The sequence below is a fragment of the Pantoea sp. X-Soil-ISGK-275 genome (assembly GCF_059730795.1).
Window position 1 is genome coordinate 3,617,779 of sequence record NZ_AP035976.1, and the last position, 456,598, is coordinate 4,074,376.

426 protein-coding genes, 11 tRNA genes, 7 rRNA genes, 1 other RNA gene and 3 riboswitches (2 of these 448 running past the window's edge) are annotated in these 456,598 nt (G+C 55.0%); of the genes, 168 read left to right on the forward strand and 277 right to left on the reverse strand.

Annotated features, from left to right (window positions below):
- Positions 1 to 888: the 5' portion of a LysR substrate-binding domain-containing protein gene (locus AC6I8A_RS16730; RefSeq protein ID WP_256697461.1), read on the reverse strand. The gene continues 12 nt to the left of window position 1, outside the view; only the first 888 of its 900 coding nucleotides appear in the window; it begins with the start codon at positions 886 to 888; its stop codon lies off the left edge, out of view.
- 92 nt (positions 889 to 980) lie between these two features.
- On the opposite strand from AC6I8A_RS16730, the gene AC6I8A_RS16735 reads away from it, so the two are divergent.
- Entirely contained in the window at positions 981 to 2,456 is a 1,476-nt protein-coding gene (locus AC6I8A_RS16735; RefSeq protein WP_497818803.1) for a glycosyltransferase family 9 protein, read from the forward strand.
- Between the two features lie 27 nt (positions 2,457 to 2,483).
- Here AC6I8A_RS16735 and parE read toward each other — a convergent pair whose 3' ends face one another.
- From parE to nudF, 5 genes are read right to left on the reverse strand one after another with little or no spacing between them, the layout of a single operon-like run.
- A complete protein-coding gene (gene parE / locus AC6I8A_RS16740) occupies positions 2,484 to 4,379 on the reverse strand; it encodes a DNA topoisomerase IV subunit B (protein WP_497818804.1) in 1,896 nt (631 codons plus the stop codon).
- Positions 4,380 to 4,425: 46 nt separating this feature from the next.
- On the reverse strand, positions 4,426 to 5,007 hold the full coding sequence (gene yqiA / locus AC6I8A_RS16745) for an esterase YqiA (protein WP_293798308.1): 582 nt from the start codon (positions 5,005 to 5,007) through the stop codon (positions 4,426 to 4,428).
- A 3-nt stretch (positions 5,008 to 5,010) separates the two neighbouring features.
- Positions 5,011 to 5,838: a 3',5'-cyclic-AMP phosphodiesterase gene (cpdA, locus tag AC6I8A_RS16750; protein ID WP_293798306.1), complete on the reverse strand. Its 828-nt coding sequence runs from the start codon at positions 5,836 to 5,838 to the stop codon at positions 5,011 to 5,013.
- Between the two features lie 45 nt (positions 5,839 to 5,883).
- Positions 5,884 to 6,309, reverse strand: coding sequence for a DUF1249 family protein (locus AC6I8A_RS16755; RefSeq protein WP_008103400.1), 426 nt, complete (start codon positions 6,307 to 6,309; stop codon positions 5,884 to 5,886).
- Positions 6,306 to 6,941 carry an ADP-ribose diphosphatase gene (gene nudF / locus AC6I8A_RS16760; protein WP_497818805.1) on the reverse strand — a complete coding sequence of 212 codons (636 nt, stop codon included), beginning with the start codon at positions 6,939 to 6,941 and terminating at the stop codon, positions 6,306 to 6,308. Before nudF ends, AC6I8A_RS16755 begins: the two co-directional genes overlap by 4 nt.
- A gap of 213 nt (positions 6,942 to 7,154) precedes the next feature.
- Here nudF and tolC point away from each other — a divergent pair, with 213 nt between their 5' ends.
- The 3 genes from tolC to AC6I8A_RS16775 all read left to right on the forward strand — a co-directional run bounded on the left by tolC (position 7,155) and on the right by AC6I8A_RS16775 (position 10,615).
- On the forward strand, positions 7,155 to 8,627 hold the full coding sequence (gene tolC / locus AC6I8A_RS16765; RefSeq protein ID WP_061720468.1) for an outer membrane channel protein TolC: 1,473 nt from the start codon (positions 7,155 to 7,157) through the stop codon (positions 8,625 to 8,627).
- A 141-nt stretch (positions 8,628 to 8,768) separates the two neighbouring features.
- Complete coding sequence (locus tag AC6I8A_RS16770; protein WP_008103408.1) at positions 8,769 to 9,443, forward strand: DUF1190 family protein; 675 nt, start codon at positions 8,769 to 8,771, stop codon at positions 9,441 to 9,443.
- Between the two features lie 8 nt (positions 9,444 to 9,451).
- Positions 9,452 to 10,615 (forward strand): glutathionylspermidine synthase family protein, encoded by a 1,164-nt coding sequence (locus AC6I8A_RS16775; RefSeq protein ID WP_436332365.1) that lies wholly within the window; start codon positions 9,452 to 9,454, stop codon positions 10,613 to 10,615.
- 38 nt (positions 10,616 to 10,653) lie between these two features.
- On the opposite strand, the gene ygiD is transcribed toward AC6I8A_RS16775, so the two are convergent.
- Positions 10,654 to 11,439 carry a 4,5-DOPA-extradiol-dioxygenase gene (gene ygiD, locus AC6I8A_RS16780; RefSeq protein ID WP_497818806.1) on the reverse strand — a complete coding sequence of 262 codons (786 nt, stop codon included), beginning with the start codon at positions 11,437 to 11,439 and terminating at the stop codon, positions 10,654 to 10,656.
- 274 nt (positions 11,440 to 11,713) lie between these two features.
- On the opposite strand from ygiD, the gene AC6I8A_RS16785 reads away from it, so the two are divergent.
- A complete protein-coding gene (locus AC6I8A_RS16785; protein WP_008103414.1) occupies positions 11,714 to 12,097 on the forward strand; it encodes a cell wall hydrolase in 384 nt (127 codons plus the stop codon).
- 58 nt (positions 12,098 to 12,155) lie between these two features.
- Here the strand turns inward: AC6I8A_RS16785 and ribB are convergent, their stop codons facing one another.
- Entirely contained in the window at positions 12,156 to 12,812 is a 657-nt protein-coding gene (ribB, locus tag AC6I8A_RS16790; protein ID WP_265298881.1) for a 3,4-dihydroxy-2-butanone-4-phosphate synthase, read from the reverse strand.
- Between the two features lie 105 nt (positions 12,813 to 12,917).
- Positions 12,918 to 13,067, reverse strand: a riboswitch (FMN riboswitch).
- Between the two features lie 171 nt (positions 13,068 to 13,238).
- Here ribB and ubiK point away from each other — a divergent pair.
- Entirely contained in the window at positions 13,239 to 13,544 is a 306-nt protein-coding gene (gene ubiK, locus AC6I8A_RS16795; protein WP_497818807.1) for a ubiquinone biosynthesis accessory factor UbiK, read from the forward strand.
- A gap of 37 nt (positions 13,545 to 13,581) precedes the next feature.
- On the opposite strand, the gene hldE is transcribed toward ubiK, so the two are convergent.
- Genes hldE through AC6I8A_RS16810 form a run of 3 tightly spaced genes read right to left on the reverse strand, consistent with a single transcriptional unit; the run spans position 13,582 to position 19,260 of the window.
- Complete coding sequence (gene hldE / locus AC6I8A_RS16800; RefSeq protein WP_256697472.1) at positions 13,582 to 15,006, reverse strand: bifunctional D-glycero-beta-D-manno-heptose-7-phosphate kinase/D-glycero-beta-D-manno-heptose 1-phosphate adenylyltransferase HldE; 1,425 nt, start codon at positions 15,004 to 15,006, stop codon at positions 13,582 to 13,584.
- 59 nt (positions 15,007 to 15,065) lie between these two features.
- Complete coding sequence (gene glnE / locus AC6I8A_RS16805; protein ID WP_497818808.1) at positions 15,066 to 17,924, reverse strand: bifunctional [glutamate--ammonia ligase]-adenylyl-L-tyrosine phosphorylase/[glutamate--ammonia-ligase] adenylyltransferase; 2,859 nt, start codon at positions 17,922 to 17,924, stop codon at positions 15,066 to 15,068.
- A 25-nt stretch (positions 17,925 to 17,949) separates the two neighbouring features.
- Positions 17,950 to 19,260, reverse strand: a complete 1,311-nt coding sequence (locus AC6I8A_RS16810; RefSeq protein ID WP_497818809.1) for a CYTH domain-containing protein — start codon at positions 19,258 to 19,260, stop codon at positions 17,950 to 17,952.
- A 204-nt stretch (positions 19,261 to 19,464) separates the two neighbouring features.
- Between AC6I8A_RS16810 and AC6I8A_RS16815 the strand changes: the two genes are divergently transcribed.
- Positions 19,465 to 20,088: a TIGR04211 family SH3 domain-containing protein gene (locus AC6I8A_RS16815; protein ID WP_097095975.1), complete on the forward strand. Its 624-nt coding sequence runs from the start codon at positions 19,465 to 19,467 to the stop codon at positions 20,086 to 20,088.
- A gap of 142 nt (positions 20,089 to 20,230) precedes the next feature.
- Positions 20,231 to 21,463 carry a multifunctional CCA addition/repair protein gene (locus AC6I8A_RS16820; RefSeq protein ID WP_479486216.1) on the forward strand — a complete coding sequence of 411 codons (1,233 nt, stop codon included), beginning with the start codon at positions 20,231 to 20,233 and terminating at the stop codon, positions 21,461 to 21,463.
- 18 nt (positions 21,464 to 21,481) lie between these two features.
- Here the strand turns inward: AC6I8A_RS16820 and bacA are convergent, their stop codons facing one another.
- Positions 21,482 to 22,300: an undecaprenyl-diphosphate phosphatase gene (gene bacA, locus AC6I8A_RS16825; protein ID WP_008103429.1), complete on the reverse strand. Its 819-nt coding sequence runs from the start codon at positions 22,298 to 22,300 to the stop codon at positions 21,482 to 21,484.
- Positions 22,301 to 22,491: 191 nt separating this feature from the next.
- Positions 22,492 to 22,851 (reverse strand): bifunctional dihydroneopterin aldolase/7,8-dihydroneopterin epimerase, encoded by a 360-nt coding sequence (gene folB, locus AC6I8A_RS16830; protein WP_497818810.1) that lies wholly within the window; start codon positions 22,849 to 22,851, stop codon positions 22,492 to 22,494.
- A 107-nt stretch (positions 22,852 to 22,958) separates the two neighbouring features.
- Between folB and plsY the strand changes: the two genes are divergently transcribed.
- The gene (gene plsY, locus AC6I8A_RS16835; protein WP_256697476.1) at positions 22,959 to 23,558 is read left to right on the forward strand and encodes a glycerol-3-phosphate 1-O-acyltransferase PlsY; all 600 of its coding nucleotides are present in this window, start codon (positions 22,959 to 22,961) and stop codon (positions 23,556 to 23,558) included.
- A gap of 30 nt (positions 23,559 to 23,588) precedes the next feature.
- Here the strand turns inward: plsY and tsaD are convergent, their stop codons facing one another.
- Positions 23,589 to 24,602, reverse strand: coding sequence for a tRNA (adenosine(37)-N6)-threonylcarbamoyltransferase complex transferase subunit TsaD (tsaD, locus tag AC6I8A_RS16840; RefSeq protein WP_256697477.1), 1,014 nt, complete (start codon positions 24,600 to 24,602; stop codon positions 23,589 to 23,591).
- Between the two features lie 281 nt (positions 24,603 to 24,883).
- On the opposite strand from tsaD, the gene rpsU reads away from it, so the two are divergent.
- The 3 genes from rpsU (at position 24,884) to rpoD (ending at position 29,170) form a co-directional block, all read left to right on the forward strand.
- The gene (gene rpsU, locus AC6I8A_RS16845) at positions 24,884 to 25,099 is read left to right on the forward strand and encodes a 30S ribosomal protein S21 (RefSeq protein ID WP_008103436.1); all 216 of its coding nucleotides are present in this window, start codon (positions 24,884 to 24,886) and stop codon (positions 25,097 to 25,099) included.
- A gap of 118 nt (positions 25,100 to 25,217) precedes the next feature.
- Positions 25,218 to 26,963, forward strand: a complete 1,746-nt coding sequence (gene dnaG / locus AC6I8A_RS16850; RefSeq protein WP_008103438.1) for a DNA primase — start codon at positions 25,218 to 25,220, stop codon at positions 26,961 to 26,963.
- A gap of 365 nt (positions 26,964 to 27,328) precedes the next feature.
- Positions 27,329 to 29,170, forward strand: a complete 1,842-nt coding sequence (rpoD, locus tag AC6I8A_RS16855) for an RNA polymerase sigma factor RpoD (protein WP_008103440.1) — start codon at positions 27,329 to 27,331, stop codon at positions 29,168 to 29,170.
- Positions 29,171 to 29,230: 60 nt separating this feature from the next.
- On the opposite strand, the gene mug is transcribed toward rpoD, so the two are convergent.
- Together mug and AC6I8A_RS16865 are read right to left on the reverse strand one after the other, a co-directional pair.
- Positions 29,231 to 29,749, reverse strand: coding sequence for a G/U mismatch-specific DNA glycosylase (mug, locus tag AC6I8A_RS16860; protein ID WP_256697478.1), 519 nt, complete (start codon positions 29,747 to 29,749; stop codon positions 29,231 to 29,233).
- Entirely contained in the window at positions 29,746 to 30,333 is a 588-nt protein-coding gene (locus tag AC6I8A_RS16865) for a TetR/AcrR family transcriptional regulator (RefSeq protein WP_479490387.1), read from the reverse strand. Before AC6I8A_RS16865 ends, mug begins: the two co-directional genes overlap by 4 nt.
- A 133-nt stretch (positions 30,334 to 30,466) precedes the next feature.
- Between AC6I8A_RS16865 and AC6I8A_RS16870 the strand changes: the two genes are divergently transcribed.
- Complete coding sequence (locus tag AC6I8A_RS16870) at positions 30,467 to 31,249, forward strand: SDR family NAD(P)-dependent oxidoreductase (RefSeq protein ID WP_256697480.1); 783 nt, start codon at positions 30,467 to 30,469, stop codon at positions 31,247 to 31,249.
- 190 nt (positions 31,250 to 31,439) lie between these two features.
- Positions 31,440 to 31,515 (forward strand) — tRNA-Ile (locus AC6I8A_RS16875).
- 101 nt (positions 31,516 to 31,616) lie between these two features.
- On the opposite strand, the gene AC6I8A_RS16880 is transcribed toward AC6I8A_RS16875, so the two are convergent.
- The 4 genes from AC6I8A_RS16880 to AC6I8A_RS16895 all read right to left on the reverse strand — a co-directional run bounded on the left by AC6I8A_RS16880 (position 31,617) and on the right by AC6I8A_RS16895 (position 38,091).
- Complete coding sequence (locus tag AC6I8A_RS16880; RefSeq protein WP_008103447.1) at positions 31,617 to 32,321, reverse strand: MgtC/SapB family protein; 705 nt, start codon at positions 32,319 to 32,321, stop codon at positions 31,617 to 31,619.
- A 342-nt stretch (positions 32,322 to 32,663) separates the two neighbouring features.
- Positions 32,664 to 34,535 (reverse strand): TolC family protein, encoded by a 1,872-nt coding sequence (locus AC6I8A_RS16885; RefSeq protein WP_293798276.1) that lies wholly within the window; start codon positions 34,533 to 34,535, stop codon positions 32,664 to 32,666.
- A 5-nt stretch (positions 34,536 to 34,540) separates the two neighbouring features.
- On the reverse strand, positions 34,541 to 35,782 hold the full coding sequence (locus AC6I8A_RS16890; protein ID WP_497818811.1) for an HlyD family type I secretion periplasmic adaptor subunit: 1,242 nt from the start codon (positions 35,780 to 35,782) through the stop codon (positions 34,541 to 34,543).
- Complete coding sequence (locus AC6I8A_RS16895) at positions 35,779 to 38,091, reverse strand: type I secretion system permease/ATPase (RefSeq protein ID WP_436332374.1); 2,313 nt, start codon at positions 38,089 to 38,091, stop codon at positions 35,779 to 35,781. The genes AC6I8A_RS16890 and AC6I8A_RS16895 overlap by 4 nt, the downstream gene beginning before the upstream one ends.
- Before the next feature lie 268 nt (positions 38,092 to 38,359).
- Here AC6I8A_RS16895 and ddlA point away from each other — a divergent pair, with 268 nt between their 5' ends.
- Positions 38,360 to 39,454 (forward strand): D-alanine--D-alanine ligase, encoded by a 1,095-nt coding sequence (gene ddlA / locus AC6I8A_RS16900; RefSeq protein WP_256697532.1) that lies wholly within the window; start codon positions 38,360 to 38,362, stop codon positions 39,452 to 39,454.
- Between the two features lie 14 nt (positions 39,455 to 39,468).
- On the opposite strand, the gene AC6I8A_RS16905 is transcribed toward ddlA, so the two are convergent.
- The 3 genes from AC6I8A_RS16905 to AC6I8A_RS16915 form a co-directional block, all read right to left on the reverse strand.
- Positions 39,469 to 40,893, reverse strand: a complete 1,425-nt coding sequence (locus AC6I8A_RS16905; protein WP_497818812.1) for a GGDEF domain-containing protein — start codon at positions 40,891 to 40,893, stop codon at positions 39,469 to 39,471.
- 294 nt (positions 40,894 to 41,187) lie between these two features.
- The gene (locus tag AC6I8A_RS16910) at positions 41,188 to 42,663 is read right to left on the reverse strand and encodes a SulP family inorganic anion transporter (RefSeq protein ID WP_497818813.1); all 1,476 of its coding nucleotides are present in this window, start codon (positions 42,661 to 42,663) and stop codon (positions 41,188 to 41,190) included.
- A gap of 682 nt (positions 42,664 to 43,345) precedes the next feature.
- Positions 43,346 to 44,155, reverse strand: coding sequence for a 5'-nucleotidase, lipoprotein e(P4) family (locus AC6I8A_RS16915; protein WP_256698452.1), 810 nt, complete (start codon positions 44,153 to 44,155; stop codon positions 43,346 to 43,348).
- Positions 44,156 to 44,263: 108 nt separating this feature from the next.
- Between AC6I8A_RS16915 and AC6I8A_RS16920 the strand changes: the two genes are divergently transcribed.
- Entirely contained in the window at positions 44,264 to 44,983 is a 720-nt protein-coding gene (locus AC6I8A_RS16920) for a purine nucleoside phosphorylase YfiH/LACC1 family protein (RefSeq protein WP_265298776.1), read from the forward strand.
- 30 nt (positions 44,984 to 45,013) lie between these two features.
- Here AC6I8A_RS16920 and AC6I8A_RS16925 read toward each other — a convergent pair whose 3' ends face one another.
- From AC6I8A_RS16925 to AC6I8A_RS16940, 4 genes are all read right to left on the reverse strand, one after another.
- Positions 45,014 to 46,333: a gluconate:H+ symporter gene (locus AC6I8A_RS16925; RefSeq protein WP_008103467.1), complete on the reverse strand. Its 1,320-nt coding sequence runs from the start codon at positions 46,331 to 46,333 to the stop codon at positions 45,014 to 45,016.
- 79 nt (positions 46,334 to 46,412) lie between these two features.
- Entirely contained in the window at positions 46,413 to 47,177 is a 765-nt protein-coding gene (gene idnO, locus AC6I8A_RS16930) for a gluconate 5-dehydrogenase (RefSeq protein ID WP_265298774.1), read from the reverse strand.
- Positions 47,178 to 47,186: 9 nt separating this feature from the next.
- Positions 47,187 to 48,218, reverse strand: a complete 1,032-nt coding sequence (gene idnD / locus AC6I8A_RS16935; RefSeq protein WP_265298772.1) for an L-idonate 5-dehydrogenase — start codon at positions 48,216 to 48,218, stop codon at positions 47,187 to 47,189.
- Between the two features lie 170 nt (positions 48,219 to 48,388).
- Complete coding sequence (locus AC6I8A_RS16940) at positions 48,389 to 49,090, reverse strand: response regulator (protein WP_256697538.1); 702 nt, start codon at positions 49,088 to 49,090, stop codon at positions 48,389 to 48,391.
- A gap of 480 nt (positions 49,091 to 49,570) precedes the next feature.
- Between AC6I8A_RS16940 and AC6I8A_RS16945 the strand changes: the two genes are divergently transcribed.
- The 3 genes from AC6I8A_RS16945 to AC6I8A_RS16955 all read left to right on the forward strand — a co-directional run bounded on the left by AC6I8A_RS16945 (position 49,571) and on the right by AC6I8A_RS16955 (position 56,263).
- Complete coding sequence (locus tag AC6I8A_RS16945; protein WP_497818814.1) at positions 49,571 to 53,215, forward strand: ATP-binding protein; 3,645 nt, start codon at positions 49,571 to 49,573, stop codon at positions 53,213 to 53,215.
- Positions 53,216 to 53,313: 98 nt separating this feature from the next.
- On the forward strand, positions 53,314 to 53,937 hold the full coding sequence (locus AC6I8A_RS16950; protein ID WP_256697541.1) for a response regulator transcription factor: 624 nt from the start codon (positions 53,314 to 53,316) through the stop codon (positions 53,935 to 53,937).
- Between the two features lie 322 nt (positions 53,938 to 54,259).
- The gene (locus AC6I8A_RS16955) at positions 54,260 to 56,263 is read left to right on the forward strand and encodes a 2,4-dienoyl-CoA reductase FMN-binding domain-containing protein (protein ID WP_497818815.1); all 2,004 of its coding nucleotides are present in this window, start codon (positions 54,260 to 54,262) and stop codon (positions 56,261 to 56,263) included.
- Here the strand turns inward: AC6I8A_RS16955 and rlmG are convergent, their stop codons facing one another.
- On the reverse strand, positions 56,264 to 57,382 hold the full coding sequence (gene rlmG / locus AC6I8A_RS16960; RefSeq protein WP_497818816.1) for a 23S rRNA (guanine(1835)-N(2))-methyltransferase RlmG: 1,119 nt from the start codon (positions 57,380 to 57,382) through the stop codon (positions 56,264 to 56,266).
- Between the two features lie 81 nt (positions 57,383 to 57,463).
- On the opposite strand from rlmG, the gene AC6I8A_RS16965 reads away from it, so the two are divergent.
- Positions 57,464 to 57,964 (forward strand): M48 metallopeptidase family protein, encoded by a 501-nt coding sequence (locus AC6I8A_RS16965; RefSeq protein WP_008103482.1) that lies wholly within the window; start codon positions 57,464 to 57,466, stop codon positions 57,962 to 57,964.
- Here AC6I8A_RS16965 and AC6I8A_RS16970 read toward each other — a convergent pair.
- Positions 57,961 to 59,649 (reverse strand): chloride channel protein, encoded by a 1,689-nt coding sequence (locus AC6I8A_RS16970; protein WP_256697545.1) that lies wholly within the window; start codon positions 59,647 to 59,649, stop codon positions 57,961 to 57,963. The genes AC6I8A_RS16965 and AC6I8A_RS16970 overlap by 4 nt on opposite strands.
- Before the next feature lie 139 nt (positions 59,650 to 59,788).
- Here AC6I8A_RS16970 and AC6I8A_RS16975 point away from each other — a divergent pair, with 139 nt between their 5' ends.
- The 3 genes from AC6I8A_RS16975 to sstT all read left to right on the forward strand — a co-directional run bounded on the left by AC6I8A_RS16975 (position 59,789) and on the right by sstT (position 63,498).
- Complete coding sequence (locus tag AC6I8A_RS16975; RefSeq protein WP_497818963.1) at positions 59,789 to 60,775, forward strand: Gfo/Idh/MocA family protein; 987 nt, start codon at positions 59,789 to 59,791, stop codon at positions 60,773 to 60,775.
- Between the two features lie 271 nt (positions 60,776 to 61,046).
- The gene (locus AC6I8A_RS16980) at positions 61,047 to 62,018 is read left to right on the forward strand and encodes a TerC family protein (protein WP_293798256.1); all 972 of its coding nucleotides are present in this window, start codon (positions 61,047 to 61,049) and stop codon (positions 62,016 to 62,018) included.
- Positions 62,019 to 62,250: 232 nt separating this feature from the next.
- Positions 62,251 to 63,498 carry a serine/threonine transporter SstT gene (sstT, locus tag AC6I8A_RS16985; protein ID WP_256697548.1) on the forward strand — a complete coding sequence of 416 codons (1,248 nt, stop codon included), beginning with the start codon at positions 62,251 to 62,253 and terminating at the stop codon, positions 63,496 to 63,498.
- A gap of 33 nt (positions 63,499 to 63,531) precedes the next feature.
- Here sstT and AC6I8A_RS16990 read toward each other — a convergent pair whose 3' ends face one another.
- From AC6I8A_RS16990 to uxaC, 3 genes are read right to left on the reverse strand one after another with little or no spacing between them, the layout of a single operon-like run.
- Positions 63,532 to 65,022, reverse strand: coding sequence for a UxaA family hydrolase (locus AC6I8A_RS16990; protein ID WP_312179055.1), 1,491 nt, complete (start codon positions 65,020 to 65,022; stop codon positions 63,532 to 63,534).
- Positions 65,023 to 65,026: 4 nt separating this feature from the next.
- Positions 65,027 to 66,475, reverse strand: a complete 1,449-nt coding sequence (locus tag AC6I8A_RS16995) for a tagaturonate reductase (protein ID WP_497818964.1) — start codon at positions 66,473 to 66,475, stop codon at positions 65,027 to 65,029.
- Positions 66,476 to 66,477: 2 nt separating this feature from the next.
- Positions 66,478 to 67,893: a glucuronate isomerase gene (gene uxaC, locus AC6I8A_RS17000; protein WP_497818817.1), complete on the reverse strand. Its 1,416-nt coding sequence runs from the start codon at positions 67,891 to 67,893 to the stop codon at positions 66,478 to 66,480.
- Positions 67,894 to 68,266: 373 nt separating this feature from the next.
- Here uxaC and AC6I8A_RS17005 point away from each other — a divergent pair, with 373 nt between their 5' ends.
- From AC6I8A_RS17005 to AC6I8A_RS17050, 10 genes are all read left to right on the forward strand, one after another.
- Entirely contained in the window at positions 68,267 to 69,568 is a 1,302-nt protein-coding gene (locus tag AC6I8A_RS17005; RefSeq protein ID WP_497818818.1) for an MFS transporter, read from the forward strand.
- An 88-nt stretch (positions 69,569 to 69,656) separates the two neighbouring features.
- A complete protein-coding gene (exuR, locus tag AC6I8A_RS17010) occupies positions 69,657 to 70,430 on the forward strand; it encodes a transcriptional regulator ExuR (protein WP_008103503.1) in 774 nt (257 codons plus the stop codon).
- 335 nt (positions 70,431 to 70,765) lie between these two features.
- Positions 70,766 to 71,443, forward strand: a complete 678-nt coding sequence (locus AC6I8A_RS17015; protein WP_008103505.1) for a DedA family protein — start codon at positions 70,766 to 70,768, stop codon at positions 71,441 to 71,443.
- Positions 71,440 to 71,808 (forward strand): EnvZ/OmpR regulon moderator MzrA, encoded by a 369-nt coding sequence (gene mzrA / locus AC6I8A_RS17020; protein WP_256697553.1) that lies wholly within the window; start codon positions 71,440 to 71,442, stop codon positions 71,806 to 71,808. The genes AC6I8A_RS17015 and mzrA overlap by 4 nt, the downstream gene beginning before the upstream one ends.
- Before the next feature lie 175 nt (positions 71,809 to 71,983).
- Positions 71,984 to 72,355 (forward strand): DUF1090 domain-containing protein, encoded by a 372-nt coding sequence (locus tag AC6I8A_RS17025; protein WP_312179049.1) that lies wholly within the window; start codon positions 71,984 to 71,986, stop codon positions 72,353 to 72,355.
- Between the two features lie 35 nt (positions 72,356 to 72,390).
- The gene (locus AC6I8A_RS17030) at positions 72,391 to 72,696 is read left to right on the forward strand and encodes an ElaB/YgaM/YqjD family protein (protein ID WP_007890363.1); all 306 of its coding nucleotides are present in this window, start codon (positions 72,391 to 72,393) and stop codon (positions 72,694 to 72,696) included.
- 2 nt (positions 72,697 to 72,698) lie between these two features.
- Positions 72,699 to 73,097 carry a phage holin family protein gene (locus AC6I8A_RS17035; protein WP_192236531.1) on the forward strand — a complete coding sequence of 133 codons (399 nt, stop codon included), beginning with the start codon at positions 72,699 to 72,701 and terminating at the stop codon, positions 73,095 to 73,097.
- Positions 73,094 to 73,378: a YqjK-like family protein gene (locus tag AC6I8A_RS17040; protein ID WP_256697554.1), complete on the forward strand. Its 285-nt coding sequence runs from the start codon at positions 73,094 to 73,096 to the stop codon at positions 73,376 to 73,378. Before AC6I8A_RS17035 ends, AC6I8A_RS17040 begins: the two co-directional genes overlap by 4 nt.
- 207 nt (positions 73,379 to 73,585) lie before the next feature.
- Positions 73,586 to 73,996: a DoxX family protein gene (locus AC6I8A_RS17045; RefSeq protein WP_008103518.1), complete on the forward strand. Its 411-nt coding sequence runs from the start codon at positions 73,586 to 73,588 to the stop codon at positions 73,994 to 73,996.
- Positions 73,997 to 74,076: 80 nt separating this feature from the next.
- A complete protein-coding gene (locus AC6I8A_RS17050; protein ID WP_497818819.1) occupies positions 74,077 to 75,051 on the forward strand; it encodes a glutathione S-transferase family protein in 975 nt (324 codons plus the stop codon).
- A gap of 33 nt (positions 75,052 to 75,084) precedes the next feature.
- Here the strand turns inward: AC6I8A_RS17050 and mdtI are convergent, their stop codons facing one another.
- The 4 genes from mdtI to rsmI all read right to left on the reverse strand — a co-directional run bounded on the left by mdtI (position 75,085) and on the right by rsmI (position 77,547).
- A complete protein-coding gene (mdtI, locus tag AC6I8A_RS17055; RefSeq protein ID WP_265298735.1) occupies positions 75,085 to 75,414 on the reverse strand; it encodes a multidrug/spermidine efflux SMR transporter subunit MdtI in 330 nt (109 codons plus the stop codon).
- A complete protein-coding gene (mdtJ, locus tag AC6I8A_RS17060; RefSeq protein WP_497818820.1) occupies positions 75,401 to 75,751 on the reverse strand; it encodes a multidrug/spermidine efflux SMR transporter subunit MdtJ in 351 nt (116 codons plus the stop codon). The genes mdtI and mdtJ overlap by 14 nt, the downstream gene beginning before the upstream one ends.
- A 520-nt stretch (positions 75,752 to 76,271) precedes the next feature.
- Positions 76,272 to 76,650: RNase P RNA component class A (gene rnpB, locus AC6I8A_RS17065), an RNA gene on the reverse strand.
- A 33-nt stretch (positions 76,651 to 76,683) separates the two neighbouring features.
- Entirely contained in the window at positions 76,684 to 77,547 is an 864-nt protein-coding gene (gene rsmI, locus AC6I8A_RS17070; RefSeq protein ID WP_154154988.1) for a 16S rRNA (cytidine(1402)-2'-O)-methyltransferase, read from the reverse strand.
- Between the two features lie 62 nt (positions 77,548 to 77,609).
- Here rsmI and AC6I8A_RS17075 point away from each other — a divergent pair, with 62 nt between their 5' ends.
- From AC6I8A_RS17075 to dolP, 4 genes are read left to right on the forward strand one after another with little or no spacing between them, the layout of a single operon-like run.
- A complete protein-coding gene (locus AC6I8A_RS17075) occupies positions 77,610 to 79,628 on the forward strand; it encodes a penicillin-binding protein activator (protein WP_497818821.1) in 2,019 nt (672 codons plus the stop codon).
- Complete coding sequence (locus tag AC6I8A_RS17080) at positions 79,586 to 79,981, forward strand: YraN family protein (protein WP_008103534.1); 396 nt, start codon at positions 79,586 to 79,588, stop codon at positions 79,979 to 79,981. The genes AC6I8A_RS17075 and AC6I8A_RS17080 overlap by 43 nt, the downstream gene beginning before the upstream one ends.
- Before the next feature lie 14 nt (positions 79,982 to 79,995).
- The gene (diaA, locus tag AC6I8A_RS17085; protein WP_007890352.1) at positions 79,996 to 80,583 is read left to right on the forward strand and encodes a DnaA initiator-associating protein DiaA; all 588 of its coding nucleotides are present in this window, start codon (positions 79,996 to 79,998) and stop codon (positions 80,581 to 80,583) included.
- A 14-nt stretch (positions 80,584 to 80,597) separates the two neighbouring features.
- Positions 80,598 to 81,170, forward strand: a complete 573-nt coding sequence (gene dolP, locus AC6I8A_RS17090; protein ID WP_008103536.1) for a division/outer membrane stress-associated lipid-binding lipoprotein — start codon at positions 80,598 to 80,600, stop codon at positions 81,168 to 81,170.
- Between the two features lie 54 nt (positions 81,171 to 81,224).
- On the opposite strand, the gene AC6I8A_RS17095 is transcribed toward dolP, so the two are convergent.
- Positions 81,225 to 81,926: a pirin family protein gene (locus tag AC6I8A_RS17095; RefSeq protein ID WP_497818822.1), complete on the reverse strand. Its 702-nt coding sequence runs from the start codon at positions 81,924 to 81,926 to the stop codon at positions 81,225 to 81,227.
- 129 nt (positions 81,927 to 82,055) lie between these two features.
- Here AC6I8A_RS17095 and AC6I8A_RS17100 point away from each other — a divergent pair, with 129 nt between their 5' ends.
- Positions 82,056 to 82,955: a LysR family transcriptional regulator gene (locus AC6I8A_RS17100; RefSeq protein ID WP_479486262.1), complete on the forward strand. Its 900-nt coding sequence runs from the start codon at positions 82,056 to 82,058 to the stop codon at positions 82,953 to 82,955.
- A gap of 191 nt (positions 82,956 to 83,146) precedes the next feature.
- Here AC6I8A_RS17100 and AC6I8A_RS17105 read toward each other — a convergent pair whose 3' ends face one another.
- From AC6I8A_RS17105 to pmbA, 11 genes are all read right to left on the reverse strand, one after another.
- The gene (locus tag AC6I8A_RS17105) at positions 83,147 to 85,057 is read right to left on the reverse strand and encodes a BglG family transcription antiterminator (protein WP_265298717.1); all 1,911 of its coding nucleotides are present in this window, start codon (positions 85,055 to 85,057) and stop codon (positions 83,147 to 83,149) included.
- A gap of 24 nt (positions 85,058 to 85,081) precedes the next feature.
- A complete protein-coding gene (dagF, locus tag AC6I8A_RS17110) occupies positions 85,082 to 85,819 on the reverse strand; it encodes a 2-dehydro-3-deoxy-phosphogluconate aldolase (RefSeq protein ID WP_497818823.1) in 738 nt (245 codons plus the stop codon).
- Positions 85,816 to 86,937 (reverse strand): DgaE family pyridoxal phosphate-dependent ammonia lyase, encoded by a 1,122-nt coding sequence (locus AC6I8A_RS17115; protein WP_455852619.1) that lies wholly within the window; start codon positions 86,935 to 86,937, stop codon positions 85,816 to 85,818. The genes dagF and AC6I8A_RS17115 overlap by 4 nt, the downstream gene beginning before the upstream one ends.
- On the reverse strand, positions 86,921 to 88,054 hold the full coding sequence (locus AC6I8A_RS17120) for an amidohydrolase/deacetylase family metallohydrolase (RefSeq protein ID WP_497818824.1): 1,134 nt from the start codon (positions 88,052 to 88,054) through the stop codon (positions 86,921 to 86,923). Before AC6I8A_RS17120 ends, AC6I8A_RS17115 begins: the two co-directional genes overlap by 17 nt.
- Before the next feature lie 47 nt (positions 88,055 to 88,101).
- Positions 88,102 to 88,749: a DUF4310 family protein gene (locus AC6I8A_RS17125; RefSeq protein ID WP_008103548.1), complete on the reverse strand. Its 648-nt coding sequence runs from the start codon at positions 88,747 to 88,749 to the stop codon at positions 88,102 to 88,104.
- 12 nt (positions 88,750 to 88,761) lie between these two features.
- Entirely contained in the window at positions 88,762 to 89,538 is a 777-nt protein-coding gene (locus AC6I8A_RS17130) for a DUF4311 domain-containing protein (RefSeq protein WP_007892190.1), read from the reverse strand.
- Between the two features lie 27 nt (positions 89,539 to 89,565).
- Positions 89,566 to 89,862, reverse strand: a complete 297-nt coding sequence (locus AC6I8A_RS17135) for a DUF4312 family protein (RefSeq protein WP_256697562.1) — start codon at positions 89,860 to 89,862, stop codon at positions 89,566 to 89,568.
- 2 nt (positions 89,863 to 89,864) lie between these two features.
- Positions 89,865 to 90,221 (reverse strand): SFCGS family glycine-rich protein, encoded by a 357-nt coding sequence (locus tag AC6I8A_RS17140; RefSeq protein ID WP_008103553.1) that lies wholly within the window; start codon positions 90,219 to 90,221, stop codon positions 89,865 to 89,867.
- Between the two features lie 17 nt (positions 90,222 to 90,238).
- Positions 90,239 to 90,577 carry a glycine dehydrogenase gene (locus AC6I8A_RS17145; protein WP_008103555.1) on the reverse strand — a complete coding sequence of 113 codons (339 nt, stop codon included), beginning with the start codon at positions 90,575 to 90,577 and terminating at the stop codon, positions 90,239 to 90,241.
- Between the two features lie 253 nt (positions 90,578 to 90,830).
- Complete coding sequence (gene cybC / locus AC6I8A_RS17150) at positions 90,831 to 91,220, reverse strand: cytochrome b562 (RefSeq protein ID WP_061720170.1); 390 nt, start codon at positions 91,218 to 91,220, stop codon at positions 90,831 to 90,833.
- Positions 91,221 to 91,293: 73 nt separating this feature from the next.
- Positions 91,294 to 92,634, reverse strand: a complete 1,341-nt coding sequence (gene pmbA, locus AC6I8A_RS17155; RefSeq protein WP_479486266.1) for a metalloprotease PmbA — start codon at positions 92,632 to 92,634, stop codon at positions 91,294 to 91,296.
- 115 nt (positions 92,635 to 92,749) lie between these two features.
- Between pmbA and yjgA the strand changes: the two genes are divergently transcribed.
- A complete protein-coding gene (gene yjgA / locus AC6I8A_RS17160) occupies positions 92,750 to 93,292 on the forward strand; it encodes a ribosome biogenesis factor YjgA (RefSeq protein WP_154154971.1) in 543 nt (180 codons plus the stop codon).
- Positions 93,293 to 93,419: 127 nt separating this feature from the next.
- Here the strand turns inward: yjgA and mpl are convergent, their stop codons facing one another.
- Entirely contained in the window at positions 93,420 to 94,775 is a 1,356-nt protein-coding gene (gene mpl, locus AC6I8A_RS17165; protein ID WP_256697566.1) for a UDP-N-acetylmuramate:L-alanyl-gamma-D-glutamyl-meso-diaminopimelate ligase, read from the reverse strand.
- 166 nt (positions 94,776 to 94,941) lie between these two features.
- Here mpl and fbp point away from each other — a divergent pair, with 166 nt between their 5' ends.
- Entirely contained in the window at positions 94,942 to 95,949 is a 1,008-nt protein-coding gene (gene fbp, locus AC6I8A_RS17170) for a class 1 fructose-bisphosphatase (protein ID WP_008103565.1), read from the forward strand.
- A 26-nt stretch (positions 95,950 to 95,975) separates the two neighbouring features.
- Here fbp and AC6I8A_RS17175 read toward each other — a convergent pair whose 3' ends face one another.
- Complete coding sequence (locus AC6I8A_RS17175) at positions 95,976 to 96,254, reverse strand: helix-turn-helix domain-containing protein (RefSeq protein ID WP_497818825.1); 279 nt, start codon at positions 96,252 to 96,254, stop codon at positions 95,976 to 95,978.
- A 91-nt stretch (positions 96,255 to 96,345) separates the two neighbouring features.
- Between AC6I8A_RS17175 and AC6I8A_RS17180 the strand changes: the two genes are divergently transcribed.
- Positions 96,346 to 96,618: a helix-turn-helix domain-containing protein gene (locus AC6I8A_RS17180; RefSeq protein ID WP_265298695.1), complete on the forward strand. Its 273-nt coding sequence runs from the start codon at positions 96,346 to 96,348 to the stop codon at positions 96,616 to 96,618.
- Positions 96,619 to 96,721: 103 nt separating this feature from the next.
- Here AC6I8A_RS17180 and AC6I8A_RS17185 read toward each other — a convergent pair whose 3' ends face one another.
- A complete protein-coding gene (locus AC6I8A_RS17185) occupies positions 96,722 to 98,284 on the reverse strand; it encodes a methyl-accepting chemotaxis protein (protein ID WP_479489153.1) in 1,563 nt (520 codons plus the stop codon).
- A gap of 169 nt (positions 98,285 to 98,453) precedes the next feature.
- Here AC6I8A_RS17185 and AC6I8A_RS17190 point away from each other — a divergent pair, with 169 nt between their 5' ends.
- From AC6I8A_RS17190 to ppa, 3 genes are all read left to right on the forward strand, one after another.
- On the forward strand, positions 98,454 to 98,867 hold the full coding sequence (locus tag AC6I8A_RS17190) for a lysozyme inhibitor LprI family protein (RefSeq protein ID WP_312179011.1): 414 nt from the start codon (positions 98,454 to 98,456) through the stop codon (positions 98,865 to 98,867).
- 70 nt (positions 98,868 to 98,937) lie between these two features.
- Positions 98,938 to 99,387, forward strand: coding sequence for a DUF441 domain-containing protein (locus AC6I8A_RS17195; RefSeq protein WP_008103576.1), 450 nt, complete (start codon positions 98,938 to 98,940; stop codon positions 99,385 to 99,387).
- A 100-nt stretch (positions 99,388 to 99,487) separates the two neighbouring features.
- Positions 99,488 to 100,018 (forward strand): inorganic diphosphatase, encoded by a 531-nt coding sequence (gene ppa, locus AC6I8A_RS17200; RefSeq protein ID WP_007892166.1) that lies wholly within the window; start codon positions 99,488 to 99,490, stop codon positions 100,016 to 100,018.
- A 52-nt stretch (positions 100,019 to 100,070) separates the two neighbouring features.
- Here the strand turns inward: ppa and AC6I8A_RS17205 are convergent, their stop codons facing one another.
- Genes AC6I8A_RS17205 through tamA form a run of 3 tightly spaced genes read right to left on the reverse strand, consistent with a single transcriptional unit; the run spans position 100,071 to position 105,933 of the window.
- Positions 100,071 to 100,424 carry a gamma-glutamylcyclotransferase family protein gene (locus tag AC6I8A_RS17205; protein ID WP_101762883.1) on the reverse strand — a complete coding sequence of 118 codons (354 nt, stop codon included), beginning with the start codon at positions 100,422 to 100,424 and terminating at the stop codon, positions 100,071 to 100,073.
- A 2-nt stretch (positions 100,425 to 100,426) separates the two neighbouring features.
- Positions 100,427 to 104,197, reverse strand: a complete 3,771-nt coding sequence (tamB, locus tag AC6I8A_RS17210; protein WP_497818826.1) for an autotransporter assembly complex protein TamB — start codon at positions 104,195 to 104,197, stop codon at positions 100,427 to 100,429.
- Complete coding sequence (gene tamA / locus AC6I8A_RS17215) at positions 104,194 to 105,933, reverse strand: autotransporter assembly complex protein TamA (RefSeq protein WP_265298685.1); 1,740 nt, start codon at positions 105,931 to 105,933, stop codon at positions 104,194 to 104,196. Before tamA ends, tamB begins: the two co-directional genes overlap by 4 nt.
- A gap of 452 nt (positions 105,934 to 106,385) precedes the next feature.
- Here tamA and paeA point away from each other — a divergent pair, with 452 nt between their 5' ends.
- Positions 106,386 to 107,723, forward strand: coding sequence for a polyamine export protein PaeA (gene paeA / locus AC6I8A_RS17220; protein ID WP_256697574.1), 1,338 nt, complete (start codon positions 106,386 to 106,388; stop codon positions 107,721 to 107,723).
- A gap of 77 nt (positions 107,724 to 107,800) precedes the next feature.
- Here the strand turns inward: paeA and AC6I8A_RS17225 are convergent, their stop codons facing one another.
- Positions 107,801 to 108,007 carry a DUF1107 domain-containing protein gene (locus AC6I8A_RS17225; protein ID WP_007892150.1) on the reverse strand — a complete coding sequence of 69 codons (207 nt, stop codon included), beginning with the start codon at positions 108,005 to 108,007 and terminating at the stop codon, positions 107,801 to 107,803.
- Between the two features lie 314 nt (positions 108,008 to 108,321).
- Here AC6I8A_RS17225 and AC6I8A_RS17230 point away from each other — a divergent pair, with 314 nt between their 5' ends.
- Complete coding sequence (locus AC6I8A_RS17230; RefSeq protein ID WP_008103585.1) at positions 108,322 to 108,885, forward strand: YtfJ family protein; 564 nt, start codon at positions 108,322 to 108,324, stop codon at positions 108,883 to 108,885.
- Positions 108,886 to 108,919: 34 nt separating this feature from the next.
- Here AC6I8A_RS17230 and cysQ read toward each other — a convergent pair whose 3' ends face one another.
- Positions 108,920 to 109,666 carry a 3'(2'),5'-bisphosphate nucleotidase CysQ gene (gene cysQ / locus AC6I8A_RS17235; RefSeq protein WP_293798198.1) on the reverse strand — a complete coding sequence of 249 codons (747 nt, stop codon included), beginning with the start codon at positions 109,664 to 109,666 and terminating at the stop codon, positions 108,920 to 108,922.
- Positions 109,667 to 109,959: 293 nt separating this feature from the next.
- On the opposite strand from cysQ, the gene AC6I8A_RS17240 reads away from it, so the two are divergent.
- Positions 109,960 to 111,906 (forward strand): bifunctional 2',3'-cyclic-nucleotide 2'-phosphodiesterase/3'-nucleotidase, encoded by a 1,947-nt coding sequence (locus AC6I8A_RS17240; protein WP_497818827.1) that lies wholly within the window; start codon positions 109,960 to 109,962, stop codon positions 111,904 to 111,906.
- Between the two features lie 34 nt (positions 111,907 to 111,940).
- Here AC6I8A_RS17240 and bamJ read toward each other — a convergent pair whose 3' ends face one another.
- Entirely contained in the window at positions 111,941 to 112,561 is a 621-nt protein-coding gene (gene bamJ / locus AC6I8A_RS17245) for a BamJ family beta-barrel-assembly machinery protein (protein WP_008103590.1), read from the reverse strand.
- A 217-nt stretch (positions 112,562 to 112,778) separates the two neighbouring features.
- Between bamJ and AC6I8A_RS17250 the strand changes: the two genes are divergently transcribed.
- Positions 112,779 to 113,432: a LysM-like peptidoglycan-binding domain-containing protein gene (locus tag AC6I8A_RS17250; RefSeq protein WP_321161843.1), complete on the forward strand. Its 654-nt coding sequence runs from the start codon at positions 112,779 to 112,781 to the stop codon at positions 113,430 to 113,432.
- A gap of 56 nt (positions 113,433 to 113,488) precedes the next feature.
- Here AC6I8A_RS17250 and rplI read toward each other — a convergent pair whose 3' ends face one another.
- The 4 genes from rplI to rpsF are packed head-to-tail and all read right to left on the reverse strand — an operon-like array spanning position 113,489 to position 114,929.
- A complete protein-coding gene (gene rplI / locus AC6I8A_RS17255) occupies positions 113,489 to 113,938 on the reverse strand; it encodes a 50S ribosomal protein L9 (protein WP_008103594.1) in 450 nt (149 codons plus the stop codon).
- A 39-nt stretch (positions 113,939 to 113,977) separates the two neighbouring features.
- Entirely contained in the window at positions 113,978 to 114,205 is a 228-nt protein-coding gene (gene rpsR / locus AC6I8A_RS17260; protein WP_002210155.1) for a 30S ribosomal protein S18, read from the reverse strand.
- A 4-nt stretch (positions 114,206 to 114,209) separates the two neighbouring features.
- Positions 114,210 to 114,527: a primosomal replication protein N gene (gene priB, locus AC6I8A_RS17265; protein WP_007892027.1), complete on the reverse strand. Its 318-nt coding sequence runs from the start codon at positions 114,525 to 114,527 to the stop codon at positions 114,210 to 114,212.
- A gap of 6 nt (positions 114,528 to 114,533) precedes the next feature.
- Entirely contained in the window at positions 114,534 to 114,929 is a 396-nt protein-coding gene (gene rpsF, locus AC6I8A_RS17270; protein WP_256697577.1) for a 30S ribosomal protein S6, read from the reverse strand.
- A gap of 387 nt (positions 114,930 to 115,316) precedes the next feature.
- Between rpsF and AC6I8A_RS17275 the strand changes: the two genes are divergently transcribed.
- A complete protein-coding gene (locus AC6I8A_RS17275) occupies positions 115,317 to 115,523 on the forward strand; it encodes a hypothetical protein (RefSeq protein WP_061720184.1) in 207 nt (68 codons plus the stop codon).
- Positions 115,524 to 115,570: 47 nt separating this feature from the next.
- On the opposite strand, the gene yjfP is transcribed toward AC6I8A_RS17275, so the two are convergent.
- Positions 115,571 to 116,320, reverse strand: coding sequence for an esterase (gene yjfP, locus AC6I8A_RS17280; protein ID WP_265298671.1), 750 nt, complete (start codon positions 116,318 to 116,320; stop codon positions 115,571 to 115,573).
- Positions 116,321 to 116,479: 159 nt separating this feature from the next.
- Here yjfP and AC6I8A_RS17285 point away from each other — a divergent pair, with 159 nt between their 5' ends.
- Positions 116,480 to 118,411, forward strand: coding sequence for a methyl-accepting chemotaxis protein (locus AC6I8A_RS17285; RefSeq protein WP_497818828.1), 1,932 nt, complete (start codon positions 116,480 to 116,482; stop codon positions 118,409 to 118,411).
- A gap of 54 nt (positions 118,412 to 118,465) precedes the next feature.
- Positions 118,466 to 118,792 carry a biofilm peroxide resistance protein BsmA gene (gene bsmA / locus AC6I8A_RS17290; RefSeq protein WP_497818829.1) on the forward strand — a complete coding sequence of 109 codons (327 nt, stop codon included), beginning with the start codon at positions 118,466 to 118,468 and terminating at the stop codon, positions 118,790 to 118,792.
- Here the strand turns inward: bsmA and AC6I8A_RS17295 are convergent.
- The 15 genes from AC6I8A_RS17295 to nnr form a co-directional block, all read right to left on the reverse strand.
- Positions 118,766 to 120,394, reverse strand: coding sequence for an isovaleryl-CoA dehydrogenase (locus tag AC6I8A_RS17295; RefSeq protein WP_497818830.1), 1,629 nt, complete (start codon positions 120,392 to 120,394; stop codon positions 118,766 to 118,768). The genes bsmA and AC6I8A_RS17295 overlap by 27 nt on opposite strands.
- Before the next feature lie 83 nt (positions 120,395 to 120,477).
- Positions 120,478 to 121,212 carry a 23S rRNA (guanosine(2251)-2'-O)-methyltransferase RlmB gene (gene rlmB / locus AC6I8A_RS17300; protein WP_007892019.1) on the reverse strand — a complete coding sequence of 245 codons (735 nt, stop codon included), beginning with the start codon at positions 121,210 to 121,212 and terminating at the stop codon, positions 120,478 to 120,480.
- 108 nt (positions 121,213 to 121,320) lie between these two features.
- On the reverse strand, positions 121,321 to 123,771 hold the full coding sequence (gene rnr / locus AC6I8A_RS17305) for a ribonuclease R (protein ID WP_497818831.1): 2,451 nt from the start codon (positions 123,769 to 123,771) through the stop codon (positions 121,321 to 121,323).
- 16 nt (positions 123,772 to 123,787) lie between these two features.
- Positions 123,788 to 124,231 (reverse strand): nitric oxide-sensing transcriptional repressor NsrR, encoded by a 444-nt coding sequence (nsrR, locus tag AC6I8A_RS17310; protein WP_256697585.1) that lies wholly within the window; start codon positions 124,229 to 124,231, stop codon positions 123,788 to 123,790.
- A gap of 190 nt (positions 124,232 to 124,421) precedes the next feature.
- Positions 124,422 to 125,720, reverse strand: a complete 1,299-nt coding sequence (locus tag AC6I8A_RS17315) for an adenylosuccinate synthase (protein ID WP_256697586.1) — start codon at positions 125,718 to 125,720, stop codon at positions 124,422 to 124,424.
- A 181-nt stretch (positions 125,721 to 125,901) separates the two neighbouring features.
- The gene (locus AC6I8A_RS17320; protein WP_008103612.1) at positions 125,902 to 126,099 is read right to left on the reverse strand and encodes a DUF2065 domain-containing protein; all 198 of its coding nucleotides are present in this window, start codon (positions 126,097 to 126,099) and stop codon (positions 125,902 to 125,904) included.
- Positions 126,100 to 126,155: 56 nt separating this feature from the next.
- Positions 126,156 to 127,160 carry a protease modulator HflC gene (hflC, locus tag AC6I8A_RS17325; protein WP_101762865.1) on the reverse strand — a complete coding sequence of 335 codons (1,005 nt, stop codon included), beginning with the start codon at positions 127,158 to 127,160 and terminating at the stop codon, positions 126,156 to 126,158.
- 3 nt (positions 127,161 to 127,163) lie between these two features.
- A complete protein-coding gene (gene hflK / locus AC6I8A_RS17330) occupies positions 127,164 to 128,399 on the reverse strand; it encodes an FtsH protease activity modulator HflK (protein WP_008103614.1) in 1,236 nt (411 codons plus the stop codon).
- A 171-nt stretch (positions 128,400 to 128,570) separates the two neighbouring features.
- Positions 128,571 to 129,851 carry a ribosome rescue GTPase HflX gene (gene hflX / locus AC6I8A_RS17335; RefSeq protein WP_154154933.1) on the reverse strand — a complete coding sequence of 427 codons (1,281 nt, stop codon included), beginning with the start codon at positions 129,849 to 129,851 and terminating at the stop codon, positions 128,571 to 128,573.
- An 80-nt stretch (positions 129,852 to 129,931) separates the two neighbouring features.
- Positions 129,932 to 130,249 (reverse strand): RNA chaperone Hfq, encoded by a 318-nt coding sequence (gene hfq / locus AC6I8A_RS17340; protein ID WP_008103618.1) that lies wholly within the window; start codon positions 130,247 to 130,249, stop codon positions 129,932 to 129,934.
- Between the two features lie 110 nt (positions 130,250 to 130,359).
- A complete protein-coding gene (gene miaA / locus AC6I8A_RS17345; RefSeq protein ID WP_497818832.1) occupies positions 130,360 to 131,301 on the reverse strand; it encodes a tRNA (adenosine(37)-N6)-dimethylallyltransferase MiaA in 942 nt (313 codons plus the stop codon).
- Positions 131,294 to 133,147, reverse strand: coding sequence for a DNA mismatch repair endonuclease MutL (mutL, locus tag AC6I8A_RS17350; protein WP_256697587.1), 1,854 nt, complete (start codon positions 133,145 to 133,147; stop codon positions 131,294 to 131,296). The genes miaA and mutL overlap by 8 nt, the downstream gene beginning before the upstream one ends.
- A 43-nt stretch (positions 133,148 to 133,190) precedes the next feature.
- Positions 133,191 to 134,852, reverse strand: a complete 1,662-nt coding sequence (amiB, locus tag AC6I8A_RS17355; RefSeq protein ID WP_256697589.1) for an N-acetylmuramoyl-L-alanine amidase AmiB — start codon at positions 134,850 to 134,852, stop codon at positions 133,191 to 133,193.
- Positions 134,849 to 135,325: a tRNA (adenosine(37)-N6)-threonylcarbamoyltransferase complex ATPase subunit type 1 TsaE gene (tsaE, locus tag AC6I8A_RS17360; RefSeq protein ID WP_061723444.1), complete on the reverse strand. Its 477-nt coding sequence runs from the start codon at positions 135,323 to 135,325 to the stop codon at positions 134,849 to 134,851. Before tsaE ends, amiB begins: the two co-directional genes overlap by 4 nt.
- Positions 135,326 to 135,328: 3 nt before the next feature.
- Positions 135,329 to 136,846 carry a bifunctional ADP-dependent NAD(P)H-hydrate dehydratase/NAD(P)H-hydrate epimerase gene (nnr, locus tag AC6I8A_RS17365; RefSeq protein ID WP_497818833.1) on the reverse strand — a complete coding sequence of 506 codons (1,518 nt, stop codon included), beginning with the start codon at positions 136,844 to 136,846 and terminating at the stop codon, positions 135,329 to 135,331.
- On the opposite strand from nnr, the gene queG reads away from it, so the two are divergent.
- Positions 136,845 to 137,984 (forward strand): tRNA epoxyqueuosine(34) reductase QueG, encoded by a 1,140-nt coding sequence (gene queG / locus AC6I8A_RS17370; RefSeq protein WP_256697593.1) that lies wholly within the window; start codon positions 136,845 to 136,847, stop codon positions 137,982 to 137,984. The genes nnr and queG overlap by 2 nt on opposite strands.
- 432 nt (positions 137,985 to 138,416) lie before the next feature.
- Here the strand turns inward: queG and AC6I8A_RS17375 are convergent.
- From AC6I8A_RS17375 to orn, 4 genes are all read right to left on the reverse strand, one after another.
- Positions 138,417 to 138,492 (reverse strand) — tRNA-Gly (locus AC6I8A_RS17375).
- A gap of 197 nt (positions 138,493 to 138,689) precedes the next feature.
- Positions 138,690 to 138,765, reverse strand: a tRNA-Gly gene (locus AC6I8A_RS17380).
- Between the two features lie 28 nt (positions 138,766 to 138,793).
- Positions 138,794 to 138,869 (reverse strand) — tRNA-Gly (locus AC6I8A_RS17385).
- Between the two features lie 299 nt (positions 138,870 to 139,168).
- Positions 139,169 to 139,717, reverse strand: coding sequence for an oligoribonuclease (gene orn, locus AC6I8A_RS17390; protein ID WP_008101955.1), 549 nt, complete (start codon positions 139,715 to 139,717; stop codon positions 139,169 to 139,171).
- A 103-nt stretch (positions 139,718 to 139,820) separates the two neighbouring features.
- On the opposite strand from orn, the gene rsgA reads away from it, so the two are divergent.
- The 3 genes from rsgA to mscM all read left to right on the forward strand — a co-directional run bounded on the left by rsgA (position 139,821) and on the right by mscM (position 145,204).
- The gene (gene rsgA / locus AC6I8A_RS17395) at positions 139,821 to 140,864 is read left to right on the forward strand and encodes a small ribosomal subunit biogenesis GTPase RsgA (RefSeq protein WP_256697594.1); all 1,044 of its coding nucleotides are present in this window, start codon (positions 139,821 to 139,823) and stop codon (positions 140,862 to 140,864) included.
- 92 nt (positions 140,865 to 140,956) lie between these two features.
- Positions 140,957 to 141,853, forward strand: coding sequence for an archaetidylserine decarboxylase (asd, locus tag AC6I8A_RS17400; RefSeq protein ID WP_256697595.1), 897 nt, complete (start codon positions 140,957 to 140,959; stop codon positions 141,851 to 141,853).
- A 15-nt stretch (positions 141,854 to 141,868) separates the two neighbouring features.
- On the forward strand, positions 141,869 to 145,204 hold the full coding sequence (mscM, locus tag AC6I8A_RS17405; RefSeq protein ID WP_497818834.1) for a miniconductance mechanosensitive channel MscM: 3,336 nt from the start codon (positions 141,869 to 141,871) through the stop codon (positions 145,202 to 145,204).
- Between the two features lie 52 nt (positions 145,205 to 145,256).
- Here the strand turns inward: mscM and mdh are convergent, their stop codons facing one another.
- Complete coding sequence (mdh, locus tag AC6I8A_RS17410) at positions 145,257 to 146,192, reverse strand: malate dehydrogenase (RefSeq protein WP_497818835.1); 936 nt, start codon at positions 146,190 to 146,192, stop codon at positions 145,257 to 145,259.
- A 424-nt stretch (positions 146,193 to 146,616) separates the two neighbouring features.
- Between mdh and argR the strand changes: the two genes are divergently transcribed.
- The 4 genes from argR (at position 146,617) to yhcN (AC6I8A_RS17430) (ending at position 148,565) form a co-directional block, all read left to right on the forward strand.
- A complete protein-coding gene (gene argR / locus AC6I8A_RS17415) occupies positions 146,617 to 147,087 on the forward strand; it encodes a transcriptional regulator ArgR (RefSeq protein WP_008101964.1) in 471 nt (156 codons plus the stop codon).
- A 489-nt stretch (positions 147,088 to 147,576) separates the two neighbouring features.
- Positions 147,577 to 147,840, forward strand: a complete 264-nt coding sequence (gene yhcN, locus AC6I8A_RS17420; RefSeq protein ID WP_097095872.1) for a peroxide/acid stress response protein YhcN — start codon at positions 147,577 to 147,579, stop codon at positions 147,838 to 147,840.
- Between the two features lie 89 nt (positions 147,841 to 147,929).
- On the forward strand, positions 147,930 to 148,196 hold the full coding sequence (locus tag AC6I8A_RS17425; RefSeq protein ID WP_007891990.1) for a YdgH/BhsA/McbA-like domain containing protein: 267 nt from the start codon (positions 147,930 to 147,932) through the stop codon (positions 148,194 to 148,196).
- 102 nt (positions 148,197 to 148,298) lie between these two features.
- Positions 148,299 to 148,565 (forward strand): peroxide/acid stress response protein YhcN, encoded by a 267-nt coding sequence (gene yhcN / locus AC6I8A_RS17430; protein WP_008101968.1) that lies wholly within the window; start codon positions 148,299 to 148,301, stop codon positions 148,563 to 148,565.
- A 50-nt stretch (positions 148,566 to 148,615) separates the two neighbouring features.
- On the opposite strand, the gene AC6I8A_RS17435 is transcribed toward yhcN (AC6I8A_RS17430), so the two are convergent.
- The 5 genes from AC6I8A_RS17435 to aaeX form a co-directional block, all read right to left on the reverse strand.
- On the reverse strand, positions 148,616 to 148,885 hold the full coding sequence (locus AC6I8A_RS17435; protein WP_036647722.1) for a barstar family protein: 270 nt from the start codon (positions 148,883 to 148,885) through the stop codon (positions 148,616 to 148,618).
- Between the two features lie 25 nt (positions 148,886 to 148,910).
- Positions 148,911 to 150,365, reverse strand: a complete 1,455-nt coding sequence (locus tag AC6I8A_RS17440; RefSeq protein ID WP_497818836.1) for an NAD-dependent succinate-semialdehyde dehydrogenase — start codon at positions 150,363 to 150,365, stop codon at positions 148,911 to 148,913.
- A 111-nt stretch (positions 150,366 to 150,476) separates the two neighbouring features.
- Positions 150,477 to 152,429, reverse strand: a complete 1,953-nt coding sequence (gene aaeB, locus AC6I8A_RS17445) for a p-hydroxybenzoic acid efflux pump subunit AaeB (RefSeq protein WP_256697601.1) — start codon at positions 152,427 to 152,429, stop codon at positions 150,477 to 150,479.
- A gap of 11 nt (positions 152,430 to 152,440) precedes the next feature.
- Positions 152,441 to 153,370 carry a p-hydroxybenzoic acid efflux pump subunit AaeA gene (gene aaeA, locus AC6I8A_RS17450; protein ID WP_497818837.1) on the reverse strand — a complete coding sequence of 310 codons (930 nt, stop codon included), beginning with the start codon at positions 153,368 to 153,370 and terminating at the stop codon, positions 152,441 to 152,443.
- Between the two features lie 10 nt (positions 153,371 to 153,380).
- Positions 153,381 to 153,584: a p-hydroxybenzoic acid efflux pump operon protein AaeX gene (aaeX, locus tag AC6I8A_RS17455; RefSeq protein ID WP_007891984.1), complete on the reverse strand. Its 204-nt coding sequence runs from the start codon at positions 153,582 to 153,584 to the stop codon at positions 153,381 to 153,383.
- A gap of 259 nt (positions 153,585 to 153,843) precedes the next feature.
- Here aaeX and aaeR point away from each other — a divergent pair, with 259 nt between their 5' ends.
- A complete protein-coding gene (gene aaeR / locus AC6I8A_RS17460; RefSeq protein ID WP_277967321.1) occupies positions 153,844 to 154,761 on the forward strand; it encodes an HTH-type transcriptional activator AaeR in 918 nt (305 codons plus the stop codon).
- Between the two features lie 32 nt (positions 154,762 to 154,793).
- Here the strand turns inward: aaeR and tldD are convergent, their stop codons facing one another.
- From tldD to csrD, 8 genes are all read right to left on the reverse strand, one after another.
- Entirely contained in the window at positions 154,794 to 156,239 is a 1,446-nt protein-coding gene (gene tldD / locus AC6I8A_RS17465) for a metalloprotease TldD (RefSeq protein ID WP_061720201.1), read from the reverse strand.
- 64 nt (positions 156,240 to 156,303) lie between these two features.
- Positions 156,304 to 160,122: an AsmA2 domain-containing protein YhdP gene (gene yhdP / locus AC6I8A_RS17470; protein WP_497818838.1), complete on the reverse strand. Its 3,819-nt coding sequence runs from the start codon at positions 160,120 to 160,122 to the stop codon at positions 156,304 to 156,306.
- Between the two features lie 46 nt (positions 160,123 to 160,168).
- Complete coding sequence (gene rng / locus AC6I8A_RS17475; protein ID WP_061720203.1) at positions 160,169 to 161,638, reverse strand: ribonuclease G; 1,470 nt, start codon at positions 161,636 to 161,638, stop codon at positions 160,169 to 160,171.
- On the reverse strand, positions 161,628 to 162,221 hold the full coding sequence (locus AC6I8A_RS17480; protein ID WP_265298621.1) for a Maf family protein: 594 nt from the start codon (positions 162,219 to 162,221) through the stop codon (positions 161,628 to 161,630). The genes rng and AC6I8A_RS17480 overlap by 11 nt, the downstream gene beginning before the upstream one ends.
- Before the next feature lie 8 nt (positions 162,222 to 162,229).
- Entirely contained in the window at positions 162,230 to 162,718 is a 489-nt protein-coding gene (mreD, locus tag AC6I8A_RS17485; RefSeq protein WP_008101987.1) for a rod shape-determining protein MreD, read from the reverse strand.
- The gene (gene mreC, locus AC6I8A_RS17490) at positions 162,715 to 163,749 is read right to left on the reverse strand and encodes a rod shape-determining protein MreC (RefSeq protein WP_008101989.1); all 1,035 of its coding nucleotides are present in this window, start codon (positions 163,747 to 163,749) and stop codon (positions 162,715 to 162,717) included. Before mreC ends, mreD begins: the two co-directional genes overlap by 4 nt.
- 156 nt (positions 163,750 to 163,905) lie before the next feature.
- Complete coding sequence (gene mreB / locus AC6I8A_RS17495) at positions 163,906 to 164,949, reverse strand: rod shape-determining protein MreB (protein ID WP_007891976.1); 1,044 nt, start codon at positions 164,947 to 164,949, stop codon at positions 163,906 to 163,908.
- Positions 164,950 to 165,259: 310 nt separating this feature from the next.
- On the reverse strand, positions 165,260 to 167,206 hold the full coding sequence (gene csrD / locus AC6I8A_RS17500; protein WP_293792365.1) for an RNase E specificity factor CsrD: 1,947 nt from the start codon (positions 167,204 to 167,206) through the stop codon (positions 165,260 to 165,262).
- Between the two features lie 324 nt (positions 167,207 to 167,530).
- Here csrD and msrP point away from each other — a divergent pair, with 324 nt between their 5' ends.
- The 15 genes from msrP (at position 167,531) to AC6I8A_RS17575 (ending at position 181,627) form a co-directional block, all read left to right on the forward strand.
- Positions 167,531 to 168,535 (forward strand): protein-methionine-sulfoxide reductase catalytic subunit MsrP, encoded by a 1,005-nt coding sequence (gene msrP, locus AC6I8A_RS17505; protein ID WP_256697607.1) that lies wholly within the window; start codon positions 167,531 to 167,533, stop codon positions 168,533 to 168,535.
- Positions 168,536 to 169,138, forward strand: a complete 603-nt coding sequence (gene msrQ / locus AC6I8A_RS17510; protein WP_293792367.1) for a protein-methionine-sulfoxide reductase heme-binding subunit MsrQ — start codon at positions 168,536 to 168,538, stop codon at positions 169,136 to 169,138.
- Positions 169,139 to 169,370: 232 nt separating this feature from the next.
- A complete protein-coding gene (gene aroQ, locus AC6I8A_RS17515; RefSeq protein WP_007891972.1) occupies positions 169,371 to 169,823 on the forward strand; it encodes a type II 3-dehydroquinate dehydratase in 453 nt (150 codons plus the stop codon).
- Positions 169,824 to 169,844: 21 nt separating this feature from the next.
- On the forward strand, positions 169,845 to 170,315 hold the full coding sequence (gene accB, locus AC6I8A_RS17520) for an acetyl-CoA carboxylase biotin carboxyl carrier protein (protein WP_265298602.1): 471 nt from the start codon (positions 169,845 to 169,847) through the stop codon (positions 170,313 to 170,315).
- An 11-nt stretch (positions 170,316 to 170,326) separates the two neighbouring features.
- Positions 170,327 to 171,676, forward strand: coding sequence for an acetyl-CoA carboxylase biotin carboxylase subunit (accC, locus tag AC6I8A_RS17525; RefSeq protein ID WP_008101999.1), 1,350 nt, complete (start codon positions 170,327 to 170,329; stop codon positions 171,674 to 171,676).
- Between the two features lie 72 nt (positions 171,677 to 171,748).
- On the forward strand, positions 171,749 to 171,991 hold the full coding sequence (locus AC6I8A_RS17530; protein WP_008102001.1) for a YhdT family protein: 243 nt from the start codon (positions 171,749 to 171,751) through the stop codon (positions 171,989 to 171,991).
- Complete coding sequence (gene panF / locus AC6I8A_RS17535; RefSeq protein WP_061720208.1) at positions 171,981 to 173,426, forward strand: sodium/pantothenate symporter; 1,446 nt, start codon at positions 171,981 to 171,983, stop codon at positions 173,424 to 173,426. The genes AC6I8A_RS17530 and panF overlap by 11 nt, the downstream gene beginning before the upstream one ends.
- Before the next feature lie 11 nt (positions 173,427 to 173,437).
- Positions 173,438 to 174,319, forward strand: coding sequence for a 50S ribosomal protein L11 methyltransferase (gene prmA / locus AC6I8A_RS17540; RefSeq protein ID WP_256697611.1), 882 nt, complete (start codon positions 173,438 to 173,440; stop codon positions 174,317 to 174,319).
- Between the two features lie 220 nt (positions 174,320 to 174,539).
- On the forward strand, positions 174,540 to 175,250 hold the full coding sequence (locus AC6I8A_RS17545) for a carbonic anhydrase (protein ID WP_497818839.1): 711 nt from the start codon (positions 174,540 to 174,542) through the stop codon (positions 175,248 to 175,250).
- Positions 175,251 to 175,640: 390 nt separating this feature from the next.
- Complete coding sequence (gene dusB / locus AC6I8A_RS17550; protein WP_036648759.1) at positions 175,641 to 176,606, forward strand: tRNA dihydrouridine synthase DusB; 966 nt, start codon at positions 175,641 to 175,643, stop codon at positions 176,604 to 176,606.
- 24 nt (positions 176,607 to 176,630) lie between these two features.
- On the forward strand, positions 176,631 to 176,927 hold the full coding sequence (gene fis / locus AC6I8A_RS17555) for a DNA-binding transcriptional regulator Fis (RefSeq protein ID WP_007891954.1): 297 nt from the start codon (positions 176,631 to 176,633) through the stop codon (positions 176,925 to 176,927).
- 543 nt (positions 176,928 to 177,470) lie between these two features.
- On the forward strand, positions 177,471 to 178,496 hold the full coding sequence (locus tag AC6I8A_RS17560; protein ID WP_293792380.1) for an amino acid ABC transporter substrate-binding protein: 1,026 nt from the start codon (positions 177,471 to 177,473) through the stop codon (positions 178,494 to 178,496).
- 66 nt (positions 178,497 to 178,562) lie between these two features.
- Positions 178,563 to 179,741, forward strand: coding sequence for an amino acid ABC transporter permease (locus tag AC6I8A_RS17565; RefSeq protein WP_497818840.1), 1,179 nt, complete (start codon positions 178,563 to 178,565; stop codon positions 179,739 to 179,741).
- A gap of 15 nt (positions 179,742 to 179,756) precedes the next feature.
- Positions 179,757 to 180,857, forward strand: coding sequence for an amino acid ABC transporter permease (locus AC6I8A_RS17570; protein ID WP_061720212.1), 1,101 nt, complete (start codon positions 179,757 to 179,759; stop codon positions 180,855 to 180,857).
- An 8-nt stretch (positions 180,858 to 180,865) separates the two neighbouring features.
- Complete coding sequence (locus tag AC6I8A_RS17575) at positions 180,866 to 181,627, forward strand: amino acid ABC transporter ATP-binding protein (RefSeq protein WP_061720213.1); 762 nt, start codon at positions 180,866 to 180,868, stop codon at positions 181,625 to 181,627.
- A gap of 150 nt (positions 181,628 to 181,777) precedes the next feature.
- Here the strand turns inward: AC6I8A_RS17575 and rrf (AC6I8A_RS17580) are convergent.
- From rrf (AC6I8A_RS17580) to AC6I8A_RS17610, 7 genes are all read right to left on the reverse strand, one after another.
- Positions 181,778 to 181,893, reverse strand: a 5S ribosomal RNA gene (gene rrf / locus AC6I8A_RS17580).
- Between the two features lie 36 nt (positions 181,894 to 181,929).
- Positions 181,930 to 182,005: transfer RNA gene (locus tag AC6I8A_RS17585), tRNA-Thr, on the reverse strand.
- Between the two features lie 15 nt (positions 182,006 to 182,020).
- A 5S ribosomal RNA gene (gene rrf / locus AC6I8A_RS17590) occupies positions 182,021 to 182,136 on the reverse strand.
- Between the two features lie 106 nt (positions 182,137 to 182,242).
- Positions 182,243 to 185,148, reverse strand: a 23S ribosomal RNA gene (locus AC6I8A_RS17595).
- Between the two features lie 201 nt (positions 185,149 to 185,349).
- Positions 185,350 to 185,425 (reverse strand) — tRNA-Ala (locus AC6I8A_RS17600).
- Positions 185,426 to 185,541: 116 nt separating this feature from the next.
- Positions 185,542 to 185,618: transfer RNA gene (locus AC6I8A_RS17605), tRNA-Ile, on the reverse strand.
- A 73-nt stretch (positions 185,619 to 185,691) separates the two neighbouring features.
- A 16S ribosomal RNA gene (locus AC6I8A_RS17610) occupies positions 185,692 to 187,231 on the reverse strand.
- The 16S, 23S and 5S rRNA genes sit together here with 3 tRNA genes alongside, the layout of an rRNA operon.
- A 491-nt stretch (positions 187,232 to 187,722) precedes the next feature.
- On the opposite strand from AC6I8A_RS17610, the gene AC6I8A_RS17615 reads away from it, so the two are divergent.
- Positions 187,723 to 188,277, forward strand: coding sequence for a gamma carbonic anhydrase family protein (locus AC6I8A_RS17615; protein ID WP_265303466.1), 555 nt, complete (start codon positions 187,723 to 187,725; stop codon positions 188,275 to 188,277).
- Between the two features lie 9 nt (positions 188,278 to 188,286).
- Here the strand turns inward: AC6I8A_RS17615 and aroE are convergent, their stop codons facing one another.
- The 5 genes from aroE to dprA are packed head-to-tail and all read right to left on the reverse strand — an operon-like array spanning position 188,287 to position 191,835.
- Complete coding sequence (gene aroE / locus AC6I8A_RS17620) at positions 188,287 to 189,108, reverse strand: shikimate dehydrogenase (protein WP_497818841.1); 822 nt, start codon at positions 189,106 to 189,108, stop codon at positions 188,287 to 188,289.
- 3 nt (positions 189,109 to 189,111) lie between these two features.
- Entirely contained in the window at positions 189,112 to 189,687 is a 576-nt protein-coding gene (gene tsaC, locus AC6I8A_RS17625) for an L-threonylcarbamoyladenylate synthase type 1 TsaC (RefSeq protein WP_497818842.1), read from the reverse strand.
- Positions 189,684 to 190,238: a DNA topoisomerase family protein gene (locus AC6I8A_RS17630; protein WP_256697618.1), complete on the reverse strand. Its 555-nt coding sequence runs from the start codon at positions 190,236 to 190,238 to the stop codon at positions 189,684 to 189,686. Before AC6I8A_RS17630 ends, tsaC begins: the two co-directional genes overlap by 4 nt.
- 27 nt (positions 190,239 to 190,265) lie before the next feature.
- Positions 190,266 to 190,739 carry a DUF494 family protein Smg gene (gene smg / locus AC6I8A_RS17635; RefSeq protein ID WP_007891699.1) on the reverse strand — a complete coding sequence of 158 codons (474 nt, stop codon included), beginning with the start codon at positions 190,737 to 190,739 and terminating at the stop codon, positions 190,266 to 190,268.
- Entirely contained in the window at positions 190,711 to 191,835 is a 1,125-nt protein-coding gene (gene dprA, locus AC6I8A_RS17640) for a DNA-protecting protein DprA (protein WP_265303469.1), read from the reverse strand. Before dprA ends, smg begins: the two co-directional genes overlap by 29 nt.
- A gap of 115 nt (positions 191,836 to 191,950) precedes the next feature.
- Here dprA and def point away from each other — a divergent pair, with 115 nt between their 5' ends.
- The 5 genes from def (at position 191,951) to mscL (ending at position 196,701) form a co-directional block, all read left to right on the forward strand.
- Complete coding sequence (gene def / locus AC6I8A_RS17645; RefSeq protein WP_008104717.1) at positions 191,951 to 192,463, forward strand: peptide deformylase; 513 nt, start codon at positions 191,951 to 191,953, stop codon at positions 192,461 to 192,463.
- A 29-nt stretch (positions 192,464 to 192,492) separates the two neighbouring features.
- Complete coding sequence (gene fmt, locus AC6I8A_RS17650) at positions 192,493 to 193,437, forward strand: methionyl-tRNA formyltransferase (protein ID WP_479486290.1); 945 nt, start codon at positions 192,493 to 192,495, stop codon at positions 193,435 to 193,437.
- A gap of 45 nt (positions 193,438 to 193,482) precedes the next feature.
- The gene (rsmB, locus tag AC6I8A_RS17655; RefSeq protein WP_497818843.1) at positions 193,483 to 194,769 is read left to right on the forward strand and encodes a 16S rRNA (cytosine(967)-C(5))-methyltransferase RsmB; all 1,287 of its coding nucleotides are present in this window, start codon (positions 193,483 to 193,485) and stop codon (positions 194,767 to 194,769) included.
- Between the two features lie 31 nt (positions 194,770 to 194,800).
- Complete coding sequence (trkA, locus tag AC6I8A_RS17660; protein ID WP_007891694.1) at positions 194,801 to 196,177, forward strand: Trk system potassium transporter TrkA; 1,377 nt, start codon at positions 194,801 to 194,803, stop codon at positions 196,175 to 196,177.
- 110 nt (positions 196,178 to 196,287) lie between these two features.
- On the forward strand, positions 196,288 to 196,701 hold the full coding sequence (gene mscL / locus AC6I8A_RS17665; RefSeq protein ID WP_008104721.1) for a large-conductance mechanosensitive channel protein MscL: 414 nt from the start codon (positions 196,288 to 196,290) through the stop codon (positions 196,699 to 196,701).
- Here the strand turns inward: mscL and AC6I8A_RS17670 are convergent.
- From AC6I8A_RS17670 to fkpA, 42 genes are all read right to left on the reverse strand, one after another.
- The gene (locus AC6I8A_RS17670) at positions 196,686 to 196,937 is read right to left on the reverse strand and encodes an alternative ribosome-rescue factor A (protein WP_479486292.1); all 252 of its coding nucleotides are present in this window, start codon (positions 196,935 to 196,937) and stop codon (positions 196,686 to 196,688) included. The two genes, mscL and AC6I8A_RS17670, sit on opposite strands and share 16 nt — an antisense overlap.
- Before the next feature lie 50 nt (positions 196,938 to 196,987).
- Positions 196,988 to 197,425: a Zn(2+)-responsive transcriptional regulator gene (gene zntR / locus AC6I8A_RS17675; RefSeq protein ID WP_497818844.1), complete on the reverse strand. Its 438-nt coding sequence runs from the start codon at positions 197,423 to 197,425 to the stop codon at positions 196,988 to 196,990.
- A gap of 1 nt (position 197,426) precedes the next feature.
- Positions 197,427 to 197,798 (reverse strand): DnaJ family domain-containing protein, encoded by a 372-nt coding sequence (locus AC6I8A_RS17680; RefSeq protein WP_497818845.1) that lies wholly within the window; start codon positions 197,796 to 197,798, stop codon positions 197,427 to 197,429.
- Between the two features lie 94 nt (positions 197,799 to 197,892).
- Positions 197,893 to 198,279 carry a 50S ribosomal protein L17 gene (gene rplQ / locus AC6I8A_RS17685; protein ID WP_497818846.1) on the reverse strand — a complete coding sequence of 129 codons (387 nt, stop codon included), beginning with the start codon at positions 198,277 to 198,279 and terminating at the stop codon, positions 197,893 to 197,895.
- A gap of 40 nt (positions 198,280 to 198,319) precedes the next feature.
- Positions 198,320 to 199,309 (reverse strand): DNA-directed RNA polymerase subunit alpha, encoded by a 990-nt coding sequence (locus tag AC6I8A_RS17690; protein WP_007891688.1) that lies wholly within the window; start codon positions 199,307 to 199,309, stop codon positions 198,320 to 198,322.
- 25 nt (positions 199,310 to 199,334) lie between these two features.
- Complete coding sequence (gene rpsD / locus AC6I8A_RS17695; protein ID WP_007891687.1) at positions 199,335 to 199,955, reverse strand: 30S ribosomal protein S4; 621 nt, start codon at positions 199,953 to 199,955, stop codon at positions 199,335 to 199,337.
- A gap of 32 nt (positions 199,956 to 199,987) precedes the next feature.
- A complete protein-coding gene (gene rpsK, locus AC6I8A_RS17700; RefSeq protein ID WP_004160563.1) occupies positions 199,988 to 200,377 on the reverse strand; it encodes a 30S ribosomal protein S11 in 390 nt (129 codons plus the stop codon).
- A gap of 16 nt (positions 200,378 to 200,393) precedes the next feature.
- Positions 200,394 to 200,750, reverse strand: a complete 357-nt coding sequence (gene rpsM / locus AC6I8A_RS17705; protein ID WP_034830736.1) for a 30S ribosomal protein S13 — start codon at positions 200,748 to 200,750, stop codon at positions 200,394 to 200,396.
- A 146-nt stretch (positions 200,751 to 200,896) separates the two neighbouring features.
- The gene (rpmJ, locus tag AC6I8A_RS17710; protein WP_004160566.1) at positions 200,897 to 201,013 is read right to left on the reverse strand and encodes a 50S ribosomal protein L36; all 117 of its coding nucleotides are present in this window, start codon (positions 201,011 to 201,013) and stop codon (positions 200,897 to 200,899) included.
- 32 nt (positions 201,014 to 201,045) lie between these two features.
- Positions 201,046 to 202,377: a preprotein translocase subunit SecY gene (gene secY / locus AC6I8A_RS17715; RefSeq protein WP_007891686.1), complete on the reverse strand. Its 1,332-nt coding sequence runs from the start codon at positions 202,375 to 202,377 to the stop codon at positions 201,046 to 201,048.
- A gap of 7 nt (positions 202,378 to 202,384) precedes the next feature.
- Positions 202,385 to 202,819, reverse strand: a complete 435-nt coding sequence (rplO, locus tag AC6I8A_RS17720) for a 50S ribosomal protein L15 (RefSeq protein WP_007891684.1) — start codon at positions 202,817 to 202,819, stop codon at positions 202,385 to 202,387.
- A 3-nt stretch (positions 202,820 to 202,822) separates the two neighbouring features.
- Positions 202,823 to 203,002 carry a 50S ribosomal protein L30 gene (gene rpmD, locus AC6I8A_RS17725; protein WP_007891681.1) on the reverse strand — a complete coding sequence of 60 codons (180 nt, stop codon included), beginning with the start codon at positions 203,000 to 203,002 and terminating at the stop codon, positions 202,823 to 202,825.
- Positions 203,003 to 203,007: 5 nt separating this feature from the next.
- Entirely contained in the window at positions 203,008 to 203,508 is a 501-nt protein-coding gene (rpsE, locus tag AC6I8A_RS17730) for a 30S ribosomal protein S5 (protein WP_007891679.1), read from the reverse strand.
- A 14-nt stretch (positions 203,509 to 203,522) separates the two neighbouring features.
- Positions 203,523 to 203,876: a 50S ribosomal protein L18 gene (gene rplR, locus AC6I8A_RS17735; RefSeq protein ID WP_008104733.1), complete on the reverse strand. Its 354-nt coding sequence runs from the start codon at positions 203,874 to 203,876 to the stop codon at positions 203,523 to 203,525.
- Between the two features lie 9 nt (positions 203,877 to 203,885).
- Positions 203,886 to 204,419: a 50S ribosomal protein L6 gene (rplF, locus tag AC6I8A_RS17740; RefSeq protein ID WP_008104735.1), complete on the reverse strand. Its 534-nt coding sequence runs from the start codon at positions 204,417 to 204,419 to the stop codon at positions 203,886 to 203,888.
- A 13-nt stretch (positions 204,420 to 204,432) separates the two neighbouring features.
- Positions 204,433 to 204,825 carry a 30S ribosomal protein S8 gene (gene rpsH / locus AC6I8A_RS17745; protein ID WP_007891668.1) on the reverse strand — a complete coding sequence of 131 codons (393 nt, stop codon included), beginning with the start codon at positions 204,823 to 204,825 and terminating at the stop codon, positions 204,433 to 204,435.
- Positions 204,826 to 204,857: 32 nt separating this feature from the next.
- Entirely contained in the window at positions 204,858 to 205,163 is a 306-nt protein-coding gene (rpsN, locus tag AC6I8A_RS17750; RefSeq protein ID WP_007891666.1) for a 30S ribosomal protein S14, read from the reverse strand.
- A gap of 14 nt (positions 205,164 to 205,177) precedes the next feature.
- Positions 205,178 to 205,717, reverse strand: a complete 540-nt coding sequence (gene rplE / locus AC6I8A_RS17755; protein ID WP_007891665.1) for a 50S ribosomal protein L5 — start codon at positions 205,715 to 205,717, stop codon at positions 205,178 to 205,180.
- Positions 205,718 to 205,731: 14 nt separating this feature from the next.
- A complete protein-coding gene (rplX, locus tag AC6I8A_RS17760; RefSeq protein WP_007891664.1) occupies positions 205,732 to 206,046 on the reverse strand; it encodes a 50S ribosomal protein L24 in 315 nt (104 codons plus the stop codon).
- A gap of 10 nt (positions 206,047 to 206,056) precedes the next feature.
- Positions 206,057 to 206,428, reverse strand: coding sequence for a 50S ribosomal protein L14 (gene rplN, locus AC6I8A_RS17765; protein ID WP_006120590.1), 372 nt, complete (start codon positions 206,426 to 206,428; stop codon positions 206,057 to 206,059).
- 169 nt (positions 206,429 to 206,597) lie between these two features.
- Positions 206,598 to 206,852, reverse strand: a complete 255-nt coding sequence (rpsQ, locus tag AC6I8A_RS17770) for a 30S ribosomal protein S17 (protein ID WP_038644333.1) — start codon at positions 206,850 to 206,852, stop codon at positions 206,598 to 206,600.
- The gene (gene rpmC / locus AC6I8A_RS17775; protein WP_007891662.1) at positions 206,852 to 207,040 is read right to left on the reverse strand and encodes a 50S ribosomal protein L29; all 189 of its coding nucleotides are present in this window, start codon (positions 207,038 to 207,040) and stop codon (positions 206,852 to 206,854) included. The genes rpsQ and rpmC overlap by 1 nt, the downstream gene beginning before the upstream one ends.
- Positions 207,040 to 207,450 (reverse strand): 50S ribosomal protein L16, encoded by a 411-nt coding sequence (gene rplP, locus AC6I8A_RS17780; RefSeq protein WP_002438716.1) that lies wholly within the window; start codon positions 207,448 to 207,450, stop codon positions 207,040 to 207,042. The genes rpmC and rplP overlap by 1 nt, the downstream gene beginning before the upstream one ends.
- A 12-nt stretch (positions 207,451 to 207,462) precedes the next feature.
- Positions 207,463 to 208,161: a 30S ribosomal protein S3 gene (gene rpsC / locus AC6I8A_RS17785; protein ID WP_007891660.1), complete on the reverse strand. Its 699-nt coding sequence runs from the start codon at positions 208,159 to 208,161 to the stop codon at positions 207,463 to 207,465.
- Between the two features lie 17 nt (positions 208,162 to 208,178).
- Positions 208,179 to 208,511 (reverse strand): 50S ribosomal protein L22, encoded by a 333-nt coding sequence (rplV, locus tag AC6I8A_RS17790; protein ID WP_007891659.1) that lies wholly within the window; start codon positions 208,509 to 208,511, stop codon positions 208,179 to 208,181.
- A 13-nt stretch (positions 208,512 to 208,524) separates the two neighbouring features.
- Positions 208,525 to 208,803 (reverse strand): 30S ribosomal protein S19, encoded by a 279-nt coding sequence (gene rpsS / locus AC6I8A_RS17795; protein ID WP_001138115.1) that lies wholly within the window; start codon positions 208,801 to 208,803, stop codon positions 208,525 to 208,527.
- 16 nt (positions 208,804 to 208,819) lie between these two features.
- On the reverse strand, positions 208,820 to 209,641 hold the full coding sequence (rplB, locus tag AC6I8A_RS17800; RefSeq protein ID WP_007891654.1) for a 50S ribosomal protein L2: 822 nt from the start codon (positions 209,639 to 209,641) through the stop codon (positions 208,820 to 208,822).
- Positions 209,642 to 209,658: 17 nt separating this feature from the next.
- Positions 209,659 to 209,961, reverse strand: a complete 303-nt coding sequence (rplW, locus tag AC6I8A_RS17805) for a 50S ribosomal protein L23 (RefSeq protein WP_007891652.1) — start codon at positions 209,959 to 209,961, stop codon at positions 209,659 to 209,661.
- The gene (gene rplD, locus AC6I8A_RS17810; protein WP_007891650.1) at positions 209,958 to 210,563 is read right to left on the reverse strand and encodes a 50S ribosomal protein L4; all 606 of its coding nucleotides are present in this window, start codon (positions 210,561 to 210,563) and stop codon (positions 209,958 to 209,960) included. Before rplD ends, rplW begins: the two co-directional genes overlap by 4 nt.
- 10 nt (positions 210,564 to 210,573) lie before the next feature.
- Positions 210,574 to 211,200 (reverse strand): 50S ribosomal protein L3, encoded by a 627-nt coding sequence (gene rplC, locus AC6I8A_RS17815; RefSeq protein WP_008104741.1) that lies wholly within the window; start codon positions 211,198 to 211,200, stop codon positions 210,574 to 210,576.
- A gap of 32 nt (positions 211,201 to 211,232) precedes the next feature.
- Complete coding sequence (gene rpsJ, locus AC6I8A_RS17820; RefSeq protein ID WP_006120582.1) at positions 211,233 to 211,544, reverse strand: 30S ribosomal protein S10; 312 nt, start codon at positions 211,542 to 211,544, stop codon at positions 211,233 to 211,235.
- A gap of 321 nt (positions 211,545 to 211,865) precedes the next feature.
- The gene (gene bfr / locus AC6I8A_RS17825) at positions 211,866 to 212,348 is read right to left on the reverse strand and encodes a bacterioferritin (RefSeq protein WP_265303482.1); all 483 of its coding nucleotides are present in this window, start codon (positions 212,346 to 212,348) and stop codon (positions 211,866 to 211,868) included.
- Between the two features lie 104 nt (positions 212,349 to 212,452).
- Entirely contained in the window at positions 212,453 to 212,647 is a 195-nt protein-coding gene (gene bfd / locus AC6I8A_RS17830; RefSeq protein WP_256697629.1) for a bacterioferritin-associated ferredoxin, read from the reverse strand.
- 179 nt (positions 212,648 to 212,826) lie between these two features.
- A complete protein-coding gene (tuf, locus tag AC6I8A_RS17835) occupies positions 212,827 to 214,011 on the reverse strand; it encodes an elongation factor Tu (protein ID WP_256697630.1) in 1,185 nt (394 codons plus the stop codon).
- 69 nt (positions 214,012 to 214,080) lie between these two features.
- Positions 214,081 to 216,195 carry an elongation factor G gene (fusA, locus tag AC6I8A_RS17840; protein WP_256697631.1) on the reverse strand — a complete coding sequence of 705 codons (2,115 nt, stop codon included), beginning with the start codon at positions 216,193 to 216,195 and terminating at the stop codon, positions 214,081 to 214,083.
- Positions 216,196 to 216,288: 93 nt separating this feature from the next.
- Positions 216,289 to 216,759, reverse strand: a complete 471-nt coding sequence (gene rpsG / locus AC6I8A_RS17845; protein WP_007886246.1) for a 30S ribosomal protein S7 — start codon at positions 216,757 to 216,759, stop codon at positions 216,289 to 216,291.
- Between the two features lie 96 nt (positions 216,760 to 216,855).
- The gene (rpsL, locus tag AC6I8A_RS17850; protein ID WP_006120575.1) at positions 216,856 to 217,230 is read right to left on the reverse strand and encodes a 30S ribosomal protein S12; all 375 of its coding nucleotides are present in this window, start codon (positions 217,228 to 217,230) and stop codon (positions 216,856 to 216,858) included.
- Between the two features lie 126 nt (positions 217,231 to 217,356).
- The gene (gene tusB, locus AC6I8A_RS17855) at positions 217,357 to 217,644 is read right to left on the reverse strand and encodes a sulfurtransferase complex subunit TusB (protein ID WP_256697632.1); all 288 of its coding nucleotides are present in this window, start codon (positions 217,642 to 217,644) and stop codon (positions 217,357 to 217,359) included.
- A gap of 9 nt (positions 217,645 to 217,653) precedes the next feature.
- Entirely contained in the window at positions 217,654 to 218,013 is a 360-nt protein-coding gene (gene tusC, locus AC6I8A_RS17860) for a sulfurtransferase complex subunit TusC (protein ID WP_256697633.1), read from the reverse strand.
- Positions 218,013 to 218,399, reverse strand: coding sequence for a sulfurtransferase complex subunit TusD (tusD, locus tag AC6I8A_RS17865; protein WP_265302508.1), 387 nt, complete (start codon positions 218,397 to 218,399; stop codon positions 218,013 to 218,015). Before tusD ends, tusC begins: the two co-directional genes overlap by 1 nt.
- Positions 218,399 to 219,121, reverse strand: coding sequence for a helix-turn-helix transcriptional regulator (locus AC6I8A_RS17870; protein ID WP_007886240.1), 723 nt, complete (start codon positions 219,119 to 219,121; stop codon positions 218,399 to 218,401). Before AC6I8A_RS17870 ends, tusD begins: the two co-directional genes overlap by 1 nt.
- Before the next feature lie 174 nt (positions 219,122 to 219,295).
- Positions 219,296 to 220,126 carry an FKBP-type peptidyl-prolyl cis-trans isomerase gene (fkpA, locus tag AC6I8A_RS17875; RefSeq protein WP_008102198.1) on the reverse strand — a complete coding sequence of 277 codons (831 nt, stop codon included), beginning with the start codon at positions 220,124 to 220,126 and terminating at the stop codon, positions 219,296 to 219,298.
- 280 nt (positions 220,127 to 220,406) lie between these two features.
- On the opposite strand from fkpA, the gene AC6I8A_RS17880 reads away from it, so the two are divergent.
- Entirely contained in the window at positions 220,407 to 220,625 is a 219-nt protein-coding gene (locus AC6I8A_RS17880) for a protein SlyX (RefSeq protein WP_008102200.1), read from the forward strand.
- Positions 220,626 to 220,668: 43 nt separating this feature from the next.
- Here AC6I8A_RS17880 and slyD read toward each other — a convergent pair whose 3' ends face one another.
- From slyD to kefG, 4 genes are all read right to left on the reverse strand, one after another.
- Complete coding sequence (slyD, locus tag AC6I8A_RS17885; RefSeq protein ID WP_293795316.1) at positions 220,669 to 221,223, reverse strand: peptidylprolyl isomerase; 555 nt, start codon at positions 221,221 to 221,223, stop codon at positions 220,669 to 220,671.
- 191 nt (positions 221,224 to 221,414) lie between these two features.
- Entirely contained in the window at positions 221,415 to 221,609 is a 195-nt protein-coding gene (locus AC6I8A_RS17890; protein WP_008101839.1) for a YheV family putative zinc ribbon protein, read from the reverse strand.
- A gap of 45 nt (positions 221,610 to 221,654) precedes the next feature.
- The gene (kefB, locus tag AC6I8A_RS17895) at positions 221,655 to 223,457 is read right to left on the reverse strand and encodes a glutathione-regulated potassium-efflux system protein KefB (RefSeq protein WP_497818847.1); all 1,803 of its coding nucleotides are present in this window, start codon (positions 223,455 to 223,457) and stop codon (positions 221,655 to 221,657) included.
- On the reverse strand, positions 223,457 to 224,008 hold the full coding sequence (gene kefG / locus AC6I8A_RS17900; protein WP_256697638.1) for a glutathione-regulated potassium-efflux system ancillary protein KefG: 552 nt from the start codon (positions 224,006 to 224,008) through the stop codon (positions 223,457 to 223,459). The genes kefB and kefG overlap by 1 nt, the downstream gene beginning before the upstream one ends.
- Before the next feature lie 114 nt (positions 224,009 to 224,122).
- On the opposite strand from kefG, the gene AC6I8A_RS17905 reads away from it, so the two are divergent.
- Entirely contained in the window at positions 224,123 to 226,027 is a 1,905-nt protein-coding gene (locus AC6I8A_RS17905; RefSeq protein WP_497818848.1) for an ABC transporter ATP-binding protein, read from the forward strand.
- A gap of 149 nt (positions 226,028 to 226,176) precedes the next feature.
- Here the strand turns inward: AC6I8A_RS17905 and tauD are convergent, their stop codons facing one another.
- The 4 genes from tauD to tauA are packed head-to-tail and all read right to left on the reverse strand — an operon-like array spanning position 226,177 to position 229,596.
- Entirely contained in the window at positions 226,177 to 227,016 is an 840-nt protein-coding gene (gene tauD / locus AC6I8A_RS17910) for a taurine dioxygenase (protein ID WP_497818849.1), read from the reverse strand.
- Positions 227,013 to 227,840, reverse strand: a complete 828-nt coding sequence (gene tauC, locus AC6I8A_RS17915; protein WP_008101829.1) for a taurine ABC transporter permease TauC — start codon at positions 227,838 to 227,840, stop codon at positions 227,013 to 227,015. Before tauC ends, tauD begins: the two co-directional genes overlap by 4 nt.
- Entirely contained in the window at positions 227,837 to 228,604 is a 768-nt protein-coding gene (gene tauB / locus AC6I8A_RS17920; protein ID WP_497818850.1) for a taurine ABC transporter ATP-binding subunit, read from the reverse strand. Before tauB ends, tauC begins: the two co-directional genes overlap by 4 nt.
- 11 nt (positions 228,605 to 228,615) lie before the next feature.
- Positions 228,616 to 229,596: a taurine ABC transporter substrate-binding protein gene (gene tauA, locus AC6I8A_RS17925; protein ID WP_409455792.1), complete on the reverse strand. Its 981-nt coding sequence runs from the start codon at positions 229,594 to 229,596 to the stop codon at positions 228,616 to 228,618.
- Positions 229,597 to 229,829: 233 nt separating this feature from the next.
- Here tauA and AC6I8A_RS17930 point away from each other — a divergent pair, with 233 nt between their 5' ends.
- A complete protein-coding gene (locus tag AC6I8A_RS17930) occupies positions 229,830 to 230,810 on the forward strand; it encodes a LacI family DNA-binding transcriptional regulator (RefSeq protein WP_265302514.1) in 981 nt (326 codons plus the stop codon).
- A gap of 1 nt (position 230,811) precedes the next feature.
- Here the strand turns inward: AC6I8A_RS17930 and AC6I8A_RS17935 are convergent, their stop codons facing one another.
- The gene (locus AC6I8A_RS17935) at positions 230,812 to 231,414 is read right to left on the reverse strand and encodes a LysE family translocator (RefSeq protein WP_008101822.1); all 603 of its coding nucleotides are present in this window, start codon (positions 231,412 to 231,414) and stop codon (positions 230,812 to 230,814) included.
- 60 nt (positions 231,415 to 231,474) lie between these two features.
- Between AC6I8A_RS17935 and AC6I8A_RS17940 the strand changes: the two genes are divergently transcribed.
- From AC6I8A_RS17940 to AC6I8A_RS17950, 3 genes are all read left to right on the forward strand, one after another.
- Positions 231,475 to 232,491, forward strand: coding sequence for a hydrolase (locus AC6I8A_RS17940; protein WP_256697646.1), 1,017 nt, complete (start codon positions 231,475 to 231,477; stop codon positions 232,489 to 232,491).
- 2 nt (positions 232,492 to 232,493) lie between these two features.
- Entirely contained in the window at positions 232,494 to 232,712 is a 219-nt protein-coding gene (locus AC6I8A_RS17945; RefSeq protein ID WP_256697647.1) for a YheU family protein, read from the forward strand.
- A gap of 61 nt (positions 232,713 to 232,773) precedes the next feature.
- Positions 232,774 to 233,643 (forward strand): phosphoribulokinase, encoded by an 870-nt coding sequence (locus AC6I8A_RS17950; RefSeq protein WP_008101816.1) that lies wholly within the window; start codon positions 232,774 to 232,776, stop codon positions 233,641 to 233,643.
- A gap of 51 nt (positions 233,644 to 233,694) precedes the next feature.
- Here the strand turns inward: AC6I8A_RS17950 and AC6I8A_RS17955 are convergent, their stop codons facing one another.
- On the reverse strand, positions 233,695 to 234,099 hold the full coding sequence (locus AC6I8A_RS17955) for an OsmC family protein (RefSeq protein ID WP_479486299.1): 405 nt from the start codon (positions 234,097 to 234,099) through the stop codon (positions 233,695 to 233,697).
- Between the two features lie 304 nt (positions 234,100 to 234,403).
- Here AC6I8A_RS17955 and crp point away from each other — a divergent pair, with 304 nt between their 5' ends.
- Both crp and AC6I8A_RS17965 read left to right on the forward strand, forming a co-directional pair.
- Positions 234,404 to 235,036, forward strand: coding sequence for a cAMP-activated global transcriptional regulator CRP (gene crp / locus AC6I8A_RS17960; protein ID WP_003852956.1), 633 nt, complete (start codon positions 234,404 to 234,406; stop codon positions 235,034 to 235,036).
- Between the two features lie 58 nt (positions 235,037 to 235,094).
- The gene (locus AC6I8A_RS17965; RefSeq protein WP_312181097.1) at positions 235,095 to 237,173 is read left to right on the forward strand and encodes a YccS/YhfK family putative transporter; all 2,079 of its coding nucleotides are present in this window, start codon (positions 235,095 to 235,097) and stop codon (positions 237,171 to 237,173) included.
- Here the strand turns inward: AC6I8A_RS17965 and argD are convergent.
- The 5 genes from argD to ppiA all read right to left on the reverse strand — a co-directional run bounded on the left by argD (position 237,170) and on the right by ppiA (position 240,519).
- A complete protein-coding gene (gene argD, locus AC6I8A_RS17970; RefSeq protein WP_497818851.1) occupies positions 237,170 to 238,390 on the reverse strand; it encodes a bifunctional acetylornithine/succinyldiaminopimelate transaminase in 1,221 nt (406 codons plus the stop codon). The genes AC6I8A_RS17965 and argD overlap by 4 nt on opposite strands.
- Before the next feature lie 87 nt (positions 238,391 to 238,477).
- Positions 238,478 to 239,053 carry an aminodeoxychorismate synthase component II gene (locus tag AC6I8A_RS17975; RefSeq protein ID WP_479489125.1) on the reverse strand — a complete coding sequence of 192 codons (576 nt, stop codon included), beginning with the start codon at positions 239,051 to 239,053 and terminating at the stop codon, positions 238,478 to 238,480.
- Positions 239,054 to 239,094: 41 nt separating this feature from the next.
- Positions 239,095 to 239,688: a putative adenosine monophosphate-protein transferase Fic gene (locus tag AC6I8A_RS17980; RefSeq protein ID WP_479489124.1), complete on the reverse strand. Its 594-nt coding sequence runs from the start codon at positions 239,686 to 239,688 to the stop codon at positions 239,095 to 239,097.
- The gene (locus tag AC6I8A_RS17985) at positions 239,678 to 239,848 is read right to left on the reverse strand and encodes a YhfG family protein (RefSeq protein WP_256697652.1); all 171 of its coding nucleotides are present in this window, start codon (positions 239,846 to 239,848) and stop codon (positions 239,678 to 239,680) included. The genes AC6I8A_RS17980 and AC6I8A_RS17985 overlap by 11 nt, the downstream gene beginning before the upstream one ends.
- Positions 239,849 to 239,946: 98 nt before the next feature.
- Positions 239,947 to 240,519, reverse strand: coding sequence for a peptidylprolyl isomerase A (gene ppiA, locus AC6I8A_RS17990; protein WP_008101803.1), 573 nt, complete (start codon positions 240,517 to 240,519; stop codon positions 239,947 to 239,949).
- Positions 240,520 to 240,781: 262 nt separating this feature from the next.
- On the opposite strand from ppiA, the gene tsgA reads away from it, so the two are divergent.
- On the forward strand, positions 240,782 to 241,960 hold the full coding sequence (gene tsgA / locus AC6I8A_RS17995; RefSeq protein ID WP_497818852.1) for an MFS transporter TsgA: 1,179 nt from the start codon (positions 240,782 to 240,784) through the stop codon (positions 241,958 to 241,960).
- Between the two features lie 33 nt (positions 241,961 to 241,993).
- Here the strand turns inward: tsgA and AC6I8A_RS18000 are convergent, their stop codons facing one another.
- Complete coding sequence (locus tag AC6I8A_RS18000) at positions 241,994 to 243,277, reverse strand: cytosine deaminase (RefSeq protein ID WP_256697653.1); 1,284 nt, start codon at positions 243,275 to 243,277, stop codon at positions 241,994 to 241,996.
- A gap of 235 nt (positions 243,278 to 243,512) precedes the next feature.
- Here AC6I8A_RS18000 and nirB point away from each other — a divergent pair, with 235 nt between their 5' ends.
- The 5 genes from nirB to AC6I8A_RS18025 all read left to right on the forward strand — a co-directional run bounded on the left by nirB (position 243,513) and on the right by AC6I8A_RS18025 (position 249,140).
- On the forward strand, positions 243,513 to 246,053 hold the full coding sequence (nirB, locus tag AC6I8A_RS18005; RefSeq protein WP_497818853.1) for a nitrite reductase large subunit NirB: 2,541 nt from the start codon (positions 243,513 to 243,515) through the stop codon (positions 246,051 to 246,053).
- Complete coding sequence (nirD, locus tag AC6I8A_RS18010; protein WP_256697656.1) at positions 246,050 to 246,376, forward strand: nitrite reductase small subunit NirD; 327 nt, start codon at positions 246,050 to 246,052, stop codon at positions 246,374 to 246,376. The genes nirB and nirD overlap by 4 nt, the downstream gene beginning before the upstream one ends.
- Before the next feature lie 30 nt (positions 246,377 to 246,406).
- Entirely contained in the window at positions 246,407 to 247,210 is an 804-nt protein-coding gene (gene nirC / locus AC6I8A_RS18015; RefSeq protein WP_436332425.1) for a nitrite transporter NirC, read from the forward strand.
- 43 nt (positions 247,211 to 247,253) lie between these two features.
- Entirely contained in the window at positions 247,254 to 248,618 is a 1,365-nt protein-coding gene (gene cysG / locus AC6I8A_RS18020) for a siroheme synthase CysG (RefSeq protein WP_497818854.1), read from the forward strand.
- Between the two features lie 75 nt (positions 248,619 to 248,693).
- Entirely contained in the window at positions 248,694 to 249,140 is a 447-nt protein-coding gene (locus tag AC6I8A_RS18025; protein ID WP_256697659.1) for a hypothetical protein, read from the forward strand.
- Positions 249,141 to 249,190: 50 nt separating this feature from the next.
- On the opposite strand, the gene trpS is transcribed toward AC6I8A_RS18025, so the two are convergent.
- The 12 genes from trpS to pilM all read right to left on the reverse strand — a co-directional run bounded on the left by trpS (position 249,191) and on the right by pilM (position 259,169).
- A complete protein-coding gene (trpS, locus tag AC6I8A_RS18030; protein WP_154194058.1) occupies positions 249,191 to 250,195 on the reverse strand; it encodes a tryptophan--tRNA ligase in 1,005 nt (334 codons plus the stop codon).
- A 15-nt stretch (positions 250,196 to 250,210) separates the two neighbouring features.
- Positions 250,211 to 250,888 carry a phosphoglycolate phosphatase gene (locus AC6I8A_RS18035; RefSeq protein ID WP_061719727.1) on the reverse strand — a complete coding sequence of 226 codons (678 nt, stop codon included), beginning with the start codon at positions 250,886 to 250,888 and terminating at the stop codon, positions 250,211 to 250,213.
- Positions 250,872 to 251,555, reverse strand: a complete 684-nt coding sequence (gene rpe, locus AC6I8A_RS18040; RefSeq protein ID WP_008107883.1) for a ribulose-phosphate 3-epimerase — start codon at positions 251,553 to 251,555, stop codon at positions 250,872 to 250,874. Before rpe ends, AC6I8A_RS18035 begins: the two co-directional genes overlap by 17 nt.
- Before the next feature lie 65 nt (positions 251,556 to 251,620).
- Positions 251,621 to 252,433, reverse strand: coding sequence for an adenine-specific DNA-methyltransferase (dam, locus tag AC6I8A_RS18045; protein ID WP_008107884.1), 813 nt, complete (start codon positions 252,431 to 252,433; stop codon positions 251,621 to 251,623).
- Positions 252,434 to 252,529: 96 nt separating this feature from the next.
- A complete protein-coding gene (locus AC6I8A_RS18050) occupies positions 252,530 to 253,567 on the reverse strand; it encodes an SPOR domain-containing protein (protein ID WP_256697660.1) in 1,038 nt (345 codons plus the stop codon).
- 61 nt (positions 253,568 to 253,628) lie between these two features.
- A complete protein-coding gene (aroB, locus tag AC6I8A_RS18055; RefSeq protein WP_497818855.1) occupies positions 253,629 to 254,717 on the reverse strand; it encodes a 3-dehydroquinate synthase in 1,089 nt (362 codons plus the stop codon).
- A gap of 39 nt (positions 254,718 to 254,756) precedes the next feature.
- Positions 254,757 to 255,278 (reverse strand): shikimate kinase AroK, encoded by a 522-nt coding sequence (aroK, locus tag AC6I8A_RS18060; RefSeq protein ID WP_008107887.1) that lies wholly within the window; start codon positions 255,276 to 255,278, stop codon positions 254,757 to 254,759.
- Positions 255,279 to 255,759: 481 nt separating this feature from the next.
- Positions 255,760 to 257,019 (reverse strand): DNA uptake porin HofQ, encoded by a 1,260-nt coding sequence (gene hofQ / locus AC6I8A_RS18065; RefSeq protein WP_497818856.1) that lies wholly within the window; start codon positions 257,017 to 257,019, stop codon positions 255,760 to 255,762.
- The gene (locus AC6I8A_RS18070) at positions 256,964 to 257,341 is read right to left on the reverse strand and encodes a HofP DNA utilization family protein (RefSeq protein ID WP_256697664.1); all 378 of its coding nucleotides are present in this window, start codon (positions 257,339 to 257,341) and stop codon (positions 256,964 to 256,966) included. The genes hofQ and AC6I8A_RS18070 overlap by 56 nt, the downstream gene beginning before the upstream one ends.
- Positions 257,331 to 257,825 (reverse strand): HofO family protein, encoded by a 495-nt coding sequence (locus tag AC6I8A_RS18075; RefSeq protein ID WP_497818857.1) that lies wholly within the window; start codon positions 257,823 to 257,825, stop codon positions 257,331 to 257,333. The genes AC6I8A_RS18070 and AC6I8A_RS18075 overlap by 11 nt, the downstream gene beginning before the upstream one ends.
- Positions 257,818 to 258,360 (reverse strand): PilN domain-containing protein, encoded by a 543-nt coding sequence (locus AC6I8A_RS18080; RefSeq protein ID WP_497818858.1) that lies wholly within the window; start codon positions 258,358 to 258,360, stop codon positions 257,818 to 257,820. The genes AC6I8A_RS18075 and AC6I8A_RS18080 overlap by 8 nt, the downstream gene beginning before the upstream one ends.
- Positions 258,360 to 259,169, reverse strand: a complete 810-nt coding sequence (gene pilM / locus AC6I8A_RS18085; protein ID WP_479487287.1) for a pilus assembly protein PilM — start codon at positions 259,167 to 259,169, stop codon at positions 258,360 to 258,362. The genes AC6I8A_RS18080 and pilM overlap by 1 nt, the downstream gene beginning before the upstream one ends.
- A 149-nt stretch (positions 259,170 to 259,318) precedes the next feature.
- Between pilM and mrcA the strand changes: the two genes are divergently transcribed.
- The gene (gene mrcA, locus AC6I8A_RS18090; RefSeq protein WP_256697668.1) at positions 259,319 to 261,865 is read left to right on the forward strand and encodes a peptidoglycan glycosyltransferase/peptidoglycan DD-transpeptidase MrcA; all 2,547 of its coding nucleotides are present in this window, start codon (positions 259,319 to 259,321) and stop codon (positions 261,863 to 261,865) included.
- 51 nt (positions 261,866 to 261,916) lie between these two features.
- On the opposite strand, the gene nudE is transcribed toward mrcA, so the two are convergent.
- A complete protein-coding gene (gene nudE, locus AC6I8A_RS18095; RefSeq protein ID WP_101762674.1) occupies positions 261,917 to 262,483 on the reverse strand; it encodes an ADP compounds hydrolase NudE in 567 nt (188 codons plus the stop codon).
- A 397-nt stretch (positions 262,484 to 262,880) separates the two neighbouring features.
- Between nudE and AC6I8A_RS18100 the strand changes: the two genes are divergently transcribed.
- The 5 genes from AC6I8A_RS18100 (at position 262,881) to pckA (ending at position 268,954) form a co-directional block, all read left to right on the forward strand.
- Positions 262,881 to 265,022: an intracellular growth attenuator family protein gene (locus tag AC6I8A_RS18100; protein WP_497818859.1), complete on the forward strand. Its 2,142-nt coding sequence runs from the start codon at positions 262,881 to 262,883 to the stop codon at positions 265,020 to 265,022.
- Positions 265,023 to 265,075: 53 nt separating this feature from the next.
- A complete protein-coding gene (gene yrfG / locus AC6I8A_RS18105; RefSeq protein WP_497818860.1) occupies positions 265,076 to 265,744 on the forward strand; it encodes a GMP/IMP nucleotidase in 669 nt (222 codons plus the stop codon).
- Positions 265,745 to 265,762: 18 nt separating this feature from the next.
- Positions 265,763 to 266,164 carry a ribosome-associated heat shock protein Hsp15 gene (hslR, locus tag AC6I8A_RS18110; protein WP_256697676.1) on the forward strand — a complete coding sequence of 134 codons (402 nt, stop codon included), beginning with the start codon at positions 265,763 to 265,765 and terminating at the stop codon, positions 266,162 to 266,164.
- A 23-nt stretch (positions 266,165 to 266,187) separates the two neighbouring features.
- A complete protein-coding gene (hslO, locus tag AC6I8A_RS18115) occupies positions 266,188 to 267,060 on the forward strand; it encodes an Hsp33 family molecular chaperone HslO (protein WP_497818861.1) in 873 nt (290 codons plus the stop codon).
- Between the two features lie 274 nt (positions 267,061 to 267,334).
- Positions 267,335 to 268,954, forward strand: a complete 1,620-nt coding sequence (gene pckA, locus AC6I8A_RS18120) for a phosphoenolpyruvate carboxykinase (ATP) (RefSeq protein WP_497818862.1) — start codon at positions 267,335 to 267,337, stop codon at positions 268,952 to 268,954.
- 36 nt (positions 268,955 to 268,990) lie between these two features.
- On the opposite strand, the gene envZ is transcribed toward pckA, so the two are convergent.
- Together envZ and ompR are read right to left on the reverse strand one after the other, a co-directional pair.
- The gene (gene envZ, locus AC6I8A_RS18125; protein WP_256697681.1) at positions 268,991 to 270,355 is read right to left on the reverse strand and encodes a two-component system sensor histidine kinase EnvZ; all 1,365 of its coding nucleotides are present in this window, start codon (positions 270,353 to 270,355) and stop codon (positions 268,991 to 268,993) included.
- Positions 270,352 to 271,071 (reverse strand): osmolarity response regulator transcription factor OmpR, encoded by a 720-nt coding sequence (ompR, locus tag AC6I8A_RS18130; RefSeq protein WP_001157751.1) that lies wholly within the window; start codon positions 271,069 to 271,071, stop codon positions 270,352 to 270,354. Before ompR ends, envZ begins: the two co-directional genes overlap by 4 nt.
- 500 nt (positions 271,072 to 271,571) lie before the next feature.
- Here ompR and yjbE point away from each other — a divergent pair, with 500 nt between their 5' ends.
- Positions 271,572 to 271,814, forward strand: coding sequence for an exopolysaccharide production protein YjbE (yjbE, locus tag AC6I8A_RS18135; protein WP_497818863.1), 243 nt, complete (start codon positions 271,572 to 271,574; stop codon positions 271,812 to 271,814).
- Between the two features lie 66 nt (positions 271,815 to 271,880).
- On the opposite strand, the gene greB is transcribed toward yjbE, so the two are convergent.
- A complete protein-coding gene (gene greB, locus AC6I8A_RS18140; protein ID WP_256697685.1) occupies positions 271,881 to 272,369 on the reverse strand; it encodes a transcription elongation factor GreB in 489 nt (162 codons plus the stop codon).
- A gap of 192 nt (positions 272,370 to 272,561) precedes the next feature.
- On the opposite strand from greB, the gene AC6I8A_RS18145 reads away from it, so the two are divergent.
- A complete protein-coding gene (locus AC6I8A_RS18145) occupies positions 272,562 to 274,889 on the forward strand; it encodes a Tex family protein (protein ID WP_372340040.1) in 2,328 nt (775 codons plus the stop codon).
- A gap of 116 nt (positions 274,890 to 275,005) precedes the next feature.
- On the forward strand, positions 275,006 to 276,691 hold the full coding sequence (locus AC6I8A_RS18150; RefSeq protein WP_497818864.1) for an alpha-amylase family glycosyl hydrolase: 1,686 nt from the start codon (positions 275,006 to 275,008) through the stop codon (positions 276,689 to 276,691).
- Here the strand turns inward: AC6I8A_RS18150 and bioH are convergent.
- Entirely contained in the window at positions 276,675 to 277,445 is a 771-nt protein-coding gene (bioH, locus tag AC6I8A_RS18155; RefSeq protein ID WP_497818865.1) for a pimeloyl-ACP methyl ester esterase BioH, read from the reverse strand. The genes AC6I8A_RS18150 and bioH overlap by 17 nt on opposite strands.
- Positions 277,446 to 277,480: 35 nt before the next feature.
- Here bioH and gntX point away from each other — a divergent pair, with 35 nt between their 5' ends.
- Positions 277,481 to 278,158 (forward strand): DNA utilization protein GntX, encoded by a 678-nt coding sequence (gene gntX / locus AC6I8A_RS18160; RefSeq protein WP_497818866.1) that lies wholly within the window; start codon positions 277,481 to 277,483, stop codon positions 278,156 to 278,158.
- Between the two features lie 58 nt (positions 278,159 to 278,216).
- Entirely contained in the window at positions 278,217 to 278,792 is a 576-nt protein-coding gene (gene nfuA, locus AC6I8A_RS18165; RefSeq protein ID WP_008107927.1) for a Fe-S biogenesis protein NfuA, read from the forward strand.
- A gap of 39 nt (positions 278,793 to 278,831) precedes the next feature.
- Here the strand turns inward: nfuA and malQ are convergent, their stop codons facing one another.
- From malQ to glpE, 5 genes are all read right to left on the reverse strand, one after another.
- Complete coding sequence (gene malQ / locus AC6I8A_RS18170; RefSeq protein ID WP_497818867.1) at positions 278,832 to 280,886, reverse strand: 4-alpha-glucanotransferase; 2,055 nt, start codon at positions 280,884 to 280,886, stop codon at positions 278,832 to 278,834.
- A gap of 50 nt (positions 280,887 to 280,936) precedes the next feature.
- A complete protein-coding gene (gene malP, locus AC6I8A_RS18175) occupies positions 280,937 to 283,342 on the reverse strand; it encodes a maltodextrin phosphorylase (protein WP_497818868.1) in 2,406 nt (801 codons plus the stop codon).
- Positions 283,343 to 283,513: 171 nt separating this feature from the next.
- The gene (locus AC6I8A_RS18180; protein ID WP_008107931.1) at positions 283,514 to 284,272 is read right to left on the reverse strand and encodes a DeoR/GlpR family transcriptional regulator; all 759 of its coding nucleotides are present in this window, start codon (positions 284,270 to 284,272) and stop codon (positions 283,514 to 283,516) included.
- A 42-nt stretch (positions 284,273 to 284,314) separates the two neighbouring features.
- Positions 284,315 to 285,139 carry a rhomboid family intramembrane serine protease GlpG gene (glpG, locus tag AC6I8A_RS18185; protein ID WP_265302755.1) on the reverse strand — a complete coding sequence of 275 codons (825 nt, stop codon included), beginning with the start codon at positions 285,137 to 285,139 and terminating at the stop codon, positions 284,315 to 284,317.
- A gap of 32 nt (positions 285,140 to 285,171) precedes the next feature.
- The gene (gene glpE, locus AC6I8A_RS18190) at positions 285,172 to 285,498 is read right to left on the reverse strand and encodes a thiosulfate sulfurtransferase GlpE (RefSeq protein ID WP_008107933.1); all 327 of its coding nucleotides are present in this window, start codon (positions 285,496 to 285,498) and stop codon (positions 285,172 to 285,174) included.
- A 228-nt stretch (positions 285,499 to 285,726) separates the two neighbouring features.
- On the opposite strand from glpE, the gene glpD reads away from it, so the two are divergent.
- The gene (glpD, locus tag AC6I8A_RS18195) at positions 285,727 to 287,235 is read left to right on the forward strand and encodes a glycerol-3-phosphate dehydrogenase (RefSeq protein ID WP_497818869.1); all 1,509 of its coding nucleotides are present in this window, start codon (positions 285,727 to 285,729) and stop codon (positions 287,233 to 287,235) included.
- A gap of 78 nt (positions 287,236 to 287,313) precedes the next feature.
- Here glpD and AC6I8A_RS18200 read toward each other — a convergent pair whose 3' ends face one another.
- The 4 genes from AC6I8A_RS18200 to iolD all read right to left on the reverse strand — a co-directional run bounded on the left by AC6I8A_RS18200 (position 287,314) and on the right by iolD (position 292,855).
- Positions 287,314 to 288,621, reverse strand: coding sequence for an IS4 family transposase (locus tag AC6I8A_RS18200; RefSeq protein ID WP_265303508.1), 1,308 nt, complete (start codon positions 288,619 to 288,621; stop codon positions 287,314 to 287,316).
- Between the two features lie 126 nt (positions 288,622 to 288,747).
- The gene (iolE, locus tag AC6I8A_RS18205) at positions 288,748 to 289,644 is read right to left on the reverse strand and encodes a myo-inosose-2 dehydratase (protein ID WP_256697694.1); all 897 of its coding nucleotides are present in this window, start codon (positions 289,642 to 289,644) and stop codon (positions 288,748 to 288,750) included.
- A 65-nt stretch (positions 289,645 to 289,709) separates the two neighbouring features.
- Positions 289,710 to 290,723 (reverse strand): bifunctional inositol 2-dehydrogenase/D-chiro-inositol 1-dehydrogenase, encoded by a 1,014-nt coding sequence (iolG, locus tag AC6I8A_RS18210; RefSeq protein ID WP_256697695.1) that lies wholly within the window; start codon positions 290,721 to 290,723, stop codon positions 289,710 to 289,712.
- 197 nt (positions 290,724 to 290,920) lie between these two features.
- A complete protein-coding gene (iolD, locus tag AC6I8A_RS18215) occupies positions 290,921 to 292,855 on the reverse strand; it encodes a 3D-(3,5/4)-trihydroxycyclohexane-1,2-dione acylhydrolase (decyclizing) (RefSeq protein ID WP_256697696.1) in 1,935 nt (644 codons plus the stop codon).
- A gap of 549 nt (positions 292,856 to 293,404) precedes the next feature.
- Between iolD and AC6I8A_RS18220 the strand changes: the two genes are divergently transcribed.
- Both AC6I8A_RS18220 and AC6I8A_RS18225 read left to right on the forward strand, forming a co-directional pair.
- On the forward strand, positions 293,405 to 295,318 hold the full coding sequence (locus AC6I8A_RS18220; RefSeq protein ID WP_256697697.1) for a bifunctional 5-dehydro-2-deoxygluconokinase/5-dehydro-2-deoxyphosphogluconate aldolase: 1,914 nt from the start codon (positions 293,405 to 293,407) through the stop codon (positions 295,316 to 295,318).
- 318 nt (positions 295,319 to 295,636) lie between these two features.
- Positions 295,637 to 296,482 (forward strand): MurR/RpiR family transcriptional regulator, encoded by an 846-nt coding sequence (locus AC6I8A_RS18225; protein ID WP_008107943.1) that lies wholly within the window; start codon positions 295,637 to 295,639, stop codon positions 296,480 to 296,482.
- 82 nt (positions 296,483 to 296,564) lie between these two features.
- On the opposite strand, the gene iolB is transcribed toward AC6I8A_RS18225, so the two are convergent.
- The gene (iolB, locus tag AC6I8A_RS18230; protein WP_293792253.1) at positions 296,565 to 297,380 is read right to left on the reverse strand and encodes a 5-deoxy-glucuronate isomerase; all 816 of its coding nucleotides are present in this window, start codon (positions 297,378 to 297,380) and stop codon (positions 296,565 to 296,567) included.
- 24 nt (positions 297,381 to 297,404) lie between these two features.
- The gene (locus AC6I8A_RS18235; RefSeq protein ID WP_265302576.1) at positions 297,405 to 298,910 is read right to left on the reverse strand and encodes a CoA-acylating methylmalonate-semialdehyde dehydrogenase; all 1,506 of its coding nucleotides are present in this window, start codon (positions 298,908 to 298,910) and stop codon (positions 297,405 to 297,407) included.
- A 424-nt stretch (positions 298,911 to 299,334) separates the two neighbouring features.
- Between AC6I8A_RS18235 and AC6I8A_RS18240 the strand changes: the two genes are divergently transcribed.
- The gene (locus tag AC6I8A_RS18240) at positions 299,335 to 300,150 is read left to right on the forward strand and encodes a TIM barrel protein (protein ID WP_293792250.1); all 816 of its coding nucleotides are present in this window, start codon (positions 299,335 to 299,337) and stop codon (positions 300,148 to 300,150) included.
- Positions 300,151 to 300,368: 218 nt separating this feature from the next.
- On the opposite strand, the gene AC6I8A_RS18245 is transcribed toward AC6I8A_RS18240, so the two are convergent.
- A complete protein-coding gene (locus AC6I8A_RS18245; protein ID WP_256697701.1) occupies positions 300,369 to 301,592 on the reverse strand; it encodes an MFS transporter in 1,224 nt (407 codons plus the stop codon).
- Positions 301,593 to 301,818: 226 nt separating this feature from the next.
- On the opposite strand from AC6I8A_RS18245, the gene AC6I8A_RS18250 reads away from it, so the two are divergent.
- The 4 genes from AC6I8A_RS18250 to AC6I8A_RS18265 all read left to right on the forward strand — a co-directional run bounded on the left by AC6I8A_RS18250 (position 301,819) and on the right by AC6I8A_RS18265 (position 306,313).
- Positions 301,819 to 302,532 carry an ABC transporter ATP-binding protein gene (locus tag AC6I8A_RS18250; RefSeq protein WP_293792246.1) on the forward strand — a complete coding sequence of 238 codons (714 nt, stop codon included), beginning with the start codon at positions 301,819 to 301,821 and terminating at the stop codon, positions 302,530 to 302,532.
- On the forward strand, positions 302,510 to 303,481 hold the full coding sequence (locus AC6I8A_RS18255) for an ABC transporter substrate-binding protein (RefSeq protein ID WP_176972628.1): 972 nt from the start codon (positions 302,510 to 302,512) through the stop codon (positions 303,479 to 303,481). The genes AC6I8A_RS18250 and AC6I8A_RS18255 overlap by 23 nt, the downstream gene beginning before the upstream one ends.
- 3 nt (positions 303,482 to 303,484) lie before the next feature.
- A complete protein-coding gene (locus AC6I8A_RS18260) occupies positions 303,485 to 305,134 on the forward strand; it encodes an ABC transporter permease (RefSeq protein WP_497818870.1) in 1,650 nt (549 codons plus the stop codon).
- A gap of 132 nt (positions 305,135 to 305,266) precedes the next feature.
- Complete coding sequence (locus AC6I8A_RS18265; protein ID WP_256697705.1) at positions 305,267 to 306,313, forward strand: AI-2E family transporter; 1,047 nt, start codon at positions 305,267 to 305,269, stop codon at positions 306,311 to 306,313.
- 35 nt (positions 306,314 to 306,348) lie between these two features.
- Here the strand turns inward: AC6I8A_RS18265 and AC6I8A_RS18270 are convergent, their stop codons facing one another.
- Together AC6I8A_RS18270 and AC6I8A_RS18275 are read right to left on the reverse strand one after the other, a co-directional pair.
- Positions 306,349 to 307,293, reverse strand: a complete 945-nt coding sequence (locus AC6I8A_RS18270; protein WP_497818871.1) for an ABC transporter substrate-binding protein — start codon at positions 307,291 to 307,293, stop codon at positions 306,349 to 306,351.
- A 10-nt stretch (positions 307,294 to 307,303) separates the two neighbouring features.
- Complete coding sequence (locus tag AC6I8A_RS18275; RefSeq protein WP_256697707.1) at positions 307,304 to 308,068, reverse strand: class II aldolase/adducin family protein; 765 nt, start codon at positions 308,066 to 308,068, stop codon at positions 307,304 to 307,306.
- Between the two features lie 238 nt (positions 308,069 to 308,306).
- Here AC6I8A_RS18275 and AC6I8A_RS18280 point away from each other — a divergent pair, with 238 nt between their 5' ends.
- Both AC6I8A_RS18280 and AC6I8A_RS18285 read left to right on the forward strand, forming a co-directional pair.
- Complete coding sequence (locus AC6I8A_RS18280) at positions 308,307 to 309,911, forward strand: EAL domain-containing protein (protein ID WP_497818872.1); 1,605 nt, start codon at positions 308,307 to 308,309, stop codon at positions 309,909 to 309,911.
- Complete coding sequence (locus tag AC6I8A_RS18285) at positions 309,886 to 310,845, forward strand: D-2-hydroxyacid dehydrogenase family protein (RefSeq protein ID WP_256697710.1); 960 nt, start codon at positions 309,886 to 309,888, stop codon at positions 310,843 to 310,845. Before AC6I8A_RS18280 ends, AC6I8A_RS18285 begins: the two co-directional genes overlap by 26 nt.
- Here the strand turns inward: AC6I8A_RS18285 and AC6I8A_RS18290 are convergent.
- From AC6I8A_RS18290 to AC6I8A_RS18300, 3 genes are all read right to left on the reverse strand, one after another.
- Positions 310,837 to 311,316: a hypothetical protein gene (locus AC6I8A_RS18290; protein WP_497818873.1), complete on the reverse strand. Its 480-nt coding sequence runs from the start codon at positions 311,314 to 311,316 to the stop codon at positions 310,837 to 310,839. The genes AC6I8A_RS18285 and AC6I8A_RS18290 overlap by 9 nt on opposite strands.
- A 111-nt stretch (positions 311,317 to 311,427) precedes the next feature.
- Entirely contained in the window at positions 311,428 to 311,898 is a 471-nt protein-coding gene (locus AC6I8A_RS18295; protein WP_265302599.1) for a hypothetical protein, read from the reverse strand.
- Entirely contained in the window at positions 311,891 to 312,577 is a 687-nt protein-coding gene (locus AC6I8A_RS18300) for a hypothetical protein (protein ID WP_497818874.1), read from the reverse strand. The genes AC6I8A_RS18295 and AC6I8A_RS18300 overlap by 8 nt, the downstream gene beginning before the upstream one ends.
- 462 nt (positions 312,578 to 313,039) lie before the next feature.
- Between AC6I8A_RS18300 and proP the strand changes: the two genes are divergently transcribed.
- From proP to AC6I8A_RS18315, 3 genes are all read left to right on the forward strand, one after another.
- Positions 313,040 to 314,545 carry a glycine betaine/L-proline transporter ProP gene (gene proP / locus AC6I8A_RS18305; RefSeq protein ID WP_256697714.1) on the forward strand — a complete coding sequence of 502 codons (1,506 nt, stop codon included), beginning with the start codon at positions 313,040 to 313,042 and terminating at the stop codon, positions 314,543 to 314,545.
- A gap of 116 nt (positions 314,546 to 314,661) precedes the next feature.
- Positions 314,662 to 315,639 carry a porphobilinogen synthase gene (gene hemB / locus AC6I8A_RS18310; RefSeq protein ID WP_256697715.1) on the forward strand — a complete coding sequence of 326 codons (978 nt, stop codon included), beginning with the start codon at positions 314,662 to 314,664 and terminating at the stop codon, positions 315,637 to 315,639.
- Between the two features lie 109 nt (positions 315,640 to 315,748).
- Positions 315,749 to 316,720, forward strand: coding sequence for a GGDEF domain-containing protein (locus AC6I8A_RS18315; protein ID WP_256697716.1), 972 nt, complete (start codon positions 315,749 to 315,751; stop codon positions 316,718 to 316,720).
- A 30-nt stretch (positions 316,721 to 316,750) separates the two neighbouring features.
- Here AC6I8A_RS18315 and AC6I8A_RS18320 read toward each other — a convergent pair whose 3' ends face one another.
- The gene (locus AC6I8A_RS18320; RefSeq protein WP_312180457.1) at positions 316,751 to 317,773 is read right to left on the reverse strand and encodes an alpha/beta fold hydrolase; all 1,023 of its coding nucleotides are present in this window, start codon (positions 317,771 to 317,773) and stop codon (positions 316,751 to 316,753) included.
- A gap of 318 nt (positions 317,774 to 318,091) precedes the next feature.
- On the opposite strand from AC6I8A_RS18320, the gene AC6I8A_RS18325 reads away from it, so the two are divergent.
- Positions 318,092 to 318,583 (forward strand): AraC family transcriptional regulator, encoded by a 492-nt coding sequence (locus tag AC6I8A_RS18325; RefSeq protein WP_436332482.1) that lies wholly within the window; start codon positions 318,092 to 318,094, stop codon positions 318,581 to 318,583.
- A gap of 110 nt (positions 318,584 to 318,693) precedes the next feature.
- Here AC6I8A_RS18325 and yfaU read toward each other — a convergent pair whose 3' ends face one another.
- The 7 genes from yfaU to AC6I8A_RS18360 all read right to left on the reverse strand — a co-directional run bounded on the left by yfaU (position 318,694) and on the right by AC6I8A_RS18360 (position 325,350).
- Entirely contained in the window at positions 318,694 to 319,494 is an 801-nt protein-coding gene (gene yfaU / locus AC6I8A_RS18330) for a 2-keto-3-deoxy-L-rhamnonate aldolase (protein ID WP_497818875.1), read from the reverse strand.
- 13 nt (positions 319,495 to 319,507) lie between these two features.
- On the reverse strand, positions 319,508 to 320,794 hold the full coding sequence (locus tag AC6I8A_RS18335) for an MFS transporter (protein ID WP_154157249.1): 1,287 nt from the start codon (positions 320,792 to 320,794) through the stop codon (positions 319,508 to 319,510).
- Positions 320,795 to 320,842: 48 nt separating this feature from the next.
- On the reverse strand, positions 320,843 to 322,045 hold the full coding sequence (rhmD, locus tag AC6I8A_RS18340) for an L-rhamnonate dehydratase (RefSeq protein WP_008108157.1): 1,203 nt from the start codon (positions 322,043 to 322,045) through the stop codon (positions 320,843 to 320,845).
- Positions 322,046 to 322,058: 13 nt separating this feature from the next.
- Complete coding sequence (locus AC6I8A_RS18345) at positions 322,059 to 322,841, reverse strand: IclR family transcriptional regulator (protein ID WP_293792214.1); 783 nt, start codon at positions 322,839 to 322,841, stop codon at positions 322,059 to 322,061.
- 177 nt (positions 322,842 to 323,018) lie between these two features.
- The gene (locus tag AC6I8A_RS18350; RefSeq protein WP_479489101.1) at positions 323,019 to 323,501 is read right to left on the reverse strand and encodes a CCDC90 family protein; all 483 of its coding nucleotides are present in this window, start codon (positions 323,499 to 323,501) and stop codon (positions 323,019 to 323,021) included.
- Positions 323,502 to 323,767: 266 nt separating this feature from the next.
- The gene (locus AC6I8A_RS18355) at positions 323,768 to 324,115 is read right to left on the reverse strand and encodes a hypothetical protein (RefSeq protein ID WP_256697724.1); all 348 of its coding nucleotides are present in this window, start codon (positions 324,113 to 324,115) and stop codon (positions 323,768 to 323,770) included.
- Positions 324,116 to 324,165: 50 nt separating this feature from the next.
- A complete protein-coding gene (locus tag AC6I8A_RS18360) occupies positions 324,166 to 325,350 on the reverse strand; it encodes a BaiN/RdsA family NAD(P)/FAD-dependent oxidoreductase (protein WP_293792209.1) in 1,185 nt (394 codons plus the stop codon).
- Between the two features lie 242 nt (positions 325,351 to 325,592).
- Here AC6I8A_RS18360 and pitA point away from each other — a divergent pair, with 242 nt between their 5' ends.
- On the forward strand, positions 325,593 to 327,092 hold the full coding sequence (pitA, locus tag AC6I8A_RS18365) for an inorganic phosphate transporter PitA (RefSeq protein WP_265302759.1): 1,500 nt from the start codon (positions 325,593 to 325,595) through the stop codon (positions 327,090 to 327,092).
- A gap of 44 nt (positions 327,093 to 327,136) precedes the next feature.
- Here the strand turns inward: pitA and uspB are convergent, their stop codons facing one another.
- On the reverse strand, positions 327,137 to 327,472 hold the full coding sequence (uspB, locus tag AC6I8A_RS18370; protein ID WP_008108136.1) for a universal stress protein UspB: 336 nt from the start codon (positions 327,470 to 327,472) through the stop codon (positions 327,137 to 327,139).
- 418 nt (positions 327,473 to 327,890) lie between these two features.
- Between uspB and uspA the strand changes: the two genes are divergently transcribed.
- Entirely contained in the window at positions 327,891 to 328,328 is a 438-nt protein-coding gene (gene uspA, locus AC6I8A_RS18375; RefSeq protein WP_007889892.1) for a universal stress protein UspA, read from the forward strand.
- 45 nt (positions 328,329 to 328,373) lie between these two features.
- On the opposite strand, the gene rsmJ is transcribed toward uspA, so the two are convergent.
- The 4 genes from rsmJ to AC6I8A_RS18395 all read right to left on the reverse strand — a co-directional run bounded on the left by rsmJ (position 328,374) and on the right by AC6I8A_RS18395 (position 332,866).
- Positions 328,374 to 329,123, reverse strand: a complete 750-nt coding sequence (gene rsmJ / locus AC6I8A_RS18380; RefSeq protein ID WP_479404666.1) for a 16S rRNA (guanine(1516)-N(2))-methyltransferase RsmJ — start codon at positions 329,121 to 329,123, stop codon at positions 328,374 to 328,376.
- Between the two features lie 8 nt (positions 329,124 to 329,131).
- Positions 329,132 to 331,174, reverse strand: coding sequence for an oligopeptidase A (gene prlC, locus AC6I8A_RS18385; protein ID WP_110867662.1), 2,043 nt, complete (start codon positions 331,172 to 331,174; stop codon positions 329,132 to 329,134).
- 140 nt (positions 331,175 to 331,314) lie between these two features.
- The gene (locus tag AC6I8A_RS18390) at positions 331,315 to 332,289 is read right to left on the reverse strand and encodes an FKBP-type peptidyl-prolyl cis-trans isomerase N-terminal domain-containing protein (RefSeq protein ID WP_256697729.1); all 975 of its coding nucleotides are present in this window, start codon (positions 332,287 to 332,289) and stop codon (positions 331,315 to 331,317) included.
- 127 nt (positions 332,290 to 332,416) lie between these two features.
- Entirely contained in the window at positions 332,417 to 332,866 is a 450-nt protein-coding gene (locus AC6I8A_RS18395) for a YuaE family lipoprotein (RefSeq protein WP_256697730.1), read from the reverse strand.
- 331 nt (positions 332,867 to 333,197) lie between these two features.
- On the opposite strand from AC6I8A_RS18395, the gene AC6I8A_RS18400 reads away from it, so the two are divergent.
- Together AC6I8A_RS18400 and AC6I8A_RS18405 are read left to right on the forward strand one after the other, a co-directional pair.
- Positions 333,198 to 334,040, forward strand: a complete 843-nt coding sequence (locus tag AC6I8A_RS18400) for a 23S rRNA (adenine(2030)-N(6))-methyltransferase RlmJ (protein WP_007889903.1) — start codon at positions 333,198 to 333,200, stop codon at positions 334,038 to 334,040.
- 39 nt (positions 334,041 to 334,079) lie between these two features.
- Positions 334,080 to 334,892, forward strand: a complete 813-nt coding sequence (locus AC6I8A_RS18405; protein WP_497818876.1) for a CPBP family intramembrane glutamic endopeptidase — start codon at positions 334,080 to 334,082, stop codon at positions 334,890 to 334,892.
- Here AC6I8A_RS18405 and rnz read toward each other — a convergent pair.
- On the reverse strand, positions 334,889 to 335,800 hold the full coding sequence (rnz, locus tag AC6I8A_RS18410) for a ribonuclease Z (RefSeq protein ID WP_256697732.1): 912 nt from the start codon (positions 335,798 to 335,800) through the stop codon (positions 334,889 to 334,891). The two genes, AC6I8A_RS18405 and rnz, sit on opposite strands and share 4 nt — an antisense overlap.
- Positions 335,801 to 335,926: 126 nt before the next feature.
- Between rnz and gorA the strand changes: the two genes are divergently transcribed.
- The 3 genes from gorA to AC6I8A_RS18425 all read left to right on the forward strand — a co-directional run bounded on the left by gorA (position 335,927) and on the right by AC6I8A_RS18425 (position 339,471).
- A complete protein-coding gene (gene gorA / locus AC6I8A_RS18415; protein WP_497818877.1) occupies positions 335,927 to 337,279 on the forward strand; it encodes a glutathione-disulfide reductase in 1,353 nt (450 codons plus the stop codon).
- A gap of 220 nt (positions 337,280 to 337,499) precedes the next feature.
- Positions 337,500 to 338,432: a nucleoside recognition domain-containing protein gene (locus tag AC6I8A_RS18420; protein WP_256697734.1), complete on the forward strand. Its 933-nt coding sequence runs from the start codon at positions 337,500 to 337,502 to the stop codon at positions 338,430 to 338,432.
- A 259-nt stretch (positions 338,433 to 338,691) separates the two neighbouring features.
- A complete protein-coding gene (locus tag AC6I8A_RS18425) occupies positions 338,692 to 339,471 on the forward strand; it encodes an L-threonylcarbamoyladenylate synthase (protein ID WP_265302644.1) in 780 nt (259 codons plus the stop codon).
- Between the two features lie 38 nt (positions 339,472 to 339,509).
- On the opposite strand, the gene AC6I8A_RS18430 is transcribed toward AC6I8A_RS18425, so the two are convergent.
- Complete coding sequence (locus AC6I8A_RS18430) at positions 339,510 to 340,331, reverse strand: SDR family oxidoreductase (protein WP_265302647.1); 822 nt, start codon at positions 340,329 to 340,331, stop codon at positions 339,510 to 339,512.
- A gap of 95 nt (positions 340,332 to 340,426) precedes the next feature.
- On the opposite strand from AC6I8A_RS18430, the gene AC6I8A_RS18435 reads away from it, so the two are divergent.
- Both AC6I8A_RS18435 and AC6I8A_RS18440 read left to right on the forward strand, forming a co-directional pair.
- A complete protein-coding gene (locus AC6I8A_RS18435) occupies positions 340,427 to 341,329 on the forward strand; it encodes a LysR family transcriptional regulator (protein ID WP_497818878.1) in 903 nt (300 codons plus the stop codon).
- Between the two features lie 109 nt (positions 341,330 to 341,438).
- The gene (locus tag AC6I8A_RS18440; protein ID WP_265302651.1) at positions 341,439 to 342,356 is read left to right on the forward strand and encodes a bestrophin family protein; all 918 of its coding nucleotides are present in this window, start codon (positions 341,439 to 341,441) and stop codon (positions 342,354 to 342,356) included.
- Here AC6I8A_RS18440 and AC6I8A_RS18445 read toward each other — a convergent pair whose 3' ends face one another.
- The 4 genes from AC6I8A_RS18445 to AC6I8A_RS18460 form a co-directional block, all read right to left on the reverse strand.
- Positions 342,357 to 343,253: an alpha/beta hydrolase gene (locus AC6I8A_RS18445; protein WP_265302653.1), complete on the reverse strand. Its 897-nt coding sequence runs from the start codon at positions 343,251 to 343,253 to the stop codon at positions 342,357 to 342,359. It lies immediately after the preceding gene.
- Positions 343,254 to 343,412: 159 nt separating this feature from the next.
- Complete coding sequence (locus AC6I8A_RS18450) at positions 343,413 to 343,760, reverse strand: hypothetical protein (RefSeq protein WP_312180490.1); 348 nt, start codon at positions 343,758 to 343,760, stop codon at positions 343,413 to 343,415.
- Positions 343,761 to 343,786: 26 nt separating this feature from the next.
- Positions 343,787 to 345,136, reverse strand: a complete 1,350-nt coding sequence (locus AC6I8A_RS18455; RefSeq protein ID WP_497818879.1) for a cation:proton antiporter — start codon at positions 345,134 to 345,136, stop codon at positions 343,787 to 343,789.
- A gap of 53 nt (positions 345,137 to 345,189) precedes the next feature.
- Positions 345,190 to 346,395: an MFS transporter gene (locus AC6I8A_RS18460; RefSeq protein ID WP_256697742.1), complete on the reverse strand. Its 1,206-nt coding sequence runs from the start codon at positions 346,393 to 346,395 to the stop codon at positions 345,190 to 345,192.
- A 92-nt stretch (positions 346,396 to 346,487) separates the two neighbouring features.
- Here AC6I8A_RS18460 and AC6I8A_RS18465 point away from each other — a divergent pair, with 92 nt between their 5' ends.
- Entirely contained in the window at positions 346,488 to 347,420 is a 933-nt protein-coding gene (locus tag AC6I8A_RS18465) for a LysR family transcriptional regulator (protein WP_256697743.1), read from the forward strand.
- Positions 347,421 to 347,534: 114 nt separating this feature from the next.
- Here AC6I8A_RS18465 and AC6I8A_RS18470 read toward each other — a convergent pair whose 3' ends face one another.
- The 8 genes from AC6I8A_RS18470 to AC6I8A_RS18505 all read right to left on the reverse strand — a co-directional run bounded on the left by AC6I8A_RS18470 (position 347,535) and on the right by AC6I8A_RS18505 (position 358,029).
- Entirely contained in the window at positions 347,535 to 348,044 is a 510-nt protein-coding gene (locus tag AC6I8A_RS18470) for a TIGR00645 family protein (RefSeq protein WP_008109449.1), read from the reverse strand.
- 54 nt (positions 348,045 to 348,098) lie between these two features.
- Positions 348,099 to 350,780, reverse strand: a complete 2,682-nt coding sequence (gene kdpD / locus AC6I8A_RS18475) for a two-component system sensor histidine kinase KdpD (protein WP_293792143.1) — start codon at positions 350,778 to 350,780, stop codon at positions 348,099 to 348,101.
- Between the two features lie 71 nt (positions 350,781 to 350,851).
- Positions 350,852 to 351,421, reverse strand: a complete 570-nt coding sequence (gene kdpC, locus AC6I8A_RS18480; RefSeq protein ID WP_256697745.1) for a potassium-transporting ATPase subunit KdpC — start codon at positions 351,419 to 351,421, stop codon at positions 350,852 to 350,854.
- Between the two features lie 11 nt (positions 351,422 to 351,432).
- On the reverse strand, positions 351,433 to 353,481 hold the full coding sequence (gene kdpB, locus AC6I8A_RS18485; protein WP_256697746.1) for a potassium-transporting ATPase subunit KdpB: 2,049 nt from the start codon (positions 353,479 to 353,481) through the stop codon (positions 351,433 to 351,435).
- 7 nt (positions 353,482 to 353,488) lie between these two features.
- Positions 353,489 to 355,168 carry a potassium-transporting ATPase subunit KdpA gene (kdpA, locus tag AC6I8A_RS18490; protein ID WP_256697747.1) on the reverse strand — a complete coding sequence of 560 codons (1,680 nt, stop codon included), beginning with the start codon at positions 355,166 to 355,168 and terminating at the stop codon, positions 353,489 to 353,491.
- Positions 355,168 to 355,257: a K(+)-transporting ATPase subunit F gene (gene kdpF, locus AC6I8A_RS18495; protein ID WP_081113208.1), complete on the reverse strand. Its 90-nt coding sequence runs from the start codon at positions 355,255 to 355,257 to the stop codon at positions 355,168 to 355,170. Before kdpF ends, kdpA begins: the two co-directional genes overlap by 1 nt.
- A 109-nt stretch (positions 355,258 to 355,366) precedes the next feature.
- Positions 355,367 to 356,530: an HD-GYP domain-containing protein gene (locus AC6I8A_RS18500; RefSeq protein WP_256697749.1), complete on the reverse strand. Its 1,164-nt coding sequence runs from the start codon at positions 356,528 to 356,530 to the stop codon at positions 355,367 to 355,369.
- Between the two features lie 119 nt (positions 356,531 to 356,649).
- Positions 356,650 to 358,029 carry an MFS transporter gene (locus AC6I8A_RS18505; RefSeq protein WP_265302669.1) on the reverse strand — a complete coding sequence of 460 codons (1,380 nt, stop codon included), beginning with the start codon at positions 358,027 to 358,029 and terminating at the stop codon, positions 356,650 to 356,652.
- A 413-nt stretch (positions 358,030 to 358,442) separates the two neighbouring features.
- On the opposite strand from AC6I8A_RS18505, the gene AC6I8A_RS18510 reads away from it, so the two are divergent.
- On the forward strand, positions 358,443 to 359,357 hold the full coding sequence (locus tag AC6I8A_RS18510) for a sugar ABC transporter substrate-binding protein (RefSeq protein WP_497818880.1): 915 nt from the start codon (positions 358,443 to 358,445) through the stop codon (positions 359,355 to 359,357).
- A gap of 93 nt (positions 359,358 to 359,450) precedes the next feature.
- Here the strand turns inward: AC6I8A_RS18510 and AC6I8A_RS18515 are convergent, their stop codons facing one another.
- On the reverse strand, positions 359,451 to 359,942 hold the full coding sequence (locus AC6I8A_RS18515; RefSeq protein ID WP_497818881.1) for a GNAT family N-acetyltransferase: 492 nt from the start codon (positions 359,940 to 359,942) through the stop codon (positions 359,451 to 359,453).
- Between the two features lie 64 nt (positions 359,943 to 360,006).
- Here AC6I8A_RS18515 and AC6I8A_RS18520 point away from each other — a divergent pair, with 64 nt between their 5' ends.
- On the forward strand, positions 360,007 to 361,839 hold the full coding sequence (locus AC6I8A_RS18520) for an ABC transporter ATP-binding protein (RefSeq protein WP_061719804.1): 1,833 nt from the start codon (positions 360,007 to 360,009) through the stop codon (positions 361,837 to 361,839).
- Here AC6I8A_RS18520 and AC6I8A_RS18525 read toward each other — a convergent pair.
- On the reverse strand, positions 361,836 to 362,960 hold the full coding sequence (locus AC6I8A_RS18525; protein WP_497818882.1) for a GNAT family N-acetyltransferase: 1,125 nt from the start codon (positions 362,958 to 362,960) through the stop codon (positions 361,836 to 361,838). The two genes, AC6I8A_RS18520 and AC6I8A_RS18525, sit on opposite strands and share 4 nt — an antisense overlap.
- A 187-nt stretch (positions 362,961 to 363,147) precedes the next feature.
- On the opposite strand from AC6I8A_RS18525, the gene AC6I8A_RS18530 reads away from it, so the two are divergent.
- From AC6I8A_RS18530 to AC6I8A_RS18540, 3 genes are all read left to right on the forward strand, one after another.
- Positions 363,148 to 364,047: a LysR family transcriptional regulator gene (locus AC6I8A_RS18530; RefSeq protein WP_256697759.1), complete on the forward strand. Its 900-nt coding sequence runs from the start codon at positions 363,148 to 363,150 to the stop codon at positions 364,045 to 364,047.
- 99 nt (positions 364,048 to 364,146) lie between these two features.
- The gene (locus tag AC6I8A_RS18535; protein WP_256697760.1) at positions 364,147 to 365,088 is read left to right on the forward strand and encodes a glutathione S-transferase family protein; all 942 of its coding nucleotides are present in this window, start codon (positions 364,147 to 364,149) and stop codon (positions 365,086 to 365,088) included.
- An 11-nt stretch (positions 365,089 to 365,099) separates the two neighbouring features.
- Positions 365,100 to 365,705 carry an alpha/beta hydrolase gene (locus AC6I8A_RS18540; RefSeq protein WP_497818883.1) on the forward strand — a complete coding sequence of 202 codons (606 nt, stop codon included), beginning with the start codon at positions 365,100 to 365,102 and terminating at the stop codon, positions 365,703 to 365,705.
- Here the strand turns inward: AC6I8A_RS18540 and AC6I8A_RS18545 are convergent.
- From AC6I8A_RS18545 to AC6I8A_RS18555, 3 genes are all read right to left on the reverse strand, one after another.
- Positions 365,702 to 366,499, reverse strand: a complete 798-nt coding sequence (locus tag AC6I8A_RS18545) for a sugar phosphate isomerase/epimerase family protein (RefSeq protein ID WP_256697762.1) — start codon at positions 366,497 to 366,499, stop codon at positions 365,702 to 365,704. The two genes, AC6I8A_RS18540 and AC6I8A_RS18545, sit on opposite strands and share 4 nt — an antisense overlap.
- A 106-nt stretch (positions 366,500 to 366,605) precedes the next feature.
- Positions 366,606 to 366,983: a fluoride efflux transporter CrcB gene (gene crcB / locus AC6I8A_RS18550; protein WP_039333080.1), complete on the reverse strand. Its 378-nt coding sequence runs from the start codon at positions 366,981 to 366,983 to the stop codon at positions 366,606 to 366,608.
- 90 nt (positions 366,984 to 367,073) lie between these two features.
- Positions 367,074 to 367,149, reverse strand: a riboswitch (Fluoride riboswitch).
- Positions 367,150 to 367,236: 87 nt separating this feature from the next.
- Complete coding sequence (locus AC6I8A_RS18555; protein ID WP_497818884.1) at positions 367,237 to 368,265, reverse strand: zinc-binding alcohol dehydrogenase family protein; 1,029 nt, start codon at positions 368,263 to 368,265, stop codon at positions 367,237 to 367,239.
- Between the two features lie 135 nt (positions 368,266 to 368,400).
- On the opposite strand from AC6I8A_RS18555, the gene AC6I8A_RS18560 reads away from it, so the two are divergent.
- Together AC6I8A_RS18560 and AC6I8A_RS18565 are read left to right on the forward strand one after the other, a co-directional pair.
- A complete protein-coding gene (locus AC6I8A_RS18560; protein ID WP_312180526.1) occupies positions 368,401 to 369,303 on the forward strand; it encodes a GntR family transcriptional regulator in 903 nt (300 codons plus the stop codon).
- A 174-nt stretch (positions 369,304 to 369,477) separates the two neighbouring features.
- Positions 369,478 to 370,830, forward strand: a complete 1,353-nt coding sequence (locus tag AC6I8A_RS18565) for an MFS transporter (RefSeq protein WP_008109477.1) — start codon at positions 369,478 to 369,480, stop codon at positions 370,828 to 370,830.
- 54 nt (positions 370,831 to 370,884) lie between these two features.
- Here the strand turns inward: AC6I8A_RS18565 and AC6I8A_RS18570 are convergent, their stop codons facing one another.
- Together AC6I8A_RS18570 and AC6I8A_RS18575 are read right to left on the reverse strand one after the other, a co-directional pair.
- Complete coding sequence (locus AC6I8A_RS18570) at positions 370,885 to 371,799, reverse strand: LysR family transcriptional regulator (protein ID WP_497818885.1); 915 nt, start codon at positions 371,797 to 371,799, stop codon at positions 370,885 to 370,887.
- A gap of 2 nt (positions 371,800 to 371,801) precedes the next feature.
- Positions 371,802 to 372,857 (reverse strand): dipeptidase, encoded by a 1,056-nt coding sequence (locus AC6I8A_RS18575; protein ID WP_497818886.1) that lies wholly within the window; start codon positions 372,855 to 372,857, stop codon positions 371,802 to 371,804.
- Positions 372,858 to 373,055: 198 nt separating this feature from the next.
- Here AC6I8A_RS18575 and AC6I8A_RS18580 point away from each other — a divergent pair, with 198 nt between their 5' ends.
- The 6 genes from AC6I8A_RS18580 (at position 373,056) to AC6I8A_RS18605 (ending at position 379,731) form a co-directional block, all read left to right on the forward strand.
- On the forward strand, positions 373,056 to 374,651 hold the full coding sequence (locus AC6I8A_RS18580; RefSeq protein WP_497818887.1) for an ABC transporter substrate-binding protein: 1,596 nt from the start codon (positions 373,056 to 373,058) through the stop codon (positions 374,649 to 374,651).
- Complete coding sequence (locus AC6I8A_RS18585) at positions 374,651 to 375,661, forward strand: ABC transporter permease (RefSeq protein WP_008106687.1); 1,011 nt, start codon at positions 374,651 to 374,653, stop codon at positions 375,659 to 375,661. The genes AC6I8A_RS18580 and AC6I8A_RS18585 overlap by 1 nt, the downstream gene beginning before the upstream one ends.
- Positions 375,658 to 376,557 carry an ABC transporter permease gene (locus AC6I8A_RS18590; RefSeq protein ID WP_154157288.1) on the forward strand — a complete coding sequence of 300 codons (900 nt, stop codon included), beginning with the start codon at positions 375,658 to 375,660 and terminating at the stop codon, positions 376,555 to 376,557. Before AC6I8A_RS18585 ends, AC6I8A_RS18590 begins: the two co-directional genes overlap by 4 nt.
- Entirely contained in the window at positions 376,558 to 377,385 is an 828-nt protein-coding gene (locus AC6I8A_RS18595; protein ID WP_265302700.1) for an ABC transporter ATP-binding protein, read from the forward strand.
- 82 nt (positions 377,386 to 377,467) lie between these two features.
- Positions 377,468 to 378,208 carry an ABC transporter ATP-binding protein gene (locus tag AC6I8A_RS18600; protein ID WP_256697772.1) on the forward strand — a complete coding sequence of 247 codons (741 nt, stop codon included), beginning with the start codon at positions 377,468 to 377,470 and terminating at the stop codon, positions 378,206 to 378,208.
- Positions 378,205 to 379,731, forward strand: coding sequence for a serine hydrolase domain-containing protein (locus AC6I8A_RS18605; protein ID WP_497818888.1), 1,527 nt, complete (start codon positions 378,205 to 378,207; stop codon positions 379,729 to 379,731). The genes AC6I8A_RS18600 and AC6I8A_RS18605 overlap by 4 nt, the downstream gene beginning before the upstream one ends.
- 111 nt (positions 379,732 to 379,842) lie before the next feature.
- On the opposite strand, the gene AC6I8A_RS18610 is transcribed toward AC6I8A_RS18605, so the two are convergent.
- The 11 genes from AC6I8A_RS18610 to mntP all read right to left on the reverse strand — a co-directional run bounded on the left by AC6I8A_RS18610 (position 379,843) and on the right by mntP (position 391,123).
- Positions 379,843 to 380,679 (reverse strand): fumarylacetoacetate hydrolase family protein, encoded by an 837-nt coding sequence (locus AC6I8A_RS18610; RefSeq protein WP_312180541.1) that lies wholly within the window; start codon positions 380,677 to 380,679, stop codon positions 379,843 to 379,845.
- Between the two features lie 108 nt (positions 380,680 to 380,787).
- Positions 380,788 to 381,609 carry a M55 family metallopeptidase gene (locus AC6I8A_RS18615; protein ID WP_258144153.1) on the reverse strand — a complete coding sequence of 274 codons (822 nt, stop codon included), beginning with the start codon at positions 381,607 to 381,609 and terminating at the stop codon, positions 380,788 to 380,790.
- Positions 381,610 to 381,659: 50 nt separating this feature from the next.
- A complete protein-coding gene (locus AC6I8A_RS18620; protein WP_497818889.1) occupies positions 381,660 to 382,706 on the reverse strand; it encodes a DmpA family aminopeptidase in 1,047 nt (348 codons plus the stop codon).
- Between the two features lie 2 nt (positions 382,707 to 382,708).
- Entirely contained in the window at positions 382,709 to 383,593 is an 885-nt protein-coding gene (locus AC6I8A_RS18625) for an ABC transporter permease subunit (RefSeq protein ID WP_497818890.1), read from the reverse strand.
- Positions 383,593 to 384,522: an ABC transporter permease gene (locus AC6I8A_RS18630; RefSeq protein WP_256697779.1), complete on the reverse strand. Its 930-nt coding sequence runs from the start codon at positions 384,520 to 384,522 to the stop codon at positions 383,593 to 383,595. The genes AC6I8A_RS18625 and AC6I8A_RS18630 overlap by 1 nt, the downstream gene beginning before the upstream one ends.
- Positions 384,523 to 384,655: 133 nt before the next feature.
- A complete protein-coding gene (locus AC6I8A_RS18635; protein WP_497818891.1) occupies positions 384,656 to 386,197 on the reverse strand; it encodes a glutathione ABC transporter substrate-binding protein in 1,542 nt (513 codons plus the stop codon).
- A 21-nt stretch (positions 386,198 to 386,218) separates the two neighbouring features.
- Complete coding sequence (locus AC6I8A_RS18640; RefSeq protein ID WP_497818892.1) at positions 386,219 to 388,081, reverse strand: ABC transporter ATP-binding protein; 1,863 nt, start codon at positions 388,079 to 388,081, stop codon at positions 386,219 to 386,221.
- Between the two features lie 18 nt (positions 388,082 to 388,099).
- Positions 388,100 to 389,065, reverse strand: a complete 966-nt coding sequence (gene dgcA / locus AC6I8A_RS18645; protein ID WP_497818893.1) for an N-acetyl-D-Glu racemase DgcA — start codon at positions 389,063 to 389,065, stop codon at positions 388,100 to 388,102.
- Positions 389,066 to 389,067: 2 nt separating this feature from the next.
- The gene (dgcN, locus tag AC6I8A_RS18650; RefSeq protein ID WP_265302717.1) at positions 389,068 to 390,075 is read right to left on the reverse strand and encodes an N-acetyltransferase DgcN; all 1,008 of its coding nucleotides are present in this window, start codon (positions 390,073 to 390,075) and stop codon (positions 389,068 to 389,070) included.
- Positions 390,076 to 390,327: 252 nt separating this feature from the next.
- Positions 390,328 to 390,405 carry a stress response protein AzuC gene (gene azuC / locus AC6I8A_RS18655; protein WP_494951215.1) on the reverse strand — a complete coding sequence of 26 codons (78 nt, stop codon included), beginning with the start codon at positions 390,403 to 390,405 and terminating at the stop codon, positions 390,328 to 390,330.
- A gap of 148 nt (positions 390,406 to 390,553) precedes the next feature.
- Positions 390,554 to 391,123 (reverse strand): manganese efflux pump MntP, encoded by a 570-nt coding sequence (gene mntP, locus AC6I8A_RS18660; protein ID WP_256697785.1) that lies wholly within the window; start codon positions 391,121 to 391,123, stop codon positions 390,554 to 390,556.
- Between the two features lie 284 nt (positions 391,124 to 391,407).
- On the opposite strand from mntP, the gene AC6I8A_RS18665 reads away from it, so the two are divergent.
- Together AC6I8A_RS18665 and mqo are read left to right on the forward strand one after the other, a co-directional pair.
- Positions 391,408 to 391,647 carry a DUF1158 domain-containing protein gene (locus tag AC6I8A_RS18665; protein WP_007891898.1) on the forward strand — a complete coding sequence of 80 codons (240 nt, stop codon included), beginning with the start codon at positions 391,408 to 391,410 and terminating at the stop codon, positions 391,645 to 391,647.
- Positions 391,648 to 392,182: 535 nt separating this feature from the next.
- Positions 392,183 to 393,793, forward strand: a complete 1,611-nt coding sequence (mqo, locus tag AC6I8A_RS18670) for a malate dehydrogenase (quinone) (RefSeq protein ID WP_265302720.1) — start codon at positions 392,183 to 392,185, stop codon at positions 393,791 to 393,793.
- Between the two features lie 77 nt (positions 393,794 to 393,870).
- Here the strand turns inward: mqo and AC6I8A_RS18675 are convergent, their stop codons facing one another.
- Entirely contained in the window at positions 393,871 to 394,458 is a 588-nt protein-coding gene (locus AC6I8A_RS18675; RefSeq protein ID WP_256697787.1) for a LysE family translocator, read from the reverse strand.
- Positions 394,459 to 394,594: 136 nt separating this feature from the next.
- Between AC6I8A_RS18675 and AC6I8A_RS18680 the strand changes: the two genes are divergently transcribed.
- The gene (locus AC6I8A_RS18680; RefSeq protein ID WP_008106646.1) at positions 394,595 to 396,085 is read left to right on the forward strand and encodes an aminotransferase-like domain-containing protein; all 1,491 of its coding nucleotides are present in this window, start codon (positions 394,595 to 394,597) and stop codon (positions 396,083 to 396,085) included.
- Here AC6I8A_RS18680 and AC6I8A_RS18685 read toward each other — a convergent pair.
- Entirely contained in the window at positions 396,052 to 396,675 is a 624-nt protein-coding gene (locus AC6I8A_RS18685) for a glutathione S-transferase family protein (RefSeq protein ID WP_256697788.1), read from the reverse strand. The two genes, AC6I8A_RS18680 and AC6I8A_RS18685, sit on opposite strands and share 34 nt — an antisense overlap.
- A gap of 113 nt (positions 396,676 to 396,788) precedes the next feature.
- On the opposite strand from AC6I8A_RS18685, the gene AC6I8A_RS18690 reads away from it, so the two are divergent.
- Entirely contained in the window at positions 396,789 to 397,637 is an 849-nt protein-coding gene (locus AC6I8A_RS18690) for a PhzF family phenazine biosynthesis protein (RefSeq protein WP_256697789.1), read from the forward strand.
- Between the two features lie 70 nt (positions 397,638 to 397,707).
- Here AC6I8A_RS18690 and AC6I8A_RS18695 read toward each other — a convergent pair whose 3' ends face one another.
- Entirely contained in the window at positions 397,708 to 398,466 is a 759-nt protein-coding gene (locus AC6I8A_RS18695) for an SDR family NAD(P)-dependent oxidoreductase (protein WP_256697791.1), read from the reverse strand.
- 115 nt (positions 398,467 to 398,581) lie between these two features.
- Between AC6I8A_RS18695 and AC6I8A_RS18700 the strand changes: the two genes are divergently transcribed.
- From AC6I8A_RS18700 to AC6I8A_RS18710, 3 genes are all read left to right on the forward strand, one after another.
- Positions 398,582 to 399,481 (forward strand): LysR family transcriptional regulator, encoded by a 900-nt coding sequence (locus AC6I8A_RS18700; RefSeq protein ID WP_036648956.1) that lies wholly within the window; start codon positions 398,582 to 398,584, stop codon positions 399,479 to 399,481.
- A 45-nt stretch (positions 399,482 to 399,526) separates the two neighbouring features.
- A complete protein-coding gene (gene yhjD / locus AC6I8A_RS18705) occupies positions 399,527 to 400,534 on the forward strand; it encodes an inner membrane protein YhjD (protein ID WP_497818894.1) in 1,008 nt (335 codons plus the stop codon).
- Between the two features lie 289 nt (positions 400,535 to 400,823).
- On the forward strand, positions 400,824 to 402,158 hold the full coding sequence (locus AC6I8A_RS18710) for an MFS transporter (RefSeq protein ID WP_101762781.1): 1,335 nt from the start codon (positions 400,824 to 400,826) through the stop codon (positions 402,156 to 402,158).
- A gap of 241 nt (positions 402,159 to 402,399) precedes the next feature.
- Here the strand turns inward: AC6I8A_RS18710 and ilvC are convergent, their stop codons facing one another.
- Positions 402,400 to 403,875 carry a ketol-acid reductoisomerase gene (ilvC, locus tag AC6I8A_RS18715; protein WP_256697795.1) on the reverse strand — a complete coding sequence of 492 codons (1,476 nt, stop codon included), beginning with the start codon at positions 403,873 to 403,875 and terminating at the stop codon, positions 402,400 to 402,402.
- A gap of 161 nt (positions 403,876 to 404,036) precedes the next feature.
- On the opposite strand from ilvC, the gene ilvY reads away from it, so the two are divergent.
- Positions 404,037 to 404,918 (forward strand): HTH-type transcriptional activator IlvY, encoded by an 882-nt coding sequence (gene ilvY / locus AC6I8A_RS18720; protein ID WP_256697796.1) that lies wholly within the window; start codon positions 404,037 to 404,039, stop codon positions 404,916 to 404,918.
- On the opposite strand, the gene ilvA is transcribed toward ilvY, so the two are convergent.
- The 6 genes from ilvA to ilvL all read right to left on the reverse strand — a co-directional run bounded on the left by ilvA (position 404,919) and on the right by ilvL (position 411,479).
- Positions 404,919 to 406,466, reverse strand: coding sequence for a threonine ammonia-lyase, biosynthetic (gene ilvA / locus AC6I8A_RS18725; RefSeq protein ID WP_497818895.1), 1,548 nt, complete (start codon positions 406,464 to 406,466; stop codon positions 404,919 to 404,921).
- Between the two features lie 3 nt (positions 406,467 to 406,469).
- The gene (ilvD, locus tag AC6I8A_RS18730) at positions 406,470 to 408,320 is read right to left on the reverse strand and encodes a dihydroxy-acid dehydratase (RefSeq protein WP_256697798.1); all 1,851 of its coding nucleotides are present in this window, start codon (positions 408,318 to 408,320) and stop codon (positions 406,470 to 406,472) included.
- 62 nt (positions 408,321 to 408,382) lie between these two features.
- Positions 408,383 to 409,312, reverse strand: a complete 930-nt coding sequence (locus AC6I8A_RS18735; protein WP_007888821.1) for a branched-chain amino acid transaminase — start codon at positions 409,310 to 409,312, stop codon at positions 408,383 to 408,385.
- Positions 409,313 to 409,330: 18 nt separating this feature from the next.
- Positions 409,331 to 409,588, reverse strand: coding sequence for an acetolactate synthase 2 small subunit (gene ilvM, locus AC6I8A_RS18740; protein ID WP_008106624.1), 258 nt, complete (start codon positions 409,586 to 409,588; stop codon positions 409,331 to 409,333).
- Entirely contained in the window at positions 409,585 to 411,231 is a 1,647-nt protein-coding gene (ilvG, locus tag AC6I8A_RS18745) for an acetolactate synthase 2 catalytic subunit (RefSeq protein ID WP_497818896.1), read from the reverse strand. The genes ilvM and ilvG overlap by 4 nt, the downstream gene beginning before the upstream one ends.
- Positions 411,232 to 411,380: 149 nt before the next feature.
- Positions 411,381 to 411,479 carry an ilv operon leader peptide gene (ilvL, locus tag AC6I8A_RS18750; protein ID WP_071531048.1) on the reverse strand — a complete coding sequence of 33 codons (99 nt, stop codon included), beginning with the start codon at positions 411,477 to 411,479 and terminating at the stop codon, positions 411,381 to 411,383.
- Between the two features lie 328 nt (positions 411,480 to 411,807).
- Here ilvL and AC6I8A_RS18755 point away from each other — a divergent pair, with 328 nt between their 5' ends.
- Complete coding sequence (locus AC6I8A_RS18755) at positions 411,808 to 413,328, forward strand: YifB family Mg chelatase-like AAA ATPase (protein ID WP_479486359.1); 1,521 nt, start codon at positions 411,808 to 411,810, stop codon at positions 413,326 to 413,328.
- A 30-nt stretch (positions 413,329 to 413,358) separates the two neighbouring features.
- Here the strand turns inward: AC6I8A_RS18755 and AC6I8A_RS18760 are convergent, their stop codons facing one another.
- The gene (locus AC6I8A_RS18760) at positions 413,359 to 413,697 is read right to left on the reverse strand and encodes a MaoP family protein (protein WP_497818897.1); all 339 of its coding nucleotides are present in this window, start codon (positions 413,695 to 413,697) and stop codon (positions 413,359 to 413,361) included.
- Positions 413,698 to 413,818: 121 nt separating this feature from the next.
- Here AC6I8A_RS18760 and hdfR point away from each other — a divergent pair, with 121 nt between their 5' ends.
- Positions 413,819 to 414,640 carry an HTH-type transcriptional regulator HdfR gene (hdfR, locus tag AC6I8A_RS18765; protein ID WP_008106614.1) on the forward strand — a complete coding sequence of 274 codons (822 nt, stop codon included), beginning with the start codon at positions 413,819 to 413,821 and terminating at the stop codon, positions 414,638 to 414,640.
- Between the two features lie 105 nt (positions 414,641 to 414,745).
- Here hdfR and AC6I8A_RS18770 read toward each other — a convergent pair.
- From AC6I8A_RS18770 to btuB, 9 genes are all read right to left on the reverse strand, one after another.
- A tRNA-Trp gene (locus AC6I8A_RS18770) sits at positions 414,746 to 414,821 on the reverse strand.
- 8 nt (positions 414,822 to 414,829) lie between these two features.
- Positions 414,830 to 414,906 (reverse strand) — tRNA-Asp (locus AC6I8A_RS18775).
- Positions 414,907 to 415,008: 102 nt separating this feature from the next.
- Positions 415,009 to 415,124: ribosomal RNA gene (gene rrf, locus AC6I8A_RS18780) — 5S ribosomal RNA — on the reverse strand.
- A 106-nt stretch (positions 415,125 to 415,230) separates the two neighbouring features.
- Positions 415,231 to 418,136: ribosomal RNA gene (locus AC6I8A_RS18785) — 23S ribosomal RNA — on the reverse strand.
- 201 nt (positions 418,137 to 418,337) lie between these two features.
- Positions 418,338 to 418,413, reverse strand: a tRNA-Ala gene (locus AC6I8A_RS18790).
- A 116-nt stretch (positions 418,414 to 418,529) separates the two neighbouring features.
- Positions 418,530 to 418,606 (reverse strand) — tRNA-Ile (locus AC6I8A_RS18795).
- Between the two features lie 73 nt (positions 418,607 to 418,679).
- Positions 418,680 to 420,219: ribosomal RNA gene (locus tag AC6I8A_RS18800) — 16S ribosomal RNA — on the reverse strand.
- A gap of 396 nt (positions 420,220 to 420,615) precedes the next feature.
- A complete protein-coding gene (murI, locus tag AC6I8A_RS18805) occupies positions 420,616 to 421,467 on the reverse strand; it encodes a glutamate racemase (RefSeq protein WP_497818898.1) in 852 nt (283 codons plus the stop codon).
- Positions 421,412 to 423,292, reverse strand: a complete 1,881-nt coding sequence (btuB, locus tag AC6I8A_RS18810; protein ID WP_479490384.1) for a TonB-dependent vitamin B12 receptor BtuB — start codon at positions 423,290 to 423,292, stop codon at positions 421,412 to 421,414. The genes murI and btuB overlap by 56 nt, the downstream gene beginning before the upstream one ends.
- Positions 423,293 to 423,361: 69 nt before the next feature.
- A riboswitch (cobalamin riboswitch) is annotated at positions 423,362 to 423,541 on the reverse strand.
- 113 nt (positions 423,542 to 423,654) lie between these two features.
- Here btuB and trmA point away from each other — a divergent pair.
- Positions 423,655 to 424,758 carry a tRNA (uridine(54)-C5)-methyltransferase TrmA gene (gene trmA, locus AC6I8A_RS18815; RefSeq protein WP_479490383.1) on the forward strand — a complete coding sequence of 368 codons (1,104 nt, stop codon included), beginning with the start codon at positions 423,655 to 423,657 and terminating at the stop codon, positions 424,756 to 424,758.
- Between the two features lie 43 nt (positions 424,759 to 424,801).
- Here the strand turns inward: trmA and AC6I8A_RS18820 are convergent, their stop codons facing one another.
- Positions 424,802 to 425,155 carry a YijD family membrane protein gene (locus AC6I8A_RS18820; protein WP_293796705.1) on the reverse strand — a complete coding sequence of 118 codons (354 nt, stop codon included), beginning with the start codon at positions 425,153 to 425,155 and terminating at the stop codon, positions 424,802 to 424,804.
- Between the two features lie 18 nt (positions 425,156 to 425,173).
- Positions 425,174 to 425,818, reverse strand: coding sequence for an HTH-type transcriptional repressor FabR (gene fabR, locus AC6I8A_RS18825; RefSeq protein WP_008109648.1), 645 nt, complete (start codon positions 425,816 to 425,818; stop codon positions 425,174 to 425,176).
- Between the two features lie 194 nt (positions 425,819 to 426,012).
- Here fabR and sthA point away from each other — a divergent pair, with 194 nt between their 5' ends.
- Complete coding sequence (sthA, locus tag AC6I8A_RS18830) at positions 426,013 to 427,413, forward strand: Si-specific NAD(P)(+) transhydrogenase (protein WP_008109650.1); 1,401 nt, start codon at positions 426,013 to 426,015, stop codon at positions 427,411 to 427,413.
- Here the strand turns inward: sthA and oxyR are convergent.
- The 5 genes from oxyR to argC all read right to left on the reverse strand — a co-directional run bounded on the left by oxyR (position 427,396) and on the right by argC (position 433,074).
- Entirely contained in the window at positions 427,396 to 428,313 is a 918-nt protein-coding gene (oxyR, locus tag AC6I8A_RS18835; RefSeq protein WP_008109652.1) for a DNA-binding transcriptional regulator OxyR, read from the reverse strand. The genes sthA and oxyR overlap by 18 nt on opposite strands.
- Positions 428,314 to 428,599: 286 nt before the next feature.
- A complete protein-coding gene (gene argH / locus AC6I8A_RS18840) occupies positions 428,600 to 429,973 on the reverse strand; it encodes an argininosuccinate lyase (RefSeq protein ID WP_179453192.1) in 1,374 nt (457 codons plus the stop codon).
- A 75-nt stretch (positions 429,974 to 430,048) separates the two neighbouring features.
- On the reverse strand, positions 430,049 to 431,266 hold the full coding sequence (locus AC6I8A_RS18845; protein ID WP_179453191.1) for an argininosuccinate synthase: 1,218 nt from the start codon (positions 431,264 to 431,266) through the stop codon (positions 430,049 to 430,051).
- A gap of 14 nt (positions 431,267 to 431,280) precedes the next feature.
- On the reverse strand, positions 431,281 to 432,054 hold the full coding sequence (argB, locus tag AC6I8A_RS18850; RefSeq protein WP_265302975.1) for an acetylglutamate kinase: 774 nt from the start codon (positions 432,052 to 432,054) through the stop codon (positions 431,281 to 431,283).
- Positions 432,055 to 432,069: 15 nt separating this feature from the next.
- On the reverse strand, positions 432,070 to 433,074 hold the full coding sequence (gene argC, locus AC6I8A_RS18855; RefSeq protein ID WP_222186068.1) for an N-acetyl-gamma-glutamyl-phosphate reductase: 1,005 nt from the start codon (positions 433,072 to 433,074) through the stop codon (positions 432,070 to 432,072).
- Positions 433,075 to 433,241: 167 nt separating this feature from the next.
- Between argC and argE the strand changes: the two genes are divergently transcribed.
- Positions 433,242 to 434,390 (forward strand): acetylornithine deacetylase, encoded by a 1,149-nt coding sequence (argE, locus tag AC6I8A_RS18860; protein WP_497818899.1) that lies wholly within the window; start codon positions 433,242 to 433,244, stop codon positions 434,388 to 434,390.
- Positions 434,391 to 434,647: 257 nt separating this feature from the next.
- Positions 434,648 to 437,299 carry a phosphoenolpyruvate carboxylase gene (gene ppc / locus AC6I8A_RS18865; RefSeq protein WP_008109660.1) on the forward strand — a complete coding sequence of 884 codons (2,652 nt, stop codon included), beginning with the start codon at positions 434,648 to 434,650 and terminating at the stop codon, positions 437,297 to 437,299.
- A gap of 125 nt (positions 437,300 to 437,424) precedes the next feature.
- On the opposite strand, the gene metF is transcribed toward ppc, so the two are convergent.
- The 3 genes from metF to metB form a co-directional block, all read right to left on the reverse strand.
- Entirely contained in the window at positions 437,425 to 438,321 is an 897-nt protein-coding gene (gene metF, locus AC6I8A_RS18870; RefSeq protein WP_256697811.1) for a methylenetetrahydrofolate reductase, read from the reverse strand.
- Positions 438,322 to 438,539: 218 nt separating this feature from the next.
- On the reverse strand, positions 438,540 to 440,972 hold the full coding sequence (locus tag AC6I8A_RS18875) for a bifunctional aspartate kinase/homoserine dehydrogenase II (RefSeq protein WP_265302984.1): 2,433 nt from the start codon (positions 440,970 to 440,972) through the stop codon (positions 438,540 to 438,542).
- 2 nt (positions 440,973 to 440,974) lie between these two features.
- Positions 440,975 to 442,135: a cystathionine gamma-synthase gene (metB, locus tag AC6I8A_RS18880; protein ID WP_179453190.1), complete on the reverse strand. Its 1,161-nt coding sequence runs from the start codon at positions 442,133 to 442,135 to the stop codon at positions 440,975 to 440,977.
- A 274-nt stretch (positions 442,136 to 442,409) separates the two neighbouring features.
- Between metB and metJ the strand changes: the two genes are divergently transcribed.
- Positions 442,410 to 442,727 (forward strand): met regulon transcriptional regulator MetJ, encoded by a 318-nt coding sequence (gene metJ, locus AC6I8A_RS18885; RefSeq protein WP_007885403.1) that lies wholly within the window; start codon positions 442,410 to 442,412, stop codon positions 442,725 to 442,727.
- Positions 442,728 to 442,804: 77 nt separating this feature from the next.
- Here the strand turns inward: metJ and rpmE are convergent, their stop codons facing one another.
- Positions 442,805 to 443,020, reverse strand: coding sequence for a 50S ribosomal protein L31 (gene rpmE, locus AC6I8A_RS18890; RefSeq protein ID WP_007885402.1), 216 nt, complete (start codon positions 443,018 to 443,020; stop codon positions 442,805 to 442,807).
- Positions 443,021 to 443,230: 210 nt separating this feature from the next.
- On the opposite strand from rpmE, the gene priA reads away from it, so the two are divergent.
- The 6 genes from priA (at position 443,231) to rraA (ending at position 450,430) form a co-directional block, all read left to right on the forward strand.
- A complete protein-coding gene (gene priA / locus AC6I8A_RS18895; protein ID WP_265302994.1) occupies positions 443,231 to 445,429 on the forward strand; it encodes a primosomal protein N' in 2,199 nt (732 codons plus the stop codon).
- 166 nt (positions 445,430 to 445,595) lie between these two features.
- Entirely contained in the window at positions 445,596 to 446,633 is a 1,038-nt protein-coding gene (cytR, locus tag AC6I8A_RS18900; protein ID WP_061720292.1) for a DNA-binding transcriptional regulator CytR, read from the forward strand.
- 151 nt (positions 446,634 to 446,784) lie between these two features.
- Positions 446,785 to 447,693, forward strand: a complete 909-nt coding sequence (gene ftsN, locus AC6I8A_RS18905; protein WP_265302998.1) for a cell division protein FtsN — start codon at positions 446,785 to 446,787, stop codon at positions 447,691 to 447,693.
- A gap of 217 nt (positions 447,694 to 447,910) precedes the next feature.
- Positions 447,911 to 448,447: an ATP-dependent protease subunit HslV gene (hslV, locus tag AC6I8A_RS18910; RefSeq protein WP_008109674.1), complete on the forward strand. Its 537-nt coding sequence runs from the start codon at positions 447,911 to 447,913 to the stop codon at positions 448,445 to 448,447.
- A gap of 5 nt (positions 448,448 to 448,452) precedes the next feature.
- Complete coding sequence (gene hslU / locus AC6I8A_RS18915; protein ID WP_008109676.1) at positions 448,453 to 449,790, forward strand: ATP-dependent protease ATPase subunit HslU; 1,338 nt, start codon at positions 448,453 to 448,455, stop codon at positions 449,788 to 449,790.
- A 154-nt stretch (positions 449,791 to 449,944) separates the two neighbouring features.
- Positions 449,945 to 450,430: a ribonuclease E activity regulator RraA gene (rraA, locus tag AC6I8A_RS18920; RefSeq protein WP_061720294.1), complete on the forward strand. Its 486-nt coding sequence runs from the start codon at positions 449,945 to 449,947 to the stop codon at positions 450,428 to 450,430.
- Between the two features lie 50 nt (positions 450,431 to 450,480).
- Here the strand turns inward: rraA and zapB are convergent, their stop codons facing one another.
- Positions 450,481 to 450,720: a cell division protein ZapB gene (gene zapB, locus AC6I8A_RS18925; RefSeq protein ID WP_007885384.1), complete on the reverse strand. Its 240-nt coding sequence runs from the start codon at positions 450,718 to 450,720 to the stop codon at positions 450,481 to 450,483.
- Between the two features lie 420 nt (positions 450,721 to 451,140).
- Between zapB and AC6I8A_RS18930 the strand changes: the two genes are divergently transcribed.
- The 3 genes from AC6I8A_RS18930 to glpX all read left to right on the forward strand — a co-directional run bounded on the left by AC6I8A_RS18930 (position 451,141) and on the right by glpX (position 454,635).
- Complete coding sequence (locus AC6I8A_RS18930; RefSeq protein ID WP_061720295.1) at positions 451,141 to 451,989, forward strand: MIP/aquaporin family protein; 849 nt, start codon at positions 451,141 to 451,143, stop codon at positions 451,987 to 451,989.
- A 30-nt stretch (positions 451,990 to 452,019) separates the two neighbouring features.
- Positions 452,020 to 453,528: a glycerol kinase GlpK gene (glpK, locus tag AC6I8A_RS18935; RefSeq protein WP_008109683.1), complete on the forward strand. Its 1,509-nt coding sequence runs from the start codon at positions 452,020 to 452,022 to the stop codon at positions 453,526 to 453,528.
- 96 nt (positions 453,529 to 453,624) lie between these two features.
- A complete protein-coding gene (glpX, locus tag AC6I8A_RS18940) occupies positions 453,625 to 454,635 on the forward strand; it encodes a class II fructose-bisphosphatase (RefSeq protein WP_293796737.1) in 1,011 nt (336 codons plus the stop codon).
- Here the strand turns inward: glpX and emrD are convergent.
- Positions 454,625 to 455,821, reverse strand: a complete 1,197-nt coding sequence (gene emrD / locus AC6I8A_RS18945) for a multidrug efflux MFS transporter EmrD (protein ID WP_497818900.1) — start codon at positions 455,819 to 455,821, stop codon at positions 454,625 to 454,627. The genes glpX and emrD overlap by 11 nt on opposite strands.
- Before the next feature lie 289 nt (positions 455,822 to 456,110).
- Between emrD and fpr the strand changes: the two genes are divergently transcribed.
- Positions 456,111 to 456,598: the 5' portion of a ferredoxin--NADP(+) reductase gene (fpr, locus tag AC6I8A_RS18950; protein WP_497818901.1), read on the forward strand. 259 nt of this gene lie beyond the right edge of the window; 488 of the gene's 747 nt are visible here — the first part of the coding sequence; the start codon lies at positions 456,111 to 456,113; the stop codon falls past the right edge of the window.

A 456,598-nucleotide genomic window follows, 5' to 3' on the forward strand; every position in this document is an offset into this window, starting at 1 on the left:
ATTTTCCTGAATTTTTTTGCGTAAAAAATCCAAAAAACAGGTAATGCGTGAGGTAAGGGATTGATTGCGATAATAGACCGCGTGGACAGGTAGACGTTGTTCACGGGTCTCGGTTTCTAAAACCGGGATTAAACGCCCGTTAACACGATCATCCCGACTGACAAAATCGGATAAACGCACGATACCTTGCCCGGCCAACGCCAGTTGACGCAGCGTTTCACCGCTGGAGGCAGATAGCGTGGGTTTAATACGCAGGAACTCCCCCTCACGCTGCCATACCGGCCAGACGTTATGCGCATCGAGCTGACTGAACCCCAGCAGTTGGTGATTCGCCAGCGCTTCCACGCTTTCTGGGGTGCCGAATTTATCGAGATAAGCCGGGCTGGCCAATAAGCGTATGGCGCTGCTTCCAAGAACACGCGCGCGTAGTGTCGAATCACGTAACTCGCCGATGCGAATGGCGATGTCTGTTTGCTGCTCCAGCAGGTCGATAACGATATCGTCAGTGTTCAGTTCCAGTTGAATATGCGGATACTGCTGACGAAACTCTGCCACTAGCGGCACAATAACGTGCAGGGTAAATGGCGTATTGGCATTGACGCGTAGGCGTCCGGAAGGAATATCCCGGCGCTGTGCGATTTGTTCTTCGGCCTGTTCGACTGAAGCGAGAATCTGCCGTGCGTGATCGAGAAAAATCATCCCCTCTTCGGTCAATGCCAGCCGACGCGTTGTGCGATGCATTAAGGTGGTTTGCAGCTTGCTTTCCAGGCGGCTAAGTGCACGGCTCACACCAGAGCTGGTTTGATCGAGTTGCTCTGCAGCTGACGTGATTGATCCCGTATCCACCACCGCAACCCAGGCACGCAACTCTTCCAGTGTGATTTTCAAATTTCCATCCTCAGAGAACAAGACCTGTCTTAGCGCGGTTTCTGACACTTTCGACTTAAATTACGCCACTTTATCAGCGGCAGGATATCACAATGCGCCATAAACCTCGGACCGATAGCGGTTTACGCCAGAAGCAAGCGGTAACCCAGTTACTGCAGCAAGGCCGACAGGAAGAAGCCTGGCGTAAAATCCGCGCGCATCTGACACTTGTCCCTTACGATGGCTGGTTTCTGCATGAAGCCGCGAGGCTTGCACGGCGCAGTGGCGATCTTGATTTGGCGCAGCGCTATTATCAGCGGGCGCTGAAGCTTGCGCCACAAGATGCGGGATTACTCAACGGTCTCGGCCTTACCCATTATGACGCCGGACGCTGGAGCGAGGCCGAAGCCTGTTATCAGGCTGCACTGAAATCACATGAGGGCTACGCCGCCTGTCACAATAATTATGCCATTCTGCTGCATAAACAGCGTCACTACCACCTTGCTTTAGAACAGTATCGATTAGCTTTGCTGAGCCAGGCCGATTATACCGAAGCCCGCTATGGCATGAGTACATTGCTGGCACACATGGGCCAGTTGCAAGAAGCTGAAAGCCAAATGCAACAAGTGTTACATGTTCGTCGCAGCGATCTACGCTGTCGCAATGCGCTCGGCATGGTGCAACTACAGCAAGGCAACTTTTCTGCGGGCTGGTCAAACTATCAGGCGCGTTATGCGCCGGACAATCCTGATCGCTTCTTTACTTTGCCTAAACTGCCAATGCGCTACTGGAAAGGAGAAGATCTGTGCGGTAAAACGCTGTTGGTGCGGACTGAGCAAGGAATGGGCGACGAGATACAATTCAGTCGCTTTCTCCCACGTCTGAAAACTGAAAAGCAGGCAGAAAGCGTGATCATGCTGGGAAGCAAGCCATTGAAACCATTAATGTTCTCGATGCCGCATCTCGATCATTATCTTACGCGTGAAGAAGCACAGCACGCGTTGCCACAGGCAGATTATTGGTGCTCATTACTGGATTTACCGCAGCATTTCCTCAACTCAACACAACCCTTTAGCGCGCATCATCCCTATCTGTTCAGCCCCAAAGAACAGCAGGCAAAGTGGCCGATTCTGGGGAGCGGGAAAAAAATTGGTATCGTTTGGAAAGGATCCACCGGACATAAGAATGATAGTCAGCGATCGCTTGCACATCTATCACAACTCGCGCCTTTGTTTGACCTGCCTGATAACAACTGGATTAGTTTGCAAAAAGGTGCAGGTGAAGAGGACATTACTGATTTCCCGCACGTGCAGCCACTTGGTGCGCTGTTTAGCAGTTATCGGGACACTGCCGCCGTTATCGCCCAATTAGATTTAGTGATAGGCGTCGATACCTCAGTGATTCATCTGGCGGGAGCGATGGGGAAACCTTGCTGGGTAATGTTGCCTGCCTGGGCGCGCGACTGGCGCTGGTTAGCCAATCGCGACGATTCGCCGTGGTATCCGCAAATGAGATTGTTTGCGCGCGGGCAGGATGAAGAGTGGAGCGCGGTAGTTGCGCGGATTAAGCAGTCGCTGCAGCAGCAATAAAAAAGGGACGCCGAGGCGTCCCTTTTTCTACACTTCGAGGTCGGCTAAATCGCCTTTCTCTTGCAGCCAGTTTCGGCGATCTTCCGAACGTTTCTTGGCCAGCAGCATGTCCATTACACGCAGCGTTTGGTCGACATCTTCATCGCTGATCGTCAGCTGAACCAGACGACGGGTATTGGGATCGAGCGTGGTTTCGCGCAGCTGCAGCGGGTTCATTTCACCCAAGCCCTTAAAGCGCTGCACGTTCGGCTTACCTTTCTTACGCTTGAGCTGGTCCAGCACGCCCTCTTTCTCATCTTCATCTAAGGCGTAATAGACTTCTTTGCCGAGATCGATGCGATACAGCGGCGGCATGGCCACATATACATGGCCGTGCTGCACCAGCGAACGGAAATGCTTCACAAACAGCGCACACAGCAGCGTGGCAATGTGCAAACCATCGGAATCCGCATCCGCGAGGATACAGATCTTGCCGTAACGCAGCTGGCTCAGATCTTCGCTGTCGGGATCGATACCGATCGCCACGGAAATATCATGCACTTCCTGCGAGGCCAGCACTTCGTCTGAAGAGACTTCCCAGGTGTTGAGGATCTTGCCTTTCAGCGGCATGATCGCTTGATAATCACGATCGCGCGCCTGCTTGGCGGATCCGCCCGCAGAATCCCCTTCGACGAGGAACAGTTCGGTTCGATTCAAATCCTGCGCGGTGCAGTCAGCCAGTTTGCCCGGCAGCGCCGGTCCGCTGGTGAGTTTTTTACGCACCACTTTCTTGGCGGCACGCATACGGCGCTGTGCGCTGGAGATCGCCAGCTCGGCCAGCATTTCAGCCGCCTGCACGTTCTGGTTCAGCCACAGGCTGAAAGCATCTTTCACCACCGCTGAGACGAACGCCGCACACTGACGTGAAGAGAGGCGCTCTTTAGTCTGACCGGCAAACTGCGGATCCTGCATCTTTACCGACAGCACGTACGCACAGCGATCCCAGATATCTTCCGCCGAGAGCTTCACGCCGCGCGGCAAAATATTGCGGTATTCGCAGAACTCACGCATGGCATCCAGCAATCCCTGACGCAAGCCGTTGACGTGCGTGCCGCCTTGCATGGTTGGGATCAGGTTGACGTAGCTTTCCGTTAGCAGCTCACCGCCTTCCGGCAGCCACAGCAGCGCCCAATCCACCGCTTCCACATCGCCGGCAAAACTGCCCACAAAAGGTTTTTCCGGCAGCGTCGGCAAGCCGTCAACCGCTTCACACAGGTAATCGGTCAGGCCATCCTGATACATCCAGGTTTGTTCGGTATCGTTGACCTTGTCTTTAAAGACAATTTCAACGCCCGGACAGAGCACGGCTTTAGCTTTTAACAGATGTGATAAACGGGAAACGGAGAAACGCGGGCTATCAAAGAAGCTTTCATCTGGCCAGAAATGCACGCTGGTGCCGGTGTTGCGTTTACCGACGGTGCCGGTAACCGTAAGATCCTGCACTTTGTCGCCATTTTCGAAGGCAATCTGGTAGATTTCGCCGTTACGACGCACAGTAACTTCCACGCGCTTCGATAATGCGTTAACCACCGAGATGCCAACGCCGTGCAAGCCGCCTGAGAACTGATAATTTTTATTGGAGAATTTGCCGCCCGCATGCAGGCGACAAAGAATCAGCTCAACCGCAGGCACGCCTTCTTCCGGATGGTTATCCACCGGCATGCCACGACCGTCATCAATAACTTCCAATGACTGATCGGCATGAAGAATCACTTCCACACGTTTGGCGTGACCAGCCAGCGCCTCATCGACGCTGTTATCGATCACTTCCTGGCCCAGATGGTTTGGGCGCGTGGTATCGGTGTACATCCCCGGACGACGACGCACCGGTTCAAGGCCGGTCAGGACCTCAATGGCATCGGCATTATAGCTTGATTGGCTCATCGTAAATGTCTGATTAGCAATAGGAAAATGGCCCCACCTCGCAAAGCTACTGGGCGTTTAATCCCAGAAAATTAACTATCTGTGCGAAATGGCGTTCGAATCCGATATAGGCATGATTGCCGCCCTCTTCAACCGTCTGGCGGCATGCGCTGTAATACTCCAGCGCCTGGCGATAATCGAGTATTTCATCGCCGGTTTGTTGCAGCAGCCAAAGTAAATCAGGCGCTTCAAGAGGGTCAATCTGCATTACTTTCAGATCGTAAATGTGGCGAGACTCTAACACATATTGCTGGCCGGTGTAGGGATTAAGGTTTTCGCCGAGGTAATCCACCAGCAGCTCAAACGGCCGTACGGCGGGATTGACCACCACCGCTGGCAACATAAAACACTGCGACAGCCAGGTAGCAAAATAGCCGCCCAGCGACGATCCCACCAATCCCAGCGGTTCACCGGCGTATTGCATCACCAGCTCTTCCAGCATGCTGGCGGCTTCGGCCGGAAATGTCGGCAGTTGCGGCACCATCACATTGATATGTGGATGCTGCTCGTTGAGCCATTGCTGTAGCTGGGTAGCTTTCGCCGATTGCGGGGAACTGTTGAAGCCATGCAGATAGATCAGCGCCGCCATTGCTTAGTAGCCCTCGGAATCAAGATCGGGGCGGAACATGTCGCTTTGCAGGCGGTTCACTTCGGTTTGCAGCACGCCGTCGGGCTGCAAGGTGAACCAGCGCCAGCCTGGTGCCAGCGTATCTATGGTGAAGTTGGTGCAATGCGGTTTGAACTGGACGCAGGTCGATGGTGAAGCCATCACGCGGCGCCCATGCCAGTCGAGATCGAGTTCCTGATGAATATGGCCGCACACCAGATTGCGCGCACGCGGGAAGTGTTGCAGTACTGCTTCCAGCTGATGTGGATTACGCAAGCTGTGCTGATCTAACCAGGTACAACCGGAAGCCAGAGGATGATGATGCAGCAGCACTAAGGTGTGACGTTCCGGATACTTGCTGAGCGCGGTGTGCAGCCACTCAAGCTGGTATTCGCTCAACATGCCGTGCGGGACACCAAATACCTGACTATCTAACAGCACCAGCTGCCAGTGATCGCCTAGCAGAACATGCTTGTCTGACTTAATACCCGCGTCGGCCAGCGTATCCACCATCGCCGGCTGAAAATCGTGATTTCCCGGCAGCCAGACGCACGGCTTCGGCAGACGATTAATGCCCGCTACAAAATGTTGGTAGGCTTCGACGGTGTGATCCTGAGCGAGATCGCCGGTGGCGATAATCAGATCATAATGCTGCTGTTGTGCCTCAATGGCATCCAGCACCGCATCAAAACTCGACCAGGTATTCACCCCAAGCAGCGATTGATGTTTTCCGGCAAAAAGATGGGTATCCGTGATTTGTAAAATCCTGATATCAGACCCATCTCGTGCAGGAAGAGTTAGCAGGCTATCCAAAGCGTTTCCTTAATCTCCACGCCATCGTTGCGTTTTTTTACGCTATCAGCAAACCGGTACTGCCACAGCGCCATGCGCTAAGCAGTAACGTAACCAATCCGCAAGGAACTGGTTAATCTGATGTTTTTCATCGCGCTGATGCAGTTTTTTATTAGGATAATCATAGCGCGCTTTAAATCGGTAGATCTGTTTAGTGGAACACACTTCAGCGACCATCGCATCATGGTAGAGCCGCACAGACATCGAAGGCAGGCTCCAGTAACTCACCGCGGGTGCCACCTGACGCACTTCAACCAAAGTGGTGTAACGGGTCGATTCCTCGATGGTGAGCTGATAGCTGGCGCCATTCACCTGATAAATCACCGATGCACCTGCCTCGTCATTACGCGGCAGCAGGCGACGCAGTTGTGCGAAATTGGTTTCGCACAGGCGCATCATTTCGGGAAAGTCAGGGGTATAGCGCTGTTTCATTTTAGCTTCCACTCTTCTCGTAGTTTTTCATGGTGCAACGCCAGCCATTGCAAGGCGATGACAGATGCCGCGTTATCAATAATCCCCTCTTCCACCCAGCGATAAGCCTGTTCGCGGCTCACCACATGGACAAGAATATCCTCATTCTCTTCCTCCAGCCCGTGATTTCCCTCTGCCAGGCTGGCATCCACTTCGCCCACCAGCACCGACAAACGTTCAGATGTTCCGCCGGGGCTGGCTAAGTAATTCACTATCGGTTTGACGCGGCCAACCTTGAGGCCAGCTTCTTCTACCGCCTCACGACGTGCGACATCTTCTGGTGTTTCGCCTGGTTCGATGATGCCAGCCACCATTTCCAGCAGCCAGGGCGTTGGGCTGGAATCAAAAGCGGGAATGCGGATCTGCTCGATCAGCACCACTTCATCGCGTAAGGGATCATAGGGTAGCAGCACGGCGGCGTGTCCGCGCTCAAAAACTTCGCGCACCACTTCACTACTCATTTCGCCATTAAAACGACGGTGACGGAAACGGTAGCTGATGATGGAAAAAAAACCATCGTAACGCGTTTCGCGTGCAATAATTTCTACATCGTTTTTTGTGAAAGTCACAGGGGATTTTTTTGCACTCGCCATCGTCTGATTCCTTATGCAGATTGGGATGGAGCAAAGAAAAGCCAAGTCTACCGCTCCGTCCGAGTGGTTCTTTTTGAATTATTTACGTAAATTAGGGGAAGAAGGCACGTTCAGCCAACTTATCTCTGACGCCGCCTCTGTAGAATCGGCGATTATTTTTTTGGCTTACCTGCAGCACTACCCGTGCATTTTGCTGCAACAAAAGGAATGCAAATGAAAAAACTGCTCCCACTTTTTATTGGACTGAGCCTGGGCGGATTCAGCCTTGCCAGCCAGGCAGAAAACCTGTTGCAGGTCTATCAGCAGGCGCGCCTTAGCAACCCCGATCTGCGCTCCTCTGCCGCTAACCGCGACGCAGCATTTGAGAAAATCAATGAAGCGCGTAGTCCTTTATTGCCGCAGTTAGGCTTGGGCGCTGATTACACTTATAACAACGGCTACCGTGACAGCAGCGGACTTCATTCCAACACGACCAGCGCCTCTCTGCAATTAACTCAAACTATTTTCGATATGTCGAAATGGCGTGCGCTGTCGCTGCAGGAAAAACAAGCCGGTATTCAGGACGTCACCTATCAGGTTGCTCAGCAAGATCTGATTCTGAACAGTGCAACTGCCTATTTCAACGTGTTGAAGGCGATCGATACGCTTTCTTACACCGAAGCACAGAAACAGTCGATCTACCGCGAATTGGATCAAACCACTCAGCGCTTCAATGTAGGTTTGGTCGCGATCACTGACGTGCAGAACGCCCGAGCACAGTATGACACCGTGCTGGCCAACGAAGTGACCGCACGTAACAATCTCGATAATGCGGTGGAATCGCTGCGTCAGATTACCGGGATGGATTATCTGTCGCTGGCTTCTCTGAATATCGATCGTTTTAAAACCGCGCGTCCAGATGCCGTTGCCAGCCTGCTGAAAGAAGCAGAAAGCCGCAACCTGACCTTGCTGTCTGCGCGTCTGAGCCAGGATCTGGCACGTGAGCAGATTCGTTCAGCGGAAACCGGCCACATGCCAACGCTGGATTTGACCGCGTCAACGGGTATGTCGAACAGCAAATATGGCGGCAGCCGCGCTAATCAGAGCGCCGGCAGCACCGACTCGATCACCGGTTCTAACCAGGTTGGCCTGAGCTTCACCATGCCACTGTACAGCGGCGGTTCTGTCACTTCTCAGGTTAAACAGGCGCAGTACAACTATGTCGCGGCCAGCGAACAGCTGGAAGGCGCGCATCGTAGCGCAGTTCAGACGGTGCGTTCTTCATTCAATAACGTGAATGCCTCTATTAGCAGCATCGATGCTTACAAGCAGGCTGTGGTCTCTGCACAAAGTTCACTGGATGCGATGGAAGCCGGTTATCAGGTTGGTACGCGTACCATCGTTGATGTGCTGGATGCGACCACCACGCTGTTCAACGCTAAACAGCAGCTGTCTGATGCGCGTTATAGCTATCTGATCAACCAGCTGAATATCAAATATGCGCTGGGTACGCTGAATGAGCAGGATCTGCAGCAGCTGAACAGCACGCTGGGCAAAGAGATCACCACGACACCAGAAGTGGTGGCGCCGGAAAATAACCAGCAGGCCGCGCGTGTGGATAACGGTCCGAAAGCGTCTTCGCCTTCAGCCGCCGCACAAGCCCGTCCAGCTGCCGCACGCAGCAGCGGAAATCCATTCGGTAATTAATTCCCCAAGGGGCCGCATGCGGCCCCTTTCGCATTCAATCGTATAGCTACGTAAAGATGCTTTCCCCATCTGGCTCCGCGCTTCATTTTCCACCGCTCATCCCCTATCCTTTACCGCACCTTTGGGCACAGGATGAAAATAATGAAACGGACGAAAAATATTCGCCATGCCGCTTTTCGTAAAAGCTGGCAGGCACGCCACTTAACGCCAGTCGCCTTTGCCGTTAGCGCAGTGTTTATGCTGGCAGGCTGCGAGCAGAGTGATGAGACGGTGTCGCTCTATCAAAACGCAGATGATTGCGCCAAAGCCAATCCGGGCCAGAGCGCGCAATGTACCACTGCATATAACAACGCACAGAAAGAAGCTGAACGTACCGCGCCAAAATACGCCACACGCGAAGATTGTGTGGCTGAGTTTGGTGAGAATCAGTGCCAGCAAACGCCTGCACAAGCGGGCGTGGGCACGACCGCTAATAATGCTGAAGCACAGCAAAGCGGGAGCTTCTGGATGCCCTTGATGGCTGGTTACATGATGGGACGTATGATGAGCGGCGGCGCAGGCTTTGCCCAGCAGCCACTGTTCTCACCAAAAAATCCGAACAGCCCGGCAAACGGAAAATTTGTCGACGCGTCGGGTAAAAACTACGGCAATGCGACATCAGGCCGTACCATCAACGTGCCGAAAACAGCAATGGCACCGAAACCCGCCACCACTTCCACCATCACGCGTGGCGGCTTTGGTGATAGCGTGGCAAAACAGAACACCATGCAGCGCAGCAGTGCCTCTGGCACCGGCAGCCGCTCGCTGGGAGGCTAAACCGCAGCATGCAACGTATTGCAATCCCTGAACGTCCAGACTGGCGTGAAAAAGCAGCCGAGTATGGTTTCCAGTTTCACACCATGTATGGCGAACCTTACTGGTGTGAAGAGGCTTACTACCAATTCACGTTAGCGCAGGTTGAACAGCTGGAAGATACCACCGCCGAGCTGCACCAGATGTGTTTGCAAGCGGTGGAGAAAGTGGTGAACAGTGACGATCTGCTCACCCGTTTCTGCATTCCTAAGCACACTTGGGATTTTGTGCGTGATTCCTGGACGTTGCGCCAGCCGTCGCTCTATTCTCGCCTCGATCTGGCATGGGACGGCAAAGGTGACGCTAAGCTGCTGGAAAACAATGCTGATACGCCTACCTCGCTATATGAAGCCGCCTTCTTTCAGTGGATTTGGCTGGAAGATCAGATCAGAGCGGGCAACCTGCCGCAGGGCAGCGACCAGTTCAACAGCCTGCAAGAGAAGCTGATCGAGCGCTTCGCCACGCTGCATCAGCATTTCGGTTTCAACTGGATCCACTTCTCCTGCTGTCGTGATACCGAAGAAGACCGCGCCACGGTGCAATATCTGCAGGACTGCGCCACCGAAGCCGGATTGCCGAGCGAGTTTCTCTATATAGATGAGATTGGATTGGGTGAAAGAGGCCAGTTTACCGATGTAAACGATCAGGTCATCAGCAATCTGTTCAAGCTCTATCCGTGGGAATTCATGCTGCGCGAAGTGTTCTCCACCAAGCTGGCAGACGCGGGCGTGCGCTGGCTGGAGCCGGCATGGAAAAGCATCATCTCCAATAAAGCGCTGTTACCGCTGCTATGGGAAATGTTCCCCAATCATCCCAATTTGCTGCCCGCCTATTTTGCCGATGATAAGAACGCGCCGCAGATGGATAAATACGTGGTGAAACCGCTGTTTTCACGTGAAGGTGCCAATATTCGCATCATTGAGAACGGTCAGGAGATCGCGCGTGCGGACGGCCCGTATGGCGAGGAAGGCATGATTATCCAGCAGTTCTATCAGTTGCCGAAATTTGGTGACAGCTACACGTTGATCGGTAGCTGGCTGATTGACGATCAACCTGCCGGTATCGGCATACGTGAAGATCGTGCATTGATCACTCAGGATCTGTCGCGCTTCTATCCTCATACCTTTATTGAGTAAACGCTGTGCCGCCCGCAATCTTCGGGCGGCCACGCGAATTAACCAATCTGCACCGACATCATGCTGATCGCGCCCATCTCCATACCTTCTACGGGAATAGAGATCGCTTCATCAGCAGCACGCGCACCAAGAATATAGAGCAGCGGTAAATAGTGTTCCGGCGTAGGGTTTGCAAGCTGTGCATCCGGATGCTGCATAAAGTTCACCAATGGGTGATCTGCTGCTTCGCCCTGGAAATCCAGATTCTCACGCACGTACTGATCAAAGTTTTCCGCCCACGGATACGCGGTTTCCGCACCCTGCCAGCGCAACATACGCAGATTGTGCACTACGTTACCGCTAGCCACGATCATCACACCTTCATCTCGCAATAACGCCAGCTTTTGCCCCAATGCGTAGTGCCATTCGGCTGGTTTAGTAGCGTCGATACTCAATTGCACAACCGGAATGTCGGCTTCGGGATACATTTTTGCCAGCACGCCCCAGGAACCATGATCAAAACCCCACTCCTGATCGGCATGAACGGCGACCGGTGCAAGTAAATCAATCACTTGCTGGGCCAGCTCTGGCGATCCCGGCGCGGGATAACGCACATCAAACAGCGCCTGCGGGAAGCCGCCGAAATCATGGATGGTGCGCGGATTACTCATTGCCGTCACTGCCGTGCCGCGTGTATACCAGTGCGCCGAAACCGCGAGAATCGCCCGTGGACGCGGCAATGTTGCGCCCAAATGCTGCCATGTTTGGGTATATCGATTTTCTTCCAGTACGTTCATGGGGCTGCCGTGGCCAAGGAACAGCGCAGGCATGCGTGAAGTGTTCATGGTTAATCCTCTGACGAAGTGTCGCTTTGTTAACCGTCACGATACGCGCTTTCGCGGGGGGATTAACGCTGATAAGTATGATGATCTCTGTCAGGGAATTTGAATGATAATTAGTGGGACATGCGAGACAAGATAGGTCTCAATATTGCAAACAATACTTTTAAATATCAGTAATATATTGCGCATATAAGACCGAGCGAGACCAGTCTTGTTACATCCAATGAATCGGCTTCTTACACTCCACTCGTTTTTGGAAATATGAGCATTGGAATGTATGTTAATTCAGGGAGCAATATTGTGCCTGGCGATGAATATCTACCATGAAGCACGTGGCGAACCGATTAAAGGACAAATAGCTGTGGGCACGGTGACCATGAACCGGGCCAATTGGGATGTCAAAGAGATCTGTCCTGTGGTGTACGCACCTAAGCAGTTCTCCTGGACGTCTCTCAAAAAGAATCCTTATCGTTATCCACCTAAGGAAGATAAAAGCTGGCAGCGCGCCAGAGAGTTGGCCAAAAAGATTGTTGAAGGTGAATTACAGGACGTGACCAAAGGTGCAACCTTTTTTCATGCGCACCACGTTAAACCCGCCTGGCGCCATGCCTTTGAACGTACCGTGGTGATTGGTAATCATGTGTTTTATGCCAATCGCTAAAACAAAAAAAGAGGCCGAATAGATCACTATCCGGCCTCTTTCTCGTGTATCAATTCAGTTAGCTGGCGTGACGCGTCTCACGTTGACGGCGATACGCCACCAGATCTTCAATGGTGACAACCGGCATATCGTGTTGCTTAGCAAACACGATCGCTTCAGGCGCATGCGCCATGCTGCCATCATCATTGGTCAATTCGCACAGTACGCCCGCAGGTTTAAATCCTGCCAGCGTCACCAGATCGATAGTCGCTTCGGTATGTCCACCACGAGACAGAACGCCGCCTTCACGCGCGCGCAGCGGGAAGACATGGCCCGGACGGTTAAGGTCTGACGGCTTGGCGCCATCAGCGATTGCAGCGCGAATGGTAGTAATTCGATCGGTAGCAGAAACGCCGGTGGTAACACCGCTTGCGGCTTCAATCGTCACTGTAAAACCGGTGCCATAAGCGCTGGTATTGGTTTCCACCATCATTGGTAGCTCAAGCTGCTGACGGCGTTCTTCGGTGATGCAGAGGCACACAATACCGCTGCCGTGACGGATGGTTAATGCCATCTGTTCAACGGTCATGGTTTCTGCCGGGAAGATCATGTCACCTTCGTTTTCACGATTTTCATCGTCGAGCACCATTACACCGCGGCCGTTGCGCAGCGCATCAATGGCGCGCTCTACACGCTGTTCAGGCGTGCCAAATTCAGAAAGAAGCGTCTGATTCATGGTAAAAAAACCTTATAAAATATGAGTTACCAGAACCAGGGCGTGCTTAGGAGTGCGTACAAAACACATGGCAAAAACGTGACGCGGGCAAAGCCCGGCTGATGTCGTTACCCTCTCCCATCCGGACTCTAACCGTCGGCTCCGGAATTACACCGGATCTGCTGACCTTTCACATTGCTGTGAAAGCGCTCGCGGGCTTTCAGCTATAGCTGATTTACCGCCGGTGGGGAATTTCGCCCCGCCCTGAGAATAAGCGAACAAACTATAACGCCAATCATCTGGACGGGCAATCGACAAAAGTGCAAATGCTTTTGCATTTCCTGCGTTGCGGATTTCAGGTTTAACCTTTTCGTTTCAGGCATTACACTTAATAGCTATTGAGTCCAAACACGCGCAGCTATCGGCCACCGTAACCAGGAAAAAATCATGATCGACACGAAAAAAATTGAACAACTGGCTCGCCAGGTACATGAAGCTATGCCGAAAGGGATTCGCGATTTTGGCGATGATGTCGAAAAGAAAATCCGTCAGGTATTGCAGGCGCAGTTGACGCGCATGGACCTGGTTAACCGTGAAGAGTTTGATGTGCAGACGCAGGTTCTGCTGCGTACGCGTGAGAAATTAGCGGCGCTGGAGCAGCGTTTGGCGAAGTTGGAAAGTGAAAGTCCAGCAGCACTCGCGCCGGCGATCATCACGCCAGATCCTGCTGGGAAAATCGATACTCCGCAGTAAGCTCATCGGCGGGAGCATGACTCCCGCCGATTTACACTTAATGACTGCGAATCGTTTTGATGATATTGCTGGTTGAGATGCCATCTTCGAAGTTAAGCACGCGCACGTCACCGCCGTTCGCCCACACTTCTTTACTTCCCGCGATATCTTCTGGTTTGTAGTCGCCGCCTTTTACTAGCAGATCCGGCAGTACGCCAGCAATCAGACGCTGTGGCGTATCCTCTTCAAACAGTACAACCCAATCCACCGCTTCCAGCGCACCCAAGACAATCATGCGATTTTCTTGCGGATTGACCGGACGTGTTTCGCCTTTCAGACGCTTAGTCGAGGCATCACTGTTAACGGCCACAATCAGGCGATCGCCCAGCTTGCGCGCGTTCGCCAGATAAGAAACATGACCAGCGTGCAGGATGTCAAACACGCCATTGGTCATCACCACTTTCTCACCGCGCTGACGCGCCAGCGCAACAGCGGCTTTCAGCTCCGCTTCGGTCATCACACCAAATCCCGTTTCAGGACGGGCGTGAATGGCATTTTCCAGCTCAACCGTGCTGACAGTAGAAGTACCCAGCTTGCCAACGACGACGCCGGCAGCAGCATTGGCAAGGAAACAGGCTTCTTCCAGGCTGTCACCCGCCGCCAGCACCGCAGCCAGCACGCCAATTACCGTATCGCCTGCGCCGGTTACGTCATACACTTCCTGCGCCTGTGTAGGTAGATGTAGCGGTTCTTTGCCCGGTTGCAGCAGCGTCATACCGTTCTCTGAACGGGTGACCAGCAGCGCGGAGAGCTCATAATCAGCGATTAACTGCATGCCACGGCTGACAATCTCGTCCACGGTTTTGCATTTACCCACCACCGCTTCGAATTCAGACAGATTCGGCGTTAGCAGTGTCGCACCGCGATAACGTTCAAAATCAGTACCTTTGGGATCAATCAGCACCGGCACATTAGCTTCACGCGCCAGTTGAATCATGGTCTGTACGCTGTTCAGCGCGCCTTTAGCGTAATCAGACAGCACCAGCGCACCCGCTTGCGTCAGCGATTGGCGCATACGATCGTGAATCGGCTGCGGATCAATCTGCTCAAAACCCTCTTCGAAATCGAGGCGAATTAGCTGCTGATTGCGCGACAGCACGCGCAACTTAGTGATGGTTGGATGGCTTTGCACTGCCACAAAATCACAGTCGACATTAACCTTCTGCAGGGTTTCACTCAGCACGCGCGCGGCATCATCAGCGCCCGTCAAGCCAATCAGCCGTGATGCTGCACCGAGCGCAGCAATGTTCATAGCGACGTTTGCCGCGCCGCCTGGACGCTCTTCAATAGTATCCACTTTCACCACCGGCACTGGCGCTTCCGGGGAAATACGGCTGGTTGGGCCATACCAATAGCGATCTAACATGACATCGCCGACGACCAGCACAGTGGCCTTGCCAAAAGTGGGCAGTGTTACTTTCATTCAGAGACTCCAACACGGTCAAAATAATGCGCGGGATATTACCACATAAGCCATCAGGCTCACTGTTCCGCGCTATCAGATTCGGTGCCGCTTAACCAACGCTGCCAACTGTTGTTGACCACCGCGCGCTCAGCGACAAAGGCTTCAGTTGCCACATGGCCCGGCAATTCCTGCAGCGCCAGATGGTGCAGCGCATCACGTAACGTGACGTAAGCATGCGTTAAAGCCTGCGCCTCTTCATCCGGCATAATGCCGTGACACGCCATTAACTCGAAAATGCGGACGTTATCCGACCAACGCGTCAACGCTGGCTGATGGGCCGCGTAGCCTAAGACAAGATATTGCGCGATGAATTCAATATCGGTGATACCGCCCTCATCGGTCTTAATTTCCCAGCGACCTTTGTGTTTATTGCTGAGATGCGCACGCATTTTTTCACGCATTTCACGCACTTCTTTTTGCAACGTCTCGACTTCACGCGGTAGGCAAAGAATGCCACGCCGAATCTCATCAAAGCGTTCACATAGCGCAGGTTCGCCAAACACAATACGCGCGCGCACCAGCGCCTGATGCTCCCAGGTCCACGCCTCGCTGCGCTGGTATTCGTTAAAGGCAGCAAAAGTACTGACCAGCATGCCCGCCGCGCCAGAAGGACGCAGCCGCGCATCCACTTCATACAAAATGCCGGACGACGTGCGCGTGCTAAACAGATGCATCACACGCTGCGCGAGGCGTAAATAGAACTGACGGCCATCAATGACGCGCTCGCCATCGGTTTCCGCATCATCCGGACAATCATGCAGGAACACCAAATCAAGATCAGAGCTATAACCCAGCTCCCAACCACCGAGCTTGCCGTAACCAACAACCGCAAAACCGCGTTCGTTGTCGCTGGTGAGATGCGATGGGCGACCATAACGCTGCACCATCATCTGCCAGGCTTGCTGTACCACCGATTCGATAATCGCTTCTGCCAGCCAGGTTAAGTGATCGCTCACTTTCATCACGGGTAGCGTTTCAGCAATATCGGCAGCGGCGATGCGCAGATGCTGCGCCTGTTTAAACTGACGTAATGCTTCCAGCTGCTGCTCTTCGTCATCGGTAGGAATACGCAGCAAATATTGGCGTAGTTCGTCACGATAAGCGTCGGTCGCGGTAGGTTGATACAGCGTTGCGGGATCGAGTAGCTCATCCAGCAGCAGCGGATAGCGCGCCAGCTGGCTGGCAACCATCGGTGATGCGGCGCACAGGCGAATCAGATGACGCAGCGCGCCATGATATTCGGTAAGTAATTCCAGATAAGTGCTGCGCGTCAGCACGCCCAGCAACAGCGGTGTCAGACGGTTCAGCAGCACATCGGCATCTGCGCGCTGACAGACTTCACTGAGCAGACGCGGCATCAACTGATCAAGCGCCAGACGACCGCGCGGACCAATGGTGCGGCGGCTCACATCCTGGCGGAAGTTGTTCAACGCGTTGTAAAGCGCGTGACGCTGCGCATCGTCCAGCTGCGGCACAACCGGGATGAGATCGCTCTCTTCAAGTGCGTCCTGCCACAAACCAGCAAATTCGGCCAACTGCGGCTGATCGTCGACATCCGGCGCATCGTCGCCAATCAGCTCGTCAAAGATGGCGCGCACACCGGCCATTTGCAGCTCCAGCTGCGCCATCAGAACGCTCCAGTCTGCCGCGCCCATCGCCCAGGCTAAGCGCTGGCGGTCGAGTTCGTTCTCTGGCAGCGTTTGCGTCTGCTCATCATTAATACTTTGCAGCAGGTTTTCCAGCCGACGCAGGAACAGATAGGCTTCACGCAGATGCTCGATCTGTTTTTGACTTAACAAAGCCAGCTCGCCAATGGCTTCAAGCGTAGGGAGTAAGGAACGCAGTTGTAGTGAGCGCTCACGTCCACCGCGAATCAGCTGGAAGACCTGCACAATGAATTCTGTTTCACGAATGCCGCCAGCGCCGAGCTTAATGTTGTCTTTCAAGCCACGTCGACGCACTTCGCGCGCGATCATGCCCTTCATGTTACGCAGCGATTGAATCACGCTGAAATCGATATAGCGTCGATAAACGAAAGGACGCAGCATTTGCTGCAATTCCTGGCTCCAGTGACCGTGATCGTCGCCCATCAGGCGGGCTTTGACCATCGCATAGCGTTCCCAGTCGCGGCCCTGCTCCTGATAATAATCCTCCAGTGCCGCAAAGCTCAGCACCAGCGGACCGCTATCACCGAACGGGCGCAGACGCATATCCACGCGATAGACAAATCCATCCACCGTTGGCTGATCGAGCACTTTGATCAGGCGCTGCCCCATGCGCGTGAAGAATTGCGCATTGTCGAGCTCGCGCCGTCCACCTTGCGTAACGCCGTTTTCCGGCCAGGCAAAAATCAGATCGATATCAGATGAGAAGTTGAGTTCGCAGCCGCCGAGTTTACCCATGCCAAGAATCAGCATCGGCTGGGCTTCGCCGGCTTCATTACATGGCGTACCGAAGTCGCGGCTGCAATCCTGCCAAACCCAGTCGCGCGCGGCAGCGATGAGAATTTCCGCCAGCGTACTGAGCTGCTGCAAACTTTGTTCGGTAGTGGCGTGTTGCAGCGCCTGCATCCAGGCGATGCGCACCAGCATGTGACGACGGAACAAACGCAGTTCGCGCATCAGGGAGGTTTCGTTATCAACGGCTTGCAGCGCGTCCTTCAGCCAGCTGGCATAGTGCTGCCACTCATCTGGCGCAGGCGCTTGCTGTTGCAGATGCTGCCACCATTCGGGATGCTGCTGCAGGTTATCGAGGATAAAGTCACTAAAAGTCAGCGCGCCCGCCTGTTCTGGCGTAAACGCTGAAGGTGGCAAATTAAGTCGCTCTGCCACATTAGCCAACTGCGCCTGCATTAGCGCCGGTAACGGTAACAACATCGTCTCTCCCTGATTGGATTTTTCGTTAGCGTTTGATTCCGCTATTAAGCCAGAACGGCGCTGGTTTAATCGCCAGATTCACCAGTTGCATTAAGCCGTGATTCTGTTTGACGCGAATGGCGTGCTGTAACTCCAGCCAGCCTTCCAGCCAAACATTCACTTCTTCCGCCGGATAAGCACCTGCCAGCAGGTTCACCGCCAGCAGCTGGCGATTCAGGCGCGTCGCTTTATCCTGAAACTCATTGAACAGTTGCACGTCGACAAAGGTTTCACGAAGATCGGCTGAGATGCGGCTCAGCATAATATCGCTGAAGCGCTTGAACGATCCCTGCAGCTTGCTTTTGCTCTTGTCGTCGAGCCAGTTTTGCCACTGCGACTCAACCAGCCAGTGAGTAAGCGCTAACTGGGCTTCAACGGAGGTCAACGAGAAACACGTGGCTTCTGCATTATTCTCTTCATCGGCCAGTAACTCTTCCTGACGGGTTAACTTCTGGCGCAGATCGCTGCTGGCCTTACGAGGCACCAACGCGCCAAACAGTGAGAACGCCTGACGCAGCGTTTCCAGCGCATCAATCACCGCCGCTTTGGCCTCTTTATTACCACGCAGCCACACTTCTTCATGGTATTGCCAATGATTCAGTGCCGCCGTCATCGCGTTGATCATGCCCTGCTCAACCGATGCTTTCGCGGCGATTTTCTGCAACGGCAAGGTACGGATTGGACGCGGTAAATTACCCTGCGCCAGCTGGTAACCGCGCGCGGCTTTGCTCAGGCTGCCGAGACGCAAGCCGCCCATCGCAATTAACGCTTCAGCGAATTTCAGCATGTCATCGCGCTGCCCACTTTTGAGCTCAAGCTCAACTTCATAAAGCGGTTCGCTAAATTCACCGGCAGCGACTTCGCCGCGGTCAAACGCCACTTCAATTTCACTGTCGCCAAATTGCACCAGCCAGGCTTCGCGCTGGAAATGGGTGCTGAACAGCGGCTGCAGGCGCGATTGCAGTGCGGCGATATCGGTGTCCTGCGGCCAGATCTCAGCCGGCAGGCGCGCGATATCCAGCTGCGGCTCGGTGAGATCGACATTATATTCAGGACGCTGATGCAAGCCGCCGACGGTTTTACCGGCAGCTTTCAGTGTCATTTCATAGCGTTGGTCAACGCCACGAATGCGCAGGCCCATGTCCCAACGACGCAATTGGTTGTCGTCGGTTTCATAATAGATATTGGTCAGCTCGCGCGCGGCGAAGTGCTGATGTGGCCACGCGGCAAGCTTTTCAGCCAGTTTTTCGGCGGCTTGCGGTGTAGCAATGAACTTTAATTCAATTTCGATGGTCATAATTTTTTATTCAATACGCTGCTGGCACTTACGAGTTTAATCTGGCGAAGAGTAATGCACCGGAAGCCCGCTGTCTCCGCTTTCTTGTGCTTTTACGGCCCTTTTCGCACCGGATTGAGACCAGGATAGTTCTCATTCAGATTTTTGAGAAGCGTCTCCAGACTGTGCCGGTAATTTTACGCCATTAAGAAAAAACGACATCGAATGAAAAAAATCACACTTGCTGCCCTTTCTTTGCTGGCTTTCAGCGCCATCACGCCTGCTCATGCTGCTGACGAAAAGCGTTACATCTCCGATGAATTATCCACTTGGGTGCGCAGCGGTCCGGGCGATCAATATCGCCTGATCGGTAAGCTGAACGCCGGAGAGGAAGTGACCTTGCTGCAGACCAATAGCGATTCTCAATATGGTCAGATTCGTGATGCAGAAGGCAAAACCAACTGGATTCCACTGTCACAGCTGAGCGCCAATCCGAGCCTGCGTACCCGCGTGCCGCAGCTGGAGCAGCAGGTTAAAGACCTGACGGCCAAGCTGGCTAATATCGATAACAGCTGGAATCAGCGCACGTCCGAGATGCAGAACAAAGTCGCCAATAGCGACGGCACCATTGATGGCCTGAAAGCCGAGAATCAGAAGCTGAAAAATGAGCTGATTGTCGCGCAGAAGAAAGTGAGTGCCGCCAACGTGCAGCTGGATGACAAGCAGCGCACTATCATCATGCAGTGGTTTATGTATGGTGGCGGCGTGTTGGGCGTTGGTCTGCTGTTGGGTCTGTTGCTGCCGCACATGGTGCCGCGTCGCAAGAAAAACGATCGCTGGATGAACTAACGCGCCACGCAGATTTGTTCTTTTATTTAAGGGGATCGTAAGATGCCCTTTTTGGCGTGCCCGATATTTAGCCAAAGTATGCAACAATAAAGTAACAAGCGTGCTCAGCACGCAATTTCTGATTTGCCTCTGGAGTGGTTGAGTGAAGACGTTTCTGGTCGGTGGCGCAGTGCGCGATGCCTTACTGCGTTTGCCGGTAAAAGATAGAGATTGGGTGGTGGTTGGCGCGACGCCAGATTCGATGCTGGCGGAAGGTTATCAGCAGGTTGGCCGGGATTTTCCGGTTTTTTTGCATCCGCGCAGCCGTGAAGAGTACGCGCTGGCGCGTACGGAACGCAAAAGCGGCAACGGTTACACCGGTTTTGTGACGCAGTTCGCGCCGGATGTCACGCTCGAGCAAGATCTGCAGCGCCGCGATCTCACCATCAATGCTATCGCCCAAAGTGATAGCGGCGAGCTGATTGATCCTTATGGCGGTCAGCGCGATTTGGCGCAACGCCAGCTGCGCCATGTTTCCGCCGCCTTTAACGAAGATCCGCTGCGTGTACTGCGCGTGGCGCGTTTCGCCGCCCGCTTTGCCCATCTGAATTTCCGTATTGCCGATGAAACCCAGGCGCTGATGCGCGAAATGGCGGTCAGCGGCGAACTGGCGCATCTCACTGCAGAACGCGTGTGGAAAGAGACGGAAAAAGCGTTGCTGACGCGCAATCCACAGGTCTATTTTCAGGTGCTACGTGACTGCGGCGCGCTGCAGGTGCTGTTTCCGGAAATCGATAACCTGTATGGCATTCCGGCACCGATCAAATGGCATCCTGAAATTGATACCGGCATCCATGCGCTGATGACGTTGGCGATGTCCGTCGCGCTCTCGGATCAACTTGATGTGCGTTTCGCTACGCTGTTTCACGATGTCGGTAAGGCGCTGACGCCACCGGAAAAATGGCCGAGCCATCATGGTCATGGCCTCGCGGGCGTGCCGATTGTTGAAGCGCTTTGCCAGCGCCTGCGCGTGCCGAATCAGGTGCGTGATTTGGCGTTAGTGGTGACCGAATTCCATGACGTGGTGCACACCATTGAGCGCCAGTCAGCGGACGCATTAATCGCGCTTTTTGATCGTATCGATGCCTGGCGTAAGCCTGATCGCGTGGAGAAAATGGCGCTGACCAGCGAAGCGGATGCGCGCGGGCGTGCGGGCCTGGAAAGCATGGCTTATCCGCAAGGCGACTATTTGCGTCTGGCGTTTACGCTGGCGCAAGCGGTGCCCACCAAAGATGTGGTGGCAGCAGGTTTTAAAGGGGCGGAAGTGCGGGAAGAGTTAACCCGTCGACGTGTTGCAGTACTGCAGGCGGAATTGATTAACGCGCGGCCAGCGTAACCGGCCGCGCGGGCTGACTTACATAAAGATGGCGTAAACCACGGCCGCCACAATAAAGCGGTAGATAGCGAAAGAGACAAACGAAATACGCTTGATCAGCTCAAGGAACACTTTGATTGCCAGCAGCGCCACGACGAAGGCGGTGACAAAACCGACGGCAAACATCGGGAAATCCTGCATTGTCAGGAAGCCGAGGCTCTTGTAGAGATCCAGTCCGGTTGCACCAATCATCATCGGCACCGCCAGAATGAACGAGAACTCCGACGCCGCATAACGGCTCACGCCCATCAGCATACCGCCAGAAATCGTCGCACCTGAGCGCGAGAAGCCCGGCCACAGCGCCAGACACTGGAAGCAACCAATCATAAACGCTTGCAGGTAAGTGATATCGTCAACGCCAACTGCTTTAGGTTGCTTTGGCTTAAAGTATTCCGCCACCAGTAGCAGCACACCGCCGACCACCAGCGCATACATCACGTTGATCGGGTTAAACAGCGTTTTGATTTGGTCGTGCAGCAGCAAACCAATCACCACCGCCGGCACCATGCCCAACAGAATATGAATCAACGTCAGTCGACCTGTACCAACACCTTCATGTTTGACCTCACCAAAGTGAATGCCGATCAAACCAAACAGGCGGCGCCAGAACATCACGACCACAGCGAGGATGGAACCGAGTTGAATCACAACTTCGAAGGTTTCAGCGGTCTGGCCTTCAAAACCCAACAGATGACCAACAATTATCATGTGGCCCGTGGAAGAGACCGGCAGGAATTCCGTGAGGCCTTCTACAACCCCCAGGATTGCAGCTACCCAAAGCTGGTGAATGTCTGCCATCAAAATATTTCCTCTATCCGTTTTAAACAGTAAAAAGGCGGTCGCAAAGGGCTACCGCCTGAAATTATGCCTACGTCACGCTGAAGGAAACCTTAAGAAATTCGGTAACTTCCTGCTCGTTAGCGCAACGGCCTCAAGTGAGACACACCATAATTTGGTTTGGTTTCATTGTGATGGCAATCACGGAAGTTTTATTTCGGAATAGTCCCGCGCTCAATACGCACGCCAACGCTGGCCGCCTGGGCTACAGCGCCCGGTTTGCCTACCTTTATACGTACTCCGGGGGTTTTGAAACGACTCATCAACAGATCGGCGATTTCTTCTGCCACCCTTTCCACCAGTGCAAAACGCTGACCTTGCAGATGATTGAGGATCACTTCGGTGACATCGGCGTAGCTCAGGCAATCGTTCACATCGTCGCTGGCCGCGGCCTGACGGTTGTCCCACGCCATTTCGACATCGAGCACCAGCTTCTGCTGCATGCCCTGTTCCCAGTCGTAAACGCCAATAGTCGTGAACACGGTAAGCTGCTCGATAAATACGATATCCATGATGTCAGTCTCTGTTTTTGGCTAAGCCGGATACCACTTCCGGCGGATTATGCGTATTATCCACGCTTATCGAGAACAAAACGACCCAAAAGGAACGGTACGACGCTATGAGTGCTATCGCGCTTGGTATGATTATTTTCGCGTATCTTTGCGGCTCGATTTCCAGTGCGATACTGGTCTGTAAACTGGCTGGTTTACCCGATCCGCGCTCGCAAGGCTCAGGCAATCCTGGCGCGACCAACGTTTTGCGCATTGGTGGCAAAGCCGCCGCTGCGGCGGTGCTGATTTTCGATGTGGCAAAAGGCATGCTGCCAGTGTGGATCGCTTATCTGCTGCACGTTGCCCCGCTCTATCTTGGCCTCACGGCGATTGCCGCCTGCATGGGCCACATCTATCCGGTGTTCTTTCGTTTTCGCGGCGGTAAAGGCGTGGCGACCGCCTTTGGTGCGATTGCGCCGATTGGTTGGGATTTGACTGGATTGATGACCGGCACCTGGCTGCTGACGGTGCTACTGAGCGGCTATTCATCACTCGGCGCGATTGTCAGCGCGCTGATTGCACCGTTTTACGTGTGGTGGTTCAAACCGCAATTCACTTTCCCCGTTTCGATGCTTTCGTGCCTGATTCTGTTAAGACACCACGACAACATCCAGCGCCTGTGGCGCGGCCAGGAAAATAAGATCTGGAAGCGGAAGAAGAAGAAATAAAAAAACCGGCGCGAGGCCGGTTTTTTCGTTTTAGATGGCGGGTAATTCTGCCAGCGGCCAACGTGGTCGCACACTCACGCCGAGTCCACCACGGGTGCCGCCTTTGAGACGCACCATGCCAGCGTAAGCAATCATCGCGCCGTTATCAGTGCAAAACTCAGGGCGTGCATAAAACACTTCGCCGCCACGCTTTTGCATCATCTCAGCCATGCGCTCACGCAGCGTGCGGTTCGCGCTGACGCCACCCGCAATCACCAAACGTTTAAAGCCGGTTTGCTCAAGCGCACGTTTGCACTTAATCATTAAGGTATCAACCACCGCGTCTTCAAACGCACGGGCAATATCCGCGCGGGCTTGCTCTTCGCCCTGATGCTCGCGAATGGTGTTCGCTGCAAAGGTTTTCAGGCCGGAGAAGCTAAAATCCAGCCCCGGACGATCGGTCATTGGCCGTGGGAAGCGGAAACGGTTTGGCGTGCCCTGCTGCGCCATACGCGACAGCATCGGTCCGCCCGGATAATCCAGCCCCAGCAGCTTGGCAGTTTTATCAAACGCTTCGCCTGCTGCATCGTCAATCGATTCGCCCAGTAAGGTGTATTCACCAATTCCGGTCACGCTGATCAATTGTGTATGGCCGCCGGAAACCAGCAGCGCAACAAACGGGAATTCCGGCGGATTCTCTTCCAGCATCGGCGCCAGAAGATGGCCTTCCATATGATGCACAGGCACCGCCGGCACATTCCAGGCGAACGCCAGCGCACGACCAATGGTGGCGCCAACCAGCAGCGCGCCGACCAATCCAGGCCCGGCGGTATAGGCAACGCCATCAATCTGTTGTGGCTCAAGGCCTGCTTCTTTCAATGCCGCCTGAATCAGCGGCACGGTTTTACGGACGTGGTCACGCGATGCCAGTTCCGGCACCACTCCGCCGTAATCGGCATGCAGTTTCACCTGGCTATATAGTTGATTTGCCAGCAGACCGGACGCATCGTCATAAATCGCGATGCCGGTTTCATCGCAGGACGTTTCAATACCCAGAACTCGCATAGCTTTTATCACCCTCTTCGTGCGGCGCGCAGTGTAACACAGGCAATTCTCACGCCAGAGACTTTGCCCCTGAAAAAGTGTTTTTCTGTCGCACAAAGAGTGCGCTATACTCCACGGCCTGAAAAAACCGGCAGCCGCGATGGCATATGCCCCTGTTGGTTCTAAATTATACATGGTGCTTTACAAGTCGGCCGCGGCTGGAGTAAAATGCTGCACCATTTTGAAATGTGCTGGCGCCGCAGTCAGCAGCAAAAACCGAATTTTATCGAGGTAAGAGTTACATGCCGGTAATTAAAGTACGTGAAAACGAGCCGTTCGACGTAGCACTGCGTCGCTTCAAGCGTTCATGCGAGAAAGCAGGTGTTTTGGCAGAAGTTCGTAGCCGTGAGTTCTACGAGAAGCCTACCACTGAGCGTAAGCGCGCTAAAGCATCTGCAGTTAAGCGTCATGCCAAGAAACTGGCTCGCGAAAACGCACGCCGCACTCGTCTGTACTAATTTCTTGCGGAAGCTTGCTTCCGCCGCGTGATAAACGCAGACAGAGTCAAGTAAAAGGCCGTGCTTTCCGAAAGGAAGCGCGGCTTGTTGTCGTTTATGAGCTGAAAAATCGGGGCTTATGGCTGGACGAATTCCACGCATATTTATCAACGACTTACTTGCCCGCACGGACATCGTGGATATTATCGATGCCCGCGTTAAGCTGAAAAAGCAGGGTAAGAACTATCACGCGTGCTGTCCTTTCCATAACGAGAAAACCCCCTCTTTCACCGTAAGCGGTGAGAAGCAGTTTTATTACTGCTTCGGCTGTGGCGCCAAAGGCAACGCCATCGACTTCCTGATGAATCACGATCGTCTGGAATTTGTTGAGAGCGTTGAGGAGCTGGCCACGCTTCATGGCTTAGAAGTGCCGTATGAAGCGGGCAATGGTCCTAGCCAGATGGAGCGCCATCAACGTCAAAGTCTTTATCAGTTGCTGGATGGCCTGAACGGCTTCTATCAACAGAGCCTGCGTAATCCACAAGCGCAATCTGCACAGAATTATCTCGCCACGCGTGGTCTTAGTCAGGAAGTGATCGATCACTTCGCTATCGGCTATGCGCCTGCCGGTTGGGATAATGCTCTGAAGCGCTTTGGCCAGCAGAAAGACGATCGCGAATCACTGATGGAAGCGGGCATGCTAGTCAGCAATGACTCAGGCCGCACCTACGATCGCTTCCGCGATCGCGTGATGTTCCCTATTCGCGATAAGCGTGGCCGCGTGATTGGTTTTGGTGGCCGCGTGCTGGGCAACGATACGCCGAAGTATCTGAACTCGCCTGAAACACCGATTTTCCATAAAGGCCGCCAGTTATACGGACTTTATGAAGCGCAGAAAAATCATCCGCAACCCACGCGTTTGCTGGTTGTCGAAGGTTATATGGACGTGGTGGCGCTGGCGCAATTTGGCATCGATTATGCCGTTGCATCGCTGGGCACCTCGACCACTGCTGAACACGTTCAGCTGCTTTACCGCTCAACGGATACCGTGATTTGCTGTTACGACGGCGACCGCGCCGGACGTGAAGCGGCATGGCGTACGCTCGAAACCGCATTGCCTTACATGAATGATGGCCGTCAGCTACGCTTTATGTTTTTGCCCGATGGCGAGGATCCGGACACGCTGGTACGCAAAGAGGGCAAAGAAGCCTTTGAAGCGCGAATGGAGCAGGCTACACCGCTCTCCACGTTTCTTTTCGACAGCCTGATGCCGCAAGTGGATTTGAGTACACGCGATGGCAAAACCAAGCTGGCGACACTGGCGTTACCGCTGATCAGTCAGATTCCCGGTGAAACGCTGCGCATTTATATGCGTCAAACGTTGGGTAATAAACTCGGGATTCTTGACGATAACCAGTTAGACAAGCTGATGCCGAAGCTGGCGGAAAGCGGAGTGCTGCCAACTGCCCCGCCGTTGAAGCGCACCACCATGCGCGTATTGATCGCGTTATTAGTGCAGAATCCGCAATTTGCCTCCATCGTGCCTACACTGGATGGACTGGAGCAGTCAAAAATGGCGGGTTTACCGCTATTTGTGGAGTTAGTCAGTCGTTGTACAGAGAATCCTGGCCTGACCACCGGACAGCTACTAGAGTTATATCGCGGAACAAATTTTAGCCAGCCCCTTGAAACATTGGCCACCTGGAACCACATGATAGTGGATGAAGAGGCGGAAGAAGTGTTCCAGGATTCACTGGCAAGTATTTACGATTCCGCGCTCGAACAGCGCCTTGAAGCGCTTATCGCTCGCGAGCGAACGGAAGGCTTAAGTGCCATTGAACGCCGTGAATTCTGGGCTCTAAGCCAGGCATTAGCAAAAAAATAAGATTTTTACTTGGTTAGAACAGTTAGCGCTCTTTAAGCTCCTTTTCTGACTCATTCTACGGACAAGGCTTGTATATAAGCGAAACCGGAAAAAGGACCGTAGGCGTCGAAGTCAGTTTCTTTACCGCCAGCGCGCAGCAACCGGAGCGTACTGAAGTACGTGAGGATTGCGAGCACTGCCGGGGACGAAAATGACGAGTGAGCCAGGTCCGAACAGAATTCAAGCGGCTTAAGTGCCGATTATAGAAGGGCAAAGGCCCCGGCCGCGATGTAGGCAGCGGCAAAAACACAACGCCTTCACTGTTATTGTTGGCTTTCGCCGCCGACCGACACCAATCTAATTAACAGAAGTGTGGATACCGTCTTATGGAGCAAAACCCGCAGTCACAGCTTAAGCTACTTGTCACCCGTGGTAAGGAGCAAGGCTATTTGACCTATGCTGAGGTCAATGACCATCTGCCGGAAGATATCGTCGACTCCGATCAGATCGAAGACATCATCCAGATGATTAACGACATGGGTATTCAGGTTGTTGAAGAAGCGCCTGATGCTGATGATCTGATACTGAATGAAAACAGCTCCGATACTGACGAAGATGCCGCAGAAGCCGCCGCTCAGGTTTTATCCAGTGTTGAATCTGAAATTGGCCGTACCACCGACCCGGTGCGCATGTACATGCGCGAAATGGGTACCGTTGAACTGCTGACGCGCGAAGGCGAAATTGACATCGCTAAGCGCATCGAAGACGGTATCAACCAGGTCCAATGCTCTGTAGCCGAATATCCGGAAGCGATCACCTATCTGCTCGATCAGTACGATCGCGTAGAAGCGGGCGATGCTCGCCTGTCTGACTTGATCATCGGTTTCATCGATCCGAACGCAGAAGAAGATATCGCGCCGACCGCCACCAACGTCGGTTCTGAGTTATCGCAGGAAGACCGTGATGACGACGAAGAAGAAGATGAGGACGATGACGACAGCTCTGATGACGATAACTCTATCGATCCAGAACTGGCTCGCGAGAAGTTTGGCGACCTGCGCACGCAGTACGAAACCACGCGTACCGTCATCAAAGCCAAAGGCCGCAGCCATGCTGACGCCGTAGCCGAAATCCAAAACCTCTCTGAAGTGTTCAAGCAGTTCCGCCTGGTACCGAAGCAGTTCGATTACCTGGTAAACAATATGCGTGAAATGATGGAGCGCGTGCGTACGCAAGAGCGCCTGATCATGAAGCTGTGTATTGAACTGTGCAAAATGCCGAAGAAAAACTTCATCACGCTATTTACCGGCAACGAAACCAACCCAAGCTGGTTCAAAGCCGCGCTGGCCATGAACAAGCCGTGGTCTGAGAAGTTACTGGAAGTTGAAGACGATGTGAATCGTTCGCTGTACAAACTGCAGCAGATCGAAGAAGAAACCGGCTTGACCATCGAGCAGGTGAAGGACATCAACCGCCGCATGTCTATCGGCGAAGCGAAAGCGCGTCGTGCGAAGAAAGAGATGGTTGAAGCAAACTTACGTCTGGTTATCTCTATCGCGAAGAAATACACCAACCGTGGTCTGCAGTTCCTCGATCTGATTCAGGAAGGCAACATCGGCCTGATGAAAGCCGTTGATAAGTTTGAATACCGTCGTGGTTATAAGTTCTCAACTTACGCCACATGGTGGATCCGTCAGGCTATCACCCGCTCTATCGCTGACCAGGCGCGCACCATCCGTATTCCGGTGCATATGATTGAGACCATCAACAAACTCAACCGTATTTCGCGTCAGATGCTGCAGGAAATGGGTCGCGAACCGACGCCGGAAGAGCTGGCTGAACGTATGCTGATGCCTGAAGATAAGATCCGCAAGGTGCTGAAAATCGCTAAAGAGCCAATCTCTATGGAGACGCCGATTGGTGATGATGAAGATTCGCATCTGGGCGATTTTATCGAAGACACCACGCTGGAGCTGCCGCTGGATTCCGCAACTTCGGAAAGCTTGCGCTCAGCGACTCACGACGTGCTGGCTGGCCTAACCGCGCGTGAAGCGAAAGTTCTGCGTATGCGTTTCGGTATCGATATGAACACCGACCACACGCTGGAAGAGGTTGGCAAACAGTTTGATGTAACGCGTGAGCGTATTCGTCAGATCGAAGCCAAGGCGCTGCGTAAACTGCGTCACCCAAGCCGCTCAGAAGTACTGCGTAGCTTCCTCGACGATTAATTGTTGTCGAGACGAAAAAACCCCGGCTTGCCGGGGTTTTTTATTGCCTGAAGCGTCGCTCTATCGCGCGTTACTTTGCAGCCAATCATGCAGTTGGCGATAGGATGCGGCCATCTCTTCTAGCGTCGCACGATTTAACCCACTCGGATTAGGCAGCACCCACAAACGCGTTTCACCCAGTGTTAGCGGCTGCTCGCCCCACTCAACTTTGCGCTGACGAAATGCTTTCTGGAAGGCATCTTTGCCCAACACCGCCAATGCACGCGGTTGATAGTGCAAAATCTTTTGCTGCAAGCGTGAGCCACCGTCGCGTAATTCATCGCCATCCAACTCGTTAGCCTGCACCGTCGGACGCTCCACCAGCATGGTAATACCACATCCAGTTTCCAGCAGCCGCTGCTCCTGCTCGGGCTTGAGTAACTCGCGCGTAAAGCCGGCCTGATATATCACTTTCCAAAAGCGATTGCCGGGATGCGCGAAGTGAAATCCAGTGTGCGCCGACGACTTGCCCGGATTGATGCCACAAAACAGCACCTGTAAATCAGGCGCAATGATGTCGCGGATATCGTGCTCGCTCATACAATCTCCAGTCCGGCGCGTTGTTTTACCGATCGACGACTGCTCGCCAGCATAGTGCGCGCTTCCTCGTCGTCCGGACAAGCGCGTGCTATTGCCACCGCACCAACCATCTCAGCCAACATGGTGGTCGCCGCGTCATCCGCATGCGGATGATTAAGCTCATGTAGCGTCAATGCCAAACGCTGCCGCATCGCTTCACGCTGCTGTGAAAACAACGTACGCGCCTCGACGGGTAAATGCGCCATCTCACTCACCAGCGCAGGCATCGGACAGCCTTCACCCGGCGTGTTGCAATGCTGCTCGGATAAATAGCTATCAATCAGCTGATTAAGTCGTTCAGCGGGATCGTTAATTGAGGTGATATCCGCAAAGCGGCGCGCCGAATCAGCAAACATCTCAGCGATCACCGCTTGCACCAGATCTTCGCGGGAGGCGAAGTGGGCATAAAAGCCGCCGTGCGTTAAACCGACGCGCTTCATCAGCGCCGCTACGCCGATGCTTTCAGTGCCGTTCTCGCGCATCACCACCGAGGCCTCATCCAGAATGCGCTGTCGTGTACGCGCTTTATGGCTCAGCTTTTCCATCTTCATTGACTCCGACATCGTTGATGGCAATCAGTGTAATTATTACAACCATCATATTCTAGCTTGACGACAAATATTATGATCGTCATATTAAATCTCGTAAATATGACAACCATCATCTTAAGGAACACACATGTCACAACAACTGGCTTTAATCACCGGCGCATCAAGCGGAATTGGCGCGACCTATGCAAAACAGCTGGCAGCACGTGGCACAAACCTGATTCTGGTGGCACGCGATGAAGCCAGGCTCAATCTGTTGGCGCAATCGCTGCGTGAAGCACATAGCGTTGAAGTCAGCGTGCTGGCTGCCGACCTCACCAACCACGATGATTTGCTAAGAGTTGATCGCGAAATCCAGCAAAACAAAGCGATTACGCTGCTGGTAAACAATGCAGGTATGACAGTTGAAGGCGAATTCATTGACGGTGATATCGCGAAAATACAAACGATGCTGACGTTAAATATCCTTGCGCTGACTCAGCTGGCCCACAGTGCTGCACAGGCATTTCTTGCACGTCGCAATGGCACGATTGTGAATATTGCTTCGGTGCTAGCGCTGGTGAGCGAATCGGCCAATGGTGCCTACAACGCCAGTAAAGCGTATGTACTTTCCCTGACCCGTAATCTGCATCGTGAATTAGCCGAAAGCGGTGTGCGTATGCAGGCTGTGTTGCCAGGCTTAACGCGCACTGAAATCTTTGAGCGCGCAGGAAAATCCATTAATGATCTTCCCGCTGAGATGCTAATGGAAGTAGACGATTTAGTCTCGTCAGCGCTGCGTGGACTCGATGCCGGCGAGCTGGTGACAATCCCATCCGTGGAAGATGTGCAGCTTTGGCAGAACTACGAAGAGGCACGCATCGCCATATTACCCTTCATCTCGCTCAACAAGCCTGCAACGCGCTATTTGTAGTATCGACAAACTTTCGAATGAGCCTGGTCTCAAAAAAACGCTGGTGATTGGGCGCTTAATAAACGATAGTGCGTGGGATAGTAGAATTTTCTTTTTGAGATCAAGGAGTCAGCTATTGCTGTAATTTTCACCATCCGAATGGTGAACTCTGGATCACCCTAACAAGATACTCTATAATCCCCGCTCCGCTGGCCCCTTAGCTCAGTGGTTAGAGCAGGCGACTCATAATCGCTTGGTCGCTGGTTCAAACCCAGCAGGGGCCACCAATTTAGCGAATAAATTCATATTATTAAGCCACCTATCTCAAGGTGGCTTTTTTCTTCTTCATTCAAAGTGGCGATTAAATAGCGTCACGTTTGCCAAAAGACTAATCCCGTTCCAACTCACTCACCTGCCATCTTACCGAACTGACGCCTTTCTCCAGACTAATGCGGCTCACCAGGCTTTCAAGCTGGTCGGTTAACGTCGGATTGCCAATCACCTCGGCATTTACTTCCATGCGATGCGGCGGATCCATATCTTCACTGTGCAATGATTGTAGCCGTAGGCCGCTGCCGCCGAGCGTGTGCAGCATCAGGCTGCGGACCTGAACTTCATCCTGCGCGAGGCAGATGATTTGTACTTTATAGTGTTGAATCGCTTCGGCGGCTGAGACGATGGTTTGACGGTTGATCCCCAAAGCCAATTCACGCAGCAGAATATTCGCGCACAGTATCACCATGCAGCCGATCGTCGCCTCCAACAGCAATCCCATGCTGCACAGCACGCCAATAGCGGCGGTGCACCACAAGGTGGCGGCGGTATTCAATCCGCGGATGTTTAAGCCATCACGCATGATCACGCCTCCGCCGAGGAAACCGATACCGGATACCACATAGGCTGCAACACGCGACGCATCGGTGGCGATGCCTGGCACGCTTTGTGTCATCAGAACGAAGAGACATGCGCCGGTGCTGACCAGCGCATTGGTGCGCAATCCGGTCATGCGTTGACGTAACTGGCGCTCACTGCCAATCAGTGCGCCCAAAACCAGCGCGACGGTGACGCGCAGTAAAAAGATTTTCCAATCCATGATAGACCTCACTCCACAACTCTTTATTTGCGGAATAACAGGTTAAAAATGGATTACAGACAGTGCGAATACCGCTGGGAATCAGCTGCATTATGCTTATGAAAAGGGGTGATTCTGGAAGGGAATCCACCGTCTTAACGCGCAGTTAAGACAGCGTGAAAGCTATCTTACCGCGAGGTCCTGCTGTAATCGTGTGGGACAAGTGTCCAATGCCGTTCTCCTCTTGGGTAAAAATTCGCCGCGATTCTAAAGTGGTTTGCGCCGCGTTGCCAACTCAAAAAGCCCGTTCGTTTACGTTGGGTTAAGGACAAGAAACCCGCCGAAGCGGGTTTATGTGCCAGTTTATCGTCCGGTCGTCAACCAACGACTCAACGTGCCCGAGTTAGCATATCCGCTGATAATGGCGGCATAGCTATCAAAACGGTTGCTGACTTCACTGACCTGGTTGTTGTACAGATCGCTTTCTGCGCTCAGTACGTCCAGCAATGAACGGCGGCCTAAGTGATACCACTGATCAAAGAAGTCCTTACGAATACGGTCGGATTCCACAATCAGGTTTTTATACAGCACGGCGCGTTCCGCTGTTGAGTGTGCATTCTGGCTGGCTGCGCGCACACGGTTTTCCAGATCGCGGCGCTGTTCTTGCACCTGCTGACGGCTCGCTTCGGCGCGTTTAATCGCCGCAATTTCCTGTGCATTGGTTGAACCGCCGCGGAATAAGCCCCAGCTCACGTTGAGGCCGGTTTGCCATGCCTGCTGGCGCCCAAGCTGATCTTCACGGGTGTTTTTGCTAACTGTCCAGTTGAGCTTTGGTAGACCAGAAGCTTTGATCGCCTCCGCCTCTTTGAAGGCCGCTCGCTCTTCGGCGCTGGCGCGCAAGATCAGCGGATGGACATCCAGACTCGTCAGCTGGCGATTTAAATCGCCAAAGGAAAGCGCCCACTTATCACTGGCTGGTAAAGTCACGCGGCTGTTGCCCATCAGGCGATTCAGGGTGATTTCTACATCACGTGCGCGTGATTCGGCATTTTCCAGATAGCTTTGCGCTTGCAGCAAGCGCCCTTTCGCCTGCGTCAGTTCACTGCGACGTCCAGTATCTGATTGAACAATGCCGCTGAGCATTTTGGTCAGCTCTGCCATACGCCCCAGATATTGTTTGCTGATGGCAATGACGTGCTGCTGTTTATTCCACTCAATCAATGCATTACTTACCTGCATCGCCAGATCTTCACGCTGTGCCTGCACCGCCTGCAAGGCTGACTTAACGCGCTCTTCGCGGCTTTCAATAGTGCGACTGGTTTGGCCAAAGTCGATAAGGTTGGTCGCTACTGAAACACCTAATGATGGCGTATTCCCCTGGTATTCATAATTCTTCGTGCCACTGCCAAACTCTTTGGTGGCGGATGCGGCGCTGACATCAACCTGCGGCCAGCGCTGGCCTTTTGCTTCATCTACGCTGGCTTCAGCCGCATCGCCCTGAGCGATATAGGACTTCAGTGACGGACTGATACGCCAGGTAATGCGTGCAGCCGAAAGAAACTTTTGCCGAATTTCACTTTCGGCAACCGTTTCATTAGCCCCGCCCCTTAGCGTAACCGGAGAAGTCGTGACTGCAGCATCGGCTGAAGGCGTGCTTACAAAATTGATATTTGCCTGTGGGCTTTCCACTGGAGCATGAGTCGCTGTTTGCGCAGATTGTGGCTGACTCACTTTCCGCGCCGGTTGCAGCGGATTGAACGGCTGTGGCTCAGGACGACGCTGTTCCTCCGTCAGGAAACCGCCGCCCTGAATTTCAGCCGGCTGGCTCGGTTTGGCATTGATCGGTGCTGCACGCTCTATGACCTTAAACTGTTGCGGAGCTTCCGCTATCGCATGCGGTGCAATCGGCGCAACTGACGGCTGAACCGGCTGAGTAATAATAGTCGCAGGTTTCTGCCTTTCAGCGAAGAGCGGCTGCTGCGCTGGCACAGCGATCTCTGGTCGCGCAATGTTTACCGCAGGTGCCGGTGCCACATGAACCGGCAAGGGCTGAGTTCGCACCGCCGCTGGAGCCGGTACCGCTGGACGCTGGCCGCTCATCTCTGCAAACATCATTAACTCACTGGTAGAATCAGCCATTACGTTGACCGCCGGTGCCATCACCACCGCAATACAAACGGCAAGCAGAGAGAGATGACGCGCCTGTACGTAGCGCATCTTGTTATTATTTTTCATGATTATTAACGCTCGCGGAATGCTTCTTTAGCTTTCAGGACCGGCTTCAGCAGGTAATCGAGAATGGTTTTCTCACCCGTGCGCACCTCGACGGTGGCGATCATGCCGGGAATGATTGGCAGATCTTTGTTACCCGCATGCAGCGTGCTTTTGTCCGTCAGGATCAGTACGCGATAGTAGGTATCATCCGGGCGTCCACTGGCCGCTTTCTGATCGTCTTTCAGGGTATCTGGACTGATGTATTCAACGTGCCCATCAAGCCCGCCGTATATGGCAAAGTCGTAGGCCGTGATTTTCACCTTGGCCGGTAAACCAGGACGCAGGAAGGCGACATCAGACGGACGGATTTTCCCTTCCACCAGCAACTGCTCTTCCAGAGGAACGATTTCGAGGATGTGCTCACCTGGCTGAATAACCCCGCCAATCGTGTTTACCCGCACGTTTTTCACCGTACCGCGCACTGGCGCCACTATCGTGGTGCGATCAACGATATCGGCACGACCAATAAGGTTTTCGCTCACCTGGCTCAGTTCTAATTCCAGGCGTCCCAGCTCGGTGTGGGCATCAGATTGATAGCGGTTACGACGCTCAACAATTTGCGCCTGAATGTCATTGGCCTGACGCTGCATGCGCAGTAGTTCGACTTCCGACAAGAGACCTTTGGCCGCTAACGGTTCAGCCAGATGAATCTCACGCATTGAAAGTGCGTAACTGCGTTGCAATGAGTTAATGCTGTCACTTAACGCACGTTTACGCGATTCATATGCTTTCGTTTCCTGCGCCACCACAGCCGGATCGCGCTTCACCTGCTCATCAAACGCCAGTGGCAGTGAATACGCTTCCGCACGCAGGCGCGCAATGCTGCCCTTCAGCCCCACCACTTTGCTCAGGACTTCGCGATAGCTGGACTGCGCACGCGTTGGGTCAATTTTCAACAGCACATCACCGGGATCCACTACCGTACCTTCACGCACATTCATCTCTGCCAGAATGCCGCCTTCCAGGCTTTGGATGACCTGTTCGCGACTGCGTGAGATGACTTTGCCATCGCCTTTGGTGATCTCTTCGACTCGTGCGTAATTGGCCCAGGTTAATCCTATGCCTAATACCGCGATGATAATCCAAATCACCAGCTTGGAACCGGGCGTGGTTTGTGACAGCAGAGATGCCTGCACGTCATTCATAAATTCGGCATCAGCAGCGGACATACCTTTCTCGCTCTTACGCCATGGCATTAACTTGCTCATACTGCAGCCTCCTCTTGTGCTGCTTCTTTCGGCGCAGACACTGCCGAAGCATCGTTAGCGGGCGCTGACGCAGGTACTGCCGGTTCAGCAGCCTTACGCGGCTGTGGACGGGGTTTGTTTTTCCCTTCCAGCGCGGCAAGTACCTGATCTTTAGGACCGTCCGCGACCACTTTTCCTTCTTCCACTACGATGATGCGTTCGACCAGCGCCAGAATGGATGGACGATGCGTTACCACGATCAGCGTGTGTCCTTCACTGGCACGACGTAAGTGCGTGAGGAACTGGTTTTCAGTCATGCTATCCATGGCGCTGGTTGGCTCATCCATCAGCAGCACTTTTGGACGCGTCAGCAGCGTTCTCGCCAGAGAAACCAACTGACGCTGACCACCTGACAGGCCTTCACCGCCCTCGCCGACCGTTAAATTGATCCCGCTTGGATGACGTGCGGCAACGTGATCCAGACCAGTAAGGTTCAGCACGCGCAACAGCTCATTGGCAGTGGCGTCCGGGCGCCCAATCATCACGTTTTCGCGCAGCGTGCCATAAAACAGACGCGCATCCTGCCCGACAAAACCAACGGCTTTGCGCCAGTCCGCTGGATCAATCTGGTTTACGTCCAACCCATCGGCTGAAAGCTGACCTTTAACCGGCTGGTAGAGTCGCGCCATCACACGTAATAAGGTGGATTTACCGCTACCGATGCGACCGAGAATCGCGACGCGTTCTCCGGCTTTGATGCTCAACGAGATATCTTTGAGGATCTCCGGGTTCGGCTTCATTGGCGGTGCTGGATAGGAGAAGTTGACGTTAGTCAGCGTGATCTCACCACTCAACGGTGGATCAGTGAGATAGGTTTTGCTGCTGTCACGATCGACGGGCATCTCCATCAGTTTGTTCAGCGAAGTTAACGCGGCTTTTGCCTGCTGATAACGCACTGCCAAACCAATAACCTGGCCGAGCGGGCCGGTGGCGCGGCTGGCGAGCATCACGGTGGCGATCATCGCACCCATGGTGAACGTGCCTTCGTTGATCAGATAAACACCGGCAACCACCAACATCACGGTCTGGAACTGCTGCAGGAACGTCACCACGCCGGTTGCCAGCGTCGAGTAACGTTTTGATTTCATTGAGTTAGCTGATTGCAGTGCACTGAAGTTTTCCCAGCGGCGCTGCATGTGCGCTTCACCGCCCACCGCTTTCAGCGTTTCCATGCCTTCAACCGACTCGATCAATACGCCTTGCTTGAGCGAGGCGTCACGCAAGTTCTCTTTCATGATGCGTGCCAATGGCCACTGGATCGCGGCACTGACGATGATGATCAAAGGGATCATCATGAGCGGAATGATTGCTAACGGGCCGCTGATAAAGAAGATCACGCCAACAAACATCAGAATGAAGGGCAGATCGGAAATCGCCGCCAGCGTGGCGGAAGCCACGAAGTCACGCACCGATTCGTACTCACGAATTTGGTTCGCAAAGGTTCCTGAGGAAGCCGGTTTATGCTCCATCTGGATGGAAAGCGCCTGGCGGAACAGCATACTGCCAAGCACTAAATCGGCCTTTTTACCGGCCATGTCCAGTAGATGCGCACGTACGAAACGCGTAACGGCTTCAAAAACCATCGCAATGGTGACGCCAATGGCCAATGACCACAGCGTTACGAAGGCCTGATTGGGCACCACACGGTCATAGACGTTCATGGTGAAAAAGATGCTGGAAAGACCGAGGACGTTGATCAATACCGCCGCAATTGCGGCGCTGCGGTAATAGCGGCGATAGCGCCACAGCGTGGTAAACAGCCAATGGCCTTTCACCTCTGGCAACATTTCACTGGCGCGCTCATCAACCACCGCAGCAGGTTTCGCCATCACGGCGAAGCCGGCGTAGATCTCATTGAGTTCTGCCAGGCTCATCTCAACGGCTGAAGCGCTCACTTCTGGCATCACCAGTTGGAAACGCAATTCACGTTGATTCTCTTCGTTGGTGTGAATACGGCGTGACAGCACAATACAGCCGCCGCCCTCTTTGCGCAGCAGTATCATCGGCATTAACTGTTCCGGAAGATCCTGCAGACGTCGTTCGACCATACCGCCGGTAATGCCGGCATTTTCCAGCGCAGTCATGGCTTGTGATGGTGAGAGCAATGTCGCTTTTGGCAAACCCGCCACCAGCGCTTCTTCACTTTTCTCGCGTTTGTAGTGTTTGCAGATCCAAGCCACGCTTTTTAACAACGTGTCATCCACCCTGGTTTCAATACGAGCAACAGAACGCGCATCCTGCTCCACAGCATCCTGCTTCTGGTCGACCATTTCCCGACTCCTGTAAACCTGACAAAAAAACGGTGAGCACATTGCCCACCGTTGCACCTGTTTGAATTGGGAAAATTCTGACAGAATGCAGGTTTTGAGCCGTCCAAGACTTGTCTCAAACGGTTATGAATAATTGTTTAAACTCGTGACTGAGCAGGCTGAGATAGACTGTTTTACAGTGTGTTATGCAGGAAAAAGCAGGGCTATTGATGGCTGTCCTGGGCGTGTTATCTTACTGGCTCGCTTTATCGCAATCGGACAAATAGCAATGGTAAAACAGCGTGTAGGGATCGTGTTTGGCGGCAAATCAGCCGAGCATGAAGTGTCATTACAATCAGCCAAAAACATCCTCGAAGCCATCGACAAGAGTAAGTATGACGTGGTGTTACTGGGGATCGATAAACAGGGTGAATGGCATCTCAATGATGCATCGGGATTCTTGCTCAACGCTGAGAATCCGAAGCTGATTGCCCTTAATCGTTCAGGTGAAAATATCGCGCTGGTACCAGGAAGTTCTTCCCAGCAGGTGATTACCCGTCAGCAGGCGCAGCCGCTATCACAACTGGATGTTATTTTCCCTATCGTGCACGGCACGCTGGGTGAAGATGGTTCGCTGCAGGGCTTATTACGCATGGCGAATCTGCCGTTTGTCGGTTCTGACGTGCTCGGTTCTGCAGTCAGCATGGACAAAGATTTCACCAAGCGCCTGTTACGTGATGCTGGTCTGAGCGTCGCTCCCTGGCTGAGCGTAACGCAGGCACAGCGCGCGAATATTAACGCTGAGGCCGTGATTGCGCGCTTTGGTCTGCCGCTGTTTATCAAACCGGCTAACCAGGGATCATCCGTCGGCGTGAGCAAAGTCGACAGCGTTGAAGCGTTCGATGTCGCACTGGATCTGGCCTTTACGTTCGATCGCAAAGTGTTGATCGAGCAAGGGATCAAAGGACGCGAGATTGAGTGTGCTGTGCTCGGCAATGATACGCCAGAAGCCAGCCCATGCGGCGAAGTGGTCGTCCACGATGCCTTTTACTCCTACGACACCAAATACATCAGCGAAAGCGGCGCTCAAGTGGTGGTGCCAGCAGCGATCAGCGATGAAGCCAGCGAGGCAATACGTCAGGTGGCGATTACCGCGTTTCAGGCGCTGGAGTGTTTTGGTATGGCGCGTGTTGACGTGTTCCTGACGGAAAGCGGCGAGATCATTGTCAATGAAGTGAATACCCTGCCAGGCTTCACCAACATCAGCATGTATCCGAAGTTATGGCAGGCTGCGGGCTTAAGCTACAGCGACCTGATTTCCCGTCTGATCGAGCTGGCACAGCAGCGTCATCAACAGACCAGCCAACTGAAAAGCAGCGTGTAAAAGGCGGACGTGGCTCAGGCCACGTCATTCATCATGCTGCGCGGTTCCATCGCCGGTGAGGTTTGATTTCGTCCATTGCGTTTGGAGAGATAGAGATTCTTATCCGCCGCTGACACTAAACGATTAATTACGCCAGGCCACTCACGTTCGCTCTGCGCACTGCCGCGCGCCAGGCCTAAACTGGCGGTGACCGTTACCGTGTTGCCCTGAATCCAGAACTTCTCTTTGACCATCGCCTGGCGCACTGTTTCAGCCAGTTGATAGAGCTGGCTGTGGCTACAATCGAACACCACCACCACAAACTCTTCACCACCAAATCGACACACCATGCCACGGTTACCAACCACACGCAGAATGCGCCGCGCAATCTCTTCAAGCACGCAATCACCGGCATCGTGACCGAAGTTGTCGTTAATGGCTTTGAAATAGTCGACATCGAGCATCACTACGCCAGCTTCCCGCTGTAACGAAAAAGGTTCATTTCTAAGACTTTCATACAGACCGGAACGCGACAGCAACTGGGTGAGGAAATCAAAATTAGCGCGCAAAGCAAGGCGATGATTCAGCTGGCGGATGGCATCCATGCTCACCGCCACAAGCAATGGACTGAGCGCAACGGTAGCAACGCCAAGGCGTGCCGAAGTGAGATGGCTAATCGGCAGCAGCGCATCGTCACCCTGAATATTCATGACGCCGTGCGACACCAGCACAATCTCGGTGATACCGGTTATCAGGATCACCAAACTGGTCAACGGAATCGGCAAAACGATAGCGCACCAGATCAGGGCAGGAACCGGGAATGTCAGGCTGCCTGCCCCGCCAATTAATGCTCCAACGATCAGCGACAGGATGACCGCCGCCAGTGGCAGCAGTTTGCCGGGATGCAGCAAGGTGCGCGGTGAGACCGTGCGCAGCGGGCGTGCCAGCATTACCGGCAGCAGCATCAGCGAAGTGGAGAACTGTTCGCTGAACCAGTCGCCCCACGCCACGATAAAGCGCGCATTGAAATCGATATCCTGCGCCCATGCGCCCCAGGTCGCACACGCCGCCGCGCCAAGAAAACAGGCGGGAAAAATGCGCATCGCATTAAATACCTGACTGTTAGCGGAAGGACGCTGCAAATGTTTGATCAGCATGCTGACCGCGACGAGGATAAACAGAATATTAGCAAAATTGACGGTAAACGCCGGCAGCGCCCAGCCGGAAAATACCGTGTCGTTAAAAACCATCGCACTAAAACACACCAGATAACTGGAGGTGGTGTGCAAAAACGGATTCCGCACGATCAGTCCCGCCACCAGTGCATTTACCGGCCAAAACAGAGAGAACTCTTCGGGAATGCGTAAATGGCTGCCGATAAAGCAGAAAAACAGCGTAATGAAGAACAGCGTGAGAGCATTCTTTTTAAAATTATTCTCTTCAAACAGCATAACGCGCATACGTCTGAACCCTGTAACCTGGAAAGTGCCGCCATCAGCCATAGGCATCAGCAAGCATTAAACCGGAAATAACCGTGCGATGATTCGGTAATTAAGCAAGTGTTCGTCATCCTACTCTGCGGCTGGGCGGCGCTCAACCTGCCATAAACAGCAGCGTCGGGCCAAATGGCATTGTGGAAACGCCAGAGAAAAAGGATAAAACTTGCGGCAATTATGCCTTGTAAATAAAAAAATCGGCTATCCGAGATATCCGATTTTTCATTTTAAAACCGCTATTCCAGCGCAGACTTATTGCTATTTCACCACAACAGGCCACTGACTCAGACGAATGCCACGTTCACGCGCGTTTTCACCAAAGTCTTTTAGCACCGCCTTAACGTCGGGATCCATATACTCGGCGTTATCGTTATCCACAACGACCACGCTATTTTCCGGAATTTCCGCCAGCAATCCCTGCAGTTTCGGATTGTGCATAAAGGTCAGATTTTGCTTGAGGCGTAAAACGTAGTGACCGTCATGACGCGTGAGCTGCAAGGCGTTGCGATGGCTTTTATAGATGCTGTAGAGAATTTGGGTAGCGATGCCAATTCCAATGCCGGCCAGCATGCCAAACACGATAATCCCGCCGATGGTGGCAAGGAATGGCACATATTGCTGCGGCCCCATGCGTATCTGCTCAATGAACAGGCGCGGTGTAGCCAGCTTATAACCGGTATAGAGCAGCACCGCCGCGAGGCTGGCAAGGGGAATCGCGTTGAGCAGATTACTGAACCACAGGCCGCAAATTAATAGCAGCACACCATGGATTAGAATCGACAGCTTAGTTTGCGCGCCAACGCTCACATTCACCGAGCTGCGCACGATCACCGCAGTAATCGGCATCGCGCCAAGGAAACCAGCCGTCAGGTTACCAATGCCCTGCGCAAACATCTCTTTGTTGGGTGAAGGTGCAGGATTTTGCGGACGCAGTTTCTTCAGCGCTTCCTGGCTGAGCAGCGTTTCAAGGCTCGCGACCAGCGCCAGCGTTATCGCCACCATCCACACAGCAGGGTTTTGCCACGCTTGCCAGTCTGGCGTTTCCAGCTCCGCTAACAGCGCCGACATGCTATCAAACGCAGGTAGCGTGATGCGCGGTAAGCCTTCTGCCAGCGCCGGGAACAGACGATCGCCAAACACTGTGGCGGCACAGCCCACCAGCACCGCCATCAGCGGGCCGGGCATCCAGCTTAGCGCTTTAAACGATTTAATCAGCGGTGTGGTCCATAGCCAGAGAATCAATAATCCCGCGCCAGCAACCAGCATCGCACTGCTCGAAAATTGAAACTCCCCGTTAACCAACGACAGCAGCTCGACATCGCCCGCCGCGCCGAATGCTACCGGAATTTGCTGCATAATCAGCAGAATACCAATCGCCGCCAGCATGCCTTTAATCACGCTGCTCGGCACCAGCGCGATAAAGCGTCCGGCACGCAGTAAGCCAAACAGGCACTGCAACGCACCCGCCAGAATCAGCGCGGTGAGAAAGGCGGAAAAGCTTCCTAGCGTGGCGATCGATGCGACCACAACCGTCACTAAACCCGCCGCTGGACCGCTGACGGCAAAGCGCGACGGGCTGAGCGCAGTAACCAGCAAACCGCCAATCACACCGGTTAGCAGACCAGCAAAGGGTGGCAATCCACTTGCCTGCGCGATGCCAAGACAGAGCGGCAGCGCGACCAGGAACACCACTAATCCAGCCGGAATATCCTGACGAAGCGTGCTTAAATTCATGGCGTTGATTCCTCTGCAGATTGCTGAATTAACCGCGCGCGGCGCTGCATAGCCAGACTGCTATTTATCGCTAATAAGGGTTTCAGGGTCGTCACAATAATCTTCTCTCAACGTTTTGAAATATCGCTTTCAACTAAATAGCGACGTCATTAAACGCGGCTATGGAGAACAATTGAGGATGAAAGCAGAACTTCCTCACAGAAATTGTTTATAGACGCTTAAGCATAGTGTTGCATCAGGAATATTTGTGACGTCGACAAAATGCGTCTTTTTGTAAACAAAACTTCAGTAAACATATTAATTTGGTAAGTTTATGCAAGTGGGCAAACATTGAGCGAAAACGATAAAAATGATTATTAACAGTTAAATAAGAGCATCATTAAATATAATATTCGTGATGCAATTACAAAAAAATACACGTAATAATGCTATGCCTTTCAAGTGGCGATAAGAATTAAGCCTTTTGAGCTGAGAAGATTCCTAATTGTAAAATTTATGATTAGCGTTATTCACTGCCATTTTGCCAGCAAGACAATATAATTCACTGCTCATTCTCATCAAATTAAGTAAGAGATCAGGAAAACCGTGAGGAGAATAATAGTTACGCAGGAGTGTAAATATAACTGGACCTGAAGAGGACATGAATGCGCCTGCCAACGCAGACGCTATTTCACCTGACGAACTATTTACCGTTCCACGCTTTCATACGCGCTTCACGCACCTGCAATTGCTGTTCAGGCGTTAGTTTGTTGTAGTTTTCTGCCATGCCACTTTCCCAGTCGCCATACAGCGGGTTCGGTAACACGATGAATTGGGTGCCAAAACGCTGATGGTTGAGGCTCACGAACTGCTGACGCTGCGCATTTCCCTGATGCCAGGTTGAACCGCCAAAGTCATTCAGGTTGTCGCCCACATACAGCACCACGTTGTAACCCGCGTTTTTCACCGCATCAAAGCGCTCTTGCTTGTTGGAATTGCCGGTGCTCAGGCGCACTGTTTTCTCGCTCACCCCGCTGAAGCCCAGCTTATTCAGGTTCTCCACCGTTGCGGCATAGTCTTTTTGATCGCGGTTGGAGATATAGAACATAGTGCCGCCGTGGCTGTTGACGTAGTTAGCAAACTCCACTGCGCCCGGCACGGCGGTGGCCTGACGCGCCTGCGTCCACGCTGACCAGGTTTTACCGGAGAAGGGCTGGCCATTTTTTGCCTGCCACGCGCTATAGGCGCTGTTATCAATCATGGTTTCATCCAAATCGACGATAACCGCTTTCGGTTTACCCGCCAGCGATGGCGCCTGATCAAAAGCCATGCGCGCGCTGTTAAACGCCTGCCAGCTCAATGCCTGATATTCGCCGGATTGCTGGAACCAGTTCACTGCCAGTACCGATTGCTGACCGAGCTGCTGCTGAGCCTGCTGTTTGGCAGGTTGCGCGCAACCGGTCAACGCCAACGCGATTAAGCCGGACGCCGCCAGCAAAGTGGTTTTCTTCATCATTTCATCCTTAAGTGATTAGGGCAGTTTTTGTAAAGCTTTAAAAATGTAGCAGTTAACGTAAGCTGTGGGCAGCAGAAAGCAGCCGTTTGGTGAGAGGAGACACTTATGGCACAGCACCCGCACAGCGGTCCACGCTCGAGACTATTGGATGCGTTTTCCTGGCTGGAATACGCGTTTCAACCGGCGGGCCAGCCCGTTCCAGTCAATGCCGCTTACGGCCAACAGCGTCACAGCGCCAATGTGCTGCTGGCTAATCAAAACATCCCGCCTAAGCGTTGCGAATCAGATGGTTTGATTGGCGAAGATCATCTGCCGGTCGCGGTATATACCGCCGATTGTCTGCCGGTGTTATTTGCCGACCCGCAACAACAGCAAGTGGCGGCGGTGCACGCCGGATTAAAAGGCACACTCGGTGGCGTGTTGAACAACGCGATTGATCGTCTGCTGGAACGCGGCGCCAGCCGTGCAACGCTGTGTGTGGCCATCGGTCCGGCGATCGGGCCGTGCTGCTATGAGCTGGGTAACGATCTGGTGACACAGATGCAGGATCGTGACGATCTTCCGCCGTTACCCTACTTCACTCAGCAGCCGCATAACGCACAAGCGATCCGTCCGCAGGCGCGGGCTCAGCAAGATGGAATCTGGTTTGATTTGCCTAATCTGGCGCGGCGCTTGTTGTTACAGCGGGGAATAGTGGCGGAACATATTGAGATGCTAAACGTTTGTACTTACTGCATGGCGGAATCGGGTTCCAGCTATCGCTACAACACCCATTTTGACAGCGGCTATCAGTCACGTTTCTCGTGGATCCGCACGCGTGTTTGAGGGCTTCACATCCTTGTGAAGCCTTGTCGATCAGTGAATTATCGCATTGAGCGCCAGTACGCCGGCTAAACCGAGAATCGAGATCAGCGTTTCCATCACCGTCCAGGTTTTCAGGGTTTCCACCACGCTCAGGTTGAAGTAGCCTTTGAACAGCCAGAAGCCGGGATCGTTAACGTGTGAAGCGATCACGCTGCCGGAACCCACCGCCAGCACCATCAAGGCCGGATCGGCGTGCGTGGCCGCGATAATCGGCGTCACAATACCGGCGGTGGTGATGGCGGCCACCGTGGCCGAACCCAGCGCCACGCGCAGCATTGCCGCCACCGTCCAGCACATCAGCAGCGGTGAAAGAGACGATCCCTTCATCATATCGGCGATATAGTTACCCACGCCGCTGTCCACCAGCACTTGTTTGAACGCACCGCCGCCTGCGATGATAAAGATGATCATGGCGATGGCGGCAATCGATTCGCCGCACATATCCATCACTTCTTCCATCTTACGGCCATTGCGCAGCCCCAACGTCAGCACGGCGATTACTACCGCGATAAACAGCGCTACCGCTGGATTGCCGATGAATTCAAAGAACTGACGCAGCGCGTTCTCTTTCGGCGTGGTCAATTCGAAGACGGCGGCAATCGCCATCAGTACCACGGGAATCACTGCGGCAAAGATACTGATACCAAAGCCCGGCATCTCCTCTTCCGTGAAGATTTTTGGGTTATACAGCCCTTCCGGCGGTGACTTCTCAAAGCTTTTGAGGAACTTCGAGAAAACCGGTCCGGCAATAATCACCGTTGGAATGGTGATGATCATACCGTAGAGCAACGTTGTACCGAGATTGGCACCAAAGATGGTGGCAATCGCCGTTGGGCCCGGATGTGGCGGCAGGAAGCAGTGCGTGACCGAGAGCGCGGCGACCATCGGCACGCCGACGTACAGCAGCGGCAGACCGGCAGCTGCCACGATAGTGAACACCAGCGGCAGCAGCAGCACGAAACCGACTTCGTAGAACATCGCCAGCCCGACAATCAATCCGGTCACCACCAGCGCCCATTGCAGCCGCTCTTTACCAAACGCGGCGATCAGCGTAGTGGCAACGCGTTGTGCGGCACCGGTATCGGAAACCAGCCGCCCCAGCATGGCACCGAAGCCGAGGATCATCGCTAATCCGCCTAACGTGGAGCCGATACCTTTCTGGATCGAGGCCATCACATTCAGCGGCGTCATGCCTTCAGCGATACCGACCACCGCCGAGACAAACACCAACGCAATGAAACCATTGACCTTAAATACAATCATCAACACCAGCAGCAGTATCACACCCAGCACAATGATGGTTATTGGCATTTTTTATTATCCTTAGGAATACAGAGGGGTGATTAAGGTTTAGGCGCGGCCCGACGATAACGCCAGCCGCGTCCAGATATCACACGGCGACGCGCATGCCACCGTCAACGAACAGCAGATGCCCGTTAACAAAGTTCGATGCACCGGAAGCGAGGAATACAGCCGCACCAATCAGCTCTTCCGGCTTGCCCCAGCGTGCGGCTGGCGTACGCTTGGTGAGCCAGCCGGTAAAGGCAGGATCGTCTGCCAGCGCCTGGGTCATCTCAGTGACGAAATAGCCCGGCGCAATGGCGTTGACCTGAATATTGTGACGCGCCAGCTCCACGCACATGCCGCGCGTCAGCATAGTCACCGCGCCTTTGGAGGCCGCGTAAGGCGTGATGGTGTCGCGCCCTAATTCGCTCTGCATCGAACCGATATTGATGATTTTGCCCTGCTGACGCTCAACCATTTTTTTCGCCACGGTTTGCGAAACCAGGAATACGGCGGTCTGGTTTACCGCAATGACGTCATTCCAGTCCTGCTCCGGGAATTCCAGGAAAGGTCGGCGGCGCTGAATGCCGGCATTATTTACCAGCACATCAATCGCGCCCCACTCCGCTTCAATCTCATCCACCGCCTGCTTAACCTGCGCCGATTGGGTGACATCAAACGCTTTGGCGTGCGCGCGTAAGCCCAACTCACGCAGATGCGCGGCGCCCTTCTCTGCCCCTTCGAGCGTGGTGGCGTTGACAATCACTTCGGCACCGGCTTCCGCTAAGCCACGCGCCAGCAAAAACCCAATACCACGCGCCGAACCGGTCAGCAGCACACGCTTGCCTTCGAGAGAAAATAACTGGCTCATCACTGCTCCTTAAAAAGTTAACTGAACTTTAGCGGCACGGGTTTTATCGCCGGCAAACTGCAGCGCGGCATCAATATCCTGCAAGGCGAACTCACCACTGAACAGCGGCAACGGATTCACCACGCCAGTAGCTAGCCATTCGACGGCGGTGTTGAATTCATGAGTAAAGCGGAAGGAACCGACCAGATTTATCTCTTTGGCAATCAGCGCCATGATTGGGAAATTGGGGATGGTGCCGCCCATACCAACCTGCACCAGCGTGCCTTTGGCGCACACCACATCAAGGCAGCGCTGCAGCGAAGAAGGATGACCAGAGGCTTCAAACGCCACATCGAAATAGCCTTTGTCGGCGAGGTATGGCGCGAAATCGCCCTCTGCGGCATGAATCACGTCGGTTGCGCCCATTTGCTGCGCCATCTCCAGTGAACGCTCGCTGATATCGCTGCACACAATGGAGGCGGCGCCACGCGCTTTTGCCGCCGCCGCAATCAGGCAGCCAATCGGACCCACGCCCGAAATGAACACGTGCTTGCCAGTGAGATCGCCCGCCTGCTGCGTAGCGTGAATGCAAACCGCCAGCGGCTCAGCAAATACCATGACCGTTTCGTCGGCATCCTGCGGGAACGGCACACATTGCGCGCTATCGACCACTTTATATTGAGTAAAACCGCCATCAACGTGCGGCACATACATGGCGCTGCCGAAGAAACGCATGGTGGTGCACTGATTTTCCTGATCGCGCTGGCAATATTTGCAGGTGCCGCAGGGCTTTGAGGGATTTACCGCGATTTTTTGCTCGGGTTTGAGATTCGGGTCATCGCTCTCAACCACGTAGCCAATCACTTCATGGCCAAGAATCATCGGCATTTTGATCTCAAAACTGCCGACCTTACCTTCCTGATAGTAATGCAGATCGGAGCCACAAATGCCGCCACGCGTGATGCGCACCAACGTACCTTTGCCGTCCCATTTCACCTGCTGCTGTGCAACGCTGACTTGTTTTTTTCCAGTGATCATGCCGGATTGCGTTTCGATATTCATAACGTCCCCATAAGTGCTGTAGCAATGGGCGCCATCAGACCGGGTTACGCAGCTTTAAACTGTGATGAAGATCACCTAAAGACATGTTACGGAAAGGTGTTACCTGGAACGTGAAGTATGCAATGCAGAGGAGGCTACTGGCGGCCGTATGTGGCCGCCTGTGAAGAAAATTAATAGCCTGACATCAGGTCGTGGCTGTATTTGAACAGCTCAGAATCGGAGCGCAAACCGAGTTTTTTCAGCGCCGATTGTTTCTGTCCGCTCACCGTTTTACGGCTGCGCTTAAACTTCACGGCAATTTGCGACACGCTTAAACCATCGAGAAAACAACGCACCACTTCCACTTCGCGCGGGCTGAGGGTTTTCACCTTCTCATACATGTTGCCTTTGCTGCTGAAATCAAGGCTTTCATCCAGTGACTCTTCACTCATGACATAGAGATTTTCCACTTCATAGGCGACTTCTTTTGACAGGAACAAACGTCCTTGTGCCACCTGACGAATAGCGTGTGTGATCTCTTGCATGTTGTGGCTCTTACCAATGAAGCCTTTTACACCCGCGCTCAGCACCATTTTGACGATGGCAGGACTCTCCATTGAAGAAGAGATCAGAATTTTTTGCTGCGGATAGTGATTACGCAGTTGCTTCACCAACGCCAAACCATCCAGTTCACGCTCGCCCAGCAGGAAATCCAGTACCAGCACATCAACCACGGTACTCCTTAGCTGATTAAATAATTCATTACTTGAAGCCCAGGTTCCCACCAAATGAATATCGGACTCATGTTTTAAACACAACTCGAAAACGGTACGGACCATTGGGTGATCATCAAGGACAGCCACACGCACTTGTTTATTATGTGCATATACCATTTATTTATTCCTTTATTACAGCATTAACTTTGTCCAATTCTGACCACCACAACTGCTTCAATAAATAAATGGTATCGATTACAGCAGTCGTGAAAGAGTAGCATTCACAACATCAGAATTTTAAATTGATAGAGTCACTCTAACAGCGGCCATTTTTATATGCCTCTTTAGGTTTATATTTTATCGTGATAAATTTTTACTTGCCTGCTCACGTAAAAGTGGGAAAAGTCTGACTTAACTCCTTAACAAGACCACATAAGAATTGTCTTGAAAGAAAATGAGCAATATAACTAACTGAATTTACTAATTAATTATAGCCATATCGTAACACCACCTTCACAGACACTCTTTCACTAAAAATCAAATATTTGAGAATGGTCGCAAAATATTCTCAGCAAAAGAATAGAGCGAGCGAAAGATAACAATATCCTTATACTCGATAGTCCTGATTGACATTAATGAATATTTTAAGAAGGCTGCGTGCTAATCAACCTTAATACCTTTCGCTTGTTAGCTGTATTTTTTTTGGCTTTATTTTCATGTTCATTAATAGCATCAGAGAAAAAACTGCAATTACTGGCGCGATATGATACTGCTCAACCTGCTTTGCAACTGGCTGAGCCTATTACTTCAGAGTTTCGTAATCACGTACTCAAAGTTGCCGTAGCTGGGAAACCACAACCGCCTTTTTTTATGGATATGGATACGCGGCGATTCGAAGGCGTAAGTGCGGATTATCTCTCTCTAATTCAAAATATGCTGGATACCACGGTAGAAATCCATCATTACGCCAGCCACAGCGCGGCCCTGGAAGCCTTAACCAGCGGAGAAATGCATCTATTAGCGATCTATGTGGATCAACCCTCACTCGCAGAGCCGCAATCATTGATCGCCAGCGAACCCTGGATGCTGGATTACGCAGCGATAGGTTTTAATCCTGAAGAGCGCAATGAACTCAATCATGATGAACCTAATCGTATGGCCTGGTCAGGTTCAGCACTGCTGCGTGCGCATTTGGAAGAGATTTATAAGAGTGATGTTTTGGTTCGCTTTCCCGGTTACTACGATGCTGTCGCGGCGACAGTTTTTGGTCAATCAGAGCGAGTTTGGGGCAGCGCCGCCACACTTATGCACCTCAATCGCTTTATGTTCGCAAATGCGCTGGAAATCACGAAAGATGATCACTCTCTCGCGATTAATGTTAGCTTTGGCATTAGTCCGCGTTATCCACAACTTGCCGATGCGATCAATCTTGCCCTAACACAAATTCCGCTCTCTATTCGAATGCAAATAGCGAAGCGCTGGCAGCTTGATACGTACCATGTGCTGCAACGTAATCCGCTAGCACTCTCGCATGAAGAGGAGAAGTGGCTACAGGAACACCCACTTATCAATACCGCACTACCGCAAACCCTCGCGCCACTCAGCAGTCGCAGCGGGGGTATGCCCTTTCGCGGCATGATCATTGACGTCTTAGATCTTATTGCCAACCTAAGTGGCATCACCTTCAATCCAGAAGTTCAGGAAGAAAGTAGCCGTAATCAAGCCGATAAGCATTCTCCACATCTGTATGCACTAGAGATGCTTACCCATGAAATTCCTCCTCAGTTGGTCACCCGCTCCTGGCTAGTTTCACACTGGGTTATTATTCGCCATAAGCGCCCCCGCAATCTTATGGCTCGGAATACTTTCCCGTTTGGTTCTGCTCTCATGCTCAACAACAGGCAAATGAAAGATTGGATGCTGCTGCATTATCCCCATCTGAATCTCTCCTACGTCGATGACCCTTTACAGGCCTTACGCGCTTTGCAGACGCAAGAAATTGATGCGGTAGTGCTGCCAAAAATCTTTGCGGATAACTTGCTCCACAACCATTATACAGATGACTTTATTGTCGAAACGACTTTGGGTGCCGAGCCGGCACGCTTTGTGATGCGCGTAGAGCCCGGTAATGAAATGCTGGTTAGCATCATTAATAAAGCATTAATCGCAATTCCGCCGGAAACGATGTTCAAATTACTGGCGCAGTGGCGTCAGTCAGATATGCCGTTTTTAAGTGCTTCCTGGCAGAACTACAAACAAATTATCTTGCTGATCGTATCAGTCTCAACCGGTTTGATAGCACTGATTCTGTTGTGGAACCGCCATCTGCGTAAGGTCATTCAACAGCGTATTCAGGCCGAAAACGCGCTCAAAAATCAGCTCAATTTCACCCATACGCTGTTTAATGATTCGCCCGTTGCTATGTATATTCGCGACAAACAAACCCGGCTGGTGGATTGCAACAATGCCTACCTGAATTTTATGAATTTCCGGCGCGAAGAGGTCATCGGAAAACGACTTTCGGACGTTTTGACAGGCAATAACGCCAATATTCATAGTATTGAAGATGGCTATCAGAAAACGTTACTGGATGGCGAAGCCGTCATACGCGACATCCATATGGACTTTGATCAGCTTTCATTCCAGCTTTATCACTGGACGCTGCCGTTTCGCGATCGGCACGGTGATGTCGCAGGCGTTATCGGAGGCTGGCTGGATGTCACTGAACGCAATGCGCTGTTGCAGGAGTTACAGCTCGCCAAAGATGTGGCTGATAAAGCCAACCGCTCCAAAAGTGAATTTCTTGCCAGCATGAGCCATGAGATCCGCACGCCACTACACGCTATGATTGGCTTGTTGGAATTAGAAACTCGCTTACAACCACCGGATTCGCTATCAGAGAATATCCGCGTCGCCTATAACTCAGCACGCGCACTGCTGTCATTGATTGGCGATATTCTCGATCTGTCGAAAATCGAATCCGGCCTTTATCAGCCAACATTAGAAACAATCTATCTTCCTGATGTACTTGATCAAGCAGTCACGCTTTTTCGTAATAAAGCAGAGATTAAGGGCCTTGAATTGCGGATAGAAATGGATATTGCCGCTTACTGGGTGAAAACGGACCCATTAATGCTTAATCAAATCCTTTCTAATCTAATAAGCAACGCCATTAAGTTTTCCGACAACGGCACTGTTACGGTTGTCCTCATGCAGGGCATCGCGCAAGAGGAGGAGGGTTGCGAATTCGTGATTGAAGTTAGCGATCAAGGCTGTGGCATGACGGAAGATCAACAGCACGCCATTTTCGAACCTTTTGTACAGGTCGGCGATCGCCAGCAGCAGCAGATTGGCACCGGATTAGGACTAAGCATCTGTCGTAATCTGGCACATTTACTGGATGGTGAGTTAATTGTAGAAAGTTCGCCGGGTGAGGGCGCGGTATTCTCTTTTTACTTCCGTGCCTTGCCGGGTGAACCTCAGGATCAAACACAACCTCATTTGTCGCAGCCGCTGATGTCAGACAAGCTCTCGGTGATGATCATTGACGATCACGCCCCCAATCGATTGCTGCTCGGCAAACAGCTGGAACTGGCCGGACATCAAGTCATGGTGAGTGAAAGTGCAGCTGAAGCATTGACATTATGGCAACAGGATCCGTTACGCTTCGATCTTATCATTACTGACTGCAATATGCCCGGTATGAACGGTTTTCAGTTCACTGAGGCGCTACGGCAATACGAGCAGGATCATCAATTAACACCGATTATGTTATTCGGCCTGACTGCATCGGCTGAGCAGCATATCATGCAACGCTGCTTACAGGCGGGAATGAACGATTGTCTTTTCAAGCCGCTAAATTTAGAGAGCTTACTGACGCAGGTTGCACGCTGTACCCGTCGCAGTGCCCTACAACCAGAAATGCTAGTGACGTCAATAACTCCATCAGAACCGAGTATTGCCTCTTACCCGCAGCTTTTCACACAATTGGCCGAACAAGACAGAGAAGGTTGCCTGGCATTACTCACCAGCATACGAAGCAGTCACGATGAATTAGTGGCATCACTTCAGCAGACGGATGATGCCAATACATTGTCGCAGCTTGGACATAAACTTAAAGGAGGAGCAGCAATACTTAATGCTACCGTTCTGGTTGAATTGGGCCGCAAGCTGGAAAAGCACCTTGAGGAAGGGCACAATTCACAATCGTTAATTCAGCAAATTATCCAAGAGATGAACCGTGTCGACGAGTCATTGGATGAATTTGAGAAACATCGCTTGAAAAATAAGCAAGATTCCTAGAATCATAATCTTATCGAGACATTTCTCGGTTCGCCCTATTATTCTGCCGGACATAATGGCCGTCAGCGTCATCATTACGGTGCCGTTAAGGGAGATATATGTTTAATGCAAAAATCCTCATCGTTGATGAGCATCGTTTGGTTGCCGCCGGCGTGCAGGCTTTATTATTAATGAACGGTTTTAATTGTGTCACTACTGCGCACACAATTAACGAAGGCATAGATGATATTATTCATCATCACATCGACATACTCATATTGGCCCCGGACTTCAAAGAGAAAAACGGTATTGCTTTTTTGCGTGATATCGTTAAATCCAAGACCTGGATGAAAGTTATCCTAATTGGCCACAGTGGGAACAACCCTGTTTCATTACAGTCACTTAGCCAGGGAGTAAACGGATTCGTATCTACATATGATCCGATTCAAACGCTAATCGCTGCTATTGGCTGTGTATCTAACAATGTAAATTATCTTCCTGGTGACATTCTGGATAAACGTCAGCGTTACGTGAACGAACAAGATATGCTTTCGCGTTTAACAGATCGTGAAAACTTGATTTTACGGCAACTTGCACAGGGAAAGTCGAATAAAACCATAGCTTGTGAATTAGGATTGAATAACAAAACCATCAGCACCTATAAAACAAAAATATTCCAAAAACTTGAGTCAAAAAACCTGGTCGATATTATCGAACTCGCACGTCGTAATGGTGCGTGCTAAAAGAAAAATCAAGACTAGTCTTGCGGATAAACAGTGTAGTGACATGGCATGATGTGCCTTGTCCTTACCCTGGACAGTTTTTAAAAAGATTGAGTTATAAAGGAATTAACAACCACAGAGCTAATTTATTAGCCCCTTCTTCATGCTATTACAGGGCGAGTAGGTTTCTTCCCGTGCCTGGCGAAAGAAGTCCGATACTTTCGTCTGCGACTTACCGCCCTGCTTTTTTTTGATGCTTCTCACAGGCTGAACGCCACACACTTCCTTCCCTGCAAATTCCCGCTAGAGTTCACTCATCCGACCACTTTCTGAGTATGTGATCATGCCTGAACATTATGCCCATCTGTTCGCCCCGCTAGATTTGGGTTTCACCCACCTTAAAAACCGTTTCCTGATGGGGTCGATGCATACCGGATTGGAAGAACATGCTGAAGGTGCCGAACGTCTGGCTGCCTTCTACGCTGAGCGCGCACGCGAAGGTGTGGCGCTGATTGTCACCGGCGGTATTGCGCCCAATCCGCAAGGCGTGGTGGCACATGGCGGAGCGATCCTAAACCAGGATAGTCAGTGCAACTGGCACCGTATCATCACCGATGCGGTGCATGCAGAAGGCGGGAAAATTGCGCTGCAGATTCTGCATGCTGGCCGCTACAGCTATCAACGCGACCTGGTTGCCCCTTCGGCGTTGCAGGCGCCGATAAATCCTTTTACACCGCAGGCGCTCAGCGATGCGGATATTCATCAAACCATTCAGGACTTCGCACACTGCGCCAAACTGGCGCAACAGGCCGGCTATGACGGCGTGGAGATTATGGGTTCGGAAGGTTATCTGATTAACCAGTTTTTGGTGGCACATACCAATCAGCGTGAGGATGACTGGGGCGGCGATGTGGCGCGACGTCAGCGCTTTGCGTTAGCTGTGACGCAAGCGGTGCGCGATGCTGTCGGCAGCGACTTCATCATCATCTTCCGCCTGTCGATGCTTGATTTGGTCAATAACGGCAGTTCGCTCGAGGAAACGCTGTCGCTGGCGCAAGCGCTGGAGCAGAACGGCGTTACGCTGTTTAATAGCGGTATTGGCTGGCATGAAGCGCGCATTCCTACCATCGCCACTTGCGTGCCGCGCGCCGGTTTTGCCTGGGTCACCCAGCATCTGCGCGAGCGCGTGTCGGTGCCGGTCATTGCCACTAACCGCATCAACCATCCCGATGTGGCAGAACAGCTTTTGCGTGATGGCATCGCTGATATGGTATCGATGGCGCGCCCTTTCCTCGCCGATGCGGCTTTCGTTCGTAAAGCAGAAACCGGCCAGCCTGATGCCATCAATACCTGCATTGCCTGTAATCAGGCCTGCCTCGATCAAATCTTTGTCGGCAAAGTCACCTCTTGCCTGGTGAATCCACGCGCCTGCCATGAAACGCTGATGCCGGTGATCGCCACCGAACAGCCAAAGCAGTTAGCGGTGGTGGGCGCGGGACCTGCCGGCATGGCATTCGCGCTGCAGGCGGCCGAGCGCGGCCATCAGGTCACGCTGTACGAAGCCGACACACAAATTGGCGGGCAGTTTAATATCGCCCGACAGATTCCCGGCAAGGCCGAATTCAGCGAAACGCTGCGCTATTTCCGTCATCAGCTTGCTGCTGCGGGCGTGACGATTAAAACAGAACATCGCGTCACCACAGACGAACTGGAAACCGCTGACGAAGTGGTTATCGCCACCGGTATCTTGCCGCGCCAGCTGACGATTCCTGGCATCGATCATCCCAGCGTGCTGAGCTACCTCGATGTGATACGCGATAAAAAACCGGTGGGAAAACGCGTGGCGATTATCGGCGCAGGCGGTATTGGTTTTGATACCGCCGAGTTTCTGCTGCATCAAGCCAGCCATGACGATTTCTACCAAAGCTGGGGCATCGATCGCAGCCTGCAGGCGCGTGGCGGTTTGATTGCGCCACAGCCACAGCCCGCCGATCGGCAAATCTGGCTGCTGCAACGCAAATCCGGCAAGCCGGGCGCAGGCTTAGCGAAAACCACTGGCTGGATCCACCGTGCCAGCTTGCAGGCGCACGGCGTGCAGATGTGGGGCGACGTCGAGTATTTGCAAATTGATGATGCCGGATTACATCTGCGTCATCAGGGCGAAGCGATAACGCTGGCGGTGGATAACGTTGTGATTTGTGCCGGACAGGAACCGCTGCGCCTGCTGGCGGACCAGCTCAGCGCGCGAGGTAAATCCGTTCGGGTGATTGGCGGTGCAGATGTGGCGCAGGAGCTGGATGCTCGCCGCGCCATAGCTCAGGCGACTGAACTGGCGCTGAGTATCTAATTAACGCAGTTTGACCGAACGCAGCACCACGAACTTGGCGTTAGACGCCACCAGTTCGCAGTTACCAAACAGCTTTTTCATTTTGACGTGATAGCCGAGGTGGCGGTTGCCGACGATGCGCAACTCGCCGCCGTACTGCAGGCAACGTTTGGCATCACGCAGCATTTGCCACGCCAAATGATCGGTCACCGCGTGCTGCTGATGGAATGGCGGATTGCACAGCACCGCGTGTAGGCGATCGGACGGGAAGCCACTCAGCACGTTGTTAACGCGGAACTGACAGCGCGCCATATCCTGGGGACGGTTCACTTCCACGTTCAGTTTGCTTGATGCCACCGCCATGTAGGATTCGTCATAAAACAGCACGTCCGCGTTCGGGTTCTGCTCCAGCGCCAGCAAACCAATCACGCCATTACCGCAACCCAGATCGAGAATCTCACCTTCAATGTCAAAAGGCAGATGCTGCATAAAGAAGCGTGCGCCCACATCCAGCGACGCGCGGGAGAACACGTTGGCATGGTTGTGGATTTGGTATTCAGAATCATCCAGCGGCCAAACGGTGGTTGCTGGCTGATCCGCTAATTGAGGCGCGGTATAGCGGCTATAAATCAGACGCGCTTTTTTCCACGCCAGCGAGGTTTTGCTCTCGCCCAAAATGCGCTCGAACAGCTGCAACGTAGAGTTGTGAATATCTTTGGCTTTCGCCGCCGCCAGAATCAGCGTGTCTGGCGTGATCACTTCGCGCAATGCACGCAATTGATGCTCCAGCAGCGCCAGCGCTTTGGGAATTTTGATCATCACCACCGCCGGCGCGGCGGGCAGTGGCGCCAGGCTATCGATAAAGTGCACCTGATCTTCATCCATCTCATTGAGACGCAGGTTCTGTTTTGCCGCCTGTTCGCTCAGCAGCGAATCGCTGACGTGCCACACAGGACGTGCGCCCAGCCCGCAGGTCAGCGCACCAAAACTGTCGTTGAACACCAATACCGGTCCCTCAGGCAGCGCTTGCTGCAGCAGGTATTCATCGGCGGAATCCCACGCCTGTAGCGGGCTTTCCTCACGCATTGGCGGGAAGCGGTGCAGCGTCAGCGTGCGATTGGTCAGTTCAAGTTGGCTCATGGAATCTCCGGCGTGGTACACTTTGCGCGATTTTCGCCCTAAAAAGGGGGCGCAGTATACTGTCTTTCGCCGGGAATCCCAATGTCATTAATCTATCTGCAGGGTTACCCTGAAAACATCCTCGAGCAGGTTCAGACGCTGATCGAACATGAGCGTTTAGGTTCATTTCTCCAGCAACGCTATCCCGATACGCACAATATCGTCAGCGACCGCGCGCTCTATGATTACACCCAGGCGCTGAAAAACCGCTACATGCGCAGCGCGCCGCCGGTGAGCAAAGTGATTTGGGACAATAAGATCAAAGTAATGAAGCACGCGTTGGGGTTACACACGGCGATTTCGCGCGTGCAAGGCGGCAATCTCAAAGCCAAAGCGGAGATTCGCATCTCCACTTTCTTCCGTCTCGCACCGGAAGCGTTTTTGCGCATGATCGTGGTGCACGAACTGGCGCACCTTAAAGAGAAAGAGCACGACAAAGCGTTTTATCAACTCTGCTGCCACATGGAACCGGATTATCATCAGCTCGAGTTTGACGCCCGCTTGTGGATGACCGACCAGGCGATGCGCGGCAACGCGGCTTAAAGAAACTCCTGCGCCTTTTGAATTAAACTGGTTTTGGTCAGTGCGCCCATAAAACGGCGCTCCTGCGGGTTATTCAGCACCGGCAGGCGCTCAAGCGTGACGCGGGCAAAGGCTTCCCAGCCTTCGCGCATGCTTTGATTCTGATAAATGCAGGGAAAGTTATTGTCCATCACGCTACTAACGGGCGAATGCAGCGTGATCTCCTGCGACAATACCTTGCGTGAGATATCGTGAATCGACACCACACCGAGAAATTGCCCTTCGCTATTAATCACATACACATAACGTTCACGCTTGAGTGAGCTCACCGCCAGCGCCTGCCCTACCGACTCTTCCGGCTGCAGCGCGGCGCCGGGAATGATCAGCTGGTCGACGCGCATGTTATCGAAATCATACTTGGCTTCGGAACGACTGAAATGGCTGCTCACCACCGGATAAGTACTGGACGATTGCAGGCGATAGACCACCATCGAGGCCAGCACCGACGCGATCATGATCGGGAACAGCAGGCTGCTATTCAGCGTCATCTCTAACACCATCAGCATCGCCATTAACGGCGCCTGACTGACCGCCGCCAGCACCGCCGCCATGCCGATCGCCGCATACAGCAAGGTATTGCCAACCGGTAAATGCAGCAGCACGCCCATCTGCGCCAGCGCCACGCCAAGCAGTGCGCCGATCAATAATGAAGGGGTAAACAGCCCACCCACCGCGTTGGAGCCCACCGACAGCGTGGTCGCCAGCGTTTTTAACACCAGCAATCCCAGCAAACCCATCAGCAGATATTGGCCATCAATGATTTTGACGATCACTTCATAACCGTTACCGAGAATATCGGTGGAGATCAGCGCCAGAAAGCCCACTGCTAATCCCCCCGCGCCCAGCCGCAGCGGCAGCGAACGCACCCGGCCAAACAGCGCCTTGCTGCGCGCAATCAGTTTGATCAGCAGCCAACCGGCGATACCGGCGACAAAACCAATCAGCAACGTCATCAGCAAGCTGCTGATATCCATCTGGAACAGCGCTTCGGATAACGGATAAAGCGCGCTGCGAAAACCCAGCGACCACATGGTCATTACCGCCACCGCCGACGAAACAATCAGCGGAATCAAGCGTTGCAGCGCCGAGATGCCAAATGCGATTTCCGCCACAAATATCGCTGACGCCAGCGGAGCGTGATACACCGACGACAGCCCGGCGGCAGCGGCCATCGCCACGATATCGCTGTTGCGCAGATTGAGCGATTTGGGCAGCCAGCGCCCGATTAAACTGCCGCTCAGCGCCGATAGCTGCACCATCGGCCCCTCTTTACCAATCGACGCGCCGCTGCCGATACTGGCAATCGATGACAGCGCACGGAACAGCGAGGTTTTGGTCGGCACCGCATCAAGGCGCGCGTTGATAACTTCCAGATAATCGGTCTGTACCGTTTCCTGTTTCTCAATCGCCACCGCATAGCGCAGGAAAAAACCGGCGATAACGCCACCCGCGCCCACCAGCAGCGGCCAGAAGATCCACGGCCAGACATGCATCGCCACGGTGATTTCGTTATCGCTGTTGAACAGCAGGCGGTTAATGACATCGATCACGCCGCGAAAAGCCAGCGTCACCAGCGAGGCCACGCATCCAACGGGGATGGCGATCAGTAATGTGGTCCAGTTCAGAGCATGTTTACTTCCACTCACCCGCGCGTCCCCGCTAAGTCGGTTAAAAAGTTGTGCGGCATCATCATATTGGAATGCGGATCTCAGGATCAAATTTCGCCTGCCTGGCGCTCAGATGAACATGTTACTCTGCCGTTTTACTTTAGCAGGAGAGCAGCACGTGATTCGTTTCGCCATCGTGGGAACCAACTGGATTACCCGCCAGTTTATCGACGCCGCGCATGAAACCGGCAAGATGAAGCTGAGCGGCGTCTATTCGCGTAATCAGCAGCAGGCCGACGCTTTTGTGGTGGATTATCCCTGCAAGCTGACCTTCACCTCACTGGATGAACTTGCCGCCAGCAGTGAGATTGATGCGGTGTATATCGCCAGTCCGAATGCGCTGCACAGTGAGCAGGCGATACTGTTTATGTCGCACGGCAAGCATGTGATTTGCGAGAAGCCGATGGCGTCTAACCTGCGTGAAGCCGAGGCGATGATTGCCTGCTCGCGCCAGCATCAGGTGGTGCTGTTTGAAGCCTTTAAAACCGCCAGCCTGCCGACGTTCCTGCAGCTGCAAAAAACGCTGCCGCAATTGGGCAAACTACGTAAAGCCCTGATCAACTATTGCCAGTACTCCTCGCGTTATCAGCGCTATCTGGATGGCGAGAATCCAAATACCTTTAATCCTCGCTGGTCGAACGGCTCCATCATGGATATCGGCTTTTACTGCCTCGCCGCCGCTGTCAACTTGTGGGGCGCGCCGCAGCAGGTCAAAGCGCAAGCTTCGCTACTGGAAAGTGGCGTTGATGCGCATGGCGTGGCGGTGCTGGGCTACGGCGATTTTGATGTCACGCTGTTGCACTCAAAAGTCAGCGATTCACTGATCCCGAGTGAGATTCAGGGCGAAGCGGGATCGCTGATAATTGAAAAGATCTCCGAATGCCAGCAACTGCGCTTTATCCCGCGCGGCGGCGAGAGCCAAAACCTGACGCAGCCGCAGCACATCAACACCATGCTGTATGAAGCCGAAACCTTCGCCAAATTGGTGGAAGCCGGTGAAGTTGAGCATGCGGGCTTAGAAACCTCGCGCATTACGGCGCAACTGCTCACGGAAATTCGCCGCCAGACCGGCGTGGTATTCCCGGCAGATCAGGCTGAAGTGTAAATATTGCAAAACATTTCTGGCGCCCTCTTGAAAGCGATTATCGAACTCCGTATGTTTAGCGCTGCAAAGGGGAGTAACTTGTAAGCTGATTGATCGTCATTACGATGCGCAACGCAATATGCGAAACGCATCCGGTCGTCAGGCAACCCGGAACCTATTCTGAGTTGTAAGTGAGACCTTGCCGGAAGGCGAGGTTTGCTTGCAGCACGATCAAAGCGGCTGACGTCTTCTGACTTCAGCCGCTTTTTTATTTCTGGAAAAGGATACGACTATGCACTCAGTTGGCACACCGTTACTTTGGGGCAGCTTTGCTGTCGTGGTGCTCATCATGCTGGCGATCGACCTGCTGTTACAGGGCCGACGCGGCGCACAAACCATGTCATTCAAACAAGCAGCGGTCTGGTCGCTGATTTGGGTCTCCGTTTCACTGCTGTTCAGCGGTGCCTTCTGGTGGTATCTCGACGGCACCGCCGGGCGCGAAGTCGCTACCGCGCAAACTCTCGCTTTCCTCACCGGCTATGTTTTAGAAAAAGCGCTGGCGGTGGATAACGTTTTTGTCTGGCTGATGCTGTTTAGCTACTTCGCCGTCCCAGCCAACCTGCAGCGCCGCGTGCTGATTTATGGCGTGTTGGGCGCGATTGTGCTGCGTACCATCATGATCTTCGCTGGCAGCTATTTGGTTACCCAGTTCAGTTGGATTCTTTACGTATTCGGCGCCTTCCTGCTGTTCACCGGCCTGAAAATGGCGCTGGCGAAAGAGGAAGATGACAGCACGGTTGGCGACAAGCCGGTGGTGCGCTGGCTGCGCAAGCATCTGCGGATGACCGATAGCCTGGACGGTGAGAAGTTCTTCACCCGTAAAAACGGCGTGCTGTTTGCTACGCCGCTGCTGCTGGTGCTGATCATGGTTGAACTGAGCGATGTGATTTTCGCCGTGGACAGCATCCCCGCCATCTTCGCGGTAACCACCGATCCGTTCATTGTGCTGACTTCAAACCTGTTCGCGATTCTCGGCCTGCGCGCCATGTACTTCCTGCTGGCTAACGTGGCGGAGCGCTTCTCGATGCTGAAATATGGCCTGGCGATTGTGCTGGTGTTTATCGGTATCAAAATGCTGATCGTCGAGTTCTATCACATTCCCGTCGGCATCTCGCTGACGGTGGTGGGCGTGATTCTCGGCGGTACGCTGCTGATTAACGCCTGGGTAAACCACAGAAACGACCAGAAGAAGATCTCACCATAATCTTCTGCAGGGGCGCTAATCGCCCCTGCTTTGTTTCGCCAGTGGCAACCTTAACCTTTTATATATCTGTCACACTTCCCATCATCAGCAGATCAAAAAACCGATCTGCCGCGCATGCACAGAATTTTCTCTTTCCTCATAAGCTCTTTTCCTTATACTCCGCCGGGCAAACCGTTGTGGGTGGTTGAACCGCGCACAATACTCATGACCGCAAATATAAAAAGACTGTGATATGCAAAACAACTTTATTGGACGTCTGGGCGCGCTGTTCGCAGGAAGCCTGGTAAAACAAATCATGATCGGCCTGGTGGCGGGCGTGGCGCTGGCGTGGTTCTCACGCGATGCCGCACTGGCCGTTGGCTTGCTGGGCGAGCTGTTCGTGCGTGCGCTGAAAGCCGTCGCGCCGCTGCTGGTTTTGGTGCTGGTGATTTCTTCGATCGCTAACCATCAGCAGGGACAGAAAACCAATATCCGCCCGATTATCATGCTGTATCTGCTCAGCACGTTCTTTGCTGCGGTTGTGGCAGTGATCTTCAGCCATCTGTTCCCTCAGACGCTGTCGATGAACGTCGGTGCCACGCAAATTACGCCGCCGTCGGGCATTGCCGAAGTGCTGCACGGTTTGCTGATGAGCATGGTGTCGAATCCGATTGAAGCGCTGATGAACGCCAACTACATCGGCATTCTGGTATGGGCGCTGGGATTGGGCCTGGCGTTTCGTCATGCCAGCCCAAGCAGCAAAGCGTTTCTTAATGACGCGTCAAATGCCGCGACCTGGGTGGTGCGCTGCGTGATCCGCTGTGCGCCGCTGGGGATTTTTGGCCTTGTCGCTTCCATTCTTGCCTCAACCGGTTTTGATGCGCTGTGGGAATACGCCAATCTGCTGGCGCTGCTGCTCGGCTGCATGCTGATTATGGCGCTGGTGATCAACCCAATGCTGGTGTTCCAGAAAATTCGCCGCAACCCTTATCCGCTGGTGTTTACCTGCATGCGTGAGAGTGGCGTTACCGCATTCTTCACCCGCAGTTCCGCAGCCAATATCCCGGTGAATATGGCGCTGGCGAAGCGTCTCAATCTGGATGAAGACACTTACTCCGTATCGATCCCGCTGGGCGCCACCATCAGCATGGCCGGTGCTTCGATCACCATCACTGTGTTGACGTTGGCTGCAGTGCATACGCTGGGTATTTCGGTGGATGTGCCAACCGCGATTCTGTTGAGTCTGGTGGCGTCGCTGTGTGCCTGTGGCGCATCCGGCGTGGCGGGCGGTTCGCTGCTGCTGATCCCGGTAGCCTGCAATATGTTTGGTATTCCGAATGATTTGGCGATGCAGGTCGTGGCGGTGGGCTTCATTATTGGCGTGCTGCAGGATTCCGCCGAGACCGCGTTGAACTCCTCGACGGATATTCTGTTTACCGCCGCCGTATGCCAGGCTGAAGCCGAGCGCGAGCCGCGTCGTACAGTTTCAGAATCTGAGTAATTGCTCCAGGTCGCCATTCATGGCGACCTGGTTCTACAACGTCACTCCGCTTTTAAAGATGGCTAACTCGCGGAAATCATTGGTTTCATTGCGCGCCGGTTGGCCATTGGCAATCGCCACAATCATATCGACGAAGTCCTCCAGCATCTCCGCCATACTCATCCCTTCAATCAAACGTCCGGCATTAAAATCGATCCAGTGCGGCTTCTTCTCGGCGAGCTGCGTATTGGTGGCGATTTTCACCGTCGGCACAAAACCGCCATACGGCGTGCCGCGTCCGGTGGTGAACAGCACCATATGACAGCCCGCACCCGCCAGCGCGCTAGTAGCGACCGCATCGTTGCCAGGCGCACTTAACAGATTGAGTCCCGGCGTATGCAAGCGCTCACCGTACTTCAGCACATCCACCACCTGGCTTTGTCCGGCCTTCTGCGTGCAGCCAAGCGACTTCTCTTCCAGCGTAGTGATGCCGCCGGCTTTGTTACCGGGTGAGGGATTCTCGTAGATCGGCTGCTGGTGATCGATAAAGTAGCGCTTGAAGTCGTTAATCATCGCCACAGTTTTTTCAAAGGTGGCTTCATCGCGGCAGCGACTCATCAGGATACGCTCCGCGCCAAACATCTCTGGCACTTCGGTCAGCACGGTGGTGCCGCCGTTGGCAATCATCTGGTCGGAGAAACAGCCCAGCATGGGATTGGCGGTGATGCCGGAAAAACCATCCGAACCGCCGCACTCCAGACCAAACTTCAGCTCGCTAAGTTTGCCCGGTTGACGCTGATCTTCGCGCATGGCGCGATAGAGTTCGTGCAGGCGTTCCAGCCCCGCTTCCACTTCATCATCCTGCTTCTGACACTCCATGAACTGCACGCGATCGCTATCGAAACCACCAAGCGTTTCACGGAACACATCGACCTGATTGTTCTCGCAGCCGAGGCCAATCACCAGCACCGCGCCGGCATTGGGATGGCGCACCATATTTTGCAGCATGGTGCGGGTGTTTTCATGATCCTGTCCAAGCTGCGAACAGCCAAACGGATGGCTGAACAGATGCACGCCATCAATGCCTTCAGCGTCATTGGTCTCTTTCATAAAGCGCGTCAGGATTTGCCGTGCGATGCCGTTAACACAGCCGACGGTGGGCAGAATCCATAACTCATTACGGATGCCCACTTCACCGCTGGCGCGGCGATAGATCTGCACGTCACGGTCGCCTGCTTGCGGCGGCAATTCGAGAAAATCGGGTTGATAGTCGTACTCATCCACGTCGCTCAAATTGGTGCGCGCATTACTGGAGTGGATGATCTCGCCGGCCGCAATCGGCTGAGTGGCGTGCGCGATCGGCAAACCGTATTTGATCACCAGCGCGTCAGTGATTAAAGGCTGCAGCGCAAATTTATGGCCGCGCCCAACCTCCTGCTGCAAGGTGATCGTCTGTTGATTGATTTCGACCTGGGTATTGGCTGGTAAATCGCGCAACGCCACAGCAACGTTGTCGCGTGAATGTATTCTAATGGCATCTTGCATAGCGTTATCTCAGTTGTGTCAACGCCGTCCGCATCCCGTGGACGATGATGTTTTGCAGGTGCTGGCTGACCGCAGCGACTAATCCGGGCCGCTGCGTGAGATCTTCGCCCCAGTGATTGGCATCGCTGAGTACCGCGCGCACCAACTGTTCTGGAGTCTGTTGATCGTTATTTACCGCTGGCCACAGTTCAGCAAAACGCTGCAGCCAGTGATCGTCGTCCTGCAGCGGCCAGTGACGCTCGCCCTCTGCACCGCGATAAAAGGCCAGCAGTGCGGCAAAGGAGAAAGTCAGGCGCACCGGCCATTGCCCGTTTTGCTGCTGCGACATCAGCAGTTGCGGCAGCAAACGGGTGCGGAATTTGGTCATACCGTTGAGAGCGATGGAGAGCAACGCATGGCGAATAAAGGGATTGCGGAAGCGACGCTGCACCGCGTCGGCAAAGGCGTGCAGCTCATCGCGCGGCAGATCCAGCGTGGGGATCACCTCTTCGCGCAGCAGCGCATCGACAAAACCGGCCATCTGCGCGTCATCCATCGCTTCTCCCACGCTCTCCAGCCCGGCCTGAAACGCCACCGGCACCAGCGCGGTGTGTGCGCCGTTGAGGATCGCTACCTTTTGCGCTTTGTACGGCGTGATGTCGTCCACCAGCTTCACTTCTGGCGCCAGCGCGTGCAGCTGCAGCTCCTGCGCCAGTGCGTCCGGCCCCTGAATCACAAACTGGTAATAGACTTCGCCCGCCACCAGATAACGATCTTCGTAGCCCAATGAAGCTTCGATCGCCGCGCTATCCGCCGGATAACCGGTGACAATACGATCCACCAGCGTGTTGTAGAACGCGCAGTGATCCTGTACCCAGCGGGCAAACGCCGGCGGCAGCTGCCAATGCTGGCTGTAGCGCAGCACCAGCTCACGCAGCGTGGCGCCGTTGTAATCGATCAGTTCACAGGGCACCACCAGCCAGCCTTTATCACTGGCGCCGGCAAAATGGTTGAAGCGCGCCCACAGCAGCTGCGTCAGCTTGCCGGGGAAGGACGAGGCGGGCGTATCGTCCAGCCGATCCTGCTCTGCGAAGGCAATGCCCGCTTCCGTGGTATTGGAGAAGACAAAACGCATTTGTGGCGCGCGTGCCAGCGCAAGAAATTCGTCAACCTGTTGATACGGCTGGATTTCACGATTCACGCTGCGGATCAGGCGGGGTTCACTCACCTGCTCGCCCGCCGTGTTTAGCCCGCGAATCAGCGTGGTGTACAAGCCATCTTGCTGATTGAGTGTCTCTTCCACCACGCGATTGCGCGGCCGCACCACCACCACGCCCGCATCGGTGTCTTGATGTTGATTAAGCCAGTCGAGTTGCCAGTCGATGAAGGCGCGCAGGAAATTGCCTTCACCAAACTGGATAACGCGCTCGCTATAGTGCGCGCCGGGAAAATCGTGACGGTTGAGTCGCTGCATCATCAGGCTCCCAGCTCAATGCCGAAGTAATCGCGCGCATTGGTGAAACTGATGTTCTGTACCATCTGCCCTAACAACGCTTCGTCGGCAGGCGCTTCGCCCCGCTCCACCCAATTGCCGATCATCTGGCACAACAGACGACGGAAATATTCGTGGCGCGTGTAGGAGAGGAAGCTGCGGCTGTCGGTCAGCATGCCGACAAAGCGGCTCAGCAGGCCGATTTGCGCCAGCTGTGTCATCTGGCGCTGCATGCCATCCAATTGATCGTTGAACCACCACGCCGAGCCAAATTGCATCTTGCCCGGTTCGCCTTCACCCTGGAAATTGCCCGCCATAGTTGCCAGCACTTCGTTATCGCGCGGGTTGAGGCAGTAAAGGATGGTTTTTGGCAGCGCGTTGTTGCGGTTCTGCGCATCCAACAGGCGCGCCAGCGGAATCGCCAGCGGCGCATCATTAATCGAATCGAAGCCAACATCCGGGCCGAGGATATCAAACTGGCGACGATTGGCGTTGCGCAGCGCACCAATGTGATATTGCTGCGCCCAGCCACGGCGCGCATATTCGCTGCCGAGCCACACCAGCACGGCGGTTTTGAATTGAGCCGTCTCTTCGGCGGAAGGCGCTGCGCCTTGCAGTCGACGCGCCAGAATGCCGTCGAGCGTGGCGTCATCCGCTTCCGCAAACAGCACCACATCCAACGCGTGATCAGAGATTTTGCAGCCATGCGCAGCGAAGTGATCGAGTCGCTGGCTTAAGGCGCGACGCAGATCGTCAAAGCGCAGCACGCTGACATCCGCCACCTGCTCTAAGCGCTGAATCCATGGCAGGAAGCTCTCCAGCTCAATATTGAAAGCTTTGTCCGGACGCCAGCTCGGCAGTACTTTGACGTCAAAGCTGCTGTCCTGCGCCAGCTTACGGTGATGCTGCAAGTCGTCGAGCGGATCGTCGGTGGTGCCGACCATTTTCACCTTCATCTGCTGCATGATGCCGCGCGCGCTGAAGGCGTCCTGCGCCAGCAGTTCATTGCACTGCTGCCAGATACGTTCCGCGCTCTGTTCGTTCAACAGCACATCGGTAATGCCAAAAGGTCGGCGTAATTCGAGGTGCGTCCAGTGATAGAGCGGATTGCCGATGGTATGCGGCACGGTGCGCGCCCAGGCATTAAATTTCTCACGGTCGCTGGCATCGCCGGTACACAACGCTTCCGGCACGCCGTTAGCGCGCATCGCACGCCATTTGTAGTGATCGCCTTTCAGCCAGATGTCATAGAGGTTGGTGAAGCGGTAATTATCGGCAATCTGATGCGGCGGCAAGTGACAGTGATAGTCGAAAATCGGCTGGTCTTTGGCGTAGTCATGGTACAGACGACGGGCGAACTCGGTGTCGAGTAGAAAATCCTCACTCATAAAACGCGACATACCTGCTTCCTCATTTTGTAGCCAGGTGGCTTTTAACTAAAAGTTATCATACCAATTTAGACGAACGGCAAAATTGTTTGCGATCCGACTCACAATAATGACAGTTTCACTGTGGGTATATGGACGATTCTGTTGCGGACATTGCGCTAAATGGCTGTTTTAACGATCTTTCGTCCTTACACACATGAGCCGCAAGGTTTATGTGATGGCATTCAACTTTTGAAGCTGTATAACAAGTTAACCTCTCGCTCCGTTGCTAACGGGATTAATGGCACAGGCAAGGAACTGCGGGAGTGATCAGCACTGTTCACATCTTCCCGCTCCAGATAACTACAGCGGTAAAACCGCAACGACAGACTGGACGAGGTTAATAATGCGTAAGATCAAAGGGCTACGCTGGTACATGATTGGGCTGGTGACGCTGGGCACGGTGCTCGGCTACCTGACGCGCAACACCATTGCCGTTGCGGCGCCCACGCTGGAAACGCAGTTGGGTATCACCACGCAACAATATTCCTATATCGTCGCCGCCTACTCGGCGTGCTACACCATCATGCAGCCGGTGGCCGGTTATGTGCTGGACATGCTCGGCACCAAAATCGGTTATGCGGTGTTTGCCGTGCTGTGGGCGATCTTCTGTGCCGCAACCGCGATGGCGGGCAGCTGGAGCGGCTTTGCGCTGGCGCGCGGTGCGGTTGGCGCCGCCGAAGCAGCGATGATTCCGGCAGGCCTGAAAGCCAGTAGCGAATGGTTCCCCGCCAAAGAACGTTCGGTGGCGGTGGGCTATTTCAATGTGGGATCGTCGATTGGCGCGATGCTGGCCCCGCCGCTGGTGGTGTGGGCGATTGTGGCGCACAGCTGGCAAATGGCGTTCATTATTACCGGCGTGCTGAGCATGGTGTGGGCCATCTGCTGGCTGGTGTTTTACAAACATCCCAAACAGCAAACCAAGCTGAGTGATGAGGAGCGTCACTACATCATTGCCGGCCAGGAACTGCAGCATCAAACCGGTAATAACAAGAAGATGTCGGCGCGCCAGATCCTGCGCAATCGTCAGTTCTGGGGCATTGCGCTGCCGCGTTTCCTCGCCGAACCGGCGTGGGGAACCTTCAACGCGTGGATTCCGCTATTTATGTTCAAGGTATACGGCTTCAACCTGAAAGAGATCGCCATGTTTGCCTGGATGCCGATGCTGTTCGCCGATCTCGGCTGTATTGTCGGTGGCTACTTGCCGCCGCTGTTCCAGCGCTGGTTTGGCGTCAATCTTATCGTCTCGCGCAAACTGGTGGTCACCATGGGCGCGGTGTTGATGATTGCGCCAGGCACCATCGGTTTGTTCACCAGTCCGTATGTCGCGATTGGGCTGCTGTGCGTCGGCGGGTTTGCCCATCAGGCGCTTTCTGGCGCGCTGATCACACTCTCTTCGGATGTGTTTGGCCGTAACGAAGTGGCTACCGCTAACGGCTTAACCGGCATGGCGGCCTGGACGGCGAGCACCATGTTTGCGTTGGTGGTCGGAGCGCTGGCCGATACGCTGGGCTTCAGCCCGCTGTTCGCGGCGCTGGCGGTGTTTGATCTGTTAGGCGCGGTGGTTATCTGGACGGTCCTGAAAAACCAGCCGGTTTCTGAACTCGACGATCGGTCAGCGGTGCAGTCCGCTGCGGTACGCACCTAAGCTCATCGGGCTGGCATCGGCCAGCCCATTTCCTCTGTGCGGCTGAAGTGGTATAACAACTCAACTTTCTCCCACAGCGGACCGCGCAATGGACCTGACCGAATCACGACGCCTCTATCAACAGCTCGCCAGCGAACTCAAACGCCGCATTGAAGCCGCCGATTACCGGGTTGGCGACAAGCTGCCTGCTGAACGTCTGATTGCGGAGGAGATGCAGGTGAGCCGTACCGTGGTGCGTGAAGCGATCATCATGCTGGAAGTGGAAGGTTACGTGGAGGTGCGCAAAGGTTCCGGCATTCACGTCATCAGCAGCCAGCAGCAGAACCGTGTGGTGACGTCCAGCCAGCTGGAGTTTGCCAATTTCGGCCCCTTCGAGTTATTACAGGCGCGCCAGCTGATTGAAAGCAACGTGGCTGAATTTGCCGCCACGCAGGTAACGCGTCAGGACATCGTGGCATTAATGGCGATTCAGGAGAAAGCGCGTCAGGAAGATCATTCGCGCGATTCTGCGTGGGATATGGAGTTTCACGTGCGCATCGCGCAATCAACGCAGAACAGCGCTTTAGCGGCGATTGTCGAGAAGATGTGGCTACATCGTCTGCACAATCCTTACTGGCTAAAGCTGCACGAACACATTGATGCCAAAAATATCACTAGCTGGTGTGACGATCACGACCAGATCCTCAAAGCTCTAATCCGCAAGGATCCCGCCGCCAGTAAGCTAGCAATGTGGCAACATCTGGAAAACACTAAGCAGATGCTGTTTAACGCCACCACCGACGATTTTGAGTTTAACGTCGACCGTTACATGTTTGCTGAAAATCCGGTCATCCTGCCTGAAGGTAGCGAAAATCCACGCTAATCCTGCTTATTTTTCAGCCGTTTTGTTGCCGAAAAAGTCAGTTAGTCTGCAATAGTGTCAGCTCATGTAAAGCTCCTTTGGACCACCTGCGTCTAAAGGTAAAACTCCTGTGCGGCAGGCACTTTCCCCTGTCTGGATAACGTTATTTTTGTTACAGTTATCGCCCTTTTATTACCCTTTGCGACAGGGCTTTTATAAAGTCGCTGATTTAACAATCAATTCTGGAAGGATCCGGAAACTCCTGCTCAGGCTGCTTATCTAAAATGTATAACCAACGCCAGTCTGCGCCTAAGCCCCTCACGGGCACGTTTAACAATGATGTTCAGGAATGATTGATGGATATTTTGCAAGCATTGCTGCATGCCTTATGGCAGCAGGATTACGAAATGCTCTCCGACCCGACGCTGGTTTGGGCCATTTATGGCGTGCTGTTCATGATTCTGTTTCTGGAAAATGGACTCCTGCCCGCCGCGTTTTTGCCCGGCGATAGTTTACTGATTCTGGTGGGTGTGCTGATTGCTAAAGGCACCATGGGTTTCCCGCTGACACTGCTAATTCTGACCACCGGTGCCAGCCTTGGCTGCTGGGTAAGCTACATTCAGGGCCGCTGGCTGGGTAATACGCCTACCGTGCAAAAATGGTTATCGCACCTGCCTGCGCAATATCATCAACGCGCCCATCGACTGTTCCATCGCCATGGCTTGTCAGCATTGCTGGTGGGTCGCTTTATTGCCTTCGTCCGCACCTTGCTCCCGACCATCGCTGGGCTTTCTGGCCTGAGTAATGCGCGCTTTCAGTTCTTCAACTGGGTAAGTGGCTTCCTGTGGGTGCTGATCCTTACCGTGCTGGGCTTCGCGCTGGGCAAAACTCCGATTTTCCGTCGTTACGAAGATGAACTGATGTTGTGCCTGATGCTGCTGCCGCTGGTGCTGCTGGTGATTGGTCTGGTCGGTTCTTTAGTGGTGATTTGGCGCAAACGTCAGTCGACGCGTAACGGGAATTCACAGTCATGATCAAATTCCGTGGATTCCCAAGGCGTTTCCTGCCTTGGGCGCTGGGTGGCGCGTTGGCGCTGCTGGCGATCTGTTTCGTTCCGACCCTGATGCAGCATGAAACCGTGGTGCAGATTCGTGTCGCCAACAGCGGCACCAATCTGCCCGATGGTTTTTATCTCTATCAGCAACTTTCCGCGCAGGGCGTGCGTATCAAAAGTATTACGCCTTCAGGCGATGCGCTGGTGATTCATTTTGAGAATGAAGAACAGAGCCTGGCGGCGCAGAAAGTGTTGAAGCGCCTGTTGCCACAAGGCTTTGTTGTTGCCGCTGGCCCGCAGGCCTCGCAGCAATATCCTGACGCCAGTCGCCCAACTTTTAGCTAAATTTCACCGCCTGACGTCAAGTCAGGCGGTGAGCTAATCCCCCGCTATCCCCGCGTCTTCTTTGAATTTTTTCGTCTGCTGTCTATCCTTAGAGATAGCGTAAGCCTAAGACATGCTGGGAAGCCTCTCTTGTCTACTCTCAGACAGGTCATCAACAATGGAAGGTCACAACCTGATGAAACATCAATTACTGCTAGGTGCTATTCTTTTTTCACTCTCGGGTTCGCTGCTGGCGGCTGAATCGCTCTGCCAACAAAAAGAGCAGGACATTCAGCGCGAGATCGATATGGCGAAACAGCACGACAACCAGCGCCGCGTTACCGGGCTGGAGCGCGCATTGACCGAAGTCCGCGCAGGCTGCACCGATGAGAAGCTGAAATCCGCACACAGTGAACGTATCGCTGATCAGAAGCACAAAATCGCCGAACGTGAGCGTGAGCTGAAAGAAGAGCGTCAGGATGGCGACAAGGACAAAATTGAGAAGCGCGAACGTAAGCTGGAAGAGGCGCAGAACGAACTGAAAAAGCTTGAAGCTGAACCTTATTAATCGGACTTAACTAAATGCTGTAAAAGGAGATTTCCATGGCTAAAGAAACAACATCTGAACATCTGCGCGCTGAATTGAAAAATCTGGCTGATACTCTGGAAGAAGTGCTGAGCAGCTCAGCAGATAAATCCAAAGGCGAGCTGGATAAGTTGCGTCATAAAGCGCGCGGCGCTATTGAAAGCTCCCGTGAACGTCTCGGCGATTCCGGCGAACGTATTGCACAAACCACGCGTGAAGCGGCGGAAAAAGCCGACGAATACGTACGCGATAATCCGTGGCACGGCGTAGGTATTGGTGCAGCGGTAGGTATTCTCATCGGCATTTTAATTTCACGGCGTTAATGATGAGTGATAGTCAGCAAAGCCACGGCCCCGGCAAAGGGGTCTTTAACATCGGTCAACGGGTCGTTACCACGCTGGTTAGCATGGTCGAGACGCGCGTCCGACTGGCGATTGTGGAACTGGAAGAGGAAAAGGCTAACCTGATTCAGATGCTGATGATGGTGGGCCTTACCATGCTGTTTACCGCTTTCGGTCTGATGAGCCTGATGGTATTGATCATCTGGGCGGTGGATGCACAATATCGCCTAATGGCGATTGCCATTACCACAGCGGTGCTATTTGCTCTGGCGCTGATCTTTGGTTTGTGGACATTGTACAAATCGCGCCAGTCAACGTTGTTGCGCCATACGCGTAAAGAACTGGACACCGATCGCAAACTGCTGGAGGAGCATCGCTCATGAGCCGCCGCGAACGTGAAGCACGCATTCACGAATTGCTCAATCAGGTGCAGCAGCAGCGGCTTGATCTCAGCGCCGACAGCCGCGACTGGCTGATCAGCACCGCGCAATACGATCGCGGCTGGTTAACCATCATTGGCATGCGTCGTTATCTGGCGATTGGCAGCAGTGCATTGGCCATCTGGTCGATTCGCAGCCCCAATCGCCTGCTGCGCTGGGCCAAACGTGGTTTCGGCGTCTGGAGCACCTGGCGCATGATCAAATCAACCCTGAATACTCGCTAATTCCTCTCTCTAAAACCGGATCTAGTCGATTCGGTTTCGCCCTCCTCAAATTTACTGAATAACATTGACAGTTTATCTCGCTTACAACTCTTTCAACCTGCGATTATCATCTCCCTCCATCAGCCCACTGAACTGAAACAACCGGTTCAAGGGGATTCAAAACCCGCAGGCCAACAACCTGCAACAAAAACCTTGTTGGAGTAGATGATGAAAAAATTCGAAGACTCAGGCCTGCTGGTAGCACGCGTATTAATGACCATTCTGTTTATCACCGCAGGCTGGGGCAAAATCACTGGCTACGCCGGTACCGCACAATACATGCAGGCGATGGGCGTCCCAGGCTTCCTGCTGCCGCTGGTTATTCTGCTGGAGTTCGGTGGCGGCCTGGCGATTCTGTTCGGTTTCCTGACGCGCTTTACCGCCCTGTTCACCGCTGGCTTTACTCTGCTGACCGCGTTCCTGTTCCACAGCAACTTCGCGGAAGGTGTTAACCAGCTGATGTTCATGAAAAACCTCTCCATCGCCGGTGGCTTCCTGGTGTTGGGTCTGGTAGGTCCAGGCGCTTACAGCATTGATCGTCTGATTCGTCAGCGCGTTCAGCCAGCGACCGCACGCTAAGCAGCACAAGCGGTAGAGAACACATATACTGAATATCAGGGGCGGGGATTTTCCTCGCCCCTTTTTATTATGGAGGGCTTATGGGACAGCTGATTGATGGTGTCTGGCACGACACCTGGTACGATACGAAGTCAACCGGTGGCCGCTTCAAACGCACAGAAGCCGTCTGGCGCAACTGGGTTACCGCCGATGGCAGCGCCGGTCCAACCGGCAAAGCGGGCTTCGCTGCTGAGCGTGGCCGCTATCATCTTTACGTCTCGCTTGCCTGCCCGTGGGCGCATCGCACACTGTTGATGCTTAAGCTCAAGGGATTAGAAGAGATGATTTCAGTTTCGGTGGTGCATCCGCTGATGCTGGAGAACGGCTGGACCTTTGACGCCAGTTTCCCTGACGCCACCGGCGACGCGCTGTATCAAAAAGAGTTTCTTTATCAGATCTATCTGCACGCCGATGCACACTACTCCGGCCGCGTGACCGTGCCGGTGCTGTGGGATAAAACCCAGCAAACCATCGTCAGCAATGAATCCGCCGACATCATGCGCATGCTTAACAGCGCGTTCGATGCGCAAGGTGCCCGTGCGGGTGACTATTATCCGGCGGCGCTGCGCGACAAAATTGATGAAGTGAACAGCTGGGTGTACGACACGGTCAACAATGGCGTATATAAAAGCGGTTTTGCCACTTCGCAGGCGGCGTACGATGAATCGGTAACGGCGCTGTTCCATTCGTTAGCGCGTCTCGAACAGATTCTCGGCCAACACCGTTATCTCACAGGCGACCAACTGACCGAAGCGGATTTACGCTTGTGGACCACGCTGGTGCGCTTCGATCCGGTCTACGTCACCCACTTCAAGTGCGATCGTCACCGCATCAGTGATTACCGCAATCTGAACGGCTTCCTGCGCGACATCTATCAAATGCCGGGCATCGCCGACACGGTCAATTTGCCGCACATCCGCCATCACTACTATTGCAGCCACAAAACCATCAACCCAAGCGGCGTGATTTCGCTGGGCCCAGCATTTGACTGGGATGAGCCACACGGCCGGGGTTGATGCTCTTACCCTCTCCCAAGTGGAGAGGGAACCTTAGGCGAACTTAATCAGCACCATACCGAGCAACAACAATCCCACGCCCAGCCAGCCAACCCGACTCAACCGCTGACCAAACAGAATCCAGCCCGCCGCCACGGTGGCAACCAATCCCAGCCCACCCCACAATGCGTAGGCTACCGTTAAATCAATGCCTTTCACCGCCTGCGCCAGCGCGCTGAACGCTGCCAGCACCGCCACCAGCGATAACACACCAAACAGCGGACGGCGGAAACCGTTGGAGTATTTCAGGAAGATATTGGCGACAATCTCCAGGCCAATGGCCAGCGCCAGCCACGCGATATGTAGCCCGTTAAACGTTGCCATGGCGCAGCTCCTTACGACTCAACGTGCCTGATTTGATTAGCACAATACCGAGGATCAGCGTCAGCAGGCCAGCGACTTTGACGGCGGATAAGACTTCATCGAACAACAGCACGCTAAACAGCGTAATAAACAGAATGCCAATGCCTTCCCACATGGCATACGCTACGCCAAGGGCAATCCGCTTGATGGCGAAGGATAAACAAATATAAGACAGCGCGATCATCACCAGCATAAAAATATAGCCGGCGTTGCCACCGTTTACGCTGGCCCATTTCATTGAGACGGTGCCAATAATTTCCGCAGCGATCGCCAGCGCCAATAAAATCCAATACAGCATGATTTCTCTCCTGAACGAGAAATAAACGCCACCCACGCGAAAATAAGCGTGTTAGCAAAGTTAAATTAAAAAGTCAGAATAGGAGAGAACGGAACTAAAGCGCGAAGCGCCAGTGCTGATCGCAGATTGAGCAGTTTGATACAGAAAGGAAGGAAGAGAGTGAAGCCTTATTTGGCGCAAACATTTTGTCCATAAAATTACAACTTATCCACGTTGTTGCTTCTCGTCAGTGTGGATTAAATTTGTCCTCAGTAGTTAAACACGAGCTTATTCTGGCATAGCGGCAATAATGTTTTCAGGGATTTTCATTTCTTTACGTGGGAGAGTTTAATTAATTATGTGCGGGTTGATGCCCTCACCCTAGCCCTCTCCCAGAGGGAGAGGGAACAGTCCGCTGCGATTTGGCGTATCGCTCGATCGGTCCCTTCTCCCGCCTGCGGGAGAAGGTTAGGATGAGGGCCAGCGCGCACCTAACCCCAGAAAACACAAAACCCGCCGAAGCGGGTTTTGTGTTTAAAAAAGTCGAAACTGACCGATAAGCCGGGTTCTGTCGTGGACAGTCATTCATCTAGGCCAGCAATCGCTCACTGGCTCAAGCAGCCTACCCGGGTTCAGTACGGGCCGTACCTTGTGAACCCCTATTTGGCCTTGCTCCGGGTGGAGTTTACCGTGCCACGAACTGTTGCCAGCCGCGCGGTGCGCTCTTACCGCACCCTTTCACCCTTACCTGATCCCATTACTGGGCCATCGGCGGTTTGCTCTCTGTTGCACTGGTCGTAGGCTTGCGCCCCCCAGGCGTTACCTGGCACCCTGCCCTATGGAGCCCGGACTTTCCTCCCCTTTGCCCGTCTCCCCCCGAAAGAGGACGACGACAAAGCGGCGACTGTCTAGTCAGCTTCGGCGCGGGATAATAGGCGATCTGTCAGCGTTTGTCACGCCTCTTGCTGCTCCAGCGCGTACTTATAAAGCGCGTTCTTCTTCACACCATGAATTTCCGCCGTCAGCGCAGCGGCTTTCTTCAATGGCAGCTCTTTTTGCAGCAATGCCAACGTACGCAGCGCCTCCGCTGGCAACGCTTCTTCATCGGCTTTATGGCCTTCAACGATCAGCACCATTTCGCCTTTGCGACGGTTTTCATCTTCCAGCACCCACGCCAGCAGTTCGCCGACCGGCGCGCCCTGAATAGATTCCCACGTTTTGGTGATCTCACGCGCCAGCACCACATAGCGCTCGCCGCCCCACACGCTGACCATATCTTGCAGGCTATCGATCAGGCGATGGGTCGATTCATAGAAAATCAGCGTACGCGGCTCTTCACCCAGCGCGCGCAACACATCGCAGCGTCCTTTGCTTTTGGCTGGTAGAAACCCTTCGTAACAGAAACGATCGGACGGTAACCCCGCCGCGCTTAATGCTGTAATCGCCGCGCAAGCGCCTGGCAACGGCACCACGCGCACGCCCGCTTCACGGCAGCGACGCACCAAATGGTAGCCGGGATCGTTGATTAACGGCGTGCCGGCATCGGAGACCAGTGCGATGCTCTGGCCCTCTTGCAGCTTGGCTAGCAGCACCTCAGCTTTCTGCTGTTCGTTGTGGTCGTGAAGTGCGAAGAGTCGCGCATTGATGGCGAAATGTTGTAGCAACAGCCCGGTATGACGTGTATCTTCCGCTGCGACTAGATCGACGCTTGAGAGCACCGTCAACGCTCGTTGAGTGATATCACCCAGGTTACCGATCGGGGTAGGAACGATATAGAGCGTGCTGGCAGAAATCTCTGCCCGATCGAGTTGTTTCATTGTTTCATCCGAATTGCCGATTTAATATTGAGCATCTTGAAAAAAACATCACTGGATACAGTATGCTTCCTTCAAAAGTCGTACGTCATAAAGCAGGACGCTTAGTACCTGTTCTTCTCGCTGGGCTGATTTTAGCCGCCTGTAGTGGTCAGGGACCGCAACAAACCTCTAACGTCAATATTCAGGGTCCTGCGACTGGCCGGTCTGACTATTATCTGCAACAGGTGCAGCAAAGCAGCGATGATAGCAAGACCGACTGGCAATTACTTGCCATCCGTGCCCTGTTGAAGGAAGGAAAGTATCCGCAAGCGGCGAATCAGCTTAATCAGCTGCCGCAGCAGTTAAGCGATGTGCAACAGCAAGAACTGCTGCTGCTGCGCGCGCAGATGCAGATTGGTCAGCAGAATTACAGCGGTGCACAACAACAGCTTGGTCAGGTGAAAGTCGGTGACCTGTCGCAGGATCAGCAGGTGCGCTACTACGCGTTGCAAATCGCAGCGGCGCAGAATCGCCCTTCACTCCCACTGCTGCGTGCCTATATTGCGCAGGAGCCGCTGCTGAAAGGCGCCGATCACCAAAGCAATATCGATGCAACCTGGCAAACGCTGACGCAGATGACGCAGGATCAGATCAACAGTCTGGTGATCAATGCTGACGAAAATACGCTGCAAGGCTGGTTGGATCTGCTGAATACCTGGCGTGCAAACAGCCAGGATCCACAAATGTTGAAAGCGGCGATTCAGGACTGGCAGACGCGCTATCCGCAGAACCCAGGCGCGAAGACGCTGCCAACGCAGCTCAGCCAGGTGCAAAACTTCACTAAAGCGTCGACCAGCACCATCGCGCTGCTGCTGCCGCTTAACGGCCAGGCGCAGGTGTTTGCTAACGCGATTCAAAAAGGTTTCAACGATGCGCGCAATGGCGTGCTCAACGCGCCGGCACCGCAAGCCGCGTCAGCGCCTGCTGCAGCCGATGCCAGCGCACAGCCGCCAGCCGACGCCAATAGCGTTGTCAGCCCCGCCGTTGCCAGTAACACACCACCGCAAACCGAGCAGCCACAGCCAGCCGCACAACCGGCCGCGGCACAGGGCAACAGCAATGCGCAGGTAAAAGTGTATGACACCAGCAGTCAGCCGATTGCGCAGGTGATGCAGCAGGCTCAGCAAGATGGCGCTACGCTGGTGGTCGGCCCGCTCCTAAAAAATGACGTTGAAACCGTCGTTAATAGCAACACTCCGCTGAACGTGCTGGCGCTGAACGAACCCGAACAGATCCAGAACCATCCGAATATTTGTTACTTTGCGCTTTCTCCTGAAGACGAAGCGCGCGATGCCGCGCACCATATCTACGAACAAGGCAAACGCCAGCCGTTGTTGCTGGTGCCGCGCAGCAGCTATGGCGACCGTATTAGCAAAGCGTTCGCGCAAGAGTGGCAAACGCTAGGTGGTTCAACCGTACTGCAGCAGCGTTTTGGCGGCGTTGGCGAACTGAAGCAAGGCATCAACAGCGGTGCCGGCATCGCGTTAAGCGGCACGCCGCTGAACGTTGAGCCTGCGCAATCGCAGAGCGTGGCGATTGCTGGCCTGACGATTCCTGCGCCGCAAACCAGCGCACCGGCACCAGCGGCCGATGCCAGCAGCGGTAACGTGGATGCGGTGTACATTGTCGCTAGCCAGGATGAGCTGCAGCTGATCAAGCCGATGATTGCGATGCGTACCAGCAGCCGCAACAACACCGCGCTGTACGCCAGTTCGCGCAGTGCGCAGGCGGGCGCAGGTCCTGACTTCCGTCTGGAGATGGATGGCCTGCAGTTCAGCGATATCCCGCTGCTGTCCGGCAGCAATCCGGGCCTGATGCAGCAGGCAGCGAAGTCGTTTAACAACGATTATTCGCTGGTTCGCCTCTACGCGATGGGCATTGATGCCTGGACGCTGGCGAATCACTTTAACCAGATGCGTCAGGTGCCAGGCTTTGCCATTGATGGCAACACCGGCAAGCTGAACGCCGACACGGATTGCGTGATCAACAGGAAGTTGGCATGGAACCAGTATCGTCAGGGACAGATCGTTCCGGTGCAGTAAACCGCCAGCGCATTGGCGCTGAGCAGGAACAACTGGCGCGCCGCTATCTGGAGCGCGCCGGGCTGCAGTGGTTCGCCAGCAATGTACGCTGTCGCAGCGGAGAAATTGACCTGATTATGCGCGACGCCGATTGCTGGGTATTTGTTGAAGTGCGCTATCGACGCGATGCGCGCTACGGCGGTGCCGCCGCCAGCGTAACGCGCCAGAAACAACAAAAGCTGCTGCGTGCCGCCGCACTCTGGTTGCTGGCGCGTGGCGGCAGTTTTGATACGGTGAATTGCCGTTTTGACATCATTGCCATTACCGGGCGTGAGCTGGAGTGGCTGCCCGATGCCTTTAATGCCGATGGATAGAACCAGGTGGTCTTGTGCAGGACAGAATTAAAGCGTGTTTTACCGAGAGTATTCAGACCCAAATCGCTGCTGCCGAAGCGCTGCCCGATGCGATTTCCCGCGCCGCGATGACGCTGGTGCAGTCGCTGCTGAACGGTAACAAAATCCTTAGCTGCGGTAACGGTGCGTCGTCGGCGAATGCCCAGCATTTTGCCGCCAGCATGATTAACCGTTTCGAGACGGAGCGCCCTAGCCTGCCTGCGCTGGCGCTGAGCGCAGATAATGTGATGCTGACGGCGATTGGTAATGATCGTCTGCACGATGAAATTTACGCCAAGCAGGTTCGAGCGCTTGGTCAGGCTGGTGATGTGCTGCTGGCCATTTCCACCCGTGGCAACACCCGCGATATCGTCAAAGCGGTTGAAGCTGCGGTTACCCGCGATATGACCATCGTTGCGTTAACCGGCCACGACGGCGGTGAGCTGGCGGGCCTGCTCGGTCCGCATGATGTGGAAATTCGCATTCCATCACATCGCAGTGCGCGCATTCAGGAAATGCACATGTTGACGCTGAACTGCCTGTGCGATTTGATTGATAACACTTTATTCCCACACCAGGAATGACTGAAGGAGCTCAAATGAAAGCATTGAACGCTGTCGCCATTCTCTTAACCGCCATGCTGCTGCAAGGCTGTGTTGCCGTGGTTGCCGGCGGCGCTGCCGTCGCCACCAAAACCGCCACTGACCCGCGCACCGTGGGCACGCAGGTCGATGACGGCACGCTGGAGCTGCGCGTATCGAACGCACTGGCCAAAGATGAACAAATCAAAAACCAGGCGCGCGTGGTTGTCACCGCCTATCAGGGCAAAGTGCTGCTGACCGGCCAGTCGCCAACCCCAGATCTGGCGAGCCGTGCCAAACAGATCGCCATGGGCGTTGACGGTGCCACCGAGGTGTATAACGAAATCCGTAGCGGACAGAAAGTCAGCCTTGGCACCTCGTCATCCGATACCTGGATCACCACCAAAATCCGCTCGCAGCTGCTGGGCAGCGATCAGGTGAAATCCTCGAACGTCAAAGTGACCACCGAAAACGGAGAAGTGTTCCTGTTAGGTCTGGTCACTGCAGAAGAAGCGAAAGCGGCGGCCGATGTTGCCAGCCGTGTGAGCGGTGTGAAGCACGTGACTACCGCCTTCACCATTCTCAAGTAAGCGTTACCGCAACGTATCAGGGCGACTTCGGTCGCCCTTTTTTGTGGGTGAGGGTTAGGCGGGAAGGTCAATCACCAGCGCGCGCAGCGGCGTTCTGGCCTGCAGGCTAATCTGGCTCTCATCGCTGAGGAACGCGCCGTCGCCGCAGCTTAGTGGGTGCTGATTAGCACTGCTGGCCTGCACATCCAAAGAACCATGGATCGATTGCAGATAAGCGCGCGGCCCGTGCAATTTCACCGTGTACTGCTCGCCCGGCGCTAACGTCACCTGATGCACCCAAACCTGCTGGCGCAGTTGCAAGCTACCCTGCGCGCCATCGGGCGAGGCGATCAGCACGCTGGTTTGCTGCGGCAAATCGCGCTTCTGCAACAGCGGATTTTCACGCTCCGGGCAGGCGGCCAGCCACAGCTGCATGCGGGTTAACGGGCGATCTTTGCTGATGTTGATTTCGCTATAATTCACGCCCTGACGCGCAGAGAGCAGCATCGCCTCGCCTTCGCGTGCCACCAGATGATTGCCTTCGCTGTCGCGATACTCGGCTTCACCTTGCAGCACCAGATTCAGCACATCGACCTGCGGATAGCTGCGTGGCTGGAACGCCGCGCCCGGTGCCAGAATTTCCTGGTTGAGCACGCGCAGTGACGCGTAGCCCATTAATTTTGGATCGAAATAGTGGCCAAATGAGAAGCTGTAGCGCGCCTGCAACCAACCGAAATCGGCCTGGCCACATGCGGACGCGCAGCGGGTTGTCATCATGATAATCCTCCGACGCGCTGCGGTGAGATTCGACCGCAGGCTTGATGGGATCATGGTAAAAGTCTGGACGCCGGATTGTAAGCCAGTTAATCTGCCTGGCATGTTCAAATTTACTGACAGAGAATCGGCATGGCAAAAGACCGCGCGTTAACCCTTGAAGCTTTACGTGTGATGGATGCTATTGACCGTCGTGGCAGCTTTGCCGCCGCGGCCGATGAACTGGGTCGCGTCCCTTCCGCGCTGAGTTACACCATGCAGAAGCTGGAAGAGGAGCTGGATGTGGTGCTGTTTGACCGCTCCGGCCACCGCACCAAGTTCACCAACGTGGGCCGCATGCTGCTGGAACGTGGCCGCGTGCTGCTGGAAGCCGCCGATAAACTCACCACCGATGCCGAAGCGCTGGCGCGCGGTTGGGAAACGCATCTCACCATTGTTGCCGAGGCGCTGGTTCCTACCGAGCGTTTGTTCCCGCTGGTTGAGAAACTGTCAGAAAAAGCCAATACGCAGATTTCGCTGATCACGGAAGTGTTAGCCGGCGCCTGGGAGCGGCTGGAACAGGGCCGCGCCGATATCGTGATTGCCCCGGATATGCACTTCCGCGCCTCAACCGAAATCAACACCCGCAAGCTGTACAGCACGATGAGCGTCTACGTTGCCAGCCCGGATCATCCCATTCATCAGGAAGCTGAGCCGCTGTCAGAAGTGACGCGCGTGAAGTATCGCGGTATCGCGGTGGCGGACACCGCGCGCGAGCGCCCGGTGTTGACGGTGCAGTTGCTGGATAAGCAGCAGCGTCTGACGGTAAGCAGCATGGATGATAAACGCCGCGCGCTGCTGGCCGGTTTGGGTGTGGCGACCATGCCGTATCCGATGGTAGAGCAGGATATCGCCGAAGGTCGTTTACGCGTGGTGAGCGCCGAGTATACGCGCGAAGTGGATATTATTATGGCGTGGCGCCGCGACAGCATGGGCGAAGCCAAAGCCTGGTGTTTGCGTGAGATTCCGAGGTTGCTGGCGAAGCGCGGGTAGATTGTGCACACGCAGTCCCCCACCTCGGTCCTCCCCCATAAATGGGGGAGGAAGATGCTGCCACATGTCAGTGATGAAGCTGCATTTGGGAGGAAGATGCTGCCATATGCCAGTGATGGAGCTGCATGTGGCAGCATCTCCTTCCCCCGCAAGCGGGGGAAGGCCGGGATGGGGGACAGCGCGCACAAACCCTACAACCGACTCAAACAATCGATCGCCACCGCTTTAAAACTGACAAAATCCGCGCAATCGCGCAGCCGCGTCATCGCTCTTTCGCGCAGGAAGGTGACGAACAGATCGTAAATCGCCATCGCCTCTTCGTATTCACTCTTGCTGATCGCCAGCAGGAAAATCACCGACGCCGTTTCCTCGCCCCAGCTAACGCCGTGCGGTGCCAGCACCGTGTAGACCACTGTTTTCTGCGCCAGCAAGCCCAGTGAATGTGGCAGCGCGATGCCTTCGCCGAGCAGGGTGCTGACAATTGCTTCACGCTCCTCGACCGACGGATAAAAATCCGCATCGACAAAACCTTCGCTCTCCAACTGATCGCACAGCAGACGGAACAGATCCGACTGCGCCATCGGCTTATCCAGCACCATAAAGTGCTGCGCGTCGAAGTACTTCTCCAGCATGTAAGGGCGCGTGCGATCCACCAGCACCAGCTTGCCGAGCTGCTCCAGCTGGAACTCGGTTGGGAATGGCGACATCACCGCAATCGGCTTGTTCTTCTCACTCAATCGGGCGGTGGAGATGACAAAGTCTTCATCAATATGCTCGCGCAGTTCATAGTCGCGCTGCGACAGTCGCGCCGTGACCACCAGCTGCGGATATTTGCGCAGCAGCAGCGCCTCAATCATGCGCAGCGTGGAGTTGCCGCTGTCGCACACCAGCAGCACCTGCGGATGGCGTTGATAGCCAACGTCGTAATGCCTCTCTAACCCGACGCCGATGTGCAGCACCAGAAAGCCGATCTCGTTCTCACTGATGGTGTAAGGCGTGTATTTACCCCAGCTGGTAACAGCCGCCAGCGTCACATCGTAGGCCATTGGATAGTGCTGCTTAATGTTGCTTAACAGCGGATTGGGGATGTGAATTTGGTAGCGCACCCGCGTGATCATGGTTTTGATATGGGTGAGCAGATCGGCGCGCAGCTGTTCGTCGTGCTGCAGCCGATAGTTGTAATGGGTGTTGATGTAGTTCAGCAGGTAATCGACCAGCGCATCGGCGTCGTCGGCGTTAATGGTGCTGGGTGCCAGCGCCTGAATCTGGCGCGCGGCGATGTTGACCCGCAGCCAGTTCTCTTCCGCCTGTGAAATCGGTTTGCCGACCAGCGGACGCATCAGGTTGATCAGGTCGTGCGCCGCCTCGCGCACTTCATCGCCGACATCTTCCGCACCCGGATCGTTAAGCGGGAAACCTTCACTGATGCGCCGCACCGCCACTGCGCAATAGATTTGCAGATAGCGATCGCCCTCATCGCTGAGGCGAATGGCATGCTGGGCAAAGCACTGTTGCAGCAAAGGTTCAAGCTGGGCCAGAATGCCGCTGTGCAGCGCTTCCACCGTCAGCAGCGGGCTGTCCGGCGTCTCCTGGTCGATCTGCCACAGCAGGTCGGTTAAGCAGGTGCGGATCGCCGCCTCGCTGCCAAACAGCTTCATGCCGTAATGCGGTTTGGTTTCGATATTGAGGTGATAGCGGCCCAGCCATTCGCGAACGATCGCCATATCGCTTTGCAGCGTGGCGCGGCTGACAAACCACTCTTCCGACAGGTCTTCCAGCTTGATCGAATACGCCGCCGTCAGAAAACGCGTCAGCAGATAGCGCACGCGCTCCTGTGAGGTACGCGGCACGCGCAGCGGCGTGGCGCTCTCTTGCTGTAAGCGGCCAAAGCGCGCCGCATCGTCAATTTTGAGTTGATATCCTGCGCCGCGCGCCAGCACAAACTGTGCACCGTGCTGTTCCAGCAGCGCGTTCAGTGCGGTGATATCGGTGCGCACCGTGCGCGTTGAAACGGAAAAGCGGCGTGCCAGCTCATCCTGCGGCAGCGTTTCATTTTGCAGCGCAGCGAAAAGCTGAGTCAGACGCTGATTGGGAAATCTCACGAAGCCTCACCTGTTACTCATTTGTTACAGCAGTTTCTTGCACGTTGCCAGAAGCTGACGCACATCGTCAATGCGCGTGTCGCCGCTTGCACTATCAATAATCGAACTGTAGACGTGCGGGATCACTTTGCTCACGCCTGCGTCGAGCGCAATACGTACAATCTCTTCGAAGTTGTTGAGATCGATGCCGCCGGTGGGTTCCAGCCAGAAGTCGTGACGCGCGCAGGCTTCCACCACCGCACGATACTCATTCACCGCTTTCAGGCCGCCCATCGGGAAGTATTTCACCGAGCTGCCGCCCATGTCCTGCAACATGGCGATGGCGCTGTCGATCGGCACAATCGCTTCGGCGTTCTTTGAGCTGCGCGGTCCGGTGGAGATTTTCACCAGGCCCGGCGTGCCGGTGGGTGAAATCAAACCATTCACCACGGTTTGGTTCTGGCCGAGCAGCGCACGGCTGGTCGCCACGCCGGTGAATACCTGATTGACGTGCTGCGGTTGCAGCACCGCCGAGATCTCACTCACCATCGCCGACTGGTTCGGATCGCCTGCGCCCAAACCCACGGACAGCGCATTGTCGATCAGCGCCGCATACTCGCGCATATCGGCAATGGCGTCTTCATTGCTGGCGTAGTTTTTTGACAGCACGCCCACCAGCACATGGCCTTCAGCCGCCTGCCAGATCTCTTTGGCGTTCTGCTTCGAACCGGCCAGCACGTTAAGGCACAGGCGATCCTGATAGAAGTTCGGGTTCAGACTCATGCGCGTTTTCCTCCGCTGATCAACGCCTGAATAGCGCTAAAGATGATGTGCAGCTGATCGGCGCTGACGCTGCGCACATCGGCTTCGATAATGCCTTCGTTGGCTTTGTAGCCACGGAAATAGATGGCGATGTCGCCGGTTTTCAGCGCCTGCACCAGTTCGCCAGTCGGCCAGCCGGTGACCGCTTCATCAAACTTGATTTCGGCACGCGCAATATCGCGTCCCGCCGCATCCCACACCACGCGCGCGCTGACGCCGTTCAGCGTGTTGAGGTTGTCGATGAAAGGCGTCATGTTGGCCACCATCTCGGCGCCGGTGGTTTTTGGCTGCACCAGATAGTTTTCAATCGCCTGCGTCAGGCCAAGAATGCCCTCTTTACCAACTTTCATCGCGCGGCCAATGCCATTGCTCTGACGTTTCACCCACTCAACGTATTGCGTACGACCGATCACTAAGCCGCTGGTCGGCCCTTCAATCGCCTTGGCACCGCTGTAAATCACCAGATCCGCGCCCATTTGGTAGTAGCACTGTAAATCCTCTTCTGCTGCTGCATCGACGATCAATGGAATGCCGTGTTTGCGCGCCACAACTGCTGCCTGCTCCACGCTGAGATGGCTTTTCTGCACGCAGTGATGCGATTTGATGTACATCAGCGCCGCCGTGGTCGGCGTGATCGCCGCCGCCAGCTGCTCTGGCGAACATTCGTTGCTGTAACCAGCTTCGATCAAACGGCCGCCACCCAGCGCCACCATGCTGCCCACCGGTGCGCCGAAGTTCACGTTATGCCCTTTTGGCACCACGATATCGTGCGGCACGCTGAGCGGCGCGGCGTGCAAATTCTCCAGCAGCCAGTCGTTATCTTTCACAATCACCGCCGCCACGCTCTGCGCAATGCCCGCCGAGGCGCAGGACACTACCACCGCGCTTTCCACGTCCAGCAGTTTGGCAATGTAAGCGCCGGTCTTGTTGACCAGATCTTTCATCTCGAAGTAGTGATTCAGACCGTAGCTGACGGTATCCACCACATCCGCAGACGGCGTAGAAACACCGAGAATGGTCATGCGGCCCGAGGCGTTGATGACCTGCTTCAGGTCATATTTTTCATAAATCGAAGACATGATTCGTTTTCCCTTCATCAGTCAGATGCCAGTGACCGGCGATAACCACGGCCTGCGGCAAAATGTGTTGCTGACCCAAAACCTGTTCGCCTTCAGCATCGACGAACGGGCGGGCTTCCTCTTTGACGGTAAAAATGGTCAGGTCGGCGTCATAACCGGCGGTTAAGCGCCCTTTGCCCGCCAGACGCAGGCCTGCAGCGGCATTAACGGTGACGCACTCGATGATTTGCGGCAGCGTCATGCCAATGCTGAAGAATTTCGACATCACGTGCGCCAGGCTATGTACCGGGCCATTGATGCGGTTACGGCAGTAAATGTCGGAGCTGATGGTGTCGGGCAGAATGCCCTGCGCGATCGCCTGACGCGCCACCTCAAAACTGAAGCTGGCGCCGCCGTGGCCGATATCCAGCTTCACGCCGCGTGCGATGGCATTTTTCACCGCCGCTTTCAGCTCGCCCTGCGGCGACAAGATACGATTCGGCTTGCCGTTAAAGCAGTGCGTAATGATGTCGCCGGAGGTCAGCAGATCGGCGATCTCTTCCAGCACCGGCGGGTTGTTGCCGATGTGCACCATCAGCGGCAAATTGCCGGCTGCCTGCTGAATCGCCTTGGCCCGCACCAGCGGCTGAATGCCGTTCTCGCCCACCACGCTGCTGCTCATGCGCGCTTTCAGGCCGACGATAAAGTCCGGACGGCGCTTCACCGCCTGCACCACCGCATCGCTATCGATCTGCGCCATATCGGCCAGCTCGTTTTGCGTCACAATGCCGGTGCGCGAGATGTTGATCAGCGCGCGCACTTCGGTGGTGGCCGAGCGCGTGAGCTGATAAAAGTCGTCGATGTCATCAGCGCCGGTGCTGCCAGCATCCACCACCGTGGTGACGCCTTGCGCCATGCCAATGGTGTCGGCGTCGTCGTGATAAATTGGGGATTTGGGATAACAGTGCACGTGGCTGTCAATCCAGCCAGCGCTCACGTAGTAACGTCCCGCAAGATCGCGCTCCTGCTGTGCCGGGCCGCTCACCTCGCCGACGGCGGCGATTTTGCCGTGCTGAATGGCAATATCCACCAGCTGTTCGTCGCACAAACGTGCGCAGCGCAAAATCAGATCAAACATGCTTACTCCTTACGTGTAGGGTCGCCATTCATGGCGACCGTCCAACATCAGAGAGAAATTGGGAACATCGCACCCAACACCATCGCGCCTAAAATCGCGCCGCCGGTGATCGGCTTATTCCACAGGTAGAACAGCAGCGCACCCACCAGCGAACCGAGACCAATCGGAATCGACGCAGCCATGGCCGACAAGATAATCAACGGTCCAAGGAAACGGCCCGATGCGTTACCCGCGCCCATCATTACGTCTGCGCCGTAGGTTGAGTCGCTCTGATTGATGGTGAACTTACGCGCCAGGATGATCAGATAACCAATCGCTAAACCCACCACCAAACCGGTGGCCAGTGAAGCGGCGAAGTTGGCGACCGGGAACACGATGCCCGCACCGAGCAGCAGCGCAGGTACGCCAAGGCCAACGCCGGTCTGGATCGCGCCGCCGATATCGAGAATTCCCACCAGCGAACCTTCGATAATGCGCGCGAACAGGAAGCTGGCACCGAATGCCGCCACCGCGCCGTATACGCCGGTTTCCATACCGGAACGCAGCATCGAGACAAACGCCACTTCGTTAAAAGCACCAATGCCGTAGAGGTAATACATGTGCGTACCGGCAAACACGCCGGACGAGAGCAGGCCAACAAAAATCGGGAAAGACCAGTCGGCGTACCAGAACCCTTTGTTTTCGGTTTCGTTCATGCTGATGGCTCCTTATTTGCCGCTGACGCTGTTGTGGATCATATCCAGCCAGCCCGGAATACCCAGCTGGAAGGATTGCAGCAGTTTCATGTCGAAACCGCGGAAGAAGCCGCTCAAAGCAAACAGCAGCACGATGGCGAACATCATCACTTTGGTGACTTTGTTCCAGCCGCTCTCTTCCACACCTTTACCGATCAGGATCCCCAGCACCAAACCCGGTACGGCGTTGCCCATGATCAGCTGCGCCAGGCCGCCGAAGATGGTGGCCCAGAAGCCGGATTTCTTACCGGCATCAATCGCTGCCAGCCAGAAGATCACTGGCATCACGGTGTTCACCAGCAGGTTCGCTGCCGGCACCAGCACTTTCACTGCGGTGACCTGCAAGGCCGCCGGAACGGCAGATGCGGTGCTGTTAAGGAAGGCCACCACAATCATGCCGATGATGCCGCAGGCAATCGCCATGCGTTTCGGATTGTGCAGCGTTTCCGCCACGTTGCGGTTTTTCACCATCAATGCCGCCGCGCCCCAGTTCGGCAAAATGCGGTGATCGACGTCCTGCGTGAAAGAACCCGCTGCAACGGATGATGCCCAGGCGTTAAAGAAGAAGCCGAGACCAAAGGAGAAGTGCGATGCGGGATCGCCTTCGCAGGAATTGAGTTCACCCAAGGTACGGAATGCGCCCATACCTTGCGTGGTCGGTGCGTGGAACATGCGCGCTGCGCCCGCTCCTACCCCGACGCCAACCAATCCACCAATGATTAACGACTTAAACAAAATGATTAAAAACATGTCGTCGTACCCTTGTTGTCGTTTTTATTACGTCGCTATGAAGTCCACCTTGTCGGTGTCGATCACAGTGACGCTGACGGTAATGTCCAGCTCAACGCTGTAATTCCGTCGCTCACGCGCGAGGAAGAAGAACAAGAATTTTTCCTTGCGCACGCTCTCCTGCGCGCGCAGCACCCGCACATCCATGGGTTCAATGCGCAACAGAATCTTTTGGCTGGTGCGCAGCACTTGCTGCTGCACCTTGCTCAGCGCATCGGCAAAGGCTTTTGCTTTACTGTCGCCTTTGCCCTGCACCGTTACCTGCGTCTCGTATTGCTGTTTCATACTTAGCTGCCGTGTTTTTTAGTCCAGGCCTGCACCAGACGCTCACCCAGCTCTTCTTTATCCATAAAGCCGAAGCCCAGCACGGTGGCACCTTCATTGATGGCGGTCACGCCTTCGTCAATCGAACGCATGCCGTGCTTGGCTTTGTAGCCATATTTGTTCTGCGCGGTAATCGCACCGGCGCCGCCGCTGCCGCAGAAGGAGATGCCGAAGTCAGCGTTTTCCGCTTTCATTACATCGCCCAACTTCATGTCGGCTGCCACGCCCGGCACCACCACCGCACGACCACCGGCTTTCTCGATGCCCGCAGCCACTTTCTGACCTTTACCCAGACGATCGCCAATCACTACAGTTACCATGTTGAATTCCTTAAAATTTAAGCTTCGTTTGCACGTGCAACTTCGATATGTACGGATAACAGCCAGGCTTCCTCTTTGGGCAGATTGCCAAACAGATCAACCACCTGCTGCGCCAGCGCCATGGTTTCCGGCGAGATATCTTCAAACAGCTCAGCTTCTACCTCCGGCAGCGCTTCGCCCGTCAGGGAGCGCGATGCCATCGCCCGGACATGCGAAGCCAGCATCTGCTGCTGCACGGCGTTGGCTTCGATGTGATGCGCGGCGTAGATCGCTGCAATTTGGCTTAACACCTTATCCGCCAGCGCCTGGATCGCTTCCGGCGTGCTCTGTTTCAGCGGGACAGCTTCACTCCTCACCTTGTTACTCCTGTTTACAGCGGACAATTACAGATAATTCGCGTTGAAAAGAAATTACGCTTTCCGCTGCAGGCTGTTGAGACGCATCTTTTCCACCTCAAAGTGGAAATCCCACGGGCGAGTGTGCGCCAGATCTCAGGACGCACGAAGTGTGCGAAACCGGTCACAAAATGCGAGAAATGATGGATTTACGTGGAGTAAAGCGGTGAGAAGGCAAGAAGGAATAAGGCCAGCCGCAGGGCTGGCCGGTTTATCAGCGGAATTTCTTATGGTTGGCGTTGCGAATATCTTCCAGTTTCTTCGCTTCAGCCTTGGCTTCGTCCAGCTTGTTGGCTTGCGCCAGCTGATCGACCACATCGATCTGGGCAATCAGCGAATCCAGACCGGCGTGATAATCCTTGATCTGCGCGCTATCGGCCGCCTGGCCTTCCAGTTTTTCCGGCGTGGATTGCTTAGCATCCGTCGCCGCCTGACGCATTTTGCCCAACGCAGTATGCATTTCCTGCGCGTCGGAGGTTTTCTTCACCACGCTCAGACCATCTTTAAGCGCATCCATATCTTTTTCTAAATCGGCCGCAAACACGCTAGCCGAGGAGAACAACAGCGATAACGACAACACTGCAATCACATGCTTATTACGCATTGGTATTTCCTTTTATTATTGTCGGGCCAAAAAAAAAGCAGCCTTGCGGGCTGCTTTCAGAAAGCGATGACTCTTATTGTCCGGCGATTTTCATCTCCGGCAGCAGCACCGAACCGCATTGTATATTGCTGCGGGTTTCAATGTCGTTACCGACGGTTACCATATTGAGCCACATATCCTTGAGGTTGCCAGCGATTGTGATCTCGCTCACAGGATATTGAATCTCACCGTTTTCCACCCAGAAACCGGATGCGCCGCGTGAATAGTCGCCGGTCATACCGTTGATGCTGGAGCCCATCATCTCGGTTACCACTAAACCGGTGCCCATCTGCTTCAGCATGCCGTCAAAGCTTTGGCCCTGACCGGCAATACGCCAGTTGTGGATGCCGCCCGCGTGGCCGGTGCTCTGCAAACCCAACTTGCGCGCCGAATAGCTGGTTAACAGCCAGTTCTGCAGCACGCCATCTTTGATGATGTCACGCGATTGGGTGCGCACGCCTTCGCTGTCGAACGGCGTAGATGCCAATCCTTTCAGCAGGTGCGGATGCTCTTCAATGGTCAGCCATTCCGGAAGAATTTGCTTACCGAGCGAATCGAGCAGGAAGGTCGATTTGCGGTACACGCTGCTGCCGCTGATCATGCCAACCAGATGGCCAAACAAACCGGTTGCCACTTCCGGCGCGAAGATCACCGGCGCTTTCATGGTCGAGAGCTTGCGCGGTGCCAGACGCGACAGCGTGCGGCGGGCGCACTCGGCTCCAACCCATTCCGGGCTTTTCAGATCGTCAAATGAGCGGCCAATGGTGTACGCGTAATCGCGTTCCATGTTGCCATCTTGCTCGGCAATCACACAGCTGGAGAGCGAATGGCGGCTTGAGCAGTAGCTCTGCAACATGCCGTGGCTGTTGCCGAACACTTTGATGCCAACGTGGCTGTTGAAGCTGCCGCCTTCGGTATTGGTGATGCGCTTGTCAGCTTGTAATGAAGCCTGTTCCGCCTGAGCGGCCAGTTCGATAGCGCGATCGGCATCGATCTCCCACGGATGGTAGAGATCGAGATCCGGCGCTTCAAACGCCAGCAGCTCGGGATCGGCCGGTGCGCCGAACGGATCCACCGAGGTGTAGCGCGCGATGTCGATCGCCGCCTGCACGGTGCGTTTGATCGCATCCGGGCTGAGATCGGTGGAGGAGGCGCTGCCTTTACGGTTTTGATGGTAGACGGTAATGCCGAGCGCACCATCGCTGTTGAATTCGACGTTTTCCACTTCGCCATAGCGGGTACTGACGCCGATGCCGGTGGTTTTCGTGACCGCCACTTCAGCACCATCGGTGCTGGCTTTTGCCAGTTCCAACGCCTGCGCGACAGCCTGTTCCAACACTTTACGTTGTTCTGCAACCTGAGTAGATACGTTCATCGACCTGCCGTCTAATCTTAAGTATGAATTGTTTGAGTCTATCAGACTCAGAGAACAATTTCGCAGTCGCCCGATAAACTGGTAGGATTAGCCTCTTTTTTTTGGGAGCCAAGAGATGACAAAGCAGCCCGATGACTGGCTCGACGATGTGCCGGATAATAATGACGAAGAAGACGAAGAGATTATCTGGGTCAGCAAAAGCGAAATTAAACGCGATGCCGAAGAGCTGAAACGCCTTGGCGCCGAGTTAGTTGATCTGGGGAAAAATTCCCTCGACAAGATTCCACTCGACGAACAACTGCGCGACGCGATTGAACTGGCGCAGCGCATCAAGAAAGAAGGCCGCCGCCGTCAGCTGCAGCTGATTGGTAAAATGCTGCGTGCCCGCGATGAAGATCCGATTCGCCAGGCGCTGGATAAGCTGAAGAACCGCCACAACCAGCAGGTTGCGCTGTTCCATAAGCTGGAGATGTTGCGCGATCGTTTGATCGAGCAAGGTGATGACGCGGTCGCAGAGGTGTTTAACCTCTATCCGCACGCCGATCGTCAGCAACTGCGCAGCATGATCCGCAATGCGCAGAAAGAGAAAGCCACCAATAAGCCACCAAAATCTGCCCGCCAGATTTTCCAGTATCTGCGCGAGCTGGCAGAAGCTTAAGACCGCTGCGGTTTTCCCCTCATCCCAACCTTCTCCCGCAAGCGGGAGAAGGGGCCGACTGAGCACCGCCTAAACATTCCCTCTCCCGCATGCGGGAGAGGGCTAGGGTGAGGGGAAAACCGCTAAATCACCGCCCTAACCGATCCAGCAATTTCTGGTGAATACCACCAAACCCGCCGTTACTCATCACCAGAATCGAATCGCCTGGCTGGGCTTTCTTCGCCACCATTTCCACCAGCGTATCGATATCCGCGCTCCACTGCGCCGGCTGGATGCACGCCTCGGCCACATCGGAAACCTGCCACGGAATATGGTGCGGCTGGAACAGGAACACTTCATCGGCGCGACCCAGCGATGGTGCTAACTCGTTCTTGCTCACGCCCATCTTCATGGTATTTGAACGCGGTTCCAGCACCGCCAGAATGCGTGCCGTGCCGCCCACTTTGCTGCGCAGCGCCGCCAGCGTGGCGAGAATCGCCGTCGGATGGTGAGCAAAATCGTCGTACACCTTGATGGCGTTCACTTCACCACGCAGTTCGAGACGACGACGGGCATTAATGAAGCTGCTCAGCGCTTCACCCGCATCCACCGGTTTCACTCCAACATGACGCGCCGCTGCAATCGCCATCAGGCCATTGTGCATGTTGTGCTCGCCCACCAGCGCCCAATTCACTTCGCCGACTTTCTCGCCGTCGAGCCAGATCTCCCAATGTGACGAGTCCGGCGTCAGCTTTTTCGCCTGCCAGTGACCGTTATCGCCGACGGTTTCCTGCTCGCTCCAGCAGCCCATCGCCATCACTTGCTTGATGTTGTTGTCGTGCTCCGGCAGCAGGATCTTGCCCTGGCCCGGCACGATGCGGATCAAGTGATGGAACTGCTTTTGGATAGCGCGCAGATCGTCAAAGATATCCGCGTGATCGAATTCGAGGTTGTTGAGGATCAGCGTGCGCGGGCAGTAATGCACAAACTTGGAACGCTTGTCGAAGAACGCGCTGTCGTACTCATCCGCTTCGATGACGAAGAATGGACTTTTTCCTAATTTTGCCGAAACCTCGAAGTTTCCTGGTACACCACCGATGATAAAGCCCGGTTCCAGGCCGCAGGCCTCGAGAATCCACGCTGCCATGCCGGCTGTGGTGGTTTTGCCGTGGGTTCCCGCCACCGCCAGCACCCAACGATCGCGCAGCACGAAATCGTGCAACCATTGCGGGCCAGAGAGGTAAGGAATGTTGCGTTCCAGTACCGCTTCCACACAAGGATTGCCGCGCGTCATCGCGTTACCAATGATAACCAGATCCGGTTGCGGATCTAGCTGGCTGGCATCGTAACCTTCTGTCAATTCAATGCCTTGCTGCTCCAGCAACGTGCTCATCGGCGGATAGACATTGGCGTCTGAGCCGGTAACGTCATGTCCCAGCGAGCGTGCCAGCATCGCCAGTCCACCCATGAAAGTGCCACAAATCCCGAGGATGTGAATACGCATAAAGAGATCCATTACTCAAAAGTTCGGCGCACAGTGTAACGCCGAGTTGAGAGGGAAGAAACGGATTAGGACTATGGTTTTTAAAGTTCAATCGGCTAAACTGCGCTCATACGTTGGTAGCTTGTTACAGCTGCTGCCACTCCATCGTAGATGCAGGGAATGTGTTATGAAAACGTTAGGCGAATTCATCGTCGAGAAGCAACACGACTTTCCACACGCCACAGGTGAACTGACGGCGCTGATTTCTTCCATTAAGCTTGGCGCTAAAATTATCCACCGCGACATCAACAAAGCGGGTCTGGTGGATATTCTGGGTGCCAGCGGCGTGGAAAACGTGCAGGGTGAGCAGCAGATGAAGCTTGATCTGTTTGCCAACGAAAAGCTGAAAGCCGCCCTGAAAGCACGCGGCGTGGTGGCCGGTATCGCGTCGGAAGAAGAAGACGAGTTCGTCATCTTTGAAGGCTCCGAGAATGGCAAATACGTTGTATTAATGGATCCGCTGGACGGTTCTTCAAACATCGACGTTAACGTTTCCGTCGGCACCATTTTCTCTATCTACCATCGCATCAGCGAGCCGGGCACGCCAATCACCGAAGCCGACTTCATGCAGCCGGGTAACAAGCAGGTTGCGGCGGGCTACGTGGTGTACGGTTCTTCCACCATGATGGTTTACACCACCGGCGTGGGCGTGCATGCGTTTACTTACGATCCGTCGCTCGGCGTATTCTGCCTGAGCCACGAGCGCATGACCTTCCCGGAGAAGGGTTACACCTACTCGATCAACGAAGGTAACTACATTCGCTTCCCGCAGGGCGTGAAGAAATACCTGAAGTTCTGTCAGGAAGAAGATATCGCCACCAAGCGCCCGTATACCTCGCGCTACATTGGTTCACTGGTGGCCGATTTCCACCGTAACCTGCTGAAAGGCGGCATCTACCTTTACCCCAGCACCGCAAGCCATCCGAAAGGTAAGCTGCGTCTGCTGTACGAATGCAACCCAATGGCCTTCCTGGCGGAGCAAGCGGGCGGTAAAGCCAGCGATGGTGCTAATCGCATCCTCGACATCCAGCCAGAAACGCTGCATCAGCGCTGCCCGTTCTTCTGCGGCAACGACGCGATGGTGGGCGACGTTGAACGCTTCATCCGTGAATATCCGGACGACCATTCAGCGTAATTTTTTCCCGCTGTAGCAAGCCCGCCTTAGTGCGGGCTTTTTGTATTCATATTTCTGATTTTTGCCTGGCGATCAATTAACGCGCCATCTTCCGCATAATAACGACTAGGCCAAATTTCTGCGGGCGAAATACCAATCGCATCGGCAATTAATAATTCCCCTTTTGGCCACGGCCGCACTAATGCATTGGCGAGCGTGGTTGAACATAATCCAGATTGCCGCGACACCGCCGCCATTGACGTTCCTTTCTTTCGCAGAGCAGCAATAATATCGGCAGGATGCCAGTCTTGTTTTGCATTATTCACGTAACTCTCCTTAGTCCGCTTATCTGTTCTATTTACGATACTACGTTACTCGTAGTATCTGACAAGCAGTAAATCTACGATTCTCGTAGCCATGAAATCGACCTCCTCTCTCCAGCTAACCTTCCAAAGACGCTTGAAACAAGCGCGTCTGGCTAAAGGTTTGTCGCAAAAAGGATTGGGGATTGCAGCGGGGATCGATGAGTTTGTTGCCAGCACGCGAATTAATCGTTACGAGAATGGAATTCATCAGGTTGATTTGGATACAGCCCAGCGATTGGCGGACGTATTAGAAATACCCGCCGCTTATTTTTACGCGGAAGATGATGCGCTCGCCGAAATCATTCGCACGCATAAAACTAATTAAATTCCAGCTTAATGATTCGCTACGTCTAAATACGTGCGGCGATAAATTAATTATTGGGTCGCTATTTATCGCGACCCAACTTATTTCACGCCTGTTAACTTTATTACGCCGCAGACACGCGGAATTGCGCCATCGAATCCTGCAACTGCTGCGACTGCGCTTCCAGCGATTGGGTTGCGGCGCTGGCTTCTTCGACTAACGCGGCGTTCTGCTGTGCAGCTTCATCCATCTGCGTTACCGCCTGATTCACCTGTTCGATACCGCGACTCTGCTCTTCCGAGGCGATAGAGATCTCTTTCATCAACGTGGTGACACGCATCACTTCGCTGGAGATCTCATCCATGGTTTCACCGGCGCGCGTGGCCATATCGCTGCCCTCTTGCACCCGCGTCTGCGATTCCGCGATCAGCTCGCGGATCTCTTTGGCGGCGGTAGCGCTGCGTCCGGCCAGCGTGCGTACTTCATTAGCGACCACGGCGAAGCCGCGCCCTTGCTCACCGGCACGCGCGGCTTCGACCGCGGCGTTCAGCGCCAGAATGTTGGTCTGGAAAGCAATGCCATCAATCACGCTGAGAATGTCGCCGATGCGATTGGAGCTTTGAGTGATCTCCTGCATCTTCTCCATCACGTAGCCGACCACTTCGGCACCACGATCGGCGCTGTCGGAGACATTGCTGGCAAGCTGATTGGCCTCTTTGGCATTGCTGGCATTGAGACGTACCGTCGCAGTAAGTTGCTCCATGCTGGCGGCGGTTTGCTCCAGCGAGGCGGCTGACTCTTCGGTACGCTGGGAAAGATGCACGGTGCCCGCCGCTAATTCGCGGCTGCCCACATCAATCTGCAAGCTGGCTTCACGCACCTGACTGACCGAGCTGCTGAGCGCCAGCTGCATATTTGCCAGCGCCTGATTGAGACGGCCTAACTCATTCTTCCCGGCGGCCGGCAGCGGCTGTGATAAATCGCCCGCCGCAATTTGCTCCAGATGCAGAATTGCACCATCGAGTGGACGCAGCAGCAGACGACGCAGCAGTTGCCAGGCCAGCACAATCAGCAGCAAGGTCAGCACCATGGAAACGCCAATCAGAATCTTCAGCTGCAGCTCATCATGCGCGGCCTGCGCCAGGCGCGCTGCCGAAACGTCATTGGCGTAGACGCTAAAATCATTCACCGCTTTCGAGTAATTGGCTGCCAGCGCCGACTGTTTGCCTTCCAGCACCTGATAATATTCATCGGTGTACTGCTTTTTCAGGGCATCAATCATCGGTGTGATGCCCTCTTTCTCGTACGCGTTATAGGTCGCGACGACGGCGTCAGCCAGGGTTTTGCCGTGAGCGGTGACCGTGCCGGCCTCCACAAAGGCCTGCAAATACTTATGAGAACTTTCTACTGCCGCTTGGGTTTGTTTGGTGACAACATCGCCGTCATCCAGTAAACCAATTTCAATTTTACGCACCGCCAATGCGGCGCTAGCACGCGCGCGCATCAGTTCGGAACGACTTTGATACAAGGCATTGAGCTCAATCCCCTGTATGCGGTTGAGCGCATCCAGTGATTGATTGCCTGCGTTGATGGCCGAGATGCCCATCGCGCTGACTGCCAGCAGCAGCAGCGTCATAAAAGCCAAAAGCGTGAGTAATGCTGTACGAATTGATAGCTGTTTGAACATGATTATCCCCGTTTGCAAGAAAAGGCAGAAATCCGCTGGCCCTAAAACGGAAAGATTATCGGCCGTTGATCGCAGAAACTTTATCCATTGTTGATGGTCAATTGGCTGACGATCACCCAGACTTCATTTTTACTGAACTCTGCCCCAGCAAAATTTAAGGAATGAAACGATGAAAAAATGGCTCCCGATGGCGTGTTTGTTGGTCAGTGGTTTTGCTGCAGCACAACAAAACCCTATCGATCAGCAGCTCGATCAGTGTCTGAAAGAGGAATCCAGCACCGCCGGTATGTCTCAATGCTACGGCACGGCCAATAAAGCCTGGGATAAAGAGATGAACGCGCAATACACCCAAGCGATGAAAAAATTAACCGGCGCGCCTAAAGACAAATTGCGCAACGCCCAGCGCGCGTGGCTGACTTATCGCGACAGCTGGCTGGATGCCAGCCGCAGCTATTTTGTTAGCAGTCAGGGCACGATGGCCGCGCTGTCGGTTGGTGCGCAGGGCGTGAGTCTGGTGCGCAATCAGGCGCTGATGTTGCAATCAATTAACAAAGGCAGTTGCGCCAACCCCGACGATTGTTGATTAATGTAAGCGTTTAATACGCTTAGCGCTGGCATCGGCCAACGCGCCCATTCATCTGCAGGGAGAAACCATGGCTGCTTATGCCTCCACCATCATTCTTGTTTGCCTCGCCGTCCTCAGCTATTTCGTTCATAACAGCGCCGTTACCATTTCGATTCTGATCCTGCTGGCGATTAAGCTCACTCCGCTGTCGCAATTCTTTCCCTATGTGGAAAAACAGGGCATTCAGATTGGCATCATCATCCTCACCGTTGCGGTGATGGCGCCGCTGGCCAGCGGCACGCTGCCTGCTTCTTCGCTGTTGAAATCGTTCGCCAACTGGCAATCGATTATCGCGATTGTGGTGGGCGTTTTTGTCGCCTGGCTGGGCGGGCGCGGCGTGAACTTTATGAGCGTGCAGCCGTCGGTGATTGGTGGGCTGTTGATTGGTACGGTGATTGGCGTGGCCTTCTTCCGTGGTGTGCCGGTCGGACCACTGATTGCTGCGGGGATCGTCTCGCTGTTTGTCACCGCGAAGTAGCGCCTTGGAGCATTCCGAAACGCCAAAAAGGGGGCATACTTTCAGAGTCAGTTGGCTATAATAGCCGTCACTCAACATATGACTAATGAAGGAAAGCCAGATGAGTTTGAACCAGGTGCCTGCAGGTAAAGAGTTGCCAGAAGATATCTACGTTGTCATTGAGATCCCGGCTAATGCCGATCCGATCAAATATGAAGTCGACAAAGAGTCTGGCGCCCTGTTTGTAGACCGTTTCATGTCTACCGCCATGTTCTATCCGTGCAACTACGGTTACATCAACCACACGCTGTCTCTGGATGGTGATCCGGTTGACGTGCTGGTGCCAACCCCGTATCCGCTGGTGCCGGGCTCAGTGATTCGCTGCCGTCCCGTTGGCGTGCTGAAAATGACCGACGAGTCTGGCGAAGATGCCAAACTGGTTGCGGTTCCGCACACCAAGCTGAGCAAAGAGTACGATCACATCAAAGATGTGAACGACCTGCCAGAACTGCTGAAAGCGCAGATCACCCACTTCTTCGAGCACTACAAAGATCTGGAAAAAGGCAAATGGGTGAAGGTTGACGGCTGGGACAACGCAGAAGCGGCCAAAGCTGAAATCATCGCCTCTTACGAGCGCGCGCAGAAGAAATAAGCCTCTTTCTGCCATGCATAAAAAAACACCGTCCAATGGACGGTGTTTTTATTTATGCCTCTGTTTCGCCATCTCGCCTTAACCAGTCACCGCTCGCGATATGCGTGCGACCCGCGACTGAGCGCTGATAGACATACAGCCAGGCACTGCCGTAAGGCGTCTGAATAAGCTGGCGTTTGTATTCGCCATTTTTGGTGCGCAAGGCATCAAGTTCGCCGAGCGTGCTGGCGTCAATGCGATACACCTCGCAATAGACGCTGCCTTCTCCTTCCACCACGCCCGGATAGTGACCCAGATTGTAGAGATCAAACCCCACAATCTGATGGTCGCCGAGCCACTGCGCATTCGTCATCCAATGACTGTTTCCCTGTTTGCGCCGTAAACTGCCATAGACAATTATTCGCATTGCTAAAACTCAAACTGATAGAGCAGATCCAGTGCCTGATCGAGACCCGACACGGCTTCTAAATAGAGTTTGGGCATCAGGCGATAACGCAAGGTTAAGGTCGCCAGTGAATCAAATATGCCAACACCGTATTTTACTTGTAGACCCGGCAACACGTAACCACTCACCTGCACCTGCTGGCTATCGCCTACGCCAGCGGTATCAACCGCGAGATTACTGACACCGAAGGTCTCGCCGATTTTACCCACAACCTGACCACTTTGCGCAACCCCCAATCCAACAAGCGCGGAAGTTAATGCGTTGCTGTCGCCATCGCTGTTGAGTCCCTGGCCGCGTAACAGGTAAGAAAGCGCTTCCTGCTGCGACATCGCCGGATCGGAGAACACTTCCACTTTCGGCTCATCCGCCAGCCCGGTTACCCGTAATCCGGCGGTGACATCGTCTTCGGTGGCCTCTGGATTACGGATCGCCTCGAGATTGACGTAAGGCTGATCTGGCGGCCCAGCGAACTGCAGCTCACCTTTACGTACCACCAAATCCTGACCATACGCATGGAAGCGGCCGGATGGGATATTGATCTGGCCGTTTAAGCCCAAGCCATTTTTATCCTGCACCAGTTTGAGATCGCCATTCAGCTTGGCTTTCAGGCCAAACGCCGAGAGACGCACATCATTGCCGACGTGGATCACCAGATTGCTGTTGATCGGAATCGCGGCGGTTTTCGGCTTAATCGGTTTGAGATTTTGATCCAGCATCACCTCATCAGAAGAGACGCCGGTGGCGCTTTCCGGCACTTCCTGCACGGTAATGCGTGCCCACGGAATATCCACTCTGCCGTCGAGGCTGAATGCGGCTGGCGTGGCCTCAAACACCAGATCCGGCGAGACATCCATGCGCACCATCGGCGGCACGGTGACGCGGATGCGGCTGCCTTGCGCCGCCACGCGCGCGCGCCAGTTATCCAGCTGGCTCCAGTCGGCGTTACCGCTCAGGTTAAGATTGCCCTGCGCCGTCTGAATCATGCCGTTGAGCGTTGAACTCATGCCGTTGAACACCATGTTGAGATTGGCGGCGGTGAGATCGACCGGCATAAAGCTGCCATCGACATCCACATCGCTCAGCCCCAACTGACCAAACACCTGCGGCTGCTGCAGCGTGCCGCCAAGGCGCAGATTACTGTTCAGATTGCCTTTGATTTTCTCGCCCTGCATCAGCGCCGGATTCAGCATCGCCAGCGAAATATTGCTGATGCCGATGTTGCCCGACAGCTGACGACGGTTCTCCGGATCGGCGATCTGCACATTGCCGCTCAGCTGGCCGTTGTTGACGATATGGATCAGCCAATCAAGCTGGGCGCGACCGTTACGCAGCGCGGCATTCAGGTTCAGCGTATCGAAGGCGATCGGCAAGGTGTTGCCCTGCACGTCCTGCTCAACTTTCACGCCGCTGCCTTTCAGCGCGACGGTGCCGGTTGGCAGCGCGCCGTCGGCGGTCCAGTTGACGCGCGCATCACCGCTGAATACGCCGTTGAGTTTGGTGGCATCGGTGAGGAACGGTTTGATCATCGCCAGATCGAAGCGATTGAGCACCACATGCGCATGTCCGCTGGCACCGGCTTCAATCGGTTCCGGTACGCACAGCTGCGCGTTCGGGTTCTGCCAGCAGTGCGGCCCAATGGTGGCGCTTTGCTTGCTGTTGAGGTAATCAATCGCCATCGCGCGCGTCAGGCGCCATTCGCCCACTGGCGTGTCGAAACGCGTGTTGTTGAGGTTGCCTTGCCAGCGCTCCGTTTTGCGATCAAAGCTGCCGTTCAGCGCCAATTGACCGGAAACCGGTTCGCCCTGCACGTCGAGCTTCAGTTGATGCTGCTTTTCGTTGCCGTCGGCGTTCAGCGTCAGCAGATTCACTTTCAGCGCGTCCTGCTGCAATTGTTCCACACGCAGTTGCAGCTTACCGGCGATCTGATCGCTGGATTTCACATCGCCCTGTAACGCCACGCGACGGATTTGCAGCTGCTGCCAGCGCAAACCGGTAGCGGTGAGATCGGCCAGCAACTGCGGCGCCTGTAAAGTACCGCGCGCTTTGATGGTGCCTTTGGCGACGCCGCCCAGACCCGGCAGCGCGTTATCCAGATTTGGCGCATCAATGTTGGCATCGAGGTTAAGCGTGTCGCCGAGCTCGCCTTTCACATCCAGATGGTTGCGGCCCAGCGCAATGTTCAGGCCGGGCACTTTCCACTGGTTGTAGCTGTTGCCACTCAAGGTACCTTTGGCGCTCACCGCGTTCTGTTTGACGTTCCCTTTCAGCTCCAGCTGCGGCACGCTGAGCTGCCATGTTCCGCCGTACAGGCTGCCGCGCGTGGCAATTTTGCCATCCAGCTTCGCTGGCCAATCCGGGTACTGTTTGGCGGTGTTGATGCCGGACAGCGTCAATTCGCTGCGCCAGCTGATGGCTTTGCTCCAGTCCACCAGCGCCGTCAGATCGATATTGCCCTGCAGCGCCGCCACGCGCAGCTTATCGAGCTTGAACTGCTGCTCGTTGCCTTTGCCGTCCAGCGCAATGGTCGCGGGCGGCACGCCTTCGCCTTTCACTGCGGTGCGCAGCGACATCACGTAATCGGTGGCTTTGCCTTTGAACTGATAATCGAGATTATCCGCCTGATACTGCACCGCGCCGGTGAGCGGCCAGCGCAGCTGCGGGCTGGTGAGTTTCAGCGCCAGCGGCAAACCGGCGACCGCAAGTTGCGTGGTCGCATCCAGCTGCGCACGCACCGGACCGGAAAGATTCAGCCCGAGCTTCAACTCGTCACGCATCGCGCCCGCAAGGTTCATTTTGATCGTCTCGCCCTTGATCGGGTCGAGATTGAGCGTGCCGTTGAGCGCGAAATTCACCGGCCAGTTATCGGCCAACGTCGCTTCACCGCTGGCGTTCAGCTGCCCTTGCGGCGAATCGACATCGAAGGTTCCCAGCTGCAGATGACGATCGGCGGTTTTGGCTTTTAACAACAGACGCGTAATCGATACGTCGGTATCGCCGGTAATACGCAGCTGTTCACCCAGCAGTTCCTGCACGGTGATATCCAGCGGCAGCTGGAAGTCTGGCATGTCTGGTAACAGCGGCTTGGCGAACATCGCCTGCAGCGTTTCACCCAGCGGCTTTTCATCCGGCTGCGGCTGCTGCACTTTTGGCTGCACCACTTGCTCATCAACCACTTTGGCCGCTTTTGGCAGCGCAATCAGCAGGCTTTGGATATGGGTTGGCGTCAGCGTCAGCGCGCGATCCTGCCACTGTAGACCGGTAGTGAAATCGAGCAGAGAAATCGCCGTGTCATCAACTTTAACGTTGATGTTATGCAGGCCGACTTTGCTCAGCGTAATCGGATACGGCGTGCTGAGATTGGTGCTGCCGCTCTGCTCTTCCGGCGGCGGTGCGCTGGCCGGCGCCATTTTTTTGCTATCCACCACCACGCTGACATCCTGCAGCGCGATGTCATTCACACACACCGACGAATGCAGCAGGCAGTTGAGATTCAGCGCCAGATGGAAACGTCCGGCATCCACGCTGACGCCCGGCATTTCATACTTCACGCCGCTGAGCGTCAGGTCGCGCCAGCCACCTTCAACCTGTTTGATCGACAAACCTGGCACCCAACGATCGGCGCCTTTCAGCAGCAGATGCAAACCCGGCGTGGTGCCCACCAGAAACGCGATGCTGCCAAACAGCAGCACCAGAAAAATACCGATGCCAATCAGGACCTTTTTCCACAGCTTCATAGTTCAGGCCCCAATCCTACATAAAATTGCAATCCATGCTCCTTGTCGTCACCAATTGGCCGCGCGATATCAAACTTGATCGGCCCTACCGGAGATGACCAGCGCACGCCGAAGCCGGCGCCGGTTTTCAGGTTACTCTGCTTGATGTCGTTGACCGCCTCACCGGAATCGACGAACACCGCGCCCCACCATTTGCCGGTCACGTTGTATTGATATTCAAGTGAGCCGGTGGCCATTTTTGAGGCGCCGGTCAGCTTGCCATTGTCATCACGTGGCGATACGTCTTTGTATTTGTAACCGCGAATACTGCGGTCGCCACCGGCGAAGAAGCGCAGATCCGGCGGCACTTTGTCGAAGTCGTTGGTTTCAATCCAGCCAACATTGCCGCGCGCCACAAAGCGATGCTTATCGGCGAGCGTGCGAATCCAGACGTTTTGCGCCTGCAGGATGACGAAATCAACGTCCGAACCCCATGTGGTATCCGACACGTCGACCGAGTAACGCTGCGAATCGCCCCACGTCGGCATCAAACCGCCGCGCGAACGGGTGCGGTTGAGGCTGACGCCCGGATAGAGCAGCATGGTGGTGTTGGTGACGCTGGCCTGGGTAAAGTGATCGAGGCTCCAGCGCAGGTTAATTGCTTTCTGCCAGCCGCTGCTGCTGTCCCAGTTACGCGACATCGCCAGCGTGGTGGTATCGGCTTTGGTGTCGTTGAGATCGGTGCGCTTCACGCCGCCAGAGAAGGTGTAATACTGCTCGAGCGGACTTTTCAGCAGCGGAACTTTGTAGCTGAGATCGAGCTGCTGCTCCGGCGCAGAGACGTAGGCGCTGGCGGCCAGGCTGTGGCCACTGCTGTTGATCCACGGTTTTTTCCACGTGCCTTTAATGCGCGGCCCGACATCGGTGGAGTAACCAACGCCGGTTTCAATGGTGTTTTCCACGCGTGGCGATACCACCGCATTCAGCGGCAGCACTTTGGTTTGACGGCCTTTATCAAATTCAGGCGCAACCACCACCGAGTTAAACCAGCCGGTGGCCGATAAACGGCGGTTGAGTTCCGCCAGATCGCGCGAGCTATAGTGATCGCCCTTTTTGAACGGTACCAGATTATGCAGATAGGCTTCGTCAATTTGCGAACCCTGGAAACTCACATCGCCGAAACGGTAACGGGGGCCGCTATCGTAATTGATGTCCCAGAAGGCTTCGCGCCGTTCGACTGATACGCCAAGCTGGCTTTGCTTAAAGTCACCGTCGAAGTAACCATTACGCAATGCCAGGCTGGAGAAGCCATTCTTAAATTTGTCGTAGTCGCCGTGATTGAGCTGCGTACCGACTTTCGGCGTGCCCTGTTTGACCCAGGCTTGATAATCCTTGTCGGTGCGGGCTTCACCTTCAATCACAATGGTGCTGCCGCCGATCTTGACCGGTTCGCCAGGCTTAACGTGCGCGATCAATACCGGACGGCCACCTTGTGGCGGTGCCGGGCGCGATTCGAAATCGATCTCAGGTTCGTAATAACCGAGCGCACGCAGGCCTTCTTTGATCGCCTCTGCAACACGCGCGCGGAAACGGCCGTCGTTCGACACTTCGTCACTGCCGATAGTGGACAAGCGTGCCCTGACGTTCTTCTGTAAATCCCCGCTAAGACCGTCCAGTTGCAAGCGCACTTTGGCTGCCTCAACGGCAGGTGCAGCAAGCAACAGGCTGGCCAAACAATAAATATGAAATCGTGGCACACGTACTCCTGTTAATAATGCCGGCCCCTATTCCGCAGGGGCGTTTATTCTCTGGAAGGGTATCACCACCGCGCGTGTACCCATCAGCATAGCCGCCTTTTTTCTGCCTATCGGCGTAAACCCAGCGACTAAGCCAAATTGTGACCTATTGTCGATAAATGGCATGAACGATACAACAACCAAGCGGCGCTTCTGCTAATAAGAGCCGCTCACTCGGATTAATCCGAGCGCTTATCATGCCCCTATAGCGGCATGATAAGCGCTGCTGCTATAATCAGCGACCAGCAGGCCTCGCCTGCATCTTTTTCTGCCCCGACGTTAACCTTATCTTGTCGATATGGCGCAGACATTTTTGGCACGGATAGCCTGTTTGACTGGCAAGTACCGGATGTACGCCCACTCCCGCGCTGCCCAGGCCAAAAATGACAAGTGATTAACCCAACGGATCTTTTATGCTCGATAGCTTGCTTGTCATTCTTTTACTGATAGTAATCAGTTCATTTTTTTCCCTTTCGGAGATCTCGCTGGCAGCCGCCCGTAAGATCAAGCTGAAGCTGCTGGCTGACGAAGGCAACATCAATGCCCAGCGCGTGCTGAAGATGCAGGAACAACCTGGCATGTTCTTTACCGTGGTGCAGATTGGCCTGAATGCCGTGGCAATCCTCGGCGGTATCGTCGGCGATGCCGCCTTCTCGCCCGCCTTTAATAGCCTATTCAGCCGCTTCATGGCACCCGAATTGGCTGAACAGCTCAGCTTTATCTGCTCCTTCACCATCGTAACCAGCCTGTTCATTTTGTTTGCTGACCTGACACCAAAGCGCGTAGGCATGATTGCCCCGGAAGCGGTGGCGCTGCGCATCATCAACCCGATGCGCTTCTGCTTAGTGGTGCTGCGTCCGCTGGTGTGGCTGTTCAACGGCCTGGCGAACGTCTTCTTCCGCCTGTTCAAACTGCCGATGGTGCGGAAAGACGACATCACCTCCGACGATATTTATGCGGTGGTAGAAGCCGGTGCGCTGGCGGGTGTGCTGCGTAAGCAGGAACATGAGCTGATTGAGAACGTGTTTGAGCTGGAATCGCGTACCGTGCCGTCATCGATGACCTCGCGCGAGAACGTGGTGTGGTTCGATTTACACGAAGATGAAACCACGCTGAAAACCAAAATCGCTCAGCATCCGCACTCCAAATTCATTGTCTGCGATGGCGATATCGACCACATCGTGGGCTATGTCGATTCCAAAGAGCTGCTGCTGCGCGTACTCGGCAACCAAAGCCTGACGCTGAACAGCGGTGTGAATATTCGTTCTGCGCTGATCGTGCCGGATACGCTGACGCTCTCTGAAGCGCTGGAAAGCTTCAAAACCGCCGGTGAAGACTTCGCGGTGATCATGAATGAATACGCGTTGGTGGTCGGCATCATTACCCTAAATGACGTGATGACCACGCTGATGGGCGATTTGGTGGGCCAGGGTCAGGAAGAGCAGATTGTCGCGCGTGATGAGAACTCATGGTTGGTAGAGGGCGGCACGCCAATTGATGACGTGATGCGCGTGCTGGATATCGATGATTTCCCGCAGTCTGGCAATTACGAAACCATCGGCGGCTTCATGATGTACATGCTGCGCAAGATTCCGAAGCGTACCGACTTTGTAAAGTTTTCCGGCTACAAGTTTGAAGTGGTGGATATTGATAGCTACCGCATCGACCAGTTGCTGGTTACGCGTATTGATGAGCGTCCGCCGATGCTGAATGTGACCAAGAATGCGCTGGATGAAGCAGAGTCATCGTAGGGTCGCCATTCATGGCGTTCAAGCCAACAACCGCACAAAAAACTGAGGGCGCCATCGGCGCCCTTTCTTATGCTTACTTAGTTGTACTCGGCTTGCAGCCGCAACACCTGGCGATTGATTTCTGACATCACGCTAAGATGCTGTTTATCTTTGACACGCGGCAACATGACTTTGCCCTTATCAAACTCGAACGCGCCCACATCCTTGATGTACAACCTTCCTCTAAATAGCGTTTTTACATATTTCGCAATTTGCAGCGGATTATAGCGCTGGAAGATCTTCATGCTGTTTAACTCCTGAAAATGTTTAATACGCTCCGTCGTGACCAAATTTGGTACGAACCCATGAAGCGCAAATGAGGCATAACTATAGAGCATCCTTTCTTACCCATGTTCCGAAAAGGTGAATTATTTACTGAATTGACACATCATTACAGAATACTCTGTTATCAGCCTCACGAAACCCAGTATAAACCTTCACTCATTATGGAATTGTGGCATAGGTTGCAAACCTGTTAACTCATTGCGACAGACGCATCATCCATGCCTAATATTGCAGAAACATGAATAACTGGTCGGATCACCAAGGAGTTTGATAAATGCGTTTGAGACACACTGTGATAGCACTGGCGCTGCTGCTGCCTGGCCTGGCTTCGGCACATGCATTCAAACTGGGTGAACGCGTGCCCGCTGTTGGCGTTAACGACAAAGGAGAGCTGGTTTATCAACAAGATGAAGATAAGTTTAGCTACAAATCCTGGAATAGCGCGCAGCTGAGCGGAAAAGTTCGCGTCATCCTGCACATTGCCGGCCGCTCTTCGGCTAAAGAGCAGAACGCTGCGTTGATTGAAGCCATCAAAGCCGCGCATCTGCCGCACGATCGTTATCAAACCACCACTATCGTCAATACCGACGATGCGATTCCTGGTACCGGCATGTTTGTGCGCAGCAGCATTGAGAGCAATAAACAGCAGTATCCGTGGTCGCAGTTTATCGTCGATAGCAACGGCAGCGCGCGTCAGGCCTGGCAGCTGGAGAAAGGGGGATCGGCGATTGTGGTGCTGGATAACACCGCACATGTGCGTTACGTCAAAGATGGTCCGCTGACGCAGGATGAAGTGCAGCAGGCGATGAAGTTAATTCACGAGTTGTTGCAGAAGTGAGTGGAGGTCGCCATAAATGGCGACCCTACAAATCTCAAAACAGTGAGACGCGGAAACCGGGATTGAGGAACGATTCGCGCGGGGCGTAATCGAGGGTTTTGCCCTGCCAATCGTGGACATGCGCGCCGGCGGCAATCGCCACCGCATGGCCTGCGCCGGTATCCCAGATGTTAGTCGGCCCGAAGCGCGGATAAAGTTGCGCGCTGCCTTCGGCCACCAGACAGAACTTCAACGATGAACCAATCGCGGTGGTTTGATGCTCGCCAAGCTGATGCAAATACTCCTGCAACTCCGTATCGCTATCAAAATGCGAACGGCTAACCACCACTAACGGTGGGCGCGCTTCACGCGCATGAATCTGCGTCTTCTTGCCGTTCTCTTCTTTCCATGCTTTACCTTCCGCTGCCGAATACATCACGCCCAGCACCGGCGCGTACACCACGCCCAATACCGGTTTGCCGTTTTCGATTAGCGCGATATTCACCGTGAACTCGCCGTTGCGCTTGATGAACTCTTTGGTGCCATCCAGCGGATCGACCAACCAGTATTTCTGCCAGTGCTGACGCACATCCCAGCTCGGCGGATCTTCTTCAGACAGCACCGGCACCTCCGGCGAAAGCGCCTTCAGGCCTTGCACAATCACGCGATGCGCCGCGAGATCGGCCGCGGTGACTGGAGAATCATCCGACTTGCGGGTCACATCAACCGGCTCTGCGCCGTTGTATACCTGCATAATGGCATCGCCCGCATCTCGCGCCAGCTGACAAATTTTATCTAACATTCTTTACCTCTTTTCCGCTGATTCTGCCTGTCAGACACCAACCGCCTATCTGCTGTTATTTTAGCAGTTGTCATTCAACAGCCTGCGACTGTGCTGTCTGCTGCGGCAATCTATATGAATATCAATACCATAGTTCATCAGCGGCGGCTATGGCGGGATGCTGAATACGCTATCACGGCGGCGTGACGGCAGATATTGGATGAAAGTCCGAGCTCCATCACAAATTGAAATGATAATTCGTCATGGTTTTACATTATTTTGAGAGGCCCATTGGACCGAACAAGGAGCAAGCGATGTTCAAAGCGAGCATGTCGTTATTGGCACTCTGTATTACTGCCGCCACGGTACAGGCTGCTACGGTGGATCTGCGCATTCTGGAAACCACCGATCTGCACAGCAATATGATGGATTTCGATTATTACAAAGATACGCCGACGGAGAAGTTCGGCCTGGTGCGCACCGCCACCTTAATCCAGCAGGCACGCGCCGAAACGAAGAACAGCGTGCTGGTCGATAACGGCGATATTATTCAGGGCAGTCCGCTGGGCGATTACATGGCGGCGAAAGGGCTGAAAACGGGCGAAGTACATCCGGTGTATAAAGCGATGAACACGCTGGATTACGCGGTCGGAAACCTTGGTAATCACGAATTCAACTACGGCTTACCTTATTTGCAAAAAGCGCTGGCCGGCGTGCGCTTTCCTTACGTCAATGCCAACATTATCGACGAGAAAAGTGGAAAACCGCTGTTTACGCCCTACTTAATCAAAGAAACCACGGTAACAGACCGTGACGGCAAGCCGCATACGCTGAAAATTGGTTACATCGGCTTCGTTCCGCCGCAGATTATGGTTTGGGATCGTAACAATCTGCAGGGAAAAGTACGGGTTGATGACATCACTGAAACAGCGAAGCGCTATGTGCCGGAAATGCGCGCAAAAGGTGCTGAAATAATCATCGCTATTCCGCACTCCGGTTTGAGCAGTGAACCCTATCACGCCATGGCAGAAAATTCGGTTTACTACCTCAGCCAGGTTCCAGGCATCAACGCCATCATGTTCGGCCACGCTCATGCGGTGTTCCCGAGTAAAGAGTTCGCGGCGATTAAAGGCGCTGATATCGCTCACGGCACGCTCAACGGTGTTCCGTCGGTGATGCCTGGCATGTGGGGCGATCATCTTGGTGTGGTCGATCTGGTGCTGAATAACGAGGGGGATAAATGGCAAGTCACGCAGGGCAAAGCCGAAGCACGCCCAATTTATGACAGCGCGGCGAAAAAATCGCTGGCCGCTGAAGATGCCGATCTGGTGAAAGTGCTTGAGCAGGATCACCACGCCACACGCGAGTTTGTTGCCAAACCAATCGGTAAATCTGCCGACGTGATGTACAGCTACCTGTCGCTGGTGCAGGACGATCCCACGGTGCAGATCGTTAATAACGCGCAGCGCGCTTACGTTGAGCATTTTATTCAGGGCGATCCTGATCTTGGTCGCTTGCCGGTACTTTCCGCCGCCGCACCGTTTAAAGCCGGTGGCCGTAAAAACGATCCCGCCAGCTATGTCGAAGTGGAAAAAGGTAATCTCACCTTCCGTAACGCCGCCGATCTCTACCTCTACCCCAATACGCTGGTGGTGATGAAAGTCAGCGGTGCGCAGGTGAAAGAGTGGCTGGAGTGCTCAGCGGCGCAGTTTAATCAAATCGATCCGCACAGCAGCAAACCGCAATCGCTGATTAACTGGGATTTCCGCACCTATAACTTCGATGTGATCGATGGCGTGCAGTATCAAATCGATGTCACACAACCGGCGCGCTATGACGCGGAATGTACGCTGATCAACAAAGGGGCTTCGCGCATTAAGGATCTTAGCTGGCAAGGCAAGCCTATCGATCCTGATGCCACTTTCCTGGTTGCCACCAATAACTACCGCGCTTACGGCGGCAAGTTTGCCGGTACCGGCGATAAGTATGTCGCCTTCGCGTCGCCGGACGAGAATCGCTCGGTGGTTGCCGCCTATATCAGCAGCGAAACCAAAGCGCATGGCGAAGTGAAACCGCAGGCCGATCACAACTGGCGTTTAGCACCGATTAATAGCACCACGCCGCTGGATATCCGGTTTGAAACCGCGCCTGGCGAAAAAGCGACGACGTTTATTGAGCAGCATGCCGATTATCCAATGAAAGCGGTGGGCAGCGATGAGATAGGTTTTGCGCTGTGGCAGGTGGATTTGCAGAAGAAGTGACAATTAAGGGCGGCGATGGCCGCCCTACAGCTACTTACAGAATTTCCAGCAGCTCAACTTCGAAGATCAGGGTGCTGAATGGCGGGATAGAGGCGCCCGCACCGCGCTCGCCGTAAGCGAGGTTGTGTGGAATCGCCAGTTCCCACTTGGAACCGACTGGCATCAGCGTCAGCGCTTCGATCCAACCCGCGATCACGCCGCTAACCGGGAATTCCGCCGGCTCGCCACGCGCGACTGAGCTGTCGAATACGGTGCCATCGATCAGTTTGCCGGTGTAATGCACACGCACACGATCCTGACGTGAAGGGATTGGACCCTCGCCCTGGGTGATGACGCTGAACTGCAGACCGGTTTCGGTGCTGCTTACGCCTTCGCGCTGTGCGTTCTGCTCAAGGAAAGTCTGACCTTCTGCCGCCATCGCTTCTACACGCTCACGACGCACGCCTTCTGCGCGCTCGTGCACTTCACGCAGTGCGCGATGTACCACGTCAACCGGGACGGCCGGTGAGTTCCCTTCCAGCGCGTCGCGCAGGCCGGCGAGCAGTGCTTCTGGCTGCAGACCCTGCAGTCCAGACTCTTGCAGCTGCTGGCCTACCTGTAAACCGATACCGTAACTTGCTTGTGATTCGACGCTGTCGAATGAAGGGGTCGTCATCTTGATTCCTTAATCCCGGAGAAAAATAGAACCGGCAGCATACCAGCGCGGGCGGCTGGCGTAAAATCTCACGCGCCGCAGATGACATTTCCCGGCGAAACGGAAACAATACAGCGGTCAAATTTTTCAATGCTGCCAGGCACTTCCTGTCAGCATTGCTCATACTATAGCTGTGGCGAGGTTTTCACCTGCCACCGTCGGACACAAGAGAGAATACATGGGCCAGATCGCCCCACGACGTCGCAGGACGCGCGCACCGCGTACTTTATTACCTTGGTTGCAACGTTGGCTGCCGCGCATTCCGCGCAAAGCCGCCAGCGAGGAGGATTCACGAATGGCTTCCGATCACCCTTCCCGCGTTCCCGCCGCACTGCAGCGCGTCTGGCATTTGCTGGATGATGTGCGCTGGATGGATCCGCTGCCCGCTTTGCATCGTCGCGGCATTGTCATTGCCCTGCTGGTGCTGCTGCTGGCGTTTCTCTGGCCAAGCAGTACGCCGCAGTATCCGGTTGAGCGTCCGGCGGACAATAGCGCAAAAGAAGTGCCGATGCAGGCGGAGATTTACGATAACAATCAGCAGCAGAACACGCCGCCGAAAACCGATTCACAGGGCGAATGGCGCACCTACAATGTGGCATCAGGCCAGACGCTGGCGCAGCTGTTCCGCGACAACAATTTGCCGGTGAATGATGTATTTGCCATGGCGCGTGTCGAAGGTGATGGGCAGCCGCTGAGCGCGTTACAGAATGGTCAGCAGGTGAAGATTCGTCAGAACGCGCAAGGCGTGGTGACCGGTTTAACGGTCGATGGCAGCAACGGTCCGGTGCTGTTTACGCGTCAGCCGGATGGCAGCTTTATCCGCGCTCAGTAAAACGCAGAAACAAAAACGCCGGCGCAAGGCCGGCGTTTTCGCATTACCGAGTGAACTTACTCAGCAACTACATTCACAACCAGTTTAGCGAAGACTTCGCTATGGATCTGGAAGTCAACTTCGTGCTCACCGGTGGTGCGCAGTACGCCTTCTGGAAGACGAACTTCGCTTTTAGCCACTTCAACGCCAGCTGCAGTTACTGCATCAGCGATGTCACGGGTACCGATGGAACCGAACAGTTTACCAGCGTCGCCTGATTTAGACGCGATGGTTACGTTGCCCAGTGCATTGATTTTCTCTGCACGTGCGTTAGCAGCAGCCAGAACGTCAGCCAGTTTGGCTTCCAGTTCAGCGCGACGTGTTTCGAAGAACTCAACGTTTTTCTTGGTAGCAGGAACAGCTTTACCCTGTGGAACCAGGAAGTTACGAGCGTAGCCCGCTTTAACGTTAACCTGATCACCCAGGCTGCCCAGGTTTGCTACTTTATCAAGCAGAATAACTTGCATTACCTTATCCTCTTAAAGTCGTTAATGGACAACTACCGATTACTGATGACGATCAGTGTACGGAAGCAGGGACAGGTAGCGAGCGCGCTTGATGCAACGAGCGAGCTGGCGCTGGTATTTTGCACGAGTACCGGTAATACGGCTCGGGACAATTTTACCGCTTTCGGTAATGTAGTTTTTCAGTGTAGCGATATCTTTGTAATCAATCTCTACAACGCCTTCCGCGGTGAAACGGCAGAACTTGCGACGACGGAAATAACGTGCCATTTGGCTAGTCTCCAGAATCTATCAAATCAATCTGCTCGGCATGTAACACCATTCTGCTCTGACCATTGCGTGCCTGATGGCAGCTAATAAAGCCTTCGAGAGTGAGTTGCGTGCCGACCGTTATATGTTGAGTAATCACCTGATGGGTGCTGCCGCTGATAATCACCGGCATTTGACACCAGGCTTGCCGGTGGAAACCGGCTTCCTCTTGCACAGAACGATGCTCAAGCACGAACTGGCAGTGAGGAATCCCTGACGGACTGACTTTTCGAACCGGCGTCTTGCACACAGTGCCAGACAGGCGCAGTCGATTTGCCGTCATGTCGGATTACTCTTCAGAATCCCCAGCTTCTGAGTCATCAGCCGATTCGTTAGCAAAGTCTTCGCGGCGATCACGACGCTCGTCTTTAGCTTTAACCATCGGAGATGCTTCAGTTACCGCGTGCTTAACGCGCATAACCATGCTGCGGATAACGGCGTCGTTGAAGCGGAAGTTAGTTTCCAGCTCGTCAATCACTTCCTGCGGTGCTTCTACGTTCAGCAGAACATAGTGCGCTTTGTGCAGTTTGTTGATTGGGTAAGCCAGCTGACGGCGGCCCCAGTCTTCCAGACGGTGAATCGTGCCCTGTGCACCGGTGATAGCACCAGTGTAACGCTCGATCATACCTGGAACCTGTTCGCTCTGGTCAGGGTGGACCATAAATACGATTTCGTAATGACGCATCGATAGCTCCTTACGGATTATTCAGCCTCCTGTCAGGGTCAGCTGCGGCCCACGGAAGCAAGGAACGTTATAGGTTGCGAATCATTTAAAAAATGAAACACACCTCTGAATGCAGCTGAAAAATTGACGCGTAATCATACTGGCGTCCTTGTGGAAACTCAAGCGCACAATTCATCAAATGGCGACTATCGTGCCAGCTGATGCGGCTTTTTGTGCTAAGTGAGATGTCTCAGTAAGTTAGCGGGCGTTTGATCAAATTCTCTGAACAAGGCGTTCAATGGGACGATCTGGCGGCAGGTTGGTTAAGAACTACACTATTTACAGGCGCAACGAATAATCCTATTTGCCGCGTCTGAGAGTGCAATCCCTGTGAGTCTGGAGTCGATTATGAAAATGATCATTTTCGCCACTTTACTGGGTCTCTTCCTGTCTCCACCCGCTTTTGCCAGCTCCGCTGACTATGCGCAGCAGATGAGAAGTAACAGCAACGCGGCATCAGGCTATGTCTACGTTAATCGGTTGGATGCGCCTGCAAGCAGTAACCCAGTCAGTGCTAATACCAGCGCCGCCGAACGGTTGTCATCACAACTTTAGTTCGGCAACATAAACGGGCTGGCGCCAATCACGCCAACCCGCATTTTTTATAAATGGTGTTTAAAGAAACTGACCAGCGCCGTCAGGGCCGCAGGTGTGATTTTGTGGCCGATGTTCTTTTCGGAAAGCGCGGTCACCTGTTGATTGAGTCCCGCCTCGCCTAACGCTTTCTGTAGACGCGCCGTTTCGGCAAAGGGCACCACTTCATCCGCTTCGCCGTGCCACAGCAGCAAAGGTCGATTCGCCAGTTTCTCCAGTTGCTCGCTGGGATCGTACGGCGCCAGCGGCGCTAAGCGCGCGGCAAAAGCTTCTTTCTGTTCTGGCGTGCGCGCCACCAGCGGCGGAAACAGCGTATGACTCAGCTGCATGAAGTAGCCGGAACCCATTAAACACGCCACGCTGTGGATTTGCGGATAGCGCGCCATTGCGCCCAGCGCGGTCATGCCGCCCATCGAGGCGCCCGCCACGGCAAAGCGCTCATCGGCAATCCAGTCGTTATCGCGCAGCGCCTTCTCCAGCAACGGCACTTCATCGATGTTCTGTTTGAGGATCTCCCAGAAGTGGGTCATACGTGCATCGGTATCGCCGTTATAACGCGCGCCGTGCATGTCCGCATCGGGCATGATCACGCGGAAACCGGCCTGCGCCAGCGCCACGGCAAAGTAGCTGTAAACCTCTTTTGATGAGGTAAAACCGTGATAGAACAATACCGTCGGCAAGCGCGCCTGGCGCTGACCAGCCGGTGATGCGTGAATACATTCGATGCCTGCCAGATGCTCCGTTGCCAACTCAATCATACCGCCTCCATTGAGAATGATTATCACTGGACTCAGTGTAAGCGCTGCGTGACAAAATGCGAGCCACTTCACATTAAGTTTGAATAATTTCAGCCCTAAACATTTAGCCCGTTTTGCCGTTGATCTTGTACCCCCTTCAATAATCTCAAAAGGTACTTTATGAAGCGTCTTTCTCTCAGCGCCATGGGTCTCGGAATCAAGCTGTCTGTATTGACGTCTTTGAGCGTGGCAATTGTGCTGTTTACGCTGACCTTAACCCTGAGCCATAACGCGGCACGTCAGCTGGAGCAGCTGGCAACCGATGATATGCAGAATCAGGTGCAAGGCATTAATGAAATGGCCACCATGTTCAACGCCACGCTGTCGGAAGAGGTGGCGAATTACACCAAACTGTTCCAAAGCTTCCTGCCAAAACGTTTTAGCCGTGATGACAGCGAACGTGTTCAGGTGGGCGAATTCAGCACGCCAACACTGCGAGCGGGATTGAAAACCCTCAACCTCGATCAAATCGCGGTGGATGATTTTCTCGATCGCACCGGTGCGGTTTCCACCATCTTCGTGCGTGATGGCGAGGATTACATTCGTATCGCCACCTCGCTGAAAAAAGAGGATGGCAGCCGCGCGGTGGGCACCAAACTGGATCGCAGCAGCGCGGCCTGGCGCAGCATCAACCAGGGCACGGTGTATCGCGGCCTGGCGACGCTGTTCGGCCATCGTTACATCACGCAGTATCAGCCGGTGCAGGATAGCAGCGGCACGGTAATCGCGATCCTGTTCGTCGGGGTGCAGATCGATGCGCAGTATGCGCTGATGCGCGACAAAGTGCTGGCGCGCCATCTTGGCGACAGCGGTACTTTTTCAGTCTTGAACGGTGCGCCGGGCAGCAGCCAGGGCCAATATCTGTTTGATCGTCACGCTGAAGGCAAACTGCCGCGCTGGGATAACGCCACGCAGCAGCAACTGCTTAGCCAGCCGAAGGGATTAGTGGCGGTTGAACTGGATGGCGAAACCAAACTGCTGGCGTGGCAGCAGCTGCCGGGCTGGAACTGGGTTATTGCCGGTGAAGTGAGCCGTGCCAGCCTGCTGGCACCAATCACGCACAGCCGTAACCTGTTTATGGCGATTGGGCTGGCGCTGGTGATCGTTTTTGCCATCGGCTTTATGTGGTACAGCCGCCGCGCCATCACGCGTCCACTGCAACAGGTGATTCATCTGGCAGAACAGTACGCCGCCGGTAATCTGCAGGCACATCTCGACTCTTCACGTCGTGATGAGATTGGTCAGTTGGTCAGCGCGATCAATGGCATTGGCGATGGGCTGGAGAAAGTCGTCAGTCAGGTGCGTTCGGCGGCGCGTGAAATCAGCAGCGGCACCGATACCATCGCCGCCAGCAGCTCCAGCATCAGCGAGCAGATTGGACGTCAGGCCAGCAGCGTGGAGGAAACCTCGGCCAGCATGGAGCAGTTTGGCGCGACTGTGGCACAAACTGCGGCCAATGTGCGTCAGGCGATGGCGCTGGTCGGTGAAGCGGCTAACACCGTGAATCACGGCGGCAGCACCGTGGCACGTTCGGTGGAAACCATGTCGGAGATTCGTGTGGCGTCGCAGAGCATCGCCGACATCACTCACGTGATTGAGTCAATTGCCTTCCAGACCAACATTCTGGCGCTCAATGCGGCGGTTGAAGCGGCGCGCGCTGGTGAACACGGTAAAGGCTTTGCGGTGGTGGCGGCGGAAGTGCGCGCGCTGGCACAGCGCAGTGCTACGGCAGCCAAAGAGATTGATGGCTTGATTGCCAGCTCAATCGATAAAGTGGCGGCCGGCCACACGCTATCCGAGCAGACACGCGATGCGATGAGCCATATCGTCAATCACATCGAGCAGGTTAAAACGCTGATGGGCGAGATCAATATTGCTGCGCAGGAACAGGCGGCGGGCATTGGTCAGGTGAATCTGGCGATGAATCACATCAGCCAGGCCACGCATCAAAGCAGCGATATGATTAACCAGTCAGAAACTACCGCCAATCATCTGAGTAAGAAAGGTCATCATCTGACGCAGCTGGTGAGCATTTTTCATCTGAAGGACTAAAAGCCACAGGAAGATGGCTTACACTTGAGCCATCTTCCTGCTTCAGGAGTTGCTATGCGTATTCTCTATTTGGCCTTAACACTGCTGCTCAGCGGCTGCGCCGCGTTCACCACCACGCCACAAGCTCCGCCACCACCTACGCAGCAAGCGCAGGAGATTTCACGCGCGCAAAGTTATGGTCTGCCAAAGCTCGGCAATATCACCGCCACCACACGCGGATCGCCGGATGATGCGCAGCGCGCTATTGCCGCTAAAGCCAATCAGGCAGGTGCGGTTTACTATCAAATTCTGATGCTGGATGAAACCACCATTCCCAGCTTCTGGTACGCCACCGCCATTCTGTATGGTGCGCCGTCAAGCGGCACTGCAGCGCAACAGTAAGCGCGCGCAGAGATCGTCGCTCAATGCACGCGTGCCGCGCAGATCGAGATGCTGCTGACACCAGCCATCGGCCAGCGGCGGCTCTGCCACTTTGAGCAGAATCGCGGCACTCGCCAGCTGCAGTAATTCGCGCGTGATCTCCCGCGCCTGCCCTTCGCGCGGGTTCGCGAGCTGCCAGCTTAACTGCCGCCAGCGGCGATCAAAATGACGATTACTGCCTTTCACCGCATCAAACTCATCGTGCAGCATGGTCATCACTTCGGCGTGACGACCGAGCACGCGCCGGACATCCAGGCACATCACATTGCCGGAGCCTTCCCAGATGCTATTGACCGGCATCTCACGATAAAGACGCGGCAACTCGCTCTCTTCGCAATAGCCCATGCCGCCCAGCACTTCCATTGCTTCTGCCACAAAGGGCATGCCCGCCTGACAGACCACGAATTTGGCGGCCGGTGTGAACAAACGTGCGTACAAGCGTTCATGTTCGCTGGCCGGTGTTGACCAGGCGCGCGCCAGCCGCAACAGCAAGGCGGTTTGCCCTTCCAGCTGCAGCGCCTGTTGCGCCAGCACCGCGCGCATCAGTGGTTGATCGATAAGGTTCTTGCCCATCACCTGACGCTGCTGCGCATGGTGTACGGCAATCGACAGCGCTCGGCGCATCTGTCCGTGGCTGCCTAGCGCGCAGTCGAAGCGCGTCATGCCGCCCATCTTGAGGATCAGCCGCACGCCATCGCCCTCTTCCCCCATCAGCCAACCGATCGCATCCTGAAACTCCACTTCTGCGCTGGCGTTGGAGCGATTGCCGAGCTTGTCTTTCAGTCGTTCAATGCGAATGGCGTTGCGCGAGCCATCCGGCAGCAAGCGGGGCAAGAAGAAGCAACTCAATCCTTGTGACGTTTGCGCCAGAATCAGATGCGCATCACTTTGCGGGACCGAGAAAAACCATTTGTGACCGGTGATGCGATACGCTTCGCCCGGCCCGCGCACGCCAAGCGGTTCGGCGCGAGTGGTGTTGCTCAACACATCGGTGCCGCCCTGTTTTTCCGTCATGCCCATGCCAATCAGCAGGCCGCGCTTCTTATTGCCCGGCAGATGATGCGCATCGTAACGATCGCTGAGCAGCGCTTCGCGCCAGTCAGCATAGGGTTCAGGCAAATGATTTTGCAGCAGCGGAATGGCGGCGTGCGTCATGGTCACCGGACAGAGCGAGCCCGCTTCCACCTGTGCATGCAGGATAAAACGGGCGGCACGCGCCACCATCGCCTGCGGCTGCACGTCGGGCTGCCAGCTGAGATTATTAAGCCGGCTGGCGCACAAGCCCTGCATCAGCAGATGCCAGGCGGGATGAAAACGCACTTCGTCGAGGCGTTCGCCGCGCGCGTTGTAGCGCAACAGTTCCGGCGCTTCGACGTTCGCTAAGCGGCCTAACTCAAGGGATTCGGCGCTGCCGAGTTGCAAGCCGACGGAAGCCAGCCATTCGCGATCCCAGCTGGCACCTTCGCGTGCAACGGCCTCGCACAGGGCGATATCACGCGTAAACAGGTTGCTGTTGCTGAGCGGATGGGGCTGGTTGAATACGGTGTGGGTTTGCCAGTTCATACAACGTCCTCCTCATACTCATTTTTCAAGTATGAAGAGGATGTGCAGTTATGCCTGGCCTGGAAAATTTTTTGCGGTGGGGATCACGCCTGACGCTGACGAACGGCTTCAAACAAGCAGACGCCGGTGGCAACCGACACGTTGAGTGACGAAACGCTGCCGGCCATTGGGATGCTAATCAGCTCATCGCAATGCTCACGCGTCAAACGACGCATACCTTCACCTTCCGCACCCATCACCAGCGCCATTGGGCCAGTCATTTTGCTTTGGTAAACGGTGTGATCGGCTTCGCCTGCGGTGCCAACGACCCAGACGTTGTATTCCTGCAGCAAGCGCAAGGTGCGCGCCAGGTTGGTGACGCGAATCAACGGTACGTTTTCTGCCGCGCCGCTGGCCACTTTCTTGGCGGTGGCATTCAACGGTGCTGCACGGTCTTTTGGCACGATGACCGCATGCACGCCAGCGGCATCCGCGCTACGCAGGCAAGCGCCGAGATTGTGCGGATCGGTAACGCCATCCAGCACCAGCAGGAACGGCTTCTCAAGGCTCTGCAGCAGATCCGGCAAATCACCTTCCTGATACTGCTTGCCTGGCTTCACGCGTGCCACGATGCCCTGATGCACGCCGCCTTCAACCTGACTATCAAGCCATTGACGGTTCGCCACCTGCACCGGGATTCCCTGAGCTTCCAGTGCGAGGATCAGCGGCTGCAGGCGACGATCTTCGCGGCCTTTAAGGATAAAGACTTCCTGAAAACGCTGAGGATCGCGCTCCAGCAGCGCCTGCACGCTATGAATACCAAAAATTATTTCACTCATTACTTTGCTCAAGGTTGGATTTAGATCGTTGAATACGGAGGTTCAGGTGCGCATTGATGCGCACCCTACAACGGTTTCGTCAGGTCGCCCTGCAAGGCGACCTAACTATCAGGCTTCGTCAGACTGCTTCTTCGACGCGCGCTTGGACTTGGTGGCGGCGGCGATTTTACGGGTTTTCTCGGAGACTTTTTTGCCTTTTTTCTCGCTTTTAGCCGGTTTCTCAGCAGCGGCAGGCTTTTTCTTCTCGCCACGGAACGCGGAATCAGGCTCGAAAGTGCCCTTCTTACCGGCATCACGACGACGTTTAGCTGGCGGTTTGCCGCCGCGTTTCTCACGCTCGCGCTCGGTTTTGCCTTCGCCGCGCGGTACACGCTTGCTGGAAATGAGCGCGAAGTCGATTTTACGCTCGTCCATATGTACCGCATCAACGCGCACTTCTACCGCATCGCCCAGACGATAAGTGCGACCGCCGGATTCGCCAATCAAACGCTGGCCTACCGCATCGAAGCGATAATAGTCATTATCCAGCGTCGAGACGTGCACCAAACCATCGATAAACAGATCGTTGAGACGTACGAAGAAACCAAAGCCAGTCACGCTGGAGATTACGCCGTTGAACACGGTGCCAACCTGATCCTGCATGAAGTCGCACTTCAGCCAGTCAGCAACATCGCGCGTGGCTTCATCAGCACGGCGCTCGGTCAGCGAACAGTGCTGGCCCAGCTGCAGCATTTGCTGCATGTCGTAGTGATAACCGCCGGTCGGCGTGGTGATGCCATCCACTTCGCCGCGCTCTTTTGCCAGCAGATATTTGATGGCGCGATGCAGCAGCAAATCCGGATAGCGGCGAATCGGCGAGGTGAAGTGCGCGTACGACGCCAGCGCCAGGCCGAAGTGACCCCGGTTTTCAGGATCGTAAACCGCCTGTTTCATCGAACGCAGCAGCATGGTTTGCAGCATTTCTGCGTCTGGGCGATCGGCCACTTGCTTCAGCAAGGCGGCATAATCGGTCGGGTGTGGCTTAGTGCCACCCGGCAGGCTTAAGCCCAGCTCGTTCAGTACGGTACGGAAGCTTTTGATGCTGTCTTCGCTTGGACGATCGTGATCGCGGAACAGCGCAGGCTCTTCATTTTTCTCAACAAAACGCGCCGAGGCGATGTTGGCGAGAATCATACATTCTTCAATCAGCTTATGCGCATCATTGCGTGAGGTGCGCTCAACGCGCTCAATGCGACGCTCGGCGTTGAAGATGAACTTGGGTTCATCGGTCTCAAACGAAATGCCGCCACGCTGCTCACGCGCGGTTTCCAGCACCTGATACATGTTGTGCAACTCGTGCAGATGAGGAACCTGCGCCGCGTATTGTTCGCGCAGATCGGCATCACCTTGCAGAATGTTCCACACTTTATTGTAGGTCAGTCGCGCATGGGAGTTCATCACCGCTTCATAGTGTTTGAAACCGGTGAGTTTGCCACTTGAGGAGATGGTCATCTCGCACACCATGCACAAACGATCAACCTGCGGATTCAGGGAGCACAAGCCGTTGGAGAGAATCTCCGGCAGCATCGGGATAACCTGCGACGGGAAATAGACCGAGGTGCCGCGCTGATGTGCTTCATCATCCAGCGGCGTGCCCGGACGCACGTAATAGCTGACGTCGGCAATTGCCACCCACAAACGCCAGCCGCCGCCGCGCTTTTTCTCGCAGAAAACAGCATCATCAAAGTCACGCGCATCTTCACCATCAATGGTGACCAGCGGCAACTTACGTAAATCAACACGTCCCAGCTTCGCTTCTTCCGGTACTTCTTCTTTCAGCTTAGCGATCTGCTTCTCAACTTCTTCCGGCCATGTGTGCGGGATTTCATGGGTGCGCACCGCCATATCGACCGCAAGGCTGGTGCCCATATCGTCACCCAGCAGCTCGGTCACTTTGCCGATCGCTTTGGTGCGACGCGTCGCACGTTGGGTGATTTCAACCACCACCACTGAACCCATACGCGCGTTAAGCGTTTCTTCTTGCGGGATCAGGATATCAAAGCTCAGGCGGCTGTCGTCTGGCACCACAAATCCGGTGCCCGCATCGGTGAAGTAGCGACCAACGATCTGGCTGTTACGCGGTTCAAGCACACGTACCACGCGCGCTTCGCGACGACCTTTACGATCGGCGCTGCCCGGCTGCGCCAGAATTACATCGCCGTGCAGGCAGAATTTCATCTGTTCAGCAGAGAGATAGAAATCATCTTTCTGGCCTTCCACGCGCAGGAAGCCGTAGCCATCGCGATGACCAATCACTTTACCGCGCAGGAGATCAAGACGTTCTGGCAGGGCGTAACATTGACGACGCGTAAACACCAGCTGACCATCGCGCTCCATAGCGCGCAGACGACGACGCAGCGCTTCCAGCTGCTCTTCACTGGTGATATTCAATTCCTGCGCGATGTCATCGCGGCTGGTCGGTTTTTCGCGTTTTTCCAGCAGTGCGAGAATAAATTCGCGGCTTGGAATTGGGTTTTCGTATTTTTCAGCTTCTCTATCCTGAAAAGGATCTTTTGACATTACGGTTCCTCCGATGTCATTTAATTTGGATTGCCACCGGCGGTTCGGACAATAAAAGTTGGTACAGCGAATCGTTATCTTTGACCAAATCGGCCAGCGTATACTTGTCCAGTTCCTTGAGGAATAGCTGGACCGCATCGTGCAATGCTTTACGCAAACGACAGGCCGGCGTGATCACACACTCGTCGCAGTTCACGAGCTGCAACGGCTCCATTCTTCGCACCACATCGCCAATGACGATTTTTTCCGGGTCCATGCCTAAACGAATTCCGCCGTTTTTACCGCGTGTTGCGGCGACAAAGCCAGCCCGGCTCAGTTGGTTGATGATTTTAACCATATGGTTACGCGACACCCCGTAGGTATCGGTGACTTCGGTAATGTTGGTCTGCTTACCTGCCGGTAACGTCGCCATGTAAATCAGGGCACGCAGACCATAATCGGTGAAACTTGTTAGCTGCACATATACCTCAGTGAATCATCGAACGTTATGGTTATGCGCCGGTCGGCGTGATGTTTAAATATGATGATAAACCAGAGCGTGGTGGCCGGTGCGTTTTTTCTGGCAAGTATCGATATCTGCAAGAAAAAATAGAGTGAGTGGAGTCAAAGATTAGAAATACAAAGGCCGGACAGAGTCCGGCCTGAGGAGATTATGCGTCGAACGGGTCGCGCAGAATCATGGTCTCACTGCGGTCTGGGCCGGTAGAAATAATATCAATCGGCACACCGGTCACTTCTTCTACACGTTTGATGTAGTCACGTGCAGCTTGCGGCAGACCTTCCAGCGTCTTAACGCCGAATGTGGTCTCGCTCCAGCCTGGCAGGGTTTCGTAAATCGGCTCAATGCCTTCCCAGCCTTCAGCCGCCAGCGGCGTGGTGGTCATTTCGCGGCCATCAGGCATACGATAAGCCACACAGATTTTCACTTCTTTCAGGCCATCCAGCACGTCCAGCTTGGTCATGCAGAAACCTGACAGCGAGTTGATCTGTACAGCACGGCGAACGGCAACTGCATCCAGCCAGCCGGTACGACGACGACGACCAGTGGTCGCGCCGAACTCGTTGCCTTGTGCACATAGGAACTCGCCGGTTTCGTCGAACAGTTCGGTCGGGAATGGACCTGCACCAACGCGCGTTGAGTAGGCTTTCACGATACCCAGCACGTAATCAACATAGCGTGGACCAATACCTGAACCCGTCGCTACGCCACCTGCGGTGGTGTTCGATGAGGTCACGTACGGATAGGTACCGTGATCGATATCCAGCAGCGTACCCTGTGCACCTTCGAACATGATCAGGTCGCCACGCTTACGCGCCCCGTCCAGCAGATCAGAGACGTCAACCACCATGCTGGTAATGATATCGGCAACCGCCAGCGTATCACTCAGCACTTTTTCGTAGTCAACAGCATCAGTTTTGTAATAGTTAACCAGCTGGAAGTTGTAGAAATCGACGATCTCTTTCAGCTTCACCGCAAAGGTTTCTTTGTTGAAGAGATCGCTCACGCGCAGACCGCGACGTGCCACTTTATCTTCATAGGCAGGACCGATACCGCGACCGGTGGTGCCGATAGCTTTGGCGCCACGCGCTTTCTCGCGCGCCACATCCATTGCTACGTGGTATTGCAGAATCAATGGGCAGGCTTCAGAGATCAGCAGACGTTCACGTACCGGCACACCGCGCTCTTCCAGACCTTTCATCTCTTTCATCAGCGCTTCAGGCGACAGTACAACGCCGTTACCAATGATGCTGGTGACGTTTTCACGCAGGATGCCAGATGGAATTAAGTGGAGGACGGTTTTTTCACCGTTGATGACAAGTGTGTGGCCTGCATTATGGCCACCTTGGTAACGCACGACGTAATTCGCGCGCTCTGTCAGAAGGTCTACGATCTTACCTTTACCTTCGTCACCCCATTGGGTGCCCAGTACGACGACGTTCTTACCCATTTTTTCAAAATCACCGATTGCTTAAAAATGGATTCTACCACCTGACTTTTACTCTTTCAGCACTTTTAGCATACGATTGCGCTGTTTTTTGCCTGAGTTTTGCTCAGCTCACAACATGTTGGGGGAACAGCGGCCAACAGACACAATTGAGTCGCGCGGCATCACAAAAAATTTACGCTGATTAACGCGCGTGCATACTGATCATCGCGTAAATCACCACGCCGGCCACCACTAAACCGCCACCAAAACGGTGCAAGAGACGATCGGGTAACTGCGTCATCGCCAGAATCATGCGTCGCCAGGCGCGTGGCATAAACATCGGTCCAAGTCCTTCCAGCACCAAAACCAAAGCCAGCGCCATCCAGATGGTTGAATTCATGATTTTTCCCAAAAAAAAGGCCGACAGCATTGTCGGCCTGGACTTTATATCAGTTCTTAACGCGTGGCGTTAGAGGGCGCTTTCATATAGCGGAAGAAATCGCTATCCGGGCTCAGCACCAACACATCCTGATTGTCTGAGAAGCTGTTCTCATAGGCACGCAGGCTGCGGATAAAGGCATAGAAATCCGGATCCTGGCTGAAGGCATCAGCAAACAGTTTTGCCGCTTCACCATCACCTTCACCACGAGAAATCAGCGCTTCACGCTGTGCTTCTGCCAGCGTACGTGTGACCTGATAATCGGCCTGCGCACGCAGTTTCTCTGCCTCTTCCTGACCTTGTGAACGCTGACTACGCGCTACCGCTTCACGCTCGGCGCGCATACGGTTGTAGATCGCGTCAGAAACTTCAGTCGGCAGGTTGATCTGCTTGATGCGCACGTCGACAACTTCAATACCCAACGCAGCCATACTGTTCGGGTTTGGAGCAGGCTCGCTGCTGTTGGTTTCACGTTCTACACGTGCTGCCGCACTCGCAATTGCGTCATCCGCAGCGGGCGTCTGAACGTCATCATCGTTGCCAGCGCTGCCGGTGTTCAGGGCGTCACGCACGTCGGTGGTTAAACGGCCACGCGAATCAGTCACGATGTCTTTCACATCCAGACGACCCATTTCAGAACGCAGACGGTCACTGAACTTACGTTTCAGCAGCACTTCCGCCTGAGAAACGTCGCCACCACCGGTTGCCAGGTAGTAACGGCTGAAGTCACTGATACGCCATTTGATGTAAGAATCAACGATCAGGTCTTTCTTCTCTTTGGTAACAAAGCGGTCAGCCTGGTTATCCATGGTTTGAATGCGCGCATCCAGTGATTTCATGGTTTCGATAAACGGAATTTTGAAATGCAGACCCGGTGCATACACCAACGGTTTGTTTTCGTCATCACGCAGAACCTTACCAAAGCGCAGCACGATGCCGCGTTGGCCTTCCTGCACCACGAACAGTGACGCGTAAAGCACCACCAGCACTACAATAATTACGGCGATGATTGGCTTACGCATCGATTACTCCCTCCCCTGGCGCTGGGTATCGTTGCGCAGCGCATTGGCGCGACGCTGATCCATGATGCTGTCTGGACTGTAAGATGAAGTATCTCCCCGATTCGCATTGCTATCGGACGAGGAAGGAGACTTCATTAAATTCGTCATTTTCTGACCGCCCTGGCCAGATGCCTGGCCACCGCGCATCAGTTGATCCAGTGGCAGAACTGTCAAATTGTTACCACGATCGCTGATCAACACCTTGCGGGTATGACTCAGCACACGTTCCATGGTTTCAATGTAGAGACGCTCTTTCGTGATTTCTGGTGCAGCTTTATATTCCGGCAGCAAGCGGGCAAAACGTGCCACTTCACCCTGCGCTTCTAACACCGTACGCTCTTTGTAAGCACGACCCTCTTCGAGGATACGTTGCGCCTGACCATTAGCACGCGGCTGAACTTCATTCGAATAAGCTTCAGCTTCACGCACGTACTGTTCACGGTTTTCACGCGCGGCAATCGCATCATCAAACGCGGCTTTAACCTCTTCCGGTGGACGCGCCGCCTGGAAGTTTACGTCCAGCAGGGTAATACCCATGTTGTAAGGACGGATGGTCTCGTCGAGCTCACGCTGAGTTTCGCTACGTACCACGGTACGGCCTTCCGTCAGGATGCGGTCCATGGTTGAGCGGCCAATAACGCCACGCAAGGCGCTGTCGGTGGCCTGACGCAGGCTGTCGTCGGCGCTGGTCACGGCATACAGATAGCGCTCAGGATCGGTCACGCGGTACTGTACGTTCATCTCAACGCGCACCACGTTCTCATCCGACGTCAACATCACGCCAGATGCGGCCAGTTCACGTACGGCTTCTACGTTTACGGCGCGAACCTGATCGACGAAAGTCGGTTTCCAGTTGAGGCCTGGCTCAACCAGATGGCTAAATTTGCCAAAGCGTGTGACGACGCCACGTTCAGCTTCTTTAATGGTGTAGAAACCGCTAGCCGCCCAGATAACGACAGCCGCTACGGCAACGATGCCAACTATTTTGCCACCGCTACCGCCGCTGCGTTGGCCATTGTCATTCTGTTTGCCACCGCCCAGTCCGCCGAGTTTTTTACTCAGCTTTCGGAAGATATCATCCAGATCAGGTGGTCCCTGATCGCGACCTCCTTTATTTCCCCCAGAGTTGCCGCCTTGATTATTGCTGCTTCCCCACGGGTCGCGGTCCTGTCCGTTATTTCCGGGCTGATTCCACGCCATGTTTCTACTCCATTTATTGTATTTACGGCTTACCCTTCATCTTTCAGATTGTAGCGGCGTTGGCTGCTTTCACTCATCCCGGTCACTTACTGATGTAAGCTCCCGGGAATTCGTTCAATTGCCGCCTTGCTACAACCTGAAATCTTTTGGGTAAGATCGGTTAGGCAACGGTCAAACAATATAACTGGCTAGCGACGGCTCTTGTTTACACAGACGACGCCAATCAACGATCGGCATACGCACGTGCAAACTCACACAGCCATCATCTTCATTCCATTCTTTTTCTATAGCATGCAACTGATAAAAACGACTGCGTAAACGGCCCGCTTCCGGCGGCAGACGTAAATCGTACTGCGCAATTTCACCGGCCAAACGCTCAGAAAGCGCCTGCCACAGTAACGGCAGACCCACGCCGCTCTGTGCAGATAACCAAACGCGAATCGGTTGGTTCTCTTCGTTGCGATCGATACGTGGCTCAAAGTCCTCCAGCATATCGATTTTGTTCATGACCATCAGGGCTGGAATTTCATCGGATTCTATTTCTACCAGCACTTCATTCACGGCTTCGATGTTGTCATTGATACGTAAATCAGCCGCATCAACCACATGGAGCAGCAGCGCGGCCTGACGCGTTTCCTGCAGCGTAGCTTTAAACGCAGCCACTAAGTCATGTGGCAAATGACGAATAAATCCAACGGTATCCGCTAAAACCACTTCACCAACATCTGCAACATTCAGGCGACGTAAAGTCGGGTCAAGCGTCGCAAACAGTTGATCTGCCACATAAACATCAGCGGAGGTTATCGCATTAAACAGGGTAGATTTGCCTGCGTTGGTGTAGCCCACCAAAGAAACGGTTGGCACGTCAGCTTTAGCACGTGATTGGCGGCCCTGATCGCGCTGTTTCTCAACACGCTCAAGACGGGAAAGGATCAGGCTAATTCGATTGCGGAGTAAACGACGATCCGTTTCCAACTGGGTTTCACCCGGACCACGTAAACCGATACCGCCTTTTTGGCGTTCAAGATGCGTCCATCCACGCACTAAACGTGTTGCCATATGGCGTAACTGTGCCAGCTCGACCTGTAATTTACCCTCATGGGTACGGGCGCGCTGAGCGAAAATATCAAGAATTAGGCCGGTGCGGTCGACAACACGACATTCACACACACGCTCTAAATTACGTTCCTGAGCAGGCGTTAAGGCATGATCGAATAAAACGACCGATGCTCCACTCGCTTTCACCGCATCGGCAATTTCAACTGCCTTTCCTTCACCGACAAAATATTTGGGATGTGGCGCTTTACGGCTGCCCGTAATGACTTGCAGCGCTTCAACGCCCGCAGAAGAGACAAGAGTTTCAAACTCCTGCAAATCTTCCAGCTCTTTGTCTTGGGAGAACCAGATGTGTACCAGTACGGCCTGCTCACCGGCTTCATAACGGTCAAACAAGCTATAACCTCGCTAAAATAAAATAACCAGGACAGGAAAACGTGCTCGTTCTCCAGCCCTGGCTTTACGGCAGCGCAAAATTATTCTGCGTTATCGCCGTCTTGTTGTGGCTGCGACTGAGCGCCTTGATTGCTTCCGCTGTGATGATAGTTGCTGCTACCACCGCTGCCGCCCGCGTTATTGCTATGGTGCGACACTGGACGAGAAGGAACCACTGTAGAGATGGCGTGCTTATACACCATCTGGCTGACCGTGTTTTTTAACAGAATGACGAACTGATCAAAGGATTCAATTTGCCCTTGCAGCTTAATACCATTCACCAAATAGATCGAAACCGGTACACGTTCACGACGCAATGCGTTCAAAAACGGGTCTTGTAAAGATTGCCCCTTAGCCATTCTATCTTTTCCTTATATGCTTGTTGTTTGTTGCTTTAAGAACCGTGGTTCAGAAAAACTGCGTAAAAATTTGCGCACGATAACCAATCAATTGTACACAATCATCCCTGCTACGCACTAACTACCTTAAGCACCGCATTACGCGCTAACTCTGGCTCATCACTGTTTAACCAGTGTACTTCAGGCCAGCCACGTAACCAGGTCATCTGGCGTTTAGCGAGCTGCCGAGTGGCGCAAATTCCCCGATAAACCATTTCGTCGTAATCGATTTCGCCTGATAAATAAGACCACATCTGGCGATAACCTACACAACGAATGGAAGGCATGTCCGTATGCAAATCACCTCGCCCAAACAGTGCACGAGCCTCCGCTTCAAATCCTGACGCTAGCATCTGGTCGTAACGCAACGCAATGCGTTGATGTATCAGTTCGCGACTCGCAGGGGCGATTGCAAACTGGTACACGTCGTAGGGTAACGCTTCGCCGGAGGTTTTTGTCAGTTCCGTTAAAGTTTTACCCGAAATAAAAAAAACTTCCAGTGCTCGCGAAAGTCTCTGCGGATCATTCGGATGAATACGACTACCGGCGACCGGATCGATTTCGCACAGCTGACGGTGCAGGGCTTCCCACCCTTTCTCCGCCGCCATTTGCTCTATTCGCTGACGCACCTCGGGATCGGCCGAGGGCAACGGCGACAATCCTTCAAGCAACGCCTTGAAGTAGAGCATGGTTCCACCAACAAGCAACGGAATCTTCCCCTTACGGGTGATCTCCGCCATTTCTGCCAACGCATCGCGACGAAATTCAGCGGCGGAATAGGCCTCCGCCGGATCGCGAATGTCCAGCAAACGATGGGGCGCCAGTGCTAACTCTTCTGCCGACGGTTTCGCCGTGCCAATATCCATCCCGCGATAGATTAAGGCAGAGTCAACGCTAATAAGTTCCACCGGAAGTTGCTGACGCAGCGAAATCGCTAATGCCGTCTTACCGGAGGCGGTAGGCCCCATCAAAAAAATTGCCTTTGGCCGGCTAGCCTGGTTTAGTTCACTCATGCTTCAACGCGTTCAGCGCGCTCTCAATCTCAATGGTCTGTAACAGACCTGAAGGCGGCGACTTCAGCAGTTGCGGGCAGAGCCTTTCCAGCTCTGCCAGCAGTGCAATCGCCTGCGAGTGATTCCAGTGAGCGTCTTCTGCATCATCGCGACGCGCCAGCCATTGGGCCAACGTGGATGCAGAAACCTCTTGCTGCCGGGCCAGGTAGCCTAACAGTTCTGGAATCAAGATTTGTAAATTTTGTGTTCGTAACGGTAAAGGCACCGCACGTAGCGTCACGTGCTGCCCTTCTCTTTGTAAATCAATGCCCATCTGGCTTAGCAGCGCGGCGTGCTCGGCGATAGCGGCCAGCTCCGGCGCGGCAATTTTCAGGCGTACCGGGATCAGCAATGGCTGCGGTTTTAAGCCCTCATCGCCTGGTTGCAGCTGGGCCTGTTTTAACCAGCGTGCCGCCACGGCCAGCGATAACAATTGCAGCGCACTCCCCCGTTCCAGCAGCGCATAACGATCCTGTAAAACGCTTAACACGCGGCCAAAACTTTGCGCGTGGGCGGCCAGCGGTGCTTCACGCGTTTCCGCCTGACGCACCGGAGCCGCCGCAGGAACTGGCGCAGCGCACGGCGTTTCTACCACCGGCGTTTTCATCAACTGCTTATACGCATTGCCTTCACGCGCACTGTAAACCGGCTCTTTATTCTGCCAGTTTGCACCCGCCGCCGCAGAAGTGCCGCCGCTGCGTGGCGTGTTGCTGGGCTGGGCAAAGTGGTTCGCACCTGCCGCCTGGCGGTTTTCTGGCTGCCACTTCGGTGCCGGCTCTTCGGCGTGGGCGATGGGCAATTCCGGCGCGCGGCTGGCTTGCAGCGCACTCATCACGCCTTGCCAGATAAAATCATGTACCAGACGCGACTGATGGAAACGCACCTCATGCTTAGCCGGATGGACGTTGACATCTACCTGATGCGGATCGATCTCCAGATAGAGCACGTAAGCCGGTTGCTGATCATCACCCAGCTGCGTTTGATACGCCTGACGAATCGCGTGATTGATCAGTTTGTCGCGCATCATGCGTCCGTTGACGTAGCAATATTGCAGGTCGGTAACCTGGCGCGAGCCGTTAGGATCGGCGACCCAACCGCGCAGCGCTAAATCGTCGTGCTGCCACTCAATGCGTAAAGCGTGCTGCATAAACGTGGTGCCGCAAATGGCACCTAAACGCCGCTCCCGCTGCGTATTTTCACTGACCGCGCGATACTGGCGCATCAACTTACCGTTGTGGCTAAGCGAGATGGCGACGTCAAAGCGTGCCAGCGCAATGCGACGAATCACCTCATCGATGTGGGTAAATTCGGTCTTTTCGGTGCGCATGAATTTGCGGCGTGCGGGCGTGTTGTAGAACAGGTCGAGCACTTCCAGCGATGTACCCACCGGATGCGCAGCCGGTTTCACCGTCACATCCATATCGCGCCCTTCCGCGTAGGCTTGCCAGGCTTCGCTTTGATTGGCGGTGCGTGAAGTCAGCGTTAAACGAGAAACAGAACTGATACTGGCAAGCGCTTCGCCACGAAAACCGAGGCTCATGATCGCCTCAAGGTCATCGAGCGAGGCTATTTTGCTGGTCGCATGCCGCGCCAGCGCCATCGCCAGTTCGTCTTTGGCGATGCCGCAGCCGTTGTCGCGAATGCGGATGAGCTTCGCGCCACCTTTCTCGATATCGACATCAATGCGCGTGGCACCGGCATCCAGGCTGTTTTCCACCAGCTCTTTTACGACCGACGCCGGACGCTCAACCACTTCGCCTGCGGCAATCTGGTTCGCCAGCTGCGGCGGTAAAATCTGTATTGGCATGGTGGTGATCCTTCTGGCTGGTTGGCTCACGAGGAGCCAACAATCAGGATTGCGGAATTTTTAAGTTTTGCCCCAACATCACATTGCTCGACTTCATATTATTCGCCTGCATGATGGCTTTCGAGCTCACGCCATAGCGCGCGGCAATGGCCGTCAGCGAATCGCCGCGCACCACTTTATGCCGGGTTGGACGACTCGCCGCCGCCACGCTAACGCTGGATTTCGCGGGCACCTTCAGGCGCTGTCCTACCCAAACCACATCGCGCTTCAGGCTATTCATCTCACGTAACGTTGCCATGCTCACGCCATATTTTGCCGCGATGCCGGACAGCGTCTCGCCACGCGTCACGGTATGACGCTGCGTCGCGCCGGTATATTGCACCGTGCCGGTCGCCGGGTTGCTGGCGACACTAACCGCTGGTGCGCTGTCCAGCGGCCGGTTTTCCTCCTTTGGGATCGATTGCAGCGGATGCGTAAGGAAATAATTGCGCAGGCCTTTATAAATCGACTGAGCAATCTTCTCCTGATACGCGCTGCTGCCAAGCAGCCGCTCCTCCGCGGCATTACTAATAAAGCCGGTTTCGACCAGTAAAGAAGGAATATCCGGGGAACGTAAAACGCCAAGGCTGGCATGTTCCGGCAGACGTTTATGCAGCGGCGTGATACCGCGCAGTTGCTGCAGGACTTTGACGGCGACGTCATAACCTACACGCTGTGAATGACCAAACTGCAAATCCAGCACCGCCTGGCTGAGATAGGGATCGGCCTGACTGTTCGCCAGCAGATCGCCTGCGCCGCCCAGCAGCTCAGATTGTTTCTCTTTCTGTTCCAGCCAGTTCGCCATTTCGTTATTGGCGCGGCGGTTAGACAGCACCCAAACCGATGCGCCGGTGGCCGAATGATTCGGTGCGGCGTCGGCGTGAATGGATACCAGCAGATTCGCGTTCTCTTTACGCGCCACTTCGGAACGGCCCATCACCGAGATGAAATAGTCGCCGTTACGCGTCAGCACCGGTTTGAACATCGGATCCTGATCCATCAGCGCTTTCAGTTTACGCGCAATCGAGATGGTGACATTTTTCTCGTGCAAACCGTGCTGACCTGATGCACCGGGATCCTGGCCGCCGTGTCCGGCATCAATCGCCACAATCACCACATCGTTGCGGCTGACCGAGTTGCCGGGACGCACGGTAGTATTGCTGCTGGTTACCGCAGTCACCTGATTGGCGTTGAACGGATTGCCCTGGCTGCTGCTTTGCGGCTGGCTTTCACGCGCGGTGGTGACAGGTGCGGCAACGGCCGGACGCTTCGCTGGCTGCGTCCCACGAATGGTGAACACCACGCGATAATTACTGCCATCGCGCTGGGTGCTGGCGCGCGTCTGTGCGGCCTGCGTCAGTTCGAACACTAAACGCAGGCTTTGCTTATCCTTTGGCTGGCTATGGCGAATGCGCTGCACAATATTTTCGCCGCTAAAATTCAGCGGCAAACCTTTAATCGCGCCGCTTTGACGAATATCCAGCACCACACGATTGGGATTATGCAGCGGGAAAAAGCCATACACCGGCTGACCGTTAAAGCTCAGCGTGACGGTGGCCTGGCTATCGCCATTTTCAACTTTGATATCTGATAACGTGGCAGACAACGCCGAGGCAGAAAACAGGCACAGCAAGCCCAGTACAATGATTCTCATCCGTGACATCATGCCGGATCCCTGCCTTGCTGGAATTGGGTTAACAGCGCTTCACCCGTGGCGGAAACCGCGCTAATTTCGGCTTCACGCGCTGCATCAACATAGCGCAACGTCAGCGCTAAATCGGGCTCAGGCAGCACGCCGGTGCCCTGCTGCGGCCACTCCACCAGACAAAGCGCATCGCCGGTGAAATAGTCGCGGATGCCCATGAACTCTAGCTCTTCGGGATCGGCAAGACGATAGAGATCGAAATGGTACAACGTGCGAGAGCCGAGCTCGTAGGGCTCGACCAGCGTATAAGTTGGGCTTTTTACATTGCCTTGATGGCCGAGCGCCTGCAGAAAACCACGGCTAAAGGTGGTCTTACCGGCACCCAAATCGCCATAAAGATAGATCACCAGCGCGCTGTTGCAGACGCGCGCCAATTGCGCACCCAGATTCAGGGTTGCCGCCTCATCGGGCAAAGGGATAACACAGGTCTTCATGCTTTATTGTTGGATCATCTCTGGATTAACAAACTGCCACAGCAGCTCGAACAAATCAGTGGCTAACATGCCGCGTGTACCGCGCTGACGCGCGACGGCATCGGCTGTTGCCCCATGCGCGACACAGCCTGCGCAGGCTGCATCAAGTAAAGTCAGTTTCTGGCCGAGCAGAGCGGCGATAATTCCGCTCAACACATCGCCCATGCCGCCGGATGCCATGCCGGCGTTGCCCACATCAGCAATCGCGATGTCACCTGCCGAGCTGGCAATCACCGTGCCCGCGCCTTTTAATACCACCACGCCGCCGTAGCGTTTCGCCAGGGCGCGCGCAGCGTGTAAGCGGTCACTCTCAATCTCGCTGGTTTTCACCCCCAGCAAGCGCGCAGCTTCGCCGGGATGCGGCGTAATGATGCGATTCTGACGGTTATCCTGCTTGATTGCCAGCAGGTTAAGCGCATCCGCATCCCAAAGCATCGGCTTTTCACTGGCCGCAATCTTTTTCAGTGCCTTCTGCGCCCAATCACGCTGGCCAAGCCCCGGTCCAACGGCGATGACATCCGCCCACTCCAGCGCCTGATTCAGACGTTCATCGCTCAGCGCATCAACCATTAGCTCCGGTCGCGCGGTGAGAATCGGGCCAATATTATCTTCATGCGTCAGCACGCGCACAAGTCCGGCACCGGTTCGCAATGCGGCTTCACCGGTCATGCGAATCGCACCCGCCGTGCCGCTATCGCCACCGACCACCAACAGCCGACCTTGATCGCCTTTGTGTGAGGTCGCACGACGCGGTTTCAGCCAGCGCGTTAAATCCCCGGCGTCATAGCGTGAAATCGGTGCCTGTTCAGCGGCAAGGTACGCCGACAAACCCAACTCATGGTTATGCAGCACGCCAACGTAATCACGTGCTTTGCCGGTCAGTTGGCCGGGTTTCAGCGCAATCATGCTCAGCGTGTGGTCGGCGATGACCGTTTCACCCGGCGCCGTGCCGTTAGCCGCCAGCAAACCGGAGGGAATGTCGATCGCCAGCACTGGTGCGGCATGCGCGTTAATCAGCGTAATCAGGCGATCGTAGGGATCCGCAGGTGCACGATTTAAGCCGGTGCCGAGCAACGCATCGACAATCACATCAACCTGCTCCGGCCAGGGCGCATCTGCCGCGTGAATCACACCGCCCGCCGCCAGCCATGCGTCCTGCGCCTGCTGTGCTTCTTCTGGCAAGGCTTTGCTGCCCGCGCACGCCAGCAGCGTTACGTTCAAACCTGCTGCTTGCGCCAGTCGCGCCACTACAAAACCATCGCCGCCATTGTTGCCGTGCCCGCACAGCACCAACCAATGTTGCGCCTGCGGCCACAGTTGGCGGACTAATTCATAGCTGGCCTGGCCAGCGCGTTGCATCAGCTCAAACAGCGTTAAGCCCAGGCTATCGGCGGCATCGCGTTCCAGTTGTGCCATCGCCTGCGCAGGCCAGACAGAGTGTGGTAAACTGCGCGCGTTTGCTTCAATTGCCTGGTTTCTCATGTCATATCCTCTCGATCTTCAACAGCTCGCTCAACAAATCAAACAGTGGGGACGCGACCTCGGCTTCCAGCAGGTGGGTATTTGCGATACCGATCTAAGCGCCGAAGAGCCCAAACTGCAGGCGTGGCTGGATAAGCAATATCACGGCGAGATGGATTGGATGGCGCGCCACGGCATGATGCGCGCGCGGCCACATGAACTGCTGCCTGGCACGCTGCGCGTGATTAGCGTACGCATGAACTACCTTCCCGCCAAAGCCGCCTTTGCCAGCACCTTGAAAAATCCGCAGTTGGGCTATGTAAGCCGCTATGCGCTGGGCCGCGACTATCACAAAGTATTGCGCAATCGACTGAAAAAGCTCGGAGAAATGATTCAGGCGCACTGTGGCGAACTCAATTTTCGCCCGTTCGTCGATTCCGCGCCGATTCTTGAACGCCCGATTGCCGCTAAAGCCGGTTTAGGCTGGACCGGCAAACATTCGCTAATCCTTAACCGTGAAGCGGGCTCCTGGTTCTTCCTCGGCGAATTGCTGATTGATCTGCCGTTACCGGTTGATCAGCCACAGGAAGAGCAGTGTGGACGCTGTGTCGCCTGCATCACTATCTGCCCCACTTCCGCTATCGTCGAACCTTACGTGGTCGATGCGCGTCGCTGCATCTCCTATCTCACCATCGAGTTGGAAGGCGCAATTCCTGAAGAGTTCCGTCCGCTAATAGGTAATCGAATTTATGGCTGCGACGATTGCCAGCTAATCTGCCCGTGGAATCGTTACGGTCAGTTAACTGATGAAGACGATTTCTCACCGCGCGCGGTGCTGCATGCGCCGCCACTCACCGAACTGTTCAAATGGGATGAAGCCAAATTTCTGCGCATCACTGAAGGTTCAGCGATTCGGCGTATTGGGCATTTGCGCTGGTTGCGAAACATTGCGGTGGCATTGGGCAATGCGCCCTGGACAGAAGAAAATATGGCGGCATTAGCATCGCGCAGCGGCGAACATCCACTGCTTGATGAACATATTGAATGGGCGATTGCACAGCAGTTGCAGAAACGCGCGGCGCAAGCGGTGGAAGTGCAGCCTGCGAAGAAACAGCGGCTGGTGCGCGCGGTCGAAAAGGGCCTGCCACGTGATGCGTGATTGAGCAGTCGCACAGGATAAAACGCTTTTCCACATGCTGTGAATAAAATTATCCAACGGAATAGTGACGGAGATCGTAATTTCGTCTAAAGGATAAGATTACAGTCTGAAATAGGTTTAAACCCTTACAAATCAATTAATTAAGCGATTATTGTAAATATTCACGTCGTGTTTAGCGCGCAGGGGTTTGTCCAGAGCTTGTGGATAACTCTGTTCAAAACAGTTTTAAACAACGGGGAAAACGCCGTCAGAACCTTGCAGGCACATTGTGGATAACCTGTAAGATAACTGCGTCAGACAACAAGCATTATCGATGCTAGCGAGGCGTGCAAAATTTCCAGAAAAAACGATGATGCATGCGATAAAAATATCAGCAGCAGTTTTAATTCTGATTGCGCCTAAGGGCAAATAACATTAGTGAATATAAAAATTTGGAGCGGGAAACGAGACTCGAACTCGCGACCCCGACCTTGGCAAGGTCGTGCTCTACCAACTGAGCTATTCCCGCATAATCTTCGTATTTTAGTCTGCTACTGCGTTGGCTGCCTTCGCTCACCCAGGTCACTTACTGATGTAAGCTCCCAGGGATTCGTTCAGTTGCCGCCTTGTTGCAAACGAAAATACTCGATTCTGCATCTTCGTATTTTTGTCACAACAATCACGCTAACGACTAAATCCGTGATTTGGATGGTTTACTACAAACTCTGGAGCGGGAAACGAGACTCGAACTCGCGACCCCGACCTTGGCAAGGTCGTGCTCTACCAACTGAGCTATTCCCGCATTAGAGGTTTACTACGCAACGAAAGTTTGGAGCGGGAAACGAGACTCGAACTCGCGACCCCGACCTTGGCAAGGTCGTGCTCTACCAACTGAGCTATTCCCGCATAATCTTCGCCTGTTTATTTGCTGCTGCGTTGGCTGCCTTCACTCGCACAGGTCACTTACTGATGTAAGCTCGCTGTGACTCGTTCAGTTGCCGCCTTGCATCAAACAAACATGCTCGATTCTGAACTTCGTTTTACTTCTCCGTTCCGAATTCCGAATTAAATTCTTCACCGGTACGGGGTGCGCATTATACGAGAAATCCTTTCAGTCGCAAGAGTCTAAAAGCAAAATTTTGCGCTTTCCGCGCGTTCGCTGCTTTTATCGACAACCTGATGATTTCCTGCGCACCCACTGGCGATTAAAGCTGCAGGAAGTGTTCGCGATAGTACGCCAGCTCGGCGACGGACTCGCGAATGTCATCCAGTGCCTGATGGCTACCGGACTTTTTGAAGCCTGGCAAAATATCGGGTTTCCAGCGACGCGCCAGCTCTTTCAGCGTGCTGACGTCAAGATAGCGATAGTGGAAATAGGCTTCCAATTCAGGCATGTACTTAAACAGGAAGCGACGATCCTGACCAATACTGTTGCCGCAAATCGGCGAGGTATTCGCCGGCACCCACTGCTTCAGGAACTCGATGGTGGCCAATTCTGCTGCACGGTCGTCATGCTCGCTGGCTTTAACACGCGCCACCAATCCGCTATTGGTGTGCGTGCGCACGTTCCAGTCATCCATCAACGCCAGCTGCTCGTCAGATTGATGCACCGCGAACACCGGACCTTCTGCCAGGATGTTCAGGTTGGCATCGGTCACGATGGTGGCGATCTCAATAATGCGATCGCGCTCCGGATCTAATCCGGTCATTTCGAGGTCGATCCAAATCAGGTTGTTTTCATTTCCAGCTGTCATGCGTTTCCCGCCTGTTGCCAAAGTCGTCATTAAACTCATTTCAGGTGTATCATAGACGTTTTGCCCAGCAGGGCGAAACCTGGCGAAAGCCGTGAGAGGATGCGTGAGTAAAAACAAACTGTCGAAAGGTCAACAACGTCGCGTAAGCGCCAACCATCAGCGTCGTCTGCAGCAACGGAGCGATAAGCCGGAGCCGGATGATAGCCTGTTTGGGGAAGCGGCTGATGGCGTGGTGATCAGCCGTTTCGGCATGCACGCAGATGTGGAAGATAGCGAAGGCGTTGTGCATCGCTGTAACATCCGCCGCACCATTCGCTCGCTGGTCACCGGCGATCGCGTTTTGTGGCGCGTCGCCATTGGCGGCGGTAAAGGGATCGTCGAAGCGGTACACGACCGCAAAACCGTACTAACGCGCCCAGACTTCTATGACGGCGTGAAACCGATTGCCGCCAACATCGATCAGATCATTATCGTTTCGGCGATCCTGCCGGAACTGTCGCTCAACATTATCGATCGCTATCTGGTCGCCAGCGAAACGCTCGGCGTGGAACCGCTACTGGTGCTCAACAAAACCGATCTTTTGGATACCGAAGGCCGCGCGTTTGTTGATGAGCAGATGGAGATCTATCGCAATATTGGTTATCGCGTATTGATGGTTTCCAGCCACGCCAAAGATGGTCTGGTTGAACTGGAAAGTGCTTTAACCGGCCGCGTCAGCATCTTTGCCGGTCAATCGGGCGTAGGCAAATCGAGCCTGTTGAATAACCTGCTTGGCCTGGATGTGGCGGCGGAAATTCTGACTAACGATGTGTCGAACGTCTCCGGTTTGGGTCAGCACACCACCACCGCCTCGCGCCTTTATCACTTTCCGGCGGGCGGCGATGTGATCGATTCACCTGGCGTGCGAGAGTTTGGTTTATGGCATCTTGAGCCGGAACAAGTGACGCGCGGATTTGTCGAATTCCGTGAATTCCTGGGCAGTTGCCGTTTCCGCGACTGTAAGCACGATACCGATCCGGGCTGCGCCATCCGCGAAGCGGTAGAAGAAGGCAAGATCGACATCTCGCGCTTCGATAACTACCACCGAATTCTGGAAAGTATGGCGCAGGTAAAGACGCGTAAAAACTTTTCCTCCGACGCGGATTAAGCAGTACAACGGCACATTCGCCAACGCGCTGGGGCGCTGCTACAATCCGCCCCCTTTTTGTTAACGATACGTAATTAAGCCAGGAGGCAACGGTGTTTGATCGTTTTAAACTCGGCCTGAATCATATTTTGCCCAAAAAAGGGCTCACCGAACTCGCCGGTTGGGGCGCCAGCCGTCGTGGTGGCTGGCTCACTAAAGCGGTCATCGACATATTTGTCTGGTACTACAAAGTGGATATGGCAGAAGCCAGCAAGCCACATACCGGCAGCTACCGCACCTTCAATGATTTCTTCGTGCGTCCGTTAAAAGAGGGCGCGCGTCCTGTCGATCCTGACGCCTCTTTACTGGCGCTGCCCGCCGATGGCGCGATCAGCCAGCTGGGCCGCATTGCCGGCGATCAGATCTTCCAGGCCAAAGGCCACACTTACAGCCTGCAGGCGCTGCTGGCCGGTAACGACGATCTGGCGGATCAGTTCCATGACGGCGAGTTCGTTACCACTTACCTCGCCCCGCGCGATTATCACCGCGTACACATGCCGTGTAATGGTGTCCTGCGCGAAATGATCTATGTGCCTGGCGATCTCTACTCGGTCAATCCGCTGACCGCGCGTAACATCCCAAATCTGTTTGCGCGCAACGAGCGCGTGATCTGCGTATTCGATACCGATCATGGCCCGATGGTGCAGATCCTTGTCGGTGCCACCATTGTCGGCAGCATCGAAACTGTGTGGGCGGGCACCATCACGCCACCGCGCGAAGGTGTAATCAAACGCTGGCGCTATCCGTCTGCCGATCATGACGGTGCGGTGGTGCTGCTGAAAGGCCAGGAAATGGGTCGCTTCAAGTTGGGTTCAACGGTGATCAACCTGTTCGCGCCGAATCGCGTGAAGCTGGCGGAAAGCCTTGAAGCCGAAAGCAAAACCCGTCTCGGTCAGCCGCTGGCCATCGCCCTGCCTCAGCCTGGCGACAGCGTCTCACTTAGCAAATAACCCGGAACCTCTCCCGTGCGTGTTCTCCTCTCCCTGCTGCTGAGCCTTGTGCTCAGCAGTTCTGCATTTGCAGCCACCGTTCCGCAATCCAGCCAGCTTAAGCAGGAACTGGATGCGGCTAAATCCGCAAAAAGCTCCCCCGCGCAAACCGAACAGGTACAGGCGCTGGAAGCGGCGATCAACTTCCTCAACGAGCGCGATGAGTCGCTGGCACGCGCGAAGCAGTATCAGCAGGTGATTGATGATTTCCCGCGCCTGGCGCGTGAATTACGTCAGCAGATCGCCACGCTGACGGACAGCAGCAAGGCGGTGCGCAGTAATATGAGCAGCGCCGAGCTGGATCAGGAGCTGTTGCAGGTTAGCAGCCAGCTGCTGGAGGAAGGCCGTCAGGCACAGCAGGAGCAGGATCGCGCGCGCGAAATCAGCGATTCCCTGTCGCAGCTGCCACAGCAACAAACCGACGCACGCCGGGCGATGACCGAAAGCGATCGCCGCGCGCAGAGTTCCTCGACAGCCACCACGCCGCTGGCGCAGGCACAGATATACGCACGTCAGGCGGAAAATGCTGCCAACAAAGCGCGCATGGACGAGTTAGAGCTGGCACAGCTGTCAGCGAATAACCGTCAGGAACTGGCGCGTATGCGCGCCGAAGTACATCAGCGCAAAGCCACCCAGCTGGATAACTATCTGCAGGCGCTGCGCAATCAACTCAACAACCAGCGCCAACGCGAAGCTGAACTGGCGCTGGAGCGTACCGAGCAGCTGGCCGAAAACAGCGGCGATCTGCCGAGCTCGATCAGCGATCAGTTCCGCGTTAACCGCGAACTCTCCGCTGACCTCAACCAACAAGCGCAGCGCATGGATTTAGTTGCCTCGCAGCAGCGTCTCGCCACCAATCAGACCTTGCAGGTGCGTCAGGCGCTGAGCACGCTGCGTGAGCAGTCGCAATGGCTGGGCGCGTCCAATCTGTTGGGTGAAGCCCTGCGCGCGCAGGTCGCGCGTCTGCCCGAGATGCCGAAATCTCAGCAGATCGACAGCGAAATGGGCCAGCTGCGCGTGCAGCGTCTGCATTATGAAGATCTGCTCGAGCGCCAGCAGGATCTGCGTAAAGCCAAGCAGGATGATGGCACGCCGTTCAGCAGCGATCAGGTGCGCATCCTCGAAGCGCAACTCAAAACCCAGCGCGAACTGCTGAATTCATTGATTTCCGGTTGCGATACGCTGATTCTGGAAATCACCAAGCTCAAAGTTTCCAATACGCAGCTGCAGGATGCCTTAGCCGAAGTTAAAGATGCGACGCATCGCTATCTGTTCTGGACCGCCGACGTCAACACCATCGGCCTGAATTTCCCGGTCGAGATGGCGCAGGACCTTAAGCGTCTGCTGTCGCTGGATACGGCGGGTCAGCTCGGTAAAGCGCTGGCGATGATGTTTACCAATCGCGAAACCGTGTTGCCGATTATTGGTGCGGTACTGCTGGTAGGCTTCAGCATCAGTTCGCGTCGTCATTACAACGCCTTTATGGAGCGCTCCGCCAGCCGCGTCGGCAAAGTCACGCAGGACCGCTTTAGCCTGACGCTGCGCACGGTATTTTGGTCGATTCTGGTGGCGGTGCCGCTGCCGGTGCTGTGGGCCGCGCTCGGTTACGGTTTACAGCATGCCTGGCCTTATCCGTTCGCCGTGGCGATTGGCGATGGCATCACCGCCACGCTGCCGCTGCTGTGGGCCTTTATGATCAGCGCCGCCTTTGCGCGCCCCGATGGCTTGTTTGTGGTGCACTTCCGCTGGCCGCAAGCGCGCGTGGCGCGTGCGATGCGCTATTACTCGCTGTCGGTTGGGCTGATTGTGCCGTTGATCATGCTGCTGATCGCCTTTGCAAACCTCGACGATCCGCAATTCTCCGGCACGCTGGGTCGCGTATGCTTCATCCTGATTTGTGGCGCGCTGAGCATCGTTACCGTTAGCCTGAAACGCGCCGGTATTCCGCTCTATCTGGATAAAGAGGGCAACGGCGATAACTTTGTAAACCGCATTTTGTGGAACCTGATGATCGCCCTGCCGCTGGTTGCTGCCCTCGCCTCCTGCATCGGTTATCTCGCCACCGCGCAGGCGTTGCTGGCGCGTCTGGAAACCTCGGTGGGTATCTGGTTCTTCCTGTTGGTGGTGTATCACATTATCCGCCGCTGGATGCTGATCCAGCGCCGCCGTATCGCCTTTGACCGTGCACGTCAGCGTCGTGCCGATATGCTGGCCAACCGCGCGCGCAGTGAAGAAGAGAAAGAGCAATCGACGCCGGCGAATGCCGACACCATCGAAATCGATGAGCCAAGTATTGATCTCGATGAGATCAGCGCGCAGTCGCTGCGTCTGGTGCGTTCAATCCTGACGCTGATCGCGCTGGTTTCGGTGATAGTGCTGTGGTCAGAAATTCACTCGGCGTTTAGCTTCCTCGATAACATTCCACTGTGGAATGCCAGCACCACCATTCAGGGCGTCGATAGCGTGCAGGCGATTACGCTGGGTGCGGTGCTGATTGCGATTCTGGTGCTGATTATTACCACGCAGCTGGTACGCAATATGCCCGCGCTGCTGGAGCTGGCGCTGTTACAGCATCTCAGCCTGGCGCCGGGCACCGGCTACGCCATTACCACCTTAACCAAATATGCATTGATGCTGATTGGCGGCTTGATTGGCTTCTCAATGATGGGCATTGAGTGGTCGAAGCTGCAGTGGCTGGTTGCTGCGTTAGGTCTGGGTTTGGGCTTCGGGATGCAGGAGATTTTCGCCAACTTTATCTCTGGCCTGATTATCCTGTTTGAGAAGCCGATCCGCATCGGCGATACCGTGACCATTCGCGATCTGACCGGCAGCATCACTCGCATCAACACGCGCGCCACCACCATTACTGATTGGGACCGCAAAGAGATCATCGTGCCGAACAAGGCCTTCATTACGGAGCAATTCGTAAACTGGTCGCTGTCGGATTCGGTGACGCGTGTGGTGCTGACGATTCCGGCGCCAGCCAGAGTCAACAGTGATGAAGTGACCAACATTCTTAAACAGGCGGCCGATCGCTGCACCTACGTGCTGGATATGCCGGCGCCGGATGTGTTCCTTGTCGATTTGCAGCAAGGTATTCAGCTGTTTGAACTGCGCGTGCATGCGGCGGAGATGGGACATCGCATGCCGCTGCGCCATGAACTGCATCAGCTGATTCTGCGCGGCTTTGAGGAGCACGGCATTGAGATGCCATTCCCGCCGTTCCAGGTACGCATGGAGACGCTAGGAAAACAAAATCCTGCCAGCAACGGCGCGCCCGCCAATAAGACCTTCAAATCTGGCGGCTTATAAAAACAAAACGCCCGGCAATTGCCGGGCGTTTTTTATTGCAGCTCAGAGCCGATCACTTCACAAACTCTTCGCCCTGCGCGATATCTTTCTTCAGCGTTTCCAACATGCCGTTCAGCGCCTGCTGTTCAAAGGCACTCAGCGTACCCAGCGGACGGCGCTCAACAATACCGTTTTTGCCCAGCAGCAGCGGCTGCGAGAAGAAGCGGGCATATTCGCCATCGCCTTCCACATATGCGCACTCCACGACGTTGGCTTCACCTTGCATGGCGCGAATCAATGACAGGCCAAAACGGGCCGCCGCTTGTCCCATCGACAGCGTTGCCGATCCGCCACCGGCTTTGGCTTCCACCACTTCGGTGCCCGCGTTCTGAATACGTTTGGTGAGATCCGCCACTTCCTGCTCGCTGAAGCTCACGCCTTTTACCTGCGACAGCAGCGGCAGAATGGTTACGCCTGAATGCCCGCCCACCACCGGCACTTCAATCTCATTAGGCTGCTTGCCTTTCAGCGCCGCGACAAAGGTATTAGCGCGGATGATATCGAGGGTGGAAACACCAAACAGGCGATTCTTGTCATACACGCCAGCTTTCTTCAGCACTTCGGCCGCAATCGCCACCGTGGTGTTGACTGGATTGGTGATCACTCCAATCAGCGCTTTCGGCGCCGTGCTGGCAACCTGTTCAATCAGGTTACGCACGATACCGGCGTTAACGTTAAACAGGTCGGCGCGATCCATGCCCGGCTTACGTGCCACACCTGCAGAGATCAGCACCACATCGGCACCATGCAGCGCAGGCGTCGCATCTTCACCGCTAAACCCTTCCACGGTGACTGCCGTTGGGATGTGACTGAGATCGACCGCCACACCCGGCGTTACCGGGGCGATATCGTAAAGTGAGAGAGTTGAGCCTGCGGGTAATTGCGTTTTGAGCAGCAGTGCGAGCGCCTGGCCAATACCACCAGCGGCACCGAGAACGGCAACTTTCATCCTGAACTCCTTATTAAGGTGGGGCAGAGATATGCCGAAAATCCATCAGGTTACGAGTTTAATCAACTTCTCAGGCGATAGCGACTAAACCTGTCGCGCACTTAACACTACGCCGCAATCGGCTCCCGAGACATCTCCACTTCAGAAGTCGCCTGAATGATTCATTCGCAGCCAGAAGACAATGGACGGCAATGATCATCGATATTGTTGTTACCACCTCAATAATATAACAACTTTGCAACCTTCGCTTTGCGCGCCCACCCGCGATTTTGGTGCGACATCATATTCTGTTATTATGCCCGCCCCGCAGGTCATTACCGCGATTCTCTCATCAGACTTATTGCATAAAAATTCATCTAAATGCATAATAATTTATCTGCCGTGGGCCTGTTGCCCTCTGCAACCCTCTTTTAATTGGTAGCTTATGCGAAACCCATCGAAACAAGACGACTTGATTAAAGCGTTTAAAGCCTTATTGAAGGAAGAGAAATTCAGCTCCCAGGGCGAAATCGTGCAGGCGCTGCAGGAAGACGGCTTCGAGAATATCAATCAGTCCAAAGTTTCTCGCATGCTGACCAAGTTCGGCGCGGTGCGTACGCGTAACGCCAAGATGGAAATGGTTTACTGCCTGCCAGCTGAACTCGGCGTACCCACCACCACCAGCCCGCTGAAGAATCTGGTGCTGGATATCGATTACAACGATGCGTTAGTGGTGATTCACACCAGCCCGGGCGCTGCGCAGCTGATTGCGCGCCTGCTGGATTCGCTGGGTAAAGCGGAAGGGATTCTCGGCACCATCGCCGGTGATGACACCATCTTTATTACCCCTGCGCGCACCTTCTCAGTCAAACAGCTGTACGACGCGATTCTGGTTTTATTCGAACAAGAGCTATAAAACCCTGCTGCATACCGGCAGATCCTCTGCCGGTTATCTTGCCCTTCCCGCTTCATTCGTAACCAATCTGTTACAAACCCCTTGGTAAATAATAAGTTATCCATATGCTTAGCGGTTCTTTTCAGGCTAACAGATTGGTACGACCTTTGCGCCTGCTTAACCTTATGCGCTATTTTACACTGCTTTACACATCGTGCTCAGTGTCATTCCCTTCCCTCTGCGTATCAGCCAGCGAGATCAACCATGATCTTTCGCACTAAAAGATAATTTGATGTAGATCATTGTTTTTACGTCTAAATAACCATCAATGGTTAAGATCCAGGCGTTTTTTATAACTTCAGGTTCTAAAAAAGTGCCATAAGGATAAAGAATTACAACCAAACATTATTAGCTCGGTATTAATTTCCTGGGTGATTAGATCTATACTTGTTTTCGTGATGCAAATCACACGAAAGAAAAAGATAAAAATAGACGACGAGGAAAAATATCATGAACGTTAAAACTACTATCGCGACTTTGAGTATTCTCTCTGCCCTGTCATTTGGTGCTTTTGCAGCAGATTCTATTAACGCCGAACAGGCAGCGAATCTGCAACCCGCAGGCACCATTAGCGTCAGCGGCGTGGGCGGTTCTCCAATGGATATCCGTCAGCAGTTAAACGATAAAGCCGATCAGCAAGGTGCGAAAGCTTACCGCGTGATCGAAGCGAATACCGGTGACAGCTACCACGCAACCGCTGAGCTGTATAAATAAGTTACTGACTTAAGACGCAATGTGAACGGTAACCCGTTTGAGACGCGCTTGCCTCTCAGGTTGCCGACCCAATTTCAGGAGAGTGAATCATGAAAACCAAATTAGCTATCGCAGTACTGGGCCTGGCTTCTGTTCTTTCTTTTGGTGCCAGCGCCGCAAGCCTGGTTTCAAACCAACAAGCTGAACAGCTGCAATCCCTGAACCAAACCATCAGCGTGAGTGGTGTTGACGGTGACCAGACTAACGTTCGTCAGGAACTGTCACAGAAAGCTGATGCGCAGGGTGCCAGCCACTACCGCATCATTGAAAGCAATCGTGGTGATACCTTCCACGTCACTGCTGAACTCTACAAATAATCACTAATTGAACGTCCGGCGCCTTGAAGGCGCCAGGCAATAGATCGACGACCCGCCTCCCCCTTTTCTGCCGCAGGTTGTTGATTAAATGAGGAGAAAATTATGAAAATCAAAACAACCATCGCAACTGCAACCCTGCTGTCCCTGTTCGCCTTTGGTGCTTCTGCAGCGCAGTTGGTGACTGAACAACAGGCGCAGAATCTGCAACCTACCGGCAGCACTATTTCAATCAGCGGAACCGGCGGTTCGCCAATGGATTATCGTGCCGAGCTTTCTCAGAAAGCGGATGAGCAAGGTGCCAGCGCTTACAAAGTGATTGAAGCGAAAACCGGCGACAGCTATCACGTGACAGCTGAGCTGTATAAGTAATTCCTCGTCAATTAAGACGAACCCTTTGGCCCCGCTCGCCGGGGCCCTTTTTACTTTATATTGAAGCGGAGCTGGCCTTCCAGCTCCTCTTCTGCTTCATCAAATAGCAGGATCAATGCGCCATACCGGCGTTTCTGCCCTTTCCCCAGATTTACAAACTCAATCTCCAGCGGCAACGGCAGTTGCTCACCCACAATCGCATCCCAAAGATCGTCAAGATCGTTGATGGCGAGATCGGCTAGCGCAAAACGATCGCTAAACTGTCGATAAAAATGGGCTTGATCGACAATCTCGTCGAAATCGAAACGCTCGGTTCTCATCATGACGCCCTCTTAGTTGTCGCGGCTAGCTGAGTCCGCCGAGGTGCAACGCTTTGACTTCCAGATACTCTTCCATCCCCAATACCGAGCCTTCGCGTCCCAGCCCGGATTCTTTCACGCCGCCAAACGGTGCCAGCTCGGTTGATACCGCGCATTCGTTAATACCGATCATGCCCGCTTCCAGCGCCGCTGAGACGCGGAACACCCGCTGCAAATTCTGCGTGTAGAAGTAAGCTGCCAAGCCATATTCGGTATTATTTGCGCGCTGAATCACCTCGGCTTCATCATCAAAGCGGAAGCAGGCGGCAACCGGACCAAACGTCTCTTCCTGCGCCAGCGTCATCTCTTCATGCGCTTCAGCGATGACCGTCGGTTGCCAGAAGTTGCCGCCAAGAGGGTGACGTTCGCCGCCGACCAGCAATTTGCCGCCTTTGCTTAACGCATCTTTAACGTGCTCTTCCACTTTCTCCAGCGCAGACTGCTCAATCAGCGGGCCAACAATCACGCCTTCTTCCACGCCATTACCGACTTTGAGTTTACCCACCGCATCGGCCAGTTGATTGACGAAGCGATCGTACACCGCGTTATGCACATAGAAGCGGTTAACACTAACGCACACCTGTCCGGCGTTGCGGAATTTGTTGGCAATCGCGCCCTGCACCGCCGCGTCAATATCGGCATCATCAAACACGATGTAAGGCGCGTTGCCGCCTAACTCCATCGAGACTTTTTTCATGGTTTCGGCGGCATTACGCATCAGCGTTTTGCCCACCGCGGTGGAACCGGTAAAGGAGATTTTGCGTACTGCTTTGCTGGCCATGATCGCGTCGCTGATGGCATGCGTATCGCCCGCCACCGCATTGAGCACGCCATCTGGCACACCGGCTTTCTGCGCCAGCGCCAGCAGCGCGAAGGCACTCAGCGGCGTGTTATTCGCGGGTTTAATAATGCCGGTACAGCCCGCAGCCAACGCGGGACCGAGTTTGCGCGTCAGCATCGCCATCGGGAAATTCCACGGCGTGATCGCCGCGACCACACCAATTGGTTCACGCGTCGCCAGAATGCGCGAGCCCGGTTTAGCTGGCGGGATGATTTCACCGTTGGCGCGTTTCGCCTGCTCGCCAAACCACTGAATAAAGCTGGCGGCGTATTCCACTTCACCTTCGGCTTCTTTGAGCGGTTTACCCTGCTCGGCCGTCATCAACTGGCCGAGCCAGCTTTTGTTCTCGATGATCAGCTGATACCAGCGATTGAGGATGTCGGCACGCGCCTTGGCGGTTTTGTCGCGCCAGGCGGGAAATGCACGCTGCGCGGCGGCAATCGCCTGTTCGGTTTCGTGCTGGCCGGCTTTCGCTACGTTGGCGATGACTTCGCCGGTAGCGGGATTGGTCACCTCAAAGGTCGCGCTGGCGTTATGCCACTGACCATCAGCGAAATAGCCGGTTTTGAATAAGTCGTGTTGTTGCAGGGAAGTGGACATCGGTTTTCTCCTGTCAGTTTGCGTCCTGTCAGGAAAGTATAGATGCCAATATCAGAGGTTTTTGTGTCAGCGTGGGATCTAAAAGGCCGCTGCAGGTTGCAGCGGCCAGTTTCAGATTTGTATTAAGGTGTTCTGATACTTATCCAGCATCAGCGCCAAACGTTTCACCGGTTCGGTGACGTTATCAGGTGCCGAATAATGCTGCAGCTTCTCCTGATACACCTCCAGCTCCTGCAACAGCCGCTCGAAGTAATAGCGGCGCTTGTCATCGCTGGTCGCCGAAATAATGCGATCGGCGGTGGAGCGCAGCTGGCGGTGATAAGCCGAGAGATCGGCATTCACCGGCACTTCGGCATTACGCAGGCGTTGATGGCCGATAATCAGCGTCAGCGCGATACGATACTTATCGATATCGCCGGGGAACAGATTAAGCAGCAAGAACAGTTGCTGATACAGCGCCGGCAAGTGGTTCTCACGACGACGCGCCTGATTAGTGGTGAGCGCGGCAACCGCTGCATACATAAAGCGGTTCAGCAGCTTACGTCCGGTACGATCGCGCGATTTATCACGAATCAGCAGAATCACCATCATCGCCACAAAGCAGCCAATCACCTGGCCCAACACGTTATCAAGGAACACGTTGAACTCGAACTTCATCGGGTTATCCAGTACCAGCACGTTGATGGTACCAATCAGCGCGCCCAGCGTACCTAACTGGCGGCGCTGCACGAAGATGCCGCCGATAAAGCCCAGCGCGCCGATGGCGATACACAACAGCAACGCACTTTGCTGGGTCGCGGGTAGAATAAAGATGAAGTAAAGCGCGCCGAGCGGCACCGCAACCGTCATGCCGTAAAGGAAGTCTTTCGCCATCATCAACGGATTCGGCATACGCATCGCCAGCGCGGTAATCACCGCCAGCATCACCATGCAGCCGCTGCCCGATGTCCAGCCGGTATATAACCAGAACAGCGAACCCAGCGCGGTGGCGACAAAGGTACGCACGCCATTGATCATTGCGTGATGGGTTTCAGCGGATCGCGCCTGAACCACCACTTCGCGCTGCAGAATGCTCTCTTCCAGCGTGGTGATGCGGCTGTTGCTTTTGATGCCGTTGATCAGCAGCAGATATTCGGTGGCTGCGCCGACCCAACTCGCCAGCGTCACCGGCACGGTTTTGCTGCTTACGCCAATCAAGCGACGCATCACCTTCATGCGTTTATGCACATCGTTGACGTCGTTGACCTCTTTTTCGATCAGCAAACGATAGTGCGGTGGAATGTATTCCGGGCGCGAGTTTTGAATCAGGAAGGTTTCGGCGGCTTGGGTAATCAGCGTCAGCGATAAGGTGTTAAGCATTTGCAGGCGGCGGCTGGAGTTTTTCCAGCGTGACGATTCCATCATCAGTTGGCCGCGCATGCCGTTGAGCGCCGTGGTGCGACGCACTAACGCGCTCCAGGCTTTATCCACTTCGTCTTTATCTTCATGCGCTACGCACAGCTGTAGCAGTTTGTAGTGCGCCACCAGCAGCGCATCCACTTCCTGCTCAATCACTTTTTTGATTGAACGCGGCGAGAACAGCATGTCGGCGAGAATCGCACACAGAATACCGATGACGATTTCACTGCAGCGCTCAACCGCAAACTGCGGAGCCAGCGTTAAGCCACCGCTGGCATCCGCCGTGACCACGATGATCAGCGCGGTGTAACCGGCAAGGCCGAGCGCATAGGAGTTTTCGACTTTGATCAGCGAAGAGAGCCACACGCACATGCCAGCCCACATACAGCACAGCAGCAGCATCACCACCGGCGCACGCACCGTGGCAATCATGATGGTGAGCGCGGCAATACAGCCAATGAAAGTACCGATGATGCGCAGAATGCCGCGATAGCGCAGTGCGCCAGAATAGGGATCGCCTCCCGCAGCAAAGGCGGTACCACCGGCCACGATGCCGGCGGTCATCACCGCCCAACGCGGCGTTTCCAGATTGAAGTGAAAGCCAATCATCAACGCTGCAACCAGCGCGAAGGTGAGCTTCACCGGGAAACGCAAAAACTCAATCATATCGCCCTCGCTTAACCAAACTCACGCAGGCGATTGAACAACTGCGCCAGCGGCGAGACTTTGGTTTCGCGATCCTGCGCACCGGTAATCACCACCGTTGCGGTGGTACCGGCCGGGAAGCGGTTGCCCGGTTGCTCATCGAGACGAATACGCACCGGCACACGCTGCGCCAGACGTACCCACTCAAGATTCGAGTCGATGGTCGCCATGCCTTTGCTGTCGCTGCTGCTGCTGCTGTTGGTTACGCCTGCCGCGATGCTGTCGACGGTGCCGCGCAGCACTGCGTTGCTTCCCAACGGCGTGATTTGCGCGCGGAAGCCAGGACGCACGCCATCCAGCTTGGTCTCTTCCATATAGGCCAGCACATAGAAGGAGTGCTGCTGCACCAGCGCCACGGCGACTGAACCGCGCGTGATAAATTCGCCCTGATAAACATTAAGGTTGGTGACCCAGCCGTCAGATGGCGCTTTGATGGTGGTGCGATCGAGATCGATCACCGCCAGATCGCGCGTGGCAACAGACTTCGCCAACTGATGCTCGCTGGTTTGCAGATCGTTGTTGGATTGCTCAATCGCTTCACGCGACATAGCGCTGGTACCCAACTGATTGCGACGCGTGGCTTCACGGCGTTTTTCACTCACCAAAGCCTGGTAATATTCGACATCCGCCTGGGCTTCATCCAGCGCTTTTTGGTAGCGCGGACGGTCAACCACAAACAGCGTATCGCCTTTTTTCACCAGTTGGTTATCGTGCACCGGCACGTTAGTGATGATGCCGGTGACGTCAGGCGAGATCGCCACCACATCGGCAGAGAATTTGGCATCACGCGTCCACGGTGATTCGGTGTAGAACACCCACGCGCGGAAGATGATCACGATGGCGATGACAACCAGCAGGAGTGTAATCGCGTATCGCGCGATTTTTCTTATTAGCGCTTTCACTTAAAGAACCTCAGACGAATAAACGGGATACAAGGTAAAACACACAGCAATACAGCGCGGTGTTAAACAGTGCGGGATGCCAAACCAGATCGTAGATCCCGCTGGGCGTCAGCACGCGTTTCACCAGCCAGAACAGCGCCAGTGAAACCAATAGTTCAACGAAGATGGGCGGAAAACTCAGCCCGAATACGACAAATACCGGAAGCACACTCATTTCGGATCCTTAGTTCGACCTTGCCGGATTGCACCGATACCTGCCCACATGCCGAGCGGCACGTTGGGTTTACGATCAGGGGATGACGGATAAACTGATGGCAACATTCAGGCCGCGTTGAGCTAATCATAGCGTATCATCGGGTTAACACAGCCATGTACAGGTGCAGTGAAGAGACCCAGCGACGCGTATAGTAACGCGCTTGACTATACGTTTTCTACATATTGTGAGCTAAATCACTTTTTAGCCAGAGTAAACAATGGATCGACTTAAAAGCATGTCCATTTTCGCCAAAGTGGTTGAATTGGGTTCATTTACCGCCGCAGCGCGCCAGCTACAGCTTAGCGTTTCGTCTATCAGCCAGATTGTTGCCAAACTGGAAGATGAATTACAGGTCAAATTGCTTAATCGCAGCACGCGCAGCATTGGTCTGACCGAAGCAGGAAAGATCTATTTTCAGGGCTGTCGTCGCATGTTAGCGGAGGCATCGCAGGTGCACGAGCAGCTGTATGCCTTTAACAACACGCCGATCGGTATTCTACGCATCGGCTGCTCATCAACGATGGCGCAAAATGTGTTATCGGCGATGACCAGCGAAATGTTACGCGAATATCCGGGTTTGAGCGTCAATCTGGTGACGGGCATTCCTGCACCCGATCTGATCGCCAACGGGTTGGATTTGGTGGTGCGCGTGGGTGCGTTACAGGATTCGAACTTGTTCTCGCGTCGGCTGGGTGCGATGCCGATGGTAGTGTGCGCAGCGAAGAGCTATCTGGCGCAACACGGCACGCCAGAGAAACCCGGCGAGATCGATAATTTTTCCTGGCTGGAATACAGCGTGCGCCCGGATAACACGTTTGAACTGGTTGCGCCGGAAGGATTGGTGACGCGCCTTACGCCGCAGGGCCGTTTCGTCACCAACGATTCGCAGACGCTGATTCGCTGGCTAAAAGCGGGATGCGGTATCGCCTACGTGCCATTGATGTGGGTGATTGATGAGATCAGCGCGGGGGAGATCGATATTCTGTTCCCGCAATATCACTCGGAGCCGCGCCCGGTGTATGCGCTCTATACCGAGAAAGATAAGCTGCCGCTGAAAGTGCAGGTGTGCATTGATTATCTGACCGAGTATTTCAGGCAGGTAGCGCAGCAGTATCAGCAGCATCGGAAAGGTTGAAGCAGGTCGCCATGAATGGCGACCCTATAATTTTAGGCGGTGCCACCTACGGTGATTTTATCCAGCTTCAACGTTGGCTGACCCACGCCAACCGGCACGCTTTGTCCCTCTTTACCGCATACGCCGACGCCTTTATCCAGCGCCAGATCGTTGCCAACCATCGAGATCTGCTGCATCGCTTCAATGCCAGAGCCAATCAGCGTGGCACCTTTGACTGGCGTAGTCACTTTGCCTTTCTCGATTAGGTAAGCTTCTGAGGTGGAGAACACAAACTTGCCGGACGTGATATCAACCTGGCCGCCACCAAAGTTCGGCGCGTAAATGCCGTACTCCACGCTTTCAATGATATCTTGCGGCGTCGATTTACCCGCCAGCATGTAAGTGTTGGTCATACGCGGCATTGGCAGGTGCGCGTAAGATTCACGGCGACCGTTGCCGGTTGGATTGACGCCCATCAGACGCGCATTCAACTTGTCCTGCATGTAGCCTTTCAGCACGCCATTTTCAATCAGCATATTGTACTGGCCCGGCACGCCTTCATCATCGACCGCCAGCGAACCGCGCAGACCTTCAATGGTGCCATCGTCAACCACGGTACACAGCTCTGAAGCCACCAGCTGGCCCATTTTGCCGCTGAATACCGACGTCGCACGACGGTTGAAGTCACCTTCCAGACCATGCCCGACCGCTTCATGCAGCAACACGCCCGGCCAGCCTGCGCCCAGCACCACCGGCAACATGCCAGCGGGCGCCGCCACGGCGGAAAGATTGACCAGCGCCATGCGCACCGCTTCACGCGCCCAGGCATCGGCACGCACATCACCGCTCTCGTCGGCGAGGAAGAATTCATAACCGGTACGCGCACCGCCGCCGCTTGAGCCACGCTCCCGTTTACCCTGATCTTCCACCTGCACGCTGATGGACAGACGCACCAGCGGACGAATATCTGCTGCCAGCGTACCGTCAGTTGCCGCCACCAGCACTTGTTCGTAGACGCCGCTCAGGCTGGCATTCACTTCCTGCACGCGCGGATCGGCAGCACGCGCCACTTTATCGACGCGATGCAGCAGGGCAATTTTGTCTTCACGCGTCAGGCTATCCAGCGGATTGACGGGCGCATACAGCGAACGGTTCAGGACCGCCGACAAGGTGTGCGCTTTGCCGTTGCCTTGCTCACGCACGATGCTACGCGCCGCTTCAGACGACTGACGCAGTGCATTCAGGGAAATCTGGTCAGCGTAGGCGAAACCGGTTTTCTCGCCGCTGACGGCGCGGACGCCCACGCCCTGATCGATATGGTAAGAACCATCTTTGATAATTTTGTCTTCCAGCACCCAGGATTCGTGGAAACTGGACTGGAAATAGAGATCGGCATAATCCAGACGACGTTCTGAAAGCTGCCCTAACAGGGAGTAAAGGTCCTGCTGATTAATGCTGTTCGCAGTTAGCAACTGCTCACTTACCAGATTCAGAGTCATCGTTTCTCACTCATTATGTGCTCGGATAGTCATAGCCTGCGGCAATTACCCGACGGCGTCAAATTCACTTCTTATCGTCTACGCGCGGTTTACGCAGTACTTCATTGATTTCCGGCTTATCCAGCGGTCCGCTGATGTGATAACGCAGTAGCGAAATCTTATTCCACAGCGGCCCCAGCACTTTACTGGCGGCGAACACAGCTGCGCCAACCACCGGATTGATCACAAAGGCGGTGGCGACGCCGACCGAGGCGGAGATTTCCGGGGCGACCACCGCTTCCATATCGATCTGACGCTTCACCAAATCGATGTTACCCTTCATGGCGATATCCGCTTCCAGGCCATCCACCAGCAGGTTATCGGTGCGCATCACGCCGTTTTCAATCCATGCGGTGCCGTTAATCGAATCGAAATAGAAACCATCACTAAAGGTGTCGCTGAAATCGAAGCGCATCTTACGTAGCAAGGCATCGAAGCTAAACAGACGCAGCAACTGTCCCGCGCGACCGGTATTAACATCGGCGATCTGGCCTTTGCCAAAGTGGCTTTTCAGCGTACCGCTCAGCGTCTCTACCGAGGGTTGCCACGGCGCAGAACGCCAATGCAGATCGTAATCGAGTTTGAACGGTGCGTCGCGCAGCGGCGTGTTCATGCCAAACCAGTTGGCGGCGTCATTGATATTGTCACCGCTCAGGCTGCCCTTCAGCGAAGTGCGCTGATCGCCGGGTTTATTCACCCATTCACCCGCCACGTTGAGCTTCGAGCTGCCAGAATCAATCGAACCGTTAGTAAGTGCTAACGTATCGCCTTGCGGCTGCAGCTTCGCCTGCATGTGACCGAATTTCTGTCCGCGCAACCAGCACTCATCACAGTTAAGCTGCAATGCTGGCCAACTACTAAAGTTGATGTTGCTGCTGTTGCCGCCAAACGGCGATGATTTTCCATCGCTTTTCTCAGTCCATTCAGGATTGTAGTAAAGATAGCTCAGGTTGATCTGCCACGGTGACTGCTGCGCCGTCTGCAAACTGCCGCGTGCTTCACGGCTCTCCAGCTGCAAACGCGTGTTGCCGCCTGCGCCCTGCGTGACAGTGGCGTTAACGTCGTGCCACTGCTGACCACCCAGCGTCAGCGCCGGTGTCCGCAGAATAAAATCGCCAGGCAGCAATGCGCCGCCCACTTCAGGCTCGCCCTGCGCACTGCGTGAACTGCCCTCGCCAGCCATCATCCCTATCCAGGCTTCGCCATCCAGCGGCGGGAGATTCAGCTCCATGCCGCGTTTTTCCGGCAGCTTCGGTGTGCTTTTCGCATCGTTAAGCCAGATACCGCGATCAACGCGCAGCTGCGGCTCCAGAATCCAGCGGCTATTGAAACGATGGTGATCGCGTACGCTACCGCTCAAGGTAAAGCCTTTGAGATCGCCCTCCGCATTGATAGTAATCGGCATCGCTTCACCGGCCGCTTTATCCAGCGGTGCAGGTAAGTGACTACTTACTGCTTTGCCCTCGCCTTGCAGTGCAACTTTGTAAGTCGCGCCACCTTTGTGCGGCAACGTGATGTCGACATTGCCCTGCCACGGTAAAGAGCCACCTAACTGACGCGTGATGGCGTCCGGCAGCACCTTGAGTTTACCTGGCTGCCAATCGCCCAACAGCTTGACGTTCACGCCAAAGTCGTTGGGATTCTCTTGCGTACTAAAACTCACCCCGGTTGGCTGCCCGAACCAATTGGCTTGCAACTCTTCACTCTCCAGATTGCCGTTGTTGTAACGGAAGCGGCCGGTGAGATTGTTCAGCGTGGTTTTTAACGGTTTGATATGCAGTGTGTTGTTGTTCAGCACCACATTGCCGCTGGCATGCACCTGCTCGCCATCCAGCGGAATATCGAGATTGAGTTTGCCGCGCACATTGCCGCCAATCTGCAACTCCTGCAACGCCGCGCCGAGTGTTGGTTTCAGTGGCGTTTGCTCGAAATAGTCGGCGATTTTTTTGCCTTCGCCGCTGATATCGCCATCGATAATCAACTTCTCTTTCAGGTAATCCGGGATCACCGCGCTGACGTTGCGCGCATCAACTTCGCCGAGTTTGGTTTGATCGGCTCTCATCCACAAACCGTTGTTGAGGAAGTCGAGATTGATGTCGAGATTTTCCAGTGCAGGCCAGCCGGGCTGGAACTGGAAGGTGGAGTTACGCAGCGGTACCCAAACTTCAAACATGCCGTCATTGTGCTTAAACGGGAATAGCGCGGGATCGCCAGCAAACAGCAGCGTGGCGTTATCCACTTGCCCGCCTTTAATCGCGTCGCTGAGATAGTGCGTAAGATCGTGGCCCATCAGCTGCTGCGGGAAGTAGCGCCACGCATCGCCGGCATTGGTGACACGAATCCCGGCGAGAATATCAAGGCGCGGCGCGGTCCCCAAATTCTGCTGGTAGCGGAAATCGCCGCGTGCCCACAGCGAGCGCGCCTGCACATCCAGCTGATGTCCATCCAGCGTTAAGCCGTTGGCATCACGCAGCCAGTTAAGCTGGCCAGTGATCTGTTTAATCTGCAGCGGAGCCTGAAACATATCGCCGTACGGTACTTCCGCCTGGCCCATCGCCACATCCAGCAAACCGTTGTTTAAGCTGCCGCTGGCGCTACCGCTGAGATTGCTGATACCCGGTAGCAATTCCCACTGTTGCCAGGCGAGATCGCGCCACTTCGCCTGCAAACGCGTTTGCTCCGGCTGCTGCAACGGGATATCCAGCGCCAGCGCATCAATGTGGCCGCGCGGTTGCAGCGAACGCCAGTTATCCAGCAAAGTGGGGGAAAGTGGCTTAAACAGCGGCACGATCGGCGCCAGACGTTCTAAGTCGAGTTGGGTGGCACGCACGCGCACTTCCGCCGCACTGTTGGCGCCGAGCATCTGCTTATCTTCCGGCTTCCACAGCAGAGAAAAATGCCCCGGCGCCCATGCGATGCCGTCGGTGCTCAGTCGCGTTTGCGGTACCGAAAGGCTCCAGCCATTTTGGTAGCGCGACAAGTGCGCGGTTAAGCCATCGACCTGCAATTGATGATCGCCCTGCTCGCCGCGCCAGCGCGCGCCGCCTTTGCTCAGCAGCAAATCACCGGCGTAGAGATCGCCATCACGCAAATTCGCCCACGCAGCCAGACTGAAACGCGCGCTTTCAAGGCTGGTGTTGTCACGCAGCCACGGGCCAATCCACGGCCGCACATCAACATCATCGGCCTGCATCCAGATGCGGCCATCGCTGAGTAAACCGTTGCTGTCGTTCAGATCAAGCCGCACCTGCACCACGCCATGCTGGCCGGTAAAGCTGGAGAGGCTCACTTCGCCTTCCGCGCGATGACGGGTATTTTCGTTCAGCCAGGTAAGGCGTGGAATCGCCAGTTCGGCATGCTGGCCGGACGGCGTCAGAAAACGGATGCTGCTGTCGCGCAGATCGAAGTGATCGAACTGACGCAAAAACAGATCGTTAATTTGCGCCGGTTTGAAGCTGTTCTTCTGTTCATCGCTGGTGAACAGCGGATGGTTGGTTTCGAGATGCAGCTGCCAGAAGGTGAGATCGCGGAATTGCCAGCGCCAGTGCAGCAGCGATTGCCAGACATTGAGCGCCAGATTGACGCGGCCGATGGTGAGTTGACCATCTTCCTGCATCGAGATGTTGAGATCGCGCACCTGCAGCGTCGGGCCGAAATTCTCCCATTTCCCTTGCAGTTCGCTGGCATCGACCGTGACGCCGCTGACGCGTGAGATCGTCTGCAGAATATCGCTGCGATAACTGTTAAGGTGCGGCATCACGAGGCGCAACCCGCTGACCAGCAGCGCCACAATTACGATGATTGCGGCGAGCAGCAGTAACAAAATCCTCGGCAACCGCCTCACACACCTCTCCTTGCAGTCCGTTGGCTTACGGAACTTAACCTCACGATCACATCATGACGACATCAAACTGCTCTTGGGTATAGAGCGGTTCAACATGAACTTTCACCTGCTTACCGACGAAGATTTCCACTTCCGCCAGCGCGTGTGACTCCTCGCCCTTCAGCGCGTCACCCACCGCGGGGGAAACGTACACCAGGAAGCGGTCAGAATCGTAGGCGTGATGCACGCGCACAATTTCACGCATAATTTCATAGCAGACGGTTTCCACCGTTTTCAAGGTGCCGCGCCCTTTGCACACCGGGCAATCGGCGCACAGCACATGTTCAATACTTTCTCGCGTACGCTTGCGCGTCATCTCCACCAAACCCAGCGCAGAGAAACCGTTGATGCCGGTTTTCACCCGATCTTTGCTCAGCGCACTCTCCAGCGAATGCAGCACGCGACGGCGATGTTCGTCGTTACTCATGTCGATGAAATCGATAATGATGATGCCGCCGAGATTACGCAGTCGCAGCTGACGCGCGATAGCTTGCGTCGCTTCAATGTTGGTATTGAAAATGGTTTCGTCAAGATTGCGGTGCCCGACAAACGCGCCGGTATTGATATCCACCGTGGTCATGGCTTCAGTTTGATCGATGATCAGATAGCCGCCGGACTTCAGCTCGACCTTGCGCTCCAGCGAACGCTGGATTTCGTTCTCAACATCGAACAGATCAAAAATCGGCTGCTTACCGCTGTAGAGCTCCAGCTTGCTGGCCATTTCCGGAATGTATTCGCTGGTGAATTCCACCAGCAAATCGCAGGTCAAACGTGAATCCACGCGGATGCGATCCAGCGCAGCACCGGCGAAATCACGCAGTACGCGCTGTGCTAACGCCAGCTCACCGTACAGCAGGCAACGCGTCTGATTACGCTTTTTACGCTCGCTGACTTTGGTCCACAAACGTTTCAGGAAAGCGGCATCCTGCGACAACTCTTCCGAACCAATGCCTTCGGCGGCGGTACGAATAATAAAGCCGCCGAGATCGTCACAGTGCGCCGCAACCACCGTTTTCAGTCGTTCGCGCTCGGCTTCGGTCTCAATACGCTGTGAGACGCCAACGTGTGATGCGCCAGGCATGAACACCAGATAGCGCGAAGGCAAGGTAATGTCGGTGGTAAGGCGCGCGCCTTTGGTGCCAAGCGGATCTTTCACCACCTGCACCATCAAATCCTGGCCGGGACGCACCAGTTCGCCGATGTCGCGCACCACAAAATTTTTCTTCTCATCACCCGCCACGCATTCGGTGTGCGGCATGATGTCGGAGGCGTGCAGAAAGGCGGCTTTTTCCATGCCGATATCGACAAAGGCCGCCTGCATACCCGGCAAGACGCGACTGACGCGTCCTTTATAGATGTTGCCCACGATGCCGCGTCGTGCTTCGCGCTCAATGTGGATTTCCTGCAGAATGCCGCCATCAATGTAGGCAACACGGGTTTCCGAAGGTGTCACATTTACCAGCAGTTCAGCCGTCATCTTGTCCCCTTAACGCTCGCAGTGACTGAAAATGACTCAGCAGCTCACCGGTCTCAACCAGCGGCAATCCCACCACGGCGTGATAGCTTCCATTAATCTTGCGGACAAAATTGCCGCCAAGGCCCTGAATTCCGTACGCGCCGGCTTTATCCATCGGCTCGCCACTGGCGATATAGTGCGAAATTTCCTCCGCCGTCATCTTGCGGAAGGTCACGTCCGTGGTCACCAGGCAATCCAGTTCACGCTGTTTATCAGCCAGCGCTACGGCGGTCATCACCTGATGAGTTTGTCCCGACAGCTTACTCAGCATCGCGGCGGCGTGCGCGGCATCCTGCGGCTTTTCCAGTACTTCACCGTTCAGTACCACAATGGTATCGGCACCCAACACCGGCAGATCCTGCGGTGCGACCGCGACGCCCGCGTGCGCCTTATCTGACGCCAGACGACGCACGTAAACTTCAGCCGCTTCTTCTGGCTGACGCTGCTCTTCTACGTGGGTAATCAGGCGTTCAAATTGCAGACCAAGCTGCGTTAACAGCTCACGTCGACGCGGTGAACCGGATGCGAGGTACAGGCTAATCATAGTATTCCTTACTGAACAGCGAATTGACGGCGAATCTTTCTCATCAATAAGAATAGCCAGGGCCACAGGACGCCGTCGACCACACTACTCCAGAAGATTTCCGGGCGGAATGAGACGTTGATCACCAGGAATTCTGCCCAGAAAACAATCACATCCACCGCAAGGGACAGCACCATAACCATTAATGCCTGCTGCCACAACGCTAAGTTTCGGAATAACTGAAATTTAAAGGCCACCAGATACGCGATGATGCTGAATGCCAGCGCACGCACGCCCAGCGTTGAGCCTGCCACCAGATCCATGATGCCACCGAGGAAAAAACCGGTACCAACATTCACCCGATGCGGCAGCGCCAGCACCCAGTAAATCAGGATCAGCAACAGCCATGAAGGCCGGAACATGAAGATCTGTTCCGGCCACGGCATGATTTGCAGGATAAGGGCAATCAGAAAGGACAGCCAGATAACCCATCGGCCCTGGCTGCGATATCGACTCAAGGCTGGCCTCCGCGTGTGTTCGCAGAATTCCCTTGCGAACGACTGCTATTAGCGGGTTGCGGTGGCCCCATTTGCTGCGATGACTGCAAAGTATCCGGTGCCGGTGGGCCCATTTCGCCTGCTGGCGGCAGAACCTGCGGCATCATCTGCATCAAACGTTCGTTGGCAACGCGATGCACTTCGTCCGGCGCCATCGGTGCTACGCCGTTACGATCCGCGCCCCACAGCAGCAGCAGATAGCGCAAACGCTGCAAGCCAGCCGCTGGACGCGCCTGAATCACCGTGTAAGCACGCTGTGTATCGACTTTCACCGAGGAGACCACGCCAACCGGATAACCTTCCGGGAAGCGACCGCCCAGGCCAGACGTGACCAGCACATCGCCGACGCGAATGTCGGTGTTGCCCGGCAGATGTTCCAGCTGCAGATCTTCGCTGCAGCCATTACCGGCGGCTATCACGCGAATATCGTTACGCAACACCTGAATCGGCAATGCATGCGATGCATCGCAAATCAGCAATACGCGGCTGGTAACCTGACCTACTGCAACCACCTGACCGACAACCCCTTTATCACTGATCACCGGCTGACCTTCGTAAACACCGTTTACGCTGCCCTTGTCGATAACTACCTGATCGGTGTAAGGATCGGTGCCGGTGGAGATCACCTGCGTCACCATCTTGTGCTCATCCTGGCGCAGCGGCGAGCCAAGCAGTTCACGCAGACGCGCGTTTTCCTGCTTATATTGCCCCAGCATCAGCAAGTCACTGTTTTTCAGGAAGAGCTCACGGCGCAGTGCTTTATTTTCCAGCTCCAATTGCTGACGTGACGCCAGCGTTTCGGAAACGCCATCAAGAAGTTGTCTTGGCCCGTTGGCCAAAAAATAAAATGGACTGACCGACGTGTCCAGGTAGTTGCGGATCTGGGAAAAGGAGCTCACGCGGCTATCAGCGATAATAATCGCGATAGCCACAATGACTGCCAGAAAGAGGCGCAACTGCAGGGAAGGTCCCCTGCTAAAAATCGGCTTCATAAATTCTGCGTGTTCCTCGACATCAGGGAAGAAGCGTTAGCCTTATAGCCAACGCCTCCAGGGCTGGACGCATCTCGCCGTCGTGCGTTGCAGCAGCAGCGTCAGCATAGGCGCTATTCCCTGCGCAATTTGACCAGGGCCTTAGCCGTTGAGGAATTACTCCTCGCTGAACAAATCGCCGCCATGCATGTCGATCATTTCCAATGCTTTACCACCGCCGCGTGCTACGCAGGTCAGCGGATCTTCTGCCACGACCACCGGAATACCGGTCTCTTCCATCAGCAGGCGATCGAGGTTACGCAGCAATGCGCCACCACCGGTCAGCACCATACCGCGCTCGGAGATGTCAGAAGCCAGTTCTGGCGGGCACTGTTCCAGTGCGACCATCACCGCGCTCACGATACCGGTCAGCGGTTCCTGCAGCGCTTCAAGAATCTCGTTCGAATTCAGGGTAAAGCCACGTGGCACACCTTCTGCCAGGTTACGGCCGCGCACTTCAATCTCGTGCACTTCATCGCCCGGATAAGCAGAACCGATACCGTGCTTGATGCGCTCCGCAGTCGCTTCACCGATCAGGGAACCGTAGTTGCGACGGACATAATTAATAATAGCTTCATCGAAGCGGTCACCACCAATACGCACAGAAGAGGAGTAAACCACACCGTTCAGCGAGATCACTGCCACTTCAGTGGTACCACCACCGATATCAACCACCATCGAACCGGTCGCTTCAGAAACCGGCAGACCTGCACCAATCGCCGCAGCCATTGGCTCTTCAATCAGGAAGACTTCACGCGCGCCTGCACCTTGTGCAGATTCACGGATGGCACGACGCTCAACCTGGGTCGCACCCACCGGTACGCAGACCAGCACACGCGGGCTTGGACGCATAAAGCTGTTGCTATGCACTTGCTTAATGAAGTGCTGCAGCATTTTTTCGGTGACGAAGAAGTCGGCGATAACGCCATCTTTCATAGGACGGATAGCAGCGATATTGCCCGGCGTACGGCCAAGCATCTGCTTAGCGTCATGACCGACAGCCGCTACGCTCTTTGGGGAGCCGGCACGATCCTGACGAATAGCAACCACAGAAGGCTCGTTCAACACGATGCCTTGTCCTTTCACGTAAATCAGGGTATTCGCGGTACCCAGGTCAATGGACAAGTCATTGGAAAACATGCCACGAAATTTTTTAAACATACTAAGGGATAATCCTGCAAGCTGGGGGCGGAAAATAAAATCCGCCTACTTTACCAACCACGCGAAGCCGCTACAAGGCGCAAAAACGTTCTGCTTCGGTGAAAAAATACGCTGAATACTTTTTTGGCCTGATGGTAGGGTCTTTTGCCGCAGTTAAATGGCGTTAACACGCCGTTTTAACCTAAATTCTCCCGGCGATAGCGGGCAAATTTCGACATAAAATCTAACATTTCCAGCCTCCAGCATCGCGCGCTCCGGCACAAATAAGCGAGAAAAACAGCCATCAGCCTGCATTTCGCGCGCTGAAGGTTTAAATTCGATAACGTTGTGAGTGTTTCTTTACGTTACTGTTGACCGGCAACGAGGGCGCAAAGAAATCGCCCTGCCCGCCAGAAACCCCCAATCCCGACAGCGTTTGCCACTCCGCGCGCGTACGCACGCCGGCGGCGAAAACCTGTGTCGGTGATGACTTACACACTTCCAGCAAACTCTGCACAAACAGCTGGTTTTCAGTACGCCGTTCAATATTGCGTACCAAACCCGGCGCAAGTTTAATCACTTCTATCGGGAATTGCTTAATATAGGCGCTGCTCACCACCGTCAATCCGGCCTGAACCACTGCAATGCGACAGCCAAATGCCGTTAACATATGGAAAACCGGCACTAAACGGCTGATGTGTTGACAAACGTCGGCCTCAGCAAGTTCAAATAAAAAACGTTTTCTTTGCGATTTGCTGCACTGCAGCAGCAGTTTTTGCAGCCAGCGTTGAAAAGGCCGCTGCAACAGCGAGTCAATATTCACGGGTAGTGCCAGGGTTTCATCCGGCCACATTTCAGAGAGCGCCGCAATGCGCGCCACCAGCTGGCGATCCCAGCTGTCGGTCATACCCAGCTGCAGCACCAGCGGCATAAACTCCGCCGATACCACTTCTTTGTCGCCATCGAACACGCGCGTCAGCAATTCGCGATGATGGACTTTTCCATCCAGCAGCACCGCCGGTTTCTGGTACAGACGCGGGCCACCACGATTGAGTGTGTTCTCCAGCAAGGTCCGCCAGCGCACGCTGCCGCGCCCCATGTCCAGCGTATTGCCTTCGCCAACCGACCAACTATTACCGCCCTGCAATGTCGCACGCCGCGTGGCCATCTCCACATTTTCCATCACCTGCGAGACACTTTGTCCGCTGCGCCACGCGCTGATGCCAATGTGGATCAAATCATCGCGATCGACCATGCGCATCGGCGGCAGTGAATCGACGGCATTGATCAGTTGGTCGGCAATGCTGTTGGCTTCTTTTAGAGTGCGATGCGGCAGCAAGACGGCGAAATCACTGCGGAAGTAACGTGCCAGCAATGCGCCCGGATAGCGCAGCACAAAGGTCGACAGCATATTAATCAGGTCAAACAGATACTCTTCCACCAGCGTTGGGCCGAGGGTTTCGTGCAGGGTATCGAGATCCGGCAGGCGCACCATCATCACCACGCCGTGCGTGCCAACATCTTCCTGATCTTCCAACAACGTCGCCAACTGGTTATCGAAGAACAAGCGATTGTTGAGACCGGTACGCGGATCCTGCGCCGCAAAGGTGCGAATTAAGGTATCGATGCGTAAACGCTGCTCGCCCGCTTCCTGCAAATCGCCCAGAAGCGTATCGATGGCGCGACTGGCTTTCGGCGGCCACTCCGCTGCATGCTCGTCAGGCGAGCAGCGCTCCCCGGCCAGAATGCGGTCGGCGCGCGCTTCTAGCTGTTCCATATTGTGCCAGCGCCGATTGAGCCAGCGGTTAGTCATAACCAGCAGCACACACATGATAGCGACGACAGTAAACAGGACCACCAGCGTATAAGTGCCGGTAAAGGAGCGAAACAGGGTTTTGGCGGGATCGAGCACCACCACGCGCAGTTCAAGGCCCGGTGAATGCGTCAGGGGCAAATCGAACTGCACAAAGCGATTCGGCTCATCCTCCAACATCGGATTTTCGTGGCGGGCTAAACTGAACACTAAGGTATCGCCATTCAGCAGCTGCATCTGTTCGGCATTGACCACCGGCATCATGCGCGTTAGCCACTGCGTGATCTCATGCGGCGATTGTGAAGCCAGGGCTTTATCCACTTCAGTCGCCAGCGTTTGCATACGCGTTTCCACACGCTGTTGCGACAGCCAGATAAAACTAAAAGCGCAGCCCACCAGCATCAATATCATCGCCAGTAAGCTTAATAAGGTAATAAACGCAGAAAATTTAGTTGTTAATCGCATCCCTGTGCCTGCATTACTGCGGTTATGAACGGTGTTAATCCGTTGGCGCCACTCCGACCACTGGCGCAAACCTGAGCAAAATAGCACAAATCAAGGTGTGATTCAGTGCCAGACTGGCATCAAAATCGCACATAACACAGCTTGATAAGCGCTACGGCGCGAGTATAGCGTTAAACCGTGATCGCCTGACTTTGCTACGGGCTTTTTCGTCCTATTCTCAAAGAGTACGTTTTGCCAGGAAATTTCACATTTTTCCCCGCAAGTTCGCGCCTGACGCTGAAGTTGAGCATGCTGGTTATAACTTACTATTCACAGGAGAACGTCATGAAGCTGAAGCACTTGCTCACAGAAGCCGACGTCACGCCAGAAAGCGTCTTTAATATGCGCCGCCGTCAGGTGTTAAAAGCGTTGGGATTAGGCGCAGCAGCAGCCAGTTTGCCAGGCACGGCGCAAGCCGATGTGTTGAGCTGGTTTAAAGGCAATAACCGCCCGCCCGCGCCCGCTGGCAGAGATTTAGATTTCACTAAACCGGCCGAATGGCAGGCCGATTTGCCGCTCACGCCGTTTGATAAGGTGTCGGGTTACAACAACTTCTACGAATTTGGTCTGGATAAAGCCGATCCTGCCGCCAATGCCGGCACGCTAAAAACCGATCCGTGGAAGCTGCGCATTGAAGGTGAAGTGGCCAAACCGATCACGCTGGATATGGATGACATCTTCAAGCGTTTCGCCATGGAACAACGCATTTATCGCATGCGCTGCGTCGAAGCCTGGTCGATGGTGATTCCGTGGGTCGGCTTCGAGCTCAACAAGCTACTAAAACTGGCTGAACCCACCAGCAATGCACGCTATGTGGCGTTTGAAACGCTGTATGCACCTGACCAAATGCCCGGTCAGAAAGATCGCTTTATCGGCGGCGGGCTGGATTATCCCTATGTAGAAGGCTTGCGTCTTGATGAAGCGATGCATCCACTGACGCTGCTGAGTACCGGCGTATACGGCAAAGCGCTGCCACCGCAAAATGGCGCGCCGATTCGCCTGACCGTGCCGTGGAAATATGGCTTCAAAGGGATTAAATCGATCGTGAAGATCACGCTGACGCACGATCGTCCACCAACCACCTGGAGCCAGATCGCTGCCAATGAGTACGGTTTCTATGCCAATGTGAACCCGCATGTGAATCATCCGCGCTGGTCGCAGGCTACCGAACGCTTTATTGGCGCGGGCGGCATTCTAAAGGTTGATCGCCAACCTACGCTGCTGTTCAACGGCTACGCGAAAGAAGTGGCTTCACTGTATCGCGGGCTGGATTTACGGGAGAACTATTAAGTGCGCCTCACTTTACGCCACATTACTGCGTTAAAAGTTGTGCTGCATCTGGCGGCTTTTCTGCCGTTTGTTTATCTGTTTATGGCGGCGAGTCAGGGCTGGCTGAGCGCCGATCCGGCGAAAGATATCCAGCATTTTACTGGCAGAATGGCGCTAAAGCTGCTGCTTGCCACGCTGCTGGTCAGCCCATTAACGCGCTACCTGAAACAGCCGCTGCTGATTCGGACCCGCCGCCTGCTCGGCGTGTGGTGTTTTGCCTGGGCCACTTTACATCTCACCAGCTACTACTTGCTGGAACTTGGCTACGATCATCTGCGTTTACTCGGCAGTGAGTTGGTTTCTCGTCCTTATTTGTTACTGGGGATGATCAGCTGGACGATTCTCTTCGCCCTCGCCATCACCTCATTTCAACGCATGCAGCGCAAACTGGGTCGTCGCTGGCAAACGCTGCATAACGGCGTCTATCTGGTCGCGATCCTCGCACCTATCCACTATCTTTGGTCTGTGAAAGTCGTGTCCCCGCAGCCGGTAATCTACGCCGTGCTGGCCATCGCGCTGTTAGCGTGGCGTTACAATAAGTTGCGTAAACTTCTCTCCAGATAATCCCCGCACGGTTGTGTTCCTCCCGCGAGATCTGTTAAAAAGTGTGGCCTTCGGGCCGCATTCGATCAACTTCGCAGATAAGACCAGTATTTTGCTGCGAATGTCGACGAAACGGATATAATGCCCGGCTTTATTGCAAACGAAGTCTTCTTTTTCATCCTCAAGGGTGACAAACGCAAGATGGCGCGGTATTTTACGCGATGCCTTACTGATTGCAGGAGATAGCAGCAAGATGGCGCACAAATTTCACATACTGCTTTTGAACGGTCCCAATCTGAATTTATTGGGAACGCGCGAGCCTGATAAGTATGGTCACACCACGCTGGCGCAAATCGTCGGCGATCTGACGCAACAGGCCGATCAGCACCATGTGAAATTGAGTCATTTGCAATCGAACGCAGAGTTCCAGCTGATTGACCGTATTCACGAAGCCCGCGGCAACGTGGATTACATCATCATCAATCCTGCTGCGTTTACGCATACCAGCGTTGCACTGCGTGATGCCCTGTTGGCGGTTAGCATTCCTTTTATTGAGGTGCATCTCTCGAACGTGCATGCACGCGAACCGTTCAGACATCACTCCTATCTTTCCGATGTATCTGCTGGCGTCATCTGTGGACTTGGCGCTGATGGATACTCGTGGGCTTTACAAACGGCAGTAAAACGCCTGTCACATTCCAATTAAACAGAGTACGGAACCACACTCATGGATATTCGTAAAATTAAGAAACTGATCGAACTGGTTGAAGAGTCTGGCATCTCCGAGCTGGAAATCTCCGAGGGCGAAGAGTCCGTTCGTATCAGCCGTTCACCTGCAAATGCCGGCTACCCAATGATGCAGCAGGCTTATGCTGCGCCAATGATGCAGCAGCAGCAGCCTGCGCTGGCGACCGCTGTGGCACCTGCCGCACCGGCTGCAGCAGAAGCTAAACCAGAAATCAGTGGCCATATCGTGCGTTCTCCGATGGTGGGCACCTTCTATCGCACCCCAAGCCCAGACGCGAAAGCCTTCGTTGAAGTTGGCCAGAAAGTGAATGCCGGCGACACCCTGTGCATCGTTGAAGCGATGAAAATGATGAACCAGATCGAAGCCGACAAATCCGGCGTTGTGAAGGCGATTCTGGTCGAAAGCGGCCAACCGGTTGAATTTGACGAGCCGCTGGTCATCATCGAATAACGAGGCGAAGCATGCTGGATAAAATTGTCATTGCTAACCGTGGTGAGATCGCGCTGCGCATTCTGCGTGCCTGCAAAGAGCTGGGCATTAAGACTGTTGCCGTGCACTCCACCGCGGACCGTGACCTGAAGCACGTGCTGCTGGCAGACGAAACCGTCTGCATCGGCCCACCACCTTCGGTCAAAAGCTACCTGAACATCCCGGCACTGATCTCCGCCGCTGAAATTACCGGCGCGGTCGCTATTCACCCGGGTTACGGCTTCCTCTCTGAGAACGCCGATTTCGCCGAGCAGGTTGAGCGCTCAGGCTTTATCTTCATTGGCCCGAAAGCCGATACCATTCGCCTGATGGGCGACAAAGTGTCTGCGATCACCGCAATGAAGAAAGCCGGCGTACCCACCGTACCAGGTTCTGATGGCTCGCTGACCGACGACATGGAAAAAAACCGTGCCTTCGCTAAGCGCATCGGTTATCCGGTGATCATCAAAGCCTCTGGCGGCGGCGGCGGTCGCGGTATGCGCGTTGTGCGTAGCGACAAGGATCTTGAGCAATCCATCAACATGACGAAAGCGGAAGCCAAAGCGGCTTTCAACAACGACATGGTGTACATGGAGAAGTACCTCGAGAATCCACGCCACATCGAGATTCAGGTGCTGGCCGACGGCCAGGGTAACGCGATCTATCTGGCCGAACGTGACTGCTCAATGCAGCGTCGTCACCAGAAAGTCGTTGAAGAAGCACCAGCGCCAGGCATTACGCCGGAACTGCGTCGCTATATCGGCGAACGCTGCTCTAAAGCCTGTATCGACATCGGCTATCGCGGTGCAGGTACGTTCGAGTTCCTGTACGAAAACGGTGAGTTCTACTTCATTGAGATGAACACCCGTATTCAGGTTGAGCATCCGGTGACAGAAATGATCACCGGTGTCGACCTGATCAAAGAGCAGCTGCGTATTGCTGCTGGTCAGCCGCTGTCGATCAAACAGGAAGACGTGGTGATTCGCGGTCATGCGGTGGAATGCCGTATTAACGCCGAAGATCCGAATACCTTCCTGCCAAGCCCAGGCAAGATCACCCGCTTCCACGCGCCGGGCGGCTTCGGTGTTCGTTGGGAATCGCATATCTATGCCGGTTACAGCGTGCCACCGTACTACGATTCCATGATTGGTAAGCTGATTACCTACGGTGAAAACCGTGACGTGGCAATCTCGCGCATGAAGAATGCGCTGGCGGAACTGATCATCGACGGCATCAAGACCAACATTGAGCTGCAGATGAAAATCATGTCCGACGAAAACTTCCAGCAGGGTGGGACTAACATCCACTATCTGGAGAAAAAACTCGGCCTGCAAGAGAAGTAATCGCAGCGCAGAGCAAGACAGAGGCCGGTTAACTCCGGCCTTTTTCATTTTTGTCGCCTTTGAGGTTACATAATGGATTGGCGTTTTTTACAAGCGAACAAAGAGGCGCGCTGGTCGTTTTATTTGACGCTAGCCTACCTTGCCGTTTGGGGACTTTCTGCCTGGCTGGGCGGCAATGAGATCGGCTTCTTTGGCTTACCAAGATGGTTTGAGCTTTCGTGCCTGTTCGCCCCGCTGCTGTTTATTGTGTTGTGCTGGCTGATGGTGCGCGTGCTGTTCCGCGACATGTCGCTGGAGGATAACGATGGACTCTGAAATCATTCTTCCGCTGTTGGCCTATCTGGTGCTGATCGCTGCGCTGTCGGTGTTTGCGATGCGCAAGCAGCGTCAGGGCAACTTCCTGAGTGAATACTTCCTCGGCAGCCGTTCGATGGGCGGCTTTGTGCTGGCCATGACCATCACTACCACTTACATCAGCGCCAGCTCATTCATTGGCGGCCCCGGCGCTGCCTATAAATATGGTCTTGGTTGGGTGCTGCTGGCAATGATTCAGGTGCCCGCCGTCTGGCTTTCTCTTGGCGTATTAGGCAAGAAATTCGCCATTCTGGCGCGTCGTTACAATGCTGTGACGCTTAACGACATGCTTTATGGCCGCTACGGCAGCACGTTACTGATTTGGCTCTCCAGTATCAGTTTATTGGTGGCGTTTATTGGCGCGATGACCGTGCAGTTCATCGGTGGCGCGCGTCTGCTGGAAACCGCTGCGGGTATTCCTTACGACACCGGCCTGCTCATCTTCGGTGGCACCATCGCGCTCTACACTGCTTTCGGTGGCTTCCGCGCTAGCGTGCTGAACGATGCGATGCAAGGCATGGTGATGCTGATCGGCACCTTCCTGCTCCTCTTCGCGGTAATTCACCAGGCGGGCGGGCTGGAAAGCGCAGTAACCAAACTGCACAACATCGATCCACAACTGACGTCGCCGGAAGGCGTTGGCAATGTCATCAATCCAACCTTCCTCAGCTCGTTTGCGGTACTGGTGTGTTTCGGTGTGATTGGTTTGCCCCACACTGCGGTGCGCTGTATTTCGTATAAAGACAGCAAAGCGATGCATCGTGGCATTGTGCTCGGCACCATTGTGGTAGTGATCCTGATGCTTGGCATGCATCTGGCCGGTGCGCTGGGCCGCGTGATTTTGCCCGATCTCACCATCCCCGATCGCGTGATCCCCACGCTGATGATTACCGTGTTACCGCCGATGGCGGCGGGCGTATTTCTTGCGGCGCCAATGGCGGCCATTATGTCGACCATTAACGCGCAGCTGCTGCAATCCTCCGCTACGCTGATCAAAGATCTCTACCTGCGTATTGCACCGCAGCACAGTGAAAATGAGGCGCGCCTGCGCATGCTGTCAGGCACTATCACTTTCGTGCTTGGCGTGCTGCTGCTGCTGGCGGCGTGGAATCCACCCGATATGATTATCTGGCTGAATCTGCTGGCATTTGGTGGTCTTGAAGCCGTGTTCCTGTGGCCGCTGGTACTGGGCTTGTATTGGGAGCGCGCCAACTCTACCGGTGCGATCAGCGGCATGCTGGTCGGCGCGGGATGCTATACGCTGCTTGCCAGCCTGAACATTGAATGGTGGGGTTTCCACCCAATCGTTCCGTCATTGACCTTAAGCCTGCTGGCCTTCCTGGTGGGTAATCTGTTTGGCCGCACGCCTGCAACGCATGCAGCGGCACTGGAATAAAGAGAAACGCTATGCCTTGGATTCAAATCAAAATTAACAGCACCGGTGAAAACGCCGAAACCCTGAGCGATGCGCTGATGGATGTTGGCGCGGTGTCGGTCACTTTCCAGGATACGCACGACAATCCGGTTTACGAGCCGCTGCCGGGCGAAACGCTGCTGTGGGGCGATACCGATGTCATCGGCCTGTTCGACGCCGAAACCGAGATGAGCGATGTGGTGGCCGAGTTAAGCCAGCATCCGCTGCTGGGATCCGCGTTTCGCCATAAGATCGAGCAGATCGAAGATAAAGACTGGGAACGTGAATGGATGGATAACTTCCACCCAATGCGTTTCGGTGAGCGTCTGTGGATCTGCCCGAGCTGGCGCGATGTGCCGGATCCAGATGCCGTCAACGTGATGCTGGATCCGGGCCTTGCATTTGGTACCGGCACGCATCCCACCACGTCGATGTGTTTGACCTGGCTTGATGGGCTGGATCTGCAAGGCAAAACGGTGATCGACTTTGGCTGTGGCTCCGGCATCCTCGCTATTGCCGCACTAAAATTAGGCGCAGCGCAGGCGATCGGTATTGATATCGATCCGCAGGCGATCCAGGCCAGCCGCGATAATGCCGAACGTAATGGCGTCTCTGAGCGTCTGGCGCTCTATCTGCCCCACCAGCAGCCGGAAAACCTGCAGGCTGACGTGGTGGTCGCCAACATCCTCGCTGGTCCACTGCGCGAATTGGCGCCGCTGATTAGCGTGCTGCCGAAAGCCGGTGGGCATCTTGGATTGTCCGGCGTGCTGGCGAGCCAGGCCGAAAGCGTGTGTGAAGCTTACGCCGATCGTTTTGCACTCGACGCGGTTGCCGAGAAAGAAGAGTGGTGCCGCATCACCGGCGTACGCCGCTAATCAGCCCGCTTGCCAGTCGGGCTAACTGACTGGCAAGCCGTTCTATTTTTCTGAGACCCGTCTCAAAGCGCCAGCCCTTCTCATCTACTGCCGTTTCTTTACATTTCAATCATTACAATCCTGCTTCAGGCGATAGCGCTATCCCTTTTGGCAATGTCTTTTAGGGCATTTCACTTCGATAAATCGCTGAAAGTAATTGATTATGATAAAGGAACTTTGTTTGCTCGCTTTTCTGACAAGCATGGCGTCGTTCACGCACGCCCATAGCTCCAACTGGTCTTATGAAGCACCAGATGAGTGGGGCAACTTGCACGCCGATTATCACACCTGTAAAAGCGGTGTGAACCAGTCGCCTGTCGATATCCGCAAGGTGGTGAATGGACAACTGCCGCCGCTGACGTTGAGCTATCAAGCCAAACAAAAATCCATCATCAATAACGGTCACACCATCCAGATCAACGTCAAGGATGGCGATGCGCTGACGCTGGATGGCGAAGCTTATACGCTGCGTCAGTTCCACTTCCATACGCCGAGCGAAAATCTGATTGATGGCAAACGCTTTCCGCTGGCTGCGCATTTCGTCCATGCTAGCGAAGAGGGCCATCTGGCGGTGGTTGGCGTGATGTTTGAAGCCGGGTCGGAAAACCCTGCGCTGGCAGAGGTACTGCGTGAGTTACCCGCTGAAGTTAACAAAGAGGTGGCCCTGCAACAGCCACTCAATCTCAGCGCTCTGATTCCGGGTCAAAAGAACTACTTTCGCTTTAGTGGTTCGCTTACGACGCCACCTTGCACCGAAGGTGTGCGCTGGTTAGTGATGAAGCAAACTGTTTCGGCATCTGCTGAACAACTCAAAACGTTCACCACCTTGTTGGGTGAACATGGCAACAGTCGTCCTGTGCAGCCGCTGAATGGACGCGTGATTATTGAATAGTGACCTGATAACTGAGGTTACATCCGTCACTCCCTCTGCACGCGCGCTCCAGGGGAGTGACATTCAATCCACTATTGGCGGAAAAGACGTTAAGCTAACGTAACTAAGTAGCTCAATTAATAATCATTATGGCGTCATTTCTTTCGCTAATTACCTGAAGTGGCGGTTTTTATGTTGTGATTTTGGTCATGTTTTGAGAAAAATTTTTGTACACAATTCCATCATATTTTTTTAATCATATGAAATATAATGATTAATACCTTTCCTTGTGGCTGATAAGTTGATTTCCCCTCTCTCTAACGGCGAATTGTTCAAAGTTTGGCCTTTCATCTTCTTTAAAAAATGCGTAATATACGCCGCCTTGCGAACAGTTAGGGTCACTTCTTTTTCATGCGCATTGGACAACATCAGCTACGTAATCGACTCATTGCTGCGCCTATGGCCGGAGTATCCGATAAGCCATTTCGCACCCTGTGTTACGAGAACGGCGCCGGTATGACTGTCTCCGAGATGCTGTCGTCGAACCCGGAAGTTTGGGCCAGTGACAAATCCCGTTTGCGTATGGTGCATAGTGACGAGCCTGGTATTCGCGCCGTGCAAATTGCCGGTTGCGATCCTGATGAGATGGCTGCTGCCGCGCGCATTAATGTGGCGTCTGGCGCGCAGGTTATCGATATCAACATGGGCTGCCCAGCCAAAAAAGTGAATCGTAAGATGGCAGGTTCAGCGCTGCTGCAACATCCGCAACTGGTGGAGTCCATTCTCACCGCGGTCGTCAATGCAGTGGATGTACCGGTTACGCTGAAGATTCGCACCGGCTGGGACAAAGAAAATCGTAATTGTGTAGAGATTGCCCAATTGGCTGAACGCTGTGGCATTCAGGCTCTCACCATTCATGGCCGCACGCGCGCCTGTTTGTTTGAGGGATTTGCTGAATACGACAGCATTCGGACAGTTAAGCAGAGCGTTTCCATTCCGATCATCGCGAATGGCGACATTACTGACCCGCATAAAGCCAGAGCGGTGCTCGACTATACCGGAGCCGATGCTCTTATGGTTGGCCGTGCCGCTCAGGGAAGACCGTGGATCTTCCGGGAAATCCAGCATTATCTGGACACAGGGGAGCTGCTGGCACCGAAGCCGCTGGCTGAAGTGAAGCAAATGCTGATTGGACACATACGGGAGCTGCACGACTTTTACGGTCAGCGCAAAGGATACCGTATTGCCCGAAAACACGTTTCCTGGTATTTGCAGGAAAGTGCTCCTGATGACCAGTTTCGGCGCACATTCAACGCCATAGAGGATGCCAGCGAACAGCTGGAGGCGTTGGAGGCATACTTCGAAAATCTTGCGTAAACGAAATAAAGAGCTGAAAGAACTATGTTCGAACAACGCGTAAATTCTGACGTACTCACCGTTTCTACCGTTAACTCTCAGGATCAGGTGACCCAAAAGCCACTGCGTGATTCGGTTAAACAGTCACTGAAGAACTATTTTGCTCAACTGAACGGTCAGGATGTGAGTGACCTGTATGAGCTGGTATTGGCAGAAGTCGAGCAGCCTCTGTTGGACATGGTGATGCAGTACACCCGTGGCAACCAGACCCGTGCAGCTCTGATGATGGGTATCAACCGCGGTACCCTGCGTAAGAAGCTGAAAAAATACGGCATGAACTAATCTGTTCGTTGCTGCGATAACGCCAGCCTTGCGGCTGGCGTTTTTGTTTCTGCAGCCCGGATAATTTCCTGACGTTAGCAACGCATGAAACAATTGGCGCGATAATGGTAACGATAGTTGCAATTTCCGCAGTGATATCCCCTCCCCCTTAGCAACACCTTTTTCTCCATTTTACTTCGCGCCTATTTATCCTTCATCACGCTTCAGCCCGCTCTCTCTGTGATCATTAACCGCTTCGGCCGTAAGCGTGCAAACTCATACATCCACTCCTGAGCGTTAGCTCACACTGCTTCCATATAGTGAAACTTTTTGCACTATTTGTGATCGTGTCGTCTCGTCATGCTGCCTTTTGGTGCGCCATATTAGTCAGAATCTTCTGAGTGCTTCAGTTTATTAAAAGATCTTTCCAGAGAATTCAGGATTCTGCAAACCTGGCATCAGGTTTGCAGAGTTGTGAATGGCTAACCACCACAGACAGAAAACAGCGCACATTAAAGTGCGCGCAAACATAACAACACACGATATCGCCACACAGGATGCTTTATGAAAAAGATGATGCTTTCCACTTTGGTTGCTGCAGCCTCGCTGTTCGCCGTTGCTCAACAAGCGCACGCTGGCACCACGCTGGATGCCATTAAAAAGAAAGGTTTTGTACAGTGCGGCATCAGTGACGGCCTGCCAGGCTTCTCTTATGCTGACTCTAACGGCAAATTCACCGGTATTGACGTGGATGTATGCCGCGCAGCGGCTGCCGCAGTATTTGGCGACGCAACCAAAGTGAAATACACCCCGTTGACCGCAAAAGAGCGCTTCACCGCGCTGCAGTCCGGTGAAGTGGACATCTTGTCTCGTAACACCACATGGACCTCATCGCGCGATGGCGGCATGGGCTTCCTGTTTGCAGGCGTGAACTATTACGACGGTATCGGCTTCCTGACTCACCAGAAAGCCGGTCTGAAAAGTGCTAAAGAGCTGGATGGTGCCACCGTGTGTATTCAGGCCGGTACTGATACCGAGCTGAACGTGGCTGACTACTTCAAAACCCACAAAATGCAGTACACGCCAGTGACCTTTGACCGCTCTGACGAATCCGCCAAAGCGCTCGACAGCGGCCGTTGCGACACCCTCGCATCCGACCAATCTCAGCTGTATGCGCTGCGTATTAAACTTGGCAAGCCAGACGAGTTCATCGTACTGCCAGAAGTGATCTCCAAAGAGCCGCTGGGTCCCGTTGTGCGTCGCGGTGATGACGATTGGTTCACCATCGTTAAATGGTCGCTGTATGCCATGCTGAACGCGGAAGAGATGGGTATCAGCTCTAAAAATGTCGATGACATGGTAGCCAAGCCAACTACACCGGATATGGCACATCTGCTGGGCGCGGAAGGTGACTTCGGTAAAGACCTGAAGCTCGATAACAAGTGGGCTTACAACATCATCAAACAAGTAGGTAACTATCAGGAAGTGTTCGACCGTAACGTCGGTAAAGACAGCGCACTGAAAATTAAACGCGGCCAGAATGCGCTGTGGAATGCGGGCGGCATCCAGTACGCTCCGCCAGTTCGTTAATTCCGTCCTGCCAGTCGGGCACCGCATCCTGCGGTGCCCACGCGTAATCTTCACTGAGGTTTTAACATGTCGCAACGCCCAACCGTAAAAAGGGATTTTTCGTTCGGTAATCCTACGGTTCGCGCCTGGCTTTACCAGATCGTCGCGATTGTTGCCGTGCTTGCTGTGGTGGGATATCTAATCCACAACACCGTAATCAACCTGGCCAATCGTGGCATCACTTCCGGATTCGGGTTTCTGGATCGCAGTGCCGGCTTCGGCATTGTCCAGCACCTGATCGAATACACCGAAGGCGACACCTACGCGCGCGTGTTTATGGTGGGGTTGACCAATACCCTGCTGGTTTCCGCGCTCTGTATTGTTTTCGCTTCGATCCTTGGCTTTGCCGTTGGCCTGGCTCGCTTGTCTGAGAACTGGCTGCTGCGCAAGCTTTCAACCATTTACATCGAGACCTTCCGTAATATCCCGCCGCTGCTGCAGATCTTTTTCTGGTACTTTGCGGTACTGCGTAACCTGCCCGGCCCGCGTCAGGCACTCAACGCGTTTGATTTAGCATTCGTCAGCAATCGCGGTTTGTATATCCCGTGGCCCGAGTACGCGCCTGGCACCTGGCCATTTCTGATCGCGCTGGCGTTAGCGGTGCTGGGTTGCGTGGCGCTGTTCCGCTACAACCGTAAGCATCAGCTTAAAACCGGTCAACTGCGTCGCACCTGGCTGGCTGCGGTTGGGCTGCTGGTTTTGCTGCCGCTGATTGCTCATACCCTGTTTGGCGCTGCCATGCATTGGGATGTGCCAGAACTGCGTGGATTTAACTTCCGCGGCGGTTTCGTAATGATCCCTGAGCTCGCTGCGTTGACTCTCGCGCTGTCGGTTTATACCTCGTCGTTTATAGCCGAAGTAATTCGCTCTGGTATTCAGTCGGTACCGCATGGTCAAAATGAAGCCGCACGTTCGCTCGGTTTACCTAATCCAGTAACCATGCGTCAGGTGATTATCCCGCAGGCCATGCGTGTGATTATCCCGCCACTGACCAGCCAGTATCTCAATATCGTGAAAAACTCATCGCTGGCGGCCGCTATCGGCTATCCAGACATGGTTTCGCTGTTTGCCGGTACCGTGCTGAACCAAACCGGTCAGGCGATTGAAACTATTGCGATTACCATGGCGGTCTACCTGATTATCAGCCTGATCATTTCACTGCTGATGAACCTCTACAATCGCAAAATTGCGCTGGTTGAGCGTTAAGAGAACGGGATCATTATGTCTGTTACTACACATGAAACACCGCCGATTCCGACCAACCCACTGAGTAAGGCTTGGCTCTGGGCACGCAAAAATCTGTTCTCCAGTTGGCTGAATACGCTGCTGACGCTATTCAGTATCTGGCTTATCTGGAACGTGATTCCTCCGGCACTGAACTGGCTGGTATTTCAGGCTAACTGGATTGGTGAGACGCGCGCAGATTGCACCAAAGAAGGCGCATGTTGGGTGTTTATCCATGCACGCTTTGGCCAGTTTATGTATGGACTCTATCCGCATGAGCTGCGCTGGCGCATCAATCTGTCGCTGGTCATCGGCTTGCTCTCGATCATTCCGATGTTCATCAAATCAATGCCGCGTCGCGGTCGCTATATCGCCTGCTGGGCGGTGGTCTATCCGATTGTGGTTTGGTTCCTGATGTATGGCGGCTATTTCGGTTTAGAGCGCGTAGAGACTCGCCAGTGGGGCGGCCTGACATTGACGCTGATTATCGCGTCAGTGGGGATTGCCGGCGCACTGCCGTTGGGGATTTTACTGGCGCTGGGACGCCGCTCAGAAATGCCGGTGGTGCGTACACTTTCGATCATCTTCATTGAGTTCTGGCGTGGCGTACCGCTGATAACCGTACTGTTTATGTCGTCGGTGATGCTGCCGCTGTTTATGGCGGAAGGCACCACCATCGACAAACTGGTGCGTGCACTGGTTGGCGTGATCTTGTTCCAGTCCGCTTATGTCGCAGAAGTGGTACGCGGCGGTTTGCAGGCGCTACCGAAAGGCCAATATGAAGCTGCGGAATCACTGTCGCTGGGTTACTGGAAAACCCAGATGCTGGTGATTTTACCGCAGGCACTCAAGATGACCATTCCCGGCCTGGTGAATACCATCATTGCCCTGTTTAAAGATACCAGCCTGGTGATCATCATCGGCCTATTCGATCTCTTCAGTAGCGTGCAGCAAGCCACCGTCGACCCAACCTGGTTGGGGATGTCGACAGAAGGCTATGTGTTTGCTGCCATGGTTTACTGGATTTTCTGTTTTAGCATGTCGCGCTATAGCCAGTATCTGGAGAAGCGTTTTCACACCGGGCGTGCATCGCACTGAGGTTTAACATGACACAAACTATGACTAATGCGGCTGATGCCATGATGATTACACTCGAAAACGTTAACAAATGGTACGGCCAGTTCCATGTACTGAAAGACATCAACCTAAAAGTAAAACCACGTGAACGTATCGTACTGTGCGGACCTTCTGGTTCGGGTAAATCGACGACTATTCGTTGCATCAACCACCTCGAAGAACATCAGCAAGGACGTATCGTGGTGGATGGTATCCATCTCAATCACGATGTGCGCAATATCGAACGCGTTCGTACCGAAGTAGGTATGGTTTTCCAGCATTTCAATCTTTTCCCGCATCTTACGGTTCTGCAAAACTGTACGCTGGCGCCGATTTGGGTACGCAAAATGCCGAAGAAAGAAGCGGAAGAGTTGGCCATGCATTACCTCCAGCGTGTGCGCATTGCCGAGCATGCGCATAAGTTTCCCGGCCAGCTTTCGGGTGGTCAGCAGCAGCGCGTGGCTATCGCTCGTTCACTCTGTATGAAGCCGAAAATTATGCTGTTTGATGAGCCAACTTCAGCGCTCGATCCTGAGATGGTCAAAGAGGTGCTCGATACGATGATTGGCCTGGCAGAAGATGGCATGACCATGCTGTGTGTCACCCATGAGATGGGATTTGCGCGTACCGTGGCGGATCGCGTGATCTTTATGGATCGCGGTGAAATCGTGGAAGAAGCTCCACCTCAGGAGTTCTTCGCTAACCCGAAATCAGAACGTACGCGTGCGTTTCTGTCGCAGGTTATTCATTAATATCCAGATAGTGAGATTGAAAAGCGCCTCTGCTGCAAAGCAGAGGCTTTTTTATAACTGCAATTTTAATGGGGTGCTTTTGGCGGGCATAGAAGGTTTTGATGCATACAAAAAAGCCCTGAACTTTCGTTCAGGGCTTTTGTGTTTGATGCCTGGCAGTTCCCTACTCTCGCATGGGGAGACCCCACACTACCATTGGCGCTACGGCGTTTCACTTCTGAGTTCGGCATGGGGTCAGGTGGGACCACCGCGCTAAAGCCGCCAGGCAAATTCTGTAATTTACCGAACTCACGCTTTAAAACTGGTGCTGATACCCAGAGTCGAACTGGGGACCTCACCCTTACCAAGGGTGCGCTCTACCAACTGAGCCATATCAGCACACTTTAATTTGATGCCTGGCAGTTCCCTACTCTCGCATGGGGAGACCCCACACTACCATCGGCGCTACGGCGTTTCACTTCTGAGTTCGGCATGGGGTCAGGTGGGACCACCGCGCTAAAGCCGCCAGGCAAATTCTTTGCGCAAAAACGAATAACATCCGCTTCCGCTAAATCTTTAATCCGTAAAACAAGCTGAAAATACCGGTCTCTCAGACCAAAACGCCTCTGGCGTTGTAAGGTTAAGCCTCACGGGTCATTAGTACCGGTTAGCTCAACGCATCGCTGCGCTTACACATCCGGCCTATCAACGTCGTAGTCTTCAACGTCCCTTCAGGACTCTCAAGGAGTCAGGGAGAACTCATCTCGGGGCAAGTTTCGTGCTTAGATGCTTTCAGCACTTATCTTTTCCGCACTTAGCTACCGGGCAGTGCCATTGGCATGACAACCCGAACACCAGTGGTGCGTTCACTCCGGTCCTCTCGTACTAGGAGCAACCCCCCTCAATTCTCCAGCGCCCACGGCAGATAGGGACCGAACTGTCTCACGACGTTCTAAACCCAGCTCGCGTACCACTTTAAACGGCGAACAGCCGTACCCTTGGGACCTACTTCAGCCCCAGGATGTGATGAGCCGACATCGAGGTGCCAAACACCGCCGTCGATATGAACTCTTGGGCGGTATCAGCCTGTTATCCCCGGAGTACCTTTTATCCGTTGAGCGATGGCCCTTCCATTCAGAACCACCGGATCACTATGACCTGCTTTCGCACCTGCTCGAGCCGTCACTCTCGCAGTCAAGCTGGCTTATGCCATTGCACTAACCTCCTGATGTCCGACCAGGATTAGCCAACCTTCGTGCTCCTCCGTTACTCTTTGGGAGGAGACCGCCCCAGTCAAACTACCCACCAGACACTGTCCGCAGCCCGGATTACGGGCCTACGTTAGAACATCAAACATTAAAGGGTGGTATTTCAAGGTTGGCTCCACGCAGACTGGCGTCCACGCTTCAAAGCCTCCCACCTATCCTACACATCAAGGCTCAATGTTCAGTGTCAAGCTATAGTAAAGGTTCACGGGGTCTTTCCGTCTTGCCGCGGGTACACTGCATCTTCACAGCGATTTCAATTTCACTGAGTCTCGGGTGGAGACAGCCTGGCCATCATTACGCCATTCGTGCAGGTCGGAACTTACCCGACAAGGAATTTCGCTACCTTAGGACCGTTATAGTTACGGCCGCCGTTTACCGGGGCTTCGATCAAGAGCTTCTCCTTGCGGATAACCCCATCAATTAACCTTCCGGCACCGGGCAGGCGTCACACCGTATACGTCCACTTTCGTGTTTGCACAGTGCTGTGTTTTTAATAAACAGTTGCAGCCAGCTGGTATCTTCGACTGGCTTCAGCTCCGGGAGCAAGTCCCTTCACCTACGCGCCAGCGTGCCTTCTCCCGAAGTTACGGCACCATTTTGCCTAGTTCCTTCACCCGAGTTCTCTCAAGCGCCTTGGTATTCTCTACCTGACCACCTGTGTCGGTTTGGGGTACGATTTCGTGTTACCTGGAGCTTAGAGGCTTTTCCTGGAAGCAGGGCATCAGTTACTTCACCACCGTAGTGGCTCGTCGTCACGCCTCAGCCTTAAGATATCCCGGATTTACCAAAGATATCAGCCTACACGCTTAAACCGGGACAACCGTCGCCCGGATAACCTAGCCTTCTCCGTCCCCCCTTCGCAGTAACACCAAGTGCAGGAATATTAACCTGCTTCCCATCGACTACGCTTTTCAGCCTCGCCTTAGGGGTCGACTCACCCTGCTCCGATTAACGTTGAACAGGAACCCTTGGTCTTCCGGCGAGCGGGCTTTTCACCCGCTTTATCGTTACTTATGTCAGCATTCGCACTTCTGATACCTCCAGCAACCCTCACAGGCCACCTTCAACGGCTTACAGAACGCTCCCCTACCCAACAACACATAGTGTCGCTGCCGCAGCTTCGGTGCATGGTTTAGCCCCGTTACATCTTCCGCGCAGGCCGACTCGACCAGTGAGCTATTACGCTTTCTTTAAATGATGGCTGCTTCTAAGCCAACATCCTGGCTGTCTGTGCCTTCCCACATCGTTTCCCACTTAACCATGACTTTGGGACCTTAGCTGGCGGTCTGGGTTGTTTCCCTCTTCACGACGGACGTTAGCACCCGCCGTGTGTCTCCCGTGATAACATTCTTCGGTATTCGCAGTTTGCATCGGGTTGGTAAGCCGGGATGGCCCCCTAGCCGAAACAGTGCTCTACCCCCGAAGATGAGTTCACGAGGCGCTACCTAAATAGCTTTCGGGGAGAACCAGCTATCTCCCGGTTTGATTGGCCTTTCACCCCCAGCCACAAGTCATCCGCTAATTTTTCAACATTAGTCGGTTCGGTCCTCCAGTTAGTGTTACCCAACCTTCAACCTGCCCATGGCTAGATCACCGGGTTTCGGGTCTATACCCTGCAACTTAACGCCCAGTTAAGACTCGGTTTCCCTGCGGCTCCCCTATACGGTTAACCTTGCTACAGAATATAAGTCGCTGACCCATTATACAAAAGGTACGCAGTCACCCCATTAAAGAGGCTCCCACTGCTTGTACGTACACGGTTTCAGGTTCTGTTTCACTCCCCTCGCCGGGGTTCTTTTCGCCTTTCCCTCACGGTACTGGTTCACTATCGGTCAGTCAGGAGTATTTAGCCTTGGAGGATGGTCCCCCCATATTCAGACAGGATACCACGTGTCCCGCCCTACTCTTCGAACTCACAGTATGTGCACTTTCGTGTACGGGGCTATCACCCGGTATCGCGCGACTTTCCAGACGCTTCCACTAACGCACAAACTGATTCAGGTTCTGGGCTGTTCCCCGTTCGCTCGCCGCTACTGGGGGAATCTCGGTTGATTTCTTTTCCTCTGGGTACTTAGATGTTTCAGTTCCCCAGGTTCGCCTCGCAACACTATGTATTCATGTTGCGATGATGCACTGAGTGCACCGGGTTTCCCCATTCGGACATCGTCGGCTGTAGCGGTTCATATCACCTTACCGACGCTTTACGCAGATTAGCACGTCCTTCATCGCCTCTGACTGCCAGGGCATCCACCGTGTACGCTTAGTCGCTTAACCTCACAACCCACAGGCGTTTTGCAACGCTGCGGACTGCAGGCATTGAGAGACTCGAACATGTTGTTATTCATTTCTTATTACGGAGAAATGAACCAACACGTCGTTTCAATTTTCAGCTTGTTCCGGATTGTTAAAGAGCAATAACTTCGCAATGTACCCGAGGATACATTCTGAAGTTAGTTATCAACGTGGGGTCGTTGATGGTGGAGCTAAGCGGGATCGAACCGCTGACCTCCTGCGTGCAAGGCAGGCGCTCTCCCAGCTGAGCTATAGCCCCATAGAGTTTTGCAAAACGCGTGCTTACCAGGAGAATTCTTTCAGGTTCAAGGCGTGTCGATACGAAGCATACTCAAGTATGCGAGCTATCGGCACAACGCGGAAACTGGAAGAATTTGGTAGGCCTGAGTGGACTTGAACCACCGACCTCACCCTTATCAGGGGTGCGCTCTAACCACCTGAGCTACAAGCCTGCAGGCGTTTTACGCTCTTCTTTAATTTCATCAGACAATCTGTGTGAGCACTGCGCGGGAAGGTATCTTCAGGTAAGGAGGTGATCCAACCGCAGGTTCCCCTACGGTTACCTTGTTACGACTTCACCCCAGTCATGAATCACAAAGTGGTAAGCGCCCTCCCGAAGGTTAAGCTACCTACTTCTTTTGCAACCCACTCCCATGGTGTGACGGGCGGTGTGTACAAGGCCCGGGAACGTATTCACCGTAGCATTCTGATCTACGATTACTAGCGATTCCGACTTCACGGAGTCGAGTTGCAGACTCCGATCCGGACTACGACGCACTTTATGAGGTCCGCTTGCTCTCGCGAGGTCGCTTCTCTTTGTATGCGCCATTGTAGCACGTGTGTAGCCCTACTCGTAAGGGCCATGATGACTTGACGTCATCCCCACCTTCCTCCAGTTTATCACTGGCAGTCTCCTTTGAGTTCCCGGCCGGACCGCTGGCAACAAAGGATAAGGGTTGCGCTCGTTGCGGGACTTAACCCAACATTTCACAACACGAGCTGACGACAGCCATGCAGCACCTGTCTCAGAGTTCCCGAAGGCACCAAAGCATCTCTGCTAAGTTCTCTGGATGTCAAGAGTAGGTAAGGTTCTTCGCGTTGCATCGAATTAAACCACATGCTCCACCGCTTGTGCGGGCCCCCGTCAATTCATTTGAGTTTTAACCTTGCGGCCGTACTCCCCAGGCGGTCGACTTAACGCGTTAGCTCCGGAAGCCACTCCTCAAGGGAACAACCTCCAAGTCGACATCGTTTACGGCGTGGACTACCAGGGTATCTAATCCTGTTTGCTCCCCACGCTTTCGCACCTGAGCGTCAGTCTTTGTCCAGGGGGCCGCCTTCGCCACCGGTATTCCTCCAGATCTCTACGCATTTCACCGCTACACCTGGAATTCTACCCCCCTCTACAAGACTCTAGCCTGCCAGTTTCGAATGCAGTTCCCAGGTTAAGCCCGGGGATTTCACATCCGACTTGACAGACCGCCTGCGTGCGCTTTACGCCCAGTAATTCCGATTAACGCTTGCACCCTCCGTATTACCGCGGCTGCTGGCACGGAGTTAGCCGGTGCTTCTTCTGCGGGTAACGTCAATCGGTGAAGCTATTAACTTCACCGCCTTCCTCCCCGCTGAAAGTACTTTACAACCCGAAGGCCTTCTTCATACACGCGGCATGGCTGCATCAGGCTTGCGCCCATTGTGCAATATTCCCCACTGCTGCCTCCCGTAGGAGTCTGGACCGTGTCTCAGTTCCAGTGTGGCTGGTCATCCTCTCAGACCAGCTAGGGATCGTCGCCTAGGTGAGCCATTACCCCACCTACTAGCTAATCCCATCTGGGCACATCCGATGGTGTGAGGCCCGAAGGTCCCCCACTTTGGTCTTGCGACGTTATGCGGTATTAGCTACCGTTTCCAGTAGTTATCCCCCTCCATCGGGCAGTTTCCCAGACATTACTCACCCGTCCGCCACTCGTCACCCGAGAGCAAGCTCTCTGTGCTACCGTTCGACTTGCATGTGTTAGGCCTGCCGCCAGCGTTCAATCTGAGCCATGATCAAACTCTTCAATTTAAGTTTGATTTGCTGAAACACGTTCAGCGGTGCTCATCTGTAAAACGTCATAATGAATTTCATTATGTGTTCACTCGTGAGGCTTTGATATTTTGTTGCGTCCTAAGACGCTGATATCAATCCTGCGAGTGCCCACACAGATTGCCTGATAAATTGTTAAAGAGCGTTGCGAGCAGAGGCTGAACCGTCTGTCGCGAGGTGGCGTATACTACGCTACTCTCCTTCGGAGTCAAACACTTTTTTCAGCGTTTTCATCCGGCGGGATGAATTTCTTCACTCCCTGCTGAGCCGTCTGCGTTGCCGCTTTGCCGTCTCAGTGGTGGCGCATTATAGGGATCCGAATTTTTTGCACAACCCCTTTTTTCGATCTTTTTAATCGACTGCCGAGTTTTCACTCTTTTCGCTGCGATCGCGAGCGATCCGCTCAAAAATCATCTTGTTTATCCAACTTTTAAGCCGCAGGCTTGGTAAAAACGTAAAAGGAGAAGCTCATGTCTACAGCCCTACGACCTTATAAGAACCATTTTCCGCAACAAGGCGACCGCGTGATGATCGACAGCAGCAGCGTGGTGGTGGGTGAAGTACAACTTGCCGATGACGTAAGCATCTGGCCGCTGGTTGCGATTCGCGGTGACGTCAATAAAGTGATGATAGGTAAAAGAAGCAATATTCAGGATGGCAGCGTACTGCATGTCACTCACAAGTCCACCAGCAACCCAGAAGGTTATCCGCTGATTGTCGGCGAAGATGTCACAGTAGGGCATAAGGCGATGCTGCACGGCTGTACTATCGGCAATCGCGTACTGGTTGGTATGGGATCCATTCTACTGGACGGCGTGATCGTTGAAGATGATGTGATGATTGGCGCTGGCAGTTTGGTGCCGCCGGGTAAACGGCTGGAAAGTGGCTACCTGTATTTAGGCAGCCCGGTTAAACAAGTGCGCCCGCTCAGTGAAGCGGAGATTGCTGGGCTGCTTTATTCGTCCAACAACTATGTGGGTTGGAAGAATGAATATCTCGATCAGGAAAGCCAAACTCATCCCTGATAGCCAACCTTATCCCTGCTGCATCGACTGCTTTAGTTTGGCAATCACTGGCGTGATCTCTGGCATCACGCCATGCCATAAATGGAAAGCATGAGCGGCTTGCCCCACTAACATGCCAACACCGTCCGCCAGCTGCTGCGCGCCCTGCTGCTGACACCACACTAAGAATGGCGTCAAACCTTGTTGATAAAACATGTCGTAGCACCGCGTTTGCGCATGAATTAGCGATGTGGCCAACGCCGGAACTTTGCCATCAACACCACTTGAGGTGGCATTAATGATCAGATCAAATTGCTGATCTGCTAATTGCTCAAAGCTGGCCGCTTTAATATCCCCGCTATGCTGGAAAATCTCTGCCAGCTGCTCGGCGCGTTCCACGGTGCGATTCACCACCACCAGCGAACATCCGAATGAAAGCAGCGGCAGGATCACGCCACGCGCAGCACCACCGGCGCCCACCAGCAGAATTTGATCGCCGGGATGGATCATCTGCAATCGTTCCAGATCGCTGAGCAAACCGATGCCATCCGTGTTATCGCCGAAGATCTTGCCCTGCGCATCTTTCTTTAAGGTATTAACCGCACCAGATAATGCCGCGCGCTCACTGAGCTCATCGGCAAATTCCCATGCCTGCTGTTTAAAAGGCAGTGTGACATTGGCACCTTTACCGCCTTGCGCAAAGAAATCCGCAACCGACTGTGGAAATCCCTCAAGTGGCGCGCACTCCTTGCCATATTGATGCTCAATGCCAGTTTGCTCAGCGAACAGGCGGTGAATGAAAGGAGATTTACTATGCGCAATGGGATGACCAAAAACGGCGAAATTTTCCATGAATTAGCCCTGACGAATAAGTTCACCGCTAATAACGTCGCGGATTTCAGAAGGATTCAGTCGCCCACCTGTTTCAGCATGCATGACCGGGAACTGCGGACCAAATTGCTGAGCAACCTCTTGCGCATTACGGCATGGCGCTTGGCCGGAAAGATTGGCGCTGGTCGAAACCAGAGGTTTACCAAAACCACGACACAAAGCCTGTACGTGCGGATGATCGCTAACGCGGATGGCCAGAGAGTCAAAACGCCCGGTTAACCAGCGCGGCGTATGTGGCGAGGCGGGCACCACATAGGTTACCGGGCCAGGCCAACTTTCAAACATACGTTCGCGCTGCAGCACCGAGAGTTCACGATCCGCGATATAAGGTTCCAGCTGCGCGTAATCGGCTGCAATCAAAATGAGTCCCTTCTCGACTGGACGCTGCTTGAGCGCCAAAAGCGCCATTACGGCTTCTTCACTGTCGGGATCGCAGCCCAATCCAAACACGGCTTCGGTTGGATAGGCGATAACTTCCTGTTGCTGTAGTTTCTCAATGCAATAATCGAGACTACCCGCTGAATACTGACTTGGCTTCATGATGATGATTCGTCCTGGACGATAGGCTTACCGCAGCGTTTACTGGCGCAGAAGCGCTTCATGCCTTGTGCGGTTTTCTTCTCTATTAATAATGGGAACTGGCAATGCGGGCAAACGCCTTCAACCGGCGCTGCGTTAAGGGCAAACTGACAATCTGGATAGCGATCGCAGGAGTAGAAGGTTTTGCCATAGCGCGAGCGCCGTTGTACCAGTTTACCGTTCTGACATTGCGGACAGGCGATAGCTGTTTCATCTGGCTTATCGATGGTTTCGGTGTAATCACATTCCGGATAATGACTGCAACCCACGAACATGCCAAATCGTCCCTGACGCAGAACTTTGTCTGCGCCACACTGCGGGCACGCATGGCCTTCCAGTACTTTAACGACATGACCATCTCCCTGACTTTTCAGCGGGCGGATGTAATCGCAGGTGGGATAATTCACACACCCCAGAAAAGGGCCGTGTTTGCCAGAACGTATAACTAATTCTGCCCCGCAAGCGGGGCAGGGATCGTGTTTAGGCACGGAGAATAGTGCTGATTTACTCATATTACCGGTTGCATCAATCGCAGATTATTAATGCAGCATACCTTCATTGACGTCGAATAACAGTTCTTCCATTTGCTGATAGGCGTTTTCACATCCTGGGATGTTAAACAGCACCATCAACACCACCCATTTGAGATCTTCAAGATCGAATTCGAGGGTATCGAGGGCCATTACACGTTCGATGACCATTTCGCGCGTTTCCATATTCAGCACCTGGACCTGTTCCAGGAACAAAATAAAACCGCGACATTCTGCATCTAAGCGCTGGTTTTCCTCTTCGGTGTAGATTCGCATTGAGAGCGGATCGTTTGCCATGAGTACAGGCGCAACCAAGCCTTCCTGATAATCCGCTAACCGTTCAAGCCAATTCAACGCATTGTAGATATCTTCACGATGAAAACCGGCATCGGTTAAATCATCGGTCAATTTATCCTGATCAACGCGCATTTCAGCTTCGTTGTGGATATACGTCTCAAACAAGTACATAAGTACGTCGAACATGGCATGCCCTCCTCAATCGGACATAGCCGCCGGGTACAGCTGCGATCCATCCTGCTAACTCCAGCTCCAGCAGGTGAGCTGCGATAACTGGCACAGGTTGGCCGGCACGTTCAGCGACGACGTCAACAGGTGTAACCTCATCACCTACGTTAGCCAACACAGTTGCAAATGGCAATGGCACATCATCACTGTGTTGTGAATATATTGTTTCTGAACTGCTATCAGGCAACCATTGAAGTGTTGAATGTAAATCTTCAAGGATATTGTTGGGATGCGCCACCAGCAGCGCGCCTTGCTGGATAAGCCAGTGCGTTCCTTCACTGCCGGGATTGCCTAGCGCGCCGGGTAACGCATAAACGTTACGATTTTGTTCCAAAGCGTAGCGTGCCGTCACCAGCGATCCGCTTTTCAAAGTGGCCTCAATCACCAATACGCCAAGGCTTAAACCACTGATGATGCGATTACGTCGGGGAAAATTCACCGCATGCGGTGCTGTATCAAGGGGGAATTCCGAGATCAGTGCGCCACCGCCAGTGATGATCTCGCGTGCCAGCGCTTGATGACTTTTAGGGTAAATATGCTGTAGTCCGCTACCTAACACTGCCACAGTTTTACCTTGCACTTCTAGCGCGGCCCGATGCGCCACGCCATCAATTCCGCGCGCCAGACCGCTGGTGATGGTCAATCCACTCAGCGCCAATTGCTGAGTAAACCAGCTTCCCCATTGCTTACCATAATGCGTGCAATGACGGCTGCCCACGACACCGAGTTGAGGCGTCTGCAAGACATCCAAATGTCCAGCGACATACAGCAATGAGGGACGTCGACTGATTTCCGCTAACGCCAAGGGATAATGCTCATCGATACAGAAAACTAAGTGATGCTGTTCATCCTCAAGCCACAGACGCGTTCGTTCTAACTGGCGTGGACACAGCACTTTAAACTGTTGTCGCTGGGTTTCATTTAATCCCTGATCCTGTAAAAGATCGTCATCAACCTGAGCATTACTCTGCAATGCATGAGCTAACTGTCTGACAACCTGACCGCTTAAGCCTTTCACATTTGCCAGCCTAAGCATCCATTCAATTCTCTCCATGCTGCACTCCCTGTCAGCCGCGCTATCATGCGGTGCAATGCTGTCAATCAGGCATCAAAAAGTCTACAATATGAGGCAGTAATCTTTTCTTTAACGCATACAGATCTGGATATTTATGTCAGTTTTGCAGGTATTACATTTCCCTGATGACCGCCTTCGCAAAATCGCTGCGCCGGTGGCAACCGTAAACGCAGACGTTCAGCGTATTGTCGACGACATGTTTGAAACCATGTACGCCGAAGAAGGTATTGGTTTAGCGGCGACTCAGGTCGATATTCATCAGCGCATCATTGTTATTGATGTTTCAGAAAACCGTGACGAGCGTTTGGTGCTGATCAATCCGGAACTGCTGGAAAAAAGCGGTGAAACCGGTATTGAAGAAGGCTGCCTTTCCATCCCTGAACAACGTGCATTTGTGCCGCGCGCAGAGTGGGTAAAAGTGCGTGCGCAGGATCGCGACGGCAAAAGCTTTGAGCTGGAAACCGACGGTCTGCTGGCGATTTGTATCCAGCATGAAATCGATCATCTCGATGGCAAACTTTTCATCGATTATCTGTCGCCACTGAAACGTCAGCGTATCAAACAGAAGCTGGAAAAATTGGCCCGCCTTAACGCACGCGAAGATTAGAAGATTAAGTGCTAATAGAAGGTTAAACTGTGTCTGCACCGCTCAAAATTATCTTTGCCGGTACACCTGACTTTGCAGCGCGTCATTTAGACGCGCTGCTTGCTTCTGAGCATCAGGTTGTTGGCGTCTTTACCCAGCCCGATCGTCCAGCTGGACGCGGAAACAAGCTTACGCCAAGCCCGGTAAAAGTCCTGGCACAGGCGCACGATATCCCCGTATTTCAGCCGAAATCCCTGAAGCCTGAAGAGAACCAGCATCTGGTTGCCGATCTACAGGCCGATATCATGGTGGTGGTCGCTTATGGCTTGATCCTGCCGAAAGCCGTACTGGTGATGCCGCGCCTGGGTTGTATTAATGTGCATGGTTCGCTGCTGCCACGCTGGCGCGGTGCGGCACCCATCCAGCGCTCTCTCTGGGCCGGCGATAGCGAAACCGGTGTCACCATTATGCAGATGGATGTTGGCCTTGATACCGGCGACATGCTGCATAAACTCTCCTGCCCAATTACGGCGGAAGACACCAGCGCTTCGCTGTATGAGAAGCTGGCGCAACTCGGTCCACAAGGCATGCTGTTAACGCTGGATCTGCTGGCAAGTGGTAATGCTAAGCCAGAAGTTCAGGATGAAGCGCTGGCCTCTTATGCCGAGAAGCTGAGTAAAGAAGAAGCACGACTCGATTGGTCACTTTCAGCAGCGCAGTTGGAACGTTGTATTCGTGCCTTCAATCCATGGCCAATGAGCTATTTCATGATTGAAGAACAACCGGTAAAAGTGTGGCAGGCAACGGTTTTGCCGCATCAGAACAAACAACCCGGTGAAATCGTTCATGCTGATAAACAAGGCATTCAGATTGCAACGGCCGATGGTGTGCTGAATCTGGTATCGCTGCAACCTGCCGGTAAAAAAGCCATGTCCGCTCAGGACCTGCTCAATTCGCGCCGCGAATGGTTCGTACCTGGAATCGTTCTGGCCTGATCCTCCAAGCCCGGTTTGACCGGGTTTTTTGTTTGATGAAATAACATGAAAAAAGCTACCAACTTGCGCAGCCTGGCCGCGCAACTCATTGAACGCGTTGTGGACAAAGGCGAATCGCTGAGTGCCATTTTGCCGAGCGCGCAAAAGAACCTATCCGATAAAGATGGCGCGTTACTGCAAGAGCTCTGTTTTGGCGTGATGCGCACGCTGCCGCAGCTGGAAGCCTTAATCGGCAAACTGATGGAGCGCACCTTAACCGGTAAGCAGCGAGTATTGCATTACCTGTTGATGGTTGGCCTTTATCAGCTGCTTTATACCCGCGTACCAGCCCATGCTGCACTGGCAGAAACCGTAGCAGGTGCTGAAGTGCTGAAGCGTACGGCTTTGAAAGGCCTGTTAAACGGCGTGTTACGCCAGTTCCTGCGCCAGCAAGAAGCGCTGTTAGCCGAAGTCGATCAGGGTTCGCAACGTTACTGGCACCCAAGCTGGTTGCTGAAACGTCTGCAAGCTGCATGGCCAGAACAGTGGCAACAGATTGTTGAAGCCAATAATCAGCGACCGCCGATGTGGCTGCGCGTCAATCGCCAGCATCACAGTCGTGATGCCTGGCTGGCGCTATTGCAGGCAGAAGAGAAAGTGGCTTTTCCTGGCGATGCGCAAGATGCATTGCGTCTGGAATCACCCACTCCAGTTAGCCAGCTTCCGGGTTTCGATCAAGGTTGGGTAACGGTGCAGGATCTTTCAGCACAACGTTGCGCACTGCTGCTTGAGCCAAAAGACGGGGAATCTATTCTCGATCTCTGCGCTGCTCCGGGTGGTAAAACCACTCATATCCTCGAAATCGCGCCGCAGGCCAAAGTATTAGCGGTCGATGTTGACCCGCAACGCCTGCTCCGCGTGCATGAGAACTTGCAGCGCTTAGGCATGCAGGCTGAAGTGCGTCAGGGCGATGGCCGTACACCGGCTGAATGGTGCGGTGATATGCAGTTTGATCGCATCCTGCTCGATGCGCCCTGCTCTGCCACAGGTGTAATTCGTCGTCATCCAGACATCAAGTGGCTGCGTCGCGATCGTGATATTCCTGAGCTCGCGAATCTGCAGCGTGAAATTCTTGAGGCCGTTTGGCCGCGTCTGAAATCTGGCGGCACGATGATTTATGCCACCTGCTCAATATTGCCGGAAGAGAACCACAACCAAATTAGCGCCTTTTTGGCAGCGCACATCGACGCCGTGGCTGAGACGTTGCCTCAGGGCCAAGCCAATGGCTGGCAGGTTTTCCCGACCATCGATGGCGGCGACGGCTTCTTCTACGCTAAGCTGATGAAAAAATAGTGCTGCGCACGCTGACAAGAGCATCTAAGCCATGAAAATTATTATCCTCGGCGCCGGCCAGGTCGGCGGAACCCTGGCAGAAAATCTGGTCGGGGAAAATAACGATATTACCGTGGTCGACAGCGATGCCACGCGTTTGCGCGTGTTGCAGGACAAATTTGATCTGCGCGTAGTGCATGGCCACGGATCCCATCCGCGTATTTTGCGTGAAGCCGGTGCTGAAGATGCGGATATGTTGGTTGCGGTAACCAACTCCGATGAAACCAATATGGTGGCTTGTCAGATTGCGTATTCGCTTTTCAATACGCCCAATCGTATCGCGCGTATTCGCGCCGCTGAATACTTACGTGATGCTGAAAAGCTGTTTGTACCGGAAGCTGTGCCGATTGATCATCTGATCTCTCCTGAGCAGTTGGTGATCGACAATATCTACCGTTTGATTCAGTATCCTGGCGCACTTCAGGTGGTGAATTTTGCCGAAGGCAAAGTGAGCCTCGCGGTGGTAAAAGCCTATTATGGCGGCCCGCTGGTCGGAAATCCTTTGTCGATCATGCGGGAACATATGCCGCATATTGATACGCGAGTCGCGGCGATTTTTCGTCAGGATCGCCCAATCAGGCCGCAGGGTTCTACGATTGTGGAAGCTGGCGATGAAGTGTTCTTCATTGCCGCGAGCCAGCATATTCGCGCGGTGATGAGTGAGATGCAGCGTCTGGAAAAACCATATAAGCGCATCATGCTGGTTGGTGGCGGCAATATCGGCTTTGGATTGGCGCAGCGCCTCGAAAAACAGTACAGCGTGAAATTGATTGAACGTAATCAACAGCGTGCGGCGGAACTGGCCGAACGATTACACGATACCATCGTGTTTTACGGCGATGCTTCGGATCAGGAATTGCTGGCCGAAGAGCATGTCGATCAGGTGGATCTCTTCATTGCGGTCACTAACGATGATGAAGCTAATATTATGTCGGCCATGCTGGCCAAGAAAATGGGCGCTAAGAAAGTGATGGTGCTGATCCAGCGCCGCGCCTATGTCGATCTTGTTCAAGGCAGCGTGATCGACATTGCGATCTCGCCACAACAAGCCACCATTTCAGCGCTGCTTAGCCACGTACGTAAAGCAGATATCGTTGGCGTTTCTTCGTTGCGTCGCGGTATTGCAGAAGCCATTGAAGCTATCGCACATGGCGATGAAACAACTTCTCGCGTGGTTGGACGCCTAATAGAAGATATTAAGCTGCCGCCGGGAACCATTATCGGTGCTGTAGTGCGCGGTGATGAAGTAATTATCGCCAATGATAACGTGCGTGTTGAACAGGGCGATCACGTAATTATGTTCCTGACGGATAAGAAGTTTGTACCCGATGTTGAGCGCCTATTCCAGCCAAGTCCATTCTTCCTATAAAAGCTGCGGGCAAAGGCCCGCCGTGAAAATTTTGCTTAATCCATTGTTCTAATGGCAATTGCACAAAGGTTTGTTAGACTTTAGCCATTGGCCAAGGCAAGGAGATAACAATGAGTTTATTCAAAGAGTTTCGTGATTTTGCAATGCGTGGAAACGTGGTTGACCTGGCAGTCGGTGTCATCATCGGTGCCGCTTTTGGTAAGATTGTTTCTTCACTGGTTGCCAATATCATCATGCCGCCACTTGGCTTGCTGATTGGTGGCGTCGATTTCAAACAGTTCAAGTGGGTACTAAAGCCAGCAGAAGGTGATATTCCTGCCGTAGTGATGGAGTACGGTAACTTTATTCAGACAGTGTTTGATTTCGTTATTGTTGCCTTCGCGATCTTCCTCGCAATTAAAGTAATGAATAAGCTGTATCAGAAAAAAGAAGTTGAGAAAGCGGCGCCTAAGCCAACAAATGAAGAGTTACTGCTTACTGAAATCCGTGACCTGTTAAAACAACAAAATCACGATAAATTATGATGAAAAAGCCGCCCAAATGAGGCGGCTTTTTTGTCTCTAAAGAAGAAGGCCAGTGATAAATTTTTCTGCTTATCACTGGCCTCCCAGTTACGTCCTTTTGCGTGTTTGTTTTTACGTTGATAGCTGCCTTTTCCTTTCTGATTCTTCTCAACGCGCTGCCTAAACAGTGGATCATGTAATAATGCTTCAAGTCCATTGTTGTTGATTTTACCTTTTTGGTGCAGATAGCGAGTCATCTCGTCCTCCGGTTATTAATGGCGCAACTATATTCCTTCCAGCGCAAAATTCAATCCTTGCTACAACACATTTCAGGCTGCGGCTCCTCACCTTTTTCCAGAGCTTCCAAAATTGAACAGCAGGCGCTGCTATGCACGTCGCCGCAGCAGGTGTCAGTCAAACGATGCAATGAACGCTGGATCGTCTGCAGTTCAGCGATCATGCCGTTCACTTCATCCAAACGCTTCGCCACAATAGCTTTGGATTCCTGGCAAGTGTAATGTTCAGGATCGATGCGGATCGACAATAAGCCCCGAATTGATTCTAAGCTGAAGCCGAGCTGGCGACCATAGCGAATAAAACGCAGCCGCTGTAAATCATCTTCACTATAAAGGCGAAAGCCGCCCTCAGTGCGTACCTCGTGATTCATCATCTGCTGTTTTTCATAAAAACGGATGGTATCTGGCGTAACATCCGCCAATTTTGCCAGCTGGCCAATCCGGTACATGCTATTTCTCCCGCTGAAAATGATGATGGATGGTATCGCTGTAATCGCCGCGCAAAAATTCGGTGCTGATTCCGGCTTGCTGGAGTTTTATTTCTAATAGCGCTAAGCGTTTCGATAATTCTCGCGCCTTGCCATCGTCAGGATCAAGTTCCTGTAGCAGATCGTTTAGCGCCAATGCTTCACGACGAATTTCAAGTTCCGGGGGTAAGTAACCAGAGTTTTTCAACAGACGATATGCCGTGCGCAGTTCAACCGGAACTCCGCTGTCATCATCTAGCTGTAAAGGTGCACCTTCGCCGGGCAAATTACTCAGTTCACCCTTTTCCTGGGCTTCACGGATATGTTGCTCTACAAGTTGATCAAGTAGCCACATAAAGGAGTTCCTGATGGGTGTATCAGCCATCAGCATAGCGGGAATTACGGAAAATAAAAAACCCGCCGAAGCGGGTTTTCTACGATACTGCAAATTACTCTGTAGTAGCTTCTGCTTGAGCTTCTGGACGATCAACCAGCTCGATGTAAGCCATCGGAGCGTTGTCACCAGCACGGAAGCCACACTTCAGAATACGAGTGTAACCACCGGCACGGCTCGCGAAACGCGGGCCCAGCTCGTTAAACAGTTTTGCCACGATCTCGTTATCACGAGTGCGGGCGAATGCCAGACGACGATTAGCTACGCTGTCGGTCTTGGCAAGAGTAATCAGCGGCTCAACTACGCGACGCAGTTCTTTGGCTTTCGGCAGAGTCGTTTTGATGATCTCATGACGAACCAGAGAACCAGCCATGTTGCGGAACATAGCCTGACGATGGCTGCTGTTGCGGTTCAGTTGACGACCACTCTTACGATGGCGCATGACCTTATCCTTCTCAGTGAAACCTTAACCTGTGATCTGATTATTCATCAGCAATGCTTGCTGGCGGCCAGTTTTCCAGGCGCATGCCCAGAGACAAACCACGTGAAGCAAGCACATCTTTAATCTCGGTAAGAGATTTTTTACCCAGGTTAGGCGTTTTAAGCAGCTCAACCTCGGTACGCTGTACCAGATCACCGATGTAGTGGATAGCTTCTGCCTTAAGGCAGTTAGCAGAGCGGACAGTCAATTCCAGATCGTCAACAGGGCGCAGCAGGATCGGATCGAATTCTGGTTTCTCTTCTTTCACTTCTGGCTGACGTACATCACGTAAGTCAACGAAAGCTTCCAGTTGTTCTGCCAGGATGGTTGCCGCACGACGAATCGCCTCTTCAGGATCGATTGTGCCGTTGGTTTCCATTTCGATGACCAGCTTGTCCAGGTCGGTACGCTGTTCTACACGCGCTGCTTCAACATTGTAGGCAATACGGTCTACAGGGCTGTAGCAAGCGTCAACCAACAGACGGCCGATTGGGCGCTCATCTTCTTCCGAATGAATTCGGGCAGAAGCCGGCACATAACCACGACCACGCTGAACTTTGATACGCATGCTAATAGATGCGTTTTCGTCGGTCAGGTGGCAGATCACATGCTGCGGCTTGACGATTTCAACATCACCGTCGTGGGTGATGTCGGCTGCAGTCACAGGGCCAATGCCAGATTTATTCAGAGTAAGGATGACTTCATCTTTACCTTGAACTCTTACCGCCAACCCTTTCAGGTTAAGCAGGATTTCCAGGATATCTTCCTGTACGCCCTCTTTGGTGGAGTACTCATGAAGCACACCATCAATCTCAACCTCGGTCACCGCGCAACCCGGCATGGAAGAAAGCAGAATACGGCGCAGTGCGTTACCAAGAGTATGGCCAAAGCCACGCTCTAACGGCTCAAGGGTCACCTTGGCGTGCGTCGAACTCACTTGCTCGATATCTACCAGGCGCGGTTTTAGAAACTCTGTCACAGAACCCTGCATTGTGTCCTCTCTTTGGTACTAAGCTTTACTTAGAGTAAAGCTCGACGATCAGGTGTTCGTTAATGTCCGCAGACAGATCAGTACGTTCAGGAATACGCTTGAACACACCTTCCATCTTAGTAGCATCAACTTCCAGCCAGGTTGGCTTTTCACGCTGCTCAGCCAGCTCCAGAGCGGCCTTCACGCGAGATTGCTGTTTGGCTTTCTCACGGATGCTTACGACATCATTCGGAGATACCTGATAAGAAGCGATGTTAACAACGCGACCGTTCACCAGGATAGATTTATGGCTAACCAGCTGACGTGCTTCTGCACGAGTAGCGCCAAAGCCCATACGGTAAACAACGTTATCCAGACGACCTTCCAGCAGGGCCAGCAGGTTTTCACCTGTGTTGCCTTTCAGACGTGCTGCTTCTTTATAGTAGTTGCGGAACTGACGCTCCAGCACGCCGTACATACGACGAACTTTCTGCTTCTCACGCAACTGGCCGCCGTAGTCAGACAGACGCGGTTTACGCGCACCATGCTGACCAGGTGGTTGTTCAATTTTGCACTTGGTATCGATCGCGCGAACGCCAGACTTAAGGAATAAGTCGGTACCCTCACGACGGCTCAGCTTGAGCTTAGGACCCAAATATCTTGCCATTTTCTTTCTCCAACTAACCTAAAAACGGGCGATTAAACGCGACGTTTTTTCGGCGGACGACAACCGTTGTGAGGGATTGGAGTCACATCAGTAATATTAGTGATGCGGAAACCAGCAGCGTTCAGAGCACGAATTGTTGATTCGCGACCTGGACCTGGACCCTTAACCATAACTTCCAGATTCTTAATACCGTAATCTTTCACTGCTTCTGCACAGCGCTCTGCAGCTACCTGAGCAGCAAACGGAGTAGATTTACGTGAACCGCGGAAACCGGAACCACCGGCGGTTGCCCAACCCAGTGCGTTACCCTGACGATCAGTAATGGTAACGATGGTGTTGTTAAAAGATGCATGGACATGAGCCACGCCATCTGAGACTTGTTTTCTTACACGCTTACGTGCACGAACTGGTGCCTTTGCCATTATTTACTCACCCCGATTATTTCTTGATCGGTTTACGCGGACCCTTGCGGGTACGTGCATTGGTCTTAGTACGCTGACCGCGAACTGGCAGACCACGACGATGGCGTAAACCACGATAGCAACCAAGGTCCATCAGACGCTTGATGCTCAGGGTGATTTCACGGCGCAGATCACCTTCAACAACGAATTTACCAACTGCTTCACGCAGCTGTTCAATTTGTTCTTCAGACAGCTCTCTGATCTTAACATTTTCAGCAATACCCGTTGAAGCGCAGATGGCTTTAGAACGAGTTTTACCGATACCGAAAATCGAAGTTAATGCGATAACGGTATGTTTTTGATCAGGAATGTTAATGCCTGCTATACGGGCCACTATGCACTCCTATAATTAAACAAATGCGTCCCATGCTGAAAAGCCCGTTTTCAGGATACTCAAATGGTAACGCATCGACATACAAAAGATTGGCTGGCTAATCTAGCCAGCTCAACCCGACTTTGCAAGAAAAATATGTGACAATATCAGCCTTGGCGCTGTTTATGCTTTGGCTCGGCGCTGCAGATCACACGTACGACACCGTCGCGGCGAATGATTTTGCAGTTACGACATAATTTCTTGACGGAAGCACGAACTTTCATTTTTACTCTCCGTAACTTCTCAAGCACCCGAATTAACGGCCGTAGCCTTTCAGGTTAGCTTTCTTCAATGCAGACTCATACTGACTTGACATCATCAGAGTTTGCACTTGAGCCATAAAGTCCATGATGACGACCACTACAATGAGCAGCGATGTGCCGCCAAAGTAGAATGGAACTTTCATAGCATCACGCATGAACTCCGGGATCAGGCAGATAAAAGTAATATACAGTGCGCCGATTAAGGTCAGACGTGTCATTACTTTATCGATGTACTTCGCCGTTTGCTCTCCCGGACGAATTCCCGGTACGAATGCACCAGACTTCTTCAGGTTATCTGCTGTTTCACGTGGGTTGAAGACCAACGCCGTGTAGAAGAAACAGAAGAAGATGATTGCAGTCGCATAGAGTAGCACATAAAGCGGCTGTCCTGGTTGCAAATACAGCGAAATTGTTGTCAGCCAGTTCCAACCGGTACCGCCCCCGAACCATGATGCTATAGTCGCCGGGAACAGAATAATGCTGGAAGCAAAAATAGCTGGGATTACGCCCGCCATGTTCACTTTCAACGGTAAATGTGTGCTCTGTGCAGCATATACACGACGACCTTGCTGACGTTTAGCGTAGTTGACCACAATGCGGCGCTGGCCACGCTCAACGAAAATAACAAAGAACGTCACTGCAAATACTAGAACTGCAACCAACAGCAACAGAAGGAAGTGCAGGTCACCTTGCCGCGCTTGCTCGATGGTATGGCCAATGGCCGGCGGGAGGCCCGCAACAATACCTGCGAAGATAATGATCGAGATACCGTTACCGATACCTCGCTCAGTAATCTGTTCGCCCAGCCACATCAGGAACATTGTCCCGGTAACCAGACTTACAACAGCGGTAAAGTAGAATGCAAAGCCTGGATTCATTACCAGCCCCTGCATTCCAGGCATATTCGGTAAACCGGTAGCAATACCGATCGACTGGAATACAGCCAGAACCAGTGTGCCGTAGCGAGTGTACTGGCTAATCTTACGACGACCAGCTTCACCCTCTTTCTTAATCTCAGCTAACGCTGGATGAACCACCGTTAACAGCTGGATAATAATAGAGGCCGAAATATACGGCATAATACCCAGTGCGAAGATTGAGGCACGACTAAGAGCACCACCAGAGAACATGTTGAACATTTCAATGATGGTGCCACGCTGTTGCTCAAGCAGTTTGGCAAGTACAGTGGCATCGATACCGGGGATTGGAATAAAAGAGCCAATTCGGAAGACAATGAGTGCACCGATTACAAACAACAGTCTGCGCTTCAGTTCACCAAAGCCACCTTTGGCACTTTGAAAATCTAATCCCGGTTGCTTTGCCATCTGCTACTTATTCCTCGATTTTACCGCCAGCAGCTTCGATTGCAGCACGAGCACCTTTGGTGACACGCAGACCGCGAACCGTTACCGGTGCAGAAACTTCACCAGAAAGAATCACTTTCGCGAATTCAATCTGAACACCGATAATATTGGCCGCTTTCAGCGTATTCAGGTCAACAATACCGCCTTCAACTTTCGCCAGATCAGACAGACGAACTTCTGTCGTGATCATTGCTTTGCGAGAGGTGAAACCGAATTTCGGCAGACGACGATACAGAGGCATCTGACCACCCTCGAAACCGCGACGTACGCCACCGCCAGAACGAGAGTTCTGACCTTTGTGACCACGACCACCAGTTTTACCGAGGCCAGAACCGATACCACGACCCAGACGCTTAGAAGCGTGTTTAGACCCTTCGGCCGGAGACAGAGTGTTTAAACGCATCTCTTACTCCTCCACTTTCAGCATGTAGGAAATCGCGTTAATCATACCGCGTACAGCAGGCGTATCTTCACGCTCAACGGTGTGATTGATGCGACGCAGACCCAAGCCAACCAGAGTCGCTTTGTGCTTAGGCAGGCGGCCGATTGAACTGCGGGTTTGTGTAATTTTAATTGTCTTAGCCATCGTGATTACCCCAGAATTTCTTCAACGGATTTACCACGCTTGGCAGCGACCATTTCCGGAGAATTCATATTGCCCAGGCCATCGATAGTTGCACGAACCACGTTAATCGGGTTGGTAGAACCATACGCTTTAGCCAGAACGTTATGTACTCCAGCAACTTCTAAAACAGCGCGCATTGCACCGCCGGCGATGATACCGGTACCTTCAGAAGCTGGCTGCATGAACACACGAGAACCTGTGTGAGCACCTTTAACAGGGTGCTGCAGGGTGCCGTGAGTCAGCGCGACGTTAATCATATTGCGACGGGCTTTCTCCATCGCTTTCTGGATCGCTGCTGGAACTTCACGCGCTTTACCGTAACCAAAACCAACGCGGCCGTTACCATCACCCACTACAGTCAGTGCGGTGAAGGAGAAAATACGACCACCTTTTACAGTTTTAGATACACGGTTTACCGCGATCAGTTTTTCCTGCAGTTCGCCAGCTTGTTTCTCGATGTTTGACATCTTAGACCTCTACCTTAGAACTGAAGGCCAGCTTCACGGGCAGCATCTGCCAGTGCCTGGACACGACCATGATATTGGAACCCGGAACGGTCGAAAGAGACATTAGTAATGCCTTTCTCAACAGCGCGCTCAGCCAGAGCTTTACCTACAGCTGCAGCGGCGTCTTTGTTACCGGTATACTTCAGTTGTTCGGCAATAGCTTTTTCTACAGTAGAAGCAGCAACCAGAACTTCGGAACCGTTCGGGGCGATCACCTGTGCGTAAATATGACGCGGGGTACGATGTACCACCAGGCGAGTAGCACCCAGCTCTTTGAGCTTGCGACGTGCACGGGTCGCACGACGGATACGAGCAGATTTCTTATCCATAGTGTTACCTTACTTCTTCTTAGCCTCTTTGGTACGCACGACTTCGTCGGCGTAACGAACACCCTTGCCTTTGTAAGGCTCAGGACGACGGTAGGCGCGCAGATCAGCTGCAACCTGACCAATCAGCTGTTTATCAGCGCCTTTCAGCACGATCTCAGTCTGAGTTGGACATTCAGCAGTGATGCCGGCCGGCAGTGCATGGTCAACAGGGTGAGAGAAGCCCAGGGCCAAGCTCACAGAGTTGCCTTTAACAGCTGCACGATAACCAACACCAACCAGTTGCAGCTTCTTGGTGAAGCCTTCGGTAACACCGATAACCATGCCGTTCAGCAGCGCACGAGCAGTACCTGCTTGTGCCCAACCATCCGCATAACCTTCGCGTGGAGCGAAAGTCAGGGCGTTGTCTGCATGCTTAACTTCTACAGCACTGTTGATAGTACGAGTCAGCTCGCCGTTTTTGCCTTTGATCGAAACTTCCTGACCGCTGAGTTTTACCTCTACGCCCGCAGGAACAACGACAGGTGCTTTTGCAACACGAGACATTTTATTCCTCCGATTACGCTACGTAGCAGATAATTTCGCCACCAAGACCAGCTTGGCGCGCTGCACGATCAGTCATGACACCTTTAGAGGTAGAGATTACAGCGATGCCCAGACCAGCCATTACTTTTGGCAGCTCATCTTTTTTCTTATAGATGCGCAGACCTGGACGACTAACACGCTGAATGCTCTCTACCACAGCCTTGCCCTGGAAATACTTTAAAGTAACTTCCAGCTCAGACTTGATATCGCCTTCGATTTTAAAATCTTCAATATAGCCTTCTTCCTTCAGCACGTTGGCAATTGCCACTTTCAGCTTGGAGGAAGGCATAGAGACCGCAACTTTGTTCGCGGCCTGACCGTTACGGATACGGGTCAGCATATCCGCGATCGGATCTTGCATGCTCATCTGTGTTACTCCCGTGATTCAAATGGTGACAATTACCAGCTAGCCTTTTTAAGGCCCGGGATTTCACCGCGCATTGCGGCTTCACGGACCTTGATACGGCTCAACCCAAACTTCCGCAAGAAACCGTGCGGACGACCTGTCTGACGGCAGCGGTTACGCTGACGGGAAGGGCTGGAATCACGCGGCAGACTCTGCAGCTTGAGAACGGCATCCCAACGATCTTCGTCGGATGCGTTCACATCAGAAATGATCGCTTTCAGTTCTACGCGCTTGGCGAAGAACTTGTCTGCTAATTTTACACGCTTAACTTCGCGTGCTTTCATCGATTGCTTAGCCATTAAGTAACCCTACCTTACTTGCGGAATGGGAATTCAAAGGCAGCCAGCAGAGCACGGCCTTCATCATCAGATTTCGCAGTAGTGGTAATGGTAATATCCAAACCACGAACGCGATCGACTTTGTCATAATCGATTTCTGGGAAGATGATCTGCTCACGAACGCCCATGCTGTAGTTACCACGACCGTCGAACGACTTCGCAGATAAACCGCGGAAGTCACGAATACGTGGTACAGCAATAGTGATCAGACGCTCAAAGAACTCCCACATACGCTCACCGCGCAGAGTTACTTTACAGCCGATCGGATAGCCCTGACGGATTTTGAAGCCTGCAACTGATTTGCGTGCTTTGGTGATCAGCGGTTTTTGACCGGAGATTGCTGCCAGGTCAGCTGCTGCGTTATCCAGCAGTTTCTTGTCAGCGATCGCTTCACCAACACCCATGTTCAGGGTGATCTTCTCGACCCGAGGGACTTGCATGACAGAATTGTAGCCGAACTCTGTCATGAGTTTCTGGACTACTTCGTCTTTGTAGTAATCATGCAGTTTCGCCATCGTACTACTCCAAATTACTTGATAGTTTCGCTATTAGACTTGAAGAAACGGACTTTTTTGCCGTCTTCGAATCTAAAGCCTACACGGTCAGCCTTGCCGGTTGCCGCATTGAAGAGTGCAACGTTGGAAGCTTGAATAGCAGCTTCTTTCTCAACGATGCCACCTGGTTGGTTCAGGGCCGGGACCGGCTTCTGATGTTTCTTAACCAGGTTGATACCTTCAACGATGACTTTACCAGAAGTCAGGACGTTCTTTACTTTACCGCGTTTACCTTTGTCTTTGCCGGTAAGCACGATAACTTCGTCGTTACGACGGATTTTCGCTGCCATTGCTCGCTCCTTAGAGTACTTCTGGTGCCAGAGAGATAATTTTCATGAACTTTTCAGTACGAAGTTCACGAGTTACCGGCCCAAAAATACGCGTACCGATAGGTTGCTCGCTGTTATTGTTTAAAATAACGCATGCATTACCATCGAAGCGAATGACAGAACCGTCCGGGCGACGAACACCCTTCCTGGTGCGCACCACTACCGCTTTCAGGACATCACCTTTTTTCACCTTGCCACGAGGAATTGCTTCCTTGATGGTCACTTTGATGATATCGCCGACGCCTGCGTAGCGACGGTGCGAGCCACCCAGAACCTTGATACACATTACGCGACGTGCACCGGAGTTGTCGGCGACGTTCAGCATAGTCTGTTCTTGGATCATTTTAGTGCTCCGCTAATGTCAACTACTACTTCGGGACCCAAACCTCAGGTCGTTAAAAAGCCCCATAATTGAGGGCGCGGCATTATAACACCGGTTCTCGCACATGGGTAGAAAAAATGAACGGCTCAGACGAGCCGTTCATTTTATTTTTTAGAGGAAGCGGATTCTATTACAGAATCGCTTTCTCTACAACGCGAACCAACGCCCAAGACTTAGTCTTAGACAGTGGACGGGTTTCGCGGATTTCTACCACGTCACCAATACCACATTCGTTGTTCTCGTCATGGATGTGCAGCTTAGTCGTACGCTTGATGAATTTACCGTAGATCGGGTGCTTCACGACACGTTCGATAGCAACAACTGCAGATTTCTGCATTTTGTCACTAATAACACGACCCTGCAGAGTACGGATTTTATCGGTCATTACGCCGCCTTCTCAGTCAGTAAAGTCTTAACACGTGCAACATTACGACGAACTTCTTTCAGCAGATGGGTTTGCTGAAGTTGGCCGGATGCTGCTTGCATGCGCAGGTTAAACTGCTCACGCAGCAGGTTAAGAAGCTCAGTGTTCAGCTCTTCAACGCTTTTTTCACGCAGCTCATTTGCTTTCATTACATCACCGTCTTAGTAACAAAGGTGGTTTTGATAGGCAGTTTTGCTGCTGCCAGCTTGAAGGCTTCACGGGCCAGCTCTTCCGGAACGCCGTCCATTTCATACAGGACTTTACCCGGTTGAATGAGGGCAACCCAATACTCCACGTTACCCTTACCTTTACCCATACGCACTTCCAGCGGCTTCTCGGTAATTGGTTTGTCCGGGAATACACGGATCCAAATTTTACCTTGACGCTTAACTGCACGGGTCATAGCACGACGTGCTGCTTCGATCTGACGAGCAGTCAGACGACCACGGCCAACAGCTTTCAGACCGAAAGTACCGAAGCTGACATCCGTACCTTGCGCCAGACCACGGTTGCGGCCTTTGTGCACTTTACGGAATTTCGTACGCTTTGGTTGTAACATCAGCGACTCTCCTTACTTACGGCCTTTACGCTGCTGCTTTTTAGGTTGAGCAGCCGGTTCCGGTTGTTCAACAGCAGCCATACCACCCAGGATCTCGCCTTTGAAGATCCATACCTTAACGCCGATTACACCATAAGTGGTGTGCGCTTCAGAGGTGTTGTAGTCAATGTCTGCACGCAGTGTGTGCAACGGTACGCGACCTTCACGGTACCATTCGGTACGTGCGATCTCGGCACCGCCCAAACGGCCGCTGACTTCAACTTTAATACCCTTCGCGCCCAGACGCATTGCGTTCTGTACAGCACGCTTCATAGCACGACGGAACATCACACGACGCTCCAGCTGTGAAGTGATGCTATCAGCAACCAATTTAGCGTCCAGTTCCGGCTTACGGACTTCGGCGATGTTGATCTGTGCAGGAACGCCAGCGATTTTCGCGACGACCGTACGCAGTTTTTCTACGTCTTCACCTTTCTTACCGATAACGATACCCGGACGAGCAGTGTGAATAGTCACACGGATGCTCTTAGCCGGACGCTCGATAACGATACGAGATACAGACGCTTTAGACAGTTCCTTGGTCAGGAACTGACGGACTTTAAAATCGCTGTCCAGGTTGTCAGCGAATTCTTTGGTGTTCGCAAACCAGGTAGAGTTCCATGGTTTTACAATACCCAGGCGAATACCATTAGGATGTACTTTCTGACCCATTGCTAGTCTCCAGAGTCTCAGCGATCGGACACAACCACAGTAATGTGGCTGGTGCGCTTCAGGATGCGATCTGCACGACCTTTCGCACGCGGCATAATGCGCTTCATGCTTGGGCCTTCGTCTACGAAGATTTTCGCGACTTTCAGATCGTCGATATCAGCGCCATCGTTGTGTTCGGCGTTCGCAATGGCAGATTCCAGGACTTTCTTAACCAACACAGCAGCTTTCTTGTTGGTGTAGGTCAGAATATCCAGAGCCTGCGACACTTTCTTACCGCGAATCAGGTCTGCCACCAGGCGAACCTTCTGAGCAGAAGAACGAGCATGGCGATGTTGAGCAATAGTTTCCATCTCTTCCTCCTACTTATTTCTTCTTGGCTTTCTTATCTGCAGCATGGCCGCGATAAGTACGTGTCGGTGCAAATTCACCCAGTTTGTGGCCGACCATTTCGTCGGAAACAAAGACAGGAACGTGCTGACGACCATTATGGACAGCGATGGTCAAACCGATCATGTTAGGGAAGATCGTTGAACGACGGGACCAAGTGCGCAGGGGCTTCTTGTCACCGCTTTCCACCGCTTTCTCTACCTTCTTCAGCAAGTGCAGGTCAATAAAAGGACCTTTCTTGAGAGAACGTGGCATGGCTTATCCTCTAAAATTATTTGCTACGGCGACGTACGATAAATTTATCAGTACGCTTGTTGCTACGGGTCTTCTTACCTTTGGTCTGAACGCCCCACGGAGTTACCGGGTGCTTACCAAAGTTACGACCTTCACCACCACCGTGCGGGTGATCGACTGGGTTCATCGCAGTACCGCGAACGGTAGGACGAACACCACGCCAACGGGTTGCACCAGCTTTACCCAGTACGCGCAGCATGTGCTCAGAGTTGCCGACTTCGCCGAGAGTTGCACGACATTCGGATTCAACTTTGCGCATTTCGCCTGAACGCAGACGCAGGGTAACGTAGGAACCTTCACGCGCAACGATCTGCACGTAAGTACCAGCTGAGCGAGCAATCTGACCGCCTTTGCCTGGTTTCATTTCTACGTTATGAACGGTAGAACCCACCGGGATGTTACGCATCGGCAGGGTGTTACCTGCTTTAATCGCAGCATCAACGCCAGATTGAATCTGATCGCCGGCTTTCAGGCCTTTAGGGGCCAGGATGTAACGGCGCTCGCCATCTTTGTACAGAACCAGTGCGATGTTCGCAGAACGGTTCGGATCGTACTCAAGACGCTCAACAACTGCTGGAATACCATCTTTGTTGCGTTTGAAGTCAACAATACGGTAAGCCTGCTTGTGACCACCACCGATATGACGGGTAGTGATACGACCATTGTTGTTACGACCACCGGATTTGCTGTTTTTTTCTACCAGCGGAGCAAATGGTTTGCCCTTGTGCAGCTCTGGGTTCACCACTTTAACTACGTGGCGACGACCCGGAGATGTCGGTTTACATTTAACAACTGCCATTGTCTTTCTCCTCCGACTTACTCAGCGCCGCCGACGAAGTCCAGATTCTGGCCTTCCTTCAGGGTGACGTAAGCTTTTTTCCAGTCACTACGACGACCGATACGCTGTCCGTGACGCTTAACTTTCCCTTTAACTACCAGGGTGTTTACGTCTTTAACTTCCACTTCGAACAGCTTCTCAACAGCAGCAACGATCTCTGCTTTGGTCGCGTCTTTAGCAACTTTGAGAACGATGGTATTGGTTTTTTCCATCGCAGTAGATGCTTTTTCTGATACGTGCGGTGCACGCACTACTTTCAGCAGACGTTCTTCACGGATCATGCCAGCATCTCCTCAACTTGCTTAACTGCTTCCGCAGTCATAACGACTTTGTCGAAGGCGATCAGGCTAACTGGGTCGATGCCCGCTGCATCACGCACGTCAACCTTGTACAGGTTACGCGCAGCCAGGAACAGATTCTCATCCAGTTCACCGGTGATGATCAGCACATCTTGCAGCGCCATGTCTTTCAGTTTCTGTACCAGCAGCTTAGTTTTAGGCGCTTCTACAGAGAACGTCTCGACAACGATCAGACGGTCCTGACGTACCAGCTCGGACAGAATGCTTTTCAGCGCGCCGCGGTACATCTTTTTGTTAACTTTTTGACTGTGGTCCTGTGGACGTGCAGCGAAGGTCACGCCACCTGAACGCCAGATCGGGCTCTTTACAGAACCTGAACGCGCACGGCCGGTACCTTTCTGGCGCCAAGGCTTTTTGCCTGAACCAGTAACTTCAGCACGAGTCTTCTGCGCACGAGTACCCTGACGAGCACCAGCGGCATAAGCAACAACAACCTGGTGAACCAGCGCTTCGTTGAAATCACGACCGAAGGTAGTTTCGGAAACAGTCAGCGCGCTCTGCGCGTCTTTCAGTACTAATTCCATTGCTATCCCCTTACGCCTTCACAGCTGGTTTAACAATCAGATCGCACCCAGTTGCACCCGGGACGCCACCTTTGACCAGCAGCAGGTTGCGCTCAGCGTCAACACGTACTACTTCCAGGCTCTGAACGGTTACGCGCTCATTACCCAGCTGACCAGCCATTTTCTTGCCTTTGAACACTTTGCCCGGAGTCTGGTTCTGACCGATAGAACCCGGAACGCGGTGTGACAAGGAGTTACCGTGTGTAGCGTCCTGGGTACGGAAGTTCCAGCGCTTAACGGTACCTGCGAAACCTTTACCTTTAGAGGTACCGGTAACGTCTACTTTTTTAACGTCAGCGAAAATTTCAACACTGATGCTCTGGCCAACAGAGAAATCTTCACCTTCGGTGCGGAATTCCCACAGACCACGGCCAGCGTCAACGCCAGCTTTAGCAAAATGACCTGCTTCAGGCTTGCTCACACGGCTTGCTTTTTTAGCACCGGTGGTAACCTGGATAGCTTGGTAACCATCGTTGTCCAGGCCTTTGACCTGAGTAACGCGGTTTGCTTCAACTTCGATAACGGTTACTGGGATTGAAACGCCATCTTCAGTGAAGATGCGGGTCATACCCACTTTTTTACCGACTAAACCAATCATTGTATCAACCTCTCAATCGCTCGATGACCTGATTAACCCAGGCTGATCTGCACGTCAACACCGGCAGCCAGGTCCAGACGCATCAGAGCATCAACGGTTTTTTCAGTTGGCTCAACGATGTCTACCAGACGCTTGTGAGTGCGGATTTCGTACTGATCACGCGCGTCTTTGTTAACGTGCGGAGAGATCAGAACGGTAAAACGCTCTTTGCGGGTTGGCAGCGGGATCGGACCACGTACCTGCGCACCAGTGCGCTTGGCAGTCTCAACGATTTCCGCGGTTGATTGATCGATCAGGCGATGATCAAACGCTTTAAGACGGATACGGATTCTTTGGTTCGACATGAGACCAAGGCTCCAAACATTTTATAAACGAAAAGAATTACTACCCACATCCATTACGATTGATGGAGGAGTGTAATCGTTCAGCATATAACTCCCCAATTGGGAGTATTGTTAGGCGATACATAGACAGCTATCCCCTGCGATTCTGCTCGAATCGCGCCGCACCAATATCGGCAGGCCCGCGCATTATACGTAAATCTGTTTAGGAAGCAACCCGTGTTGTGTTTTTAACCACATCTATCTGGCTTTAGCCCAAAAAAACCCGCGGCAATCGTTTTTGACTGGCGCGGGCTTGCATGACATTGCTGATTGGGCATGAGACTAATGTTCGTTTTGATCTTTTAATTGAGACTGAAGATAATTTTGCAGGCCGAGTTTGTTCACCAAATCGAGTTCAGTTTCCAGCCAGTCAATGTGGCCCTCCTCTTCCGTCAGAATTTCAATCATCATATCTCTGCTGACATAGTCATGAACCTTGTCGGCATAGGCTATCGCTTCGCGCAAATCCTTCGCGCCTTCCAGTTCTAATGCCAGGTCAGACTGCAGCATTTCCGGCACGTCTTCACCGATGCGTAATCGACCGAGATCTTGCAGGTTAGGAATCCCTTCAAGAAAAAGAATGCGTTCGATGTACTTATCCGCATGCTTCATCTCATCAATCGACTCATGATACTCAACCTCATTGAGCCGGGTCAGACCCCAATTTTTGAACATACGCGCATGAAGGAAGTACTGATTAATTGCAACCAGTTCATTCCCCAGCAATTTGTTGAGATGATTTATGATTTTACCGTCGCCCTTCATTTTGCTTCCTCCGCTTCCAACTAAATAGAGCGTAGATGCGGATGAAAGGAAGTCAAAAAAACGCGACAGTTATTGTGGGTATTGAGAAGTGCAGAATTAAGCTATCAGGCTATCTCTTTGTAGAGCGGCACGTTTTGCAGTTCATCTTCCATAATTTCCCGTGCAAAGCGCACGCACTTCCCACATTGCTTGCCAATGGGAACCAGTTGACGCAATTGTTGAATCGATTTGGGTTGATAGCGGCGAACCACTTCGCGCAGAGTTTTATCACTCACGGCATTACACAAGCAGACGAACATTTACTGCGGACTCCCGTACAATTTATGATCAAATTGTAAATGAGAATGGTTTTTATTTCAAACGCAGCTTTTATGTGGGATTAATCGAGACGGTAAAGTTCAGACATAAAAAAAAGAGCACCGAAGTGCTCTTTTTCATACTGCGATGACTGCCGAAACAGCCATCAACCTTAACGCAATTAAGCGATAATTTCAGCAACAACACCCGCACCAACAGTACGGCCGCCTTCACGGATTGCGAAACGCAGACCCTGATCCATAGCGATTGGCTTGATCAGAGTTACGGTCATTTTTACGTTGTCGCCTGGCATTACCATCTCAACGCCTTCTGGCAGCTGAACGTCACCGGTCACGTCAGTAGTACGGAAGTAGAACTGAGGACGGTAGCCTTTGAAGAACGGAGTATGACGGCCGCCTTCATCTTTAGACAGAACGTAAACTTCTGAAGTGAACTGGGTGTGTGGCTTGATTGAACCCGGCTTAGCCAGAACCTGGCCACGCTCGATGTCTTCACGCTTGATACCACGCAGCAGAACACCACAGTTCTCGCCTGCCTGACCCTGGTCCAGCAGTTTGCGGAACATTTCAACGCCAGTACAGGTTGATTTCACTGTATCTTTAAGGCCAACAACTTCAACTTCGTCGCCCACTTTAACGATACCGCGCTCAACACGACCGGTAACAACAGTACCACGGCCAGAGATTGAGAATACGTCTTCGATTGGCAGCAGGAACGGCATGTCGATTGCACGAACTGGCTCTGGGATATAAGTATCCAGATGCTCAGCCAGCTCAATGATTTTAGCTTCCCACTCAGCTTCGCCTTCCAGCGCTTTCAGAGCAGAACCACGAACGATTGGGGTGTCGTCGCCTGGGAAGTCATATGCTGACAGCAGGTCACGTACTTCCATCTCAACCAGTTCCAGCAGCTCTTCATCATCAACCATGTCGCACTTGTTCAGGAACACGATGATGTAAGGAACGCCAACCTGACGACCCAGCAGGATGTGCTCACGGGTCTGTGGCATAGGGCCATCAGTCGCAGCAACAACCAGGATCGCGCCGTCCATCTGCGCAGCACCGGTGATCATGTTTTTCACATAGTCGGCGTGGCCTGGGCAGTCAACGTGCGCATAGTGGCGAGTCGGGGTTTCATATTCAACGTGAGAAGTGTTGATGGTGATACCACGTGCTTTCTCTTCTGGCGCTTTATCGATCTCGTCGAATTTGCTTGCCTTACCGCCGTAGGTTTTAGCCAGAACGGTGGTGATTGCTGCAGTCAGAGTGGTTTTACCATGGTCAACGTGACCGATGGTGCCGACGTTTACGTGCAGTTTGTTACGCTGAAATTGCTCTTTCGCCATGGCGATAATTCCTTACGTTGTGCCTTCATGAGTCATGAAGGCATCAGTTCACAATTTTTAAACCGTAGCTTATTTGCTACGAGCTTCAATAACGGCCTGAGCGACGTTGTTCGGCGCATCATCGTACTTCAGGAACTCCATGGAGTAAGAAGCACGGCCTTTGGTCAGAGAACGCAGCTGGGTTGCATATCCGAACATTTCAGACAGCGGAACTTCAGCATGGATCTGAACGCCAGTAGCGTTAGATTCCTGTCCTTTGAGCATACCACGACGACGGCTAAGGTCACCGATAACGTCACCGGTGTTCTCTTCCGGAGTCTCTACTTCAACCTTCATGATTGGCTCAAGCAGCACTGGTTGTGCTTTCTTAAAGCCATCTTTAAAGGCCAAAGATGCAGCCAGTTTAAACGCCAGCTCAGAGGAGTCGACATCATGGTATGAACCGAAGTGCAGACGAACACCCAGATCAACTACCGGATAACCAGCCAGTGGACCTGATTTCAGCTGCTCCTGGAGACCTTTATCAACCGCAGGGATGTATTCAGTTGGAATCACACCGCCCTTGATATCGTTGACAAATTCGTAACCTTTCGGGTTCACACCTGGCTCCAGTGGGTACATGTCGATAACAACATGACCGTACTGACCACGACCACCTGACTGCTTGGCGTGTTTACCTTCGATATCGGTAACTTTCGCGCGAATCGCTTCACGGTAAGCAACCTGAGGTTTACCGACGTTCGCTTCAACGTTGAATTCACGCTTCATGCGGTCAACGATGATGTCGAGGTGCAGCTCACCCATACCAGCGATGATGGTCTGGTTGGTTTCTTCATCAGTCCATACACGGAATGATGGATCTTCCTTCGCCAGACGACCCAGAGCCAGACCCATTTTTTCCTGGTCAGCTTTGGTTTTCGGCTCAACGGCGATAGAGATTACCGGCTCAGGGAATTCCATACGCTCAAGAATGATGACGTTGTCTGGGTCACACAGGGTGTCACCAGTAGTTACGTCTTTCAAACCGATCGCAGCGGCGATATCGCCTGCACGAACTTCCTTGATCTCTTCACGTTTGTTCGCATGCATCTGAACGATACGGCCCAGACGCTCACGGTTTGACTTAACCGGGTTGTACACGGTGTCACCGGTGTTAACAACACCAGAGTAAACGCGGAAGAAGGTCAGGTTACCAACAAACGGGTCGGTAGCGATTTTGAACGCCAGCGCAGCAAACGGCTCTTTGTCATCGGAATGACGCTCAGCCGGCGTGTCTTTACCGTCGTCCAGCATACCGTTAATCGCGGTAACGTCAGTCGGTGCTGGCAGGTATTCAACTACCGCATCCAGCATCGCCTGAACACCTTTGTTCTTAAATGCAGAACCACAGGTAACCAGGATGATTTCGTTTTTCAGTACGCGCTTACGCAGAGAAGTTTTGATCTCTTCTTCTGTCAGTTCTTCACCGCCGAAGAATTTCTCCATCAGCTCATCAGAACCTTCAGCAGCGGCTTCAACCAGCTTCGCACGCCATTCTTCAGCCAGTTCCTGCATATCAGCTGGGATATCTTCGTAAACGAAGGTAACGCCCTGATCGGCATCGTTCCAGTTGATCGCTTTCATTTTCACCAGGTCAACAACACCGGTGAAACCTTCTTCTGCGCCGATAGCCAGTTGAAGTGGAACTGGGTTTGCACCCAAGCGCACTTGCATCTGCTCAACAACTTTCAGGAAGTTAGCACCCATGCGGTCCATTTTGTTAACGAACGCGATGCGTGGAACTTTATATTTGTTAGCCTGGCGCCATACGGTTTCAGACTGTGGCTGAACACCACCAACTGCACAGTAAACCATTACTGCGCCATCAAGCACACGCATAGAACGCTCAACTTCGATGGTGAAGTCAACGTGTCCCGGGGTGTCGATGATGTTTACGTGGTGTGGTTCAAACTGCTTAGCCATACCAGACCAGAAACAGGTAGTCGCAGCGGACGTGATGGTAATACCACGTTCCTGCTCCTGCTCCATCCAGTCCATGGTTGCTGCGCCGTCATGAACTTCACCGATTTTGTGGTTTACACCGGTGTAGAACAGAACACGTTCGGTAGTTGTAGTCTTACCGGCGTCGATGTGCGCACTGATACCAATGTTACGGTAGCGCTCAATGGGTGTTTTACGAGCCATTTGATTCCTCTGATTCTGAGACGTTCTAAGTTAAAAAAGCCCAGCAGGTGAGTCACTGGGACGCCCGCTGGGTTTATAACAACTACGTTGCTGTTACCAGCGGTAGTGTGCGAACGCCTTGTTGGCTTCAGCCATGCGGTGAACGTCTTCACGTTTCTTAACTGCAGTACCTTTGTTCTCTGCAGCATCAGAAAGTTCGTTCGCCAGGCGGAGAGCCATAGATTTATCACCGCGTTTACGAGCAGCTTCTACGATCCAACGCATTGCCAGGGCATTACGACGAACCGGACGGACTTCAACTGGAACCTGGTAGGTAGAACCACCAACGCGACGTGACTTAACTTCGACAGTCGGACGTACGTTTTCGAGAGCAACCTCGAACGCTTCCAGGCCATCTTTACCAGCGCGTTGAGCCAGGGTATCAAGCGCGGTATAGACGATAGATTCAGCAGTAGATTTTTTACCATCTACCATCAGGATATTTACAAATTTAGCCAGCAGCTCTGATCCGAACTTAGGATCCGGCAGAATTTTACGCTGACCAATGACGCGACGACGTGGCATGGAAATACTCCGTTGTTAATTCAGGATTGTCCAAAACTCTACGAGTTTAGTTTGACATTTAAGTTAAAACGTTTGGCCTTACTTAACGGAGAACCATTAAGCCTTTGGCTTCTTCACGCCGTACTTGGAGCGTGACTGCTTACGGTCTTTAACACCTGAGCAGTCCAGCGCGCCACGAACGGTGTGGTAACGCACACCTGGCAAGTCTTTAACACGACCGCCACGGATCAGGATCACGGAGTGCTCCTGCAGGTTATGACCTTCACCGCCGATGTAGGAGGTAACTTCAAAACCGTTAGTCAAACGCACACGGCAAACTTTACGCAGTGCTGAGTTTGGTTTTTTAGGGGTAGTGGTGTACACACGAGTACATACACCACGTTTCTGCGGGCAAGCTTCCAGCGCAGGCACGTTGCTCTTTGCAACTTTGCGTACGCGTGGTTTGCGAACCAGCTGGTTAACTGTTGCCATTAAATAGCTCCTGGGATTTAGCTTTTTGCTTCGTAAACACGTAATAAATCGCCTCGTATTACTACGAGGAGGCAGAATTTTAGGGCTGTGTCAAAAGGGTGTCAAGAAATAACCAGGTTTTCGCTCTTACCAGGCCACTTGTTGTTGGTGCTTCGCTGTTAACGCAACGAAACCAGTATAGTCTAAACGTGCTACCTTGGTCGAAATTTGCTCAATCAGGCCGCGCGCCGCCACATCTTCTTCTAATACCCACAGCGTAGCCGGCGATGCGCTGAGCCTGGTTAACACCTGGCTGCCAGCCAATGCGGCAGTTACGCCATCCTGCAATAAAAGCAGATCGTCGCCTTCCTGCAATAAAAGCAGCAGGCTATCGAGATCGCATTGCCAGGGAGATTGCAGCAACGTGTAAAGCATGATCAGTTCTCAGAATCGAATAACACGATGATAGGTAGCCAGCTTTTCGCGTAGCGATGCAGCATCCAGCACCTCAGCAGCCAGCACGCGTTCAGCCGTCAAATTTTGTCCGCGCGCCAACAGCGAATCGGCGCAGACAAAACACTGATCGATATCGTACAGCGCCAGCACGCCAAAGGTCGCGATGTAGTTGCGCGCCAGAATCTGCTCAGGCTGCTGGTCGCAATTGAGCTGCAGCACGCCATCCCCGATAAAGAACAGACCGATATCTTCGCTTAATGCGCCCGTCGCCAGCACAGCATCCAGCCCTTCCCTGCCCGCACTACTTCCGTGCGGTGCCTGAGTAAACAGAAACGCCACGCGGTTCATCAGAATTGCACCAGACGATCGCAGCTCAGCGCGGCTTCAGCCAGTGCGCCCAAACCGCTGAGTTCAAAACCTGGCTGTAAATTGCTGCCCGCCAGTTGTAAGCGCGCGGCTTCCTGCGCGTCGGTTACGCCACGTCGTAATGCAGCCGCCACGCAGATATTCAGAGCGGCGCCACTTTCAGCACGCAACTGCTGCCATTCACGCACCATATCCACTTCATCGCTGGCCGGCGCGCTCAGTTGGTTGGCGTTCAACACGCCTTCACGATAGAAGAACACGCTTTCCAGCTGATGTCCGGACTTTATCAGCACACGCGCAAACAGCAGCGCGCTGCTGGCATGTTGCGTGCCGTATGCCGGTCCGGTGACCAGCAAGGTGTAGCGCATTAGCGATCCTGCCCCTGAAAATCACCGCTTTTGAACTGGCGAATATAGAGGTAAACGGTGTGCTTGGAGATATTAAGGCGGTCGGCCACCTGATTGATCGCGTCTTTGATGTCGAATATGCCCTTCTCATACATATTGAGCACGATCTGCCGATTCTTAGCATTGTTAGAAACGTTACGGTCAGCGCTCACTTCTTCTATTGCGAACTCCAGCGTCTGCATCACCAGGTCTTCCACCGAGCTGGCAAAATTGACGTTGGAATCCACTTGCTGCATTTCCGGCGGCATAAAAGTCGACATAATTTGTGAGAACGGCACGTCGAGGTTCATGTTGATGCACAGCAAGCCAATGACGCGCTGCTGACGATTACGAATCGCGATAGTGACCGATTTCATCAGCACGCCGCTTTTCGCGCGCGTGAAGTAGGCTCTGGAGACATTGCTGTCTGCGCCGTGCATATCGTGCAGCATACGCAGGGCCAAATCGGTAATCGGCGAACCCACTTTACGCCCGGTATGTTCACCGTTGGCGATACGCACCGCAGAACACTTCAAATCTTCCAGCGAGTGCAACACGATTTCGCAGTGCGAGCCAATTAGCATCGCCAGGCCATCGACAACGGCTTCGTAGGATTTGAGGATATCGTAGTCTGCTTGCTCGAACGGACGTTGCTCCAGTAAATCGAAGTCAGTCAGTTCACCGGGATTGAATGGATTAGACATCGAAGACATTACCCTAAATGGCTGGAGCCTGTCTCGACAGCATTGGGGCAGACTCATATGGTGATAGTTAAGCAGGCGTTAGTCTGGCAAATGTCATGGTCTTTAGCCAGACCTTTACCTCTATCTCCGAAATAAAAACGCCGCCCGTAGGCGGCGTGGTGCAGAAAGTTCAGATTACTGCGCTTTCTGATCGCCAGCGACTGGAGCCTGCGCTTTTTCATCCGCTTTCGGCGCTGGCTTGATGTCGAGCAGTTCGACATCGAACACCAGCGTGGAGTTAGCCGGAATACCCGGAACGCCATTTTTGCCGTAAGCCAGGTTCGGTGGGATCACCAGCTTGATCTTGCCGCCTTTCTTCACGTGCTTCAGACCTTCGGTCCAGCCCGGAATCACACCGTCCAGACGGAACGACAGCGGCTCGCCACGAGTATATGAGTTATCGAACTCAGTACCGTCGATCAGCGTACCTTTGTAGTTCACCACCACAGTGTCGCTGTCTTTTGGTACGTCACCGGTACCTTCTTTCTCTACCTGATACAGCAGGCCAGATTCAGTTTTCTTCACGCCTTTTTCTTTGGCGAATTTGTCAGCGTAAGCAGAGCCCTTATCGGAGTTTTCTTTCGCGTCTTTTTCCATCTTCGCCTGAGCTGCACCTTTCACGCGGCCTTCAAAGGCCTGCAGGGTTTGCTCGATCTCTTGATCAGAGAGTTTGCTCTTGCCGCCAAAGGCGTCCTGAACACCCGCGATCAACTGATCTTTATCCAGTTTGATGCCCAGCTTCTCTTGTTCCTTCAGAGAGTTGTCCATGTAGCGACCAAGGGACGCGCCAAGTGCATAGGCTGATTGCTGATCTTCGTTTTTGAAGGCAGCATTTTTCGGTGCTTGCGGCGCGGCCTGAGCGGCGTCTGCTGGAGCAGCGGCGGTTTCTGCTGCCATTGCCAGCGGTGCATTCAGCGCGAAGGCCATGGTGGTAGCTAACAATGTGACTTTAAACAGTGAATTCATCCTTTCTCCAAAACCGAAGCCTCTAACCTCGGGAATCATTGCGGACTGAGGCCCACACTATAACTTTACGTGGCAGCGGCGAACACTCCCACAATGTAATTACCCGTTTAACCTCCGACCTTTTTTGCTTCAGGAAGTTTCATCAGAGATATAGGCGTTATGCGCCGTTTCAATGCAGCATGACGCGGAAAGGTAAAATATCAGGTGATTCTGAAGCGAAACGCCGTAGAATCACGCCCGAAACAGATTAACGCGCAGCACCGCAAGATGAGGAAAGATCATGCAACCAACAGAATGGGAACAACGCCTTGAGGCGCTGGAGAGCAAGCTGGCTTTTCAGGAATACACCATCGATCAGCTCAATCAAACGGTGGTTCAGCATGAGCTGGAGATGATCAGACTGCGTGAGCAAGTCCGTCTGTTAATCGATAAAGTGAAAGATAGCGCGCCGTCGATGATCGCATCACAGTCAGAAGAAACGCCGCCGCCGCATTACTAAAAGAAAAGGCCACCCGAAGGTGGCCTTGCCAGCATCACACTGATTAGTGGCTGCAGCCGCAACCGCCAGTGCCACAACCGCCCTGGCCGTGATCGTGATCATGGTCGTGGTCATGATCGTGATGATGACCATCCGCGCCATGCACGTGACCGTGCGCCAGCTCTTCTTCGGTCGCTGCGCGAATCGCCACAACTTCCACGTTGAAGTTCAGGTTCTGACCCGCCAGCATGTGGTTACCATCAACCACCACGTGCTCATCTTCAACTTCGGTGATTTCAACTGGTACTGGACCTTGATCGGTTTCTGCCAGGAAGCGCATGCCAACCTGCAGTTCATCAACGCCCATAAACACGTCTTTTGGTACGCGCTGTACGAGGTTGTCATCGTATTGACCGTAAGCGTCGTTCGCCGGGATATGCACGTCAAACTTATCGCCTACATCATGATTTTCCAGCGCTTTTTCCAGACCAGAAATCAGGGAACCATGACCGTGCAGATAGTCCAACGGTGCACTCACCGGTGACTCGTCAACCAACACACCGTCTTCGGTACGAACCTGATACGCCAGGCTCACCACCAGGTCTTTTGCTACTTTCATGATATCTCCTAACCGTTGAGAACTAAGATCCCGTCCCATTGGTCAATTTTGCGTGCAATAAACCAACCAGAAAGGTTCAAGACTGAGGATGCCAATAGTGTTGCGGCATACTGCTCAGCGTTAATGGCGCCGATTGTAGCGGAATTCAATCCCGCTGTAAGTTCAAGCTTAAAAAAAGCTGCGCCATTGCGCTACTCAGGATGAAAAACGCCGATCACTTGCTCGTTAGTGCGAACCTGATCGCGCACCTGCTTGTCAGCCTCACGCATCTGATGACCGCACTGAACACATTCCACCACTTCAACGTTGTTTTCACGCCACAACGCCAAGGTATCTTTTGCCTGGCACTTTGGACAAACCGCACCGGCTATAAAGCGTTTACGCATACTGTTTCCTGCCGTCGTTAATGAACGGATTAAGTAAGTATAGATCTACTCGTCATCCCAGCCGTCGAACTGGCGTTTTTCGTGCTGCATTTCGCGTTGGAAGATATCCTCCAGCTCGCGCCGCGCCTCACGCACACGTGAAACCTGCGCGCTGTCATCATGGCTTGGCACCAGTTCACGCAGCATGCGCATATCCAGACGACGGAAATGTTGCTGTGCGCGCTGCGCCTGATGCGGATGCATGCCCAGCGAGATCAGCGTTTTGCGGCCCAGCTCCAGCGCACTGGAGAACGTCTCACGTGAGAACAGCGTGACGCCCGCCTGCAACAGTTCGTGCGCCTCAACACGTCCACGCGCACGCGCCAGGATTTCCAGCTGCGGGAAGTGCTGCTGACACAGCTGCACGATGGTCATCGAATCTTCCGGATCGTTGCAGGTAATGACGATGGATTGCGCATTCTCCGCGCCCGCCGCACGCAGCAGCTCCAGCTCGGTGGCGTCGCCATAATAAACCTTATAGCCATATTTACGCATCAGGCTCACCGCCGAGATATCGCGCTCCAGCACCGTAATACGTTTATTGTTCGCCATCAGCAAACGGCCAACCACCTGACCAAAACGACCAAAGCCCACCACAATGACCTGCGGCTGATCGTCTTCGACAAAGTGCTTCTCGGCATTTTCATCGGGTTCATTAAAACGATGCGCCAGTAAACGGTCGATGCCGTTCATCAGCAGCGGCGTGGTCATCATTGACAGCGTCACCGTCACCAGCAGCAGCGGCATTTGGTCGCCGCTGAACATTTTGGCCGATGACGCTGCCGAGAACAGCACAAAGGCAAATTCGCCACCCTGGCTTAACACACCGGCAAACTGCTGGCGCTCTGAACTGCGCAGGCCATAAATGCGCCCCAGCACATACAGCACCAGCGTTTTCACCGTCACCAGAATCAGCACGCCCAGCAAAATTTCAATGATGTGGGTATAAAGCACGCCGAGATTCAGCGCCATGCCAACCGAAATAAAGAACAAGCCCAACAGCAAGCCTTTGAACGGTTCGATGGCCACTTCCAGCTCGTGGCGGTATTCACTTTCCGCCAACAGAATACCGGCGATAAAAGTACCCAGCGCCATCGACAGGCCGAGCGCGTCCATAAACAGCGCCGAACCCAGCACCAGCAGCAGCGACGCGGCAGTAAACACTTCGCGTACGCCGGATGCGGCAATAAAGCGCAGAATCGGGCGCAGCAGATAACGGCCACCAATCAGCATCCCGCCGAACGCCAGCACTTTCATCCCGACTTTCAACCAGTCAACGTGACCGCTATCGCCGCCCGCCAGCAGCGGCACCAATGCCAACGCGGGAATCACCGCCAAATCCTGGAACAGCAACACCGAGAAACCGAGCTGCCCCGATTCACTGCGGTTCATGCCTTTATCGCGCATCAGCTGCAGCGCCATCGCTGTGGAAGACATCGCCAGGCCAATACCGCCAATCACCGCCGCCTGCCAGCTAAAGTCGGTCAGCCACAGCAATCCACCGAGAATGGCGGCGGAGATCAGCACCTGAGCGGCGCCCACGCCAAAGATAGAACGGCGCAGCGCCCAAAGTTTCGAGGGGTTCAGTTCCAGCCCGATGATGAACATCAGGAACACCACGCCGAGTTCGGAAAAGTGCAGAATCTCCTCAACGTCGCTGATGAAACCCAACCCCCACGGACCAATCGCAATACCGGCCAGCAAATAGCCCAGCACCGCGCCAATGCCAAGACGCGCCGCAATCGGCACAATCAGCACCGCCGCAACCAGATAAATGACGCCCGCCGTCAGTAACGTTTCGCCTTCCATCACACACCTCCTTGCGGCAGCGGTGAAGCCAGCCAGTCGCCGTACGCTCGGGCAAAATTACGCATCACTTCCGGCGTCTGCCGACGCGCCCAGTGAATCACCATCGGCGTCATCCAGTGCATGCGACACATCTGCGCCGTCAGCTCAAACGGACGCATGATGTCACTCATCGGATAGCGATTCAGGCCGCTAGGGTGATACGCCGCTTCCGGTTCGCCGGTGGTCACCACGCTGCGCCAGTATTTGCCTTCCAGCGCATTGCCATCCGGACCGCTGGCAAAGCCGCGCGACAGTACACGATCCAGCCACTCCTTCAGGAGCGCCGGGCAGCTGTAGGTATAAAGTGGATGTTGGAATACAACGATTTGATGTTCGCGCAGTAGCTGTTGCTCATGGTGAATATCAATAAAGAAATCCGGATAGTGGGCGTATAAATCGTGCACCGTGACGTGGTCCAGTTCCATAGCCGACTGCAGCAAAACCCGATTAGCAATCGAATCCTGTGATTCCGGATGGGCGTAAAGCAGCAATATTTTAGGTGGCTGCGACATCGTTCCCCTCCAAAGCGTCGTCACGGCACAGGAATTCCGCTACCATGCTCGACGCAACAAATTTTCTCGAATTATGTTGCCGGTAAATTAACATATTCTGACGATACGGCGCTTATGATTGTCTTTTCAGCACTACAAATTCGCCGCGGCACCAATGTGCTGCTGGATAACGCAACAGCCACCATAAACCCTGGCCAGAAAGTGGGCTTAGTGGGTAAAAACGGCTGCGGCAAATCGACGCTGCTGTCATTGCTGAAGGGCGAGATCAGCAGCGATGCAGGTAACGCCACCTTCCCAAGCAACTGGGCGCTGGCGTGGGTCAATCAGGAAACCCCGGCGCTGAGCAAACCCGCGCTGGAGTATGTTATCGACGGCGACCGTGAATATCGTCAGCTTGAATCTGAATTAGCCGACGCCAATGGGCGCAACGATGGCAACGCCATCGCCCTGGTGCACGGCAAGCTGGACGCGATTCAGGCGTGGAGCATACCTGCTCGCGCCTCAAGTTTGTTGCACGGTTTGGGCTTTAGCCAGGAACAATTAATGCGGCCGGTGAGCGATTTCTCCGGTGGCTGGCGCATGCGCCTCAACCTCGCGCAGGCGCTGGTGTGCCGTTCCGATCTGCTGCTGCTGGATGAACCGACCAACCACCTCGATCTCGATGCAGTGATCTGGCTAGAACGCTGGCTGAAAAGCTACGAGGGTACGCTGGTGCTGATTTCGCACGACCGCGACTTCCTCGATCCGGTGGTCGATAAGATCATCCACATCGAACAGCAAACGATGTTTGAATACACCGGCAACTACAGCTCCTTCGAACGTCAACGCGTCGCCAAGCTGGCGCAACAGCAAGCGCTGTTCCAGAGCCAGCAGGAAAAAGTGGCGCACCTGCAAAAGTATATCGATCGCTTCCGCGCGCAGGCCACCAAAGCGAAGCAGGCGCAGAGCCGCATCAAAATGCTGGAGCGCATGGAGCTGATTGCGCCAGCACACGTCGATAACCCGTTTAGCTTCAGCTTCCGCGCGCCAGAAAGTTTGCCGAATCCGTTGCTAAAGATGGAACGCGTCACCGCCGGTTATGGCGAGCGCATCATTCTCGACGCCATCAAACTTAACCTTGTGCCGGGTTCGCGTATTGGCCTGCTGGGCCGTAACGGCGCGGGTAAATCGACGCTAATCAAACTGCTCGCCGGTGAGCTCGAGGCGCTGGATGGCAAAGTTGGCCTGGCGAAAGGCATCAAGCTCGGTTACTTCGCCCAGCATCAGCTGGAATATCTGCGCGCCGATGAATCGCCGTTGCAGCATTTGTCACGCATCGCACCGAAAGTGCTTGAGCAGCAGCTGCGCGATTATCTTGGTGGCTTCGGCTTCCAGGGCGATAAAGTCAGCGAAATCACTGAACGCTTCTCCGGCGGCGAAAAAGCGCGTCTGGTGTTGGCATTGATTGTCTGGCAGCGCCCGAACCTGCTGCTGCTCGATGAACCGACTAACCACCTCGATCTTGATATGCGTCAGGCGCTGACCGAAGCGCTGATTGATTTCGAAGGCGCGTTGGTGGTGGTCTCGCACGATCGTCATCTGCTGCGCGCCACCACCGACGATCTCTATCTGGTGCACGACGGCAAGGTCGATGTGTTTGAAGGCGACCTGGAAGATTATCAGCAGTGGCTGAGCGATCTGCAGAAGCAGCAAGCACAACAGGATGCCGCGCCGAAGCAGGATAACGGCAACAGCGCGCAATCGCGTAAAGACCAGAAACGCCGCGACGCCGAGCTGCGTGCACAAACGCAGCCGCTGCGTAAAGAGATCGAGAAACTCGAGAAGCAGATGGCGAAGTGGCAGAGTCAGCTCAGTGATGCGGAAGCGCAACTGGCCGACAGCGCGATTTACGATCAGAGCCGCAAAGCCGATTTGAACGTGGCGCTGCAGCGTCAGGCCGAGAGTAAAGCCGCGCTGGAAGAGGTCGAAATGGCATGGCTGGATGCGCAGGAACAGCTGGAGCAAATGCTGGCGGGTTGATTGTGCACGCTGTCCCCCTCCTCGGTCCTCCCCCATAAATGGGAGAGGAAGATGCTGCCACATGTCAGTGATGAAGCTGCATGTGGCGGCGTCTCCTTCCCCCGTTTACGGGGGAAGGCCGGGATGGGGGACAGCGTGCACCATCCAACTTAAAACGGCTTATCCCCCAACACCGTCGCACGATGCATCACTCTTCGCGCCGGATAATAATCCGCATTGGCATAATGCTGCGTCACGCGGTTATCCCAGATCGCCACATCATTCTCCTGCCAGCGCCAGCGCACCTGGAACTCCGGTTTGGCGCTATGCCAGAACAGGAAGTTAAGCAGCGCATCGCCCTCTTTTTCGCTTAATCCCAGCAAACGTGTGGTAAACCCTTCATTCACAAACAGCGCCTTGCGTCCGCTCACCGGATGCGTACGAATCACCGGATGCTGCACAGGTGGATTTTTGGCCACCGCTTGCTGCCAGCGTTGATGCTCTTCCTCGGTTTTACGGTATTTATACTCCTGGAACGACTTCTTAAAGTCGTGCTCCGCCTGCAGCCCATTCAACAGCGTCTTAAACGGCTCAGAAAGCGCTTCATAGGCCGCAATGCCGGTTGACCACAAGGTATCGCCGCCGCTCTCCGGTAGCAGTTTGGACGCCAGAATTGCAATTGCCGGTGGCGTTTGAATAAAGGTGACATCGGTGTGCCAGTTGTCGTTATCCGGCGGATTATCCTGATGCGTATCCAGCACGATGATCTCTTCCACGCCTTCCGCATGCGGATAGACCGGATGGATATGCAGATCGCCAAAGCGAATCGCCAGCGCGCGCTGCTGTTCCGGGGTAATCACCTGATTGCGCAGGAACAGCACCTGATGGCGCAACAGGCCATGATAAAGCTGTTCAAACTGGGCATCGCTCAGCGGACGGCTGAGATCGACATCGCTAACCTGCGCCCCGATATGCGGGCCCAAAGCGGTAAAAGAAAGTCGTTCGTTCATTGCTGTTCTCCATTCCAGGGCGTCAGTCGGCGCTGCAAAGCGCGCAGACCCAGTTCTAAGCCAAAAGCAATCAGGGCAATCACGGCAATCCCGGCCAGCACCACGTCGGTGGCGAGGAACTCACCGGCCGACTGCACCATAAAGCCGAGTCCACGCGTAGCGGCAATCAGTTCCGCCGCCACCAGCGTTGACCAACCTACGCCGAGACCAATGCGCAAGCCGGTGAGGATTTCCGGCAGCGCGCCGGGCAGAATCACGAAGCGCAGCAGCTGCCAGCGCGATGCGCCCAACGCCTGTGCCGCGCGAATCCGTACCTGCTGGGCATTCTTCACACCGGCCAGCGTCGATAAGGTCACCGGCGCGAAAATCGCCAGATAAATCAGTAAAATCTTCGAGGTTTCGCCGATGCCAAACCAGATCACCATCAGCGGCAGATAAGCCAGCGGCGGCACCGGGCGATAAAGTTCGATCAGCGGATCAAGCAAGCCGCGAATCGCCGGGCTGAGTCCCATGGCGATGCCGACCGGAATGCCAATCAGCGCGGCAAAGAACAGCGCCACCAGCATGCGCGCCAGGCTAGCGCCCAAGTGCTGCCAAAGCGTGGCATCCATAAAGCCTTGCGGGCTGGCAATCAAGATCAGCTTCTGTAGCACCACTTGCGGCGGCGGTAAAAACAGCGGCGCCACTAAGCCGAGCGCGGTTATCGCCCACCACAGCAGCAGCAACAAGCCAACGCTGAGAAGGCTGAGTGAGAACTGGCGCGAGAACGGCCAGCGCAATCCGCGACGACGCGCTTGGGTTTTCTCATCAATCACCGCACTCATATAAACGCCTCACGCTGGGAAAACACCTGGTTCAGTACATATTCGCGACGTTCGATAAACGCCGGATCGGATTTGATGCTGCGGCACGCTTCCCCGGCGGCGAAGCGCTGGCCGAAGTCGAGTTTCAAACGCTCGACCACGCGGCCCGGTCCCGGCGACAGCAGCACCAGTTCGCTGGCGAGGAACACCGCTTCTTCGATGTCGTGAGTGATCAGCAGAATCTGTTTGCCGGTATCACGCCACAGCGTCAGCAGCAGAGTTTGCATCTGTTCGCGGGTAAAGGCGTCCAGTGCACCGAACGGCTCATCTAACAGCAGCAACTGAGGATCAGCCGCCAGCGCACGCGCAATGCCCACGCGCTGACGTTGACCCCCAGAGAGCTGCCAGATAAAACGCTGTTCTGCCCCTTCCAGTCCTACTTTGCGGATCAAACGGCGTGCGATGGTATGACGTTCTGCCTTCGCCATCCCCGCCAGTTGCAAACCGAACGAAACGTTATCGATCACGTTGCGCCACGGCAGCAATCCTTCATTTTGAAACACCACGCCGCGTTCAGCGCCCGGCCCTTCCACCTTTTTGCCATCCAGCGTAATGCTGCCGGATTCCAGCGGCAGAAAGCCGGCGATGAGGTTCAGCAGCGTGGTTTTGCCACAGCCGGAGGGACCTAACACCACCAGCAGATCTCGGCTGCCCAGCTGCAGGTTGATGTCCTGTAGCGCGGGTTGTCCGGCGTAACGCGCATTGAGATGGGTGATGTTAAGCATACGGCCTCCGGTTATTTCACTAAGGGTGCAACGAAGCGCGTGGTGACGAAGCTGCTGTAATCGCTATCCGCTTCTGGCACTTTGCCCTGCTCTTTCAGGAAGCCGGCAGTATCGACAATCGCCTTGTTCACCGGCTTGCCGAGCTGCTCCACCTGCTGCTGCGCGGTGAGGTACGTGTTGCCTTTCACCAGCACCGGCACATCCGCTTCGGGTACACCACTCAGGCGCGCCAGCTTGCTCAGGTTGTCTGACTGCTTCAGCCATTGATCTGGATTGGCAATGTAAGCTTGCTGCGCTTCAACCGCGCTGCGGGCAAAGGCGGTGACGATTTCTGGGTGCTGCTGCGCGAAATCTTTACGCACCACCCACACATCAAGCGTTGGCGCGCCCCACTTGCCAACCTGCGAGGAATCCGTCAGCACCTTGCCATCTTTCTCGAGCTCATTGACGGCCGGAGACCAGACGTAAGCACCGTCGATGTCACCGCGTTTCCAGGCGGCAATAATCGCCGGTGGCTGCAGGTTGACTAAGGTCACTTGCGAAGGCTTGATGCCCCAATGCTTGAGCGCAGCGAGGAAGCTGTAGTGCGTAGTCGAGATGAACGGCACGGCGATGCGCTTGCCAATCAGGTCTTTAGGATCTTTGATGGTCTTCTTCACCACCAGCGCTTCGGAGTTACCGAGCTGTGAGGCCAGCAGGAAAGCTTCAATCGGCAGCTTTTGCGTGGCGGCGACCGCCAGCGGGCTGGAACCGATATTACCAATCTGGACGTCGCCCGATGCCAGAGCACGCAACACGCTGGCTCCGCTATCAAATTTGCGCCAGTCGACGGTAGCACCGCTCTCTTTGGCGAAGGTATTATCCGCCTGCGCCACTTTGGCTGGTTCCGCCGACGTCTGATACGCCACGGTAACGTTGACCGCTTGCGCCTGGAACGCCATCAGGGCCAGAGCCGCTGCGACCGCCGTTATTGTTTTTTTCATCGCCATCATCATTCACCCCAATGTGTTTTTGTCTGCGCAGTTTCTCCAGCAAGAGTAATTTCACAAAGGAATTAAAAATTATCCCTAATGACGATCGGTTCTTAGATCAACATTGGGCAAGGCTATGCAGAAAGTGCAAATGGAAAGAGAAGGGAAATCGGTAAATATGTCACGCGCTCACATGGCAGCTGTGATATTGATAGACATCTCATTTTTCACTTTTTACTTACGGTCTTGAATCCATGTCGATTGAGAAAGTCGCACACCTGGCTGGTGTGTCCAAAGCCACCGTTTCACGGGTTTTGAACCAGAATCCCGGCGTGCGCCCGGATACGCGCGCCAAAGTGCTGGCGGCCATCGACATCTGCGACTATCAACCCAACTTACTGGCGCGCCAGCTGCGCACCTCACAAAGCCATATGCTGTTAGTGCTGATTCCCGACATCACCAATCCGTTCTGCTCACGCGTGGTTCAGGGCATTGAAGCCGAAGCGGAAGCGCAGGGTTACCACATTCTGCTGTGTAACTCAGGATCGCAATTGCGACGCGAAGCGGCTTACATTGCGCTACTGAGTGGCAAAGTGGTGGATGGCGTGATCACCATGGATGCCGCCAGTACCCTGCAAGAGTTGAAAGAATTGATTGGCGATGCGCCTTGGGTTCAGTGTGCCGAATACGATCCGGCGATCGCCGCCTCAAGTGTGGCGATTGATAATGAAGAAGCGGCTTGCGAAACCGTGCGTTATCTGGCGAACAAAGGCCGACGCCGCATTGCGCTGGTGAACTGTGATATGCGTTACCTCTATTCACATAAGCGTGAAGAGGGATATCGTGCGGCGCTGGAGCAGCTGGATCTCAGCTGGTGCGGTGTGGCCTACGCCGAGAATATCACCTGTGAAGCGGGTAGTGCGGCATTGCGCGAACTGCTGACGCAGCCGGAACGGCCGGATGCGGTATTCGCGGTATCAGATGTGTTGGCGGTTGGCGTAATACACGCGGCGTTGGAGGCGGGCTTGCGCGTGCCGGAAGATTTAGCGGTGGTAGGATTTGATGGCATCAACTTTACCAGCAGTTTGAATCCACCGCTGACGACGATTGAGCAACCGATGAATCGCATGGGCGCGCGCAGCGTACAGCTGCTGGTCCAACGCATCCGCCAACCCAACTCGTCGGTGGTTCATGAAGTGTTGCCGTGGAAGCGCGTTGAACGCGCTTCCAGTTAATTCAGCGCCAAATCAGCAATACGCACGCGGCGGTGAGCAAGCCCATCGCCAGATTGAACATTTTCCACGCGCGCGGGCTGCGCAGCAGACGTCCAATCAGCGAGCCAAAGCCCATCCAGATCACCCCAGAAACCACGTTCACCATGAACATGCCGAGGCTAATGGCCAGCACCGAATGCAGATATTCGCTGCCTGCCAGGCTGAAGCTGGCCACTGCGCCGAGGGCCATGAGCCAGGCTTTCGGGTTGATCAGCTGCAGCAAGCCGCCTTGCCAGAACGGCATCTGCTTCACCGTCACATCATCGGTTTCCAGCTTTTCATACTCGGCGCTGGCGATTTTCCACGCCAGCCACAGCAGATAAAGGCTACCGGCAATCTTCAGAATCAGATGCAGCGAGGGATAAAGCAGGATGAGACCGCCGATGCCGAATGCCACCATCAGCAACATGACTTGCATACCAATCATGATACCAATCAGCAGCGGAATGGTGCGCAGGAAGCCAAAATTAGCACCCGAGGCGGTAAGTAACATATTATTGGGCCCGGGCGTGATGGCCGCGACCCAAAGAAAACCTAACATTGATAAAAAAAGACTCAGTTCCATGTATATTCGGGTGCTCCTCACCCAGTAAAGCGAACAACCCATCGAAGCTATCAGCGACTTATGCATCAGACAAGCCTTTACCCAAGCTATTTTGATCGCCCCAGCGGCGAGCGCTTTACCCCCCTGCGCGGATTCAGTAACGCGCATTTGCAAACACTGCTGCCGCGTATTCTGCGCCGCCGCGTCACGTTGCGTCCGCACTGGCAGCGTCTTGACCTGCCGGACGGCGATTTTGTCGATTTAGCGTGGAGCGAAGATCCGGCGCAGGCACGTCACAAGCCGCGCATGGTGATGTTTCACGGCCTGGAAGGCAACTTTCGCAGCCCGTATGCGCATGGCCTGATGCAGGCGTGTCAGGCGCGCGGCTGGCTGGCGGTGGTGATGCACTTTCGCGGCTGCAGCGGCGAGCCTAATCGCTTGAAGCGCATCTATCACTCCGGTGAAACCGAAGATGCCACCTACTTCCTTAACTGGCTGCAGCGTGAATGGGGCAGCGTGCCGACCGCTGCAGTCGGCGTTTCGCTGGGCGGCAACATGCTCGCTTGCCTGCTGGGTCAGCAAGGTCACGATGTGCCGATTGATGCCGGCATCGCCATCTCAGCGCCGCTGGCGCTGGAGCCGTGCAGCGGCAAATTGGATGTTGGCTTTTCTCGCTTCTATCAGCACTATTTGCTGACGCGGCTAAAAAAGAACGCTACGCGCAAACTGCACGCCTGGCCCGGCACGCTGCCGGTCGATCTCAGCCAGTTACGCGCTTTCCGCCGCTTACGCGAATTTGATGATGCCATAACGGCACGTGCGCACGGTTTTATTGACGCCAGCGACTATTATCAACAAGCCAGCGCGATGCCGCTGCTCACCGGCGTGCGTAAACCGCTGCTGATCATTCATGCGCAAGACGATCCCTTTATGACTGATGCCGTGATCCCGCAACCTGACCAGCTGTCAGCCTCCATTCAGTATCAGCTGACGCAGCAAGGTGGCCATGTCGGCTTTGTCGGCGGCACCTTGCTTAAACCGAAAATGTGGCTGGAACAACGCGTGCCCGACTGGCTCTCAACTTATCTGGATGTGTAATAGTGATTATTCCCTGGCAACAACTCGAAGCGGAGACGCTGGAAAATCTGATTGAAACCTTCGTGTTACGCGAAGGCACCGATTACGGCGAGCAGGAACGCAGTTTGCTGCAAAAAGTCGCCGACGTGCGCCGCCAGCTGGAGCGCGGCGACGTGGTGCTGGTGTGGTCGGAACTGCATGAATCGATCAATATTATGCCGAAGGGTGAATTTCGCGGCTGATGCACCCCGCGGCAATTCGTGGTAACAATGCTCATCGCCGGACTTCACAGGGAGCTCTGTTATGTCAGCCAGGCATCCAATTATTGCCGTCACCGGTTCCAGCGGCGCCGGAACCACCACCACCAGCCTCGCCTTCCGTAAGATTTTCCAGCAGCTGAACCTGCATGCGGCGGAACTCGAAGGCGACAGTTTCCATCGCTTCACGCGTCCGGAAATGGACATGGCGATCCGCAAAGCACGCGATCTCGGTCGCCACATCAGCTACTTCGGCCCGGAAGCCAATGATTTCGGCCTACTGGAGCAGACGTTCAAACATTACGGTCAAACCGGCCTCGGCGAATCACGCAAATATCTGCACACCTACGATGAAGCGGTGCCGTGGAATCAGGTGCCGGGCACGTTCACGCCGTGGCAGCCGCTGCCGGAAAACACCGATGTGCTGTTTTATGAAGGCTTGCACGGCGGCGTGGTTACGCAGCAGCAAAATGTGGCGGAGCATGTCGATCTGCTGGTTGGTGTGGTGCCGATTGTTAACCTTGAGTGGATTCAGAAGCTGGTGCGTGACACCGGCGAGCGCGGCCATTCACGCGAAGCAGTAATGGATTCGGTGGTACGTTCGATGGAGGATTACATTAACTTCATCACGCCGCAGTTCTCGCGCACCCACATTAACTTCCAGCGCGTGCCGACCGTTGATACCTCAAACCCGTTTGCCGCCCGCGAAATTCCCTCGCTCGACGAAAGCTTCGTGGTGATTCATTTCCGTGGCCTGGAAGGCATCGCGTTCCCCTATCTGCTGGCGATGATTCAGGGATCGTTTATTTCCCACATCAATACCCTGGTGGTGCCGGGCGGCAAAATGGGATTGGCGATGGAGCTGATTATGCTGCCGCTGGTACAGCGACTGATTGAAGGGAAGCGGATTGAATAGGTTTGGTGCGGGCGGTGAAAAGGGAGGCATGAATGCCTCCCCTTCGACCGATTACAACTCGACAACCTCATAGCTGTGGGTAATTTCCACGCCTTTACCCAGCATGATCGCCACCGAGCAATATTTTTCCGCTGACAGGTCAACCGCGCGCGCAACCGCTTTATCGCTCAACGCTTTGCCGCTGACGATAAAATGCAGGTTGATGGTGGTAAAAATGCGTGGCGCTTCTTCACGGCGTTCTGAGGTGAGTTTCACTTCGCAATCCGCCACATTGCTGCGCCCTTTTTGCAGGATCGACACCACATCAATGGCGCTACAGCCGCCCGCGGCCATCAGCACCATCTCCATTGGACTTGGCGCTTTATCACCGGAATTACCGTCCATTAATACCTGATGGCCAGATGAGGATTCTCCGAGAAAGGTAAGACCTTCCACCCATTTCACTCGTGCCTGCATTATTCTCTCTCCTGAAGCGGCGGTTTTGCCGCCAGAGTACGCTTTCACCTGACAAACAGCAATCCAGAGTAATCCCCCTTGTGCTGAAGCGAGACAACACAAGACAGCTCGCAAAAGCTGTGCTACAAACAGTGCTGAAAATATTTTCGTCATCACAGACGAAGGCCGGAAGAATCAAAAGCGTAGCTTAAGAGTCCACCCGGAATAATTTTTCCTTTACTGGAAACGCTCGACGATTAAACCGCCTGACAGGGAAAAATGCCCCCTGTGTTTTGGGCACGATTACAACAGAGGATAATAGCGAATGGTTCTCGGCAAACCGCAAACAGACCCTACACTCGAATGGTTCCTGTCCCATTGCCATATTCACAAATATCCATCCAAAAGCACGCTCATCCATCAGGGTGAGAAAGCGGAAACGCTGTACTACATCGTAAAAGGTTCCGTAGCGGTACTGATTAAAGATGAAGAAGGCAAAGAGATGATTCTCTCCTACCTCAATCAGGGAGATTTCATCGGCGAACTCGGTCTTTTCGAAGAAGGCCAGGAACGTAGTGCCTGGGTACGTGCGAAGTCTGCCTGCGAAGTGGCTGAAATTTCATACAAAAAATTCCGTCAGCTGATTCAGGTAAACCCGGATATTTTAATGCGACTTTCGTCGCAAATGGCGCGTCGTCTGCAAGTGACATCTGAGAAAGTGGGCAACCTTGCCTTCCTCGATGTCACCGGACGTATCGCGCAAACGCTGCTAAATCTGGCCAAACAGCCAGATGCGATGACTCACCCAGACGGGATGCAAATCAAAATCACCCGTCAGGAGATTGGTCAGATCGTGGGCTGCTCACGCGAAACCGTGGGTCGTATCCTGAAAATGCTGGAAGATCAGAACCTGATCTCTGCACACGGTAAAACCATCGTCGTTTACGGCACCCGCTAATTTCTTCTCACCCACGGCGTGATGGCAACATCGCGCCGTTTCTATTTGCGATGAGCTGATGTGGCGTCGAATCATCTATCATCCCGAAGTTAACTATGCGCTGCGGCAAACGCTGGTGCTGTGCCTGCCTGTGGCTCTCGGCTGGCTGTTTGGCGATCTGCAAAAAGGGCTGCTGTTCTCGTTAGTGCCGGCCTGCTGCAACATGGCGGGTCTGGATACGCCGCACAAACGCTTCTTCAAACGCCTGATTGTGGGGGGTTCGCTGTTTGCCACCGGCAGTTTCCTGATGCAAATCCTCACCGCTTATCAGGTTCCGCTGCCGCTGATTTTGCTGGCGTTGCCGCTGCTGATTGGCGTGACCGGCGAAATCGGCCCGCTGCATGCACGATTGCTGCCCGCGACTTTGATTGCCGCTATTTTCACGCTCAGCCTGGTTGGACGCATGCCGATGTGGGTGCCGCCGCTGCTCTACATTGGCGGCACGCTGTGGTACGGCTTATTCAACTGGTTCTGGTTCTGGCTGTGGAAAGAGCAGCCGATGCGCGAGTCGCTCAGCCTGCTGTTCCGCGAGCTGGCGGATTACTGCGATGCCAAATACACCTTACTGACGCAGCTGACCGATCCGGAAAAAGCGCTGCCACCGTTGCTGGCACGTCAGCAAAAGGCGGTCGATCTCATCACCACCTGCTACCAGCAAATGCATATGCTGTCGGCCAGTCGCGATAACAGCCACAAACGCCTGACGCGCGCTTTCCAGGTGGCGCTGGATTTACAGGAACACATCTCGGTGAGTTTGCATCAGCCGGAAGAGGTGCAGAAGCTGGTTGAAGAGAGCCACGCCGAAGCGGTGATTCGCTGGAACGCCAAAATCATCTCGGCGCGACTGCGCGTGCTGGCGGATGCAATTCTCTACCATCAGCTGCCAGACCGTTTTCATATGGAGAAACAGCTCGGCGCGTTGGAGAAAATTGCGCGCCAGCATCCGGATAACCCGGTCGGCAACTTCTGCCTGTATCACTTCAGCCGCATCGCCCGCGTGTTGCGTACGCAGAAGCCGCTCTACACGCGTGACCTGATGGCCGATCGCCAGCGCCGTTTGCCGCTGTTACCCGCGCTGCGCAGTTATCTGTCATTCAAATCCACCGCGTTACGCACCGCGGCACGCTTTGCCGTGATGCTGATGTTTGGCAGCGCGCTGGCGCTGTTCTTCAACATTCCCAAACCTTACTGGATTCTGATGACCATCATGTTCGTCAGCCAGAACGGTTACAGCGCGACGCGCGTGCGCATCCAGCACCGTGCGCTGGGCACTTTTGCCGGATTGCTGATCGCCGCCGCGTCGCTCCAGCTGGCGGTGCCGGAATCGATCACGCTGCTGTTTATGCTAGGGATCACGCTGGCGAGTTATCTGATCACGCGGAAATATTACGGCTGGTCGATGATTGGCTTCACCGTCACGGCGGTGTATTCGCTGCAGCTGCTGTCGCTCAACGGCGCACAGTTTCTGCTGCCGCGCATGATGGATACCTTGATGGGCTGCCTGATTGCCTTCGCCGGGATGATTTGGCTGTGGCCACAGTGGCAAAGCGGACTGCTGCGCAAGAACGCGCACGATGCGCTGGAAGCCTATCAGGAGGCGCTGCGACTATTGTTAGGACCTGAACAGTCGCCGGAGAAACTGGCTTATCAGCGCATGAAGGTTAATCAGGCGCACAACGCGCTGTTCAACTCATTAAACCAGGCATCGAGCGAGCCGGGCTTTAACCTGCAATACCTGAAAGATATGCGCATGTGGGTTACGCACAGTCAGTTTATCGTCGAGCACATTAACGCCATGACGATTCTGGCGCGTGAGCACACCATGTTGACGGCCAAGCTGGCGGAACGTTATCTGCAATCCTGTGAAATCGCGCTGCAGCGTTGTCAGCAGCGACTGGCGTATGATGGGCCGGGCAACGACAGCAATATTCTGGAAGCACCGGAGAATCTCAATGAAGGGCCGGTGACGATTGTCGAACAGCATGTGAAGCGGATTTTGCAGCACCTCAACGTGATGCACACCATCTCTTCGCTGGCGTGGAGCCAGCGACCGCATCATGGCCGCTGGCTCAAGGTGTTACGTCCAAAAGCGAATTAAGCGGCCAGCACCTTTTCAATCGCGCTGGCGAAACGCGTCATGCCTTCGGCGATATCGGTAGGTTCAATCACCAGCGACGGCACAAAACGGATCACGTCGGTACCGGCGGTGAGAATCATCAGCCCTTCCGCTGCGGACGCGTTGAGGATGTCACGCGCTTTGCTGGCGAACTGCGGCTTCAGCGCGGCACCAATCAGCAGCCCTTTGCCACGAATCTCGCTGAAGATAGCGAATTTGCTGTCGATGGCTTGCAGCGCTTCAACAAACTGCTGACGACGCGCTTCAACGCCTTCCAGTACTTCTGGCGTGTTGATGATATCCAGCGCCGTTTCAGCGATGGCACAGGCCAGCGGATTGCCGCCGTAAGTGGTACCGTGAACGCCCGGCGCCATCACCGAGGCGATTTCGTTAGTGGTCAACATCGCACTGACCGGGAAACCGCCGCCCAGCGCTTTCGCGCTGGTAATAATATCGGGCTTGATACCGTAATGCTCATACGCAAACAGTTTGCCGCTACGTCCCATGCCGCTCTGCACTTCATCCAGCACCAGCAGCGCATTGTGTTCATCGCACAGCGCGCGCAGACCTTGCATAAACTCTGGCGTGGCCGGCATTACGCCGCCTTCGCCCTGAATCGGCTCGACCACGATGGCGCAGGTGTGATCGTCAATCACCGCTTTTACCGCATCGAGATCGTTGAACGGCACATGCACGATATCCGCCGGTTTTGGACCGAAACCATCGGAGTATTTCGGCTGGCCGCCAACCGACACGGTGAACAGCGTGCGGCCGTGGAAGGCGTTATGGAAGGCGATAATTTTGCTTTTGAACGGGCTGTGTTTTTTGCAGGCGTAATAACGCGCCAGCTTGAATGCTGCTTCGTTGGCTTCCGCACCGGAGTTACCGAAAAACACCCGATCGGCAAAGGTCGCGGCAATCAATTTACTCGCCAGACGCAGCGCTGGTTCGTTGGTGAACACGTTGCTGGTGTGCCACAAGGTTTCGCCCTGGGTTTTCAGCGTTTCCACCAGCGCCGGATGACAATGGCCCAATGCAGTCACCGCGATGCCGCCAGAGAAATCGATATACTCTTTGCCCTGCTGATCCCACACTCGGCTGCCTTTACCTTTTACCGGCACAAACTGCGCAGGTGCATAAACAGGCAAAATAACGTTATCGAACGTTTCCCGGGTTACCGCTAGTTTTTCCGCTGCCATTGATGACCTCATCGGGTTATTTGTTGAGCTGATGTGAAAATATAATCACAAAATATGCATAAAAAATCACACGAAGGCAAACATAAGTTACGCGTTGAGGAAATTAGCCAGCAGCTGATGCCCTTGCTCACTGAGGATGCTTTCCGGATGGAACTGCACGCCTTCCAACGACAAAGTGCGATGGCGGAAACCCATGATCTCATCCGGCTGGCCGTCGCGCAGGGTCCACGCGGTGACTTCAAACTCAGCGGGCAGCGTATCGCGCGCCACAATCAATGAGTGATAGCGCGTCACGGTCAGCGGATTATTCAGATCGCGAAACACACCTTGGTTGGTGTGCTGGATCAGGGAGGTTTTGCCATGCATTACCTGGCGCGCGCGCACCACCTGCGCGCCATAGGCTTGTGCAATCGCCTGATGCCCAAGGCAAACGCCGAGGATCGGCACGTGCCCGGCGAAATGGCGAATCGCCGCGAGCGAGATGCCAGACTGATCCGGCGTACACGGACCCGGCGAAATCACCAGATGCGTCAGCGGCAGCGCTTGCATCTCATCCAGCGTAATGGCGTCGTTACGCACCACGCGTACCTCCGCGCCCAGTTCGCAAAAGTACTGGTAGAGATTCCAGGTGAAGGAGTCGTAGTTATCGATTAGCAGCAGCATAGCGCCCTCAGGCCAGTAAAAGCGGCGCTATTCTACCTATTTTAGTTCGCCGGGCTCACCACTTTCGCAAACTGCGCGGTAAGCGGTGCCAGATCGCCGGCGACGCCCGCCGAGATCGCAGCGCGCCACGCATCGCGTTCGAGCGTTTCCCAGGAAAGCTGATAACCGGCATGCAGTGCCAACTGTTCAAAGAAGATGCGCTGCGCGCGGCCATTGCCGGCGCGGAACGGATGCAGCACGAAGATCTCACAGTAATAATGTGCGATACGCGCCACGAACGCTTCCTGCTCAAGGTCAGCCAGGCCGCGCTCTTCCTCGAGCGCCTGCATCAGCGTATTGCCTTCTTTCTCGATATATTCGCAATGACAATACGGCGTTTCATCGCGCCAGATATCGATGGTGCGCAATTCTCCTGCCCAGCTGTAGAGATCCTGAAACAGCGTGCGATGAATATGGCAAAGACGTGGCAAACCGATGCTGCGCTGGCCAAGTTCTAATGTCGCCAGGCGCGCGGCGCTGAACGCCAGTTCCGCTTTACGCAGTTGGGCTTCATCATGAATATCGAGGCGATTCTTCAACACATTGTCGTTGTGCCACAAATAGGGATCGCGTACTGCTAAGCTGTTATCCACCATATTGCCTCCTCAGCGACTCAAGTCGCTCCTCAGCATGTTCGGCATCGATAAGAGCTTCACTATAGGAATATCCGGCCAGTCGACAGCTGGATTGGTAGCTCGCAGCACGGCGCTGCTGCCACAAAGTGGCTTTCTGTTTCTCAGTGAGTTTGCTAGTCATAGCGCCTCCGGCAAGCAGTGAGCCCTAAGTATAAGCAGCAATTTTTTGCTTTGCCGGAGAGCAAATGACGCGCCAGTGAAAAACGGCGCGTTTCAGAATTAAGGCAGGACTTTGGCGGAGAGGATAACAATCGGTTTTGACGGCACATTTTGGTACGGACCGACATCTTTAGTCGGGACCTGCGCAATCTTGTCGATCACATCCTGGCCTTTCACAACTTTACCAAACACCGCATAACCGAAATCACGCTGACCGTGATCGAGGAAGGCGTTGTCGGCTACGTTGAGGAAGAACTGGCTGGTGGCGCTATCTTTATCTGCGGTACGCGCCATCGAAATGGTGCCGCGCAGATTACGCAAGCCGTTGTCAGCTTCGTTCTTGATCGGCGCTACCGTTTGCTTCTGCTGCATATCGGTAGTGAAGCCGCCGCCCTGAATCATAAAACCAGGGATCACGCGGTGGAAAATGGTGTTGTTGTAAAAACCATTGTTGACGTAATCAACGAAGTTTTTCACCGAAACCGGGGCTTTCTGGTTATTCAGCTCGAGTTCAATATTGCCCGCAGAGGTGGTGAGCAGCACATGTGGATCCCCTTTCGCGGCAAGCGCGGCAGAAGATACAGAAGAGAGCGCTAACAGGGCAACCGCCGCTGTCAAAGTACGTTTAAGCATGAAAGATTCCTTACCATGGAGAGCTAGCTCAAAAACGAGATTGATTGTAAAGAGCATGTGATCCAAGAGCCAGCGTTTTACCGATATTTACGCGGATGTTGCTATTGTCATACTTTTGCCGCCACGCAATCATTTGCGTGACGAAAATCACACTCTCAATGAAATATTTCCGCCTTGTTACACTCGTTGTTTATTAAGATCACAGCAACACTTACAATTCATGACACTTTTTGCCAATCTCGGCGCTTAACAGGTTCAGAACATGACAAACCGTAATCGCATTGGCCTTACCTGGATTAGCTATTTCTCCTATGCGCTCACTGGCGCACTGGTGATCGTTACCGGTATGGTGCTGGACAATATCGCGCAGTATTTCCAGCGCCCTATTTCAGAAATGAGCAACACCTTCACATTCCTTAATGCGGGCATTTTGGTGTCGGTGTTCCTGAACGCCTGGCTGATGGTGATTGTGCCGTTGAAGCGTCAGCTGATCTTTGGCTTCGTGCTGATGATTCTCGCCGTTGCGGGTCTGATGACCAGCCACGATCTCACCGTCTTCTCGCTGTGCATGTTCATCCTCGGCGTGGTGAGCGGCATCACCATGTCGATCGGTACTTTCCTGATCACTCATCTGTACGATGGCCGTCAGCGTGGCGCACGTCTGCTGTTTACCGATTCGTTCTTCAGCATGGCGGGCACCATCTTCCCAATCATCGCCGGTATTTTGCTGGCTCGCGCGCTGCCGTGGTATTGGGTGTACGCCTGCATCGGTATCATTTATGTCGCCATCTTTGTGCTGACGCTGTTCATTGAGTTCCCGGTACTGAAAAGCGAAGCCGCTGAGCCAGGCGTTGAGAAAGAGAAATGGGGCATCGGCGTGCTGTTCCTGTCGATTGCGGCGCTGTGCTACATCCTCGGTCAGCTCGGCTTTATTTCGTGGGTGCCGGAATACGCCACCAAATCGATGGGCATGGATATCGCCGCTGCTGGTCAGCTGGTGGGTAACTTCTGGACCGCATACATGGTCGGCATGTGGGTGTTCAGCTTCGTGCTGCGCTTCTTCGATCTGCAGCGCATCCTGATGGTGCTGGCCGCGCTGGCAACCGGTTTGATGTACTGGTTTGTCACCTCTAAAGACGCCAGCATGCTGCACTGGATCATCATGACGCTGGGCTTCAGCTCAAGCGCGATTTACACCACCATCATCACGCTGGGATCGCTGCAAACCAAGGTCTCTTCACCGAAGCTGGTGAACTTCATCCTGACCTGCGGCACCGTCGGCACCATGCTGACGTTCGTGGTGACCGGCCCAATCGTGGCACAAGGTGGCGCACATGCCGCGCTCTCTACCGCTAACGGTTTGTACGCCGTGGTGTTTGTGATGTGTGTTCTGCTCGGCTTTGTGACCAAACATCGCCAGCACGGCCACGTAACGCACTAAGTTTGATGGGCGGACCTCGGTCCGCCCTGCTCCTCAGCGTTTGAAGGTTACCGCTTCTTTTTCCGCTAAATAGATCTCGCTGCTGGCGGGCTGCGTCGCTGCCACCAACACGCCTTTACGCACTGAATAACGTACCGGCACCTGCCGCCGCACCGCATCAAATCCACTCTCCGCCGGCAGAATAATCAAACTGGCATCATTACCTGCCTCAATACCGTAATTCGCCAGCTGCATGGTCTTGGCGCTGTTCGTGGTGATCAGCTGCAAGCCATTATTAATCTGCTCGTAGCCCATCAACTGGCAAACATGCAATCCCATATGCAGCACCTGCAACATGCTGGCAGTGCCGAGCGGATACCAGGGATCGAACACATCATCGTGCCCGAAACAGACGTTGATGTTTGCTTCCAGCAGCTCTTTCACTCGCGTGATGCCACGACGTTTTGGATAGCTATCAAAGCGCCCTTGCAGATGGATATTCACCAGCGGATTGGCAACAAAGTTGATGTTAGAAAGCTTGAGCAGACGGAACAGCCGCGACGTATAGGCATTGTTGTAGGAGTGCATCGCCGTGGTATGACTGGCGGTGACGCGCTCACCGTTGCCATCACGGTGCGCCAGCGCCGCCACGGTTTCCACAAAGCGCGACTGCTCATCGTCGATCTCGTCGCAGTGCACATCCACCAGCCGATCGTAGCGATTAGCCAGCGCAAAGGTTTTATGCAGCGACTCCACGCCGTATTCGCGGGTGAATTCGTAGTGCGGAATCGCGCCCACCACATCCGCGCCCATGCGCAGCGCCTCTTCCAGCAACGCTTCACCGTTGGGATAAGAGAGAATGCCTTCCTGCGGAAACGCCACAATCTGGATATCGATCCACGGCGCCATTTCCGCTTTCACTTCCAGCATCGCCTTTAACGCGGTGAGCGTGGGATCGGAGACATCCACGTGAGTACGCACATGCTGAATACCGTTGGCAATTTGCCACTTCAAGGTCTGTTGCGCGCGCTGTTTCACATCGTCACGGCTCAACAACGCTTTGCGCTCCGCCCAGCGTTCGATGCCTTCAAACAGCGTGCCGGATTGGTTCCAGGCGGGTTCGCCGGCGGTTTGCGTGGTGTCGAGATGAATATGCGGCTCGATAAATGGCGCGCTCGCCAGTCCGCCCTGCGCATCCAGCGCGTCCGGCTGCGCTACGGTTTGCGGCGGCTGCGGGCGAATCTGCGCAATCTTGCCGTTATCGATTTCGATCTGCCACAAGCCCTGCTGGCCCGCTAAGCGCAGGTTGTTGATCCACTTCAGTGACGGGTTTGCCATGCCGTACTCCTGTTAAACGCAAAGCCTAAAGCTAGCATGAAAAAGGGAAACCAACGTAGGGTCGTTATTTATGGCGACCAGAACAATAACCAAACAAATAAGCCACTTAACTAATTCGTTCAAAATCAGCTACATACCTCAAAATAGGTATATAGGGGCGCGCTTGATGTACATCAATAAGCGTCAAAAGCGCCGCGTTAAGGTAGGCGCAGATACCGCAATTTTTGAGGCAAGCATGAGCAAGCACAGTGTCGTTATTATTGGCAACGGCATGGTCGGCCACCGCTTTATAGAAGAACTTATCGACAAAGATCAATCCAGTGAGTTTGCGATAACCGTTTTCTGTGAAGAGCCCCGCGTCGCCTATGACCGCGTCCACCTTTCCGCCTATTTTTCCCATCACACCGCCGAAGAACTCTCGCTGGTTCGCGAAGGTTATTATGAAAAGCATCAGGTTAATCTGCTGCTTGGCGAACGCGCCATCACCATCAACCGCGACGAAAAACTGATTCACTCGAATACCGGTCGCGCGGTGCATTACAACACGCTGATTTTCGCCACCGGCTCTTATCCGTGGATTCCGCCAATCACAGGCGCGGACGGCAGCGATTGCTATGTCTATCGCACCATTGAAGATCTCAACGCCATTGAAGCCTGTTCACGTCGCAGCAAACGCGGCGCGGTGATTGGCGGCGGCCTGCTAGGGCTGGAAGCAGCAGGCGCACTGAAAAATCTCGGCGTCGAAACCCACGTCATTGAGTTCGCACCGGTGCTGATGGCGGAACAGCTTGATCCTCAAGGCGGTGAACAGCTGCGCCGTAAGATTGAGCAGATGGGCGTATTCGTTCACACCGGCAAAAACACCCAGCAAATCGTCCATCATCCACAAGGCGGCAAAACGCTGGAATTTGCTGACGGCAGCGCGCTGGAGGTCGATTTCATCGTCTTCTCCACCGGCATCCGCCCGCAGGACAAGCTGGCCAAACAGTGCGGCCTGCAGCTGGGCGCACGCGGCGGTATCGCCATCGACGATCACTGCCAGACCAGCGATGTGCACATCTTTGCGATTGGTGAGTGTGCCGCCTGGCAGAACCGTATTTATGGTTTAGTCGCGCCAGGCTACAAGATGGCACAGGTCGCCAGCGACCGGTTGGTTGGCCGCGACAACGCGTTTGCGGGCGCGGATATGAGTGCCAAGCTAAAACTGCTGGGTGTTGATGTCGGCGGCATTGGTGATGCGCATGGCCGCACGCCGGGCGCGCGCAGCTTCGTGTGGCTCGACGAGCAGAAAAATATCTATAAGCGGCTGATCGTTAGCGAAGATAACCGCACGCTGCTCGGCGCGGTGTTAGTCGGTGACACCAGCGATTACGGCAATCTGCTGCAGCTGGCGCTGAATAACATCGCGTTACCGGAAAATCCGGCCTTGCTGATCCTGCCTGCGGGCAGCGGCGAGAAACCGGTGATGGGCGCTGATGCGCTGCCGGACAGCGCGCAAATCTGCTCCTGCTTCGACATCAGCAAAGGCGATATCGTCAAAGCGGTGCAAGGCGGTTGCCACACCGTTGCGGCGCTGAAAACCGAAACCCGCGCCGGAACCGGCTGCGGCGGCTGCATTCCGTTGATTACTCAGGTACTGAACGCTGAACTGAGCCGTCAGGGCATCGAAGTTAACAATCATTTGTGTGCGCACTTCCCCTATTCGCGTCAGGAGCTGTATCACCTGATTCGCGTGGAAGAGATCACATCATTCGACGCGCTGCTGGCGAAATATGGTCAGGGCTACGGCTGCGAGGTGTGTAAACCGACGGTCGGTTCGCTGCTGGCGTCCTGCTGGAATGAATATGTGCTGAAGCCACAGCTCGCGCCGCTGCAGGACAGCAACGACCTGTTCCTCGGCAATATCCAGAAAGATGGCACTTACTCGGTGATCCCGCGTTCGGCCGGCGGTGAAATCACGCCGGAAGGATTGATGGCGATTGGCGCCGTGGCGCGCCAGTACAATCTCTACACCAAGATCACCGGCTCGCAGCGTATTGGCCTGTTTGGTGCGCAGCGCGACGATCTGCCGGCTATCTGGACGCAGCTGATCGATGCCGGTTTTGAAACCGGACAAGCGTATGCCAAAGCGCTGCGCATGGCGAAAACCTGCGTCGGCAGCGTCTGGTGCCGCTTTGGCGTGGGCGACAGCCTCGGCTTCGGCATTGAGCTGGAGCATCGCTACAAAGGCATTCGCACTCCGCACAAGATGAAGTTTGGCGTCTCCGGCTGCACGCGTGAATGCGCCGAAGCGCAGGGCAAAGACGTTGGCATCATCGCCACCGAGAAAGGCTGGAACCTGTATGTCTGCGGCAACGGCGGCATGAAGCCACGTCACGCCGATTTGCTGGCCGCCGATCTCGATCGCGATACGCTGCTGCGCTACCTCGATCGCTTCATGATGTTCTACATCCGCACCGGCGACCGCTTGCAGCGCACCTCGCTGTGGCTGGAAAGCATGGACGGCGGCATCGACTATCTGCGCAGCGTGATTATCGATGACAAACTCGGCCTGAATACACAGCTGGAAACCGAGCTGGCGCGTCTGCGTGCGGCGGTGGAATGTGAGTGGACCGCAACGGTACAAAACCCACAGCAGCAGTCGCACTTCAATACCTTTATCAACAGCGATCGGCGCGATCCGCTGGTACAGCATATCAACCAACGCGATCAGCATCGTCCGGCGCAACCCGCCGAGCGCATTGCGGTCACTCTGATTGAGGAGATTGACGCATGAGCCAGTGGCATTCGGTGTGTGAACTCAGCCAAATTCTGCCTGCGACAGGCGTTTGCGCGCTGATCAACGGCCAGCAGATTGCCATCTTCCGCCCGCGCGACGATGAGCAACTCTACGCATTAAGCAATATCGATCCTTTCGCCCAGGCCAGCGTGTTGTCACGCGGCCTGATTGCCGAGCACCAGCAGGCGCTGTGGGTGGCAAGTCCGCTGAAGAAACAGCGCTTCCGCCTGAGCGATGGCCTTTGTCTGGAAGACGAAGCGCGCTCGGTGGCGAGCTATCCAGTGCGCGTGAGCGATGGCAAGGTTGAGATCTGCGCCTGACTGCATTCCTTCACTTTATGAGACGTCACTATGTTTACTGACACCCTGAATAAATGCGCCGCCAACGCGGCGCGCATTGTGCGTACCGCGCAGCACAGCCCGCTGGCCTTCTGGATCAGCTCGGCGATGGCGGGCGCCTATGTTGGCCTGGCGATTATCCTGATCTTCACGCTCGGCAATCTGGTCGAGCCGGCTTATCGCCCGCTGCTGATGGGCGCGACCTTCGGCATAGCCTTAACGCTGGTGATCATCGCCGGTTCCGAGTTGTTCACCGGTCATACCATGTTCCTGACTATCGGCGTGAAAGCGGGCAGCATCAAGCAAGGTCAGATGTGGTGCGTGCTGCCGCAAACCTGGCTGGGCAATCTTGTCGGTTCAGTATTGGTCGCGCTGATTTATTACTATGCGGCAGGTCCGCTGCTGCCGAATGCCGGATCGCTGCTGCACAGCGCGGCGCTGGCGAAAACCACGCAGACCGCCATGGCGCTGTTCTTTAAAGGCGCGCTGTGTAACTGGCTGGTGTGTCTGGCGATTTGGATGGCGGTGCGTACCGAAGGCACGGCGAAGTTCATCGCCATCTGGTGGTGTTTGCTGGCGTTCATCGCTTCCGGCTACGAACACTCGATTGCCAACATGACGGTCTTTGCGCTGTCGTGGTTTGGTCAGCATAATGCGGACTTCACAATGAGCGGCATCGGCCACAATTTGCTGTGGGTGACGCTGGGCAATATGTTCTCCGGCATGGTGCTGATGGGGCTCGGTTATTGGTACGCCACACCGCAGACGCAGCGCCCGCAGGCCGAAGCGCAAGCCGCGCCGCTCAAAACGGCATAACATTTTTTCAGCCCGCCTCACGCGGGCTTTTTCAGGATGAGCTATGGACTACTTTCCGCTGTTTTGCCGCCTGCAAGGCAAACGCTGTTTGCTGGTGGGCGGTGGCGATGTAGCAGAACGCAAGGCGCGTTTGCTGCTGGACGCTGGTGCCGATTTGCAGGTTGGCGCGCTGGATTTCTCCCCCGCTTTTCAGCAGTGGGCACAACAGGGAAAGGTGACCTTATTACCCGGCGCATTTGATGAGCACTGGCTCGAAGATTGCTGGCTGGTGATTGCCGCCACCAATGATGATGCGGTGAATCAGCAAGTTGGCGATGCGGCGGAGTTGCGCCGCATCTTCTGCAATCTGGTGGATGCACCGCAGGAAGCCAGCGCGATAATGCCATCGATTGTCGATCGTTCGCCGCTGATGATTGCCGTGTCGTCTGGCGGTCGCGCGCCGGTGCTGGCGCGTTTACTGCGCGAAAAACTCGAAGCGATGCTGCCACAACATCTTGGTGAGTTAGCGTCATTAGCCGGATCGCTGCGCAGTCGCGTCAAACGTACCTTTAACAGCATGGCGCAGCGGCGTGCTTTCTGGGAGCGCTTCTTCGTCAGCGATCGGCTGGCGCAAACCCTGGCGAATGGCGATCGGCCACGCGCGGAACACATCGTCGAAACCCTGTTCGATGCGCCGCTGTCGCAGCAAGGCGAAGTGGTGCTGGTGGGCGCCGGGCCGGGCGATGCGGGGCTGCTGACGCTGAAAGGCTTGCAGCATATCCAGCAGGCCGATGTGGTGGTGTATGACCGCTTAGTCTCCGAGCCGATTCTCAATCTGGTCCGCCGCGATGCGGAGCGCGTCTTTGTCGGCAAACAAGCCGGCAATCACTGCGTACCGCAATCGCAGATCAACCAGGTTTTACTTGAGCAGGCGCAGAGCGGCAAGCGCGTAGTGCGACTAAAAGGCGGCGATCCCTTTATCTTCGGCCGCGGTGGTGAAGAGCTGGAACTGCTGGCGCAGCACCACATCCCTTTTAGCGTGGTGCCGGGTATTACGGCCGCCTCGGGCTGCTCCGCCTACAGCGGCATTCCGCTGACGCATCGCGACCACGCGCAGAGCGTGCGTTTCGTCACCGGTCATTTGCAGCAGCATGGCGAAATCGAGTGGCGCAAGCTGGCCGCAGAACAGCAAACGCTGGTGTTCTATATGGGGCTGGCACAGGCGCCGGAAATCCAGCAGCAGCTGTTACAGCACGGCATGGATGCCGCGATGCCGGTGGCGATTGTGCAGAATGGCACCACGCCGCAGCAGCGCGTGGAGACCGCAACGCTGGCGGAACTGGCCACGCTGGCGCAGCAGTTTGCCAGTCCGGCTCTGATTATTGTTGGTCGCGTAGTGGAACTGCGTTCACAGTTACGCTGGTTCTGACACGGCAAAAAACTGTACAGCGCTGCGCTTTGTCGCCAGACTACAGGCCATCTTTCTCATCAATAAGGAGTTTCCATGCGCGTTGCTTCACTGATTTGCGCGTTGTTATTGCCGTTGAGCGTGGTTGCTACCGCTGCACCTGTTACCTGGTCGAACGTGGTGGGTGAATGGCAAGTGGTGGCAGTAAAGCCAAAGAAGGAAATGGGTCAGATCTATATCAAGAATGATCCGCAGTTTATGGGCGCGCGCGTGGCGTTTAAGCCAAATGCGATAACCTGGACGCGCGGCACAGCCGAGCGCAGCATCAATCCTTCCGTCGATAACTGCAACGCTAAACCACGTCTTAGCGCCGCCAATGGCGCAGGCCAGGATCGTGATTTCACCTTCCGTTATGGCTTCAATGTGAGCTGTGGCAACCAGGCTTGGGGACCGGCGCCAGGCGCGGTGATCAGCGTGCTGGCTGACGGTAACGCCCGCTTGTTCTGGGATGGCGCGGAACTGGCGTTACATCGCATCAAATAAAAAACGGCGGGTCATGATGACCCTCCGTTCTGTTCTATCCCGCTAGCCGCTTACGGCTGTGCGACAAAGCCTACCGCTTCGTACACTTTCTTCAGCGTTTCCTGCGCATGGGCGCGGGCTTTCGCTGCGCCATCACGCATCACCTGATTCAGCAGCTCTTCATCGTTACGAAAACGATGATAACGCTCCTGCAGTTCGGTCAGCATGCCTGAAACCGCTTCAGCCACTTCACCTTTCAGGTGGCCGTACATTTTGCCTTCGAACTCTTGCTCCAACTGCGCAATGCTTTTACCGGTCACGCCCGCGAGAATATCCAGCAGGTTAGAAACACCGGCTTTCTCTTTAACGTCGTAGCGCACCACTGGCGGCTCGGCGGAGTCAGTCACCGCGCGTTTGATCTTCTTCACTACCGCTTTGGTGTCTTCCAGCAGACCAATCACGTTGTTACGGTTGTCGTCTGACTTGGACATTTTCTTGGTCGGCTCAAGCAGCGACATCACGCGTGCACCCGATTTCGGAATGAACGGCTCAGGCACTTTGAACACATCGCCATAAAGCGCATTGAAACGCTGGGCGATATCGCGGCTCAGCTCCAGATGCTGCTTCTGATCTTCACCAACCGGCACCTGATTGGTTTGATACAGCAGGATATCGGCCGCCATCAGCACTGGATAATCAAACAGGCCGGCGGTGATGTTTTCCGAGTAGCGCGCGGATTTATCTTTGAACTGCGTCATGCGGCTCAGTTCGCCGAAATAGGCGTAACAGTTCAGCACCCAGCTCAGCTGCGCATGCTCTGGCACGTGCGACTGAACAAAGATGGTGCTTTTCGCCGGGTCGATGCCGCAGGCAAGATAGAGCGCTAAGGTATCCAGCGTAGCTTTACGCAGCGCGGTGGGATCCTGACGTACGGTGATGGCGTGCAGATCGACGATGCAGTAAATGCAGTGGAAATCATCCTGCATCTGCACCCACTGACGCAGCGCACCCATATAGTTGCCAATGGTCAGTTCACCGGAAGGCTGGGCGCCGCTGAAAACGATGGGTTTGCTCATGTTATGTCCTGATAATCACAGCCCGATAGCGGGCAAAAGTTCGTCAAAAGAGTCGAGAGTTAAATCGGGTTGGCTTGTCGCAATCGGCTCACCGTAGTTGTAGCCAAATGTCATACCGATGTTCGGTACGCCTGCCGCCTGGGCCGCGAGAATATCATTGCGGGAATCGCCGACAAACAGCAATTGTCCCGGAAGCACGCCAAAATGACCAAGGACGAGGAAAATGGCTGCCGGATGGGGCTTTTTCACAATCACGTCGTCACCGCCGATAATCTGCGTGAAGTACTCGGCAATTCCGAGCGACTTCAACAGCGGTGCCACAAACGGCGTGGGCTTGTTGGTGACGATCGCCAGCGGTAGACCTTTCGCCTGCAAGGCCGCCAGCGTCTCTTTCACCTGCGGGAACAGCGTGCTGCCCGCTTCCACCGTTTGCGCGTAATACTTATCAAATAGCGCACGTGCATCGCGTTGCTCTTCGGCATGCGGCTCGCGTCCCAGCGCCCAGGTCAGCGCGCGGGTCATCATCACGTCGGCGCCGTTACCAATCCAGGTCGAGGCCAATGCCAAACCCGGCGGCGGCAGCTGCAGATCGCTCAAGGCATGATCGATGGCTTGTGACAAACCGGGCGCGCTATCAACCAGCGTACCGTCGAGATCAAACGCCAGCGCGCGGATATCAGTGAAATGAGCCATTAACTTTCTCCAGTTCGCCACGCATCTCATCGATCACTTTTTTGTAATCCGGATGACCGAAGATCGCCGAACCGGCCACAAACATATCGGCACCGGCGGCAGCAATCTGGCCGATGTTATCGATCTTCACGCCGCCATCCACTTCCAGACGGATGTTGTAGCCACTCTCATCAATCAGGCGACGCGCCTGACGCAGTTTGTCGAGCGTACCAGGAATGAAGGATTGACCGCCGAAGCCTGGGTTCACCGACATCAGCAGAATGATATCCAGCTTATCCATTACATAGTCGAGGTAGTCGAGCGGCGTCGCAGGGTTGAATACCAGACCCGCTTTGCAGCCGTGCTCTTTGATCAGCTGCAGCGTGCGATCAACATGCTCGCTGGCTTCCGGGTGGAAAGTGATGAAGGTGGCGCCGGCTTTCGCGAATTCCGGGATCAATGCATCCACAGGTTTAACCATCAGATGCACATCAATAGGTGCAGTGATGCCGTAATCGCGCAGCGCTTTCAGCACCATCGGCCCCATCGTCAGATTGGGAACGTAGTGGTTATCCATCACATCGAAATGGACCACATCACCACCTGCCGCCAGCGCTTTGGCGGTGTCTTCACCCAAGCGCGCGAAGTCAGCAGCCAGAATTGAAGGGGCCAGTAAAAATTGTTTCATCCGATTCTCCCAATTTTGTGCGCCAGCCTGAGCTGGCGTAATGCCTTGGTCGCGGACGAAACAAGCTAGCGGAAAAGCGCCAGCAGTTCGTCGACTTGCGTGCGACCACTTATGCTTCGGCTGATGGAACGCCGGGCTTTGACTACGTGTAAATCCGCATTCTGATACCACTCACGCGTGAGCAGCGTATCGTGATTTGAAATCAGTACCGGGATGCGGTTTTGCTGCGCCAGCTTATTGGCCAGTTCCGCCAGATGCTGCTGCTCGCGCAGACTAAAACTGTTGGTGTGGTAAGCGGTAAAATTCGCTGTCGCCGAAAGCGGTGCATACGGCGGATCGCAATAAACCACTGAGCCTTCAACGGCGTTGTTCAGAGTAACATCGTACGATTCACAGACAAAGGTCGCTTTTTGCGCCCGTTCGGCAAACCATAATAGCTCCGCTTCCGGGAAGTACGGCTTGCGATAACGACCAAATGGCACGTTAAACTCACCGCGCAAATTGTAGCGGCACAGACCGTTATAACCGTGGCGATTGAGATACAGAAACAGCACCGCGCGCTGATATTCATCTTTGCTCGCATTAAAAGCGATGCGCTGCGCGTAGTAGGTTTCTGCCGTGTTGCCTTCAGCGTTGAAGAGCTGACGCGCGTCTTCTATGAAAGCCGCAGTTCGCGTTTTGACGATGTTATACAGATTGATGAGATCACCGTTGATGTCCGCCAGGTGATAGCGGTCATAATCGGTGTTGAGGAACACGGAACCGGCGCCGACAAAGGGTTCAATTAGACAATCACCTTGTGGCAAATGACGACGGATGTCATCAAGGAGCGGGTATTTTCCTCCGGCCCATTTCAGGAAAGCGCGATTTTTTTTCATGCTGTCGTGGTTATTACATCTTAATTATTGGCTGTGGTGGAACCGACAGCAGCTCTGCGCTTTAAACGGGGCCGCATGTTTACGGCCCCACATCAATTACTGACTTTCTTTCTTCACCTGGCTAAGCGGTTTTACCCATGGATTAGCTGCTCGTACTTCCGCTGGCAGCGATGCCACGGCGCGTTTCGCATCGGCTGGCGTGGCGTAAGCACCGCTCACTAACACATACCAAGGCTCGCCGTTACGCGTGGTTTTATACACGTGATAACCGCTCAGGTTCTGTTTTCTCGCCCAGGCGTTCAGGCTCTCTTCTTTCGACGCGCCACTTAACTGCAGCGTGTAGTTTCCGCCCGAAGGCAGCGATTTACTGGCACCGCTCGAACTGGCAGGTGCGGAATTACGCGTCGCAGTGGTGCGGGTGTTGTTCTCTTTCACGGGTGCCGGTTTAGTGGCGGCCGCTGTTTTATGCGGCGTCGACGCGTGCGTCTCGCGTGTACCGCTGTTGCTGGTGCGCGCTGGGGTCTCTGAACGCATGGCTGGCGGCGTAATCGCTTTACCGTTGCCGCTGACCGTGGCCGGTGCGGTTGGCAACGAGCTATTACCCTGCGCGCCTTGTGCTGCGGCATCGACAGAACCTTGCTGATTGTTCAGCGCAGTATTGAGATCGCCCGGCAGCGTGACACGCTGCTGATTGGCTGGCGTATCCACAGGCGCAGCTTGCGTCGGCGTAGAGGAGACTGATGGCATCGAAATGGATTGGCCGTCGCTACTCGCTGGTGCAGCCGTGCCCGCTGTGTTTTGCGGTGCGCTGCCATCAGCAGAAGGCGTGGCGTTTTGCTGGCCGCTCATGGACGTCGATCCCGAAAGGTCGATATTCTTTTCGCTGCCACCGGCAGAAGGTGCCGCGCCGTTATTTGCGGTATTGTTTGCAGGTTTCTTCTCGTCTGGGCCGGTTAATGCTGAACCAATCCCCAGCACCACCAACAGCAGAACCAAAATACCAATGCCCATCATCATATGTTGACGAGAAACCGGTACTTTCACTTTCGGCGCAGAAGACGATTTGCGTGGCCGCGTCGGACGGCGGTCACTGGCGTCAGGTTTTAACTCGTCTTCCGGTTTGAACTCATCCATTTAGCCTCCTCCGTAAAACGACGCGCTTCCCACACGCCGCATCACCACTCACTTCTAATAATCAGGGTTTCTGGCAATCGTTGATTGCTGCCAGCACCATATCATGTGCCACACCGCCACGCACTTCAGAGCGGCCAATAGCGAGAGGCAGCACCAGACGCAGCTCGCCCGCCAGCACTTTCTTATCGCGCATCATGTGTGGCAAATAATCTTCCGCCGCCATGCTCGCTGGGCCATGTACAGGCAAACCAGCACGCAGTAGCAGCGCGATAATGCGATCGGTTTCAGCAGAGGTGAACTGCCCTAAACGTTCAGCGGTACGTGCGGCCATCACCATGCCAGCTGACACTGCTTCGCCGTGCAGCCAGTTGCCGTAGCCCATGTGTGCTTCAATCGCATGACCAAAAGTATGGCCCAGATTGAGCAGTGCACGTACGCCAGTTTCGCGTTCATCAGCCGCAACCACTTCTGCTTTCAACTCGCAGCAGCGACGGATGCAGTAAGCCAGGGATGTTTCATCCAGCGCCAGCAGAGCATCAAGGTTCTGCTCCAGCCACTGGAAGAATTCGCCATCAAGGATAATGCCGTATTTGATCACTTCCGCCAGACCGGACGCTAATTCGCGCGGTGGCAGAGTGGCCAGGCAAAGGGTATCCACCACGACAGACGCGGGCTGATAAAACGCCCCAATCATGTTTTTGCCGAGTGGATGGTTAACCGCGGTTTTTCCACCGACGGAGGAGTCAACCTGAGACAACAACGTGGTCGGCACCTGAATAAAGCGCACGCCACGCTGATAGCTGGCCGCAGCAAAGCCGGTCAAGTCACCAATCACGCCACCACCCAGTGCAATCAACGTGGTATCACGACCGTGCGGCTTTTTCAGCAGCGCGGTGAATACCTCGTCCATGACCGCCAGCGTTTTGTACTGCTCACCATCAGGCAAAATGACCTGATCTACCTTAATGCCGGCATTGCTGAGCAGCGCTGACAGGGGTTCAAGATAGATCGGCGCCAGGGTCTGGTTTGTCACCAGCATGGCATTGTCGCCTGCTTTGAGCGGCCAAAAAGAAGCCGGATCGTTAAACAGTCCGGCAGCGATGGTGATGGGGTAACTGCGATCCCCGAGTGAGACAGTGATCTTCTCCATGATGACCGATACCTATTGCTGAGCCCTCAGGGCGCTGGATTAGTTCTTTTCCAGCATGTTGATGATCTGATTGGCCACCACTTTTGCACTCTGATCGTCAGTGCGAATAGTGACATCAGCGATCTCTTCATAAAGCGGATTACGTTCACCAGCTAGCGCTTCCAGTACTTCGCGCGGCGGTGATTCAACCTGCAACAGCGGACGCTTTTTATCACGCTGGGTTCGAGCAAGTTGCTTTTCGATGGTGGTTTCAAGGTATACGACCACACCGCGGGCGGAGAGACGATTACGGGTCTCGCGGGATTTGACTGAGCCGCCACCGGTCGCGAGGACAATGCCTTGCTTCTCGGTCAGCTCATTAATGATCTTTTCTTCACGATCGCGGAAGCCTTCTTCGCCTTCCACATCAAATACCCAGCCTACATCCGCTCCGGTGCGTCGCTCAATTTCCTGATCGGAATCGAAAAATTCCATATTGAGTTGCTGAGCCAACTGACGACCAATAGTGCTTTTGCCGGCACCCATCGGCCCAACCAGAAAGATATTGCGTTTCTCTGCCATTTTATCGGTATTACTAAGAATTCGTTGATGATACCCCGCGTTCAGCGTAGCTGGCGGGACAGGAACTGAGACCTCATGAGCGTTAACAAGAGTCAGACGGAAAATTATCTCAACACTCATGGCCGTTTGGCAACCGAATAAATTGCCCCCGGCGACCTCTTAACAGGACCGGTCTGTGGTTCGCGAGACGGTAACGCACCTCCGCTAATCCGCTATATTTCGTGCTACAGGCACGCTGGCCGGGGTCATCCACTGTAATCGCTTACCGATGTAAGCACAGTGCATTCACTCATTTAACGTCTTACTGGAGCTCGAATTATTTTGGAGATATTTCTTTTGACGTCAGTATCGCTTGTGACCAACGTCATTCGGAAGGTTATTCTGCCGCGTTCCGTTACACCGTTTTGAAAATCGCTAAACCTTGTAAGCTAATTCCAGCCCTGCGTCAACGCAGTTGGCCTCACAGAGCGAATTTTCCGCTTTATCCGGCAGTAAGCGCTGCTTCCCTGACCAGTCGGGGAGTAATAAAGATCACCAGCTCCTTTTTCTTCTGCTCATCGGTTTGCTGACGGAACAAATTGCCCAGTAACGGCAGATCGCCAAGCCCAGGCACGCGTTTTTCGCTCTGCGAACGCTGCTGCTGGAAAATGCCGCCCAGCGCTAAGGTTTCCCCATCGCGCAGCGTCACCTGAGTCTCGATCTCCTGCTTATCAATACTCAGCACCTGATTGTCGCCAATGTTTAGACTGCGTCCCGGCAAGTTCTGACTCAGCCGTAATTTGAGCTGGATGCGGCCATTTCCCAGCACCACCGGTGTTACTTCCATACCCAAAACCGCTTCCTTAAATTCAATGGCCGTCGCGCCGCTGTTGCCTGATTTGACCTCATAAGGGATTTCCGTGCCCTGCTTGATGCTGGCGGTTTGCTGATGCGAGGTAAACAAGCGCGGACTGGCGATGATTTCGATTTGATTCTCCTGCTCCAGCGCACTCAGCTCGAGGTTGAGCAACTCGCCGCTGACCTGGCCCAACGTCACGCCTGCGCGAAACGCCGGATTGCTCACCGCCAGTGGAATCTCGAGCAACGGGTTGCGAAGCGCCTGCGTCACCACTTCTGCCGGTGACGTGCCCCAGTTCACGCCCAGCTCACGCAGATGCTCTTCATTGATGGTGACGATGTGCGCGGTGAGCTCAACCTGCTCGAGCGGTAAATCCAGCGCTTTTAACCAGCGTTCGGTGTCACGCAGCGCCTCAGCCGTGTCGCGCAGCAGCAAACTGTTGGTGCGGCTATCGACCGTGACGCTACCGCGCGGCGTCATCAACGAACGCTCGGCTTGCAGACTGCGATAAATATCGCTGGCGCTGGCGTAATGCAGTGTCACAGTTTGTTGCTCCAGCGGCGTTTGCTGTTTTTCCTCCTCGCGTTCCTCCTTTTCCTGTTGCACCTGTAACTGCTGCCAGCTTTCCGGGTAGACCAGCAAAACGCCCTCTTCCTGCACCACGGTGAGTTTTGCTAACTTCATTACCAACGCGAGCGCGCGATCCCAGCCAACATTGTCTAAGCGCAGCGATAACCGACCTTCAACGCCTGGCGCAATCAGCAGGTTGGTCTGTTGATAATCGGCCAGCGCCTGCAAAATACGTTCAACCGGCGCATCATCAAACGTCAGGCTTAAGCGGTCGTTATTAGCGCGCAGCGGCATGCTCAGACACAGCAGCATCAGTAACGTCATCCATTTCATAAAAACCTCCTTTTATTACCCATGTGATTTGCTGTGGTGTGCAGCTTTGTGCCGCACTCAGCACCAGCGTGCGCGACGTAAGCTGCACGACCTGCCAGGGCGGCTGGGGGAAAGGCGCTTGATCTTTCAGCCGATGGCTTTTGCCTTGTGGCGACACCAGCCACGCCACGTAGTGCGGCGCCGTGCCAATAATGCCCTGCAAACGCCAGCCTTCTGGAGCAGCAACCTGCGCCTGACACAGCGTTTCTGCCAGCGGCTGAAAAGGGTCGCGCGCCAACGCCAGCGAGCTACAGAGCAATAACAGTAATGCGCTACTCCGCATCGTCACTCTCCAGCCAAAGTTGCGTATTCAATACGCCCTGCTCGGCGTGCAGCTGAAAGCGTTGTGGCACCGGTAATCGGGTGTTGGCTAATTCGCTAAACAGCGGCAGAAATTGCGGCCAGATCAGCCTTAACTGCAGCTGTTGCGGCTGGCTATCCGGATGCCAGGCTTCCAGCTGGCTGCCGCGCGCCGCCACGATTCGCTCCAGCGTTTGCTGATTACCCGCATCTTTCGTGAGTTGCTGAAGCTGGCTAATCTCGATCTGCAAGGCATCAATCGCCGGAAGTGAAGCCAGTTGCTTTAGCCGCTGTTGCTGCTGTTGCCGCATCTGTTCCATCTGCCGCGCTTGCGCTTCATGCATCTGCTGCTGCGGCCAAAGCAGCACAATCCACGTCAGCGCAAACAGCAGCAGCGATAACATCAGCAGCCACACCATACGCAGCGGTAGCGTTAGCATCAGCCAGCGCTGCAGGAATTCATTCATCTGTCACCTCCTGCACACGCGCATGTAAAGCAAAGCGATAGTCGCCGCCCGCCTCGCGCTTCACGCCGCCCTGCTTTACGCTGCTGAACAGCGGCTGGGTGATGAGCTGACGACGGAAATCACTGACTGCCGCCATGCTCTGCGCCTGCCCTTCCAGCACCAGTTGCCCTTGCCGTCGCTCGAGGCGATTCAGCCACAAGGTGTCAGGCATCAACTGCGGCAGTTGCTGCCAAAAATGCTGCCAGCGCTGATGCTGCTCTTGCCGCTGCAGCTGTTCCTGCTGCGCCTTAAGTAGTGATTCACGCAGCTGCAACAGCGATTGCTGCTGTTCCAGCTGTTGCTGCAGCGCATTGAGCAGATAAGTAATTTCCATCAGCGCGTTCGTCTGTTGCTGCCGCGCACTGACACCGCGCCACCACAGCAATGAGAGGATGAGCAAAGTCACCGCCAGCGTAAGTAAGAGCAGCGAGATGCTCTGCTGGCGCCGCCGCTGCGATTGCTGGATGCGCCAGGGAAGCAGGTTAACCGCCAGCATCAGACATCCTCCGGGCGCAGCGCCAGCCCAAGCGCGATGGCAAAAATACCTTCCTGCGTGGGCAGCGGCGGTTGCAGATAATGCAGCAGTGAAAACGGTTTACAGCGTTTAACCTGCTCCTCGGGCAACACCTGGTTTGAGGTGCAGAATACGCTTTCCATCTGCGGGAAGGTTTCGCGCAGCTGCGAGAGGGTGAGAGGTTCGGTGGCCGAGCCTGAAGTGGCACTTTCACCCGCCAGCGTCCACAGCCAGTGATCGCTTAGCGGATGAATCAATAACTGGTTGTGGCGTAACGGCAGCCGCATGGCGATCTGCGTCAGCGCCAGGCTGCTCAGTTCGAACACGTCCGGGCGCAGACCGGCCTGCTTGAGCGGCGTCAGCCATTGTGCAATCACCTCACGCCGCGCGGCGGTGACGCACAGCGAAGAATCTTTGCCCGGCGATCGATAATCCAGCGACAGCGAAGCGGGCTCGACGGGAAACAGGCGCTGTGCGGAAGCCGCCACATAGCGCCCCAGCGCGGGCTCACGCAGCGAGGTTTCCGGCATGGGCAAAGTGCGTTGCAATACCAACTGCGGCGGCAGGCCAACGCGCAGTGAATAGCGTTTCGGCAGATGGCGCTGCCAGCGCCCTAACATATCCAGTAACGCAGGCGTGGTTTGCAGCACGCCGTTTCTTAACGTATCTTGCGGCAGCGTTTGTTGCCACCAGTGTCGCAACTGCCAACCATGACGTCGACGTTCGATGCCAAGGGCGCACAGTTGCCCGTTTTGGATGTCCAGTCCAATTTGCCAGCGCTGAAAAGCCATACGCATGATCTCCTTATCATTGAAGGTAATGAGCTCTAATACCCGGCCAACTTCAATTATTGCGGGTATATCAAAGCGTCAGGCTTGTCTTTATACTACCGCGCGGTTGCTTATAAACTGCTCAAACGACAACAGATGGGAATTCTCAGGTGAAGTTCGTAAAGTATTTATTGATCCTTGCAGTGTGTTGCATTTTGCTGGGAGCCGGCACGGTTTATGGTTTGTACAAATACATAGAGCCGCAGCTGCCTGATGTGAACACATTGAAAGATGTGCGCCTGCAAACTCCTATGCAGGTTTACAGCGCGGATGGCGATCTGATCGCCCAATACGGTGAGAAGCGCCGTGTCCCGCTGACTCTGAAACAGATGCCGCCTGAGTTAATCAAAGCGTTTATTGCCACCGAAGATAGCCGTTTCTACGAGCATCACGGTGTCGACCCAGTGGGGATTTTCCGTGCAGCCAGCATTGCGCTGATGTCCGGTCACGCCTCGCAGGGCGCCAGTACCATTACTCAGCAGTTGGCGCGTAACTTCTTCCTCAGCCCGGAACGCACCTTGATGCGTAAGATTAAGGAAGCGTTCCTCGCGATCCGTATCGAGCAGCTGCTGAGCAAAGATGAAATTCTTGAGCTCTATCTCAACAAGATTTATCTCGGCTATCGCGCGTACGGCGTGGGCGCGGCGGCGCAGGTCTATTTTGGTAAACCTATTGATCAACTGTCGCTGAGTGAAATGGCGATGATTGCAGGATTGCCGAAAGCCCCTTCGACCTTCAACCCGCTCTATTCTCATACGCGTGCGCTGGCGCGTCGCAATGTGGTGCTGGCCCGTATGCTGGATCAAAACTACATCACGCAGCAGCAATATGACGACGCGCGCAACACGCCGCTGGCGGCCAGCTATCACGGTCCGGAAATCGCCTTCTCTGCACCTTACTTAAGTGAAATGGTGCGTCAGGAGATGGTGAAGCGTTACGGCGACCGCGCTTATGAAGATGGCTATAAGGTTTACACCACCGTCACTCGTCATCTGCAGGAAGCGGCACAGCAGGCGGTGCGAAACAATGTGATGGCGTACGACATGCGCCACGGCTATCGCGGCCCGACCAATGTGCTGTGGAAAGTGGGCGAAGCGAGCTGGGATCAAACCCGCATCCAGAACGCGCTAAAAAATCTGCCGACTTACGGACCGCTGAATGCTGCGGTGATCACCAGCGCCAGCGCCGATCAAGCCACAGCAATGCTGAAAGATGGCAGCAGCGTCACGCTGAATATGGCGGGCGTACGCTGGGCGCGTGCTTACAAATCTGACACGCTGCAAGGCCCAACGCCGCGCAGCGTGACGCAGGTGTTGCAAGCCGGTCAGCAGATTTGGGTGCGCAAAGTGAATGACGACTGGTGGCTCGGCCAGGTTCCGGCGGTGAACTCCGCGCTGGTGTCACTCAACCCAGAAGATGGTGCGGTGCGCGCACTGGTCGGCGGTTTCGACTTTAACCAAAGCATGTTTAACCGCGCGACCCAGGCATTGCGCCAGGTGGGCTCCAACATCAAGCCATTCCTGTATACCGCAGCAATGGATCGCGGTTTAACGCTGGCATCGATTCTCAACGACGTACCGATTTCGCGCTGGGATGCCGGTGCAGGTGCCGACTGGCGTCCGAAGAACTCACCGCCTACTTATGCGGGCCCAATCCGTTTGCGTCAGGGCTTAGGCGAGTCGAAAAACGTGGTGATGGTGCGTGCGATGCGTGCGATGGGTGTGGATTATGCGGCGGAATATCTGCAGCGTTTCGGCTTCCCGGCGCAGAACATCGTGCATACCGAATCGTTAGCCTTAGGCGCGGCGTCCTTTACCCCAATGCAGGTGGTTCGCGGCTACGCGGTGATGGCGAACGGCGGCTTCCTGGTTGATCCGTACTTCATCACTAAGATTGAGAACGAACAAGGCGGCGTGATCTTTGAAGAGAAACCGAAAATTGCCTGTCCGCAGTGCAACTTGCCGGTAATCTATGGCGATACCAAAAAGTCGGTCGCGCTGAACGAAGAGAGCGTCGAGAATGTCGCGACTTCCGATCAATCGCAGAACCAAACCGTGCCGCAGCCGGAGCTGGAGCAAGTTCCTGCCCAACCGCAGCCGGGTGGCGAGCAGCAGTATGCCCCGCACGTGATCAACACGCCGCTGTCATTCCTGATCAAGAGCGCGCTGAACACCAACATCTTCGGCGAGCCGGGCTGGATGGGGACGGGCTGGCGTGCCGGTCGTGACCTGAAGCGTAATGATATCGGCGGCAAAACCGGTACCACCAACAGCTCAAAAGATGCGTGGTTCTCCGGTTACGGTCCGGGCGTGGTGACGTCAGTGTGGATTGGTTTCGATGATTCACGCGCGCTGGGTCGCTCAACCATGTCAGGCGCGATTCCGGATCAGATCTCCGGTTACGAGGGCGGCGCGAAGAGTGCGCAGCCAGCATGGGATGATTATATGAAATCTGCGCTGGAAGGCGTGCCGGTGCAGCCGCTGACACCGCCAGATGGCGTGGTCACCGTTAACATCGATCGCGGCACCGGCAAGTTGGCCAATGGCGGCAACTCGCGTCAGGAGTACTTCATCAACGGCACGCAGCCGACGGAGTATTCGGTGCATGATGTGGGCACCACCATCATGGACAACGGCCAAAGCCACGAACTGTTCTGATCAAAAAAGCCGGCAAATTTGCCGGCTTTCTTTTTTATAGCATGATGAAATTTAGTAGCTTAAACGGCCCTGCTTCACCAGCCACTCGCGCACCATAAACAGCGCACTGACGTTACGCGCTTCGCGGAAGTCCGGTTCATCCAGCAGCGCCAGCAGATTATTCAGCGGCCAACGATGGACGATCAGCGGCTCCGGCTCATCACCTTCCAGCTTCTCTTCGTACAACCCTTCCGCCACCACAATGTTCATCTTGCTGGAGAAATATGAGGGCGCCATGGTCAGCTTGCCCAGCGCTTCCAGTTTGGTGGCACCAAATCCCGCTTCTTCTTTCAGTTCGCGATCGGCCGCTTCAAAGGCGCTTTCGCCAGGATCGATCAGCCCTTTTGGAAAGCCCAGTTCGTAACTTTCCAGACCGACGGCGTACTCCTGAATCAGGATCACGTCATCGCCAATAATCGGCACAATCATCACCGCTTCACGATCGGAAGGTTTCATGCGTTCATAGACGCGGCGCGCGCCGTTGCTGAAAGCGAGATCGACCGCTTCGATAGTGAACAGGCGGGAGCGGGCCACCGCTGCCACATTGAGGATGTCAGGTTTTTTCATTGGGGTTTTCATATCAGCCTCAAACTTAGCACAACCCTGTGAAACGTGATGACGCCAGCATACCGAAGCCAGAACTATTGTGCGACACGCAGCGTAAGTAAACTATGGTGACACATATTCACTTACGGCTGCTAACAACTTCTTGTTATCTATGCAGTTAAAAATTCACAATAAGTCAACGGTGTATTGTTAAATTCAGAAAATACCGATATTTAATTGAGTCATGTCTGGTTAACATCCCGTTGAGGAATAATCTAACAAACTATAATTAAATGATTTTGCGCGTTATTTTATCTGACTTTTCCCTTGTCAGAATGACATCTGCTCGCCAAAATTGACTTGTATTGATGGATTCACCGGGAGTAAATCGTTAACGTGAAGGCAGTTTTTTGGCTGGATTGAGCAAAGCATGAGCACTTATATTGTCATTCTGGCTGTCATGCTCGCCTGTTCCCTCTTAGCAGGTATCGGCTATTGGTACGCTATGCGGCATCGTCCGCCGTTGGCGAAACCGCTGCCGTTTATCAGTCCGCCTAATCGCAAGCTCACCGACGAAGAACGTACTGCCGTTGAAAAGTACATCGCGCTCATCGCCAAACAGCAGCAACACAGCAGCGCACGCTCGGCAAAGAAGTCGCGCGAACCTGAAGCGCTGACGCTCACCGCGCAAAGCAACAATGTTTATCCTGTCACCCGCTCCATCACCCGCTACGGCCTCTCTACCGACGATCCGCAGAAATGGCGCTACTACCTCGATGAAGTCGAAGTGCATCTGCCGCCGCTATGGGAACAGTACATCGCCGAAGAGAACTACGTAGAGCTGATCCGCACGCAAACGCTGCCGCTGGTGATTTCACTCAACGGCCATTCGCTGGTGAATTACGCCGTGGAACAACCGGCGCTGCCGCCGCTGGTGCGTCCGATATCCACTAACGCGTCGATTCGCAAAGAAGAGAGCGAAAACGTTGAGCTGCTGCAGGTACGCAAAGAGACCGCGGAAGAGTATCAACTGTCACGCGCCGACGGCACGCGTGAAGCGGTGGTCATCTGTTTCGCGTTCCTGCTGTTCTTCCTGAGTCTGGTGTTGCCCGGCAGCCTGATGGGCTGGATTGCCCTGCTCGGCTGCCTGATGATCGCCGTCAGCCTGTGGTTCCTCTATCGCCTCCCTGGCGCCAAAGGTTTGCGCGATGTGCATTGCCTGCGCGGTGCGCCTAAGCGCTGGGGCCTGTTTGGTGAATCCAATCAGGAGCAGAGCAACATCTCGCTGGGTATTATCGATTTAATCTATCCCGCACACTGGCAGCCATATGTCGCACACGATTTAGGCCAGACCACCGACGTCGAGATGTATCTCAATCGTCAGGTGGTGCGTCAGGGTCGTTTCCTGTCGTTGCAGGACGAAGTACGTAACTTCCCGGTGCAGCGCTGGCGTAAAAATCTGGTGCTGGCATGCGGTTCGCTGCTGGTGCTGGTGATGCTGTTCACCTGGATTCCTCTCAGCATGCCGATCAAACTCAGCCTTGCGTGGGTCAAAGGCACCGAGAGCATCGAAGTGAATAGCGTGGATAAGCTGAATGCGCTGCCGCTGCACATCGGCGACAGCCTGAAAGTGGCTGGCACCGGCATGTGTTCGGTACCGGGCAATTATCAAAGTAATCGCAGCTACGCTTACATGCCGTTCGACTGCTCGGCGATTTACTGGAATAACGCCGCGCCGCTGCCACAGCCGCAATCGGACATCATCGATAAAGCCTCGGCGCTGCTCGATACCACCACGCGTCAGTTGCATCCGGAAACCAACACCGATCCCAAACTCAACCCGCAGCTGGCCTCGGCGATTCAAAAATCCGGCATGATTCTGCTGGATGACTTCTCCGATTTGGTGCTGAAAACCCAGGATTTGTGCAGCCAGCAGCAGGATTGTGTACGCCTGAAAAATGCGCTGGTGAATCTCGGCAACGCTAAAGATTGGGATTCACTGATTCACCGCGCGGATTCCGGCAAGCTGAATGGCATGAACGTGCTGCTGCGTCCGGTGAGTGCCGAAGCGCTGGAAAACCTGGTGAATACCGCGACGTCCAGCTTCTTCGCGCGTGAAACGCGTCGCGCGGCGGAAAACCTCAACAGCCCGCCGCCGGGTGGCTTCCTGATTATCAGTGATGAAGGTCGTCAGATGGTGACGCAGCCGCAACCGTCGATCGCGCTGTTTGATCTTGATGCACCTTCACAATGGCGCGAACTGCAGCGCATGTCCGGCATGCTGCTGCACACGCCGTTCGCCGCCAGCGGCATCATCACCAGCATTACCACCGATGCCAATGGCACACGCCACATCGCACTGCATAACGAGCCGGATGCCATGGCGCAGTGGCGCTATTTGGGTACCGCGCTGTTGATGCTGGTGCTGATTGCCAGCGCGGTGATCAACGGCTTGCTGGCGCTGCGTCGTATTCATCGTAATCGCCTGCGGATGGCGGAAATTCAGCAGTATTATGACAAGTGCTTCAACCACAATCTGAACACTATGCAGAGCGTGCGCTCGCTGTTCTGAGCCCTTCCCTTCTGTGCTACCCTGTCGCCCACTTTTTTGCGGCGAGAAAGAAAATGCAGGTTACGCTTAACTGGTCAGAGATTGATACCGTGCTGCTGGATATGGACGGCACTTTGCTCGATCTCGCTTTCGACCGCCACTTCTGGCTGGAACACGTGCCGGAAACCCTGAGCCGCGAACGCGCCATCACGCTGGGCGAAGCGCATCAGCTGATTGAGCAGAAGTATCAGGCCGTGGTGCATACGCTAAACTGGTATTGTCTTGATTACTGGTCGCAGGAGCTGGCGCTGGATATTCGCGCCATGACGTGGGAAAAGCGCCACCGTGCGGCGATGCGTGAAGATACGCTGCCGCTGTTGCAGGCGCTGCGTGCCGCAGGTAAACGCACCATTCTGCTGACCAATGCGCATCCCTACAATCTGGATGTGAAACTGGCGCAGACCGGATTGGCTGCCCACCTTGATTTATTACTTTCCACCCATACCTTTGGATATCCGAAAGAGGATCCGCGTCTCTGGCAGGCCGTTCAGCAACATACTGCGTTTGACAGCGCGCGCACGCTATTCATTGATGACAGCGAAGCGATTCTGGATGCAGCGACAAATTGGGGCATTCGCTGGTGCTTGGGCGTCAGCAATCCGGATTCCGGTCGGCCCGATCAATCTTTCCAGCGTCATCCGGCGGTACGCGATTATCGCCAATTGTGTGAGACGCTGCGTTAAAGCAGGAGCCGCAATACCATGAAAGAGAAAGTGAGCGAAGGCGTGCGCCTCGATAAATGGCTGTGGGCCGCTCGGTTCTATAAAACGCGTGCCATCGCCCGAGAAATGATTGAAGGCGGCAAAGTGCACTACAACGGCCAGCGCAGCAAGCCAAGCAAACTGGTGGAGCTGAATGCCGAATTAACGCTGCGTCAGGGCAACGATGAGCGCACGGTGGTGATCACCGCAGTGACCGATCAACGTCGTCCCGCAAGTGAAGCGCAAGCGCTGTATGCCGAAACCGCCGCCAGCATCGACAAGCGTGAGAAAACCGCACTGGCGCGCAAGATGAATTCCTTAACTATGCCGCACCCCGATCGCCGCCCGGATAAAAAAGAGCGCCGCGATCTGATGAAATTTAAATTGTCGGGCGATAAATAACGCGCCCAAACGAGAGAAACACTATGTCTACAAACGATCAACTGCACCGTTACCTGTTCGAAAACGTCGCCGTGCGCGGCCAGCTGGTAAATGTGACCGAAACCTGGCGTGAAATCGTCGAAAATCACGACTACGTTGAGCCGGTAAAAACTTTGCTGGGCGAGCTGCTGGTGGCCACCAGCCTGCTGACGGCAACGCTGAAGTTTGACGGTGATATCACGGTGCAGCTGCAGGGCGACGGTCCGCTGACGCTGGCGGTGATCAACGGTAATAACCGTCAGGAGTTGCGTGGCGTGGCGCGCGTGCAAGAAGACGCGGAGATCGCACCGGGCAGCAGCCTGAAAGAGATGGTCGGCAACGGCTATCTGGTGATCACCATCTCGCCAGAGAAAGGCGAGCGCTATCAAGGCGTGGTTGGCCTGGAAGCGCATACGCTTTCGGGTTGTCTGGAAGATTACTTCATGCGTTCTGAGCAGCTGCCAACGCGCCTGTTTATTCGCACCAGCGACAAAGGCGCAGCCGGTATTCTGCTGCAGGTGCTGCCAGCGCAAGAGCCGAGCCTCGATGATTTCAATCACCTCGCTACGCTGACCGAAACCGTGAAGAGCGAAGAGTTAATCGAATTGCCCGCCACCGACGTATTGTGGCGTCTGTACCATCAGGAAGAAGCCACGGTGTTTGACCCAACGCCGGTGAGCTTTAAGTGCACCTGTTCACGCGAGCGCTGTGGCGAAGTGCTGAGCACGCTACCAGTGGAAGAATTAAACGAAATCCTCGAAGAGGATGGCGAAATCGACATGAACTGCGACTATTGCAATTCGCATTACGTGTTCGATGCAGTGGATATTGCCGCCCTTCGCAACGCGCCAACCAACAACAGCGATCAAGTGCATTAATTATCTGCCGGGCGGTTCATCCGCCCGCTTTCCTGCTGAACGTATCCCTATCATTTATCACGGTTATTAGCTAAATAACGCTGACTTTAGTTTCATAAGTGGCAGATTTCTCTACTTGTCACGTTCCAGCTCGCATTTCTGACTATCTTCTCTTTTCCGCCGTGCTCAGAAGAGTACACTGCGCGCGATCTGCCCTGCGTGGCTATGCAGGCAGGCAGCAGAATCACCCCATAAAAAATATGCAGTAACAGATACCGATTAAAGGAGCAGTCACATGCGCGTTAACGGCCTGACATCGCAAGACCTCGCCTCTATGGGCATCAGCGGCACCACCGAAGTGGTGTATAACCCTGATTTCGACACCCTGTTTCAGGAAGAAACTCGCCCAGAGCTGGAAGGTTATGCGCGAGGCATTCTGACGCAGAGCGGTGCTATTGCCGTGGATACCGGCATCTTCACGGGTCGCTCGCCAAAAGATAAGTACATCGTTCGGGATGACACCACGCGCGACACGCTGTGGTGGAACGATGTCGGCAACGGCAAAAATGATAACCAGCCGCTGTCACAGGAAACCTGGCAGGCGCTAAAAGATCGCTGCACCCAGCAGCTTTCCGGCAAACGTCTGTTTGTGATCGATGCGTTCTGCGGTGCCAATCCCGACACGCGCCTCAGCGTGCGCTTCGTGATGGAAGTGGCCTGGCAGGCGCACTTCGTTAAAAACATGTTTATCCGCCCGAGCGAAGCCGAATTGGCTGACTTCAAACCGGATTTCGTGGTGATGAACGCCGCGCAGTGCACCAATCCAGACTGGCAGGCGCAAGGTCTGCACTCCGAGAACTTCGTCGCCTTCAACCTGACCGAACGCATGCAGCTGATTGGCGGCACCTGGTACGGCGGCGAAATGAAGAAAGGTCTGTTCGCCATCATGAACTACCTGCTGCCGCTGAAAGGCATCGCTTCGATGCACTGTTCGGCTAACGTCGGTAAAGCGGGCGATGTAGCGGTGTTCTTCGGCCTGTCCGGCACCGGCAAAACCACTTTGTCCACCGATCCGGATCGCCAGCTGATTGGCGATGACGAACACGGCTGGGATGACGATGGCGTGTTCAACTTTGAAGGTGGCTGCTACGCCAAAACCATCAACTTGTCTGAGCAGGCGGAGCCGGAAATCTACCGCGCGATTCGTCGCGATGCGCTGCTGGAAAACGTGGTGGTGCGCGCTGATGGCAGCGTGGATTATGCGGACGGCAGCAAGACCGAGAACACCCGCGTCTCGTATCCGATTGAGCATATCGAAAACATCGTGCAGCCGGTGTCCAAAGCGGGCCATGCGAAGCGGGTGATTTTCCTCACCGCTGATGCCTTTGGCGTACTGCCGCCGGTTTCACGCTTAACGCCGGAACAGACGCAATATCACTTCCTGTCTGGCTTTACCGCCAAACTGGCCGGTACCGAGCGCGGCGTTACGCAGCCAACGCCCACCTTCTCCGCCTGTTTCGGCGCGGCGTTCCTGACGCTGCACCCCACGCAATATTCCGACGTGCTGGTGAAGCGGATGGAAGCGGCAGGTGCGCAGGCGTATCTGGTGAATACCGGCTGGAACGGCAGCGGCAAGCGCATTTCGTTGAAAGACACGCGCGCCATCATCAACGCGATTCTGGCCGGTGAGCTGGATGAGGTTGAGACTGAAACCTTGCCGGTGTTCAACCTGCAGATGCCTAAAGTTCTGCCGCAGGTGGATAGCGCGATTCTCGATCCGCGCCGCAGCTGGCCGACAGAAGCGGCCTGGCAGCATGCCGCGCAGGATCTGGCGCAGCGCTTTATGACGAACTTTGAGAAGTATACTGATAACGATGCGGGTAAAGCGCTAGTTCAGGCGGGTCCGCAGTTGTAATGTGAAAACCCGGTGGGCATAAATGCCCGCCGGGTATCACGCACTATGATTAATACTCACCACCGCCGTACTGCTATTACCTTCCGGAATCGGCAACCAGGCGCGAATCCGTAATCCGCCGCGATCGCTATCACCAATCTCCAGTGAACCTTCATGCGCATCGATAATACGCTGCACAATCGCTAAACCGAGGCCGGTGCCGCTGGTGCTGCGCGCGCTGTCGCCGCGCACAAATGGCTGGAACAGATGCTGTAGCTGATCCGGCTCGATGCCCGGACCATCATCTTCCACCTGGAACCACGCGCGGTTCAGCTCCTTGCCGCTGCTGACCTTAATCCATCCGTTGCCATAACGCGCTGCGTTGACCACCAGATTCGCCAGCGCGCGCTTGATGGATAGCGGGTTGATATCCAGCATCAACTCCTCGGACATCACCGCGTTCTCAATTTCACGCTCGTAGCCGCTCTCTGCCGCCACCACTTCGCCCAGCACACTGTTCAGGTCGGCGCGTTCGGTCTGCATCTCCTGACCGGTGCGCAGATAATCGATGAACTGCTCGATGATCGCGTTGCACTCTTCGATATCTTTGTTGATCGACTCCGCCAGATAACCATCCTGCTCGCCCATCATCTCAGTAGCGAGACGAATACGCGTTAACGGCGTACGCAAGTCATGGCTGACCCCCGCCATCAGCAAGGTACGATCGTCAGCCAACTGCTTCACACCGGCCGCCATCTGGTTAAACGCCCGCGTCACCGAACGCACTTCCGACGCGCCATATTCACGTAGCGGCGGCGGAATAATGCCTTTACCAACCTGTAACGCCGCATGCTCCAGATCCACCAAGGGTCGGTTCTGAATACGGATAAACAGCCAGGCGCCGCCAATCGCCAGCAGCATAATCGCCAGCGTGTAGCGGAACAGCGGTGAGAAGTCGCCCTGATGGATTTCGGTGAGCGGCACGCGCACCCAGATATCTGGCGACAGCCAGGTTTTCAGCCACACCACCGGCGAGTTTTTATTCACCTCGACACGGACATCGGTGGGACCGCCCAGCTGCTGGCCCATCTGCTCACTGAGAAATTCGTAATGTTGCGCCCAGCGCAAACCGCTCTCTTCCGCCGCCGCGTTGGTATACAACGAGATGCCCAGCTCACGATAAATTTCGCGTCGGAAGGCCGGCGGCACTTCCAACTGCGTTCCATCTTCCAGCTGCAGCCGATCGGTCATCAACATACGCACTTCGTACGCGAGGACCTTATTGAACTGCTGCAAGCTGGGAAGAATGGCGAAATTGAGCACCACCAAATAGGTTGTTACCAGGCTGACGAACAGCAAGGTAACAATCAATAACAAGGTGCGGGCAAACGAACTGCGGGGTGAGAAGCGCAATCGCCTCATGCTTTGCTGCCGTCCGGAACGAATACGTAGCCAAGACCCCAAACGGTCTGAATGTAACGTGGATGCGCCGGGTCTTCTTCCACCATGCGGCGCAGACGCGAAATCTGTACGTCGATGGAGCGTTCCATGGCGCTGTATTCACGACCACGTGCCAGGTTCATCAGCTTATCGCGCGATAACGGCTCACGCGGATGGCTGACCAGCGCTTTCAGCACGGCAAACTCACCGCTGGTCAGCGGCATTGGCTCATCTTCACGGAACATCTCGCGGGTGCCGAGGTTCAGCTTGAACTTACCGAAAGCGATAACCGCTTCTTCCTGCGATGGCGCGCCTGGCAGCTCATTGGCCTGACGACGCAATACGGCACGAATACGCGCTAGCAGCTCGCGCGGGTTAAACGGTTTTGGAATGTAGTCATCCGCGCCGATTTCCAGACCGACGATACGATCCACTTCCTCGCCTTTCGCGGTGACCATGATAATCGGCATCGGGTTGCTTTGACTGCGCAAACGGCGGCAGATAGACAAACCATCTTCGCCCGGCAACATCAAATCAAGCACCATCAAGTGGAAGGATTCGCGGGTTAACAGTCGATCCATTTGCTCGGCGTTGGCAACGCTACGCACCTGAAAGCCCTGCTCGGTGAGATAGCGCTCCAGCAACGCACGCAAACGCATATCATCATCGACGACCAGAATTTTGTAGTTCTCTTGCATGTTCAACTCCCAAAGGCGCCATTGCCTGAGCCAATATTGTTAAAAAAAGAGGCCTCAGTGTGACAGTCATTAATGGTTTATATTCTAGCCGAAATTGTTACAAAGCATATTAAACAGCAGCTTATATTTATTTTTAGCCCTGAAATGCGCTTCGCTTCGCGTTTTTTATCTGTGCTTTCAAGCCGCTTAGCGCTCATCTGAAAATTTGGCGCGTTTTCTTTCTGTTACTGGTTCATGACAAAAAATCCCGCCGCCAGCGAGGCGCTCAGGGCGATTTGGCTTAAGGTGATGGTGTGGAATACGCTTTCAGTGTGCGGAGGACAGCATAAAATCCCGTGATTTCGCTTTCGGCCCCGCAACTGCTCTCGGAACAATTCCACGACGAAAACAAACAAGACCAGCATTAAATAAAGGCTGATAAATCAGGCAATAAACAGCCCTTTCTTCTCACCACGCGATCTCTGACACTGCGGCTATTGAGTTCATGTGGAGAGAGAAAAATGAAAAAAAACCTAATTCTGCTGGGCGCACTGGTACTGACCAGCTTCACTCAGGTTCAGGCGGCGACCAGTGCAGGCGAAGCAGCTGGCGCGCAAGCATCCACCACGGCGAAAGGTAACTCAGACGCGATCGGTGTTGGCGCCGTGGGCGCACTGCTCGGCGTGGCGCTGGCGACCATGGGCGGCGGCGATAGAGGCGGCAGCGGCACCTCAACCACCACCGCAACCCAAGCCGGTAAATAATGTCAATCGCAGGGTCGCCATTCGTGGCGACCGCTTCACCCTTAGCAGACCATTCATAACGCCCCGCTATGGCGTCTCTTTCACATATTCAATGCTGTTAACGAACCACAACTTCTGCCCTTCCGGCGTGTTGACCACCACTTCGTCATCCACTTCTTTCTTGATCAGCGCGCGCGCCATCGGCGAATCAATTGAGATGTACTCTTTCATCGTCTCGCCATAAATTTCATCCGGGCCAACAATGCGGAAGCGCTTCACATCGCCCTGCTCATTCTCCACTCGCACCCAGGCACCAAAGAACACTTTGCCCTCCTGCTGCGGCGCGTAATCCACAATTTTCAGATCGGCGAGGCATTTGCGCAGATAGCGCACCCGGCGATCGATCTGGCGCAGCAGACGCTTGTTGTAGGTGTAATCGGCGTTTTCGGAGCGATCGCCGAGGCTGGCCGCCCATGAGACGATTTTGGTCACTTCCGGACGCTTTTCATTCCACAAATGGTCGTGTTCGGCACGCAGCTTGTTATAGCCTTCGCGGGTAATCAGTTGGGTTTTCATGACTTCAACTCGTGGTGACGGCGGTTCTTCGCAGCAAAGAGGCTAACAATAAGCGACCGATTGACCATCAGCAAGATTGCGCGCGCTGCATTCAGAAAAAGACGGATTCACGGGCCACCGGCTGGCAATTTTCGGCCTCATTCCGTATAACTGTCCGCTATTTCCAACCCTGTGTAAGCATTGTTAATGATGATGAAAGATTCACTGAGCCAGATTATCGCAGGCGAGCTGAAGGCACGCGCCGACCAGGTTGATGCTGCCGTTCGCTTACTTGATGAAGGGAACACCGTGCCGTTTATCGCACGTTATCGTAAGGAAGTGACCGGCGGACTCGATGACACCCAGCTGCGTTTGCTGGAGAGCCGTCTGAGTTACCTGCGCGAGCTGGACGATCGTCGCCAGTCGATTCTGAAATCCATCGACGAACAGGGCAAACTCACGCCTGAACTCGCTACCGCCATCAACAGCACGCTGAATAAAACCGAGCTGGAAGACCTTTACCTGCCGTACAAACAGAAGCGCCGTACGCGCGGACAGATCGCCATTGAAGCCGGTCTGGAACCGCTGGCCGACACGCTGTGGCAGGATCCATCGCAGGATCCGGAGCAGCTGGCCGCCAGCTACGTTGATGCCGACAAAGGTGTCGCCGACGTGCGCGCTGCGCTGGATGGCGCGCGCTATATCCTGATGGAGCGCTTTGCCGAAGACGCCACGCTGCTGGCGAAAGTGCGTGAATATCTGTGGAAGAACGCGCATGTGGTAGCACGCGTGGTGGAAGGTAAAGAGGAAGAAGGCGCGAAATTCCGCGACTACTTCGATCACCACGAAGCGCTGAGCGGCGTCCCGTCGCACCGTGCGCTGGCGATGTTCCGTGGCCGCAACGAAGGCGTGCTGCAGCTGTCGCTGAATGCCGATCCGCAGTTCGACGAAGCCCCGCGTGAAAGCTATGGCGAAACGCTGATTGCCGAACACCTCAAGCTGCGCCTGAATAACGCACCGGCGGATAGCTGGCGTAAAGCGGTGGTGAGCTGGACCTGGCGCATCAAAGTGCTGCTGCACCTCGAAACCGAATTGATGGGCACTATTCGTGAACGCGCCGAAGATGAAGCCATCAACGTGTTTGCCCGTAACCTGCACGATCTGCTGATGGCCGCGCCTGCCGGCATGCGCGCCACCATGGGCCTCGATCCGGGCTTGCGTACCGGTGTGAAAGTTGCGGTGGTGGATGCCACCGGCAAGCTGGTCGCGACCGATACTATTTACCCGCATACTGGTCAGGCGGCGAAAGCGGCGACGGCCGTGGCCGCGCTGTGCGCGAAACATCAGGTTGAACTGGTGGCGATTGGTAACGGCACCGCCTCGCGCGAGACCGAGCGTTTCTTCCTCGACGTGCAGAAGCAGTTCCCACAAATCAACGCGCAGAAAGTGATTGTCAGCGAAGCCGGTGCATCGGTCTATTCCGCATCTGAGCTGGCGGCGCTGGAGTTCCCGGATCTCGACGTGTCGATTCGTGGCGCGGTTTCCATCGCACGTCGCCTGCAGGACCCGCTCGCCGAGCTGGTGAAGATCGATCCGAAATCGATCGGTGTAGGCCAATATCAGCACGACGTCAGCCAAAGCCAGCTGGCGAAGAAGCTGGATGCGGTGGTGGAAGACTGCGTGAACGCCGTCGGTGTCGATCTCAACACTGCATCTGTGGCGCTGCTCACCCGCGTGGCCGGTTTGACCCGCATGATGGCGCAGAATATTGTCAGCTGGCGCGATGAAAATGGCCGCTTCCAGAACCGTCAGCAACTGCTGAAGGTGAGCCGCCTCGGGCCGAAAGCCTTTGAGCAGTGCGCGGGCTTCCTGCGTATCAACCACGGCGACAACCCGCTGGATGCCTCAACCGTGCACCCGGAAGCCTATCCGCTGGTCGAGCGCATTCTGGCCGCCACCGAGCAGGCGCTGAATGAGTTGATGGGCAATCCAGGCGGTCTGCGCGATCTCAATGCACGCGACTTCACCGATGAGCGCTTCGGCTTGCCAACGGTTACAGACATCATCAAAGAGCTGGAAAAACCAGGCCGCGATCCGCGTCCGGAGTTTAAAACCGCGCAATTTGCTGAAGGCGTGGAAACGCTTAACGATCTGCTGCCGGGCATGGTGCTGGAAGGCGCCGTCACCAACGTCACCAACTTCGGTGCTTTCGTCGATATCGGCGTGCATCAGGATGGTTTGGTGCACATCTCTTCCCTTTCCGACAAGTTCGTTGAAGATCCGCATCAGGTGGTGAAGGCGGGCGATATCGTCAAAGTGAAGGTGATGGAAGTGGATATGCAGCGTAAGCGTATTGCGCTCACCATGCGTCTGGATGAGCAGCCCGGTGAAAGTAATGCGCGCGGCGGCGGCAACCGCAGCGCGGGCAAAGAAAACGCTCGCCCGGCAGCCAACAACAAAGGCCGTGGCAAACCGGCCAGCGCTCCGGCGGGCAACAGCGCCATGGGTGATGCGCTCGCCGCCGCCTTCAAAAAACGTTAAGTTCCTGCCTTAAACACGCGCGGAGACATCCCGTCTCCGCGCGCATACCGCCTTGATAAATCTGCTCGTCCATCTACGCTTTGAAAAAATGACCTGCCGCGTGGCCCTGCGATCCAATGGATATTATCAACGCCTTAATCGATGAGATTTATCACGGCAGCTTTCCGGTCGCGGCACGTGAACGCCTGCTTTCGCACATTCGTGCCGCGCGCGATACGGTTAAACTGCCGCGCAAGGCGCACTGGGATGAGAAAGATGTGGTGCTGATCACTTACGCCGATCAGTTCCGTGAACCCGAACAGCCAACCCTCGCCAGCTTCTCGCGTTTTTATCAGCAGCATCTGCAATCCACTTTCAGCCTGGTGCATCTGTTGCCGTTTTTTCCCTACTCTTCGGACGATGGCTTCTCGGTTATCGACTATCACCAGGTCAATCCGATCTGCGGCGACTGGCAGCACATCAGCGCACTGCACCGCGAGACGCGCCTGATGTTTGATTTTGTCTGCAACCACATGTCGGCGCACAGCCGCTGGTTTCAGCACTTTATGGCGCTGGATCCCGGTTGGGATGATTTCTTTATCAGCATGCCGCCCGCCACCGATCTTAGCGCGGTGACGCGTCCACGCACCTCGCCGCTACTGACGCCGTTTGCAATGGCCAACGGCGAAACACGCTATATCTGGACCACCTTCAGCGCCGACCAAATCGACCTCAACTTTGGCAATCCGGAAGTGCTGATTCGCATGGTTGATGTGCTGCTCGATTACCTGATCAAAGGCGCGGATTATGTGCGGCTCGACGCGGTCGGCTACATGTGGAAAACGCCGGGCACTAACTGCATTCACCTGCCGAAAACGCATCAGCTGGTGAAGCTGTTTCGCGCCATCGCCAATGAAGTCGCGCCCGGCACGGTGATCGTCACCGAAACCAACGTGCCGCATAAAGACAACATCAGCTATTTCGGCAACGGCAAAGATGAAGCGCAAATGGTGTATCAGTTTTCGCTGCCGCCGCTGGTGCTGCACGCCATTCATTCCGGATCGGCACGTGCGCTGCGTCAGTGGGCCAGCACGCTGGATTTGGGCGGCGGCACCACCACTTTCTTTAACTTTCTCGCCTCGCACGACGGTATTGGACTCAATCCGGCACGCGGCATTTTGTCGGAAGTGGAGATTGTGGCTCTGGTGCGTGATTTGGCGCTGGAAGGCGCGCTGGTCTCGTACAAGAACAATGCAGATGGCACCACCAGCCCATACGAAATCAACGTCACCTATTTTGATGCGCTGAATCAGCAAGACGATGACGATGACACGCGACTGCGTCGCTTTCTATTGGCGCATGCGATTCTGCTGTCGTTTCCCGGCGTACCGGCGATCTACATTCAAAGCATTCTCGGCTCGCGCAACGATAACGACGGCGTGCGCGCGGCGGGTCACAACCGCGCCATCAATCGTCAGAAATACGACCTGCATGAAATGGAGCAGTGGATCAGCGGCGGCAATCCGCTACGTCAGCAGGTGTATGAACGCCTTAGCGCACTGATTCAGCTACGTACCCGACAATCCGCATTTCATCCCGATAACCCGATGACGCTGCTGGAGAGCGAGAATACCTTGCTGGTGCTGCGTCGCCATCAGCCGGACAGCGAAGAGGGTTTGCTGTGCGTGTTTAATCTCAGCAGTCATGAGGTGACGACGCAATTACCGCTGACGCGGCTTGTGCAGGATGTGATTAGCGGGGATAAGCTGGATGGCAGCCAGCCTTTGACGCTGGCTGCATGGCAGTTCATGTGGCTGCGGTAAACTCTATTATCAGTTGCGTAAATTCATCCGGGTGAGAGATGAAAGGGGCATGTGCGGCTTTCTCCATTACCACCGAGGATGAATCTGGCCAGCGAGCATCCAGTTCCTCTGCAATACGACGCGGCACCAGCCCATCGAGATAGCCGTAAATGCGCAGGAACGGCAGCGGCAGATCGTCGAGCGCGACACGAAGATCATCCTGACGCAAAATCTCTAATCCCCCTTCCAGCACCTCAACCGTCGGCATCGGCTGCGATAAAACCACCTCTTTCAGCTGGCGTGCATCCTGCCGCGCATTTTCCGTGCCCATGGTTTGCAGCGCCAAAAAACGCTCCACGGTGCGCTGGAAATCAGTACTCAGCTGCTGCTGAAAACTTTGCAGCGTTTCGGGCTTAATCCCCGGCCATTCATCACGTGCGGTAAAACACGGCGATGAGGCGACTGTGATCAGCGCTGCAACGCGCTGCGGCTGGGTTAACGCCAGCTGGCTAGCAACTAATCCGCCCAGCGACCAGCCGAGCAGCACTGCGCGATCGGGTAACTGTGGCAACAACTGTTGCGCCATTTCCGCTAAGGTCAGCGGCCCAAAATCCTGGCTGCGGCCAAAGCCCGGCAGATCCACCAGATGCAGGCGAAAATGCGGGCTGAGTCGCGGAATCATGTTTTGCCACACTTCGGCATTCAAACCCCAGCCGTGCAGCAGCACAAGATCGCGATCGCCCGTGCCTGTGGTGTGCCAGTAAAGCGAACTCATCGGTTACACTCCGGAAAAGTGAAAAGGAGGTCGCTATGCTACCAATCCCGGCACTGTGTTGGCTATGCCGCCTGCCGCTACAGATTGCCAGCCACGGTTTGTGCAGCCGCTGTGTGCAGCAAATTCCGCGCCTGCCGGAACTCTGTCCATGCTGCGGATTACCGGCCAGCGGAACACAACCTTGCGGGCGCTGCCTGCGTCGCCCGCAGCCGTGGCAGAGCTTAAGCTGCGTCAGCGATTACCTGCCGCCGCTGAGTGATTGGGTGCAGCAGCTGAAGTTTTCTCGCGTAACCGCACTCAGAGTGATGCTGGCGCGGCTGATTTTGTTAAAATTGTTAACAATGCGTCGTGATTACCGACTGCCGCGTGTAGATTTGGTGCTGAGCGTACCGCTGCATCGTCGGCGCGCCTGGCAACGCGGCTACAATCAGGCGGCGCTGCTGGCAAAACCGCTGGCTCGCTGGCTGGGCTGTGAATATCGCGAAGGGGTCAAGCGTATACGACACGGCGCAGTCCAGCATTCCTTGAGCGCCAGCGCGCGCAAAAAGAATCTGCGCGGTGCCTTTCGCCTTGAAATACCGGTGCGCGGACGCCATATCCTGCTTATCGACGATGTTGTGACGACCGGAAGTACCGTGGCGGAAATTAGCCGCATCCTGCTGGCGCAAGGCGCGGCCAGCGTACACATTGGTTGCCTGTGCCGTACCTTGTAGAGCGTCGGTGTTGGGCGTATTATAACCAAGTAATTTAGTCAACTATTGAGCAATCGCCATGATCGTTATTACTGATGCTGCGCAAGAGCACTTCTCAAAATTGCTGTCCAAACAAGAAGATGGCACTCAGATTCGCGTATTCGTCATTAATCCGGGTACGCCAACCGCAGAATGCGGTGTTTCTTACTGCCCACCCGATGCAGTAGAAGCGACTGATACCGAATTTAAGTTCGAAAAACTGTCCGCCTATGTTGATGAGCTGAGCGCACCGTACCTTGATGACGCAGAAATCGACTTTGTTACCGACAACCTCGGTTCGCAACTGACGCTGAAAGCGCCAAACGCCAAAATGCGTAAAGTCTCTGACGATGCGCCGATGGTGGAACGCGTGGAATATCTGCTGCAAGCGCAGATTAACCCGCAGCTGGCTGGCCACGGCGGTCGCGTATCGCTGATGGAAATCACCGATGACGGCATCGCCATTCTGCAATTCGGCGGTGGCTGCAACGGTTGCTCGATGATCGACGTGACGCTGAAAGATGGCATCGAGAAAGAGCTGCTGGCAGCCTTCCCTGAGCTGAAAGGCGTGCGTGATTTGACCGAGCACCAGCGCGGCGAACACTCGTACTACTGATTTAGCACGCGGCAGCGACCCGACGCTGCCGCGCGTTCTCTAACGCTTCCTGCGCCCTGTATTGACCGCAGTTAGCAAGCCCGGCACTTTTCCTCTGAACATCTCTTCTAATGTGACGCTTAACTTGCGCCGCCAGTTCGGATATTCATCTACCGTGCCCGGCACGTTAACCGGCGAGGTCATAGCCAGCCAATCCTCTGGTTGCAGCCCCAATAATGCGCTGTTTGTTCGCGCCAGATAGCGGTGGAAGCCGCGATTGAGTAGCGGTGTGAAGGATACTCGGCTGGCCACTTTACTTTGGCGTGCAGGCAACGTATTCATCTGATGCAGCGCATCCAACAGCGCCTGTTTTTGTTTATCCCTTTCTCCCAGCAAGGGAATCAACACGCTCTCTTTGTACAAGCCCAGTTTGTGCCCCAGAGAAAGATCCTTAAATCCCCAGAATCCCGCCAGCGTCGGCAAATCGTGGGTACTGGCGCTGGCAATCGACTGTACGGGATACTCGTGCGGCTGACGGTAACTGCCATCGCCGTGCTGCTCGAAGAACAACACTTTCCACGAGAAAATGCCGCTGTTGCGCAGCAGGCTGACGATTTCTTTCGGCACCGTACCGAGATCTTCGCCGATCACCATGCAGCGATGGCGCTGACTCTCCAGCGCGAGGATCGCCAGCAGATCGTGCACCGGATACGCCACGTAAGCGCCTTTATCCGCGCTTTCGCCGTAGGGGATCCACCACAAACGCAGCAACGCCATGACGTGATCGATGCGCAGTGCGCCGCAGTCGCGCATGTTGGCGCGCAGCAGATCGATAAACGGCTGATAGCCACGCGCGCGCATCACATGCGGATCGAGCGGCGGCAAACTCCAGTTTTGTCCCTGCGGACCGAGACGATCCGGCGGCGCGCCGACGGATGCACCAAGCTTGTAAAGCTCCGGATCCTGCCAGGTTTCCGCGCTACCCTGCGCCACGCCGACCGCCAGGTCGCGATATAATCCCACTTCCATACCAAGTTCCTGGCTGATCTGACAGCAGATGGCGAACTGCTCTTGCGCTACCCACTGCAACCAACTCCAGAACTGAATCTCATCTTCGTGCTGCGCGCACCATTGCTGCACCTCCGGCAACAAGGCGTTGCGCCAGCCTTCCGGCCAGTTCGCCCAGCCCCATTCATCGGGATGTTGCTGGCTGCGCTCGGCAAGAATGCCATCAAACGCCGCCTGATAACGCAGATGATCGCCGCCCTCGACGATAAATTGCTGGAACGAAGCATCGTCAGCGGCGCGAGGCTGAAAGCGCTGCCAGGCAAAGCGCAGCGCGGTCAATTTCAGTTCGGCCACCGCGCTGTAATCGACAAACTCGGCCGCGCGCGCTTGCTCCAGCGCCTGGCGTGTTTTCGCCCTTGCCCACCAACGCTGGGCTGACTGGCTGCGCTGGAAATCTTCCAGCCGATTAACGTCGATATACAACACGTTGAGCCAGCGGCGCGAGGTTGGGCTGTAAGGACTGGCGTTTTCTGGCTGTGCAGGATAAAGCGCATGCAAAGGATTGAGGCCGACAAAATCACCGCCATAATCGGCGACCTTCTCCAGCATGTGCGCTAAGTCGCCGAAATCACCGATGCCCCAATTGTCATCCGATCGCAACGTGTAAAGCTGCACCAGCGCGCCCCACAGTTTCTCGCCTTGCTCGATGGATTCGGGGATAAAGCAACGTCGCGGCGCGATGATAATGCGCGTCTGCCACTGCTGGCGGCCTTTGCGCAATGTGAGCAGGTGATAACCTTGTGACAGACGCGGCGGCAGCGTGAGCAATTCGCCGCCCTGCACCTCGCCGCTGAAGCTTTTGCTCTGTTCGGTTTGCAGCTGCCAGGAAAAAGTGCCGCTGCCTTGTGGCGTCAATTGGCGTTTGCTGCGTGCGGCAAAGACCTGCACCGGCGGCAGCGGTGGCGCTTTGCCGGTGGGCGTTTCCATGACCGCCAGCAACGCGCGTTTGGTCTCATCACTGATAGTTTCCGACTCGCCATGCGCATTAATAAAGCGCAGCGAAATGCCAGCATCCTGTGCCGCCTGATCCAGCTTGTTAAGCGTCATTGCTTCTCCGAAATTTGTAGGGTCGCCATTCATGGCGACCGAAATATCGATTATCGTGCCGTCTGCCAAATCCGCTGCTGGTAATCGCGAATCGAGCGGTCAGAACTGAAACGGCCAGTATGTGCGGTATTCAGAATGGCCGCGCGTGTCCAGGCGTCCTGATTCTTCCACAGCGCTTCCACCTGCTGCTGTGCGGCGATGTAGGCATCAAAGTCAGCCAGCACCAGCCAGGGATCGCCATTTTTGGTCAGGCTCTGCAGCATCAAGTCAAACGCGTGCTTATCGCCGTCGCTGAACTTGCCCTTCTCCAGCTCCTTCAGCAATCCATCCAGATAAGGATTCTGTTTGCGCAGCTTTTTCGGACTGTAGCCGCCCGCTTTCAGCGCCTTCACTTCGTCCACGCTGTTGCCGAAGATAAAGATATTCTTCGCGCCCACCGCTTCGGCAATCTCCACATTAGCGCCGTCCAGCGTGCCAATGGTGAGCGCACCATTGAGCGCCAGCTTCATATTGCCGGTGCCGGACGCTTCATAACCGGCGGTAGAAATCTGCTCGGAGAGATCGGCGGCCGGAATCATCAACTCTGCGGCGGTGATGCGGTAATCCGGGATAAACACCACTTTGAGGCGGTCGCCGACGCGCGGATCGTTGTTAATCACCTCCGCCACTTTGTTGATGGCATAGATGATGTTTTTAGCGAGGTAATAGCCGGGCGCGGCTTTGGCGCCAAACAGGAACACGCGCGGCACAAAGTCGGGGTTATCCGGGTTATCGCGCAGCTGGCGATAGCAGTGCAGCATATGCAGCAAACTGAGGTGCTGACGTTTGTACTCGTGCAGCCGCTTGATCTGTACGTCAAACAGCGCATCCGGATTGATATCAATGCCGGTCACGCGCTTGATGTAGAGCGTTAAGCGCTGCTTGTTTTGCTGCTTGATGTCGCGGAACTGCTGACGAAACGCTTTTTTGCGGGCAAACGGTGCCAGCCACGCCAGCGCATCGAGATCGTTGGCCCACTCAACCTGCAAGCTGTCATCAATCAACGTCGACAGCAGCGGGTTGCATTGTTTTAACCAGCGGCGCGGCGTAATGCCGTTGGTGACGTTATGGAATTTATTCGGCCACAGCCGGTGATATTCCGGGAACAGATCTTTCACCACCAGCTCGGAGTGCAGCGCCGCCACGCCGTTGACGGCGAAACAGCTCACCACGCACAGATTCGCCATGCGCACCTGACCGTCAGCCACCACCGCCAGCTTGTGCCAGGTGGCTTTGTCATCCGGCCACTGTTGCTTCACCACCTTTTTCAGGCGGCGATTAATCTCACGGATAATCAACATATGGCGCGGCAACAGGTCACGTACCAGCTTCTCATCCCAACGCTCCAGCGCTTCCGGCATCAGCGTGTGATTGGTGTAGGCAAAGGTGCGGCTGGTGATGTGCCACGCATCGTCCCAACTCAATTGATGCTCGTCCAACAGCACGCGCAGCATCTCTGGAATGGCGATGGTAGGATGCGTGTCGTTAAGCTGGATCACTTCGAAATCGGGCAAAGTGCGAATGGCGCGCCCGGCGAGATGATGGCGCCGCAAAATATCGCCCACCGCGCAGGCGCACTGGAAATACTGCTGCATCAGGCGTAGCCGCTTACCTTCGGCATGATTATCATTGGGATAGAGCACTTTGGTCAGCTTGTCGGCGTCGATGCCTTGCTGCTCGGCCTGCAGGAATTGACCGTTGTTAAACGCGGTGAGATCGAACGGCTGCGCGCTGCAGGCTTTCCACAGTCGCAGCGGCAGCGTGATGCCGTTGCGATAACCCACCACCGGCAAATCCCAGGCTTCGCCTTTGAGGTGAATTTTAGGTCGCCAGAGGATGCTGCCATCGTGATTCTCTTTGACCTTGCCGCCAAGGCCAACCTGCACATCCAGCGCGGCGTTATGGCGGAACCACGGATAGCGATCACGCTGCCAGTCATCCGGCGCTTCCTGCTGCTGTCCGTCGGCAAACCTCTGGCGAAACAGGCCGTATTGATAGTTGAGGCCGTGGCCCATCGCGGCCTGGCCGACGGTCGCCATTGAATCCATATAGCAGGCGGCTAAGCGCCCCAATCCGCCGTTGCCGAGCGCCGGATCCACCTCCTCTTCCAGCAGTTCGCTCAGCTCAATCTGATGTTCCGCCAGCGCGGCTTGCACCTCGTTGTACCAGCCAAGATTAAGCAGATTGTTGCCGGTCAAACGCCCCAGCAGAAACTCCATCGACAGATAATTGACGTGACGCTGCCCTTGTTTGGCTGGCGCAGGTGGCTGCGTCGCCAGCATTTCTGCCAGCACGCTGCTCAGCGCTTGCCACCATTGGTGCGGTGTCATTTGCTGGGCGGACGTAAGTCCAAGATGTTGCCATTGGCGGGTAAGAGCGGCGTCGAAACGTGTTTTATTGAATTTTTGCTGCGACATATCAATCCCTTCGTGTCCGTTAACGGTAAAGCCGGGGCGAGCGCAAGAGGTGAATGGATAAGTAAAGCTGGGGCCGCAGAAAAAAGCGACAGGGAAATGTCAGTACCGGAAAAAAATCGTGCACGCTGGGTGTCGAACGGTCGCCATTCATGGCGACCGTTTACCACGCGATCAACACAATTCGAGGTGAACTTCGTGCTGCTCAATCACTTTCAGCACGCTGGCCGGCGGGCTTTGATCGGTATACATGTAATCAATCAGGCTCATATTGCCGAGGTTGACCATCGCATTGCGGCCAAACTTCGAGTGATCCACAACCAGCATCACACAGCGTGAGTTTTCGATAATGGCGCGTTTGGTGCGCACTTCGTGATAATCGAACTCCAGCAGCGAACCATCCATATCAATGCCGCTGATACCGAGAATGCCGTAATCGAGTCGGAACTGCGAAATGAAGTCCAGCGTCGCTTCGCCCATGATGCCGCCATCGCGCGTGCGCACCTCGCCGCCAGCGATAATTACGCGAAAATCCGGTTTCGCCATCAGCAGAATCGCTACGTTGAGGTTGTTGGTGACGACGCGCAGATTGTTGTGATTGAGCAGCGCATGCGCCACCGCTTCCGGCGTGGTGCCGATATCAATAAACAGCGTGGCGCCATCAGGGATCTGGCTCGCCACACGCTCGGCGATACGCGCTTTCTCCGCCGACCACATCATCTTACGATCCTGCCATGCGGTGTTTTCTGAGCTGGACGGCAGCGCCGCCCCGCCGTGATGGCGCATAATTTTGTTCTGATCGGCCAGGTCGTTCAGGTCACGCCGAATGGTTTGCGGGCTAACTTCAAAGTGATCCACCAGCTCTTCGGTACTGACATATCCCTGACGCCGGACCAGATCGATAATGGCGTCATGACGTTGCGTCTGCTTCACATCTCTCTCCTCGGCTCTTAGCCGCTTCTTTTATTGGTGCTGCTAACGACGCGTAATCTTACGCGTATCAACAAATGCCATCGCTAAGCCCACCAGCAAGCCGGTGACGTGCGCGGCGTTGGCGATCGACAGACCAAATGCGCCGTACCAGCCAATCACCAACCAGACAACCGCGAAGCCAATCAGGCCGCGCTCAAGATAAATACCACTTTCGGGATCGCGCTCGCCGCGCAGCCAGCAGTAACCCATCAGCGCGTAAACCACGCCCGACAAGCCACCAAACAGCACGCCGCTAAACTTGGCCTGCATCCAGCCGGTCAGCAGCGCGGAGATCAGCATAATCACAAACAGCTTACCGCTGCCGAGACGCTTCTCGACGGCACCGCCGAGATACCACCACCACATCAGGTTGAACAGGATGTGCAGCAGCGAGAAGTGCAGCAGCGCATGGCTAAACCAGCGCCACACCTGGAAATATTGCGAAGAGTCCGCTGGCCACGCCAGCCAATCCAGCGCCACATCATCACCAACGATCTGCATCAGGATAAACACCGCGATGCAGGCGATCATGAGGGTCATGGTGAGCGGACCTGCGCGTTCGCGAATGCTCGACCAGATGTGGGTGCGCTCGTAGCGCAAGCCACTTTCGGTGCTGCCGCTATGCCAGCTGGCAGCCTGATAGCGCGGATGGTTGGGATCGCGCACAAACTGCGCGAGTTCGTTTTCGACCATCTCAAACTTACTGTCATCATCCAACATGATGACGAAGTGGCTTTCGCGTTCAATGCGTAACGTCACGCCGCGTGTCGCCATGTAGTCGACAAACGCCTGCGCCATGCGCGGATTGTTAAACTGGGTGATGCGCATCATGCGGTGCTCTCCTTCCTTATGCGATGGGCTTAGGCGTCGCCGAGGGCAACCTGCGCCGGGAATGCCGCGCGCCAGGCGTCAAATCCGCCGTCAATGCTGTACGCTGCGCTGAATCCCTGGCCCAGCAAGAACTGCGCCGCTCCTTTGCTGCTGTTGCCGTGATAGCACATCACCAGCACCGGCAATGCCTGATTCGCGTTGGCGATGAAATCCGCCAGATTGTCATTGGTCAGATGCTGCGCGCCCGCCGCGTGGCCCATCATAAAGCTCTGCGGATCACGGATATCCACCAGCTGCGCACCTTGTGCCAGATGCTCTTGCGCCTGCAGGACATTAATACACTCGAAGGTTTCCATGGTGTCTCTCATTACTTGGTCACAATTAGCGCCTAGTTTAACCTGAGAAGCCGCCGCGATAACCTGACAACTTATAGGGTTATGTGATTTTTTTCCTGTCGGAATGTTAGCTATATCACGCAAAAATGTTTTTATTCAGTTAACCGCTGGCGTCGATGTTGGTTTCCGATTATTATTACGCTCGAAAACGAACATTTTAGAACTATTCCGAACATCGGAGGAGATGACGTGGAAACCAAAGACCTGATCGTGATCGGCGGCGGCATTAACGGAGCCGGCATTGCAGTGGACGCTGCAGGACGCGGACTGTCGGTGCTGATGCTGGAGGCGCGGGATTTGGCCTGTGCAACCTCCTCCAACAGCTCGAAATTGATTCACGGCGGCCTGCGCTACCTTGAGCACTATGAATTCCGCCTGGTAGGCGAAGCCTTAGCAGAACGTGAAGTGCTGCTGAAAATGGCGCCGCATATCGCCTTTCCGATGCGTTTCCGTCTGCCGCACCGTCCGCATCTGCGTCCAGCGTGGATGATCCGCATGGGCCTGTTTATGTACGATCGCCTCGGCAAACGCACCACGCTGCCGGGCAGTAAAAGCCTGCGTTTTGGCGCGGATTCGGCCCTCAAGCCGGAGATCACGCGCGGATTCGAATATTCTGACTGCTGGGTTGATGATGCGCGCATGGTGGTTCTCAATGCGCAGGAAGTGGAAAAACAGGGCGGCGAAGTTCGCACCCGCACTCGCGTGACCCGCGCCTGGCGTGAAGCCGGTTTGTGGATGGTAGAAGCCGAAGACATTGATACCGGCAAAACCTACGCTTGGCGCGCTAAAGGTCTGGTCAATGCGGCCGGTCCGTGGGTAAAAGAGTTCTTCGACGATGGCCTGAAGCTGAAATCGCCATACGGCATTCGTCTGATCAAAGGCAGCCACATTGTGGTGCCGCGCGTTCACCGCGAAAAGCAGGCGTATATCCTGCAGAACGAAGATAACCGTATCGTGTTTGTCATTCCGTGGATGGATGAGTTCTCCATCATCGGTACCACCGACGTGGAGTACAAAGGCGATCCGAAAGACGTGAAGATCGATGACAACGAAATCAGCTACCTGCTGAAGGTGTTCAACGGACATTTCAAACAACAGCTGAGCAAAGATGACATCGTCTGGACTTACTCGGGCGTGCGCCCGCTGTGCGATGACGAATCGGACTCACCGCAGGCCATCACCCGCGATTACACGCTGGATGTGCATGACGACAACGGCCAGGCACCGCTGCTGTCGGTATTCGGCGGCAAGCTGACCACCTATCGCAAGCTGGCGGAACATGCGCTGGAGAAACTGACCAAGTACTACCCGAACATCGGCCCAGCATGGACCAAAAACGCGGTATTGCCGGGCGGTGATTTCTCCGGTTCACGCGATGATTACGCCGCTGGCCTGCGTCGTCGCTATCCGTTTATCAGCGAAGGTATGGCGCGTCACTTTGCCCGTACTTACGGCAGCCGCACCGAAGAGCTGCTGGCAGACGCGAAGAGCATCGACGATTTGGGCGAGAACTTCGGTCACGAGTTCTATGAAGCCGAGCTGCGTTACCTGGTGAAAAACGAATGGGTGCGCGAGCTGGATGATGCGATTTGGCGTCGTACCAAACAAGGTATGTGGCTGAGCGCCGCCGAGCAGGCGCGCATTGCTGAGTGGCTGGCGGTTAACGCACAGAAACCGGCGTTGTCGTTAGCGTCATAATATAAAAACGGGGCGTCGTAAATGACGCCCCGTTTACGTAGGGTCGCCATTCATGGCGTAATGCTCGTCAGTTAAGACTTAATCATGCCGGAACGCATAGCGTTTCGGCTTCTTTTTCACCGCTCGCGGATAATGTCTCGTCCGCCGGGTTGGCAGCACGAAGCTTCCCGCCATCGCCATTATTTCATCTATTATTCTCGGAATTTTTCCCGGCGCTACCGCAGGCAGGAGTCTCAGTTGACCTGTCAGGTACAGTGCCGCCTGCTTAAACCCCAGCTGATAAGGCTCCACGTTTTTCAGGCTATAGGCCATCTGCGCCATCATAAAACGCAGCAGGTTATACGCCAGCGCAACGCCCCATAACTCCTGCTTCACCAGTTCCGGTGTTTTGCTTCTCAGCGTGAGCTCGTTGTTCAACAGATGCTGCTTCATCTCCCGGAAGCCATGTTCTATTTCCCAGCGATGTCCATAAAGATCAACGATATCCCCTCCCGGATATCGCAATGGATCGCACATTGACGTCAGGATTTTCACCACTCTCCCGTTAACCTTTTTGCTTATCAGTCGCGCCGTCAGCGTTTCCGGCACATCTTTCCATTTTTTACGCGCCTGCCACGACAGGTCCAGTTCTATCAGCTCGCTGCCTGAGCCCTGTTTTTGCAGAACACGGTATTTTGCATCGTTGCGCAGAGGTAGCATCCAGTGTCTTTCCACCCCCGAGGTCTGCCAGTAATGCAGGAAGCCGGGCGCATAGAAGCCTTTATCCAGGATCGTTAGCGAGTGATCCGGCGTCTGTCCCACCAGTTGTGCCGCAAGATCAACCTCGCTGGTTTCGGTCACGCTGCCAAAGCTCACGCCCGATAAGAGATGGCTTGTCAGCTCCATCTGGCAGACCATGCGCAGCTGAGGCCAGTCAGACTGACTGTGTGCATTTGCCGTCCGCCCAAAGGCCTTATCGTTTTCCGGCGTATCGGGGGCCCGCCACAGCGTGCCGTCGACCGCCAGCAGTGTCAGGCCGTTCCAGTGTGACAGCGGTGTTTTATCAAACCAGAGCTGGCGTGACTTTTCAAAGACCCGGCGGACCACGTCTTCTCCGAGCCGCTGACGCGCCTGCACAACCGCGCTGGTCGCGACGAATGGGCGCTTGCCCGGCAAAACGATATCCAGATGAGAAACAATCTGGTTCATGGAAAGCGAGCGGAACAGGGCCATGCCGGTAACGGCCCAGACCATCATCTCCATTGGAAGACGGCGTTTTCGCACGGTCACGATACCAGTATCAGCCAGGCATTCGTCGATGAGTTCAGGCGAGAGCAGATCGGAGAGCGCGGAGAACTCTTTGGGCGTAAAGTTAAGAACGGCATCGAGAGCCTGACTGAGTAACATAAAAAAATCCGTAATTCCTGTGAGATTACGGATTTTTGCAGAACTGGAGGATCGTTCAACCGATCATTTCGGGCTTAACTGATCGGCATTACGCCATTCATGGCGACCTTTTTAATGTCTACTCGTTTACAAACCCGCATTCTCACGAATGTACTTACGCGCTTTCACTGCATATTCGAACGGATTGGCCAGCGCCGGATCCTGTTCCGCTTCCACCACCATCCAGCCTTTATAGCCGTAATCGTCGAGGATTTTGAACACCGGTTTGAAATCGATCACGCCATCGCCCGGCACGGTGAAAGTACCTTTCTTCACGCCATCAAGGAACGACAGCGATTTCTCGCGCACTTCCGCCACCACGCTGTCGCGCACATCTTTAAGATGCACATGGAAAATACGCGGCAGATATTTGGTCAGCACATCCAGCATTGCCTGCTGTGAACCTTCGGAATAGTAGATGTGGCCGGTATCGTACAGCAGGCCAACATTCTCATTGGTCATTTCCATAAAGCGATCAATCTCAGCTGGCGTTTGGATGCCGGTGCCCATGTGATGGTGCAGCGTCAAACGCATGCCTTTCTTCGCGGCGATCTCCGCCAGTTCGTTGTAGCCTTCCGCCGTTAAGCGCCACTCTTCATCCGTGAAAATCGGCTTCTGCTCCAGCACCGCCAGCGTGGTGCCCTGAATACTTTTGCTCTGCTCAGAGCAACCAATCACCCGCGCGCCCATCGCATGCAGGAAGTTCATGTGATTGGTGAATTCGTCGATGGTTTTCGCTTTTTCGCCGTTGGCGAAGAAGGTGCTGAACCACGCGTTGCAGATCTGAATACCACGGATATCCAGCATCGGCTTGAGAATCGCCGGATCGCGCGGGTATTTGCTGCCCACTTCGCTACCGGTAAAGCCTGCCAGCGCCATTTCACTGACGGTTTGCTGGAAGGTGTTTTCGCTGCCCAGCTCCGGCATGTCGTCGTTGGTCCAGCCGATTGGCGCAATCGCCAGTTTTACGTTGTCTTTGTTCATCTTGTTGTCCCTGATTCACAGAGGCGGCCGCTGAGCCGCCGAGGAGTATTTAGCGCACAGCTCAGTTATTTGGCGTAGAAATCCGGACGCGGCGGCATGGTAACCGGCTCGATTGCGCCGCTGTTCTGCGCTTTCTGGCAGGCATCGGCGGCCACGGAAGCAGCAAAACCATCCCAGGCAGAAGGTCCGGTCAGCTGGCCGTCTTTCACGTCATTGATAAACGCTTGCAGCTCAACGTCATACGCATCGATGAAACGATCTTTCCAGTCGGTCAGCAGCGGCACGCCGAGACGCGCGTTTTTGCGCGTTTGGATCGCCGAAGGCTCCGGCAGCTTCGCGATGCCCTCTTCGCCCACCACTTCACACTGAATGTCGTAGCCGTACGCGCAGTTAACGAAGATCTCCACGTCAATACGGATGCCTTTCTGCGTTTCAAACAGCACGATTTGCGGATCTTTCAGCTTGGCGTGAGACTTCGAGGTGGTACGCGGGAACACCACTTGCACGGTTTTGTAGTCGTCTTCCGTCAGCCAGCGCAGCACATCCAGCTCGTGAATCAGGGTGTTGGTGATCGCCATGTCGGTGGTGTAATTCTCACCGACGCTCTGGTTGCGGTGCGCGCAGTGCAGCATCAGCGGCTCGCCGATTTCACCGTCGGTAATCACTTTTTTCAGCGCGCGATAGCCGGTATCGTACGGGCGCATAAAGCCAACCTGCACCAGACGTTTACCGTGTTTGATCTCGGCATCAACAATGCGTCGGCAACCTTCAGCGCTCAGCGCCAGCGGCTTTTCACAGAACACCGGTTTGCCGGCCGCGATGGCCGCCAGCGTGAACTCTTCGTGGGTCGGATCCCAGGACGTCACCAGCACAGCGTCAACATCTGGCGAGTTGATCACCTGATGACCATCCTGATAAACCTCGGCTTCGATATTCAGACGTTGCAGCGCAGCGCGCGCACCTTCCACGTTGATATCAGAAACCGCCACCACTTTCGCACCCTGCAAAACGTTATTGCAGCGACGAATGTGTTCCTGACCAATTGCACCGGTACCAATTACACCGAGTTTGAGCGTCATAGTTACACCTGTAGATGTAGAGTCGGATAAGTATCCCCTTCATACTTCAAGATGCAGGCGCGTTGGCTGCTCTCGCTCACCCGAATCACTTACTTAAGTAAGCTCATCGGGACTCTCTCGTTGGCCGCCTTCCTGCATCTCGAATTATTTTGGGTATAGGGTTAAGCAAGGCCGACGAACGCCGGCCTAAAAAAGATTTAGTACTTACGTGCTTGTTCGATATGCACGTTAAGGTTGTCGGCCACTTCTTGCGTGCGCGTTGACGTAGAGGTTTGCGCCACGCCGACGTGCCACCAGCTAAAGTATTTGTGCACCATGGTTTTAGGTAGCACTTTGATGTCGAACAGCACGGAAACGGTCTGCTTCTGCGCATCGATCAGCGCGGCTTCCAGCTGCTCCAGCGTGGTGATGCGGTAGGTTTTGCAGCCGTAACCGCCGGCGATTGCCGCGAAGTCCACCGGCACAAAGCCGCCATCCAGCTTACCGCCTTCCGGATTACGGAAGCGGAACTCGGTGGTGAAGCTGTCCATGCCGTGTTCCATCTGCAGGTTGTTGATACAACCGTTGGTCATGTTATCCAGCAGCACCACGTTGATTTTTGCCCCTTCCTGAATCGACGTGACCAGCTCGGAGTGCAGCATCATGAACGAGCCGTCGCCGACCATGACGTAGACTTCACGCTGCGGCTGCGCCAGCTTCACGCCCAGCGCGGCATTCACTTCATAACCCATGCAGGAGTAGCCGTACTCAACGTGGTACGAGTTGTAATCTTTGGTGCGCCACACGCGCTGCAGGTCGCCCGGCAGACTGCCCGCTGCCGCGACAATCACTGCATCCTTTGGGAGCTGCTCGTTTAAGGTGCCCAGCACGCTGCTTTGCGTCAGCACCGATTTCGTCAGGCGCTCAAACTCAGCAAACAGCGCTTCGCGATCGGCGTGGTCGGCGATTTCCGGAATGAAATCGTCGGTGTTATAGGTCGCGGCATAGACGCGCTGCGTCTCTTTCAGCAGTTTGCTTTGCGACAGCTCAATCTGGCCGCCCCAGTGGTTTTCAAAACCTTGCAGACCGCTTTCCAGCGCGGTTAAACCTTCACGCGCATCCGCCAGCAGCTGCACCGCATCCAGCTTGTAGCTGTCGAAATTGCTGACATTGAGGTTCAGATAGCTGACGTCCGGATTCTGGAAAATCCATTTCGACGCGGTGGTGAAGTCGGTGTAACGCGTACCGATACCAATCACCAGATCGGCTTCTTTCGCCAGCAGGTTAGCGGCCAGACAGCCGGTTTCACCCACGCCGCCGACATTCAGCGGATGATCGGAAACGATGGTGCCTTTACCGGCCTGAGTTTCGGCAAACGGAATGTTGAAACGCTCGGCAAATTTCAGCAGCGCATTACCCGCGTCGGAATATTTCAGGCCGCCACCAACAATGATCAGCGGCTTGTGTTTGCGCGCAATCAGCGCCAGCGCATCTTCTAATTGCGCGGCAGTTGGCAGACGGCGATCCAGACGATGCACACGTTTCTGGAAGAAGTATTCCGGGAAGTCCCAGGCTTCGCCCTGCACGTCCTGCGGCAGCGCAATCGTCACCGCACCGGTTTCTGCGGGATCGGTCAACACGCGCAAGGCGTTGATGCAGGCGGTCATCAGCTGCTCTGGACGGCTAACGCGATCCCAGTATTTGCTCACCGCGCGGAACGCGTCGTTGGTGCTGATGCTGAGATCGTGGCTCTGTTCGATCTGCTGCAAGACCGGATCCGGTTGGCGCGTGGCGAACACATCGCCTGGCAGCAGCAATAAAGGAATGCGGTTGGCAGTCGCGGTGGCGGCAGCGGTAATCATGTTGGCTGCGCCGGGTCCGACCGATGAAGTACAGGCGATAATCTGACGACGCAGCGACTGCTTGGCAAAACCAATGGCGGCGTGCGCCATGCCCTGCTCGTTACGGCCCTGATGCACCACCAGATCGCCGCTGTCCTGCTCCAGCGCCTGTCCCAATCCCAGCACGTTGCCGTGACCGAAAATGGCAAAAATGCCTTTCACAAATTTGGTTTCAACGCCGTCAACGTTCAGGTATTGGTTATCGAGAAATTTTACCAGCGCCTGTGCCGTGGTGAGTCTGATTGTGCCCATATGCTTCTTCCTTTACATGCTGGTACCTGCGGCGAGGTACATCGCGGTTCGGGTAAAAACTGCCGTTCACGGCGCCCGCGGATTAAGTGAAACGTGAGGCGATTATAAACAAATATTTTTTTCATTAAACACGATTACAGAAGAAACATTTCATTTTGCGATGGAGATCAAATTCAGCAATGAAACGTGGGCTGCGCGAGTCGCGAAAGGGGGAAAAGTGGAACAATAAAAGGTCATTTGCCGGTCATAACGAAATTTCATTTCACTTCAGTAGCTTCCTTGATTCGCCAGCACTTTCCTGAGACCTGGCTCACAAGCCTGACTATCACTGAAACTCCCAACGATTCCGACGCCGCTTTGCGGCTTCGTCAGAGTTTTACCTGGCTCACAAAATCGTGATGGATGTTTCATTTCATATTGAATTTGGAATTTTTATTCCTCATACTGCGACCAAAGCCAATCAGGCACCTTGAGAACCCGGAAGCAAAGCGCTCGACGTTGGGCGGCAGCGCCCGCAGTGTCTGCTTATCACAGAAGGAAACAATAGGTATGAGTACACAACAGAAGCGGCTTGATGTGATTTGTATCGGACGCATCGCCGTCGACCTCTACGGTCAGCAAATTGGATCACGTCTGGAAGATATGACCAGCTTCAACAAATATCTCGGCGGATCTTCCGGCAACGTGGCCTACGGTACGGCCATTCAGGGCCTGAAATCGGCGATGCTGGCGCGTGTGGGTGACGAACATAACGGCCGCTTTTTGCGTGAAGAGCTGCAACGTGCAGGCTGCAACACCGATGGCCTGATTACCGATAAGCATCGCCTGACCGGGCTGGTGATCCTCGGGATCAAAGATGAAGAGAGCTTCCCGCTGATCTTCTACCGCGACAACTGCGCAGATATGGGGCTGGTGCCGGAAGATATTAACGAAGAATTCATCACCTCCTCACGTGCGGTCGCCGTTACCGGTACGCACCTGTCGCATCCACAAACGCGCGCCGCAGTGTTGAAAGCGCTGGATATCGCCAAACGCAACGGCCTGCGCACCGCGCTGGATATCGATTATCGTCCGGTGCTGTGGGGACTCACCTCGCTTGGTGACGGTGAAACGCGTTTCATTGAATCGGGTGAAGTGACGCAACAGCTGCAGGAAGTGCTGCACTATTTCGATTTGGTGGTCGGAACGGAAGAAGAGTTCCATATCGCCGGTGGCAGCACCGATACGCTGACCGCGCTGAAAAATGTGCGTAAATCGAGCCAGGCCACATTAGTGTGCAAACGCGGTCCGCTGGGTTGCGTGGTGTTTGAAGGCGAGATCCCGGATAGCTGGGAACAGACCAAACTGCAGAGCGGCGTGCGTGTAGAAGTGCTGAACGTGCTGGGCGCGGGCGATGCCTTTATGTCTGGCCTGTTGCGCGGCTGGCTGAACGATGAAAGCTGGGAGCAAGCGTGCCGTTACGCCAACGCCTGTGGCGCATTGGTGGTGTCGCGCCACGGCTGCGCACCGGCGATGCCAACCAAAGAAGAGCTGGATGATTTCCTCAGTCGCGATAAAGACGTGAAACGTCCGGATCTCGATGCGCGTCTCAATCACCTGCATCGCGTCACCACGCGTAAACAGCAGTGGCCGGAGCTGAATGTCTTCGCCTTCGACCATCGCAAGCAGTTGGCTGATATGGCGCGCGAAGCGGGCGTCAGCGAAGAACGCATTCCACAATTGAAACTGCTGCTGCTGCGTGCCGCAGAAGAAGCGGCTAATGAAGCCGGTCTGAATGAGAAGAGCGGCATCCTCGCGGATACCACTTACGGCCAGAAAGCGCTGAACGCGATTACCGGTAAAAACTGGTGGATTGGACGTCCGATTGAGCTGCCAAGTTCACGTCCGCTGCGCCTGGAGCACGGCAACATCGGCTCACAGCTGGTCGACTGGCCAGCCGAGCACGTAGTGAAATGCCTGGTGTTCTACCATCCGCACGACAGCGCTGAACTGCGTAAAGAGCAGGATGATCTGGTTCTCGACGTGTGGAATGGCTGTAACAAGAGCGGGCACGAACTGCTGCTGGAACTGATTCTGCCGGAGAGCAATCCGGACCGTAACGAATCTTACTATTACGACATGCTGAGCCACTTCTACAGCCTTGGCATTCAGCCGGATTGGTGGAAACTGCCGCCGCTGTCTGCAGAGAGCTGGCAGGCGATCAGCGGGCTTATCGAGCAGAACGATCCGCACTGCCGCGGCATTCTGCTGCTGGGCCTTGATGCACCAGAAGAGACGCTGAAAGCCGGTTTCGCCGCCGCCGCGCAAGCGCCGTGGGTGAAGGGTTTCGCAGTAGGTCGCACCATCTTCGGCCAGCCGTCGCGCCAGTGGCTGCAAGGCGAGCTGGATGACAAGGCGCTGATTGAGACCGTGAAAGGCAACTACCTGCGGTTGATCGGCTACTGGCGCGCTGTGCGCGGTTAAGTGTTGTGGCTTGGAAAAAGCGGCTTTGGCCGCTTTTTTTGTTTCTTCTGCGGGCTGATGCCCTCACCCCGGCCCTCTCCCACAGGGAGAGGGAGACGCAGCCACATGTGAGTAAGCAACAAAACATTCACGCGGTCGGTTCCCTCGCCCGCTTGCGGGAGAGGGTCAGGGTGAGGGAAAACCTGCATATTTTGTGAGGTATTTCATAAACCGATGAAATAAGCGTCACGATGATGGCAAACAAATGAAATTTTCCATCCATCTGGTACTATAGCGCTCATTATCCAGCCATATTTTCTTTTTTAGCGGGCCGAAGTAATGACCAATAATCCAACGCAATTAACCTTGTTACAGGACGAGATCCGTCGTCGCTATGAGACGCTGAGCAAACGCCTGAAGCAGGTGGCTCGTTATATCCTTGATAACAGTAACAGCATCGCTTTCGATACCGTTGCCTCTATCGCGCAACATGCGGATGTACCACCTTCCACACTGATCCGCTTTGCCAACGCGTTTGGCTTCAGCGGCTTCAACGAAATGAAACAGGTTTTCCGTCAGCACCTGATGGAAGAGACCGTGAACTACACCGAGCGCGCACGTCTGTTCCGCCAGACCGCCACCGACGACAGCGCCACCTCACCTGAGAGCCCGGCCGAAATCCTCAACGTCTTCACCATGGTCAACAGCCAGGCGCTGCAACAGCTGGCAATGCAGGTCAATCCAGACCAGCTCAACCGCGCGGTGAAAATGCTCGATGAAGCCGAGAACATCTACATCATCGGCCTGCGTCGCTCATTCAGCGTGGCATCGTATCTGGTGTATGCGCTGCGCCATCTGGAGCGTCGTGCGTTCCTGATCGACGGCCTCGGTGGCATGTTCACCGAGCAGCTGAGCATGGTGAACCCGAAAGACGTGGTGATCGCCATCAGCTATTCGCCATACGCGCGTGAAGCGGTGGAGTTGGTTGAGCTAGGTGCCAAACGTGGCGCGCATCTGATTGCCATCACCGACAGCCAGGTCAGCCCGCTGGCCGCCTTCAGCGATGTGTGCTTTGTGGTGCGTGAAGCGCAGGTGGATGGCTTCCGTTCGCAGGTGGCGTCGCTGTGTCTGGCACAAACGCTCGCCGTATCGTTAGCACTGAACAACAACGTCACCAGCGAATAACTCTCGTAGGGTCGCCATTCATGGCGACCATCCAACAAAAAGGGCAGCCACCTGGCTGCCCTTTTTTACGTTGGTGCGCATGTTACGAACGCGGATACTGGTCGCTGTTCACCCAGGCGTGATCTTTCTCCCAGGTAAATTTCCACAGACGTTTTGGACCCGCCATCACGTTGAGATAGTAGTTATCGTAACCGGCAATGGTCGCCACCGGATGATAGCCACGCGGCACCGTCACCACATCGCGATTATACGGCGCCATGCACTCGTCGAGTGAACGGTCGTCGGTATACACGCGCTGCATGGCGAAACCCGGTTCAGGATCGAAACGGTGATAATACGTCTCTTCCAGATAGGTTTCGTCCGGGCTGTCTTTCTGGTCGTGCTTGTGGCTGGGGTACGAACTGGTCGCACCTTCGTCGGTGTACACTTCCACCACCAGCAGGCTGTCGGCCTCTTTGTTGTCCGGCAGAATGTTGTGCACCAAACGCTGGTTACGCCCTTTACCACGCTGCTCAACGCCAACATCTTGCGGCGCAATCAGTCGCGCCGGAAGGTTGCCGCTGCTCGGTGCATTACACACCGCCAGCTCCAGATCGCTATCCGCATACACTTCCACTTCATCGTTATGCGGAACGTACACCGAGTAAGGTGGAATTCGTTCAAACGGCGACAGACGCTTACCGAGATTGGGGAACTCGGCGTGACGGGTTTTCACCGACGCAAAGCCCGCCACCAGCACCAGACACAACTCTTTGTCGCCACTGCTCAGCTTCAGGCTCTGCCCTTTTTTCAGCAGATAAGCGTCGAAGCCGACGTATTCCCAGCCCGCGCTTTCCGGCGTGACGTGCTGGATGCGGCCGTTGCTGTCGGGTTTTTGCGCTTTCGAAATCAGAGACATCCTGTTCCTCCTTGTTGAGCGAAATTAGCCCAGCGTCGGCATGCTGAACTCAGAGACGGTCTGCTGGCCGCTCGGCCAACGCACGGTGGCGGTTTTCATGCGGGTGTAGAAACGCACGCCGTCTGGACCGTGCACGTTCAGCGCACCAAATACCGAACGCTTCCAGCCGCCGAAGCTGTGGAACGCCATTGGTACCGGAACCGGCACGTTAACGCCAACCATACCGGCTTCGACGTTTTGCACGAATTCACGCGCGGTATGGCCGTTACTGGTGAAGATGGCGCTGCCGTTACCGAATTCGTGGCTGTTCACCAGTTGCAATGCGCTGTCGTAATCGCTGGAACGCATGATGCTCAGCACCGGTCCGAAGATCTCTTCGCGCCAGATGGTCATATCCGAAGTCACGTTGTCGAACAGCGTGCCACCAACATAGTAACCTTCTGCATGGCCAGCAACCTGGATGCCGCGGCCATCAACCACCAGCTTCGCGCCTTCCTGCTCACCTTTGTCGATGTAGCCCAGCACTTTCTTCTGGTGCGCAGCAGAAACCACCGGCCCCATTTCATTCTCTTCGGCACCTTTCTGGATGCCAGGACCGACGCGCAGCGCCTTGATCAGCGGCGTCAGACGCGCAATCAATTTGTCCGCGGTGTCGTCACCAACGGCAACAACAACGGGCAGCGCCATGCAGCGTTCACCGGCTGAACCAAACGCGCCGCCCATAATGGCGTTCACGGTGGCATCAAGATCGGCATCGGGCATCACGATGGCGTGGTTTTTCGCTGCGCCGAACGCCTGCACACGTTTACCGTGGGCGCTGGCAGTTTTGTAGATGTGCTCCGCCACGCCGGAAGAACCGACGAAGCTGACTGCGGCGATGCGCGGATCTTTGTACAGCTGCTCGGCATCTTCGTTAGAGGAATGCACCACGTTGAATACGCCATCCGGCAGACCGGCTTCTTTCAGCAGTTCGGCCATGCGCACAGAAGCGGATGGATCCAGCGCCGGTGGCTTGAGGATAAAGGTGTTACCGCACGCCAGCGCGATGGGGAACATCCACAGAGGCACCATCGCCGGGAAGTTGAACGGTGTGATACCCGCCACAACGCCGACCGGCTGCATCAGCGAGTAGCTATCAACGCCGGTGCCCACGCTTGGTGAGTTTTCACCTTTAATCAGATGTGGAATACCGCAGGCATACTCGATCACTTCGATACCGCGCGTCAGTTCACCCAGCGCATCGGACCACACTTTGCCGTGCTCAGACACGATCAGTGCCGCCAGCTCTTCGCGATGTTTTTCCATCAGCGCTTTAAAGTTGAACATCACACGGGCACGACGCAACGGCGCGGTTTTCGACCATTCCGGGAACGCGGCATGAGCGACTTCAATCGCCTGCTCTACTTCAGCAGCGGTGCTCTGCGTCAGTTCACGCACGACTTTGCCGGTCGCCGGATCGTACACGGGAATGGTTTCATTGCTGGCGCTGTGGGTAATTTTGCCGCCGATAAAGTTTCCTACGATAGTCATGTCGTTGCCTCTTAGATGTGAAGTTCCCTGCAGATAGCCCGTTCGAACCGCGACGCTGCGTGTGCAGGCAATACTTAAAGCGTGCTATGAAGCTATAGTAATGAAATGAATTTTTCAAATACTTCTTTTTGGAAAATTTCCTTTTAGCGGCATGGATCGCATTTTTTCCGCTTGTGCTGACAGCCGGGTGCAAATCCGCCCGTAGCGCTTCCCTGCTGGCGCTATAGGCCTGCCAAACTGCATCACTGCTAAGCCGTTGCGCGCACAGAATTTGTGTCTGAAATCCAGCTTCAACATGTAACGCGAAACGAAATATGAAATTTTTGCGAGGCAGATCCAATATCTGATATTTCATAATTCAATAATAATGAAATAAATGTTTTCTTTGCAGCACCTCATCCGTATCCGTTTACAGGAGCCGCCTATGGCCATCGATCCAACCCGTTTCTGTATTAACCGTAAAATTGCGCCCAGGCTGTCGCTGGAAGCTTTCTTTCAGCTGGTGCAGCGTCTGGGATTGAGCAAGGTTGAACTGCGTAATGACATGCAGAGCGGCAAGGTCACCGATGATCTCAGCGTGGCGCAGCTGCGAGCGCTAACGGATAAGTACCACATTGAAATCGTGACGATTAACGCGCTCTATCCGTTTAATCGTGCTGATGAGGCGTTGCTGGCAAAAGCCGACGCGCTGCTGCAGGAAGCTCAAGCCATCGGCGCAAAAGCGCTGGTGATGTGTCCATTGAATGAAGGGATTGAGATCTCGCACCAGCAGACGCTGGAAGCGCTGCAGGTGCTGGCACCGCGCTTTGAGCAATATGGCATTCAGGGGCTGGTGGAACCGCTGGGCTTCCCGGTCAGTTCGCTACGCTCGGCGGTGCAAACGCAAAAGCTGATTAAGCAGGCAAAAGTACCGTTCAAAGTGCTGCTCGATACGTTCCATCATCATCTGTATGAAAACGCCGAAAACGAGTTCCCGCAGGAGATTGATATCAATCATATTGGACTGGTGCATTTGTCTGGCGTGGAAGATACCCGCCCGACGGCGCAACTGACCGATGAAGAACGCATCATGCTCAGCGACCGCGATGTGCTAAACAGCGTGGCGCAGGTGAAACGTCTGGAGATGCTGGGTTACAAAGGCGTTTACGCGTTTGAGCCCTTTGCCTCATCGCTGGAGATGTGGAATACCGCTGAGATTGAACGCCAAATTCGCTACAGCATTGAGTTGCTGCAAGCCTAAAAGAACCCTTATCTGTGTCTAAAACAAGACACTTTTTGTTAGTGTTGGGCCTCGGTCGGAGGCCTTTTTTTTCATACCCGTCATATTTTAAGCCATAGCTGCGTTGGCTGCGCATGCTCACCCCAGTCACTTACGGGCGTAAGCTCCTGGGGATTCTCACGCTTGCCGCCTTGCTCTGACTTAAACTATTTAGGGTATGCCTGAGTTAAATAGCAAAACTACGCGTTCTCTTTAACCTCCACCACCGGATCTTCCGGCATCCGCTTAATCATCCGCAGCGTGCAGAACAGCGCCAAACACACCAGCAGCGCGGTGAGGAAATAGACCAGCGACACGCCGGCATAACTCATGATGAAACCGGCAATCGGCCCGGTGATACCCAGCGACAAATCCATAAACGCGGTATAGGTGGCGAGCGCACTGCCCTGATTCTGCTGCGGCACCACTTTCACCGCCACCACGCCAATCGCTGGGAATACCAGCGAGAAACCCGCGCCGGTGAGGAATGCGCCCATTTTCGCCATCCATGGATCGAACGAACCGGCCACCAAAAACAGGCCAACTGCTTCCACCGCGAAGCAAATACTCGCCACGCGCAAACCGCCGAGCTTATTGATGGCATTCGGGAACAGCAGGCGCGTGCCGACGAACGCGGCACTGAACATGGTCAGCGCGAAGGCGGCGCCATCCCAACCTTTATCCTGATAAAACAGCGTGATGAAGGTAGCGATTACGCCAAATCCGGCGGAACCCATCGCCAGAATCAGGCCGAAACCGTACACCTTGCTCAGCACGTCACGGAACGGCAGCGGCTTGGCTTTGCTGCCTTTCACCGGCGCACGCGGCAGCGCCAGCGCAATCGCCAGCACGCAAATAGCGATGATGATGCTGGAGAGCAGCAGCAAGCCGCCACTGCGGAAAATCACCACGCCGAGCGGGGCACCAATCGCCATCGCGCCGTAGGTGACAATGCCGTTCCACGAAATCACCCGGCCAATATGCAGCGAACCGACGCGCGCCACGCCCCACAGCGAGGTGCCGGTGCCAGAGAAGCTTTGCCCCACGCCGAGAATCACGCGCCCCAGACACAGCAGCACCAGACTCAGCACGCCCTGCCCATCGCTGAGCGCCGAGAGCAGAATACAGATGCCGCTCAACAAACAGCCCACCAGCCCCAGCACCACCACTTTTTTCGGCCCCCACAGATCGGCATAGCGTCCGGCGTGCGGACGGCTGAGCAGCGTGGCGATGTATTGCAGGCTGATCACCAATCCGGCCCAGAAGGCGTTATAGCCCAGCCCGTCATGTACAAAGCCGGGCAGCACCGCCAGCGGCAAACCGATGGTGAGATAGCTGGCAAAGTTAAACTTCACGATGGAAAGGATCAGTAAATTGAGACGAAAACGGCCGTGTTCAGGTGCGGCGGCAGGCGAGTCAGGCATGAGTGATTGCGCTCGTGGGTGACGGAATTTTTATAACAAGAGGATAACTATACGCCATTTGGTGTTATCCGCATCAGTGAAATGCCCAGTTTTACGGTCATCATTTCGTCATATCGCGCTCGTAGACTCGCCCTCAATCAAATCCCAAAGAGGATAACAATCTGATGACGCCCCTGATTTCTCAGGCGCGCGTGCGTAACGCTAACTCCTTCGCGGGAGATGGCCGATGACGCATGCCGCGCTGCCTATTGAACTGAAAAATCTCAGATGGTCGGTGGGTAACCTGACTGTTCTGCACGATCTCTCCCTGACCATTCCCGCAGGCGAAATCCTGGCGCTGCTCGGCCCGAGCGGCTGCGGCAAAAGCACGCTACTGAAACTGCTGGCGGGTTTGCTGCAGCCAACCGCAGGCGAACTGTGGATTGGTGAACGCTGCGTGGCCTCGCCGCGCCACTGCGATGCGCCGGAGCAGCGCAACCTCGGCATGGTGTTTCAGGATTACGCGCTGTGGCCGCACATGTCAGTGGCGCAAAACGTCGCCTTTCCGCTGCGCATGCGCGGCATGAAGAAAGCCGCCGCGCGACAACAGGCCGATGCCGCCCTGGCTCAGGTTGGCCTCGCTGATTTTGGCGATCGCAAACCAGCGTTGCTTTCCGGCGGCCAGCAGCAGCGCGTGGCGCTGGCGCGCGCGCTGGTGGCGAAACCGGCCATTCTGCTGTTCGACGAACCGCTCTCCAACCTCGACCGCGACCTGCGTGAAACCCTGGTTCACACCATGGCGGATTTGCTGCGCGCGGCGGGTATCACCGCTGTTTACGTTACGCACGATCGCGAGGAAGCCAACACGCTGGCCGACCGCATCATTCACCTGGCGCAGGGCCAGATTGTTTCCGTTACTCACCTCTCAGGGGACCGCAATGCCATCTCTCAAGTCAGTTAAAACAGGAGCCATCAGCGCGATGATTTTGACTTCCGCCATCATGATCAACGATGCCCAGGCGCTGACGGTGTACACCGCCGGTCCGGGTTCGCTGTCGAAAAGTCTTGCCGCCGGATTTGAAAAACAGACCGGCATCAAAGTGAATATTTTCCAGGCCACCACCGGCAAAGTGATGGCGCGTCTGGAAGCGGAACAGGCCAATCCGCAGGCCGATGTGCTGATCTCGGCTTCGTGGGATACCGCCGAAGATCTGCAACAGCGCGGCTGGCTGCAACCTTTCGAAAGTGCTAATGCAGCGAAGGTGCCGGATCAGTTCAAAACCGCCAACTATGTCGCGCAGGGTATTTCCGCGCTTGGCATCGTGTGGAATACGCAAAGCAACACGCCAGAGCCGAAAACCTGGCAGGATCTCACCGCGCCCGCCTTTAAAGATAAAGTCACCACGCCGGATCCGGCGCTGTCTGGCGCATCACTCGATCTGCTGATTGGCCTGCAAAACAGCGAAGGCGAAAAAGCCTGGCAGCTTTTTGACCAGTTGAAAGCCAACGGCATGGTGATGAGCGGACCCAATGCGCAGGCGGTGACGCCGGTGCTGCAAGGCGCGAAAGCGGCGGTGTTTGGCGCGGTCGACTACGTCACCTATAACAACATCGCGCAGGGCGAAAGCGTGAAGGTGATCTTCCCGGAAAACGGCACCGTGGTCGCGCCGCGTCCGATGATGATCCTGAAAAGCAGCCAGCACGCAGATGATGCGAAGAAATTCGTCGATTACGTGCTGTCCGATGAAGGTCAGGAACAAGTGGCGAAAGCCTGGCTAATGCCAGCGCGTACCGATATCAAAGCGCAACGTCCGCTGTTCACCGAGATCAAATTGTTGCCGACCAATCAGGATGGCAGCAGTGAGCGCTCGGCGGTGCTGAAGCGCTTTGGCGCCTTGTTCGGACAGTAAACGATGTCGCGTGCCCTGAATGGCTTTATTCTGCTGGCGTTATTGCTGCTGGTGGCGCTGCCGCTGCTGTTTATCGTGCTGCAAGCGCTGTTTCCGTACTTCGGCGAAGGCAGCTGGCGCGGCGCTTTTAGCGCCTTCCCGGCACTGATGGACGATCCGCAGCTGGCATCGATGTGGCTGGGCACGCTGAAAATCGGCGGCGGCGTGGCGCTGTGCAGTTTGCTGCTGGGCTTGCCGCTCGGCGCACTGCGCGGCCTGTTCCGCCTGCCGGGCGCGGCGTTGTGGGATCTGCTGTTTCTGATCCCGTTTCTGACGCCGCCCTATATTGTGGCGCTGTCATGGACGCTGGCGCTGCAACGCAACGGTTATATCGAACAACTCACCGGCATCAACTTCGACAGCCTGCTATTTAGCAGCAGCGGCATGATTGGCGTGATGACGCTGAACATCTTCCCGGTGGTCTATTTTGCGGTGTCGCGTTCGCTGCTGGCGAGCGGACAACGTCTCGCCTGGGTAGCGCGCGTGCATGGCGCATCGGCGTGGCGCAGCTTCTGGCACATTACCTTACCGCTGACCTTACCGGCGTTGGCAGGCGGCGTGCTGCTGGCATTTACGCTGGCGATTGAGGAGTACGGCGTGCCCGCAGCGCTGGGTGCGCAAGCGAAGCTGACGCTGATGACCGTGGGTATTGAAACCAAACTCGCCGATTGGCCGATCGATCTGCCCGGCGCGGCATCGCTGTCACTGATGCTGAGCCTGGTGGCGCTCACGGCGTGGCTGCTGCAGCGCAAACTGACCGGCAGCAGCGATGTCACGGCGGTTGGCGGTAAACCTGTTACTCAGGAACTGGCGCATGCCGGACGCTTACAAAACCTGATGCTACTGCCTTTTGCTGTCACCGTGCTGCTGGCGGTGGTGCTGCCGCTCGGCGCGATGACCTTGAGCGGCTTACTGAATACGCTCTCCGGTGGATTGCATCTCAGTAATCTGACGCTACGCCACTTCGGCGCGTTGTTCAGCCAGCAAGGCGATGCGCTGGCGGCCTTCTCCACCAGCATTGGCCTGGCGCTTGGCGCGGCGCTGCTGACCGGTGCGCTGGGCTTTCTCATTGCCTGGCGCGTGTCGGAAGGAAAAACCCGTTTGCTGGCAATGATGGATGGTCTGGCGCTGCTTCCTGCGGCGATGCCCGGCGTGGTGGTTGGCGTGGGTTTGATTCTACTGTGGAATCGTGGTTTCTGGCCGGTTTCGCCCTATAACACCATGTTTATTCTGCTGTTGTCGTACAGCTGTTTGCTGCTGCCGTGGCCGGTGCGCTATGTCAGTAGCGCGCTGCGTCAGCTGGCCCCAACCTTGGAACCGGCGGCGCGCGTGCACGGCGCATCACGTTTGCAGGCGCTGCGGCTGGTTGTGCTGCCGCTGGTCGCACCCAGCTTGCTGGCGGCGATGATGATGGTGTTTGCCGTTGCGTCGCGCGAGCTGGTGACCTCGCTGCTGCTGGCGCCGGCAGGCACGCAAACCGTGGCGATCTTTATCTGGCGTCAGTTCGAACAAGGTTCGGTCGGGCAAGGCATGGCGATGGCCACGCTGACGCTATTCGCCAGTTTGAGTTTGATGTTGGCTGCGACGGTATTGATGAGGCGTCAGGCCCGGTGATGATAATAATGGCGGTCGCCATAAATGGCGCCCCTACGGCACGGCGATCCGGATTTCTCTTTATCTTAAAAAACAGATGGTTAATTTCCATCAACTACACTCTCCTGAGCAAAAACCGTCTCAGGAGAGAGAATGAACAACCTGCTACAGGAAAAAATTGGCCAGAACATCCTGGTAAAACTGGCGATGCTGGTGATTATTCTGGCGGGCATTCGCGCCGCCTCGGACATTCTGGTGCCCTTCTTACTGGCCAGCTTCCTGGCAATCGTGCTCAATCCGCTGGTCACAATGCTGATGCGGCGCGGCGTCAAACGTGGCCTGGCGATTACCTTGGTGATCAGCGTGATTTTTATCGTCGTGCTGTTACTTATTGCTGTACTTGCCAGTTCGGCCAGTGACTTCAGTGATACCTATCCGCAAATCCGCACCATGCTGGAGCAAAAGCTGGCCGTAGTGCAACATTTTGCCGCGCGTTTTCATATCAACATCTCTACCGAAGCGCTGGCGGCACGCCTCGATCCCAACGTGGTGATGGACATGGCCACATCGGTGTTGAAACAGCTGTCCGGCGCGATGACCAACGTGCTGCTGCTGATTCTTACCGTGGTATTTATGCTGTTTGAGGTGCGCCATCTGCCGTATAAAATGCGTAACGCGATGGTCAATCCGCAGATCCGCATCGCCGGTCTGCACCGTGCGCTGAAAGGCGTGACGCACTATCTGGCGCTGAAAACGTTGGTGAGTTTGATTACCGGCGTCGCCGTTTGGCTGTCGCTGCTGCTGCTCGGCGTGAAGTTCGCGCTGTTCTGGGGTGTGGTGGCGTTCATCCTTAATTTCATCCCCAATATCGGCCCGATCATCGCCGGCATCCCGCCGTTTATTCAGGCGCTGGTGCTGAATAATATTTATGACGCCATGCTGGTGGCGGCGCTGTTCAGCGCGATTCACATGGTGTTCGGCAATATGCTGGAGCCAAGATTAATGGGACGCGGGCTGGGATTGTCGACGCTGGTGGTGTTTCTGTCGTTGATTTTCTGGGGATGGCTGCTGGGCCCGGTTGGCATGTTATTGTCGGTGCCGCTCACCAGCGTGACCAAGATTTTGATGGAAACCACGCCGGGCGGCAGCCGATTGGCGATTATGTTGGGTAATGGGCGGCCGGGTAAACGGGCGCGATAACAGCCAGGTCGCCATAAATGGCGACCCTACGCCGCTTATTGAAACACGCTGTTATCGGTAATTGCCTGCACATCGACTTTGTTTGGCAGGATATTCAGCTCGCTGAACAAGTCCGACACCTTCTGCACCTTCGCCACATCATCTGGCGTCACGCCACGCACGCCGTGGGAAATACGCGCAGTAATCTGCTGCGCGTCCGCCGGTTGCAGGCGCGTTAACTGCGCATAAACCTCGTTATACTGCTGCGGATGCGCCAGCGCCCATTCACGCGCTTTGGCCAAACGATGAGTGAAATCCGCAATCGCCGCGCGCTTGGCGGGATCGTCGAGCGAGCTTTGCGTGGCGGTGACAAACGACAGCGCGGTCGTCAACCCTTTGCCGTCACGCAGCAGACGCGCGCCATGCTTTTCCGCAATGCCTAAATAGGGATCGAAGGTCGCCCACGCGGCAATCTGCCCGGAGTTGAATGCGGCGCTGGCGTCGGTTGGCAACACAAATCGCACCGGCACCGTATCGCGCGGCACTTTTGCCTCTTCCAGCGCTTCATACAGCAAGTGCTGCGAAATACTGCCGCGCGCCGACGAGACGACGATCTGCTTGCCGGCCAGATCCCTCACGCTGTGGATCGGCGAATCGGCAGGAACGATCAGCCCATTCGAGCCGGCATCTCCCACATTGGTAGCGATAATCTTCAGCGGTACGCCACCCGACGCCGCCATCAGTACCGGCAAATCACCCGCGTACGAGGTGTCCACCGCACCGGCACGCTGCGCTTCAAACAGCGGTGCCGCTCCCTGGAAATTCGCCCAGCGATATTGATAAGGCGCGTCTTTCATCACATCTGCCGCCTCGATCAGCGAACGCAGATTGCGCGCCTGATCGCCCAGCACCAGCGTAACTTTACTCAAATCAGGCGCCGCCTGACTGCCAAACGCCGCGCACAGCAGCAGCGCAGAAACTACCGGTTTCAGCCATTTCATTGGGAGATTCTCAAAGTGCGTTGCGGTTGAGCTGACGGATGTAAGCATCCCAGTGCAGCTGATATTTGCGCTGGCGAATGCTGTTATCAAACGCCTGCGCGGCTTTCTCGGCAACGGCATCTGGCAGGATGATCAGATCCGCACCGCCCGATTGTGCCGCCAGCTGGGCCTGGCAGGCGCGCTCGAGGTAATAGAGGTTGTAGAAGGCTTCTTCGATGCTGCCGCCGCTAGTTAACAGACCGTGATTGCGCAGGATCAGCGCGTTGAGATCGCCAAGATCGGCAACGATACGCTGCTGCTCGTCGAGATCCAGCGCGATACCTTCGTAATCGTGATAACCGAGGCGATTATGGAAACGGGTGCTGTGTTGCGAAATCATCAGCAGGCCGTTTCGCTGCGCCGAGACGCCAATGCCTGCGGCGGTATGAGTGTGCAACACGGCGTGCGCATCGGGACGTGCGCGGTGAATCGCACTGTGAATAACAAAACCAGCGAGGTTAATTCCCAGCCCGGTTGGGTCGTCAATAATATTGCCGTCGATGTCGATTTTCACCAGCGTTTCCGCCTGAATTTCATCGAAGGTTTGACCGAAAGCGTTGATAAGGAAGTGCGGCTGATGGCCCGGTACGCGCAGGGAAAAATGGGTGTAAATATGGTCGGTCCAGCGCAGCTTCGCCGCCAGATGGTAAGCCTGTGCTAGCTTGGTGCGCGCCTGCCATTCGCCTTCGCTGATGCGCTGCCGTAACGATGTAACATCCAGGGTTTCAGTGCTCATTTCCACTCCTCATTTCAGGTCAATGTGCTTACCTAACATCGTGGCATAGCGTTTTTGCCGCTGGGAAATGCCAATAACGGCAAAACATTGTCAGTAAACGCAAAGTGAGAATGATCATTGACCTGTATCAGACCGGTTTATTCTTAAATCGCTACCCTACACAGCCCTGTGAAAATGGTATGCTGCTGACGCCGCAACCGCAGCTTATGCACGGCGTAAACCCACCGAGGATTGTCTGGTGCCACTGAAAAAACGACATCACGATTTTGGCTGGCTCTTAATCGTCTGCGCCGGCTTGTTACCCTTGGTGCTCGGCATCCTTTGTACCGCCATCGAAGCGCGCCACACCGTCCACCAACAGCAGATTTCCACCGCCAATACCTTGCTCACTCAGGCTGAAAAGATGAGTGATAACGCATGGGATATGATCACTGAGCTGCGTCAGTATCACTATCAACCTTGCGCAAAAATCGAAGATCAGCTGCAGCGCGCCGGCACGCTCAATCCCTATTTCCGATCCATTGGTATGCTGAAAGGCGGCGACATCAGCTGCTCGTCCGCCTTTGGCCTGCAACACGGCACATTAACTGAAATGATGCTGCAGCCGCCGCCGATTACCGGCAAAGCCTGGTGGAGCATCTCGGTGCGCGGCACCTACGGCGTCCAGAATCGTCCCGCCGTGGTGTTTGTGCGCGAGCTCCCCGATACCAGCGGTTTTTGGGCGGTCATCGATGGCCAATATTTGATGGACTTTATGAACGCTATCGGCGGATCGCGTGGCTACCACATGAGCCTGCAATTTAGCGGCGGTGCGGTGATCGCCAGCGGACCGACTGACACGCGGCCTATGCTGTACATGAATAGTGAATCTTTTCAGGCCGACTCCAGCCGCTATCCCATCACCGTTAATGTGACCGTTCCGGCTTCTGAGTTGCTGAAAGCCTGGCGTCAGGCGCTGTTCATCTTCCTGCCGATGGCGGCGATTTTTTCGATTCTGCTGATGATTCTCACCGCTAACTGGCTGCGTCGCCGTATCTCCTGGCACGATGAGATTGGCCGCGCCATCCGCGCTCGCCAGTTCTCGGTGCACTATCAACCGGTTTACAGCAATACATTACAAGCCTGCGCCGGCGCCGAAGCCTTGCTGCGCTGGCAGCGGCCAAACGGCGACATGATTCGCCCGGATATCTTTATCAGCGCCGCTGAAGCCGAAGGCATGATTGTGCCGCTGACGCAGCATCTGCTGGAGCTGATGGCTGAAGATATTCAGAGCTGGCAGGTCGAACCCGGTTTCCACATCGGGCTGAATCTGGCAGCAGAACATCTGCAACATGCCGATTTCGTGGCAGATATCGAGCTGTTTGCTGAGCGCATCAAAGATAAACAGCTGTGTATCACGCTTGAGCTGACCGAACGTAGCCTGATTGAAGATGGTGAAATGGTGGCGCTTAAGCTGCGTCATTTGCGCGCGCAGGGCATGAAAGTCGCAATCGATGATTTCGGCACCGGCCACTGCTCGCTGACCTATCTGCTCACCTTCCCGCTGGATTATCTGAAAATCGATCGCGGCTTCATTAACGCCATCGAAGGCCTCGACGTCGAAACGCCGGTACTGGATGCGATTATTAATCTGTCTCACAAGCTGGAACTGGATGTACTCGGCGAAGGCATAGAGACCGCAACGCAATTTGAGTACTTACGGCAGCGTGGTGTGATATTTATTCAGGGCTACTATTATGCCCGTCCGCTGGATAATGACCGGCTGCGTGCCTGGCTCAGCGAGCAAGGACACAAGCCACTTCTCGCTGAGGAACATCATGAGCCTGAACTGCATCATTCTTGATGATTACCAGAACATCGCCCAGTCGCTTGCCGATTGGGCGTCTCTCGCCCCACTGGTTAACACCACTTCCCTGACTGAACATGTCGCCGACCAGGATCAACTGGTTAAGCACATCGCCCACGCCGACATTCTGGTGGTGATGCGTGAACGCACGCCGCTCAGCGCCGAGCTGATTGGCCGTTTGCCTAATCTGAAAATGGTGGTCACTTCCGGCATGCGTAATGCCTCTATTGATTTAGATGCCTGCGCAGAACGCTATATCGCGGTATGTGGCACCGCCAGCAGCAGCGCGGCCCCGCTGGAACTGACGTGGGGATTGCTGCTTGGGCTGGCGCGCCATATCGTGCCTGAGAATCTGGCCCTGCGCAGCAACGGCGCGTGGCAGCACACCTTAGGCATGAGTCTGCAGGGCAAAACGCTGGGATTGCTCGGACTGGGTAAAATTGGCGGCGAGATGGCAAAAGTGGCGCAGGCGTTTGGCATGCGCGTGTGTGCGTGGAGCCAGAATTTAACCGCTGAACGCGCCGCCGAGTGTGGCGTTGAGCGCTCGCTTTCGCTGGAAGCACTGCTCAACAGCAGCGATGTGGTGTCGATTCATCTGGTGTTAAGCGAGCGCTCACGCCATTTGGTCGATGCGGCGGCGCTGGCGCAGATGAAGCCTGGCGCGCTACTTATTAATACCTCGCGAGCCGGGATTGTTGATCAACAGGCGATGATCGCTGCGCTGCAATCAGGCCAGTTAGCCGGTGCGGGGTTGGATGTGTTTGAACAGGAGCCGCTTCCTGCGGATCATCCGTTGCGTCTGCTGCCGAATGTGCTGGCAACGCCGCATCTCGGCTATGTTGCCGACAGCAATTACCGCACCTACTTTACGCAGGCGGTGGAAGATATTCAGGGATGGTTGACCGGTGCGCCGCTGCGCTCGTTACTCTAAACGGCCTGCGCGACGTTTTTCAGCAATACGCAGCGCGACTTCGAGACTATCTTCCGCCAGCGCGCCATTCGGCAAATCGCGCTGGGCGTTAAGACGTTGATTAATGCGCTCCAGCGTCGGCGTTAACTGGCCCACTAATTGCTGATATTCATCAAGCTGCGTGATGGGTTGGTTACGTGCGATGCTGGTTTGTGTCAGCCGTTGCAGCTGACGAAAACTCTCCATCGCCTGGCTGGAGAGTAATCCGGCCTGACGCCAGCTTTTCAGGCGTTGCAGCAGTTCATCGGGTTGTTGCGCCAATAATGCCAGCTGCGCATCGGCACGTTCGCCACAGTTAATCCACTCAATCGAGGTACTGGAAACGGCAGCCGTACGCGGTGCCGCAGGCACAAGATTGATAAGATTCATTTCTACACTGTCGATCATCGACAGCCAGGGATTCTTAAAAGACTGGACGTTTTTCCTCGACATGAACACTCCACCAAAGCACGGCGGCAGAGTATTACTGAATGCTTACAAACTGGCAAGCGGTGCTTACCGCCTCACTTAATGATAAGTTTTTCTTATTTATTTGCGCAGCAATCAGGTATGGCAATAAAGCCGCGGCATGCCAGAATAATTGATTATTTGATCGCCGTTCGGGAGTTGATACATCTGATAATAATCATTGTGTGACTCTCGCGCAGAGGTGAAAAGTATCTGCACTGCAAGTGCCTCGGGCACCGTGTCATCAGCCATTACCTGCACTTTACGGGTATTCACCAACATGAAATCCCCCTGACGATGCCAGCTGCTGACAGAAACGCGGTTCAGCCGATATTGGCGATCTTGCACTATGACCGTGCCCATCAGCATTGATGAACCACTGCCATCCGCTTTAAAACGAGTATGCATAATAGCATTAATCATACCCGATGGTTTTCCTTGATTATCAATGCGATATGGGACTTCACACCATTCTGGCACAGGTTCAACTGGACGAACCAATAGCACCAACGCCCAGGGAAGGATGAATACAACAATAACGGCCAAACTCAGCAATGCTTTACGCATCCGGAAGCTCCTGAACAAACACCATCCACGAAATGCACTCATTATCCTTTTGCGCGATCGGTCTGGCGCAGAGAAAAGCGCTGGTATGAACCCGGGTACGGCTCTGATTAATAAAGAGTAAGGGCGTCGTCGCGCCATTCGCTAGATGAGGCTTTAACTCTTTGAAACGTCGCAGAGCATCTCTAACGATAAAAGAGTTCGCGGAAAGGCCTTCAGCGATAAAGATCTGCGTTTGCGCCTCCTGACCATAAAATTTGTATTGCGTGCCTACATGCTTGGTTGGAGCAAACTCCTGGCGTGCCACCAGCGCCAGCACCGCATTGATCAATAATACTGCCAACACTATTCCGCGTAACAGCCATGATTTTTTCTTCACGGCGACCGCTTTTTTAACAGGTTCAGGCTGCGGCGTGACCGGCTTTTCAACTTCAGCCGCAGGCGCTGCAACATCACTGCAGGATTCCACATCCACCTGTTCTGCCAGCACACAGCCAATCAGCGGCACCTGATGAATGACGGCGCCCGGCGCATGAGCCTGCTGCGCAAGACGGTTAATCTCGGTAATTGAATGGGTTAGCCGATCGGCAAAGGGAGTATCTGAGGGTTCGCGCTGAAACAGGACATGCAGCGCCTGATTGCGTACCAATTTTCCTTGTGCATTTAACACGCGACGTAACACTGCGCTTTGCAGTGGACTTAGCGCCACGCGTTGTGCAGGAGAATTGAGCGGATAAAACACCTGTTGATCGGCATCAAAACAGAGACTTTTGGCAAATAAAACAAAGCGCGCCATATGTAACCTGATTTCCAAAAAAGCAACTTACGCAAGTATATGTAGTTTCAACAAAGGGCGCACGTTTACCACTGATTGATACGTGATTTAATCCCCTTTTTTAGGCGCGTTTACGCCACAGCATTAGCTAAAAAATAGCCAGTTAATGGGGGAAACATGACAAATATCACACTAAATCGGTATACTCTGTCGCGGTTGGCAATCATTACCCCCCTAATAATTGCCCGGCAGGCCAGGGAAAAACGTTATTTCCCGGCTATGCTTTAATTTTCTCAACGCCGCGGACTGTTGGCATTTATTGAGTCCGCAGCGTTGAGGATTTTTCGAATTCCAATACAGGGTATCTGCATGAAACTACGTAGGAAGCGTGTAAAACCTATCGGGATTGATGATGTCACGATTATCGATGACTCCCGTTTACGTAAAGCCATTACCGCAGCCTCGCTGGGCAACGCGATGGAATGGTTTGATTTTGGTGTTTATGGCTTTGTGGCTTATGCGCTGGGTAAGGTGTTCTTCCCGGATGCTTCACCAAGTGTACAGATGATTGCTGCACTGGGTACGTTCTCAGTTCCGTTCCTGATTCGTCCACTCGGTGGTTTGTTCTTCGGCATGTTGGGCGACAAATATGGTCGCCAGAAAATTCTCTCTATCACCATTGTCATCATGTCGATCAGTACCTTCTGTATTGGCTTGATACCCTCTTATGCCTCCATTGGCATCTGGGCACCGATCCTGCTGCTGCTGGCAAAAATGGCGCAGGGCTTCTCGGTAGGCGGTGAATATACCGGCGCATCGATCTTCGTTGCCGAGTATTCCCCTGACCGTAAGCGCGGCTTTATGGGCAGCTGGCTCGACTTCGGTTCGATTGCGGGCTTCGTGCTGGGTGCGGGCGTTGTAGTCCTGATCTCCACCATCATTGGTGAAGAGAAGTTCCTCGAGTGGGGCTGGCGCATTCCGTTCTTTATCGCGCTGCCGCTGGGCATCATTGGCTTGTATCTGCGTCATGCGCTGGAAGAAACGCCGGCGTTCCAGCAGCACGTTGATAAACTGGAACAGGGCGACCGTGAAGGTCTGCGCGATGGCCCGAAAGTGTCGTTTAAAGAGATCGCGACCAAACACTGGAAAAGCCTGTTGGCCTGTATTGGTCTGGTGATTGCCACCAACGTGACCTACTACATGCTACTGACCTACATGCCGAGTTATCTGTCGCATAATCTGCACTACTCGGAAGATCACGGCGTGTTGATTATTATCGCCATCATGATGGGTATGCTGTTTGTGCAGCCAGTAATGGGCATGCTAAGCGACCGCTTTGGCCGTCGTCCGTTTGTCATCATCGGCAGTATCGCACTGTTTGCCTTCGCGATTCCGGCCTTCATGTTGATTAACAGCGGCGTGCTGGGTTTGATTTTTGCCGGTCTGTTGCTGATGGCCGTGATCTTAAACGCCTTTACCGGTGTAATGGCATCATCGCTACCTGCGATGTTCCCCACCCACATTCGCTACAGCGCATTGGCAAGTGCCTTCAACATTTCGGTGCTGATTGCCGGTTTAACACCGACATTCGCCGCTTATTTAGTGGAAGCCACCAACAATCTGTACATGCCGGCTTACTACCTGATGGTTGTCGCGGTGATTGGTTTGATTACCGGTATCTACATGAAAGAGACCGCCAACAAGCCGCTGCGCGGTGCCACGCCAGCCGCGTCGGACATGGATGAAGCACGTGAAATCCTGCAGGAGCATCACGACAACATCGAGCAGAAAATCGAAGATATTGATGACGAGATCGCCAAGCTTGAGGCGAAACGTAAAAACCTGGTGCAGCAGCATCCGGACATCAACGAGTAATCTTCCCCACTCCCGCCGCCCGGCGGGAGTTTTCGTTTCCGCACACAATCCTTCATGCTCAGTGCCGAAAAGGGGTAAACTATTGCCACTTTTTTAACCTGCATAAGTTGTAGAGCATGTCTGAATTTAATCTGATCCAGCGCCCAAGAAGGCTGCGTAAAAGCGCGTCAATGCGCGAAATGTTCCAGGAATCTAACCTCAGCATCAACGATCTGGCGCTGCCTATCTTCGTTGAAGAAGGCGTGGACGATTACGTGCCGATAAATGCCATGCCGGGCGTGATGCGTATTCCCGAGAAACGTTTGGCGTATGAGATCGAACGTATCGCCAAAGCGGGTATCCGTTCAGTGATGACCTTCGGCATTTCCCATCACACCGATGCCACCGGCAGCGATGCCTGGAACGAAAACGGTTTGGTGGCCCGTATGTCGCGTATCTGCAAAGACACCGTGCCAGAAATGATCGTGATGTCTGATACCTGTTTCTGCGAATACACCAGCCACGGCCATTGCGGCGTACTGTGCGATCACGGCGTTGATAACGACCAAACGCTGATTAACCTCGGTAAGCAAGCCGTAGTGGCTGCACAAGCCGGTGCCGACTTTATCGCCCCTTCTGCCGCGATGGATGGCCAGGTGAAAGCCATTCGCCAGGCGCTCGACGCCGCCGGCTTCACCGATACCGCCATCATGTCGTATTCGACGAAGTTCGCCTCCTCCTTCTACGGCCCGTTCCGTGAAGCCGCAGGTACCGCGCTGAAAGGCGATCGTAAGACTTATCAGATGAATCCAATGAACCGCCGTGAAGCGCTGCGCGAGTCGCTGCTTGATGAAGCGGAAGGCGCAGATTCACTGATGGTGAAACCGGCGGGTGCCTACCTCGATATCCTGCGCGATATTCGCGAACGCACCACGTTGCCGCTGGCGGCGTACCAGGTGAGCGGCGAGTACGCGATGATCAAATTCGCCGCACAGGCGGGTGCCATCGACGAACGTAATGTGGTTCTGGAAAGCCTGGGCGCGATTAAACGTGCCGGCGCCGATCTCATTTTCAGCTATTTTGCCCTTGATCTCGCCGAGCAAAAAGTGCTCTGATTATCATTACGCCTGGCATCGGACATCGCATCCCGCTGCCAGGCGCTTTCAGCCTTTATGGCACCAACACCAGTGTTTCAGTCATTCCATAATTAATAAGAGTCACGCGATGAAAGCACCTGCACTGCCTGCGGACGAGTCACATCGTCTGGCCCAGTTACGTGCGCTCAACATTCTGCACACGCCGGCAGAAGAGCGTTTCGACCGATTAACCCGCCTTGCCCGTCGTTTGTTTGGCGTGCCCGTCGCGCTAGTCAGCCTGCTGGAAGAGGACCATCAGTGGTTCAAATCGGCGGCCGGTTACGCTGCTACCACCGCACCGCGCAATACCTCTTTCTGCGGCCACGCCGTGCTGCAGGATGATGTGATGGTGGTGGAGAATGCCCTCGAAGATGAACGCTTCCACGATAATCCCCTGGTAAATAACAGCGATAATCCGGTGCGTTTCTACGCCGGTTGCCCGTTGCGTACGCCTGCCGGTGCTAAAGTCGGCACGCTGTGCATTATCGATCACCATGCGCGCCAGTTCGATGCAGACGATATCCACACCCTGCGCGATTTGGCTGCGATGGCGGAAGCGGAGCTGGTGGCTTTCCAGACCGCGACCTCCGATGAATTGACGCAAATCACCAATCGCCGTGGCTTTATGACGCTCGGCCAGCTGGCGCTGAATGAGTGCCAGGTGAAGCAGTTACCCGCCAGCCTGACGTTCCTCGATCTCGATCGCTTTAAAGCCATTAACGATACGCTCGGCCATCGCGAAGGCGACCGCGCGCTGATGGATTTTGCCGATGCCATGAAAGTGAGTTTCCGCCACGCGGATATCTTTGCCCGTTTGGGCGGCGATGAGTTTGTGGTGCTGTTTAACGGCTTACAGCTCGCCGATGCCGAAGGCGTGTTGGCGCGCTTTGATGGTTTCCTGCAACAGCAAACCCAGAATCTGGAGCGGCGTTACGCCCTGCACTTCTCATCGGGCATTGTTGAGTTCGATCCTGACCATCCGCAATCGCTGGAACAATTGCTGGAAGGTAGCGACGAACGGATGTACGCCGCTAAAAATGGGAAAAAGAAGCTAAGTTGATGTTGGCCGCCATTAATGGCGACCCTGCGGTTAATTGCCAGCTAAATCGGCGATTAATGTCTGATTAAACTTCTGCGGCTCTTCCATTTGCGGCGCGTGGCCCATGCCGGGGAATTCGATTAAGCGAGCGCCGGGAATCAGCTGCGCCACCTGCTTGCCCAGCACGTTGTAATGACCGAGTTTTGCTTTCACGTCCGGCGGCGCGATATCGCTGCCAATCGCCGTGGTATCGGCGGTACCGACCATTAAGGTGGTTGGCACGCGCAGATCTTTAAATTCGTAATAAACCGGCTGTGTGAAAATCATGTCGTAGATTAACGCCGAGTTCCACGCCACTTTCTTGTGACCCGGTCCGCTGTTCAGTCCGGCCAGCATATCGACCCATTTGTCATACTCCGGCTTCCACTGGCCGCTGTAATAAGTCTGCTGTTCATACTTCTTGATACCCGCCGCATCCAGCTTGAGTTCACGTTGATACCACTGATCCACCGAGCGCCACGGCGCGCCTTTGGCTTTCCAGTCTTCTAAACCGATGGGATTGACCAGCACCAGCTTCTGCGTTTGCTGTGGGTACATCAGCGCATAGCGCGTCGCCAGCATGCCGCCGGTGGAATGCCCAACAATAATGGCGTTGTCGATACCCAGCTGCTGCAACAGCTGATGGGTGTTCTGCGCCAGCTGCTGGAAAGTGTATTGATAGTTAGCGGGTTTGGTTGAGCTGCAGAAGCCAATCTGATCCGGCGCAATCACCCGATAACCTTTCTGGCTCAGCGCTTTGATGGTGTCGTCCCAGGTTGCGCCACAGAAGTTCTTGCCGTGCATCAGCACCACGGTTTTGCCGTTGGCCTGCTGCGTAGGTTTGACATCCATATAGCCCATACTCAGCGCTTGCTGCTGCGAGGTGAAATTAAAGTGCTGCAGAGGATAGGGATAGTTGAAGCCCTCCAACTGCTCGCCATACACATTGGCAGCGAGCGCCGGGGCGCTAACGCAGAGCGCGATTGATGCCAGAATAACGGCAAGTGACTGTTTTGGCTTGAAACGAAAATCCATAGCGCCATTCCTCAAGAGTGAAAACCTTCAGTCTGGCACGTTAATTCGCGTTAAGTATTGATGAAGTGTGCCGCCAAAAAAATACGCCTTTTACTATTAAGCATCACAACGCGATGAAAAATTTGAGTTAATAATAACGCCCGTTATTACAGTAAATATTCAACACCATCACAACAAGAAAACCTGTAAATTCACTAAAACCAAGACCGGTCTTGATGACAAATAACAAAATAGCTCAATAATCAGAAAACTTTACATTAATTGCAGATTGGAAAGATTAATTAAATTACACTCTGTGCGTGTTAATGGAGGACTATGATGACACAGCAAAAATACAATGAAGGGGTAATTGATTCGGTAACCGAATGGATTATGGCTAATCTGGATCAACGTTTAAGCATCGATGATATCGCACTAAAGTCCGGCTATTCTAAATGGTATTTGCAGAAACTCTTCGCCCGCTATCACAATGAAACGCTGGCACGCTACATCCGCAAAAAGAAACTGGTTCAATGTATCAATGACTTAAAAGCCAGCAACGTGCCGATTATCAGTCTGGCGGTTAAATACCATTTCGAAAGTCAGCAATCCTTTACCCGGTCGTTTAAGCATGTATTAGGCTGCACACCGCTGTATTGCCGCAAGCGCCAGCTCGATGATGAAACCAAACAAGCAATGCGAGAAAGCAACGATCCCTGCATGCTGTGTCGTCAAGCGGGTTTTGATGCCACAGAACGTGCTAAAGATATTGTTACGCCGCTAGCGCGCAACGATAGATTTCCACCCCGAATCGGTTGTGTGATGCGTTGATAAATAACCGATCTTTTATTAACGCCTTTTGACATCAACAGACTTATTCATTTCAATTAAATGCTCTATTTCACCAATGAAAAACGGATGGAATACCATCCGTTTCTCAATTAGTAACTCGATTTATTCAGCGCATTTACGCTCTTTTTAAAATGCGCGAGCCGATTATCCAGCGCATCGGTATACAGCATGGTATCCACACCGACAGCAACAAAGTTTGCCCCCCAACTAATGGCGCGTTCTGCCATTTCAAGATTCACTGCCAGAAAACCGGCCGCTTTTCCCGCGCTGTGGATGCGTTTAATACTGTGCTCAATCACCTTCTGCACTTCAGGATGCGCGGCATTATCGGGATAACCTAATGAAGCGGATAAATCTGCCGGGCCAATAAATATCCCGTCAACGCCTTCTACTTCCAGTAACGCATCCAGATTATCAATCGCCGTTTTGCTTTCGGCCTGAATCAACAGGCACAACTCTTCATTGGCGCACGCCATGTAATTTTCCACGCGTCCCCAACGTGCCGCCCGCGCCACGCCAGCGCCGACGCCGCGCGTACCGTAAGGTGGATAACGCGTCGCCTGCACCAGCGCTTTTGCCTGCTCGGCGCTATCGATCATCGGTACCAGCAAGGTACGCGCACCGATATCCAGCACCTGCTTAATCAATGCGGTCTGGAATTCAATCGGACGAATCACCGGCTGGCTGCGATAAGGCGCGACCGCCTGCAATTGATGATAGAGATCCTGCACGGTATTCGGGGCGTGTTCGCCATCAATCAGTAGCCAGTCGTAGCCGCTGGTGGCGGCAATTTCGGCCAGATACGACGAGGTGCTGCTCAGCCACAAGCCAATCTGCGTTTCACCTTTAGCCAATCCGGCTTTGAAAGGATTTTTTAATGGGTCCTGCATAGCTTCTCCTAACTCAATGACTTGCCTGCTGAGAGTGCGGCAACTGACGCTCCACTTTCAGGCTGAGGATAATGAGTGAACCGATGGCGGCAATCAGCGCCAGCGCCAGCAATCCGGCGGCGCTGCTGTTAAATTGCATCTCGGCATTTACGCGAATCAGCGGCGCGAGGAAGCCACCCACGGCGCCAAACAAGTTGACGAAGCCGATGCCAGCCGCCAGCGCGGTACCAGAAAGCAGCTGCGTCGGCATGGTCCAGAACACCGGCTGCACGGCAATAAACCCCACCGCCGCGACGCTAAGCGCAATGATGGCCAACAGCGGTGAAACCAATCCGGACAAACCAATCCCGACAGCCGCCGCCAGCAACGTAAACGCCGCCACCCGGCGACGCTCGCCGCTGCGATCGGAATAGCGCGGAATCAGCCAGGTGCCAAACAGCGCGGCAACCCACGGAATCGCCGCCACTAGCGAGGCGAGGAAACCGACTTTGGTGCCCAACAGCGCCGCCACTTGCGATGGCAGGAAGAAGATCAGTCCATATACCGCAATCTGGATGGTCATGTAGATGATGGCGAGTTGCCAGACGCGACCATTGCGCAGCGCATCACGCAGATGTGACGTCGGCTTTTGCTGCTCTTCACTGTCCAGCTGACGTTGCAGCGCCTGTTTCTCCTCGGCGCTGAGAAAACGCGCTTTTGCCGGCGTATCGTCGATATAGCTGAAGGTGAAAACACCGGCCGCTACCGCCAGCAATCCTTCAATGATAAACATCCAGAACCAGCCGGGATGGCCCAGCACGCCGTGCATTTCCAGCAGTGCGCCAGAAAGCGGTGAACCCAGCGTCAACGCCAGCGGCGCGCCCATATAAAACAGCCCCATAACGCTGGCGCGCTGCTGCTGCGGGAACCACAGCGAGGTGAGATAAATCATGCCGGGAAAGAAACCCGCCTCAGCAGCGCCGAGCAAGGTGCGCACCAGCAGGAATTTGGCTTCGGTATCTGCAAATGCCATCGCCGCAGAAAGAAATCCCCACAGCAGCGTGGTGCCGCCAATCCAGCTGCGTGCACCGAATCGCTTCATTAACAAATTAGCCGGTACGCCAAGTAGCGCGTACACCACAAAGAAGATTCCGGCACCTAACGCGTAAGCTTCATTACTCAGGCCGGTATCCAGTTGATACGCCTCTTTGGCAAAACCGATGTTGGCGCGATCCAGAAACGCCAGCACGTAGAGCATCAACATGAAAGGAATAAGACGTGCGCGGTTCTTTTTAACCGCGCTTAACACCAGATTATCCATGGTAAAACCCTCACGCACGGCTGCGACGCGTCGCCGCAGCCGCTGCGATTAGTGTTGATAAGGACGCTTCAGTCCATCGCGATTCAGTTCCACGCCGAAGCCCGGTTTATCCAGTACCGATTTGTGCATACGACCGTTAACCGGCACCGGTTCGTTGATCAGTAGCGGATCAAACTGTGGACGCAGCGTGCTGCAATCCGGGCTGGTCATCAGGAATTCACTGAAAGGGCTGTTGGTGAAGGTGATCACCGCATGATGCGAGTAAACCGAAGAGCCATGCGGCACCACCAGCTGGCCGCGTGATTTCGCCAGCGCCGCTACCTCAACCAGCGTTGTCAGGCCGCCGCACCAACCCACATCCGGCTGCAGAATATCGATGCCGGTTTCTGCCAGCGTGCGGAACGATTGCAGTGTGCCGTGATGTTCGCCGCTGGTGATTAACATGCCCTGCGGCGCTTGCTGTTTCAGCTGTGCGTAACCTTCGAACTGTTGCGGCGGCAAACACTCTTCCAGCCACTTGACGTTATAAGGTGCGCAGGCGTGCGCCAGTTTGGTGGCGAAATTGACGTCCTGACTCATCCAGCAATCGAGCATCAGCCAGAAATCCGGGCCGCAGGTTTCGCGATAGTGAGCGATGCGTGCCACCTCTTTACGGATGCCTTCATCGCCATCATGCGGTCCCCACTGCACCGCCATTTTGCCGCCGATAAAGCCCATCTTCTGCGCCAGATCCGGACGCGCGCCGGTGGCATAGAACTGCAGTTCATCGCGCACCGCGCCGCCCAGCAGTTTGTAGACCGGCAGATCGGTGACTTTGCCGAACAGATCCCACAGCGCCAAGTCGACACATGAAATGGTGTTCATCACCAACCCGCCCGATCCGGCGTAATACATGGTGGCATTCATCATCTGGTCGTGAATCAGTTTGATATCGCTGACGCAGCGCCCTTCAAGAAAGCGGTTGAGATGCTTTTCCACGATGAAACAGCCCATTTCGCCACCGGTGGTAATGGCGAAACCGGTTTGACCGTTATCGGCTTCAACTTCCACGATCAGCGTGCCTAATACGTTGATGCCAAAGGATTGACGTGACTGCTCATACTGCTTGTATTTGCTCATTGGCGTGGCGACGTGGTCGTCAATCCAGTGATTGGCACCTTGATCGTGATAATCGCCGCCAGCCGCCGCTTTATCAGCGGTAGCGCCACCGGCAAAGTAGGCGCGGACAGTTTTAATTTTAGGTAGGGACATGCTCTTCTCCTGGTTATGAGGCGTGCTTTTCCGCCGGGCTACGCCAGCCCAGCAGACGGGAAATATCGCGGGCGCAGGCAATCACCTGACCAGCAAGGTAATCGCGTTTGTCGTCGTCAATCTCGAGTCGGGTACCCACCAGAGAAATGGCAGCGACTAACTGCTGGCGGGCATTGAAAATCGGCGCGGCAACGCAGCGCACATCGGGATAATCTTCGCCGTTATCAAAGCTCCAGCCCTGACGGCGAATGCGTGCCAGCTCAGTGCGCAGCGCGTCGGCATTGCGCAGCGAGGTTGGCGTCACCGCCACAAAGCGCAGGCCGCTGATAATACGTTCCTGCTCTTCAGGCCGTTGCCAGGCCAGTAAACATTTGCCAATGCCCGAGCGATAGAGCGACAGGCTTTTCCCTTCGTGCGAGCGCACGCTGATGGTGGCGGCAGATTCGAGTTTGAGGATGTAACAGGCGTGGCCGCCATCGAGGATGCCGAGGTGGCACAACAGATTGGTGTGCTGCATTAAGCGCGTCAGACGTGGACGCGCGATATCGCGGATATCCATGTGCTGCAACGCGTGACCGGCAAATTCCACCAGCCGCGTCCACAAGCAGTAGTTGTTGTTGCGATCAATGGTGATCAGACGCTGTTTTTTCAGTTCAGCGAACAGCAGATAGGCGCTGCTTTTGGGAAGCGCCAGCGTTTCAATGATCTCGGCGGCACTGCACGGTCCGTGCTGGGCAATAAAGTCGAGAATCGCAATGGCGCGCGTCAGCGCCGGGACAGGCGTAATTTCCAACATGCTGGACTCCAGTCTGATGATCTGGAGCGCAGTGTTGTGGTTTTAACCTCTGAGAAGTGTGCGCCGCTTCAAATTACGTGGCGCACAGTGCGTCTGGCGGCAGCGCGTGTGCGGGAATGTGAATCGCGCCGCGCTGCAAGTACAGTCGGCTGTACTCGCAGCGCAGAATCAGGAAATTTAAGAGAAAATGTATTTGATGGCTGCAATCACCATCGTAGTGGTCATCACCATTAACAAACGCTTTATCCAGCGCATATCGGTTTTCAGCGCGGCAACATCCGCTTTGAGTTGTTTGACGTCAGCTTTTAGTTCGTCAATGTCCTTAATCGCGCCACTTAAGCGAAAATCGAGATCTTTAATAGCACCAGTAAGCCGAACATTAAGCTCCCTGATAGCACCACTAAGCCGATCATCCAGCTTCCTAATAGCGCCACTTAGCCGGTCATCTAGCTCTTTAATCGCACCAGTAAGTCGAACATCCAGTTCTTTAATACTCCCTGTAATGCCTTCTCCGGCCTTCATCAAATCGGCACGAGATAACGCATTGTCCTGCTGCATTTCGGTAAAGATCTCGACCATGGCTTTGGCTTGCTGATCGCTGACGCCGGCCAGCTGCAGTGCTTTAAAAGCTTTGTGTGTATTCATCATCGCGAGTGTCATCCGTGAAGCTCTTGAGTTGAGGTGAGGCATAAGCCGACATCTTCCTCAGCGAGCGATTGTTGCGCCATGTAAGTGTTGATATTTTGCGCGGCATTGCGAAAAATATCAATTAGTACAACAAGTAACGTTCAGACGGATGCGGGCATCTCGCAAAATTGACGTCAGGATCTGCCGCGAAAAGTTTTGCGATATTGCAGCGGGGAGGTGTTGAGTTGCTTCTTGAAATGGCAGCAAAGCTGTAGAGGCTTACGCTGCCAGTGCAATGATCACTGAACCGGCTGGCCCGGTAGCAATTTCTCAGACATCAACCGGCGGCAGGATAAACTTTCCTGCCGCGCTTGCTGCTGCTGTTGCGGCGACAAATCCTGCCAAACCGTTTGCAGATGCTCTGCCAGGCCTTGCTGGAAATGCACCTTCTGCAATGCGTAATCGGAATTACTGCCTTCAATAATCTGCTGCATATCTTGCGGAGCATTGCCGCGCCCATCGTGAGTCAGCGTACAGAACATGGCGATGTAATAACCTTTATCCTCATCGCTGTAGTGCGGCATCAGCCACCAAACCACAGCACTGATGACGATCAGCAAAGGCACAATGTATTTGAGTTTTAACATGAATAGGTTTATCCGCTGAAGAGTGAAGCGCGCCATGATAGCGACGTGAATTAAAGTGCCTGCGCGCACGCCCAGGCCGAGCTCCATGCCCACTGGAAGTTGTAACCGCCCAGCCAGCCGGTAACGTCCACCACTTCGCCGATAAAGAATAAGCCAGGCACATCGCGCGCTTCCATGGTTTTTGATGACAGCTGGGTGGTGTCAACGCCGCCCAACGTCACTTCGGCAGTGCGATAACCTTCAGTGCCGTTCGGCTGTACGCGCCACTGATGCAGCATATTAACCAGCTCGCCCTGCTGCTTGCTGTTCAGCTGCTTCAGCGTGACGTCAGGAATCTGCTTCAGCTCCTGCAGCACCTCAACCAAACGTTTTGGCAGAATTTTCGCCAGGCTGTTTTTCAGGCTAAGGTTGGGATGCGCTTCGCGCTGCACATGAATGAAATCATCCAGCGAGGTGGCGGGTGATAAATCAATGGTGACGAATTCGCCCGGCTGCCAGTAGCTGGAGATTTGCAGCACCGCAGGGCCCGATAAGCCGCGATGGGTAAACAGCATCGCCTCTTTAAATAAGGTGCCATCCTGCGCGGTGATGGTGGTGGGCAGCGCGACGCCCGACAGCGTGTTGAGCTGTTCCAGCAGCGGTTTATGCAGCGTGAACGGCACCAATGCCGCGCGCGTCGGGAACACTTTCAGGCCGAACTGCTCCGCCACTTTGTAGCCAAACGGCGTGGCGCCGAGGCCCGGCATCGAGAGCCCGCCGCTGGCGATCACCAATTTTTCAGCCTGCACCGAAGTACCGTTCAGCTGTAAGGTATAGCCGCTGTCGTCGCGCTCGACGCTCAGCACTTCACTGCGCAGTCGCAGCGTCACCTGCCCGGCATCACACTCTTTCAGTAGCAAATCGACAATCTGCTGCGCGGAGTCATCGCAGAATAATTGTCCCAGCGTTTTCTCGTGATACGCAATGCCGTGACGATTGACCAGATCGATGAAATCCCACTGGTTGTAACGCGCCAGCGCCGATTTACAGAAATGCGGGTTGTGCGACAGGTACGCAGCGGGCTCGGTATGCATGTTGGTGAAGTTGCAGCGACCGCCACCCGACATCAATATCTTGCGACCGGCTTTTTTGCCGTTATCCAGCAGCAATACGCGACGACCCAATTGTCCCGCCTGCGCCGCGCAGAACATGCCGGCTGCGCCTGCCCCAATAATGATAACGTCAAACTTTTCCACTGCTTTTATCCGCCTTGCCCGAAAGGCGCTGATTGTAGGGATTTGCGGCTTTTAGCGCCAGCTTCAAAAAAATGCCGTAAATGTGTCATAATGTAACTCACTAATTTTTAGCCGTTTTCAGCTAAATCTATACGCTGCATTACAATTTTAAGACAATAAAGAGCTATATTTTTCTTTCATATCGCGCACGTTGTCGCAGATAATGCGCCGCGTTCATGTCCTCCCAAAATGGCGTAACGTTTATGCTACATCTGTTTGCTGGTCTCGACCTCAGTACCAGCCTGTTACTGATTCTTGCTCTGCTGTTTGTATTGTTTTACGAAGCAATCAACGGTTTTCACGACACTGCTAACGCGGTCGCGACTGTCATTTATACCCGTGCGATGCGGGCGCAACTGGCGGTTGTCATGGCGGGTGTTTTCAACTTCTTAGGTGTTTTGCTTGGTGGATTGAGCGTGGCGTACGCCATCGTTCACATGCTTCCGACCGATTTACTGTTGAATGTCGGTTCGGCCCACGGCCTGGCTATGGTCTTCTCCATGCTGCTGGCCGCGATTATCTGGAACCTCGGCACCTGGTATTTGGGTTTGCCCGCCTCCAGTTCTCACACATTGATTGGCGCTATCATCGGTATTGGTCTCACCAACGCCCTGATGACCGGCACCTCGGTGGTTGATGCGCTCAACCTGCCGAAAGTCATCAATATCTTCATGTCCCTGATTCTTTCACCGATTGTAGGTCTGGTGATTGCAGGCGGTCTGATCTTTATCCTGCGTCGCTACTGGAGCGGAACCACCAAACGTTCACGCATCCATATGACGCCTGCTGACCGTGAAAAGATTGATGGCAAGAAAAAGCCTCCGTTCTGGACGCGCATTGCCTTGATCGTTTCCGCGATTGGCGTGAGCTACTCACACGGCGCTAACGATGGTCAGAAAGGCATTGGCTTGATTATGCTGGTGCTGATTGGCGTCGCGCCGGCGGGATTTGTGGTGAACCTGAATGCATCAGGTTATGACATCACCCGCACCCGCGATGCCGTCAATCATCTGGAGCAGTATTATCAGCAGCACAACGAGTCGCTGACGCACATGATGCAGCTGGCGCCGCCTGTGGTGCCAACGCCGGATGAATCGCTTGGCGGTCCGCAGGAGTTCCATTGCGACAGCAGCCGTGCGCTGCAGGCTATCGATCGTGCGCAGCTGCTGCTTAACAACCTGCAGAGCTACGATCAGCTGACGGTTGATCAACGCAGCCAGATGCGTCGTCTGCTGCTGTGCGTTTCCGATACCGTGGATAAAGTGGCCAAGCTGCCGGAAACCAGCGCGGAAGATAAGCGCTTCCTCAACAAGCTGAAAAGCGATTTGCTGGGCACCGTTGAGTACGCACCGATCTGGATTATTGTGGCTGTGGCGCTGGCGCTCGGCATCGGTACCATGATTGGCTGGCGTCGTGTTGCCACCACCATTGGTGAGAAAATCGGTAAGAAAGGCATGACGTATGCGCAAGGGATGTCGGCGCAGGTGACGGCCGCAGTATCGATTGGCGTGGCCAGTTACACCGGTATGCCCGTTTCTACCACGCACATTCTGTCGTCGTCGGTGGCCGGTACTATGCTGGTCGATGGCGGTGGATTGCAGAGTCGCACCATCAAAAATATCGCTATGGCGTGGGTGTTCACCTTGCCGGTATGTATTTTGCTGTCGGGTTCGCTCTACTGGATTGCACTGAAACTGATCTAAGCAAAGCGCAGAAATATTCGAGGGCGACGCGATGTCGCCCTTTTTTATTGCCAGATCGCCATCGCAATCAAACTCACCACCACCAAAAAACAGAGCCCGCTGGTCAGCACAAACTGTCCGCGCACGCGCTCACAGCGGCGAATGAACTCGTCGTCATGATGATCGTGATAGCGCTTCTCCCAGATATAGCGCACCAGCCGCACCTGCTTACTTGGCTGCCCGTGCGACGTGAAGAAACCCGCACCATCCACGTATTGATATAACAGCGGATCGCAACCGCGCAAAACGGCCAAAAGTGAGCGCAAAGAAGAGAAATAGCGCGCCATATTCACCAGACAAACCACACACAGAGCCCAAAAAAGCGCGATAGTGCTGATCATGTTCCCCTCCCGGCTGGAGCCGCAACGACGTCGAACGCAGCGGGGAATTGCTGTAGACGCCGCACGGGAAATAAACCAGCCACTGAATGATGTCGATTGCATTGTTGTTATGCGAACCTGAGTGCGCAACGCATATGGCAGTGGCACTTATTTTCAGTGTAGGAGATCTGTTGAATTTTTTTCCAGCGATGATTTTCGTTCAGGGCGAGTGAAAAAGCCGATAACGCTTGATCTCCCTCACAAGCGAACTTGCGCTTGCAGCATTTGTTAACAACTCTGGCTATACTCAGGACATAACAAAAACCGCCTGCAAGGCTGAAATAGTTGGTTGGTGGCGCTTCATCGCCGTCTCGCGCAAAGGAATCGCCGACCGTGAAAGCAGGAAGATTGCCCCGAATCTTGAGAAAGGAGTTTTATCATGGCTTATAAACACATCCTGATTGCAGTAGACCTTTCCCCGGAAAGCCAGTTGCTGGTTGATAAAGCCGTTTCGCTGGCCCGTCCTTATGATGCAAAAATCTCGCTGATCCACGTTGATGTGAACTATTCAGACCTCTACACCGGGCTGATTGATGTCAATCTGGGCGACATGCAGAAGCGTATTTCTGAAGAGACGCACACCGCGCTGAAAGAGCTGTCAATTAACGCCGGTTATCCGATCAGTGAAACCCTGAGCGGCAGCGGCGATCTTGGCCAGGTGCTGGTGGATGCGATTAAGAAATATGATGTGGATTTGGTGGTGTGTGGTCACCATCAGGACTTCTGGAGCAAGCTGATGTCATCGGCGCGCCAGTTGATTAACACCGTGCATATCGACATGTTAATTGTTCCGCTGCGCGACGAAGACGAAGAGTAACCGTAGGGTCGCCATTCATGGCGACCTTCCTCAAAACCACTCGCTCTACCCCAGCGGCGGATAAATATCAAAACGATGGCTTTTGGTCACCACCGCATCCTGCGTCACCACGCCCGCTAACGGCGGCGCGTAATCCGGACGCTTCACCACAATGCGCTTCTTCGCCAGACGGCGCGCCGGTTCCAGCAACGCATCAGCATCATCATCCGCACCGACCAGCGACTGAAACACCCGCATCTCTTTCTTCACCATCGCGCTTTTCTGGCGATGCGGATACATCGGATCGAGATAAACCACATCCGGCGCTGGCGTGATATCGCTCAGCGCTTGCTGGCTAACGGCGTGCAGCAGCGTAAGCCGATCGCGCAGCCAGCCGCCAATCTCCGCATCCTGATAACCGCGACGCAAACCATCGTCCAGCAAGGCCGCGACCACCGGATGACGTTCCAGCATGCGCACGCGACAGCCCAGCGCCGCCAGCACAAACGCATCGCGCCCCAAACCGGCCGTCGCATCAACCACATCTGGCAGATAACCGCTTTTGATGCCGACCGCTTTCGCCACCGCTTCGCCGCGACCGCCGCCAAACTTGCGCCGATGCGCCATCGCGCCCGAAACGAAATCCACGAAGATGCCGCCGAGTTTCGGCTCATCCCGCTTACGCAGCTCAAGGTGCTCGGCGGTTAACACCAGCGCCATCGTTGCCTGATCGTCCTGCTGCAAACCCCAGCGCTCGGCTAAATGTAATAAGGCGCCGTCTCCGGCGCCTGTTTCATCAATTAAACCAATTTTCACAAGCCGGCTTATCCCTGAATTCCGTAGTGTTCCAGCATTGCATCGAGCTGCGGCTCACGGCCACGGAAGCGTTTGAACAGCTCCATTGGCTCTTCGGAACCGCCACGCGTCAGGATATTGTCGAGGAACGACTGACCGGTCTGACGGTTGAAAATGCCCTCTTCTTCGAAGCGCGAATAGGCATCGGCAGCCAGCACGTCGGCCCACAGATAGCTGTAATAACCGGCCGCATAACCACCAGCAAATACATGGCTGAAAGCGTGCGGGAAACGGCCCCATTCCGGGCTTGGCACCACGGCAACCTGCTTCTTCACTTCACGCAGGGTTTCGAGGATGCGTGCGCCTTGCGCAGGATCGAACTCGGTATGCAGACGGAAATCGAACAGGCCGAACTCCAGTTGACGCAGGATAAACAGCGCCGCCTGATAGTTTTTCGCCGCCAGCATTTTATCCAGCAGTTCTTTCGGCAACGGCTCGCCGGTTTCGTAGTGGCCGGAGATAAACGCCAGCGCTTCCGGCTCCCAGCACCAGTTTTCCATAAACTGGCTTGGCAACTCGACGGCATCCCACGGCACACCGCTGATACCGGATACGCCCGGCGTTTCGATGCGCGTCAGCATATGATGCAGACCATGACCGAATTCATGGAACAGCGTGATCACTTCATCGTGCGTGAACAGCGCCGGTTTGCCCTGCAGCGGACGGTTAAAGTTACAGGTGAGATAGGCCACCGGCTTTTGCAGGCTGCCGTCGGCTTTACGCATCTGGCCGACGCAATCGTCCATCCACGCGCCGCCACGCTTGTGTTCGCGCGCATAGAGATCGAGATAGAAGCTGCCGCGCAGTTCACCGCTTTCGTCGAACAGGTCGAAGAAGCGCACGTCTGGATGGTAAACATCGACGTCTTTGCGCTCTTTGGCGGTGATGCCGTAAATGCGTTTAACCACCTCGAACAAACCACTCACCGCGCGCGCTTCCGGGAAGTACGGACGCAGCTGCTCGTCGCTGATGGTGTAGAGATGCTGTTTCTGTTTTTCGCCGTAATAGGTGAGATCCCACGGATTCATCTCGTCGACGCCGTACTCTTTCTTCGCGAAGGCGCGCAGCTGAGCCAGCTCTTTTTCGCCTTGTGGACGAGCGCGTTTCGCCAGATCGGTCAGGAAGTCGATCACCTGCGCCGGATTTTCCGCCATTTTGGTCGCCAGCGATTTGTCAGCGTAAGAGTCGAAGCCCAGCAGCTGCGCGAGTTCATGGCGCAGCGCCAGCTCTTCCGCCATCACCGGACCGTTGTCCCATTTGCCCGCATTCGGGCCCTGTTCGGAAGCACGCGTTGAATACGCGCGATACAGCTCTTCACGCAGTGCGGCGTTGTCGCAATACGTCATGACCGGCAGATAGCTTGGGATATCCAGCGTCAGCAGCCAGCCTTGTTGCTCTTTGGCTTCGGCCTGTGCTTTGGCGGCGGCCAGCGCACTTTCAGGCATGCCCGCCAGTTCCGCTTCATCGGTTACCAGCTTGCTCCAGCCCATGGTGGCGTCGAGCACGTTGTTGCTGTAGGTCGAACCCAGTTCAGAAAGACGCGCCGCGATTTCGCCGTAGCGCTTCTGCTTCTCTTTATCGAGGCCGATACCGGACAGCTCAAAATCACGCAGGCTGTTATCCACCGCTTTCTTCTGCGCGGTATCCAGCGCCGCGTAGCTATCGCCCTCTTTCAGGTTGCGATACGCCTGATACAAACCTTCATTCTGGCCAACCCAGGTGCTGTATTCGGACAGCAACGGCAGCGTTTGCTCGTAAGCTTCACGCAGCTCCGGGCTGTTTTTCACCGAGTTCAAATGACTGACCGGCGAGAACAGCCGACCTAAGCGATCGTCGACTTCAGCCAGCGGCTGCACCAGATTTTCCCAGGTATAAGGCGCGCCTTGTGCCACAACGCGTTCCACCGCTGCGCGGCAGTCATTTAGCGCTTCGGTAACCGCAGGCACCACATGTTCAGGTTTGATGGCAGAAAACGGAGGCAGCGAAAAAGGCGTGAGTAACGGATTGGTCATAAGCGCAGTCCTTTCATGATGAAGTAGTGGCGCGAACTTTCGCGCGACGCATTTTACTAACATGCGGCTTGATGGCATGAAAATCAATGCCACTAAGCCTGGACCAACGAAGAAAAGCCCGCCAGAAGGCGGGCTGAAGATTATTTAATCGCGAGTTGGTAGTGAATCACATCGTAAGGCGCCACCCACGGCGGCAACGGCTCGCGCTCGAAGATATCTTTCGCCAGCGCCCAGCCTTCCACAGCGCCGCCGGTCCCCGTTAACGACATCCCTTCATACAGTAAAGGTGGCAGCGTATTATCAAACACCACCTTATCGTCGGCAAAATCGTTAATCACTTTGCCGCTCAACGTACTGACTTTCACACTCACCTGCACTTGCTGTTCAGGGATCAGCTTTGCATTAACTGATTTAACCGTAAACCAGTGCACGCCATTCTGCGTTAACAGGCTTTTGCGCTTATCGAGCTGCTTGTTCAACCGCGCGTAGCCTTTCTCGATCAGCGAGCCCATATTTTTATTGATGGCTTCCTGCATTGCCGCATATCGACGCGACATCTCTTCACTGTTCATAACCGAAGTGCCGGTTTGCAGTTGTGTGCTAAATCCCGCAATGAGCTGTTCAAGACTGATGGTGAGGCCGGTATCTTTCACCATCTGCAGTTGTACCACCGCGTTGCTGGCGATGGATTGCCCCAACATATAACCATCGCGCTCAGCATCACTTTTGGGATCCGTGAGCGGTGCCGCCGCAACAACGGGCTGCTTTTTCGCTGTTTCAAGTTCTGCGGTGAGTTTATCGCTGCTCGCTTGTAGCCTCTTTTCCTGCTGTTCGTTCTTCAATTGCAGAGCGGCTTTCTGCTTTTCCAGTTCGATAACGCGCGCGCGCAGATGGTTGAGCTGCGTCTGGAGTTCCGGCTGAGCGGCAGGCTTTTGAATTATTTTTGGTGCAACCGGTTTTGGCTGCGGTTTTGGAGTTTGAACTGGTACAGAAGGTAGCGTGCGCGCCGCATCGCCAAAGGCGTGCAGCATTTCCTCTTCCGAGGCCGCAGAGGCCAACGCAGGTAATAATAATGCAGTGCAGAAAAGGACAAACGGCAGATGACGCTGTGTCATCACAATCTCCTGTAACAGCCCTAAGAACACAAAAGGCCTCATCCCTATTATCTAAATAGAAATGAAGCCCATCAACAGCGCGAAATTTCGCGCTGTTACTTAACGAGTGTGGTTAAAAACGCGTGGTTTAACCGGCCTGGCGAATAATCAGCTGCGACAGACGTGTCTTAATGCGGAAGCACAATTCACGAATCTGGAATTGATAACGCGGCATCACTAAATCGTTAATATCCGCACCAATTGAATCTTTAATTTGCAGATATTTATTGGTCTGCGCACCGATTTTCTGGAATTCGGCTTGATAGCTGGCATAAGAAGCCTGGCTATAAAGGCGCATCGCGTCCAGCTCTTTGCGGCACTGCTGAATATTGCTCGAACGGTCATCACTGAATGAAGCGGTCGCTGGCTGAGCCGGAGCTGAAGCCACAAATGGCGTACCTTGTTGCTCTGGCGCGTTTTGCGCTGCAGGCTGCTCTTCCGCGATCGGCGGCGTAACCAAGCTATGAGTGGGTTGTTGTTTCGCGCAGCCAGTCAGTACCAACAGGGTTGCCACCGCGACACCAGTCATTTTTTTCATTATTGTCACCAGGAGTTGTTTGAGATGCTTTAAGCAAAAAATTATACGGCTTTAACCGAAAAGTTTCCTGCCAGAAACACCTGGCATTTCGCTCGCGACCGTTTCGCTACCGGAAACTAACTTACTTAATCTGTAGTGAAATTTCGAGTATCGCGTTATTACACGGCGAACTTTCCTGAAGCAGGCTTGATCGCAATCGGCTAAAGCGACCCGTTGCTTGCAAACTTAAGCCTCGCGCCAAAACGTCAGCAATTTTTATGCAGCGCGGCTATAATCGCGCCACACACGATGTTTTGACTCCCTTTGATCCAACCGCGGACCCCCTTTCTTTATGCTGAGTTATCGCCACAGTTTTCATGCCGGCAACCATGCCGACGTGCTGAAACATACCGTTGAAAGCCTGATCCTCACCGCCCTGATGGAGAAGGAAAAACCTTTCCTCTATCTGGATACCCACGCCGGTGCCGGACGTTACCTGCTGAGCGGAGAGCACGCCGAGCGTACCGGTGAATATCTGGAAGGCATTGGCCGCATCTGGCAGCAGCCGGATGTGCCGGAGTTGCTCAAGCCGTATCTCTCGGCGGTGCGTAATCTCAATCCGCACGGCACCTTAAAGTATTATCCGGGTTCGCCGTTGATTGCCCGCTTCCTGCTGCGTGAAGAGGACAAAATGGAGCTGACCGAGCTGCATTCCAGCGATTATCCGCTGCTGCGCACCGAGTTCAGCAAAGATTCCCGTGCGCGCGTGGCGCGTGGCGATGGCTATCAGCAGCTGAAAGCCAAGCTGCCGCCGCTGAGCCGTCGCGGCCTGATTCTGATCGATCCGCCGTATGAGATGAAAAGCGATTATCAGGATGTGGTAAAAGGCATTCAGGAAGGTCACAAGCGTTTCGCCACCGGCGTGTTTGCGCTGTGGTATCCAGTGGTGATGCGTCAGCAGATCAAGCATATGGTTAAAGATCTGCAGGCCACCAATATCCGCAACATTCTGCAGATTGAGCTGGCGGTCCGTCCGGACAGCGATCAGCGCGGCATGACGGCCTCCGGCATGATCGTGATTAACCCGCCGTGGAAGCTGAAAGCGCAGATGGAAGAGCTGCTGCCCTGGCTGCATCAGAAATTGGTGCCCGCCGGAACCGGTCACTTCAGCGTCACGCAGATCGTGCCAGAGTAAGTTCGCTGACTACGTCGCCAGCCTATCAGGACAATTATCATGTGGATCATTCTGGCTGGCGCACTTGCTGTGCTGTCGCCCGCTAAACGTTTTTCGGTACTGCTGCTCACGCTCGCCACTATTTTGGGGCTGTTCGAAGATGTGCTGGATTGGCCAGCGATGGTGCTGCTCGGCGCGATTGCCGTCATCGCCTGGATTCGCGTGGAAAATAACGCACGCTGGATTCAGCTGGTGAGTGAAGCCGCGCTGGTTGCCATCGCTATCGGCCTGTTTGTGCACTTTTTCCCCGGTTTCAAAAATCCGCGTCAGGTGGAAGATGTGCAAGCCGGGCCGCTCAGCCTACCCTTTAGCTTCTCGTATAACTTCGATAAAGCGCTGATTCCGTTTGTGTTGCTCATCTGCTTGCCGCAGCTGTTCCGCACTAAATCCGCGCCGCCGCGACGCAAAATCTTGTGGCTGGCGCTGCTGGCGGCGATTCCGCTGCTGCTGTATGTCGCGGTTGAGTTAGGTGGCCTGGCCGTTGAACCACACTGGCCGGAATGGTTAGGCAGTTTTATGCTGGCGAATCTGTTCTTCGTGTCTCTGGCGGAAGAAGCGTTCTTTCGCGGCTATCTGCAACAGCGCCTGCGCCAGAAAGGCGGCCCCGTTGCCGCGCTGTTACTGACTTCGCTGCTTTTTGGCGTGTCGCATTTTCCCGGCGGGCCGCTGCTGATGGTGTTTGCCACCTTCGCCGGGCTGATTTACGGCCTCGCATGGCAGTGGAGCGGACGCCTGTGGGTCGCCACCGGCATCCATTTCCTGTTCAACATGACGCATCTGCTGTTTTTCACCTATCCGGCGCTACAGCTCTAAACCTCGAACACCGCGAAATCATGTGCCAGCTCGGTCGCCGCAAACACCGACTGGCACTCCGCCAGCAGTTTCTCCCGATCCTTAGACAAATAGCGCGAGCTGAAATGGGTGGCGATCATCCTCTTCGCCCCCGACTGTTTCGCCACTTCGGCGGCCTGAAGGGTGGTTGAGTGGCCGCGTCCATTGGCTTTATCCTGCAGCGCCGCCTCCAGCGTGGTTTCATGCACCATCACATCGGCATTCGCGGCCAGCTGCAGCGCCACCTCGGTTGGCGCGGTATCACCAAATATCGCCAGCACTTTGCCTTTGGTTGCCGGGCCAAGATAATCGGCGCCGTTGATCTCTCGACCATCTTCCAGCTGGATGCGCTTGCCTGCTTTCAAATCCTGGTACCACGGCCCGCGCGGTACGCCTTCAGCCTTCAAACGCGGCGCATCGAGGAAACCTGGTTTATCGTGCTGCTCGATGCGATAGCCATAACACTCAATCACATGATTCATCGGCCAGGCCGTCACGCGCACTTCGCCGTCATCCAGCACCAAACCGGCTTCGATCTCGACAATTTCCAGCGGATAAGAGGTGTACGAGCCACTCAAACTGAGCGCCGTCTCGATAAACTGGCGAATACCTTTTGGTCCGTAAATAGTCATTGGTTCGGGTATACCGGCCATCGAGCGGCTGGTAAGCAAGCCCGGCAGCCCAAAGATGTGGTCGCCGTGCAGATGGGTGATGAAGATTTTCTCCAGCTTGCCCGGCTTTAGCGCAGAACGCATGTATTGATGCTGCGTCGCCTCGCCGCAGTCAAACAGCCAGGTATCGCCGCGTTTTGACAGCGTCAGCGCTATCGCAGTGACGTTACGTTGCAGGCTGGGCGCACCGCCGCCGGTGCCGAGGAATGTCAGTTGCATGCTATGCTTCCCTGTAATCGGACATAAAAATCAATGCTATTACAATCATAGGTGCAATCTTTGCGTCAATAATCGTCCTAGCGTTAAACTCTATGCCAATTTTCTTCCAACAGATGGACATAACGGATGACCAGACATTTTGACTACCTCGCCATCGGCGGCGGCAGCGGCGGTATCGCCTCGATTAACCGTGCAGCGATGCATGGCCAGAAGTGCGCGCTGATTGAAGCCAAAGAGCTGGGCGGCACCTGTGTCAACGTCGGCTGCGTACCGAAAAAGGTCATGTGGCATGCGGCGCAAATCGCTGAGGCTATTCATCTTTATGGGCCAGATTATGGCTTCGACACCACGGTAAACCGGTTTGACTGGTCAATTCTGGTGAAAAACCGCAGCGCCTACATCGACCGCATTCACAGCTCATACGACAATGTGCTGGGTAAAAACAAGGTTGAAGTGATCAAAGGCTTCGCGCGCTTTATCAATGCGAATACTGTGGAAGTGAACGGTGAAACACTCACTGCCGATCATATTCTGATTGCTACCGGCGGACGCCCAAGCCATCCCAACGTGCCGGGCGCGGAGTACGGTATCGACTCTGACGGCTTCTTCGAGCTTGATGCCCTGCCAAAACGCGTGGCGGTCGTGGGCGCAGGCTATATCGCGGTGGAACTGGCGGGCGTGGTCAATGCGCTGGGTGCAGAAACGCATCTGTTCGTGCGTAAGCATGCGCCACTGCGCAGCTTCGATCCGCTGATCGTCGATACGTTGGTAGAAGTGATGCAAGCCGAAGGCCCAATGCTGCACACCGAATCGATTCCGAAAGCCGTGATCAAAAACGCCGACGGCAGCCTGACGCTGCAGCTGGAAAGCGGCCACGAGCAAACCGTCGATTGCCTGGTGTGGGCGATTGGCCGTGAACCAGCAACCGACAACCTCAATCTGGCGGCAACCGGCGTGGCGCTGAACGACAAAGGCTACATCAACGTCGATAAATTCCAGAACACCAACGTGAAAAGCATCTACGCGGTGGGCGATAACACCGGCGCGGTGGAACTGACGCCAGTGGCCGTTGCCGCAGGCCGTCGTCTCTCCGAGCGTCTGTTTAACAACAAACCGGACGAGCATCTGGATTACAGCAACGTGCCGACTGTGGTGTTCAGCCATCCGCCAATTGGTACCGTGGGACTGACCGAACCGCAGGCGCGCGAACAGTACGGCGACGATCAGGTGAAAGTGTACAAATCCTCCTTCACCGCGATGTACACCGCCGTTACCCAGCATCGCCAGCCTTGCCGCATGAAGCTGGTGTGCGTTGGCCCGGAAGAGAAGATTGTCGGCATTCACGGTATCGGCAACGGTATGGATGAGATGCTGCAAGGCTTCGCGGTGGCGCTGAAAATGGGCGCGACCAAGAAAGACTTCGATAACACCGTAGCGATTCACCCAACGGCGGCGGAAGAGTTTGTGACGATGCGTTAATATTTCCTGTCGGAAATGAAAAACCAGCCATTTATTCATGGCTGGTTTTTTTATGGCTGTAATTTACATTCCGTTTTCTTCACTACTCAATAATGCATGCACAGGATAAGATTTATTTCTTTGTTGGCGGTCGCCATTAATGCGCACTGAAAATTCAATGGCATTACCAGTTTAAATATTTTTACGGGGAGAACGGTGTGAATAAAGGTCGGAAGCGGGCATGAATATTATCGATATCATTATGTCCGCAGGCAAAGCCTCGGTAGACGTGGCCCTCTACACGTTGATTCCGATTATGGTGGTGATGTTATTCATCATGAAATATCTGGAGGTCAAAGGTCTACTTGATTTTGTTGTGCGTCATGCCACGCCGTTATTAAAACCTTTCGGTATCACCGGGCTGGCATTTTTTGCCATGATTCAGCTTAATTTCGTCAGCTTTGCGGCCCCGCTGGCGGCGCTCGCCATTATGGAAAAGCGCGGCACTTCCGATCGTCATATGGCGGCCACGCTGGCGATGCTGTTTGCCATGGGCCAGGCCAGCACCTTTTATCCGCTGATTCCGGCGGGATTACACTGGAGCACGGCGCTAATTATTTCGATCTGCGGCGGCGTAGTAGCGGCGGCGGCAACTTATCACCTGTTTGGCCGCAAACTCTCTGATGCGGCGCTGTTGAATGAAGATGAAGCCGTCACCAGCAGCGAAAATAAAATGGGGCTGATTGGCATCATTAATAGCGCCGGATCCGATGCGATTCGTCTGGCGCTGGGTTCGCTGCCGATGCTGATTATCTCGTTATCGGTGGTCGGCATTTTGAAGGAAGCAGGCGGGATTGAAATGCTGACGCGTCTGGTGTCGCCGCTGCTGGATAAGCTGAATATTTCCGAAGTCTATATTCTTCCGGCGCTGACTAAATGTCTGGCAGGCGGCACCGCCTATTACGGCGTGGTGGCGGGATTGGTGGAGAAAGGCTTATACAGCGCGCACAACATCAACGCGTCGGCGGGATTGCTGATTCAAACCTTCGATCTGCCCGGCATCGGGATCTACCTTGGCCTGTCGAGCCGATTCCCGCGCCTGTTCCGCTTTGCCGTGCCCGGCATTATGCTCGGTATTGCGCTGCGAGCGATGGTGCACGCCATCCTGTTCTGATTATTGCTGGCGCTGAATACGCTTTTCAGCGCCATTTAGTAAATAACACTACAATTCACAGGCGTTATTTATTATTAGCCCTATTAATTTCATCGTTATTTTCACCCATTGCATTAGTGATATTTTTAGTACTATTATCGCAACAGATATTTCAACTATAAAATTAATCCTGATTAAATATCGGGTTAATTTACCAAGCCCTTAACTTCATTGCAGGTAATATTCCTGTATATCCTTTTTTTGCAGACAGGGTAACTCCATGAGCGCTAAGCAGATAACCTGGAATGGCGGATTACAACCGGAAGCCATCGATATTCTGGCGAAAGATGGCGGCATGATCGTTAGCCCAACCAAAGTGGGCTACATCATCATGACCTCCGATAAAGCCGGACTGGAGCGTAAGTTCGAAGCCAAGCAGCGCAAGCGCAACAAGCCTGGCGTGGTGCTGTGCGGCTCGCTGGAACAGCTGCGTTCGCTGGCGCAGCTCACACCAGAAATCGACCAGCTTTATCAGCGTCACTGGGATGAAGATATTCTGCTGGGCTGTATTCTTCCGTGGCGCGACGATGCGCTGTCGCGTATTCCCGATGATGGCTCAAAAGAGCTGATGATGGATGGCCGTCAAACCAGCTGCTTCGTGATTAAATTCGGCAAGCCAGGCGAAAATATCGCAAAAGCATTATGGGATACTCACGGGAAATTCTCCTTTGCCAGCTCAGCCAATCCATCTGGGCAGGGAAATCGCGGTTTGGTTGAAGGTATTGGCGAGCGCATTGAAGCCCGCGCCGATTTAATTATCGAAGCCAATGCTTATGTGAAATCCATTCAGCCTAACGATGCCAATAAAGTGCGCTATGAACAAGGCGTTATGGTGTCGATGGTGGATAGCGAAGGTCGTCTGATTCCACAGCAAAACGGCGAGCGCAAAATCACGCCGTGCCCGGTGCTGATTCGTAAAGGGTTGGATGTGGATAAAATTATGGCGCTGCTGTCCGAGATCTTCCCTTCATGGGATTACCGCCACGGCGATTATTATTGATTTGCGGCTTGGTCGCCATGAATGGCGACCCTACAGATTTACACATCCGCGCCAAACGCCACATCCCGTTGCCCGCGCAGCTCTGCCAGCCGGCTTTCCAGCGCCGTTTCGATATTCTGATACGCCGTGCTGCCGAGCGCTAATCGCAGCGGCATGCTGGGCTGATCCAGCGTGGCGATCATCGCCGTGACGCATTTCCCGGCATCGCCGGCAATAGTGAAATCGCCCGAAAAAATCGCCTGACGCAACTGGCCTGCGGCGTTATCGCGATAAACCGCCAGCGCATCGGCCACATCCAGACCCGCACCAAAATGGGTTGCGGTCGGGCCTGGTTCCACCAGCAGGAAATCAACACCGAAGCTGGCGACTTCCTGGCGCACCGCTTCGACAAATCCTTCAATGCCCCATTTCGTGGCGTGATACAGGCTGAAGTTGGGATAGGCGATTTGGCCGCCTTCGGAGGAAACCTGCGCGATGCGCCCGCCGCCCTGCTGACGCAGGAAAGGGATCACCACGCGAATCAGCTGGATTGAACCGGTAAGATTGGTGACGATCTGGCGCTCAATCTGCGCATCGCTCAACTCTTCAGCCGCGCCAAACAGGCCGTAAGCTGCGTTGCTCACCACCACATCAATGCGATCGACGGCGGCAAAAGCGCGTTTAATCGCGGGTGCAATGCTGGCGGTGTGCGCCAAATCCAGCGCAATAATCTGCAGCTGTTCGCCGTAGGTTTGCTGCAGATCGGCCATCGCCTGCTCACGTCGCACCGTTGCCAATACGCGATCGCCGCGCGCCAGTAAACGTTCACTCATCAATCGGCCCAGCCCGCTGCTGGCACCGGTAATTAACCAGGTTTTCATGTTGTGCTCCTCATATTGAAAACCTGATGGTAGATCGCTTTACTGGTGGAGATAATCCACCTAATCGCGCATGACCCGGTGAGGAAAAACCACCAATGAGACGTCCTTCCTGGCACGAACTGCAGGCCATCAAAACGCTGGGCGAGCAGCGCAGCTTTCGCCGTGCCGCTGAAATGCTCGGCTTAAAGCGCTCTTCGCTCAGCCATCTGGTGAAAACGCTGGAGCACAATCTGGGCGTACAGCTGTTTCAACGCACCACGCGCAGCGTGTCGCTCACCGATGCCGGGCAGCAACTGCTGGATCGGCTTTCGCCGCTGCTGAACCAGATGGATGATGTGCTGCACGACATCTCCGCCAGCCGTCATCAGCATTACGGCACGCTGCGCATCAGCGCCAGCGATGCCTCGATCGGTTTGCTGCTGGATCACGTAGTGGCGGACTTTAGCGCGCACTATCCCGATATTCAGCTCGATTTCGCCGCGCAAGGTGCGTTAGTGGATATCACCGCCGCCGGTTTTGATGCCGGCATTCGGCTGATTGAGGATGTACCGCAGGATATGGTGGCCGTTCCGCTTGGCGGCCCGCTGACGTTTGTAACCGTCGCCGCGCCCGCTTATCTGACAAGAAACGCGTCGATTGTTCATCCGCGCGATCTGCTGCAACAGCAGTGCATTCGCCAGCGCTTGCCGAGCGGTAAACGTTATCAGTGGGAATATGCGCAGGCGGGCGAAAAGCATGAGATTGACGTGCCAGGCACGCTGACGTTAGACAGCAACGCGTTGATGGCACAGGCCGCTCTCGCCGGTTTGGGCATTGCGTATGTGCCATCGCTGTATGTGGAGAAAGAACTGCGCAGCGGCCAGCTGGTGGAGCTGCTGGCCGAGTGGCGGGTGCAATCGGCGGGGATTGCGCTGTGGTTCCCGCCCAACCGACATCAATCCATGGCGCTGCGGCTGTTTATCGATGCCCTGAAAGTCAGCCTGCCTCATTACGCGTGAGGTCGAGAAACACGGTTTCAGTCTTAAAACCTTCAGCAACGGCGTTGCTCTCTTCATGCCCGGCGGCGTAACCTATCTTCACAAAACCTAAAAAATACACCATCGCAAAATGATCGTACGTCCTCATCAACACTGGTTTCTCCGGCTGTTTGACTGGCATGGCTCGGTGCTCAGCAACATCGTGTTCCGCCTGTCGCTCAATCTGCTGATGTCGCTGATCGCCATCTTTGGTTACCCGTGGTACTCCACTTTCGGCATTCACCTCACCACCGCGCCTTTTAGTTTGGTCGGTGTGTCGATCGCTATCTTTCTCGGCTTTCGTAATAACGCCAGCTATGCGCGTTTTATCGAAGCTCGCACCTTGTGGGGCAGCCTGCATATCACCCAACGCTCGCTGCTGCGGCAGATCAAAAGCATTCGTGGCCTGAGTGAAGAACAGGTACAGGAATTTACCGGCTTGCTGCTGGCGTTCTGCTGGAGCCTGAAACATCGCCTGCGTAAAACTGATGTGCAGGTCGATTTACAGCGTTTGCTGCCAGCCTGCTGGCACAGCAAAGTGCTGCATCATCCGATGCCAACGTCGCAGATTTTATTATGTCTGAGTGAATGGCTGGCGCAGCGCCGCGATGAAGGGTTGGTGTCGGATATTGTCTGGCAGAGCATTGATGAAAATCTTAACCAGCTATCGGCGATTCTGGGCGGTTGCGATCGCATTGCCAGCACACCGATTCCATTCGCCTACAGCCTGATTCTGCATCGCACGGTTTACCTGTTCTGTACGCTGCTGCCGTTTGCGCTGGTGGCGGATTTACACCTGATGACGCCGCTGGTATCGATGTTTATCTCCTACACCTTTTTGTCGCTGGAAGCGCTGGCGGAGGAGCTGGAACATCCGTTTGGCACCGCACCGAATCATCTGCCGCTTGATGCGCTGTGCGTCAATATCGAACGCAATTTGAAAGCGATGAATGGCGATACGCCGCTGCCGGAACCGCTGCAGCCGGATGCGAATTTTAATTTGACGTAATTAACCCTGATTATCCAACCAACGCACATACGCCTGATCCCACAATGCGGCTGGCGTGCCCGCTTTGCCGAGACCAAAACCATGCCCGCCGCTGCTGAGTTCTATCAGCTCAACCGGCACGCGCATGCGGCGACAAGCGTCACGCATCATTTCTGTATTGTGGGGGTTGGAGGTGTGATCGTCCTCGGCCTGGGCGAGAAAAGTTGGCGGATATTGCCGCGTGACGTAGTTTTGCACTGACCAGTTGGCTTCCTGGGTCGGCGTGGCGTTTTGGCCCACCATCATCAGATGCGTGTTGGTGCGCTGATACGGCGCTTCAAGGGTGATCACCGGATAAATCAGCCCAACGCTATCCACAATTGGCCTGACCTGATCCAGCGGATCCTGCGCCGGATAGGATTCAAAATCCGGACGCGCCGCCGCCATGCCGAGCAGATGGCCACCGGCGGAGAAGCCCAACACATGCACTTTGCGCTCCATCGAACGCACCAGACGAATGGCACGTTGCGCATCCTGCAGCGGTGCCAGATTGCCCGCCTGCCACTTCTCACCCGGTAAACGGTAGCTAAGCACATACACCGTATAGCCGCTGCCATTCAGCCAGCGCGCCACCGGCCAGGCTTCGCGGCCCATACCGATAAAACGATAGCCGCCGCCCGCCGCCACAATCACCGCTTCGCCGTTGGGATTTTCCGGGCGGAAACGTTGAATCGCGGGTGAAACGATATTGGTCCAGGAGCCATGGCGATCGACTTTGAGCAAGCCTGAAGGGCCGCCGCCGCCGGGCGGATCGTCGGGCCACAACGGAATGACATCATCGCGAGCAAAGAGTTTGCCCGTGGTCATCGAGAGAACGGTTGCTCCAGTAGCCAACAAAAAGTGACGACGTGTAATCATCTTGCCCAGTGCCAGTATGCAAAAAATGCCAGCTTCAGTAGCTGAATCTCATTATGTGACGCATGTCTGATTTCGACGTTGGCGATTATGTACGTAAATCGTACAAAAAAGCCATAAAAAACGCGCCTGAAAAGGCGCGTATTCTTGCGATAAATAGAACTAATCCTGCTGTTGGAATTGGGTCATCACTGTTTGTTCACACTGCTGCTGATCTTTACGCAGTTTGCCGCGCTCATCCTCGCCCAACTCCAGCCACGCGCTAATCACTTCCTGCGCGATTTCTTCATTAAATTCAGGCTGCTGCATAGACGACGAAGACTGGCTGGCCGCGAGTTGTGACTTCAGCTTCTCCGTGTAGCCATCCAAATCGCTGGTCTTCTTTTCACTGCTCACCAGATGACACAGCTGGCTGGCATAAACATTCTCTTCCTGATTATTTTCACCGTCGGCAGCCAGGGCACCGGCTGACAGCGACAGCCCAACGAGGGCGAGTAATAACGCTTTCATAATAGGCTCCAATAATTTCCAATAAATCAGTTTTCGTTTTGTTCGGCGCGTGCGGCCTGACGGGCAGCACGCCAGTTTAACAACGGCGTGACCGTGATGCCGTGCAACACAATGCTGCACACCACTAACGTCAGCGCCATATCCACCATCTGTTCCGCCTGCGGTCCACGCATGCCGTGCACCCATGCATAGGCAATATAATTGATACTGCCGATGCCGCGAATACCCAGCCAGCCAATCAGCAAACGTCGCATCAGCGGAATATCGCAGCGCCATGTGGTGATCCATACCGCCAGCGGACGCACCACCACAAACAGCAGCAGCGCGAGGCCGATACCGATGAGATTCCAGTGCTGCGCCAGCGTAATGCCCAGCACCACCATCATGCCCGCCGCCAGCAAACGCTCGATGGTATCACCAAATGAGAGCGCATCGCCGATCACCAAACCCACCGATTTGACCATGCCGCTGCTGCCCTGCGCCATCCGCTGACCGGTATTGACGCGCGCTTCTGCCGGTAAGAAACGCTCCTCTTCAGACATCTCATCTTGCGGATAGTGCTTCACCACGCGCAATTCCGCGCGACGTAACCCGACGCCGGCCGCAAAAGTGGCGAGGAAGCCCGACGCATCAACCGACTGCGCAGCAGCATAGCTCAACGCAATCAGCGCCAGTGCGAACAGATCGTTGGGTGCCACATCCTGATTGGCGGTACGTAAATGCGTCGCCAGCTGACCGATCAGCCAACCCAGCGCAAAGCCAATTCCCAGTCCGCCGCCAATCGCCCACAGCGCATCTTTGGCGAACCATTCGCCCAGCGCAGCGGTGCTCAATTCGCCCGGCTGCAACAGCAAAATCGCCAGCATCAGCAGCGGCAGCGCGGAACCGTCGTTCATGCCCGCTTCGCTGGAGAGCGCCACGCGCAGGGCATCGTCATCACGCGCATCGTTCACGGAAATCAGGCTGGCGAGCACCGGATCGGTCGGCGCAACAATGGCACCAAACGCCAGCGACATCGCCCAATCGAAGCCAGTGATCCAGTGCACCAGTAGCGTCATGCCGCCGACGGTAAGCAGCATCGCCGGAAACGCCAGCCTGACGCCAAGCCGCCACGCATGCGCGTTGAGCGGCAAGCGCAGTTTCAGCCCGGTGATAAACAGCGAGGCCGCCATAGCGATTTCAGTGAGATGCGCGGCGAGGTTGGCGTGACCGATGATGTCGACTTGCAGCAGATTGAGCATCCACGGACCACACAGGATGCCCGCGAACAGGTAGAGACCAAATGAGGTCACTGGCCCACGGTGAATCCACCCGGAAGCCAGTGACATAAGGAGTAAAAGACCGCCGGTGGCGGCGGTCCAGGCCAGGAAATTCATAACGCTCCGTTTTTAAATGACATTCTCCTTTAAGCCTGGCACATGTTAAGCGATCAGTTTTTCAGATGACGGCTGGCGAGGCGAATCATCAGGGCAAGCGCAGCGGCCAACGTTGCGAGTGCGACTACGCCGGTCCAGCCCCAGTGTGCCAGCGCCAGGCTTCCCAGCGCCGCACCGGTTGCCATGCCGATAAACACCACGGTAAACATCAGGGCGTTAAGGCGGCTGCGTGCTTCTGGTGCCAGGCTGTAAACCAGCGTCTGATGCGCCACCAGCGTGGCCTGCACACCTAAATCAAAACCGATGGTGCTGATAATAATCAGACCCAGCTGAGCCGGCATCGGCAGCAGCGGCAACAAGAACATCAGCGCGAACGACACCATAACCAGCGTGGCACCGTACTGCGTAACACGCGCTGGACCGATGCGATCCGCCACGCTGCCAGCTAACGGCGCGGCCAGAGCGCCTGCGGCACCCGCAAGGCCGAATGCGCCAGCGACCGCGCTGTCCAGATGGAAGTTTTGACTCAGCATCAACGCCAGCGTTGACCAGAAGGCGCTAAAGCCCACCGACAACAATCCTTGCGCCAGCGCGGCACGGCGCAGCGTTTGATGGTGCTGCCACAGATGCGCCAGCGACAGCAGCAGACGCGGATAGCTCACCGAGGTACCCGGCGTAAAGCGCGGCAGCACGCGCCACAGCGCAACGCTAATCAGCAACACCGCTACCGCCGCAATCATGTACATGGTGCGCCAGCCGAAATACTCCGCCACCACGCCGCTCACCACGCGTGACAGCAAAATCCCCACCAGCAATCCCGTCATCACCGTGCCGACGGTTTTGCCTCGACTGCGCTCCGGCGCTAACGCCGCTGACGCTGGCACGATGTCCTGCGCCACGGTGGCGGTTAAACCGGTGACGAAGCTGGCGACCAGCAAGGCATTTAATCCGCCCGAGAAGCCACACAGCAGCAGCGCAGCAACCAGCAGCAAACCTTTAATCAGAATAATGGTGCGACGATCGTGACGGTCACCGAGTGGGGCCAGCAGCAAAATCCCCAGCGCGTAACCGGCTTGCGTCAGCATCGGCACCATGCCGACGCTGCCGATCCCGACGTTGAACTGTTTGCTGATGATATCCAGCATCGGCTGGCTGTAGTAAATCGATGCGACGCTGAGTCCGGCACCGGCCGCGAGCGTGAAGACCAGCGGCGCGGGCAGTTTTTCAGCTGGCATGGCTGACGTTGAGATGGCTGACATAGTGGATTCCCCCGTGAAAGTGCGCTTATTAAAGCGCGTCGCCGCCATACGCGGTAGACTGCTCAAACACAGAACTGTTATGCGTGGTGCGTATGAACAACATCTCCAGCCTGGATCGCATCGAACTGATGCAAACCTTTATCCGCATCGTCGAGAGCGGATCGCTGTCAGCCGCCGCCACCCAACTCGGTACCACGCAGCCCACCATCAGCCGTCGTCTGCAGGCGCTCGAGCAGCGACTCGGCCTCAAACTGATTATGCGCACCACGCATGCGCTGAAACTTACCGATGATGGCGAGCGCTGTTATGCACAGGCGCGTCAGCTGGTGGCGACCTGGCATGCGCTGGAGGATGATCTCACCGGCGCCAGCGATGACCCGATTGGCACGTTGCGCGTGCGGGCGCCGCATGCGTTTGGCCAGGATCAGCTGATTGAACCGCTGATTGATTATCTGCATCGCTATCCACGCTTAAACGTGGAGTGGACGCTGAATGACCGCACGCCAGACTTCATCAGCGAAAACATCGATTGTGCGATTCAGGTCGGTGCGCCCAGCGATGCGTCAATCGTGGCTGTGTTACTGGCGGAAGTGCCGCGCTTTGTGGTGGCGGCACCGTCGCTGCTGGCCGCGCATCCGCCAGTGGATGAGGTGTCGCAGCTCACTCATCTGCCGTGGCTGGCGCTGACCAGCTTTTATCGCAACGAAATCGCCTTGCAGCGTATTAGTGATGGTCAACCGCTGAATCTGGCGATTGCGCCACGCCTCGCCAGCGACAGTTTGTACGCGGTGCGCAAAGCCGCGATTGCGGGCATGGGCGCGGCGGTGGTGTCGTCGTGGGTGGTGCAGGAGGATTTAGCCAAAGGCGATTTGATTCAGCTGTTGCCGGAGTGGCAAGCGCCGCCGCTGCCGGTGTGGCTGACTTATCCGTGGGCGAGCTATTATCCGGCGCGATTACAGAAGTTTTTCGCCATGATTCGCGAAGTGATGCCGAAGTTAGCGGGAGCGCAGCCGCCGACGCGGTAGCGGTTTCCCCTCACCCTAACCCTCTCCCAAAGGGAGAGGGAACCGATGGTAGCACGGTCAGCCCCCTCGCCCGCTTGCGGGAGAGGGCTGGGGTGAGGGCCAGCGCGCACCCAACTACATCTTCACCGCTTTCTTATCCCCCTTCGACATATTATCCAGCCAGCCCATCACAAAGGCCGACAGCACAAACGTCAGGTGGATAATCACGTACCACATCAGCTTTTCATTCTCGATGTTGCGCGCATCCATAAAAATACGCAGCAGGTGAATCGATGAAATCGCCACAATCGAGGCCGCCACTTTGTTTTTCAACGAGCCGGAGTCCATTTTACCGAGCCAGCTCAGCTTCTCTCTGTGCTCATCAATATCCAGCTTGGAGACAAAGTTCTCGTAACCCGAGAGCATCACCATCACCAGCAAACCGCCGACCAGCGTCATATCCACCAGCGACAGCAGCAACAGAATCAAATCGTTCTCCGCGATGGTGAAGACGTGCGGCAACAGGTGAAAAATTTCCTGGAAGAATTTGATGGTCAGCGCCAGCAGGCCCAACGAAAGTCCCATGTAAACCGGAGCCAGCAGCCAGCGCGATGAATACATCAGGTTTTCGATAAAACGTTCCATAAGTTCCCATTAATCAACAGACAAGTGGGCGAGTATAACCGAACTTATGTGAAGTTATTTCAGCCCTTCTTCAGAAATTTCAGGCGCGGCGGGCAGCGGCAATGACAAACGGAACACCGCGCCGCCTTCTGGCCGATTCTCCGCCCAGATACGCCCGCGATGGGATTCGATAATGGTTTTACCGATCGCCAACCCCAATCCGACGCCCGGCACCGCTGACTCTTTATCGCCGCGCGCAAACTTGTCAAAAATACGCGCCAGGTTCTCCGGCGCGATGCCGGGACCGCTGTCCCACACCGCAATCTCCAGCCGATCGCGATCGCGCCACGCCCGAATACCGTGCTGCGCGGCGTTGCCGGCGTATTTCAGGCTGTTTTCGATCAGATTGGTAAACACCCGTTCCAGCATGGCGCTGTCGCCTTTGATCAGCACCATCTCGGGCAATTCGAGCATAAATTCATGGCCCTTCAGCGACGGGCCCATGCTGCTCAGCGCACCGCCAATCACCTCATCCAGCGCTACCCACTCTTCACGCAGATTGAGCCCGCCAGACTGAATGCGCGCCATATCCAGCATGTTACTCACCAGCCGAATGGTGCTTAGCGTCTGTTCGCGAATCTGATTGGCCTGGCCGACGTACTTCGACTCTTCACTGGCGAGATCGAGCATCAGCATCTCCGCCTGACCAAACAGCACCGTCAGCGGCGTACGCAGGTCGTGCGACAGCGCTGACAGCAGCGCATTGCGCAGCTGCTCGCGTTCTGCGGACAGCCGCGACGCCGCCTCACTGTGCGACAGCGCCATGCGTTCCAGCGCGTTGGCAATCAGCACGGTGAAAGTTTCCAGTAAACGCTGCTGCTCGGGAATCATCAGCTGGCGCAGGTTTTCCGGTTCTACTACCAGCAAGCCGCGACAGTGATTGCCGCTTTTCAGCGGCAGAATCTGGTACGGCACCGCAGGCAAGGTATCGGTGCCCGCGCCCGCCGGTTGACCTTTGCTGTAACTCCACTTGGCGATAGCCAGATCCGGCGGCGTGCCAATCGCGGTATCGCCCACGGTTTGCAGCTCGCCCTGCTCATCCGGCAGCAGCAGCAAACTGCGCGCCTGCAAGGTGACATCGATGATGCGCTGGCTGGTGCTGGCGATATCCTGCGGCGTCAGGTCGCTGCCGAGCGCTTTCGCCATCTCATACAGATGCCGCGCGCGCTGTTCTCGATAGCGCGCCACTTTGGCCTGATAGCGCACGCCAGCGGTGAGATTCCCGACAATCACGCCCACTGCCAGCATCACCGCGAAGGTCACCAGATACTGCAAATCTGACACCGCAACGGTGCCGGTCGGCGCGACAAAGAACAGGTCGAAGGCGATGATGTTGATCACCGTGGCGAACACCGACGGCCAGCGGCCATAACGCAGCGCCACCAGCACCACCGCTAGCAGATAAATCATTACGCTGTTGGCGGGATCAAACTCAACCAGCAGCCAGCGCCCAACGCCGGTGACCAAAATACACAGCAGCAGTGCCATCAAGCAGCCGCGCAGATAGAGCCGCCATTTTTCGCTGCTGGCGCGCTGGCCGCTGAGCGGATGCGGTGCATCGCGCACCGGTTCATCCAATGCCACCACCAGCAAATCGAGATCCGGGCCGAGTTCGCCGAGGCGCTGGGCAAAGCTGTCGCGCCGCCAGCGCCGTTGCGGCTGGCGACCGGTTACGATTTTGCCGAGATTGTGCTCGCGCGCGTAGCGCAACACCGCGCGCGCTTCATCGGGATCGGAGAGCGTGGCGGTTTCCGCACCAAGTTCCTGCGCCAGCTGCAGCGTGCGCAGGATGGCGCGACGGCGCGCTTCCGGCAGCCGATTGAGGCGCGGCGTTTCGACATACACCGCGTGCCATTCGCTGCCAAGCCGCGCCGCTAAACGTGCGGCGGTGCGCACCAGCTTCTCGCTGCCGGTATCGTCACCGATGCACAGCAGAATGGCGTCACGCGTATGCCACACTTTGTCGCGGCCTTGCTGATCGCGCCAGGCGCGCATCTGGTCATCCACGCGATCGGCGGTGCGGCGCAGCGCCAGCTCGCGCAGCGCGAACAGATTGCCTTTACGGAAGAAGTTTTCGATGGCGCGTTCGGCGCGGTCGCCGACGTAGACTTTGCCCTCTTTCAGCCGCTGACGCAGATCGTCCGGCGGCAGATCCACCAGCACCACTTCGTCGGCACTGTCAAAGAAGGGATCGGGCACGGTTTCGCGCACCTGAATACCGGTGACGCCGCCGACCACATCATTCAGGCTTTCCAGATGCTGGACGTTAACGGTGGTGATGACGTCGATGCCCGCTTCGAGCAGCTCTTCAATGTCCTGCCAGCGCTTGGGATGGCGCGAACCCTGCACGTTGGTGTGCGCCAGTTCATCCATCAGGATCACCGCCGGATGACGCGCTAATGCCGCATCGAGGTCGAATTCGGCGTGGCGTGAACGCCCGGTGGCACGACGGGGCAACAGCGCCAGCCCGTTGAGCAGCGCGGCGGTCTCTGCGCGATCGTGGGTTTCCACCACGCCCGCAAGCACGTCGAGACCTTGTGCGCGCAGGCGCTGCGCCTCCTGCAGCATGGCGAAGGTTTTTCCCACGCCCGCGCAGGCGCCGAAGTAGATTTTCAGCTTACCGCGATGGCTGTCGCTGTGGTTCAGCAATAGCGCATCGGGATCGGGGCGGGGCAGTTCATCATGTAGGTCGTTCAAAGAATCCGTCCGATTAATCGAGGTTCCGTGCGGCCATGAAAACGGTCGCCATCAATGGCGACCCTACGGGTTTATTGCAAATCATCCAGCGCCAGATTGAGGCGCAGCACGTTAACTGTCTCTTCGCCGACAAACGGCAGCAGCGGGCGCTCGGTGTGGCGCACAATCAGCGCCTCAACATCTTTCAGCGCCATGTTGCGTGCGGCGGCAATACGCGGTGCCTGCCACAACGCGGCTTCCGGCGAAATGTCCGGGTCTAATCCGCTCGCCGATGCCGTCACTAACTCCACCGGCACCGCTTTGGGTGCTTGCGGATTCGCCGCACGCAGCGCAGCGACGCGTTCTGCCACCGCTCTGTCCAGTGCCGGATTGCTGCCTGCCAGATTGCTGCCGCTCGAGGCCAGCGCATTATAAGGCGCATCACCGGTTGCGGAAGGTCGGCCCCAAAAGTGGCCCGGCTGATTAAATGCCTGGCCGATCTGCTCGGAACCGCGTACCGCGCCATCCTGCTCAATCAGCGAACCGTTGGCCTGTGATGGGAACCACCATTGCGCCAGACCGGTAGTGAGCAGCGGATAGACCGCACCAGTGAGCAGCGTAAGCACTAATAACAATACAATAGCTGGACGTAACTGACTCATTTCTCTTCTCCTTAAGCCAGACCAAGCAGCGTCAGCAGCAGGTCGATGGCTTTAATACCTATAAACGGCACCACCAATCCGCCCGCACCGTAAATCCACAGGTTGCGACGCAGCAGCGCCGCCGCGCTCAGCGGGCGATAACTCACGCCTTTCAGCGCCAGCGGAATCAGGAACACAATCACCAGCGCGTTAAAAATCACCGCAGACAGAATTGCCGAATTCGGCGAATGCAGCCCCATCACATTCAGCATATTGAGCTGCGGATAGGTGGCGGCAAACGCGGCCGGAATAATGGCGAAATATTTCGCCACGTCGTTGGCGATACTGAAGGTGGTCAGCGAACCGCGCGTCATCAGCATCTGTTTACCGATGTGCACCACTTCCAACAGCTTGGTCGGATTCGAGTCGAGATCGACCATGTTGCCGGCCTCTTTCGCCGCCTGAGTACCTGAGTTCATCGCCACCGCCACGTCGGCCTGCGCCAGCGCCGGTGCGTCGTTGGTGCCGTCGCCGGTCATCGCCACTAAACGCCCTTCGGCCTGATACTGGCGAATCAGCGCCAGCTTGGCTTCCGGCGTCGCTTCCGACAGGAAATCATCGACGCCCGCTTCCGCCGCAATCGCCGCCGCCGTTAACGGGTTATCGCCGGTGATCATTACCGTTTTAATGCCCATCTTACGCAGCTCGGCAAAGCGCTCTTTGATGCCGCCTTTAACGATATCTTTCAGCGCCACCACGCCCAGCACCTGCGCGCCTTCCGAGACCACCAGCGGCGTGCCGCCCGCGCGCGCCACCTCTTCCACTGCGGCATTCACTTCCAGCGGGAAACGGCCATGATTGGCTTCGATGTGGCGACGAACCGCATCGACCGCACCTTTGCGGATCAGACGATCCTGCACGTTGACGCCGCTCATACGCGTTTGCGCCGAGAACGGAATAAAGCTCGCGCCCATGCTGCTGAGATCGCGCTCGCGCAGGTTAAATTTCTGCTTCGCCAGCACCACGATGCTGCGCCCTTCTGGCGTTTCATCGGCCAGCGACGCCAATTGCGCCGCATCAGCCAGTTGCTGTTCGCTGACGCCCGGCGCAGGCAGGAACTGCGTCGCCTGACGGTTACCGAGCGTGATGGTGCCGGTTTTATCCAGCATCAGCACATCGACGTCGCCTGCCGCTTCCACCGCACGGCCGCTGGTGGCAATCACGTTCGCGCCCAACATGCGGCTCATGCCCGCCACACCGATGGCCGACAGCAGGCCGCCGATGGTGGTAGGAATCAGACACACCAGCAGCGCCACCAGCACCGTGATGCTGACTGGCGTGCCGCCATACGCCGAGAATGGCCACAGCGTGGCGGTCGCCAACAGGAACACTATCGTCAGCGACACCAGCAGAATAGTCAGTGCCACTTCGTTCGGCGTTTTACGGCGTTTTGCGCCTTCCACCATCGCAATCATGCGATCGAGGAAGGTTTCACCCGGATTGACGCTGCACTGAATCACCAGCCAGTCGGACAGAATGCGCGTACCGCCGGTCACGGAGGAGAAGTCACCGCCCGATTCACGAATCACCGGCGCGGATTCACCGGTAATGGCGCTCTCATCCACCGACGCGCCGCCTTCCAGCACTTCGCCGTCGCATGGAATGATGTCACCGGCTTCCACCAGCACCACATCGCCTTTGCGCAGCGTATCGGCCGCCACGCTTTGCCACGCTGCGCCATAACGCGCTTCGGCCAGTTTTTTTGCATCGCTGGTTTTGCTGATGCCTTTCAGGCTGTTGGCCTGCGCCTTGCTGCGCCCTTCCGCCAGCGCTTCGGCGAAGTTGGCGAACAGCACGGTGAACCACAGCCAGATGGCGACGCCGGCGGTAAAGCCCGCGTTGCCGCTGAGCGTGCCGCTGGCCATGCCCACCGCCAATACCGAGGTCAGCACGCTGCCAATCCACACCAAAAACATCACCGGGTTGCGGAACTGCACGCGCGGATCGAGTTTTTTCAGCGCATCCAGCATGGCAACGCGGGTGAGCGCCGCATCAAACAGCGCCAGTTGTTGACGACTCATGATTCCGTTATCCCTGAATAAGTTGCAGATGTTCCGCGACCGGGCCTAATGCCAGCGCGGGGATGAACGTCAATGCGCCCACCAGCAAGACGGTGCCAATCAGCAGCGCGATAAATAGCGGGCCGTGGGTTGGCAGCGTACCGTTGCCCACCGGCTGAATTTTCTTCGCTGCCAGCGAACCGGCAATCGCCAGCACCGGAATGATGATGCCGAAGCGGCCCACCAACATGCAGAAGCCGAGCAGCAGGTTCCAGAACGGCGTGTTGGCGCTCAATCCGGCAAAGGCGCTGCCGTTGTTGTTAGAGGCCGATGACACTGCATACAGTACTTCGCTGAAGCCATGAATGCCGGGATTGGCCATGCCGGCGCGACCGGCATCGGTCATCATCGCCAGCGCGCTGCCAAGCAGCACCAGCGTTGGCGTCACCAGAATCGCCAGCGCGGTCATCTTCATCTCCCACACGTCGATTTTTTTACCCATGTATTCTGGCGTGCGACCGATCATCAACCCGGCGATAAACACGCCGAGCAGCACGAACAGCAGCATGCCGTACAGGCCAGCACCGACGCCGCCAAACACCACTTCACCCAACTGCATCAACCACATCGGCACCATGCCGCCGAGCGCGGTGAAAGAGTCATGCATGGCGTTGACCGCACCACACGACGCCGCCGTGGTGATCACCGCAAACAAGCTGGAGTTGAGAATGCCGAAGCGCGTCTCCTTGCCTTCCATGTTGATGGCGCTGTCCGCGCCGAGCGCGAGGAAGTGCGGATTGCCACGCAGTTCGGCCCACATCACGGTGATCACCGCCAGCACGAACATGATGGTCATCGCCCACAGCAGCATGTGGCCCTGACGACGATCGCCCAGATGCTGGCCAAAGGTGAAACAGAGCGCAGCCGGAATCAGGAAGATGCTCAGCATCTGCACGAAGTTGGTCAGCGCCGTCGGGTTTTCGAACGGATGCGCCGAGTTGACGTTGAAGAAACCGCCGCCGTTGGTGCCGAGCATTTTGATCGCTTCCTGCGACGCCACCGGACCGAGTGGCAGCGTCTGCTGCGCGCCTTCCAGCGTGGTGAGCGCATGGTAAGGTTCGAAGGTTTGAATGCTGCCCTGGCTGACGAAGAACAGCGCCATCAGCAGGCTGATTGGCAGCAGCACGTAAACGGTAATGCGCGTGAGATCGCGCCACGCGTTGCCGAGCGTCGCCAACGAACGGTTGGCAAAACCACGAATCAGCGCAAACGCCACGGCGATACCGGTCGCCGCCGACAGGAAGTTCTGCACCGTGAGGCCCGCCATCTGACTGAAATAGCTCAGCGTGCTTTCCCCGGCGTAGGATTGCCAGTTGGTGTTGGTGACGAAGCTGATGGCGGTATTGAGCGCCAGATCCCAGCTCAGATTAGGCAGATGCTGCGGGTTCAGCGGCAGCGCGGCCTGCGTCATCAACATCAGCAGCAGCAAGGCAAAACCCAGCGCGTTAAACAGCAGAATCGCCAGCAAATAGTGCGGCCAGCGCATGGCGTCGCCGTCGGCACCGGCCAGTCGCCACAGCGCGCGTTCGGTACGCGGCAGCAGCGGCTTGTCAGCCACAAACAGGGCGAGATAACGTCCCAGCGGTTGTGCCAGCACCATCAGTACCAGCAGGAATACCGCAATTAGCATGAATGCATTCGCAGCCATCAGAATGCCTCCGCATTAAGCAGGGCATAAATCAGGTAGCCCAGAAGAACAAACACCAGCACGATGCCGGCTATCACGCCCACGCTCACAGCAACCTCCAGAGGATTTTGGTAGTGCTGCAAGCATGCGCGGCGCGGCATAAAGAAGAAGTAAAAAGGCGGGAGGCGGGCGTAAATAAAGTATAAAAATGGTGAAGAATTAAGCGCTTTCTAACGCCCAGATGCGGTTCAGATCGATGTTCTGCCACAAGCCGCTGTCTTCCGCGCCGGTGATGCTGTCGGTGCAGAAGCTGTCGCCAAGATCGAGCTCTTCCGGTTTTACTTCGCGCTGCGCGTGCAGCGACCAGAACACATGCACTTTGGGCTTGAGCAACGATTTTTCGCCCGCCTGCACCACTAGCGCCACGCGCCCGGAAGCCAGTCGCACCAGCGATCCCACCGGATAGATGCCGATGGTGCGCACGAAGGCGTGCAGCAGCGAGTTATCGAAGTGGCCACGCCAGCTCAACATGTTGTGCATCGCTTCGGCAGGCGTCCAGCCTTTACGATAAGGACGATTCGAGGTGACGGCATCGTAGACGTCGCACACCGATGCCATGCGCGCATACAGTGAGATCTCCTCGCCTTTCAGACCGTGCGGATAACCGTTGCCGTCGTATTTTTCATGGTGATGCAGCGCGATATCCAGCAGATCTTCACCGGCGTTAGCTTCCATTAACATCTGCGCACCGACAATCGGGTGCTGGCGCATCACGGTAAACTCTTCATCGCTGAGCTTGCCGGGCTTGTTGAGAATCTCCAGCGGCACCGCCGCTTTACCCACATCGTGCAGCAAACCGCCCATACCAACGCGGCGCAGCTGGTGCTCATCGAGGCCCATTTTTTTGCCGAGCGAGATCATTAAGCCGCACACCGCCATCGAGTGCAGATAGGTGTAATCGTCGTGATTCTTCAGGCGCGCCACACTCAGCAGTGCAGTCGGTTCGCGGGTGATCGAACCGGCTATTTGATCCACCAGATCAAGGGTGTAATCGAGGTCGAGGCCCTGCCCCATACGCGCCTCGTTAAACATCGCCAGCACCTGCGGTTTCCCCTGATTGAAGATGCTTTGCGCCTGATCCATCTCCTGGAAAAACGGGGTTTGAGGAATATCTTTTTTTGGCGCGGGCGCAGCGGGCGCCTGAACCGATTTATCGAGATCGATCCATAACTGCAGGATCCCCTCATTGCGGATCATCGCGATCTGGCGTTTATCAGTGATCAGCATTTGGTTGCGAATGCGCTTATCTTTGACCCACCAAACCTCAAGTTTGTGGATAAACATTCCCTGCCGCAGTTCGTCAACGTTAATCAGCTTTATCACGATATCGCTCCTTAATATCAGTGGGTGGTAAGGAGGTATCGGCAGCTGAGCAAAAAATCTTCAGGAGTGATTTGTGCGATCGGTGAGGTTTGCGAGATGGGTGCGCATTAATGCGCACATTACGTCGTAGGGTCGCCATTCATGGCGACCTGGCTTGAAATCTCCTGCTCCTCGCCAACGCGTTCAATCGGTCCCATCACCAGCAGGAACAGCAAAGCAGCAACCACGCAGTGCGCGCCGACAAACACCAGCCCAATGCTGTAGCTGCCGGTTAAGCCGACGATGATGCCGAACAGCAGCGGCGTGATAAAACCCGCCATATTGCCGATGCCATTGAAGATCGCGCCCGCCAGGCCAACCGCTTCTTTTGGTGCGGTATCGCTGACAATCGTCCAGGTTCCGGCGCCCGCCGCCACGCCTTTGCCGAAGAAGGCGAACGACATAATGGCGATAATGCCAACGTTGCTGGGGATCATCGCCGCCAGAACCAGCGACGCCGCCATCAGCATGCCGACGATGTACGGCGTTTTACGCGCCCAGGATAAACTCCAGCCGTTTGCCAGCAGTTTGTCGGAGATATAGCCGCCGCTGATGCCGCCGACGAAGCCAAACACCGCCGGTGCGATGGTGGCAAAACCGGCGTCGAGAATGTTCATGCCACGCGCCTGCACCAGATAAATCGGGAACCAGGTGATAAAGAAGTAGCTGAGCGCGATGATGCAATATTGGCCGATATAGGCGCACCACAGCATGCGGTTGCTGAGCAACTTTTTGAACATCGCTTTGCTCAACGGCGGACGCGCTTTTAGCGTTTGCGCCGAATCAATATCGACCAGCGCGCCGCCCTGCTCGATGTAGCGCAGCTCATTTTCCGATACTCGCGGATGATGGCGCGGACTGCGCATAAAGCCCATCCAGACAAACACCGCCAGCACGCCAATGCCGCCCAGTACGAAGAACGGCCATTCCCAGCCGAAACGCGACACCAGCCAGCCGGAGAGCGGCGAGAAGATAGCGACGGCAAAATATTGCGCCGAGGCGAAGAGTGAAGAGGCGCGGCCGCGTTCGGCGCTGGGGAACCACATGATCACCGCACGGGCATTGGCGGGAAAACTCGGGGCTTCAATCAGGCCCAGCGCGAAACGCAGCGCAAACATCAATGTCAGTGCCATGGTCATGCCGCTGGAGAACTCGCCGACAAAGCCCATCAGCAGCGTGGAGATCGACCACAACCCCAGCGTCACGCCATACACTTTTTTGGTGCCGAAGCGATCAAGGAACAGGCCGCCGGGGATCTGGCCGATCACATAGGCCCAGCTAAACGCCGAGAGGATCAGGCCAAGCTGGATCGCCGAAAGTCCAAACTCATCTTTGATCGCCGATCCCGAGATCGACAGGATCGAGCGGTCGGCATACGCCACCACGGAAAGAAACAGGATCAGGCAAAGGATCCAAACGCGTACGTGGCTGTTCTGTGGACGATTATTGGCTTTTAGCATGGGCTGAATTCCTCAAATGAAACACACTGGAATACCGCTTTATTTCCCCTGTGCAGCAACTATAGGAAGCGGTCTCAGGCGTGGTCATTGTGCGAATGGCGGAATCGACGGTGCTAAATAGCGGCAGATTTGGCAGCTGGCACAAAGCGAGGTGCGGCGCTGCACAGAACCTTAAAGATCCGCGCGCCTTTGCACCGCAATGTGCGCCAGCTCTAAGAAAATCCTTTGCAGCGCAACTATGAGTGCGCGAAGGAAAGACGCACCCGAGAGCAAAGTATGCGCCTGGCTGCAAAATCCAACCTTGCTGATTGTCAGCCGCATGGCGGGCTCGTAGGCTGAAAATGATTTCATTGAGCCATTTTTTATCTTGATGAAACATTCATTCTAATAACAAACTTACTCTGGAGTCTGCGATGAAAACCCTCAAGGCGATTGTGTTGCTCGGCTTGCTCTCAACGTCAGCCTCGGCGCTGGCGGAAAAAATTGGCGTGTCGATGGCCTACTTTGATCAAAACTTCCTCACCATTATTCGTCAGTCGATTGATAAAGAAGCCAAAGCGCGCGGACTCGATATTCAGTTTGAAGATGCACGCGGTGATGTCGGACGTCAGACCGATCAGGTGCAGAGTTTTATCGGCGCGGGCGTGGATGCCATCATCGTCGATCCGGTCGATTCTGCCAGCACGCCGCAGCTGACCAAGTTAGCGCAGCAGGCAAAAATTCCGCTGGTGTACGTAAACCGCACGCCAGGCGATAAATCGCTGCTGGCGGGCGTGGTATTTGTCGGTTCGGACGAACGTGAATCCGGCACCTTGCAGATGGAAGCGTTGGCGAAAATGGCCAATTACAAAGGCAATGTGGCGATCATGATCGGCAACCTGACCGATGCCGGTGCGCTGCAACGCACCAAAGACGTTGAGCAAGTGGTGGCGAAATATCCCGGCATGAAAGTGGTGCAGAAACAGCCCGCCAACTACGCGCGCAACGAAGGCATGGATTTGATGAATAACTGGCTGGGCAATGATGAAGCGATTGATATCGTTGCGGCTAACAACGATGAGATGGCGATTGGCGCGGCGATGGCGCTGGCGAAGGGCAATAAAAAGGTGCTGATTGGCGGTATTGATGCCACGCCAGATGGCTTGAAAGCGCTGTCGCAGGACAAAATTCAGGTCACGGTGTTCCAGGATGCGGTCGGCCAGGGCAAAACGTCGGTGGATGTGGCGCAGAAGCTGATTAAAGGCGAGAAAGTCGACTCACACGTATGGATCCCGTTCGAGCTGGTAACCAAAGAGAATATGCAGAAGTACGTTGAAAAATCACAATAATTACCGCCAATCGTAGGGTCGCCATTTATGGCGACCGTAACGCAGAGTTTCGTGCGTTGATTGAGAAGGTCGCCATGAATGGCGACCCTACGGTTAACGTAATATCGCCATCTGCACGATATCGTGATACTCGCCATCACGCAGGCAGGCTTTGCGCTTCACGCCTTCACGCTCGAAGCCCAGCTTTTGATACAGGCGCAGCGCGCGCTCGTTATCGTGGAACACTTCCAGCTCGATGCGCATAATGCCGAGCCAGTTAAAGGCGTAATCCATCGCATTGCGGATCAGCTTTTCGCCAATGCCGCGCCCGCCAAACGCCGGATCGACGCCGATACCAAAACTAATGCTATGACGCGTGCGCGGACGCTGCTCGACAAACAGCGTGAGCTCGCCAACCATCGCGCCATCGATCTCCGCAACAAAGCCGATGTATCCCAGTTCATCCATCTTTTCGAATTTTTTCTGCCAGGTCGCCACGCTCGGGCACGGCAGCTGCGTGGTCCAGCGATAAACGTCAGGATGGCTGTAAAGGCGTTGGTAGGCGGCGGCGTCGCCCGGCTCACGACCGCGAATGTGTAAATCCATGTCGGTAATCCCTTTTCACTTGCACTAAGCTGTTAACTCTCACCATGTCGGGAAGAGTGACTCTATGTTGTATCGCCGTTTTGAACGTTTTATCAATATTTTCCAGGATGCGCCAACCGATTCCCCGCCCGCCAGCGTCTGGCCGTTCTACTTCTACTATCTGCGTCAGGTGTGGCCGAGCTTCGTCGCGCTGCTGATTGTCGGGCTGGTGCAGGCGCTGATCGAAGTGGCGCTGTTCAGCTATCTCAGTCGCATCATTGACCTGGTTAATCACTCCACGCCCGCCTCGTTGTTTAGCGATAACTGGCAAATATTGTTGTGGATGGGCTTTGTGGCGCTGATTCTGCGGCCCGTGGTGATTGCCGCGCACGATATGCTGGTGCATCAAAGCATTAACCCGAGCATGACCAGCATGATCCGCTGGCAGCATCACAACTACGTGCTGCGCCAGAGCCTGAACTTCTTCCAGAACGATTTTGCCGGGCGCATTGCCCAGCGCATCATGCAAACCGGTAACTCGCTGCGTGATTCGGCGGTACAGCTGGTGGACGCCATCTGGCACGTGGTGATTTATGCGGTGACCTCGCTGGTGCTGTTTGCCGAAGCGGACTGGCGCCTGATGATTCCGCTGGTGATCTGGATTGTGGCGTACAGCGTGTCGCTGAGCTTCTTCGTGCCGCGCGTTAAACAGCGTTCGGTGGTGTCATCGGAAGCGCGCTCGAAATTGATGGGCACCATCGTCGATGGCTACACCAACATCGCCACCATCAAACTGTTCTCGCACAACGATCTGGAGAAGCGTTACGCGCGTGAGGCGATTCAGGAGCAAACCGACAAAACCCAGCACGCCAGCCGCATGGTCACCACCATGGATATCACGCTCTCGACGCTCAATGGCTTGCTGATTGTCAGCACGTCTGGCCTGGCGCTGTGGTTGTGGAGCCAGTCGCTGATCAGCGTCGGCGCGATTGCGCTGGCGACCGGCTTGGTGATCCGTCTGGTGAACATGTCCGGCTGGATCATGTGGGTGGTGAACGGCATCTTCGAGAACATCGGTATGGTTCAGGATGGCCTGAACACCATTGCGCAGCCGCTGAGCGTGCAGGATCAGCCGAACGCGAAAAACATGCAGGTGACGCGTGGTCAGATTCGCTTTGAGGATGTGCGTTTTGATTATGGCGGCAGCCGTCAAGTGATTAATCGCCTCAATCTCAACATCAAACCGGGCGAGAAAATCGGGTTGATTGGCCCGTCCGGCGCCGGTAAATCCACCTTAGTGAACTTGCTGCTGCGGCTGTATGACATCAACAGCGGTCGCATTGTGATTGACGATCAGAACATTGCCGAAGTGACGCAAGAGAGCCTGCGCGGGCAAATCGGCATGATCACCCAGGACACGTCGCTGCTACACCGCTCGATTCGCGAAAACCTGCTGTATGGTCGCCCGGACGCGACGGAAGAGGAGCTGCAGGCGGCGATTATCCGCGCGCGCGCCGACGAGTTCATTCCGCTGCTCTCCGATCCGCAAGGCCGCACCGGCTTGGATGCGCACGTGGGCGAGCGCGGCGTGAAGCTGTCAGGCGGTCAACGTCAGCGTATCGCCATCGCGCGCGTGCTGCTGAAAGATGCGCCGATTCTGATCATGGACGAAGCCACTTCCGCGCTGGATTCCGAGGTGGAAGCGGCGATTCAGGAGAGCCTGGAAACGCTGATGCAGGGCAAAACGGTGATTGCCATCGCACACCGTCTTTCCACTATCGCCAAAATGGATCGTCTGGTGGTGCTGGAGAAAGGCGAGATTGTCGAGATGGGCAACCACCGCGAACTGCTGGCGCACGGCGGACTTTACGCGCGCCTGTGGCAGCATCAGACCGGCGGTTTTGTCGGCGCGGATTAATCACCACGCCGATACGGCAAGGCGTCGCGCGCTTCAATTGCCCAGCCGCGCACGCCTTCCCGTTCCTGCAGCAGAAAATCCGCCACCGCATCGCGCAAACCGGGATGACACAGATAGTGCCACGAATGGGTGATGTGCGGCTCAAAGCCGCGCACCAGCTTGTGCTCGCCCTGCGCGCCCGCATCAAAACGCTGTAAACCTTCCGCGATGGCGAAATCCATGCCCTGATAGAAGCAGGTTTCGAAATGCAGCCGATCAAACTCCGCCAGACATCCCCAATAGCGGCCATATAGCGTGTTGCCGTCCATTAAGCAGAACGCCATGGCGGCCGGTTGGCCTTGCAGCGTCGCGATCACCACGCGAATCGAACGCGGCATGCGCTCTGCCAGCAGGCTAAAGAAGTGGCGCGTCAAATACGGTCGCTGGCCGCGCACCGCATAGGTGTTGGCGTAGCAGGTGTAGACGAAATCCCACTGATCTTCGCGCAGCTCATCGCCGCGATACCAGCTGAATTCGAAGCCGCTGCTCATCACCTGCTCACGCTCTTTGCGCAGCTGTTTGCGCTTGCGCGACATCAGCGTGTCGAGGAAATCCTGAAAATCGCGGTAGCCTTTGTTGTGCCAGTGATACTGCAAGCCAAGACGTTCCAGCCAATCCGGCTGCTGCTGCATGATGTGATTGGCGAATGGCGTGGTGAAATTGATGTGCGCGCCGCTCAAACCCTGTTCGTAGAGATTATCCGGCAGCGCGCTGAGCAATTTCAGCACCGCGTCTTCATCGCCCAGCAGACGTGCGCCGGTCACTGGACTGAACGGAATCGCGCCCAGCCATTTCGGATAGTAAGGAATACCGGCGCGCTGACAGGCATCCGCCCACGCATGGTCGAACACATATTCACCGCGCGAATGGCGTTTGCGATAGCCCGGCAGCGCCGCACGCAGCGTGCCGTTTTCGCGCCACAGCAGGTGATCCGTCTGCCAGCCGTTTTCGGGCCGCACGCTGCCGCTCTCTTCGAGAGAAAGAAGAAAGGCATGGCGCAAAAACGGTTGATCGTCAGGTAACAGCGCATCCCATTCGACGGCGGCAATCTCCGCCAGCGATGACAGATGTAGCAAAGACATTCACGGCTCCCGGCCTGATGAAAGCAGGCGCCTAGTTCAACAGGTTTTCCCGCGTGGGAAAAGGTATAGCGCACTGAATGTGTAATCAGCAGATTTGACCCGATGCGCATTAATGCGCAACCTACGACGTAGGGTCGCCATTCATGGCGACCGATTAACATAAAACGCTGAACTAACAGGAAACGCCATGGATCGACTCGATTGTGACCGCATGTTTGTCGCCGTGCTGGAAGTCGGCAGCTTTGCCGGTGCGGCCGAGCGCCTTGGCACCAGCAGCGGCCAGGCGTCGAAGCTGGTCTCCCGGCTGGAGCAGGAACTTGGCGTCCAGCTGTTTAAACGCAGCACGCGTGCGCTCTCGCCCACCGAAGTCGGTCGCGCCTATTACGAGCGGGTAAAAACGCTGCTGGAAGCTTTTGATACATTGGATGCCACCGTGCGCGACAGCGCCACCACGCCGACCGGCCGCCTGAAAATCAGCGCGCCCGGCACCTTTGGTACGGCGGTGTTAGCCAGCGTGCTGGTGGAGTTCGCGCGCCATTATCCGCAGATCGAACTCGACGTGAACTTCTCCGATCGTGCAGTCAACATCGTAGATGAAGGCTTCGATATGGCAATCCGCATAGGCAAACTCGACGACAGTAGCCTGATTGCGCGCCGCCTCGGCGATGTGCCAATCCGCGTGGCGGCCTCCTCCAGTTATCTGCTGCAACACGGCACGCCGCAGCACTGGCGCGATTTGGCGGCACATCAGTGCATCAGCGATACCAACTTCCGCGATCCCTGGCACTGGCCGTTTGTCACGCCGTGCGGCGACAGCGTTAGCATGCCGATTCGTGGTCGTCTCTGTTTCTCAAACACCGAAGCCTGTTTGCAGGCGGCGATTGCCGGATTGGGCATTGCGCGGCTGCCGGGTTTTATTGCCGCGCCCGCTCTGCAGCGCGGTGAAATCGTCTCGATATTAGAGGCGTTCGCCACGCCGCCGCTCGGCCTGTTCGCGCTCTATCCGCCGGCGCGTCATCTGGCGCAGAAAACCCGGCTGCTGATCGATTTCCTCGCCGCCCATTTCCGGCACCATCCGCCCGGCTGATTCCTTCCAATTTGGAAGCAATGAAAGCCATTTTTCCCGGATTATCACCCAACCAGCAGCGCTGTATGCTTACTCCATCAACACTGAGGAGAGAAGGCGATGCTGGTAAACGGTAAGTGGAGTGCAGAGTGGCATCCGGTGCAAGCCACCGATAAACAAGGCGGATTTGTGCGCCAGACATCCAGTTTTCGTCACTGGATCACCGCAGATGGTTCCAGCGAATTTGCTGCCGAGCCGGATCGCTATCACCTCTATGTGGCACTGATTTGTCCGTGGGCTTCGCGCACGCTGCTGGCACGCACTCTGAAAGGGCTGGAGAAAGTGATCAGCGTGTCGGTGGTGGAACCGCAGCTTGGCGCGCAAGGCTGGCGCTTCGGTGATTATCCCGGTGCGGATCGCGACTGGCTGAATAAAGCCGAATACATCCACGAGCTTTATACCCGCGCCGATGCCGATTTCACCGGCCGCGCCACTGTGCCGGTGCTGTGGGACAAAAAGACGCAAACCATCGTCAATAACGAGTCGGCCGATATCCTGCGCATGCTGAACAGCGGCTTTGGCGCGCTGGCGGACGATCGTATTGATCTTTATCCCGAGGATCTGCGCGCAGAGATCGACACGCTGAACGAATCGATCTATCCACGCCTGAATAACGGCGTGTATCGCACCGGCTTCGCCACCACGCAGATCAGCTATCAGCAGGCGTTTAACGATGTGTTCAGCCAGTTGGATGAGCTGGAGCTGCGTTTGCAGGATGGCCGCACCTTCCTGCTCGGCGAGCGCTTAACCGAAGCGGATATTCGCTTGTTCGTCACGCTGGTGCGCTTTGACGCCGCCTATCACGGCCTGTTTAAATGCAACCTGCGCCGCCTGCGCGACTATCCGCTGCTCGATCGTTATCTCAAGAGTATGCTGTCGGTTTCTGGCGTGCGTCAGACGGTGAATATCGACCATATCAAGCAGGGCTATTATTCGATTAAAGCACTGAATCCCAACGGCATTGTGCCGGTTGGCCCGGATATGGCGGCCTACGGTTTTTAAGGAGCAATGCGATGGCAAAAGCGTTAGTGATTTTTTTACATGGCGTCGGCAGCAACGGCGGCGACCTCGCGGTGCTCGGCGAACTTTGGGCGCGCCTGCTGCCAGATGTGGCGTTTGCCTCGCCGAATGCGCCCTATCCTTTTGAACATGCGATGGGATATCAGTGGTTTAGCCTGACCGGCATCACGCCTGAAAATCGCCCGGCGCGGGTGCGTGAAGCGCGCGCGGCCTTTGATGACACACTGCAACAGCTGATGGCGCAACACGGCATGGCGGATGCGTGGGACAAAGTGATTCTGGTGGGCTTTTCGCAGGGTTCGATCATGGCGCTGGATGCACTGGCGTCGGGTCGTTATCCGCTGGCGGGCGTGGTGGCATTTTCCGGTCGCCTGGCGTTTGATGGTGCATTAACGCCGCAACAGTACACGCCTGCGCTGCTGATTCACGGCAAAGCTGATGATGTGATTCCGTTTAGCGAAAGCGCATCGGCGGAGCAGCGTTTGCAACAGGCTGGCGTGACGGTGGAAGCGCGCTATGAAGCGGCCACCGGCCACACCATTTCATCGCAGGGTGCGATGGATGCCGCCGGTTTTATTGCGCAATGTTTGCAGGATTAAGGCCAGTAGCGATTTAACGCCTGCCACGCCTTGTGCGCAGCCACCTCTGCTGGCTGCGCTTTCAACTTATCGTTAAACACTTCAATGCCGACCGGCCCGCTGTAACCGGCACTTTTCAGCTTATCGACAAAGCGTTCCACTTCAATGATGCCATCGCCCGGCAACAAGCGCTGGTGGCGCGCGTACTCGCTGAGCGGCTGCTTATCCTGCGGCGGCATGTCGGCCATGTCGCACAGCTGCACTTCGTATATGCGATCGGCAGGAATGCCGTCCAGTTGCGAAGCGTCGCCGCCTAACGCGCAGATGTGGAACAGATCGACCACTAAGCCGATATTCGGCTGGTCCAGCCGTTGCAATCTTTCCCACGCCAGCGGCAGCGTATTATCCACGCTGCACCACGCCATCGGCTCATACATGATGCGCATGTTGTAGCGCGCGGCTTCCGACGCCATCCAACGCAAATCTTCGTCAATGCGCGCCGCCACGCAATCTTCACGCGTGCTGGCGGGTGCCTGAATGGTGTCGCAGCCAATAGTTTGGGCAATTTGAATGAACTGACGCAGCTCTTCGCGTTTTTGCTGGCGCTCACGATCCGGCGCACCGGTGAAATCGCGCAGCACCTGAACATTGGTGAAGCCAAGCTGTAACTGCTTTGCTAACTGTGGCGTACTGGCTTGCACATCGTCGCGCCAGATCTCAACCTGCTCGAAACCGGCGGCGCGTGCGGCACGCAGCTTCTCCTCAGGTTCACCGTTTAACAACACCAGGTTAAGGAATTTGGGGTTATGACGCATGACACAGCTCCTTAATCGTCCGGATAATCGGTGACACATTCTGTGCGTCACGCGCACAGAATGGCGATCAGTATCTACCTCTGAGGAGTTATTTCAAGCCCGATGGTTATCCCAGCAGATTTACCACGGCAAAACCGGCGAAGGTCATCAGCAGCGAACCGATGACATGCACCATCACGCTCGACATCGCCCACAGGTATTTGCCGGTTTGCAGCAGCCCGACAATTTCTGCTGAAAAGGTCGAGAACGTGGTTAAGCCGCCGCATAAACCGGTGACAATCAGCAGTTTCCAGAAGGGATCGATATGCGGGTTGCGCACGAAGAAAGCCAGCGCCGCACCGATGATAAAACCGCCCACCAGATTCACCATCAAGGTGCCCGGCGGCAGATTGGGAAACAGCGCGTTAAAACGTAATGAGATCAACCAACGCAGCGAACAGCCCACCGCACCGCCGAGTACCACCGCCAGTAACGACTTCAACATAGTTTGGAGCTCCTGAAATGAATGACGCGCAGGGCCGCGGCAGGACAGAATAACACCTGACACACCGCCGTCTCCCGCGCAGGGATACGAGTGTTGTCAGGCGTCATCAGCCGTCTGTGACCAGAACGGCGGTTGGGGAAGGTGGCACGCCATCACCTTAGGCGGGAGATAATACGCTGGCTTGGCAATGCAGACAATATGCGACAAAGCGGTCGTAGGGTCGCCATTCATGGCGACCGAACATCCCGGAGAATTACCGCCCGAAGTGAATTACGCCTTTAATCAGTTGCCGGTTATTAATCACATCCGCTTCAAAGCGATCCGCCAGCGTTGAGAAATAATAATGACAATTCAGCATCATATCGGCACAAAGCTGCCCGTTCGCCATCAGTTCGCCAACTTTAGCGAAATCTTCCAGTGTGGCGTTGCGGCTGCCCATCAGCGTGGTCTCTTTTTTGTGGAACTCGATATCCGGGATCACCAGATCGCCTTTATGCAGGCCGACAAACACGATGGTGCCGCCGTGACGAATCAATTTCACCGCGCCGTTCATCGCCGCTGGGCTGCCGGTGGCATCGATCACTTTGGCGGCCAAACGTCCGCCAAACTCCGCTTTAAGCTGCGCGTCAAAATCGGCGTCTAATGGATTCACCGTCGCCAAACCCAGTTTCTGCGCCACGTGCGCACGGCGCTGCTCGCTGGTGTCAGCCACCACCACGTGGGCACCCGCCGCCGCCGCAATTGCGGCCACGCCAAGACCAATCGGGCCTGCGCCCACCACCAAAACCTGCTCATCCGCCGCCACGGCCGCACGGCGCACCGCATGCGCGCTAATGGCGAAGGGTTCAATCAGCGCGGCAGCTTCCGGATCGACATCATCCACCGCCAGCAAATTGCTGCTCGGCACGCTAAGAAATTCGCAGAAACCGCCATCCTGGTGCACACCAATCACCGAGATGTTTTCGCAGCAGTTGGTTTTGCCGCTCAAACAGGCATCGCACTGCTGGCAGGCCACATAGGGAATCAGCGCCACGCGCTGGCCCAGCCTAAAGCCGCTGGCCTGGCTGCCGAGTTCCACCACTTCGCCACACAGCTCATGCCCCAACACGCGTGGATAGCTGAAGAACGGCTGATTGCCAGCCCAGGCGTGGATATCGGTGCCGCAAATCCCGGCGGCAATCGGTTTGATCAGAACATCATGGGCGGCGGGCGTCGGCTTTGCGCGCTGCTGCCACACCATCTGGCGCGGCTCGGCGACCACCAGCGTTTTCATTGTTGTCATGGGCTTCTCCTGTGCTGTTGTCGCAGTTATGGCGAAAATCGCCGATGACAGCGTTTTGCGTTGGGGGAAGTGTGAAGCCAACCGCTTTTTTTGGGCTTTGTATGGTTTTTAATAGATAAAAAACCGGAGACGCGCATGAGCCGCAGCCAGAACCTACGTCAGAACGTGATTAACCAGATGCTGGAAGGCATTGCCAAACGGCATATCCGTTCGCCGTTGCCACCGCAGGCGGCGCTGGCCGAAATGTTCAACATCAGCCGCACCACGGTGCGCCACACCTTGCAGCATCTGCATGCGCGCGGCGTGCTGGAAAAGGTGGATGAAACCTACGTTATCGTGCGCGATCCCAGCGATGAAGATGGTTTTAACGCCCTGACGCCGCCGATTGATCAGCAGGCGCTGCAGTTCGAGCAGACCTTTTTCAACCTGATTAATCAGCGTCAACTGATGCCGGGCGATACCTTTAGCGAGCTGCAGTTAGCGCAGCAGGTAAAGGTCAGCCCGATTGTGGTGCGCGAATTCCTGCTGCGTTTTATGCGTTATGACCTGCTGGAGCCAGTGAGACGCGGACAGTGGCGCATGAAGAAGTTCGATCAGAAGTATGCCGAGAACCTGTTTGAGCTGCGCGAAATGCTGGAAACCCACGCGCTGACCCGTTTTCTCAACCTGCCCTCGCAGGATGAGCGCTGGATGCAGGCACGTGACCTGCTGGATCGCCATCGTTCGATGCGCGACACCATCGCCAGCAATTACCGCCACTTCGCCGCGCTGGATAAAGAGATGCACACGCTGATTCTCTCCGCCGCCAACAATCCGTTTTTTAATCAGTCGCTGGAGATTATTTCAGTGATTTTTCACTCGCATTATCAATGGGATGAAACCGATCTCAAGCAGCGTAATATTGTGGCGCTGGAGGAGCATATGGCGATTCTGACGGCGCTGATTAGCCGCCAGGATGTTGAAGCGTTGTGCGCCCTGCACAATCATCTCGGCACCGCCAAGACATCGATGATCCGGTCTATCCGTCAGTACAATTAAAAACCGATTAAAAACCACAAAGCATTAGCTCCCGCACGAATCTGAAACATCTCCGCAACATCCCGATCTGATTGCTTCTAGTCTCGAAGTCAATCCGTTGGGGCAGCACCGTTTTGCTGCCGCAGGATCCCACACAAACGCATAACGATAAGTACCCAGATCCGGGAGGTCGCAATGGAAAATACTTCGGCTCGTGGCCGCGAAAACGCGCCACAACCGGCTGCAGACGGGCAAGATTTTATCCCGGCACGCAGTGACGTGGTGCGCTCGCCGCGCATCAGAAAGATCCAGATTACCGCCATGTTGCTGCTGCTGTTCGCCGCCATGATCAACTATCTCGATCGCAGTTCGCTGTCGGTCGCCAATATGACCATCCGGGGAGAACTGGGGTTATCTGCGACTGAAATTGGCGTGCTGCTGTCGGCGTTTTCACTGGCGTACGGTTTAGCACAGCTGCCGTGCGGTGCGCTGCTCGATCGCAAAGGGCCGCGCATCATGCTGGCGATTGGCATGTTCTTCTGGTCGCTGTTCCAGGCAGCGGCGGGGTTGGTGCATAACTTCACCCAGTTTATTTTGGTGCGCATCGGGTTAGGTATTGGTGAAGCGCCGATGAACCCGTGCGGCGTCAAGGTGATCAACGACTGGTTCAACATCAAAGATCGCGGCATGCCGATGGGCATGTTTAACGCCGCCTCGATGATTGGTTTATCCATTGCGCCACCGATTCTGGCCGCGATGATGATGGTGATGGGCTGGCGCGGCATGTTTGTCACCATCGGCGTGCTCGGCATGTTCCTCGCCATCGGCTGGTATCTGATGTACCGCGATCGCGATAACAACAAGTTGAGTGGCGAAGAGATTCACTATCTGCAGGCGGGCAGCGTGGCATCGCGCAAAGAGCCGCTGAGTTTTGCCGAGTGGCGCGGCCTGTTTAAGCAGCGCACCATGTGGGGCATGATGATTGGCTTCAGCGGCATCAACTACACCGCATGGCTGTATATCGCGTGGCTGCCGGGTTATCTGCAATCCACCTATAACCTCGACCTGAAAAGTACCGGTTTACTGGCGGCGATTCCGTTCCTGTTCGGCGCGGCGGGCATGTTGCTGAACGGTTATGTGGTCGATGCGCTGGTGCGTCGTGGCCATGATGCGGTGAAAGTACGTAAGGTCTCAATCGTCACTGGCATGCTGTTGTCTGCTGCGTTTACCGCTTTCGTAACGCGTGCCACCGACACCACCAGCGCGGTGACCATGATCGGTATGGCGCTGTTCTGTATCCACTTTGCCGGTACATCGTGCTGGGGTTTGATTCACGCCAACGTCACGGCGCGCATGACCGCCTCGGTTGGCAGCATCCAGAACTTCGCCAGCTTTGTGTTCGCCTCGTTCGCGCCAGTGATCACCGGTTGGGTGCTGGATACCACCAAGTCGTTTAGCCTGGCGTTGATGATTTGCGCCGGTGTGACGGTGGTGGGCGCGCTGGCGTATTTGCTGCTGGTGCGTAAACCAATTACGGATGGGGTTTAATTAAGAGTCGGATGTGGGACGGTCGCCATAAATGGCGACCCTACGAAACCGGTATTACGTTGGGCGGGTGAAAAACTGCGATTCACATTGGCGCGCGATCTCCCACAGCTTATTGCGAATCACCTGTTTCAGCTGCAGCGTGGATTGCGACTGCGGCTGATCACGGCGGCTGATTAACATCACTTCAAACGGCAGCGGCTGCGCGACCGGCAACAGCTTGAGCTGGTCGGCATAACGGCAGGCGGTAAACAGATCGACAATCCCGACGCCGCCGCCCGCCAGCACCATATCGGCAATCACCGAATAGGTTTTGATCGACAGCGATACCGCCGGATTGAGCCCTTTATCGCGCAGCGCGCGGTGCAGAACGCGACCGAGCGGATCCTGATTCTGCATCATCAGCAGGTTATTAGCGCACAGCCACTCCAGCGTCACCGGCTCATTGTGGGTGTGATCGCGCGGCAGCAACGCCACCATCGACGACTGAAACAGCGGCTCCGCCAGTAAATCCGCTTCTACCTGCTGACCAAACACCAACGCGAAATCGAGCTGATTCGCCATGATCATGCCGCACAAGGTGCTGAAATGCTCGGTAACCAGCTCCACGCTAACCGACGCTGCCTGTTGTCGCCAGTTCACCAGCGCTGGCGCTAACACCATCTGACCAAACGCATGAGCGGCACCGACGCGCACCGTTTGCCCTTCGCCGCGCCGCAGTTGCTCGGTGAGCTGGGTAATTGCTTGTAAACGTTGGTAGATGTCTTCCACTTCCGGCAGCAAACGCCGCCCTTCTGCGGTCACCACCATGCCCTGCGCGCGTCGCTCAAACAGCGCAAAACCAAGCTGCTGCTCGGCGTGATTAAGCACGCGGCTGACATTCGGCTGCGACACATTCAGCAAACGCGCCGCCGCACTGATGCTGCCGGTCTGCACAATCGCCTGAAACACCTCAATATGCCGCAGCCGCATGATTATTCGCCCCAGGTGGCTTCAAGCACGCGCAGCCAGTTGCCGTGGCAAATCTTCTCCAGCAGCGCACGCGAATAGCCGCGTGCCGCCAGCGCCTGCACCAGCAGCGGGAATCCGGCCACGTCTTTCAGATCGCCCGGCATGGTGGCACCATCAAGATCCGAACCAAAACCAACGCCCTCTTCCCCGACTTTTTCCAGCAGATACTCAACGTGACGCACAATGGCATCGACGCCGGTCGGCGCATGGCGATCGCCATCTTCGCGCAGGAACGGCACGGCAAAATTGACGCCGACAAAGCCGTTGGTTTCAGCAATCGCCGCCAGCTGGCGATCGGTGAGATTGCGCGACTGCGCGCTGATCGCATGCGCGTTGGAGTGGCTCGCCACCAGCGGCGCATCGCTGATCTCTGCGGTGTGCCAGAAGCCTTTCTCATCCATATGCGACAAATCAACCATGATGCGGCGGCGATTACAGTCGCGTACCAGCTGCTTGCCCGCTGCCGTCAGGCCATTGCCGATATCCGGCGACGAAGGATAGAGGAACGGTACGCCGTCGCCGAACTGATTCGGGCGGCTCCACAGCGGCCCCAGCGTGCGCAAGCCGCTGGCGTAGAGCATGTCGAGCAATTCACCGTGGGTATCCAGCGCTTCCGCACCTTCCACGTGCATCACCACCGCTAACACCTTGTTTGCCATGCAGTGGCGGATATCACGCACGCTGCGGCAAATCTTCACCTGGCCGTTTGAGGCCTGCTCAATGCGCAGTAGCAGCGCCAGCATAGAAAACGTCGCATCGCGCGCTGCGTTGATAATTTCCTGAGGAAAATCTGCGAGGTCTGGCGCACTTCTTGCAATCAGAGGGTGGGACGGCACCCAGGTGGCGAAAATGCCACCTGCCATATTTCCCTGATGGATACGCGGCAAGTCCATTTGGCCCGTTTTGGTGCCAGTAAAAAAGGCATTAACCGCGTCCGGCTGATGGTGCTGCCACAGCTTATTCAGCACATCGTTGTGGCCGTCAAAGACCGGAATATTGAGGGTCATCGAGTCAGACATGTTGTTCAGTTCCATGTTCGGGGGAAAGCGCAGCACTGCCAGCTGGCGGAGCAAATTGCACCAAAAAAGGGCGAGCACACGCGCGTGAAACAAATGGCTTAGAGCCGGTATTAATCCTCCGGCAGGTGCGTAAAGTCAAGACAAAAAACAATCAAATAACAATTTTTTATTTTACTTATCAATCAGTTGGGAGTTTACATGGTTACCAGAAGACGTTTTCTTGCAGGATGCACTGCTGTACCTGTTGTTTCCTACCTCAGCCTGAATTCATCCTTTGCCGCGACGCCGCCGACCATGCTGGTGATCGCGATGCAGCTCGATAACATCACCAGCCTCGATCCACACGAAAGCTTCGAAGCCACCGGTGGCCAGATTTGCGGCAACCTCTATCAACGTTTAGTCACGCCCGATCCAAAGCAAGCCGACAAAGTGATTGGTCAACTGGCGCAAAGCTGGGACGTCAGCAGCGATAACGGCACTTACACTTTCCATCTCGATCCGGCAGCTAAATTCGCCGATGGTTCGCCGCTCACCGCAGAAGACGTGGCGTTCTCGATTGAGCGTATCGTCAAGCTGGATAAGAGTCCGGCCTTTATTATCAACCAGTTCGGCTTCACCAAAGACAACGTGACGCAGCTGGTGACCGCGAAAGATGCGCACACCGTTGAGATGAAACTCGGCGCGCCGGCGGCCGAAACCTTCCTGCTCTACTGCTTATCCGCCACCGTCGGCAGCATCGTGTCGAAGAAAGCCTGTCTGGCGAACCAGCAGAACAACGACTTCGGTAACGGCTGGCTGAAACAGCACAGCGCCGGTTCCGGTGCCTTTAGCCTGCGCACCTGGAATGCCAGCGAAACGGTGATTCTGGAGATTAGCCCGCAATATGCAGGTTCAAGCAAAACCAAACGCGTGATCCTCAAACACATCGCCGACCCGGCCGCGCAGGCGCTGATGCTGAAAAAAGGCGATGTCGATGCCGCGTATGACCTCACCACTGAACAGCTGCTGCAGGTGAAAAACGACAACAGCGTGTCGCTGGTGAATCAGTCGCTGTCGGCCATCATGCTGATGTCGTGCAACACCAATAATCCGTACCTGAAAAAACCGCAGGTGTGGCAGGCGCTGAAGTGGGCGCTGGATTACGAAAGCATCCAGAAAAACATTCTGTCGATGAGTTTTGTCACCCATCAAAGCTTCCTGCCGAGCGGCTTCCCGGCGGCTTTGGACGATACGCCATTCCACAAAGATCTGGCGAAAGCCAAAGCGCTACTGGCCGAAGCGGGTTATCCGGACGGTTTCGACATCACCCTCGATCACTACTCAATGCAACCGTATCCGGACATCGCGCAGGCGATTCAAACCCAGCTGGGCGCGATTGGCATCAAAGTGTCACTGATCGCCGCTGAAAACCGCCAGGTTCTGACCAAGATGCGTGCACGACAGCATCAGCTGGCATTGACCGTGTGGGGTGCCGATTACTTTGATCCTAACTCCAACACCGAAGCCTTCTGCGTTAACACCGACAACAGCGATAACGCGCGTGCGCGTACGCTGGCGTGGCGCTGCAGCTGGTCAGATGAAGAGTTCAACAAACTCACCGAGCAGGCGTTGCATGAGCCCGATCCAGCGAAACGCATCGCGCTCTATCAGCAGATTCAGCAGCTAGGTCGCGAGAAGAGTCCGTTCATTTTCATGATGCAGAAGACCAAAAACGTGGCCACCAGCAAAGCGCTGAGTGATGTTCACATGACCGTGCTGGAGCAGTGGCCGTATGCGCAGGTGAAAAAAGCCTGATGCCGTTACTGAAGAGAATCGTCAGCACCCTGGGAAGCCTGGTGCTGACGCTGTTTGGTCTGTCGGTGTTGACCTTTTTCATTGGCCGCGTCATGCCCACCGATCCGGTGCTGGCGGCGGTCGGTGATAACGCACCGCAATCGGTGGTCGAGCGCGTGCGTGCGGAAATGGGGCTGGATCAGCCCCTTTACGTGCAGTTTGGTCACTACCTTAATCAACTGCTGCATGGCGATCTCGGTAAATCAATTCTCACCTCGAATCCGGTGATTACCGACATCGCCCGCTTCTTCCCCGCTACCATGGAATTGGCGACGGCGGCGATCATCATCGCGGCGCTGATCGGCATTCCGCTCGGCGTGTGGGCGGCGGTGCGTCAACGTTCGTGGGTCGATCAAACCATTCGCGTGATCTGTCTTGCCGGCCATTCGCTGCCGGTGTTCGTGCTGGCGCTGCTGAGCCTGCTGGTGTTCTACGCGGTGCTCGGCATTGCGCCCGGCCCTGGACGGCAGGACATAATCTGGCAGGATATGGTGCCGCAGGTCACCGGCTTCCTCACCATCGATTCGCTGCTGGCCGGGGAGACCGACGCCTTCTGGGATGCGCTGGCGCACATGGCGCAGCCGGTGCTGATTCTGGCCTACTTCAGCATGGCCTACATCACGCGTATGACGCGCACCTTTATGCTTAACGCGCTGAGCGGCGAGTTCGTGATCACCGCGCGCGCCAAAGGCTTGTCGTCACGGCGGGTGATTTGGCGGCATGCGTTTCCCACCGTGGCGGTGCAGCTGGTCACGGTGCTGGCGCTGACCTACGCCGGATTGCTGGAGGGCGCGGTGGTGACGGAAAACGTCTTCGCCTGGCCCGGTATCGGCCAATATCTCACCACCTCGCTGATGAACGCCGACATGAACCCGGTGATCGGCGCCACCTTGCTGGTCGGCACCGTGTATGTGCTGCTCAATCAGCTGGCTGACCTTCTCTATCGACTTTGGGACCCGCGCGTAAAATGATCTTCTTCTCACGAGAATGGCTGCTCGACGACACGCCCGCCAATCGTCGCCAGGCGGTGTGGGGCCGGCGTTATCGCCTGTGGCTCAGCCTGCGCAGTAATCCACTGGCGATGGCCGGACTGCTGGTGGTGGCGGTGATGCTGCTGCTGGCATTGTTTGCGCCGTGGCTGACGCCGTTCGATCCCGGCGTGCAGCATCTGGAAAACCGTCTTGCGGCACCTTCCGCCGCACACTGGCTCGGCACCGATGAACTGGGCCGCGATGTCTGGACGCGCATTATCTATGGCGGCCGCACCACGCTCGGCATGGTGATCGCTGTGGTGCTGCTCACCGCGCCGCTCGGTCTGCTGATTGGCTGTATCGCCGGTTATGCCGGCGGTTTCATCGATAAAGCGCTGATGCGTTTGACCGACATCTTCCTCGCCTTCCCGCGTCTGATTCTGGCGCTGGCGTTTGTTGCCGCGCTGAAACCTGGCGTTGAGAGCGCGATTCTGGCGATTGCCCTGACATCATGGCCGCCATATGCACGTCTGGCGCGCGCCGAAACGCTGCAGTTCCGCCACAGCGACTTTATCGCCGCCAGCCGTCTGACCGGCGCGTCACCGCTGCGCATTATTCTGCGCCACATCATGCCGCTGTGCGTGCCGAGCCTGATTGTGCGCGTCACGCTGGACATGAGCTCCATCATTATCACTGCCGCCAGCCTTGGCTTCCTTGGCATGGGCGCGCAGCCGCCGTCACCGGAATGGGGCACGATGATTGCTACCGCGCGTCGCTTCCTGTTCAGCGAATGGTGGGTGCCATTAATGCCGTGTATCGCGATTTTCCTGACGTCATTGGCGTTTAACTTTCTCGGCGACGGTCTGCGTGACGTGCTGGATCCCAAGGAGCGCTAAATGTTGGTGGAAATCGAGAACCTGCGCGTTGCCTTCCGCTCGCGCAGCGAAACCGTTGAAGCCGTGCGCGGCGTCAGTTTTAGCGTGGGCCGCGAGAAGTTTGCCATTGTCGGCGAAAGCGGTTCCGGCAAGTCGCTGACCGCGCGCAGCCTGATGCAGTTATTGCCGGGCAATGCGGAAGTCAGCGCCGACGTGCTGCGCTTCGACGGTATCGATCTGCGCGGTGCCAGCGAGAAAGTGCTGCGTAAAATTCGCGGCAAGCGCGTCGGTTTTATCCTGCAGGACCCGAAATATTCACTCAATCCGGTGATGACCATCGGCCAGCAGATTGCCGAAGCCTGGCGCGAGCACAAAGGCGGCAGCCATAAAGCGGCGATGCAGGCAGCGATTGAGCTGCTGGAGCAGGTGAAGATTCGCGATCCCGCAGCCGTGGCGAAACGCTATCCGCATGAAGTCTCGGGCGGCATGGGCCAGCGCGTGATGATTGCCATGATGCTGGCGCCCGATCCAGAACTGTTGATCGCCGATGAACCCACCAGCGCGCTGGATGCCACGGTGCAGGCAGAGATCCTCAAGCTGATTGACGAGTTGGTCTCGGCGCGCGGCATGGGGCTAATCCTGATCAGCCACGATTTGCCGCTGGTGTCGCACTTCTGCGATCGCGTGGCGGTGATGTACGCCGGCCGCATCGTCGAGCTGCTCGATGCCGGGCAGTTGCAGCAGGCGCAGCATCCGTACACGCGCGGTTTGCTGGCGTGTTTGCCGTCGTTGCGCCATCCGCGCGAGCGTTTACCCGTATTGCAGCGCGATGCCGCGTGGCGCGAATAATTAGCCTGGTCGCCATAAATGGCGCCCCTACCGTAGGGTCGGCATTCATGCTGACCGTTTCACGGTTCGCACGGAACAACCCATGATTCAAATCGATAACCTGCGCATCCACTTCGGTGCGCACACGGCGGTGAAAGACGTCAGCTTCTCGGTCGGTAACGGCGAAAGCTTTGGCCTGGTCGGTGAAAGCGGCTCGGGCAAATCCACCATCCTGCGCGCGCTCGCTGGGCTGAATGCCGACTGGCAAGGCAGCATGCTGTTTGGCGGCATGCAGCTCAGCGCTAAACGCAGTCGCGCCTTCTATCGTCAGGTGCAGATGGTGTTTCAGGATCCGTTTGGTTCGTTGCATCCGCGTCAAACCATTGATCGCATCCTGCACGAACCGCTGCTGGTGCATCAGCTCGATCGCGCTGAACAGCGCATCAGCCAGGCATTAGGCGAAGTGGGCTTGCCCGCCTCGGTACGTTTCCGCTATCCGCATCAGCTGTCGGGCGGCCAGCGTCAGCGCGTGGCGATTGCGCGCGCGCTGATCGCCGAACCGGAAGTGCTGCTGCTGGATGAGCCGACCTCGGCGCTGGATGTGTCGGTGCAGGCCGAAATCCTCAATTTACTCAGCGATCTACGCAGCGAGCGCAAACTCACCTACATTATGGTGACGCACAACCTCGCGGTGGTAACGCACCTGTGTCAGCGCATTGGCGTGATGCAGAATGGCGAGATGGTGGAGCAGCTGAGCGCCGACGATCTGCGCGCGCGGCGCATCCAGCATCCGCATACCGCCCAACTTTTCGATCTCAGCATGACGCTGGAGGAACCGGCATGACCGCTCACTGGCAACACGCCGCGGATGTCGCACAACAGATCACTGAAAGCTGGCAACAGCCGGGCGCGCCGGGCGGCGCAATGGTGCTGTTTGATGCACACCAGATCCACTCAACGCACTGCGCCGGACTGGCTGATTTGGCGCAGCAAACGCCGTTCAGCGCCGACAGCGTGGTGCGTTTCGCCTCGATCACCAAACATCTGTTTGCCGCGCTGGTGACTGGGCCGGGACGTCGCTACCTCAAGCTGGACGATGCGCTGGTGCAGCATCTGCCACAGCTGATCGGAGCCAACGGCCAAATCACCGTCGGCCAGGCGCTGGATATGAGCAGCGGTTTGCCGGACGTGCGCGAAACCTTATCGCTGCTGGGATTGTCGGTGTACAACGCCACCCGCGCCGACGACCTGCTGGATTTTATCGCGCGCGAAGGCGAGCTCAACTATGCGCCCGGCAGCGAAATCTCCTACACCAACACCGGCTATCGGCTGGTGGAAGAAGCGCTGAAAGCCAAAGGCGTGTTATTCAATGATCTGCTGCAGCAGTACATCTGCGATCCGCTGGATATCAACCTGATTGCGCCAGAAAGCTGGTTCGATATCGTGCCCGGTTTGGTGCCTGGCTACTGGCAAAACGGCGCGCAGTGGCAGCTTTCCAGCGCCGGTTTGCATCTCTCGGCATCGGGCAGCGTGACCGGCAGCCTGCATCATCTGACGCGCTGGCTGCAAAGCCTGCTGGCCGATAGCGGACCGGGGGCAGGCGTGCTGCAGCGCCTGAGCGCGCCGCGTAATCTCAACGATGGCCGCACCAGCGGATACGGTTTGGGCATCACCAGCTCGACGCTCGGCAGCCAGACGCTGTTTGGTCACGGCGGTTCGCATGCCGGTTATAAGAGCTATTTCCTGCTGCATCCGGAACTGAAAATCGGCGTGGCGCTGGTCGCCAACCGCGAAGATGTCACTACGTCGGAAAGCGTGCTGCGGGTGATGGCGGCGCTGCTCAATCGCGCGTTACCGGAGAAAGGACACGATTTAACGCCCGGACTTTACGTGGCGCAAGACGCCGCCGACTGGCTGGAGATTAAAGGCGTGACCGCCACCTGGCTCGGCGCAGGCGAAACCTTGTGGCGTGACGATGTGCACGGCACGGCGGTGTCGCTCTCCAGCACCTTCCCGATGCGGTTACGTCATGATGGCGCGGCGATTGTCGGTGAGATTGGCCATGCCGCACGACGTTTTGTGCCGGTGCAGGCCGATCAGGCCAGTCTCGATAATCTGCAAGGCCGCTGGTTTGCGCCGCAGTGGCGCAGCGAGTTAGTGATTGAGGACGACAGCTTAATCATGGGCATTGGCCCGGCGGCGATTCGCGCGCGTTTGCAGTCGCTGGGCAACGATCGGCTATTAGCCACCGCGCAGGATGGACCGTGGGAGAAGCGCTTCGCGATTGCGCGCGAAGGCGATACGCTGCGGCTGCTGTTGAACCGCAGCCGCGTGGTGCGCTTTTTACAGACAGCACGCCCTAAATAATTCGAGTTGCAGCAAGGCGGCAAGTGGGTGAATCCCCAGGAGCTTACATCAGTAAGTGACTGGGGTGAGCACACGTAGCCAACGCAGCGGCGGCTCGAAGTATGACGGGCGCTAAGCCACGTAATGATGTAAACGGCCGATCTTTTCGATTTCTACTTCAATCTCATCGCCGGGGAACATAAACAGCGGTGGCGTGCGTTTTTTACCGACGCCGCCCGGTGAACCGGTGATGATCACATCGCCTGGCGACAGCGGGCTGAACGCGGAAATGTACTCGATGATCTTCGCCACCGGATGCACCATGCTGGCGGTGGTGTCATTCTGCACTTCGCGCTGATTGAGCCAGGTTTTGATCGCCAGCTGCTGCGGATCGGGGATCTCGTCGGCGGTGGTCATCCACGGCCCGAAACCGCCGGTTTGCTGCCAGTTTTTCCCGGCGGTGAACCAGGTAAACTGCATGTCGCGCACCGTGGCATCCATAAAGCAGCTGTAACCCGCAACGTGATTCAGCGCATCAGCGGCTTTCACCTGATAGGCCGCTTTGCCAATGATCACCGCCAGTTCGCCTTCGTAATCAAATTCCTGCGTGGTCGCGGGTTTCATCAGCGGCTGCTCGTGCGCCGCCAGCGAATCCGCGAAACGCACAAACAGCGTCGGCGCTTCAATCGTCTCGGCAAACTCTTTGCGTTTGTCGGCGTAGTTCATGCCAACACAGAACACTTTGCCAGGATTTTCTACCACCGGCAGGAAGCGAATGGCGCTAAACGGGTGATCAACCGGCATTGAAACGAAGGCGTCGAGATCGCTTAACGCGCCGCGTTGCAGCAAGGTTTTCAGGTCCGGGCAGTCAGCGCCGAGACGCGCGCCGATATCAATCACGCCCTCTTGCTGCACAATACCGTAACTTTTTCTTTGCTGGTCAATAAGATAAAAACTGCAGAGCTGCATGACTGCCTCGTTGTTATATATAAATTGCGCGCAGGTTAGCAAAATTCAGCAGGAAATGCGGACCGACCTGATGATTTAGCGCGGCCGCCATAAATGGCGCCCCTACGATCACGACTGCGTGCTCGCCAGATAGGAGAAGGCGCTCAGCAGGCTGATTAACGTGTTCATGTTGTCCGCGCGATAACCAACGGTGACCGCGTCAATGCGCGTCACGCCGGGAATCAGGCTGAACAGATCCGCCAACACTGGTTTGCTGGCTTGCAGCTGCATCTCATAAGGCGCGCTCAACCGCGTGGTGCTGATTTGGCGTTTGCGCTGCACCGCAGCCGTTGCCGCAGCGCGAATGGCGTTCTGCGCTGCCTGCGGGCTGATGGATTCGGCACAGGTGTGTGAGATGGCGCGTTTCACACAGACGTAATCCACCGAGGGATAATGCTCGGCAATCCAGCCTTTGAGCTGATCGTCACCGCTTACCAGCCACAGCGGCGTGCCCTGTTCGGCAGCGGCTGCGGCGTAGATATCGGTCTCGCCCATCACTTTACCGTTGATGTGAATGCGCCAGAACGCACGGCCATTAATGGTGTGCGCCAGCACGCCCGGTTCGCCCGCCGCGCTGTGATAGCCGATAAAGAACAGGCCATCAAACGGCTGCTGCTCAATGCCTTCCACCATCGATAAGCCACGCGGTTTACCTTGCACCATGCGCGCGCGGGGATCGATATTCTCCGCGCGTAGGTTGGTCATCTGCGCGTGGCTGTCGGCCACCACCACTTCCGTCGCGCCACCGGCAAAGGCGCCATCGATGGCGGCGTTAACTTCCTGTTCCATGAGTCCGCGCGCCAGTTGGTATTCCGCGTGGCCGGGTGAACACTGTTCAGGGCGCATGACGCCGGCGATGCCTTCGATGTCAGCAGAGATGAAGATTTTCATGAGGTTGGGTTCCATGCGGTTATTGGCAGAGGTCGCCATGAATGGCGACCCTACGACGCGGTCAATCGATCTAATACTTCGGTTAACGACGGGCGATGATGGCCGCGAAAACCGGTGACGGCTTCGGCGCTGAGTAAGGCATCCAGCACCGCGTGTTCGGTGGCATCGGCGGCGGCGGCGAGTAGCGGTTCCAGCGTGGATTCTTCTGGCGGTTGCGGCTGTGGCTGAGTGGAAAATGCCACTGCAATATCGCCCGAACCGTGGCCCCAATAACTGCCCAGTCGTCCCAAACCGGCACCGGCGCGTTTGGCGACGCGCTTCAGCTGACGTGCATCGAGCGGCGCATCGGTCGCCATAATAATGATGATGGAACCGGCATCGCGCTGCGGCGTCAGTTCCGGCAGCAGCGGCGCGATCATTTCGCCGAGGCGTACGCCATCCAGCGTCAGCGCGGTTAACGCGCCAAAGTTCGCCAGCACCAGCACGCCCAGCGTGGCGTTGAGCGACGGAATACTGCGCGACGCCGTACCAATGCCGCCTTTCAAACTGAAACAGCTCATGCCGCGCCCGGCACCAACGCTGCCGCGATCGAAATCTGTCGTGGCGTCATAGAGTGCTTGCTGCGCCATCGTTTCAGTGATCGCCAGCGCCTGAATATCGTTGAGCCAGCCGTCGTTGCACTCCAGCGCCAGCGGATTGACCGTGGGCAAGCTACGGCCCAACTCGCTGTTGCGGCTGATGGCATCGCGCACCAGCGTGGTAAACAGCGTGCCGACCGCCAGCGTGTTGCTCAGCAGAATCGGCGTTTGCAGCACGCCCAACTCTTCAACCTGGACCAGACCAACCGGCTTGGCGAAACCGTTAAACACCGCCGCCGCACAAGGCAGCGGCTGGGTAAACAGATTGTCGCCCGGCGGCACAATCGCGGTGACGCCGGTTTGCCGCTCGCCGTCGGCTAACGTGTAGTGACCGACGCGCACACCCGGCACGTCGCTAATACGATTGGTTGGCCCGCTGGCGCTGCGCGGTTGTCCCAGCTGGCGCTCGCTGCGCCAGCGTTGCAGCAGCAGGTCGCGCTGCAGTTGTTGAAAGTCCATGCTTAGCTCTTCAGTTTGGGATCGAGCGTGTCGCGCAGCGCATCACCCAACAGGTTAAACGCCAGCACGGTAATGAATATCGCCAGACCCGGAAACACGCTGACGTGCCACAAGCCAGCCATCATCATGCTGCGGCTCATCGCCAGAATATTGCCCCACTCCGGCACATCGGGTTCCGGGCCGAGACCGATAAAACTCAGCCCGGCGGCGGTCAGAATACTGGTGCCGATACGCATAGTGAAATAGACAATCACGTTTGACAGCGTGCCCGGCAGAATGTGGCGCAGCAGAATCACGCGGTCCGGCGCACCGGCACAGCGCACCGCTTCAACATACGCTGCCTGTTTCAGCGACAGCGTGGACGCACGCACGATGCGGGCAAACACCGGCACGCTGAAGATCGCTACCGCGATGATGACGTTGTTGAGTCCCGGACCGAGAATCGCCACCACCGCAATCGCCAGCAGCATGCCGGGAAAGGCGAACAGCACGTCAGAGCCACGCATAATCAGCATATCGATCCAGCGTCCGTAATAGCCCGCCAGCAGGCCGAGCAGCACGCCAACTATCATGCCGAGCGTTACCGACAACACGCCCACATACAGCGAGATACGCGCGCCAAAGATGATGCGGCTGAACAGATCGCGCCCCAGTTCGTCGGTGCCCATCCAGTGCGTGCTGGAGGGCGGCGATGACAGCGCCATCCAGTCGGGTGCCATTGGATCCCATGGCGCCAGCCAGGGCGCGAAAATGGCCACCAGCACCAGCAGCAGCACAAAGCCGCCGGAGACCAGCGCCAGCGGATTACGCACCAGCGCGTGCAGGAAATCGCGCCACGGCGAACGGATCGCCTCCTGCGCGTGGGCAGGCAGAGATTGCAGACTCATCAGGGCTCCTGTCGCAGGCGAATCGCTGGGTTGACCACGGCGTACAGCAGATCCACCAGTAGGTTAATGATAATAAATTCAAACACGAACAGCATGACTAACGCCTGGATCACCGGTTGATCCTGCGCTTTGATCGACTCGATCAACAGCCAGCCCAATCCCGGCCAGTTGAACACGCTTTCGACCACGATCGATCCGCCGAGCAGAAAACCAAACTGCAAACCGAGCATGGTGATCACCGGAATCAACGCATTGCGCATCACGTGTTTCCACGTCACCAGCCGATTACGCAGCCCTTTGGCTTTCGCGGTGCGCACGTAATCTTCCTGCGCCACTTCAAGAAACGCCGAGCGGGTGAAGCGCGCCATCACCGCCGCCACCGAAGAACCGAGCGTGATCGCCGGTAATACGATGTCGCTGGGTTGGCTGAAGCCGCTGACGGAGAACAGGCCAAATGGCATGGCGACAAACTGGATCAGCAGCAGGCCGAGCCAGAACGTGGGCATCGAGATGCCGCCGACGGCGACGCTCATTAAGGTCCAGTCCTGCCATTTACCGCGTTTCAGGGCGGCAAACACGCCGAGGAAAAGGCCCAGAATCACCGACCAGGCAAAACCGGCCAGCGCCAGCCACAGCGTGGGCATAAAGCCCTGCTTGATCACCTCCAGCACCGGCTGTTGAGTGCGATAAGTGACGCCCAGATCGCCGCGCAGCAGGCCACCGATCCAGTTGATATATTGCTGCGGCAGCGGATCGTTAAGTCCCAGATGCTGACGCGCTGCTTCCACCGCGGCCAAAGGCGCATCCGGTCCGGCGTAGATACGCGCCGGATCGCCAGGCAGCAGTTTGATGAAGCCGAAGACCAGCAGCGAGACCACCAGCAATACGGGGATCATCTCCAGCAGTCGGCGAATGATGTATGCGAACATGCGGTTCCTTTTGGTTGGGTGCGGGTTTTTTCCCTCACCCTAGCCCTCTCCCAGAGGGAGAGGGGATTGGTTGTGCCCGCCTATTCATTCCCTCTCCCGCTTGCGGGAGAGGGTTAGGGTGAGGGCAAAGGCTTTACTTAAACGTCGCCTGATTAAACAGGAAGTTGCCATCCGGCAGCATCGACACGCCGCTCAGCGTGCTGCGTTTGCCGACCAGATTGTCTGGCGTGCCGAGGAAGGCGACTGGCGCCTCTTTCCACAACACTTTCTGTGCCTCGGCGTAAGCTTCGCCACGCTTAGCCGGATCGGCGGTGGCTAGGCCGCCGGCAATCGCTTTGTCGGCTTCGGCGTTGCTGAAGTACGAGACGTTATACGAGGTCGGCACCCAGGATTCGGTGGCGTAGAGTGGACGCAAGGCCCAATCGGCATCACCGGTTGATGTCGACCAGCCGCCGTAATAGAGATCAAATTCTGCCGCTTTCGGGTCCTTCACGCCCCACAGTTTGGCGTTGCGCGTGCCGGAATCCATCGGCGTTACCGTGGCGCGAATGCCCACCGTTGCCAGCTGCGCTTTTAATACCTGCGCGGCACGCACGCTGGCGGTGGCGTTGGTGACCCACAGTTTGAGATCGAGGCCGTTCGGATATCCGGCGGCTTTCAGCAGCGCTTTGGCTTCATCTGGCGCATAGCGATAGTTCGGCGCGCTCTGCTTCTGGTAGAACTGCACGCCTTGCGGAATCGCCGAGCTGGCTGGTTTGCCCATGCCGGCAAACGCCACTTTCAACCACAGATCGCGGTCAATGGCGTAGTTGATCGCCTGACGCACGCGCACATCCGCCAGCGGTTTGTGCTGAGTGTTGATCGCCATGTAATAGAGGTAAATGCTCGGATCGCGCTGCACCGCCAGTTTGCTGTCGCTCTGCACGGTGGCGATCAGATCGGATGGCAGCGGCCAGATCGCATCTACCTGGCCCGACTTCAGCGCCGCAACGCGCGTGGCATCTTCCGGGCTTGGCGAGAAGATCACGTTATCCACTTTCGGCCAGCCTTTCTGCCAGTAGCCGTCGTACTTCGCCAGCGTCACCGCTTTGCCCGGCTGCCACGTTACAAACTTGAACGGGCCGGTGCCGACCGGATGCAGGCGCAGCTGCGCTTCTTCCGGATACTGCTTGAGAATCGCCGGGCTCCACATCACCGCGGACGGATGCGCCAGCGTGTTGATGAAAGCACCAAACGATTGGTTCAGATCGATTTTCACCTGATCCGGCGCCAGCACCGTTACCTTCGCAATCATCTTGTAGAGGCTGTTGCGCTTGAGGCCTTTGGTCTGGTCGGCAAGGCGATCAAGGTTGGCTTTTACCGCTTCGGCATCGAACGGCGTGCCATCCTGGAAGGTCACGTCTTTACGCAGCGTCAGGGTAAATTCGGTGGCGCTGTCGTTGCTGGTGTAGCGGGTAGCCAGCCACGGCTGCAGCTTCATCCTGGCATCGAACTGGAACAGACGTTCGAAGATGCCGCTCTGCACCGAGTAGCTGACGTTATCGGAGGTATCGTGCGGATCGAGGCCGGTGATGTCGGCATACATCGAAATGCGCAGATCCTGCGCCTGAGCGGTGGCGGCCAGCGAGAGGGTCAATCCCAGCGCGAGCGCAGTACGGCGGAAAATCGGGTTCATGAAATCTCCTGGTATTGAGGGTTAGCGCGAAACACAATCAGCGACCCAGTGTTGCGGAGCAACCTGGCGATAACGCGGTTTAACGACCGTTTCTCCCACCTTGCGCAGCGGCGAAGGAATTTCGCTGTCCTCGAAAGTGCGGGGTTGACGGTTCTGGGGATCGGCCACCGGCACCGAGGCCAGCAGACGTTGGGTATAGGGATGTTGCGGCTGGTTGAACACCGATTGACGCGGCCCCAGCTCAACAATCTGGCCGAGATACATCACCGCCACGCGGTTAGCGATGCGTTCCACCACCGCCATGTCGTGCGAGATAAAAATCCACGCCACGCCGGTTTGCTGTTGCAGATCCATCATCAGGTTTACCACCTGCGCCTGAATCGACACGTCCAGCGCTGAGACGGCTTCGTCGGCGATGATCACTTTGGGTTTCAACGCCATGGCGCGTGCAATGGCAATACGCTGGCGTTGGCCGCCGGAAAATTCATGTGGATAGCGCTGCGCGTGTTCCGGCAATAAGCCCACGCTTTTCAGCAACGCATCGACCTGCGGCGACGCGTCTTCCAGCGACTTGACCATGCCGTGCAGCAGCAGCGGTTCGGCAATGGTGAAGCCGACGGTGAGACGCGGATTGAGCGAGGCGTAAGGGTCCTGAAACACCATCTGAATTTCACGGCGCAACGGCTGGAACTGCGCTTCTTTCAGGTTGGCGATTTCATTGCCCTGGAAATGGATGCTGTCGGCGTCGCTGTTAATCAGCCGCATCAGCGCCCGGCCGGTGGTGGATTTGCCGCAGCCGCTTTCGCCGACAATCGCCAGGGTTTCGCCCGGCCACAGGCTGAAATCGATCTGCTCCACCGCGTGCACCTGATGGGTGAGCGCCGAGAAAATGCCGCTGCGAATCGGGTAGTAGACTTTCAGGCCGCGTACATCCAGCAGCGGCGTTTCGTCATAGCGCGCGGTGCGCTGCTCGCTGTTATCGCTGGCATTGCTGCCCAATAGCGGAAAGCGCTGTGGCCATGCGTGTTCGCGCATATCGCCGAGCTTCGGCACTGCGGCCAATAATGCTTTGGTGTAAGGATGCTGCGGCGCGTTGAAGATTTCAGTTACCGTGCCCTGCTCAACTACTTCGCCGCGCAGCATCACCACCACGCGATCGGCGATTTCTGCCACCACGCCCATGTCGTGGGTGATGAACAGCACCGCCATCTGCTTCTCGCGCTGCAGGTCACGCAGGATGTGCAGAATGCGCGCCTGCACCGTGACATCCAGCGCGGTGGTCGGCTCATCAGCAATCAGCAGTTGCGGATCGCAGGCCAGCGCCTGGGCAATCATTACGCGCTGGCGCATGCCGCCCGATAGCGAATGCGGATAGCTTTTCATCACCCGATCGACATCAGCGATGCGCACCTGGCGCAGTAATTCACGGGCGCGCGCCTCGGCCTGACTTTTGTCGCAAATCTGATGATCCCGCAGCGCTTCGGTCAGCTGATCGCCGACGCGCAATACCGGATTGAGCGAGGTCATCGGCTCCTGGAAAATCATCGCCATTTCACGACCACGCAAGGCACGGCGCTGGGTTTCATTTAGCGTGGCAAGCTGATGCGCGTTGCCCTGACGATCGCGAAACTGCATGCTGCCGCGATCGATACGCCCGGACGCGGCCAGCAAGCCCATTACCGCCAGCGAGGTGACCGATTTACCCGAGCCACTTTCACCGACCACGGCGACAATTTCGCCCTGATGAATATTAAAGCTGATGCCCTTCAGCGCCTGATTTTCGCCGCTGCGGCCGCGAAAACTGACGCTGAGATCCTGAATCGCGAGCACCGGTGCTGAACCGGCAACGCTGGCGGCGTTGGGTGTATGTAAAGTGTCCGTCATCGTTGCTCCGCGTGCGGGTTACAGCCAGATTTGGCCTTGAGCGTAAGAAAGGAAGGGCGAGCTATCGGCGGCCAGCCAGATTGGGCCATCGAGATCGACATGCTCAGCGGCAATCGCCACCGGCAGCGCTGCTTCCATCGCCAGTGAAGAGCCGAGCATGCAGCCGACCATCAAGCGCATATCGCGCTTCTGCGCCTCCTCCACCATCGCCAGCGCTTCGGTCAACCCGCCGCACTTATCCAGCTTGATGTTGATCATCTCGTAGCGATTACGCAGCGGCGCGATGTCTTCACGTGTGTGGCAACTCTCATCGGCACACACCGGAATCGGGTGCGCGAAGCGCTGCAACGCCTGATCCTGGCCCGCCGGCAGCGGCTGCTCGACCATCGCGATGTTAAAACTCGCCAGCGCGTTGAACAGGCTTGGCAAATCCACGCCCGACCAGGCTTCATTGGCATCAATGATTAAGGTGGCGCGCGGTGCGGCCTGTCGAATCGCGGCGACTTTCTCCAGAATCTCGTCGCGATTGAGTTTGATTTTCAGCAGGATGGCGCCGCGTGATACCGCGTCGGCAGCGGCGGCGGCCATGTTCTCGATGGAATCGAGGCTGAGGGTTTCGGCGGTGATCACCGATGGCGGCTGACGACGCTCGCACTGTTGCCACAGCGTGTGCTTCACCAGCGCGGCATCAAGACGCCACAGCGCGCAGTCCAGCGCATTACGCGCTGAACCGGCAGACACACGGCTTTGCAGATCAAGGCGGCTCAGGCCCGCTTCCATGTCGGCGCGCAGCGCTTCCAGTTCGGCATTGACGCTTTCTGGCGTTTCATCGTAGCGCGGCGTGGGCGTACATTCGCCGCGGCCAATAAAGCCGTTCTGCTCCAGCGTCACGCGAATTACCGTAACCGCCGTGCGAGTGCCACGTGAGATGGCAAACGGACGCGCCAGCGGCAGCTCCAGCACTTCAATCTGCATGCGCCGCATAATTAGCCTCGCTCCTGCAGCAGCGCGGCGATATCCGCAATGCCGAAACGCACCGGATCGGTGGCTGGCACGCCGAATTCTGCGCTGATTTCTGCGCAATAGGCGCGCGCTTCTGCTTCGCTGTAGTTTGAGGTGTTGATGGCGAAACCGGCCAGTTGTACCGCGTCGCTGGTAACGTGCGCCGCGCGCAGGTTGGCTTCTACGCAATCTTTCAGGCTGACCATCGGCTGATGCGGCAGATGACGCATATGCGGACGGCCCATTTCATGGCACATCACCAGCCAATGCGGCTGCGCACCGTGAATCAGGCCCATGCTGACGCCAGCGTACGAAGGATGGAACAGTGAACCCTGGCCTTCGACGATATCCCAGTGATCGGCGTCATTGGCTGGTGACAGCGCTTCAACCGCACCGGCGATGAAGTCGGCAATTACTGCATCAATCGCGATACCTTCGCCCGCCACCAAAATACCGGTCTGGCCGGTGGCGCGGAAATCGGCTTTCATGCCGCGTTCACGCATCGCGGCTTCCAGCGCCAGCGAGGTGTACATCTTGCCTACCGAGCAATCGGTGCCGACAGTAAGTACACGCTTACCTGTACGCTTTTTACCGCTGCCTACTTCCAGTTTTGGACGCATATGACGCAGGTCGAACAGCTCAACACCGAACTCTTTGGCCAGCGCCACCAGCTCCGGCTCATCCACCAGACGATGGTGCAAACCGCTGGCCACGTTCATCCCGGCAGAGATGGCGCTTTTTACCGTGTCGAGCCAATGCGCGGGCAAGTAACCGCCGGCATTCGCGGTGCCGAGCACCAGCGTTTTGGCGCCGCGCGCTTTGGCAGCGGCAATGTCGAGGACGTCGAGGCCCAGCGATACGGTGCAGCCCGGCAATTTGATTTCGCCAACGCACTGCTCTGGACGCCAGACGTGGATGCCGCGGGCGGTTTTAGCGGCCAGTGGATCGGTTACGTCGCCGAGGAAGAGTAAATAAGGTTGTGGGATCAGCATGATGTTTCTCATTTCAGACGGTTTATAGGGCCTGAATTGACTATTTCATGCAGAAGATGGGGTGACGAATGCTTGTTTAGTTGCGGGGTATAACGTGCGGCTATAGCCAGATCGAAATCTGATGGCTGAAGGATTTTATCAGCAAGTTAGGGAGAAAATGGGGGGAATTGCGGCTGGAGAGATAAGAAAACAGTTGATAACCACAGGTCGATCCGTGACCGCGATTATCGAGGGTATTCTGTTAGCGCTGGATTAATGCTGTGCGCCTGGCGGTACGTGCTTGAAGGTTTCAACGTAAGCGTTAAACACGTAGCGGAAAAAGCGTTTCATAAGGCACCTGGTTCAAAAATTGTTGAAGAAATACGCAAAAAGTATAGCCTCTGAGCGTTTTCACCGCAATTATTTTTGAAGTAGATCACAGAATTGGGTTTTGGTGCGGATGTGAAGAAGAGGTCGCCATGAATGGCGACCCTACAAATTAAAACCAGCCTAAGTGCTGGCCCAAAATGGTGCAGCCTATGCTGATCAGCACTACACCGCCCAACACTTCGGCCCATTTGCCCATCACCGGACCGATAAAGCGGCCCACCAGCACGCCGGTGGTCGCCATAATGGTAGTGGCGGCGCCAATGGTGACGGCGGTCATGATGATATTCACTTGCAGGAACGCCAGGCCAACACCGACGGCCAGCGCATCAAGACTGGTGGCGACAGCAGTTAACGCCAGCACCATAAAACCGTGACGCTGCGGCGCTTCGCAAGGCTCATCGGCGGTTTGACGGAAGCCTTCCATTATCATACGGCCGCCCAGCACGGTTAACAGCACGAACGCCACCCAGTGATCCCACGCCATGATGTAGCGGCTGGCCGCAAGGCCAATCGCCCAGCCAATCAGCGGCGTTAACATTTCAATGACGCCAAAGATCAAACCGGTACGCAGCGCTTCTTTGAAATTTGGGCGATGCAGCGATGCGCCTTTGCCCAATGCTGCGGCGAAAGCGTCCATCGACATGCCAAAGGCCAAAATCAGGGTTGCGATAAATGTCATGGGTTTTAAATCAATGCTGCGGAACCGGCGCTAAAGCCGCTACTTCTCCGCATTTATTGTTCAGTAATGAAAAAGTGCGCGCAGTCTAACACGCAAAAACGGCAAAAAAAAGACAGTAAAATCAGGGATTTAAGTATAGCAAAGGCTATAACTCTTAACTTTCGCTATTTTTGGCGCTAAGTGAATGGAATAGAAGAAATTTCTTAGCGCGATTCGGCACGGGGATTGCACCGTAGCGCGGTTTTATGCGCTAATGCCCGCGCTAACTGATTTGGATAATGACCATGAATAACCCATTCGAAACGCTGATCATCCCAGGCGGCATTCTGCTGCTGGGCTTTCTTTCTGCCCTGCTGCTGCCCGCGCCTTCATTTGGTATTGAGCTGGCAAAACAGCTGCAGGAAAGTCTGCATCTGATGGATGTTAATCAGCTGTATACCATCGTCTTTAGTTTGTGGTTTTTACTGCTAGGCGCGATTGAGTTTTTCGTCATTCGCTTCCTGTGGCGCCGCCGATCGCGCTGATCATTTTTCCGTCAAGGTGATGCATTTTTCTTCTGGCGGACACCCACGCCCAAGCTGAAATTCATCACCACAAAAATGTAACATTACTTTTACACGATATGGCGAAATATCGCGCAACATAAAATCCGCATAAATAATCAATTTAGTTAAAATTTATAATTTTCAATAAATTAAAATGTGACACACCTCACTCACCTTTTTCAATCCCATCAAAAGCACTCACAATAGCGTAACAACTGCATTACGCTAACCGTCTGATTAAGAGATAAAAATCCCTTATGACCGCGGGGTTGAGCTGATTAATTCTTATGCTGAATCTTTTCCGCCTTTAAAAAATAAACAAACGTTTAATTCCGATACGAGAATGTTATATTCGAATGCATATGCATAACGTGCAGTTAACCGTTATCGTCCCCATGACTTATACCTGAGTCTTAACCTTTGAGAGATAGCGCCACGCGCTCGAAAGAAGCGCGGCTATTTCGCCTGCGAACCTGTTGAGCTTCAGGTCAACAGAGAGAGGAGATGTCGCCTCATGAGTACTACTGCGGTAAATCTGGCGCTCGCCGCCGCTGGCATGGAAAGTGCAAACCTTCAGGAACGAAAAGACGTCGACGTACTGCTGATTGGCGCAGGCGTGATGAGTGCGACTTTGGGCGCATGGCTGCAAGATCTCGAACCTGACTGGTCGATTGAGATGGTTGAACGTCTTGATGACGTGGCCGTTGAATCTTCTAATGGCTGGAACAACGCCGGAACCGGTCACGCCGCGCTGGCAGAGCTCAACTATACGCCGCAGAAGGCGGATGGCAGCATCGACATCGCCAAAGCGGTGGCGATTAACGAATCGTTCCAGATTTCGCGCCAGTTCTGGGCGTATCACGTTCAGAAAGGCAACCTGCGCAATCCTAAAAGCTTTATCCACAGTACGCCGCACATGAGTTTCGTCTGGGGCGACGATAACGTTGAATTCCTGCGCAAGCGTTTCAATGCGTTGCAGAAAAGCACGCTGTTCCGTGGCATGAATTACTCTGAAGACCGTGATCAAATCACCGAGTGGATTCCGCTGGTGATGAACGGGCGTGACAGCAAACAGAAAGTGGCGGCCACCTGGACCGAAATGGGCACCGACGTGAACTTCGGTGAAGTAACGCGTCAGCTGATTGCCTCTTTAGAGAAGAAAGCCAATTTCCGCCTGCGTCTGCGCCAGGAAGTGCGTGATATCAAACGCCTGAGCGACGGTCGCTGGCAGGTCACGCTGCATAATCTGGCCAGCGGCGAAAATCGCCTGCTGACCACGCGCCAGCTGTTTATTGGTGCGGGCGGCGCGGCGTTGCCGCTGCTGCAGAAATCCGGCATTCCAGAAGTGAAAGGCTACGCCGGTTTCCCGGTGGGCGGTTCATTCCTGGTGACGGAAAATCCTGACGTAGTCAAACAGCACATGGCGAAGGTGTATGGCAAAGCCAGCGTTGGCGCACCGCCGATGTCGGTGCCGCACGTCGATACCCGCGTGCTGGATGGCAAGCAGGTGCTGCTGTTTGGGCCGTTTGCGACCTTCTCGACCAAATTCCTCAAGCAGGGTTCGCTGCTGGATATGTTCGGCGCGATGAACACCAGCAACCTCAAGCCGATGGTGCAGGTTGGCCTGAAGAGCTTCGACCTGGTGAAATATCTGGTTGATCAGGTTTTGCAAAGCGACAGCGATCGTATGGAAGCGTTGCGCGCTTACGTGCCGCAGGCGAAGCAGGAAGACTGGCGTTTAGTGACTGCCGGCCAGCGCGTGCAGATCATCAAGAACGATACCGTGGAAGGCGGCGTGCTGCGTCTCGGTACCGAAGTGGTGACCTCGGAAGATGGCTCGATTTCTGCCTTGCTGGGAGCATCACCGGGCGCCTCCACCGCCGCACCGATTATGCTCGAGCTGATGGCGAAAGCCTTCCCGGAACAGATGCGTTCGCCGGAATGGCAGACCAAAATTCGCATGGTGATCCCATCGTGGGGACGCAAGCTGAACGGCGACGTCGCATTGACCGAGAAAGTGCTGGCCGATACCAGCCGCGTGTTACAACTCGACTACGAGCCGGTAATTACACCGGATGCCGCCAACGATGAAGCGCGCGAAACGGCGCACGTGGTGGGGAAGTAATAAGGTAGTTCTAGCCTGGTCGCCATGAATGGCGACCCTACAAATGCTTCGGTGCGCATATATGCGCACCGAAGCATCTAGCTGAGCAGCACCGCGTCGTACAACATCCACACAGTTGTCGCCACCAGCGACAGCGCCATCAAACTGTTAAACGCCTGACGTTTCCACGCAACCTGCAGATGGCTGCGCAGGCGATCGCCCAGCGCTGCCCAAATCAAAATGCACGGCAGATTCAGTGCCGCGAATCCCAGCAGCACCGTCAGCACGCCGTTGCTGTTGGCGTACATCAGCGCCACGTTGGTGACCATCAGCCAGGCTTTTGGGTTTACCGCCTGGAAACAGATGCCGCCAATTAACGTCATCGGGCGCGGACGTTCGCGCAGTTGCGGTGCGCCGGCATGGAAAATCTTCCAGGAAAGCCACAGCAGATAGCTACAGCCAACCACCGTCAACGGCAGGCGAATCGCGCCCATCCAGTGCAGCAGCGCATCGAGCGCCACACTCGCCAGCAGCATCTGTATCGCACAACCCAGCAGGATGCCAAACAGCATCGGCAGCGTGCGTTTAAAGCCAAAATTCACGCCTGAGGTCGCCAGCAAGAGATTGTTCGGGCCTGGCGTGATCGACATAACGGTGACGTAGCTAAAGAATGAGGGATCAAGCATGATGCGCTTCCTGAAGAATCAATGATGTCTTCATGCTAGTGCGAACGCAGCAATGGAAACAGAGACACAAAACCACTATTGTAATGGATACAGTTGTCTCAAAAATGAATTGTACCCACTGCGCGCGGAGGCTTTTGTGTCCCTTCCACTTTCATCTGGCCAAACGCTGTATCAGCAGCTGGTCGATAGCTTTGCCGAGTCGATTCATCAGGGCACGTTGAAGCCCGGCAAGCGGCTGCCAGCGATACGTCGCGTGGCACAATCGCATCAGGTAAGTATCAATACCGTGCTCAATGCGTGGCAAATTCTCGAAGATCGCGGCCTGATCGAATCGCGTCCGCAGTCGGGTTATTACGTGCGTGGCGTGCTGCCCGCCGTAACGCGCCCTGTCAAACCGCTGCCGGCAAAAATCAACGATCCCAGTGCGCAAAAGCTGGAGCTGATTGAGCAAGTGTTCGCGGCGCAAAATAATCCCGATTACACCAATATCTCGCTGGCCTGTCCGCAGGATGGCACTTTCTATCCGGCGGCGCGAATAGCGCGAATTACTGCGTCGATTTTGCGCCAGAATCCCGACATTATCGGACGCTATGCGCTTCCACCTGGTAGTGAGCGCTTACGGGAGGAGATTGCGCGTCGCGCTCTGCACAACGGCATCAACCTGCCGCCGCAGGCGATCACACTGACGCACGGCTGTATGGAAGCGCTCCAGCTGGCGCTGCGTGCGGTGACCAAACCTGGCGATTGTATTGGTCTGGAATCGCCAACCTATTTCTTCCTGTTCCCGCTGCTGGCGTCGCTGGGTTTGAAGGCGCTGGAAATTCCCACCGATCCGCAGCAGGGACTGTCGCTGGATGCGCTGGAGATGTTGTTACAGGAGAAGCGGATTCAGGCGGTGATCGCCATGCCGGGCGCGCAGAACCCGTTGGGATATGTGATGCCGCTGGAAAACAAAAAGCGGCTGGCGAAGTTAGTGAACACTTACCACGTTCCGCTGCTGGAAGATGGTTTGTATGACGAATTGCAGTTTGAGTGGCCGCTGTCGCCGCCGGTGAAGGCGTTTGATAGCGATGGTTGGGTGATTTACTGCACCAGCTTTACCAAAACTGTGGCGCCCGATTTCCGCGTCGGCTGGACTGCCGCGGGACGTTTTCATGACGCTATCGCCCACCTCAAAGCGGTTTCGTCGATGGCGGAATCACGCTTGTTAAGTGAAACCCTGGCCGAATTTCTTGCCAGCGGCGGCTACGATCACCATCTGCGCACGCTGCGTCGGCGCTATGCCGCCAATCTGGATGCGGCGCGCGGTATTCTGGCGCGCCACTTTCCACAGGGCACGCGCGCTACCCTGCCGCGCGGCGGGTTTGTTTTTTGGGTCGAACTGCCGGGAAATATTGATACCGTGGAGATGTTTCATCGTTTGCTGCAGGAGCAAATCTGTGTGACGCCAGGCGCGCTCTACTCGCTGAGCGATCGTTATAAACACGCCTTGCGTCTCTCCTGCTGCTATCCGTTTGATGAGCGTTATACGTGGGCGTTGCAGCGCACCGGCGCGCTGGCCTGCGAAATGACAGGTCTCGCGCCGGGACAGGATCAGGGTTTGCCGTTGCGGCCCCAGGTGGTGTAAGGCTCGCGCTCGGTCAGACGCTCGTAATAGGTCTGTACCGCCGGGAAGTTAGGATGATCCAGCGGGGTTTCAAACCAGCGGTTCACCGCCAGTCCAACCGGAATATCCGCCAGCGAGAAATTGCGGCCTGCGACGTAGCGCCCGGTTTTCTCCAGATGCTGGTTGAGAATGTTCATGGTGTGCGTCCAGCCTTTTACGGCCGCCGCCAGCAAGCGGGGATCCTGATGCGCTGGCGAGTTGCGCACCAGTGACATAAACGCATAGCGCCATGAGGTATTGAGTTCGGTGGCTTGCCAATCCATCCACTGATCGACCGGCGCGCGCGCGCGAGGATTACCGGGATAGAGCCATTCGCCGCCATTGCTGTTAGCGAGATAGCGCAGAATGGTGTTGGATTCCCACAGCACGAAGTCGTCCTCGATAATCACCGGGACCATGGCGTTGGGATTGAGCGCCATAAACTCTGGCGAGTGCAGCGATTGCGGATCATCGCCCCAGGGTTCTAATTCGTATGCAATATCGAGTTCTGCACACAGCCACAAAACTTTTCGCACGTTAATTGAAGAAGTACGGCCAAGAACTTTTAACATTGTGGACTCCGATTCCAGAATTCTTAATCTATTCATAGCCCTGTTGCTGGCCTTTCGCAATCAGCAGGATGTAAATCCCGATTTCAGACAACCTCAACGAGGAAGGAGTGACAATGAAGGTCGCATTTAAACAGGTGGATGTGTTTACCTCATCGGCGTTTAAAGGGAATCCGCTGGCGGTAATTATGGATGCACAGGGATTGAGTGACGCGCAGCTGACGGCGATTGCGCGCTGGACCAATCTGTCCGAAACCACCTTTGTGCTGCCGCCACAGAATGTGGCGGCAGATTACCGCGTGCGCATTTTTACCGTGGAAGGTGAATTGCCGTTTGCCGGGCATCCGACGCTTGGCACCGCGCATGCGCTGCTGGAAGCGGGCTGGCCGCTGAAAACGCCAGGCAAAATCGTGCAGGAGTGCGGCGTGGGGTTGGTTGAGGTGAAAATCAGCGACGACGGCGCGCTGGCCTTTGCCGCACCCGCCGCTCGCTTAACGCCCTTCAGCGATGCGCTGATGAGCAGCGCGCTGAACAGTGAAGCTTTCGATCTCAGCCAAACGCCGACCATCGTTGATATGGGCATCCGCTGGCTGCTGATTCCGATGAGTAGCGCGCAAGCGGTGCTGGATGTGGTGCCGTCAGCCGCCGATTTACACCGTTTACAACAGCATGCTGAGGTTAACGGCACGGCGATTTTTGGCGCGTTACCAGCAGGTGAAAACGAGCAGTATGAATTGCGCGCATTGCTGGTTGAGAACGGCAGTTTGACCGAAGATCCAGTGACCGGCAGCGCCAACGCCTGTCTGGCACGTTACTTCGAGGCGAACCACCAAACGCGGGATTATCGGGCGCGTCAGGGCAGCGCGATTCAGCGTGAAGGTCGGATTCAAGTGAGTTTTACGGATAAGGCGATCTGGATTGGCGGCCAAACCGTGACGGTGATTGATGGGACGATTGATCTGTAAGGTTGCCATTTATGGCAACCTGGCTGGCGTCGCTGTTTAACGAGGTCGCCATGAATGGCGACCCTACGGATTATAGGCCTTGGCCGCCTGAGGCTTCGATGCGCTGTGCGGTGATCCAGCCGGTTTCATCGCTGAGGATCGCGCTGATGGCATCGCCGATATCATCTGGCAAGCCAACGCGGCCTAACGCGGTCACCGAGGCGATGTGATCGTTGAGATCTTTGGTATCACGCACGCGACCGCCACCGAAGTCGGTTTCAATCGCGCCGGGCGCCAGAATGTTGACGCGGATATGGCGCTCGCCCAACTCTTTTGCCTGATAGCGGGTTAATACTTCCATCGCGCCTTTAATTGAGGCGTAAGTGCCTGAACCCGGCAGCGTCAAACGGGTTAAACCGCTGGAGATATTCAGGATGCGTCCACCATCAACGATCAGCGGCAGCAGTTTTTGCGTCAGGAAGAACGGCCCTTTGAAGTGCACATTCACCAGCGCATCAAACTCATCTTCGGTGGTCTCGGCGAACAGCTTGTAGTGGCCATGACCGGCGTTGTTCACTAAATAATCAAAATTGTCACGCTGCCAGGTTTTCTGCAGCGCTTCTTTCACCTGCGCCACGAAGCCATCGAACGTGCTGCTATCGCCCACATCCAGCTGCAGCGCCACCGCACGCGCGCCCAGCGCTTCAATCTCTTGCACCACCGCCTGCGCTTCTTCCGCGTGACCGCGATAGGTAAACAGGATATCGATGCCTTTGGCGGCCAGTTTCAGCGCCCCATTCTTGCCTAAACCACGATTTCCGCCGGTAATCAATGCAATTTTATGACTCATGTTTCGCTCCAGTTGGAAAATTGAACACGTGTTAAGGATATTCGTGAATAATTGATCTATAAACGCAGAGGAATACGCAGCACTGTTTCACTAACAACAACAATCGGTGAACAACATGGATAAAATTCACGCAATGCAGGTTTTTGTGCGAGTGGCAGAAATGGGCAGTTTTACCCGTGCAGCAGAAAGTTTGGGTTTACCGAAAGGCAGCGTATCGCGTCAGCTGCAGGCGCTGGAAAATCAAATGGGGACGCGGCTGCTGCATCGCACCACAAGGCGCGTGCATCTGACGCAGGACGGCCTGGTCTATTACGATCGCTGCCTCGATTTGCTCTCAATGCTCGACGACATGGACAGCCTGTTCCAGCACGATCCCGGCACCTTAAGCGGCAAGCTGCGCGTGGATATGTCGGTGGCGATGGCAACCGGCTTTGTGCTGCCTCGTTTGCCGGAATTTTTGCAGCACTATCCCGGTCTGGAAATTGAGCTCAGCAGCAGCGATCGCCAGGTCGATGTGATTCGCGAAGGCTTTGACTGCGTGGTGCGCGTTGGCGAGCTGAAAGATTCCGGGCTGATTGCGCGGAAAATCGGCTCGCACGCCTTGATCAACTGCGCCAGCCCCGGCTACCTTTCCCGCTTCGGCATGCCGGTGCGGCTGGAAGATCTGTCGCAACACGCGATGGTGCATTACACCCAGCAGCTTGGGCAACCTTCACTGGGCTTTGAATATTTTGATGGCAAACAGTGTCATTACGTTCAAACCGGCGGCGTGGTGACGGTAAACAGCACCGAAACCTATCGCGCGGCGTGCATGGCCGGGCTCGGCATTATTCAGGTGCCGGCGATTGGCGTGCAACCGCTGCTGGAGTCAGGACAACTGGTTGAAGTGCTGCATCACTTCCCGGCGAAACCGATGCCGATCTCGCTGCTTTACCCGCATCGCCGTAACGTGGCGCGCCGCGTACGCGTGTTTATGGAGTGGTTAAGCCACGTCTTGCAGGAGTACGTGACATAGCAGGCTATAATTGTATTTTCGCAGTGAACAGGATGACTATCGTCTATGACGGACAAAAAACCTATAGAGACAGCGGCCAAGGCAGAAGCCAAGCCGCTTATTGATATTAAAACCGGCAATAAAACCGTGGATGGCTCGATTCAACATGTGTCGCGCTTCGCTGCCTGGTTTCAGGCGATTCCGGCGGTGGCGCACTTTATGCGCGCGCTGGAACGCTTCAACGATCGTCTCGGTAGCCAGTTTGGCGCGGCGATCACTTACTTTTCCTTTCTCTCTCTGATACCGATTTTGATGGTCTCCTTTGCGGCGGTCGGTTTTGTACTGGCGTCGAATCAGGATTTGCTCACCGAGTTGATCAACAAAATCGTTAACAGCATCAGCGACCCGACGTTGGCCACCACGCTGAAAAATACGGTGAATACCGCGATTCAGCAGCGTGCCACAGTGGGATTAACCGGTTTGCTGCTGGCGCTCTACTCCGGCATTAACTGGATGGGCAACCTGCGTGAAGCGGTGCGCGCGCAGTCACGCGACGTGTGGGAACGTACGCCAGACGATCAGGAGAAACTCTGGAAGAAGTACGCGCGCGACCTGCTTTCGCTGCTGGGTTTGATGTTTGCGCTGGTGATTACGCTGTCGCTGACCTCGATTGCCGGTGCGGCGCAGGCGGCGATCGTTAATGCGCTGGGGCTGGAAGACATTGAGTGGCTGCGTCCGGCGATGACGGTAATTGCATTATCTATCTCCATCTTTGCTAACTATCTGCTATTCCTGTGGATCTTCTGGATTCTGCCGCGCCACAAGCCACGTAAAAAAGCACTGTTCCGTGGCACGCTGCTGGCGGCGATTGGCTTTGAGGTGATCAAGTTTGTGATGACGCTGACGCTGCCGAAGCTGGCGACTTCGCCATCGGGCGCGGCCTTTGGTTCGGTGCTCGGGTTGATGGCATTCTTCTACTTCTTTGCGCGTTTGACGCTGTTCTGCGCCGCGTGGATCGCCACCGCGAAATATAAAGATGATAAAGAGATGCCGCAGCCGCATCAGGCTAAATAAGCCGACGAGGTTGTTACATTTGCCGTACTAGCTAAAAATGTTTCCTGTTGGCTACTTTTTCAGCAAAAACCAGCAGGAAACGCTAAAGGGTCACTTTAATTTGGCCCTTTTGCAGAGATTCCCGCCAAAAAAATGACACTTCCCGTTCCCATCCGCCACTGATTGCAGCAACTCAGAAATTATCCACTTATTCGCCGAAAAAGCCCGGTCTGACGCGGTTTTTCGCCATTGAATGCCGCAAACCAGGTGCGTAAGATTCTCTGTCTACATTTACAATTAAGAAACACTTATGCAAGCCTCCATCACAGAAACACTCGACAAAAAACACGACGACACGCCGGTCAATTCACGTGGCAAAGTGGTTGTGGCATCGCTTGTCGGCACCGCCATTGAGTTCTTCGATTTCTATATCTATGCCACCGCTGCGGTGATTATTTTCCCGCACATCTTCTTCCCGCAGGGCGATCCGACCGTGGCCACGTTGCAGTCGCTGGCGACCTTCGCGATCGCCTTCGTGGCGCGTCCTATCGGTTCTGCCGTGTTTGGACACTTTGGCGACCGAGTTGGCCGTAAAGCCACCCTGGTGGCATCGCTGCTGACCATGGGCGTCTCGACGGTGCTGATTGGTTTACTGCCAGGTTATGAAACCATTGGCGTGGCAGCGCCGCTGCTGCTGGCGCTGGCGCGTTTTGGTCAGGGCCTTGGACTCGGTGGCGAATGGGGCGGCGCAGCACTGCTGGCCACCGAAAATGCCCCGGCGAAGAAACGTGCGCTTTATGGTTCGTTCCCACAGCTCGGCGCGCCGATTGGCTTCTTCTTCGCTAACGGCACGTTCCTGCTGCTTTCATGGTTGCTAACCGACGAGCAGTTCATGAACTGGGGCTGGCGCGTGCCGTTTATTCTCTCTGCGGTGCTGGTGTTAATTGGCCTGTATGTGCGCGTTTCGCTGCATGAAAGCCCGGTATTCGCCAAAGTGCAGAAAGAGAACAAACAGGTGAAAATGCCGATCGGCACGCTGCTGAGCAAGCATCTGACCGCCACCATTCTCGGCACCTTCATCATGCTCGCCACTTACACGCTGTTCTACATCATGACCGTGTATTCGATGAGTTACGGCACCGCACCCGCACCGGCTGGCCTCGGCTATTCACGTAACAGCTTCCTGTGGATGCTGATGGTGGCGGTGATTGGTTTTGGTGTGATGGTGCCGATTGCCGGTCTCCTGGCCGATCGCTTTGGTCGTCGTAAAACCATGATCACCATTACGTTGATGATTATCGCCTTTGCATTGATGTTCCCAATGCTGCTGGGTTCTGGCTCTCAGGTGCTGGTGATGGGCTTCCTGATCCTTGGTCTGAGCATTATGGGCCTGACGTTTGGTCCGATGGGCGCGCTGCTGCCAGAACTGTTCCCGACGGAAGTGCGTTATACCGGTGCATCCTTCTCCTACAACCTGTCGTCGATTCTTGGGGCCTCGGTAGCGCCTTATATCGCCACGTGGTTGAATGCCCACTACGGTTTGCAGGCGGTGGGTTTCTATCTTGCTTCGATGGCCGTATTGACGTTGATCGCGCTGATTGCCTGTAAAGAGACACGTAATCAGACGCTGTATGAAGCGGTGTGATTGATTTCCACCATTCGTGCTCGCTGTCCCCCATCCCGGCCTTCCCCCGCTAGCGGGGGAAGGAGACGCTGCCACATGCAGCTTCATCACTGGCATGTGGCAGCATCTTCCTCCCCCATTTATGGGGGAGGACCGAGGAGGGGGACACCGAGCACATACATAGCGGGACAGCGAGCACCAATAACAAAAAACCCCGGCAAGCCGGGGTTTTTATTGTGCTGAAAACGGTGTCGTGCGTGGCTTAGCCAGCGACAGCGATACGTTTCATATCGGTCATGTAGCCACGCAGTTTGCGGCCTACAGATTCGATTGGATGCTGACGAACGGCTTCGTTGACGTCACGCAGCTGCGCGTTATCAACCTGCGTACCTTCGATCGCTTTGCCCAGATCCCCCGGCTGCAGCGTGGTCATGAACTCTTTCAGCAGTGGAACTGCCGCGAAGGAGAACAGGTAGTTACCGTATTCTGCGGTATCGGAAATAACCACGTTCATCTCATACAGACGCTTACGTGCGATAGTATTAGCAATCAGCGGCAGCTCGTGCAGTGATTCGTAGTAAGCCGACTCTTCAATGATGCCCGCGTCAACCATGGTTTCGAACGCCAGCTCAACGCCTGCTTTCACCATTGCAACCATCACGACGCCTTTGTCGTAGTATTCCTGCTCTTCGATTTTGCCATCAAACTGCGGTGCGTTTTCGAATGCGGTTGCGCCGGTCTCTTCACGCCAGGTCAGCAGGTTTTTGTCGTCGTTAGCCCAGTCAGCCATCATGCCTGAAGAGAATTCGCCAGAGATGATGTCATCCATGTGCTTCTGGAACAGCGGTGCCATGATGGTTTTCAGCTGCTCAGACAGCGCGTACGCACGGATTTTCGCCGGGTTAGACAGGCGATCCATCATCAACGTAATGCCGCCGAACTTCAGGGATTCGGTGATGGTTTCCCAGCCGAACTGAATCAGTTTTTCAGTGTAAGCCGCGTCGTGACCTTCAGCCACCAGCTTGTCGAAGCACAGCAGAGAACCGGCCTGCAGCATACCGCACAGGATGGTCTGCTCGCCCATCAGGTCAGATTTCACTTCCGCAACGAAGGAAGATTCCAGCACGCCCGCACGGTCGCCGCCGGTCGCTGCTGCCCAGGCTTTAGCAATCGCCATGCCTTCACCTTTGGGATCGTTTTCCGGGTGAACGGCGATCAGCGTAGGAACACCGAAACCACGCTTGTACTCTTCACGTACTTCAGTACCCGGGCACTTCGGTGCCACCATCACGACGGTGATGTCTTTACGGATGGTTTCGCCCACTTCAACGATATTGAAACCGTGTGAGTAACCCAGCGCAGCGCCATCTTTCATCAGCGGCTGAACAGCCTGAACCACAGCAGAGTGCTGCTTGTCTGGCGTCAGGTTAACCACCAGATCGGCCTGTGGGATCAGCTCTTCGTAAGTCCCCACTTTGAAGCCGTTATCGGTCGCTTTGCGGAAAGAGGCACGCTTCTCAGCAATCGCTTCAGCACGCAGGGCATACGCCACGTCCAGACCAGAATCACGCATGTTCAGGCCCTGGTTCAGACCCTGAGCACCACAACCAACGATGACCACTTTCTTGCCTTTCAGGAAGCTAGCGCCATCTGCGAATTCGTCGCGTGACATGAAACGACATTTGCCCAGCTGCGCTAACTGGTTGCGCAGATTCAAAGTGTTGAAGTAATTAGCCATGGGTACTCCGGTTAGATGTTGTGTTTGTTTTTGTTCAGTAACGACGTTGTCTCTTACGCCGCGAATGACCCCATCATATGACAGGAAATCCGTTGCTTAAATTGATATATTAGCAAGGTCACATTGCAAAATTTGCAACATAACCTTGAGGCGATACGCGCATGGATTTAAGAGACCTGAAACTCTTCCTTCATCTGGCTGAAAGCTGCCACTTTGGCCGCACCGCGCGTGCCATGCACGTCAGCCCTTCAACCCTATCGCGCCAGATTCAGCGCCTGGAAGAGGATGTCGGTCACACGCTGTTCCTGCGTGATAACCGCACCGTGACGCTGACCGAAGCCGGTGAGCGTTTGCGCCAGTTTGCGCAGCAGACGTTGCTGCACTATCAGCAACTGCGGCATGTGATGGATCTTAACGGCCCTTCACTGAGCGGCGAGCTGCGCCTGTTCTGCTCGGTGACCGCCGCTTACAGCCATTTGCCGCCGATTCTCGATCGCTTTCGCGCTGAACATCCGCAGGTAGAGATCAAACTTACTACCGGTGATGCCGCCGATGCGATTGAGATGGTGCAATCCGGTGACGCCGATCTCGCCATTGCCGGTCGCCCTGAATCGCTGCCGGCCAGCATAGATTTTACGCCACTGGGCCTGATTCCGCTGGTGCTGATCGCCCCGGCGCTGCCTTGTCCGGTACGCAATCAGGCAACGCAGGAGCAACCCGATTGGGCGCAGATTCCGTTTATCCTGCCGGAACAAGGACCTGCACGCCGTGGTATCGATTTATGGTTCCGCCGCCAGCGCATTCCCAATCCACAGATTTATGCCACGGTTTCTGGTCATGAGGCGATTGTGTCGATGGTAGCGCTGGGATGCGGTATTGCGCTGTTGCCGGATGTGGTGCTGGAGAACAGCCCAGAACCGGTGCGCAATCGCGTGTTAACGCTGGAGAATGTGGAGTCTGTCGCGCCGCTGGAACTCGGCGTTTGCGTACAAAAAAAGCGGCTCGGAGAGCCGCTTATCAATGCGTTCTGGCACCAGCTGTAGTTACTGCCCGGCGAGGAAGAAACGGAACGCCGGGTTGCTCGCTTCGTCATGCCATTCGTAACCCAACGCGGTGAGATGGGTTTCGAAATCCGGTTCATGATCGTTGGCTTCAAAGGCTGCCAGTACGCGGCCATAATCGGTGCCGTGGCTACGATAATGAAACAGCGAGATATTCCAGTGCGCGCCCAGCGTCTGCAGGAACTTCAGCAGCGCGCCCGGTGCTTCCGGGAATTCAAAGCTAAACAGACGTTCGCGCAGCGGCTTCGATGGACGTCCGCCCACCATGTAGCGCACGTGCAGCTTGGCCATTTCATCATCCGACAGATCCACCACGTTATAACCGGCTTCGCTCAACTGGCTGATGATCTCACTGCGCTCCTCCAGCCCGCGCGTTAAGCGCACACCGACGAAAATGCAGGCGTTATCCGCATCCGCGTAGCGATAGTTGAACTCGGTGATTGAGCGCCCGCCGATGGTCTGACAGAACTTGAGGAAACTGCCCTGCTGCTCTGGAATGGTGACCGCCAGCAGCGCTTCACGCTGTTCGCCCAGTTCGCAACGCTCGGAGACATAGCGCAAGCCGTGGAAGTTCACGTTGGCACCCGACAACACGTGCGCAAGGCGCTCGCCTTTGATGTCGTGCATCTGGATGTACTTCTTCATGCCCGCCAGCGCCAGCGCGCCTGAAGGTTCCGCCACGGCGCGCACATCTTCGAACAGATCTTTCACTGCTGCGCAAATCGCATCGCTATCCACCGTGATGATGTCATCAAGATACTCCTGACACAGGCGGAAGGTTTCGCTGCCGATGCGTTTGACCGCCACGCCTTCAGCAAACAAGCCCACGCGCGGCAAATCTACCGGCTCTCCGGCATCCAGCGCCGCCTTGAGACAGGCCGAATCTTCCGACTCCACGGCGATCACTTTGATCTGCGGCATCAGCTGCTTGATCAGCACCGCCACGCCCGCCGCCAGACCGCCACCGCCGACCGGCACGAAGACGCGATCGAGATGCGCATCCTGCTGCAGCAACTCCATCGCCAGCGTGCCCTGCCCGGCGATCACCGCCGGATGGTCAAACGGAGGTACGAAGGTGTAACCCTGCTGCTCCGCCAGCTCAATCGCTTTGGCTTTCGCCTCGTCGAAGTTGGCACCAAACAGATAAGCCTCACCGCCAAATGCGCGTACTGCATCAACCTTGATGTCTGCCGTGGCCAGCGGCATCACAATCAGTGATTTAATGCCAAGCGTGCTGGCCGAGAGTGCCACGCCCTGCGCATGGTTGCCGGCCGAAGCCGTCACCACGCCGCGCGCTTTTTGCTCTTCGTTCAGCCCGGCAATCATCGCGTAAGCCCCGCGCAGCTTGAAGCTGTGCACCGGCTGACGATCTTCACGCTTCACCAAAATGGTGTTGCCAAGACGCGATGAAATTTTTTCCATTTTTTGCAGCGGCGTCACCTGAGCAATTTCATACACCGGTGAACGCAGCACTGCGCGTAAATACTCCGCGCCGTTTGGCGTCGCGGAGAGCGGTTGAGACTCAGCCATGGGTTAGCCTCCCAGCTTAGACTTATCGCGCACCGCGCCTTTGTCAGCGCTGGTCGCCAGTGATGCATAGGCGCGCAGGGCAAAGGAGACTTCACGCACACGGCCGTGCGGGGTATAGGCCGCATCGCCACGCGCTAGCTCTTCTTCACGACGGGCGTGCAGTTCGTTATCCGGTACCGCCAGCTTGATGCCACGGTTCGGGATATCGATTTCAATCATGTCGCCATCTTTCACCAGCGCGATGGTGCCGCCGCTCGCCGCTTCCGGAGAGGCGTGACCAATCGACAAGCCCGACGTACCGCCAGAGAAGCGACCATCGGTGATCAGTGCGCAGCTTTTGCCGAGGCCCATGGATTTCAGATAGGTGGTCGGATAGAGCATTTCCTGCATGCCCGGCCCGCCTTTTGGTCCTTCGTAGCGGATTACTACGACATCGCCAGCCACCACTTTGCCGCCAAGAATTGCTTCAACCGCATCATCCTGGCTTTCGTATACTTTGGCCGGGCCTTTGAAGGTGAGGATCTCTTTGTCTACGCCCGCAGTTTTAACAATGCAGCCATCTTCCGCAATGTTGCCGTAGAGCACGGCTAAGCCGCCATCCTGCGAGTAAGCGTGTTCGCGAGTACGAATACAACCATCGGTACGATCGTCATCCAGCGTGTCCCAACGGCAATTCTGCGAGAACGCCTTGGTGGTACGAATACCAGCAGGACCAGCGCGGAACATATCCTTCACCGCCTGATCTTTGGTCAGCATGATGTCGTACTGATCCAGGGTTTCACGCATGCTCTGCTGCAAGATATTGCGCGCGCTGGTGTCGATTAAACCGGCGCGATCTAACTCACCGAGAATGGCGATAACGCCACCCGCACGGTGCACATCTTCCATGTGATATTTCGGCGTACTTGGCGCCACTTTACACAGCTGCGGCACTTTACGAGACAAGCGATCGATATCGGAGATGTTGAAGTCGATTTCGCCTTCCAGCGCCGCTGCCAGCAGGTGCAGAACGGTGTTGGTGGAACCGCCCATGGCGATATCCAGCGTCATCGCATTCTCGAACGCCGCTTTGGTGGCGATGTTACGCGGCAGCATGTTGACGTCATCCTGCTCGTAGTAGCGTTTGGTCAGGCTAACGATGCGCTTACCGGCATTGATGAACAGCTCTTTACGATCGGCGTGTGTGGCCAGCAGTGAACCGTTACCCGGCTGCGACAAGCCCAGCGCTTCGGTCAGACAGTTCATCGAGTTGGCGGTGAACATACCGGAACAGGAACCGCAGGTTGGACAAGCAGAACGTTCGATCTGATCGCTGTCGGCATCGCTGACGTTCGGGTTGGCGCCCTGAATCATCGCATCAACCAGATCCAGCTTGATGATTTGATCAGACAGTTTGGTTTTCCCGGCTTCCATCGGTCCGCCAGACACAAAGATCACCGGAATGTTGAGGCGCAGTGACGCCATCAGCATGCCTGGGGTGATTTTGTCGCAGTTGGAGATACAGACCATGGCATCGGCGCAGTGCGCGTTGACCATGTACTCCACTGAATCGGCAATCAGCTCGCGTGAAGGCAGTGAATACAGCATGCCGCCATGACCCATGGCGATACCGTCATCCACCGCAATGGTGTTGAACTCTTTGGCCACGCCGCCAGCTGCTTCGATTTCCTCAGCAACCAGTTTGCCAAGATCGCGCAGGTGCACGTGGCCCGGTACGAATTGGGTGAATGAGTTGACCACGGCGATAATCGGCTTACCGAAATCGTCGTCGGTCATTCCTGTCGCGCGCCACAAGGCACGGGCACCGGCCATGTTACGTCCATGGGTGGTGGTGGCGGAACGGTACTTAGGCATGCTCTATTTACTCCAGTAATAATCAGGTTGCGGGCGCCATCTGACGCCCGCAAAAAATCTCGTTATGCGTTAACCGGATCCAACCAGCCCCACTTGTCTTCCGTCTCGCCAGTGAACAGGCCAAAGAATGCCTTCTGGATACGACCGGTGACCGGACCACGTTTACCTTCGCCGACCTGAATGCCGTCGACGCTGCGCACCGGAGTGATCTCCGCTGCAGTACCTGACATGAAGACTTCGTCGGCCAGATACAGGGATTCGCGCGACAGAACCTGCTCACGCACTTCAATACCCATGTCTTGCGCCAGCTTGATGATGGCGTCACGGGTGATGCCCGGCAGCGCTGAAGAGGTGAACGGCGGCGTGAACAGAATGCCATCTTTCACTTCGAACAAGTTTTCGCCAGCACCTTCTGAAATATAGCCGTTGGTGTCGAGCGCGATACCTTCCTGATAGCCGTGGCGGCGCGCTTCGCTGCCTACCAGCAGAGAGGAGAGATAGTTACCACCCGCTTTCGCGGCGGTTGGCAAGGTGTTTGGTGCAACGCGGTTCCACGAAGAAACCATGGCGTCGATACCGTTTTCCAGCGCTTCAGCGCCCAGGTAAGCACCCCAAGGGAAGGCAGCGATGATTACATCGGTGGTGTAGCCATCTGGCGGGTTCACACCCAGACCCACGTCACCCACGAAGGCCAGCGGACGGATATAAGCGCTTTTCAATTTGTTCACGCGGATTACTTCGCGGCACGCTTCCATCAACTCATCAACGCTGGCTTTAATCGGGAAACGGTAAATTTTGGCGGATTCATGCAGACGCTTCATATGCTCACGGTGGCGGAACACCACTGGACCTTTGTGTGAGTCGTAGCAACGCACGCCTTCAAACACAGAAGTACCGTAGTGCAGGGCGTGAGACATAACGCTGACCTTGGCGTCTTCCCACTTAACCATCTCACCATTGAACCAAATAAAGTCTGCTTTCTTCGTACTCATTGCTTTTTCCTTTGGCGACTATGCGCGGATTTGTTGTGTTGTCTGTTGTTGGATCTCGACGCAAGCGACATCCATAAGTTTGCTTAACTGCGAAGACAGTAAATCGACTGAGCGTTGGCTGGCAACGGTCATTTCGATATTAATGTTCTCCGCATTGACCGCGGAGGCCATATTCATTGCACACACTTGGAAACCACGGTGACGCACGACACGCAAAATGCGCTCCAATATTTCAGGACGAAAGCGGGCTTCGATAGACAATTGATGCTGATTCATGCGGTTTTCTCCATCATGTTTGCGTTGCTGGCACCCGGTGGTACCAATGGCCAGACGTTTTCATGCTCATCTATCGAAACATGCAGGAAGTAAGGACCTTCACTGTTCAGCAGAGCATCGAGGGCGGCGTCGACCTGATCTTTACGGCTAATGCGCTGGCCTGGGATATCAAAGGCGCTGGCCAGCGTGAGGAAATCGGGGTTATCGGTCAGAATGGTTTCGCTGTAGCGACCATCAAAGAACAGTTGCTGCCACTGGCGCACCATGCCGAGGCGCTGGTTATCCAGTAGCAGAATCTTCACCGGCAATTTGCCGCGCTTGATGGTGCCCAGCTCCTGAATGTTCATCATGATAGAGCCATCACCAGATACGCAGATAACCGAATCTTTTGGACGTGCAACCTGCGCACCAATCGCCGCCGGCAAACCAAAGCCCATGGTGCCGAGACCGCTGGAGGTGATGAAGTTTTCTGGCGCGGTGAAACGCATGTGCTGTGCGGCCCACATCTGATGCTGGCCGACGTCGGTGGTGACCACGGCGCTATCCGCTTTACGATCGGACAACTGCTTCAGCAACAACGGCGCGTAGATTGCTTCGCCTGGGTGATCGTAACGCCAGTCAAACTCTGTTTTCATCGCGCTGACTTCTTGCCGCCAGCCATCAATGTGCATTGGCATGCTCAGTGCGGGCAGCACCTGATTCATATCGCCCTGCAGTGAAACGTGCGCGCGGCGCAGTTTGTTCAGCTCGGCAGGATCGATATCGATATGGATGACGCTGGCATGCGGGGCGAAGGTATCCAGCTTGCCAGTAACGCGATCGTCAAAACGCGCGCCAACCGCAATCAGCAAATCACAGGATTGTACCGCGAGGTTAGCCGCTTTGGTGCCATGCATGCCCAGCATGCCCAGATAGAGATCGCTGCTGGCATCCGCGCTGCCGAGACCTTTTAGGGTGGAAACCATCGGGATACCGGTCTCCAGCGCCATGGCACGTAAGGCAGGAACCGCCTGCGCCATGCCAACGCCGCCACCGATATACAGCATCGGCTTATGCGACTGCGCCATCAATTCACGCGCCTCCGCAATGTGCTGCGCTGAATGGCTGACTTGTTCCTCAACCGGCAGCAGATGTGGCGTCAGTTCGCCGTTGGCGATTTGAATGTCTTTTGGGATATCAACCAGAACCGGGCCGGGACGACCCGATTGCGCAATGGCAAAAGCTTCTGCCATCACTGAAGGTAAATCATCAAGCGATTCAACGAGGAAACTGTGTTTGGTGCAGGCTAAGGATAAACCGAGAACGTCAATTTCCTGGAAGGCGTCGGTGCCGATAAAGGCCGATGAGACCTGGCCAGTGATCGCCACAACCGGGATTGAATCCATCATCGCATCCGCCAGACCGGTGATCAGGTTGGTGGCGCCCGGGCCCGAAGTGGCGATACAGACGCCAGTCTTGCCGGTTGCGCGGGCATAACCGATGGCCGCCATCACCGCACCCTGCTCATGACGGCACAGTAGGTGTTCCACGCCGCCATCGTAGAGCGCATCGTACACTGGCATGATTGCGCCGCCAGGATAGCCAAACACTGTATCGACACCCTGCGCGCGTAAAGCCTGAACTACCCACTGTGCACCTGTCATGGTTATTCTCCTGTATTCCTAGGGGAACAACAGAATTTTATGCTACTGCTCATAATCTGTTCCTCGCTAATTTGCTGATATTTAACCTGGTTAAAAAAAAACCCCCGGACCTTTCGGTGCGGGGGTTTTTGGAATTCCAGACTTGATTTTTAAGCCTTTCTTTCTCCAAGCGATGCCCCGCACGGTGGGATAATAATCACCACCACGCTAATCACGACTAGGCTAATCACTTGTAGAAGGGCTTTCATGTGTTGTTTGTTTTTTCGATTGTTCGAAGTAATACCTACAGAGTTATCATAGTTAGCACGTCATTGACAATAATTTTCATTGGGAATTTTTATGACGGCGCTGGCGGTTGTGCGTTATCACATTGTAAGTAATAGGTTATTTACATTTGTGATAAATATTCATAACGCCCGCGTCGTTATTTTCATTTGCGGTTTACGAACAGGCTCTGATTTTCAGTGAAACCACTGCAATAATCAGGGAATGTCAGGAATCTGGTTCTGATGTTGAGCAGTTAGCCATTGTTCATCCACCTGGCTGCTCTCAAGATAAAGACAACAAGGAGCGGTTATGTCTTTATCGAAAGTATTAACACGAGCTGCGCTGGGAGTTCAGGCTCCGCTGGTGACGGTGGAAGTACACATCAGCAATGGCTTGCCGGCCCTGACGCTAGTTGGGCTGCCTGAAACCACGGTAAAAGAAGCGCGGGAACGGGTGCGTAGCGCGATTATCAATAGCGGATTCACCTTCCCGGCGAAACGCGTCACCATCAATCTGGCACCTGCCGATCTGCCAAAAGAAGGCGGACGCTATGATCTTCCCATCGCTATCGCCATTCTGGCAGCCTCTGAGCAGCTGCCAGACGCAAAACTAGGGCAATATGAATTCCTGGGGGAGTTAGCGCTTAACGGCGCGCTCTGTGGCGTTCAGGCCGCTATTCCGGCGGCGATGGCGGCGCTGCAAGCGGGCAGACAAATGGTGTTAGCTGAACAGAATCAACAGGATGTCGGGTTGATTCAACAAGGCGAGACGCTGGTTGGCAAACATCTGGTAGAAATCTGTGCGTTTCTGCATAACAAAACTACCCTCACCGTCGCGCATTATCACCCAGAAACGCTTGAACAGGAAAAGCAAGACCTCAGCGATATCATCGGTCAGGATCAAGGACGACGTGCACTGGAGATAACCGCAGCTGGCGGGCATAACCTGTTACTGATTGGACCGCCGGGCACCGGCAAGACGATGTTGGCAACGCGTCTGCCCGGTATCATGCCGCCATTAGACGACCAGGAAGCGCTGGAGTGCGCTGCTATCGCCAGTCTGGTAAGCAGTGGCAATCTCCATCATCAGTGGCGCAAACGGCCGTTCAGAGCGCCTCACCATAGTGCATCACTCTATGCGCTGGTTGGTGGCGGTTCCTTGCCGCGGCCAGGGGAAATATCATTGGCACACAACGGTGTGTTATTTCTCGATGAACTGCCCGAGTTTGAGCGCAGAACGCTGGATGCGTTGCGCGAGCCGATTGAATCCGGGGAAATCTCAATATCGCGCACACGCGCTAAAGTGACTTATCCCGCCCGCTTTCAATTGATTGGCGCAATGAATCCTAGCCCGACCGGGCATTATCAGGGCAATCATAATCGCTCATCACCTCAGCAGGTGTTGCGCTATCTCAATCGCCTATCAGGACCTTTTCTCGATCGCTTTGATTTATCGTTAGAAGTTCCACTTCTTCCGAGCGGATCGCTGAGTAAGAAACAACAAGTCAGTGAAAGCAGCGCTGAAGTTTTAACTCGCGTCCTTGCCGCGCGACAGATTCAAACAGCGCGCAGCGGAAAAGTGAATGCTCATCTCTCAAACCCGGAGATTTTACGTTGGTGTCCATTGACGCAGCTGGATGCGGAATGGCTGGAAGAGGTGTTAAATTCGTTGGGGCTTTCAGTACGTGCCTGGCAGCGGATTTTAAAGGTGGCGAGGACAATCGCTGATTTAGCAGGTGAAGTGCAGATTACCCGGGGTCATTTGCAGGAAGCAGTGGGATATCGCAGCATCGACCGCTTAATGATCTATCTGCACAAAACTCTGGAATAAAAAACGGGGCTTATATAAGCCCCGCTATTCTTAATCATCGCTATCGCTAAAATCTTCCACCGTGTCCATCTGCGGCTTGCCGCCAGATAGCGTGTGGAAACGCTTAGGTCGTTTGATACGTGCGGTATATTTCGACCATACACGTTCAGCTTCCGTTTGCGGCTCACGAATACCACGACATACTTCTAAAAATGAACGCTCTTCTTCTGTAATGGGTTCACGCTTAGCGAGATCCAGTTCATTAAAGGCGTAACCGTGGCGCTCCAGAAGCTGAGCTTCTTTAATGGTGAAATCACCATGACGCGAAAAACCACGTGGGTAATGTTTGTTATCAAAGAAACGATTTGTTGTTGCGAAGCTATCCGCCATTTTACACGCTCCTGACTCTCATATGGCCGTGCTATTTATGGCGCGGAGTATTAGATAGGCTTGACAGAGTGTAAAACAAAACATTTAAATCAGTACGACAAACAATTTTTGGGAGAATGCAGTGGATACGGAATTACTGAAAACTTTCCTCGAAGTGAGCAGAACACGCCATTTCGGGCGTGCTGCTGAAGCGCTTTACCTCACGCAATCTGCCGTTAGTTTTCGCATTCGTCAGCTGGAAAACCAGCTGGGCGTAAATCTTTTTACTCGTCACCGTAATAACATCCGGCTGACTTCAGCGGGCGAGCGTTTATTACCCTATGCCGAAAGCTTGATGAGTACCTGGCTGATGGCCAAAAAGGAAGTTTCACATACACAGCAGCATCATGAGCTTTCGATAGGAGGTAGCGCATCCCTTTGGGAAGCGTATTTAACTCCTTGGTTGCAAACACTTTATGAGAATCGCGAAAGCCTCCATCTTGAGGCACGCATCGCCCAACGACATTTGCTGGTCAAGCAGTTGCATGAACGTCAGTTGGACCTATTGATCACGACCGAAGCACCAAAAATGGATGAGTTAACCAGCCAGCAAATAGGTCATATTTCTCTCGCATTATTCCGGGCGCGCAAAACTGAGAAGCGTGAAAAATATGACTATATCAAGCTGGAATGGGGCGCAGATTTTCATCAGCATGAAAGTTATCTGTCCAGTGATGATGTCCCTGTATTAACTACGACATCGGCACATTTAACGCGCGAATTACTGCATACCACCGGTGCATGTGCATTTTTACCTGATTTTTGGCACGGCATTTATAGTGATTTGATGGTTATTCCAGATACACCCGTCGCCGTGCGACCGTTATATGCGGTGTGGCTGCAGAATAGCGATCAGCAAAGTCACATTCGTCAGCTGCTTAAATATCCGGTTTTGACACAATAAGATAATAAATGAGGCAGTTTGAGTGGATCACAGTGAAACTCAAACTCATTTCACTGCCAAATTTTGGACAAAAAAAATCCTTTGCCGAAGCAAAGGATTATTTTCTGGCAGGGGCGGAGGGACTCGAACCCCCAACACCCGGTTTTGGAGACCGGTGCTCTACCAATTGAACTACGCCCCTAATTAGGGTGGCGGAACGGACGGGGCTCGAACCCGCGACCCCCTGCGTGACAGGCAGGTATTCTAACCAACTGAACTACCGCTCCACCGATTCTGTACTGATATCAGACAATCGTTCTGATTTCAGGTGTTTCGCCCTTTCCGCGTCACCGGGAAGGTCACGACCCGATAACGGGTCTTAATTTGATGTCTGGCAGTTCCCTACTCTCGCATGGGGAGACCCCACACTACCATCGGCGCTACGGCGTTTCACTTCTGAGTTCGGCATGGGGTCAGGTGGGACCACCGCGCTAAAGCCGCCAGGCAAATTCTTTGCGCAAAAACGAATAACATCCGCTTCCGCTAAATCTTTAATCCGTAAAACAAGCTGAAAATACCGGTCTCTCAGACCAAAACGCCTCTGGCGTTGTAAGGTTAAGCCTCACGGGTCATTAGTACCGGTTAGCTCAACGCATCGCTGCGCTTACACATCCGGCCTATCAACGTCGTAGTCTTCAACGTCCCTTCAGGACTCTCAAGGAGTCAGGGAGAACTCATCTCGGGGCAAGTTTCGTGCTTAGATGCTTTCAGCACTTATCTTTTCCGCACTTAGCTACCGGGCAGTGCCATTGGCATGACAACCCGAACACCAGTGGTGCGTTCACTCCGGTCCTCTCGTACTAGGAGCAACCCCCCTCAATTCTCCAGCGCCCACGGCAGATAGGGACCGAACTGTCTCACGACGTTCTAAACCCAGCTCGCGTACCACTTTAAACGGCGAACAGCCGTACCCTTGGGACCTACTTCAGCCCCAGGATGTGATGAGCCGACATCGAGGTGCCAAACACCGCCGTCGATATGAACTCTTGGGCGGTATCAGCCTGTTATCCCCGGAGTACCTTTTATCCGTTGAGCGATGGCCCTTCCATTCAGAACCACCGGATCACTATGACCTGCTTTCGCACCTGCTCGAGCCGTCACTCTCGCAGTCAAGCTGGCTTATGCCATTGCACTAACCTCCTGATGTCCGACCAGGATTAGCCAACCTTCGTGCTCCTCCGTTACTCTTTGGGAGGAGACCGCCCCAGTCAAACTACCCACCAGACACTGTCCGCAGCCCGGATTACGGGCCTACGTTAGAACATCAAACATTAAAGGGTGGTATTTCAAGGTTGGCTCCACGCAGACTGGCGTCCACGCTTCAAAGCCTCCCACCTATCCTACACATCAAGGCTCAATGTTCAGTGTCAAGCTATAGTAAAGGTTCACGGGGTCTTTCCGTCTTGCCGCGGGTACACTGCATCTTCACAGCGATTTCAATTTCACTGAGTCTCGGGTGGAGACAGCCTGGCCATCATTACGCCATTCGTGCAGGTCGGAACTTACCCGACAAGGAATTTCGCTACCTTAGGACCGTTATAGTTACGGCCGCCGTTTACCGGGGCTTCGATCAAGAGCTTCTCCTTGCGGATAACCCCATCAATTAACCTTCCGGCACCGGGCAGGCGTCACACCGTATACGTCCACTTTCGTGTTTGCACAGTGCTGTGTTTTTAATAAACAGTTGCAGCCAGCTGGTATCTTCGACTGGCTTCAGCTCCGGGAGCAAGTCCCTTCACCTACGCGCCAGCGTGCCTTCTCCCGAAGTTACGGCACCATTTTGCCTAGTTCCTTCACCCGAGTTCTCTCAAGCGCCTTGGTATTCTCTACCTGACCACCTGTGTCGGTTTGGGGTACGATTTCGTGTTACCTGGAGCTTAGAGGCTTTTCCTGGAAGCAGGGCATCAGTTACTTCACCACCGTAGTGGCTCGTCGTCACGCCTCAGCCTTAAGATATCCCGGATTTACCAAAGATATCAGCCTACACGCTTAAACCGGGACAACCGTCGCCCGGATAACCTAGCCTTCTCCGTCCCCCCTTCGCAGTAACACCAAGTGCAGGAATATTAACCTGCTTCCCATCGACTACGCTTTTCAGCCTCGCCTTAGGGGTCGACTCACCCTGCTCCGATTAACGTTGAACAGGAACCCTTGGTCTTCCGGCGAGCGGGCTTTTCACCCGCTTTATCGTTACTTATGTCAGCATTCGCACTTCTGATACCTCCAGCAACCCTCACAGGCCACCTTCAACGGCTTACAGAACGCTCCCCTACCCAACAACACATAGTGTCGCTGCCGCAGCTTCGGTGCATGGTTTAGCCCCGTTACATCTTCCGCGCAGGCCGACTCGACCAGTGAGCTATTACGCTTTCTTTAAATGATGGCTGCTTCTAAGCCAACATCCTGGCTGTCTGTGCCTTCCCACATCGTTTCCCACTTAACCATGACTTTGGGACCTTAGCTGGCGGTCTGGGTTGTTTCCCTCTTCACGACGGACGTTAGCACCCGCCGTGTGTCTCCCGTGATAACATTCTTCGGTATTCGCAGTTTGCATCGGGTTGGTAAGCCGGGATGGCCCCCTAGCCGAAACAGTGCTCTACCCCCGAAGATGAGTTCACGAGGCGCTACCTAAATAGCTTTCGGGGAGAACCAGCTATCTCCCGGTTTGATTGGCCTTTCACCCCCAGCCACAAGTCATCCGCTAATTTTTCAACATTAGTCGGTTCGGTCCTCCAGTTAGTGTTACCCAACCTTCAACCTGCCCATGGCTAGATCACCGGGTTTCGGGTCTATACCCTGCAACTTAACGCCCAGTTAAGACTCGGTTTCCCTGCGGCTCCCCTATACGGTTAACCTTGCTACAGAATATAAGTCGCTGACCCATTATACAAAAGGTACGCAGTCACCCCATTAAAGAGGCTCCCACTGCTTGTACGTACACGGTTTCAGGTTCTGTTTCACTCCCCTCGCCGGGGTTCTTTTCGCCTTTCCCTCACGGTACTGGTTCACTATCGGTCAGTCAGGAGTATTTAGCCTTGGAGGATGGTCCCCCCATATTCAGACAGGATACCACGTGTCCCGCCCTACTCTTCGAACTCACAGTATGTGCACTTTCGTGTACGGGGCTATCACCCGGTATCGCGCGACTTTCCAGACGCTTCCACTAACGCACAAACTGATTCAGGTTCTGGGCTGTTCCCCGTTCGCTCGCCGCTACTGGGGGAATCTCGGTTGATTTCTTTTCCTCTGGGTACTTAGATGTTTCAGTTCCCCAGGTTCGCCTCGCAACACTATGTATTCATGTTGCGATGATGCACTGAGTGCACCGGGTTTCCCCATTCGGACATCGTCGGCTGTAGCGGTTCATATCACCTTACCGACGCTTTACGCAGATTAGCACGTCCTTCATCGCCTCTGACTGCCAGGGCATCCACCGTGTACGCTTAGTCGCTTAACCTCACAACCCACAGGCGTTTTGCAACGCTGCGGACTGCAGGCATTGAGAGACTCGAACATGTTGTTATTCATTTCTTATTACGGAGAAATGAACCAACACGTCGTTTCAATTTTCAGCTTGTTCCGGATTGTTAAAGAGCAATAACTTCGCAATGTACCCGAGGATACATTCTGAAGTTAGTTATCAACGTGGGGTCGTTGATGGTGGAGCTAAGCGGGATCGAACCGCTGACCTCCTGCGTGCAAGGCAGGCGCTCTCCCAGCTGAGCTATAGCCCCATAGAGTTTTGCAAAACGCGTGCTTACCAGGAGAATTCTTTCAGGTTCAAGGCGTGTCGATACGAAGCATACTCAAGTATGCGAGCTATCGGCACAACGCGGAAACTGTAAGAATTTGGTAGGCCTGAGTGGACTTGAACCACCGACCTCACCCTTATCAGGGGTGCGCTCTAACCACCTGAGCTACAAGCCTGCAGGCGTTTTACGCTCTTCTTTAATTTCATCAGACAATCTGTGTGAGCACTGCGCGGGAAGGTATCTTCAGGTAAGGAGGTGATCCAACCGCAGGTTCCCCTACGGTTACCTTGTTACGACTTCACCCCAGTCATGAATCACAAAGTGGTAAGCGCCCTCCCGAAGGTTAAGCTACCTACTTCTTTTGCAACCCACTCCCATGGTGTGACGGGCGGTGTGTACAAGGCCCGGGAACGTATTCACCGTAGCATTCTGATCTACGATTACTAGCGATTCCGACTTCACGGAGTCGAGTTGCAGACTCCGATCCGGACTACGACGCACTTTATGAGGTCCGCTTGCTCTCGCGAGGTCGCTTCTCTTTGTATGCGCCATTGTAGCACGTGTGTAGCCCTACTCGTAAGGGCCATGATGACTTGACGTCATCCCCACCTTCCTCCAGTTTATCACTGGCAGTCTCCTTTGAGTTCCCGGCCGAACCGCTGGCAACAAAGGATAAGGGTTGCGCTCGTTGCGGGACTTAACCCAACATTTCACAACACGAGCTGACGACAGCCATGCAGCACCTGTCTCACGGTTCCCGAAGGCACTAAAGCATCTCTGCTAAATTCCGTGGATGTCAAGAGTAGGTAAGGTTCTTCGCGTTGCATCGAATTAAACCACATGCTCCACCGCTTGTGCGGGCCCCCGTCAATTCATTTGAGTTTTAACCTTGCGGCCGTACTCCCCAGGCGGTCGACTTAACGCGTTAGCTCCGGAAGCCACTCCTCAAGGGAACAACCTCCAAGTCGACATCGTTTACGGCGTGGACTACCAGGGTATCTAATCCTGTTTGCTCCCCACGCTTTCGCACCTGAGCGTCAGTCTTTGTCCAGGGGGCCGCCTTCGCCACCGGTATTCCTCCAGATCTCTACGCATTTCACCGCTACACCTGGAATTCTACCCCCCTCTACAAGACTCTAGCCTGCCAGTTTCGAATGCAGTTCCCAGGTTAAGCCCGGGGATTTCACATCCGACTTGACAGACCGCCTGCGTGCGCTTTACGCCCAGTAATTCCGATTAACGCTTGCACCCTCCGTATTACCGCGGCTGCTGGCACGGAGTTAGCCGGTGCTTCTTCTGCGGGTAACGTCAATCGGTGAAGTTATTAACTCCACCGCCTTCCTCCCCGCTGAAAGTACTTTACAACCCGAAGGCCTTCTTCATACACGCGGCATGGCTGCATCAGGCTTGCGCCCATTGTGCAATATTCCCCACTGCTGCCTCCCGTAGGAGTCTGGACCGTGTCTCAGTTCCAGTGTGGCTGGTCATCCTCTCAGACCAGCTAGGGATCGTCGCCTAGGTGAGCCATTACCCCACCTACTAGCTAATCCCATCTGGGCACATCCGATGGTGTGAGGCCCGAAGGTCCCCCACTTTGGTCTTGCGACGTTATGCGGTATTAGCTACCGTTTCCAGTAGTTATCCCCCTCCATCGGGCAGTTTCCCAGACATTACTCACCCGTCCGCCACTCGTCACCCGAGAGCAAGCTCTCTGTGCTACCGTTCGACTTGCATGTGTTAGGCCTGCCGCCAGCGTTCAATCTGAGCCATGATCAAACTCTTCAATTTAAGTTTGATTTGCTGAAACACGTTCAGCGGTGCTCATCTGTAAAACGTCATAATGAATTTCATTATGTGTTCACTCGTGAGGCTTTGATATTTTGTTGCGTCCGGAGACGCTGATATCAATCCTGCGAGTGCCCACACAGATTGTCTGATAAATTGTTAAAGAGCATGCCGCGACTTCTCTAGCGGCGCGGGATGCATATATTACGCTTTCCGCATTCTCAGTCAAGCATTTATTTTTGCTTTTCTGAAGGTTGCCTTGAAGACCACCTCCTGAACACATCGCTTCGTAAGCCGTTGTTCCGTGTCAGTGGAGGCGCAGTATAGGGATTTCTTCGGGGCTGACAAGTGCTAATTTCAAATTAATTTTCGAGTGCTGATTTTTTCGTCGAAACGCCACTAAACTGCTAATTTTTCCAGCAACGGGAAGCCATAACGCTGCAAAATCGATGACAATTTCGTCACTTCATCATCCATACGCGTACAGAACGCTAAATTCTGCCCGGACGAAACCGCCTGCGGTGCTTCATGCTCTAATAACCAAACGGTACGTCGCGCGATAGCCGCGCCCGAATCCACCAACCTCGTCCCTTCCGGCAGTACCAGTTGCAGCTCATCACGTAATAAAGGGAAATGCGTACAGCCGAGAACCACGGTATCGGGCGGCTCTTTCATACGTAGCCAGGGTTGCACAGCGCGGCGCACATCGGCCAGTTCAACATCTTCGCCATGCAGCTTGGCTTCCGCCAGTTCCACCAGCTCAGCAGAACCGAGCATTTCGATTTTGCAGTCCCGGGCAAATTGCGCCACCAACTCATGCGTATAAGGACGCTTCACCGTGCCACGCGTGGCCAGTAATCCCACCACGCCGTTACGCGTCAGACGCGCAGCAGGTTTAATCGCAGGCACCACACCCACAACCGGGAATTCGAAGCGCTCACGCAGAGCCGGCAAAGAGATGGTACTGGCCGAGTTACAGGCGATAATCACCAGCGCAAGCGGAAAACGCTGAGTGATAGCCGTCACCACCGCCACTACACGCTCGACAATAAAGTCTTCGGATTTTTCGCCGTACGGGAAACCTTCATTATCGAAGGCGTAAAGATAGTGAAGATCCGGCAGTAAATGCCGGACCTCATCATAGACAGACAGCCCACCGACGCCGGAGTCAAACACCAGCACGGTGGGTTGTAGATCAGAAGCTGTAGCTGGCGCTGAGGTAATACTCCGTTCCTGGAGTTGGATAGCCATACACTGTCTCGTAATCTTTATCGAACAGGTTGGCAATTCTACCACGAACGGTGAGCTGTGATGTGACCGGATACGAAACTGCCAGATCCCACAAACTCACGCCGCCTAATTTTACGCGTTCAGCGGTATAAGAGTGGTTGTAATCGGTATCGAAACGATCGCCGAGATAGTGATAAGTCACAGACCAGTCGAAGTCATACACCGTCCAGTCGAGTTGATACTTCACCTGCTGCTTCGCACGGCGCACCAATTGCTGATTGGTCTCAGCATCACGCGCATCGACATAATCGTAAGAAATCTGATGGCTAAGCGGGCCGGTATCGAACGATGCCGTAGCCTCAACACCTTTAATACGTACTTTGTCGATGTTGTAGTAGATGAAAGTGCTTGGATCGCTATCAATCAGATTTTCGATGTCATTGCGATAACCCGACACGCGCCAACTGACCGGCCCGGTTAAACCTTCAAAGCCACCTTCCCACTGTTTACTCTCTTCCGGTTTCAAATCGCTGTTGCCGTAAGAACCATACAGCTGACCAAGACGCGGCGCTTTATAGGCGGTCGCATAGTTAGCGAAGACGCTGTAGCCGTCAACAAACTCCCAGGATGCGCCACCCTGCCAGGTGCTGTGCCAGCCAAACTGACTGTTGTCATCACCACGCAGCGCACCTTCAAGTGTTACATCGCCAAACTTTTGCTGCGCAGTGGCGTAAATGCCGGTATCGCGCAGTTCAGTGCTATGGGTGACATAAGCGGTGCCCGGCTCGGTAGTCTGTTTCTGCCAGTCTACGCCGCCGCTGACGGTGCCTTGCCCAACCTGGAAGGTATTGCCCCATTGCAGGTTATATTGCTTACTGTCATCCAGTGTGGTCGCCGGACCATAACGGCCAGTGCGTGTATCATAGTTGTAATCTTTGCTGCGGCTGTAGCTGGCAATCAGCTGAGTGGAATAGATGTCATGGTTGTAGCGCAGGCCGGTATCCCAAGTCTGGCTATATAGCTGACGAGTGTCGTTTAATCCGGTGATATTGAAACTGCTGTCATAACTGTAAGTGCCGTCATAGGCCGTACGGTTATCAAAACCGTAACCGCGGAAGAAGCCACTCAGCTCGTCGCTAAATTGATGTTCCAGCGATCCATACAGCGACTTGCTCATGAAACCATCGCGGTCTTTTTGTGCCGGATCGCCATACACATCAGGTAAGTTGGCCACCACATCGTAGCCTCGGGTGTAGGTGTAATTACCGGCCATGGTCAGCCTGGTGGCATCACCCAACTGTTGCTGCGTTGAACCTTCATAACTCTGATAACCGTTCGAACCCACACCAGCGGTCAACGTTGTGCCTGGTTTATCGCGGCCAGTAATAATGTTGATGACTCCACCAATCGCATCCGAACCATACACCGCCGAACGCGCGCCACGCACATATTCGATGCGTTGCACCAGCGAAAGCGGAATCTGGCTGAGATCGGATGAACCGGAAACGCCGGCCTGATTGAGACGAATACCGTCAATCAGCACCAGAACATGACTGGAATTGGTGCCTCGAATAAACAGCGAACTGCTCTGACCCATACCACCATTCTGCGCGATATCCACGCCCGGCAAACGGCGCATCACATCGCTCAGGGTTTTTGACTGCCAGCGATCAATATCTCCACGTGTCACCACGGAAGTTGGCGCCAGCACCGACGAGACCGGCTGTGCGAAGCGGTTCGCGGTAACGATTTGCGTATCATCATTCTGCTGCGCGTAGCCAAATTGCGCCCAGAGAGACAACGCCGTTGCACTGAAGGCAAACAGCGAAGCATGTGTTTTTTTCATTGTTATAGCATCCAAAAGACGAAGCAGGATGCCGCACGACTACAACCAATAGCTCGCGATGGTCGTATGTATTGCGACGTTACACCGGCAGGTCTTCGGGCTGAGAATCATAAATGGTGAAAAACTTCCCATCCGGCAGGACAGTGTTTATCAGTGCCATCACCACGACATTCTTTACCGCTGCGCGTCAGCTCCAGATTCACACTGGATTCCCTTTTAACTCAAGGAGGCCGGCAGGCGCAGTCTACGGCCAGGAAGGCCGGAAATCCAGACTTCCAGCCATCTTGTTTTCCGCAGGGCTGGACATCAGCAGTTGAATGCCTACAATCGCCCGGCAAGCCAGCTTATTACCAGGATTAAAGATGACACCCGAACAGCTCCCGATTGAACAATACGACGCGCAACTGGCGGAAAAAGTCAGCCGCTTACAGGCGATGATGGTGCCCTTTGCTGCGCCCGACGTGGAGGTGTTCCGTTCGCCGGTCAGCCACTATCGGATGCGTGCCGAATTCCGCATCTGGCACGACGGTGACGATCTCTACCACATCATCTTTGATCAACAGACCAAGCAACGTATCCGCGTCGATCAATTCCCGGCGGCCAGTGAATTGATCAACCAGCTGATGCCAAAACTGATCGCGACGATCCGCGACAACCGCGCGCTGCGTTTTAAGCTATTCCAGATCGATTACCTGTCGACGATGAGCAACCAGATCGTCATCTCGCTGCTCTATCACCGCAAGCTGGAAGAGGAGTGGACCGCCGCCGCCAGCGCCCTGCGTGATAGCCTGCGTGCCGAAGGCTTTGACGTGCAGCTGATTGGCCGCGCCACCAAAACCAAAATCTGCCTCGATCGCGATTACGTTGATGAACGTCTGCCGGTTGCCGGTAAAGAGATGATTTATCGTCAGGTGGAGAACAGCTTCACCCAGCCAAACGCGGCGATGAATATTCAGATGCTGGAGTGGGCGCTGGACGTGACGCAGGATTCGCGTGGCGATCTGCTGGAACTCTATTGCGGTAACGGCAACTTCTCGCTGGCGCTGGCGCGTAACTTCCGCCGCGTGCTGGCCACCGAGATTGCCAAGCCGTCAGTCGCGTCCGCGCAATACAACATTGCCGCCAACCAGATTGATAACGTGCAGATTATTCGTATGGCCGCCGAAGAGTTTACTCAGGCGATGACGGGCGTACGCAGCTTCAATCGTTTAGAAGGCATCGACCTGAAGAGCTATCAGTGCGAAACCATTTTTGTCGATCCGCCGCGCAGCGGGCTGGATGAGGAAACCGTGAAGATGGTGCAGGCGTATCCGCGCATCCTTTATATCTCCTGCAACCCGCAAACCCTGTGCGACAACCTCGCGGTGCTGGGAGAAACGCATGATGTCACGCGTCTGGCGCTGTTCGATCAGTTCCCGTATACCCATCATATGGAATGCGGCGTGCTGCTGACGCGCAAGGCCTGATGAATCGGTCGCCATGAATGGCGACCCTACAGCAGTCGAAGCCTTAGTTACGGTTTTTACGGCGGAAACGCATACCAATCCAGAACACTAGCGCCACCATCAGAATGGTTGGGATGAAGTTGGAGCCGATATCCGGATATTCAGCCCGCACCAGCGCGCTATAAACCAAAATACCCAGCAGAAAGAACGCCGCCGCCAGTGAAGGCATGCCGTCTGGCATATTGCGGTTGAGATAACGCTGATGCAGACACCAGGCCGCGAGGCCAAGCGCGATCAGCGGGAATATCGAAAAGGGAACAAACGTGCTGAACAGCACCGAAAAGGAGCCGTTGATCGCTAAACCGGTGATAAAAGCCAACAAAAGCGTTCCTTTATCGCGAGGGTTTTGCTGAACCATTTCATTATCCTTATCACATTACTCTTCGGGTTTTTCCAGGGTAACTGCCAGGCGCTCTTGCTCCCGGCGATACCAGTAATAAGCGCCTTTGGCGATCATGCGCAGCTGCAGCACTAATCGATCCTCCAGCTTGCGACGCTGCTCAATATCAACATCCAGCGCTTCGGCACCCGCGCTAAACACAATCGTCACCATCGCTTCGGCCTGCGCTTCGGTGAAGCTGCGCGGCATGCGATTTTCCAGCTCAAGGTAATCGGCCAGTTCGGCGATGAAGTGCTGAATCTCTCGGGCAACGGCGGCACGAAATGCTGCCGAGGTTCCGGAGCGCTCGCGTAGTAAGAGCCGAAAAGCGTTGGGATTGTTCCCGATGAACTCCATAAAAGTTGCCACCGAGGTTTTGATGATGCTGCCGCCCTTGGCAATACGCTGGCGCGCCTGACGCATTAACTGGCGCAGCATCAAGCCGCTTTCGTCCACCATGGTCAAGCCCAGCTCGTCGACATCGCGGAAGTGACGATAAAATGAGGTCGGCGCAATCCCCGCTTCGCGTGCAACTTCGCGCAAACTCAGGCTGGCAAAACTCCTTTCTGCACTTAACTGACTGAAGGCAGCTTCAATCAGTGAACGTCGTGTACGTTCTTTTTGTAGCGCTCTGACGCCCATTTTCCCGGCCTTTTAGGTGATTTGGCAGGCACTATAACAAACTTTTCAGCGTACAGCGGTGCAAACTTTGTGAACGCCTGTGAACCTCACGCTTTGTCAAACTTCAGCAATTTACGCTGTTAGAATTCAGATGTGCGCGGCGAGATGTTAGAATCTCGTTGTAAAAATGTGATAAAAAAATAGGACGTACTGGTATGCAAAAGTCTTACGATTACGATGCCATTGTGATTGGCTCCGGTCCGGGCGGCGAAGGTGCGGCGATGGGGCTGGTGAAGCAGGGAGCGCGTATTGCAGTGATCGAACGCTACCACAACATCGGCGGCGGTTGTACTCACTGGGGAACCATCCCTTCCAAAGCCTTGCGTCACGCTGTCAGCCGTATCATCGAGTTCAATCAAAACCCACTTTACAGCGATCACACTCGACTCCTGCGCTCCTCATTCGCCGACATTCTCAACCACACCGAGAACGTGATCAGTCAGCAAACCGCGATGCGTCAGGGTTTCTACGAGCGCAACCGCTGTGAACTTTATCAGGGCGATGCCCGATTTGTTGATGCCAACACTATCGAAGTGGAACAACCAGACGGCACCCGCGAGCGCTTAACCGCCGAGAAATTCGTTATTGCCTGCGGTTCTCGTCCGTATCATCCAGCGGATGTCGATTTTACCCATCCACGCGTTTACGATTCCGACTCCATCCTCAACCTGCACCATGAACCTGGCCACGTCATCATTTACGGCGCCGGCGTGATTGGCTGTGAATATGCCTCGATTTTCCGCGGCCTGAACGTCAAGGTTGACCTGATTAACACCCGCGACCGTCTGCTGGCGTTCCTCGATCAGGAGATGTCAGATTCCCTCTCCTATCACTTCTGGAACAGCGGCGTGGTGATTCGTCACAACGAAGAGTTCGAGAAAATTGAAGGCGTTGATGACGGGGTGATTATTCACCTTAAATCGGGCAAAAAAGTGAAAGCCGATTGCCTGTTGTACGCGAATGGTCGAACCGGTAATACCGATTCACTGGCGCTGGAAAACGTAGGACTGGAAGCGGATGGTCGTGGCCTGTTGAAAGTGAACAGCATGTATCAAACCGCGCTGCCGCATATTTACGCGGTCGGTGACGTGATTGGTTATCCAAGCCTGGCCTCTGCTGCTTACGATCAGGGCCGCATCGCCGCGCAGGCGATCATCAAAGGTGAAGCCACCGCGCATCTGATCGAGGATATTCCAACCGGGATTTACACCATTCCGGAGATCAGCTCCGTGGGTAAAACCGAACAGCAGCTGACGGCGATGAAAGTGCCGTATGAAGTGGGTCGTGCACAGTTTAAACATCTGGCGCGTGCGCAGATTGTGGGTATGCACGTCGGCAGCCTGAAGATTCTGTTCCACCGCGAAACCAAAGAGATTTTAGGGATTCACTGCTTTGGCGAGCGTGCTGCGGAGATCATTCACATCGGCCAGGCCATCATGGAACAGAAGAACGGCGGCAACACGATTGAGTACTTCGTGAATACCACCTTCAACTATCCCACCATGGCCGAAGCCTATCGTGTGGCAGCGTTAAACGGCTTAAACCGCCTGTTTTAACGAGGTATCCAGATAACCCTTCATGTGGGTTTTGATTGCTTCTGCCAACTGCTCATAGCGGCTGCGCAGAGGCGATCCTGGACGATAGACCAACGCGATGGTGCGCTGTGGAACAGGCTTGTAGCACGGCAAATAGCAGACGCCATCACGTTCGCGTTCATTCGGTACGGACAGCGCAGGCAGCAAGGTAATACCGCTTCCGGCGGCAACCATGTTGCGCAGCGTTTCTAAACTGGTGGCGCGGAAATGCGTATCTTCATCGGCACCGGCTTCGAAGCAGAAGCCCATCGCCTGATCGCGCAGGCAGTGCCCATCTTCCAGCATCAGTAATTTCTCACCGGCCAGATCCGACATTGGCACGCGATCGCGATCGCGCCACGGATGATCGGCATACACCGCCAGCGTCATTGGCTCATCAAACAGTGGCACCTCAATAAAGGCTTCACTCTCTTTCACCAACGCCACGATGGCGCAATCCAGCTTGCCGCTGTCGAGCTGTGCCAACAGTTGCTGCGTCTGCGCTTCGTGCAGGTACATTTCGAGTTTGGGGAAGGTTTTGTGCAGCATCGGGATGATGTGCGGCAGCAGATACGGCCCGGTGGTTGGAATCAAACCAATGTGCAGCGGTCCAGACATCGCTTCGCCCTGTTGGCTCGCCATCTCCTTCAGTACTTTCACTTCGCGCAGCACGGTTCGCGCTTGGTCCACCAGCAACAGTCCAGCCTGAGTAAACAACACCTTACGGCTGGTACGCTCCAGCAGCATCACACCAAGTTCATCTTCCAGCTTACGAATCTGTCCACTTAAGGTGGGTTGGCTGACATGACATGCGTCAGCTGCGCGCCGGAAATGGCGATGCTCCGCAAGTGAAACCAGGTATTCGAGATCACGAATATTCATTGAAATCCTCCAAACCACGATAGCCCGTGGCGATAGATAGAATAGCAATGAACGATTGGCCCTATCAAGCCGTGTGCGGGAATAATGCGCGCATCAACATGATGTGGAGCAGAACCTGCAAACTGCTTAAAACAAATCACTGTGCTGGCCGGGAGTGGCCTGCCCTTGATGATGTGCCTATAACAAAATGTAATTCCGAAGCTAGAGGTTGGCGGGCTACCGAAGAGGTGCCCGCTTTTTTTGCGTTGGATTTATTGGTCGCCATGAATGGCGACCCATCAAGGCATTAACCTAAACGCTTCTGCGCTTCGCCGATGGCAAACGCCACTTGTTGCGGTGACACGCCGCCCTGCGCATTACGCTTATCGAGACAGGATTGCAGCGACAGGATCGGATACACGTCATCCTCAATCACCGCACTGAACTGCTGCAACTGCGCCAGAGTGAGCGCTTCCAGCGCCACGCCTTGCTTGATCGCTTCCACCACGGTTTCACCGACAATGTGGTGCGCTTCGCGGAACGGAACGCCTTTTGCCACCAGATAATCGGCCAGCTCGGTCGAATTAGCGTAGCCCTGCTCAGCGGCTTCCTGGCAACGCGGACGTTTTACCTGAATGCCGTCCAGCACCAGCACCGACATATGCAGGCAATCGAGCCAGGTATCAAGCGCATCGAACAGCCCTTCTTTGTCTTCCTGCATATCTTTGTTATACGCCAGCGGCAGACCTTTCAGCGTCATCATCATGCCGGTCAATGCGCCCTGCACACGGCCACATTTGCCACGGATCAGCTCCAGCGCATCCGGGTTTTTCTTCTGCGGCATCAGCGAAGAGCCGGAAGTGACTTTATCAGACAGCTCAAGGAAGCCCGCTTCACCAGTGTTGAAGAAGATCAGGTCTTCGGCAAAGCGTGACAGATGCACCATACCAATCGAGGCGTCTGACAGCAGCTCCAGCACGTGATCGCGATCGGAAACGGTATCGAGGCTGTTACGCGTGGCAGAAGCAAAACCTAACCAGCCGGCCAGCTGCTGACGATCGATCTCGTAAGCGGTACCGGCCAGCGCGCCGCAGCCCAGCGGACTGACATCCATACGCTTCAGTGCATCCTGCAAACGGCTCTCGTCACGCGCCAGCATCTCAACGTACGCCAGGCACCAATGTGCGAAAGTCACCGGCTGCGCACGCTGCAGGTGCGTATAACCCGGCATCACCGCGTCCTGATTGGCTTCTGCCGTAGCGACCAGCGCCGATTGCAGTTCGCGCGTCGCCTCCAGCAGCACGGCAACCTGCTCTTTGCACCACAGTTTCAGATCGGTCGCGACCTGATCGTTACGGCTACGTCCGGTGTGCAATTTCTTGCCCAGCGCGCCGACTTTATCGATCAGCTTGCCTTCCACCCAGCTGTGAATATCTTCCGCATCGCTTTGCAGAATCTGCTCAGGATTGGCGCGTACCTCGGCCAGCAGTTCATTCAACGCGCTTTCCAGCTGTTGCTGCTCTTCATTGGTCAGCACGTTGACCGTCACCAGCGCTTTTGACCAGGCAATCGAGCCGGTAATGTCCTGCTCGGCCAGGCGATAGTCAAAACGCAGCGAGTCGTTGAACTGTTTGAACCGTTGGTCTGCTGCCTGCGAAAAACGTCCGCCCCAAAGTGCCATCTGAATTACTCCTGAATCCGTTATAGAAAAGGCGGCCCGAAGCCGCCCTTGCAAAATATGTCGATTGCCGCGGTATTACTTCTTCTGCTCGTTCAGCGCGCGAATGCGTGAAGAGAGCGAGAACAAGCGGATAAAGCCGCCCGCGTGACGGTGATCGTACACTTCGTCTTCGCCAAAGGTGGCGAACTCTTCTGAGTAAAGGCTGTTAGCAGAGGTTTTCTGAATCGCCGTAGCCTGGCCTTTGTACAGCTGCAGTACCACTTCGCCGTTCACCTCTTCTGCCAGTGATTCAGCAGCGGCCTGGATGGATTTGCGCAGCGGCGCGAACCAGCGGCCATCGTAAACCACGTAAGACATTTCATGGCCCAGCTGCTCGCGCCATTTGAAGCTATCGCGATCCAGCACCAGCTGTTCAACCGCACGCAGTGCATTCACCATGATGGTGCCGCCCGGGGTTTCGTAGCAGCCGCGAGACTTGATGCCTACCAGACGGTTTTCCACGATGTCGATACGACCCACGCCGTGTTTCGCACCCAGCACGTTGAGTTTTTCCAGGCACTGGAACGGGCTCAGCTTCTCGCCATTCACCGCGACAACGCGACCTTTCTCAACGGTAACGGTAACGTTTTCTGGCTGATCTGGCGCTTCCAGCGGATCAACGGTCCACACCCAGCAATCTTTGTTTGGTGCGTTAGCTGGGCTTTCCAGCACGCCGCCTTCGGTAGAGATGTGCCATGCGTTCTCGTCACGGCTGTAGATTTTTTCCAGCGACGCAGTGGTCGGGATATTGCGCTCTTTCAGGTAATCCAGCAGCGCCTCACGTGAACGCAGGTCCCATTCACGCCATGGTGCAACCACTTTCAGCTGTGGTGCCAGCGCGGTGTAGGTAGTTTCGAAACGCACCTGATCGTTACCTTTACCGGTTGCGCCGTGGCACAGCGCATCTGCGCCCACTTTCAGTGCCAGCTCAACCTGCGCTTTGGCGATAATCGGACGCGCCATTGAGGTACCCAGCAGATAAGTGCCTTCGTACAGAGCGCCGGTCTGCAGTACCGGATAAACGTATTCGCTGATGAACTCTTCACGCAGATCGGCCACGTGGCACTCAGACGCACCTGACTGCAGCGCTTTCTTCTCAACGCCTTCTAAATCTGCCGGATCCTGGCCAATGTTCGCCACGAACGCCACCACTTCACAGCCGCCGTAGTTCTCTTTCAACCATGGAATGATGGCTGAAGTATCCAGACCGCCTGAGTAGGCCAGAACGATTTTTTTGATGTTTTGCGTGCTCATGTCTTAATCCTTGATTATGCGAGAATCCGGGTGCCAATCGACACGCCGTTGAAAAGGGTTGGCAGTTGTTCAGCATGACGCCAGCTGGCGATATCGACCGGGCGACCGAGCGTGCGGGCGGCATCAAGCGCCGCGTTCACTTTCACGATCATGCCATCGGTGATGATGCCCTGCGCAATCAGCTGTTCCGCTTTCGCGGCGGTCATCTCTTCGATGCGCTGACCTTTGCCGTCGAGAATGCCGCTAACGTCAGACAACAACACTAAATCGGCACCGACGGTCGCCGCCAGCGCAGTCGCCGCCTGGTCAGCGTTGACGTTCATCAACTCGCCGCCGTCGGTGATGCCAATCGAGCTGATCACTGGCATGTAGCCCGCCGCCAGCAGCGTGTTCACCAGCGCCGGATTGCCAGGCGTCGCGTTGCCAACGTGTCCCAGCTCTTCATCGAACTGCGCCACATTAACCAAACCGGCATCGCCGAGGCACAAACCGACTGCGCCGATGCCGTATTTCTTCGCCCACGCCAGCAGTGTTTTGTTGGCGGTACCGGCTAATGCACCGGTAATAATGTCAATCTGATCGGCTGGCGTCACGCGCAAACCGTTCTTCTTTTTCACCGGCAGCGCGAGCTTCTTCATCAGCTCGTCCACCACGCAACCACCGCCGTGCACAATGATCAGCGGACGCTGATGTTCATTGCGGTACGCCAGCAGGGCATCAAACAGACGGGCCAGCGCTTCTTCGCTATCCAGCAGCACGCCACCCAGTTTAATGATCAATGGATTCATTGCGTTATCCGTTCGTTAAATCAAAGACAGCGTTTCGGGGAAGCCGAAACGAATGTTCAAACACTGAACCGCCTGCGATGAGGCGCCTTTCAGCAGGTTATCTTCGGCAGCCACCACAATCAGGTGCTCGCCTTGCATGGCGAAGCCGATGTCGCAGAACGGCAAACCGACCACCGCTTTCAGCGCCGGTACGCCTTTGTCATACACGCGCACCAGCGGTTTGTCGTGGTATGCATTATGGAAGGCATCCGCCACATCCTGTTGCGTCACGCCCGCTTTCAGGCGGCAGGTCGTGGTCGACAAAATACCGCGCGGGAAGCTGCCCAGATGTGGCGTAAAGATCACCGGCGTACCGAGATGTGCCACGATTTCCGGATGATGACGGTGATTAAACAGGCCGTACGGCTGCAAGCTCACTTCACAGAAGCTGGTGCCAACGTTGGCTTTGCGCCCTGCACCGCTCACGCCACTGGTGGCATTGATCACTGGCCACTGTGCGTCGCTAAGCAGGCCCGCTGCGATCAGCGGCTTCAGCGAAAGCTGGGCGGCGGTTGGGTAGCAACCCGGCACCGCAACCAGCTCCGCATCTTTAATTTTGTCGTGCTGCCATTCGGCCAGGCCGTAAACCGCCTTATCCAGCCAATCCTGATGCTGATGGCTGAAACCGTAATATTGGGTATAGAAAGCGTCGTCGTTTACGCGGAATGCGCCGGAGAGATCGAACACCACGCAACCGGCTTTGAGGAATTCAGGTGCCAGATCGTGGCTGACTTCATGGGCGGTGGCGAGGAACACCACATCCACTTTGTCGGCCCATTCAGCGGCATCGCTCAGCGGCTGCAGCGGCAAATCGACAATGCCTTTGAGCTGCGGATGCAAATCCGACAATAACTTTCCAGCATCCGGGCTTTGCGCTGAAACCGCCAAAGCGGTTATGTTCATATGCGGATGGCGATTCAGGTAGGTGGCAAGCTCTACGCCAGCGTAACCACTGGCACCAACGATCAGCGTATTCAACATCAGGCTGTATACCTTATTACAGTCACGTATCGGGTCGCGGCCTTGCCCCGTTGCCCAGAATGCCGGTTGCAGAAGATTTGATGCTTCACATGCAAGCGACGTTATTGTATTTTTATTCACTATTAATGCATGAATATTGATACATCCTAACCCAAGGACCGTCAACAGTGAAGACAAAATTACCACCTTTTATCGAACTCTACCGCCAGTTGATTGCCACGCCATCAATCAGCGCAACCGATAGCGCACTGGATCAGAGTAATGAAACTTTAATCAATTTGCTGGCCGGCTGGTTCCGCGATATTGGCTTCAGTGTAGAAGTGCAGCCGGTACCTGGCACGCGGCATAAATTCAACATGCTGGCGCGCAGCGGATTGGGCGCAGGCGGCCTGTTACTGGCCGGTCATACTGACACCGTTCCCTATGATGATGGCCGCTGGACGCGCGATCCCTTCACGCTGACGGAACACGACAACAAGCTGTACGGCCTGGGCACCGCCGATATGAAAGGCTTCTTTGCCTTTATTCTGGATGCGCTGCGAAACGTTGACGTGACCAAACTCAGCAAGCCGCTCTACATCCTCGCCACCGCCGATGAAGAGACCACCATGGCGGGCGCGAAGTATTTCTCTGAATCAACGCAACTGCGTCCAGATTGCGCCATCATCGGCGAGCCAACCTCGCTCAAGCCAGTACGCGCGCACAAAGGTCATCTGTCGAATGTGATTCGTATTCAGGGACAATCGGGCCACTCCAGCGATCCGTCACGCGGCGTCAACGCCATTGAGCTGATGCATGAATCCATCACCCAACTGATGCAGCTGCGTAACACACTGAAAGAGCGCTACAACCACGATGGGTTTGCCATTCCTTATCCAACCATGAACTTCGGCCATATTCATGGTGGCGATGCCGCCAACCGCATTTGCGCCTGCTGTGAATTGCATATGGATATTCGTCCGCTGCCGGGCTTAACCCTGAGCGATTTGGATGGTTTACTGAATGACGCGCTGGCACCGGTGAGTGCACGCTGGCCAGGACGATTAACCGTGGGCGAACTGCATCCGCCGATTCCAGGCTACGAATGCCCGGCCGATCATGAGCTGGTGCAAGTGGTGGAGAAGCTGCTGGGCGTGCCAACCGAAGTGGTAAACTATTGCACTGAAGCGCCTTTTATCCAGCAATTGTGCCCAACGCTGGTTTTAGGCCCGGGATCTATCAATCAAGCCCACCAACCTGATGAGTTTATTGATACCGCATTTATCAAGCCGACTCATGCGCTTATCACTCAAGTCGTGCAGCATTTTTGTCATTGATGAACAACAGATGGGGCATTTCACTGTTAAATCAGCAAATTGCCCCGTCATTGTTCGGGATTTGATAATAAGAATAACTTATCTCGCTTCGCTGCAAGCAAATTCTTTGAATTTCCGCCATTTAGCAGCACATTTACGTAGATTTAAGGCAATTGACGTGCAGGAAGATACGTGGCTAGATAAAAGACGATGTTATGCCCGTGGGTAAATCATTCCCGTGGGGATATTTAAAAAGATGATGAGGGTGTCAGGGTCCAATGAACGAACAATATTCCGCAATGCGAAGTAATGTCAGTATGCTCGGCAAACTGCTCGGGGATACGATTAAGGATGCACTAGGAGAGAACATCCTCGACCAGGTGGAGACCATCCGTAAACTCTCTAAGTCATCCCGTGCGGGAAATGACACCCATCGTCAGGAACTGCTGACCACGCTGCAAAATCTGTCGAATGACGAGCTGCTGCCGGTGGCGCGTGCCTTTAGCCAGTTCCTTAATCTCACCAACGTCGCTGAACAGTACCAAACCATTTCGCGGAGCGGTGATGGCGCGAACCATCCTGAACTGCTGAAAAAGACTTTCGAGCGCCTGAAACAGCAAGGCGATATCAGCGAAGCGGCAATCCGTCAGTCAATTGAAGAGCTTTCACTGGAGCTTGTGCTGACTGCGCACCCCACCGAAATTACCCGCCGCACGCTGATCCATATGCTGGGCGAAGTGAACAGCTGCTTGCAGCAACTCGATCACAGCGACATTTCCGATTACGAGCGCACGCAGGTGATGCGCCGTCTGCGCCAGTTGGTGGCGCAAGCGTGGCACACCGACGAAATCCGCAAATACCGTCCAACGCCAATCGATGAAGCCAAATGGGGCTTTGCCGTGGTGGAGAACAGCCTGTGGCAAGGCGTGCCCGCCTTCCTACGTGAGCTGAACGAGCAAGTTGAAGAGACCTTTGGCATTAAGCTGCCGGTCGATTTCGTGCCGATTAAATTTACCTCGTGGATGGGCGGCGACCGTGACGGCAACCCGAACGTCACCGCACCGATTACCCGCCACGCGATGCAGCTGAGCCGCTGGAAAGCCGCGGACCTGTTCCTGCGCGATATCGGCGTGCTGGTTTCTGAGCTGTCGATGTCCGAATGTAGCGACGAAGTACGCGAGCTGTGCGGCGATCCGGAAGCGCTCGAGCCGTACCGTATGGTGCTGAAGCGCATTCGCAGCCAGCTCATGACCACGCAAGCCTATCTTGGCCGTCGTCTGAAAGGCGAGCGCCTGCCGCGTCCGGCCGATCTGCTGGTCTCCAACGATCAGCTGTGGGAACCGCTGTTCGCTATCTACCAATCTCTGCAACAGTGCGGCATGGGCATCATCGCCAACGGCCAGCTGCTGGACACGCTGCGCCGCGTGAAGTGTTTCGGCGTGCCGCTGGTGCGTATCGATATCCGTCAGGAGAGCACCCGCCATACCCAGGCGATTGCCGAAGTAACGCGTTATCTCGGCCTTGGTGATTACGAAAGCTGGTCAGAAGCGGATAAACAAGCCTTCCTGATCCGCGAACTGAATTCTAAGCGCCCGCTGTTGCCGCATCAGTGGGAACCGGGCGATGAGACACGTGAAGTGTTGGATACCTGCAAAGTGGTGGCCGAAGCGCCGCAGGGTTCGATTGCTTCCTACGTGATCTCCATGGCGAAAACCCCGTCGGACGTGCTGGCCGTGCATCTGCTGCTGAAAGAAGCCGGCATTCCTTACGCCATGCCGGTTGCGCCGCTGTTCGAAACCCTCGATGACCTGAACAACGCCAACGACGTGATGACGCAGTTGTTGAACATCGACTGGTATCGCGGCTTTATCAACGGCAAACAGATGGTGATGATTGGCTATTCCGACTCGGCGAAAGATGCCGGTGTAATGGCCGCCAGCTGGGCGCAATATCAGGCGCAGGACGCGCTAATCAAAACCTGCGAGAGCGCGGGCATTACGCTGACGCTGTTCCACGGACGCGGCGGCTCAATCGGTCGTGGCGGCGCGCCAGCTCATGCTGCGTTGTTGTCACAGCCGCCGGGCAGCCTGAAAGGTGGCCTGCGCGTGACCGAACAGGGCGAGATGATTCGCTTCAAATACGGTTTGCCAGAAGTCACCATTGCCAGCCTGTCGCTGTATACCGGTGCGATTCTGGAAGCCAACCTGCTGCCACCGCCGGAACCAAAGCGCGAATGGCAGGAGATCATGAACGGTTTGTCGGCGCACTCCTGTGCGATGTATCGCGGTTATGTGCGTGAAAACCCGGACTTCGTGCCCTATTTCCGCTCGGCCACGCCAGAGCAGGAGCTGGGTAAATTGCCGCTGGGTTCACGTCCGGCTAAACGTCGCCCAACCGGCGGTGTGGAATCGCTGCGTGCGATTCCCTGGATCTTCGCCTGGACGCAGAACCGCCTGATGTTGCCCGCCTGGCTGGGCGCGGGTGCCGCGTTGCAGAAAGCGATGGATGAAGGTCATCAGGATGAGCTGGAAAACATGTGCCGCGAATGGCCGTTCTTCGCCACACGTCTTGGCATGCTGGAGATGGTGTTCTCAAAAGCCGATCTGTGGCTGGCGGAATATTACGATCAGCGTCTGGTGGATAAATCACTGTGGCCGCTCGGCAAGCAGCTGCGCGATCAGCTGGATGCGGATATCAAAGCGGTGCTGACCATCGCCAACGATGCGCATTTGATGGCTGACCAACCATGGATTGCTGAATCTATCGCGCTGCGTAACGTCTATACCGATCCGCTGAACGTGTTGCAGGCTGAACTGCTGCATCGTTCGCGTGCGCAGGAAGAGCGCGGTGATGAGCCTGATGCGCGTGTAGAACAAGCGCTGATGGTGACGATCGCGGGTGTTGCGGCAGGTATGCGTAATACGGGGTAATTTTTTCCCCTCACCCTAACCCTCTCCCGCTTGCGGGAGAGGGGACCGATCAAGCACAGATGTTACACATTTCCCCACCTAAACATTCCCTCGCCCGCTTGCGGGAGAGGGTTAGGGTGAGGGCATTAACCCCCAATCGCCGGGCGCACGCCCAGCGTGTGGCAAATGGCGTAACTCAATTCGGCGCGATTCAGCGTATAGAAATGGAAATCCTTCACCCCTTCCCGCGACAGGATTTTCACCATGTCCATAGCGACGCTGGCACCCACCATTTTGCGCGTTTCCGGATCGTTATCCAGACCTTCAAACATTGCACTCATCCAGCCCGGCACACGCACATTGGTCATGGTGGCGAAGCGTTGTAGCTGTTTAAAGTTAGAGACCGGCAAAATACCTGGCACGATTTCCACGTCGATACCGGTTGCGACACAGCGGTCGCGGAAGCGCAGGTAGCTTTCCACATCGAAGAAGAATTGGGTGATGGCGCGGTTAGCACCGGCATCTATTTTACGCTTCAGGTTGATCAAATCGGCCTGTGCGCTTTTCGCTTCGGGATGCACTTCCGGGTAGGCCGCCACCGAGATATCGAAATCGCCGACATCTTTCAGCAGTTCAACTAAATCCGAACCGTACATTTCCGGCTTGCCGCTGCCCGGCGGTAAATCACCGCGCAGTGCCACGATATGGCGAATGCCGCTATTCCAGTAATCACGTGCGATAGCGCGCAGCTCATCACGCGTGGCATCGATACAGGTCAGATGCGGTGCCGCTTCCAGACCGGTGCGATCTTTAATGCCTTTAATGATGCTGTGCGTACGGTCGCGCTCGCCCGAGTTGGCACCGTAGGTGACGGAGACGAATTTCGGCTTAAGGCTGCTCAGTCGATCGATTGAGCTCCACAGGGTTTCTTCCATTTCACTGGTGCGTGGCGGGAAAAATTCGAAAGAGACATTAATTTGCCCGTTCAGCTCAGCCAGGCTCTGGTTCAACGCTTCGCGTTGATTGGCGTGAAAGAAACTCATCCTAATTACCTCGTCATCACATATCGATTATTTTGCGGCCTTCGAACATCCATACGTTTAGACGTCCAGATGCACAAAATGAACGATTCGCGCGCCAGCGTCAACAGAAAATTAATGTACGGGCGTGACAAATCTTCAATCAAGGTGAAAGCGTTTCATGATACGCGGGAGAAGGTGAAGAGTGCAGACGGCTGATGCCGTCTGCAGAGTGAGGCAGATTACAGCAGCTGTGCGAGGCGGTTGATATCCGATTGCAGCGCGCCCGCCGTAACATCACGGCCTGCGCCCGGTCCGCGAATCACCAGCGGATTATCGCGGTACCAGCGGCTTTCAATGGCAAACACGTTATCGCACGGCAGCAACGCGGCCAGCGGATGCTCGGGACGTACCGCTTCCACGCCGACGCGCGCTTTGCCATTGGCATCGAAACGCGCTACGTAACGCAGCACTAAGCCCATCTCCTGCGCTGCTTCCAGACGCTGCAGCATCTGGTCATTCAGTTCGTCAGCGTTTTCAAAGAAGTGATCAATCGACTCACCGTCGCAAATCGCCGGCACCAGCGATTCGACTCGCACCTGATCCGGCTCGATGTCGTAGCCCGCTTCACGCGCCAGAATCACCAGCTTGCGCATCACGTCCTGCCCGGACAAATCAACGCGCGGGTCCGGTTCGGTCAGGCCTTGCTGCCACGCCTGATCGACCAGCTCACTAAACGGCACCGTGCCATCAAATTGCAGGAACAGCCAGGAGAGCGTGCCGGAGAAGATACCGCTGATCGCCAGAATGCTATCGCCGCTTTCGCGCAAATCGCGCACCGTGTGGTTGACCGGCAAACCGGCACCGACGGTGGCGTTATACAGCCAGTGACGACCGGTTTTGGCGAAAGCATCACGCACCTGACGCCAGCTCTTGCCGCTCGACGCACCGGCAACCTTGTTGGCACTGATGACGTGGAAGCCGTGGCTGGCGAAATCGTGATACTGCTGCGCCAGCTGCTCGCTGGCGGTGACGTCCAGCACCACTAAATCATCGAACGGGTGCGCACGCATCCACAGGAAAAGCGACTCTTCGTCACGCTCGACCGCTTCATCATCAAAAAACGCCAATGCGCGGCTGGCTTCCAGACCGTCGTAACTTAGCAAACTGCGGCTGCTGTCTGCGACGCCCGCCAGCACAAACTCAAATCCCGTACGCGCCGACAATGTTTCCTGCTCGCGGGCAAACAGCTCCAGCCAGCGTGAACCGATGTTGCCTTTGCCGAACAACATCAAACCGATGCGTTTTTCTGCGCGGAACAGCGACTGATGCAGTCCCTGAATCAGGTGCTGCGTCGGGCCGACGCGCAGTACCGCCACGATGCTGATGTGATCTTCGGATTGCCAGACAAACTCCACCGGCTGATCTTTGATCTGCTGCCAGAAGCGGTGGCTGTGCAGCGGATTACGCGTCACGCCTGCGCCCACCAGCGCCACCAGCGCTAAGCCGTCGCGCAGCTGCAGATGGCCCGGCAGTGCGGCATCCTGCAATAGGTTGAAGGCGCTATTCACCACTTCCGAGGTGTAACACAGCTGCAGCAGGCGACGATCGGGATGCACGCCGATCGCCAGCGGACGCAGCTGCGCACGCTTCAGCAGCAGATCGATCTCTTTCTGCTGCGTTTTGAAATCGTGATTGTCGGGGATTTGAATCTCCACCAGACACACATCATCGTGGCTGGTAACGATTCGCGCGCCGGTGCCAGATGCCAGCACGCGTTCAATACGCGTCGAGCCTTGCTCCGGTTGATAGCTGCAACGCAGCTGCAAATCGATGTCGCTGTTGGAAACCGGCTGCAAGGTGCGGGTATGCAGCACCGGCGCAGCCAGACGCGCCAGCTCGCTGGCTTCATCGAGACGCAGCAGCGGCAGCAAACAAGCATCAGAAACTTTACGCGGATCGGCGCTGTAAACGCCCGCCACATCGCTCCAGATGGTTACGCGACCCACGCCCGCCAGCGCACCAATCTGCGTTGCCGAGTAGTCCGAGCCGTTACGACCTAGCAGCACGGTTTCACCCGCTTCACTGCGGCTGATAAATCCGGTCACTACCAAACGCTTATGCGGATGCTGTGTTAACAACTCCTGCAGCAGCGGCCAGGATTTGCCTTCATCAACCTGCGGCTGCGCGGCACGTTCAGCACGCAGGAAGTCACGCGCATCCAGCCAGGCGGCTTCGATCTCGCGCTGGCTCAGCACCGCGGCCATCAAGCGCGCCGACCAGATTTCACCGTGCCCCACTACTTCCGCATACACCGCATCGGTGATGCTGCCGTCGAGCAGCGCCGCCAACCGTTCCAGATCGCGTATAAAGGATGACGTCAGGGTTTCGGCATATTCAGCAGGCAGCAGCGCAGCAATTAACTCGCTGTGAAAACGCCGTAAAGCCTGTTGCACCTGATGGGCAGATAAGCGATCGCTCTGGCTCAATTTCAGCCAGCTGATCAACTGGTTAGTGGTGCTGCCTGCGGCAGAGACCACCATTAAGTCGCCTGGCTGGCTGTAATCCGCCATGATGCTGGCCACGCGCTGATAGCAACGTGCGTCGGCCAGGCTACTGCCACCAAATTTATGCAACTGCTTGATCGGCGTTCCCGCGCCCACTGAACTCGTCATGATTACTCCTCGGCTGCGATCCGGAATGCATTATCCAGATCGGCGATTAAATCTTCGTGATCTTCAATCCCAACAGAAATACGCAGCAGTGTTTCCGAAATTCCCGCTGCCGCGCGCGCTTCTGCAGACATGCCGGCATGCGTCATGGTGGCGGTATGCGAAATCAAACTCTCTACGCCGCCGAGCGATTCGGCCAGCGTGAATAGCTGCAGCGCTTTCAGGAAGCGGCGCAGGCGAGCCTCATCGGCATCGATTTCAAAACTCAACATCGCACCAAAGCCACGCTGCTGACGTACCGCGAACTCATGACCGGCATTTTCCGGCAGAGACGGATGATACAGTTTTTTCACCAGCGGTTGTTGCTTCAGGTAATCAACAATCGCCAATGCATTGCGTTGTGCTGCGGCGATACGCGGTGACAGCGTGCGGAGACCGCGCAGCAGCAGGTAGCTATCAAACGCTGCGCCGGTTACACCAATATTATTCGCCCACCACGCCAGATCGGTGGCCATCGCCGGATCTTTCGAAATCACCGCGCCCGCCACCACATCCGAGTGACCATTCAGGTATTTGGTGCAGGAGTGAACAACCAGATCGGCGCCCAGCGCCAGCGGGTTTTGCAACGCCGGGCTGAGGAAGGTGTTGTCCACCACGCTAATGGCGCCCGCTTCACGCGCGGCGGCGCAAATGCTGGCGATATCGACCACACGCAGCAGTGGATTGCTTGGGCTTTCAACCAGCACCAGTTTCGGTTTTTCGGCTAATGCCGCGTCCAGTGCCGCTTTATCGCCTTGATCGACGAACTTAACGCGATACGCACCGCGCTTGCTCAGGCTATCGAACAGACGATAGCTGCCGCCGTAACAGTCGTGTGGCGCCACCAGCAGATCGCCCGGCTTCAGGAACACAGTTGTCACCAAATGAATCGCCGACATGCCGGTATTGGTTAATACCGCGCCTGCGCCACCTTCCAGCTCTGCCAGCGCGCGCTGAACCACATCGCGCGTTGGGTTACCACGACGTGAATAGTCATGCGCACGCGGCTCATTGAAGTCGAGGAAGTTATAGGTGCTGGAGAGATGAATCGGTGGGACAACGCAGCCATATTGCTCGTCATCATTCAAACCGCTACGTACTGCGATGGTTGCCTGTTTACGCGTCATGGTGCTTACTGTTCCTGAAGAAAAAGAAGAGCAACAGAATAACATTCCGCACATAGACGTCAATACATCTGGACATCTAAATGTCTTTGCGTATAGATTGAGCAAATCATCAATAACCGCTAAAATTGTCCGTCATCGCCTGGTGTTCAGCGCGCTTTCCTTTACAGAAGCGGTGCTCAAGCATAAAACCTGCGGTTTAAGGGGTCAGGCATCGAAAAATCGGGCATAATCAACGGATTTCCCCATATTCAACTTTTATTGATTAAGGTAACCCATGGCTGAATGGAACGGCGAATATATCAGCCCTTACGCTGAACATGGCAAGAAGAGCGAGCAGGTTAAGAAAATCACAGTTTCTATCCCGCTGAAAGTGCTGAAGATTTTAACGGATGAGCGCACCCGCCGTCAGGTGAACAACCTGCGTCACGCCACCAACAGCGAACTGCTGTGTGAAGCCTTTTTGCATGCTTTCACCGGGCAGCCTCTGCCGAACGATGTCGATTTGCGTAAAGAACGCAGCGATGAGATTCCGGAAGAAGCAAAACAGATTATGCGTGAAATGGGCATCGATCCCGATAGCTGGGAATACTGAAGCCAGAAATAAAAAAACCCAGCCGAGGCTGGGTTTTTTCTTGCTGCCGAATCGCGAAGATTCGACGGCCAAAAATCTTATTTCTTGCTTGCTGGCACGCTGAAACGCTTGTTGAAGCGATCTACACGGCCACCGGTGTCGGCAATACGCTGCTTACCAGTGTAGAACGGGTGGCATTTGCCGCACACGTCCAGGTTCAGACCAGAAGCCATGGTTGAACGGGTGTTGATCACGTTACCGCAAGAGCAAGTCATGGTTACTGCTTCGTACTTAGGGTGAATACCTTGTTTCATGGGAGAACCTCATAAAAGGCCGTGTCGCTCTCCGTGCCAGGCTCAGCCTGCACAGCACCACACGCGGTTGAACATTAAGTGTATGCTCCGACAAGCGATCTCATCGAAGGCGGCATAGTATACAGAAATTAACCGGTTTTAGCAAATAGCCGCTTCCTAATTAGGCGTGTACACTACTTCTCCTTAATTCAGAACTGGATAGAGATTCAGATGCCCGTTGTTCAGGTTGCCCTGCCCGTTCCGCTACCTCGCCTGTTTGACTACTTGCTGCCTGCCGATACGCCGCAGCCGGTGGCGGGCGCACGCGTGAATGTGCCGTTCGGCAATCGCAAAATGATCGGCATTGTGGTCGGCACGCGCGAGACCAGCGATCTGCCGCTGACGCAGCTCAAGCAGATAGAAAGCGTGCTCGACGATCAAAGTCTGTTCTCGCCCGCCCTGTGGCGTATTTTGCATTGGGCCGCCAACTATTATCATTCGCCGCTCGGCGAAGTGCTGAGCCATGCGCTGCCGGTGCTGCTGCGTCAAGGCAAACCGGCGCAGGAAGCGCCGCTGTGGCAATGGGTGATAAATGATGCTGGCCGTGAAGTGGCGATGGAAAGTCTGAAGCGCGCGCCGAAACAGCAGCAAGCGCTGGCGATGCTGCGTCAGCGACCGCTCTATCGTCATCAGGTCAGCGAACACGATTTTACCGATGCCGCGCTGCAAGCGTTGCGCGCTAAAGGCTTGTGCGATTTGCGTGAACATACGCCGCAGATGCACGACTGGCGCACCAGCTTTGCCGTTAAAGGTGATCGCCTGCGCCTGAATACCGATCAGGCGATGGCGGTGGGCGCGATGCGCAGTGAAGACGATCACTATGCGCCGTGGCTGCTGGCCGGCATTACCGGTTCGGGTAAAACCGAAGTGTATCTCAGCGTACTGGAGAACGTGCTGGCACGCGGCAAACAGGCGCTGGTGCTGGTGCCGGAAATCGGCCTGACGCCGCAAACCATCGCCCGCTTCCGCGAGCGCTTTGATGCGCCGATTGATGTGCTGCACTCAGCGCTGAATGACAGCGAACGCCTGGCCGTCTGGCTGCGCGCGCGCAGCGGCGAAACCGCGATTGTTATCGGCACACGCTCGGCGCTATTCACGCCGCTGGCGCGTCCCGGCGTCATCATTATTGATGAAGAGCACGACAGCTCTTACAAACAGCAGGAAGGCTGGCGCTATCAGGCACGCGATCTGGCGGTGTTCCGCGCCCATGAAGAAGACATTCCGATTGTGATGGGTTCGGCCACGCCCGCGCTGGAAACGCTGCACAACGTGCGCGTCGGCAAATATCGCCAGCTCAATCTCACCAAACGCGCGGGCAATGCTAAACCGGCATTGCAACAGCTGATTGATCTTAAAGGCCAGCAGCTGAAAGGCGGGCTGGCACCGGCGCTGCTCGGCAAAATGCGTCAGCATCTACAGGCTGACAATCAGGTTCTGCTATTCCTCAATCGCCGTGGCTTCTCTCCGGCGCTGATGTGCCACGATTGCGGTTGGCTGGCGGAGTGCCAGCGCTGCGATAGCTACTACACGCTGCACCAGAATCATCGCCAGCTGCGCTGCCACCATTGTGATAGCCAGCGCCCGCTGCCGAATCAGTGCCCGAGCTGTGGTTCGACGCATTTGATGCCGGTTGGCGTCGGCACCGAACAGCTGGAACAGCAGCTGGGCACGCTGTTCCCCGGCGTGCCGGTATCGCGCATCGATCGCGATACCACCAGCCGTAAAGGTGCGCTGGAGCAGCATCTGGCCGATGTGCATCGCGGCGGCGCGCGCATTCTGGTGGGCACGCAAATGCTGGCGAAAGGTCATCACTTCCCAGATGTCACGCTGGTGTCGCTGCTGGATGTCGATGGCGCGCTGTTCTCCGCCGATTTCCGTGCCGCCGAGCGCTTCGCTCAGCTTTACACGCAGGTCGCGGGCCGCGCCGGTCGTGCCGGAAAACAGGGCGAAGTATTGCTGCAAACCCATCATCCGGAACATCCGCTGCTGCAAACGTTGCTGCATCGCGGCTATTTCGCTTTTGCCGATCAAACGCTGCTGGAGCGTCAGTCGGTGCAGCTGCCACCGTGGACCAGCCATGCGCTGTTCCGCGCAGAAGATATGGATAACCAACAAGCGGCGGAATTCCTCACTCAGCTGCGCAATTTACTGGAAGCCAGCCCGCTAAAAGATGAAGCGATGTGGCTGATGGGGCCGGTTCCGGCATTGGCACCGAAACGCAGCGGACGCTGGCGCTGGCAGCTGCTGTTGCAGCATCCGTCACGCAAACGTCTGCAACAGCTGTTGAGCGGATCGCTGCCGCTGATCGCCACCTTGCCCGCGTCACGCAAAGTGAAATGGACGCTGGATATCGATCCCACCGAGAGCTAGGCCGCGCCACATCTGCGAGCCAGATCGAAAAAAGTCGCACAAGTCACAATTTTTATGCAAATTAAGTAACAACCCGGCGCGACCTTGGGTTAACAATAGTGCCGACCCGGTTGAAGCCCGGTAATGTCAGAAAATCAATGCGCTGTACCGCGTCAGGAGTTATACGTTGGACCAGAAGCAACCCTCCACCGCCGCCACCATGAAAGATGTGGCCGAGAAAGCAGGCGTTTCAACCGCCACGGTTTCACGTGCGTTGATGAATCCAGAAAAAGTCTCTGCTGCGACCCGACTCAAAGTCGAAAAAGCCGTGATTGCCGTGGGTTATGCGCCGCACGGGTTAGCGCGCAATGCCAAACGCGGTGAAACGCAAACCATTCTGGTGATTGTGCCGGATATCTGTGATCCCTTCTTCAGTGAGATCATTCGCGGCGTGGAAGTCACCGCCGCGCATGAAGGTTATCTGGTACTGATTGGCGATTGCGCGCATCAGAACAAACAGGAAAAAACCTTCCTGAATTTAATGCTAACGCGCCAGATCGACGGCATGGTGCTGTTGGGTTCACAGCTGCCATTTGAGGCGGGCATTGAAGATCAGCGTAACCTGCCGCCAATGGTGATGGGCAACGAATTTGCGCCGGAAATGGCGTTGCCAACGGTACATATCGATAACCTGACCGCCGCTTTTGAAGCGGTAAATCACCTGCTGCAGCTCGGTCATCGCCAAATCGCCTGCATCACCGGGCCAGAACATATTCCTCTGAGCCAATATCGTTTGCAGGGCTACATTCAGGCGCTGCGTCGCAGCAGCATCGCCATCGACCCGACAATGATTGTGCACGGCGACTTCACCTTTGAAGCCGGCGCGAATGCGCTTAAGCAGCTAATGAGTTTGCCGCAGCCGCCGAAGGCGATTTTCTGTCATAGCGACTTGATGGCGCTGGGCGCGATGAATCAGGCGCGCAAATTGGGCATGCGCATTCCACAGGATCTGTCAGTAGTGGGCTTTGATGATATCGAACTGGCGCAATACTACGATCCGCCGCTGACCACCGTGGCACAGCCGCGCTTTGCCATCGGTCGTGAAGCCATGCTGCTATTACTTGATGAGCTGCAGGGTAAACGCGTGAATAACGGTTCGCGCCTGCTGGATGCGGAGCTACGCGTGCGCGGCAGCACGGCACCGGCAGCAAAAAGGGAAAAATAGCGCGTAGAAGCCTGCATTTTCAGCGGATTCTGAAGGCAGACTGTGCTGGTCAAAGTTCCAGCCCTTGCGTAACATGGCGCATTCATTGCCGGGCAATTAACAGCACATTTACATGCCCATTGGCATTTTTTTGAAGGGTAGCAGAACGAAAGTGGCACAGAAAGATTATGTAGGCCGCGGGCGTTCAACAGGGACGCGTCGCAAAAAACCCGCCAGCCGCAGCAAGAAAAGCAAAGGCGGATCAGGCATTTCAAAGCTCATGATGGTACTGGCCGTGGCCGTGCTGGTCACCTTTGCCGGTGGTTTATGGTTCATCTCGCATCATAAGAAAGAAGAGATTGAGGTCATTCCAAACCACAAAGCCAACGGTAACGGCCTGCCGCCGAAGCCGGAAGAGCGCTGGAAGTACATCAAAGAGCTGGAAAATCGCCAAATTACCGTTCCGTCGCCGACTGAGCCTTCGGCCGGTGGCGTGCAATCTCAAACTCAGCTGACCGACGAACAGCGCCAGTTGCTGGAGCAGATGCAGGCCGATATGCGCCAGCAGCCGACGCAGTTGAACGAAGTGCCGTGGAACGAACAAACCCCGGCGCAGCGCCAGCAAACGCTGCAGCGTCAGCAGGTTCAACAACAGCAGCAGGTTCAGCAACAACAGCAGCAGCAGTTGCAACGTCAGCAGCAACAGTTACAACAGCAGCAGCGTCAGCAACAGTTGCAGCAACAACAGGCCGCGCGTCAGCAGCAGCAACAGCAAGCTGCGCCGATCACGCGTGAGCCAACGCAACAGACCAAACCGCAGGAAACGGCCAAGGCGAAAACCGAAGAGAAAGCCTCTTCACAGCGCTGGATGGTGCAGTGTGGATCGTTCAAAGGTACCGATCAGGCGGAATCTGTACGCGCCGGTCTGGCATTTGAAGGATTCGAGAGCCGCATTACGACCGGCGGTGGCTGGAATCGCGTGGTGATCGGGCCGTTCAAAGATCGCAGCAGCGCCGACAGCACAGTCAAACGCTTACACAGTTCCGGCCACGGAAGTTGTATTCCCCTCGCTTTACCCTAAATAATTCAAATTGCAGGAAGGCGGCAAGTGCGAGAATCCCCATGAGCTTACTTTAGTAAGTGATTGGGGTGAGCGCACGTAGCCAACGCGCCTGCAATTTGAAGGATGAAGGGTATGCTGGGGGTTGAAACCCCTTTTTCCTACCCCATATCTGGTTGCATGATACTCCGCGCCGAGTGCGCGGAGTTCCTTTTCTACTGCAACAAGGGGTCTGCCCGTGACAACAATAGTAAGTGTACGACGCAACGGCCAGGTAGTGATTGGCGGTGATGGCCAGGCTACGCTCGGCAATACCGTAATGAAAGGCAACGTTAAAAAAGTCCGTCGTCTTTACAACGATAAAGTGATCGCCGGTTTTGCTGGCGGTACCGCAGATGCCTTCACCCTGTTTGAACTGTTTGAGCGCAAGCTGGAAATGCACCAGGGCCATCTGGTGAAAGCGGCGGTCGAACTGGCCAAAGATTGGCGTACCGATCGCATGCTGCGCCGCCTCGAAGCGCTGCTGGCGGTGGCCGACGAAAACTCCTCATTAATCATCAGCGGCAACGGCGACGTTATCCAGCCGGAAAATGATCTGATTGCAATTGGTTCTGGTGGGCCTTACGCCCAGGCAGCGGCACGCGCGTTGTTGGAAAACACCGACATTGGTGCGCACGATATCGTGGAGAAAGCGCTGAACATTGCTGGCGATATCTGTATCTACACCAACCACAATATTAACTTCGAAGCATTACCGTCTAAGGCTAAGGACTAAACATCATGTCTGAGATGACTCCACGCGAGATTGTCAGCGAGCTTAACCGCTTTATTATAGGCCAGGACGGCGCAAAGAAGGCGGTCGCGATCGCCCTGCGTAACCGCTGGCGCCGCATGCAGCTCGACGAAGAGCTGCGCCACGAAGTGACGCCGAAAAACATTCTGATGATTGGTCCTACCGGCGTCGGTAAAACCGAAATCGCCCGTCGCTTAGCCAAACTGGCGAACGCACCGTTCATCAAAGTGGAAGCCACCAAATTCACCGAAGTGGGTTATGTCGGCAAAGAGGTGGATTCCATCATTCGCGATCTGACCGATTCTGCCATCAAGATGGTGCGCAGCCAGGCGATCGAGAAGAACAAATACCGCGCGGAAGAGATGGCGGAAGAGCGCATCCTTGATGTGCTGATCCCCCCCGCGAAAAACAACTGGGGCCAGGCTGAACAAGCGGCTGAGCCATCAACCGCGCGTCAGTCCTTCCGCAAGAAACTGCGCGAAGGCCAGCTGGATGACAAAGAGATTGAGATCGATTTGGCCGCTTCATCGGCTGGCGTCGAAATCATGGCGCCTCCAGGCATGGAAGAGATGACCAGCCAGCTGCAATCGATGTTCCAGAACCTCGGTGGCCAGAAGCAGAAACCGCGTAAGCTGAAAATCAAAGAAGCCATGAAGCTGCTGATTGAAGAAGAAGCGGCCAAGCTGGTGAACCCGGAAGAGCTGAAGCAGGATGCCATCGATGCCGTTGAGCAGCACGGTATCGTGTTCATTGATGAAATCGACAAAATCTGTAAGCGCGGCGGCCAGAATGCGGGCGGCCCAGACGTGTCACGTGAAGGCGTACAGCGCGACCTGCTGCCGCTGGTTGAAGGCTGCACCGTTTCCACCAAGCACGGCATGGTGAAAACCGACCACATTCTGTTTATCGCTTCCGGCGCGTTCCAGGTCGCGAGCCCATCAGATCTGATCCCAGAACTGCAAGGTCGTCTGCCGATTCGCGTTGAGCTGCAGGCGCTGACCGTCAATGACTTCGAGCGCATCCTGACCGAGCCAAACGCCTCGGTTACCGTGCAGTACAAAGCATTGATGGGCACCGAAGGAGTAAATATCGACTTCACCGATGACGCCGTACGTCGTATCGCCGAAGCCGCATGGCAGGTGAACGAAACCACCGAGAACATCGGTGCGCGTCGTCTGCATACCGTGCTGGAGCGTCTGATGGAGGATATCTCCTATGACGCCAGCGATCGTAACGGTGAATCGATCACTATCGATGCCGAGTACGTTGGTAAGCATCTGGATGAGCTGGTGGCCGACGAAGATCTCAGCCGCTTCATTCTGTAAGCTTCACCCGCGAAATCGCTGCCCGGCCACTGTGCCGGGCTTTTTTTTACCCAGGATATTGATGCAACGCTTTGTTTGGCGGTTGATGATTTTGCCAACAATCGCCAGATAGCGATATACTTAGCGCTCCTGTGGCAAACAGACGAAAACCCTCATGAAATACGATACATCTGAACTCTGTGACATCTACCACGAAGCTGTGAATGTTGTTGAACCGCTTTTTTCGAACTTTGGTGGGCGCAGCTCATTCGGTGGTCAAATCACCACAGTGAAATGTTTCGAAGATAACGGCTTACTCTACGATTTGCTGGAAGAGAACGGTCGGGGTCGCGTATTGCTGGTGGATGGCGGCGGTTCGGTCCGTCGCGCACTGGTCGATGCTCAGCTGGCAAGTCTGGCGGCGCAAAATGAGTGGGAAGGCATTGTGGTTTACGGCTCGGTGCGTCAGGTTGACGATCTTGAAGAGCTGGAAATCGGCATTCAGGCGATTGCGGCGATTCCGGTGGGCGCAGCGGGTGAAGGCATTGGCGAAAGTGACGTGCGCGTTAACTTCGGCGGCGTGACCTTCTTCTCTGGCGACCATCTGTATGCCGACAATACCGGCATCATCCTGTCTGAAGACGCACTCGACATCGAGTAAGCCGCAACAAAAACGGGTGCCGCGGCACCCGTTGGTTTAAGCATCGACGCTTAAACTTCTTCCATTTTTCCCAGCAGTGCCCGCAGACGATCCTGCCAGACATGCTGCTCTTCTTTCAGATGCTGATTTTCACGCACCAGCGCATCCTGGTTGCCTGAAGCCTGGCTGACTTCGTTTTTCAGCGTATTGTTTTGCTCTTTCAGCTCTTCAATTTCCATCTGCAGCAGAGTGATGGTATCAATCGCCTGCTGTACTTTCGCTTCCAGTTTCTCGAACACTTCAAATGACATCTTTCTGACCTCTCCTAAATCTTGCAAGGCGTTGATGGGGCTAGTGCATGCCTTATTATGGTGCGCTCAGCCACGATGACTCGATTGTATGTAGCCAAACCCAGCAAGTCCAGTGGCACAAGGCTTGCGAGGGCAGTCTGTAACACTTTTCAGTCTATGCCTAAAAAAATGCGCATCTTCGCGCATCTGTGTGCGCGATCACATCAGCATCGACCAGCAAAGCGGGAAAAATGGGTCTTAAAGCAACGTAAAAGACGCGAAAACGCGCATTTTTATGATGGAGTACACAGTTTTCAATTTCGCTATTTCTCGTTTATGCTCGTTAACGATAAATTCACATCAACCCTACATTGATAGCTGGGCGACTCATGGATGAGAACAAAAACTGATAAAATTTAACCTCGCTTCAGGAATGCCATTATGAGTCAGACAACTAACACACTAAAAGGTCAGTGCATCGCTGAATTTCTCGGCACAGGTTTGATTATCTTCTTTGGTGCAGGCTGTGTTGCTGCACTGAAACTGGCCGGTGCGTCATTCGGTCAGTGGGAAATTTGTATTATCTGGGGTTTAGCCGTCTCCATGGCAGTCTATCTCAGCGCAGGCGTTTCTGGCGCGCATCTTAACCCAGCCGTTACCGTCGCGCTGTGCCTGTTCGCTAATTTCGAAGGTCGTAAAGTTGTCCCCTATATTCTGGCGCAGGTTGCCGGCGCGTTCTGCGCTGCCGCGTTGGTTTACGGTCTCTACTACAATCTGTTCTTTGATTACGAAGCAGGCCATCAAATGGTGCGCGGCAGCGTTGAAAGCCTCGATCTGGCCGGTATCTTTTCTACCTACCCGAACCCGCACATCAGCGTCGCTCAGGCGTTCCTGGTTGAGATGGTGATTACAGCGGTATTAATGGCGGTGATCATGGCGCTGACCGATGACGGCAACGGTGTACCGCGTGGTCCGCTGGCTCCCCTGTTGATTGGTTTACTGGTCGCGGTAATCGGTGGCTCAATGGGTCCACTGACCGGCTTCGCACTCAACCCTGCGCGTGACTTCGGTCCAAAACTGTTCGCCTTCTTCGCTGGCTGGGGCAACGTAGCCTTCACCGGTGGCAAAGATATTCCTTACTTCCTGGTTCCGATTTTTGGCCCGCTGGTCGGTGCTTGCCTCGGAGCCTTTGGTTACCGTTCGCTGATTGGCCGCCATCTGCCAGTTAACGTCGCGGAAGCCAGCACAGCAGAAAAACCGGTTGCGCGCGCTCAGCAGCGTAAAGCGTAAGTTTCGTCGATACCACATCAGGAAAGCACAATGACTACTGATAAAAAATATATAGTTGCACTCGATCAGGGCACAACCAGCTCACGCGCCGTGGTGCTTGATCATGATGCCAACATCGTCGCGGTTTCTCAGCGCGAATTTACCCAGATCTACCCGAAAGCGGGTTGGGTTGAACATGACCCAATGGATATCTGGGCGTCACAAAGCTCAACGCTGGTTGAAGTGCTGGCTCACGCCGACATTAACTCCGATCAAATCGCGGCGATTGGTATCACCAACCAGCGTGAAACCGCCATCGTGTGGGATAAAGAGACCGGCAAACCGGTTTACAACGCCATCGTCTGGCAGGATCCACGCACCGCAGATTACTGTAATAAGCTGAAGAAAGAGGGTCTGGAAGAGTACATCCAGCACACCACCGGTTTGGTGATTAACCCGTACTTCTCTGGCACCAAGGTGAAGTGGATTCTGGATAATGTGGAAGGCGCGCGTGACCGTGCTAAACGCGGCGAACTGCTGTTCGGTACCGTTGATACCTGGTTGATTTGGAAAATGACCCAGGGACGTGTGCACGTCACCGATCACACCAACGCCTCACGTACCATGATGTACAACATCCACAAGCTGGAGTGGGATGAGCGCATGCTGGAGATCCTCGATATCCCGCGTGAAATGCTGCCAGAAGTGAAAGGCTCTTCTGAAGTGTACGGCCAGACCAACATTGGTGGTAAAGGCGGTACGCGTATTCCAATCGCCGGTATCGCGGGTGACCAGCAAGCGGCGCTGTATGGCCAGCTGTGCGTACAACCGGGTATGGCGAAAAACACATACGGCACCGGCTGCTTCATGCTGATGAACACCGGCACCGAAGCGGTGACCTCAACGCATGGCCTGCTGACCACCATCGCGTGCGGCCCACGCGGCGAAGTGAACTATGCGCTGGAAGGTGCGGTGTTTATCGGTGGTGCGTCGATTCAATGGCTGCGTGATGAGATGAAGTTGATCAGCGATTCAACCGACTCTGAATACTTCGCGTTGAAAGTGAAAGACACCAACGGCGTGTATATGGTGCCAGCCTTCACCGGTTTGGGTGCGCCATATTGGGATCCGTATGCACGCGGCGCGATTTTCGGTCTGACGCGCGGTGCGAACGCGAACCACATCATCCGTGCCACGCTGGAGTCGATTGCTTACCAGACGCGCGACGTACTGGAAGCGATGCAGAACGATGCGGGCACCCGCCTGCAATCACTGCGCGTGGATGGTGGTGCGGTTGCCAATAACTTCCTGATGCAGTTCCAGTCTGACATTCTCGGCACGCGCGTTGAGCGTCCGGAAGTGCGTGAAGTCACGGCGCTGGGTGCAGCGTATCTGGCGGGCTTAGCGGTCGGCTTCTGGAACGATCTGGAAGAAGTTCGCGCTAAAGCGGTAATTGAGCGTGAGTTCCGCCCAAGCATCGAAACCACCGAACGTAACGTCCGTTACGCCGGCTGGAAGAAAGCGGTCGCTCGCGCTAAAGCGTGGGAAGACGAAGAGTAAAATCCTGCTAACCCGCGGCGCCCTGTCGCGGGTTTTTCCCCTGCCACGTTTCCCCGCTGTGTTAAACTACCTGCCTGTTTTTTATCAGGTGCCACCATGAAACGAGAACTCGCGATTGAATTTTCCCGTGTGACCGAAGCCGCTGCATTAGCGGGCTATCACTGGTTAGGACGCGGCGATAAAAATGCGGCCGACGGCGCAGCCGTTCACGCCATGCGCATTATGCTCAACACTATCGATATCGACGGCCAGATCGTGATTGGCGAAGGCGAAATCGACGAAGCGCCGATGCTTTATATCGGTGAGAAAGTCGGTACCGGCCGTGGCGACGCCGTGGATATCGCGGTTGATCCGATCGAAGGCACGCGCATGACGGCAATGGGCCAGGCCAATGCGCTAGCGGTGCTGGCGGTGGGAGACAAAGGCAGCTTCCTGCACGCACCTGATATGTACATGGAAAAGCTGATTGTTGGACCGGGCGCACGTGGCGCCATTGACCTCAATCTGCCGCTCGACATTAACCTGAAAAACATCGCGCTGGCATTAGGCAAACCGCTCAGCCAGTTAACGGTATCGATTCTGGCTAAGCCACGCCACGATGCGGTGATTGCCCAGCTACAGCAGCTCGGCGTGCGCGTGTTCTCCTTCCCGGACGGCGATGTCGCAGCCTCGATACTGACCTGTATGCCGGATAGCGAAGTGGATGTGATGTACGGTATCGGTGGCGCACCGGAAGGTGTGGTGTCGGCGGCGGTCATTCGCGCGATGGACGGCGACATGCAGGCGCGTTTATTGGCGCGTCACGAAGTGAAAGGCGATAACGAAGAGAATCGTCGCCTCGGCGAGAATGAACTGCAACGCTGCGCCGAGATGGGCATTGAAGCGGGTCAGGTACTGAAACTGGATCAGATGGCGCGCAACGATAACGTTATCTTCGCTGCCACCGGCATCACCACCGGCGATTTGCTGAAAGGCATCACGCGTAACGGCAACATCGCCACCAGCGAAACGCTGCTGGTGCGCGGCAAATCGCGCACTATTCGCCGCATCCAGTCAATCCACTATCTGGATCGCAAAGACGCGGCGCTGCATCAATTTATCCTGTAATCGCCTGCTTGCCGCTCTCTGGATGACGAGAGAGCGGCCACCAGCACAGCAGCATCACCAGCGACGTCACGAACATTAACATGCCAAGGCTGGATTGATCGTGCTGCGGTAACAGCGCAGAAAGCCACGCCACCACGCCGGAACCGAGGTTCTGCAAACCACCGATCAACGCACCAGCGCTGCCCGCCAGCCACGCATACGGCTCCATCGCACCCGAGGTTGCCAGCGGAAACAGCATGCCCGCGCCAAAGAAGAACAGCGCAGCTGGCACCAGCAACGTCCAGATGTTCATTACGCCAAACCAGGCCGGCACCCACATTAACAAGCCCGCTAACAGGCAACTGTTCACGCCGTACCACATCAGCGTGTGCCAGGATTTTTGCTCGCGTCCGGCAAACCAGGCGCCAAAAAACGCCGCCGGAATCGGCAGGATAAACAGGATGCTGACGGTTAATCCATCCAGCCCCAATACGCCGCCCATCAGCACGCCGCAGCTGGCTTCAAACACCGCGATACCGGCCAGCGCACCAATCAGCAGCAGCAGATAACGCACGAAGTTGCCGTCGCTCAGCAAAGTGGCATAACGGCGCAGGAACGGCGTGGCGGGCGTATCAACAGGACGCGTTTCCGGCAGCCAGCGCGCCATCGAGGCGGTGACGCCGACGCACAGCAGCAGCAGGAAGGCGAAACAGGCGTGCCAGCCAAAAAGATGCGTCAGCAGCGCACCAATCACCGGCGCCAGCAGCGGACTCACCAGAATGCCCATATTCAGCAGGCTGTTCGCCTGGCGCAGAGCGATGCCGGAATAGAGATCGCGCGGCATGGTGCGCGCCATCACGCCCGCTACGCCGGTCCCTAAACCTTGCACCGCGCTGCCCAACACCAGAATATCGAGCGAGGGCGTGAACATGGCGATCAACGCGCCGACGGCAAAGATCGTCATGCCAATCAGGATCACCGGACGGCGGCCAAAACTGTCCGAGAGCGGGCCGTAGATCAACTGCGATCCGCCGTAGGTCATCAGATAGGCGGCCATCACCTGCTGGATCGCGCCGCTGCGCACATTGAGCGTTTCGGCCATGTTGGCCATCGCTGGCACATAGATGGTTTGCGCCATCTGCCCGACCGCCACCAGCACGATCAGCATGAATAACAGAAAGCGATTTTGCGTTTTACTTATCAACATGGAACAAAATGTCTGCCTGAGAAACAAAGAATAGGCAGCACAAAACAGGCCGCCTCGGATTTATGGCGGCAAAAATATCAGGATTCAGTGACAAATCGAGAGGCGCGGGCAAAGCTGTATGTCTTAAGCCGTCAAGTTGGTAGTCCAGATTGTAAACCGCCCGCTACAGTTGCTGATCTGTGCGCTGCGTTTGTCGCTGAGAGCCCTTTGCTGGGCGCAAGGCTGGAAATTTGCCGGATGGATAACGATGATAATCATGTGCCTGAATATTCAACATTAAGGAGTTAGCATGGCTGAGTGGATCAATGCTGAAGTTAAAGAAGTAAAAAACTGGACCGATGCACTGTTCAGCCTGCGCGTCGAAGCACCGATTGATACCTTTGCGGCGGGACAGTTTGCCAAGCTGGCACTGGAAATTGACGGTGAGCGCGTGCAGCGCGCCTATTCATACGTCAACGCGCCGCAGGATCCGCTGCTGGAGTTTTATCTGGTCACGGTGCCGGAAGGTAAACTAAGTCCGCGTTTGCAGGCGTTGCAGCCCGGCGACCAAGTAATGATCACCAAAGAGGCGGCGGGTTTCTTTGTACTCGACGAAATTCCAGACTGCCAAACGCTGTGGATGCTGGCGACCGGCACGGCGATCGGCCCCTATTTATCGATTCTGCAACAGGGCGAAGATCTGGATCGTTTTGATAACATTGTGCTGGTACATGCCGCGCGTTTCGCCGATGACCTGAGCTTCCTGCCTTTAATGCAAGCACTGCAGCAGCGCTATCA

What these genes read in the sequence shown, in the direction of transcription:
- AC6I8A_RS16735 (WP_497818803.1), top strand. Translation starts at nt 981, where the DNA reads ATGCGCCATAAACCTCGGACCGATAGCGGTTTACGCCAGAAGCAAGCG.
- parE (WP_497818804.1), bottom strand. Translation starts at nt 4,379, where the DNA reads ATGAGCCAATCAAGCTATAATGCCGATGCCATTGAGGTCCTGACCGGC.
- yqiA (WP_293798308.1), bottom strand. Translation starts at nt 5,007, where the DNA reads ATGGCGGCGCTGATCTATCTGCATGGCTTCAACAGTTCCCCGCAATCG.
- AC6I8A_RS16755 (WP_008103400.1), bottom strand. Translation starts at nt 6,309, where the DNA reads ATGAAACAGCGCTATACCCCTGACTTTCCCGAAATGATGCGCCTGTGC.
- nudF (WP_497818805.1), bottom strand. Translation starts at nt 6,941, where the DNA reads ATGGCGAGTGCAAAAAAATCCCCTGTGACTTTCACAAAAAACGATGTA.
- tolC (WP_061720468.1), top strand. Translation starts at nt 7,155, where the DNA reads ATGAAAAAACTGCTCCCACTTTTTATTGGACTGAGCCTGGGCGGATTC.
- AC6I8A_RS16770 (WP_008103408.1), top strand. Translation starts at nt 8,769, where the DNA reads ATGAAACGGACGAAAAATATTCGCCATGCCGCTTTTCGTAAAAGCTGG.
- AC6I8A_RS16775 (WP_436332365.1), top strand. Translation starts at nt 9,452, where the DNA reads ATGCAACGTATTGCAATCCCTGAACGTCCAGACTGGCGTGAAAAAGCA.
- ygiD (WP_497818806.1), bottom strand. Translation starts at nt 11,439, where the DNA reads ATGAACACTTCACGCATGCCTGCGCTGTTCCTTGGCCACGGCAGCCCC.
- AC6I8A_RS16785 (WP_008103414.1), top strand. Translation starts at nt 11,714, where the DNA reads ATGTTAATTCAGGGAGCAATATTGTGCCTGGCGATGAATATCTACCAT.
- ribB (WP_265298881.1), bottom strand. Translation starts at nt 12,812, where the DNA reads ATGAATCAGACGCTTCTTTCTGAATTTGGCACGCCTGAACAGCGTGTA.
- ubiK (WP_497818807.1), top strand. Translation starts at nt 13,239, where the DNA reads ATGATCGACACGAAAAAAATTGAACAACTGGCTCGCCAGGTACATGAA.
- hldE (WP_256697472.1), bottom strand. Translation starts at nt 15,006, where the DNA reads ATGAAAGTAACACTGCCCACTTTTGGCAAGGCCACTGTGCTGGTCGTC.
- glnE (WP_497818808.1), bottom strand. Translation starts at nt 17,924, where the DNA reads ATGTTGTTACCGTTACCGGCGCTAATGCAGGCGCAGTTGGCTAATGTG.
- AC6I8A_RS16810 (WP_497818809.1), bottom strand. Translation starts at nt 19,260, where the DNA reads ATGACCATCGAAATTGAATTAAAGTTCATTGCTACACCGCAAGCCGCC.
- AC6I8A_RS16815 (WP_097095975.1), top strand. Translation starts at nt 19,465, where the DNA reads ATGAAAAAAATCACACTTGCTGCCCTTTCTTTGCTGGCTTTCAGCGCC.
- bacA (WP_008103429.1), bottom strand. Translation starts at nt 22,300, where the DNA reads ATGGCAGACATTCACCAGCTTTGGGTAGCTGCAATCCTGGGGGTTGTA.
- folB (WP_497818810.1), bottom strand. Translation starts at nt 22,851, where the DNA reads ATGGATATCGTATTTATCGAGCAGCTTACCGTGTTCACGACTATTGGC.
- plsY (WP_256697476.1), top strand. Translation starts at nt 22,959, where the DNA reads ATGAGTGCTATCGCGCTTGGTATGATTATTTTCGCGTATCTTTGCGGC.
- tsaD (WP_256697477.1), bottom strand. Translation starts at nt 24,602, where the DNA reads ATGCGAGTTCTGGGTATTGAAACGTCCTGCGATGAAACCGGCATCGCG.
- rpsU (WP_008103436.1), top strand. Translation starts at nt 24,884, where the DNA reads ATGCCGGTAATTAAAGTACGTGAAAACGAGCCGTTCGACGTAGCACTG.
- dnaG (WP_008103438.1), top strand. Translation starts at nt 25,218, where the DNA reads ATGGCTGGACGAATTCCACGCATATTTATCAACGACTTACTTGCCCGC.
- rpoD (WP_008103440.1), top strand. Translation starts at nt 27,329, where the DNA reads ATGGAGCAAAACCCGCAGTCACAGCTTAAGCTACTTGTCACCCGTGGT.
- mug (WP_256697478.1), bottom strand. Translation starts at nt 29,749, where the DNA reads ATGAGCGAGCACGATATCCGCGACATCATTGCGCCTGATTTACAGGTG.
- AC6I8A_RS16865 (WP_479490387.1), bottom strand. Translation starts at nt 30,333, where the DNA reads ATGGAAAAGCTGAGCCATAAAGCGCGTACACGACAGCGCATTCTGGAT.
- AC6I8A_RS16870 (WP_256697480.1), top strand. Translation starts at nt 30,467, where the DNA reads ATGTCACAACAACTGGCTTTAATCACCGGCGCATCAAGCGGAATTGGC.
- AC6I8A_RS16880 (WP_008103447.1), bottom strand. Translation starts at nt 32,321, where the DNA reads ATGGATTGGAAAATCTTTTTACTGCGCGTCACCGTCGCGCTGGTTTTG.
- AC6I8A_RS16885 (WP_293798276.1), bottom strand. Translation starts at nt 34,535, where the DNA reads ATGAAAAATAATAACAAGATGCGCTACGTACAGGCGCGTCATCTCTCT.
- AC6I8A_RS16890 (WP_497818811.1), bottom strand. Translation starts at nt 35,782, where the DNA reads ATGAGCAAGTTAATGCCATGGCGTAAGAGCGAGAAAGGTATGTCCGCT.
- AC6I8A_RS16895 (WP_436332374.1), bottom strand. Translation starts at nt 38,091, where the DNA reads ATGGTCGACCAGAAGCAGGATGCTGTGGAGCAGGATGCGCGTTCTGTT.
- ddlA (WP_256697532.1), top strand. Translation starts at nt 38,360, where the DNA reads ATGGTAAAACAGCGTGTAGGGATCGTGTTTGGCGGCAAATCAGCCGAG.
- AC6I8A_RS16905 (WP_497818812.1), bottom strand. Translation starts at nt 40,893, where the DNA reads ATGCGCGTTATGCTGTTTGAAGAGAATAATTTTAAAAAGAATGCTCTC.
- AC6I8A_RS16910 (WP_497818813.1), bottom strand. Translation starts at nt 42,663, where the DNA reads ATGAATTTAAGCACGCTTCGTCAGGATATTCCGGCTGGATTAGTGGTG.
- AC6I8A_RS16915 (WP_256698452.1), bottom strand. Translation starts at nt 44,155, where the DNA reads ATGAAGAAAACCACTTTGCTGGCGGCGTCCGGCTTAATCGCGTTGGCG.
- AC6I8A_RS16920 (WP_265298776.1), top strand. Translation starts at nt 44,264, where the DNA reads ATGGCACAGCACCCGCACAGCGGTCCACGCTCGAGACTATTGGATGCG.
- AC6I8A_RS16925 (WP_008103467.1), bottom strand. Translation starts at nt 46,333, where the DNA reads ATGCCAATAACCATCATTGTGCTGGGTGTGATACTGCTGCTGGTGTTG.
- idnO (WP_265298774.1), bottom strand. Translation starts at nt 47,177, where the DNA reads ATGAGCCAGTTATTTTCTCTCGAAGGCAAGCGTGTGCTGCTGACCGGT.
- idnD (WP_265298772.1), bottom strand. Translation starts at nt 48,218, where the DNA reads ATGAATATCGAAACGCAATCCGGCATGATCACTGGAAAAAAACAAGTC.
- AC6I8A_RS16940 (WP_256697538.1), bottom strand. Translation starts at nt 49,090, where the DNA reads ATGGTATATGCACATAATAAACAAGTGCGTGTGGCTGTCCTTGATGAT.
- AC6I8A_RS16950 (WP_256697541.1), top strand. Translation starts at nt 53,314, where the DNA reads ATGTTTAATGCAAAAATCCTCATCGTTGATGAGCATCGTTTGGTTGCC.
- AC6I8A_RS16955 (WP_497818815.1), top strand. Translation starts at nt 54,260, where the DNA reads ATGCCTGAACATTATGCCCATCTGTTCGCCCCGCTAGATTTGGGTTTC.
- rlmG (WP_497818816.1), bottom strand. Translation starts at nt 57,382, where the DNA reads ATGAGCCAACTTGAACTGACCAATCGCACGCTGACGCTGCACCGCTTC.
- AC6I8A_RS16965 (WP_008103482.1), top strand. Translation starts at nt 57,464, where the DNA reads ATGTCATTAATCTATCTGCAGGGTTACCCTGAAAACATCCTCGAGCAG.
- AC6I8A_RS16980 (WP_293798256.1), top strand. Translation starts at nt 61,047, where the DNA reads ATGCACTCAGTTGGCACACCGTTACTTTGGGGCAGCTTTGCTGTCGTG.
- sstT (WP_256697548.1), top strand. Translation starts at nt 62,251, where the DNA reads ATGCAAAACAACTTTATTGGACGTCTGGGCGCGCTGTTCGCAGGAAGC.
- AC6I8A_RS16990 (WP_312179055.1), bottom strand. Translation starts at nt 65,022, where the DNA reads ATGCAAGATGCCATTAGAATACATTCACGCGACAACGTTGCTGTGGCG.
- AC6I8A_RS16995 (WP_497818964.1), bottom strand. Translation starts at nt 66,475, where the DNA reads ATGCAGCGACTCAACCGTCACGATTTTCCCGGCGCGCACTATAGCGAG.
- uxaC (WP_497818817.1), bottom strand. Translation starts at nt 67,893, where the DNA reads ATGTCGCGTTTTATGAGTGAGGATTTTCTACTCGACACCGAGTTCGCC.
- AC6I8A_RS17005 (WP_497818818.1), top strand. Translation starts at nt 68,267, where the DNA reads ATGCGTAAGATCAAAGGGCTACGCTGGTACATGATTGGGCTGGTGACG.
- exuR (WP_008103503.1), top strand. Translation starts at nt 69,657, where the DNA reads ATGGACCTGACCGAATCACGACGCCTCTATCAACAGCTCGCCAGCGAA.
- AC6I8A_RS17015 (WP_008103505.1), top strand. Translation starts at nt 70,766, where the DNA reads ATGGATATTTTGCAAGCATTGCTGCATGCCTTATGGCAGCAGGATTAC.
- mzrA (WP_256697553.1), top strand. Translation starts at nt 71,440, where the DNA reads ATGATCAAATTCCGTGGATTCCCAAGGCGTTTCCTGCCTTGGGCGCTG.
- AC6I8A_RS17025 (WP_312179049.1), top strand. Translation starts at nt 71,984, where the DNA reads ATGAAACATCAATTACTGCTAGGTGCTATTCTTTTTTCACTCTCGGGT.
- AC6I8A_RS17030 (WP_007890363.1), top strand. Translation starts at nt 72,391, where the DNA reads ATGGCTAAAGAAACAACATCTGAACATCTGCGCGCTGAATTGAAAAAT.
- AC6I8A_RS17035 (WP_192236531.1), top strand. Translation starts at nt 72,699, where the DNA reads ATGAGTGATAGTCAGCAAAGCCACGGCCCCGGCAAAGGGGTCTTTAAC.
- AC6I8A_RS17040 (WP_256697554.1), top strand. Translation starts at nt 73,094, where the DNA reads ATGAGCCGCCGCGAACGTGAAGCACGCATTCACGAATTGCTCAATCAG.
- AC6I8A_RS17045 (WP_008103518.1), top strand. Translation starts at nt 73,586, where the DNA reads ATGAAAAAATTCGAAGACTCAGGCCTGCTGGTAGCACGCGTATTAATG.
- AC6I8A_RS17050 (WP_497818819.1), top strand. Translation starts at nt 74,077, where the DNA reads ATGGGACAGCTGATTGATGGTGTCTGGCACGACACCTGGTACGATACG.
- mdtI (WP_265298735.1), bottom strand. Translation starts at nt 75,414, where the DNA reads ATGGCAACGTTTAACGGGCTACATATCGCGTGGCTGGCGCTGGCCATT.
- mdtJ (WP_497818820.1), bottom strand. Translation starts at nt 75,751, where the DNA reads ATGCTGTATTGGATTTTATTGGCGCTGGCGATCGCTGCGGAAATTATT.
- rsmI (WP_154154988.1), bottom strand. Translation starts at nt 77,547, where the DNA reads ATGAAACAACTCGATCGGGCAGAGATTTCTGCCAGCACGCTCTATATC.
- AC6I8A_RS17075 (WP_497818821.1), top strand. Translation starts at nt 77,610, where the DNA reads ATGCTTCCTTCAAAAGTCGTACGTCATAAAGCAGGACGCTTAGTACCT.
- AC6I8A_RS17080 (WP_008103534.1), top strand. Translation starts at nt 79,586, where the DNA reads ATGGAACCAGTATCGTCAGGGACAGATCGTTCCGGTGCAGTAAACCGC.
- dolP (WP_008103536.1), top strand. Translation starts at nt 80,598, where the DNA reads ATGAAAGCATTGAACGCTGTCGCCATTCTCTTAACCGCCATGCTGCTG.
- AC6I8A_RS17095 (WP_497818822.1), bottom strand. Translation starts at nt 81,926, where the DNA reads ATGATGACAACCCGCTGCGCGTCCGCATGTGGCCAGGCCGATTTCGGT.
- AC6I8A_RS17100 (WP_479486262.1), top strand. Translation starts at nt 82,056, where the DNA reads ATGGCAAAAGACCGCGCGTTAACCCTTGAAGCTTTACGTGTGATGGAT.
- dagF (WP_497818823.1), bottom strand. Translation starts at nt 85,819, where the DNA reads ATGAGTCTGAACCCGAACTTCTATCAGGATCGCCTGTGCCTTAACGTG.
- AC6I8A_RS17115 (WP_455852619.1), bottom strand. Translation starts at nt 86,937, where the DNA reads ATGTCTTCGATTTATGAAAAATATGACCTGAAGCAGGTCATCAACGCC.
- AC6I8A_RS17120 (WP_497818824.1), bottom strand. Translation starts at nt 88,054, where the DNA reads ATGTTTGATCTGATTTTGCGCTGCGCACGTTTGTGCGACGAACAGCTG.
- AC6I8A_RS17125 (WP_008103548.1), bottom strand. Translation starts at nt 88,749, where the DNA reads ATGAACGAAACCGAAAACAAAGGGTTCTGGTACGCCGACTGGTCTTTC.
- AC6I8A_RS17130 (WP_007892190.1), bottom strand. Translation starts at nt 89,538, where the DNA reads ATGTTTTTAATCATTTTGTTTAAGTCGTTAATCATTGGTGGATTGGTT.
- AC6I8A_RS17135 (WP_256697562.1), bottom strand. Translation starts at nt 89,862, where the DNA reads ATGAAACAGCAATACGAGACGCAGGTAACGGTGCAGGGCAAAGGCGAC.
- AC6I8A_RS17140 (WP_008103553.1), bottom strand. Translation starts at nt 90,221, where the DNA reads ATGGTAACTGTAGTGATTGGCGATCGTCTGGGTAAAGGTCAGAAAGTG.
- cybC (WP_061720170.1), bottom strand. Translation starts at nt 91,220, where the DNA reads ATGCGTAATAAGCATGTGATTGCAGTGTTGTCGTTATCGCTGTTGTTC.
- pmbA (WP_479486266.1), bottom strand. Translation starts at nt 92,634, where the DNA reads ATGAACGTATCTACTCAGGTTGCAGAACAACGTAAAGTGTTGGAACAG.
- yjgA (WP_154154971.1), top strand. Translation starts at nt 92,750, where the DNA reads ATGACAAAGCAGCCCGATGACTGGCTCGACGATGTGCCGGATAATAAT.
- mpl (WP_256697566.1), bottom strand. Translation starts at nt 94,775, where the DNA reads ATGCGTATTCACATCCTCGGGATTTGTGGCACTTTCATGGGTGGACTG.
- fbp (WP_008103565.1), top strand. Translation starts at nt 94,942, where the DNA reads ATGAAAACGTTAGGCGAATTCATCGTCGAGAAGCAACACGACTTTCCA.
- AC6I8A_RS17180 (WP_265298695.1), top strand. Translation starts at nt 96,346, where the DNA reads ATGAAATCGACCTCCTCTCTCCAGCTAACCTTCCAAAGACGCTTGAAA.
- AC6I8A_RS17185 (WP_479489153.1), bottom strand. Translation starts at nt 98,284, where the DNA reads ATGTTCAAACAGCTATCAATTCGTACAGCATTACTCACGCTTTTGGCT.
- AC6I8A_RS17190 (WP_312179011.1), top strand. Translation starts at nt 98,454, where the DNA reads ATGAAAAAATGGCTCCCGATGGCGTGTTTGTTGGTCAGTGGTTTTGCT.
- AC6I8A_RS17195 (WP_008103576.1), top strand. Translation starts at nt 98,938, where the DNA reads ATGGCTGCTTATGCCTCCACCATCATTCTTGTTTGCCTCGCCGTCCTC.
- ppa (WP_007892166.1), top strand. Translation starts at nt 99,488, where the DNA reads ATGAGTTTGAACCAGGTGCCTGCAGGTAAAGAGTTGCCAGAAGATATC.
- AC6I8A_RS17205 (WP_101762883.1), bottom strand. Translation starts at nt 100,424, where the DNA reads ATGCGAATAATTGTCTATGGCAGTTTACGGCGCAAACAGGGAAACAGT.
- tamB (WP_497818826.1), bottom strand. Translation starts at nt 104,197, where the DNA reads ATGAAGCTGTGGAAAAAGGTCCTGATTGGCATCGGTATTTTTCTGGTG.
- paeA (WP_256697574.1), top strand. Translation starts at nt 106,386, where the DNA reads ATGCTCGATAGCTTGCTTGTCATTCTTTTACTGATAGTAATCAGTTCA.
- AC6I8A_RS17225 (WP_007892150.1), bottom strand. Translation starts at nt 108,007, where the DNA reads ATGAAGATCTTCCAGCGCTATAATCCGCTGCAAATTGCGAAATATGTA.
- AC6I8A_RS17230 (WP_008103585.1), top strand. Translation starts at nt 108,322, where the DNA reads ATGCGTTTGAGACACACTGTGATAGCACTGGCGCTGCTGCTGCCTGGC.
- cysQ (WP_293798198.1), bottom strand. Translation starts at nt 109,666, where the DNA reads ATGTTAGATAAAATTTGTCAGCTGGCGCGAGATGCGGGCGATGCCATT.
- AC6I8A_RS17240 (WP_497818827.1), top strand. Translation starts at nt 109,960, where the DNA reads ATGTTCAAAGCGAGCATGTCGTTATTGGCACTCTGTATTACTGCCGCC.
- bamJ (WP_008103590.1), bottom strand. Translation starts at nt 112,561, where the DNA reads ATGACGACCCCTTCATTCGACAGCGTCGAATCACAAGCAAGTTACGGT.
- AC6I8A_RS17250 (WP_321161843.1), top strand. Translation starts at nt 112,779, where the DNA reads ATGGGCCAGATCGCCCCACGACGTCGCAGGACGCGCGCACCGCGTACT.
- rplI (WP_008103594.1), bottom strand. Translation starts at nt 113,938, where the DNA reads ATGCAAGTTATTCTGCTTGATAAAGTAGCAAACCTGGGCAGCCTGGGT.
- rpsR (WP_002210155.1), bottom strand. Translation starts at nt 114,205, where the DNA reads ATGGCACGTTATTTCCGTCGTCGCAAGTTCTGCCGTTTCACCGCGGAA.
- priB (WP_007892027.1), bottom strand. Translation starts at nt 114,527, where the DNA reads ATGACGGCAAATCGACTGCGCCTGTCTGGCACTGTGTGCAAGACGCCG.
- rpsF (WP_256697577.1), bottom strand. Translation starts at nt 114,929, where the DNA reads ATGCGTCATTACGAAATCGTATTTATGGTCCACCCTGACCAGAGCGAA.
- AC6I8A_RS17275 (WP_061720184.1), top strand. Translation starts at nt 115,317, where the DNA reads ATGAAAATGATCATTTTCGCCACTTTACTGGGTCTCTTCCTGTCTCCA.
- yjfP (WP_265298671.1), bottom strand. Translation starts at nt 116,320, where the DNA reads ATGATTGAGTTGGCAACGGAGCATCTGGCAGGCATCGAATGTATTCAC.
- AC6I8A_RS17285 (WP_497818828.1), top strand. Translation starts at nt 116,480, where the DNA reads ATGAAGCGTCTTTCTCTCAGCGCCATGGGTCTCGGAATCAAGCTGTCT.
- bsmA (WP_497818829.1), top strand. Translation starts at nt 118,466, where the DNA reads ATGCGTATTCTCTATTTGGCCTTAACACTGCTGCTCAGCGGCTGCGCC.
- AC6I8A_RS17295 (WP_497818830.1), bottom strand. Translation starts at nt 120,394, where the DNA reads ATGAACTGGCAAACCCACACCGTATTCAACCAGCCCCATCCGCTCAGC.
- rlmB (WP_007892019.1), bottom strand. Translation starts at nt 121,212, where the DNA reads ATGAGTGAAATAATTTTTGGTATTCATAGCGTGCAGGCGCTGCTGGAG.
- rnr (WP_497818831.1), bottom strand. Translation starts at nt 123,771, where the DNA reads ATGTCAAAAGATCCTTTTCAGGATAGAGAAGCTGAAAAATACGAAAAC.
- AC6I8A_RS17315 (WP_256697586.1), bottom strand. Translation starts at nt 125,720, where the DNA reads ATGGGTAAGAACGTCGTCGTACTGGGCACCCAATGGGGTGACGAAGGT.
- AC6I8A_RS17320 (WP_008103612.1), bottom strand. Translation starts at nt 126,099, where the DNA reads ATGAATTCAACCATCTGGATGGCGCTGGCTTTGGTTTTGGTGCTGGAA.
- hflC (WP_101762865.1), bottom strand. Translation starts at nt 127,160, where the DNA reads ATGCGTAAGCCAATCATCGCCGTAATTATTGTAGTGCTGGTGGTGCTT.
- hflK (WP_008103614.1), bottom strand. Translation starts at nt 128,399, where the DNA reads ATGGCGTGGAATCAGCCCGGAAATAACGGACAGGACCGCGACCCGTGG.
- hfq (WP_008103618.1), bottom strand. Translation starts at nt 130,249, where the DNA reads ATGGCTAAGGGGCAATCTTTACAAGACCCGTTTTTGAACGCATTGCGT.
- miaA (WP_497818832.1), bottom strand. Translation starts at nt 131,301, where the DNA reads ATGAGTGAACTAAACCAGGCTAGCCGGCCAAAGGCAATTTTTTTGATG.
- mutL (WP_256697587.1), bottom strand. Translation starts at nt 133,147, where the DNA reads ATGCCAATACAGATTTTACCGCCGCAGCTGGCGAACCAGATTGCCGCA.
- amiB (WP_256697589.1), bottom strand. Translation starts at nt 134,852, where the DNA reads ATGATGTCACGGATGAGAATCATTGTACTGGGCTTGCTGTGCCTGTTT.
- tsaE (WP_061723444.1), bottom strand. Translation starts at nt 135,325, where the DNA reads ATGAAGACCTGTGTTATCCCTTTGCCCGATGAGGCGGCAACCCTGAAT.
- queG (WP_256697593.1), top strand. Translation starts at nt 136,845, where the DNA reads ATGTCATATCCTCTCGATCTTCAACAGCTCGCTCAACAAATCAAACAG.
- nnr (WP_497818833.1), bottom strand. Translation starts at nt 136,846, where the DNA reads ATGAGAAACCAGGCAATTGAAGCAAACGCGCGCAGTTTACCACACTCT.
- orn (WP_008101955.1), bottom strand. Translation starts at nt 139,717, where the DNA reads ATGACAGCTGGAAATGAAAACAACCTGATTTGGATCGACCTCGAAATG.
- mdh (WP_497818835.1), bottom strand. Translation starts at nt 146,192, where the DNA reads ATGAAAGTTGCCGTTCTCGGTGCCGCTGGTGGTATTGGCCAGGCGCTC.
- argR (WP_008101964.1), top strand. Translation starts at nt 146,617, where the DNA reads ATGCGAAACCCATCGAAACAAGACGACTTGATTAAAGCGTTTAAAGCC.
- yhcN (WP_097095872.1), top strand. Translation starts at nt 147,577, where the DNA reads ATGAACGTTAAAACTACTATCGCGACTTTGAGTATTCTCTCTGCCCTG.
- AC6I8A_RS17425 (WP_007891990.1), top strand. Translation starts at nt 147,930, where the DNA reads ATGAAAACCAAATTAGCTATCGCAGTACTGGGCCTGGCTTCTGTTCTT.
- yhcN (WP_008101968.1), top strand. Translation starts at nt 148,299, where the DNA reads ATGAAAATCAAAACAACCATCGCAACTGCAACCCTGCTGTCCCTGTTC.
- AC6I8A_RS17435 (WP_036647722.1), bottom strand. Translation starts at nt 148,885, where the DNA reads ATGAGAACCGAGCGTTTCGATTTCGACGAGATTGTCGATCAAGCCCAT.
- AC6I8A_RS17440 (WP_497818836.1), bottom strand. Translation starts at nt 150,365, where the DNA reads ATGTCCACTTCCCTGCAACAACACGACTTATTCAAAACCGGCTATTTC.
- aaeB (WP_256697601.1), bottom strand. Translation starts at nt 152,429, where the DNA reads ATGATTGAGTTTTTGCGTTTCCCGGTGAAGCTCACCTTCGCGCTGGTT.
- aaeX (WP_007891984.1), bottom strand. Translation starts at nt 153,584, where the DNA reads ATGAGTGTGCTTCCGGTATTTGTCGTATTCGGGCTGAGTTTTCCGCCC.
- aaeR (WP_277967321.1), top strand. Translation starts at nt 153,844, where the DNA reads ATGGATCGACTTAAAAGCATGTCCATTTTCGCCAAAGTGGTTGAATTG.
- tldD (WP_061720201.1), bottom strand. Translation starts at nt 156,239, where the DNA reads ATGACTCTGAATCTGGTAAGTGAGCAGTTGCTAACTGCGAACAGCATT.
- rng (WP_061720203.1), bottom strand. Translation starts at nt 161,638, where the DNA reads ATGACGGCTGAACTGCTGGTAAATGTGACACCTTCGGAAACCCGTGTT.
- AC6I8A_RS17480 (WP_265298621.1), bottom strand. Translation starts at nt 162,221, where the DNA reads ATGATTAGCCTGTACCTCGCATCCGGTTCACCGCGTCGACGTGAGCTG.
- mreC (WP_008101989.1), bottom strand. Translation starts at nt 163,749, where the DNA reads ATGAAGCCGATTTTTAGCAGGGGACCTTCCCTGCAGTTGCGCCTCTTT.
- mreB (WP_007891976.1), bottom strand. Translation starts at nt 164,949, where the DNA reads ATGTTTAAAAAATTTCGTGGCATGTTTTCCAATGACTTGTCCATTGAC.
- csrD (WP_293792365.1), bottom strand. Translation starts at nt 167,206, where the DNA reads ATGCGATTAACAACTAAATTTTCTGCGTTTATTACCTTATTAAGCTTA.
- msrP (WP_256697607.1), top strand. Translation starts at nt 167,531, where the DNA reads ATGAAGCTGAAGCACTTGCTCACAGAAGCCGACGTCACGCCAGAAAGC.
- aroQ (WP_007891972.1), top strand. Translation starts at nt 169,371, where the DNA reads ATGGCGCACAAATTTCACATACTGCTTTTGAACGGTCCCAATCTGAAT.
- accB (WP_265298602.1), top strand. Translation starts at nt 169,845, where the DNA reads ATGGATATTCGTAAAATTAAGAAACTGATCGAACTGGTTGAAGAGTCT.
- accC (WP_008101999.1), top strand. Translation starts at nt 170,327, where the DNA reads ATGCTGGATAAAATTGTCATTGCTAACCGTGGTGAGATCGCGCTGCGC.
- AC6I8A_RS17530 (WP_008102001.1), top strand. Translation starts at nt 171,749, where the DNA reads ATGGATTGGCGTTTTTTACAAGCGAACAAAGAGGCGCGCTGGTCGTTT.
- panF (WP_061720208.1), top strand. Translation starts at nt 171,981, where the DNA reads ATGGACTCTGAAATCATTCTTCCGCTGTTGGCCTATCTGGTGCTGATC.
- prmA (WP_256697611.1), top strand. Translation starts at nt 173,438, where the DNA reads ATGCCTTGGATTCAAATCAAAATTAACAGCACCGGTGAAAACGCCGAA.
- dusB (WP_036648759.1), top strand. Translation starts at nt 175,641, where the DNA reads ATGCGCATTGGACAACATCAGCTACGTAATCGACTCATTGCTGCGCCT.
- fis (WP_007891954.1), top strand. Translation starts at nt 176,631, where the DNA reads ATGTTCGAACAACGCGTAAATTCTGACGTACTCACCGTTTCTACCGTT.
- AC6I8A_RS17560 (WP_293792380.1), top strand. Translation starts at nt 177,471, where the DNA reads ATGAAAAAGATGATGCTTTCCACTTTGGTTGCTGCAGCCTCGCTGTTC.
- AC6I8A_RS17565 (WP_497818840.1), top strand. Translation starts at nt 178,563, where the DNA reads ATGTCGCAACGCCCAACCGTAAAAAGGGATTTTTCGTTCGGTAATCCT.
- AC6I8A_RS17570 (WP_061720212.1), top strand. Translation starts at nt 179,757, where the DNA reads ATGTCTGTTACTACACATGAAACACCGCCGATTCCGACCAACCCACTG.
- AC6I8A_RS17575 (WP_061720213.1), top strand. Translation starts at nt 180,866, where the DNA reads ATGACACAAACTATGACTAATGCGGCTGATGCCATGATGATTACACTC.
- AC6I8A_RS17615 (WP_265303466.1), top strand. Translation starts at nt 187,723, where the DNA reads ATGTCTACAGCCCTACGACCTTATAAGAACCATTTTCCGCAACAAGGC.
- aroE (WP_497818841.1), bottom strand. Translation starts at nt 189,108, where the DNA reads ATGGAAAATTTCGCCGTTTTTGGTCATCCCATTGCGCATAGTAAATCT.
- tsaC (WP_497818842.1), bottom strand. Translation starts at nt 189,687, where the DNA reads ATGAAGCCAAGTCAGTATTCAGCGGGTAGTCTCGATTATTGCATTGAG.
- AC6I8A_RS17630 (WP_256697618.1), bottom strand. Translation starts at nt 190,238, where the DNA reads ATGAGTAAATCAGCACTATTCTCCGTGCCTAAACACGATCCCTGCCCC.
- smg (WP_007891699.1), bottom strand. Translation starts at nt 190,739, where the DNA reads ATGTTCGACGTACTTATGTACTTGTTTGAGACGTATATCCACAACGAA.
- dprA (WP_265303469.1), bottom strand. Translation starts at nt 191,835, where the DNA reads ATGGAGAGAATTGAATGGATGCTTAGGCTGGCAAATGTGAAAGGCTTA.
- def (WP_008104717.1), top strand. Translation starts at nt 191,951, where the DNA reads ATGTCAGTTTTGCAGGTATTACATTTCCCTGATGACCGCCTTCGCAAA.
- rsmB (WP_497818843.1), top strand. Translation starts at nt 193,483, where the DNA reads ATGAAAAAAGCTACCAACTTGCGCAGCCTGGCCGCGCAACTCATTGAA.
- trkA (WP_007891694.1), top strand. Translation starts at nt 194,801, where the DNA reads ATGAAAATTATTATCCTCGGCGCCGGCCAGGTCGGCGGAACCCTGGCA.
- mscL (WP_008104721.1), top strand. Translation starts at nt 196,288, where the DNA reads ATGAGTTTATTCAAAGAGTTTCGTGATTTTGCAATGCGTGGAAACGTG.
- AC6I8A_RS17670 (WP_479486292.1), bottom strand. Translation starts at nt 196,937, where the DNA reads ATGACTCGCTATCTGCACCAAAAAGGTAAAATCAACAACAATGGACTT.
- zntR (WP_497818844.1), bottom strand. Translation starts at nt 197,425, where the DNA reads ATGTACCGGATTGGCCAGCTGGCAAAATTGGCGGATGTTACGCCAGAT.
- AC6I8A_RS17680 (WP_497818845.1), bottom strand. Translation starts at nt 197,798, where the DNA reads ATGTGGCTACTTGATCAACTTGTAGAGCAACATATCCGTGAAGCCCAG.
- rplQ (WP_497818846.1), bottom strand. Translation starts at nt 198,279, where the DNA reads ATGCGCCATCGTAAGAGTGGTCGTCAACTGAACCGCAACAGCAGCCAT.
- AC6I8A_RS17690 (WP_007891688.1), bottom strand. Translation starts at nt 199,309, where the DNA reads ATGCAGGGTTCTGTGACAGAGTTTCTAAAACCGCGCCTGGTAGATATC.
- rpsD (WP_007891687.1), bottom strand. Translation starts at nt 199,955, where the DNA reads ATGGCAAGATATTTGGGTCCTAAGCTCAAGCTGAGCCGTCGTGAGGGT.
- rpsK (WP_004160563.1), bottom strand. Translation starts at nt 200,377, where the DNA reads ATGGCAAAGGCACCAGTTCGTGCACGTAAGCGTGTAAGAAAACAAGTC.
- rpmJ (WP_004160566.1), bottom strand. Translation starts at nt 201,013, where the DNA reads ATGAAAGTTCGTGCTTCCGTCAAGAAATTATGTCGTAACTGCAAAATC.
- secY (WP_007891686.1), bottom strand. Translation starts at nt 202,377, where the DNA reads ATGGCAAAGCAACCGGGATTAGATTTTCAAAGTGCCAAAGGTGGCTTT.
- rplO (WP_007891684.1), bottom strand. Translation starts at nt 202,819, where the DNA reads ATGCGTTTAAACACTCTGTCTCCGGCCGAAGGGTCTAAACACGCTTCT.
- rpmD (WP_007891681.1), bottom strand. Translation starts at nt 203,002, where the DNA reads ATGGCTAAGACAATTAAAATTACACAAACCCGCAGTTCAATCGGCCGC.
- rpsE (WP_007891679.1), bottom strand. Translation starts at nt 203,508, where the DNA reads ATGTCAAACATCGAGAAACAAGCTGGCGAACTGCAGGAAAAACTGATC.
- rplR (WP_008104733.1), bottom strand. Translation starts at nt 203,876, where the DNA reads ATGGATAAGAAATCTGCTCGTATCCGTCGTGCGACCCGTGCACGTCGC.
- rplF (WP_008104735.1), bottom strand. Translation starts at nt 204,419, where the DNA reads ATGTCTCGTGTTGCAAAAGCACCTGTCGTTGTTCCTGCGGGCGTAGAG.
- rpsH (WP_007891668.1), bottom strand. Translation starts at nt 204,825, where the DNA reads ATGAGCATGCAAGATCCGATCGCGGATATGCTGACCCGTATCCGTAAC.
- rpsN (WP_007891666.1), bottom strand. Translation starts at nt 205,163, where the DNA reads ATGGCTAAGCAATCGATGAAAGCACGCGAAGTTAAGCGTGTAAAATTA.
- rplE (WP_007891665.1), bottom strand. Translation starts at nt 205,717, where the DNA reads ATGGCGAAACTGCATGATTACTACAAAGACGAAGTAGTCCAGAAACTC.
- rplX (WP_007891664.1), bottom strand. Translation starts at nt 206,046, where the DNA reads ATGGCAGCGAAAATCCGTCGTAACGACGAAGTTATCGTGCTTACCGGC.
- rplN (WP_006120590.1), bottom strand. Translation starts at nt 206,428, where the DNA reads ATGATCCAAGAACAGACTATGCTGAACGTCGCCGACAACTCCGGTGCA.
- rpsQ (WP_038644333.1), bottom strand. Translation starts at nt 206,852, where the DNA reads ATGACCGATAAAATCCGTACTCTGCAGGGTCGTGTTATTAGTGACAAA.
- rpmC (WP_007891662.1), bottom strand. Translation starts at nt 207,040, where the DNA reads ATGAAAGCAAATGAGCTGCGTGAAAAAAGCGTTGAAGAGCTGAACACT.
- rplP (WP_002438716.1), bottom strand. Translation starts at nt 207,450, where the DNA reads ATGTTACAACCAAAGCGTACGAAATTCCGTAAAGTGCACAAAGGCCGC.
- rpsC (WP_007891660.1), bottom strand. Translation starts at nt 208,161, where the DNA reads ATGGGTCAGAAAGTACATCCTAATGGTATTCGCCTGGGTATTGTAAAA.
- rplV (WP_007891659.1), bottom strand. Translation starts at nt 208,511, where the DNA reads ATGGAAACTATTGCTCAACATCGCCATGCTCGTTCTTCTGCTCAGAAG.
- rpsS (WP_001138115.1), bottom strand. Translation starts at nt 208,803, where the DNA reads ATGCCACGTTCTCTCAAGAAAGGTCCTTTTATTGACCTGCACTTGCTG.
- rplB (WP_007891654.1), bottom strand. Translation starts at nt 209,641, where the DNA reads ATGGCAGTTGTTAAATGTAAACCGACATCTCCGGGTCGTCGCCACGTA.
- rplW (WP_007891652.1), bottom strand. Translation starts at nt 209,961, where the DNA reads ATGATCCGTGAAGAACGTCTGCTGAAAGTAGTGCGTGCACCGCACGTA.
- rplD (WP_007891650.1), bottom strand. Translation starts at nt 210,563, where the DNA reads ATGGAATTAGTACTGAAAGACGCGCAGAGCGCGCTGACTGTTTCCGAA.
- rplC (WP_008104741.1), bottom strand. Translation starts at nt 211,200, where the DNA reads ATGATTGGTTTAGTCGGTAAAAAAGTGGGTATGACCCGCATCTTCACT.
- rpsJ (WP_006120582.1), bottom strand. Translation starts at nt 211,544, where the DNA reads ATGTCGAACCAAAGAATCCGTATCCGTCTTAAAGCGTTTGATCATCGC.
- bfr (WP_265303482.1), bottom strand. Translation starts at nt 212,348, where the DNA reads ATGAAGGGCGACGGTAAAATCATAAATCATCTCAACAAATTGCTGGGG.
- bfd (WP_256697629.1), bottom strand. Translation starts at nt 212,647, where the DNA reads ATGTTCGTCTGCTTGTGTAATGCCGTGAGTGATAAAACTCTGCGCGAA.
- tuf (WP_256697630.1), bottom strand. Translation starts at nt 214,011, where the DNA reads ATGGCGAAAGAGCAATTTCAGCGTAACAAACTGCACGTAAACGTCGGC.
- fusA (WP_256697631.1), bottom strand. Translation starts at nt 216,195, where the DNA reads ATGGCTCGTAAAACACCCATTGAGCGCTACCGTAACATTGGTATCAGT.
- rpsG (WP_007886246.1), bottom strand. Translation starts at nt 216,759, where the DNA reads ATGCCACGTCGTCGCGTCATTGGTCAGCGTAAAATTCTGCCGGATCCT.
- rpsL (WP_006120575.1), bottom strand. Translation starts at nt 217,230, where the DNA reads ATGGCAACAGTTAACCAGCTGGTTCGCAAACCACGCGTACGCAAAGTT.
- tusB (WP_256697632.1), bottom strand. Translation starts at nt 217,644, where the DNA reads ATGCTTTACACGTTGCTGCAATCTCCCTGGCAATGCGATCTCGATAGC.
- tusC (WP_256697633.1), bottom strand. Translation starts at nt 218,013, where the DNA reads ATGAACCGCGTGGCGTTTCTGTTTACTCAGGCACCGCACGGAAGTAGT.
- tusD (WP_265302508.1), bottom strand. Translation starts at nt 218,399, where the DNA reads ATGCGCTACACCTTGCTGGTCACCGGACCGGCATACGGCACGCAACAT.
- AC6I8A_RS17870 (WP_007886240.1), bottom strand. Translation starts at nt 219,121, where the DNA reads ATGTCTAATCCATTCAATCCCGGTGAACTGACTGACTTCGATTTACTG.
- fkpA (WP_008102198.1), bottom strand. Translation starts at nt 220,126, where the DNA reads ATGAATTCACTGTTTAAAGTCACATTGTTAGCTACCACCATGGCCTTC.
- AC6I8A_RS17880 (WP_008102200.1), top strand. Translation starts at nt 220,407, where the DNA reads ATGCAACCAACAGAATGGGAACAACGCCTTGAGGCGCTGGAGAGCAAG.
- slyD (WP_293795316.1), bottom strand. Translation starts at nt 221,223, where the DNA reads ATGAAAGTAGCAAAAGACCTGGTGGTGAGCCTGGCGTATCAGGTTCGT.
- AC6I8A_RS17890 (WP_008101839.1), bottom strand. Translation starts at nt 221,609, where the DNA reads ATGCGTAAACGCTTTATAGCCGGTGCGGTTTGTCCAAAGTGCCAGGCA.
- kefB (WP_497818847.1), bottom strand. Translation starts at nt 223,457, where the DNA reads ATGGAAGGCGAAACGTTACTGACGGCGGGCGTCATTTATCTGGTTGCG.
- kefG (WP_256697638.1), bottom strand. Translation starts at nt 224,008, where the DNA reads ATGTCGCAGCCACCTAAAATATTGCTGCTTTACGCCCATCCGGAATCA.
- AC6I8A_RS17905 (WP_497818848.1), top strand. Translation starts at nt 224,123, where the DNA reads ATGATTGTCTTTTCAGCACTACAAATTCGCCGCGGCACCAATGTGCTG.
- tauD (WP_497818849.1), bottom strand. Translation starts at nt 227,016, where the DNA reads ATGAACGAACGACTTTCTTTTACCGCTTTGGGCCCGCATATCGGGGCG.
- tauC (WP_008101829.1), bottom strand. Translation starts at nt 227,840, where the DNA reads ATGAGTGCGGTGATTGATGAGAAAACCCAAGCGCGTCGTCGCGGATTG.
- tauB (WP_497818850.1), bottom strand. Translation starts at nt 228,604, where the DNA reads ATGCTTAACATCACCCATCTCAATGCGCGTTACGCCGGACAACCCGCG.
- tauA (WP_409455792.1), bottom strand. Translation starts at nt 229,596, where the DNA reads ATGATGGCGATGAAAAAAACAATAACGGCGGTCGCAGCGGCTCTGGCC.
- AC6I8A_RS17930 (WP_265302514.1), top strand. Translation starts at nt 229,830, where the DNA reads ATGTCGATTGAGAAAGTCGCACACCTGGCTGGTGTGTCCAAAGCCACC.
- AC6I8A_RS17935 (WP_008101822.1), bottom strand. Translation starts at nt 231,414, where the DNA reads ATGGAACTGAGTCTTTTTTTATCAATGTTAGGTTTTCTTTGGGTCGCG.
- AC6I8A_RS17940 (WP_256697646.1), top strand. Translation starts at nt 231,475, where the DNA reads ATGCATCAGACAAGCCTTTACCCAAGCTATTTTGATCGCCCCAGCGGC.
- AC6I8A_RS17950 (WP_008101816.1), top strand. Translation starts at nt 232,774, where the DNA reads ATGTCAGCCAGGCATCCAATTATTGCCGTCACCGGTTCCAGCGGCGCC.
- AC6I8A_RS17955 (WP_479486299.1), bottom strand. Translation starts at nt 234,099, where the DNA reads ATGCAGGCACGAGTGAAATGGGTGGAAGGTCTTACCTTTCTCGGAGAA.
- crp (WP_003852956.1), top strand. Translation starts at nt 234,404, where the DNA reads ATGGTTCTCGGCAAACCGCAAACAGACCCTACACTCGAATGGTTCCTG.
- AC6I8A_RS17965 (WP_312181097.1), top strand. Translation starts at nt 235,095, where the DNA reads ATGTGGCGTCGAATCATCTATCATCCCGAAGTTAACTATGCGCTGCGG.
- argD (WP_497818851.1), bottom strand. Translation starts at nt 238,390, where the DNA reads ATGGCAGCGGAAAAACTAGCGGTAACCCGGGAAACGTTCGATAACGTT.
- AC6I8A_RS17975 (WP_479489125.1), bottom strand. Translation starts at nt 239,053, where the DNA reads ATGCTGCTGCTAATCGATAACTACGACTCCTTCACCTGGAATCTCTAC.
- AC6I8A_RS17980 (WP_479489124.1), bottom strand. Translation starts at nt 239,688, where the DNA reads ATGGTGGATAACAGCTTAGCAGTACGCGATCCCTATTTGTGGCACAAC.
- AC6I8A_RS17985 (WP_256697652.1), bottom strand. Translation starts at nt 239,848, where the DNA reads ATGACTAGCAAACTCACTGAGAAACAGAAAGCCACTTTGTGGCAGCAG.
- ppiA (WP_008101803.1), bottom strand. Translation starts at nt 240,519, where the DNA reads ATGCTTAAACGTACTTTGACAGCGGCGGTTGCCCTGTTAGCGCTCTCT.
- tsgA (WP_497818852.1), top strand. Translation starts at nt 240,782, where the DNA reads ATGACAAACCGTAATCGCATTGGCCTTACCTGGATTAGCTATTTCTCC.
- AC6I8A_RS18000 (WP_256697653.1), bottom strand. Translation starts at nt 243,277, where the DNA reads ATGGCAAACCCGTCACTGAAGTGGATCAACAACCTGCGCTTAGCGGGC.
- nirB (WP_497818853.1), top strand. Translation starts at nt 243,513, where the DNA reads ATGAGCAAGCACAGTGTCGTTATTATTGGCAACGGCATGGTCGGCCAC.
- nirD (WP_256697656.1), top strand. Translation starts at nt 246,050, where the DNA reads ATGAGCCAGTGGCATTCGGTGTGTGAACTCAGCCAAATTCTGCCTGCG.
- nirC (WP_436332425.1), top strand. Translation starts at nt 246,407, where the DNA reads ATGTTTACTGACACCCTGAATAAATGCGCCGCCAACGCGGCGCGCATT.
- cysG (WP_497818854.1), top strand. Translation starts at nt 247,254, where the DNA reads ATGGACTACTTTCCGCTGTTTTGCCGCCTGCAAGGCAAACGCTGTTTG.
- AC6I8A_RS18025 (WP_256697659.1), top strand. Translation starts at nt 248,694, where the DNA reads ATGCGCGTTGCTTCACTGATTTGCGCGTTGTTATTGCCGTTGAGCGTG.
- trpS (WP_154194058.1), bottom strand. Translation starts at nt 250,195, where the DNA reads ATGAGCAAACCCATCGTTTTCAGCGGCGCCCAGCCTTCCGGTGAACTG.
- AC6I8A_RS18035 (WP_061719727.1), bottom strand. Translation starts at nt 250,888, where the DNA reads ATGGCTCATTTCACTGATATCCGCGCGCTGGCGTTTGATCTCGACGGT.
- rpe (WP_008107883.1), bottom strand. Translation starts at nt 251,555, where the DNA reads ATGAAACAATTTTTACTGGCCCCTTCAATTCTGGCTGCTGACTTCGCG.
- dam (WP_008107884.1), bottom strand. Translation starts at nt 252,433, where the DNA reads ATGAAAAAAAATCGCGCTTTCCTGAAATGGGCCGGAGGAAAATACCCG.
- AC6I8A_RS18050 (WP_256697660.1), bottom strand. Translation starts at nt 253,567, where the DNA reads ATGGATGAGTTCAAACCGGAAGACGAGTTAAAACCTGACGCCAGTGAC.
- aroB (WP_497818855.1), bottom strand. Translation starts at nt 254,717, where the DNA reads ATGGAGAAGATCACTGTCTCACTCGGGGATCGCAGTTACCCCATCACC.
- aroK (WP_008107887.1), bottom strand. Translation starts at nt 255,278, where the DNA reads ATGGCAGAGAAACGCAATATCTTTCTGGTTGGGCCGATGGGTGCCGGC.
- hofQ (WP_497818856.1), bottom strand. Translation starts at nt 257,019, where the DNA reads ATGAAATGGATGACGTTACTGATGCTGCTGTGTCTGAGCATGCCGCTG.
- AC6I8A_RS18070 (WP_256697664.1), bottom strand. Translation starts at nt 257,341, where the DNA reads ATGCGGAGTAGCGCATTACTGTTATTGCTCTGTAGCTCGCTGGCGTTG.
- AC6I8A_RS18075 (WP_497818857.1), bottom strand. Translation starts at nt 257,825, where the DNA reads ATGAATGAATTCCTGCAGCGCTGGCTGATGCTAACGCTACCGCTGCGT.
- AC6I8A_RS18080 (WP_497818858.1), bottom strand. Translation starts at nt 258,360, where the DNA reads ATGCTGGCGGTTAACCTGCTTCCCTGGCGCATCCAGCAATCGCAGCGG.
- pilM (WP_479487287.1), bottom strand. Translation starts at nt 259,169, where the DNA reads ATGGCTTTTCAGCGCTGGCAAATTGGACTGGACATCCAAAACGGGCAA.
- nudE (WP_101762674.1), bottom strand. Translation starts at nt 262,483, where the DNA reads ATGAAAACCCCAATGAAAAAACCTGACATCCTCAATGTGGCAGCGGTG.
- AC6I8A_RS18100 (WP_497818859.1), top strand. Translation starts at nt 262,881, where the DNA reads ATGAGCACTTATATTGTCATTCTGGCTGTCATGCTCGCCTGTTCCCTC.
- yrfG (WP_497818860.1), top strand. Translation starts at nt 265,076, where the DNA reads ATGCAGGTTACGCTTAACTGGTCAGAGATTGATACCGTGCTGCTGGAT.
- hslR (WP_256697676.1), top strand. Translation starts at nt 265,763, where the DNA reads ATGAAAGAGAAAGTGAGCGAAGGCGTGCGCCTCGATAAATGGCTGTGG.
- hslO (WP_497818861.1), top strand. Translation starts at nt 266,188, where the DNA reads ATGTCTACAAACGATCAACTGCACCGTTACCTGTTCGAAAACGTCGCC.
- pckA (WP_497818862.1), top strand. Translation starts at nt 267,335, where the DNA reads ATGCGCGTTAACGGCCTGACATCGCAAGACCTCGCCTCTATGGGCATC.
- envZ (WP_256697681.1), bottom strand. Translation starts at nt 270,355, where the DNA reads ATGAGGCGATTGCGCTTCTCACCCCGCAGTTCGTTTGCCCGCACCTTG.
- ompR (WP_001157751.1), bottom strand. Translation starts at nt 271,071, where the DNA reads ATGCAAGAGAACTACAAAATTCTGGTCGTCGATGATGATATGCGTTTG.
- yjbE (WP_497818863.1), top strand. Translation starts at nt 271,572, where the DNA reads ATGAAAAAAAACCTAATTCTGCTGGGCGCACTGGTACTGACCAGCTTC.
- greB (WP_256697685.1), bottom strand. Translation starts at nt 272,369, where the DNA reads ATGAAAACCCAACTGATTACCCGCGAAGGCTATAACAAGCTGCGTGCC.
- AC6I8A_RS18145 (WP_372340040.1), top strand. Translation starts at nt 272,562, where the DNA reads ATGAAAGATTCACTGAGCCAGATTATCGCAGGCGAGCTGAAGGCACGC.
- AC6I8A_RS18150 (WP_497818864.1), top strand. Translation starts at nt 275,006, where the DNA reads ATGGATATTATCAACGCCTTAATCGATGAGATTTATCACGGCAGCTTT.
- bioH (WP_497818865.1), bottom strand. Translation starts at nt 277,445, where the DNA reads ATGAGTTCGCTTTACTGGCACACCACAGGCACGGGCGATCGCGATCTT.
- gntX (WP_497818866.1), top strand. Translation starts at nt 277,481, where the DNA reads ATGCTACCAATCCCGGCACTGTGTTGGCTATGCCGCCTGCCGCTACAG.
- nfuA (WP_008107927.1), top strand. Translation starts at nt 278,217, where the DNA reads ATGATCGTTATTACTGATGCTGCGCAAGAGCACTTCTCAAAATTGCTG.
- malQ (WP_497818867.1), bottom strand. Translation starts at nt 280,886, where the DNA reads ATGACGCTTAACAAGCTGGATCAGGCGGCACAGGATGCTGGCATTTCG.
- malP (WP_497818868.1), bottom strand. Translation starts at nt 283,342, where the DNA reads ATGTCGCAGCAAAAATTCAATAAAACACGTTTCGACGCCGCTCTTACC.
- glpG (WP_265302755.1), bottom strand. Translation starts at nt 285,139, where the DNA reads ATGCGCATCACCCAGTTTAACAATCCGCGCATGGCGCAGGCGTTTGTC.
- glpE (WP_008107933.1), bottom strand. Translation starts at nt 285,498, where the DNA reads ATGGAAACCTTCGAGTGTATTAATGTCCTGCAGGCGCAAGAGCATCTG.
- AC6I8A_RS18200 (WP_265303508.1), bottom strand. Translation starts at nt 288,621, where the DNA reads ATGTTACTCAGTCAGGCTCTCGATGCCGTTCTTAACTTTACGCCCAAA.
- iolE (WP_256697694.1), bottom strand. Translation starts at nt 289,644, where the DNA reads ATGAACAAAGACAACGTAAAACTGGCGATTGCGCCAATCGGCTGGACC.
- iolG (WP_256697695.1), bottom strand. Translation starts at nt 290,723, where the DNA reads ATGACGCTCAAACTCGGTGTAATTGGTACCGGTGCAATTGGTCAGGAA.
- iolD (WP_256697696.1), bottom strand. Translation starts at nt 292,855, where the DNA reads ATGGGCACAATCAGACTCACCACGGCACAGGCGCTGGTAAAATTTCTC.
- AC6I8A_RS18220 (WP_256697697.1), top strand. Translation starts at nt 293,405, where the DNA reads ATGAGTACACAACAGAAGCGGCTTGATGTGATTTGTATCGGACGCATC.
- AC6I8A_RS18225 (WP_008107943.1), top strand. Translation starts at nt 295,637, where the DNA reads ATGACCAATAATCCAACGCAATTAACCTTGTTACAGGACGAGATCCGT.
- iolB (WP_293792253.1), bottom strand. Translation starts at nt 297,380, where the DNA reads ATGTCTCTGATTTCGAAAGCGCAAAAACCCGACAGCAACGGCCGCATC.
- AC6I8A_RS18235 (WP_265302576.1), bottom strand. Translation starts at nt 298,910, where the DNA reads ATGACTATCGTAGGAAACTTTATCGGCGGCAAAATTACCCACAGCGCC.
- AC6I8A_RS18240 (WP_293792250.1), top strand. Translation starts at nt 299,335, where the DNA reads ATGGCCATCGATCCAACCCGTTTCTGTATTAACCGTAAAATTGCGCCC.
- AC6I8A_RS18245 (WP_256697701.1), bottom strand. Translation starts at nt 301,592, where the DNA reads ATGCCTGACTCGCCTGCCGCCGCACCTGAACACGGCCGTTTTCGTCTC.
- AC6I8A_RS18250 (WP_293792246.1), top strand. Translation starts at nt 301,819, where the DNA reads ATGACGCATGCCGCGCTGCCTATTGAACTGAAAAATCTCAGATGGTCG.
- AC6I8A_RS18255 (WP_176972628.1), top strand. Translation starts at nt 302,510, where the DNA reads ATGCCATCTCTCAAGTCAGTTAAAACAGGAGCCATCAGCGCGATGATT.
- AC6I8A_RS18260 (WP_497818870.1), top strand. Translation starts at nt 303,485, where the DNA reads ATGTCGCGTGCCCTGAATGGCTTTATTCTGCTGGCGTTATTGCTGCTG.
- AC6I8A_RS18265 (WP_256697705.1), top strand. Translation starts at nt 305,267, where the DNA reads ATGAACAACCTGCTACAGGAAAAAATTGGCCAGAACATCCTGGTAAAA.
- AC6I8A_RS18270 (WP_497818871.1), bottom strand. Translation starts at nt 307,293, where the DNA reads ATGAAATGGCTGAAACCGGTAGTTTCTGCGCTGCTGCTGTGCGCGGCG.
- AC6I8A_RS18275 (WP_256697707.1), bottom strand. Translation starts at nt 308,068, where the DNA reads ATGAGCACTGAAACCCTGGATGTTACATCGTTACGGCAGCGCATCAGC.
- AC6I8A_RS18285 (WP_256697710.1), top strand. Translation starts at nt 309,886, where the DNA reads ATGAGCCTGAACTGCATCATTCTTGATGATTACCAGAACATCGCCCAG.
- AC6I8A_RS18290 (WP_497818873.1), bottom strand. Translation starts at nt 311,316, where the DNA reads ATGTCGAGGAAAAACGTCCAGTCTTTTAAGAATCCCTGGCTGTCGATG.
- AC6I8A_RS18295 (WP_265302599.1), bottom strand. Translation starts at nt 311,898, where the DNA reads ATGCGTAAAGCATTGCTGAGTTTGGCCGTTATTGTTGTATTCATCCTT.
- proP (WP_256697714.1), top strand. Translation starts at nt 313,040, where the DNA reads ATGAAACTACGTAGGAAGCGTGTAAAACCTATCGGGATTGATGATGTC.
- hemB (WP_256697715.1), top strand. Translation starts at nt 314,662, where the DNA reads ATGTCTGAATTTAATCTGATCCAGCGCCCAAGAAGGCTGCGTAAAAGC.
- AC6I8A_RS18315 (WP_256697716.1), top strand. Translation starts at nt 315,749, where the DNA reads ATGAAAGCACCTGCACTGCCTGCGGACGAGTCACATCGTCTGGCCCAG.
- AC6I8A_RS18320 (WP_312180457.1), bottom strand. Translation starts at nt 317,773, where the DNA reads ATGGATTTTCGTTTCAAGCCAAAACAGTCACTTGCCGTTATTCTGGCA.
- AC6I8A_RS18325 (WP_436332482.1), top strand. Translation starts at nt 318,092, where the DNA reads ATGACACAGCAAAAATACAATGAAGGGGTAATTGATTCGGTAACCGAA.
- yfaU (WP_497818875.1), bottom strand. Translation starts at nt 319,494, where the DNA reads ATGCAGGACCCATTAAAAAATCCTTTCAAAGCCGGATTGGCTAAAGGT.
- AC6I8A_RS18335 (WP_154157249.1), bottom strand. Translation starts at nt 320,794, where the DNA reads ATGGATAATCTGGTGTTAAGCGCGGTTAAAAAGAACCGCGCACGTCTT.
- rhmD (WP_008108157.1), bottom strand. Translation starts at nt 322,045, where the DNA reads ATGTCCCTACCTAAAATTAAAACTGTCCGCGCCTACTTTGCCGGTGGC.
- AC6I8A_RS18345 (WP_293792214.1), bottom strand. Translation starts at nt 322,841, where the DNA reads ATGTTGGAAATTACGCCTGTCCCGGCGCTGACGCGCGCCATTGCGATT.
- AC6I8A_RS18350 (WP_479489101.1), bottom strand. Translation starts at nt 323,501, where the DNA reads ATGACACTCGCGATGATGAATACACACAAAGCTTTTAAAGCACTGCAG.
- AC6I8A_RS18355 (WP_256697724.1), bottom strand. Translation starts at nt 324,115, where the DNA reads ATGTTAAAACTCAAATACATTGTGCCTTTGCTGATCGTCATCAGTGCT.
- pitA (WP_265302759.1), top strand. Translation starts at nt 325,593, where the DNA reads ATGCTACATCTGTTTGCTGGTCTCGACCTCAGTACCAGCCTGTTACTG.
- uspB (WP_008108136.1), bottom strand. Translation starts at nt 327,472, where the DNA reads ATGATCAGCACTATCGCGCTTTTTTGGGCTCTGTGTGTGGTTTGTCTG.
- uspA (WP_007889892.1), top strand. Translation starts at nt 327,891, where the DNA reads ATGGCTTATAAACACATCCTGATTGCAGTAGACCTTTCCCCGGAAAGC.
- prlC (WP_110867662.1), bottom strand. Translation starts at nt 331,174, where the DNA reads ATGACCAATCCGTTACTCACGCCTTTTTCGCTGCCTCCGTTTTCTGCC.
- AC6I8A_RS18390 (WP_256697729.1), bottom strand. Translation starts at nt 332,289, where the DNA reads ATGACACAGCGTCATCTGCCGTTTGTCCTTTTCTGCACTGCATTATTA.
- AC6I8A_RS18395 (WP_256697730.1), bottom strand. Translation starts at nt 332,866, where the DNA reads ATGAAAAAAATGACTGGTGTCGCGGTGGCAACCCTGTTGGTACTGACT.
- AC6I8A_RS18400 (WP_007889903.1), top strand. Translation starts at nt 333,198, where the DNA reads ATGCTGAGTTATCGCCACAGTTTTCATGCCGGCAACCATGCCGACGTG.
- AC6I8A_RS18405 (WP_497818876.1), top strand. Translation starts at nt 334,080, where the DNA reads ATGTGGATCATTCTGGCTGGCGCACTTGCTGTGCTGTCGCCCGCTAAA.
- rnz (WP_256697732.1), bottom strand. Translation starts at nt 335,800, where the DNA reads ATGCAACTGACATTCCTCGGCACCGGCGGCGGTGCGCCCAGCCTGCAA.
- gorA (WP_497818877.1), top strand. Translation starts at nt 335,927, where the DNA reads ATGACCAGACATTTTGACTACCTCGCCATCGGCGGCGGCAGCGGCGGT.
- AC6I8A_RS18420 (WP_256697734.1), top strand. Translation starts at nt 337,500, where the DNA reads ATGAATATTATCGATATCATTATGTCCGCAGGCAAAGCCTCGGTAGAC.
- AC6I8A_RS18425 (WP_265302644.1), top strand. Translation starts at nt 338,692, where the DNA reads ATGAGCGCTAAGCAGATAACCTGGAATGGCGGATTACAACCGGAAGCC.
- AC6I8A_RS18430 (WP_265302647.1), bottom strand. Translation starts at nt 340,331, where the DNA reads ATGAAAACCTGGTTAATTACCGGTGCCAGCAGCGGGCTGGGCCGATTG.
- AC6I8A_RS18435 (WP_497818878.1), top strand. Translation starts at nt 340,427, where the DNA reads ATGAGACGTCCTTCCTGGCACGAACTGCAGGCCATCAAAACGCTGGGC.
- AC6I8A_RS18440 (WP_265302651.1), top strand. Translation starts at nt 341,439, where the DNA reads ATGATCGTACGTCCTCATCAACACTGGTTTCTCCGGCTGTTTGACTGG.
- AC6I8A_RS18445 (WP_265302653.1), bottom strand. Translation starts at nt 343,253, where the DNA reads ATGATTACACGTCGTCACTTTTTGTTGGCTACTGGAGCAACCGTTCTC.
- AC6I8A_RS18450 (WP_312180490.1), bottom strand. Translation starts at nt 343,760, where the DNA reads ATGAAAGCGTTATTACTCGCCCTCGTTGGGCTGTCGCTGTCAGCCGGT.
- AC6I8A_RS18455 (WP_497818879.1), bottom strand. Translation starts at nt 345,136, where the DNA reads ATGAATTTCCTGGCCTGGACCGCCGCCACCGGCGGTCTTTTACTCCTT.
- AC6I8A_RS18460 (WP_256697742.1), bottom strand. Translation starts at nt 346,395, where the DNA reads ATGTCAGCCATCTCAACGTCAGCCATGCCAGCTGAAAAACTGCCCGCG.
- AC6I8A_RS18465 (WP_256697743.1), top strand. Translation starts at nt 346,488, where the DNA reads ATGAACAACATCTCCAGCCTGGATCGCATCGAACTGATGCAAACCTTT.
- AC6I8A_RS18470 (WP_008109449.1), bottom strand. Translation starts at nt 348,044, where the DNA reads ATGGAACGTTTTATCGAAAACCTGATGTATTCATCGCGCTGGCTGCTG.
- kdpC (WP_256697745.1), bottom strand. Translation starts at nt 351,421, where the DNA reads ATGAGTCAGTTACGTCCAGCTATTGTATTGTTATTAGTGCTTACGCTG.
- kdpB (WP_256697746.1), bottom strand. Translation starts at nt 353,481, where the DNA reads ATGAGTCGTCAACAACTGGCGCTGTTTGATGCGGCGCTCACCCGCGTT.
- kdpA (WP_256697747.1), bottom strand. Translation starts at nt 355,168, where the DNA reads ATGGCTGCGAATGCATTCATGCTAATTGCGGTATTCCTGCTGGTACTG.
- AC6I8A_RS18505 (WP_265302669.1), bottom strand. Translation starts at nt 358,029, where the DNA reads ATGCTAAAAGCCAATAATCGTCCACAGAACAGCCACGTACGCGTTTGG.
- AC6I8A_RS18510 (WP_497818880.1), top strand. Translation starts at nt 358,443, where the DNA reads ATGAAAACCCTCAAGGCGATTGTGTTGCTCGGCTTGCTCTCAACGTCA.
- AC6I8A_RS18515 (WP_497818881.1), bottom strand. Translation starts at nt 359,942, where the DNA reads ATGGATTTACACATTCGCGGTCGTGAGCCGGGCGACGCCGCCGCCTAC.
- AC6I8A_RS18520 (WP_061719804.1), top strand. Translation starts at nt 360,007, where the DNA reads ATGTTGTATCGCCGTTTTGAACGTTTTATCAATATTTTCCAGGATGCG.
- AC6I8A_RS18525 (WP_497818882.1), bottom strand. Translation starts at nt 362,960, where the DNA reads ATGTCTTTGCTACATCTGTCATCGCTGGCGGAGATTGCCGCCGTCGAA.
- AC6I8A_RS18530 (WP_256697759.1), top strand. Translation starts at nt 363,148, where the DNA reads ATGGATCGACTCGATTGTGACCGCATGTTTGTCGCCGTGCTGGAAGTC.
- AC6I8A_RS18535 (WP_256697760.1), top strand. Translation starts at nt 364,147, where the DNA reads ATGCTGGTAAACGGTAAGTGGAGTGCAGAGTGGCATCCGGTGCAAGCC.
- AC6I8A_RS18540 (WP_497818883.1), top strand. Translation starts at nt 365,100, where the DNA reads ATGGCAAAAGCGTTAGTGATTTTTTTACATGGCGTCGGCAGCAACGGC.
- AC6I8A_RS18545 (WP_256697762.1), bottom strand. Translation starts at nt 366,499, where the DNA reads ATGCGTCATAACCCCAAATTCCTTAACCTGGTGTTGTTAAACGGTGAA.
- crcB (WP_039333080.1), bottom strand. Translation starts at nt 366,983, where the DNA reads ATGTTGAAGTCGTTACTGGCGGTGGTACTCGGCGGTGCGGTGGGCTGT.
- AC6I8A_RS18555 (WP_497818884.1), bottom strand. Translation starts at nt 368,265, where the DNA reads ATGACAACAATGAAAACGCTGGTGGTCGCCGAGCCGCGCCAGATGGTG.
- AC6I8A_RS18560 (WP_312180526.1), top strand. Translation starts at nt 368,401, where the DNA reads ATGAGCCGCAGCCAGAACCTACGTCAGAACGTGATTAACCAGATGCTG.
- AC6I8A_RS18565 (WP_008109477.1), top strand. Translation starts at nt 369,478, where the DNA reads ATGGAAAATACTTCGGCTCGTGGCCGCGAAAACGCGCCACAACCGGCT.
- AC6I8A_RS18570 (WP_497818885.1), bottom strand. Translation starts at nt 371,799, where the DNA reads ATGCGGCTGCGGCATATTGAGGTGTTTCAGGCGATTGTGCAGACCGGC.
- AC6I8A_RS18575 (WP_497818886.1), bottom strand. Translation starts at nt 372,857, where the DNA reads ATGTCTGACTCGATGACCCTCAATATTCCGGTCTTTGACGGCCACAAC.
- AC6I8A_RS18580 (WP_497818887.1), top strand. Translation starts at nt 373,056, where the DNA reads ATGGTTACCAGAAGACGTTTTCTTGCAGGATGCACTGCTGTACCTGTT.
- AC6I8A_RS18585 (WP_008106687.1), top strand. Translation starts at nt 374,651, where the DNA reads ATGCCGTTACTGAAGAGAATCGTCAGCACCCTGGGAAGCCTGGTGCTG.
- AC6I8A_RS18590 (WP_154157288.1), top strand. Translation starts at nt 375,658, where the DNA reads ATGATCTTCTTCTCACGAGAATGGCTGCTCGACGACACGCCCGCCAAT.
- AC6I8A_RS18595 (WP_265302700.1), top strand. Translation starts at nt 376,558, where the DNA reads ATGTTGGTGGAAATCGAGAACCTGCGCGTTGCCTTCCGCTCGCGCAGC.
- AC6I8A_RS18600 (WP_256697772.1), top strand. Translation starts at nt 377,468, where the DNA reads ATGATTCAAATCGATAACCTGCGCATCCACTTCGGTGCGCACACGGCG.
- AC6I8A_RS18605 (WP_497818888.1), top strand. Translation starts at nt 378,205, where the DNA reads ATGACCGCTCACTGGCAACACGCCGCGGATGTCGCACAACAGATCACT.
- AC6I8A_RS18610 (WP_312180541.1), bottom strand. Translation starts at nt 380,679, where the DNA reads ATGCAGCTCTGCAGTTTTTATCTTATTGACCAGCAAAGAAAAAGTTAC.
- AC6I8A_RS18615 (WP_258144153.1), bottom strand. Translation starts at nt 381,609, where the DNA reads ATGAAAATCTTCATCTCTGCTGACATCGAAGGCATCGCCGGCGTCATG.
- AC6I8A_RS18620 (WP_497818889.1), bottom strand. Translation starts at nt 382,706, where the DNA reads ATGGACTTTCAACAACTGCAGCGCGACCTGCTGCTGCAACGCTGGCGC.
- AC6I8A_RS18625 (WP_497818890.1), bottom strand. Translation starts at nt 383,593, where the DNA reads ATGAGTCTGCAATCTCTGCCTGCCCACGCGCAGGAGGCGATCCGTTCG.
- AC6I8A_RS18630 (WP_256697779.1), bottom strand. Translation starts at nt 384,522, where the DNA reads ATGTTCGCATACATCATTCGCCGACTGCTGGAGATGATCCCCGTATTG.
- AC6I8A_RS18635 (WP_497818891.1), bottom strand. Translation starts at nt 386,197, where the DNA reads ATGAACCCGATTTTCCGCCGTACTGCGCTCGCGCTGGGATTGACCCTC.
- AC6I8A_RS18640 (WP_497818892.1), bottom strand. Translation starts at nt 388,081, where the DNA reads ATGACGGACACTTTACATACACCCAACGCCGCCAGCGTTGCCGGTTCA.
- dgcA (WP_497818893.1), bottom strand. Translation starts at nt 389,065, where the DNA reads ATGCGGCGCATGCAGATTGAAGTGCTGGAGCTGCCGCTGGCGCGTCCG.
- dgcN (WP_265302717.1), bottom strand. Translation starts at nt 390,075, where the DNA reads ATGCTGATCCCACAACCTTATTTACTCTTCCTCGGCGACGTAACCGAT.
- azuC (WP_494951215.1), bottom strand. Translation starts at nt 390,405, where the DNA reads ATGAAACGCTTTTTCCGCTACGTGTTTAACGCTTACGTTGAAACCTTC.
- mntP (WP_256697785.1), bottom strand. Translation starts at nt 391,123, where the DNA reads ATGACATTTATCGCAACCCTGATTTTGGCCTTTGGCATGTCGATGGAC.
- AC6I8A_RS18665 (WP_007891898.1), top strand. Translation starts at nt 391,408, where the DNA reads ATGAATAACCCATTCGAAACGCTGATCATCCCAGGCGGCATTCTGCTG.
- mqo (WP_265302720.1), top strand. Translation starts at nt 392,183, where the DNA reads ATGAGTACTACTGCGGTAAATCTGGCGCTCGCCGCCGCTGGCATGGAA.
- AC6I8A_RS18675 (WP_256697787.1), bottom strand. Translation starts at nt 394,458, where the DNA reads ATGCTTGATCCCTCATTCTTTAGCTACGTCACCGTTATGTCGATCACG.
- AC6I8A_RS18685 (WP_256697788.1), bottom strand. Translation starts at nt 396,675, where the DNA reads ATGTTAAAAGTTCTTGGCCGTACTTCTTCAATTAACGTGCGAAAAGTT.
- AC6I8A_RS18690 (WP_256697789.1), top strand. Translation starts at nt 396,789, where the DNA reads ATGAAGGTCGCATTTAAACAGGTGGATGTGTTTACCTCATCGGCGTTT.
- AC6I8A_RS18695 (WP_256697791.1), bottom strand. Translation starts at nt 398,466, where the DNA reads ATGAGTCATAAAATTGCATTGATTACCGGCGGAAATCGTGGTTTAGGC.
- AC6I8A_RS18700 (WP_036648956.1), top strand. Translation starts at nt 398,582, where the DNA reads ATGGATAAAATTCACGCAATGCAGGTTTTTGTGCGAGTGGCAGAAATG.
- yhjD (WP_497818894.1), top strand. Translation starts at nt 399,527, where the DNA reads ATGACGGACAAAAAACCTATAGAGACAGCGGCCAAGGCAGAAGCCAAG.
- AC6I8A_RS18710 (WP_101762781.1), top strand. Translation starts at nt 400,824, where the DNA reads ATGCAAGCCTCCATCACAGAAACACTCGACAAAAAACACGACGACACG.
- ilvC (WP_256697795.1), bottom strand. Translation starts at nt 403,875, where the DNA reads ATGGCTAATTACTTCAACACTTTGAATCTGCGCAACCAGTTAGCGCAG.
- ilvY (WP_256697796.1), top strand. Translation starts at nt 404,037, where the DNA reads ATGGATTTAAGAGACCTGAAACTCTTCCTTCATCTGGCTGAAAGCTGC.
- ilvA (WP_497818895.1), bottom strand. Translation starts at nt 406,466, where the DNA reads ATGGCTGAGTCTCAACCGCTCTCCGCGACGCCAAACGGCGCGGAGTAT.
- ilvD (WP_256697798.1), bottom strand. Translation starts at nt 408,320, where the DNA reads ATGCCTAAGTACCGTTCCGCCACCACCACCCATGGACGTAACATGGCC.
- AC6I8A_RS18735 (WP_007888821.1), bottom strand. Translation starts at nt 409,312, where the DNA reads ATGAGTACGAAGAAAGCAGACTTTATTTGGTTCAATGGTGAGATGGTT.
- ilvM (WP_008106624.1), bottom strand. Translation starts at nt 409,588, where the DNA reads ATGAATCAGCATCAATTGTCTATCGAAGCCCGCTTTCGTCCTGAAATA.
- ilvG (WP_497818896.1), bottom strand. Translation starts at nt 411,231, where the DNA reads ATGACAGGTGCACAGTGGGTAGTTCAGGCTTTACGCGCGCAGGGTGTC.
- ilvL (WP_071531048.1), bottom strand. Translation starts at nt 411,479, where the DNA reads ATGAAAGCCCTTCTACAAGTGATTAGCCTAGTCGTGATTAGCGTGGTG.
- AC6I8A_RS18755 (WP_479486359.1), top strand. Translation starts at nt 411,808, where the DNA reads ATGTCTTTATCGAAAGTATTAACACGAGCTGCGCTGGGAGTTCAGGCT.
- AC6I8A_RS18760 (WP_497818897.1), bottom strand. Translation starts at nt 413,697, where the DNA reads ATGGCGGATAGCTTCGCAACAACAAATCGTTTCTTTGATAACAAACAT.
- murI (WP_497818898.1), bottom strand. Translation starts at nt 421,467, where the DNA reads ATGGCTATCCAACTCCAGGAACGGAGTATTACCTCAGCGCCAGCTACA.
- btuB (WP_479490384.1), bottom strand. Translation starts at nt 423,292, where the DNA reads ATGAAAAAAACACATGCTTCGCTGTTTGCCTTCAGTGCAACGGCGTTG.
- trmA (WP_479490383.1), top strand. Translation starts at nt 423,655, where the DNA reads ATGACACCCGAACAGCTCCCGATTGAACAATACGACGCGCAACTGGCG.
- AC6I8A_RS18820 (WP_293796705.1), bottom strand. Translation starts at nt 425,155, where the DNA reads ATGGTTCAGCAAAACCCTCGCGATAAAGGAACGCTTTTGTTGGCTTTT.
- fabR (WP_008109648.1), bottom strand. Translation starts at nt 425,818, where the DNA reads ATGGGCGTCAGAGCGCTACAAAAAGAACGTACACGACGTTCACTGATT.
- sthA (WP_008109650.1), top strand. Translation starts at nt 426,013, where the DNA reads ATGCAAAAGTCTTACGATTACGATGCCATTGTGATTGGCTCCGGTCCG.
- oxyR (WP_008109652.1), bottom strand. Translation starts at nt 428,313, where the DNA reads ATGAATATTCGTGATCTCGAATACCTGGTTTCACTTGCGGAGCATCGC.
- argH (WP_179453192.1), bottom strand. Translation starts at nt 429,973, where the DNA reads ATGGCACTTTGGGGCGGACGTTTTTCGCAGGCAGCAGACCAACGGTTC.
- AC6I8A_RS18845 (WP_179453191.1), bottom strand. Translation starts at nt 431,266, where the DNA reads ATGAGCACGCAAAACATCAAAAAAATCGTTCTGGCCTACTCAGGCGGT.
- argB (WP_265302975.1), bottom strand. Translation starts at nt 432,054, where the DNA reads ATGAATCCATTGATCATTAAACTGGGTGGCGTGCTGCTGGATAGCGAA.
- argC (WP_222186068.1), bottom strand. Translation starts at nt 433,074, where the DNA reads ATGTTGAATACGCTGATCGTTGGTGCCAGTGGTTACGCTGGCGTAGAG.
- ppc (WP_008109660.1), top strand. Translation starts at nt 434,648, where the DNA reads ATGAACGAACAATATTCCGCAATGCGAAGTAATGTCAGTATGCTCGGC.
- metF (WP_256697811.1), bottom strand. Translation starts at nt 438,321, where the DNA reads ATGAGTTTCTTTCACGCCAATCAACGCGAAGCGTTGAACCAGAGCCTG.
- AC6I8A_RS18875 (WP_265302984.1), bottom strand. Translation starts at nt 440,972, where the DNA reads ATGACGAGTTCAGTGGGCGCGGGAACGCCGATCAAGCAGTTGCATAAA.
- metB (WP_179453190.1), bottom strand. Translation starts at nt 442,135, where the DNA reads ATGACGCGTAAACAGGCAACCATCGCAGTACGTAGCGGTTTGAATGAT.
- metJ (WP_007885403.1), top strand. Translation starts at nt 442,410, where the DNA reads ATGGCTGAATGGAACGGCGAATATATCAGCCCTTACGCTGAACATGGC.
- rpmE (WP_007885402.1), bottom strand. Translation starts at nt 443,020, where the DNA reads ATGAAACAAGGTATTCACCCTAAGTACGAAGCAGTAACCATGACTTGC.
- priA (WP_265302994.1), top strand. Translation starts at nt 443,231, where the DNA reads ATGCCCGTTGTTCAGGTTGCCCTGCCCGTTCCGCTACCTCGCCTGTTT.
- hslU (WP_008109676.1), top strand. Translation starts at nt 448,453, where the DNA reads ATGTCTGAGATGACTCCACGCGAGATTGTCAGCGAGCTTAACCGCTTT.
- rraA (WP_061720294.1), top strand. Translation starts at nt 449,945, where the DNA reads ATGAAATACGATACATCTGAACTCTGTGACATCTACCACGAAGCTGTG.
- zapB (WP_007885384.1), bottom strand. Translation starts at nt 450,720, where the DNA reads ATGTCATTTGAAGTGTTCGAGAAACTGGAAGCGAAAGTACAGCAGGCG.
- AC6I8A_RS18930 (WP_061720295.1), top strand. Translation starts at nt 451,141, where the DNA reads ATGAGTCAGACAACTAACACACTAAAAGGTCAGTGCATCGCTGAATTT.
- glpK (WP_008109683.1), top strand. Translation starts at nt 452,020, where the DNA reads ATGACTACTGATAAAAAATATATAGTTGCACTCGATCAGGGCACAACC.
- glpX (WP_293796737.1), top strand. Translation starts at nt 453,625, where the DNA reads ATGAAACGAGAACTCGCGATTGAATTTTCCCGTGTGACCGAAGCCGCT.
- emrD (WP_497818900.1), bottom strand. Translation starts at nt 455,821, where the DNA reads ATGTTGATAAGTAAAACGCAAAATCGCTTTCTGTTATTCATGCTGATC.